This window comes from Caballeronia sp. M1242 (genome assembly GCF_017220215.1).
In the GTDB taxonomy this organism is placed as follows: Bacteria; Pseudomonadota; Gammaproteobacteria; order Burkholderiales; family Burkholderiaceae; genus Caballeronia.
This window is the reverse complement of the sequence record NZ_CP071129.1, coordinates 1-449,871: the sequence shown is the minus strand read 5'-3', so window position 1 is coordinate 449,871 and position 449,871 is coordinate 1. Positions and strand designations below refer to the sequence as shown.

Annotated in this window: 420 protein-coding genes, 4 tRNA genes, 1 other RNA gene, 2 pseudogenes and 1 riboswitch (1 of these 428 only partly in view); of the genes and pseudogenes, 195 read left to right on the top strand and 232 right to left on the bottom strand. The window is 64.3% G+C overall.

Annotated features, from left to right (window positions below; all coding sequences use genetic code 11):
* Nucleotides 1-997 carry the 5' portion of a recombinase RecA gene (gene recA / locus JYK05_RS02125; RefSeq protein WP_175939548.1) on the bottom strand. It extends 74 nt beyond the left edge of the window, so only the first 997 of its 1,071 coding nucleotides appear in the window; the start codon lies at nucleotides 995-997; the stop codon falls past the left edge of the window.
* Between the two features lie 262 nt (nucleotides 998-1,259).
* Here recA and JYK05_RS02120 point away from each other — a divergent pair, with 262 nt between their 5' ends.
* The 5 genes from JYK05_RS02120 to JYK05_RS02100 all read left to right on the top strand — a co-directional run bounded on the left by JYK05_RS02120 (nucleotide 1,260) and on the right by JYK05_RS02100 (nucleotide 6,315).
* On the top strand, nucleotides 1,260-1,970 hold the full coding sequence (locus tag JYK05_RS02120) for a response regulator transcription factor (RefSeq protein ID WP_206467612.1): 711 nt from the start codon (nucleotides 1,260-1,262) through the stop codon (nucleotides 1,968-1,970).
* 12 nt (nucleotides 1,971-1,982) lie between these two features.
* Entirely contained in the window at nucleotides 1,983-3,566 is a 1,584-nt protein-coding gene (locus JYK05_RS02115) for a sensor histidine kinase (protein WP_206467611.1), read from the top strand.
* 229 nt (nucleotides 3,567-3,795) lie between these two features.
* Complete coding sequence (locus JYK05_RS02110; protein ID WP_175939545.1) at nucleotides 3,796-5,454, top strand: MFS transporter; 1,659 nt, start codon at nucleotides 3,796-3,798, stop codon at nucleotides 5,452-5,454.
* 96 nt (nucleotides 5,455-5,550) lie between these two features.
* A tRNA-Met gene (locus JYK05_RS02105) sits at nucleotides 5,551-5,627 on the top strand.
* A 208-nt stretch (nucleotides 5,628-5,835) separates the two neighbouring features.
* Nucleotides 5,836-6,315: a hypothetical protein gene (locus tag JYK05_RS02100; RefSeq protein WP_206467610.1), complete on the top strand. Its 480-nt coding sequence runs from the start codon at nucleotides 5,836-5,838 to the stop codon at nucleotides 6,313-6,315.
* Nucleotides 6,316-6,583: 268 nt separating this feature from the next.
* Here the strand turns inward: JYK05_RS02100 and JYK05_RS02095 are convergent, their stop codons facing one another.
* The 3 genes from JYK05_RS02095 to JYK05_RS02085 are packed head-to-tail and all read right to left on the bottom strand — an operon-like array spanning nucleotide 6,584 to nucleotide 8,463.
* Nucleotides 6,584-6,970, bottom strand: a complete 387-nt coding sequence (locus JYK05_RS02095) for a hypothetical protein (RefSeq protein ID WP_206467609.1) — start codon at nucleotides 6,968-6,970, stop codon at nucleotides 6,584-6,586.
* Between the two features lie 36 nt (nucleotides 6,971-7,006).
* Entirely contained in the window at nucleotides 7,007-7,558 is a 552-nt protein-coding gene (bamE, locus tag JYK05_RS02090; RefSeq protein ID WP_206467608.1) for an outer membrane protein assembly factor BamE, read from the bottom strand.
* A 14-nt stretch (nucleotides 7,559-7,572) separates the two neighbouring features.
* Nucleotides 7,573-8,463 (bottom strand): peptidoglycan DD-metalloendopeptidase family protein, encoded by an 891-nt coding sequence (locus tag JYK05_RS02085; RefSeq protein ID WP_241269824.1) that lies wholly within the window; start codon nucleotides 8,461-8,463, stop codon nucleotides 7,573-7,575.
* A gap of 533 nt (nucleotides 8,464-8,996) precedes the next feature.
* Between JYK05_RS02085 and JYK05_RS02080 the strand changes: the two genes are divergently transcribed.
* On the top strand, nucleotides 8,997-9,257 hold the full coding sequence (locus JYK05_RS02080; protein ID WP_175939540.1) for a GlsB/YeaQ/YmgE family stress response membrane protein: 261 nt from the start codon (nucleotides 8,997-8,999) through the stop codon (nucleotides 9,255-9,257).
* Between the two features lie 76 nt (nucleotides 9,258-9,333).
* Here the strand turns inward: JYK05_RS02080 and JYK05_RS02075 are convergent, their stop codons facing one another.
* Nucleotides 9,334-9,993, bottom strand: a complete 660-nt coding sequence (locus JYK05_RS02075) for a VTT domain-containing protein (protein WP_206467606.1) — start codon at nucleotides 9,991-9,993, stop codon at nucleotides 9,334-9,336.
* A 169-nt stretch (nucleotides 9,994-10,162) separates the two neighbouring features.
* Here JYK05_RS02075 and mutL point away from each other — a divergent pair, with 169 nt between their 5' ends.
* Entirely contained in the window at nucleotides 10,163-12,100 is a 1,938-nt protein-coding gene (mutL, locus tag JYK05_RS02070; protein ID WP_206467605.1) for a DNA mismatch repair endonuclease MutL, read from the top strand.
* Nucleotides 12,097-13,068: a tRNA (adenosine(37)-N6)-dimethylallyltransferase MiaA gene (gene miaA, locus JYK05_RS02065; protein WP_175939537.1), complete on the top strand. Its 972-nt coding sequence runs from the start codon at nucleotides 12,097-12,099 to the stop codon at nucleotides 13,066-13,068. Before mutL ends, miaA begins: the two co-directional genes overlap by 4 nt.
* 169 nt (nucleotides 13,069-13,237) lie before the next feature.
* Here miaA and purM read toward each other — a convergent pair whose 3' ends face one another.
* Nucleotides 13,238-14,293 carry a phosphoribosylformylglycinamidine cyclo-ligase gene (gene purM / locus JYK05_RS02060; protein ID WP_206467604.1) on the bottom strand — a complete coding sequence of 352 codons (1,056 nt, stop codon included), beginning with the start codon at nucleotides 14,291-14,293 and terminating at the stop codon, nucleotides 13,238-13,240.
* Nucleotides 14,294-14,527: 234 nt separating this feature from the next.
* Between purM and hda the strand changes: the two genes are divergently transcribed.
* The 7 genes from hda to JYK05_RS02025 all read left to right on the top strand — a co-directional run bounded on the left by hda (nucleotide 14,528) and on the right by JYK05_RS02025 (nucleotide 20,298).
* Nucleotides 14,528-15,343 carry a DnaA regulatory inactivator Hda gene (gene hda, locus JYK05_RS02055; RefSeq protein ID WP_206467603.1) on the top strand — a complete coding sequence of 272 codons (816 nt, stop codon included), beginning with the start codon at nucleotides 14,528-14,530 and terminating at the stop codon, nucleotides 15,341-15,343.
* Nucleotides 15,344-15,354: 11 nt separating this feature from the next.
* Nucleotides 15,355-16,041: an HAD family phosphatase gene (locus JYK05_RS02050; protein ID WP_206467602.1), complete on the top strand. Its 687-nt coding sequence runs from the start codon at nucleotides 15,355-15,357 to the stop codon at nucleotides 16,039-16,041.
* Nucleotides 16,034-17,671: a polynucleotide adenylyltransferase PcnB gene (pcnB, locus tag JYK05_RS02045; protein WP_206467601.1), complete on the top strand. Its 1,638-nt coding sequence runs from the start codon at nucleotides 16,034-16,036 to the stop codon at nucleotides 17,669-17,671. The genes JYK05_RS02050 and pcnB overlap by 8 nt, the downstream gene beginning before the upstream one ends.
* 116 nt (nucleotides 17,672-17,787) lie before the next feature.
* Nucleotides 17,788-18,351 carry a 2-amino-4-hydroxy-6-hydroxymethyldihydropteridine diphosphokinase gene (folK, locus tag JYK05_RS02040; RefSeq protein ID WP_175939532.1) on the top strand — a complete coding sequence of 188 codons (564 nt, stop codon included), beginning with the start codon at nucleotides 17,788-17,790 and terminating at the stop codon, nucleotides 18,349-18,351.
* Entirely contained in the window at nucleotides 18,348-19,028 is a 681-nt protein-coding gene (locus JYK05_RS02035) for a deoxynucleoside kinase (RefSeq protein ID WP_206467600.1), read from the top strand. Before folK ends, JYK05_RS02035 begins: the two co-directional genes overlap by 4 nt.
* Before the next feature lie 42 nt (nucleotides 19,029-19,070).
* Nucleotides 19,071-19,886 carry a 3-methyl-2-oxobutanoate hydroxymethyltransferase gene (gene panB / locus JYK05_RS02030; RefSeq protein ID WP_175939530.1) on the top strand — a complete coding sequence of 272 codons (816 nt, stop codon included), beginning with the start codon at nucleotides 19,071-19,073 and terminating at the stop codon, nucleotides 19,884-19,886.
* Between the two features lie 112 nt (nucleotides 19,887-19,998).
* Entirely contained in the window at nucleotides 19,999-20,298 is a 300-nt protein-coding gene (locus JYK05_RS02025; protein ID WP_206467599.1) for a hypothetical protein, read from the top strand.
* Nucleotides 20,299-20,332: 34 nt separating this feature from the next.
* Here JYK05_RS02025 and JYK05_RS02020 read toward each other — a convergent pair whose 3' ends face one another.
* Nucleotides 20,333-21,265, bottom strand: a complete 933-nt coding sequence (locus tag JYK05_RS02020) for a CopD family protein (protein WP_206467598.1) — start codon at nucleotides 21,263-21,265, stop codon at nucleotides 20,333-20,335.
* Between the two features lie 434 nt (nucleotides 21,266-21,699).
* Here JYK05_RS02020 and JYK05_RS02015 point away from each other — a divergent pair, with 434 nt between their 5' ends.
* The 4 genes from JYK05_RS02015 to JYK05_RS02000 all read left to right on the top strand — a co-directional run bounded on the left by JYK05_RS02015 (nucleotide 21,700) and on the right by JYK05_RS02000 (nucleotide 26,183).
* A complete protein-coding gene (locus tag JYK05_RS02015) occupies nucleotides 21,700-22,443 on the top strand; it encodes a cytochrome c (protein ID WP_175940592.1) in 744 nt (247 codons plus the stop codon).
* A gap of 21 nt (nucleotides 22,444-22,464) precedes the next feature.
* Nucleotides 22,465-23,763 (top strand): cytochrome c, encoded by a 1,299-nt coding sequence (locus tag JYK05_RS02010; RefSeq protein ID WP_206467597.1) that lies wholly within the window; start codon nucleotides 22,465-22,467, stop codon nucleotides 23,761-23,763.
* Nucleotides 23,764-23,845: 82 nt separating this feature from the next.
* On the top strand, nucleotides 23,846-24,466 hold the full coding sequence (locus tag JYK05_RS02005; protein ID WP_206467596.1) for a hemolysin III family protein: 621 nt from the start codon (nucleotides 23,846-23,848) through the stop codon (nucleotides 24,464-24,466).
* Between the two features lie 217 nt (nucleotides 24,467-24,683).
* On the top strand, nucleotides 24,684-26,183 hold the full coding sequence (locus JYK05_RS02000; protein ID WP_206467595.1) for a DEAD/DEAH box helicase: 1,500 nt from the start codon (nucleotides 24,684-24,686) through the stop codon (nucleotides 26,181-26,183).
* A gap of 67 nt (nucleotides 26,184-26,250) precedes the next feature.
* On the opposite strand, the gene JYK05_RS01995 is transcribed toward JYK05_RS02000, so the two are convergent.
* The 4 genes from JYK05_RS01995 to ggt all read right to left on the bottom strand — a co-directional run bounded on the left by JYK05_RS01995 (nucleotide 26,251) and on the right by ggt (nucleotide 31,136).
* Nucleotides 26,251-26,760 carry a hypothetical protein gene (locus JYK05_RS01995; protein WP_206467594.1) on the bottom strand — a complete coding sequence of 170 codons (510 nt, stop codon included), beginning with the start codon at nucleotides 26,758-26,760 and terminating at the stop codon, nucleotides 26,251-26,253.
* Between the two features lie 51 nt (nucleotides 26,761-26,811).
* On the bottom strand, nucleotides 26,812-27,636 hold the full coding sequence (locus JYK05_RS01990; protein ID WP_206467593.1) for a ferritin-like domain-containing protein: 825 nt from the start codon (nucleotides 27,634-27,636) through the stop codon (nucleotides 26,812-26,814).
* A 349-nt stretch (nucleotides 27,637-27,985) separates the two neighbouring features.
* A complete protein-coding gene (locus tag JYK05_RS01985; RefSeq protein ID WP_241269868.1) occupies nucleotides 27,986-29,248 on the bottom strand; it encodes an MFS transporter in 1,263 nt (420 codons plus the stop codon).
* 250 nt (nucleotides 29,249-29,498) lie between these two features.
* Nucleotides 29,499-31,136 carry a gamma-glutamyltransferase gene (gene ggt / locus JYK05_RS01980; protein ID WP_206467592.1) on the bottom strand — a complete coding sequence of 546 codons (1,638 nt, stop codon included), beginning with the start codon at nucleotides 31,134-31,136 and terminating at the stop codon, nucleotides 29,499-29,501.
* Nucleotides 31,137-31,564: 428 nt separating this feature from the next.
* Here ggt and JYK05_RS01975 point away from each other — a divergent pair, with 428 nt between their 5' ends.
* Nucleotides 31,565-31,762 (top strand): hypothetical protein, encoded by a 198-nt coding sequence (locus JYK05_RS01975; protein ID WP_175940590.1) that lies wholly within the window; start codon nucleotides 31,565-31,567, stop codon nucleotides 31,760-31,762.
* 46 nt (nucleotides 31,763-31,808) lie between these two features.
* Here JYK05_RS01975 and JYK05_RS01970 read toward each other — a convergent pair whose 3' ends face one another.
* Nucleotides 31,809-32,189 (bottom strand): hypothetical protein, encoded by a 381-nt coding sequence (locus JYK05_RS01970; protein WP_206468179.1) that lies wholly within the window; start codon nucleotides 32,187-32,189, stop codon nucleotides 31,809-31,811.
* A 209-nt stretch (nucleotides 32,190-32,398) separates the two neighbouring features.
* Between JYK05_RS01970 and glpK the strand changes: the two genes are divergently transcribed.
* From glpK to JYK05_RS26230, 9 genes are all read left to right on the top strand, one after another.
* Nucleotides 32,399-33,895, top strand: coding sequence for a glycerol kinase GlpK (glpK, locus tag JYK05_RS01965; protein WP_206467591.1), 1,497 nt, complete (start codon nucleotides 32,399-32,401; stop codon nucleotides 33,893-33,895).
* 169 nt (nucleotides 33,896-34,064) lie between these two features.
* A complete protein-coding gene (gene miaB, locus JYK05_RS01960; protein ID WP_206467590.1) occupies nucleotides 34,065-35,441 on the top strand; it encodes a tRNA (N6-isopentenyl adenosine(37)-C2)-methylthiotransferase MiaB in 1,377 nt (458 codons plus the stop codon).
* A 33-nt stretch (nucleotides 35,442-35,474) separates the two neighbouring features.
* Nucleotides 35,475-36,590, top strand: coding sequence for a PhoH family protein (locus JYK05_RS01955; protein WP_175939519.1), 1,116 nt, complete (start codon nucleotides 35,475-35,477; stop codon nucleotides 36,588-36,590).
* Nucleotides 36,587-37,051 (top strand): rRNA maturation RNase YbeY, encoded by a 465-nt coding sequence (ybeY, locus tag JYK05_RS01950; RefSeq protein ID WP_206467588.1) that lies wholly within the window; start codon nucleotides 36,587-36,589, stop codon nucleotides 37,049-37,051. The genes JYK05_RS01955 and ybeY overlap by 4 nt, the downstream gene beginning before the upstream one ends.
* Nucleotides 37,052-37,081: 30 nt before the next feature.
* On the top strand, nucleotides 37,082-37,768 hold the full coding sequence (locus JYK05_RS01945) for a gamma-glutamylcyclotransferase (protein WP_206467586.1): 687 nt from the start codon (nucleotides 37,082-37,084) through the stop codon (nucleotides 37,766-37,768).
* Between the two features lie 190 nt (nucleotides 37,769-37,958).
* Complete coding sequence (locus tag JYK05_RS01940; RefSeq protein ID WP_206467584.1) at nucleotides 37,959-38,864, top strand: HlyC/CorC family transporter; 906 nt, start codon at nucleotides 37,959-37,961, stop codon at nucleotides 38,862-38,864.
* A gap of 65 nt (nucleotides 38,865-38,929) precedes the next feature.
* Nucleotides 38,930-40,582: an apolipoprotein N-acyltransferase gene (lnt, locus tag JYK05_RS01935; protein WP_206467576.1), complete on the top strand. Its 1,653-nt coding sequence runs from the start codon at nucleotides 38,930-38,932 to the stop codon at nucleotides 40,580-40,582.
* 130 nt (nucleotides 40,583-40,712) lie between these two features.
* Nucleotides 40,713-41,153 carry a glycosyltransferase family 2 protein gene (locus tag JYK05_RS26235; protein ID WP_241269823.1) on the top strand — a complete coding sequence of 147 codons (441 nt, stop codon included), beginning with the start codon at nucleotides 40,713-40,715 and terminating at the stop codon, nucleotides 41,151-41,153.
* Entirely contained in the window at nucleotides 41,051-41,512 is a 462-nt protein-coding gene (locus tag JYK05_RS26230; protein WP_241269917.1) for a hypothetical protein, read from the top strand. The genes JYK05_RS26235 and JYK05_RS26230 overlap by 103 nt, the downstream gene beginning before the upstream one ends.
* Here the strand turns inward: JYK05_RS26230 and JYK05_RS01925 are convergent.
* Nucleotides 41,506-43,407, bottom strand: a complete 1,902-nt coding sequence (locus JYK05_RS01925; RefSeq protein WP_206467574.1) for a tetratricopeptide repeat protein — start codon at nucleotides 43,405-43,407, stop codon at nucleotides 41,506-41,508. The two genes, JYK05_RS26230 and JYK05_RS01925, sit on opposite strands and share 7 nt — an antisense overlap.
* Nucleotides 43,408-43,736: 329 nt before the next feature.
* Between JYK05_RS01925 and glyQ the strand changes: the two genes are divergently transcribed.
* From glyQ to gloA, 6 genes are all read left to right on the top strand, one after another.
* Nucleotides 43,737-44,765 carry a glycine--tRNA ligase subunit alpha gene (gene glyQ, locus JYK05_RS01920; protein ID WP_175939512.1) on the top strand — a complete coding sequence of 343 codons (1,029 nt, stop codon included), beginning with the start codon at nucleotides 43,737-43,739 and terminating at the stop codon, nucleotides 44,763-44,765.
* Nucleotides 44,766-44,782: 17 nt separating this feature from the next.
* Nucleotides 44,783-46,882, top strand: coding sequence for a glycine--tRNA ligase subunit beta (gene glyS / locus JYK05_RS01915; RefSeq protein WP_206467572.1), 2,100 nt, complete (start codon nucleotides 44,783-44,785; stop codon nucleotides 46,880-46,882).
* Nucleotides 46,883-46,885: 3 nt separating this feature from the next.
* Nucleotides 46,886-47,437 (top strand): D-glycero-beta-D-manno-heptose 1,7-bisphosphate 7-phosphatase, encoded by a 552-nt coding sequence (gene gmhB, locus JYK05_RS01910; RefSeq protein WP_206467570.1) that lies wholly within the window; start codon nucleotides 46,886-46,888, stop codon nucleotides 47,435-47,437.
* A 30-nt stretch (nucleotides 47,438-47,467) separates the two neighbouring features.
* Nucleotides 47,468-48,241 (top strand): 1-acyl-sn-glycerol-3-phosphate acyltransferase, encoded by a 774-nt coding sequence (locus JYK05_RS01905; RefSeq protein ID WP_206467568.1) that lies wholly within the window; start codon nucleotides 47,468-47,470, stop codon nucleotides 48,239-48,241.
* 87 nt (nucleotides 48,242-48,328) lie between these two features.
* Nucleotides 48,329-49,210, top strand: coding sequence for a M48 family metallopeptidase (locus tag JYK05_RS01900; protein WP_175939509.1), 882 nt, complete (start codon nucleotides 48,329-48,331; stop codon nucleotides 49,208-49,210).
* A gap of 84 nt (nucleotides 49,211-49,294) precedes the next feature.
* A complete protein-coding gene (gloA, locus tag JYK05_RS01895) occupies nucleotides 49,295-49,681 on the top strand; it encodes a lactoylglutathione lyase (RefSeq protein ID WP_175939508.1) in 387 nt (128 codons plus the stop codon).
* Between the two features lie 67 nt (nucleotides 49,682-49,748).
* Here gloA and JYK05_RS01890 read toward each other — a convergent pair whose 3' ends face one another.
* Nucleotides 49,749-50,429: a FadR/GntR family transcriptional regulator gene (locus JYK05_RS01890; protein WP_371826410.1), complete on the bottom strand. Its 681-nt coding sequence runs from the start codon at nucleotides 50,427-50,429 to the stop codon at nucleotides 49,749-49,751.
* Nucleotides 50,430-50,575: 146 nt separating this feature from the next.
* Between JYK05_RS01890 and dgoD the strand changes: the two genes are divergently transcribed.
* Complete coding sequence (gene dgoD / locus JYK05_RS01885) at nucleotides 50,576-51,724, top strand: galactonate dehydratase (protein ID WP_206467566.1); 1,149 nt, start codon at nucleotides 50,576-50,578, stop codon at nucleotides 51,722-51,724.
* A gap of 6 nt (nucleotides 51,725-51,730) precedes the next feature.
* On the opposite strand, the gene pabB is transcribed toward dgoD, so the two are convergent.
* From pabB to grpE, 5 genes are all read right to left on the bottom strand, one after another.
* Nucleotides 51,731-53,530 (bottom strand): aminodeoxychorismate synthase component I, encoded by a 1,800-nt coding sequence (pabB, locus tag JYK05_RS01880; RefSeq protein WP_206467564.1) that lies wholly within the window; start codon nucleotides 53,528-53,530, stop codon nucleotides 51,731-51,733.
* Between the two features lie 22 nt (nucleotides 53,531-53,552).
* A complete protein-coding gene (gene dnaJ, locus JYK05_RS01875) occupies nucleotides 53,553-54,689 on the bottom strand; it encodes a molecular chaperone DnaJ (protein ID WP_175939505.1) in 1,137 nt (378 codons plus the stop codon).
* A gap of 268 nt (nucleotides 54,690-54,957) precedes the next feature.
* Nucleotides 54,958-56,910 carry a molecular chaperone DnaK gene (dnaK, locus tag JYK05_RS01870; protein ID WP_206467563.1) on the bottom strand — a complete coding sequence of 651 codons (1,953 nt, stop codon included), beginning with the start codon at nucleotides 56,908-56,910 and terminating at the stop codon, nucleotides 54,958-54,960.
* Between the two features lie 179 nt (nucleotides 56,911-57,089).
* Complete coding sequence (locus JYK05_RS01865) at nucleotides 57,090-57,485, bottom strand: thioredoxin family protein (RefSeq protein ID WP_206467560.1); 396 nt, start codon at nucleotides 57,483-57,485, stop codon at nucleotides 57,090-57,092.
* Between the two features lie 19 nt (nucleotides 57,486-57,504).
* On the bottom strand, nucleotides 57,505-58,107 hold the full coding sequence (gene grpE / locus JYK05_RS01860; RefSeq protein WP_206467559.1) for a nucleotide exchange factor GrpE: 603 nt from the start codon (nucleotides 58,105-58,107) through the stop codon (nucleotides 57,505-57,507).
* A gap of 363 nt (nucleotides 58,108-58,470) precedes the next feature.
* Here grpE and JYK05_RS01855 point away from each other — a divergent pair, with 363 nt between their 5' ends.
* Complete coding sequence (locus JYK05_RS01855) at nucleotides 58,471-58,632, top strand: hypothetical protein (RefSeq protein ID WP_175939501.1); 162 nt, start codon at nucleotides 58,471-58,473, stop codon at nucleotides 58,630-58,632.
* Here JYK05_RS01855 and JYK05_RS01850 read toward each other — a convergent pair.
* The 3 genes from JYK05_RS01850 to hrcA all read right to left on the bottom strand — a co-directional run bounded on the left by JYK05_RS01850 (nucleotide 58,604) and on the right by hrcA (nucleotide 61,249).
* A complete protein-coding gene (locus JYK05_RS01850) occupies nucleotides 58,604-59,011 on the bottom strand; it encodes an RNA-binding S4 domain-containing protein (RefSeq protein ID WP_175939500.1) in 408 nt (135 codons plus the stop codon). The two genes, JYK05_RS01855 and JYK05_RS01850, sit on opposite strands and share 29 nt — an antisense overlap.
* A gap of 25 nt (nucleotides 59,012-59,036) precedes the next feature.
* Complete coding sequence (gene hemH, locus JYK05_RS01845) at nucleotides 59,037-60,104, bottom strand: ferrochelatase (RefSeq protein WP_175939499.1); 1,068 nt, start codon at nucleotides 60,102-60,104, stop codon at nucleotides 59,037-59,039.
* Between the two features lie 128 nt (nucleotides 60,105-60,232).
* Complete coding sequence (gene hrcA / locus JYK05_RS01840) at nucleotides 60,233-61,249, bottom strand: heat-inducible transcriptional repressor HrcA (protein ID WP_175939498.1); 1,017 nt, start codon at nucleotides 61,247-61,249, stop codon at nucleotides 60,233-60,235.
* Nucleotides 61,250-61,435: 186 nt separating this feature from the next.
* On the opposite strand from hrcA, the gene JYK05_RS01835 reads away from it, so the two are divergent.
* Together JYK05_RS01835 and recN are read left to right on the top strand one after the other, a co-directional pair.
* Nucleotides 61,436-62,329, top strand: coding sequence for an NAD kinase (locus JYK05_RS01835; RefSeq protein WP_175939497.1), 894 nt, complete (start codon nucleotides 61,436-61,438; stop codon nucleotides 62,327-62,329).
* A gap of 35 nt (nucleotides 62,330-62,364) precedes the next feature.
* Nucleotides 62,365-64,017, top strand: coding sequence for a DNA repair protein RecN (gene recN / locus JYK05_RS01830; RefSeq protein WP_206467558.1), 1,653 nt, complete (start codon nucleotides 62,365-62,367; stop codon nucleotides 64,015-64,017).
* 234 nt (nucleotides 64,018-64,251) lie between these two features.
* Here recN and glnE read toward each other — a convergent pair whose 3' ends face one another.
* Complete coding sequence (gene glnE, locus JYK05_RS01825) at nucleotides 64,252-67,044, bottom strand: bifunctional [glutamate--ammonia ligase]-adenylyl-L-tyrosine phosphorylase/[glutamate--ammonia-ligase] adenylyltransferase (RefSeq protein ID WP_206467557.1); 2,793 nt, start codon at nucleotides 67,042-67,044, stop codon at nucleotides 64,252-64,254.
* A 198-nt stretch (nucleotides 67,045-67,242) separates the two neighbouring features.
* On the opposite strand from glnE, the gene JYK05_RS01820 reads away from it, so the two are divergent.
* The 4 genes from JYK05_RS01820 to aroG all read left to right on the top strand — a co-directional run bounded on the left by JYK05_RS01820 (nucleotide 67,243) and on the right by aroG (nucleotide 75,442).
* On the top strand, nucleotides 67,243-71,511 hold the full coding sequence (locus JYK05_RS01820; protein WP_206467555.1) for a YhdP family protein: 4,269 nt from the start codon (nucleotides 67,243-67,245) through the stop codon (nucleotides 71,509-71,511).
* A gap of 60 nt (nucleotides 71,512-71,571) precedes the next feature.
* Nucleotides 71,572-72,405 carry a carbon-nitrogen hydrolase family protein gene (locus JYK05_RS01815; RefSeq protein ID WP_206467553.1) on the top strand — a complete coding sequence of 278 codons (834 nt, stop codon included), beginning with the start codon at nucleotides 71,572-71,574 and terminating at the stop codon, nucleotides 72,403-72,405.
* A gap of 167 nt (nucleotides 72,406-72,572) precedes the next feature.
* Nucleotides 72,573-74,039 (top strand): metalloprotease TldD, encoded by a 1,467-nt coding sequence (gene tldD / locus JYK05_RS01810; protein WP_206467552.1) that lies wholly within the window; start codon nucleotides 72,573-72,575, stop codon nucleotides 74,037-74,039.
* A 329-nt stretch (nucleotides 74,040-74,368) separates the two neighbouring features.
* Complete coding sequence (gene aroG / locus JYK05_RS01805; RefSeq protein WP_206467550.1) at nucleotides 74,369-75,442, top strand: 3-deoxy-7-phosphoheptulonate synthase AroG; 1,074 nt, start codon at nucleotides 74,369-74,371, stop codon at nucleotides 75,440-75,442.
* A gap of 85 nt (nucleotides 75,443-75,527) precedes the next feature.
* Here aroG and JYK05_RS01800 read toward each other — a convergent pair whose 3' ends face one another.
* Entirely contained in the window at nucleotides 75,528-76,082 is a 555-nt protein-coding gene (locus tag JYK05_RS01800) for a cob(I)yrinic acid a,c-diamide adenosyltransferase (RefSeq protein WP_206467548.1), read from the bottom strand.
* Between the two features lie 200 nt (nucleotides 76,083-76,282).
* Here JYK05_RS01800 and JYK05_RS01795 point away from each other — a divergent pair, with 200 nt between their 5' ends.
* The 6 genes from JYK05_RS01795 to proC all read left to right on the top strand — a co-directional run bounded on the left by JYK05_RS01795 (nucleotide 76,283) and on the right by proC (nucleotide 83,422).
* Nucleotides 76,283-77,698, top strand: coding sequence for an FAD-binding oxidoreductase (locus JYK05_RS01795; RefSeq protein WP_206467546.1), 1,416 nt, complete (start codon nucleotides 76,283-76,285; stop codon nucleotides 77,696-77,698).
* 122 nt (nucleotides 77,699-77,820) lie between these two features.
* On the top strand, nucleotides 77,821-79,386 hold the full coding sequence (locus JYK05_RS01790; RefSeq protein ID WP_241269821.1) for an FAD-linked oxidase C-terminal domain-containing protein: 1,566 nt from the start codon (nucleotides 77,821-77,823) through the stop codon (nucleotides 79,384-79,386).
* Between the two features lie 132 nt (nucleotides 79,387-79,518).
* Nucleotides 79,519-80,607: a glycolate oxidase subunit GlcE gene (gene glcE / locus JYK05_RS01785; RefSeq protein WP_206467544.1), complete on the top strand. Its 1,089-nt coding sequence runs from the start codon at nucleotides 79,519-79,521 to the stop codon at nucleotides 80,605-80,607.
* A gap of 19 nt (nucleotides 80,608-80,626) precedes the next feature.
* A complete protein-coding gene (glcF, locus tag JYK05_RS01780) occupies nucleotides 80,627-81,853 on the top strand; it encodes a glycolate oxidase subunit GlcF (RefSeq protein ID WP_206467543.1) in 1,227 nt (408 codons plus the stop codon).
* Nucleotides 81,854-81,898: 45 nt separating this feature from the next.
* Nucleotides 81,899-82,594: a YggS family pyridoxal phosphate-dependent enzyme gene (locus JYK05_RS01775; RefSeq protein ID WP_206467541.1), complete on the top strand. Its 696-nt coding sequence runs from the start codon at nucleotides 81,899-81,901 to the stop codon at nucleotides 82,592-82,594.
* Nucleotides 82,595-82,609: 15 nt separating this feature from the next.
* The gene (gene proC, locus JYK05_RS01770) at nucleotides 82,610-83,422 is read left to right on the top strand and encodes a pyrroline-5-carboxylate reductase (RefSeq protein WP_175939485.1); all 813 of its coding nucleotides are present in this window, start codon (nucleotides 82,610-82,612) and stop codon (nucleotides 83,420-83,422) included.
* A 38-nt stretch (nucleotides 83,423-83,460) separates the two neighbouring features.
* Here proC and JYK05_RS01765 read toward each other — a convergent pair whose 3' ends face one another.
* The 8 genes from JYK05_RS01765 to recG form a co-directional block, all read right to left on the bottom strand.
* Nucleotides 83,461-83,682, bottom strand: a complete 222-nt coding sequence (locus tag JYK05_RS01765; protein WP_175939484.1) for a hypothetical protein — start codon at nucleotides 83,680-83,682, stop codon at nucleotides 83,461-83,463.
* Nucleotides 83,683-83,709: 27 nt separating this feature from the next.
* Nucleotides 83,710-84,570: a 4-hydroxybenzoate octaprenyltransferase gene (ubiA, locus tag JYK05_RS01760; protein WP_175939483.1), complete on the bottom strand. Its 861-nt coding sequence runs from the start codon at nucleotides 84,568-84,570 to the stop codon at nucleotides 83,710-83,712.
* 116 nt (nucleotides 84,571-84,686) lie between these two features.
* Nucleotides 84,687-85,175, bottom strand: a complete 489-nt coding sequence (locus JYK05_RS01755; RefSeq protein ID WP_175939482.1) for a Dps family protein — start codon at nucleotides 85,173-85,175, stop codon at nucleotides 84,687-84,689.
* Nucleotides 85,176-85,338: 163 nt separating this feature from the next.
* Nucleotides 85,339-85,503, bottom strand: coding sequence for a hypothetical protein (locus JYK05_RS01750; RefSeq protein WP_175939481.1), 165 nt, complete (start codon nucleotides 85,501-85,503; stop codon nucleotides 85,339-85,341).
* A 53-nt stretch (nucleotides 85,504-85,556) separates the two neighbouring features.
* A complete protein-coding gene (locus JYK05_RS01745; RefSeq protein ID WP_206467540.1) occupies nucleotides 85,557-87,047 on the bottom strand; it encodes a catalase in 1,491 nt (496 codons plus the stop codon).
* Nucleotides 87,048-87,348: 301 nt separating this feature from the next.
* Entirely contained in the window at nucleotides 87,349-87,720 is a 372-nt protein-coding gene (locus JYK05_RS01740) for a DUF805 domain-containing protein (protein ID WP_175939479.1), read from the bottom strand.
* Between the two features lie 178 nt (nucleotides 87,721-87,898).
* Nucleotides 87,899-88,858 (bottom strand): hydrogen peroxide-inducible genes activator, encoded by a 960-nt coding sequence (locus tag JYK05_RS01735; RefSeq protein ID WP_175939478.1) that lies wholly within the window; start codon nucleotides 88,856-88,858, stop codon nucleotides 87,899-87,901.
* Nucleotides 88,859-89,020: 162 nt separating this feature from the next.
* Entirely contained in the window at nucleotides 89,021-91,219 is a 2,199-nt protein-coding gene (recG, locus tag JYK05_RS01730; protein ID WP_206467538.1) for an ATP-dependent DNA helicase RecG, read from the bottom strand.
* Nucleotides 91,220-91,298: 79 nt separating this feature from the next.
* On the opposite strand from recG, the gene queA reads away from it, so the two are divergent.
* From queA to secF, 5 genes are all read left to right on the top strand, one after another.
* A complete protein-coding gene (gene queA, locus JYK05_RS01725) occupies nucleotides 91,299-92,342 on the top strand; it encodes a tRNA preQ1(34) S-adenosylmethionine ribosyltransferase-isomerase QueA (protein ID WP_206467536.1) in 1,044 nt (347 codons plus the stop codon).
* A gap of 50 nt (nucleotides 92,343-92,392) precedes the next feature.
* On the top strand, nucleotides 92,393-93,553 hold the full coding sequence (gene tgt, locus JYK05_RS01720) for a tRNA guanosine(34) transglycosylase Tgt (protein ID WP_206467534.1): 1,161 nt from the start codon (nucleotides 92,393-92,395) through the stop codon (nucleotides 93,551-93,553).
* A 206-nt stretch (nucleotides 93,554-93,759) separates the two neighbouring features.
* Nucleotides 93,760-94,089 (top strand): preprotein translocase subunit YajC, encoded by a 330-nt coding sequence (gene yajC / locus JYK05_RS01715; RefSeq protein ID WP_159835259.1) that lies wholly within the window; start codon nucleotides 93,760-93,762, stop codon nucleotides 94,087-94,089.
* Between the two features lie 131 nt (nucleotides 94,090-94,220).
* Nucleotides 94,221-96,299, top strand: a complete 2,079-nt coding sequence (gene secD / locus JYK05_RS01710; protein ID WP_175939474.1) for a protein translocase subunit SecD — start codon at nucleotides 94,221-94,223, stop codon at nucleotides 96,297-96,299.
* A gap of 18 nt (nucleotides 96,300-96,317) precedes the next feature.
* Entirely contained in the window at nucleotides 96,318-97,268 is a 951-nt protein-coding gene (secF, locus tag JYK05_RS01705) for a protein translocase subunit SecF (RefSeq protein ID WP_175939473.1), read from the top strand.
* Between the two features lie 79 nt (nucleotides 97,269-97,347).
* On the opposite strand, the gene JYK05_RS01700 is transcribed toward secF, so the two are convergent.
* From JYK05_RS01700 to JYK05_RS01690, 3 genes are all read right to left on the bottom strand, one after another.
* Nucleotides 97,348-97,911 carry a YceI family protein gene (locus JYK05_RS01700; RefSeq protein ID WP_371826409.1) on the bottom strand — a complete coding sequence of 188 codons (564 nt, stop codon included), beginning with the start codon at nucleotides 97,909-97,911 and terminating at the stop codon, nucleotides 97,348-97,350.
* Nucleotides 97,912-97,984: 73 nt separating this feature from the next.
* On the bottom strand, nucleotides 97,985-98,548 hold the full coding sequence (locus JYK05_RS01695; protein WP_175939471.1) for a YceI family protein: 564 nt from the start codon (nucleotides 98,546-98,548) through the stop codon (nucleotides 97,985-97,987).
* Between the two features lie 121 nt (nucleotides 98,549-98,669).
* Nucleotides 98,670-99,239, bottom strand: coding sequence for a cytochrome b (locus JYK05_RS01690; RefSeq protein ID WP_206467532.1), 570 nt, complete (start codon nucleotides 99,237-99,239; stop codon nucleotides 98,670-98,672).
* A gap of 420 nt (nucleotides 99,240-99,659) precedes the next feature.
* Here JYK05_RS01690 and JYK05_RS01685 point away from each other — a divergent pair, with 420 nt between their 5' ends.
* The 5 genes from JYK05_RS01685 to JYK05_RS01665 all read left to right on the top strand — a co-directional run bounded on the left by JYK05_RS01685 (nucleotide 99,660) and on the right by JYK05_RS01665 (nucleotide 104,192).
* Nucleotides 99,660-100,322: a paraquat-inducible protein A gene (locus JYK05_RS01685; RefSeq protein WP_206467531.1), complete on the top strand. Its 663-nt coding sequence runs from the start codon at nucleotides 99,660-99,662 to the stop codon at nucleotides 100,320-100,322.
* Nucleotides 100,319-101,008 (top strand): paraquat-inducible protein A, encoded by a 690-nt coding sequence (locus JYK05_RS01680; RefSeq protein WP_175939468.1) that lies wholly within the window; start codon nucleotides 100,319-100,321, stop codon nucleotides 101,006-101,008. The genes JYK05_RS01685 and JYK05_RS01680 overlap by 4 nt, the downstream gene beginning before the upstream one ends.
* Nucleotides 101,001-102,662, top strand: a complete 1,662-nt coding sequence (locus JYK05_RS01675; RefSeq protein ID WP_206467529.1) for an intermembrane transport protein PqiB — start codon at nucleotides 101,001-101,003, stop codon at nucleotides 102,660-102,662. The genes JYK05_RS01680 and JYK05_RS01675 overlap by 8 nt, the downstream gene beginning before the upstream one ends.
* Entirely contained in the window at nucleotides 102,659-103,363 is a 705-nt protein-coding gene (locus JYK05_RS01670) for a membrane integrity-associated transporter subunit PqiC (RefSeq protein ID WP_206467528.1), read from the top strand. Before JYK05_RS01675 ends, JYK05_RS01670 begins: the two co-directional genes overlap by 4 nt.
* A gap of 217 nt (nucleotides 103,364-103,580) precedes the next feature.
* Nucleotides 103,581-104,192: a glutathione S-transferase gene (locus JYK05_RS01665; protein WP_206467526.1), complete on the top strand. Its 612-nt coding sequence runs from the start codon at nucleotides 103,581-103,583 to the stop codon at nucleotides 104,190-104,192.
* Nucleotides 104,193-104,237: 45 nt separating this feature from the next.
* On the opposite strand, the gene JYK05_RS01660 is transcribed toward JYK05_RS01665, so the two are convergent.
* The 4 genes from JYK05_RS01660 to JYK05_RS01645 all read right to left on the bottom strand — a co-directional run bounded on the left by JYK05_RS01660 (nucleotide 104,238) and on the right by JYK05_RS01645 (nucleotide 107,882).
* A complete protein-coding gene (locus JYK05_RS01660; RefSeq protein WP_175939464.1) occupies nucleotides 104,238-105,263 on the bottom strand; it encodes an alpha/beta hydrolase in 1,026 nt (341 codons plus the stop codon).
* A gap of 260 nt (nucleotides 105,264-105,523) precedes the next feature.
* On the bottom strand, nucleotides 105,524-106,081 hold the full coding sequence (locus tag JYK05_RS01655; RefSeq protein WP_175939463.1) for a TetR/AcrR family transcriptional regulator: 558 nt from the start codon (nucleotides 106,079-106,081) through the stop codon (nucleotides 105,524-105,526).
* Nucleotides 106,082-106,234: 153 nt separating this feature from the next.
* A complete protein-coding gene (gene mnmA / locus JYK05_RS01650; protein ID WP_175939462.1) occupies nucleotides 106,235-107,368 on the bottom strand; it encodes a tRNA 2-thiouridine(34) synthase MnmA in 1,134 nt (377 codons plus the stop codon).
* 31 nt (nucleotides 107,369-107,399) lie between these two features.
* A complete protein-coding gene (locus tag JYK05_RS01645) occupies nucleotides 107,400-107,882 on the bottom strand; it encodes an NUDIX hydrolase (RefSeq protein ID WP_206467524.1) in 483 nt (160 codons plus the stop codon).
* 216 nt (nucleotides 107,883-108,098) lie between these two features.
* Here JYK05_RS01645 and JYK05_RS01640 point away from each other — a divergent pair, with 216 nt between their 5' ends.
* Genes JYK05_RS01640 through JYK05_RS01630 form a run of 3 tightly spaced genes read left to right on the top strand, consistent with a single transcriptional unit; the run spans nucleotide 108,099 to nucleotide 111,021 of the window.
* Nucleotides 108,099-109,244 carry a Re/Si-specific NAD(P)(+) transhydrogenase subunit alpha gene (locus tag JYK05_RS01640; protein WP_206467523.1) on the top strand — a complete coding sequence of 382 codons (1,146 nt, stop codon included), beginning with the start codon at nucleotides 108,099-108,101 and terminating at the stop codon, nucleotides 109,242-109,244.
* Nucleotides 109,245-109,257: 13 nt separating this feature from the next.
* Nucleotides 109,258-109,578 carry an NAD(P) transhydrogenase subunit alpha gene (locus JYK05_RS01635; RefSeq protein WP_206467518.1) on the top strand — a complete coding sequence of 107 codons (321 nt, stop codon included), beginning with the start codon at nucleotides 109,258-109,260 and terminating at the stop codon, nucleotides 109,576-109,578.
* Nucleotides 109,579-111,021, top strand: a complete 1,443-nt coding sequence (locus JYK05_RS01630) for an NAD(P)(+) transhydrogenase (Re/Si-specific) subunit beta (protein ID WP_206467516.1) — start codon at nucleotides 109,579-109,581, stop codon at nucleotides 111,019-111,021. It begins immediately after the preceding gene.
* A 55-nt stretch (nucleotides 111,022-111,076) separates the two neighbouring features.
* Here the strand turns inward: JYK05_RS01630 and JYK05_RS01625 are convergent, their stop codons facing one another.
* Nucleotides 111,077-111,772 (bottom strand): hypothetical protein, encoded by a 696-nt coding sequence (locus tag JYK05_RS01625; protein ID WP_206467514.1) that lies wholly within the window; start codon nucleotides 111,770-111,772, stop codon nucleotides 111,077-111,079.
* 180 nt (nucleotides 111,773-111,952) lie between these two features.
* On the opposite strand from JYK05_RS01625, the gene JYK05_RS01620 reads away from it, so the two are divergent.
* From JYK05_RS01620 to JYK05_RS01575, 10 genes are all read left to right on the top strand, one after another.
* Nucleotides 111,953-113,254, top strand: coding sequence for a class I SAM-dependent RNA methyltransferase (locus JYK05_RS01620; protein WP_206467513.1), 1,302 nt, complete (start codon nucleotides 111,953-111,955; stop codon nucleotides 113,252-113,254).
* 115 nt (nucleotides 113,255-113,369) lie between these two features.
* Nucleotides 113,370-114,767, top strand: a complete 1,398-nt coding sequence (locus JYK05_RS01615; protein ID WP_206467512.1) for an aminopeptidase P N-terminal domain-containing protein — start codon at nucleotides 113,370-113,372, stop codon at nucleotides 114,765-114,767.
* 10 nt (nucleotides 114,768-114,777) lie between these two features.
* Nucleotides 114,778-115,977: a UbiH/UbiF/VisC/COQ6 family ubiquinone biosynthesis hydroxylase gene (locus JYK05_RS01610; protein ID WP_175939455.1), complete on the top strand. Its 1,200-nt coding sequence runs from the start codon at nucleotides 114,778-114,780 to the stop codon at nucleotides 115,975-115,977.
* Nucleotides 115,978-116,184: 207 nt separating this feature from the next.
* Nucleotides 116,185-117,276 carry a tRNA dihydrouridine synthase DusB gene (dusB, locus tag JYK05_RS01605; protein ID WP_206467510.1) on the top strand — a complete coding sequence of 364 codons (1,092 nt, stop codon included), beginning with the start codon at nucleotides 116,185-116,187 and terminating at the stop codon, nucleotides 117,274-117,276.
* Entirely contained in the window at nucleotides 117,273-117,506 is a 234-nt protein-coding gene (locus JYK05_RS01600; protein WP_175939453.1) for a Fis family transcriptional regulator, read from the top strand. Before dusB ends, JYK05_RS01600 begins: the two co-directional genes overlap by 4 nt.
* Nucleotides 117,507-117,570: 64 nt before the next feature.
* A complete protein-coding gene (gene purH, locus JYK05_RS01595; RefSeq protein WP_206467508.1) occupies nucleotides 117,571-119,136 on the top strand; it encodes a bifunctional phosphoribosylaminoimidazolecarboxamide formyltransferase/IMP cyclohydrolase in 1,566 nt (521 codons plus the stop codon).
* Between the two features lie 89 nt (nucleotides 119,137-119,225).
* Nucleotides 119,226-119,768: a crossover junction endodeoxyribonuclease RuvC gene (gene ruvC / locus JYK05_RS01590; protein ID WP_175939451.1), complete on the top strand. Its 543-nt coding sequence runs from the start codon at nucleotides 119,226-119,228 to the stop codon at nucleotides 119,766-119,768.
* Between the two features lie 24 nt (nucleotides 119,769-119,792).
* A complete protein-coding gene (gene ruvA / locus JYK05_RS01585; RefSeq protein ID WP_175939450.1) occupies nucleotides 119,793-120,374 on the top strand; it encodes a Holliday junction branch migration protein RuvA in 582 nt (193 codons plus the stop codon).
* Nucleotides 120,375-120,454: 80 nt separating this feature from the next.
* Nucleotides 120,455-121,516, top strand: a complete 1,062-nt coding sequence (gene ruvB, locus JYK05_RS01580; protein ID WP_175939449.1) for a Holliday junction branch migration DNA helicase RuvB — start codon at nucleotides 120,455-120,457, stop codon at nucleotides 121,514-121,516.
* Between the two features lie 3 nt (nucleotides 121,517-121,519).
* Nucleotides 121,520-122,422, top strand: a complete 903-nt coding sequence (locus tag JYK05_RS01575; RefSeq protein WP_206467506.1) for an oxygenase MpaB family protein — start codon at nucleotides 121,520-121,522, stop codon at nucleotides 122,420-122,422.
* Here JYK05_RS01575 and JYK05_RS01570 read toward each other — a convergent pair.
* Genes JYK05_RS01570 through tyrS form a run of 3 tightly spaced genes read right to left on the bottom strand, consistent with a single transcriptional unit; the run spans nucleotide 122,419 to nucleotide 124,782 of the window.
* Entirely contained in the window at nucleotides 122,419-123,066 is a 648-nt protein-coding gene (locus tag JYK05_RS01570) for a histidine phosphatase family protein (RefSeq protein ID WP_206467504.1), read from the bottom strand. The two genes, JYK05_RS01575 and JYK05_RS01570, sit on opposite strands and share 4 nt — an antisense overlap.
* Entirely contained in the window at nucleotides 123,063-123,521 is a 459-nt protein-coding gene (gene dtd / locus JYK05_RS01565; RefSeq protein ID WP_175939446.1) for a D-aminoacyl-tRNA deacylase, read from the bottom strand. Before dtd ends, JYK05_RS01570 begins: the two co-directional genes overlap by 4 nt.
* A gap of 4 nt (nucleotides 123,522-123,525) precedes the next feature.
* On the bottom strand, nucleotides 123,526-124,782 hold the full coding sequence (gene tyrS / locus JYK05_RS01560; RefSeq protein WP_206467502.1) for a tyrosine--tRNA ligase: 1,257 nt from the start codon (nucleotides 124,780-124,782) through the stop codon (nucleotides 123,526-123,528).
* Nucleotides 124,783-125,041: 259 nt separating this feature from the next.
* Here tyrS and JYK05_RS01555 point away from each other — a divergent pair, with 259 nt between their 5' ends.
* Nucleotides 125,042-126,172, top strand: coding sequence for an anhydro-N-acetylmuramic acid kinase (locus JYK05_RS01555; protein ID WP_175940586.1), 1,131 nt, complete (start codon nucleotides 125,042-125,044; stop codon nucleotides 126,170-126,172).
* 71 nt (nucleotides 126,173-126,243) lie between these two features.
* Here the strand turns inward: JYK05_RS01555 and erpA are convergent, their stop codons facing one another.
* From erpA to rplM, 3 genes are all read right to left on the bottom strand, one after another.
* Nucleotides 126,244-126,609: an iron-sulfur cluster insertion protein ErpA gene (erpA, locus tag JYK05_RS01550; RefSeq protein WP_175939444.1), complete on the bottom strand. Its 366-nt coding sequence runs from the start codon at nucleotides 126,607-126,609 to the stop codon at nucleotides 126,244-126,246.
* 197 nt (nucleotides 126,610-126,806) lie between these two features.
* Nucleotides 126,807-127,199 (bottom strand): 30S ribosomal protein S9, encoded by a 393-nt coding sequence (gene rpsI / locus JYK05_RS01545; RefSeq protein ID WP_008351569.1) that lies wholly within the window; start codon nucleotides 127,197-127,199, stop codon nucleotides 126,807-126,809.
* A gap of 10 nt (nucleotides 127,200-127,209) precedes the next feature.
* Nucleotides 127,210-127,638 carry a 50S ribosomal protein L13 gene (rplM, locus tag JYK05_RS01540; RefSeq protein WP_159835229.1) on the bottom strand — a complete coding sequence of 143 codons (429 nt, stop codon included), beginning with the start codon at nucleotides 127,636-127,638 and terminating at the stop codon, nucleotides 127,210-127,212.
* 582 nt (nucleotides 127,639-128,220) lie between these two features.
* Between rplM and JYK05_RS01535 the strand changes: the two genes are divergently transcribed.
* The gene (locus JYK05_RS01535; RefSeq protein ID WP_159835228.1) at nucleotides 128,221-128,643 is read left to right on the top strand and encodes an OsmC family protein; all 423 of its coding nucleotides are present in this window, start codon (nucleotides 128,221-128,223) and stop codon (nucleotides 128,641-128,643) included.
* Nucleotides 128,644-128,700: 57 nt separating this feature from the next.
* On the opposite strand, the gene rnpB is transcribed toward JYK05_RS01535, so the two are convergent.
* The 3 genes from rnpB to pyrC all read right to left on the bottom strand — a co-directional run bounded on the left by rnpB (nucleotide 128,701) and on the right by pyrC (nucleotide 131,060).
* Nucleotides 128,701-129,114: RNase P RNA component class A (gene rnpB, locus JYK05_RS01530), an RNA gene on the bottom strand.
* A 12-nt stretch (nucleotides 129,115-129,126) separates the two neighbouring features.
* Nucleotides 129,127-129,966 carry a DUF3025 domain-containing protein gene (locus JYK05_RS01525; RefSeq protein ID WP_206467501.1) on the bottom strand — a complete coding sequence of 280 codons (840 nt, stop codon included), beginning with the start codon at nucleotides 129,964-129,966 and terminating at the stop codon, nucleotides 129,127-129,129.
* Nucleotides 129,967-129,977: 11 nt separating this feature from the next.
* Nucleotides 129,978-131,060 carry a dihydroorotase gene (gene pyrC / locus JYK05_RS01520; RefSeq protein ID WP_206467499.1) on the bottom strand — a complete coding sequence of 361 codons (1,083 nt, stop codon included), beginning with the start codon at nucleotides 131,058-131,060 and terminating at the stop codon, nucleotides 129,978-129,980.
* A 217-nt stretch (nucleotides 131,061-131,277) separates the two neighbouring features.
* On the opposite strand from pyrC, the gene JYK05_RS01515 reads away from it, so the two are divergent.
* Nucleotides 131,278-132,180, top strand: a complete 903-nt coding sequence (locus JYK05_RS01515) for a class II glutamine amidotransferase (protein ID WP_175939441.1) — start codon at nucleotides 131,278-131,280, stop codon at nucleotides 132,178-132,180.
* Nucleotides 132,181-132,236: 56 nt separating this feature from the next.
* Here the strand turns inward: JYK05_RS01515 and JYK05_RS01510 are convergent, their stop codons facing one another.
* From JYK05_RS01510 to JYK05_RS01485, 6 genes are all read right to left on the bottom strand, one after another.
* Complete coding sequence (locus JYK05_RS01510; RefSeq protein ID WP_040052979.1) at nucleotides 132,237-132,962, bottom strand: amino acid ABC transporter ATP-binding protein; 726 nt, start codon at nucleotides 132,960-132,962, stop codon at nucleotides 132,237-132,239.
* Nucleotides 132,959-133,636, bottom strand: a complete 678-nt coding sequence (gene gltK, locus JYK05_RS01505) for a glutamate/aspartate ABC transporter permease GltK (protein WP_175939440.1) — start codon at nucleotides 133,634-133,636, stop codon at nucleotides 132,959-132,961. Before gltK ends, JYK05_RS01510 begins: the two co-directional genes overlap by 4 nt.
* Complete coding sequence (locus JYK05_RS01500) at nucleotides 133,636-134,376, bottom strand: amino acid ABC transporter permease (protein WP_206467497.1); 741 nt, start codon at nucleotides 134,374-134,376, stop codon at nucleotides 133,636-133,638. Before JYK05_RS01500 ends, gltK begins: the two co-directional genes overlap by 1 nt.
* Before the next feature lie 69 nt (nucleotides 134,377-134,445).
* The gene (locus tag JYK05_RS01495; RefSeq protein WP_206467496.1) at nucleotides 134,446-135,339 is read right to left on the bottom strand and encodes a glutamate/aspartate ABC transporter substrate-binding protein; all 894 of its coding nucleotides are present in this window, start codon (nucleotides 135,337-135,339) and stop codon (nucleotides 134,446-134,448) included.
* 261 nt (nucleotides 135,340-135,600) lie between these two features.
* Entirely contained in the window at nucleotides 135,601-136,893 is a 1,293-nt protein-coding gene (locus JYK05_RS01490; protein WP_175939437.1) for a Glu/Leu/Phe/Val dehydrogenase, read from the bottom strand.
* Nucleotides 136,894-137,002: 109 nt separating this feature from the next.
* Entirely contained in the window at nucleotides 137,003-137,974 is a 972-nt protein-coding gene (locus tag JYK05_RS01485) for a LysR substrate-binding domain-containing protein (protein ID WP_206467495.1), read from the bottom strand.
* Nucleotides 137,975-138,252: 278 nt separating this feature from the next.
* Here JYK05_RS01485 and JYK05_RS01480 point away from each other — a divergent pair, with 278 nt between their 5' ends.
* Nucleotides 138,253-139,641, top strand: coding sequence for an MFS transporter (locus JYK05_RS01480; protein ID WP_206467494.1), 1,389 nt, complete (start codon nucleotides 138,253-138,255; stop codon nucleotides 139,639-139,641).
* Nucleotides 139,642-139,650: 9 nt separating this feature from the next.
* Here the strand turns inward: JYK05_RS01480 and JYK05_RS01475 are convergent, their stop codons facing one another.
* Both JYK05_RS01475 and JYK05_RS01470 read right to left on the bottom strand, forming a co-directional pair.
* Nucleotides 139,651-139,854 (bottom strand): hypothetical protein, encoded by a 204-nt coding sequence (locus JYK05_RS01475; protein ID WP_175939434.1) that lies wholly within the window; start codon nucleotides 139,852-139,854, stop codon nucleotides 139,651-139,653.
* Nucleotides 139,855-139,947: 93 nt separating this feature from the next.
* Nucleotides 139,948-141,825, bottom strand: a complete 1,878-nt coding sequence (locus JYK05_RS01470; RefSeq protein WP_206467493.1) for an ABC transporter ATP-binding protein/permease — start codon at nucleotides 141,823-141,825, stop codon at nucleotides 139,948-139,950.
* A 218-nt stretch (nucleotides 141,826-142,043) separates the two neighbouring features.
* Between JYK05_RS01470 and JYK05_RS01465 the strand changes: the two genes are divergently transcribed.
* Nucleotides 142,044-142,439: an acyl-CoA thioesterase gene (locus JYK05_RS01465; protein ID WP_175939432.1), complete on the top strand. Its 396-nt coding sequence runs from the start codon at nucleotides 142,044-142,046 to the stop codon at nucleotides 142,437-142,439.
* Nucleotides 142,440-142,445: 6 nt separating this feature from the next.
* On the opposite strand, the gene JYK05_RS01460 is transcribed toward JYK05_RS01465, so the two are convergent.
* Complete coding sequence (locus tag JYK05_RS01460; RefSeq protein ID WP_206467492.1) at nucleotides 142,446-145,568, bottom strand: EAL domain-containing protein; 3,123 nt, start codon at nucleotides 145,566-145,568, stop codon at nucleotides 142,446-142,448.
* 187 nt (nucleotides 145,569-145,755) lie between these two features.
* Entirely contained in the window at nucleotides 145,756-146,235 is a 480-nt protein-coding gene (locus JYK05_RS01455; protein WP_206467491.1) for a nitrate reductase associated protein, read from the bottom strand.
* Between the two features lie 148 nt (nucleotides 146,236-146,383).
* Between JYK05_RS01455 and fdhD the strand changes: the two genes are divergently transcribed.
* Entirely contained in the window at nucleotides 146,384-147,211 is an 828-nt protein-coding gene (fdhD, locus tag JYK05_RS01450) for a formate dehydrogenase accessory sulfurtransferase FdhD (protein WP_206467490.1), read from the top strand.
* 20 nt (nucleotides 147,212-147,231) lie between these two features.
* Here the strand turns inward: fdhD and JYK05_RS01445 are convergent, their stop codons facing one another.
* The 19 genes from JYK05_RS01445 to JYK05_RS01355 all read right to left on the bottom strand — a co-directional run bounded on the left by JYK05_RS01445 (nucleotide 147,232) and on the right by JYK05_RS01355 (nucleotide 170,115).
* Nucleotides 147,232-147,630, bottom strand: coding sequence for a lysozyme inhibitor LprI family protein (locus JYK05_RS01445; RefSeq protein WP_206467489.1), 399 nt, complete (start codon nucleotides 147,628-147,630; stop codon nucleotides 147,232-147,234).
* Nucleotides 147,631-147,687: 57 nt separating this feature from the next.
* On the bottom strand, nucleotides 147,688-148,452 hold the full coding sequence (locus JYK05_RS01440; RefSeq protein ID WP_206467488.1) for an enoyl-CoA hydratase: 765 nt from the start codon (nucleotides 148,450-148,452) through the stop codon (nucleotides 147,688-147,690).
* Nucleotides 148,453-148,535: 83 nt separating this feature from the next.
* Entirely contained in the window at nucleotides 148,536-149,735 is a 1,200-nt protein-coding gene (locus JYK05_RS01435; RefSeq protein WP_206467487.1) for an acetyl-CoA C-acyltransferase, read from the bottom strand.
* A 24-nt stretch (nucleotides 149,736-149,759) separates the two neighbouring features.
* Nucleotides 149,760-152,189: a 3-hydroxyacyl-CoA dehydrogenase/enoyl-CoA hydratase family protein gene (locus tag JYK05_RS01430; RefSeq protein WP_206467486.1), complete on the bottom strand. Its 2,430-nt coding sequence runs from the start codon at nucleotides 152,187-152,189 to the stop codon at nucleotides 149,760-149,762.
* Nucleotides 152,190-152,311: 122 nt separating this feature from the next.
* On the bottom strand, nucleotides 152,312-154,099 hold the full coding sequence (locus JYK05_RS01425) for an acyl-CoA dehydrogenase C-terminal domain-containing protein (protein ID WP_206467485.1): 1,788 nt from the start codon (nucleotides 154,097-154,099) through the stop codon (nucleotides 152,312-152,314).
* Nucleotides 154,100-154,168: 69 nt separating this feature from the next.
* Nucleotides 154,169-154,864 carry a TetR/AcrR family transcriptional regulator gene (locus JYK05_RS01420; RefSeq protein ID WP_206467484.1) on the bottom strand — a complete coding sequence of 232 codons (696 nt, stop codon included), beginning with the start codon at nucleotides 154,862-154,864 and terminating at the stop codon, nucleotides 154,169-154,171.
* A gap of 257 nt (nucleotides 154,865-155,121) precedes the next feature.
* Entirely contained in the window at nucleotides 155,122-156,399 is a 1,278-nt protein-coding gene (locus tag JYK05_RS01415; RefSeq protein ID WP_371826408.1) for a phosphatidylserine/phosphatidylglycerophosphate/cardiolipin synthase family protein, read from the bottom strand.
* Nucleotides 156,399-156,875 (bottom strand): dihydroneopterin triphosphate diphosphatase, encoded by a 477-nt coding sequence (gene nudB / locus JYK05_RS01410; RefSeq protein ID WP_175940585.1) that lies wholly within the window; start codon nucleotides 156,873-156,875, stop codon nucleotides 156,399-156,401. The genes JYK05_RS01415 and nudB overlap by 1 nt, the downstream gene beginning before the upstream one ends.
* A gap of 102 nt (nucleotides 156,876-156,977) precedes the next feature.
* Entirely contained in the window at nucleotides 156,978-158,780 is a 1,803-nt protein-coding gene (gene aspS / locus JYK05_RS01405; protein WP_206467482.1) for an aspartate--tRNA ligase, read from the bottom strand.
* A gap of 88 nt (nucleotides 158,781-158,868) precedes the next feature.
* Complete coding sequence (locus JYK05_RS01400) at nucleotides 158,869-159,531, bottom strand: DUF502 domain-containing protein (RefSeq protein ID WP_175939420.1); 663 nt, start codon at nucleotides 159,529-159,531, stop codon at nucleotides 158,869-158,871.
* Between the two features lie 133 nt (nucleotides 159,532-159,664).
* Nucleotides 159,665-160,039 (bottom strand): FmdB family zinc ribbon protein, encoded by a 375-nt coding sequence (locus tag JYK05_RS01395; RefSeq protein WP_206467481.1) that lies wholly within the window; start codon nucleotides 160,037-160,039, stop codon nucleotides 159,665-159,667.
* 134 nt (nucleotides 160,040-160,173) lie between these two features.
* On the bottom strand, nucleotides 160,174-160,800 hold the full coding sequence (locus JYK05_RS01390; protein ID WP_206467480.1) for a methyltransferase: 627 nt from the start codon (nucleotides 160,798-160,800) through the stop codon (nucleotides 160,174-160,176).
* Between the two features lie 44 nt (nucleotides 160,801-160,844).
* Entirely contained in the window at nucleotides 160,845-162,419 is a 1,575-nt protein-coding gene (gene ubiB, locus JYK05_RS01385) for a ubiquinone biosynthesis regulatory protein kinase UbiB (protein ID WP_206467479.1), read from the bottom strand.
* Between the two features lie 22 nt (nucleotides 162,420-162,441).
* Entirely contained in the window at nucleotides 162,442-163,134 is a 693-nt protein-coding gene (locus JYK05_RS01380) for an SCP2 domain-containing protein (RefSeq protein ID WP_206467478.1), read from the bottom strand.
* 155 nt (nucleotides 163,135-163,289) lie between these two features.
* Complete coding sequence (locus JYK05_RS01375; RefSeq protein WP_206467477.1) at nucleotides 163,290-164,279, bottom strand: Tim44 domain-containing protein; 990 nt, start codon at nucleotides 164,277-164,279, stop codon at nucleotides 163,290-163,292.
* Between the two features lie 25 nt (nucleotides 164,280-164,304).
* Nucleotides 164,305-165,036: a bifunctional demethylmenaquinone methyltransferase/2-methoxy-6-polyprenyl-1,4-benzoquinol methylase UbiE gene (gene ubiE, locus JYK05_RS01370; protein ID WP_175939405.1), complete on the bottom strand. Its 732-nt coding sequence runs from the start codon at nucleotides 165,034-165,036 to the stop codon at nucleotides 164,305-164,307.
* A gap of 82 nt (nucleotides 165,037-165,118) precedes the next feature.
* Nucleotides 165,119-165,529, bottom strand: coding sequence for a gamma-butyrobetaine hydroxylase-like domain-containing protein (locus JYK05_RS01365; protein WP_206467476.1), 411 nt, complete (start codon nucleotides 165,527-165,529; stop codon nucleotides 165,119-165,121).
* Nucleotides 165,530-165,549: 20 nt separating this feature from the next.
* Nucleotides 165,550-165,984 carry an HIT family protein gene (locus JYK05_RS01360; protein ID WP_206467475.1) on the bottom strand — a complete coding sequence of 145 codons (435 nt, stop codon included), beginning with the start codon at nucleotides 165,982-165,984 and terminating at the stop codon, nucleotides 165,550-165,552.
* 36 nt (nucleotides 165,985-166,020) lie between these two features.
* Nucleotides 166,021-170,115, bottom strand: coding sequence for an FAD/FMN-binding oxidoreductase (locus JYK05_RS01355; protein WP_206467474.1), 4,095 nt, complete (start codon nucleotides 170,113-170,115; stop codon nucleotides 166,021-166,023).
* Between the two features lie 195 nt (nucleotides 170,116-170,310).
* Between JYK05_RS01355 and JYK05_RS01350 the strand changes: the two genes are divergently transcribed.
* Genes JYK05_RS01350 through queF form a run of 4 tightly spaced genes read left to right on the top strand, consistent with a single transcriptional unit; the run spans nucleotide 170,311 to nucleotide 173,909 of the window.
* On the top strand, nucleotides 170,311-170,628 hold the full coding sequence (locus JYK05_RS01350) for a hypothetical protein (RefSeq protein ID WP_206467473.1): 318 nt from the start codon (nucleotides 170,311-170,313) through the stop codon (nucleotides 170,626-170,628).
* 12 nt (nucleotides 170,629-170,640) lie between these two features.
* Nucleotides 170,641-172,164, top strand: a complete 1,524-nt coding sequence (gene ilvA, locus JYK05_RS01345) for a threonine ammonia-lyase, biosynthetic (RefSeq protein WP_206467472.1) — start codon at nucleotides 170,641-170,643, stop codon at nucleotides 172,162-172,164.
* Between the two features lie 12 nt (nucleotides 172,165-172,176).
* Entirely contained in the window at nucleotides 172,177-173,088 is a 912-nt protein-coding gene (locus JYK05_RS01340; protein ID WP_206467471.1) for a 5'-nucleotidase, read from the top strand.
* Nucleotides 173,085-173,909 (top strand): NADPH-dependent 7-cyano-7-deazaguanine reductase QueF, encoded by an 825-nt coding sequence (gene queF, locus JYK05_RS01335; protein ID WP_206467470.1) that lies wholly within the window; start codon nucleotides 173,085-173,087, stop codon nucleotides 173,907-173,909. The genes JYK05_RS01340 and queF overlap by 4 nt, the downstream gene beginning before the upstream one ends.
* A 67-nt stretch (nucleotides 173,910-173,976) precedes the next feature.
* Here queF and JYK05_RS01330 read toward each other — a convergent pair whose 3' ends face one another.
* The 4 genes from JYK05_RS01330 to JYK05_RS01315 all read right to left on the bottom strand — a co-directional run bounded on the left by JYK05_RS01330 (nucleotide 173,977) and on the right by JYK05_RS01315 (nucleotide 178,545).
* Complete coding sequence (locus tag JYK05_RS01330; RefSeq protein WP_206467469.1) at nucleotides 173,977-175,533, bottom strand: DUF4139 domain-containing protein; 1,557 nt, start codon at nucleotides 175,531-175,533, stop codon at nucleotides 173,977-173,979.
* Between the two features lie 226 nt (nucleotides 175,534-175,759).
* On the bottom strand, nucleotides 175,760-176,146 hold the full coding sequence (locus JYK05_RS01325) for a RidA family protein (RefSeq protein ID WP_206467468.1): 387 nt from the start codon (nucleotides 176,144-176,146) through the stop codon (nucleotides 175,760-175,762).
* Between the two features lie 30 nt (nucleotides 176,147-176,176).
* Nucleotides 176,177-177,655, bottom strand: coding sequence for an amidohydrolase family protein (locus tag JYK05_RS01320; RefSeq protein ID WP_206467467.1), 1,479 nt, complete (start codon nucleotides 177,653-177,655; stop codon nucleotides 176,177-176,179).
* A gap of 2 nt (nucleotides 177,656-177,657) precedes the next feature.
* Nucleotides 177,658-178,545: a MurR/RpiR family transcriptional regulator gene (locus tag JYK05_RS01315; protein ID WP_206467466.1), complete on the bottom strand. Its 888-nt coding sequence runs from the start codon at nucleotides 178,543-178,545 to the stop codon at nucleotides 177,658-177,660.
* A 141-nt stretch (nucleotides 178,546-178,686) separates the two neighbouring features.
* On the opposite strand from JYK05_RS01315, the gene JYK05_RS01310 reads away from it, so the two are divergent.
* On the top strand, nucleotides 178,687-179,961 hold the full coding sequence (locus tag JYK05_RS01310) for an amino acid deaminase (protein ID WP_206467465.1): 1,275 nt from the start codon (nucleotides 178,687-178,689) through the stop codon (nucleotides 179,959-179,961).
* Here the strand turns inward: JYK05_RS01310 and JYK05_RS01305 are convergent.
* Together JYK05_RS01305 and JYK05_RS01300 are read right to left on the bottom strand one after the other, a co-directional pair.
* Nucleotides 179,958-180,422, bottom strand: a complete 465-nt coding sequence (locus tag JYK05_RS01305) for a MarR family winged helix-turn-helix transcriptional regulator (RefSeq protein WP_206467464.1) — start codon at nucleotides 180,420-180,422, stop codon at nucleotides 179,958-179,960. The genes JYK05_RS01310 and JYK05_RS01305 overlap by 4 nt on opposite strands.
* A 20-nt stretch (nucleotides 180,423-180,442) precedes the next feature.
* Nucleotides 180,443-182,038, bottom strand: a complete 1,596-nt coding sequence (locus JYK05_RS01300) for an MFS transporter (RefSeq protein ID WP_206467463.1) — start codon at nucleotides 182,036-182,038, stop codon at nucleotides 180,443-180,445.
* A 106-nt stretch (nucleotides 182,039-182,144) separates the two neighbouring features.
* On the opposite strand from JYK05_RS01300, the gene JYK05_RS01295 reads away from it, so the two are divergent.
* Complete coding sequence (locus tag JYK05_RS01295) at nucleotides 182,145-182,993, top strand: EcsC family protein (protein ID WP_206467462.1); 849 nt, start codon at nucleotides 182,145-182,147, stop codon at nucleotides 182,991-182,993.
* Here JYK05_RS01295 and JYK05_RS01290 read toward each other — a convergent pair.
* The 3 genes from JYK05_RS01290 to JYK05_RS01280 form a co-directional block, all read right to left on the bottom strand.
* A complete protein-coding gene (locus JYK05_RS01290) occupies nucleotides 182,963-183,883 on the bottom strand; it encodes an alpha/beta hydrolase (RefSeq protein WP_206467461.1) in 921 nt (306 codons plus the stop codon). The two genes, JYK05_RS01295 and JYK05_RS01290, sit on opposite strands and share 31 nt — an antisense overlap.
* A 36-nt stretch (nucleotides 183,884-183,919) precedes the next feature.
* A complete protein-coding gene (locus JYK05_RS01285; RefSeq protein WP_206467460.1) occupies nucleotides 183,920-184,366 on the bottom strand; it encodes a CHRD domain-containing protein in 447 nt (148 codons plus the stop codon).
* A 167-nt stretch (nucleotides 184,367-184,533) separates the two neighbouring features.
* Entirely contained in the window at nucleotides 184,534-185,682 is a 1,149-nt protein-coding gene (locus tag JYK05_RS01280; protein WP_175939368.1) for a porin, read from the bottom strand.
* Between the two features lie 434 nt (nucleotides 185,683-186,116).
* On the opposite strand from JYK05_RS01280, the gene JYK05_RS01275 reads away from it, so the two are divergent.
* Nucleotides 186,117-187,052: a LysR family transcriptional regulator gene (locus tag JYK05_RS01275; protein ID WP_206467459.1), complete on the top strand. Its 936-nt coding sequence runs from the start codon at nucleotides 186,117-186,119 to the stop codon at nucleotides 187,050-187,052.
* Nucleotides 187,053-187,058: 6 nt separating this feature from the next.
* Here the strand turns inward: JYK05_RS01275 and JYK05_RS01270 are convergent, their stop codons facing one another.
* The 6 genes from JYK05_RS01270 to JYK05_RS01245 form a co-directional block, all read right to left on the bottom strand.
* Nucleotides 187,059-189,902: an ATP-binding protein gene (locus tag JYK05_RS01270; RefSeq protein WP_371826393.1), complete on the bottom strand. Its 2,844-nt coding sequence runs from the start codon at nucleotides 189,900-189,902 to the stop codon at nucleotides 187,059-187,061.
* A gap of 269 nt (nucleotides 189,903-190,171) precedes the next feature.
* Nucleotides 190,172-190,822 carry a response regulator transcription factor gene (locus JYK05_RS01265; protein WP_206467457.1) on the bottom strand — a complete coding sequence of 217 codons (651 nt, stop codon included), beginning with the start codon at nucleotides 190,820-190,822 and terminating at the stop codon, nucleotides 190,172-190,174.
* A gap of 95 nt (nucleotides 190,823-190,917) precedes the next feature.
* The gene (locus tag JYK05_RS01260; protein WP_175939360.1) at nucleotides 190,918-191,598 is read right to left on the bottom strand and encodes a response regulator transcription factor; all 681 of its coding nucleotides are present in this window, start codon (nucleotides 191,596-191,598) and stop codon (nucleotides 190,918-190,920) included.
* Nucleotides 191,599-191,718: 120 nt separating this feature from the next.
* On the bottom strand, nucleotides 191,719-192,363 hold the full coding sequence (locus tag JYK05_RS01255; RefSeq protein ID WP_175939358.1) for a response regulator transcription factor: 645 nt from the start codon (nucleotides 192,361-192,363) through the stop codon (nucleotides 191,719-191,721).
* Nucleotides 192,364-192,806: 443 nt separating this feature from the next.
* Entirely contained in the window at nucleotides 192,807-193,331 is a 525-nt protein-coding gene (locus JYK05_RS01250) for a single-stranded DNA-binding protein (protein ID WP_206467456.1), read from the bottom strand.
* Nucleotides 193,332-193,448: 117 nt separating this feature from the next.
* On the bottom strand, nucleotides 193,449-194,651 hold the full coding sequence (locus JYK05_RS01245) for an MFS transporter (RefSeq protein WP_206467455.1): 1,203 nt from the start codon (nucleotides 194,649-194,651) through the stop codon (nucleotides 193,449-193,451).
* 273 nt (nucleotides 194,652-194,924) lie between these two features.
* Between JYK05_RS01245 and uvrA the strand changes: the two genes are divergently transcribed.
* Together uvrA and JYK05_RS01235 are read left to right on the top strand one after the other, a co-directional pair.
* Nucleotides 194,925-197,798: an excinuclease ABC subunit UvrA gene (gene uvrA, locus JYK05_RS01240; RefSeq protein WP_206467454.1), complete on the top strand. Its 2,874-nt coding sequence runs from the start codon at nucleotides 194,925-194,927 to the stop codon at nucleotides 197,796-197,798.
* Nucleotides 197,799-197,861: 63 nt separating this feature from the next.
* A complete protein-coding gene (locus tag JYK05_RS01235; RefSeq protein ID WP_175939350.1) occupies nucleotides 197,862-198,950 on the top strand; it encodes an AI-2E family transporter in 1,089 nt (362 codons plus the stop codon).
* Between the two features lie 87 nt (nucleotides 198,951-199,037).
* Here the strand turns inward: JYK05_RS01235 and purU are convergent, their stop codons facing one another.
* The 5 genes from purU to JYK05_RS01210 form a co-directional block, all read right to left on the bottom strand.
* Nucleotides 199,038-199,907, bottom strand: a complete 870-nt coding sequence (gene purU, locus JYK05_RS01230; RefSeq protein ID WP_175939348.1) for a formyltetrahydrofolate deformylase — start codon at nucleotides 199,905-199,907, stop codon at nucleotides 199,038-199,040.
* A 40-nt stretch (nucleotides 199,908-199,947) separates the two neighbouring features.
* Nucleotides 199,948-200,793 (bottom strand): NUDIX hydrolase family protein, encoded by an 846-nt coding sequence (locus tag JYK05_RS01225; RefSeq protein WP_206467453.1) that lies wholly within the window; start codon nucleotides 200,791-200,793, stop codon nucleotides 199,948-199,950.
* Nucleotides 200,794-200,856: 63 nt separating this feature from the next.
* Nucleotides 200,857-201,471: a LysE family translocator gene (locus JYK05_RS01220; RefSeq protein ID WP_206467452.1), complete on the bottom strand. Its 615-nt coding sequence runs from the start codon at nucleotides 201,469-201,471 to the stop codon at nucleotides 200,857-200,859.
* A complete protein-coding gene (locus tag JYK05_RS01215) occupies nucleotides 201,471-202,046 on the bottom strand; it encodes an adenine phosphoribosyltransferase (protein WP_371826392.1) in 576 nt (191 codons plus the stop codon). Before JYK05_RS01215 ends, JYK05_RS01220 begins: the two co-directional genes overlap by 1 nt.
* Nucleotides 202,047-202,099: 53 nt before the next feature.
* Complete coding sequence (locus JYK05_RS01210) at nucleotides 202,100-204,094, bottom strand: cation:proton antiporter (protein ID WP_206467451.1); 1,995 nt, start codon at nucleotides 204,092-204,094, stop codon at nucleotides 202,100-202,102.
* A 160-nt stretch (nucleotides 204,095-204,254) separates the two neighbouring features.
* Between JYK05_RS01210 and kdsD the strand changes: the two genes are divergently transcribed.
* The 11 genes from kdsD (at nucleotide 204,255) to JYK05_RS01155 (ending at nucleotide 213,787) form a co-directional block, all read left to right on the top strand.
* The gene (gene kdsD, locus JYK05_RS01205) at nucleotides 204,255-205,238 is read left to right on the top strand and encodes an arabinose 5-phosphate isomerase KdsD (protein ID WP_175939340.1); all 984 of its coding nucleotides are present in this window, start codon (nucleotides 204,255-204,257) and stop codon (nucleotides 205,236-205,238) included.
* Entirely contained in the window at nucleotides 205,238-205,774 is a 537-nt protein-coding gene (locus tag JYK05_RS01200) for an HAD family hydrolase (protein ID WP_206467450.1), read from the top strand. The genes kdsD and JYK05_RS01200 overlap by 1 nt, the downstream gene beginning before the upstream one ends.
* A 4-nt stretch (nucleotides 205,775-205,778) precedes the next feature.
* Nucleotides 205,779-206,381: an LPS export ABC transporter periplasmic protein LptC gene (gene lptC, locus JYK05_RS01195; RefSeq protein WP_206467449.1), complete on the top strand. Its 603-nt coding sequence runs from the start codon at nucleotides 205,779-205,781 to the stop codon at nucleotides 206,379-206,381.
* A 113-nt stretch (nucleotides 206,382-206,494) separates the two neighbouring features.
* A complete protein-coding gene (lptA, locus tag JYK05_RS01190) occupies nucleotides 206,495-207,121 on the top strand; it encodes a lipopolysaccharide transport periplasmic protein LptA (protein WP_206468176.1) in 627 nt (208 codons plus the stop codon).
* Between the two features lie 11 nt (nucleotides 207,122-207,132).
* The gene (gene lptB / locus JYK05_RS01185) at nucleotides 207,133-207,900 is read left to right on the top strand and encodes an LPS export ABC transporter ATP-binding protein (RefSeq protein ID WP_206467448.1); all 768 of its coding nucleotides are present in this window, start codon (nucleotides 207,133-207,135) and stop codon (nucleotides 207,898-207,900) included.
* Between the two features lie 172 nt (nucleotides 207,901-208,072).
* A complete protein-coding gene (locus JYK05_RS01180; RefSeq protein WP_206467447.1) occupies nucleotides 208,073-209,590 on the top strand; it encodes an RNA polymerase factor sigma-54 in 1,518 nt (505 codons plus the stop codon).
* Nucleotides 209,591-209,772: 182 nt separating this feature from the next.
* Nucleotides 209,773-210,132, top strand: coding sequence for a ribosome hibernation-promoting factor, HPF/YfiA family (gene hpf / locus JYK05_RS01175; protein ID WP_175939330.1), 360 nt, complete (start codon nucleotides 209,773-209,775; stop codon nucleotides 210,130-210,132).
* Nucleotides 210,133-210,481: 349 nt separating this feature from the next.
* A complete protein-coding gene (gene ptsN, locus JYK05_RS01170; RefSeq protein ID WP_371826391.1) occupies nucleotides 210,482-210,973 on the top strand; it encodes a PTS IIA-like nitrogen regulatory protein PtsN in 492 nt (163 codons plus the stop codon).
* 193 nt (nucleotides 210,974-211,166) lie between these two features.
* Nucleotides 211,167-212,135, top strand: coding sequence for an HPr(Ser) kinase/phosphatase (gene hprK, locus JYK05_RS01165; protein ID WP_008351692.1), 969 nt, complete (start codon nucleotides 211,167-211,169; stop codon nucleotides 212,133-212,135).
* Nucleotides 212,136-212,214: 79 nt separating this feature from the next.
* Entirely contained in the window at nucleotides 212,215-213,111 is an 897-nt protein-coding gene (gene rapZ, locus JYK05_RS01160) for an RNase adapter RapZ (protein WP_206467446.1), read from the top strand.
* A gap of 34 nt (nucleotides 213,112-213,145) precedes the next feature.
* A complete protein-coding gene (locus JYK05_RS01155) occupies nucleotides 213,146-213,787 on the top strand; it encodes an LON peptidase substrate-binding domain-containing protein (RefSeq protein ID WP_206467445.1) in 642 nt (213 codons plus the stop codon).
* On the opposite strand, the gene mutY is transcribed toward JYK05_RS01155, so the two are convergent.
* Both mutY and mutM read right to left on the bottom strand, forming a co-directional pair.
* Nucleotides 213,784-214,845: an A/G-specific adenine glycosylase gene (gene mutY / locus JYK05_RS01150; RefSeq protein ID WP_206467444.1), complete on the bottom strand. Its 1,062-nt coding sequence runs from the start codon at nucleotides 214,843-214,845 to the stop codon at nucleotides 213,784-213,786. The two genes, JYK05_RS01155 and mutY, sit on opposite strands and share 4 nt — an antisense overlap.
* Before the next feature lie 5 nt (nucleotides 214,846-214,850).
* The gene (gene mutM / locus JYK05_RS01145) at nucleotides 214,851-215,681 is read right to left on the bottom strand and encodes a bifunctional DNA-formamidopyrimidine glycosylase/DNA-(apurinic or apyrimidinic site) lyase (protein ID WP_206467443.1); all 831 of its coding nucleotides are present in this window, start codon (nucleotides 215,679-215,681) and stop codon (nucleotides 214,851-214,853) included.
* Between the two features lie 85 nt (nucleotides 215,682-215,766).
* Here mutM and JYK05_RS01140 point away from each other — a divergent pair, with 85 nt between their 5' ends.
* From JYK05_RS01140 to hisC, 8 genes are all read left to right on the top strand, one after another.
* Entirely contained in the window at nucleotides 215,767-217,623 is a 1,857-nt protein-coding gene (locus tag JYK05_RS01140; protein WP_206467442.1) for a tetratricopeptide repeat protein, read from the top strand.
* Nucleotides 217,623-218,258: a lipoprotein insertase outer membrane protein LolB gene (lolB, locus tag JYK05_RS01135; protein WP_206467441.1), complete on the top strand. Its 636-nt coding sequence runs from the start codon at nucleotides 217,623-217,625 to the stop codon at nucleotides 218,256-218,258. Before JYK05_RS01140 ends, lolB begins: the two co-directional genes overlap by 1 nt.
* Before the next feature lie 18 nt (nucleotides 218,259-218,276).
* Nucleotides 218,277-219,158 carry a 4-(cytidine 5'-diphospho)-2-C-methyl-D-erythritol kinase gene (ispE, locus tag JYK05_RS01130; protein WP_206467440.1) on the top strand — a complete coding sequence of 294 codons (882 nt, stop codon included), beginning with the start codon at nucleotides 218,277-218,279 and terminating at the stop codon, nucleotides 219,156-219,158.
* 55 nt (nucleotides 219,159-219,213) lie between these two features.
* Nucleotides 219,214-219,290, top strand: a tRNA-Gln gene (locus tag JYK05_RS01125).
* Between the two features lie 47 nt (nucleotides 219,291-219,337).
* Nucleotides 219,338-220,291 (top strand): ribose-phosphate pyrophosphokinase, encoded by a 954-nt coding sequence (locus JYK05_RS01120; RefSeq protein WP_175939311.1) that lies wholly within the window; start codon nucleotides 219,338-219,340, stop codon nucleotides 220,289-220,291.
* A 145-nt stretch (nucleotides 220,292-220,436) separates the two neighbouring features.
* Nucleotides 220,437-221,054 carry a 50S ribosomal protein L25/general stress protein Ctc gene (locus tag JYK05_RS01115; RefSeq protein ID WP_206467439.1) on the top strand — a complete coding sequence of 206 codons (618 nt, stop codon included), beginning with the start codon at nucleotides 220,437-220,439 and terminating at the stop codon, nucleotides 221,052-221,054.
* A gap of 139 nt (nucleotides 221,055-221,193) precedes the next feature.
* The gene (pth, locus tag JYK05_RS01110; RefSeq protein WP_206467438.1) at nucleotides 221,194-221,796 is read left to right on the top strand and encodes an aminoacyl-tRNA hydrolase; all 603 of its coding nucleotides are present in this window, start codon (nucleotides 221,194-221,196) and stop codon (nucleotides 221,794-221,796) included.
* Nucleotides 221,797-221,816: 20 nt separating this feature from the next.
* Entirely contained in the window at nucleotides 221,817-222,887 is a 1,071-nt protein-coding gene (gene hisC, locus JYK05_RS01105; RefSeq protein ID WP_175939306.1) for a histidinol-phosphate transaminase, read from the top strand.
* A gap of 3 nt (nucleotides 222,888-222,890) precedes the next feature.
* Here hisC and JYK05_RS01100 read toward each other — a convergent pair whose 3' ends face one another.
* Complete coding sequence (locus JYK05_RS01100; RefSeq protein ID WP_159835144.1) at nucleotides 222,891-223,148, bottom strand: YfhL family 4Fe-4S dicluster ferredoxin; 258 nt, start codon at nucleotides 223,146-223,148, stop codon at nucleotides 222,891-222,893.
* A gap of 299 nt (nucleotides 223,149-223,447) precedes the next feature.
* Here JYK05_RS01100 and JYK05_RS01095 point away from each other — a divergent pair, with 299 nt between their 5' ends.
* A complete protein-coding gene (locus tag JYK05_RS01095; RefSeq protein WP_175939304.1) occupies nucleotides 223,448-223,594 on the top strand; it encodes a hypothetical protein in 147 nt (48 codons plus the stop codon).
* A gap of 13 nt (nucleotides 223,595-223,607) precedes the next feature.
* On the opposite strand, the gene JYK05_RS01090 is transcribed toward JYK05_RS01095, so the two are convergent.
* The gene (locus JYK05_RS01090) at nucleotides 223,608-224,177 is read right to left on the bottom strand and encodes a hypothetical protein (protein ID WP_206467437.1); all 570 of its coding nucleotides are present in this window, start codon (nucleotides 224,175-224,177) and stop codon (nucleotides 223,608-223,610) included.
* Nucleotides 224,178-224,269: 92 nt separating this feature from the next.
* On the opposite strand from JYK05_RS01090, the gene JYK05_RS01085 reads away from it, so the two are divergent.
* Nucleotides 224,270-224,620: a winged helix-turn-helix domain-containing protein gene (locus JYK05_RS01085; RefSeq protein WP_175939301.1), complete on the top strand. Its 351-nt coding sequence runs from the start codon at nucleotides 224,270-224,272 to the stop codon at nucleotides 224,618-224,620.
* A gap of 15 nt (nucleotides 224,621-224,635) precedes the next feature.
* On the opposite strand, the gene coaD is transcribed toward JYK05_RS01085, so the two are convergent.
* Both coaD and rsmD read right to left on the bottom strand, forming a co-directional pair.
* Nucleotides 224,636-225,139, bottom strand: coding sequence for a pantetheine-phosphate adenylyltransferase (gene coaD, locus JYK05_RS01080; protein WP_175939299.1), 504 nt, complete (start codon nucleotides 225,137-225,139; stop codon nucleotides 224,636-224,638).
* Between the two features lie 99 nt (nucleotides 225,140-225,238).
* Nucleotides 225,239-225,874, bottom strand: coding sequence for a 16S rRNA (guanine(966)-N(2))-methyltransferase RsmD (rsmD, locus tag JYK05_RS01075; RefSeq protein WP_206467436.1), 636 nt, complete (start codon nucleotides 225,872-225,874; stop codon nucleotides 225,239-225,241).
* Between the two features lie 207 nt (nucleotides 225,875-226,081).
* On the opposite strand from rsmD, the gene ftsY reads away from it, so the two are divergent.
* Complete coding sequence (gene ftsY, locus JYK05_RS01070; protein ID WP_206467435.1) at nucleotides 226,082-227,311, top strand: signal recognition particle-docking protein FtsY; 1,230 nt, start codon at nucleotides 226,082-226,084, stop codon at nucleotides 227,309-227,311.
* A gap of 45 nt (nucleotides 227,312-227,356) precedes the next feature.
* On the opposite strand, the gene JYK05_RS01065 is transcribed toward ftsY, so the two are convergent.
* Genes JYK05_RS01065 through JYK05_RS01055 form a run of 3 tightly spaced genes read right to left on the bottom strand, consistent with a single transcriptional unit; the run spans nucleotide 227,357 to nucleotide 229,344 of the window.
* On the bottom strand, nucleotides 227,357-227,989 hold the full coding sequence (locus JYK05_RS01065; RefSeq protein WP_175939293.1) for a LysE/ArgO family amino acid transporter: 633 nt from the start codon (nucleotides 227,987-227,989) through the stop codon (nucleotides 227,357-227,359).
* On the bottom strand, nucleotides 227,986-228,630 hold the full coding sequence (maiA, locus tag JYK05_RS01060) for a maleylacetoacetate isomerase (RefSeq protein ID WP_175939292.1): 645 nt from the start codon (nucleotides 228,628-228,630) through the stop codon (nucleotides 227,986-227,988). The genes JYK05_RS01065 and maiA overlap by 4 nt, the downstream gene beginning before the upstream one ends.
* Before the next feature lie 15 nt (nucleotides 228,631-228,645).
* The gene (locus JYK05_RS01055; protein ID WP_206467434.1) at nucleotides 228,646-229,344 is read right to left on the bottom strand and encodes a fumarylacetoacetate hydrolase family protein; all 699 of its coding nucleotides are present in this window, start codon (nucleotides 229,342-229,344) and stop codon (nucleotides 228,646-228,648) included.
* Between the two features lie 298 nt (nucleotides 229,345-229,642).
* Between JYK05_RS01055 and ybiB the strand changes: the two genes are divergently transcribed.
* Both ybiB and leuA read left to right on the top strand, forming a co-directional pair.
* On the top strand, nucleotides 229,643-230,614 hold the full coding sequence (gene ybiB / locus JYK05_RS01050; protein WP_175939288.1) for a DNA-binding protein YbiB: 972 nt from the start codon (nucleotides 229,643-229,645) through the stop codon (nucleotides 230,612-230,614).
* Between the two features lie 445 nt (nucleotides 230,615-231,059).
* Nucleotides 231,060-232,712: a 2-isopropylmalate synthase gene (leuA, locus tag JYK05_RS01045; RefSeq protein ID WP_206467433.1), complete on the top strand. Its 1,653-nt coding sequence runs from the start codon at nucleotides 231,060-231,062 to the stop codon at nucleotides 232,710-232,712.
* 19 nt (nucleotides 232,713-232,731) lie between these two features.
* Here leuA and JYK05_RS01040 read toward each other — a convergent pair whose 3' ends face one another.
* Nucleotides 232,732-233,115, bottom strand: a complete 384-nt coding sequence (locus tag JYK05_RS01040; RefSeq protein WP_175939282.1) for a nuclear transport factor 2 family protein — start codon at nucleotides 233,113-233,115, stop codon at nucleotides 232,732-232,734.
* Between the two features lie 45 nt (nucleotides 233,116-233,160).
* On the bottom strand, nucleotides 233,161-233,727 hold the full coding sequence (locus JYK05_RS01035) for an acyloxyacyl hydrolase (protein WP_206467432.1): 567 nt from the start codon (nucleotides 233,725-233,727) through the stop codon (nucleotides 233,161-233,163).
* Between the two features lie 351 nt (nucleotides 233,728-234,078).
* Between JYK05_RS01035 and rpoH the strand changes: the two genes are divergently transcribed.
* Entirely contained in the window at nucleotides 234,079-235,014 is a 936-nt protein-coding gene (rpoH, locus tag JYK05_RS01030) for an RNA polymerase sigma factor RpoH (protein WP_206468175.1), read from the top strand.
* 137 nt (nucleotides 235,015-235,151) lie between these two features.
* On the opposite strand, the gene nagE is transcribed toward rpoH, so the two are convergent.
* The 5 genes from nagE to JYK05_RS01005 all read right to left on the bottom strand — a co-directional run bounded on the left by nagE (nucleotide 235,152) and on the right by JYK05_RS01005 (nucleotide 242,629).
* Complete coding sequence (gene nagE, locus JYK05_RS01025; RefSeq protein ID WP_206467431.1) at nucleotides 235,152-236,933, bottom strand: N-acetylglucosamine-specific PTS transporter subunit IIBC; 1,782 nt, start codon at nucleotides 236,931-236,933, stop codon at nucleotides 235,152-235,154.
* 73 nt (nucleotides 236,934-237,006) lie between these two features.
* Entirely contained in the window at nucleotides 237,007-239,595 is a 2,589-nt protein-coding gene (gene ptsP / locus JYK05_RS01020) for a phosphoenolpyruvate--protein phosphotransferase (RefSeq protein WP_206467430.1), read from the bottom strand.
* Nucleotides 239,596-239,607: 12 nt separating this feature from the next.
* A complete protein-coding gene (locus tag JYK05_RS01015) occupies nucleotides 239,608-240,615 on the bottom strand; it encodes an SIS domain-containing protein (protein ID WP_175940581.1) in 1,008 nt (335 codons plus the stop codon).
* Nucleotides 240,605-241,711 carry an N-acetylglucosamine-6-phosphate deacetylase gene (gene nagA / locus JYK05_RS01010; protein ID WP_206467429.1) on the bottom strand — a complete coding sequence of 369 codons (1,107 nt, stop codon included), beginning with the start codon at nucleotides 241,709-241,711 and terminating at the stop codon, nucleotides 240,605-240,607. Before nagA ends, JYK05_RS01015 begins: the two co-directional genes overlap by 11 nt.
* Before the next feature lie 183 nt (nucleotides 241,712-241,894).
* Nucleotides 241,895-242,629, bottom strand: a complete 735-nt coding sequence (locus JYK05_RS01005) for a GntR family transcriptional regulator (RefSeq protein WP_175939272.1) — start codon at nucleotides 242,627-242,629, stop codon at nucleotides 241,895-241,897.
* Nucleotides 242,630-243,073: 444 nt separating this feature from the next.
* Between JYK05_RS01005 and JYK05_RS01000 the strand changes: the two genes are divergently transcribed.
* Nucleotides 243,074-243,889 carry a bifunctional helix-turn-helix transcriptional regulator/GNAT family N-acetyltransferase gene (locus tag JYK05_RS01000; protein WP_241269819.1) on the top strand — a complete coding sequence of 272 codons (816 nt, stop codon included), beginning with the start codon at nucleotides 243,074-243,076 and terminating at the stop codon, nucleotides 243,887-243,889.
* A gap of 61 nt (nucleotides 243,890-243,950) precedes the next feature.
* Here the strand turns inward: JYK05_RS01000 and JYK05_RS00995 are convergent, their stop codons facing one another.
* Nucleotides 243,951-244,763, bottom strand: a complete 813-nt coding sequence (locus JYK05_RS00995; RefSeq protein ID WP_206467427.1) for a MetQ/NlpA family ABC transporter substrate-binding protein — start codon at nucleotides 244,761-244,763, stop codon at nucleotides 243,951-243,953.
* Between the two features lie 187 nt (nucleotides 244,764-244,950).
* Here JYK05_RS00995 and JYK05_RS00990 point away from each other — a divergent pair, with 187 nt between their 5' ends.
* Complete coding sequence (locus JYK05_RS00990; RefSeq protein ID WP_206467426.1) at nucleotides 244,951-245,247, top strand: YciI family protein; 297 nt, start codon at nucleotides 244,951-244,953, stop codon at nucleotides 245,245-245,247.
* 39 nt (nucleotides 245,248-245,286) lie between these two features.
* Here JYK05_RS00990 and JYK05_RS00985 read toward each other — a convergent pair whose 3' ends face one another.
* Genes JYK05_RS00985 through JYK05_RS00965 form a run of 5 tightly spaced genes read right to left on the bottom strand, consistent with a single transcriptional unit; the run spans nucleotide 245,287 to nucleotide 249,336 of the window.
* Entirely contained in the window at nucleotides 245,287-245,877 is a 591-nt protein-coding gene (locus tag JYK05_RS00985) for an SCO family protein (protein WP_175939264.1), read from the bottom strand.
* Nucleotides 245,874-246,779 carry a heme o synthase gene (gene cyoE / locus JYK05_RS00980; RefSeq protein ID WP_175939263.1) on the bottom strand — a complete coding sequence of 302 codons (906 nt, stop codon included), beginning with the start codon at nucleotides 246,777-246,779 and terminating at the stop codon, nucleotides 245,874-245,876. Before cyoE ends, JYK05_RS00985 begins: the two co-directional genes overlap by 4 nt.
* A 12-nt stretch (nucleotides 246,780-246,791) precedes the next feature.
* On the bottom strand, nucleotides 246,792-247,904 hold the full coding sequence (locus tag JYK05_RS00975) for a heme A synthase (protein WP_175939260.1): 1,113 nt from the start codon (nucleotides 247,902-247,904) through the stop codon (nucleotides 246,792-246,794).
* 21 nt (nucleotides 247,905-247,925) lie between these two features.
* The gene (locus tag JYK05_RS00970; RefSeq protein ID WP_206467425.1) at nucleotides 247,926-248,564 is read right to left on the bottom strand and encodes a cytochrome C oxidase subunit I; all 639 of its coding nucleotides are present in this window, start codon (nucleotides 248,562-248,564) and stop codon (nucleotides 247,926-247,928) included.
* 22 nt (nucleotides 248,565-248,586) lie between these two features.
* Nucleotides 248,587-249,336, bottom strand: coding sequence for an SURF1 family protein (locus tag JYK05_RS00965; RefSeq protein ID WP_206467424.1), 750 nt, complete (start codon nucleotides 249,334-249,336; stop codon nucleotides 248,587-248,589).
* 130 nt (nucleotides 249,337-249,466) lie between these two features.
* On the opposite strand from JYK05_RS00965, the gene JYK05_RS00960 reads away from it, so the two are divergent.
* Nucleotides 249,467-249,676: a twin transmembrane helix small protein gene (locus tag JYK05_RS00960; RefSeq protein WP_175939254.1), complete on the top strand. Its 210-nt coding sequence runs from the start codon at nucleotides 249,467-249,469 to the stop codon at nucleotides 249,674-249,676.
* Nucleotides 249,677-249,805: 129 nt separating this feature from the next.
* Here JYK05_RS00960 and JYK05_RS00955 read toward each other — a convergent pair whose 3' ends face one another.
* From JYK05_RS00955 to JYK05_RS00920, 8 genes are all read right to left on the bottom strand, one after another.
* Nucleotides 249,806-250,663 carry a cytochrome c oxidase subunit 3 gene (locus JYK05_RS00955; RefSeq protein ID WP_175939252.1) on the bottom strand — a complete coding sequence of 286 codons (858 nt, stop codon included), beginning with the start codon at nucleotides 250,661-250,663 and terminating at the stop codon, nucleotides 249,806-249,808.
* Between the two features lie 79 nt (nucleotides 250,664-250,742).
* Entirely contained in the window at nucleotides 250,743-250,946 is a 204-nt protein-coding gene (locus JYK05_RS00950) for a DUF2970 domain-containing protein (protein ID WP_175939251.1), read from the bottom strand.
* 5 nt (nucleotides 250,947-250,951) lie between these two features.
* On the bottom strand, nucleotides 250,952-251,524 hold the full coding sequence (locus JYK05_RS00945) for a cytochrome c oxidase assembly protein (protein WP_175939249.1): 573 nt from the start codon (nucleotides 251,522-251,524) through the stop codon (nucleotides 250,952-250,954).
* 1 nt (nucleotide 251,525) lies between these two features.
* Nucleotides 251,526-251,666 (bottom strand): cytochrome oxidase small assembly protein, encoded by a 141-nt coding sequence (locus JYK05_RS00940; RefSeq protein WP_175939247.1) that lies wholly within the window; start codon nucleotides 251,664-251,666, stop codon nucleotides 251,526-251,528.
* 62 nt (nucleotides 251,667-251,728) lie between these two features.
* Complete coding sequence (gene ctaD, locus JYK05_RS00935; protein ID WP_175939245.1) at nucleotides 251,729-253,342, bottom strand: cytochrome c oxidase subunit I; 1,614 nt, start codon at nucleotides 253,340-253,342, stop codon at nucleotides 251,729-251,731.
* 95 nt (nucleotides 253,343-253,437) lie between these two features.
* Entirely contained in the window at nucleotides 253,438-255,054 is a 1,617-nt protein-coding gene (gene coxB, locus JYK05_RS00930; protein WP_175939244.1) for a cytochrome c oxidase subunit II, read from the bottom strand.
* Nucleotides 255,055-255,104: 50 nt separating this feature from the next.
* Nucleotides 255,105-255,581, bottom strand: a complete 477-nt coding sequence (locus JYK05_RS00925; protein WP_175939242.1) for a DUF2244 domain-containing protein — start codon at nucleotides 255,579-255,581, stop codon at nucleotides 255,105-255,107.
* 269 nt (nucleotides 255,582-255,850) lie between these two features.
* A complete protein-coding gene (locus tag JYK05_RS00920; protein ID WP_175939241.1) occupies nucleotides 255,851-256,831 on the bottom strand; it encodes a methyltransferase domain-containing protein in 981 nt (326 codons plus the stop codon).
* Nucleotides 256,832-256,948: 117 nt separating this feature from the next.
* Here JYK05_RS00920 and JYK05_RS00915 point away from each other — a divergent pair, with 117 nt between their 5' ends.
* Complete coding sequence (locus tag JYK05_RS00915) at nucleotides 256,949-257,716, top strand: ComF family protein (protein ID WP_206467423.1); 768 nt, start codon at nucleotides 256,949-256,951, stop codon at nucleotides 257,714-257,716.
* 24 nt (nucleotides 257,717-257,740) lie between these two features.
* A complete protein-coding gene (gene trmL / locus JYK05_RS00910; RefSeq protein ID WP_206467422.1) occupies nucleotides 257,741-258,211 on the top strand; it encodes a tRNA (uridine(34)/cytosine(34)/5-carboxymethylaminomethyluridine(34)-2'-O)-methyltransferase TrmL in 471 nt (156 codons plus the stop codon).
* Here the strand turns inward: trmL and JYK05_RS00905 are convergent.
* From JYK05_RS00905 to JYK05_RS00885, 5 genes are read right to left on the bottom strand one after another with little or no spacing between them, the layout of a single operon-like run.
* Nucleotides 258,184-258,714: an O-acetyl-ADP-ribose deacetylase gene (locus JYK05_RS00905; protein ID WP_206467421.1), complete on the bottom strand. Its 531-nt coding sequence runs from the start codon at nucleotides 258,712-258,714 to the stop codon at nucleotides 258,184-258,186. The genes trmL and JYK05_RS00905 overlap by 28 nt on opposite strands.
* 25 nt (nucleotides 258,715-258,739) lie before the next feature.
* A complete protein-coding gene (locus JYK05_RS00900) occupies nucleotides 258,740-259,738 on the bottom strand; it encodes an NAD(P)H-dependent glycerol-3-phosphate dehydrogenase (protein ID WP_206467420.1) in 999 nt (332 codons plus the stop codon).
* Nucleotides 259,739-259,776: 38 nt separating this feature from the next.
* Complete coding sequence (secB, locus tag JYK05_RS00895) at nucleotides 259,777-260,247, bottom strand: protein-export chaperone SecB (protein WP_175939231.1); 471 nt, start codon at nucleotides 260,245-260,247, stop codon at nucleotides 259,777-259,779.
* 57 nt (nucleotides 260,248-260,304) lie between these two features.
* The gene (gene grxC, locus JYK05_RS00890) at nucleotides 260,305-260,565 is read right to left on the bottom strand and encodes a glutaredoxin 3 (RefSeq protein ID WP_175939229.1); all 261 of its coding nucleotides are present in this window, start codon (nucleotides 260,563-260,565) and stop codon (nucleotides 260,305-260,307) included.
* Nucleotides 260,562-260,987: a rhodanese-like domain-containing protein gene (locus JYK05_RS00885; protein WP_175939227.1), complete on the bottom strand. Its 426-nt coding sequence runs from the start codon at nucleotides 260,985-260,987 to the stop codon at nucleotides 260,562-260,564. The genes grxC and JYK05_RS00885 overlap by 4 nt, the downstream gene beginning before the upstream one ends.
* A 184-nt stretch (nucleotides 260,988-261,171) precedes the next feature.
* Here JYK05_RS00885 and gpmA point away from each other — a divergent pair, with 184 nt between their 5' ends.
* The 3 genes from gpmA to JYK05_RS00870 all read left to right on the top strand — a co-directional run bounded on the left by gpmA (nucleotide 261,172) and on the right by JYK05_RS00870 (nucleotide 264,574).
* Complete coding sequence (gene gpmA, locus JYK05_RS00880) at nucleotides 261,172-261,918, top strand: 2,3-diphosphoglycerate-dependent phosphoglycerate mutase (RefSeq protein WP_206467419.1); 747 nt, start codon at nucleotides 261,172-261,174, stop codon at nucleotides 261,916-261,918.
* A gap of 258 nt (nucleotides 261,919-262,176) precedes the next feature.
* A complete protein-coding gene (locus JYK05_RS00875; RefSeq protein WP_206467418.1) occupies nucleotides 262,177-263,760 on the top strand; it encodes a S41 family peptidase in 1,584 nt (527 codons plus the stop codon).
* Between the two features lie 58 nt (nucleotides 263,761-263,818).
* A complete protein-coding gene (locus JYK05_RS00870; protein ID WP_206467417.1) occupies nucleotides 263,819-264,574 on the top strand; it encodes a molybdopterin-synthase adenylyltransferase MoeB in 756 nt (251 codons plus the stop codon).
* Nucleotides 264,575-264,577: 3 nt separating this feature from the next.
* Here the strand turns inward: JYK05_RS00870 and ptsP (JYK05_RS00865) are convergent, their stop codons facing one another.
* The 7 genes from ptsP (JYK05_RS00865) to JYK05_RS00835 form a co-directional block, all read right to left on the bottom strand.
* Nucleotides 264,578-266,338, bottom strand: a complete 1,761-nt coding sequence (gene ptsP, locus JYK05_RS00865) for a phosphoenolpyruvate--protein phosphotransferase (RefSeq protein ID WP_175939220.1) — start codon at nucleotides 266,336-266,338, stop codon at nucleotides 264,578-264,580.
* A gap of 228 nt (nucleotides 266,339-266,566) precedes the next feature.
* Nucleotides 266,567-266,836: an HPr family phosphocarrier protein gene (locus JYK05_RS00860; RefSeq protein WP_159835102.1), complete on the bottom strand. Its 270-nt coding sequence runs from the start codon at nucleotides 266,834-266,836 to the stop codon at nucleotides 266,567-266,569.
* A 36-nt stretch (nucleotides 266,837-266,872) separates the two neighbouring features.
* Entirely contained in the window at nucleotides 266,873-267,361 is a 489-nt protein-coding gene (locus tag JYK05_RS00855) for a PTS sugar transporter subunit IIA (protein WP_175939218.1), read from the bottom strand.
* 236 nt (nucleotides 267,362-267,597) lie between these two features.
* Nucleotides 267,598-268,554, bottom strand: a complete 957-nt coding sequence (gshB, locus tag JYK05_RS00850) for a glutathione synthase (RefSeq protein ID WP_206467416.1) — start codon at nucleotides 268,552-268,554, stop codon at nucleotides 267,598-267,600.
* Nucleotides 268,555-268,604: 50 nt separating this feature from the next.
* The gene (gene gshA / locus JYK05_RS00845; RefSeq protein WP_206467415.1) at nucleotides 268,605-269,894 is read right to left on the bottom strand and encodes a glutamate--cysteine ligase; all 1,290 of its coding nucleotides are present in this window, start codon (nucleotides 269,892-269,894) and stop codon (nucleotides 268,605-268,607) included.
* 291 nt (nucleotides 269,895-270,185) lie between these two features.
* Complete coding sequence (locus tag JYK05_RS00840; protein ID WP_206467414.1) at nucleotides 270,186-271,679, bottom strand: ammonium transporter; 1,494 nt, start codon at nucleotides 271,677-271,679, stop codon at nucleotides 270,186-270,188.
* Between the two features lie 30 nt (nucleotides 271,680-271,709).
* Complete coding sequence (locus JYK05_RS00835) at nucleotides 271,710-272,048, bottom strand: P-II family nitrogen regulator (protein ID WP_014190273.1); 339 nt, start codon at nucleotides 272,046-272,048, stop codon at nucleotides 271,710-271,712.
* A gap of 397 nt (nucleotides 272,049-272,445) precedes the next feature.
* On the opposite strand from JYK05_RS00835, the gene JYK05_RS00830 reads away from it, so the two are divergent.
* Both JYK05_RS00830 and JYK05_RS00825 read left to right on the top strand, forming a co-directional pair.
* Nucleotides 272,446-272,706: an accessory factor UbiK family protein gene (locus tag JYK05_RS00830; RefSeq protein WP_159835097.1), complete on the top strand. Its 261-nt coding sequence runs from the start codon at nucleotides 272,446-272,448 to the stop codon at nucleotides 272,704-272,706.
* Nucleotides 272,707-272,803: 97 nt separating this feature from the next.
* Nucleotides 272,804-274,339, top strand: a complete 1,536-nt coding sequence (locus JYK05_RS00825; protein ID WP_206467413.1) for a YifB family Mg chelatase-like AAA ATPase — start codon at nucleotides 272,804-272,806, stop codon at nucleotides 274,337-274,339.
* Nucleotides 274,340-274,702: 363 nt separating this feature from the next.
* Here JYK05_RS00825 and JYK05_RS00820 read toward each other — a convergent pair whose 3' ends face one another.
* Entirely contained in the window at nucleotides 274,703-275,287 is a 585-nt protein-coding gene (locus JYK05_RS00820; RefSeq protein ID WP_206467412.1) for a hypothetical protein, read from the bottom strand.
* Between the two features lie 157 nt (nucleotides 275,288-275,444).
* Here JYK05_RS00820 and JYK05_RS00815 point away from each other — a divergent pair, with 157 nt between their 5' ends.
* On the top strand, nucleotides 275,445-275,984 hold the full coding sequence (locus tag JYK05_RS00815) for a TlpA disulfide reductase family protein (protein ID WP_206467411.1): 540 nt from the start codon (nucleotides 275,445-275,447) through the stop codon (nucleotides 275,982-275,984).
* Between the two features lie 48 nt (nucleotides 275,985-276,032).
* Here JYK05_RS00815 and JYK05_RS00810 read toward each other — a convergent pair whose 3' ends face one another.
* The 6 genes from JYK05_RS00810 to JYK05_RS00785 form a co-directional block, all read right to left on the bottom strand.
* Complete coding sequence (locus JYK05_RS00810) at nucleotides 276,033-277,373, bottom strand: sigma-54 dependent transcriptional regulator (RefSeq protein WP_206467410.1); 1,341 nt, start codon at nucleotides 277,371-277,373, stop codon at nucleotides 276,033-276,035.
* Between the two features lie 21 nt (nucleotides 277,374-277,394).
* Nucleotides 277,395-279,377 (bottom strand): sensor histidine kinase, encoded by a 1,983-nt coding sequence (locus JYK05_RS00805; RefSeq protein WP_206467409.1) that lies wholly within the window; start codon nucleotides 279,375-279,377, stop codon nucleotides 277,395-277,397.
* 23 nt (nucleotides 279,378-279,400) lie between these two features.
* Nucleotides 279,401-280,687: a dicarboxylate/amino acid:cation symporter gene (locus JYK05_RS00800; protein WP_175939127.1), complete on the bottom strand. Its 1,287-nt coding sequence runs from the start codon at nucleotides 280,685-280,687 to the stop codon at nucleotides 279,401-279,403.
* Nucleotides 280,688-281,120: 433 nt separating this feature from the next.
* Nucleotides 281,121-282,125 carry a lipoyl synthase gene (lipA, locus tag JYK05_RS00795; RefSeq protein WP_206467408.1) on the bottom strand — a complete coding sequence of 335 codons (1,005 nt, stop codon included), beginning with the start codon at nucleotides 282,123-282,125 and terminating at the stop codon, nucleotides 281,121-281,123.
* Entirely contained in the window at nucleotides 282,122-282,925 is an 804-nt protein-coding gene (lipB, locus tag JYK05_RS00790; RefSeq protein ID WP_206467407.1) for a lipoyl(octanoyl) transferase LipB, read from the bottom strand. Before lipB ends, lipA begins: the two co-directional genes overlap by 4 nt.
* Nucleotides 282,926-282,995: 70 nt before the next feature.
* Nucleotides 282,996-283,322: a DUF2917 domain-containing protein gene (locus JYK05_RS00785; protein ID WP_206467406.1), complete on the bottom strand. Its 327-nt coding sequence runs from the start codon at nucleotides 283,320-283,322 to the stop codon at nucleotides 282,996-282,998.
* Between the two features lie 123 nt (nucleotides 283,323-283,445).
* Here JYK05_RS00785 and JYK05_RS00780 point away from each other — a divergent pair, with 123 nt between their 5' ends.
* The gene (locus JYK05_RS00780) at nucleotides 283,446-284,405 is read left to right on the top strand and encodes a transcriptional regulator GcvA (RefSeq protein ID WP_206468174.1); all 960 of its coding nucleotides are present in this window, start codon (nucleotides 283,446-283,448) and stop codon (nucleotides 284,403-284,405) included.
* Here the strand turns inward: JYK05_RS00780 and JYK05_RS00775 are convergent.
* The 10 genes from JYK05_RS00775 to JYK05_RS00730 form a co-directional block, all read right to left on the bottom strand.
* Nucleotides 284,389-284,703, bottom strand: a complete 315-nt coding sequence (locus JYK05_RS00775) for a DUF493 family protein (RefSeq protein WP_206467405.1) — start codon at nucleotides 284,701-284,703, stop codon at nucleotides 284,389-284,391. The genes JYK05_RS00780 and JYK05_RS00775 overlap by 17 nt on opposite strands.
* A 10-nt stretch (nucleotides 284,704-284,713) precedes the next feature.
* Nucleotides 284,714-285,631 carry a D-amino acid aminotransferase gene (locus JYK05_RS00770; RefSeq protein ID WP_206467404.1) on the bottom strand — a complete coding sequence of 306 codons (918 nt, stop codon included), beginning with the start codon at nucleotides 285,629-285,631 and terminating at the stop codon, nucleotides 284,714-284,716.
* Nucleotides 285,632-285,662: 31 nt separating this feature from the next.
* The gene (locus tag JYK05_RS00765) at nucleotides 285,663-286,895 is read right to left on the bottom strand and encodes a D-alanyl-D-alanine carboxypeptidase family protein (protein ID WP_206468173.1); all 1,233 of its coding nucleotides are present in this window, start codon (nucleotides 286,893-286,895) and stop codon (nucleotides 285,663-285,665) included.
* 471 nt (nucleotides 286,896-287,366) lie between these two features.
* The gene (locus JYK05_RS00760) at nucleotides 287,367-287,993 is read right to left on the bottom strand and encodes an alpha/beta hydrolase (RefSeq protein ID WP_206467403.1); all 627 of its coding nucleotides are present in this window, start codon (nucleotides 287,991-287,993) and stop codon (nucleotides 287,367-287,369) included.
* An 11-nt stretch (nucleotides 287,994-288,004) separates the two neighbouring features.
* Nucleotides 288,005-288,334 (bottom strand): ferredoxin, encoded by a 330-nt coding sequence (locus JYK05_RS00755; protein ID WP_206467402.1) that lies wholly within the window; start codon nucleotides 288,332-288,334, stop codon nucleotides 288,005-288,007.
* Nucleotides 288,335-288,642: 308 nt separating this feature from the next.
* A complete protein-coding gene (locus JYK05_RS00750; RefSeq protein WP_206467401.1) occupies nucleotides 288,643-289,821 on the bottom strand; it encodes a VanZ family protein in 1,179 nt (392 codons plus the stop codon).
* 49 nt (nucleotides 289,822-289,870) lie between these two features.
* Nucleotides 289,871-290,497: an ABC-type transport auxiliary lipoprotein family protein gene (locus JYK05_RS00745; protein WP_206467400.1), complete on the bottom strand. Its 627-nt coding sequence runs from the start codon at nucleotides 290,495-290,497 to the stop codon at nucleotides 289,871-289,873.
* Nucleotides 290,498-290,531: 34 nt separating this feature from the next.
* On the bottom strand, nucleotides 290,532-291,491 hold the full coding sequence (locus JYK05_RS00740) for an MlaD family protein (RefSeq protein WP_175939106.1): 960 nt from the start codon (nucleotides 291,489-291,491) through the stop codon (nucleotides 290,532-290,534).
* A gap of 30 nt (nucleotides 291,492-291,521) precedes the next feature.
* On the bottom strand, nucleotides 291,522-292,397 hold the full coding sequence (locus JYK05_RS00735; RefSeq protein WP_175939104.1) for an ABC transporter ATP-binding protein: 876 nt from the start codon (nucleotides 292,395-292,397) through the stop codon (nucleotides 291,522-291,524).
* Between the two features lie 4 nt (nucleotides 292,398-292,401).
* Nucleotides 292,402-293,529 carry an ABC transporter permease gene (locus JYK05_RS00730; RefSeq protein ID WP_206467399.1) on the bottom strand — a complete coding sequence of 376 codons (1,128 nt, stop codon included), beginning with the start codon at nucleotides 293,527-293,529 and terminating at the stop codon, nucleotides 292,402-292,404.
* 116 nt (nucleotides 293,530-293,645) lie between these two features.
* Between JYK05_RS00730 and JYK05_RS00725 the strand changes: the two genes are divergently transcribed.
* From JYK05_RS00725 to JYK05_RS00715, 3 genes are read left to right on the top strand one after another with little or no spacing between them, the layout of a single operon-like run.
* Nucleotides 293,646-294,554 carry a biotin--[acetyl-CoA-carboxylase] ligase gene (locus JYK05_RS00725; protein ID WP_175939100.1) on the top strand — a complete coding sequence of 303 codons (909 nt, stop codon included), beginning with the start codon at nucleotides 293,646-293,648 and terminating at the stop codon, nucleotides 294,552-294,554.
* An 11-nt stretch (nucleotides 294,555-294,565) separates the two neighbouring features.
* On the top strand, nucleotides 294,566-295,378 hold the full coding sequence (locus JYK05_RS00720) for a type III pantothenate kinase (RefSeq protein ID WP_206468172.1): 813 nt from the start codon (nucleotides 294,566-294,568) through the stop codon (nucleotides 295,376-295,378).
* Nucleotides 295,379-295,406: 28 nt separating this feature from the next.
* Entirely contained in the window at nucleotides 295,407-295,649 is a 243-nt protein-coding gene (locus JYK05_RS00715; protein ID WP_206467398.1) for a hypothetical protein, read from the top strand.
* A gap of 9 nt (nucleotides 295,650-295,658) precedes the next feature.
* Here the strand turns inward: JYK05_RS00715 and rfaE2 are convergent, their stop codons facing one another.
* From rfaE2 to JYK05_RS00680, 7 genes are all read right to left on the bottom strand, one after another.
* On the bottom strand, nucleotides 295,659-296,141 hold the full coding sequence (gene rfaE2 / locus JYK05_RS00710) for a D-glycero-beta-D-manno-heptose 1-phosphate adenylyltransferase (RefSeq protein WP_175939096.1): 483 nt from the start codon (nucleotides 296,139-296,141) through the stop codon (nucleotides 295,659-295,661).
* Nucleotides 296,142-296,275: 134 nt separating this feature from the next.
* Nucleotides 296,276-297,151, bottom strand: coding sequence for a ferritin-like domain-containing protein (locus tag JYK05_RS00705; protein WP_175939095.1), 876 nt, complete (start codon nucleotides 297,149-297,151; stop codon nucleotides 296,276-296,278).
* Between the two features lie 429 nt (nucleotides 297,152-297,580).
* Nucleotides 297,581-298,594, bottom strand: a complete 1,014-nt coding sequence (locus JYK05_RS00700; protein WP_206467397.1) for a MerR family transcriptional regulator — start codon at nucleotides 298,592-298,594, stop codon at nucleotides 297,581-297,583.
* Between the two features lie 236 nt (nucleotides 298,595-298,830).
* On the bottom strand, nucleotides 298,831-299,598 hold the full coding sequence (locus JYK05_RS00695; RefSeq protein WP_206467396.1) for a PhaM family polyhydroxyalkanoate granule multifunctional regulatory protein: 768 nt from the start codon (nucleotides 299,596-299,598) through the stop codon (nucleotides 298,831-298,833).
* A 66-nt stretch (nucleotides 299,599-299,664) separates the two neighbouring features.
* A complete protein-coding gene (locus JYK05_RS00690) occupies nucleotides 299,665-300,492 on the bottom strand; it encodes an enoyl-CoA hydratase/isomerase family protein (protein ID WP_206467395.1) in 828 nt (275 codons plus the stop codon).
* A gap of 16 nt (nucleotides 300,493-300,508) precedes the next feature.
* Nucleotides 300,509-301,669: an ABC transporter substrate-binding protein gene (locus JYK05_RS00685; protein ID WP_206467394.1), complete on the bottom strand. Its 1,161-nt coding sequence runs from the start codon at nucleotides 301,667-301,669 to the stop codon at nucleotides 300,509-300,511.
* Between the two features lie 126 nt (nucleotides 301,670-301,795).
* The gene (locus JYK05_RS00680) at nucleotides 301,796-302,782 is read right to left on the bottom strand and encodes a fumarylacetoacetate hydrolase family protein (RefSeq protein WP_206467393.1); all 987 of its coding nucleotides are present in this window, start codon (nucleotides 302,780-302,782) and stop codon (nucleotides 301,796-301,798) included.
* Nucleotides 302,783-302,857: 75 nt separating this feature from the next.
* Here JYK05_RS00680 and JYK05_RS00675 point away from each other — a divergent pair, with 75 nt between their 5' ends.
* The 7 genes and pseudogenes from JYK05_RS00675 to JYK05_RS00645 all read left to right on the top strand — a co-directional run bounded on the left by JYK05_RS00675 (nucleotide 302,858) and on the right by JYK05_RS00645 (nucleotide 310,657).
* Nucleotides 302,858-303,673 (top strand): IclR family transcriptional regulator, encoded by an 816-nt coding sequence (locus JYK05_RS00675; protein ID WP_206467392.1) that lies wholly within the window; start codon nucleotides 302,858-302,860, stop codon nucleotides 303,671-303,673.
* Between the two features lie 88 nt (nucleotides 303,674-303,761).
* A complete protein-coding gene (locus JYK05_RS00670) occupies nucleotides 303,762-304,979 on the top strand; it encodes a DUF3108 domain-containing protein (RefSeq protein WP_206467391.1) in 1,218 nt (405 codons plus the stop codon).
* A 64-nt stretch (nucleotides 304,980-305,043) separates the two neighbouring features.
* Entirely contained in the window at nucleotides 305,044-305,832 is a 789-nt protein-coding gene (locus tag JYK05_RS00665) for an alpha/beta fold hydrolase (RefSeq protein ID WP_206467390.1), read from the top strand.
* Nucleotides 305,833-305,955: 123 nt separating this feature from the next.
* Nucleotides 305,956-306,213: a DUF3567 domain-containing protein gene (locus JYK05_RS00660; protein WP_175939078.1), complete on the top strand. Its 258-nt coding sequence runs from the start codon at nucleotides 305,956-305,958 to the stop codon at nucleotides 306,211-306,213.
* Nucleotides 306,214-306,463: 250 nt separating this feature from the next.
* On the top strand, nucleotides 306,464-307,531 hold the full coding sequence (locus tag JYK05_RS00655; protein WP_206467389.1) for a homocysteine S-methyltransferase family protein: 1,068 nt from the start codon (nucleotides 306,464-306,466) through the stop codon (nucleotides 307,529-307,531).
* Between the two features lie 41 nt (nucleotides 307,532-307,572).
* Nucleotides 307,573-310,302: pseudogene (metH, locus tag JYK05_RS00650) on the top strand (methionine synthase); the annotation flags it as partial.
* A gap of 166 nt (nucleotides 310,303-310,468) precedes the next feature.
* Entirely contained in the window at nucleotides 310,469-310,657 is a 189-nt protein-coding gene (locus JYK05_RS00645) for a hypothetical protein (RefSeq protein ID WP_175939072.1), read from the top strand.
* 94 nt (nucleotides 310,658-310,751) lie between these two features.
* Here the strand turns inward: JYK05_RS00645 and JYK05_RS00640 are convergent, their stop codons facing one another.
* Nucleotides 310,752-311,078 (bottom strand): DUF1840 domain-containing protein, encoded by a 327-nt coding sequence (locus JYK05_RS00640; protein ID WP_206467387.1) that lies wholly within the window; start codon nucleotides 311,076-311,078, stop codon nucleotides 310,752-310,754.
* Between the two features lie 245 nt (nucleotides 311,079-311,323).
* Between JYK05_RS00640 and argS the strand changes: the two genes are divergently transcribed.
* The 4 genes from argS to JYK05_RS00620 all read left to right on the top strand — a co-directional run bounded on the left by argS (nucleotide 311,324) and on the right by JYK05_RS00620 (nucleotide 315,621).
* Nucleotides 311,324-313,108 (top strand): arginine--tRNA ligase, encoded by a 1,785-nt coding sequence (gene argS / locus JYK05_RS00635; RefSeq protein ID WP_206467386.1) that lies wholly within the window; start codon nucleotides 311,324-311,326, stop codon nucleotides 313,106-313,108.
* A gap of 154 nt (nucleotides 313,109-313,262) precedes the next feature.
* Nucleotides 313,263-314,030: an SPOR domain-containing protein gene (locus tag JYK05_RS00630; protein WP_206467385.1), complete on the top strand. Its 768-nt coding sequence runs from the start codon at nucleotides 313,263-313,265 to the stop codon at nucleotides 314,028-314,030.
* Between the two features lie 145 nt (nucleotides 314,031-314,175).
* Entirely contained in the window at nucleotides 314,176-314,823 is a 648-nt protein-coding gene (locus JYK05_RS00625) for a thiol:disulfide interchange protein DsbA/DsbL (protein WP_175939065.1), read from the top strand.
* 15 nt (nucleotides 314,824-314,838) lie between these two features.
* Nucleotides 314,839-315,621: an SDR family oxidoreductase gene (locus tag JYK05_RS00620; RefSeq protein ID WP_175939063.1), complete on the top strand. Its 783-nt coding sequence runs from the start codon at nucleotides 314,839-314,841 to the stop codon at nucleotides 315,619-315,621.
* A 50-nt stretch (nucleotides 315,622-315,671) separates the two neighbouring features.
* On the opposite strand, the gene JYK05_RS00615 is transcribed toward JYK05_RS00620, so the two are convergent.
* From JYK05_RS00615 to flhD, 14 genes are all read right to left on the bottom strand, one after another.
* Nucleotides 315,672-316,958 carry a DUF3443 domain-containing protein gene (locus JYK05_RS00615; protein ID WP_175939061.1) on the bottom strand — a complete coding sequence of 429 codons (1,287 nt, stop codon included), beginning with the start codon at nucleotides 316,956-316,958 and terminating at the stop codon, nucleotides 315,672-315,674.
* 19 nt (nucleotides 316,959-316,977) lie between these two features.
* A complete protein-coding gene (locus JYK05_RS00610; RefSeq protein WP_206467384.1) occupies nucleotides 316,978-317,499 on the bottom strand; it encodes a DUF2844 domain-containing protein in 522 nt (173 codons plus the stop codon).
* Between the two features lie 325 nt (nucleotides 317,500-317,824).
* Nucleotides 317,825-318,529: a protein phosphatase CheZ gene (gene cheZ / locus JYK05_RS00605; RefSeq protein WP_206467383.1), complete on the bottom strand. Its 705-nt coding sequence runs from the start codon at nucleotides 318,527-318,529 to the stop codon at nucleotides 317,825-317,827.
* Nucleotides 318,530-318,531: 2 nt separating this feature from the next.
* Nucleotides 318,532-318,927, bottom strand: a complete 396-nt coding sequence (gene cheY, locus JYK05_RS00600; protein ID WP_159837744.1) for a chemotaxis response regulator CheY — start codon at nucleotides 318,925-318,927, stop codon at nucleotides 318,532-318,534.
* 57 nt (nucleotides 318,928-318,984) lie between these two features.
* Nucleotides 318,985-320,106, bottom strand: coding sequence for a chemotaxis response regulator protein-glutamate methylesterase (locus JYK05_RS00595; RefSeq protein ID WP_175939055.1), 1,122 nt, complete (start codon nucleotides 320,104-320,106; stop codon nucleotides 318,985-318,987).
* 2 nt (nucleotides 320,107-320,108) lie between these two features.
* On the bottom strand, nucleotides 320,109-320,867 hold the full coding sequence (gene cheD / locus JYK05_RS00590) for a chemoreceptor glutamine deamidase CheD (RefSeq protein ID WP_206467382.1): 759 nt from the start codon (nucleotides 320,865-320,867) through the stop codon (nucleotides 320,109-320,111).
* Complete coding sequence (locus JYK05_RS00585) at nucleotides 320,864-321,793, bottom strand: CheR family methyltransferase (RefSeq protein WP_206467381.1); 930 nt, start codon at nucleotides 321,791-321,793, stop codon at nucleotides 320,864-320,866. Before JYK05_RS00585 ends, cheD begins: the two co-directional genes overlap by 4 nt.
* 123 nt (nucleotides 321,794-321,916) lie before the next feature.
* Nucleotides 321,917-323,767, bottom strand: a complete 1,851-nt coding sequence (locus JYK05_RS00580; protein WP_206467380.1) for a methyl-accepting chemotaxis protein — start codon at nucleotides 323,765-323,767, stop codon at nucleotides 321,917-321,919.
* A 40-nt stretch (nucleotides 323,768-323,807) separates the two neighbouring features.
* Nucleotides 323,808-324,326, bottom strand: coding sequence for a chemotaxis protein CheW (gene cheW, locus JYK05_RS00575; protein WP_175939048.1), 519 nt, complete (start codon nucleotides 324,324-324,326; stop codon nucleotides 323,808-323,810).
* Between the two features lie 27 nt (nucleotides 324,327-324,353).
* Complete coding sequence (cheA, locus tag JYK05_RS00570) at nucleotides 324,354-326,627, bottom strand: chemotaxis protein CheA (protein ID WP_206467379.1); 2,274 nt, start codon at nucleotides 326,625-326,627, stop codon at nucleotides 324,354-324,356.
* Nucleotides 326,628-326,682: 55 nt separating this feature from the next.
* Nucleotides 326,683-327,060 (bottom strand): response regulator, encoded by a 378-nt coding sequence (locus JYK05_RS00565; RefSeq protein WP_206467378.1) that lies wholly within the window; start codon nucleotides 327,058-327,060, stop codon nucleotides 326,683-326,685.
* 100 nt (nucleotides 327,061-327,160) lie between these two features.
* The gene (gene motB, locus JYK05_RS00560; RefSeq protein WP_206467377.1) at nucleotides 327,161-328,150 is read right to left on the bottom strand and encodes a flagellar motor protein MotB; all 990 of its coding nucleotides are present in this window, start codon (nucleotides 328,148-328,150) and stop codon (nucleotides 327,161-327,163) included.
* Nucleotides 328,151-328,187: 37 nt separating this feature from the next.
* Nucleotides 328,188-329,048 carry a flagellar motor stator protein MotA gene (gene motA / locus JYK05_RS00555; protein ID WP_206467376.1) on the bottom strand — a complete coding sequence of 287 codons (861 nt, stop codon included), beginning with the start codon at nucleotides 329,046-329,048 and terminating at the stop codon, nucleotides 328,188-328,190.
* Nucleotides 329,049-329,465: 417 nt separating this feature from the next.
* Entirely contained in the window at nucleotides 329,466-329,786 is a 321-nt protein-coding gene (gene flhD / locus JYK05_RS00550) for a flagellar transcriptional regulator FlhD (protein ID WP_206467375.1), read from the bottom strand.
* A gap of 620 nt (nucleotides 329,787-330,406) precedes the next feature.
* On the opposite strand from flhD, the gene JYK05_RS00545 reads away from it, so the two are divergent.
* The 3 genes from JYK05_RS00545 to JYK05_RS00535 all read left to right on the top strand — a co-directional run bounded on the left by JYK05_RS00545 (nucleotide 330,407) and on the right by JYK05_RS00535 (nucleotide 333,032).
* Nucleotides 330,407-331,471, top strand: a complete 1,065-nt coding sequence (locus JYK05_RS00545) for a glycosyltransferase family 4 protein (RefSeq protein ID WP_175939037.1) — start codon at nucleotides 330,407-330,409, stop codon at nucleotides 331,469-331,471.
* A gap of 243 nt (nucleotides 331,472-331,714) precedes the next feature.
* Nucleotides 331,715-332,446, top strand: coding sequence for an aquaporin Z (gene aqpZ / locus JYK05_RS00540; RefSeq protein ID WP_206467374.1), 732 nt, complete (start codon nucleotides 331,715-331,717; stop codon nucleotides 332,444-332,446).
* Between the two features lie 301 nt (nucleotides 332,447-332,747).
* A complete protein-coding gene (locus JYK05_RS00535) occupies nucleotides 332,748-333,032 on the top strand; it encodes a hypothetical protein (RefSeq protein ID WP_206467373.1) in 285 nt (94 codons plus the stop codon).
* Nucleotides 333,033-333,070: 38 nt separating this feature from the next.
* Here the strand turns inward: JYK05_RS00535 and JYK05_RS00530 are convergent, their stop codons facing one another.
* Entirely contained in the window at nucleotides 333,071-333,898 is an 828-nt protein-coding gene (locus JYK05_RS00530; RefSeq protein ID WP_206467372.1) for a Cof-type HAD-IIB family hydrolase, read from the bottom strand.
* Nucleotides 333,899-333,944: 46 nt separating this feature from the next.
* Nucleotides 333,945-334,871: a BadF/BadG/BcrA/BcrD ATPase family protein gene (locus tag JYK05_RS00525; RefSeq protein ID WP_206467371.1), complete on the bottom strand. Its 927-nt coding sequence runs from the start codon at nucleotides 334,869-334,871 to the stop codon at nucleotides 333,945-333,947.
* A gap of 106 nt (nucleotides 334,872-334,977) precedes the next feature.
* On the opposite strand from JYK05_RS00525, the gene JYK05_RS00520 reads away from it, so the two are divergent.
* From JYK05_RS00520 to JYK05_RS00510, 3 genes are all read left to right on the top strand, one after another.
* A complete protein-coding gene (locus tag JYK05_RS00520) occupies nucleotides 334,978-335,589 on the top strand; it encodes a DNA-3-methyladenine glycosylase I (RefSeq protein WP_206467370.1) in 612 nt (203 codons plus the stop codon).
* Nucleotides 335,590-336,013: 424 nt separating this feature from the next.
* Complete coding sequence (locus JYK05_RS00515; protein WP_206467369.1) at nucleotides 336,014-336,439, top strand: hypothetical protein; 426 nt, start codon at nucleotides 336,014-336,016, stop codon at nucleotides 336,437-336,439.
* Between the two features lie 15 nt (nucleotides 336,440-336,454).
* The gene (locus JYK05_RS00510; protein ID WP_241269817.1) at nucleotides 336,455-336,832 is read left to right on the top strand and encodes a hypothetical protein; all 378 of its coding nucleotides are present in this window, start codon (nucleotides 336,455-336,457) and stop codon (nucleotides 336,830-336,832) included.
* A gap of 98 nt (nucleotides 336,833-336,930) precedes the next feature.
* Here JYK05_RS00510 and rpsU read toward each other — a convergent pair whose 3' ends face one another.
* Nucleotides 336,931-337,143: a 30S ribosomal protein S21 gene (gene rpsU, locus JYK05_RS00505; RefSeq protein WP_159837708.1), complete on the bottom strand. Its 213-nt coding sequence runs from the start codon at nucleotides 337,141-337,143 to the stop codon at nucleotides 336,931-336,933.
* Between the two features lie 370 nt (nucleotides 337,144-337,513).
* Nucleotides 337,514-338,464 carry an aldo/keto reductase gene (locus tag JYK05_RS00500; RefSeq protein ID WP_206467368.1) on the bottom strand — a complete coding sequence of 317 codons (951 nt, stop codon included), beginning with the start codon at nucleotides 338,462-338,464 and terminating at the stop codon, nucleotides 337,514-337,516.
* Nucleotides 338,465-338,720: 256 nt separating this feature from the next.
* Here JYK05_RS00500 and JYK05_RS00495 point away from each other — a divergent pair, with 256 nt between their 5' ends.
* From JYK05_RS00495 to JYK05_RS00480, 4 genes are all read left to right on the top strand, one after another.
* On the top strand, nucleotides 338,721-341,141 hold the full coding sequence (locus JYK05_RS00495) for an HAD family hydrolase (RefSeq protein ID WP_206467367.1): 2,421 nt from the start codon (nucleotides 338,721-338,723) through the stop codon (nucleotides 341,139-341,141).
* A gap of 241 nt (nucleotides 341,142-341,382) precedes the next feature.
* Nucleotides 341,383-342,207, top strand: coding sequence for a flagellin domain-containing protein (locus JYK05_RS00490; RefSeq protein WP_175939021.1), 825 nt, complete (start codon nucleotides 341,383-341,385; stop codon nucleotides 342,205-342,207).
* Nucleotides 342,208-342,361: 154 nt separating this feature from the next.
* Nucleotides 342,362-343,804: a flagellar filament capping protein FliD gene (gene fliD, locus JYK05_RS00485; RefSeq protein ID WP_206467366.1), complete on the top strand. Its 1,443-nt coding sequence runs from the start codon at nucleotides 342,362-342,364 to the stop codon at nucleotides 343,802-343,804.
* A 33-nt stretch (nucleotides 343,805-343,837) separates the two neighbouring features.
* A complete protein-coding gene (locus tag JYK05_RS00480; RefSeq protein WP_206467365.1) occupies nucleotides 343,838-344,137 on the top strand; it encodes a flagellar protein FliT in 300 nt (99 codons plus the stop codon).
* 119 nt (nucleotides 344,138-344,256) lie between these two features.
* On the opposite strand, the gene JYK05_RS00475 is transcribed toward JYK05_RS00480, so the two are convergent.
* Nucleotides 344,257-345,267, bottom strand: a complete 1,011-nt coding sequence (locus JYK05_RS00475; RefSeq protein WP_175939015.1) for a sodium:calcium antiporter — start codon at nucleotides 345,265-345,267, stop codon at nucleotides 344,257-344,259.
* Between the two features lie 95 nt (nucleotides 345,268-345,362).
* Nucleotides 345,363-345,531: riboswitch (yybP-ykoY riboswitch) on the bottom strand.
* Nucleotides 345,532-345,752: 221 nt separating this feature from the next.
* On the opposite strand from JYK05_RS00475, the gene JYK05_RS00470 reads away from it, so the two are divergent.
* Nucleotides 345,753-347,348: an ABC transporter substrate-binding protein gene (locus JYK05_RS00470; protein WP_371826390.1), complete on the top strand. Its 1,596-nt coding sequence runs from the start codon at nucleotides 345,753-345,755 to the stop codon at nucleotides 347,346-347,348.
* Nucleotides 347,349-347,357: 9 nt separating this feature from the next.
* Here JYK05_RS00470 and JYK05_RS00465 read toward each other — a convergent pair whose 3' ends face one another.
* Nucleotides 347,358-348,431 (bottom strand): MBL fold metallo-hydrolase, encoded by a 1,074-nt coding sequence (locus JYK05_RS00465; RefSeq protein WP_206467364.1) that lies wholly within the window; start codon nucleotides 348,429-348,431, stop codon nucleotides 347,358-347,360.
* A 106-nt stretch (nucleotides 348,432-348,537) separates the two neighbouring features.
* On the opposite strand from JYK05_RS00465, the gene JYK05_RS00460 reads away from it, so the two are divergent.
* The 7 genes and pseudogenes from JYK05_RS00460 (at nucleotide 348,538) to JYK05_RS00430 (ending at nucleotide 354,540) form a co-directional block, all read left to right on the top strand.
* The gene (locus tag JYK05_RS00460) at nucleotides 348,538-348,960 is read left to right on the top strand and encodes a MerR family DNA-binding transcriptional regulator (protein WP_206467363.1); all 423 of its coding nucleotides are present in this window, start codon (nucleotides 348,538-348,540) and stop codon (nucleotides 348,958-348,960) included.
* A 47-nt stretch (nucleotides 348,961-349,007) separates the two neighbouring features.
* Nucleotides 349,008-350,801, top strand: a complete 1,794-nt coding sequence (aceK, locus tag JYK05_RS00455; RefSeq protein ID WP_206467362.1) for a bifunctional isocitrate dehydrogenase kinase/phosphatase — start codon at nucleotides 349,008-349,010, stop codon at nucleotides 350,799-350,801.
* Nucleotides 350,802-350,829: 28 nt separating this feature from the next.
* Nucleotides 350,830-351,601, top strand: a pseudogene (gene can, locus JYK05_RS00450) (carbonate dehydratase).
* Entirely contained in the window at nucleotides 351,594-352,787 is a 1,194-nt protein-coding gene (locus JYK05_RS00445; protein ID WP_206467361.1) for an acetyl-CoA C-acetyltransferase, read from the top strand. The pseudogene can and the gene JYK05_RS00445 overlap by 8 nt, the downstream one beginning before the upstream one ends.
* Before the next feature lie 22 nt (nucleotides 352,788-352,809).
* Entirely contained in the window at nucleotides 352,810-353,487 is a 678-nt protein-coding gene (locus tag JYK05_RS00440; protein WP_206467360.1) for an SDR family oxidoreductase, read from the top strand.
* Between the two features lie 28 nt (nucleotides 353,488-353,515).
* Nucleotides 353,516-354,124: a glutathione S-transferase family protein gene (locus tag JYK05_RS00435; RefSeq protein ID WP_206467359.1), complete on the top strand. Its 609-nt coding sequence runs from the start codon at nucleotides 353,516-353,518 to the stop codon at nucleotides 354,122-354,124.
* Nucleotides 354,121-354,540 (top strand): YchJ family protein, encoded by a 420-nt coding sequence (locus tag JYK05_RS00430; protein WP_206467358.1) that lies wholly within the window; start codon nucleotides 354,121-354,123, stop codon nucleotides 354,538-354,540. The genes JYK05_RS00435 and JYK05_RS00430 overlap by 4 nt, the downstream gene beginning before the upstream one ends.
* 116 nt (nucleotides 354,541-354,656) lie before the next feature.
* On the opposite strand, the gene JYK05_RS00425 is transcribed toward JYK05_RS00430, so the two are convergent.
* On the bottom strand, nucleotides 354,657-354,902 hold the full coding sequence (locus tag JYK05_RS00425; RefSeq protein ID WP_206467357.1) for a hypothetical protein: 246 nt from the start codon (nucleotides 354,900-354,902) through the stop codon (nucleotides 354,657-354,659).
* Here JYK05_RS00425 and JYK05_RS00420 point away from each other — a divergent pair.
* From JYK05_RS00420 to bioB, 5 genes are all read left to right on the top strand, one after another.
* Nucleotides 354,868-356,112, top strand: coding sequence for a dienelactone hydrolase family protein (locus tag JYK05_RS00420; RefSeq protein ID WP_241269816.1), 1,245 nt, complete (start codon nucleotides 354,868-354,870; stop codon nucleotides 356,110-356,112). The genes JYK05_RS00425 and JYK05_RS00420 overlap by 35 nt on opposite strands.
* A 290-nt stretch (nucleotides 356,113-356,402) precedes the next feature.
* A complete protein-coding gene (locus JYK05_RS00415; protein WP_206467355.1) occupies nucleotides 356,403-357,710 on the top strand; it encodes an adenosylmethionine--8-amino-7-oxononanoate transaminase in 1,308 nt (435 codons plus the stop codon).
* Complete coding sequence (gene bioF, locus JYK05_RS00410) at nucleotides 357,707-358,897, top strand: 8-amino-7-oxononanoate synthase (protein WP_206467354.1); 1,191 nt, start codon at nucleotides 357,707-357,709, stop codon at nucleotides 358,895-358,897. The genes JYK05_RS00415 and bioF overlap by 4 nt, the downstream gene beginning before the upstream one ends.
* Nucleotides 358,894-359,595 (top strand): dethiobiotin synthase, encoded by a 702-nt coding sequence (gene bioD / locus JYK05_RS00405; RefSeq protein ID WP_206467353.1) that lies wholly within the window; start codon nucleotides 358,894-358,896, stop codon nucleotides 359,593-359,595. Before bioF ends, bioD begins: the two co-directional genes overlap by 4 nt.
* Nucleotides 359,596-359,601: 6 nt before the next feature.
* Nucleotides 359,602-360,642, top strand: coding sequence for a biotin synthase BioB (bioB, locus tag JYK05_RS00400; RefSeq protein WP_206467352.1), 1,041 nt, complete (start codon nucleotides 359,602-359,604; stop codon nucleotides 360,640-360,642).
* Between the two features lie 48 nt (nucleotides 360,643-360,690).
* Here the strand turns inward: bioB and JYK05_RS00395 are convergent, their stop codons facing one another.
* Complete coding sequence (locus JYK05_RS00395; RefSeq protein WP_206467351.1) at nucleotides 360,691-361,689, bottom strand: sulfate ABC transporter substrate-binding protein; 999 nt, start codon at nucleotides 361,687-361,689, stop codon at nucleotides 360,691-360,693.
* Between the two features lie 74 nt (nucleotides 361,690-361,763).
* Complete coding sequence (locus JYK05_RS00390) at nucleotides 361,764-362,372, bottom strand: alpha/beta hydrolase (protein WP_206468170.1); 609 nt, start codon at nucleotides 362,370-362,372, stop codon at nucleotides 361,764-361,766.
* A gap of 157 nt (nucleotides 362,373-362,529) precedes the next feature.
* On the opposite strand from JYK05_RS00390, the gene JYK05_RS00385 reads away from it, so the two are divergent.
* From JYK05_RS00385 to JYK05_RS00360, 6 genes are read left to right on the top strand one after another with little or no spacing between them, the layout of a single operon-like run.
* The gene (locus JYK05_RS00385; RefSeq protein ID WP_206467350.1) at nucleotides 362,530-363,012 is read left to right on the top strand and encodes a VOC family protein; all 483 of its coding nucleotides are present in this window, start codon (nucleotides 362,530-362,532) and stop codon (nucleotides 363,010-363,012) included.
* 5 nt (nucleotides 363,013-363,017) lie between these two features.
* On the top strand, nucleotides 363,018-363,959 hold the full coding sequence (locus tag JYK05_RS00380) for a glyoxylate/hydroxypyruvate reductase A (RefSeq protein WP_206467349.1): 942 nt from the start codon (nucleotides 363,018-363,020) through the stop codon (nucleotides 363,957-363,959).
* A gap of 29 nt (nucleotides 363,960-363,988) precedes the next feature.
* On the top strand, nucleotides 363,989-364,909 hold the full coding sequence (locus tag JYK05_RS00375) for a hydroxymethylglutaryl-CoA lyase (RefSeq protein WP_206467348.1): 921 nt from the start codon (nucleotides 363,989-363,991) through the stop codon (nucleotides 364,907-364,909).
* 22 nt (nucleotides 364,910-364,931) lie between these two features.
* Entirely contained in the window at nucleotides 364,932-365,444 is a 513-nt protein-coding gene (locus JYK05_RS00370; RefSeq protein WP_206467347.1) for a YbaK/EbsC family protein, read from the top strand.
* 35 nt (nucleotides 365,445-365,479) lie between these two features.
* Complete coding sequence (locus tag JYK05_RS00365; RefSeq protein ID WP_241269916.1) at nucleotides 365,480-366,037, top strand: MaoC family dehydratase N-terminal domain-containing protein; 558 nt, start codon at nucleotides 365,480-365,482, stop codon at nucleotides 366,035-366,037.
* Entirely contained in the window at nucleotides 366,034-366,948 is a 915-nt protein-coding gene (locus JYK05_RS00360) for an MBL fold metallo-hydrolase (RefSeq protein ID WP_206467345.1), read from the top strand. The genes JYK05_RS00365 and JYK05_RS00360 overlap by 4 nt, the downstream gene beginning before the upstream one ends.
* Before the next feature lie 140 nt (nucleotides 366,949-367,088).
* Here JYK05_RS00360 and JYK05_RS00355 read toward each other — a convergent pair whose 3' ends face one another.
* A complete protein-coding gene (locus JYK05_RS00355; RefSeq protein ID WP_206467344.1) occupies nucleotides 367,089-367,976 on the bottom strand; it encodes an alpha/beta fold hydrolase in 888 nt (295 codons plus the stop codon).
* Nucleotides 367,977-368,197: 221 nt separating this feature from the next.
* Between JYK05_RS00355 and JYK05_RS00350 the strand changes: the two genes are divergently transcribed.
* Nucleotides 368,198-369,160, top strand: coding sequence for a nitronate monooxygenase family protein (locus JYK05_RS00350; RefSeq protein WP_206467343.1), 963 nt, complete (start codon nucleotides 368,198-368,200; stop codon nucleotides 369,158-369,160).
* Between the two features lie 77 nt (nucleotides 369,161-369,237).
* On the opposite strand, the gene JYK05_RS00345 is transcribed toward JYK05_RS00350, so the two are convergent.
* Together JYK05_RS00345 and JYK05_RS00340 are read right to left on the bottom strand one after the other, a co-directional pair.
* Nucleotides 369,238-370,341 carry a porin gene (locus JYK05_RS00345; protein WP_206467342.1) on the bottom strand — a complete coding sequence of 368 codons (1,104 nt, stop codon included), beginning with the start codon at nucleotides 370,339-370,341 and terminating at the stop codon, nucleotides 369,238-369,240.
* Between the two features lie 517 nt (nucleotides 370,342-370,858).
* Nucleotides 370,859-371,227 carry a hypothetical protein gene (locus JYK05_RS00340; protein WP_175938971.1) on the bottom strand — a complete coding sequence of 123 codons (369 nt, stop codon included), beginning with the start codon at nucleotides 371,225-371,227 and terminating at the stop codon, nucleotides 370,859-370,861.
* A 473-nt stretch (nucleotides 371,228-371,700) separates the two neighbouring features.
* On the opposite strand from JYK05_RS00340, the gene JYK05_RS00335 reads away from it, so the two are divergent.
* The 7 genes from JYK05_RS00335 to JYK05_RS00305 all read left to right on the top strand — a co-directional run bounded on the left by JYK05_RS00335 (nucleotide 371,701) and on the right by JYK05_RS00305 (nucleotide 378,529).
* Nucleotides 371,701-372,720, top strand: a complete 1,020-nt coding sequence (locus tag JYK05_RS00335) for a bile acid:sodium symporter family protein (protein WP_206467341.1) — start codon at nucleotides 371,701-371,703, stop codon at nucleotides 372,718-372,720.
* A gap of 408 nt (nucleotides 372,721-373,128) precedes the next feature.
* Complete coding sequence (locus JYK05_RS00330) at nucleotides 373,129-373,911, top strand: PIG-L deacetylase family protein (RefSeq protein ID WP_206467340.1); 783 nt, start codon at nucleotides 373,129-373,131, stop codon at nucleotides 373,909-373,911.
* 790 nt (nucleotides 373,912-374,701) lie between these two features.
* Nucleotides 374,702-375,721, top strand: a complete 1,020-nt coding sequence (locus JYK05_RS00325; protein ID WP_206467339.1) for a LacI family DNA-binding transcriptional regulator — start codon at nucleotides 374,702-374,704, stop codon at nucleotides 375,719-375,721.
* Between the two features lie 2 nt (nucleotides 375,722-375,723).
* Nucleotides 375,724-376,980 carry an AGE family epimerase/isomerase gene (locus tag JYK05_RS00320; RefSeq protein WP_371826425.1) on the top strand — a complete coding sequence of 419 codons (1,257 nt, stop codon included), beginning with the start codon at nucleotides 375,724-375,726 and terminating at the stop codon, nucleotides 376,978-376,980.
* 5 nt (nucleotides 376,981-376,985) lie between these two features.
* The gene (locus JYK05_RS00315; protein ID WP_206467337.1) at nucleotides 376,986-377,897 is read left to right on the top strand and encodes a carbohydrate kinase; all 912 of its coding nucleotides are present in this window, start codon (nucleotides 376,986-376,988) and stop codon (nucleotides 377,895-377,897) included.
* A 115-nt stretch (nucleotides 377,898-378,012) separates the two neighbouring features.
* Complete coding sequence (locus JYK05_RS00310) at nucleotides 378,013-378,234, top strand: hypothetical protein (RefSeq protein WP_159837620.1); 222 nt, start codon at nucleotides 378,013-378,015, stop codon at nucleotides 378,232-378,234.
* Between the two features lie 49 nt (nucleotides 378,235-378,283).
* The gene (locus JYK05_RS00305) at nucleotides 378,284-378,529 is read left to right on the top strand and encodes a hypothetical protein (protein WP_175938958.1); all 246 of its coding nucleotides are present in this window, start codon (nucleotides 378,284-378,286) and stop codon (nucleotides 378,527-378,529) included.
* Nucleotides 378,530-378,537: 8 nt separating this feature from the next.
* On the opposite strand, the gene JYK05_RS00300 is transcribed toward JYK05_RS00305, so the two are convergent.
* Nucleotides 378,538-379,176: a glutathione S-transferase family protein gene (locus JYK05_RS00300; protein ID WP_206467336.1), complete on the bottom strand. Its 639-nt coding sequence runs from the start codon at nucleotides 379,174-379,176 to the stop codon at nucleotides 378,538-378,540.
* A gap of 256 nt (nucleotides 379,177-379,432) precedes the next feature.
* Between JYK05_RS00300 and JYK05_RS00295 the strand changes: the two genes are divergently transcribed.
* Nucleotides 379,433-383,011, top strand: coding sequence for an indolepyruvate ferredoxin oxidoreductase family protein (locus JYK05_RS00295; protein ID WP_206467335.1), 3,579 nt, complete (start codon nucleotides 379,433-379,435; stop codon nucleotides 383,009-383,011).
* A 6-nt stretch (nucleotides 383,012-383,017) separates the two neighbouring features.
* On the opposite strand, the gene JYK05_RS00290 is transcribed toward JYK05_RS00295, so the two are convergent.
* Nucleotides 383,018-384,337, bottom strand: coding sequence for an EAL domain-containing protein (locus JYK05_RS00290; RefSeq protein WP_206468169.1), 1,320 nt, complete (start codon nucleotides 384,335-384,337; stop codon nucleotides 383,018-383,020).
* 318 nt (nucleotides 384,338-384,655) lie between these two features.
* On the opposite strand from JYK05_RS00290, the gene JYK05_RS00285 reads away from it, so the two are divergent.
* Complete coding sequence (locus JYK05_RS00285; protein ID WP_206467334.1) at nucleotides 384,656-386,323, top strand: Na+/H+ antiporter; 1,668 nt, start codon at nucleotides 384,656-384,658, stop codon at nucleotides 386,321-386,323.
* A gap of 33 nt (nucleotides 386,324-386,356) precedes the next feature.
* On the opposite strand, the gene JYK05_RS00280 is transcribed toward JYK05_RS00285, so the two are convergent.
* The 5 genes from JYK05_RS00280 to JYK05_RS00260 form a co-directional block, all read right to left on the bottom strand.
* Nucleotides 386,357-387,658, bottom strand: a complete 1,302-nt coding sequence (locus JYK05_RS00280) for a solute carrier family 23 protein (RefSeq protein WP_175938951.1) — start codon at nucleotides 387,656-387,658, stop codon at nucleotides 386,357-386,359.
* 859 nt (nucleotides 387,659-388,517) lie between these two features.
* On the bottom strand, nucleotides 388,518-390,077 hold the full coding sequence (locus tag JYK05_RS00275; protein ID WP_175938949.1) for a methyl-accepting chemotaxis protein: 1,560 nt from the start codon (nucleotides 390,075-390,077) through the stop codon (nucleotides 388,518-388,520).
* A 467-nt stretch (nucleotides 390,078-390,544) separates the two neighbouring features.
* Nucleotides 390,545-391,087, bottom strand: coding sequence for a response regulator transcription factor (locus tag JYK05_RS00270; protein ID WP_206467333.1), 543 nt, complete (start codon nucleotides 391,085-391,087; stop codon nucleotides 390,545-390,547).
* A 36-nt stretch (nucleotides 391,088-391,123) separates the two neighbouring features.
* Complete coding sequence (locus JYK05_RS00265) at nucleotides 391,124-392,422, bottom strand: ATP-binding protein (protein ID WP_206467332.1); 1,299 nt, start codon at nucleotides 392,420-392,422, stop codon at nucleotides 391,124-391,126.
* 130 nt (nucleotides 392,423-392,552) lie between these two features.
* The gene (locus tag JYK05_RS00260) at nucleotides 392,553-392,762 is read right to left on the bottom strand and encodes a cysteine-rich CWC family protein (protein WP_206467331.1); all 210 of its coding nucleotides are present in this window, start codon (nucleotides 392,760-392,762) and stop codon (nucleotides 392,553-392,555) included.
* A 153-nt stretch (nucleotides 392,763-392,915) separates the two neighbouring features.
* On the opposite strand from JYK05_RS00260, the gene argB reads away from it, so the two are divergent.
* The gene (gene argB / locus JYK05_RS00255) at nucleotides 392,916-393,815 is read left to right on the top strand and encodes an acetylglutamate kinase (protein WP_159837600.1); all 900 of its coding nucleotides are present in this window, start codon (nucleotides 392,916-392,918) and stop codon (nucleotides 393,813-393,815) included.
* A 65-nt stretch (nucleotides 393,816-393,880) separates the two neighbouring features.
* Nucleotides 393,881-394,648: a pyrimidine 5'-nucleotidase gene (locus JYK05_RS00250; RefSeq protein WP_206467330.1), complete on the top strand. Its 768-nt coding sequence runs from the start codon at nucleotides 393,881-393,883 to the stop codon at nucleotides 394,646-394,648.
* Here the strand turns inward: JYK05_RS00250 and JYK05_RS00245 are convergent.
* Nucleotides 394,638-394,958 (bottom strand): type II toxin-antitoxin system RelE/ParE family toxin, encoded by a 321-nt coding sequence (locus JYK05_RS00245; RefSeq protein WP_175938941.1) that lies wholly within the window; start codon nucleotides 394,956-394,958, stop codon nucleotides 394,638-394,640. The genes JYK05_RS00250 and JYK05_RS00245 overlap by 11 nt on opposite strands.
* Entirely contained in the window at nucleotides 394,955-395,236 is a 282-nt protein-coding gene (locus JYK05_RS00240) for a type II toxin-antitoxin system Phd/YefM family antitoxin (RefSeq protein WP_175938940.1), read from the bottom strand. Before JYK05_RS00240 ends, JYK05_RS00245 begins: the two co-directional genes overlap by 4 nt.
* Nucleotides 395,237-395,529: 293 nt before the next feature.
* On the opposite strand from JYK05_RS00240, the gene JYK05_RS00235 reads away from it, so the two are divergent.
* From JYK05_RS00235 to JYK05_RS00220, 4 genes are read left to right on the top strand one after another with little or no spacing between them, the layout of a single operon-like run.
* Nucleotides 395,530-396,675, top strand: a complete 1,146-nt coding sequence (locus JYK05_RS00235; RefSeq protein WP_175938938.1) for a homoserine O-acetyltransferase — start codon at nucleotides 395,530-395,532, stop codon at nucleotides 396,673-396,675.
* Complete coding sequence (gene metW / locus JYK05_RS00230; protein WP_175938937.1) at nucleotides 396,672-397,280, top strand: methionine biosynthesis protein MetW; 609 nt, start codon at nucleotides 396,672-396,674, stop codon at nucleotides 397,278-397,280. The genes JYK05_RS00235 and metW overlap by 4 nt, the downstream gene beginning before the upstream one ends.
* Before the next feature lie 46 nt (nucleotides 397,281-397,326).
* Complete coding sequence (locus JYK05_RS00225; protein ID WP_175938935.1) at nucleotides 397,327-398,613, top strand: AmpG family muropeptide MFS transporter; 1,287 nt, start codon at nucleotides 397,327-397,329, stop codon at nucleotides 398,611-398,613.
* On the top strand, nucleotides 398,610-399,548 hold the full coding sequence (locus JYK05_RS00220) for a M48 family metallopeptidase (protein WP_175938933.1): 939 nt from the start codon (nucleotides 398,610-398,612) through the stop codon (nucleotides 399,546-399,548). Before JYK05_RS00225 ends, JYK05_RS00220 begins: the two co-directional genes overlap by 4 nt.
* Here JYK05_RS00220 and JYK05_RS00215 read toward each other — a convergent pair whose 3' ends face one another.
* The 5 genes from JYK05_RS00215 to gatC form a co-directional block, all read right to left on the bottom strand.
* Nucleotides 399,549-400,331 carry an exodeoxyribonuclease III gene (locus JYK05_RS00215; RefSeq protein ID WP_175938931.1) on the bottom strand — a complete coding sequence of 261 codons (783 nt, stop codon included), beginning with the start codon at nucleotides 400,329-400,331 and terminating at the stop codon, nucleotides 399,549-399,551.
* Between the two features lie 25 nt (nucleotides 400,332-400,356).
* On the bottom strand, nucleotides 400,357-401,196 hold the full coding sequence (locus JYK05_RS00210) for a PPK2 family polyphosphate kinase (RefSeq protein ID WP_175938930.1): 840 nt from the start codon (nucleotides 401,194-401,196) through the stop codon (nucleotides 400,357-400,359).
* A gap of 112 nt (nucleotides 401,197-401,308) precedes the next feature.
* Complete coding sequence (gene gatB, locus JYK05_RS00205) at nucleotides 401,309-402,778, bottom strand: Asp-tRNA(Asn)/Glu-tRNA(Gln) amidotransferase subunit GatB (protein ID WP_175938928.1); 1,470 nt, start codon at nucleotides 402,776-402,778, stop codon at nucleotides 401,309-401,311.
* Nucleotides 402,779-402,780: 2 nt separating this feature from the next.
* Entirely contained in the window at nucleotides 402,781-404,271 is a 1,491-nt protein-coding gene (gene gatA, locus JYK05_RS00200) for an Asp-tRNA(Asn)/Glu-tRNA(Gln) amidotransferase subunit GatA (protein WP_206467329.1), read from the bottom strand.
* Nucleotides 404,272-404,353: 82 nt separating this feature from the next.
* Nucleotides 404,354-404,653, bottom strand: coding sequence for an Asp-tRNA(Asn)/Glu-tRNA(Gln) amidotransferase subunit GatC (gene gatC / locus JYK05_RS00195; RefSeq protein WP_159837576.1), 300 nt, complete (start codon nucleotides 404,651-404,653; stop codon nucleotides 404,354-404,356).
* 377 nt (nucleotides 404,654-405,030) lie between these two features.
* On the opposite strand from gatC, the gene JYK05_RS00190 reads away from it, so the two are divergent.
* The 5 genes from JYK05_RS00190 (at nucleotide 405,031) to rodA (ending at nucleotide 411,388) form a co-directional block, all read left to right on the top strand.
* Nucleotides 405,031-406,074 (top strand): rod shape-determining protein, encoded by a 1,044-nt coding sequence (locus JYK05_RS00190; RefSeq protein WP_004189550.1) that lies wholly within the window; start codon nucleotides 405,031-405,033, stop codon nucleotides 406,072-406,074.
* A 192-nt stretch (nucleotides 406,075-406,266) separates the two neighbouring features.
* Complete coding sequence (gene mreC / locus JYK05_RS00185) at nucleotides 406,267-407,367, top strand: rod shape-determining protein MreC (protein ID WP_206467328.1); 1,101 nt, start codon at nucleotides 406,267-406,269, stop codon at nucleotides 407,365-407,367.
* Complete coding sequence (gene mreD / locus JYK05_RS00180) at nucleotides 407,364-407,876, top strand: rod shape-determining protein MreD (protein ID WP_175938922.1); 513 nt, start codon at nucleotides 407,364-407,366, stop codon at nucleotides 407,874-407,876. The genes mreC and mreD overlap by 4 nt, the downstream gene beginning before the upstream one ends.
* Nucleotides 407,877-407,964: 88 nt before the next feature.
* On the top strand, nucleotides 407,965-410,217 hold the full coding sequence (gene mrdA / locus JYK05_RS00175; protein WP_206467327.1) for a penicillin-binding protein 2: 2,253 nt from the start codon (nucleotides 407,965-407,967) through the stop codon (nucleotides 410,215-410,217).
* A 10-nt stretch (nucleotides 410,218-410,227) separates the two neighbouring features.
* Nucleotides 410,228-411,388 carry a rod shape-determining protein RodA gene (gene rodA, locus JYK05_RS00170; protein ID WP_371747360.1) on the top strand — a complete coding sequence of 387 codons (1,161 nt, stop codon included), beginning with the start codon at nucleotides 410,228-410,230 and terminating at the stop codon, nucleotides 411,386-411,388.
* Between the two features lie 12 nt (nucleotides 411,389-411,400).
* Here rodA and JYK05_RS00165 read toward each other — a convergent pair whose 3' ends face one another.
* The 14 genes from JYK05_RS00165 to def form a co-directional block, all read right to left on the bottom strand.
* Nucleotides 411,401-412,108, bottom strand: a complete 708-nt coding sequence (locus tag JYK05_RS00165) for a tetratricopeptide repeat protein (RefSeq protein ID WP_206467326.1) — start codon at nucleotides 412,106-412,108, stop codon at nucleotides 411,401-411,403.
* A complete protein-coding gene (locus JYK05_RS00160) occupies nucleotides 412,105-412,887 on the bottom strand; it encodes an HpcH/HpaI aldolase/citrate lyase family protein (protein ID WP_206467325.1) in 783 nt (260 codons plus the stop codon). The genes JYK05_RS00165 and JYK05_RS00160 overlap by 4 nt, the downstream gene beginning before the upstream one ends.
* A 195-nt stretch (nucleotides 412,888-413,082) precedes the next feature.
* Nucleotides 413,083-413,529 carry a 6-carboxytetrahydropterin synthase QueD gene (gene queD, locus JYK05_RS00155; protein WP_206467324.1) on the bottom strand — a complete coding sequence of 149 codons (447 nt, stop codon included), beginning with the start codon at nucleotides 413,527-413,529 and terminating at the stop codon, nucleotides 413,083-413,085.
* A gap of 17 nt (nucleotides 413,530-413,546) precedes the next feature.
* A complete protein-coding gene (gene queE, locus JYK05_RS00150; RefSeq protein WP_175938912.1) occupies nucleotides 413,547-414,179 on the bottom strand; it encodes a 7-carboxy-7-deazaguanine synthase in 633 nt (210 codons plus the stop codon).
* Between the two features lie 46 nt (nucleotides 414,180-414,225).
* Complete coding sequence (gene queC / locus JYK05_RS00145; RefSeq protein WP_206467323.1) at nucleotides 414,226-414,960, bottom strand: 7-cyano-7-deazaguanine synthase QueC; 735 nt, start codon at nucleotides 414,958-414,960, stop codon at nucleotides 414,226-414,228.
* Between the two features lie 369 nt (nucleotides 414,961-415,329).
* Nucleotides 415,330-415,405 (bottom strand) — tRNA-Phe (locus tag JYK05_RS00140).
* A 95-nt stretch (nucleotides 415,406-415,500) separates the two neighbouring features.
* The gene (gene esaR / locus JYK05_RS00135) at nucleotides 415,501-416,217 is read right to left on the bottom strand and encodes a response regulator transcription factor EsaR (protein WP_206467322.1); all 717 of its coding nucleotides are present in this window, start codon (nucleotides 416,215-416,217) and stop codon (nucleotides 415,501-415,503) included.
* Entirely contained in the window at nucleotides 416,218-418,644 is a 2,427-nt protein-coding gene (locus JYK05_RS00130) for a PAS domain-containing sensor histidine kinase (protein WP_175938907.1), read from the bottom strand.
* A gap of 22 nt (nucleotides 418,645-418,666) precedes the next feature.
* Nucleotides 418,667-419,263 carry a DUF4390 domain-containing protein gene (locus tag JYK05_RS00125; RefSeq protein WP_175938905.1) on the bottom strand — a complete coding sequence of 199 codons (597 nt, stop codon included), beginning with the start codon at nucleotides 419,261-419,263 and terminating at the stop codon, nucleotides 418,667-418,669.
* Nucleotides 419,260-420,729 carry a 16S rRNA (cytosine(967)-C(5))-methyltransferase RsmB gene (rsmB, locus tag JYK05_RS00120; RefSeq protein ID WP_206467321.1) on the bottom strand — a complete coding sequence of 490 codons (1,470 nt, stop codon included), beginning with the start codon at nucleotides 420,727-420,729 and terminating at the stop codon, nucleotides 419,260-419,262. Before rsmB ends, JYK05_RS00125 begins: the two co-directional genes overlap by 4 nt.
* A 147-nt stretch (nucleotides 420,730-420,876) precedes the next feature.
* On the bottom strand, nucleotides 420,877-421,731 hold the full coding sequence (gene htpX / locus JYK05_RS00115; protein ID WP_206467320.1) for a zinc metalloprotease HtpX: 855 nt from the start codon (nucleotides 421,729-421,731) through the stop codon (nucleotides 420,877-420,879).
* Nucleotides 421,732-421,848: 117 nt separating this feature from the next.
* On the bottom strand, nucleotides 421,849-422,496 hold the full coding sequence (locus JYK05_RS00110) for a LysE family translocator (protein ID WP_206467319.1): 648 nt from the start codon (nucleotides 422,494-422,496) through the stop codon (nucleotides 421,849-421,851).
* A gap of 28 nt (nucleotides 422,497-422,524) precedes the next feature.
* Nucleotides 422,525-423,520, bottom strand: coding sequence for a methionyl-tRNA formyltransferase (fmt, locus tag JYK05_RS00105; protein WP_206467318.1), 996 nt, complete (start codon nucleotides 423,518-423,520; stop codon nucleotides 422,525-422,527).
* A 51-nt stretch (nucleotides 423,521-423,571) separates the two neighbouring features.
* Nucleotides 423,572-424,075 (bottom strand): peptide deformylase, encoded by a 504-nt coding sequence (gene def, locus JYK05_RS00100; protein WP_206467317.1) that lies wholly within the window; start codon nucleotides 424,073-424,075, stop codon nucleotides 423,572-423,574.
* 198 nt (nucleotides 424,076-424,273) lie between these two features.
* On the opposite strand from def, the gene dprA reads away from it, so the two are divergent.
* The 3 genes from dprA to JYK05_RS00085 all read left to right on the top strand — a co-directional run bounded on the left by dprA (nucleotide 424,274) and on the right by JYK05_RS00085 (nucleotide 428,771).
* A complete protein-coding gene (gene dprA, locus JYK05_RS00095) occupies nucleotides 424,274-425,494 on the top strand; it encodes a DNA-processing protein DprA (protein ID WP_206467316.1) in 1,221 nt (406 codons plus the stop codon).
* Nucleotides 425,495-425,566: 72 nt separating this feature from the next.
* The gene (locus JYK05_RS00090; RefSeq protein WP_175938893.1) at nucleotides 425,567-425,944 is read left to right on the top strand and encodes a thioredoxin family protein; all 378 of its coding nucleotides are present in this window, start codon (nucleotides 425,567-425,569) and stop codon (nucleotides 425,942-425,944) included.
* Between the two features lie 169 nt (nucleotides 425,945-426,113).
* Complete coding sequence (locus JYK05_RS00085) at nucleotides 426,114-428,771, top strand: DNA topoisomerase III (protein WP_206467315.1); 2,658 nt, start codon at nucleotides 426,114-426,116, stop codon at nucleotides 428,769-428,771.
* Between the two features lie 88 nt (nucleotides 428,772-428,859).
* Here the strand turns inward: JYK05_RS00085 and JYK05_RS00080 are convergent, their stop codons facing one another.
* Together JYK05_RS00080 and JYK05_RS00075 are read right to left on the bottom strand one after the other, a co-directional pair.
* Complete coding sequence (locus JYK05_RS00080; protein WP_175938889.1) at nucleotides 428,860-429,957, bottom strand: LysR family transcriptional regulator; 1,098 nt, start codon at nucleotides 429,955-429,957, stop codon at nucleotides 428,860-428,862.
* A 224-nt stretch (nucleotides 429,958-430,181) separates the two neighbouring features.
* Nucleotides 430,182-432,053 (bottom strand): phosphoenolpyruvate carboxykinase (GTP), encoded by a 1,872-nt coding sequence (locus JYK05_RS00075; protein ID WP_206467314.1) that lies wholly within the window; start codon nucleotides 432,051-432,053, stop codon nucleotides 430,182-430,184.
* Between the two features lie 496 nt (nucleotides 432,054-432,549).
* Here JYK05_RS00075 and JYK05_RS00070 point away from each other — a divergent pair, with 496 nt between their 5' ends.
* Nucleotides 432,550-433,566 (top strand): D-2-hydroxyacid dehydrogenase family protein, encoded by a 1,017-nt coding sequence (locus JYK05_RS00070; RefSeq protein WP_175938885.1) that lies wholly within the window; start codon nucleotides 432,550-432,552, stop codon nucleotides 433,564-433,566.
* A gap of 3 nt (nucleotides 433,567-433,569) precedes the next feature.
* Here JYK05_RS00070 and JYK05_RS00065 read toward each other — a convergent pair whose 3' ends face one another.
* The 3 genes from JYK05_RS00065 to JYK05_RS00055 are packed head-to-tail and all read right to left on the bottom strand — an operon-like array spanning nucleotide 433,570 to nucleotide 435,352.
* Nucleotides 433,570-434,046 (bottom strand): OsmC family protein, encoded by a 477-nt coding sequence (locus JYK05_RS00065; protein WP_206467313.1) that lies wholly within the window; start codon nucleotides 434,044-434,046, stop codon nucleotides 433,570-433,572.
* A gap of 19 nt (nucleotides 434,047-434,065) precedes the next feature.
* A complete protein-coding gene (locus JYK05_RS00060) occupies nucleotides 434,066-434,935 on the bottom strand; it encodes a patatin-like phospholipase family protein (RefSeq protein WP_206467312.1) in 870 nt (289 codons plus the stop codon).
* A gap of 3 nt (nucleotides 434,936-434,938) precedes the next feature.
* A complete protein-coding gene (locus tag JYK05_RS00055) occupies nucleotides 434,939-435,352 on the bottom strand; it encodes a PaaI family thioesterase (RefSeq protein WP_175938879.1) in 414 nt (137 codons plus the stop codon).
* A gap of 168 nt (nucleotides 435,353-435,520) precedes the next feature.
* Here JYK05_RS00055 and JYK05_RS00050 point away from each other — a divergent pair.
* Nucleotides 435,521-435,596: transfer RNA gene (locus JYK05_RS00050), tRNA-Lys, on the top strand.
* Nucleotides 435,597-436,331: 735 nt separating this feature from the next.
* Here JYK05_RS00050 and JYK05_RS00045 read toward each other — a convergent pair.
* Nucleotides 436,332-439,046 (bottom strand): glycoside hydrolase family 108 protein, encoded by a 2,715-nt coding sequence (locus tag JYK05_RS00045; protein ID WP_206467311.1) that lies wholly within the window; start codon nucleotides 439,044-439,046, stop codon nucleotides 436,332-436,334.
* A gap of 333 nt (nucleotides 439,047-439,379) precedes the next feature.
* Here JYK05_RS00045 and JYK05_RS00040 point away from each other — a divergent pair, with 333 nt between their 5' ends.
* A complete protein-coding gene (locus JYK05_RS00040; RefSeq protein WP_175940565.1) occupies nucleotides 439,380-439,724 on the top strand; it encodes a GNA1162 family protein in 345 nt (114 codons plus the stop codon).
* A gap of 39 nt (nucleotides 439,725-439,763) precedes the next feature.
* Here JYK05_RS00040 and JYK05_RS00035 read toward each other — a convergent pair whose 3' ends face one another.
* Nucleotides 439,764-440,150, bottom strand: coding sequence for a DUF488 domain-containing protein (locus JYK05_RS00035; protein WP_175938875.1), 387 nt, complete (start codon nucleotides 440,148-440,150; stop codon nucleotides 439,764-439,766).
* Nucleotides 440,151-440,317: 167 nt separating this feature from the next.
* Here JYK05_RS00035 and JYK05_RS00030 point away from each other — a divergent pair, with 167 nt between their 5' ends.
* Nucleotides 440,318-441,679: an MFS transporter gene (locus JYK05_RS00030; protein ID WP_175940564.1), complete on the top strand. Its 1,362-nt coding sequence runs from the start codon at nucleotides 440,318-440,320 to the stop codon at nucleotides 441,677-441,679.
* A gap of 15 nt (nucleotides 441,680-441,694) precedes the next feature.
* On the opposite strand, the gene dbpA is transcribed toward JYK05_RS00030, so the two are convergent.
* From dbpA to dnaA, 6 genes are all read right to left on the bottom strand, one after another.
* Complete coding sequence (gene dbpA / locus JYK05_RS00025) at nucleotides 441,695-443,077, bottom strand: ATP-dependent RNA helicase DbpA (protein ID WP_175938874.1); 1,383 nt, start codon at nucleotides 443,075-443,077, stop codon at nucleotides 441,695-441,697.
* Nucleotides 443,078-443,081: 4 nt separating this feature from the next.
* Complete coding sequence (locus JYK05_RS26225) at nucleotides 443,082-443,276, bottom strand: hypothetical protein (RefSeq protein ID WP_241269813.1); 195 nt, start codon at nucleotides 443,274-443,276, stop codon at nucleotides 443,082-443,084.
* Nucleotides 443,277-443,376: 100 nt separating this feature from the next.
* Nucleotides 443,377-444,273 carry a phosphorothioated DNA-binding restriction endonuclease gene (locus JYK05_RS00020; protein ID WP_206467310.1) on the bottom strand — a complete coding sequence of 299 codons (897 nt, stop codon included), beginning with the start codon at nucleotides 444,271-444,273 and terminating at the stop codon, nucleotides 443,377-443,379.
* A gap of 44 nt (nucleotides 444,274-444,317) precedes the next feature.
* Nucleotides 444,318-446,789, bottom strand: a complete 2,472-nt coding sequence (gene gyrB, locus JYK05_RS00015) for a DNA topoisomerase (ATP-hydrolyzing) subunit B (RefSeq protein WP_206467309.1) — start codon at nucleotides 446,787-446,789, stop codon at nucleotides 444,318-444,320.
* 134 nt (nucleotides 446,790-446,923) lie between these two features.
* Entirely contained in the window at nucleotides 446,924-448,027 is a 1,104-nt protein-coding gene (dnaN, locus tag JYK05_RS00010; protein WP_206467308.1) for a DNA polymerase III subunit beta, read from the bottom strand.
* 275 nt (nucleotides 448,028-448,302) lie between these two features.
* Nucleotides 448,303-449,871, bottom strand: coding sequence for a chromosomal replication initiator protein DnaA (gene dnaA / locus JYK05_RS00005; RefSeq protein WP_175938866.1), 1,569 nt, complete (start codon nucleotides 449,869-449,871; stop codon nucleotides 448,303-448,305).

Sequence of the window (449,871 nt, the reverse complement as noted above, 5' to 3'; positions counted from 1 at the left end):
TCTTGTTCTCGATCTCGCGTGCAATGTCCGGGTTCTCGCGCAGGAATTCCCGCGCGTTGTCCTTGCCCTGACCGATGCGATCGCCGTTATAGCTGTACCACGCGCCCGCCTTGTCGACGAGCTTGGCCTGCACGCCCAGGTCGATGATCTCGCCCTGACGCGAAATGCCCTCACCGTACAGAATGTCGAAGATGGCTTCGCGGAACGGCGGCGACACCTTGTTCTTCACCACCTTCACGCGCGTTTCGTTGCCGATCACTTCGTCGTTCTTCTTGATGGACCCGATACGGCGAATGTCCAGACGCACCGACGAATAGAACTTCAGCGCGTTACCGCCCGTGGTGGTTTCCGGGTTGCCGAACATCACGCCGATCTTCATGCGGATCTGGTTGATGAAGATCACGAGGCAGTTCGTGCGCTTGATGGTGCCGGTGAGCTTGCGCAGCGCCTGCGACATCAGGCGAGCTTGCAGACCCGGCAGTGAGTCGCCCATTTCGCCTTCGATTTCCGCCTTCGGCACGAGCGCCGCGACGGAGTCGATCACGATCATGTCGATGGAACCCGAGCGCACCAGCGCGTCCGCGATTTCCAGCGCCTGTTCGCCCGTGTCCGGCTGCGAGATCAGCAGTTCCTGCACGTTCACGCCGAGCTTCTGCGCGTATTGCACGTCGAGCGCGTGTTCCGCGTCGATGAATGCCGCCGTGCCGCCGATCTTCTGCATTTCGGCGATCACCTGCAGCGTGAGCGTGGTCTTGCCCGACGATTCCGGACCGTAGATCTCGACGACGCGGCCGCGCGGCAGGCCGCCCACGCCGAGCGCGATATCCAGTCCGAGCGAGCCGGTGGACACAACCTGAATGTCTTCGACCGCCTCACCCGCGCCGAGCCGCATGATCGACCCTTTGCCGAATTGCTTTTCGATCTGCGAGAGCGCGGCAGCGAGGGCCTTGCTCTTCTCCGCAGTCATGCCAGCCGGGCCTTTCTTGCTTTCTTCCATGAATCGTCCTTTGCTATGATGAACGGCGTCTGAGACTTGTGCGCGCGGGCTTCGATGCGGATTCCGCATACTTTCACCCGCTTTTCGCACAGATGCAGACACTGTATAAAAAAACAGTAGTTTTTGCAAGCCCGATTGCGGCGCGCGTGGCTTTTTTCCACGTCGCCCGAACCGCGCAAAAACCGCACAACACCCTGGAGACCGCCGCGCCGGGCGAAATGCGGTGCCGGCAATGCGCTACCGCGCATCAGGCGCACACACGATGCGAATCCTCATTGCCGAAGACGACAGCATACTCGCGGACGGCCTTGTCCGATCACTCCGCCAATCGGGATACGCCGTCGACCATGTGAAGCATGGCGTCGAGGCCGACACCGCGCTGACGCTCCAGCCTTTCGACCTCTTGATTCTCGATCTCGGGCTGCCGCTCATGCCCGGTCTCGAAGTGCTGCGCCGGCTGCGCGCGCGTAATTCGCAGATGCCCGTGCTGATCCTGACCGCCGCCGACAGCGTCGACGAGCGCGTGAAGGGCCTCGATCTCGGCGCGGACGACTATATGGCCAAGCCCTTCGCGCTCAACGAACTGGAAGCGCGGGTGCGCGCGCTCACGCGGCGTGGCGCGGGCGGCGGCCCGACGGTCGTCAAGCACGGTTCGCTGTCGTTCGATCAGGTGGGACGCATCGCGCATATCGGCGATCAGGTGATCGACTTGTCGGCGCGCGAGCTGGGCGTGCTCGAAGTGCTGCTGCAGCGGACCGGGCGCCTCGTGTCGAAGGAACAGCTCGTCAATCACCTGTGCGAATGGGGCGAGGAAGTCAGCAACAACGCGATCGAGGTCTACGTCCACCGGCTGCGCAAGAAGATCGAGCCGAGCGGCGCGCGCATCATCACCGTGCGCGGGCTCGGCTACACGCTCGAAAAAGCGTCGAACGGCGCGTCGGCGAGCGCGCCGATGCCGCCGAGCCATCACTAGGCCGGGCCAAGCATGGCCTCGTCCGTTTCCAGCAAACGCGCACACGAGCCGCCGCGCACGCCGCCTGAACCCAACGCAGCCACCGCCGATTCCGACGCGCTGCGCGACGCGCGCTACGCCAATCCCTTCGCCCCGCCGGACGAGCTGGAACCGGACAGCGAGACGCATCCGCGCTCGCTCTTCGGCGAGATTCTCGACTGGATGCTCGCGCCGCTTCTGCTGCTCTGGCCGATGAGCATTGCCGTGACCTATCTGGTCGCGAAGTCCATCGCGAACGGACCGTTCGACCGCGCGCTAGAAGCGGATGCCTACGTCATCGCGCGTCAGATTCAGCCGGTCAACGGCGTCGCGGAACTCAGGCTGCCCGACGCAACGCGCGATTTTCTGCGCGCGGACAACGTCGACAGCGTTTTCTTTCAGGTGCTCGGCACGCGCGGCGAACTGGTCGGCGGCGACCGCGACATGCCCTTGCCGCACGAAGACGACCGGCCGCAGCCGGGCATCGTCGAGTTTCGGGACGACGTGCTGCGCGGCAACGATATTCGCGTCGCCTATACGACCGTGGACCTTCCCGCACTCGACGCGCAGAACGCGCAGCCGGTGCTCGTGCAAGTGGCCGAGACGCTCGACAAGCGAAGCCAGCTCGCCAACGACATCATCAAGGGCGTGATCCTGCCGCAGTTCGTGATCCTGCCGCTCGCCATCGTGCTCGTCTGGTTCGGGCTGTCGCGCGGGCTCGCGCCGCTGCACGCGCTGCAATCGAATATCCGCGCTCGCCGCCCCGACGATCTCTCGCCGCTCGAAGCCGGCCGCGCGCCGCCCGAAATCGCGCCGCTCGTCGCCTCGTTCAACGATCTGCTCACGCGGCTCGAACAGAACATGGAGTTCCAGAAGCGCTTTATCGCCGATGCCGCGCATCAGATGAAAACGCCGCTGGCCGGCCTGCGCATGCAGGCGGAACTCGCGCTGCGGCAGGACGTGTCGAACGAAGTGCAGCGCTCGCTCGAACAGATCGCGACCAGTTCGGAACACGCCGCGCGGCTCGTTACGCAACTGCTGGCGCTTGCCCGCGCGGAAAATCGCGCGAACGGGCAGATCTTCTCGCACGTCGAGTTGACGGATCTCGCGCGCCTCGCCGTGCGCGACTGGGTGCAGGCGGCGCTCGCCAAGCGCATGGACATCGGCTATGAGGAGCCGCCGTATCCGGTCGAAGTGGAAGGCAACGCGGTGATGTTGCGCGAGATGCTGTCCAATCTGATCGACAACGCGATCCGCTACACGCCGACCGGCGGGCGCATCACCGTGCGCGTGCGGGCCGACGACACGAATCTCGATCTCGTGCATCTGGAAGTGGAAGACACCGGCCTCGGCATTCCGCCGGCCGAACGCGAGCGCGTGGTGGAGCGTTTCTATCGCATTCTCGGCCGCGAAGGCGATGGAAGCGGCCTCGGCCTTGCCATCGTCAAGGAGATCGCGACGATTCACGGCGGCACGCTCGCCATCGAGGATCACGTCTATCAGGAAGCGCCGAGGCTCGCCGGGACGCTGGTTCGCGTCAGCTTGCAGCGGGTTTATCCTGCCCGGGACAAACCCTGAGCGCGCACGCGGAAGCGCGCCGATGATTTAGCGCGATAGGCGCAGTTTGTTTGCCGATCTCAGCGCCTTATAGACGAGTTAGCAGAATTTCAACCGTCCGCCCACGTCGAGAGCCCAAATAGCCCGAGTCAGAACGCCGTAAGTTTTCGTTCCAATAATCCTTGCACCGGCGCCGCGCGTGCGGCCCGATGGAATCGGGAATCAGACGGAAAACCTAAGGAGACGATTCATGGCAACGGTCGAAGGGCGCATTTCGCACGCGCCGATGACGAACGAGGAGCGGAAGGTCATCTTCGCCTCGTCGCTCGGCACCGTGTTCGAGTGGTACGACTTTTATCTCGCGGGCTCGCTTGCGATCTACATCAGCAAGACGTTCTTCTCGGGCGTCAACCCGACGGCCGGCTTCATCTTTACGTTGCTCGGCTTCGCGGCGGGCTTCGCGGTGCGTCCGTTCGGCGCGATCGTGTTCGGGCGGCTCGGCGACATGGTCGGCCGCAAGTACACGTTCCTGGTGACGATCGTCATCATGGGTCTTTCCACGTTCCTGATCGGCTTTTTGCCCGGCTATGCGACCATCGGCATCGCCGCGCCGATCATCTTCATCGCGATGCGGCTGTTGCAAGGGCTCGCGCTCGGCGGCGAGTATGGCGGCGCCGCGACGTACGTGGCCGAACACGCGCCCGCCAACAAGCGCGGCGCGTGGACTGCGTGGATTCAGACGACCGCGACGCTCGGCCTCTTCATCTCGCTGATCGTGATTCTGGCCGTGCGCACGGCGACCGGGGAGGAGCAGTTCGGCGCATGGGCGTGGCGCGTGCCCTTCCTCGTGTCGATCCTGCTGCTCGCCGTGTCGGTCTGGATTCGCATGAAACTGCACGAATCGCCGGTGTTCGAGCGCATCAAATCCGAGGGCAAGACCTCGAAGGCGCCGCTCACCGAAGCGTTCGGCGAATGGAAGAACCTGAAGATCGTGCTGCTCGCGCTGTTCGGTCTGACGGCGGGCCAGGCAGTGGTATGGTACACGGGCCAGTTCTACTCGCTTTTCTTCCTGACGCAGACGCTGAAGGTGGACGGCACGAGCGCAAACATCATGGTGGCGGTCGCGCTGCTCATCGGCACGCCGTTCTTCGTGTTCTTCGGTTCGCTGTCGGATCGCATCGGGCGCAAGCCGATCATCATGGCGGGCTGCCTGATCGCGGCGCTGACCTTCTTCCCGCTCTTCAAGGCGCTCGCACACTACACGAACCCGACGCTCGAAGCCGCGACGCAGAAGTCGCCGATCACCGTGATCGCCAACCCGGACGAGTGCTCGTTCCAGTTCAATCCGGTGGGCACGTCGAAGTTCACGTCGTCGTGCGATATCGCGAAGAGCGCTCTGTCGAAGGCCGGCCTCAACTATCAGAACGTGGCCGCGCCCGCCGGCACGCTGGCGCAGATCAAGGTCGGCGAAACGGTCGTGAACACGTACGACGGCAAGGCCGCCGACGCCAAGGCGCAAGGCGCGGCGTTCGACAAGACGCTCGCCGGCACGCTGAAGAGCGCCGGCTACCCGGCGAAGGCCGATCCGGCGCTCATCAACTGGCCGATGGCGATCGTGATTCTGACCATCCTCGTGATCTTCGTGACGATGGTGTATGGCCCGATCGCCGCGATGCTGGTCGAGATGTTCCCGGCGCGGATTCGCTATACGTCGATGTCGCTGCCGTATCACATCGGCAATGGCTGGTTCGGCGGCTTCCTGCCCGCGACGGCTTTCGCGATCGTGGCGGCGCGCGGCGACATCTACTCGGGCTTGTGGTATCCGGTGGTGATCGCGCTCGCGACGTTTGTGATCGGCATGTTGTTCGTGAAGGACACGCGCAAGTCGAACGTGTATCACGAGGATTGAAGGCGCTGGTTTAATCTGCCCTGCCGCCGTGTCAGGAAAAACGCGCGGCAGGGGTTGACAGACGTTTCAACCGCCGCCATAATCTCGGCTTCTTTCGGCGAATTAGCTCAGTCGGTTAGAGCGACGGAATCATAATCCGCAGGTCCGGGGTTCGAGTCCCTGATTCGCCACCAGCTTCAAGAAAAAGCCGCTGCTCCGCAAGGACAGCGGCTTTTTTGTCGTCTGCATCCGGTTCAACGCCGCCCTTTCCTCGCAGAATCGGCCGAAGCGTCTTAATACGCCGCTAAGTCTTCGATGCCATCATGGTTCGAAAGTCAAGCAGCCAGCGGCCCGCGCAGCCATTCGCATCGGTCCGCATGCAACTTCTTCGGGAGCTTATCCGTGAGAAAGACATCGTCGATCAGCCACGCCGCGCGCCCTACCTTGTCACCGCTTATGCGAGCGCTCAGCCAGAGCCGAACTGCCCGCGAGCCGGTCATCGATCTGATGCTGTTGAAGTGCTACGCCGCTCTCGACGCATTTTGCCGCGGGCACGGATCACATGCGCTTTCGACGACCCTGCGCAGTCATGTGCTGATTGCGCGCGAACTTGCTCGCATCGGTTATGCGAGCGAACGCGTGGACGAGCTCGAACGCGCGGAAGAAACGCTGACGGCGCTCGACGCCTTTCGCGCCGCGACTTCGCAGTGGAGCCTCGACGCCGCCGCGCATCGTCGCCTGTGCGATGCGCTCGCGCTCTTCGCAGCACAGCTCGACGCGGCGTCGCTCGAACACATCGCCCGGGCGCAAGCGAGCGCCGTCACTCAATCGCTAATGACCGCCCGCGCAACTCCCCACGAACTCGCCCCATCCCCAACGTGATCTGGCACGAAATGTTGCTCACCGTACATTCATACAATTCGCCAGGCGCGATACTGTTTTTGCGCACGGGGGTGTTTCAGCGCAACGAGAGACCAAGAAGACGGGCGGCACTCGACCGAGCCGTGGGTAAAGAATGGGCGCGATGTCTCGCGCAGGTCTTTGCCAACGTCCCGGCGAGTAGCAGGCGAAGAAGTGAACAGCCATCGCCCCGACAATGAAGTTAAAAGCCGGCAAATCGCCGGCTTTTTCTTTTTCGCGAGCCGTGCGCTCAGCGGTAACGGGCGAAGATGGTGCGCGCGCACTCGTCGCACCAGCGACGCTGAGCCGCATCGGCATCCGCTTGCCAGACGTGCCCGAACGCGCATTGCCACGTCAGCGACGACGCCGCGCCCGAATGACGCGACGGCACGAGCGCGCCGCCACGGACTTCTGCAATTGCGCGCGCCCGGGCCATTTCGGCCTCGCGCCGCTGCGTCGCGCAGTTCATGCAGCGCACGTTCTGCGACGCGTCCAGCGCGTCATCCCAGTCATGCCCGCGCGTGCACGCCCAGCGGACGAATGCGTCGTCGTTCGCTTCCGCGGATGCGCGCTCGCGGTATCGCAACGCTTCGTCCATCAATGCGCGTTGTCTCTTGCCGATATAGTTTTCGCTCATTGCCTCAACGCCTTTGCCGCTGCTGCCGCCCTGTCGTCAATGCCGTCCGCCGCCCTCCGCCTCCGAACGGGAGGTCGTGACCACCGTGCCGTCCGGGCCGAAATGCGCGTTGAACATGGCGTCGCGATTCACGCCGTCTTCAAGCCAATGCCAGCTCCACACGCGCTCCTGCTTCAGCCGGTATTCGGCGACCGTCGTCGGCTTGCCGAGCAGTCGCCGCACTTCGTCCTGCGTCATGCCCGGCCGCACTTTCGCGATGTTCTCGGCAGTCAGCACCTGGGTGACCGAGACGAGCAGGCCATCCGGATCGAGATCCACCATGTAGGTGTTCGTGCCGGCCGGGCCGCGCGGATACTCGAGGCGCTTCGAGCCGTCCGTATAGGTGCGCTCGGTTTCCGGCTCGCCCATCTGTTTGCGAATTTGCGCTTCGTTCGTGACGCCGGGCTTGAGGTCTTTCAGCAGCAGCACGTCCGGCTTCACCGAGTTGAAGAACGAGCTGAGTTTGTTCATCGCTTCCCCGCTCTGTTGCTGATCGCAGCCTGCGAGCAACGACGCCGCGACGAGCGCCGCGCATATGATTCTCTTCATACGGCTCCTTCGACTCAACTGCCCGCGCCGAGCAGCGGCACGGGATCGACGGCGGCGCCCGCCTTTCTGATCTCGAAATGCAGCACCGGCGACCCGCTCGGGCCGGTTCCCATATCGGCGATCGTCGCGCCCTGTTTGACCGTATCGCCTTCGCGCACGAGGAGCTTGTCGTTGTACGCGTAGGCGGTCAGATAGTCGTTGCTATGCCGGACGATGATCATGCGCCCGTACGACCGCAAGCCGCTCCCCGCATACACGACCTTGCCGGGCGCCGCAGCCTTCACGGGCTCGCCGACCTTGCCCGCGATGTCGATGCCCTTGCTGCCGCTCGCCCCGAAGCCGCGCACGATCTCGCCCTTCACCGGCCAGACGAACGTGCCCTTGCCCGCGGAAGCCGTCGCGGCGGGCTTCTCGGCAGCTTTCTCCGTTGATTTCTCGATCGTCTTCTCGCTCGATTTCTCTGCCGTCTGCTTGCCCGGCGTCGGCAGGAGCGGCGGCAGGTTTTTCGAAGACGAAGACGAACCCGCAGCCGCCGTCGACATGGACGCACCCGGCGGCACCACGCGCAACACCTGCCCGACGTTGACCTGCTTGCTCTCCGGCAGGTTGTTCCACGCAGCGAGATCGGCGGGCTTTTGTTTGTATTGACGCGAGATGCCGTAGAGCGTGTCGCCCGGCTTCACGCGATAAAAACCCGCCTCAACCGGCGCGGAAGCCGACGCACCCGGCGCCACCGGAACGGGCGCCGTGCTGACTGGCGAACTCACGACCACAGGCGGCGGCGAAATCGAATTGTCGACGATGGGCGCTGGCGTGCGCGGCGTCGACGTGCATCCGGCAAGACCTGCCGCGACGGATGCGGCGAGCCCGAAACTCGCGATGACCGCCCGAGTGCGTGGTCCCATGACAACTGTGTGCATCGACTGCAACTTTCTCATGCTCTTGTCTTGATCTAGTGCAACGCTCTTTGATTTTTCCGCCGCCGGCCGCCGCGCTAACACACGGTCAAGCCGACGCCATACAACGAGGTACCGACACATCCGACGATGCCGCAGCCCGGCAGCAGCGAAAGCGCCAGCGCGCAAAACGCTATGACCGCAAGCCGCGATCCGCGTCCGCTCACGCGTTTCACCTTCGGTTCGGACGAAACTCCGACAGCATAAAACATTCAGAATCCACTTCTTCAGGTCAGTCGACGAGACACTTTAGGCGAAACTTCGCCTGATCCTTTGGGATTCTAAATTTTTCACGATTCTGCCCGCCAGTGCGTTGGCGTCGCGGCACGCCCGAGCATTCACGCGTTGAGCCAAACAGACGATCCACAATCCTTGACACTTTGCGCGCTTTTGGCACCGCGCTTTCCGCTACATTCACGGCGCTCGAAAGCGGGAGCCTCCTGCAGTCCTGCAATTTCCTCATTTTCGCGGAGTACTAGCGCATGCACATCACGCATCTTGGAATCTTCACCAGTTTGATTATTGGCGGCATCGCGGGCTGGCTCGCCGGCCTCATCATGAACGGCACGGGCTTCGGCGTGTTCGTGGACATTCTCGTAGGCATCGTGGGCGGCGTCGTCGGCAATTGGCTCTTCGGCGTGCTCGGCATTTCGCTCGGCGGCGGCCTGCTCGGTTCGCTGCTGACGGCGGTGATCGGCGCAGTGGTGCTGCTTTTCGTCATCCGCCTGTTCCGGCGCGCGTAACGGCGCATCGGCATGTCGGGCCGCGCTTCTGGCGACACGCGAAGCGCCGGCCCGGCGAACTCCACTCACGTCGCCTTCACACCTTCGAGCCGCGACGGCTCATCTTCCACAGCGCGCCTAACGCAATCGGCACGATGGCGGCGCCAATGCCGACCAGCACGATCACGTTCAAATACTGCCGGATGAACGGGATATTCCCGAAGAAGTAGCCGAGCAGCACGAGAAGCAGCACCCAGATGGCCGCGCCGAGAATGTTGAAGAGCTGAAACCGCGTCGCGTTCATCGCGGACGCCCCCGCCACGAACGGCGCGAACGTACGCACAACAGGCACGAAACGCGCGATCACGATCGTCTTGCCGCCGTGGCGATCGTAGAAGTTATGCGTCTTTTGCAGCGCCTTGCGATCCAGAAAGCGCTCGAGCACCGGTATGTTCGTATCGAACACCTTCGGGCCGATGGCGCGTCCGATCCAGTAATTGACTGTGTTGCCGGCCACAGCCGCAATCAGCAGCAGCGCGATGAGCGCGCCGAGATCCATCTCGTGCGTGGCCGCGAACGCGCCGCCGATGAAAAGCAGCGAATCGCCCGGCAGAAACGGGAAGACCACAAGCCCCGTTTCGCAGAACACGATGAGGAACAGCACGGCGTACACCCACGCGCCATACGTGTGAATGAAGTCACCGAGCGATTTGTCGATGTGCAGGATGAGGCCCAGGAAATGCAGCAGCGTGTCCAAAAAACTGTCCTCGAAGAAGTGAGCCGGCAAAGAAGCGAAGGGTCGCGCCATGATACCGAAGTGACTCGGCGCGTCGGTTAAAAAGCACGTATCGAGCCGCCATCTGGCGACGCATTGTCGGAACGATGCGCCCCCGCGAGCGGCCGATGCGAATGGCTATAATTTCGGCATGGCCGACCTCAACGAACTCCCCGCCGGCGCTTCGACCGCCGCCGTCGCGCGCCGTTCGCGCGCCATCGCCCCGCTTCCCGACCAGCTCATCAGCCAGATTGCCGCGGGCGAAGTGGTCGAGCGACCGGCGTCCGTGGTCAAGGAACTGCTGGAAAACGCGCTCGATGCCGGCGCGCGCAGCTTGCGCGTGACGCTCGACGAAGGCGGCGTGAAGCGCATCGTGATCGCCGACGACGGCTGCGGCATGCCTCCCGAGGAACTCCCGCTCGCGCTCATGCGGCACGCGACCAGCAAGATCCGCTCGCTCGCCGATCTCGAAGCCGTCGCCACGCTCGGTTTTCGCGGCGAAGCGATCGCGTCGATCGCATCGGTGGCGGAGCTGTTCATCACGAGCCGCACCGAAGACTGCGCGCACGCCACGCGCATCGACGCGCAAACGGGCGTCATTTCCCCCGCGGCGGGCACGGTCGGCACGACCATCGACGTGCGCGAGCTTTACTTCAACACGCCGGCGCGCCGAAAGTTCCTGAAAAGCGAACAAACCGAGCTCGGGCATTGCCTGGAAGTCATTCGCCGCGTGGCGCTCGCGCGGCCCGACGTCGCCATTTCCGTGATGCATAACGGCAAGGCCGTCGAGCACTGGAACGCGAGCGATCCGGCCACGCGCGTCGCCAAAATTCTGGGCGAAGTGTTCGAGACCTCGCATCTGCCGCTGGACGAACGCGCCGGCCCGCTTGCGGTGTACGGTTGCGCGGGCCTGCCGACCGCGAGCCGCGGACGCGCGGACCAGCAGTATTTCTTCGTGAACGGCCGCTTCGTGCGCGACAAGCTGCTCACGCACGCGGTTCGCGCCGCCTACGAGGACGTGCTGCACGGGAACCGCTATCCGGCGTACGTGCTGTTTCTCGACCTGCCCCCTGAATCGGTGGACGTGAACGTGCATCCGTCGAAGATCGAGGTGCGGTTTCGCGACTCGCGCTCGATTCATCAGTACGTGTTCCACGCGGTGCAACGGGCGCTCGCGCGGCACGCGGGCGCGTCGCCGGAAACGACAGCGGGCGGGCACGCGGCGCAACTCGAACCGACCGGGCCGGCGTCGTTCAGCGCGCGGCCTGTCGCGAGCGCGGGATCGGTAGCCAGGAACGAAAACGGCACCACGTGGATGCGTCAGTCGCGCATGACGCAAGGGTCGCTGCCCGTCGCCCAGCCGCTCGCGCTCTACGACGCGTTGTTCGGGCGCAAAGACGCCGATGCGCCGGTAGCGTCTGCGGCAGAGGCATCGCCCGCCGTCGCGTGGGCCAACGACGACAGCGCGCCCGCCTACGCCGCCGCGAGCCACGCACACGCCGACGAGCAGCCGCTCGGCTTCGCCGTCGGCCAGATTCACGGCATCTACGTGCTCGCTCAGAACGCGCGCGGACTCGTCATCGTGGACATGCACGCCGCGCACGAACGCATCCTCTACGAGCAGTTCAAGCACGCGCTCGCGGACCGCTCCATCGCCGTGCAGCCGCTTCTGATTCCGGTCTCGATGACGGCGGATCCGGTGGAAATCGGCATCGTCGATGAAGAACGCGAGACGCTCGACGCGCTCGGCTTCGATCTCGCGGTGCTCTCGCCGACGTCCATCGCGATTCGCGCGGTGCCCGCGCTGCTGAAGGACGCGGACCTCGTCGCGCTCGCCCGCGCCGTGCTCGGCGACCTTCACGCGTACGGCGGATCGCGCGTGCTCACCGAGCGGCAGCACGAACTGCTCGGCACGCTCGCCTGCCACCATGCGGTGCGCGCCAATCGCCGCCTCACGCTCGACGAAATGAACGCCCTCTTGCGTCAGATGGAAGCCACCGAACGCGCCGATCAATGCAATCACGGCCGCCCGACGTGGTATCAGCTGACGCTCGCGGACCTCGACCGCCTCTTCATGCGCGGACAATGAGTAATTCTTTGCGCGTGGTCTGTCTGCTCGGGCCGACGGCGTCGGGCAAGACGGCGGCGGCGCTCGCGTTCGCGGCGGCCTCGGCGCGGCCGGTGGAAATCGTGAGCGTGGACTCGGCGCTCGTCTATCGCGAGATGGATATCGGCACGGCCAAGCCCAGCGCGGCGGAGCGGGCGGCCGCGCCGCATCATCTGATCGATATCATCGATCCGGCCGACGCTTACTCCGCTGCCCAGTTTCGCGCGGATGCGCTTCGGCTGGTCGGCGAAATCGTCGCGCGGGGAAACGTGCCGCTGCTGGTCGGCGGCACGATGCTGTACTACAAGGCGCTGACGCAGGGCCTCAACGACCTGCCGCCCGCCGATCCGTCCGTGCGCGCCACGCTCGACGCCGACGCCGCGCGCGACGGCTGGCCCGCGCTGCACGCGCGGCTCGCGGCGGTCGATCCGCAGACCGCGGCGCGCCTCGCGCCGAACGATTCGCAGCGCATCCAGCGCGCGCTCGAAATATATCTGCTGACCGGTCAGCCGATGTCCGCGCTGCTCGCCGCGCCGCGCGTGCTGGAGCAGGAAGCGCCGTATGACTTCGTGCCGATCGCGCTGGAACCGTCGGACCGCGCGGTGCTGCATGCGCGCATCGCGGCGCGCTTCGACGCGATGCTCGCGCACGGTTTCATCGACGAAGTGAAGCGCCTGCGCGCGCGGGGCGACCTCGATGTGTCGATGCCGTCGATGCGCTGCGTCGGCTATCGGCAGGCGTGGGAATACCTCGACGGCCTGACCGGCTACGACGAGATGCGCGACAAGGGCATCTTCGCGACGCGGCAGTTGTGCAAGCGCCAGTTGACATGGCTGCGCGCGATGCCGGAGCGCGTCGTGGTGGATTGCTGCGCGCCCGATGCGACGGAACAGGCGGTCGAAGCGATAAAGTCCCGAATAGAGAGGCCGAAGTCTCGCGGGCCGGCGTGACGAACGCCTATCACCGCACGCGGTCGCTCGATCTTGAGCACGCAACGCATCCAGCTATTGAGTCGACTGCCTTCGTGAGTCGAAACCCATACGCGACCGACGCGGCTTGAGAAGAAAAAAACCCTCGCGCAACGCGAGGGTTTCTGTCCTGGAAAGCGACTCCCGACGATTAGACCACCACCGTCTGCGCCTCGCCTTCACGGCTCTCGCGCACCACGCCGATCTTCCACACCTGCTCGCCCGCAGCGGACAGCAGGCCCGTTGCCGCATCGGCGTCCTCGGCCGCGACGATCACCGCCATGCCGATCCCGCAATTGAACACGCGATGCATTTCCGCATCGGCGACGCCGCCGTGCTTTTGCAGCCACGCGAAAAGCGGCGGCAGCGGCCACGCGCGATGGTCCAGCTCCGCCGTCAAACCCTCGCGCAGCACACGCGGAATGTTCTCGACGAGCCCGCCGCCCGTGATGTGCGCCATGCCCTTCACCGTGATGCTCTGCATCGCGCAAAGCAGCGGCTTCACGTAGATGCGCGTCGGCGCCATCAGCGCGTCGGCGAGCGAGCGGCCGTCGAAATCGGCGTTCAGGTCCGGATTCGCGCGCTCGATGATCTTGCGCACGAGCGAATAGCCGTTCGAGTGAATGCCGCTCGACGCCAGCCCGAGCACGACATCGCCCGGAGCGATGGTGCTGCCGTCGATAATCTTGCTCTTTTCCACCGCGCCGACCGCGAAGCCCGCGAGGTCGTATTCGCCGTCCGGGTACATGCCCGGCATTTCCGCCGTCTCGCCGCCGATCAGCGCGCAGCCCGCGAACTCGCAGCCCTGGGCGATGCCCTTGACCACGTCCGCGGCGGTGTCAACGTCGAGCTTGCCGCACGCGAAATAATCGAGGAAGAAGAGCGGCTCTGCGCCCTGCACCAGAATGTCGTTCACGCTCATGGCGACGAGATCCTGCCCGACCGTGTCGTGCCGGTTCAGCTGGAACGCGAGGCGCAGCTTGGTGCCGACGCCGTCCGTTCCCGACACGAGCACCGGCTCCTTGTACTTCTTCGGCACTTCGAAGAGCGCGCCGAATCCGCCGATCCCGCCCAGCACGCCATCGCGCAAGGTCTTCTTGGCGAACGGCTTGATCCGGTCGACGAGCGCATCGCCCGCGTCGATGTCGACACCTGCATCGCGATACGACAAACCTTGGGTGTCCGGGGCGGATTTCGGTTGATTCATGGGGGGAGAGCGAGAAGGTCGGTAAAATGCGATTTTACCCGATGATGATACGAGGACGGTCGCCCGGCAGCTTGGTCCGCCGCGCGGCAGCGCCTTTTCGAGACAGAACGGCCCGGCCGACGAAACGCGCCCGAGCGCCCGGCCGCTTGCCACAGGCGGCTTCGCGCGCATCGGCGAGCCCACGCCGCCTGTTTTCGAGAGAACGCAGCATCCAGCCGACGACATCCATTCCCCGTGCAACGCCAACTGACGCTCGACCTCGGCACGCCGCCGCCCGCCACCTTCGACAATTTCTTCGCCGCCGGCAACCACGAACTGGTCACGCGGTTGCGCGAGCTCGAAGGCGCGCTCGCGTCCGGCCCCGTCGCGGATCGCACGTTCTATGTCTGGGGCGAGCCCGGCAGCGGGCGCAGTCATCTGCTGCACGCGCTCGTTCATGAGGCGGGCAGCCGGGCGCGTTACTTGAGCCCGCAGAGCGCGTTGCACGCGTTCGGCTTCGATCCGCAGGTCGCGCTGTATGCCGTCGACGACTGCGACCGCCTCTCGCCCGCGCAGCAGATCGCGCTCTTCAATCTGTTTAACGAAGTGCGCGCGTATCCGGCGAGCGCGCTCGTCGCCACCGGCAACGCCGCGCCGATGACGCTCGCCGTGCGCGAAGACTTGCGCACGCGTCTCGGCTGGGGCCTCGTCTTCCATCTGCTGCCGCTTTCTGACGAAGCGAAGGCGTCGGTTCTCAAGCACGCGGCGCACGAGCGCGGCATCGTGCTCGCGGAAGACGTGCCCGCCTATCTGCTCACGCATTTCCGCCGCGACATGCCGAGCCTGATGGCGCTTTTCGACGATCTCGACCGCTTCTCGCTCGAACAGAAGCGCAGAGTCACGCGCGCGCTCTTGCGCTCGATGCTCTCGCAAACCGGGCGCGTGACGCCGCTCGTGGCGGTGTCGCCGGATACGCCGCAGGACGCGGACGATGAGCACCGCGCCGCCCCGCCTGCCGGCGCGCCCGACGCCGACGCCGCACCGGACAACGTTCCCACCCGCTTCAAGTAGAATGCGCTCCCATGAACCTTGCCCTCTTCGATCTCGACCACACGCTCATTCCCACCGACAGCGACCACGAATGGGGCCGCTTCATGGTGAAGCTCGGCATCGTCGACGCGACAGAATTCACGCGTCAGAACGACGCCTTCTACGCCGACTACAAGGCGGGCGTGCTCGACATCAACGCTTACCTGCACGCGATGCTCGCGCCGCTCGCGAAGTACTCGCGCGAGCAACTCGCCGACTGGCACGCGCAGTTCATGCACGAGGTCATCAATCCGCGCATCGTGCCGGCCGCGGTCACGCTCGTGCGCGAGCATCAGGACAACGGCGATCTGTGCTGCCTCGTGACCGCGACGAACGCGTTCATCACCGCGCCCATCGCGGAAGCGTTCGGCATCGACACGCTGATTGCATGCGAAGTCGAAACCGTCGGCGATCATCCGCAAGGCGCGTTCACCGGCAGGCCGCGCGGCACGCCGAGTTATCGCGAGGGCAAGATCGTGCGCGTGGAGGAATGGCTCGCGTCGCTCGGCGAGACGCTCGGCGACTTCAAGCGCAGCTATTTCTACAGCGACTCGCATAACGACATCCCGCTGCTCGAGCGCGTCACGGACCCCATCGCCACGAATCCGGACGACACCCTGCGCGCGCATGCGCAAGCCAAAGGCTGGCGCATCCTGAACCTCTTCGATACACGTGATTAAAAAACTCATCCGCAAGCTGTTCGGACAAGAGAGCGCCGCATCCAGCGAAGGCGCCTCGAACGACACGCCGGGCGCATCCGCTGACGACATTCAAGCCGCCGAAGCCGCTGAAGCAAAAGCCGCCCGCAAAAGCACGCGTGCCCCGCGCAAGAAAGCCGCCGCGCCGGTCAAGCGCGACCCGAATGTGCCGGTGATACTGTCGTCGGACATTCACGGCATCGATCCGTCGCTCATCTCGAAGAACGCCATCCGCGTGACCGAAGGCTTGCAGCAGGCCGGGCACCGCGCGTTCATCGTCGGCGGCGCGGTGCGCGATCTGCTGCTCGGCGTCGCGCCGAAAGATTTCGACGTCGCCACCGACGCCACGCCCGATCAGGTGCAGCGGCTCTTTCGCCGCGCGCGCATCATCGGGCGGCGGTTTCAGATCGTCCACGTCCAGTTCGGACAGGAGATCATCGAAACGTCCACGTTCCGCGCGCTCGTCGACGCGCCGCCCGAACCCGTCGCCGAAGCGCCGCGACGCTACCGACGCGGCGAGCTCGACATGCGCACGCACGCGGTGGACGCGAGCGGCCGCGTGCTGCGCGACAACGTGTGGGGCGAGCAGCACGAAGACGCCACGCGCCGCGACTTCACCATCAACGCGATGTACTACGATCCGGCCACGCAAACCGTGCTGGATTATCACGACGGCATGGCCGACATCCGCGCGCGCCTCTTGCGCATGATCGGCGATCCGGCCACGCGTTATCGCGAAGACCCGGTGCGCATGCTGCGCGTCGTGCGCTTCGCGGCGAAGCTCGGCTTCGAGATCGACGAAGCGACGCGCGCGCCGATCAAGGAACTCGCCGATCTGATGGACAACGTGCCGGCCGCGCGTCTCTTCGACGAGATGCTGAAGCTGCTGCTGTCCGGCCACGCGCTCGCGTGTCTCACGCGTTTGCGTCAGGAAGGGCTGCATCACGGTGTGCTGCCGCTGCTCGATGTCGTGCTGGAACAGCCGCACGGCGAGAAGTTCGTGACGCTCGCGCTCACGAGCACCGACGAGCGCGTGCGCGCGGGCAAGCCCGTTTCGCCGAGCTTCCTGTTCGCCACGCTCTTGTGGCACGACGTGCAGACGCGCTGGCAGAAGTACACCGCCGCGGGCGATTATCCGGTGCCGGCGCTGAACCGCGCGATGGACGATGTCCTCGACATGCAGACGGAAAAACTCGCCATTCACAAGCGTTATTCCGCCGACATGCGCGAGATCTGGGGCTTGCAGCATCGGCTGGAAAAGCGCGGCCGCAGCGCGATGAAGCTGCTCGAACACCAGCGGTTCCGAGCGGGTTATGATTTCCTGCTGCTGCGTTGCGAATCGGGCGAGCTGGATGCGGCCATCGGCCAATGGTGGACCGAATTCATCGAGGGCGATAACGCCACGCGCGAAGCCCTGCTCTCGCAAGGCGGCAAGGAGCGTGCAGCGCCGAAGAAGCGTCGCCGGCGCAGCAATGCGAAGCGCAAGGCTGCCGAGGGCGGCGAGAGCGGCGCAAGCACTGCGGCCGATGGCGAGCCCGAGTCCGACCGCTCCGACCGCATTGCGAACGAAGCCGGCGCGCCCCGGAAAATCGAAGGCGCGGACAACGAATAAAGCCGGTTTTCGCTAAAGTAGCGGATAACGGTTAGCACCCGGGCAATGTGCCGGCGTTTCGATGTGTTGATTGCCTCGACGCGCTTCGCCCAGGACCTACGCGTAGGACTTCTGCCATGACGATTGCTTATCTCGGCCTCGGAGCGAATCTCGGCGATGCGCGCCAAACGCTGAAAGACGCAGTCGTGTGTCTCGCGCAGCAGCACACGATCACCGTGCTCGCGAAGTCGAGCCTGTATCGCACCGCGCCCATCGACGCCTCCGGCGACGATTACTTCAATTGCGTCGTGAAGCTGGAAACGACGCTGCCCGCGCGTGCGCTGCTGCGCCTGTGCCATGTCATCGAAGAACAGTTCGGGCGCGAGCGGCCGTATCGCAATGCGCCGCGCACGCTCGACCTCGATATCCTCCTGTACGGCGCGTTCAGCATCGACGACATGGATCTCGTCGTGCCGCATCCGCGCATGACCGAGCGCGCGTTCGTGCTCGTGCCGCTCATCGAACTCGAACCCGATCTCATCATCCCGCAACGCGGCCGCGCCGACGCGTTCGTCGCGAACGTCGCCGATCAGCGCATCGAGAAAGTCGCCCTGTGCCAGTGCGCGGCGCCCGCCGCGCAGCCGGCAGCGGCAAAAGCTTCCAGCGCCTCCACCGTCTCCACTAAAGCCAATTGCCGATGAGCAATCCGCCTCTCACCGTCACGGCGCCGCAGTTGCGGCCGCCGCATCGTTATATCGCGATCGAAGGGCCGATCGGCGTCGGCAAGACGACGCTCGCCACGCGGCTCGCCGAACGCTGGTCCATGCGCACGCTGTTCGAGCGCCCGCAGGACAACCCGTTCCTCGAGCGTTTCTATCGCGACACGACGCGGCACGCGCTCTCGACGCAACTGAGTTTCGCGTTGCAGCGCGTCGCGCAAACGCGGGAAGTGGCGGACATGCTCACTCAGAACACGCCGCTCATCGCCGACTTTCTCACGCAGAAGAGCGATCTGTTCGCGCGGCTTACGCTGCCTGACGACGAGTACAACCTGTACCGCGATATCGCTTCGCGCATTGGCGCGAGCGCGCCTGCGCCGGATCTCGTCGTGTATTTGCAGGCGAGCCCGGAAGTGCTGTTCTCGCGCATTCAGAAACGCGCGCTGCCGATGGAGCTGCAAATCTCCGACTCGTACTTGCGCGCGCTCGCCGACGCTTACAACGACTTCTTCTATCACTACGACGCGACGCCGCTTCTCACGGTGAACGCGGAGCATCTGAATCCCGTCGCATCGGACGACGATCTCGAACTGCTCGTCGAGCGGATCGAGACCATGCGCGGGCGCAAGGAATTCTTTGTCAAAGGCGTCTCGGTGTGAGCTTGCGTCTCATGCTCGCGCGCCATTTCAACTGAAATCATCATGACGTATCTGCAGGAAACCAGCCGCTCGACGATCACCGTTCCGAAGCTGCAAGCCATGCGCGAGGCGGGCCAGCGCATCGCGATGCTCACGTGCTACGACGCGAGCTTCGCGGCGCTGCTCGACCGCGCGGGCGTCGATGTCATGCTGATCGGCGATTCGCTCGGCAATGTCCTGCAAGGCCACAGCACGACGCTGCCCGTGACGCTGGACGACATCGCGTATCACACGGCATCCGTTGCGCGCGGCAACAAGAGCGCGCTGATCGTCGCGGACATGCCGTTCGGCACCATCGGATCGCGCGAAGAAGCGTATGCGAATGCTGTGAAGCTGATGCGCGCGGGCGCGCACATGGTGAAGCTCGAAGGCGGCGAGTGGCTCGCGGATACCGTGCGCTTTCTCGTCGAGCGCTCGATTCCGGTGTGCGGCCACGTCGGGCTCACGCCGCAGTCGGTGCATGCGTTCGGCGGCTTCAAGGTGCAGGGCAAGTCCGAGGCGGCCGCGGAACAGATGCGCCGCGATGCGCTCGCGCTTCAGCAGGCGGGTGCGCAGCTGCTCGTGATCGAAGCGGTGCCGACGCTCGTCGCGCGCGAGGTCACGCAACAACTCGCGATTCCAACTATCGGCATCGGCGCGGGCATCGACTGTTCAGGACAAGTGCTCGTGCTGCACGACATGCTCGGCATTTTCCCCGGCAAGCGGCCGCGCTTCGTCAAGGATTTCATGCAAGGTCAGCCGAGCATTTTCGCGGCGGTCGAAGCCTACGTGAACGCGGTAAAAGACGGCAGCTTCCCCGGTCCCGAGCACACGTTCTGATCGTTTTAGTTTTGCGCCGTACCGCCTGCCCGTTTGCGCTGTCACGAACAGACTGGACGGGCGAGGTTCTTGCACACTAAGCTGAACACCTCAGCCCGAAGCGAGAACGACCATGTGGCACGTCCTTCCCGATGAAACCGTCCGCGCGCAGCTTGCCGTCGGCGCGTTCGTGGCGCTCGGCGTGGCGCGCGTGATCGCGGCGGTGCTGGGCGCGCAGCATGGCTGGCGCATCTCGATGGTGACGCGCGGGTTCGTCGTGCTCGCGGTGGCGTTGTGCTTGCCGCAGATCGTCGACGTGCTCTTCATCGCGGATTCGCATGCCGCTTTTGTCGAGCTTCAGGGCAAAGCGGCCGGATGCGCGCTCGCGCTCTTCTGCGCGCCTATCGTGAGCCATAAGCTCGGTTACGAGTGAGGCGGCGCTCAGCCCGCTGGACCCGCTCAACCGCTCAACCGCCCATTGCGAAACCCGGCAAGCTGTGCGACAGCACCGACGCCGCCACGAATACGCCCACCATCAGCACCGCTTCGACGCGCATCAGGTTGATGACCGTGTGCGCGTCCGTCGTCGATGCCGTGCGTTGCAGGCGCGGTAGCGCCGACCAGCGGTTGAGCGCGCCGAGCAAGAGCGCCGCCGCGACGAACGCGAGTTTCACGATCAACGCGTGACCCCAGCCGCTTTGCGTCAGCGCCTCTGCCGATCCGCCGGTGCCGCGCCATGCGTTGAAGAGACCCGTCGCGATGACGACCGCCACCGCGACCGTCGCCACGCTCGACATGCGCGCGACGACGCGCAGTAGCGCCGCGCGCGCAGTCGATGCGTCGAGCGCGGGCAAAACGACCGCGCCCGCGATGACGATGCCGCCCCACACGCCTGTCGCGAGCAAATGCAGCAATTGCACGGCTTCCGCGATGGAGAACGCGCCCGCATCGGCGGCATGGCCGATCGCCGCTTTGCCCGATGCCGCGATTAACGCGCCGAGCACGGCGACGGCCACGCGGGCAATGCTCAACGGACGGCTCGTCGCCATGGCGAGCGCGAGCAACACGCCGCCCGCGACCGACACCGCCCAGCCGATGCCCGCGTGCGTCGCGCTCGCGACGAGCCAGAGCGACAAACCCGCATCGGCGATCGACGTGCCGCTCATCGCGGCCGACTCCAGCCACAGCGAAACGAAGCCGCACAGCACGAACGCGAGCGCCCCCGCGATGCCGATACGCGATGCGCGCCGCCCGCCGCGCTGCGCCGGCGACACCGCCGCAGTCACGCGTTCGCGATGCAGCCACGCGCCCAGCAGCATCCCGCCGAGCGCGCACGCGAACGCCACATCCGACAGCGCGGCGAACACCATCTGCAAAAAGGACAACGAATCGCCGGTCATGATGCGGCGGCCATCGAGGCGTGAACGGGAATTGCTGTGAGGAGATCCGGGCGGGTCATCGGTGCGTCGGCAAGAAAGCGGCTCGCGAAGTCTAAACGAACGCACGCAAACCGGAGCGCGCATTGCATCGGACGCTACAGACTTCGGCGCGACGCGATGATGCTTCTGTCGATACTTTGTTGATAAGCAATGAATTCAATGCAATGTCAAAGTTCTTGTCTGTCGCGCGGCATATTGTCGCGATTCCGCCTCAGAGCGCCCGAAAAGTTGTGTCAAATAGTCACCATCAGGCATCGATGATAGAATTCCGCGTCGCATCAGAGGCTCATCGAGCCGCTGTGGCTGTGGTCCGCCACCCTCCGCCACCCTACGCGTGGCCGTGGTTCGCCACCTTCGCACCGAGCCGCACGAAGCTCGGCAGGTCCCCGAATTTCATGGAGTGTCGCGTGTTTTCAAGACGCATTTTCCGTCCGCTGCTCGCCTTGGCACTGATCGGCAGCGCCGGCGTTCTCAGCGCGGGCCAGGCGCTTGCCCAGGCGCAAAATCAGCCTATCGCGCCGGATACCATGGCAGCCCGCGTGCAAGGCTGCACCGCATGTCACGGCGTGCACGGCGAAGGCACGGACAATGACTACTTCCCGCGTCTTGCCGGCAAGCCCGCCGACTATCTGTACAACCAGCTCCAGAACTTCCGCGAAGGGCGGCGCAAGTACCCGCCGATGAACTACCTCGTCACGTATCTCTCGGACGACTACCTTCATCAGATCGCGAATTACTTCTCGCAGCAGCGTCCGCCGTATCCGCCGCCCGCGAAGACGAACGTGTCGGGCACGACGCTCGCGCGCGGCTCGCAGATCGTGCTGAACGGCGATCCGTCGAAGAACATTCCCGCCTGCGCGGCATGTCACGGCAAGGCGCTGACCGGCATGCAGCCGGCCATCCCCGGTCTCGTCGGCCTGCATTCGGACTACATCAGCGCGCAGGTCGGCGCATGGAAGTCGGGCACGCGCCACGCGAAGGCGCCCGACTGCATGCAGCAGATCGCTTCGCGCCTGTCGGATGACGACGTGACCGCCGTCGCCGCATGGCTCTCCACGCAAACCGCACCCGCCAACCCGGTGCCCGCGCCCGCTGGCTCGTTGAAGATGCCGCTCGTCTGCGGCAGCGAACCGCAATAAGGCGTCTGGAGCGACAACACAATGAAACGCAAGTCCCTGTTCGCACTTTCCTCGGCTGTCGTGGTGGCAGCCGTCGCAGCCGGCGCCGTCCTCTGGTCGGGCGGCGACAACCTCCATTCGGGCGGCGCGGTCGCGGCGACTCCGGCGGATCAGGCCGCGCTCGTCAAGCACGGCGAATATCTCGCCCGCGCCGGCGACTGTATCGCGTGCCACACGGTGCGCGGCGGCAAGCAGTTCGCGGGCGGCCTGCCCATGGCGACGCCCTTCGGCACCATGTTCACGCCGAACATCACGCCGGACGACAAGTACGGCATCGGCAAGTGGACCTCCGACGACTTCTATCGCGCGATGCACACCGGCCGCTCGAAGGACGGCAGCCTGCTCTACCCCGGCTTCCCGTTCACGAGCTACACCAAGGTGACGCGCGCCGACTCGGACGCGATCTACGCGTATCTGCGTTCGGTCGCACCGGTGTCCGAGCCGAGCCGTCCGCATGAACTGCGCTTTCCGTTCAACAACCGCAATCTGCTGATCGGCTGGCGCACGCTGTTCTTCAGCGAAGGCGAGTACAAGCCGGACCCGACCAAATCGGTCGAATGGAACCGCGGCGCGTATCTCGTCGAAGGTCTGGGTCACTGCGGCATGTGCCATACGTCGATCAACGCGATGGGCGGCCCGGTCAACTCCGCAGCGTTCGCGGGCGGCCTGATTCCGCTGCAAAACTGGTACGCGCCGTCGCTCACGTCGAACAAGGAGGCCGGTCTCGGCGACTGGGACATCAAGGACATCAACGACCTGCTGAAGAGCGGCGTGTCGCAGCGCGGCGCGGTGTTCGGCCCGATGGCCGAAGTGGTCCACAACAGCCTGCAGTACATGACCGACGCGGACATCAACGCGATCTCGACGTATCTCAAGTCGATCCCGCAGAAGAAGGAAGCGCCGGAACCGCTGCAACTGGAAACGTCCGAGAAGTTCGGCGGCGAGCTGCTGACCATGGGCAAGAAGGTCTACACCGAGAACTGCGCGAAGTGTCACGCGGAGAACGGTCTCGGCAAGCCGCCCGCTTACCCGCCGCTCGCGAACAATCAGTCGATCCAGATGCCGTCGGCCGTCAACCCGATCCGCATGACGCTCAACGGCGGCTATCCGCCGAGCACGGACGGCAATCCGATGCCGCACGGCATGCCGCCGTTCGCGCAGTCGCTGTCGGATACGGAAGTGGCCGCGGTCGTGACGTACATCCGTATGTCGTGGGGCAACCACGGCACGCCGGTGTCGCCGCAACAGGTGAGCAACCTGCGTTCGGCGCCGCTCGACTGACATTCGCGCGAGACAGCGTACAATACGTACGGGGCGCAGCCTTCATGTTGGGGCTGCGCCTTTTGTCTTTGGTGGACCAGTCATGCACGCAGGCGAGCGTTTCAACAGCATCAGCCATCTGATCGGCGTCATCTTGTCCGTCGCGGGACTCGCGACGCTCGTGACGATGGGCGCGCTCGATGGCGACGCCTACAAGGTCGTGAGCTTCGCGATTTACGGCGCCATGCTGTGCACGCTGTACCTGATCTCGACGCTGTACCACTGTGCGCGCACGCCGCGCATGAAAGCGGTCTTGCAAAAGTGCGACCACTCGGCCATCTACTTGTTGATAGCCGGCAGCTACACACCCTATACACTGGTGACCTTGCGCGGCCCGTGGGGCTGGTCGCTGTTTGGCGTGAACTGGGGGCTTGCTGTGCTCGGCATCACGCAGGAACTCACGCTCGGGCGAAGAACCCGCAGCGTTTCGATGGTGCTGTACGTGTTGATGGGCTGGCTCGCGCTCGTAGCCGTTCATCCGCTCTTGACGGCGCTGCCGCCCGCAGGCACTGCGTGGCTGGTGGCAGGCGGTCTGATCTACACCGCCGGCATCTGGTTTTTCATCAACGACGAGCGCATCCGGCACGGCCACGGTATCTGGCATCTGTTCGTGCTGGCGGGCAGTCTGTGTCAGTTCGTGAGCGTCGCGCGCTATGTCGCGTGAGCCTTGAACGGGGCAAAGCGCCCGCATCGCGAAGCAACGCGATGCAACTTACAGCCAGCCGGCGTGTCTTGATAGCGCGTCGAACCTTGCGGCACAGCCAGGCGGTCCAGGACCGCGCACCAAGGCCGCCGCCCGATTCATCGCGAGCGTCGTACATCATCGCCGCTGTTGCCAGCCGCCTGCACGCCGTTCGCCACAACGATTCGAACATCTATTTATGTCTTTTGATTCACTCGGTCTGTCAGAACCTCTCCTTCGCGCAGTCAACGAACTCGGCTACACGAATCCCACTCCGATCCAGCTTCAGGCCATTCCGGCCGTCCTGAAAGGCGGCGACCTGCTCGCCGGCGCGCAAACCGGCACCGGCAAGACGGCGGGCTTCACGCTGCCCATCCTGCAACGTCTCTCGCAAATGGCACCGGCCGCGGCCGGCAGCAAGCGCCCGGTGCGCGCGCTGATTCTCACGCCGACGCGCGAACTCGCGGCGCAGGTCGAAGAAAGCGTGCGCGCTTACGGCAAGTACCTGAAGCTGCGCTCGACCGTGATGTTCGGCGGCGTGGGCATCAATCCGCAAATCGACGCGCTGCGCCGTGGCGTGGATATCGTCGTCGCGACGCCGGGACGTCTGCTCGATCACATGCAGCAGAAGACGATCGACGTTTCGCAGCTCGAAATTCTCGTGCTCGACGAAGCCGACCGCATGCTCGACATGGGCTTCATCCACGACATCAAGCGCGTGCTCGCGCGTCTGCCGCAGAAGCGCCAAAACCTGCTGTTCTCGGCCACGTTCTCCGACGAGATCAAGGCGCTCGCCGACAGCCTGCTCGATTCGCCCGCGCTGATCGAAGTCGCGCGCCGCAACACGACGGCCGAGCGCATCGAACAGAAGATCCATCCGGTCGACCGTGATCGCAAGCGCGAGCTGCTCACGCATCTGATTCGCCAGCACGACTGGTTTCAGGTGCTCGTCTTCACGCGCACGAAGCACGGCGCGAACCGTCTTGCCGAGCAACTGACGAAGGACGGCATCAGCGCGCTCGCCATTCACGGCAACAAGAGCCAGTCCGCGCGCACGCGGGCGCTCGCCGAGTTCAAGGATCAGACGCTGCAGGTGCTCGTCGCGACCGATATCGCGGCGCGCGGCATCGACATCGACCAGTTGCCGCACGTGGTCAACTTCGATCTGCCGAACGTGCCGGAAGACTACGTGCACCGCATCGGCCGCACGGGTCGCGCGGGCGCGGAAGGCGAAGCGGTGTCGCTCGTGTGCGTCGACGAACTGCAATTGCTGAAGGACATCGAGCGCCTCATCAAGCGGCCGATTCCGCAGGAAGTGATTGCCGGGTTCGAGCCGGACCCGAACGCGAAACCTGAGCCGATTCAACGCCGCAGCCAGGGGCGCGGCGGTCCGCGCGAAGGCGGCCGCGCGCATGGCGGATCGCAGGATCAGGCGCGCGCCCCGAAAGCGGGCAACGGCGCCGGTCAGGGTCAGCGCGACGGCCGCGGCTCGAAGCCGGCCAGCGCTAAACCGGCCGGCCACGGCAACGCGGGCGTCAAGCCGGCGCCCCGCCGTCCCGAAGCCGCGCACGCAGCCGGCCACGCTCCGGCACCGCGCGCTAAAGCCGGCAATCCCGGCGCGCTGCTCGGCGGCAAGTCGCGCAACGACAACGGCGGCGCGCGCCGCGACGGCATGCGCACCGGCGGACGCGGGCGCTGAGCGTCAGCGACGTCATGTTGAAAGCGAGCCGCCAACGCGAGCGGCTCGCGAAAGAAGCAACAATTAATCAGGCAGCGGCGCTCGCCGCTTGCTTCAGCCAGTCCAGTTGCTCGTGCCAGCGCGCGATGACCTGCTCGGTGTCCGTCAGTTCGAACGTGATGCCGCCTGTCAGCCGCGCGTACGGCACGCGCTGAATCTCCCCACTTTCAATCGTCCCGACGAAGCACGCGAGCGGCACGTCGTCGAGCGCGACGCGGCGCGCGTCGATCTGCACCTGATGGAACGCCTTGTCGAAGACGAAAGCGAGCGTTGCGCTCGCGCTCGAGGCGATCGCCCGCGCGGTACGCGACGACGGCCACAGCGCGAAGCACAGCGTACGCGCGTCCGGGGCGAGCAGTTCGCCCGCGCTCAACAGCGCGGTGCGAATGCGCCCTCCGTCGTCCACGGCGGACAGCGACGCCGTGAAGCCGCTCGGCGCGCCCGTCAGCGTACCGTCGAACAACGCGCGCAGATCGGAGGGCCATTCGTCGAAGACGGTCTGCAAAGACAGCGCCTTCGCTGCGGTCGAGTCGGTCATTGACGTAGGCTCGTTGCGTGAAACGGCATGCGCCGCCGCACGCATCTGGCGTTAGCGGAAGAAGAGTTGCGTGATTTTCGCGAGCGGATAGTGCACGCCCGGCTGGATGCGCGCGGGCAAATCGAGCGGCTTCAAGAGCATCTTGATGCACTGATCAGCCGACAAATTTCTCCGAACCAACGCATTGACCTGCGCAAAGAGTTCGCGATTGTAGGTCGAATCCTTGACGCGCTCCGGGTATCGAATGGCGAAGACGTGCCGCAGCGCGATCTCCGAGTCCTCGCTCTTCAGCTCGGCCACGCGACGCACCAGTGCGCCCAGCACCGCCAGCCGGCCATTGCCTTCGATCTTGTTCCACTTCTTGAAGAAGCGGAAGAAATGCTTGTAGTGGCGCACTTCGTCGACCCGGATGTTGTCCGTGATCTCCTTGAGCACCGGCTCGTCTGAACATTCGTTGATGGCACGATACAGCGTGGCCGTTCCCGTCTCGATGACGCAGCGCGCCACCATCTCCAGCGCGCGCTTCTTTTCGAACTGCTCGTAGGAACAGGTCAGCGAATATTCGGCGAAGAAGTTTTTGAACGCCGTATTCCAGTCGAACTCCGGCCAGACGTGGTTGATGTACGTCTTGAGCGCGCGGCCGTGCTGCATCTCCTCGGGCTCCCACTCGTTGTTGAGCCACGCCGCGATTTCCGGATCGTCGCGAAAGTAGGTGCTGAGGTTGCTCGTATAGAGATCCGTGCCGCTCTCGATGAACGAGCAGGCACACAGCAACAAAAGAAGATGTTCGTTGGACGCCGCCTTCTGTCGGTCAATCCGATTCAGATCGATATCTTCGATGCGCCACGGCATCACGTGGGTGCTATCTGTATGCATGTATCGCGCTCCCTGGCTGAACTGAACGCGCCACCGGCCAAAAAAGACGGTCGAGGTTCATACGACGCTGCGACGTCGTCCCAGCGTCTTCGAATCAAAGTGTTAGCGGCTTGTGCTTTTTCATCTTAGCCGTCCTGCAACGAGTTTGCAGACATGGGGACAGACTTGCGCCGCGCTGCGCGGTTCCATGCGCGCCTTGCCGTGCGTCAATTTTCTACGTCTCGCTGCGCGGCTTCGGTGGCGCAGCATAGAGCAGGAAGCGTGCCGCCGCGACGGATGCGCGAGGCGCGTCAAAAAGCACAACGGCGGCCGAAGCCGCCGTCGTAAGCTAGTTCACAGGAAGCAGATGCTATGCAGCGTGTCGCGCGCCGCCGCGCATGCGCCAGGCGACGATCGCAAGCGAGACGCCCGACAACACCGCCGCGAGCAGCACGTAGTAGCTCGGCGCGAGCTTGTCGCCGGTGACGTGGATGAACGCCTCGACGATGGTCGGCGCGAATCCGCCGAAGAGCGTCACGCCGAGCGCATAGCCGATGGACAAGCCCGTCGAGCGCACGCGCGTGGGAAAGATCTCCGACATCAGCGCGGGCATGGGACCGGAATACGCGGCTTTCAGGATGCCTGCCGCCGACTGAAGCACGACGAGCGAGAGGACCGTCGGGGAAGCCTGCAGCCACGCGAACATCGGATAGATGGCGACGCCCATGACGATGGACGTGCCGAGCATGATGCGGATGCGCCCGAGCCGGTCGGACAGCGCGCCCATGATCGGCGAGAAGATGAACTGCAGCCCGCCGTTGAGCACGACTACGGCGAACGACGCCGTGGCGGGCAGATGGAGTTGCTTGACGGCATACATCGGCATGTAGAGTTGCAGCACATACACGCCGACCGTCGATTGCGCGACGATACCGACCGCGAGCAGCAAATTGATCCACTGATTCGAGAACGAGACGCCCGGCGCGCGAGCGTCGGTGCGGGCCGGCCGGGACGCGAGGAACTCCGGCGTTTCGTCGAGGTGCGAGCGGATGTAATAGCCGACCGGCCCGATGAGCAGGCCGAACACGAACGGAATGCGCCAGCCCCACGACTCGAGTTGCGGTTGCGGCAGCCACGCGGTCAAGAGCGAGCCGAACGCGGCGGCCATGATCGCGGCGAGCCCCTGACTCGCGAACTGCCAGCTCGCGTAGTAGCCGCGACGCGCTTCACTATGCTCCACCATGAACGCCGTCGCGCTACCGAACTCACCGCCCACGGCGAAGCCCTGAATCAGCCGCGCAAGCAGGATCAGAAGCGGCGCCGCAATGCCAATGTGCTGATACGACGGCATCGCCGCCATGGTCAGCGTGCCGATCATCATCAGCAGAATGGCGAGCGTCAGCGCGGCCTTGCGGCCGTTGCGATCGGCGTAGATGCCGAGCACGATCGCGCCCAGCGGACGCATCAGGAACGAGATGCCGAAGGTGCCGATGGCGAGCATCGTCGAAAGCCATTCGTCGTGCGATGGGAAGAACGCCTTCGCGATGAGCGCCGCGAAATAGCCGTAGACGAGGAAATCGAACCATTCGAGCGCATTGCCGACCGACGACGAAAACACGATGCGGCGAACCATCGCCTTCGACAGCGTGGCGGCCGGCGGATGCGAGTTGTCGGCGCCATGGGCAACGGCCGAGCGGCCTGCAAGCGGTGTTTCGTGCACCGCTTCGTTCAAAGTTTTTTCGTGTTGCGTCATCTCGTGCTCTCGGCTCATTACAGCAATGCGCGGACGTGCGCCACCGTTCGCACGGCGCTTGGCGCACTGCGAGGGTGAAAACTCATGGAAGGCCGGCTGTCTGCGCGAACGCAGGCAGCCGTAAGCATTGCTAGAAGCCGGCGGCGAGGCCGTCGCGGCGGCTGTCGCTCGCTGCGACGTAACCGCGGTCGGGATCGTCGCGATCCAGCTTCCAGATGTATTGACCCGAGCCGAAGTCCATGTACGGATCGTCGATGGACTTGATCGTATGGCCCATGCCCTCGAGCGCGCGAGCCGTCTCGAGATCGAGCGTAGCTTCGATGTCGATGGTGAAATCGCGGTTCACCTTCCAGCGCGGCGCGTCGCAAGCCGCCTGCGGCTGCTGACCGTAGTCGAGCATGCGCACGATCGACTGCAGATGCCCTTGCGGCTGCATGTCGCCGCCCATGACGCCGAAGCTCATCACTGCGTCGCGTCGGCCGCCGACGTCCTGCGTGAGGAATGCCGGGATGATCGTATGGAACGGGCGCTTGCCGCCCTCGACGACGTTCGCCGATTTCGGGTCCATCGAGAAGCCGCAGCCACGGTTCTGCAGCGAGATGCCGGTATTCGGCACGACCACGCCCGAGCCGAAGCCCATGTAGTTCGACTGGATGAAGCTCACCATCATGCCGCGCTCGTCGGCCACCGACATATAGATCGTGCCGCCCGCCTTCGGCATGCCGAAGTCGAACTGCGTGGCTCGCGCCGGGTCGATAAGCTTCGCGCGCTCGGTGAGATAGGCGTCGTCGAGCATCTGCTCGGGCGTGACTTCCATCGAGCGCGGATCGGCGACGTAGCGGTAGACGTCGGCGAACGCGAGCTTCATGGCTTCGATTTGCAGATGCTGCGACTCGATACGATCGACCGTCAGCGCGCTGACATCGAACTTGTCGAGAATGCCGAGCGCGATGAGCGCCGCGATACCCTGCCCGTTCGGCGGAATCTCGTGGACGGTGTAGCCGCGATAATCCTTGCTGATCGGCTCGACCCACTCCGCGCGATAGTTCCGCAGGTCGTCCAGCGTCATCGCGCCGCCGCCCTCGCGTGCGAACGCCGCAATGCGTTCGGCGACTTCGCCCTCGTAGAACGCGCGTGGGCCGTGTTCCGCGAGCGCGCGTAACGTATTGGCGTGACCCGGCATGCGCACGAGCTCGCTGACTTCGGGGGCGCGGCCGTGCGGCATGAACACATCCGCAAAGCCGGGTTGATCTTTCATTTCAGGGACAGCCGCCGCCCACTTGTACGCGACGATGCTCGCCACCGCATGACCGCGCTCCGCGATTCCGATGGCCGGCTCCATCAGATCGGCGAACGGCAGCAACCCGAACTTGGCATGCAACGCTTCCCACCCGGCGATGACGCCCGGGACCGTCACGGTGTCCCATCCGCGCTTGGGCTGGCGTGCCAGGCCGTTTTCTTCGCCATACTTGCGGCGGAAGTAGTCGACGTTCCATGCCGCCGGCGCCACGCCCGACGCGTTGAGCCCGTGCAGCTTGCTGCCGTCCCACACCAGCGCGAAAGCATCGCCGCCCAGACCGTTCGATACCGGTTCCACGATAGTGATGGCCGCCGCTGCCGCGATGGCCGCGTCGACGGCATTGCCGCCTTTCCACAGCATGCGCAGACCGGCTTGCGCGGCGAGCGGATGCGAGGTCGAAACGATGTTCCGCGCGAACACGGGAAGGCGCGGAGTGGGATACGGGTTCTGCCAATTGAAGCGGTTCATGAATGAAATCCGAGTTACGGGCGGCGATACGCGTGCAAAGCACACTGACAGTTAATCGTTGATGCGGCAAAAGAAGCATATTGCATTGCCACCGTAAGCCGGAACAAATTCATTTATCGTATAGATTAATGAAACGTCAGCATGAGTTCGCGGCGAGCTCTTTCAGTGTGCAGTGCAGCGCAGTCTTCACGTGGATTCTGCAAATCGGCCTCTTTGACCAACCGCTTTCGAAGCCGCCAAAAGTCAAAGCCGAAATTTTCACCGGTATGATTGGCACTCCTCAGACGCTTGCCTACAATCCCAATTCCCGGCAGCGCATTGAAGAAATACACGTGCTGCCCGGCAGTTGCAGTTTTCCCGCGCAACGTTTCGAAGCGAGGAGCCGGTCGCCGCTGGCCGTCTGCGCTTCGGTCGTCATGGAGAACACGATGCTGAGTCCGCACGAATTTGCCACGCTGCTTTTGGTTCAGGAAGCGCCCAACCAGGTCGACATGGAACGCGAGGAACTCGACGCCCTGCTCGAACGCCAGCTCGTCCAGCTCGAACAACTCGCCTCCGGCCGACAGCAATGGCGGCTCACCGCAACCGGCGATTCCACGATCAAGGCCTTCAAGCGGTTCTCGTAGCAGCGTGGGGGACGCGTGCCGCCGGCCGCGTCCCTTCCCCCGAGCTTTACCCCCCTCGCAACGTCGGATCGACGGCCGCTCGCCAACTCAGCGCCTGCGCGCGCTGATCAAGCAGGAAGTTGGCCCATGCGCTCTGCGCTGTCGGACCCGGATTCGCGACATACGCGCGGTGCCGTTCCGCGATTCCCGCCTGAAACGCGCAGAAGCGATGTTTCGACAGCGCGCCGCGCCGCTCGGCGACGTACGCGTCGAAGAAGGCCGAGTACACGGACTGCGCGTCGGCGCCCCAATCCGTCGACGCCATCCCGCACATGTCCTGAAGCGCGCCGAAAGACGGCGCGCCGAATGATCCCTCCAGACTAGGCGTCGTTACGCAGCCGGCCAGTACGGCTGCCGCAACCGTGCCCGTCGCGATCCACTTTCGCATTGCAGTCACCCATCGCTCGATTGAGCCGCCAGTATCGGACGATCGCCGCGTCCTTGCCACTCGGCCGAATGGCATAGGCCGAATCACGGCGAGCATGGACCGTCCATTTTGCTTATGCCATTCGGCCAGGTTGTCCGCGCGCCGCGGCTCCGATAGATTGCGCATGCGGACTTCGCATGGCGGATGCCCGCTCAACCTCGGAGATGACCATGCAGGATCAAATCGTCCTCGCGCTCGACCAGGGCACGACGAGTTCGCGCGCCATGCTGTTCGACAGGAGCGGGAACATCGTGTCCGTCGCTCAGAAAGAGTTTCGGCAGATCTATCCTCGTGCCGGCTGGGTCGAGCACGATCCGCAGGAAATCTGGTCGACTCAGGCGGGCGTCGCGGCCGAAGCCGTGACGCGCGCGGGGCTGAGCGCATCGTCGATCGCGGCTTTGGGTATCACCAATCAGCGCGAGACCACCATCGTCTGGGATCGCGAGACCGGCAAGCCGGTGTACAACGCGATCGTCTGGCAGGACCGCCGCACCGCCGCGCTCTGCGATGAATTCAAGGCGCGCGGCCTCGAGCCGATGGTCCGCGCCAAAACCGGCCTGCCTATCGACGCCTATTTCTCCGCGACGAAAATCCGCTGGATTCTCGATAACGTCGAAGGCGCGCGGGACAAAGCCAGGCAAGGACGGCTCGCGTTCGGAACCGTGGATAGCTGGCTCGTCTGGAACTTCACGCGCCGGGGCATGCACATCACCGATATCACGAACGCGTCGCGCACCATGCTCTTCGACATACACGCGCGCCGCTGGGACGACGAACTGCTCGACGCCTTCGACATTCCGCGCAGCATGCTTCCCGAAGTGCACGCGTCATCCGAAGTGTACGGAACGACGCACGGCAGTTTTCTCGCCGCCGAAATCCCGATCGCGTGCATCGCGGGGGATCAGCACGCCGCGCTCTTCGGCCAGATGTGCACGGAAAGCGGCATGGTGAAGAACACGTACGGCACGGGCTGCTTTCTCGTCATGAATACGGGCGACAAACCGATCGAGTCGCGCAACAACCTGGTGACGACGGTTGCGTGGCAGATCGGGGATCGCGTCGATTACGCGCTCGAAGGCAGCATCTTTATCGCCGGCGCAGTCGTGCAATGGCTGCGGGACGGACTCGGGCTTATCCGAAGCGCGAGCGAGGTCGAAGGGCTTGCGCGCGCCGTGCCCGACAGCGACGGCGTGTATCTGGTCCCCGCCTTCGCCGGGCTCGGCGCGCCGCACTGGAATGCGCGTGCGCGCGGAACGCTGTTCGGCGTCACGCGCGGCACAACGTCGAGCCACATCGCGCGGGCGGCGCTCGAATCCATCGCGTATCAATCGCTCGACGTGTTGCGAGCCATGGAAGCGGACTCGGGCATGCCCATCGCGCAGTTGCGTGTGGATGGCGGCGCGTGCGCCAACGACTTGCTGATGCAGTTCCAGGCCGACATGCTGGGCGTCGACACGGTGCGCCCGCGCGTAGCGGAAACCACCGCGCTCGGCGCAGCCTATCTCGCCGGGCTCGCGGTGGGCTACTGGAAAGACCTTGGCGAACTGAAAGCGCAATGGCAGCTGGACCGGCGGTTCACACCGTCGATGCCAGCGTCCGACGTCGAACCGCGTCTTGCCGGATGGCGGCGAGCGGTCGCCGCAGCGAAGGCATGGGCGGATGCGTGATGGAAGCAGACCGTCTGACCGCTCTACCGGCCGGCGAGCGTCACAAGGCGCTGCGGGCTATAATATGCGGCTAACGCCAAGCGAAAGTTGCGCAGTTTCGCGCAAAACCGCTCAATTCCATCCGTTCTCAATACGCCCCCAGGTTAACCACTGCGACCGGCGACCATTCATGACCAAGAAAGTTTACGTAAAGACCTTCGGCTGCCAGATGAACGAGTACGACTCCGACAAAATGGTCGACGTGCTCGGTGCCGCTGAAGGACTCGTCAAGACCGACACGCCCGAAGACGCGGACGTCATTCTCTTCAATACGTGCTCCGTGCGCGAGAAGGCGCAGGAGAAGGTGTTCTCCGACCTCGGCCGCGTGCGCGAACTGAAGGAAGCGAATCCGAACCTGCTGATCGGCGTGGGCGGTTGCGTCGCGAGTCAGGAAGGCGCGTCGATCGTGGCGCGCGCGCCTTACGTCGATATCGTCTTCGGACCGCAGACGCTGCATCGCTTGCCGGCCATGATCGACAAGCGGCGCGCCACGGGCCGCGCGCAGGTGGACATCACCTTTCCGGAAATCGAAAAGTTCGATCATCTGCCGCCGGCGCGCGTCGAGGGTCCGAGCGCGTTCGTCTCGATCATGGAAGGGTGCAGCAAATACTGCAGCTATTGCGTCGTTCCTTACACGCGCGGCGAGGAAGTGTCGCGCCCGCTCGATGATGTGCTGACCGAAATCGCCGGTCTCGCCGATCAGGGCGTGCGCGAAGTGACGCTCCTCGGCCAGAACGTGAACGCCTACCGGGGCGCGTTGACGGCCGGCGCGCATGAAATCGCGGACTTCGCGACGCTCATCGAGTACGTCGCGGAGGTGCCGGGCATCGAACGCATTCGGTACACGACTTCGCACCCGAAGGAATTCACGCAGCGCCTCATCGACACGTACGCGAAGGTGCCGAAGCTCGTTTCGCACCTGCATTTGCCGGTGCAGCACGGCTCCGACCGCATTCTGATGGCGATGAAACGCGGCTACACCGTGCTCGAATACAAGTCGGTCATCCGGCGGCTGCGGGCGATTCGCCCGGATTTGTCGCTGTCGACGGACTTTATCGTTGGCTTCCCCGGCGAAACCGAGGACGATTTTGCCAAGATGATGGCCCTCGTCGAGGAAATGAGCTACGACACGAGCTTCTCTTTCATCTACAGCCCGCGACCAGGCACGCCGGCTGCAAACCTGCATGACGAAACGCCCCGCGAGGTCAAGCTCAGGCGCTTGCAGCATTTGCAGGCGACGATCGAGGAAAACGTCGTGAGAATCAGCAATTCGATGGTCGGCACGGTGCAGCGCATTCTGGTGGAAGGCCCGTCGCGCAAGGATCCGAGCGAGCTCGCCGGACGCACGGCGAACAATCGCGTCGTCAACTTCCCGGCGCCGCTCGCTTCGCATGCGCGACTCATCGGCCAGATGATCGATGTCGAGATCAACCACGCGTATCCGCATTCGCTTCGCGGCGCGCTCGTGCTCGCACCCGAGACGGCCGCCCCCGAGCTTGCCAATTAATCCTACGAGACCGGACAGGACACCCACCCCGCCTTGAAGAACGCTCCCCAGCAGCATCTCGAATTCACCGCTCCGCGCGAAGACAACGCGCGGCTCGCGAACCTCTGCGGCCCGCTCGACGAAAATCTGAGACAGATCGAACAGGCGCTCGACGTGACGCTGTCGCGACGCGGGCACAAGATTTCGATTCGTGGCCGGGGCGCCAAAGTCGCGCTCGCGGCGCTCGAAAACTTCTACAACCGCGCCCGCGATCCGATTTCCGTCGACGATATTCAGCTCGCGCTCGTCGAAGCAAGCCATGCGGCGCGGCTAGCGAAAGAAGCCGGCCAGAACGGCGAGGACGACGGGCAGAACGACCCGCGTTTCCGCGGCGACCCGGATCACCCGTTCGACGAGCCGAGCGCCACGATGGACCTCGGCGAGGACGAAGACCACGGCCCGACGCTGTACACGCGCCGCGCCGACCTGCGTGGCCGAACGCCCATGCAGCGCCAGTATCTGAAGCAGATCGTCGCGCACGACGTGACGTTCGGCATCGGGCCGGCCGGCACGGGCAAGACGTATCTGGCCGTCGCCTGCGCCGTGGATGCGCTGGAGCGCGATCAGGTCAAGCGCATCGTGCTGACGCGCCCGGCCGTCGAAGCGGGCGAGCGGCTCGGCTTCCTGCCCGGCGATCTCGCGCAGAAGGTCGATCCGTACCTGCGCCCGCTCTACGACGCGCTTTACGATCTGCTCGGCTTCGACAAGACCGCGAAGATGTTCGAGCGCCAGATGATCGAAATCGCGCCGCTCGCCTACATGCGCGGCCGCACGCTGAACCACGCGTTCATCATTCTCGACGAGGCGCAGAACACCACGCCCGAGCAGATGAAGATGTTCCTCACGCGTATCGGCTTCGGCTCGAAGGCGGTCGTGACCGGCGACACGACGCAGGTGGACCTGCCGCGCGGCCACAAGAGCGGGCTGATCGAAGCGCAGCACGTGCTGTCGGAAGTGCGCGGCATCGCCATCACGCATTTCACGTCGGCGGACGTGGTGCGGCACCCGCTCGTCGCGCGCATCGTCGAGGCTTACGACGCGCAGTCGCAAAAAGACGCCGCGCTCGCCGAGGCAGCGCGCGCGGCCCAGCAGTCGCAAAAACCTGCATGAAGCCGAGCCTCACGCTGAACCTGCAGTTCCCGGCTGCAAAGGCGTTTCCGTCGCACAAGGCGCTGTTGTCCCGCGCGACGGTCGCCCGCTGGATCAAGGCGTCGCTCTTTGCCGACGCCGAGTTGACGGTCCGCTTCGTCGACGAAGAAGAAGGCCGCATGCTGAATCGCACGTATCGGCAGAAGGATTACGCGACGAACGTGCTGACCTTCGCATATGCGGAATCCGAAGACGATCCCGTTTCGGGCGATCTGATTCTGTGCTGTCCGGTGGTCGAACGGGAAGCCAGCGAGCAAGGCAAGCCGCTCGACGCGCATTACGCGCATCTGATCGTCCACGGCACGCTGCATGCGCAGGGCTACGATCACGAGGTCGAAAGCGAAGCGCAAGAGATGGAATCCATCGAGACGGATATCATGCAGTCTCTCGGCTTCCCCGATCCGTACGTGCCATTGGTCTGACTTTCGCCGATCCGCTGCCCCGTCCGCACCGTGAACGACAAGACACCCGAGTCCACGCCCGCTATCGAGAGCCCGCCGCTCGATCCGCAGCAGCCTCGCCCGGACTATCCGCCCGCGCTACTCGACACGCCGCTTCTCACCGATGAGGAACTCGCCGCATCGCGCGAAGCGGCGCTTTCGCATTGGGACCGCGCGTCGGACCTGTGGCTCTTCGGCTATGGCTCGCTCATCTGGAATCCCGGCCTGCCGACGCTCGAAGCCGTGCGCGGCAAAGTGCATGGCTATCATCGCGGGCTGTATCTGTGGTCGCGCGTGAATCGCGGCACGCCGGAGCAGCCGGGGCTCGTGCTCGCGCTGGATCGCGGCGGCTCCTGCACCGGCATGGCGTTTCGCCTCGGCGGCCCGGACACGGAAGCGCATCTCGACGTGCTGTGGAGACGCGAGATGTCGATGGCCTCGTATCGTCCGGCATGGCTGCCGTGCACGCTCATCGACGGACGACGCGTCGAGGCGCTCGCGTTCGTCATGCGCCGCGACGCCACGTCGTACACAGGCAAGCTCGCCGATCCGGTGATCCGCACGGTGTTCGGCTGCGCGAGCGGCCGATACGGCACCACGCTCGATTACGTGAGCCGCACGGTAGAAGCCTTGCGCGAATGCGGCATGCCGGACCGCGCGCTCGAGGCGCTGCTCCGACGTTGCCAGGGCGGCGAGTGATCTTCTCGCGGGCCGAAGAGAGCGTGGGCCGATCGGCTAACGATGCCCGCCTGACACCTATTTTGCATATCGATCGGCTAGCATCGTGGAGCGTTTCGCTAAGCGCGCCGCACCACGCAGGCCGCGTTTTACCTTGGTGTATGCTTAAGTTTCTGTTAATTCGCGCCCGGGTCTTCCCGGGCGCTCCGCTATGAACGAACCCTATCCCAGTCGACGCCACGCCGACAAACCGCAGGAAAAACGCTCGCTGCTCGAGCGTCTGACCGATTTCATCTCGCACGAACCCGAGTCGCGCGACGAGCTTCTCGAAGTGCTGCAGGACGCCCACGAGCGCAACCTGCTCGACGCCGATTCGCTTTCGATGATCGAAGGCGTCTTTCAGGTGTCCGATCTCTGCGCGCGCGACATCATGATTCCGCGCGCCCAGATGGACGCCATCAACATCGCGGATACGCCCGCCGAATTCATTCCCTTCGTACTGGAGAAAGCGCACTCGCGCTATCCGGTGTACGAGGGCAACCGCGACAACGTCATCGGCGTGCTGCTCGCGAAAGACCTGCTGCGCTATTACGCCGAAGAAGAGTTCGACGTGCGCGGCATGCTGCGCCCCGCCGTGTTCATTCCCGAGTCGAAGCGGCTCAACGTGCTGCTGCACGACTTCCGCGTGAACCGCAATCACATCGCGATCGTCGTCGATGAATACGGCGGCGTCGCGGGTCTCATCACCATCGAGGACGTGCTGGAGCAGATCGTCGGCGACATCGAGGACGAATACGACTTCGACGAGGAAACCGGCAATATCATCGCGTCGCCGGACGGCAAGTTCCGCGTGCGCGCGCTGACGGGCATTCAACAGTTCAACGAAGAATTCGGCACCGACTTTTCCGACGAGGAAGTCGACACCATCGGCGGGCTCGTCACGCACCGCTTCGGGCGCGTGCCGCATCGCGGCGAGAAGGTGCGCATCGACGACTTCGTGTTCGAGATTCTTCGCGGCGACGCCCGCCAGGTTCACGTGCTGCTCGTGCGGCGCGTGCCCAATCTCACGCAGCAGCCGCGTCAGCCCGGCGACGACGAGAGCGAGCTGCGCGACTGACCGGCGGCGCGCGCGCCGCCCACCGCTTCGAGAATCACCCTTTCGCTTCCGCCGACTAGCAATCCATGGCCGATTCACCGTTTCGCTCCCTCTCGCGTCAACGCGACGTCACCGCTTCCGCTGCGCCTCGTGCCCTCCCGTTCTGGCATTACCTCGTCGCGGCTGTGCTCGGCGCGGCGAACACGCTGTCGTTCGCGCCGACGCCGCACGGCGGCTGGATCGAACTCGTCATCTTCGCGTGCTTCTTTGCGTGGCTGTCGCGCACGAGCGGCTGGAAAAGCGCGGCGGCAACCGGCTGGGCCTTCGGCTTCGGCAACTTCGTCACGGGCGTCTGGTGGCTGTATGTGAGCATGCACGACTATGGCGGCATGGCCGCGCCGCTCGCCGCCGCCGCGGTCGCGCTGTTTTCGCTTTATCTCGCGGTGTATCCGGCGTTGTCGAGCCTCGTCTGGTCGCTCGTCGCGGGACGCGCCCGCTTCGGCGACGAAGACGCGGTTACCGCCCGCGAGATCGACGCATCGCCGCGCTACGCGCCCACCTGGCACGGCGCGTTTGCGTTCGCCAGCGCCTGGGCGCTCGGCGAATGGCTGCGCGGACTCGTGTTCACCGGCTTTCCGTGGCTCGCGAGCGGCTATGCGCAAGTGGACGGCCCGCTCTCCGGGTTCGGCGCGATTGCCGGCGTGTACGGCGTCGCGTGGGTGCTCGCGCTCGTGGCTGCGTGCATCGTGCAGGCGGTGGTCGCGTTTCGCGGGATGCGGCGGCGCGCGCTGGCGCCCGCATTGACGGCGCTTGCGCTGATCGTCGCCGGCATGCTGCTCTCGCTCGTGCAATGGACGACGCCCGCGAACGCGCCGCTCGACGTGCGTCTGCTTCAAGGCAATGTAAAGCAGGAGATGAAGTTCGAGCAGGCGGGCGTCGACGAATCGCTCGCGCTGTACAAGCGGCTCATCACCGAGAAGCCGGCCGATCTGATCGTCACGCCGGAGACCGCGCTGCCCGTGCTGGCCGTTCAGGTGCCGCCGGCGTTCGCGAGCGCAATCCGCAGTTTCGCGGACAGCACGAATTCGTCGATTCTTTTCGGCGCGATCGGCGTCACGATTCAGCCGAACGGACGCCCGACCGACTTCACGAACAGCCTCTTCGGCATCACGCCGGGCGTGAACGATGTGTATCGCTACGACAAGCATCATCTCGTGCCGTTCGGCGAATTCGTGCCGCTCGGCTTTCACTGGTTCGTGAACCTGATGGGCATTCCGCTCGGCGATCTCGCGCGCGGTCCCGTCACGCAGAGGCCGTTCTTCGTGCATAACCAGCCGGTCGCCGTCGATGTTTGCTACGAGGACATCTTCGGCGAAGAGATCGCGCGCACGCTGCGCGAGCAGGAAACGCCCGCGGGCATTCTCGTGAACTCGACGAATCTCGCGTGGTTCGGCAATACCATCGCGCTCGATCAGCATCTGCAAATCGCGCGCATGCGTTCGATCGAAACCGGCCGGCCGACGCTGCGGGCGACGAACACGGGCATGACGGCGGTGATCGCGGCAAACGGCGATGTCGTGTCGCGGCTGCCGACGTTTGCGACCGGGGTGCTAGAAGCACGCGTACAGGGCACGTCGGGGCGCACGCCGTATGTGACGAGCGGTAATGCGACGGTGATCGTGGTGTCGCTGCTGTTGCTGGTGGTGGGGTTTGCGTTTGCGCCGGGGAGAAGAAAATAGCGGGTGAAGGCGTCGGCCTTGGCGTCGACGCCTTCACCCGCTCTAATCCGACCTTCTCGCGCACTGTTCGGAGTCCAGACAAAATTCATAGACTGTGCGCCGATCCGACCCATCAACCAACCGTCCCACCATGCACGCTGCCCTTACGCCCGCTGAAGTTTCCATCGTCATCCCATGTTTCAACGCTGCCGCAACGCTCGTTCGCGCGCTCAACAGTTGCCTCGCGCAGCCGGAAGCTGCGCAGATCATAGTCGTCGATGATGGCTCGGAAGACACATCACTAGATATCGCAAGAAGCATCGCACTCACTGACGCACGTGTTCAACTGCTGCAAACACCGGCGAACGGAGGGGCTGCACGCGCGCGGAATCTCGGCGCCCAATACGCTGCGCATCCGCTCCTCGCGTTCCTCGACGCCGATGACGAATATTGCCCGGCGCCCTTGCTCGAGCGGTCGGCACGCTTCGGATGGCGCCGGAACAACACGTCGTGCGGCTCAACGTGGCATTCGTGGGATATCCGCCCAACGTCGTCGGGTTCTCCGGGTTCGCGCACCATGCCGAGATCATGAACAACATGATCATCAGCAGTCTCCTCATTCGCCGGACCGCCATCCTGGCGTTGGGCGGCTTTCCCGAAGACGACGTGTATCGTCAGTACGGCGGCGAGGACGGCACGCTACAGTCGGCCATCATGGTGCTGTTTAAATGCATCAGACTGACTGGTCCAAAAAACGTGTTCAATCACTACCATTCCGATAGTCACGTGGCACTCTATTTCCGCCGCATGATGGGCGAACTCGACAGCCCGGTCGAGGCGGTGCACAAGTTGCGTCACGCGGTGGAGTCCTACGTGGCGCAGGCCCGCGCAGCTTGGAACAAGCACCTCGACGACACGAAGCAGGCCTCACTCGGACCGCGAGTTCAATGACTGCAGGCAGCCCACTCGCGCAATTCATGCGCGACGCGCTGAATGACCTCGTCCCATTCACCCGGTTGCTTCTGCCGAAATAGCCGCGCTGAGGGGTACCAAGGCGAGTCATCGCGATCGCGCAACCAGCGCCAGCACGCGTCGAAGCGCGACAGAATCCACACAGGCTTGTTCAGCGCGCCTGCAAGGTGCGCGACGGACGTATCCACAGCAATGACCAGGTCGAGCAGAGAGACGATCGCGGCCGTATCGGCGAAATCGTCGACGCTGTCCATTGGGTCAAATGGACGCCTGTCGTCGGGCAATTCTGCCAACTGCGCACGACTCGCCTCACCTTTCTGCAGACTCACGAACTCAATGCCTGCTACGTTCAATAGCGGCAGAAAGCTTCGTGCACGGATCGAACGCCGCCGGTCGACTTCTGTCATAGGCGGGCTGTGGAGTCGAGGATCTCCGGCCCAAACAAGGCCGACTCTTGGTCTACCGGCCGGCATGCGACGTTTCCAGCGCGGCACATCCTTCGCCAACGGCCGCAGATACGGCATCGTCCGCGGAATGGTGTCCAGGGTAGTTTCGAAGCGAAGCGGCAGGCTCATCGAGAAGCACCAGAAATCGTGAGGCGGCAGGCGATGAAACGCCTCGACACCGATGCATTCGCTAACGCTTTCCATTTGCTGGAACAGGCGCATGAGCGGTCGTGCGCAGACCACCGTGAGCTTGGACGCGCCGCGCATCGCGATGAGCGGGAAGTATCGGCTGAATTGAACGCCATCGCCCAAGCCCTGTTCGACGAGGACCACGATTGATTTGCCTAGCAGCGATTCCCCTTGCCACTGGGGATACTCGACAGTCGGCAGACAGGCCGTCTCACCTGGCAAACGCGGATCGAACCGGACCTCGTGCATCGGCCACCCTTCGGTGTAGCGTCCCTGACTAAGCAACAGCAATGACAGGTGAAACCTGGCGGTTGCGTGCTCTGGGTCGAGCGTCAACGCTTTTCGATACAGTGCCTCTGCCTCTTGAAGCCGCTCCAAATCGACCATTACCCCGGCAAGATTGCTCTGCACCGTAGCATCGTTCGGGCGCAAGCGGGCCGCCGCTTCCAACGACCTTAATGCGTCCGTGAAACGACGCAGCCTCAGTTGCACGTTTCCGAGGTTGTTATGCGCCTCGGCCAATTCCGGGCTTAACGCAATGGCCTCGCGATATGCTGCCTCGGCGTCATCGAGTTTGTGTTGTTGTTCCAGGGCCAGACCGAGCCTGAACCGCAGCCAGCCAACGTCGGGCAGGCGCGCCACCGCTTCCCCATAGGCTTGCTCTGCGCGATCCCACTTTACTAGCGCCAGTTCTATCTTCGCACGTTCCAAAAGGGCCGATACGTTCTGCGGACAAAGCGCGTACGCGCGCTCATAGGAACCGGCCGCTTCCTGTGGCCGACCCAACGCTTCTAGGGCCGCGCCACGGTGGAAGTGGATGTCCGCGATATCGTCGCGCAAAGCGAGCGCTCTGGACAACTCGATCTCGGCCTCGTGCCACCGCTTCTGCCGAACGAAGAGGAGCGCGAGGTTGAACTGCGCTTCCACGAACGTGGGATTGATCGACAGCGCTCGCTCGTAGGCTAATTGCGCTGCTTCATATTTTCCTTGCCGGGAAAGCAGAATAGCGTAGTTCGAATAGACACCTACGGAGTTCGGTTCAGCCCGAAGCGCCTTCTGCCACAGTGCTTCTGCTTCCTCTTCCCGATTGAGTTTGAGCGCGCAGATCGCGGCTGTGTTCAGAACTTCGGCATCGACCGCATCCTGTTCCAGAAGCGGCGCCAACGCCTTCAGCGCCTGGTCGAACTGGCCGCCTTCGTAATGCGCCAGCGCTTGCTGATAACTACTTTGGTCTTGCATCTTCGGCGGTTGTCGATTCGTGTTCTTGGTCGGCGGATCGTCATCTCAGCGATAGTCGAATGTGACGACGCGCGGATTGGATTTTTTAACACGACGATTCTTCAAACCGGGCGTCTGTACTGAAACATTACACAATGACACCAATGCCCAAGTTTCCTCAGAGCCAATCCCGAGTTTGCCCAATCGAGACGCCCCGGTCATCCCCGCGCCGCCGACGCTGCACGCCCGGCCAATACGCTAGAATCATGCGTTTAAGCGATGTGGCCGAGCCTGTTAGTCGCATCTGTCTCGACGATGGCCGCGCCGCGTCCGCCCCGAAAAAAGCAACCATGCTCACCTTTCAGCAAATCATCCTGACGCTGCAGTCCTATTGGAACGACAAGGGCTGCGCGCTTCTCCAGCCCATCGACATGGAAGTCGGCGCGGGCACCTCGCACGTGCACACCTTCCTGCGCGCGATCGGTCCCGAGCCGTGGCGCGCCGCCTACGTGCAGCCGTCGCGCCGCCCGAAGGACGGCCGTTACGGCGAGAACCCCAACCGCCTGCAGCACTACTATCAGTATCAGGTCGTGCTCAAGCCCGCGCCTGAGAACATCCTCGATCTGTATCTCGGCTCGCTCGAAGCACTCGGTTTCGATCTGAAGCAGAACGACGTGCGCTTCGTCGAGGACGACTGGGAGAACCCGACGCTCGGCGCATGGGGACTCGGCTGGGAAGTGTGGCTCAACGGCATGGAAGTGACGCAGTTCACGTACTTCCAGCAGGTAGGCGGCCTCGACTGCAAGCCGGTGCTCGGCGAGATCACGTATGGTCTCGAACGCCTCGCCATGTATTTGCAGAAAGTCGAGAACGTGTACGACCTCGTCTGGACCGAATGGGAAGAAGACGGCCCGAACGGCAAGGTGCTGCGCCGCCTGACCTACGGCGACGTGTATCACCAGAACGAAGTCGAGCAGTCCACCTACAACTTCGAACACGCGAACGTCGATCTGCTCTTCAACTTCTTCAACAGCTACGAAGCCGAAGCGAAGAAGATGATTGAGGCGAAGCTTGCGCTGCCTGCGTATGAACTCGTGCTGAAGGCCGGCCATACGTTCAATCTGCTCGATGCGCGCGGCGCCATTTCCGTGACCGAGCGCGCGGCGTATATCGGCCGCATTCGGGCGCTCTCGCGTCTCGTCGCGCAGGCTTATTACGATTCCCGCGAAAGTCTCGGCTTCCCGATGCTCGGCAATCCGGTGCACGCCGCCGCAGAGCTCGTCACCGATCAGCAGGAAGCCGCGCGTCCGGCCTGGGCGCCGCCGCTGAAGGTGGAAAGCGCGCCGCCGGGCGAAACGCGCAACAACGATCAGGTTTGACGAGGCAAGACAGAACAATGACGCAATCCAATCACGCTTCCCTGCTCGTCGAGCTGCTCACCGAAGAACTCCCGCCGAAAGCCCTCGCGCGTCTCGGCACCGCGTTCGCCGAAGGCATCGTCGAGCGGCTCGCCGCCCGCGATCTGATCGAAGGCGCCGTATCGTTCGAACAGTATGCGACGCCCCGCCGCCTTGCCGTGTTGATCCGCAACGTGCGCGATGTCGCGCCCGAGAAGCAGGTCCGCGAAAAAGTGCTGCCGGTCTCGGTCGCGCTCGACAAGGAAGGCAATCCCACGCCGCCGCTCGCGAAGAAACTCGCCGCGCTGGGCTTCCCCGACTTCCCGCTCGCCGAACTCGAACGCGCGCAGGACGGCAAGGCCGAGGCGTTCTTCCTGCGCTATGCCGCGCCCGGCGCGACGCTCGCCGACGGCCTGCAAGCCGCGCTCGACGAAACGCTCACCAAGCTGCCGATCCCGAAGGTCATGACGTATCAGCGTCCGGACGGCACCAACGTGCAATTCGTGCGTCCGGTGCAGCGCCTTGTCGCCATGCACGGCCGCGACGTCGTGCCGGTGAGCGCGCTCGGCGTCGATGCGGGCGATACGACCATCGGCCATCGCTTTCTGTCGCAGGGTTTCATCGCCATTCCGAGCGCCGACGACTACTCGGAAACGCTGCGCACGAAGGCGCATGTCGTCGCGAATTTCGATGACCGCCGCGAATCCATCCGCACGCAATTGCAGGCGTTCGCCGGTGAAGACCGCGTCGTGATGCCGGAGTCGCTGCTCGACGAAGTGAACGCGCTCGTCGAATGGCCGGTCGTGTATCAGTGCCGCTTCGACGAGGAGTTCCTGCAAGTGCCGCAGGAATGTCTGATCCTCACGATGCAGACGAACCAGAAGTATTTCGCGCTCACGGACCAGAACGGCAAGCTGCGCTCGCGTTTCCTGATCGTGTCCAATATCGATACGCAAACGCCCGCCGAGATTATCGAAGGCAACGAGCGCGTGGTGCGTCCGCGTCTCGCAGATGCGAAGTTCTTCTTCACGCAGGACAAGAAGAAGCGCCTCGAAGAGCGCGTGCCGCTGCTTGCAAACGTGGTCTATCACAACAAGCTCGGCTCCACGCTCGAACGCGTGCAGCGTCTCGAAGCGCTCGCGGGCGAAATCGCCCCGATGATCGGCGTCGATGCCGCGCTCACGCGCCGCGCCGCGCGTCTTGCGAAGGCCGACTTGCTCACCGACATGGTCGGCGAATTCCCCGAGTTGCAAGGCACGATGGGCACCTACTACGCGCGCCACGACGGCGAGCCGGAAGAAGTCGCGCTCGCGTGCTCGGAGCACTATCAGCCGCGCTTCTCCGGCGACGACACGCCGTCCACCGGCGTCGGCTCGGCGGTCGCGCTCGCGGACAAGCTCGAAACCATCGTCGGCATCTGGGGCATCGGCCTCGCGCCGACGGGTGAGAAGGACCCGTTCGCGCTGCGCCGTCATGCGCTCGGCGTGCTGCGCATCCTGCTCGAAAAGAAGCTGCCGGTCGACCTGCGCGATCTCGTCGCCGCCGCGCAGCGCCAGTTCGCCGGCATGCCGCAAGTCGCGGATTCGACGGAAGCCGTGTATGCGTTCTTCCTGGATCGTCTGCGCGGCCTGTTGCGCGAACGCGGCTTCGAAGCCAACGACATCGAGGCCGTTCTCAGCCTGAATCCGACGCGTCTCGACGATATCGTCGCGCGTCTGGATGCCGTGCGCGAATTCGCGGCGCTGCCGGAAGCGGCATCGCTCGCGGCGGCCAACAAGCGCATCACGAACATTCTCAAGAAGTCGGAGCAAGGCGCGCCTTCGTCGGTGAATCCGGAACTGCTCGTGGAGCCGGCCGAGAAGAATCTGTACGCGCAGATTCAAAGCGTGACGCCGCGCGTGCAAAGCCAGCTCGCCGCGCGCAACTACACCGAAGCGTTGAGCGCGCTTGCCGCGCTGCGCGAGAGCGTCGATACGTTCTTCAACGACGTGATGGTCAACGCGGAAGACGCGGCGCTCAGAAACAATCGCCTCGCCCTGCTCGGCGCGCTGCATCAGCAGATGAACTGCGTCGCCGACATCTCCAAGCTCGCGGCGTAAGTCATGAACAGACGACTTGTGATTCTGGACCGCGACGGCGTCATCAACGTCGATTCGGACGCGTTCATCAAGTCGCCGGACGAATGGGTCGCCATTCCCGGCAGTCTCGAAGCCATCGCGCGGCTGAATCAGGCGGGCTACCGCGTGGCGATTGCGTCGAACCAGTCGGGCATCGGGCGCGGTCTCTTCGACATGGCCGCGCTCAACGCCATGCACCAGAAGATGAACCGCGCGGCGGCGGCGGTCGGCGGACGCATCGACGCCATCTTCTTCTGTCCGCATACGGCCGAAGACCAGTGCGATTGCAGAAAGCCGAAGCCCGGCATGCTGCAGCAGATCATCGACCGTTTCGAGATCGATCCGGAAGACACGCCCGTCGTCGGCGATGCCCTGCGCGATCTTCAGGCGGGCGCGGCGCTCGGCTTTCCGGTGCATCTCGTGCTGACCGGCAAGGGCGAAAAAACGCTCGCGCAAGGCAGCCTGCCCGAGGGCACGCAGGTTCACAAGGACCTGCGGGCGTTCGCGCTCGACTTTCTCGCGCGGCACCACGACTGACCGCTTTTCGTCACGCACTCTCGGGGCTTCATGCGCTTCATCCGTTCTTTGCTGCTGATGCTGTACTTCGTCGTGTACACGGTGCCGTACGCGACCGCCTGCTTCATCGCGTTTCCGTTCATGCGCGCGCACAACCGCTACTGGATGGCGGCGGGCTGGTGCAAGTCGACGATCGTCGTGCTGCGGTATCTCGTCGGCATTCGCTACACGATAGAAGGCATGGAGAACCTGCCGAATGGCCCGGCCGTGCTGCTGTCGAAGCATCAATCCGCATGGGAAACGCTCGCCTTTCCGGCGCTGATGCCGCGCCCGCTCTGCTATGTGTTCAAGCGCGAGTTGCTGTACGTGCCGTTTTTCGGCTGGGCGCTCGGCCTCCTGAAGATGGTGCACATCGACCGTTCGCAGGGCCGCGACGCATTCGCATCGGTGACGCGCCAAGGCCGCGCGCGCATGGACGAAGGTGCGTGGGTCATCATGTTTCCGGAAGGCACGCGCACGCGCGTCGGCGCGCAAGGCAAGTACAAGACGGGCGGCGCGCGCTTCGCCGTGGCCACGGGCGCGCCTGTCGTGCCGATCGCGCATAACGCCGGGCACGTCTGGCCGCGCAATTCGTTCATGAAATATCCGGGTATAGTCACGGTGTCGATCGGCAAGCCCATCGATACCGCCGGACTCTCGCCCGAAGAAGTGAATGCGCGCGTCGAGAGCTGGATCGAAACGGAGATGCGCCGTATCGATCCGCTCGCTTATGCCGCGCCGGGCGACGAGCCGCATCGAGCCGGCGCTGCGGGCGCGGGCCGCTGACGCGGCCTCGCACTCGAAAGTCAGAGCCGCGGCGTGCCTTATTCGTTCCTGTCGTCATTTCTGCGCCGCGAGCGCAAAGCCGACCCGATGCAGAAGACTCCCTCGCGACAGCGCCCCGCCGTCGCGCTCGATACACTGCAACTCGATCTTCCGTTCGAGCATGCGCCCGCCGCCGCGCCCGCGCCGCTGCGCGGCGAGCTTCCCTCTTCCGAGCCGACTGCCAAGCCGGCGCCGCTGCCGGAAGGCGTGCGACTGCGGCGCATCGTGCTCGGCGCGCGGGCGCTGGACTACCGCTTCAAGCGATCGGCGCGCCGCACCATCGGCTTTTGCATCGACGCCACCGGACTCACGATCACCGCGCCGCGCTGGGTGACGATCGCGGATATCGAAAGCGCCATCGTCGACAAGCAAAGCTGGATTCTGCGCAAGCTCGCCGAGTGGCAAACGCGCGTCGAGGAACGCGCGCTGCCGCGCATCGAATGGAAGGACGGCGCAGAGTTTCCGTTTCTCGGCAAGACGATTCGCGTGTCGCTGAACGCGGCCGCGAGCGCGCTGTCCTTCGATGCCGAGACCAACGTGCTGGCGCTCGCCCTGCCCGCACTCGCCGACGCGCAGCAGATCAAGGACCGCGTGCAGAGCTGGCTGCAAAGCGAAGCGAAGCGCATCTTCGGCGAGCGGCTCGCGGTGTATGCGCAGAAGCTGGGCGTCGAATTCCGCGCGTACGCGTTGTCGTCGGCGGCGACGCGCTGGGGCAGTTGTTCGAGCGACGGCAAGATTCGCCTCAACTGGCGGCTCATTCACTTTCCGATGTCGATCATCGATTACGTGGTCGCGCATGAGCTTGCGCACTTGCGCGAGATGAACCACAGCCCGCGTTTCTGGCGCACCGTCGAATCCATCTTCCCGGAGTTTCGCGAGGCGCGGCATACGTTGAAGCACCATCCGCCGGACCTGCTGCCGACGCTGTAAGCGCGCGTTCTGAGCGAACGGTACAATTTCGCGTACCCGCAATCGCGGCTTTGCGCCGCCGTTCATCACAACAGGACCCCCACCATGCGACTCCTCCACACGATGCTGCGCGTCGGCGACCTGCAGCGTTCCATCGATTTCTATACGCGTATTCTCGGCATGAAAGTGCTGCGCCAGAGCGAGAACCCGGAATACAAGTACACGCTCGCGTTCGTCGGCTATGGCGACGAGAGCGAGAACAGCGTGCTCGAACTGACGTATAACTGGGGCGTCGAAAAGTACGAAATGGGCACGGCTTACGGCCATATCGCTCTTGAAGTGGATAACGCGGCCGAGGCGTGCGACCGCATCCGCGAAGCGGGCGGCAAGGTCACGCGCGAAGCGGGTCCCGTGAAGGGCGGCAAGACGGTGATCGCGTTCGTGGAAGACCCGGACGGCTACAAGGTCGAACTGATCGAAAAGCATTCCTGATCGCTGTTTTAGCGACAAGGCAAGCGCGCCGCGACTTGTGTCGCCGCGCGTTTTTTTTCGCCTGCCGTCAGCCTTCGATACGGTCGCGTGTCACGCCGAGCAGATTGGCCATCGCGCGCCGCGCCGCCGGGGCGTCGCGAGCGGCGATAGCATCGAACACGGCCGTATGTTCGGCCAGCGATGCGTTGAACACGTCGGCGCGCTTCGCATTCAGGCGCAACTGGCCTTCGAGCGTTCGCGCGATCAACGCGCCCAGCGGCACCAGCAACTCGTTGCTGCACGCGGCCAGCACGCATAAGTGAAAGTCGAGGTCGGCGCGCACCCATTCGTCGACGTTGCGCGCTTCCGTCATCGCGCGATGCGCGCGTTCCAGCCGTTCCAGCGTGCCCGGCTCGTGATTGGCGGCGGCGAGCGCGGCCGCATACGGCTCGATCATCTCGCGCATCTCCTGGAGCTTCAGCGCAAAGAGCATGGGCGGCGCGACGCGCGAGTACCAGTCGAGCATGTCGGCGTCGAGCAGATTCCACGCGTCCTTCGGGCGCACCCGCGTGCCCACCTTCGGCCGCGATTCGACGAGCCCTTTCGATGTCAGCGTGCGCAGCGCCTCGCGCAGCACGGTGCGGCTCACGCCGAAGCGTTCGATCAACTCCGCCTCGCGCGGCAACGGCGAGCCGGGCGGGAAGTCGCCTCGCAGAATGGCCATGCCCAGTTCGTGCGCCACGCGGCCATGCAAATCGCGGTGAATGATTCACTCCTCGTCGGTCTCGTTGATTCGGGCGTGATTATGCTCGAACACCTGCGACGCCAAAAGCGCGCCCGCCGTCAATAGTACTATTAATACGACCAGACGCGCCGCTTTTTGCTACTATGGAGACCCTTGTAGGAGACGCTCACATGAAAATCACGAAACTCGAAACCTTCATCGTTCCGCCGCGCTGGTGCTTCCTCAAGATCGAAACCGACGAAGGCATCACCGGTTGGGGCGAGCCCGTCGTCGAAGGCCGCGCGCACACGGTGGCCGCCGCCGTCGACGAACTCGCGGACTATCTGATCGGCAAGGACCCGCGCCATATCGAAGACTTGTGGCAAGTGATGTATCGCGCGGGCTTCTATCGCGGCGGCCCGATCGGCATGAGCGCGATCGCGGGCGTCGATCAGGCGCTGTGGGACATTCTCGGCAAGCATCATGGCGTGCCGATTCACGCGCTGCTCGGCGGCCAGGTGCGCGACAAGATCAAGGTGTATTCGTGGATCGGCGGCGACCGTCCGAGCGATGTCGCGAACAACGCGCGCGCGGTCGTCGAGCGGGGCTTCAAGGCCGTGAAGATGAACGGCTCGGAAGAATTGCAGATGATCGACACCTTCGACAAGGTGCAAGGCGTGATCGACAATGTGCGCGCCGTGCGCGAGGCGGTCGGCCCGAACGTGGGCATCGGCGTGGACTTTCATGGCCGCGTGCACAAGCCGATGGCGAAGGTGCTGGCGAGAGAACTCGATCCGTTCAAGCTGATGTTCATCGAGGAGCCGGTGCTTTCGGAGAACGTCGAGGCGCTGCGCGATATCGTCAATCAGACGAGCACGCCCATTGCGCTCGGCGAGCGGCTGTATTCGCGCTGGGACTTCAAGCACATTCTCGCGGGCGGCTATGTCGATATCATCCAGCCGGACGCGTCGCACGCCGGCGGGCTGACGGAGTGCCGCAAGATCGCATCGATGGCGGAAGCCTACGATGTCGCGCTCGCACTGCATTGCCCGCTCGGTCCGATTGCGCTCGCGACTTGCCTGCAAATCGATGCCGTGAGCTACAACGCGTTCATCCAGGAACAGAGTCTCGGCATCCACTACAACACGGGCAACGATCTGCTCGACTACATCAAGAATCCCGAGGTCTTCAAGTACGACGACGGCATGGTGTCGATTCCGCAAGGGCCGGGGCTCGGCATCGAAGTCAACGAGGAGAAGGTGCGCGAGATGGCGAAGGGCGGGCACCGCTGGCGCAATCCGGTGTGGCGTCACGCGGATGGCAGCGTCGCGGAGTGGTGATCGGCTCTAGCGTTTGAACGTTGCGTTGACCGCGCCGCGCAGCGCATTGCTGAGAAGCAAGCCTTCGGCGCGGTCGATGTCTCGCACGGTCAGCGTGCGTTCCGACGCGCCGAGTTCCTCCATCAGCACCGCCCGCATGACGCCGGGCAGCACGCCGGCGCTCAAGGGCGGCGTCCACCACTTTCCGTCCAGCTTCACGAACACGCTCGAACGGCCGCCCTCGGTCAGTCCGCCGCGCTCGTTCGTGAACAGCATGTCGAACGCGCCTTCGGCTTCGGCGGCTTTCCACGCGCGGTCGTAGTCGGCGCGGCGCGTCGTTTTGTGGCGAAGCAATACGTCGGCGGATGACTGCGGCGCGAAGCCTCGGTCCGCAGCGAGCAGCACATCCACCGTATCCGACGACAACGGCGCAAGCGGCGCGCTCGTCAGCGTGAGGCGTCCGCTCTTGTCGAGCGCGATGCGCAGTCTATACGGCTTGCCCGCTTCAAAGCTCGCGCATTGCTGCGCGACATGGGCATCCAGAGCGCGCTTGTCGAAGGGGAAGCCCAAATACGCTGCGCTCGCTTCGAGTCGCGCAACATGACGCGAGTAGTGGCGCACGCCTTCATCGCGCGTGGCGTACGTCGTCTCGAAGAGTTCGAAACCGGGGTCCGCGCCGGTCAGAAAGCGCGCCTTGAGAAGACACTCCTCGTACTCGCTCTCGGCGATGCTATCCAGCACGATGCCAGCGCCAATCCCGAGCACGCCGCGCTTCTGATCAGCGTCGATCACGAGAGTGCGGATGGCGACGGAGAGGCAGAAATCGCCGCGTTGATCGAGCCAGCCGATTGCGCCGGTATAAAGCCCGCGCGGCGTGCTTTCGATCTGATCGATGAGTTGCATCGTGCGGTACTTCGGCGCGCCGGTGATCGATCCGCACGGAAAGAGCGCCCGCACGATCGCGGCGAACGACGTGTCCGGCGATACGCGCGCCTCGACCGTCGAGGTCATCTGCCAGACCGACGCATACGGCTCCACGGAGAAAAGCGCCGGCACATGGACGGAGCCCGTCGCCGCGACACGCGAGAGGTCGTTGCGCAGCAAGTCGACGATCATCACGTTCTCCGCGCGATTCTTCGGATCGCAGCGCAGCGCGGCGGGGTCCGAGTCGCGCGGCGCGGTGCCTTTCATCGGCTTCGCGCGCAGCAGGTCGCCATGCTTCTCGACAAAAAGCTCCGGCGAACACGACACGACCGCGCGTCCGTCCGGCAACGCGATCAACGCGCCGTACCTGACCGGCTGCCGCTCCCGCAGCCGTCGATACAGCGCGAGCGGCGAGCCGAACACATCGAAATTCAGCCGGAACGTGTAGTTGACCTGATACGACTCGCCTTCTTCCAGCGCTTGCTTGATGGCAGCAATCGCATGATCGAATTCGTCGCGAGTGATGCTCGGCTCGATGCCGCCGACGCCCGCGACCGAGGGCTCGGCGCTTCCGGCATCCTGCGACGCGAGCCATTCGCTCGCCTCATCGCGTGAAAGCAGCGCGCACGAGCGGAACATGAGCACGCGCAGCGCGTGATCGCCGCCGCGTCCGATGCTGCCGAACTGAAGGTTGCGCCCGAACTCGTAATCCGCGACAACGACTGCATGCAGTCCGCTTGTCAGATCGCGTTCGATGGCGGCGCAGACCGCATCGAGTTCGCGCCCGTCCTCGCACACATGCTCGTGCGAAAAGTCCGCGTACAAACGACTCGACCGCCTTTCGGCGGTCGCGTCGCAATCGTCGAGCAGCGCGAACACCGCGCTGCGTGCTTCGATCTTCATGGCAATGCTCGTATCGACTGCATCAGTCGAAGAAGCTCTTCACGCGGTCGAACCAGCTTTTGCTCTGCGGGCTATGCCGCGCGCCGCCTTCCGTCAGCGACTTCTCGAACTGCTTCAGCAGATCGCGCTGCTGATCGGTGAGCTTGACCGGCGTTTCCACCTGCACGTGCACGTAGAGATCGCCCGCGATGCTCGAACGCAAGCCCTTGATGCCCTTGCCGCGCAGACGGAACGTCTTGCCCGACTGCGTGCCTTCGGGCACGGTGAAGCTCGCGCGTCCCGCCAGCGTCGGCACTTCGATCTCGCCGCCGAGCGCCGCCGTGGTGAACGGAATCGGCATCTGGCAATGCAAGTCGTCGCCGTCGCGCTCGAACACCGAGTGCTGCTTGATGTGGATTTCCACGTACAAGTCGCCGCTCGGCCCGCCGTTGATGCCCGGCTCGCCGTTGCCCGCCGAACGGATGCGCATGCCGTCGTCGATGCCGGCCGGAATCTTCACTTCCAGCGTCTTCGTTTCCTTCACCTTGCCCGCGCCGTGGCAGTTGCCGCACGGGTCGGGAACGTAGGTGCCGCTGCCGTGACACTTCGGACAGGTCTGCTGGATGCTGAAGAAGCCCTGCGACATCCGAACCTGGCCCTGGCCGTGACACGTCGGACAGGTTTCCGGCTTCGTGCCGGGCTTCGCGCCCGAGCCGTGGCAGACGTTGCAGTTGACCCAGCTCGGCACGCGGATTTGCGTGTCGTAACCGTGCGCGGCCTGCTCCAGCGTGATCTCCATGCTGTAGCGCAAGTCCGCGCCGCGATACACCTGCGGACCGCCGCGACCGCCGCGCGCCGCGCCGCCCGCGGCCTGCCCGAAGATGTCGCCGAAGATATCGCCGAACGCATCGGCAAAGCCGCCGAAGCCTTGCGCGCCCGCGCCCGCCATGTTCGGATCGACGCCCGCGTGACCGTATTGATCGTACGCGGCGCGCTTCTGCTGGTCGGAGAGCATCTCGTAGGCTTCCTTCGCCTCCTTGAAGTTCTCTTCCGCCTTCTTGTTGTCCGGGTTGCGGTCAGGGTGATACTTCATCGCGAGCTTGCGATACGCCTTCTTGATCTCGTCGTCGCTCGCGTTCTTCGCAACGCCCAGAACGTCGTAGTAATCCCGTTTCGCCATGTCGGTTCCATGCCGCCGCGGAGTGACCGCGACGGTTCCTCTCGAATGCTTCGGACCAAACGGCCCGCGCGTAACCTCTGACGCCTCGCTGCAAAAACCCGCCTTCAGCAAGACGCCCCAAAAAAACAATGTGCCCGGTCGAGCCGTTCGGCTCGCCAGGCGCGTTTCACGTCAGACGCTCAACGCGTCCTGCCGCGGTGTTTTCGCGCGATACCGCCCGCGAAAAGACCGCGAGCGCGTGAACGTTGCCATCCACGCGCTCTGCGGCTTAGTCCTTCTTCACTTCCTTGAAGTCGGCGTCGACGACATCGTCATGCTGCTGGCTCGCGCCAGCCGATGCCGCTTCCGCGCCGGCCGCACCGGCAGCCGCACCCGCCGCGCCTTGCTGCGCCTGCATGTCGGCGTACATCTTCTCGCCGAGCTTCTGCGATGCGGTAGCCAGCGCCTCGATCTTCGCTTCGATCGTCGCCTTGTCGCTCGACGTGTTCTTCAGCGCCTCTTCGAGGTCCTTCAGCGCGGCTTCGATCTTTTCCTTCTCCGAAGCGTCGACCTTGTCGCCGTACTCGGCAACCGCCTTCTTGGTGCTGTGGACCAGCGCGTCGCCCTGGTTGCGAGCATCGGCCAGTTCGCGCAGCTTGTGATCTTCCTCGGCGTTGGCTTCGGCGTCCTTCACCATCTTGTCGATTTCGGCGTCCGTCAGACCCGAGTTCGCCTTGATGGTGATCTTGTTTTCCTTGCCGGTCGCCTTGTCCTTCGCGCCGACGTGCAGAATGCCGTTCGCGTCGATGTCGAAAGTCACTTCGATCTGCGGCACGCCACGCGGTGCGGGCGGAATGCCTTCGAGGTTGAACTCGCCGAGCAGCTTGTTGCCTGCGGCCATTTCACGCTCGCCCTGGAACACCTTGATCGTCACGGCGCTCTGGTTGTCGTCCGCCGTCGAATACACTTGCGAGTGCTTCGTCGGGATCGTGGTGTTCTTGTTGATCATCTTCGTCATCACGCCGCCGAGCGTCTCGATGCCGAGCGAGAGCGGAGTCACGTCGAGCAGCAGCACGTCCTTGCGGTCGCCCGACAGAACCTGGCCTTGAATCGCGGCGCCCACGGCCACGGCTTCGTCCGGGTTCACGTCACGGCGCGGTTCCTTGCCGAAGAACTCCTTCACCTTCTCCTGCACCTTCGGCATGCGCGTCATGCCGCCGACGAGAATCACGTCGTCGATTTCGCCGACCTTGACGCCCGCATCCTTGATAGCGATGCGGCACGGTTCGATCGTGCGCTCGATCAGGTCTTCCACGAGCGCTTCGAGCTTCGCGCGGGTGATCTTCAGGTTCAGGTGCTTGGGACCGGAAGCGTCCGCCGTGATGTACGGCAGGTTGATTTCGGTCTGCGCCGTGGACGACAGTTCGATCTTCGCCTTCTCAGCCGCTTCCTTCAGGCGTTGCAACGCGAGCACGTCCTTCGACAGATCGACGCCCTGCTCCTTCTTGAACTCGCTGATGATGTAATCGATGATGCGCTGGTCGAAGTCTTCGCCGCCCAGGAACGTGTCGCCGTTCGTCGACAGCACTTCGAACTGCATTTCGCCGTCCACATCCGCGATTTCGATGATCGAGATATCGAACGTGCCGCCGCCCAGGTCGAACACGGCGATCTTGCGGTCGCCCTTTTCAGCCTTGTCGAGGCCGAACGCGAGCGCGGCTGCCGTCGGTTCGTTGATGATGCGCTTGACTTCCAGACCGGCGATGCGGCCGGCGTCCTTCGTTGCCTGACGCTGGCTGTCGTTGAAGTACGCCGGAACCGTGATGACGGCTTCCGTCACCGGCTCGCCGAGGTAGTCTTCAGCGGTCTTCTTCATCTTGCGCAGCACTTCCGCCGAGATTTGCGGCGGCGCGAGCTTCTGGCCGTGCGCTTCGACCCATGCGTCGCCATTGTCGGCCTTGACGATCTTGTAGGGCATCAGGCCGATGTCCTTCTGCACTTCCTTCTCTTCGAAGCGGCGGCCGATCAGGCGCTTGACAGCGTACAGCGTGTTGCGCGGATTCGTGACCGACTGACGCTTGGCAGGCGCGCCAACGAGGATCTCGTTGTCATCCATGTACGCGATGATCGACGGCGTGGTGCGCGCGCCTTCCGAGTTCTCGATGACCTTGACCTGATTGCCTTCCATCAGCGCCACGCACGAGTTCGTGGTGCCGAGGTCGATGCCGATGATTTTGCCCATTTTTATACTCTCCTAGCTTTGATCGCTTTGGCGCTGCGGCCGGAAAACGCCGGCTTTTGCGGCCGATTCAACGGGCCGAACGCCCAAAATTCATACCTGTACGCAAGATAAGAGCGCCGGTTTCGTTTTCAAGACCCTGAATGCAATGCGGTCTATAACTTTTTGCGCTCCGGTTCGCGTCATTGCTTTGCTGCCGCCGCGCGGATTTTCTCGCGCGCCGCCGCGACTGCCGCCTCGAATTGCGCAAGACCGTGCCAGCCGGTCGCGCGGCCGAGCCGCTTGCCGCGGTGAAAGAAGAACCACGTCGGCACGCCATGCAACATGAAGCGGCGACCTAGCTCCCGATGCTCGTACACATTGCTGTGAAACCACCTCAGTCCGAGCGCGCGAATGGCGTCGGGCTGCGCGAGCATCGCTTTTTTCGCGATCTCGCAGTTGAAGCAGTCGAGGCCCCAGAAGAACACGACGGCCAGTTCGTCGCCCGCCGACGCCAGCCCGGCGTCGAAGCCGGCGGCGTCCAGTTCCTGCATGTCGAAGACGGAGAAAGCGATCGAATCGACGGGCACGTTGGCCATGATCGCGAACCTCGCGGGCTTACTTCGGCGCAGCGACGGTGACGAGCGCCGGACGCAGCACGCGATCGGCGATGATGTAGCCCTTCTGCAGCACTGCAACGATGGTGTTCGGCTCTTGATCCGCCGGCACCATCGAGATGGCCTGATGACGATGCGGGTCGAACTTCTCGCCGACCGGATTCAGCGCGACGACGCGGCCCTTTTCCAGCGCGCCCGTCAACTGGCGCAGCGTCAGTTCGACGCCTTCGCGCACCTTGGCGAGATCCGTGGACTGATCCGCGAGCGCGGCTTCGAGGCTGTCGAGCACCGGCAGCAGATTTTCGGCGAAGCTCTCGATGGCGAACTTGTGCGCCTTCGCCACGTCTTCCTGGCCGCGGCGGCGTACGTTTTCCGTTTCCGCCTTCGCCCGAAGGAATTCTTCCTGCAGCGCGGCCACGCGAGCCTGCGCTTCCGCCAGTGCGGTTTCGGTGGCGTTCGTGCTGTTGGTGGCGGCTTCCGGCGCAGCAGTGCCGTCTGCCGAGGCGGCCTGCCCGCCTGCCTGATTCAAGTCGGCGGCCTGGCGCGCGTTTTCGTCGGCGGGCGTGGGGTTCTGGCTCGCTGAATTCTCTTGCGTGTTTTCCATGTCGCTGAGTGTCATTACCGTGATTGGATGGATCGGGAATGCCGCCGGCCATTAAGCGGCCGACGCGCTTCCTCGCGCTAGCTGCCGAAATTGGGGCAGCGGAAAAGTTTTCAAGGGTTTGTCAGATCAAAATTGAACGTCAGTGTGCCAGCCCGGGCGCGCGCGAAATAAGCGGTAACGGACGTTTCGCCGCATCGCGTAAATTGAGATTGAGGGAATGCAGCGGCTCACCTACACTTCGATCAAGCACCGCAGGACGCACGTTTACCCTAATCCTACGATTGCTACAAACCGCTTACGCGTCGCCAATTTCCTGATCCTCGCGCGGTCGTCCAGCCGCCGTTCCCGTTTCCCGGGGGTACCATGAAACTGACCTTTGCCATCGCGGTGGTCGCCCTGGTACTCGTCGCGGGAACCACGACCATCTGCATGTCCGGCGCCCTGACCGCCCGCACCACCGAGTACGGCGGCGTTCACGCGACGGTCGAAGAATTCTTCAATCCGAACCTGAAAATCTGTCGATGATGCGGCGGTCGCGCTTCGTCGGCCTGCCCTGCATGCCGGCGGCCGGCTCGCGAAACGTCTTGCGCCGTTCCGCTTCCGCGAGCCGCTTGGTCCGGCCTTCGTCCGTCTCCGCATAGAGCGTCTGCGCGACTGGCGCGGGACCGCGCACGTCGCACAGGCCGAGCACCTGCACCTGCCAGACGATCCGCTCGATATCGATCTCGACGATATCGCCCACCCGCACGTCCTTCGACGGCTTCACGTTCGCGCCGCCGATCCTCACGCGGCCTTTCTCCACTGCGTCGCTCGCGAGCGAGCGCGTCTTGAAGAAACGCGCGGCCCACAGCCATTTGTCGATGCGCAGGCGCGCGCCCGGTTCCGTCGTGATCTTGTAATTCATGGTGATTCTCGTGCGATGAGCGGTTTCAGGCCGCCACCGTCACCGGTTGCGTGGCCTGTACAGGCCATCCTTGCAGATGTTGTGCCGCGATCTCGCCTAACGCCTTGATCCACGCCGGCGAAGCGTTCAGGCAGGCGATGCGGTGGAATTCCTTGCCGCCCGCCTTCAGAAATTCGTCGCGCACTTCGATGCCGATTTCCTCGATCGTTTCCAGGCAGTCCGCCGTGAAGCCGGGGCAGAACACGTCCACGCGCTTCACGCCGGCCGCGCCCAGTTCCGCGAGGGTCGGCGCGGTGTATGGCTGCAGCCACTCCGCGCGGCCGAAGCGCGACTGGAACGTCACGCGGCATTCCACCGGCGTGAGCCCCAGCGCGGAGGCGAGCAGCGAGCCGGTCAACTGGCATTGGTCATGGTACGGGTCGCCGAGATCCATGGTCCGCTTCGGCACGCCGTGAAAACTCAACACGAGCTTGTCGCCCGAGGCGAAGTCCGGCTGGCCGTGCAGCCGCCAGTAGTCACGCACCTGCTCGGCGAGCGCCGCGATGTACGCGGGATGGTCCGCGTAATGGCGAATGGTGCGGATCTCCGGCTGATTGCGCACGCGCTTGAGCGCAGTGAAGGCGTCGTCGAAAGCCGTGGCCGTGGTCGACGACGAATACTGCGGATACATCGGCACGAGCAGGATGCGATCGGCGCCTTCCAGCTTCAGCTGATTCAGCATGGCGCCGATGCCCGGCGTGCCGTAGCGCATCGCGTAATCGACGATGACGTGATAATCGTTCGCCGCAAAAAGCCGCCGCAAGCCTTCGACCTGCCGCTCCGTATAGACACGCAACGGCGAGCCTTCGGGCATCCACACCTGCGCGTATTTTTTTGCCGATGCCCGCCCGCGAAACGGCAGGATGATGCCGCGCAGAATGATTTGCCAGATAAACGACGGAATTTCGACGACGCGCGGATCGCTCAGAAACTGCGCGAGATATTTGCGCACCGCTCGCGGCGTGGGCGCGTCCGGCGTGCCGAGATTGATCAGCAGCACCGCGACGCGATGCGAGGCGCTGGGCTGCGAGGGCAACTCGAGGTCGAAACGCATAGGGCAAGGCGGCCGAAAGTCATCGAAAGGTGACGGCCATTATAGCGGCGCGTTCCAGCACGCTGCATCGGCCGAACGGCCTAGTGGCGGCGCGTTCGGCGGCGCGGCAAGATGCCCGCAAAGACGCGTTATTGCTGGCTGAGCGACATCGACAGCAGGCGCGCCGTGATATCGACGATGGGAATCACGCGGTTGTAGGCCATGCGCGTCGGGCCGATCACGCCGAGCGTGCCGACGATCTTGCCGTTCACTTCGTACGGCGCGGTCACGACGCTCATCTCCTCGATCGGCACGAGATTCGATTCCCCGCCGATGAAAATCTGCACGCCCTGCGCGTGACTCGAAACATCCAGCAATTGCAGGAGGCTCGTCTTTTGGTCGAAGAGGTCGAAGAGTTTGCGCAGCCGCGCCATGTCCGACGAAAGGTCCGCGACTTCGAGCAGGTTGCGCTCGCCGGAAATCAGCACGGTCTCGCCGGGATCGGTTTCGGCCGTGCTCGCGACGACCGCCGCTTGCATCAGCGTGGTCATGTCGCCGCGCAACTGGTCGATTTCCTCGCGCAGCCGGCGGCGCACTTCGTCGAAGGACAGGCCCGCGAAATGCGCGTTGATGTAATTCGAGGCTTCGGTGAGTTGCGAGGGCGAGTAGTCGCGCTGCGTGGCCATCATGCGGTTTTGCACGTCGCCTTCCGGCGTCACGATGATGAGCAGAATGCGCTTGTCCGACAGCCGCATGAACTCGATCTGCTTGAACATGTGGCTGCGCCGCGGCGTGAGGATCACGCCTGCGAACGAGGACAGGCTGGACAGCACGCTCGCCGCCGCAGCGACGATCTTCTGCGGCTCCTCGCCTTGCAGACGCGTCTTGACGGCCGTGGTCATCGCCTCGTCCTGCGGGGCTTCGACCGTGAGCATGGTGTCGACGAACAGGCGATAGCCGCGCGGCGTGGGAATGCGCCCAGCGGAAGTATGCGGACTGGCGACGAGGCCGAGGTCCTCGAGGTCCGACATCACGTTGCGGATGGTGGCGGGACTCAGTTCGAGGCCGGAGTGACGTGATAACGTGCGCGAACCGACCGGCTGACCTTCGGCGATGTAACGCTCGATCAACGTTTTCAGGAGGGTTTGTGCACGTGGGTCTAGCATGGGCAAATTTTAACGCAACGTGTCAAAGCGCGGCGACGGCTGCCGCCGCGGGCTCGCGCCGTTTCGGGCTGCGTCCGGCGGCGCGCCGATCGTTCAATGTCCGCTCCATTCTAGCGACAAACCGGAGCTACCTGAGACCGCGCGGCGCCGGTTCTTTTCGCCTTCGACCTATGGTGTAATGCCGGCATGGAAATTGGCCAATTCAAGACCGTCGCCCTGGTCGGGCGCACCAACACGCCCGGCATCGAGGCGCCGCTGCGATCGCTCGCGGAGCACATTGCGAACCAGGGCTTCGACGTGGTGTTCGAAGCCGGCACCGCCAAGGACGTCGGCGTGACCGACTATCCCGCGCTGTCCATCGCGGAGATCGGCGCGCGGGCGGATGTCGCTGTCGTTCTCGGCGGCGACGGCACCATGCTCGGCGTGGGCCGTCAGCTCGCGCCGTACAGAACGCCGCTCATCGGCGTGAATCACGGGCGGCTCGGGTTCATCACGGACATTCCGCTCAAGGAGATGCGCGAACGCGTGCCGCAAATGCTCGCGGGGCAATTCGAGCGCGAGGAGCGCAGCCTGCTCGAAGCGCGCATCGTGCGCAACGACAAGCCGATCTATCACGCGCTCGCGTTCAACGACGTGGTGGTGAATCGCAGCGGCTTCTCGGGCATGGCGGAGTTGCGCGTGTCGGTGGACGGCCACTTCATGTACAACCAGCGCTCCGACGGGCTGATCGTCGCGACGCCGACCGGCTCCACGGCGTACGCACTGTCTTCCGCCGGGCCGATTCTGCATCCGCAACTGCAAGGCTTCGTGCTCGTGCCGATCGCGCCGCACTCGCTTTCGAACCGTCCGATCGTGCTGCCCGACGACTCGAAGGTCACCATTCAGATCATCGGCGGGCGCGACGTGAACGTGAACTTCGACATGCAGTCGTTCACCGCCGTCGAACTGAACGACGCCATCGAGGTGCGGCGCTCCCGGCACACCGTGCCGGTGCTGCATCCGGTCGGCTACAGCACGTACGCCACGCTGCGCAAGAAACTGCACTGGAACGAGCATCCCTCGCAGGACTCGTCTGTCTGACCGCACAACTTTGCCGAACCCTTCCCGAAGCGTCCATGCTCCGTCATCTCTCCATTCGAGACTTCGTCATCGTCGCCGCGCTCGACATCGAATTCGATTCGGGCTTCACGGTTTTTTCGGGTGAAACCGGCGCGGGAAAGTCGATCCTGATCGACGCCCTCGCGCTCACGCTCGGCGCGCGCGCCGATGCGAGCGTCGTGCGCACCGGCGAGCCGCGCGCGGACATCACCGCCGAGTTCGGCACGCACGCCCAAGTAGTTCGCTGGCTCGACGAGCACGCGCTTTCGCAAGACGGCGACACGGTGATGCTGCGCCGCGTGATTGATTCGAGCGGCCGCTCGCGCGCTTTTATCAACGGCACGCCGGCGACGCTCACGCAATTGCGCCAAGTCGGCGAAATGCTCGTGGATATCCACGGCCAGCACGCGCATCAGTTATTGATGCGTCCCGACGCGCAGCGCGAACTGTTCGACACGCACGCCGGTCTGGTCGATACGGCTGCCGCCGTGAATCGCGCATGGCGGGCTTGGCGCGAAGCGCAGCAGGCCGTGGACGCCGCGCAAAGCCGCGACCGCGAACTGCAGCTGGAGCGCGAACGCCTTGCCTGGCAACTCAGCGAGTTCGACAAGCTCGCGCCGCAGCCCGGCGAATGGGAGGAAGTGAGCGCGGAGCATCATCGGCTGTCGCATTCGGCGAGTCTGATCGACGGCGTGCAGAACGCGCTCGGCGCGCTGTCCGAATCCGATGACGCGATGATCTCCCAGCTCGGCGCCATCATTTCGAAGCTGCGCGCTCTCGCCGACATCGACCCGGCGCTCAACGATGCGCTCGCCTCGCTCGAACCGGCCGAAATACAGTTGCAGGAGGCGTCGTACTCGCTGTCGCACTATGCGCAGCGGCTGGAGCTCGATCCGGACCGGCTCGCGCAAGTCGAAAAGCGCATGGATCAGCTTCATTCGACGGCGCGCAAATTCCGTCTTCAGCCCGAAGCCTTGCCGGAAGAACACGAAACGCGCCGCCGTCAGCTCGCCGAACTCGACGCCGCCGCGGACCTCGACGCGCTGAACGCCGCCGCCGCGAAAGCGAAAGACGCGTATCTCGCCGAAGCGAACGTGCTGTCGAAGGCGCGCGCGAAGGCAGCGAAGTCGCTCTCGAAAGCGGTCACCGAAGGCATGCAGGAACTGTCGATGGCGGGCGGCAGCTTCGAAGTCGCGCTCGTGCCGCTTGCGGAAGGCGGCGCGAACGGGCTGGAGCAGATCGAGTTTCGCGTTGCCGGTCACGCGGGCGTCGCGCTGCGGCCGCTCGCGAAGGTCGCCTCGGGCGGCGAACTGGCGCGTATCAGCCTCGCGCTCGCGGTCATCGCGAGTACCGCGAGTCCCACGCCCACGCTCATCTTCGACGAAGTGGACACGGGCATCGGCGGCGGCGTCGCGGAAGTCGTCGGGCGGCTCTTGCATCAACTCGGGCGCGACCGTCAGGTGCTGTGCGTCACGCACTTGCCGCAAGTGGCCGCGCGCGGCGATCAGCATTTCCAAGTCGCGAAGTCGTCCGACGATGCCGGCGGCACCGTCAGCACGGTGACGCCGCTCGACAAGGCGAAGCGCATCGAGGAAGTGGCGCGGATGCTCGGCGGTATCGAAATCACCGCGACGACGCGCAAGCACGCGAAGGAAATGCTGGCGGCGTGAGCGCGGCGGGCGGGGGGCGGGCTTCTGGCCTGCCCCTGACGCGTCGCCCACGCGCGGCGCACACCGCGCCGCTACAGCGCCGTCACCGCTTCACGTAGGATGCGCACGCCAGCCGGGTCGACGCGGGGTTTCTGCATGCGGTAGAGCCTCAGCGTGCTTCTGGACACGCCGGACCCGGGCCGCGCACGCGCCGCTCACATCGCGTCACCTCTCACGCGCCAAGCACCCGCCGCTTTACATCCCAGCCCCAAACACGCGCCGCCAGAGCCCTGTCACCGCTTCGCGCTCCGCGCGCACGACAGCCGGATCGACGCGCGCCTTCTCCATCCCGTCGAGCCGCAGCGTGTGCTGGAGCTTGCGGTAATACCGGTACGCCGCGCCGATGGTCTCCGCATCGGGCTCCGAAATGAGGCCGCTCCGCGCCGCGATCTTCAAGAGCGTGATGTTCCCCGCGTTGCGCAGAAACTCGCGGTGCGTCCGCGTATGCAGCAGCACCCAGTACTGCACGATGAACTCGATATCCACCATGCCGCCGCGATCGTGCTTCAGGTCGAACAGATCGCTGCGATTCGGATGCCCCGCCGCCACGCGTTCCCGCATCGCGACGATTTCGAGCGCGAGCGCCGCCGCATCGCGCTCCATCACCAGCACGTCGGCGCGAATGGCTTCGAATTGCGCGCCGATGTCGACATCGCCCGCGCTGAACCGCGCCCGCGACAATGCCTGATGCTCCCACACCCACGCGGTATTGGCCGCGTCGCCCTCGCGTAGCTGATAGCGGCGAAACGAATCGAGGCTCGTGACCAACAGGCCAGACTCGCCGTTCGGCCGCAGCCGCAAGTCGACGTCGAACAGCGTGCCCGCGCCCGTCGCCGCCGTCAGCCACGTAATCAAACGGCGCGCGAACATCGCGTAGATGTCGGAGGCGGCGTCGTCCGGATCGTCGTAGAGAAAGATCAGATCGAGATCCGACGCGTAGCCCAGTTCCTTGCCGCCCAGCTTCCCGTACGCGATGACCGAGAACTTCGGCGTCTCGCGATGCCGCTTCGGGAACTGTTTCCAGACGGTTTCGACCGTCACGTCGAGCACTGCGTCCGCCAGTTCGGACAAGCGGTCGCTCACGTGCTCGACCGTCAGCCGCCCCGCCAGATCCAGCAGCAGAATGCGGAACACTTCGGCCTGATGCGCGTGGCGCAGCAAGTCCATCTGGTGCTCGGCGTCCTCGGCGGCGGCGAGGCGCGCATTCAGCGCGCGCCGGAATTCGGGCCAGTCGAACGGGCTGGAAATCGCTTCGTCGTCGAGCAATTCGTCGAGCAATTGCGGATGACGGATCAGATAGCCCGCCGCCCAGCGCGACCCCGACAGCACCGAGAGCACGCGGTCGAGCGCCGCCGGATATTCGGTGAGCAACGCGAGATACGCGCCGCGCTTCGCCGTCGCTTCGAGCAGATCGAAGAGACGCGCGATGGTGTCCACGCGGCGCGCCGCGTCGATGTTCTGCACGGCTTCCAGCGCGCGCTGCACGACGATGTCGAACCGGCCACGGCTTTGTTCCGGCAGCCCGGCATAGCGCGACGAGTTCCACACGCCCGTCAGCCGCGCGAGCACCGGCGCCGGGTCCGCGAAGCCCAGTTCCATGAGACGCGCGGTGAGTTCGTCCTGCGCGGATTCGTCGGCGAGCGCGCTGCTCCAGATCCACGACGCCGCCGAATCTTCGGCCACGCCGCAGCCATGCTCGCCGCTCACCTTGTCGGCGAAGATCGCGTCGAATTGCTGCTCGACGAATTCGCGGTGCGCGTCCAGCTTCTTCATCAACGCCGCGTAATCCGCGAAACCGAGCGACGACGCCAGCAGCGCGCGCTCCTCGTCGGCGACCGGCATGGCGTGCGTCTGCGCGTCGTTGCGATATTGCAGACGATGCTCGACCGTGCGCAGGAAGAGATACGCCTCGGTGAGCGCATCGCGCACATTAGGCGCGATGAGCCCGTTGGCCGCCGCGCGTTCGAGCACGGCGAGCGTCGGCCGGATACGAAAATCCGCTGCCTGTCCGCCGCGAATCAACTGAAACACTTGCGCGCTGAACTCGATCTCACGGATGCCGCCGCGCCCGAGCTTGATGTCGTCGGCCTTGTCCGGTCGCATGGACGCGCGGCGTCGCGCTTCCTGCCGAATCTGCTGATGCAGCGAGCGGATCGCCGCGATCACGCCGTAATCGAGATAGCGCCGGTAGACGAACGGCGTGGCGATCGCGTCGAGTTGCTTCGCAAGCCGTTGTGCGGACTCGCTTTCGCGCTCGGACACGAGCCGCGCCTTGATCCACGCGTAGCGTTCCCACTCGCGGCCTTGCACGTAGAAGTACTCTTCGAGCATGCCGAGACTGCACACGAGCGGCCCGGAATCGCCGTTCGGACGCAGCCGCATGTCGACGCGAAACACGTAGCCGTCCTGGGTGATTTCCGCGAGCGCGCCGATCAGCCGACGCCCGAGCCGCGTGAAGAATTCCTGCGTCGCGAGCGGCGCGCGCGTGCCGCCGGCGGTTTCGCCGTCGTCTTCGTAGACAAAGATCAGATCGATATCCGACGACGCGTTCAACTCGCGCCCGCCGAGCTTGCCCATGCCGACGACGCCGAGCGTGAGCCGCTCGCCGTTCGGGCCACGCGGCTCGCCGAACAGCGTTTCGAGGTCCGCCGTCAGCACGGCGAGCGCGCGCTGAATGGTGACTTCGGCGAGATCGGTCATCGCGCCGGTGACTTCGGCGACATCGGCCGCGCCGCGCAAATCGCGCTCCATCACCGTGCAGAACACGTCCACGCGAAGGCGCCGCAGCGCGGTTTTGAGCGCGGCTTCGTCGAGCGCGCCGTTCGACGAAGCGCGCGCGCAGTGCGCGTCGAGACGCGCTTCGATCCACTCGCGCGTGACGGGCGACTGCGCCCACTCCGCCACGTTCGATGCCAGTTCGGCGCGCGCGGCATACGCGCGGGCTGCATAAGTGGAATAGCCGGAACTGCGCAGAGTGACATCGGTCATGAATGATTAGGCTCGCAGGTTGCTTTGCGTCGAGTGTTTCGGTGCGCGGGCGGGCGCAGGCGGCGCCGCTGGAAAGGCTTGCGCAGCGGGCCTTTGAGGGCGGTCCGGCGCGCGCACGCCGCAGATGTCCGCGCCTTGCCCTGTGTTACATTTCAGCGTCGAACACGCAAAACTACCATATCGCCGAACAGCCGCAGCATGTCCGACAGCAGACGATCCGTCGACCCGACCGAAGTTGGACAAGCCCAGCCCAGCGGCAACGCCGAGCGCGTTCTGTCGCGCGTTCTCAAAGTCGTTCTCGTCATCGCGGCCGTGCTGTATTTCGCGGTCGCCTGCATCTATCTCGGCCTGCGCTATGTCGTGCTGCCGCAGATCGATTCGTTCAGGCCGCGCATCGAAGAAGCCGTCTCCACGCGCATGCACGCGCAGTTGCGCATCGGCCGGCTGTCCGCGCGATGGACGGGCATGCAGCCGACCATCGACATCGACAATCTTCGCATCGACGCCGCCGACGGCTCGCCGGGGCTCGCGGTGCCGCACGCGAGCGCGAGTATCGCGTGGCGCTCGCTCGTGCAGCTCAAGCCGAAACTGGCGGATCTGACCGTCGATGGCCCCGACGTGATCGCCGCGCGCAACGTCCGAGGCGAAGTCACGGTCGCGGGCGTGCCGATTCCGACGCATCGCACGGGCTCTAACGCGTTCACCACATGGCTGCTCGGACAAGAGCACATTCTGCTGCGCGACGGCACGCTGCGTTGGCGCGACGCCCAGCGCGGCGCGCCCGAGATCGCGTTCAAGCGGCTGCGGCTCACCGTGCTGAACGACGGCCTGCGTCATCGCGTGGCGCTTGCCGCGCCGCCCGACGGCGAGGTGCTGCACGGTCCGCTCGACCTGCGCGCGGACTTTCGCCACGAGCCGTTCAGCGCGATGGGCGCGCCCGCGAACTGGACGGGCCGCGTGTACGTGTCGACCGGTCCGCTGGATCTGCCGACACTCGGGCGCTACGTGAAGCTGCCGTTCGCCATCTACGACGGCCGCGTCGAGAACCGCATCTGGGTCAACTTCGCGCGCGGAGAGTTGCAGAGCGCGAACGGCGACCTCGCGGGCGGCAACATCGCGCTGCGCGTGCGGGCGACGCAGCCGCGACTCGATCTTCCGGTGGCGCGCTTCGGCTGGACCGTCGACAAGAAGGACGGCGCGTACACGCTCAATCTCTCCGACCTGCGCGCCGAACTCGGCCAGCCCGCGCTCGACGACGGCACGCCGGTCGCGCGCCTCCTGACCTCGCGGACGCTCAGCGCAACGTATCGCCCGGCGGCGGTCAACGTCGGCCTGCTCTTTCGCGTGACGGGCGATGAAGCCGATCTCGGCATCCTTGCTGAATTCACGCGCGCGCTGCCGGTTCCGGCGCGCGTGCTGAACGAACTCGTGCGCTTCAATCCGCGCGGGCAGATCGCCAATTTCACGATCTACACGGAACGCGTGCCGCCGCGCAGCGAAGAAGAAGTGCAGCGCCAGCGCGAAAAAGGCGACGCGAAGCTGCTGCACTATGCGTTCAAGGGCAACTTGCAGGGCATCAGCGTGCAGGCGCAGGAGCCGCCGCCTGGACTCACCGCGAACAATCATCCGCGCGCGGGCATTCCGGGCATCGAAAACCTGTGGGGCGCGGTCGACGCGAACGAGTCGCAAGGCACCATTAGCATCGATACGAAGAACGCGGCCGTGACGATTCCCGGCGCGTTCGACGACCCTCGCCTCATTTTCGATTCGCTGCAGGGCCACGCAAGCTGGACCGTCGCGGATGCCATCGCGCCGGGCGAACTGCGCCGCGCGTTCACCATTCATCTGGACACGCTGCGCGTGAGGAACGCCGACGCCGAAGGCGAAGTCACCGCCGCGTACTGGAATCAGGGCCACGGCCGCGGCAATCTCGACCTGAAGGCGAAGGTCGCGCATCTGAACGCGACGCACCTCGTGCGCTATCTGCCGACGAGCCTCAACGAGCGCGTGCGCGTCTACCTCGGCCACGCGTTGCAGGCGGGCGTCGCGCGCAACGCCACGCTCGAAGTGCACGGCGATCTCACGCGCTTTCCGTACGCGAAGTTTCCGGATGCCGGCGTGTTTCGCATCGAAGCGCCGTTCACCGGCGGCAAGTTCGATCCGACGCCGTTCCCGCCGCGCAAGATGGCCAACGGCTTGCCGAATTTCTGGCCGGCGTTCGAAGGCATCGACGGCACCTTCACGCTCGCGCAGAACAAGCTCGGCTTCGACATTCACCGCGGGCATTACAAGGGCGTCGCGGTGTCGCGCGTGATCGGACGTATCGACGATACGGGCAACCGCGAGACGAAGCTGTGGATCGACGGCCAGGCGCGCGGCCCGCTCGCCGACATGCTGCAATACGTCGATAACAGCTCGCTCGGGCTGATGGCGAAGCACGCGACGCGCAAGCTCGACGCGAAGGGCAACGCGTCGCTCGCGCTCACGCTCGGCATTCCGCGCTACCGCCCGCCGCCGCCGCTGCCGCCGCTACGCACGGAGTACAAAGGCTCGCTGACCTTTGCCGACAACGAAGTCGCGTATGCCAATCTGCCGCCGCTCACGCATTTGCGCGGCCGCGCCGACTTCGCGGCGAAGACTGTCACGCTCGATTCGCTCACGGCGCAACTGCTCGGCGGCGACGTGCGCGCGACAGGCGGCGTGCGGCCGGACGGCAGCTACGCGTTCGATGTGAACGGGCGCATCGGCACCGACGCCGCCGCGCGTTCCAACGGACGCATGTCGCCGCAGGTGACGCAGCTTCTGACGCGCATCGACGGCGCCGCGCCGTACGAATTGCACGTGCGCGGCGCGAAGAACGCGCTGCCCGACGTGCAGGCGAAAGCGGATCTCACGGGCGTCGGCATCGACTTGCCGGCGCCGTTCGGCAAGGCGAAGGGCGCGCCGATGCCCTTCGCGTTCAGCTTCGCGCCCGCGCCCGGCGCCGCGTCGGATCTGCACGACGCGCGGCTCGCGCTCGGGCCGCTCGCGGCGCATTACCAGTTGCGGCGGATCGGCCGCGCTGACGTGAAGATCGATCCGGAAAACCCGGCCGCGCCGATGAACATGCGCGCGACCTTGCAGGCCGTGCGCGGCGCGATCACCGTGAACAAGTCCGCCGACTTGCCGGCAGAAGGCGTGACCGCCGACGTGGACCTGAACACGCTCGACGCCGATGCGTGGCGCAAGGTGTTCGCGGACGCCAACGCGAACGCCTCGCCCTCCGCGCCCTCCCCGCCCGCAAGCGACACCGCTCGCCAATTCGTCCCGACGCGCGCCGCGCTGCGCATCGGCACGCTGAAGCTCCTAGACCGGCGCTGGGAAAACATCGCCATCGACGCGCGTGAGGAGTCGAGCGATCGCAAGTGGCTCGCGAACATCGCATCGGATCAGGTGACGGGCAGCGTCGCGTTCACGCCCGGCGCGGTCAAAGGCGGCCCCGGCGCGGTGCAGGCGCGGCTCGACAGAGTTGCGATTCCCGACAAGGCGGACAACGCGCCCGCCGAAAAAGCGATAAGCAAGCCGCCGCGCAACATGCCGTCCATCGATGTGATCGTGAATCAACTCCTTTTTCGCGGCCGCGATCTCGGCCGGCTCGAAGTGGATGCGCATAACGAAGTCGTCGCCGATGAGCCGATCTGGACGCTCGACAAATTGCAGCTCGCCAATCCGGACGCAACGCTCACCGCGAACGCCATCTGGCGCGCGCTGCCGGGCGCGCAGCCGCCACGGGACGGCGATGCCACGCCCCGCCGCACATCGGTCGATTTCAGGCTGGACGTCAACAACGGCGGGCAGTTTCTGGACCGCTTCGGCGTGCCGCACTCGGTCAACGGCGCGACCGGTTCGGTATCCGGCCACGCGGGCTGGAACGGCGGTCCGACCGCGGTCGGTCTGCCCACGCTCGACGGCACGGTGGCGGTCGATCTGCGGCACGGCCAGATTCTGCGCGCGCCGGCCGCCGCGAAGTGGCTCGGCATTCTGAGCCTGCGCAGCCTCGCCAATTTGCTCACGCTGCATTTCGAGGACGTGGTCGGCAAGGGGCTGCCGTTCGAGAAGCTCACGGGCAATGCGCGCATCGCGGACGGCATCGCCCGCACCGACGATCTTTCGATGATCACGCCGCCCGCCCGCGTGCAGGTGCACGGCTCGGTCGATCTGCCGAAGAAGACGCAGGACCTTCGCGTCAAGGTGATTCCGACCGTCGGCGCGGGCGCGGTGGCGCTCGGCGCGGCGGTGATTAATCCGCTGCTCGGTCTCGGCGCGCTCGCCGCCGACCTCGCGCTGTCGCAGTCGATCAAGAAAGCGTTCGCGGTCGACTATTCGATCACCGGATCGTGGACCAAGCCGGTCATTCAGCGCCTGCATGGCGATCAGGGTAAGATCGAATCACCCGCTGCCGTCGCGCGTCCGTCAGCCGCTCAATAAAAGCGGGACGCTCGCCGAAACGCGCGGACGTCCTCTTTTGACCAACCCAGCGCCACGAACATGACCGAACAATCGAGCGAAAGCACCGTGCGGCCGTTCCAGGTCGCCGCGCTGCAAATGGTGAGCACGCCGGATCGCGACCGCAATCTGGCCGAGGCCGGGCGGCTCGTTGCCGAGGCGGCGCAAGGCGGCGCGCAACTGGTGCTGCTGCCCGAGTACTTCTGCTTCATGGGTTTCAAGGACACGGACAAGCTCGCGATCCGCGAGACGCCCGGCGACGGCCCCATTCAGCAGTTTCTCTCGGACGCCGCGCGCAAGCATGGCGTGTGGGTCATCGGCGGGACGCTGCCGCTGAAGTCGCCGGAAGCGTCGCGCGTGCTGAATACGTCGCTCGTCTTCGGTCCGAACGGCGAGCAGGTCGCGCGCTACGACAAGATTCATCTGTTCAATTTCGAAAAGGGCGAGGAATCGTTTGACGAAGCGCGCAGCATCGTGCCCGGCGCGGACGTGCGGACCTTCGATGCGCCATTCGGGCGCGTCGGGCTGTCCGTCTGCTACGACCTGCGCTTTCCCGAGTTGTATCGGAAGATGGGCGACTGCGCGCTGATCGTCGTGCCGTCCGCCTTCACGTACACGACCGGCAAGGCACACTGGGAAACGCTCCTCAAGGCGCGGGCGATCGAGAACCAGTGCTACGTGCTCGCCGCCGCGCAAGGCGGCAAGCACGAAAACGGCCGCCGCACATGGGGGCATAGCATGCTGATCGACCCGTGGGGCGAGGTCGTCGCCGTGCGCGAGGAAGGCGCGGGCGTCGTCGCGGGCGCGATCGATCCCGAGCGCATCGCGAGCGTACGGCAGAGCCTGCCGGCGTATCGGCATCGGGTGATCGCGTAGGCGTTTCACGCGATGCCCGGAAGTCGCGATGACGCGACGCATCTCGAAAATAGGCTTTTTGACGGCCTTGAACGCGCGGAAGTGGTCCCGCACATGGCCTGAACGACGCGGACAGTAGAATTGTCCGACATTCACCGAACACGCTGCATCAACGCAATAGGCACCGCATGAACATCATCGAACCCGGCATCCGCAACCTGGTCACGGCGAAGGACGTTCTCCTGACGCCGTACGGCCTCGACGAGGGTCTCATCACGCGCACGCTCGCGGAGATTTTCACGCATCGCGTCGATTACGCGGATCTGTACTTCCAGTCCACGCGCAGCGAAGCGTGGAGTCTGGAGGAAGGCATCGTCAAATCGGGCAGCTTCAGCATCGATCAGGGCGTCGGCGTGCGCGCCGTCTCGGGCGAGCGCACGGCCTTCGCCTATTCCGACGATCTTTCGCCCGAGTCCATCCGCCAGGCCGCGCTCGCCACGCGCGCGATCGCGAAGGCGGGCGGCGGCAAGCACAAGATCAAGCCGGCGAGCACGCTCACGGGCGTCTCGGGCCGCGACCTATACGTGCCCGCCGATCCGCTCCATTCGCTCGATGCCAACGCGAAGGTCAGGCTGCTGGAGCGCGTCGAACAGATGGCGCGCGGCCGCGATCCGCGCATCACGCAGGTGATGGCGGGGCTCGCGGGCGAATACGACGTCGTGCTCGTCGCGCGCAGCGACGGCGCGCTGGCGGCGGACGTGCGGCCGCTCGTGCGCGTCTCGGTGACGGTGATCGCCGAGCAGAACGGCCGGCGAGAGATCGGCACGGGCGGCGGCGGCGGACGCTTCGACTACGGCTATTTCACGGACGATATCCTGTCGAAGTACGTCGATGACGCCGTGCATGCGGCGCTCGTCAACCTGGAAGCGCGCCCTGCCCCGGCCGGCGCGATGACGGTCGTGCTCGGGCCGGGCTGGCCGGGCGTGCTGCTGCACGAAGCCGTCGGACACGGGCTGGAGGGCGATTTCAACCGCAAGGGATCGTCGGCGTTCGCGGGCCGCATCGGCGAGCAGGTGGCGGCGAAGGGCGTGACGGTGGTGGATGACGGCACGCTGCCGAATCGCCGCGGCTCGCTCAATATCGACGACGAAGGCAACCCGACGCAGTGCACGACGCTGATCGAAGACGGCATTCTGAAGGGCTACATTCAGGACTCGCTCAACGCGCGCCTGATGAAGATGCCGGTGACGGGCAACGCGCGCCGCGAGTCGTACGCCGCGCTACCGATGCCGCGCATGACGAACACGTACATGCTCAACGGCGACAAGGACCCGCAGGAGATTCTCGCGTCGGTGAAAAACGGCCTGTACGCGGTCAATTTCGGCGGCGGTCAGGTGGATATCACCAATGGCAAGTTCGTGTTCTCGGCGTCCGAGGCGTACATGATCGAGGACGGCAAGATCACATACCCGGTGAAGGGCGCGACGCTGATCGGCAGCGGTCCGGAATCGCTCAAGTACGTGACGATGATCGGCAACGACATGTCGCTCGACAGCGGCGTGGGCGTGTGCGGCAAGGAAGGCCAGAGCGTGCCGGTCGGCGTCGGTCAGCCGACTTTGCGCATCGAGAAGATGACGGTGGGCGGCACGATGTGATGCAGTTTTGCCGCATCGGCGGCGGCGCGTTCAGAATCGTTCGCACCCGCCGATGCGGATTTCCCGCGTTCGACGCGCGGCCGCTTGTCAGCGCCGCCCGTTTGAGGTTATAAAGACGGTCACCCTTTTTGCAATGCGCCCTGTGCTCACCATGTCCGCCAAGTTTTATTTTTATTTCTTTTGGCATCTCAAGCCGCTGGCGGATCGAGAGGGGTGAGTCGTAGGTTGCAGATACGCAAAACCGAATTCCCGAAAAACCGCCAGCCAAGTCTGGCGGTTTTTTTTCGCCTTCCATTTTTTGCTCAGAACATTGCCGTTGGAGAATCGCCATGCCCCCGCACAATACCGATGACGTTCGTATCCGTGAGTTGAAGGAGCTCGTCCCGCCCGCGCATTTGATCCGCGAATTTCCGTGCACGGAGCCGGTGTCCGATCTTATCTTCAACGCGCGGCAATCGATGCATCGCATTCTGCATGGCATGGATGACCGATTGATCGTCATCATCGGGCCGTGTTCGATTCACGATCCGAAGGCGGCGCTGGAATATGCGGGGCGCTTGATCGAGCAGCGCAAGCGGTTCGCGGGCGAACTCGAAATCGTGATGCGCGTGTATTTCGAAAAACCGCGCACGACGGTCGGCTGGAAAGGGCTGATCAACGATCCGTATATGGATAACAGCTTCAAGATCAACGACGGATTGCGCGCCGCGCGGGAATTGCTCATGCATGTCAACGAGCTCGGGCTGCCGGCGGGGACGGAATATCTCGACATGATCAGCCCGCAGTACATCGCGGATTTGATCTCGTGGGGCGCGATCGGCGCGCGGACGACCGAATCGCAAGTGCATCGCGAATTGGCTTCGGGGCTTTCGTGTCCGGTCGGATTCAAGAATGGCACGGACGGCAACGTGAAAATCGCGGTGGACGCGATCAAGGCCGCTTCGCAGCCGCACCATTTTCTTTCTGTGACGAAGGGCGGGCATTCGGCGATTGTTTCGACCGCTGGGAATGAGGACTGCCATATCATTTTGCGCGGTGGCAAGACGCCAAACTTCGATGCGGCTTCCGTGGATGCCGCTTGCAGCGATATCGGCAAGGCGGGATTAGCGGCACGGCTGATGATCGATGCGAGCCATGCGAATAGCTCGAAGAAGCATGAGAATCAGATTCCGGTTTGCGCGGATATCGGGCGTCAGTTGGCGGCTGGCGATGAGCGGATCGTCGGCGTGATGGTGGAATCGCATCTTGTCGCCGGGCGGCAGGATTTGAAGGAAGGGTGTGAGCTTACTTACGGGCAAAGCGTTACGGATGCTTGTATCGGGTGGGAGGAGAGCGTCGGGGTTCTCGAAGGATTGGCGGAAGCGGTGAAGCAGCGGCGACTGAAGAGAGTTGGCGGCAATTGATTGCAGCATAACTAGCAGAGTCGACACCGCTTCTCAATCGGTGCCGACTCTGCCGAAGTTTTAAGCCGCCTTTGCTCGTGCGAGCTCATTCTCGTGCGTGATTCCAGAGAATATCCTCCCCCCCATCCGCCCGATTCAAAACCCGCGCCAAAACAAACAACAAATCCGACAACCGATTAACATACCTCCTAGGCGCGTCATTAACCGCATCGGCTTCGACCCGCCCTAAAGCAATAATCGCCCGCTCCGCCCTCCGACACACCGTCCGGCAAACATGCGCCAGCGCCGCCGCCCTCGACCCGCCCGGTAAAATGAACTCCTTAAGCGGCGGCAAAGTCGAGTTGTAATCCGCGAGCCACGCATCCAGCCGCGCTAAATGCGAATCGGAAATCATCGAATGTCCGGGAATCGACAATTCGCCGCCCAGATCGAACAAATCGTTCTGAATCTGCGTGAGCGCATGACGCACATCCGGCGGTAAAGCCTCGCACAGCAATACGCCCAACGAAGAATTCAGTTCATCGACATCGCCGATCGCCGCAATGCGCGCATCGTCTTTCGACACGCGGCGGCCATCGCCGAGTCCGGTGGTGCCATCGTCGCCGGTGCGCGTCGCGATCTTGCTGAGGCGGTTACCCATCACTGCTCCTGTGTCATCCAGAATCCAAAATGCGCCGAAAAGCCGCCGAAGCATTATAGGCAGCGCCCCTCGCTTACCCGCGACGCCGCGCGCCGCGAGCGTCCCGCGCGTAAAATAAGACGGCGCCCTGCCGTGCAACCGACAAACAGCACGCATGCCGCCCGAAGCACGAAATCGACAAAAATCCGCTGGAGACGCCCGTGAACCATCCCGCCTTGCCGCATGCCATCCGCCGGCCGTTTCCCGCCGCCCTGCTCGACGCGCTCAAGCAACACTTCGCCGAGCGCGTCAGCACGAGCCAGGCCGTGCGCGAACATCACGGCCGCGACGAATCCCCGTTCGATCCGCAATTGCCTGACGCCGTCGTCTTTGCGCGCAGCACGGAAGAGGTCCAGGCCATCGTCCGGCTGTGCGCCGAGCACGACGTGCCGATCATCCCGTACGGCAACGGATCGTCGCTCGAAGGGCATCTGCTCGCAGTTCAAGGCGGCGTGTCCATCGACTTGTCGGAGATGAACAGCGTCGTCTCGATCAACGCCGAAGACCTCACCGCCACCGTGCAGCCCGGCATTTCCCGCAAGCAGTTGAACGGAGCGCTGAAGGACACCGGCCTCTTCTTTCCGATCGATCCCGGCGCGGACGCGAGCATCGGCGGCATGTCGGCGACGCGCGCCTCGGGCACGAACGCCGTGCGCTACGGCTCGATGCGCGAAAACGTCCTCGCGCTGACCGTCGTGCTGGCCGACGGCCGCGTCATCCATACCGGCACGCGCGCCCGCAAATCGTCGGCGGGTTACGACCTGACGCGGCTTTTCGTCGGCTCCGAAGGCACGCTCGGCGTCATCACCGAAATCACGGTGCGGCTCTATCCGCAGCCCGAAGCGATCTCGGCCGCCGTCTGCGCGTTCCCGTCGATGGGCGACGCCGTGCGCGCCGTCATCGAAACGATCCAGATGGGCGTGCCGATCGCCCGCGTCGAGTTCGTCGACAAGCTGGCGGTGCGCGCCATCAATCGACATTCGAATCTGACGCTGCGCGAGTCGCCGATGCTGTTCTTCGAATTCCACGGCACCGAAGCGGGCGTGAAGGAACAGGCGCAGACCGTGCAGGAGATCACGGCGCAGAACCACGGCACGGACTTCGAATGGGCGACGCGTCCCGAAGACCGCAGCCGCCTGTGGACCGCGCGCCACAACGCCTATTTCGCGATGCTGCAACTGAAGCCCGGCTGCCGCGCCGTGACGACTGACGTCTGCGTGCCGATCTCGCGTCTGGCCGAATGCGTCGAAGAGACGGAGAAGGACCTGCTCGGCTCGTCGCTGCCCTGCCCGATCGTCGGACACGTCGGCGACGGCAATTTCCACGTCGCGATGCTGCTCGATCCCGCGAAGCCCGAGGAACGCGACGAAGCGGAGCGCCTGAACCGGCGCATCGTCGAGCGCGCGCTGAAAGTCGGCGGAACGTGCACGGGCGAGCACGGCGTCGGGCTGCACAAGATGGACTTCATGCTCGACGAGCACGGCGAAGACGGCATCGACGTGATGCGGTCCATCAAGCACGCGCTCGATTCCAAGAACCTGATGAATCCGGGCAAGATCTTCGCGTTCACGCGCTAACCGCGCCGCCGCATCCCGCGCGCCCGGTGGACGAAGAAGCCACGAGCGCGCAACATGGGGTGTCGCCGCGTCAGAGACTTTTATCGAACACGCGCCGTCATGTTCAGGCGCCGGGAGGAGACATGAACGCACCCGACGAACTCAAGCCCGAGTTCTCCGACGCCGCCGCGCCGGAATTCTCGCCGAATCTGCCGCACGAGGACGCGCCCGCGCTCACGGAAGAACAACTCGCCGAGCGTCAGCGCGAAGTTGTGCAGGCGCTGATGGCCGTGCTGCCCACGCATTGCCTGCTGTTTCGCGACGAGGACACGTCCGTCTACGAATGCGACGGTCTCGCCGCCTACCGGCGTCTGCCGCTCGCGGTCGTGCTGCCCGAAACCGAAGCGCAGGTTCAGCGCGTCGTGCAGATCTGCGCGCGGCTCGGCGTGCCGATCGTGCCGCGCGGCGCGGGCACCGGGCTCTCCGGCGGCGCCATGCCGATTCGCCACGGCATCGTGCTGTCGCTCGCGCGCTTTCGGCGCATCATCGAAGTGGATTCGTACGCGCGCACGGCCACCGTGCAGCCCGGCGTGCGCAATCTCGCCATTTCGGAAGCCGCCGCGCCTTACGGGCTGTACTACGCGCCGGACCCGTCGTCGCAGATCGCGTGCACCATCGGCGGCAACGTCTCCGAAAATTCAGGCGGCGTGCACTGCCTGAAATACGGCCTCACCGTGCATAACGTGCTGCGCGTGCGCGCCGTGACGATGGAAGGCGATATCGTCGAATTCGGCTCGCTCGCGCCCGATGCGCCGGGGCTCGACCTGCTCGCGGTGCTGATCGGCAGCGAAGGCATGTTCGCCGTCGTCACCGAAGTCACCGTCAAGCTGATTCCGAAGCCGCAGACCGCCCAGGTCATCATGGCGAGCTTCGACGACGTGGTGAAAGGCGGCAACGCGGTCGCGGCGATCATCGCGGCGGGCATCATCCCGGCCGGCCTCGAAATGATGGACAAGCCCGCGACGCGCGCCGTCGAGGAATTCGTCAAGGCCGGCTACGATCTCGACGCAGCCGCCATTTTGCTGTGCGAATCCGACGGCACCTACGACGAAGTCGCCGAGGAAATCGTCCGCATGACCGCCGTGCTGCGCGAGCATGGCGCGACGCGCATCCAGATTTCGCGCTCCGAAGCCGAGCGGCTCAAGTTCTGGTCCGGCCGCAAGAACGCGTTTCCCGCCGCAGGCCGCATTTCGCCCGACTATTACTGCATGGACGGCACGGTGCCGCGCCGCGCCATCGGGCCGCTGCTCGCGCGCATCGAAGAGATGGAGAAGAAGTACGCGCTTCGCTGCATCAACGTGTTCCATGCGGGCGACGGCAACATGCATCCGCTGATTCTCTTCAACGGCAACGATCTCGACGAATGGCATCGCGCGGAAGCGTTCGGTTCGGACATTCTCGAAACGTGCGTGGAACTGGGCGGCACGGTGACGGGCGAACATGGCGTGGGCATCGAGAAGATCAATTCGATGTGCGTGCAGTTTTCGCCGGAAGAGCGCGACGCGTTTCACGCGGTCAAGCGCGCGTTCGATCCGCTGCGCCTGCTCAATCCCGACAAGGCGATTCCCACGCGCGCGCGCTGCGCCGAATACGGCAAGATGCACATTCGCGGCGGCCTCCTGCCGCATCCCGAACTGCCGCGCTTCTGACCGGCCGCCGCGCTCGCCGCGCGTTTCGCTATCCACGTTTGTCCGGGTACGGCTGCGTTAAGCGGCCGGTACAATCGACCGGACAGGCGTAGCGCAAGCCATACGAAAAGCGGATCACAAGAGCGGGACACCATGGAACAGGACGACATCGTCGCCGCCTGGTCGGAGCGGATCGCCCGGGCCAGCGAGACCGGCGCGCCGCTGCGCATTCGCGGCGGCGGCACGAAAGACTGGTACGGCCAGACGCTCCAGGGAGAGATTCTCGACACGCGCGCCTATCGCGGGATCATTTCGTACGATCCGGCGGAACTGGTCATCACTGCGAAAAGCGGAACGCCCCTTGCTGAAATCGAGGCTGCGTTAAGAGAACATGGCCAGATGCTGCCTTTCGAGCCTCCTCACTTCGGCCGCAATGCGACGCTCGGCGGCTGCATCGCGGCAGGTCTTGCCGGACCGCGCCGCGCGTGGACCGGCGCGGCGCGCGATTTCGTGCTCGGCGCAGCCGTGATGAACGGACGCGGGCAAGTGCTGCGCTTCGGCGGGCAAGTGGTGAAGAACGTCGCGGGCTACGACGTCGCGCGGCTGCTCGCGGGATCGCTCGGCACGCTCGGGCTGATTCTCGAACTCTCGGTGAAGGTGCTGCCGCGACCCGTCGCCGAAGCCACGCTCAAATTCGACATGCACGCCACCGACGGCGTGCGCAAGCTCAACGAATGGGGCGGCCATCCGTTGCCGATCAGCGGCAGCGCGTGGCGCGACGGCACGCTCGCGCTGCGTCTCGCGGGCGCGGAAGCGGCCGTGAAGACCGCGCGCAATTCGCTCGGCGGCGAAGTGGTGGATGCGGTCGAGGCCGACCGCTTCTGGATCGGCCTGCGCGAACAGACGGACCCGTTCTTCGCCGTGATCGAACCGCGCTCGGCGCTCTGGCGGCTCGCGCTGCCGTCGATTGCGGAGCCGCTGCATCTGCCGGGCGCGCAACTCATGGAATGGGGCGGCGCGCAACGCTGGTGGATCACCGACACCGATCCGCAGACCGTACGCATCAGCGCGAAGCAGGCCGGCGGCCACGCGACGATCTTTCGCGCGGGCTCCGCCTACGACCGCAACGCGGGCGTGTTCACGCCGCTGCCCGCGCCGCTCATGAAGATTCACCGCGGGTTGAAGGCCGCGTTCGATCCGGCGCGCATCTTCAACCGCGCCCGGCTTTATCCCGATTTCTAGGCGAACCGAGCAACACGCAATGCAAACCAATCTCGCCGATTTCATCCGCGGCACCGCCGATGGCGACGAAGCCGACGCGATTCTCCGCAAGTGCGTCCACTGCGGCTTCTGCACGGCGACTTGCCCGACGTATCAACTGCTCGGCGACGAACTCGACGGACCGCGCGGGCGCATCTATCTGATGAAGCAGATGTTCGAGGGCGCGCCCGCCACGCGCAGCACGCAGACGCATCTGGACCGCTGCCTCACGTGCCGCAACTGCGAGACCACGTGTCCGTCGGGCGTGCAGTACGGCAAGCTCGTCGAGATCGGCCGCAAGGTCGTCGAACAGAAAGTCGAGCGGCCGATGCGCCAGCGCATCCAGCGCCGCTTTCTCGCGAGCTTCCTGCCGAACAGCACGCTTTTCACGCCCGCGATGAAGCTCGGGCAGCAAGTGCGCGGCGTACTGCCGCGCAAGCTGCGCTCGAAGATTCCGGTGCCCGAGAAGCCGCTCGCGCCGCCCACGCGGAAGCACGCGCGCAAGATGCTGATGCTCGCCGGCTGCGTGCAGCCCGCGATGATGCCGAACGTCAACACGGCGACGGCGCGCGTGTTCGATGCGCTCGGCATCGAGATCGTGACCGCGCCGGGCGCCGGCTGCTGCGGCGCGATTCGTCTGCATCTCGGCTATAACGACGACGCGCTCGACGACGTGCGCAACAACATCGACGCGTGGTGGCCGTATGTCGAAAGCGGCGTCGAGGCGATCGTGATGAACGCGTCGGGCTGCGGCGCGACGGTCAAGGAATACGCCCACCTGCTGCGCAACGATCCGATGTACGCGGACAAGGCGCGGCGCATCGTCGAATTGACGCGCGATCTGGCCGAGATTCTGCCGGCGTTCGAGGAAGAACTCGTGGCGCTGGCGCGGCGGCGCGCGGTGCATACGGTAGCGTTTCATCCGCCGTGCACGTTGCAGCACGGGCAGCAGATTCGCGGGCGCGTCGAGCACCTTTTGACGGCGCTCGGTCTCGAAGTGCGCCTGCCTGCGGACGCGCACATCTGCTGCGGATCGGCCGGAACGTATTCGGTGTTGCAACCGAAGATGGCTTACGCGCTACGCAATCAGAAGCTCGACCGGCTGGAAAAGACCGAGCCGCAGATGATCGTGTCCGCGAACGTCGGCTGCATCGCGCATCTGCAAAGCGGCACATCCACGCCCGTGACGCACTGGATTCAGCTTCTGGAGCATCTGCTGTACGGCTAGGCGGATTCGTATAATGGCCCGATCCGCCATGAATGTCGCTCGCGCATGTCCATCGCTCAACATCTGGAAGAAGTCCGTCAACGGATCGCGCAGGCCGCCGAACGCGCGTCGCGCGATCCGGCGTCCGTCAAGCTGCTCGCCGTATCCAAGACTTTCCCCGCCGACGACGTGCGCGCCGCCTTCGATGCCGGCCAGCGCGCGTTCGGCGAGAACTACGTGCAGGAAGGCATCGCGAAGATCGCCGCGCTCGCAGACTTGCGCAGCAAGATCGAATGGCATTTCATCGGGCCGCTGCAATCGAACAAGACGAAGCTCGTCGCGGAGCAGTTTGACTGGGTGCATTCCATCGACCGCCTGAAGATCGCGGAACGCCTTTCCGCGCAGCGTCCCGAAGGCGCGACGCCGCTCAACGTGTGCGTGCAGGTGAACGTGAGCGGAGAGGCATCCAAGAGCGGCGTCGAGCCGCATGACGCCGCGGCGCTCGCGCATGCGGTGGCGGCGCTGCCCGGCCTGCGTCTGCGCGGGCTGATGTCGATTCCCGAGCCCGCCGACACGCTCGACGCCCAGCGCGCCCCGCACGCGCGCCTGCGCGAATTGATGGATGCGTTGCGCGCCGACGGCCTCGAACTCGACACGCTGTCGATGGGCATGTCCGCCGATCTCGAAGCCGCCGTGCTCGAAGGCTCGACGATGGTACGCATCGGCACCGCGATTTTCGGCACGCGCACTTACACCCACTGACTCATCACTCTCACCATGAAAATCGCATTCATCGGCGGCGGCAACATGGCCGCGGCGCTCATCGGCGGTCTCCTCAAGCGCGGCGTCGCGCCCGCGGATATCTACGCCATCGACATCAACGAGGAAGCGCGCGCGCGCACCGCGAAGCAATTCGGCATCGAGACGGGCGCGGCCATCGACGCGAAGCTCGCCGGCTACGACGCCATCCTGCTCGCGGTGAAGCCGCAGGTGCTCAAAGGCGTCGCCGAGGCGCTCGCGCCGCATCTCGCGCGGCAGACGGTCATCAGCATCGCGGCGGGCATCCGCGCGGCGGACCTCTCGCGGTGGCTCGGCGGCTACGCGCACGTGGTGCGCACCATGCCGAACACGCCCGCGCTCATCGGCATGGGCGTAACGGGGCTCGCTGCATTGCCGGGCGTGAGCGACGAGGCGAAGGCGCTTGCATCGCAAGTGCTGGAAGCGGTCGGCACGACCGTCTGGTTCGACGACGAAGCGAAGATCGACGCAGTCACCGCCATCTCCGGCAGCGGTCCGGCGTACGTGTTCTATTTCATCGAAGCGATGCAGGAAGCGGCGCGCGCGCTCGGCATGGACGAAGAGCAAGGCCGCGCGCTCGCGGTCGCGACGTTCACGGGCGCGGCGCAACTCGCGGCGCAGTCAAGCGAACCGGCGAGCGTGCTGCGCGAGCGCGTGACATCGAAGGGCGGCACGACGGCGGCCGCGCTCGCCTCGTTCGATGCGCAAGGCGTGAAGGACGCGATCGTGCGCGGCGCGCTGGCGGCGGAAGCGCGGGCCAAAGAAATGGGCGATGAATTCGGCGCGGCTTGAACGGCTCGAACGCGCAGATGCGACGTGGCGCGCGCGGGTTATTCGATGAAAAGCCTGTCGCCGCGCTGCGCGATATGCCGCAACAGCGGGTCATGTGCGTTCAACGCGAGCAAAACGTCCGGATGATTTTCTCGTCGTTCATGAGCACTTCGGCGAGCATGACGGGCGCGCACCGCTCGATGGTTTCCTTCGCGCCCCGACGCACGTCCAGTCCGATTGCCTTCCATGTCGAGCTCGATGAAATCGACACGATCGAGCATCAATGAATCGCCACGCGCCGCGCAAGCTCAGCCTGCCAGCGCGTACTGAAGCGCAATCCCTGCGAACAACGCGCCGCCCAGCCAATTGTTGTGCTTGAACGCGGCGAAGCACGCCATGCGCTCGCGGTTTCGGATAAGCATGTAGTGATACGCCGCGCAGCCGGCCGCGCCCAGCCAGCCGAGCCAGTACGGCCAGCCGAAGTGCAGCGTGACGCCGATGCCCGCATACACCGCGAGCGTCGCGGCGTAGCACAGCATCACGGCGAGCACGTCGTACCGGCCGAACGTGAGCGCGGACGTGCGAATGCCGATCTTGATGTCGTCGTCGCGATCGACCATCGCGTATTCGGTGTCGTAAGCAACCGACCAGAACACGTTGGCCGCGAGCATGATCCACGCGAGCATCGGCACATGATCCTGCACGGCGGCGAACGCCATCGGAATGCCGAAGCCGAACGCGATGCCCAGATACGCCTGCGGGATCGCGAAGAATCGCTTGGTGAACGGATACGTGCCCGCGACGAACAGCGCGAAGACCGACAGTTCCTTCGTGAGCACGTTGAGCGGCAGAATCAGCAGGAACGCGACGAGCGACAGCGCTGCCGCCAGCACCACCGCTTCCCACGCGCGAATCTTGCCCGACGTGATTGGCCGCTCGGCGGTGCGCTTCACGTAGCGGTCGAAGTCGCGGTCCGCGTAATCGTTGATCGCGCAGCCCGCCGAGCGCATCAGAAGCGTGCCGATTGCGAAGATCACGATCAGCATCAGCGATGGCCGGCCATCCGACGCGATCCATAACGCGTTGAGCGTCGGCCACAAGAGCAGCAGGCTGCCGATGGGCTTGTCCAGGCGCACGAGGCGCATATAGAGCGGGAGACGGGCGAGCATGGAAGGCGGCCGGAACGGAAGAGCAGATATTTTAGTCCAGCGCTGCGCGCCGTTCTGAAAAGCAAAAACCCGTGCAGTACATCGCACGGGTTTTCTAAACGGACAAGAGAACCGCTTTACGCGAGCATCGAGCGCAGCATCCACGCGGTCTTTTCATGCGTCTGCATGCGCTGCGTCAGCAGGTCGGCGGTCGGCTCGTCGTTGGCGGCTTCGGTCGCCGGGAAAATCTCGCGCGCCGTGCGCACCACCGCTTCCTGACCTTCCACCAGTTGGCGGATCATGTCTTCGGCGTCGGGCACGCCTTCGGCTTCCGGAATCGACGAGAGCTTCGCGAAGTCGCGATAGCTGCCCGGCGCGTGCACGCCGAGGGCGCGAATGCGTTCCGCGATCGAATCGACGGCCGTGGCCAGTTCCGTGTATTGCGTCTCGAACATCAGGTGCAGCGTGTTGAACATCGGCCCCGTGACGTTCCAGTGGAAATTGTGCGTCTTCAGGTAGAGCGTGTAGGTGTCCGCGAGCAGCCGGGACAGCCCGTCGGCGATCCGCTTGCGATCTTTGTCGTTGATGCCGATGTTGACGGCAGGTGCGATGCCTTTTTTCGCCATGATGACTCCGTGAAAGAGTGATTCGAACGTGGTGCGCCGCGCGTGACGCATTGTTTCGGCGCGCGGCGTTTCGAGCGATCGACAGTGTATCTTAGAAACGCGGCGGTTTCCTTGTGCGGCAAGGCTTGGAAGCCTATGCCGCATGCCTGCGCTCCAGATGGTCTCAGGCGAACCCGCCCGCGCCGTGAAGCGCGCTCGCGACGACGAGTCCGTACGCCGCCGCCACGATTCCGAAAGCAACTGCGACGCGCGCACCGCGCGTTGCCCGGCGGCTCGTCGCTTCCAGGCGATCCACCGCCTGGCCGATGATGTTCAGTGTCTGGGTCATGATCTTGCTCCTGCTTTCCCGTTCGACCGTTGCCGCCGCGCCTTTCACGCGAGTCACACAGCGGCCGTATCTTCCTCGTCGATGTCCTTCTGCACATCGACCCGCTGCCCGATGCGGGCGAGCGCATCGACGACGCCTTGCGCATAGGCCGGATCAGCGCGGCGGAAATGCTCGATCTGCCGCGCGACGATCTCGTTCGGCACGCCGTGAATGTGCCGCGCGATGTTGCCGAAGAGACGCTCGCGCTGCCCGTCATCGAACAGGCGGAAGAGCGCGCCCGGCTGGCTGTAGTAGTCCTCGTCCTCGCGATGGTCGTAGCGATCGACCGCGCCCGCCGCGAGCGGCGGCTCGTTGACGCTCGCGTCCTGCGCGAAGTCGCCGAAGCGGTTCGGCTCGTAGTGCACGCGGCCGCCGAGATTGCCGTCGACGCGCATGCCGCCATCGCGATGGAACGGATTCGCTACCGGCGTGCGCGGCGCGTTCACCGGAATCTGATGGTGATTGATGCCGAGGCGGTAGCGTTGGGTGTCGCCGTACGAGAAAAGCCGCCCCTGCAACAGCCGGTCCGGCGAAAAGCCGATGCCCGGCACGACGTTCGCCGGCGTGAAGGCCGACTGCTCGACCTCCGCGAAGTAGTTCTGCGCGTTGCGGTTCAGCTCGATCACGCCGACATCGATGAGCGGATAGTCCTTGTGCGGCCACACCTTCGTGATGTCGAACGGATTGAAGCGGTACGTCGCCGCGTCCGCTTCCGGCATGATCTGCACGCGGAAATTCCAGCGCGGGAAGTTGCCCCGGTCGATATTCTCGACCAGATCGCGCTGCGCGCTTTCGCGGTCGGCGGCGATCACGGCGGCCGCTTCCGCATCCGTGAAGTTTTCGAGCGGCTGCTGCGACTTGAAGTGGAACTTCACGTAGAAGCGCTCGTTATTCGCGTTGATGAACGAGAAGGTGTGCGAACCGAAGCCGTGCATCTGCCGATAATTCTTCGGAATGCCGCGATCGCTCATCAAAATGGTCACCTGATGCAGCGATTCCGGATGACGCGACCAGAAGTCCCACGCCGCCACGTTGCTGCGCAGGTTGGTGTACGGATCGCGCTTTTGCGTATGGATGAAGTCGGGAAACTTGAGCGGATCACGAATGAAAAACACCGGCGTGTTATTGCCGACCACGTCCCAGTTGCCCTCTTCCGTGTAGAACTTGATGGAGAAGCCGCGCACGTCGCGCTCGGCATCGGCCGCGCCGCGCTCGCCGGCCACCGTGGAAAAGCGCATGAAAATAGGCGTTTCCTTGCCGATTTCGTTGAAGAGCTTCGCCTTCGTGTAGCGGGAAATGTCGTGCGTCACGCGCAACGTGCCGAACGCCCCCGAGCCCTTCGCATGCACGCGGCGCTCGGGAATCACTTCGCGATCGAAGTGCGCGAGCTTCTCGATGAGCCAGAAGTCCTGCAACGTCACGGGGCCGCGCGGGCCGGCGGTCTGCGAGTTCTGGTTGTCTCCTACGGGCGCGCCGCTGGCGGTGGTGAGTCGTTGGGTCGTCATCGTGATACTCCGTGGTTTGTGTTGGCTTGGGATGAAGAAGGCGTCACGCAGTGCGGGCGAAGGCGGCGAGGACGTCGAGCGCGACGGCGCGCAGTTCGGACCACGGCGTTGCTGCCGAAGCGGCGCGGGATGCGGCGGGCTGGCGGGGTGTCATCGCTCTGTTCCTCGTGTCTTGTCTGAGCCGAGTGGCTCTCTGGGAACAGAGCTTATCAAAACTATCGAATAGCTCTATTCGATTAATTTTATTTATGTGATAGGCGGGTGATGCGGAGGGAGGACGACGCAACGCGCCGTCGACGCGTCAACTGTTGCCGAGAGGGTCGGAGCCGTAGCGGTTCACGCCTGGCGTGCCGCGCTCGCAACTCCAGAACAGCAGCAGAATGCTGCCGACAAGGGGAACGCACGCGATCAGATAGAACCATCCGGAGCGGTCCGTATCATGCAGCCGGCGAACCGTGACAGCGAGACCCGGCAGGAGTAGTGCAAAACCAATAATGCACATCGTCCAAACGGCAATCGGCGAATCGTTTTTCGTTTCGGAAAGGACGGTGGCGACGATCGCAATCACCAGCGAAAGGAGTTGAAAAAACCAGTATTCCGAGCGCGATGCGCGACCGTTAAACGTGGCGTATTTCTCGAATAGCGCTACGCGAATTGCATCAAAGAAGTCCATATGTTTCTCGATTCCTACGTTGCGCGGCGGACGTGCCGCGCCGGGAGCGGGATTTTAGAGCGCGGCGTAGTGCATATTTATCGAGAAAGTGGAAAGCAACCAAAAACTACAAAGCCGCAATAAAAAACCGCGCCTCTTTCGAGAGCGCGGTTCGAATCAATCACAAAGCCGGAGCGGTTTAATTCACCGCCACCGGCATATCCAGCTTTTTAACGCCCGGCAAATCGCAAGCGGCGATGGCATCGGAGATGGCGTCGATTGCCGGCATCCGCGTGAAACTCTTTCGCCAAGCGAGGACCACGCGCCGGTCCGGCACCGGTTCGTCGAACGGAACGTAACTGAGCAGGCCGGAGTCGATGCCCGGCGCGTGCGGCTTCACTTCCATGACCGACATGCGCGGCAGCACCGTGATGCCGACGCCGCTCGCGACCATATGCCGGATCGTTTCCAGCGAGGAACCTTCGAACGTCTTCTGAATGCCGTCGGCGTTTTGCGAGAAGCGCATCAGTTCCGGACAGACGCCGAGCACATGATCGCGGAAGCAATGACCGCTGCCGAGCAGCAGCATGGTTTCCTGCTTCAGATCGTCCGGGTCGATCTTGCTGCGGTTCTCCCACGCGTGGCCGGAAGGCATCGCGACGACGAACGGCTCGTCGTAGAGCGCGCGCACCATCAGCCCCGTTTCGGGAAACGGCAGCGCCATGATCGCGACGTCGATCTCGCCTTGCTTCAGAAGCTCGATCAGCTTGAGCGTGTAGTTCTCCTGCAGCATCAGCGGCATCTGCGGGACGGATTTGATCATCTGCTTGACGAGCGTCGGCAGCAGATACGGCCCGATGGTGTAGATGACGCCCAGACGCAGCGGCCCGACGAGCGGATCCTTGCCCTGCTTGGCGATTTCCTTGATGGCGAGCGTCTGTTCGAGCACGCGCTGCGCCTGCGTGACGATCTGCTCGCCGATCGGCGTGACGCTGACCTCGCTCGTGCCGCGCTCGAAGATCTGCACGTTCAGCTCGTCTTCGAGCTTCTTGATTGCCACCGACAGCGTCGGCTGGCTGACGAAGCATGCCTCGGCGGCGCGGCCGAAGTGCCGCTCGCGCGCCACCGCGACGATGTACTTCAATTCAGTGAGCGTCATTGGGGACCAATGGAAGACATGGGTTCAATAGGTTTGAGTTATACACCCGCGAATGCCGGTTCGACAACTCGTCGATATCCGGCGCGCGCGGATGACCGCGAATCACTCGGGAATCACTCGCGAATCAAATAGGGACCGACGAAACGCCGGCAAGTTCGCGGCCTATGCCTTCAGATACTGCTCGCGTGCGCCGAGCCATCGCGCGAGATGCCGCTCGACGGCCTCAGGGAACGCGTCGAGCATCTGTTGGGCCGCCTCGCGCGCAGGCTCGATCAGCCAGCCGTCCTGTTCCAGGCTCGCGAAGCGCAGCATGGCCTCGCCCGACTGACGCGCGCCCAAAAACTCGCCGGGACCGCGTATTTCCAGATCGCGGCGCGCGATCTCGAAGCCGTCGGTGGTTTCGCGCATCGTCTGCAAACGAGCGCGCGCCGTCTGCGAGAGCGGATTCGAATACATCAGCACGCACACGGACGCCGCGCTGCCCCGCCCCACGCGCCCGCGCAACTGATGCAACTGCGCAAGGCCGAAGCGCTCGGCGTGCTCGATCACCATCAGCGACGCGTTCGGGACGTCGACGCCGACTTCGATCACGGTGGTCGCGACGAGCAACTGCACTTCGTTGCGCGAAAAGGCGTCCATGACCGCGGCTTTCTCGGCAGGCGCGAGCCGCCCGTGAACCAGCCCGACGCGCAGTTCGGGCAGCGCGGCAACGAGCGTCTCGTACGTCTCGACGGCCGTCTGCAACTGCAAGGTCTCGCTTTCCTCGATCAGCGGGCACACCCAGTAGACCTGCCGCCCGGTCAGCGCCGCCTCGCGCACGCGGCCGATGATTTCGTCGCGCCGGCCGTCCGACACGACTTTGGTGAGAATCGGCGTGCGGCCCGGCGGCAATTCGTCGATGGTGGATACGTCGAGGTCGGCGTAGTACGTCATCGCGAGCGTGCGGGGAATGGGCGTCGCGGACATCATCAGTTGATGCGGCTGGAAGTCGCGCGCGCCATCCGACGCGTTCTGCGCCTTCGCGCGCAACGCGAGCCGTTGCGCAACGCCGAAGCGATGCTGCTCGTCCACGATCACGAGGCCGAGACGCGCGAATTCCACCGTGTCCTGAATGATCGCGTGCGTGCCGATAACGAGTTGCGCCGTGCCGAGCGCCGCCGCCTCGCTCGCGGCGCGCTTTTCCTTCGCCTTCAGACTGCCGGCGAGCCACGCCACCGACACGCCGAGCGGCTCCAGCCAGCCGCGCAGCTTGCGCGCGTGCTGTTCGGCGAGGATTTCGGTCGGCGCCATCAGCGCGGCCTGATAACCGGCGTCGATGGCCTGCGCCGCCGCGAGCGCCGCGACGATGGTCTTGCCGCTGCCGACATCGCCCTGAAGCAGACGCTGCATCGGATGCGCGAGCGTCAGTTCGCCCGCGATTTCCGCGACGACGCGCTCCTGCGCGCCGGTCAGCCTGAACGGCAGCGCATGCAACAGACGCGCGACGAGGGAACCGGCATCGCTGACGGTCCGGCGCGGCATTGCGGGCGCGGCGCGCGTGCGGCGCTCGGCGTGCGCGCGCTTGAGCGATAGCTGTTGCGCGAGCAGTTCCTCGAACTTGATGCGCGTCCACGCCGGATGCGTGCCGTCGATGAGCGCGGTTTCGTCCGAATCCGCGCGCGGATGATGCAGCGTCTTCACCGCGTCGAGCAGGCCCGGCAGATTCAGCGGCGCGAGATGGGCGCGCGCCACCGGGTCCGGCAATAGCTCCGGCAACGAGACGCGGGTGAGCGCGTTGTCGATGGCCTTGCGCAGATACGCCTGCGAGATGCCCGCCGTCGACGGATAAACGGGCGTGAGCGCCTGCGGCAGCGGCGTATCGCCATCGACCGGGCGCACCGCCGGATGCACCATCTCCAGCCCGAAGAAGCCGCCTCGCACGTCGCCGCGCACGCGCAGCCGCGTGCCGATGGCCATTTGCTTGACTTGCGAGCCGTAGAAGTTGAGAAAACGCAGCGTGAGTTCGTCGCCGGCGTCGTCGTGAATCTTGACGAGCAACTGCCTTCGCGGCCGATAGGCAATCTCGTTGTCGAACACGATGCCTTCCGTCTGCGCGATGTCGCCGGGAATCAGTTCTGCGATCGGCGTGAGCGAGGTTTCGTCCTCGTAGCGCATCGGCAGATGCAGCACGAGGTCGATGTCCGACTTGAGGCCGAGCTTCGCGAGCTTGTCCGCGGTCTTGACGACGGGCTTTGCCTTCTTGGCCGCGTCGTCGCCGGTTTTCGCGCGCTTGGCCGCCGGCGCGGCTGCGAGCGCGGCGCCGGGTTCGGCGCTGGAAAGCGCATCGGCCGGGGATGACAGGCGACGGTCGGACAAGGGCATCTAATCTCTTCGCAAGTACAATGTGAGGTTTGTTCGGCGCTGGTGCCTTGTTTCAGCTTCGTTCGCACGACTTCAAGCCATGTTCACGCTTTCCGATTTCGATTTTAATCTGCCGCCCGAGCTGATCGCGCAGAGCGCGCTCGCCGAGCGCAGCGCGAGCCGCCTGCTCGAAGTGGACAACCGCGCCTCGCCGGCCACGCTCATCGACCGGCGCTTTTCCGAACTGCCCGACTTGATTCAGCCGGGCGACCTGCTCGTATTCAACGATACCAAAGTCCTGAAGGCGCGGTTCTTCGGCCAGAAGGCCAGTGGCGGCCGCGTCGAAGTGCTGGTCGAGCGCCTCACCGGTCCGACGACGGCACTCGCCCAGATTCGCGCGAGCAAGAGTCCGACGGCCGGCAGCACGATCAAGCTCGCGGACGCGTTCGACGTGACCGTCGGCGAGCGCGTCGAGCCGTTCTACACGCTGCATTTTCCGGCCGATTGCCTGACGCTCATCGAGCAATACGGGCGCTTGCCGCTGCCGCCGTATATCGAGCACGACGCCGACGCCTACGACGAATCGCGCTACCAGACCGTCTACGCCGCGAATCCCGGCGCGGTGGCCGCGCCGACGGCCGGCCTGCATTTCGACGACGCGCTCTTTGCCCGGCTCGATGCGCGCGGCGTCGAACGCGCGACGCTCACGCTGCACGTCGGCGCGGGCACGTTCCAGCCGGTGCGCGTCGACAACATCGCCGAGCACAAAATGCATAGCGAGTGGTACGCGCTGCCGCAGTCGCTCGTGGATCGCATGGCGGCCGTGAAGGCGCGCGGCAATCGCGTGATTGCCGTCGGCACGACGTCGATGCGCGCGCTCGAAGCCGCCGCCCGCGACGCCGCCGAGGCCGGCCGCCCGCTCGCCGCGACCAGCGCGGAAACCGATATCTTCATCACGCCGGGTTATGAATTCCGCATCGTCGACCGGCTGATCACCAACTTCCATCTGCCGAAATCGACGCTGATGATGCTCGTCTCCGCGTTCGCCGGCATGGAGACAATCCGCGAGGCGTACCGTCACGCGATCGAGGCGCGCTACCGCTTTTTCAGCTACGGCGACGCGATGCTGCTCACGCGCGCCTGATTTTTCCAACCCGACGCGCCGGACTGTTCTCCGGTGGCACAGGAACCTACATGACAGTGAATCACACCCCGCCGGACAACGGCCTGAAGTTCGAACTGCTGACGACCGACGGCCAGGCCCGCCGCGGCCGCCTCACGCTCAATCACGGCGTCATCGAAACGCCGATTTTCATGCCGGTCGGCACGTACGGCACCGTGAAGGCGATTCAGCCGCGCGAGCTCGAAGAAATCCGCGCGCAGATCATCCTCGGCAACACGTTTCACCTCTGGTTGCGCCCGGGACTGGAGACGATCGGCGCGCACGGCGGGCTGCATCGCTTCATGGGCTGGGACCGGCCCATTCTCACCGATTCCGGCGGCTTCCAGGTTTTTTCGCTCGGCGATCTGCGCAAGATCACCGAAGATGGCGTCACGTTCGCGTCGCCGATCAACGGCGACCGGCTGTTCCTGTCGCCCGAAGTGTCGATGCAAATTCAGAAGGTGCTGAACTCGGACATCGTCATGCAGTTCGACGAATGCACGCCGTACGCGACCAACGGCGTGCCGACCTCGCATAAGGACGCCGCCGATTCGATGCGCATGTCGATGCGCTGGGCGAAGCGTTCCATCGACGAATTCAGGGGGCTCGACAATCCGAATGCGCTGTTCGGCATCGTGCAGGGCGGCATGTTCGAAGACCTGCGCGACGAATCGCTGGCCGGACTCGCGGACATCGGCTTCCACGGTTTCGCGATCGGCGGGCTGTCGGTCGGCGAGCCGAAGGAAGACATGATGCGCGTGTTGAACCACATCGGGCCGAAACTGCCTGCCGACAAGCCGCATTACCTGATGGGCGTCGGCACGCCGGAGGATCTCGTGGCGGGCGTGGCGGCGGGCGTCGACATGTTCGATTGCGTGATGCCCACGCGCAATGCACGCAACGGCTGGCTTTTCACGCGTTTCGGTGATCTGAAGATCAAGAACGCGACGCACAAGAATTCGATGAAACCGCTCGACGAAAGCTGCGGCTGCTACACGTGCCGCAACTTCACGCGGGCGTATCTGCATCACCTGCTTCGCGTGGGCGAAATTCTCGGCGCGCAGTTGAACACCATCCACAACCTGCACTACTACCTGCAATTGATCGGCGAAGTGCGCGAGTCGATCGAAAATCACAGCTTCGAGGCGTTCCGCAAGACTTTCGCGGAAAACCGGGCGCGCGGGGTCGACTAACTTCCGCCAGCCGTCGCGCCGCTCGCATTACAATTACCTTTCTAACGCTCGCCCGAACGGCCCGCGCGCGGGCCTAACGGCTTGATGCCAAAGCGCATTCCGGCGTCTTGCCGGCATGGGCGAGTGGTAGAATGTCGGGCTAATTTCTGAGCCGGTTTTTGAATCGCAATTTCGACGTATTTTCGACGTATAACGGAGAGACCAACGTGTCGTTCATTTCGAATGCCTTTGCACAAGGCGCCACCGCGGGCAGCGCGGAATCGAGCCTGATGAGCTTCCTGCCCCTGATCCTGATGTTCGCGGTGCTGTACTTCATCATGATCCGTCCGCAGATGAAGCGTCAGAAGGAGCATCGCAACATGTTGGCCGCCATGGCCAAGGGCGACGAAGTGGTGACCAACGGCGGGATCGTCGGCAAGGTGACGAAGGTGTCGGAAGCGTATGTCGGCGTCGAAATCGCCGAAGGCACGGAAATCACCGTGCAGAAGGCCTCCGTCACGACTATTCTCCCCAAGGGCACCATCAAGTCGCTGTAAGGCCAGATTCTTTCGCGTCCGGCGCGGCCTCGCTCCGAGCCCTCCGAGTCACACGAGTCACTCAACCGGCTCGTCGCGCATAACGCCGGACGCCCTCTCCCCCGAAGCCAACTTTCTGTTCGGCCATCCCCATGAATCGTTATCCCCTTTGGAAGTATGTCGTGATGCTGGTGGCGCTCGTCATCGGTCTCGTGTACACGCTCCCCAATTTCTTCGGCGAAGCGCCCGCCGTGCAGGTGTCGAGCGGCAAGGCGACCGTCAAGCTGGATTCGTCCACGCTCGCAAATGTGGAAGGCGCGCTCGCCGCGAGCCACATCACGGCGGACGAAGTCACGTTCGACAATTCGCAGACCAACGCGAACATTCGCGTGCGCCTGAAGGACACCGACACGCAGTTGCGCGTGAAGGACCTGCTGACCAAAACGCTTAACAGCGACCCGACCGATCCGCAATACATCGTCGCGCTGAATCTGCAGAGTGCCTCGCCGCGCTGGCTGACGGCCCTGCACGCGCTGCCGATGTACCTCGGTCTCGACTTGCGCGGCGGCGTGCACTTCCTGCTTCAGGTGGACATGGCCGGCGCGCTGAACAAGAAGCTCGATTCCGACGCAGCCGACGCCCGCACTTATCTGCGCGATCGCAACATTCGCGATGGCGGCGTGAATCGCGTGGGGCAATCGGTCGTCGTGAATTTCTCGGATCAGGCGGTCGCGGACAACGCGCGCAACCTGCTTTCCACGGGCGTTTCCGAGTTGCAATGGACGACGCGCCAGAGCGGCGACGGCGTTCAGGTGGTCGGCACGTTCTCGGCGGGCACGCAGAAGACCGTGGAAGACGGCGCGCTCAAGCAGAACATCACGACGCTGCATAACCGCGTGAACGAGCTCGGCGTCGCGGAGCCGGTGATTCAGCAACAGGGCGCGGACCGCATCGTGGTCGAGCTGCCGGGCGTGCAGGACACGGCGAAAGCGAAGGACATCATCGGCCGCACCGCGACGCTCGAAGCGCGCCTCGCCGACCCGGTGAACACATACGCCTCGGGCCCGAACGATCCCGTTCCTCCCGGCGACGAGGCGTTCAAGCAAGGCGACCGCACCGTGTTTCTGCGCAAGCAGGTGATTTTCACGGGCGACCGCATCATCGACGCGTCCGCCGGCTTCGACGATCATCAGCGCCCGTCCGTGAACATCCGTCTGGATTCGGCCGGCGGGCGCGCGGTGGGCGCGGTTTCGCGCGACAACATCGGCAAGCCGATGGCCATGGTGCTGTTCGAAAAGGGCAAGGGCGAAGTGCTGACGGTCGCGACCATCCAGTCCGAACTCGGCGACCGCTTCCAGATTACCGGCCAGCCGACGCCGCAAGCCGCCACCGACCTCGCGCTGCTCCTGCGCGCCGGCTCGCTCGCGGCGCCGATGGACATCATCGAGGAACGCACGGTCGGCCCGAGCCTCGGCGCGGACAACATCAAGAAGGGCTTCGATTCGGTCACGTACGGTTTCGCCGCGATCGCCGTCTTCATGATCGTGTATTACCTGCTGTTCGGCCTGATCTCGATGCTCTCGCTGTCCGTGAACCTGCTGCTGCTCGTCGCGATTCTCTCGATGCTGCAGGCCACGCTGACGCTGCCGGGCATTGCCGCTATCGCGCTCGCGCTCGGTATGGCGATCGACGCGAACGTGCTGATCAACGAACGTATCCGCGAAGAACTGCGCAACGGCGCGCCGCCGCAGACCGCGATTCAGGAAGGCTTCAAGCACGCCTGGGCGACGATTCTCGATTCGAACGTCACCACGCTGATTGCCGGTCTCGCGCTGCTCGCGTTCGGCTCGGGTCCGGTGCGCGGCTTCGCGGTCGTGCACTGTATCGGCATTCTGACGTCGATGTTCTCGGCCGTGTTCTTCTCGCGCGGTCTCGTGAACCTGTGGTACGGCGGCAAGAAGAAGCTGAAGTCGCTGGCGATCGGCCAAGTGTGGCGTCCGGAAGGCGCGAGCGCCGAATCGGCCGCTGCGGCATATCTCGCGGCGCAGCAGGGCGACGAAGCGGTCGCCGAGGAAGGCGTGCCTGCCGCCCGCAGCAAGGCCAAGGCGCGCGCCGCCGCCGCGCCGCGCGCGAGCGCTCAGACGGCCCCGCGCACCGGCAAGCCGACCGTGCGCCGCCGCTCGGGCCCCGGCATCGATCAACAGAAACCGGGCCAGTCCGTTAAGCCCTGAGCCCCGGAGAAACGAAACATGGAATTCTTCCGCATTCGCCGCGACTTGCCGCTGATGCAGCGCGCGTTGATCTTCAACGCGATCTCGCTCATCACGTTCCTCGCGGCTGTCTTTTTCCTCGTGCATCGCGGGCTGCATCTGTCGGTCGAGTTCACCGGCGGAACGGTCATCGAAGTGCAGTATCCGCAGGCCGTGCCGCTCGAACCGGTGCGCGCCACCATGGCGAAGCTCGGTTACGGCGACGCGCAAGTGCAGAACTTCGGCACCTCGCGCGACGTGCTGATCCGCTTGCCGCTCAAGCAGGGCCTCACCTCCGCGCAGCAGAGCGATCAGGTAATGAGCGCGCTCAAGTCGAACGACGCGCAAGTCAGCTTGCAGCGCGTGGAGTTCGTCGGGCCGCAGGTCGGCAAGGAGCTCGTCACCAACGGGCTCGCCGCGCTCGCGTGCGTGGTGATCGGCATTGTGATCTACCTGTCGTTCCGCTTCGAGTGGAAGTACGCGGTGGCGGGCATCATCGCGAACCTGCACGACGTGGTGATCATTCTCGGCTTCTTCGCCTACTTCCAGTGGGAGTTCTCGCTCTCGGTGCTGGCGGCGATTCTCGCGGTGCTCGGCTATTCGGTGAACGAGTCGGTCGTTATCTTCGACCGGATTCGCGAGACGTTCCGCAAGCAGCGCAAGATGACGGTGATCGAAGTCATCAACCACGCGATCACGAGCACCATGTCGCGGACCATCATCACGCACGGCTGTACCGAAATGATGGTGCTCTCGATGTTCTTCTTCGGCGGTCCGACGCTGCACTACTTCGCGCTCGCGCTGACCGTGGGTATTCTGTTCGGTATCTATTCGTCGGTGTTCGTTGCCGCCGCGCTCGCCATGTGGTTCGGCGTCAAGCGTGAAGATCTGATCAAGGACAAGAAGGACAAGTACGATCCGAACGACCCGAACGCGGGCGCTCAGGTTTAACGCTTCTTTTCAGCGCAAAAGCAAAGGGCCGGTCTCGATGACCGGCCCTTTTCGTTTCTCTCGCGCGATGCGCCGAAACTTACTGCTTCACGCCTTCAGCCTGGATATGCAGCACCGTCTTCAAGCTGAAGCCGTACGACTTGCCGTAGTCCATGCCGAAGTCGCCGCGATCGAAGGTCGCCGTCGCTTCCGTGCCGCAGACTTCCTTCTTCATCATCGGGTTCACGAAGCACTTGAAGCTCTCAATCTTCAGGTTCAGCGGCTTGGTCACGCCGTGCATCGTCAGCGTGCCGACCACTTCAGACGGCTTGTCGCCGTCGAACTTGATCGACGTGCCCTTGTACACGGCCGTCGGGTACTTGGCGGCATCGAAGAACTCGGGCTTTTGCAGATGCTCGTCGAGCTTGGCGTTGCCCGTGTTGATCGACGTTACGTCGATGGTCACGTCCACCGTGCCGGTCTTTGCCGCGCGGTCGAGCACCACGGTGCCGCTGCTCTTGTTGAACTTGCCGCGCCACGTCGACACGCCGCCGAAGTGGTCCGCCTCGAAGCTCGGATACGTGTGGTTCGGGTCGAGCTGGTACGTGTCAGCGGCCATCGCGCTGAAGGACAGGCCGGCTGCGAGCATGCCGGCGGCGATCATCGAAAGCTTGTTCAAGTGCTTCTCCTGACTGAATGAGCGTTGAATCTAGGTTGTTGAACGAAACGGCCGCCGCTTACTTCTTCGCGGCGACGATATGAAACTTGATGACGACATCGTCCGCGACCACCGACGTGTCCTTCCACTCGCCCGTGCCCACGTCGAATTGCGTGCGCTTGATCGGCAGCGCGCCATCGAAGGTTTCGGTCGCGCCCTGCTGCGTGATGGTGACGGGCACCGTGACCGTCTGCGACTTGCCCTTGATCGTGATCTTGCCGGTGACCTTGTACTGATTGCCGCCCGCCGGCGCAATGGCGCTCGAAACGAACGTGGCGGTCGGATACGTCGCGCTGTCGAACCATTCCTTGCCGCGCACCTGCTTGTTGTAGTCGTCGTCGCCGAGATCGTAGCTGCCGGTGTCGATGGTGATGTTCGCGCTGCCCGCCGCAGGCTTCGCAGGATCGAACGAAATCTGCGCGTTGAACTTGTTGAACTTGCCGTCGGTGGGCACGTTCATTTGCTTGGACGTGGCGATGACCGAGCTCTTCGCCATGTCCACTTGCGCTTGCGCGCCCGCCGCCGTGGCGAGCGATGCCGCGGCCACCGCCGCCAGCATCCAACCATTGAGTTTCAGTTTCATGTGTGCCTTTTTTGACGTATCGACGAGCAACCGGTATTGAAAATCAAAAGCATGCGGGAACCAACAACGAGCCGGACATGCGTTGCCAACGGCGAGGAAACAATCGGACGTTGCGCCTCGCTTACTTGATAAACGGCAGCATGCGGCCGAGCAAGCCGTCGCGATCGACGAAATGATGCTTGAGCGCCGCGAGCACGTGCATGGCGACGAGCACCAGCAGGCCGTAGTTCAGCGCCACATGGACGATGCGCAGCGTCGCCTTGAGCGCCTTGTCGGGCCCGATGATCGTCGGTAGCGGCAACACGCCGAGATAGACCACCTGCAAGCCCGCCGCCGAGCTGTACAGATAGCCCGAGGCGGGAATCACGATCATCAGCACGTAGAGCAGAATATGCGTGACGTGCGCCGCGCCCTGCTGCCAGCGCGGCATGCCGACCGGCATGGCCGGTGCGCGATGCGTCATGCGCCACACGAGCCGCAGCGCCGCGAGCACGAACACGGTCACGCCAATCCACTTGTGCCACGAGAAGTATTTGAGCTTGGTCGGGGTGAAGCCGGGAATGTCGGTCATGATCCAGCCGAGATAGAACCCGCCCACGATCAAGACCGCGATGAGCCAGTGAAACGCGATCGCCGTCGCGCCGTATCGCTCGGCCGAACTGGCTTGCGAGATGCCAACACTGCTTTCCATGATGCTGATGTCCTGAATATGCGTAATGTGCGTCCGGTGCGTCTGGCTGATGCACGCGCCGCCATGCTACCCGAACAACGGCGAAATGCCATCACACGCGCCGAGGCTTCCCGGCCAGGCTCCGGGCCAGCACTGGCGCGGCTTTGCGGCCGTTTTCGAGCGATGTACCGCATCCATGCAACGAACTATTCTGCGCATGCAACGGTCGATGCCTGCGGGCGCGGCCAGAAGTGAACGGAACCGTCGGCCGGTTTATTCCGCGCCGGGGTCTCGCTTGCTTGGCGCCTGCCGTATCGTCGCGCGTCATCGGTCTTTGATACCATGCTGCTACCGTGCGCGCTGGCCCGGGACTTGCTCTTACTGCCCCGGGCCGATCTTGCGGCGCCCCACGAACACGCATGAGAAGGCCCGGCATCGACTATGAATGTGAACGATTCAGAAGAACTGATCGCATGTCACGAATGCGACGCGCTCTTCAGAAAGCGCGCGCTGCCCGAACATAGCACCGCGAACTGTCCGCGCTGCGGCACGCGACTCTACCGCGGCATGACATCCAACCTCGACCGCATCTGCGCGACGACGCTCGCCGCGCTCATCACCTTCGTCATCGCGCAGGCGTTTCCCATCGTCGAGCTCGACGCGAACGGCATTACCTCACAGACGACGCTCATCGGCGCGATCATCGCGCTGTGGGGCGAGCACATGGAGTTCGTCGCGGTGCTCGTGTTTTGCGCGACCATCCTGTTCCCGCTTTGCGAATTGACCGCCCTGCTCTATGTGCTGATGCCGGTGCGCGCTGGTTACGTGCCGCCGGGCTTTCACCTCACCTTGCGCGCGATTCAGTTTGTGCGGCCATGGGGCATGATCGAAGTGTTCATGCTCGGCGTGCTCGTCACGCTCGTGAAGATGCTGAGCGTCGCGCGCGTGATTCCCGAAGCCGCGCTCTTCGCGTTCGGCGCGCTCACGCTGATGGTGGCCGTTGTCGTCAGTTTCGATCCGCGCTCGCTCTGGGATATCGCGGGTCAGCTTCCCCGGCGCGGGCGGCGCGTGGCCGTCGCGCCGCCCGCGAGGCAGAAATCGTGACCGACATTCCGCGCGACACCGACTCGCCCGCGCCCGGCGCCGAACCGCCCACGTTGTTCACCACGGCCTCGCGCGAGCGCGTCGTCGGGTGCCACGCCTGCGGCCTCGTGCAGCCGCTCGCGCGCACGGTCGAAAAGCAGCGCTGCACGCGCTGTGGCGCGGCCGTGCACCGGCGCAACCCGGACAGCATCGCGCGAACGTGGGCGCTCCTCATCAGCGCGGCGATCCTCTACATTCCCGCGAACGTCTATCCGATGCTGCACACGTCGTCGATTCTCGGCGCGGAAGACGACACCATCATGAGCGGCGTCGCGTTGTTCTGGAACGATGGCGACTATCCGCTCGCCGTGGTCATTTTCGTGGCGAGCATTCTCGTGCCGATGCTGAAGCTGCTGTCGCTCGCGTTTCTGCTCGTAAGCGTGCAGCGGCGCTCGACGTGGCGTCCGCGTCAGCGCACGACGCTCTATCGCATCGTCGAAGGCATCGGCCGATGGTCGATGCTCGATATTTTCGTTGTGACGCTCACTGTCGCGCTGGTGCGCTTCAAGTCGGTCGCGGTCATCACAGCGGGGCCGGCCGCGCTCGCGTTCGCGTCCGTCGTCGTCTTGACGATGCTCGCCTCCATGCAGTTCGACCCGCGTCTGATATGGGACAACATAGAACCGTCAGGAAAGAAATATGACTAGTGCCCAAGGTCCGAATGGGCCGGATGCTCCGAAGCCTTCCGAGGAAACGAGCGGCGGCGGCCTGCCGCCGAGACTGCCCGAGCCGGTGATCGAGCCGCGCAGCCGCTGGCTGCCGTCGCTCGTGTGGGTCATTCCGATCGTCGCGGCGCTGATCGGCGTGTTTCTGGTCGTGAAGACGGTGTCGAGCCGCGGTCCGACCGTGACCATCAGTTTCGTGAGCGCCGAGGGCCTGGAGCCCGGCAAGACCAAGGTCAAGTTCAAGGACGTGGACATCGGCACGGTCAAGACCATCACGTTGTCGAAGGATCATTCGCGCGTGCTCGTCGATGTTCAGCTCACCAAGGAAGCCACCGATTTCGCCGTGAAGGACACGCGCTTCTGGGTCGTGCGGCCGCGCGTGGCGGCAAGCGGCGTCACCGGTCTTTCCACGCTGCTTTCCGGCGCGTACATCGGCGCGGACGCGGGGAAATCGACCGAGGATCAGAGCTACTTCGTCGGTCTGGAGACGCCGCCTGCCGTCACCGGCGACCAGAAAGGACACACGTTCACGCTGCACGGCGAATCGCTCGGCTCGCTGGATATCGGCTCGCCGGTGTATTACCGGCGCGTGCAGGTCGGGCAGGTCACGGCGTTTTCGCTCGATAAAGACGGCACCGGCGTCACCATGCAGGTCTTCGTGAACGCGCCGTACGACCAGTACGTCGGCACGAACTCGCGCTGGTGGCACGCGAGCGGCGTCGATCTGCGGCTGGATTCGAGCGGCTTCACGCTGAACACGCAGTCGCTCGCGACTGTCGTGCTCGGCGGCATCGCGTTCCAGACGCCGCCGAACCAGCAGGCCGGCGCGCAAGCGAAGGAAAACGCGACCTTCCGCCTCGCCTCGGATCAGGCCGATGCGATGCGCGACCCCGACGGCGATCCCGTGCATGTGGTGATGAACTTCAATCAGTCGTTGCGCGGTTTGTCGGTGGGCGCGCCGGTCGATTTCCGCGGCATCGTGCTCGGGCAGGTGACGGGCATCGGCGTGCGATACGACCAGCAGACGCATTCGTTCATGATGCCCGTGACCATCGACCTGTATCCGGACCGGCTCGGCCGCCGCGCGAAAGCCGCGCTGCCCGAACAGGGAACGGAGCAGAGCCACGACATGCTGCAGTTGCTCGTCAAGCGCGGCCTGCGCGGACAGTTGCGCACCGGCAATCTGCTGACGAGCCAGCTTTACGTCGCGCTCGACTTCTTCCCGAAAGCCGCGCCCGCGAAGGTGAACGTCGCGGGCGATCCGATCGAACTGCCGACGGTGCCGAACACGCTCGACGAGCTGCAACTGCAGATTGCCGACATCGCGCGCAAGCTGGACAAGATTCCGTTCGACCAGATCGGCACGAATCTGAACGGCTCGCTGAAGAACGCGAACACGCTCTTCGACCAACTCAACAAGGAAGTCATGCCCGAAATGCGCGACACGCTCACGCAGGCGAAGAAAACCTTCGGCGCGGCGCAATCGACGCTTCAGCAGGACTCGCCGCTTCAGTCCGACGTGCATCAGGCGATGCAGGAACTCACGCGGACGCTTCAATCGCTCAATGCGCTGGCTGATTATCTGGAACGTCATCCGGAATCGCTGTTGCGCGGCAAACCGGAGGACAAACCATGAGGTTCGGCGCGTTGTTGTTGACGGTGGGCGCGGCGGGCGCGCTGTGCGCGTGCGCGTTCTCGCCGTCGAGCCGGTTCTATACCCTGGGCGGCGCGGCGCAGACGCCGGCTGCGGTGTCGTCGTCGGCGGCGGCGTTCTATTTCCAACTCGCGCCGGTGGACATGCCCGAGCAGGTTTCGCGCAATCAGCTGGTCGTCCAGACGAGTCCCGCGCAAGTGAGCGTGCTGGAACAGGAGCGCTGGGCTTCGCTTCCCGGCGACGAAGTGCGGCGCGCGCTGTCGAGCGATCTGTCGCAGCAGCTGAATGCGATCGATGTCTACGGCACGCCGTATCCGGAGTCCGCGCCGGTGTATCGCGTGACGGTGAAGGTGCAGCGGTTCGAGTCGTGGCCGGGCTCGCAGGCCGTGATCGATGCGGTCTGGAGCGTGCGCGCCGCCGGTTCGCAGACGGTCATGACCTGTCGCACGGTCGCAGACGAGCGTGTCGGCGACGGCTACGGCGCGCTGGTCGACGGGCATCGCAAAGCGGTGAATGCGCTCGCCACGGCGATTTCGGCAGGCGTGCGAAGTCTCGCTGCGCTGCCGCCCGCCGTTGCGACCGCGCCGTCCACGAAGGGCAAAACGACGGCGGCCAACGCGCGGCCAGCGCCGGTTTTGCCGTGCCCGGCGTCGGATGGCGCGACGACTGCCAGTGCCCAGTAACTTTGACGCGTTGCATGCGCCGAACGCGTAGGAACCCGATATTTCCGTCTGTTCGCATCGCGTTTCTTCTGCTGATGAGCAGCACTGAGCGTCTGGCCGCAACGGCATGTTGTCGCCAGACGACACCGCCCTGCGCCGCATCTCGAAAATGCGGTTGGCGCAGGCGCGCCCGGTTAAGATCGACCTCCGCTTTATCCGAAACGAACGCGAAGAATAGATGATGAAACTGATCGGTTCGCACACGAGTCCATTCGTCCGCAAGGTGCGGATCGTGATGGCGGAAAAGAAGATCGACTGCGAACTGGTGCTCGAAGATGTCTGGGCATCCGATTCCAAGATCCACGATTTCAACCCGCTCGGCAAAGTGCCGTGTCTGATTCTGGACGGCGGCGAAGCGGTGTTCGATTCCCGCGTGATCTGCGAATACGTGGACACGCTGACGCCGGTCGGCAAGCTGCTGCCGCAGGAACGGCGCGAGCGCACCGAAGTGCGCTGCTGGGAAGCGCTCGCGGACGGCATGCTCGACGCCGCCGTGCTGATTCGCCTCGAAGGCGTGCTGCGCGACGAAGCGCAGCGCAGCGAGAAGTGGATCGCGCGGCAGCGGCACAAGATCGAGGACGGTCTGCGCGCGATGGCGCGTGGTCTCGACACGAAACAGTGGTGCTCCGCGAACCGCTTCACGCTCGCGGACATCGCATGCGGCTGCGCGCTCGGCTATCTCGACTTCCGCATGCCGGACCTCGACTGGCGCGAGGCGCACCCGGCGCTCGACAAGTTCTACGCGCGGCTCGCGCAACGGCAATCGTTCATCGATACGGAGCCGCGCTGAGCGCCGCGCTCCCGCGCACGGCGGGAGCGGTCCGGCATTCCCGCGTTACTTCTTCAGCGCGGCCTTGAGCGTCGCGTTGGCCTGCGCGATCGCGGCGCGCGTGGCGGGCGTCCCGGCGAGGGCGTTCAGCATCACAAAATCGTGGATCGTGCCGTTGTAGCGGACGGACGTCACCGGCACGCCGGCTTCAGTCAGCTTCCGCGCGTAGGCTTCGCCTTCGTCGCGCAGCACGTCGTTTTCGTCGGTGATGACGAGCGCCGGCGGCAGTCCTTTCAATTCGTCGATGCTTGCGCGCAGCGGCGACGCCGTGATCTTCGCGCGATCGGCCGCGTTCGGCGCGTAGGCGTCCCAGAACCATTTCATCGCATCGCGCGTGAGCCACGGGCCGTTCGCGAACTCGTTGTACGAGCCGTCGTCGAAATTCGCGTCCGTCACCGGATAGAACAGCACTTGCGCGCGCAGCGCCGGGCCGCCGCGCTCCTTGGCGAGCAGCGTCACGGCCGCAGCCATGTTGCCGCCGACGCTGTCGCCGGCCACCGCCATGCGCGACGCATCGACGTCGAACTCGCGGGCGTGGTCCGCGACGTAGCGCGTCGCCGCATACGCTTCCTCGATAGGCACCGGATACTTCGTCTCGGGCGACCGGTCGTAATCGACGAACACGACTTCGGCCTCTGCGCCGTTCGCGATCTCGCGCACCAGCCGGTCGTGCGTGTTCTTGTCGCCGAGCACCCAGCCGCCGCCGTGGAAATACACGATGACCGGCAACGCGCCCTTCGCGTGCGCCGGCCGCACGATGCGCAACGCGATCCGGCCTGTCGGACCGGCTTCGATCACGCGGTCTTCGATCTTCGCGGCTTCCTTCTTCACCGGCTGCGCTTGCGCGCCTGCGAGCACGTTGCGCGCGTCGGCCGGGGAAAGCGTGTAGATCGGCGGGCCGTTTTTCGCGGCGAGCGTGTCGATAAATTGCTGCGTCGTCGGTTCGAGCACCGGCGCGGCGTCGGCTGCGGCATGTGAGAGGACGGCGGTGGCGACGGCGGTTGCGATCAACGTGGCTTTCAGCTTTTTCATGGTGTTCTCCGGTCGGTAAAAAGGAAACGTACGTTTGATGTTTATCTACCACTAGATAGATAAATCGACGGAATTGCGTGATTTATCTGGTGCAGGTGCGTAGCGCGGCTATCCGCGCAATACAGCCGGGCGCGCCAATCAAGGCTCGCGAAGTTGCCCTGTCTTCATGCAGCAACGAGTAACGCCAAAATCTACCTATCGAACGATAGAGAAAGGCATGAGGGGAAACGGGTTTTTCACAGACTTATCCACAGGGTTATCTACCGCCGCACAGTTGCGGCGACTTCGTCCAGACGCGTCCGCGTCTGAAACAATCGGCACGCAAGCAGACTGCCCTGAAATGCGGCATAGAGGGCGCGCGCCGCCGCCTCGGGCTTGCCTCCGGCATCGAGCGTGTCCTGCGCTTCGCCTTCCGCGAGGACCTTTGCGAGCCAGTTTTCGTTGGCGCGAAAAAACGCCTGAATGGCATGACGCACTTTCTCCGGCAGCGACTCGATGTCCGCTGCCAGCATGCCGCAGAGGCAGACTTGCGTTCCGTCGCCGATGATGCGTCCAAAGAGCTTCGTGTAGCGGTCGAGCTTCTTGTCGGCCGAGGCCGAACTGTCGATGGCATAGACCGACGACATGACGTCCGCGCTATAGGCGTTCACGGCTTCGAGCGCGAGATCTTCCTTGGTCGGGAAGTAATAGTGGATGCTCGACGTCTTCACGCCGACGAGTTCCGACAAGTCCCGATAGCTGAAGCCGTTGTAGCCGCGCTTCATCATGACCGTCTGCGCGTGATCGAGCAGCGCCTCGCGTACCGTGTTCTTGTCCATTGCGTGATTCACCGTTCATCCGATGTCGATGCCCTCACTTTATCTATCGATAGGTAGAGAGTCAAGCGATTGTATCAAATGACTTTTTATCGACTCGATAGGAAACGGCCATCGAAGCGCGCCCCGGAGCGCGCGCCTCCGGGGCGCGTGTCGTCAGCTTGCAGTCGCCGCTACGACGCGCGGCGCGTGCGATACCACGTCCGCCGCCGCGCTCTCAATGATGCCGCCGCCCAGACACACGTCACCCTGATACAGCACCGCCGACTGTCCCGGCGTCACCGCCCACTGCGCTTCGTCGAAATTCAATTCGAAATGACCGTCGTCAGCAGCGGCGAAGCGGCACGCGGCGTCTTGCTGCCGATAGCGCGTCTTCGCCGCGCACGCGGTGCCGTCCTCGGGCGCGAAACCCGCCACCCAGCTGGTGTTCCCCGCGACGAGCGTCTGCGATAGAAGCCACGGATGGTCGTGGCCCTGCACGACATAGAGCGTGTTGCTCGCCATGTCCTTGCCCGCGACGAACCACGGCTCGCCGCTGCCGTCCTTCGCGCCGCCGATGCCGATGCCCTTGCGCTGCCCGAACGTATAGAACGCGAGCCCGATGTGCTCGCCGACGACTTTCCCTTCAGCCGTCTTCATCGGGCCGGGTTGCGTGGGCAGATAACGGTTCAGGAAGTCGCGGAACGGCCGTTCGCCGATGAAGCAGATGCCGGTCGAATCCTTCTTCTTCGCGTTCGGCAGGCCGATCTGCGCGGCGATTTCCCGCACCTTCGTCTTCGGAATTTCGCCCAGCGGGAAGAGCGTCTTCGAAAGCTGCTGCTGATTCAGCCGATGCAGGAAGTACGACTGGTCCTTCGTCGAATCGGTGGCCTTCAGCAACTGGAAGAGACCATTCTGCTCGCGCACGCGGGCGTAGTGGCCGGTCGCGATCGTTTCCGCGCCGAGCGACATCGCGTGGTCGAGGAACGCCTTGAACTTGATCTCCGCATTGCACAGCACGTCCGGATTCGGCGTGCGGCCAGCCGAGTACTCGCGCAAAAATTCGGCGAACACGCGGTCCTTGTATTCGGCGGCGAAGTTGACGGCCTCGACGTCGATGCCGATCAGGTCCGCCACCGACACCACATCGATCCAGTCCTGCCGTGTCGAGCAATATTCGCCGTCGTCGTCGTCTTCCCAGTTCTTCATGAACAGGCCGACGACGTCGTAGCCCTGCTCTTTCAGCAGCCACGCCGTCACCGACGAATCGACGCCGCCCGACATGCCCACCACTACTCTTCGCTTGCTCATAGGATTACCGCGTTGTTCGCGCGCGAGCGCGTCAGGGGCGCGCCACCGGCGCGACCGAATGCGTATGGATGAAATCGAGTGGCACGCGCCGCCCGGCCAGATAGTCGTCCACGCACTGCATGACGAGCGGCGTGCGATGCTGCGCGGCCGTCGCGCGCAGTTCGTCGGGCGTGAGCCACATCGCGCGAACGATGCCTTTGTCCAGCGCGCGCCCCGCCACTTCGCCCGCGGACTTGCCGCAGAACGTGAAGCGCAGATACGTCACATCGCGCCCGGGACGCTGAAAGTGCGTCATGTACGCGCCGACGAGCGCCTCCGGCTCGAAGCAATGCGCCGTTTCTTCCAGCGTCTCGCGAATGACCGCCTCGACGAGCGTTTCGCCCGCTTCGAGGTGACCGGCCGGTTGGTTGATTCGCAGCCCTGCGGACGTGTGTTCCTCGATGACGAGGAAGCGCCCGTCCTGCTCGACGACCGCCGCGACCGTAACGTGAGGAGCCCAAGTATCTGATTTCATGGCCGACATTTTACCGTCACCTGTCCGATCACGCGCGCGCGGCCTAAGGGTTAGCGCGGGGTGCGATCGCGCCCCGGATCGCATTTTGGGCGCTTATTCTTCAGTTAGAGTCGAGAACGTCGTCCGTCAGCATCTGAAACCCGAAAACAGCCTTGGTCTCTCCCTCGCGCGTGGCCGCGCGCGAGGGCAAGAAAAGAAAAGACAGGAGGATTCAACATGCATATCGGAGTGCCTGCCGAGACGCGGGCGAACGAGGCGCGCGTCGCCGCCACGCCGGAGACCGTCAAAAAGCTCGTCGCGCAAGGGCACCGCCTTTCGGTGCAAAGCGGCGCGGGCGTGCGGGCAAGCTATATCGACGACGCGTTTGCGCAAGCGGGCGCAGATATCGTCGATGCCGCCACCGCGTTTTCAGCCGACATCGTGCTCAAGGTTCAGTCGCCATCCGCCGATGAACTCGCGACGATCAAGCCGGGCGCCGTGCTCATCGGCATGCTGGATCCGTTCAACACCGAGAACACCGCGCGGCTCGCAGCGGCCAACATCACCGCGTTCGCGCTCGAAGCCGCGCCGCGCACGACGCGCGCGCAGAGCCTCGACGTGCTCTCGTCGCAGGCAAACATCGCCGGGTACAAGGCCGTGCTGATGGCCTGTCAGTACTACCAGCGATTCATGCCGATGCTCATGACCGCCGCCGGCACCGTAAAAGCGGCGCGCGTGCTCGTGCTGGGCGCGGGCGTCGCGGGCTTGCAGGCGATCGCGACGGCGAAGCGCCTCGGCGCCGTGGTCGAAGCGTCGGATGTGCGGCCGGCCGTGAAGGAGCAGATCGAATCGCTCGGCGCGAAGTTCGTCGACGTGCCGTTCGAAACCGACGAGGAACGCGAGGCGGCGCAAGGCGTCGGCGGCTACGCGCGTCCGATGCCGCAGAGCTGGCTCGCGCGACAGTCCGCACTCGTGCACGAACGCGCGAAGGCGGCCGACATCGTCATTTCGACCGCGCTGATTCCCGGCCGTCCCGCGCCGACGCTCATCTCCGTGGAAACGGTGAAGCACATGAAACCGGGCTCGGTGATCGTGGATCTCGCCGCCGGACGCGGCCCCGAGTTCGAAGGTAGAAAAGGCGGCAATTGCCCGCTCACCGAAGTCGATCAGGTGGTGACGAAGCATGGCGTGCATATCGTCGGCCACACGAATCTGGCCTCGATGGTCGCCGCCGACGCCTCCGCGCTCTACGCGCGCAATCTGCTCGACTTCCTGAAGCTGATCTTGACGAAGGAAGGCACGCTCAACATCGACCTCGCGGACGACATCGTCGCGGCCACGCTTCAGTGCCGCGACGGACAGCTTGCCCGCGCGACCGCCTGACACGGAGACGAACATGGACGTCATCAACCATACGGTGATCAACCTCATCATCTTCGTGCTGGCGATCTACGTCGGCTATCACGTCGTCTGGAACGTGACGCCCGCGCTGCACACGCCGCTCATGGCCGTCACGAACGCGATTTCGGCGATCGTGATCGTCGGCGCGATGCTCGCGGTCGGTCTCACGGTCGGCGGCACAGGCAAGTTCTTCGGCGCGCTCGCGGTGCTGCTCGCGGCGGTGAACGTGTTCGGCGGCTTTCTCGTCACGCGGCGCATGCTCGAAATGTTCAAGAAGAAGGAACCGAGGAAGCTCGTCAGCAAGGAGGGCGCGTAAATGAGCATGAACGTCGTCACTCTTCTGTATCTGATCGCGTCGGTGTGCTTCATTCAGGCGCTCAAGGGCCTGTCGAATCCGAAGACCGCGCGCATCGGCAATACGTTCGGCATGGCGGGCATGGCCATCGCCATTTTCACGACGCTCGCGCTCATCACGAAGCAGGCCGCTGATCTCGGGTCCAATCTTTCGCTCGGGCTGTCGCTTCTGTTCGCGGCGTTGATTATCGGCGGCGCGGCGGGCGCGTATATCGCGGCGAAAGTCGAGATGACGAAGATGCCCGAGCTCGTCGCCGCGATGCACTCGCTGATCGGTCTCGCGGCCGTGTGCATCGCGTATGCGGTGGTTGCGGAGCCGTCCGCGTTCGGACTCGCGCCGCCGGGCTATCTGATTCCGTACGGCAATCGCGTCGAGTTGTTCATCGGCACGTTCGTCGGCGCGATCACGTTCTCGGGATCGGTCATCGCGTTCGGCAAGCTCTCCGGCAAGTACAAGTTCCGGCTCTTTCAGGGCGCGCCGGTGGTGTACTCGGGGCAGCATCTGATCAACCTGCTGCTGGCCGTGGCGATGATCGGCTTCGGCATCATCTTCATGGTGACGCAGTCGTGGCTGCCGTTCGTCATCATGACGCTGATCGCATTCGCGCTTGGCGTGCTCATCATTATTCCGATTGGCGGCGCGGACATGCCGGTGGTCGTCTCGATGCTCAATTCGTACTCCGGCTGGGCGGCGGCGGGCATCGGCTTTTCGCTCAACAATCCGATGCTGATCATCGCGGGATCGCTCGTCGGTTCGTCCGGCGCGATTCTCTCGTACATCATGTGCCGCGCGATGAACCGCTCGTTTTTCAACGTGATTCTGGGCGGCTTCGGCGGCGAAGCGGGCGGCGCGGCGGCGGGCGGCGCGCAGGAGCAGCGGCCGGTGAAATCCGGTTCCGCCGATGACGCCGCGTTCATGCTCGGCAACGCGGAAAGCGTGGTGATCGTGCCGGGTTATGGGCTCGCCGTCGCGCGCGCGCAGCATGCGCTGAAGGAGCTGACGGACAAGCTCGTCGAGAAAGGCATCGACGTGCGGTATGCGATTCACCCGGTCGCGGGGCGGATGCCGGGGCACATGAACGTGCTGCTCGCGGAAGCCGAAGTGCCGTACGAGATGGTTCAGGAGATGGAGGACATCAACAGCGAATTCGGGCAGACGGACGTGGTGCTCGTGCTCGGGGCCAACGACGTGGTGAACCCGGCTGCGAAGACGGACCCGAAATCGCCGATTGCCGGCATGCCGATTCTCGAAGCGTACAAGGCGCGGACGATCATCGTGAACAAGCGGTCGATGGCGGCGGGTTATGCCGGGCTCGATAACGAACTGTTCTATATGGACAAGACGATGATGGTGTTCGGGGATGCGAAGAAGGTGGTCGAGGAGATGATGAAGGCGGTGGAGTGAGGGTTTTCATCCGGGCGGACCATGCCGCTCGAATGGCGGCATGGCGCTCCCGGATTCAGCAAACCTGCATCGCCTCGTCCCGCTGAGTCGATAGGGCAAGGGTGAGAAGATCGCGGTGGTAAGCGTACCGCCGCAAGACTTCGTTCAGAAGCATGGCTCCGAACGCGAGCCCCGCCAGGAACGCGACCCCGAACAGCAAGGCGACCGCAACGCGCGGATCTAACTGCGATGTCAGTTCTTTGTACGCGTTCCAAGCCATCGTTGCCGCAGAGAGGACTGCCACCGCCTCCGGATTTCCGACAAGTGCTCCCATGTAAAGCTTTCTGCGTTCGATGATCTTCGACAGATGCTGCTCGGCTTTCATAAGCGCCTCGCGTTTATATCGGGTAAGAATTCGCGCGTTGGCTGCATCGTGCTCGCACTCTGCTTTCAAGTGACGGAATGCCTGGTTCTTGAAAAGGAGCGGTAATATAAGTCCGGGAACACTCTGAGCCACCATCGCAAGAACGGCGAGAAGCTGCGTTACAACCGCCGTCCCCAATGCAACTAGGCGCCGAACCTCCGACAAAGGCTGCCCGTACCTTGTGAAAACGGCGAATGCAACAAGACAGACAAACGTCAGTCCGCTCGCGCCAAGGAGACCAACGGCCACCCATTCGCAGGTCGCCTGGAATTTAGTCTTTATGTTCTTGGTGTCGAATGGCGTCATTCGCTCCAATACATCGAATACTTCCTTGATGTGCTTAGTCATGCTTTCTGGTTTGACAAATTTATAGCGAGAGATGTGATCGGCCAGCGGCTGATCACGGCCGGAACGGAACGTTATTCAGATGACGAGCCGAGTGCAACGCGAAACGACTGAAATGTTGCCTCTCTCTTTGCGCAAACCGCCCGCGTACAATACCGCCTTTGAACCCCGCAACCGCCCCACATGTCCTCCCCTCTCTTCGACTGGTTTGTCCCCTGCCCGCGCGGTCTCGAAGCGCCGCTCGCCGCCGAGCTTGCCGAGATCGGGGAGCGACACGTCAGCACCGCGCCGCTCTCGGGAAGCGGTCCGCTCACGGTCGGCGCGCAAGTGCCGGGCGGCGTGCACTTCCGGGGCGGCTGGGTCGCGGGCATGGCGGCGAACCTGCACTCGCGCATCGCGAGCCGCGTGTTGCTGAAGATCGCGCACGGCCCGTATCGCAACGAGCACGATATTTACGAACTGACGCATCGGCAGCGATGGGAACAGTGGTTCACGCCGAGCCAGACCATGCGCGTGGATCTGACCGCGATCAAATCGCCGCTCAAGAGCCTCGAATTCACGACGCTGCGCGTGAAAGACGCCGTGTGCGACCGCCTGCGCGATCTGAGCGGCGCGCGCCCGAGCATCGATACGGCGCAGCCTGACGTGCGCGTGTTCGCGTTCCTTACCATGAACGAGTGCACGCTCTATCTCGACACCTCCGGCGAGCCGCTCTTCAAGCGCGGCTGGCGGCTCGACAAGGGCGCAGCGCCCCTTCGCGAGAATCTCGCCGCCGGCATCCTGCGCCTGACCGGATGGACGCCCGGCACGCCGCTTTTCGATCCGATGTGCGGCAGCGGCACCTTCCTCGCCGAGGCCGCGCAGACCGCGCTCAACATCGCGCCGGGCAGCGAGCGACGCTTCGGCTTCGAGAAGCTGAAGCCGTTCCATCCGGGCATGTGGCAAAAGCTCAAGAACGCCGCGATCGAAGCGAAGCGCGCGGCGCGCGGCAACGCGAAGGACATCAACATCTTCGGCAGCGACATCTCCGGCGACATGCTCGACAAGGCGCGCGCGAACCTGAGCCGCGCCGGCGTGCCGGAACTCTCGCTCAAGCAGGTGGACGCGCGCAACATGACGCCGCCCACCGACGCGCCGGGCATCCTCGTCGCGAATCCGCCGTATGGCGAACGCATCGAAGTGCGCGGACGCGGCCCGCGCGGCGAAATCCGCGACACGGCTCGTTCGCGCCGAGAGGACGACGACGCATTTGCCCGCGCCCAGCCCGATCCCGCCGACACCGAGTTCTTCGTCTCGTTCGGCAACGCGCTCAAGCAACGCTTCCCCGGCTGGCGCGCCTATGTGCTCACGTCCGACCGCAAGCTGCCCGGCATGCTGCGGCTGCGGGAATCGACGAAGACACCGCTGTTCAACGGCGCGCTCGAATGCCGGCTGTTCCGCTTCGACCTCGTGGCGGGCAGCGTGCGCAACCGGGCGGAAGAGTAGCCGCTGCGCAGGAAGCTCGACCGCTTTCGAGCGAGTATGCCGCGTCCCATGACGTGCGACTACTAGGCCGAATGGCCTATTCGCGCAGCTTGTAGGCCGGCGCTACAATCGGCGCATGAACTCACTTACCGAAGATGTCAGCCCGATCGCCGTCGATGTCTACCGCAGCCGCCGCGAGCGCCTGCTCGCGCAGTTGCGCGCGCAGGGCGGCGGGCTCGCCGTGCTCTCGACCGCGCCTGAAGTCATGCGCAATCGCGACACGGACTATCCGTTTCGCCACGACAGCTACTTCTATTACCTGACGGGCTTCAGCGAACCCGAGGCGACGCTCGTGCTGAACGAGAGCGCGCGGGATGGCGAGCCCGCGTCTATCCTGTTCTGCCGCGAGAAGAACGCCGAGCGCGAAACATGGGAAGGCTTTCGCTACGGCCCGGAAGCTGCCGCCGAGGCGTTCGGTTTCGATGCCGCCTTTGCCATCGGCGCGCTCGACGAACACATGCCGCGCCTCCTCGCCGACCAGCCCGCGCTGTTCTACGCGCTCGGCACATCGGCTGAACTCGACGCCAAGGTTCGCGGCTGGCTCGACGCCGTGCGCGCGCAAAGCCGCAGCGGCGTGCGCGCGCCGACGCGAGCGCAGCATCTGTTGCCGATCATCGACGAAATGCGGATGGTGAAGGACGCGCACGAGATCGCGGTCATGCGCCGCGCGGCATCCATCTCCGCCGAGGCGCACCGCCGCGCGATGCTCGCTTGCCGCCCCGGCATGCGCGAATACGAACTCGAAGCGGAACTGCTCTACACCTTCCGGCGGCACGGCGCGCAAGCGCCCGCGTACGGCTCCATCGTGGCCACAGGCGCGAATTCGTGCGTTCTGCATTACCCGGCGGGCAATGCGATCCTGCGCGACGGCGACCTCGTCCTGATCGACGCCGCATGCGAACTGGACGGCTACGCCTCCGACATCACGCGCACGTTCCCGGCAAGCGGCCGTTTCACGCCGGCGCAGCGCGAGCTCTATGACATCGTGCTCGCCGCGCAGTCCGCCGCCATCGACGCGACGCGTGCCGGCGTGAGCTTCGACGCGCCGCATCAGGCCGCGCTCGAAGTGCTGTCCCAAGGTCTGCTCGATACCGGCATCCTCGATAAAGCGAAGTTCGGCGGCGTGGAGAACGTCATCGCGGAACGCGCCTACGCGCGCTTCTATATGCATCGCACCGGCCACTGGCTCGGCATGGATGTGCACGACGCGGGCGAATATCGGGAAACCGACGGCCCGCGCGACGAACAAGGCGCGCGTCCCTGGCGTACGCTCGTTGCCGGCAACGTGCTGACCATCGAGCCGGGCCTATACGTGCGCGCCGCCGAGGACGTGCCCGAGCGCTACTGGAACACAGGCATCCGAATCGAAGACGACGCGCTCGTCACGCCCGGCGGCTGCGAGCTGCTCACGCGCGAAGTCCCCGTCGCCGCCGACGAAATCGAGGCGCTCATGCGCGAATCCATCAGCCATTGAATCTGACGACATGAGCGACGCCATTACGCAACCGCATTTCGATTACGACATCGCCATCGTCGGCGCGGGTCCGGTCGGGCTCGCGCTCGCCGGCTGGCTCGCGCGGCGCAGCGCGACCTCGCGGCTTTCCATCGCGCTGATCGACGCGCGCACGCCCGAAGCCGCCGCGAACGATCCGCGCTCGCTCGCGCTCTCGCACGGCAGCCGCGTGATGCTCCAGCCGCTCGGCTTTCCCGCCGACGTCACGCCGATCCGCCGCATTCACGTATCGCAGCGTGGACATTTCGGGCGCACGCTGATCGAGCACGACGAACACGACTTGCCGGAGCTGGGTTACGTGGTGCGCTACGGCTCGCTCGTCGGCGCGCTCGCGAAGGCCGTGCGCGCGACGAAAGTCGATTGGCTCACCGATACGTCCGCCCTGCCGCCCTTGCAGGACAACGAAAGCGTGACGCTGCCACTGCAATCGGGCGGCGTCGAGCGCACGATCCGGGTGCGCGTGCTGGTCAACGCCGAGGGCGGGCTCTATCAGCAAGGTCCGCGCGATGTCGCAGTCTCCACGCAGCGCCGGGCTCGCGATTACGGGCAGACGGCCATCGTCGGCACGGTGAGCGTGTCGGACCCGCAAGCCAACGTCGCGTGGGAACGCTTCACGAATCAAGGCCCGATTGCGCTTTTGCCCTGCGGCGGCCAGCGTCACGCGGACTATTCGCTCGTCTGGTGCTGCTCGCCCGACGAAGCCGCGCGACGCATGCAGCTCGACGACGACGCGTTCCTTGCCGAACTCGGCGTCGCGTTCGGCTCGCGCATGGGGCGCTTCACGCAAATCGTCGGGCGGGCGGCGTACCCGCTCGGGCTGACGGCGCTCAACGCGCTGGTCGACCGGCGCACGGTTGCTATCGGCAACGCGGCGCAGACGCTGCATCCAGTAGCGGGCCAAGGCTTGAACCTCGGGCTGCGCGACGCTCAGGCGCTCTGCGATGCCCTCTCGACCGACGGACCGCGCCCGCTCGCGCTCGCGCACTTTGCACAGCGGCGCGCGCTCGACCGCCGTTTCACCATCGGCGCGACGGATACGCTCGCCCGCATCTTCACGGTGGATTTCGCGCCGCTCGCCGCCGCGCGCGGGCTGGCGCTGACCGCGCTCGAATTCCTGCCGCCGCTGAAAACGGCGCTCGCGCGGCAGATGATGTTCGGCCAGCGGCGCTAAACATGTGCGACGTGTGTGGCAGACGCGCGACTTATCCTCTATGGCCGCGTCTGCTTTCATAGAAGATTTAAACACTTGCACGCGATTGCTCTTAATTTCAGCACTCGCTTAGCGTTAAAATACGCGTTTCCCTTCCGCATTCCTGCATCCGTCTGACGCGACACGGCGCGCATTGCCGAACGTTCGCCCGCCCGGTGCCCCGACTTCATGCCCATCATCGGTTCACACGTTCTGCGCAATAACCTGTTCGTCGCTCCGATGGCAGGCGTCACCGACCGGCCCTTCCGCCAGCTATGCAAGCGCATGGGCGCGGGCTACGCGGTCTCGGAGATGGTCGCGTCCAACGCGCAGTTGTGGAAGAGCGAAAAGACCATGCGCCGCGCAAACCATGCGGGCGAGGTCGAGCCGATTGCCGTGCAGATCGCGGGCGCAGACCCGCAAATGCTCGCCGAAGCCGCGCGTCACAACGTCGCGAACGGCGCGCAGATCATCGACATCAACATGGGCTGCCCGGCCAAGAAGGTGTGCAACGTCGCGGCGGGATCGGCGCTCTTGCAGAACGAACCGCTGGTCGCGCGCATCGTCGAGGCGGTCGTGCAGGCGGTCGGCGTCGGCCCGGAGGCGGTGCCCGTGACGCTCAAGATTCGCACGGGGTGGAATCGCGAGAACAAGAATGCGCTGACCATCGCGCGCATTGCCGAGAATGCCGGCATCTCCATGCTGACCGTGCACGGACGCACGCGCGCCGACTTGTATAAGGGCGACGCGGAGTACGAAACTATCGCCGCCGTGAAGGCGTCGGTGAAGATTCCGGTCGTCGCGAACGGCGACATCACGACGCCCGAGAAAGCGCGCGACGTGCTCGCGGCAACCGGCGCCGACGCCATCATGATCGGCCGCGCGGCGCAGGGCCGGCCGTGGCTTTTCCGCGAGATCGAGCACTTCCTTGCGACGGGCGAGCGCATGCCGCCGCCGCGCATCGACGAGATTCAGCAGGTGATGAACGAGCACCTCGAAGACCACTACGCGTTCTACGGCGAATTCACGGGCGTCCGGACTGCGCGCAAGCACATCGGCTGGTACACTCGCGGCCTTTCCGGGGCCAACACCTTCCGGCACCGGATGAATACGCTCGACACGACCAAAGAACAATTGTTCGCTGTGAACGAATTCTTCGACGCGCAAAAGGCGCTGTCAGACCGCCTCGTCTATGTAGATGAGGCCGCGGACGCCGACGAAGCGGCCGATGAAGAATCGCGCGGCGGACAGAACAACACAGACCGACGAATCGCCGCATGAGCAGACATAACATCGAACAATGCGTCCGCCAGAGCCTCGACAGCTACTTTCAGGACCTGGACGGCTCGAACCCGCACGACGTCTACGACATGGTGATTTCGTGCGTGGAAAAACCGATGCTCGAAGTGGTGCTCGCGCAGGCGGGCGGCAATCAGTCGCTCGCCGCGGAGTATCTCGGCATCAACCGCAACACGCTACGCAAGAAACTTCAGCAGCACGGATTGATTTGATTCTTCGGACAAGGCACGCGCCTCGAGTCCGGCCTGGTTATCCTTTCTGGTTTCAGTGTTCATCATGATCAAGCAAGCGCTCATCTCGGTTTCCGACAAGTCCGGCATCGTCGAATTCGCCCAATCGCTCTCGCAACTCGGCGTCAGGCTTCTTTCGACCGGCGGCACGGCGAAACTGCTCGCGGACGCGGGACTGCCCGTGACCGAAGTCGCCGACTACACCGGCTTCCCGGAAATGCTGGATGGACGCGTGAAGACGCTGCATCCCAAGGTGCACGGCGGCATTCTCGCCCGCCGCGATCTGCCCGAGCACATGGCCGCGCTGGAGAAGCACGACATTCCGACGATCGACCTGCTCGTCGTCAATCTGTATCCGTTCGTGCAGACGGTGGCCAAGGAACAATGCTCGCTTGAAGACGCCATCGAGAACATCGACATCGGCGGGCCGACCATGCTGCGCTCGGCGGCGAAGAATCATCGCGATGTGACGGTCATCGTCGATCCGGCCGACTACGCCGCCGTGCTCGACGAAATGCGCGCGAACAACAACAGCGTCGGCTATGCGACGAACTTCCGGCTCGCGACCAAGGTCTTCGCGCACACCGCGCAGTACGACGGCGCGATCACCAACTATCTGACGAGCCTCACCGAAACGCTCCAGCACAGCGAGCGCAACACCTACCCCGCCACGTTCAATCTCGCGTTCGAGAAAGTGCAGGACTTGCGCTACGGCGAAAATCCGCATCAAAGCGCGGCGTTCTACCGCGATCTTTCGGTGCCCGCCGGCGCGCTCGCCAACTACGAGCAGTTGCAGGGCAAGGAGCTCTCGTACAACAACATCGCGGATTCGGACGCCGCGTGGGAATGCGTGAAGACCTTCGACGCGCCCGCGTGCGTCATCATCAAGCACGCGAATCCGTGCGGCGTCGCCATCGGCGCGAACGCGCACGAGGCTTACTCGAAGGCGTTCCAGACGGATCCGACCTCGGCGTTCGGCGGCATCATCGCGTTCAATCGCGAAGTGGACGAAGCGGCGGCGCAGGCCGTGGCGAAGCAGTTCGTCGAAGTGCTGATCGCGCCTTCGTTCAGCGAAGCGGCGCGCGCCGTGTTCGCCGCGAAGCAGAACGTGCGCTTGCTGCAAATCGCGCTCGGCGACGGTCACAACGCGTTCGACCTGAAGCGCGTGGGCGGCGGCCTGCTGGTTCAGTCGCTCGATTCGAAGAACGTGCAGCCGCATGAACTGCGCGTCGTGACCAAGCGCCATCCGACGCCGAAGGAAATGGACGATCTGATGTTCGCCTGGCGCGTGGCGAAGTACGTGAAGTCGAATGCCATCGTGTTCTGCGGCGGCGGCATGACGCTCGGCGTCGGCGCGGGCCAGATGAGCCGCGTGGATTCGGCGCGCATCGCGGGCATCAAGGCGCAGAACGCAGGACTCTCGCTCAACGGCTCGGCGGTCGCATCGGATGCGTTCTTCCCGTTCCGCGACGGCCTCGACGTTGTGGTGAACGCGGGCGCGACCTGCGTGATCCAGCCGGGCGGCTCCATGCGCGACGACGAAGTGGTCGCCGCCGCCGACGAGCACAATGTCGCGATGATCCTCACCGGCACGCGCCATTTCCGCCATTAATTGCGCCGAGTTCATTTAGTATTGGCCTGTTTGCGCGTCGAGTCGCGCAAACAGGCCATTTCACTTTGGACGAGCCGCATCGCGAACGAATGAGAATCCTAGGCATCGACCCCGGCCTGCGCGTGACGGGCTTCGGCATCATCGACATGGCGGGGCACTCGCTCAACTATGTGACGAGCGGCGTCATCAAGACGGCCGACGCCGATTTGCCTTCGCGCCTGAACACCATCTTCGACGGCATTTCGACGCTGATCCGGCAGCACAATCCGGATCAGGCGGCGATCGAAAAAGTTTTCGTCAACGTCAATCCGCAATCGACGCTGCTGCTCGGGCAGGCGCGCGGCGCGGCCATTTGCGGGCTCGTCGCGAGCGGCGTGCCGGTCGCCGAATACACCGCGCTGCAACTGAAGCAGGCGGTCGTCGGCTACGGCCGCGCGACGAAAGAGCAGATGCAGCAGATGGTTGTGCGTCTGCTCAATCTGTCGGGCGTGCCAAGCACCGACGCGGCCGACGCACTCGGCATGGCCATCTGTCACGCGCACGGCGGCACGGGGCTCGCCACGCTCGGCGGCATTGCGCCGTCGCTCGCGAAGAAGGGCTTGCGCGTGCGGCGCGGCAGACTCATCGGCTAAATCTTTTCATTCGATAACGCAAACATGATTGGTCGCATTGCCGGCGTTCTGCTGGAAAAAAATCCGCCGCACCTGCTCGTCGACTGCAACGGCGTCGGCTATGAAATCGACGTGCCGATGAGCACGTTCTACAACCTGCCGAACGCGGGCGAGAAGGTCGTGCTGCTTACGCAGATGATCGTGCGCGAGGACGCGCATTTGCTGTACGGCTTTCTCACGTCGCAGGAACGCGCGACGTTTCGCGAATTGTTAAAGATCAGCGGCATCGGCGCGCGCATGGCGCTCGCGGTGCTTTCGGGCATGAGCGTGCAGGAGCTCGCGCAGACCGTGACGACGCAGGACACCGCGCGCCTCACGCGCGTGCCGGGCATCGGAAAGAAGACGGCCGAACGCCTGCTGCTCGAACTGAAGGGCAAGCTCGGCGCCGATCTCGGCGCCATGGCGAGCGCCGCTTCGCAGTCCGACCATGCGTCCGACATCCTCAATGCGCTGCTCGCGCTCGGCTATTCCGAGAAGGAAGCGCTCGCCGCCATCAAGAACGTGCCGGCGGGTACGGGCGTCTCGGAAGGCATCAAGCTCGCGTTGAAGGCGCTCTCGAAAGCCTGATTCTCGGGGCGCGCGGCGCTGCGCGCCACTAGGCCGTTCGGCCAGGTTCGCGGCGAGAAGGCTCGCTGTACAATCGACCCATGATCGAAACCGACAAACTCGCCGCAGAACGCATCATCTCGGCCACGCCCGTCTCGCCGAACGAAGAAGCCTTCGAGCGCGCGTTGCGACCGCGCCAGCTCGACGAATACGTGGGGCAGGAAAAGGTGCGCGGGCAGCTCGAAATCTTCATCGAAGCGGCCAAGCGGCGTTCCGAAGCGCTGGATCACGTGCTGCTCTTCGGTCCGCCGGGTCTCGGCAAGACCACGCTCGCGCATATCATCGCGCGGGAAATGGGCGTGAATTTGCGGCAGACGTCGGGACCGGTGCTGGAGCGCGCGGGCGACCTCGCCGCGCTGCTCACCAATCTCGAAGCGAACGACGTGCTTTTCATCGACGAGATTCATCGGCTCTCGCCGGTCGTCGAGGAAATTCTGTATCCGGCGCTCGAGGATTATCAGATCGACATCATGATCGGCGAAGGGCCGGCCGCGCGCAGCGTGAAGCTGGACCTTCAGCCGTTCACGCTCGTCGGCGCCACCACGCGCGCGGGCATGTTGACCAATCCGCTGCGCGACCGCTTCGGTATCGTGTCGCGGCTGGAGTTCTATAACGCGAACGAGCTCGCGCGTATCGTGTCGCGCTCGGCGTCGCTGCTGAAGGCGGACATCGTGCCCGAAGGCGCGCTGGAGATCGCGCGGCGCTCGCGTGGCACGCCGCGTATCGCGAACCGGCTGCTGCGCCGCGTGCGCGACTACGCGGAAGTGAAGGCGAACGGCAGCATCACGGCGGAAGTGGCGGATGCCGCGCTCAAGATGCTGGACGTCGATCCGGTCGGCTTCGACCTGATGGACCGCAAGCTGCTCGAAGCGATCCTGCACAAGTTCGACGGCGGGCCGGTCGGCGTCGATAACCTCGCGGCGGCCATCGGCGAAGAGCGCGACACCATCGAAGACGTGCTGGAGCCGTATCTGATCCAGCAAGGCTATTTGCAGCGCACGCCGCGCGGGCGCGTCGCGACCTTGCTGACGTATCGGCACTTCGGCATCGCCGCGCCGGACGGCGGCCCGATCCGCGACCTCTGGGACGCGAACAACGGCTAGCGCATGTCGGATCAGGCAACGTTGGTCACGCGCGTGCGGTCTTCGATCGCACGCGGCATCACGAATCTCACGACCGGTAGCGGGCCGACGCTCGATTATTCGTCGCCGCCGGGCGATCCGGGTCTCTTCGGGCCAGACACCATCTGCTGGAAAGTCCACGCCGATTTCACGTCGATGATGACGAGCGGCATCAGCGCCCTGTTGCTCCAGACGCTGCATCCGCTGGCGCTCGCGGGCGTGTGGGATCACTCGACGTTTCGCACGGATATTCTCGGGCGTCTACGGCGCACGGCGACTTTCATCGCGGGAACCACGTTCGGCAACCGGCAAGACGCGCTCGCGCTGATCGAGCGCGTGAAGCGCATCCATCTTGGCGTGACAGGCACCGCGCCCGACGGCCGGCCTTACGGTGCAAACGACGCCGATCTCTTGACATGGGTGCACGTCGCCGAAGTCACGAGCTTTCTAGAGGGCTATCTGCGCTACGTGGACCCCGCTCTGTCCGTGGCGGATCAGGACCGCTACTTCGAAGAAACGGCGCTCGTCGCCCGCCTGCTCGGCGCGCGCGACGTGCCGACCACGCGCGCACAGGTCGATGCGTATCTCGCCGCCATGCGCCCGCATCTGCATGCAAGTGAGCGCACGCAGGAAGTCATTCGCGTGCTCAGGAACGCGCCGACGCCGAGCGTGGTCATGAAGCCGGCGCGCGTGCTGGTGTTTAATGCGGGCGTCGATTTGCTGCCCGACTGGGCGCAGGGCATGCTCGGGCTGTCGTCGCTCGCGCCGATGCGGCGCGTCATCGCGCGGCCCGGCGTGCGGGCGATGGCGCCCGTCGTTCGCTGGGCGCTCATCAACGGCATCTCGAAGCGTGCGCGCTTGCGAGTTGCCGCAAAGAAGAACGACTAGGCCGTTTTGCGCAGGCTGTCGTCGGCGGTGTCGGTGACGAGATGCGACACGTCACCCCATGACACGACCGTCGCATGGCCGCCGTCGTAATCGACGACGTTGACGCTGCAATTGAGCAGCGGCCAGTTGCGCGGCGCGTCGAGCGGCAGTTTCATCGCGAACCGGTAGATGCAGTCGAGCACGCCGCCGTGCGCCACGCACGCAATGCGCCCGCCCGGATGCGCGGCGACGATCGGCTCCATCGCGTGAATCACGCGGTGAAAAAAGACGCGCAGCGATTCGCCGGCCGGCGGCGTGAAGCCGGGATCGCGCGTCTGCCATTCGACGTACTCGGCCGGAAACTTCTCGCTGATTTCGTCGCTGTCGTGGCCCTGGAACGCGCCATAGTTGCGTTCGCGCAAGCCTTCGGACAAGTGGAGGTCGAGACCGAGCGCATCGGCGAACGGGCGGGCGGTCTGTTGGGCGCGTAGGAGATCGCTGGTGTAGACGGCGTCGAGCCGCCCTTCCCGCGCGAGCCGCGCACCCAGTTGTTCAGCTTGCAGCACGCCGTGCGCGGACAGCGGAATGTCGATATGCCCCTGGATGCGCTTCACGCGGTTCCAGTCGGTCTCGCCGTGGCGGATGAACAAGACTTGCGTCGTCATGGCCGCACCTGCAGCCAGAACGTGACCGGCCCGTCGTTGACGAGCGACACCTGCATGTCGGCGCCGAATTCGCCGGTCTCGACGATCGGATGCTTCGCCCGCGCCTCGCGCACGAAGTAATCGAAGAGCCGCCTGCCTTCGTCGGGCGGCGCGGCCGGCGTGAAGCTCGGGCGCAGTCCGCTCGATGTATCGGCGGCGAGCGTGAACTGCGAGACCAACAGCACGCCGCCCGCGCGCCCCGCGCCGTCGATGTTCTGCACGGACAGATTCATCTTGCCCGCCGCGTCGCTGAACACACGGTACGCCAGCATCTTCGCGAGCAGCTTGTCGGCGGCGGCTTCGGTGTCGCCCCGTTCGGCGCAGACGAGCGCGAGCAGGCCCGCGTCGATCGCGCCGGTCACGCGTTCGCCGACGCGCACGTCCGCGCGCCGCACTCGCTGGATAAGCGCGATCATCCGCTTACGCCGTCAGCGTGATGCGCGCGAAGCGGCGCTTGCCCACCTGCACGACGAACTCGCCCGGCTCGACCTTCAAGCCCTTGTCGGACACCGTCGCGCCGTCGATCTTCACGCCGCCCTGCTCGATGTTGCGCAGCGCCTCGCTGGTAGACGGCACGAGCCCGGCCTGCTTCAGCAACTGGCCGATGGCAAGCGGCGCGCCCGCGAGCGTCACGGTCGGAATATCGTCCGGCACGCCGCCCTTCGCGCGATGGTTGAAGTCTTCGAGCGCGCGCTCGGCGTCCGCCGGCGAATGGAACCGCGCGACGATTTCCTGCGCGAGCATCACCTTGAAGTCGCGCGGATTGCGGCCGCCTTCCGCTTCCTGCTTGAAGCGCGCGATCTCTTCCATGCTGCGGAACGACAGCAGTTCGAAGTAACGCCACATGAGCACGTCCGAAATGCTCATCAGCTTGCCGAACATCTCGGTCGGCTTCTCGCTGATGCCGACGTAGTTGTGCTTCGACTTCGACATCTTTTCGACGCCGTCGAGCCCTTCGAGCAGCGGCATCGTCAGAATGCATTGCTGCTCCTGGCCGTATTGCTTCTGCAATTCGCGGCCGACGAGCAGGTTGAACTTCTGATCCGTGCCGCCGAGTTCGAGGTCGGCGTTGAGCGCGACCGAGTCGTAGCCCTGCATCAGCGGATAGAGGAATTCGTGAATCGAGATGGGCACGCCGCTCTGGAAACGCTTGGTGAAATCTTCACGTTCGAGTATGCGCGCCACGGTGTAACGCGAGGCCAGCTTGATCATGCCGTCCGCGCCGAGCGGCATCGACCATTCGCTGTTGTAGCGAATCTCGGTTTTCTCGCGGTCGAGCACCAGCGACGCCTGTTCGAAATACGTCTTCGCGTTCATTTCGATCTGCTCGCGCGTGAGCGGCGGGCGCGTGGCGTTGCGGCCGGACGGATCGCCGATCAACGACGTGAAATCGCCGATCAGGAAAATGACCTGATGCCCGAGGTCCTGCAACTGGCGCATCTTGTTGAGCACCACCGTATGGCCGATGTGGATGTCCGGCGCGGTCGGGTCCAGCCCGAGCTTGATGCGCAACGGCTTGCCCGTCGCGGCGCTCCGTGCGAGCTTCTGCGCGAACTCGTCTTCGATCAGCAGTTCGTCGCAGCCGCGTTTGGCGATCGCGAGGGCGGCGCGCACGTCGTCGGTGATCGGAAAGGCCTCGCGCGGCGGCGCGGAAGAAGCGTTGGAGTCAGTGGTCATGCTTGCGGCTTGTGATGTGAGAGAGATGCGATGGCGCCATATGAACGGCTTCGCGCGCTGCGCAATGGCTTGTTCAGGCTCACGATTTTACGCGATGAGGCACGCATTCGGTCCGTTCGGCGGCGCGCGGATAGTCGGCGACGGCGTAGGCGGTGGCTGCACCTTAACGATCGGCTCGGATGCGCGGATAATCCCGCGTTGATGGGGAGCACCGACGAGCATCGACGAGGAGGGAAACGTGGGAAAAAAAGCCGAAGCAATCGAACCCGGCAAAGCAGACGGCGTGTACTTCGGCCTGATGTCGGGCACGAGCATGGACGGCGTCGATGGCGTCGCGGTGCAGTTCGCCGCGGGCAAACCGCCGGTCGTGCTCGGCGAGGCGCACGTGTCCTTTTCCGAGGGCCTGCGCGACGCGCTTTTCGCGCTGCAGGCGCCCGGCGACAACGAACTGGAACGCGAGGCGCTCGCCGGCAATGCGCTCGCCACGCGCTACGCCGTCTGCTGCCACGAGTTGCAGAGCGTGAGCGGCTATTCGTCGACGAAGGTACGCGCGATCGGCGTACACGGCCAAACGGTGCGGCATCGACCGGAGAAGGGATACACGCGGCAGATCAACAATCCCGCGTTGCTCGCGGAAATGACGAATATCGACGTGATCGCGGATTTTCGCAGCCGCGACGTCGCCGCCGGCGGTCAGGGCGCGCCGCTCGTGCCGGCGTTTCACGCGACCGTATTCGGCGCGAAGAACGAGACGCGCGTCGTCTGCAATCTCGGCGGCATCAGCAATATCACGGTGCTGGCGGCGAGCGGCGCGGTGCGCGGCTTCGATTGCGGCCCGGCGAACGCGTTGCTGGATGAATGGGCGCACCGGCATCTGAACAAACCGTACGACGACGGCGGAAAGTTCGCGGCGCGCGGCGAGGTGAATCGACCGCTGCTCAATGCGCTGCTCGACGAGCCGTTTTTCGAGGAAGCGCCGCCCAAAAGCACGGGCCGCGATCTGTTCAATCCGGCGTGGCTCGATGCGAAGCTCGCGCCGTTCGCCGCACTCGCCCCCGCTGACGTGCAAGCGACGCTCACCGCGCTCACGGCCGTGACGGTCGCGCGCGAGATAGAGCGCCACGCGTCCGACGCCCGCGCGGTCTACGTGTGCGGCGGCGGTGCGCGCAATCCCGTGCTGATGCAGATGCTGCAACAGGCGCTCGATGAAACCGGCGTCTCGGGCGTGCCCGTCATGACCACCGAGGCGCTCGGCGTGCCGCCGCAGCAAGTCGAAGCGTTCGCATTCGCGTGGCTCGCGATGCGCTGCGTGGCGCGCGAGCCCGGCAATCTCGCGTCGGTGACGGGCGCGGCCGGCGAGCGCGTCCTGGGCGCGATTTACCCGCGCTAAGCGTTTTTGAGGCTCAACAACGAAAAACGGAGCCCGAAGGCTCCGTTTTTCCACAACCGCTCGATCCGCGCTCAGACCGAGAACGACGAACCGCAACCGCACGTCGTCGTCGCGTTCGGATTCTTGATCACGAACTGCGCGCCGTTGAGATCGTCCTTATAGTCGATTTCCGCGCCGACGAGGTACTGGTAGCTCATCGAATCGACGAGCAGCTGCACGCCGCTCTTGTCCATCACGGTATCGTCTTCGTTGATTTCTTCGTCGAACGTGAAACCGTACTGGAAGCCCGAGCATCCGCCGCCTTGCACGAACACGCGCAGCTTCAGATCCGGATTGCCTTCTTCGTCGATCAATTGCTTGACCTTGTCGGCCGCAGCGTCGGTGAAGACGAAGGGCATCGGCATTTCGGTCGTGGGGGTGTCGCTGACTGCGCTCATTGAACTCTCCAATTTAGCTTCTAGCCGCTATTGTAGGGCTGATCTCAAAATCGTGCCGAAAGCCCATGAAATCAAGAGGCTATATGCAAATTCGACTGATTCGGGCAAACGCGGAAAAAAGAAAAAGCCGCCGGCACCTTGCAGTGCGGCGGCTTTCGCAGCAGCTTCGCCGGCAGAACCGGCGAAACCCGAAGCGATTAACGCTTCGAGAATTGCTTCCTGCGGCGTGCCTTGTGGAAACCGACCTTCTTACGTTCCACTTCACGCGCGTCACGCGTGACGAAGCCAGCATTCGACAGTTGCGACTTGAGCGTTGCGTCGTAGTCCATCAGCGCACGGGTGATGCCGTGGCGGACCGCGCCTGCCTGACCCGTTTCGCCGCCGCCGTTCACGTTGACCTTGATGTCGAACGTGGTGGCGTGGTTCGTGAGTTCCAGCGGTTGACGCACGATCATCAGCGACGTTTCGCGCGAGAAATAGTCGGCGATGGGCTTGCCGTTGACGATGATCTCGCCCTTGCCCGACTTGATGAAGACACGAGCGACGGCGCTCTTGCGGCGGCCCGTACCGTAGTTCCAGTTACCGATCATGTGGGCTCCCTTAGATCTCGAGCGACTTGGGCTGTTGAGCCGTGTGCGGATGCGTGGCTTCAGCGTAGACCTTCAGCTTCTTGATCATCGCGTAGCCGAGCGGGCCCTTCGGCAGCATGCCCTTCACAGCCTTCTCGAGCGCGCGGCCCGGGAAACGCTCTTGCATCTTGCCGAACGTCGTTTCATAGATGCCGCCCGGGTAGCCCGAGTGACGGTAGTACTTCTTGTCCGTGGTCTTGTTGCCGGTGACCTTCAGCTTGCCGGCATTGACGACGATGATGTAATCACCGGTGTCGACGTGCGGAGTGAATTCAGGCTTATGCTTGCCGCGAAGACGGCGTGCCACTTCGCTGGCGACACGGCCGAGAACCTTATCCGTCGCGTCAATCACGTACCATTCGCGCGTCACCTCTTCGGCTTTTGCGGAAAACGTCTTCATGATCGATCCAAAAATTAATCTGCCCTTTGCTCTTTACCTTGTTCGGTCCTGCTTATATGAGTGCGCTAAATGACTTTCCTTGCGCGTGCAGGCTCTCCCTGACTTCTCTCCGCGGGCGTGTGACGAAGAGAACTTTGAAGTATAGCGGGAAAACGCTCGTTGCGTCAAAGGCTTGCGGCATTCCGCAGCCAATTTGGGGCGGCGCGCGGCTCTCCGAGCGAAAAAAAGCCCGAGCATTCGTAGCTCGGGCTCAATCCACCTAGGAGGAGGTGGAGGAGACGCTGTAGGTTCGCAACTGCGACAACCAATGGCCTGAGTATAGGCACGGTCATGCTGCAAAGCAAGAAGATTCGCATCATGAGAGCGAATTTCATAATGCGGTGTGCGCATTTTCTGACGCCAGGGCGCGATGTGGTGCTTCCGGCGAAATCTCCGACCATCAACACGGCGCGCGTGGTTAATCGGATTCCGGGTGCCCGCCCGCGTCAATCGGAGAATGCGCGAACTCGGTCTGCGATGACCGTCCGATGAACCGCTACAATGAAAGCTGTCTACAACGCGTCAAGCGGGCGGAGCCTGAGCATGGAATGCAAAGTGAGCTGGATGGGACAGGACGGCATGGCGTTCGCCGCCGAAACCGGCAGCGGTCATCTCGTCAACATGGACGGCGCGCCGGAAGGCGGCGGCCGCAATCTCGCGCCGCGTCCGATGGAGATGGTTCTGCTCGGCACCGGCGGCTGCACCGCGTACGACGTCGTGATGATTCTGAAGAAAAGCCGCCAGGAAATCGAAGGCTGCTCGGTGACGCTCAAGGCCGAGCGCGCAAGCGAAGACCCGAAGGTGTTCACCAAGATCCACTTCCACTTCACGGTCACGGGCAAGAACCTGAATCCCGCGACGGTGGAACGCGCCATCAATCTGTCGCACGACAAGTATTGCTCGGCGTCGATCATGCTCGCCAAGACGGCGGAACTCACGCATTCGTTCGACATCGTCGAACGTTAAGCGCGTCGCAAAAAAGAGCCGGCGTCAGGCAAGACGCCGGCTCTTTCTTTTGAATGACGACAAAGCGGGCCGATAAGCCGGATTCTGTGCGCGCGCCGCCCGAAGGCGAACGCGCGTGGCAGCCATTCCTCTAGGCGCGCCATTGCTGACGCGCTCGAGCTTCCTACCCGCAGACGAACGGGGGCACCGTCCTGCATCGCGAAGATGCGCGCCTGCCTATTTGGAATTGCTCCGGGTGGAGGTTACCGTGCCGGCACGTCTCGCGACGGCCGCGGTGCGCTCTTACCGCACCGTTTCACCCTTACCTGATCTCCGGACTCGCGTCCGAAGCCATCGGCGGTTTGCTTTCTGTTGCCCTGTTCCGCGTGTTGCCACGGATGGCCGTTAGCCATCACCCTGCCCTGTGGAGTCCGGACTTTCCTCGCCCTCGACGCTGTTAAGCGCCGAAGCCGCGACTGCCTGGCCTGCTTTGCGGCATGGATTTTAACATGCGGCTTTCGCGTGCTTCGCGGCGCCCGCCGCGATGCGCCGGCCGGGACGGAAGACAGACGGGTCGTCGTAGAACGCGGCGTCCGCGTTCGCTTCGCACCAGCCGGGCACGCCTAGCACGGGCAGCGGCGCGAATGCGCGGCTCGCGAGCGGTTCGGCCATCAGGCTGCGCGAAACGAGATCGTCGAGAATGGAGCGGCGGGCGGCATCGTCCATTGAAAAATAGGCGGCCGGCACGTCCACGATCCACGCGTGCCCCGTGCACGCCTTGTATGGCGCGACGAGCTTTTCGAGCAACGCGTGGCCGAAGATGCGCGCCTCGCACCGGCTGCTCCACGACGCGCGTTCCGCGATAAACAGCTCGCGCCAGTCGAAGCGGCGCAGCGCATCGGCGAGCGATGGGTCGGCGCACGCGAACAGCACCGCGTTTTCGTCGAAGAGCGTGAGCGCATCGCGCACGCCGCCGCGCGTCGGGCCGATGCCGAGCGCGTCGATCTGCTCCGCCTGACGCGCGTTGAGCGCCGCCTTGATGCGCGGATACGCGAACCACATCAGGCCGTTGAAGAAATCGTGGAGATTGTGGCGCGTCGGCACGCAGCCGGTCGTGGCGATATGCGCCTCGTACGACGCGCCCTTCGGCAGCGATTCCTGCGCGACGAATGCGAGCGGCCGGCCGCGCCCGGTGGCGAGCGCGGCTTGCGCGGCGTCGTCGTTCAGTGCTTCGAGATAGCGCGTCGGACCATCGAGCGCTGCCGCCTGCCAGCGTTCGCCGCGCGACGCGAGCGGCGCAAGCCACGGGCGCGTCCAGTCGATCTCGTCGAAACGCGCGGACACTGCGGCTACCGTCAGGCGGATTCCACGAACCGCCAGCCGATCGACTCGCCGCCGCGCAACGGGACGATCTGCGAATCGCCCGCGGCGAACTCGGCGGGCAGCGTCCAGGACGCGCGCTCGAGCGTCACCGTCTCCGCGCTGCGCGGCAGGCCGTAGAAATCCGCGCCGTGGAAACTGGCGAAGCCTTCGAGCTTGTCGAGCGCGCCGGCCTTGTCGAAGGCTTCGGCATAGAGTTCCAGCGCGTGCAGCGCCGTGTAGCAGCCCGCGCAGCCGCACGCATGCTCCTTCAGCCCCTTCGGATGCGGCGCGCTGTCCGTGCCGAGGAAAAAGCGCGGATTGCCGGACGTCGCCGCCTCGACCAACGCCACGCGATGCGTCTCGCGCTTGATCACAGGCAAGCAGTAATAGTGCGGGCGGATGCCGCCGACGAGCATCGCGTTGCGGTTGTACAGCAGGTGATGCGCGGTGATCGTCGCGCCGATCGTGCCTTGCGCGTCGCGCACGTAGTCGGCGGCGTCTTTTGTCGTGATGTGCTCGAAGACGACCTTGAGCGCGGGGAAATCGCGGCGCAGCGGCGTCATCACGCGGTCGATGAACACTTTCTCGCGATCGAACACGTCGATGTCGCTATCCGTCACCTCGCCGTGCGTCAAGAGCGGCATGCCGACTTCCTGCATCGCTTCGAGCGTTTTCGCGCACTTGCCGAGCAGATCCGTCACGCCCGCGTCGGAATTCGTCGTCGCGCCGGCCGGGTACAGCTTCACGCCGTGCACGAAGCCGCTGTCTTTCGCGCGGCGGATCTCGTCGGGCGGCGTGTTGTCGGTCAGATAGAGCGTCATCAGCGGCTCGAAGCGCGCGCCCGCGCCCTCCTTCGGCAATGCCGCCAGAATTCGCTCGCGGTAAGCAGCGGCCATTTCGGTCGTCGTCACCGGCGGCTTCAGATTCGGCATGATGATCGCCCGGCCGAACTGGCGCGCGGTATGCGGAAGCACCGCGGCGAGCGTCGCGCCATCGCGCACGTGCAAGTGCCAGTCGTCGGGGCGCGCCAGGGTCAGGGTCGTAGGCGAATCGGGCGATGCGGAAGTAGCGGACATGGCGTGATGACGGCAAGGACGTTAAGAGAAAGCGAACCGCAAGCAAGGAATTGCGCAGCCGAGAAGCGCACGGCCGGAAAAAATCGCCGTGGAAATTCCACAACGGGCCGCCAACCGGGGACGGCCTTCGATTTTTTCGGGAATGCCCCGGTGATATGCTTGTCGGACGTATTGTAACAACCCGACTTCAGGGCTTCGGCCCGCCGCATCGAGCAACATGTGCCAACTTCTCGGAATGAATTGCGCCGAACCGACCGACGTGACGTTCTCGTTCACCGGTTTCGCGGCGCGCGGCGGAATGACCGATCATCACGCGGATGGCTGGGGCATCGCTTTCTTCGAGGACAAAGCGTGCCGGCTCTTCATCGATCATCAGTCGTCGGCGAGTTCGCCGCTCGCCGAGATGGTCAAGCGGTATCCGATCAAGTCGAAGAACACCATCGCGCATATTCGCAAGGCGACGCAAGGGCATATCCTTCTGGAGAACTGCCACCCGTTCATGCGCGAGTTGTGGGGCCGGCACTGGATCTTCGCGCATAACGGCGATCTGAACGGCCACGCGCCGCAACTCACTGGCGTCTATCAGCCGGTCGGCACTACCGACAGCGAACTCGCGTTTTGCGCGCTGCTGCAAGGCTTGCGCACCGCGTTTCCGTGCTCGCAGCCGCCGCTCGACGAACTCTTCGAGGCGCTCGCCACGCTCACGCGCGAGATCACGCAGTACGGCGTGTTCAACTTTCTGATGTCGAACGGGCAGGCGCTGTTTTCGCACTGCTCCACGCATCTCTACTACCTCGTGCGCAGCTGGCCGTTTTCGACCGCGCATTTGATCGACGCGGACATGTCGATCGACTTCGCGAAGTACACAACGCCGGAAGATCGCGTCGCCGTGATCGCGACTTCGCCGCTCACCGATAACGAAGTCTGGACGCGCTTCGCTCCTGGTGATCTCGCGATGTTCCAGCAAGGCGCGCTCGCGCGGACGCTGAACATTCCGGTGCCCGAGGCAGTCGCGAAGAAGGCGGCCGAACCGCTCGCGAAGGCTTGCGTCGGGTCCGCGCTGAAAATCGACGAAATCCGCACGACGGCGGCAGTCGAGTCGGAACTGGGCATCGAATAAAAAAACGCGGCGCTTCCTCCCAGAAGCGCCGCGTTTCTTTGTAGCGTTGCGAAAGCTCAGTGCAGAATCTTCGCGAGGAAGTCCTTCGCGCGGTCCGACTTCGGATTTGCAAAGAACGCGTCCTTCTGGTCGTCCTCCACGATCAAGCCCTTGTCCATGAAGATTACGCGATGCGCGACCTTCTTCGCGAAGCCCATCTCGTGCGTCACGCACATCATGGTCATGCCTTCCTGCGCGAGCTCCACCATCACGTCGAGCACTTCGTTAATCATCTCCGGATCGAGCGCGGAAGTCGGCTCGTCGAAGAGCATCGCGATCGGGTCCATCGAAAGCGCGCGCGCAATCGCCACGCGCTGCTGCTGACCGCCCGACAACTGGCCGGGATACTTGTCCGCATGCGCGCGCAAGCCGACGCGATCGAGCAGCTTCAGCCCCTTCTGCGTCGCTTCGTCGTTCGAGCGGCCGAGCACCTTGATCTGCGCGAGCGTCAGGTTCTGCACGATCGACAGATGCGGAAAGAGCTCGAAGTGCTGGAACACCATGCCGACCTTCGAGCGCAGCTTCGACAGATTCGTCTTCTTGTCCGTGAGCGACTGCCCGTTGATGGTGATTTCGCCCTTCTGGAACGGCTCCAGGCCGTTGACGGTCTTGATGAGCGTCGACTTGCCCGACCCCGACGGCCCGCAGACGACGACCACTTCGCCCTTCTTCACTTCGGTCGTGCAGTCGGTGAGCACCTGAAACTGCCCGTACCACTTCGAAACATTCTTGATAGAGATCATCTTGCGACCTTTTTCTGAAGACTTTTGACGAGCGCCGACGCCACCACGCACACCACGAAATAACATGCCCCGGCGAACAGCACCATTTCGACGGTCGTGCCGTCGCGGTCGCCGATGTTCGTCGCCGTGCGGAAGAAGTCCGCGAGACTGATCACGTAGACGAGCGACGTGTCCTGAAAGAGCACGATCGCCTGCGTGAGCAGAAGCGGCACCATCGCGCGGAAGGCCTGCGGCAGCACGACGAGCTTCATCGCCTGGCCGTAGGTCATGCCGAGCGCGAACGCCGCGTTGACCTGCCCGCGCGGCACCGCCTGAATGCCGGCGCGGATGATTTCCGAATAGTACGCGGCTTCGAACAGCGAAAACGCGACCATCGCCGAGGCGAGGCGAATGTCGATATCCGCCGACAGCCCGAGCACGTTCTGCAGCACCTGCGGCACGATCAGGAAGAACCACAGCAGCACCATCACGAGCGGGATGGAGCGGAACAGCGTGACGTAGGCGCCCGCGAACCATTGCAGCGGCTTGATGCCCGAGAGGCGGAACAGCGCGATGACCGTCCCCCACACGATGCCGATCACGATGGCGAGCAGCGTGATCTGCAGCGTGATGATGGCGCCCGTCCACAGCGTAGGCAGCGAGCCGATGACGCCACTCCAGTTGAACTGATGCATTACTTGCCTCCGATGTAGCCAGGCAGCCGCGTTTTCGCTTCGATCCAGCGCATCAGCAGCATCACGATGAGGTTGATGAGCATGTACGCGAGCGTCACCGCGATAAACGATTCATAGGTCTGCGCCGTGTAGTCCACGAGCTGACGCGCCTGCGCCGACAGATCGAGCAGACCGATGGTCGAGGCCACCGCCGAATTCTTGAACACGTTCAGAAATTCCGACGTGAGCGGCGGCACGATGATGCGATACGCCACCGGCATCAGCACGTAGCGATACGTCTGCCATTGCGTGAAGCCCATCGCGAGGCCGGCGTTGCGCTGTCCGCGCGGCAACGCGTTGATGCCCGAGCGCACCTGTTCGCACACGCGCGCGCCGGTGAAAAGCCCGAGACAGATGATCGACGACGAAAAGAACTGCGCGGAAGGCGGCAGTTGCTTGAACCAGTTGCCGATGGAAGCAGGCAGCAGCTCCGGTATCACGAGATACCAGATGAAGAACTGCACGATCAGCGGAATATTGCGGAAGATCGCGACATACACCGTGCCGATGCCGGCCAGCGTGCGATTCGGGACCGTGCGCAAGATGCCGAACAACGAACCGACCACGAGCGCGATGACCCAGGCCGCGAGCGACACGGTAATCGTCACCCAGAAGCCTGAAATCAGCCAGCCGAGATACGTGGTGGGCTCGCCGGTGGAAACCGGACTCAGCAGAACGCCCCAGTTCCAGTGATAAGACATGGACTCACTCCAAAAAGAAACGGAAGAAGCAAGGCTCCTTCCGTCTCGTTCGTTCTTTACCCGAACCGGTTAGTCGATTGCCTTGTCATTCGGGCTCTTGAACAGAGCCTTCATGTCTTCGCTTTCCGGGAAGTTCAGGTTGAGCCCCTTCGGAGGAATCGGGCTTTCGAACCACTTCTTGTAGATCTTGTCAGCTTCGCCCGACGTCTCGACCTTCGCGATCGCGTCGTCGACCACTTTCTTGAACTCGGGGTCGTTCTTGCGCATCATGCAGCCGTACGCTTCATGCGATTGCGGCGCGCCGACGATCACGAAATCGCCCGGATTGTTCGACTTCGCGCGCTCGCCGGCGAGCAGCGCATCGTCCATCATGAACGCGACCGCGCGGCCCGTCGACAGCGTCAGGAACGACTCGCCGTGGTCCTTCGCGCTGATGATGTTCATGCCCATGTTCTTTTCCTGATTCATCTTGCGAAGCAGGCGCTCGGACGTGGTGCCGGCAGTCGTCACGACGGTCTTGCCCTTCAGGTCGGCCCAGTCCTTTACGCCGGAATCCTTCTTGGTCATGAGACGCGTGCCGATCACGAAAATCGTGTTCGAGAAAGCCGCTTGCTGCTGGCGCTCGGCGTTGTTCGTGGTCGAGCCGCATTCGATATCGACGGTGCCGTTCTGCACGAGCGGAATGCGGTTCTGCGACGTCACCGGCGTCAGCTTCACCTTCAGGTTCGGCATATTGAGCTTCTGCTTGACCGCCTCGACGACCTTCAGCGCGAACTCGTTCGAATAGCCGACGACATTCTGCTTGTCGTCATAGTACGAGAACGGAATGGACGATTCGCGATGCCCCAGCGAGATGACACCCGTATCCTTGATTTTCTTGAGCGTGCCCGCGTCCTGGGCGTAGGCGCCCGTGGCGAAAATTCCCAGCGCGGCGACGAGCAGCGCAGCCTTTTTAACCTTCATGTGTTCGATCTCCTGTGGCGAAAAACCGGGCCAAGTTTAGCAGGGTAATAATTCTGAAAGAATGATCGTTAACCGGAGTTCGTCGCATTTTAGAGACGGGCCGGTGCAACCGAGTGCAACTCCGCGTAGGCGCGCATATTACGCGAATTTGATAAAAAAAGTGGCGGCGTTCCAAGGGAACGCCGCCACTTTCATGGGGAGGTGGCGCGGCTGCAACGCCGCGCCTCGCCGCGCTTACGATGAACGCGCTTTTGCATGCGATCAGGGGTACAGGCCGCGCATTTCGCGCGCCATCAAAATGCGCGTACACGCGACGATGAACGCCGCCGTGCGCACCGAAACCTGCTGCTCGCTCGCCACTTGCCACACTGCGGCGAACGCTTCGCGCATCACGCGCTCGAGGCGCTGGTTGATCTCGTCTTCGGTCCAGAAGAAGCTCGAGAAGTCCTGCACCCACTCGAAGTAGGAAACGGTCACGCCGCCGGCGTTCGCCACCACGTCCGGAATGACGAGCACGCCCTTGTCGTGGAGGATGTCGTCGGCTGCGGTCGTGGTTGGTCCGTTCGCGCCTTCGACGATGATCTTCGTCTTGATCTTCGGCGCGTTCTGCTCGGTAATCTGCCCTTCGAGCGCGGCCGGGATCAGGATGTCGCTTTCGATGGTCCAGAACTCGTCCTTCGACACGGGGTCCGCGCCCGCGAAACCGCCGACACCGCCGTTTTGCGCGACGTGCTCGGCGAGCGCCACCGTATTGATGCCCTTCGAGTTATACAGCGTGCCGGTGTGATCCTGCACCGCGATCACGCGCGCGCCCGCTTCTTCGAAAAGACGCGCCGCGATGCCGCCGACGTTGCCGAAGCCCTGCACCGCGATGCGCGCGCCTTCGATCTCCAGCCCGACGCGCCGCGCCGCTTCCGTGCCGACGACGAACACGCCGCGCCCCGTCGCTTCCTTGCGGCCGAGCGAGCCGCCGAGCGAGATCGGCTTGCCGGTCACGACGCCCGTTGCCGTTTGGCCCTGGTTCATGGAGTAGGTGTCCATCATCCACGCCATGATCTGCTCGTTCGTGTTCACGTCCGGCGCGGGAATGTCCGTATTCGGCCCGATGATGATGCCGATTTCGCTCGTGTAGCGGCGCGTCACGCGCTCCAGCTCGCCGCGCGAGAGCGTGCGCGGATCGACGCGGATGCCGCCCTTCGCGCCGCCGTACGGCACGTTCACCGCCGCGTTCTTCACCGACATCCACGCGGACAGCGCCATGACTTCGGAAAGCGTCACGTCCTGGTGATACCGCACGCCGCCCTTGCCGGGACCGCGCGACGTGTTGTGCTGCACGCGATAGCCTTCGAAGTGCGCGACCGTGCCGTTATCCAGCTCGATCGGGCAATCGACGATCAGAATGCGCTTCGGACGCTTGAGGGTTTCGAGCCAGCGCGAGAGAGAGCCGAGGTACGGCGCCACGCGATCGACCTGCCGCAGATAGTTCCCCCACGGGCCGAGATCGTCGGCGTGCAGATACGAGGGAATGGCATGGTCAAGCTTCGGAGAGGACATTGATGCTCCAGCGGTTTGTGGAATACGTCAATTGTCGAAAAACGGCGTTTCCAAATCCAATGCCGTTTCCTTATCCGATCATGCGTTTCTTGCATAACCTCCGGAAGCATTACGCGGCGGGCGTTTCCGCCGATGCCTTCAGCAGTTCTTCACCGACTGCGTCCCATAGCGCACGGACGAGCGCCTGGCGCGGATCGTCGCCTTGCGAAGCCATCTTGTCGCGATAGAGGCGAATTTCCATCGTCAACGTGAACTGACCGGCGGGCGTGCCCCGCGTTCCCCGGTCGAGCCGGATGAGCCGGCCTTCCTCGACCGCATCTTCTACTGCGCTATGCGGCAGGAACGCGACGCCGTGTCCCGCGAGCGCCATCGCCTTGAGACCTTCCGCCATATCCGTTTCATACACTTTGTCCAGATGCAGACGCGCGGGCGCCGTCGCGATGATCACCTCGGTCATGCGACCGAGGTAAGCGTTGGGCGTGTACGAGAGATACGGCACGGGCGCATCGGCGCTGGCGGGCAACGTGTAGCGCGCGCGTCCCGCCTTGTTCGGCGCGGAGAACGGGCTGATCGGTTCGAGGCCGAGCGTCAGCATGTCGTACCGGGCGGGATCGAGCGCGACCGGATGGCTCGGATGGTGATAACCCATCACGAGATCGCAGCCGCCTTCGACGAGCGAGAGCACCGCGTCGTGCACGTTGAGCGCGCGCAGCCGCGTGCGGATGCGTCCGAGCCGCGCCTCGATATGTTGCAGCCAGCGCGGAAAGTAGGTGAGCGAGAGCGTGTGCGGCACCGCGAATTCGATGGTCGCCGCCGGCGCGCCGCCCTGCCCGCGCAACAGCGTGCGCGCTTCGTGGAATTGCGAGAGCATCGCGAGCGCCTGCTCGTAGAACACCTGCCCGGCTTGCGTGAGCCGCGTCGGATAGACGGAACGGTCGATCAGTTCAGTGCCGAGCCACGCTTCGAGCGCCTGGATGCGCCGCGAGAACGCAGGCTGCGTGATATGGCGAAGCTCGGCCGAGCGGCTGAAGCTGCGCGTCTCCGCGAGCGAAACGAAGTCTTCGAGCCATTTGAGTTCCATGCTGGAGTCGCGCCGTGCCGCGCCGGATGCGGGAAGCAGGCATTTTAGCGGGCGCGGGCGCGTCCGATGATTCAACCCGAGGCCTGCCGCACCATGCGCACGCATGCCGCACGGGCGAGGTGCGGCTTCAGTCTTGGCGCGTTAGCTTGTTTTGCGCGTGCCGAGCCGCGCCCGCATTGAGGCGCGCGGCATCGGCGCAAATTGGCATGATGCTTGCAAAAATCCGGGCCGCCGTGAACACCACGCCATAAGCGCGACAGCGCCTACCCGGAACACTCATGTCCAATCTCATTGCATCGCTCAAGAGCGGCAACTGGCGCTCGCTTCTCGCCTGCTTTCTCTACTTCGATACTGGCTTCACCGTCTGGGTGTTGTACGGGCCGCTTGCGCCGTTCATCGGGCGCGACATCACGATGTCGGCGGCGCAACAGGGCTTTCTCGTCGCGGTGCCGGTGCTGGCCGCCGCCATCATGCGCGTGACGCTCGGCAATCTGTATCAATCGACCGATGGCCGCCGCGTCGCGCTCATGGGCGTGCTGCTCTCGTCGATTCCCTCGGTCGTGCTGCCGCTCGTTCCCGGCGTGCCGTCGTATGCGCTCCTGCTCGTGCTCGGCGTGTTTCTCGGCATGGGCGGCGCGAGCTTCGCGGTCGCGTTGCCGATGGCGGGCAGCAACTATCCGCCGAAGGTGCAAGGGCTCGTGCTGGGTCTCGCCGCCGCTGGCAACATCGGCGCGGTGCTCGACGGTTTCCTGTTTCCGCATCTGGCCGATGCCTTCGGCTGGAAGCTATCGACCGCCGCCGCGCTGCCGCTGCTCGCGATCACGGCTGCCGCGCTGTTCGCATGGGCGTCGGATGCGGGCGAAAAAACCGGCAGCACGATGCGCGCGCTCGCCAGCTTCGCGGTGACGCTCGTGAGCCTGGTCGTGCTCGTGCTGGCCGTGCATGGCGGCGTGTTCGGCGCGGGACGCACGGGCGTCCTGCTGCTGCCGGTGATCGGCGCGCTCATCGCCATTGCGGTGCTGCCGCGCCGCTATCGTTCGGTGCTGGGCGAACGCGATACGTGGGTCATCATGCTCATCTACAGCATCACGTTCGGCGGCTTCGTCGGCATGTCCTCGTATGTGACGCTGCTGCTGACATCGCTCTATCAAATGCCGAAGCTCGAAGCCGGGCTGTTCATGTCGCTGCTCGCGTTTCTCGGCGCGATCGTGCGGCCGTTCGGCGGCTATGTCGCGGATCGCGTGACCGGCGTGCGCGCGTTGCTCGTGCTGCTCGCGGTCATCGCCGCCGCCGATTTCGCGTTCGCCATCTGGATGCCGCCGGTCGCGGGCGGCCTCGGCTTGCTCGTGTGCCTGTATCTCGCGTTCGGGCTCGGCAACGGCTCGACGTTCCAGCTCGTGCCGCATCGCTGGAAGGGAAAGACGGGGCTGCTGTCGGGCATCGTCGGCGCGGCGGGCGGCATCGGCGGCTTCTACCTGCCGGTCATCATGGGCATCGCGAAGGAAAGCACCGGCAGCTATCAGATGGGCTTCGCGACGTTCGGCGCGCTCGCGACGGGCGCGTTCGGCGCGCTATTCCTGCTGCGTTCGCAATGGCTGCGGTGGTCGGCAACGTCGTCGCAAGGACACGACGCCGTCGCGATCAACGGCGCGCACGCGATGGAGTGATGCGGCAACTCAGGGCCGGCGATCGCTCTCGATTGCCGGCCAGCGCGCAAACGCGAAGACCCATAGCATGACGAAATTCACGATAGGCAGCAGTCCGGTGAGCACCCACCAGCCGGAGTGTCCGGTGCGCTTCACAATGCGCACGTACGGGTAGATGGTCACCACGCAAAAGAAGATAACGATGAGCCAGTGCCAAATGCTTAAACTTTCCATGCCTGTTCCGCAGTACGACTAATTAACTCTGCGAGACTATATATCAGCTCCGGCTAGCCGCGGCCGTGCGACCGCGACTTTCAGACTTTTCGGTTAAACCTTCGCCGCATCATCCCGTTCGACCACAGGCTCGACCGTCCGCTGCTGCTGTAACGCCCACATCTGCGCAAACAGTCCGCCCGCCCGGAGCAACTCCGCGTGCGTGCCGCGCTCGACCACGCGTCCATGATCCATCACGATGATCTGCTCGGCATGCACGACGGTGGAGAGCCGGTGCGCGATGATGAGCGTCGTCCGCTCGCGGGCGATGGAATCGAGTTCGCGCTGAATGGCGCGTTCCGACTTCGAATCCAGCGCGGAGGTCGCTTCGTCGAAGATGAGGATCGGCGGGTTCTTCAACAGCGTGCGCGCAATCGCCACGCGCTGCTTCTCGCCGCCCGACAGCTTCAGTCCACGCTCGCCGACGGTCGTGTCGTAACCCGCCGGCAACGCCTCGATGAAGTCGTGAATATGCGCAGCGCGCGCCGCCGCCATCACTTCTTCGCGGCTCGCGGAAGGCCGTCCATACGCGATGTTGTAGTAGATCGAATCGTTGAAGAGCACGGTGTCCTGCGGCACGATGCCGATCGACGCGCGCAACGAATCCTGCGTCACGTCGCGAATATCCTGCCCGTCGATGACAATGCGCCCGCCGCTCGCGCGGTCCAGATCGTAGAAGCGAAAGAGCAGCCGCCCGAGCGTGGATTTGCCCGAGCCGCTGTGGCCGACGACAGCGGTCGTCGTGCCTGCCGCGATGGTGAAATCGACGTTATGCAGAATCTGCCGCGCGGGCTCATACGCGAAGCTCACGTTCTCGAAACGCACCTCGCCGCCTGTCACTTCGAGCGGCGGCGCATTCGGCGCATCCGGCACTTCGCGCCCTGCGCCGAGCAGCGTGAACATGCGGTCCATGTCAGTCAGCGCCTGCTTCAACTCGCGATACACCACGCCGAGAAAATTCAGCGGAATATAAAGCTGCAGCATGAACGTGTTGATGAGCACGAGGTCGCCGAGCGTTAGCCGCCCCGCCATCACGCCCTGCGTCGCGCGCCAGAGAATGAACACGAGCCCGAGGCCGATAATGGTCTGCTGCCCGAAGTTCAGCATCGAAAGCGACCGCTGCGATTTGATCGCCGCCGCGCGATAACGCTGCAAATTCTCGTCGTAGCGACGCGTTTCCCATTCTTCGTTGCCGAAGTATTTCACCGTCTCGTAGTTGAGCAGCGAATCGATGGCGCGCGAATTGGCCTTCGAATCCAGCTCGTTCATCGTGCGTCGATAGTGCGTGCGCCACTCCGTCACTTTCACCGTGAATGCGATATACGTGCACAGCGCGATGAACGTGACGATCGCGTAATACGCCTCGTACTTCGTCACGAAGAACGCGAGCACGAGCCCCACTTCGACGAGCGTCGGCAAGATGCTGTACAGCGAGTACGAGACGAGTTGCTGAATGCCGCGCGTGCCGCGCTCGATATCGCGCGACATGCCGCCCGTCTGCCGCTCCAGATGAAACCGCAGCGACAGCGAATGCAGATGGCGGAACACCTTCAGCGCAAGTTGCCGCACGGCGCTTTCGGTCACTTTCGCGAAGAGCAGTTCGCGCAGTTCGGTGAAGAGCGAAGTCGACAGCCGCACGCCCGCATACGCGATCACGAGCAGCCCGATGCCGCCGATGAGCACGATGCCCGGCGCGTCGTGCGCGCGGCCGAGCGCGGTGAGATGCTGCACCGAGGCGAGGCTATCGACGATGCGCTTCATCACGATCGGCACGCCGAGATTGGCGACCTTCGCGCCGATCAGGCACGTCAGCGCGAACGCGACGCGCCATTTGTAAGTGGTGAGATAAGGCAGCAGCGAGCGGATCGTCTGCCAGTCGTTGCGCGGACCTTGTGCGACCGGACCGGGCTCGGTGTTGGAGTAGCGGCGCATGTATTCGAGTGGAGACGGCGCGTCGCGCGCGGCGCGGGGACGCCTTTTGCTAGTCTTTAAGCGGGCGCACGCGGCCGCGTGCTTCCCGTACAATTTGCCGAAGGCCGGCCGCTCAAGGCGCGGTCTATTCTTATAACTCATGCATTGTCGCAGAAGGACCACGGCCACGCTCGCGGCCACCTTCTGCACGGAACGACGACGTCAACCGGGACCCTCTCATGCCGCAAGATTCCAAGCTACCTCAGAAACCCGTCGCGCTGCGCGTGGTGCCGCAACCTGCCGACGCGAACGTGCACGGCGACGTCTTCGGCGGCTGGATCATGGCGCAAGTCGACATCGCGGGCTCCATCCCGGCGAGCCGGCGCGCGAACGGCCGCGTCGCGACCATCGCGGTCAATTCGTTTCTCTTCAAGCAGCCGGTGTTCGTCGGCGATCTGTTGAGCTTCTACGCGGATATCGTGAAGACCGGCAATACGTCGATCACCATTTCCGTCGAAGTCTTCGCGCAGCGCATGAGTCTCGCGGAGGAAGTCGTCAAGGTGACGGAAGCGACGCTCACCTATGTCGCCACCGACCACGACCGCCGCCCGCGCGCCTTGCCCCCGCTCGACTGAGCGCGCTCAGTTCACCAGCACGCCGTGCCGCAGCAAGCCGGGAATGGCTTCCTGCGGCATCGGACGTGAGAACAGAAAGCCCTGCATCTCGTCGCAATCGCGCTCGCGCAGGAATTCGTGCTGCGCCGGCGTTTCGACGCCTTCTGCGATCACCTGCAATTCCAGCGAATGCGCGAGCGCGATGATCGCGGACGTGATCGTTTCGTCGTCGCCCGACGAGCCGATATCCGCGACGAAAGACCGGTCGATCTTCAGCCGATGCACCGGGAACCGCTTGAGATACGACAGGCTCGAATAGCCGGTGCCGAAGTCGTCGATGGCAATACCGATGCCGAGCGCCGATAGCTCGGAGAGCATCATCACGGCGTCTTCGGCGTTGCGCATGATCGCGCTTTCCGTCAGCTCGAGCTCCAGATAATGCGGCGCAAGCCCGGTTTCCGCGAGCACGGACGTGACGAGCGTCGCGATATCGCGCTGCTGGAAATGCCGCGCGGACAGATTCACCGACACGCGCGCGGGCGGCAGCCCGGCGTCCTGCCACGCCTTGTTCTGACGGCACGCCTCGCGCAAGACCCATTCCGACAGCGGCCCAATGAGCCCGCACTCTTCCGCGACCGGAATGAACGCGGCCGGCGACACGAGCCCTTGCTCCGGATCGCGCCAGCGCACCAGCGCCTCGATACCGACGATCGCGCCCGTCGCCATATCGACTTGCGGCTGATAGTGCAGCAGGAATTCGCCGTCGCGCAGCCCGCGCCGCAGTCGCCGCTCCATATCCAGCCGCGCGCCGACGCTCGCGTTCATCTCCGGCTGATAGAACTGATACGTGTTGCGGCCCATGTCCTTCGCGCGATACATCGCGAGATCGGCCTTCTTTAGCACCGTTTCGGCGTCGTCGCCGTCTTGCGGGAAGACGCTCGCGCCCATGCTGCAACCGACGTAGAGCTCCGTTTCGTCGAGCCAGATGGGCTCGGAGATCGTCGCGCGCGTGCGCTCCATCCACGCGGTGAGCGCGGCTTCGTCGGCCAGATCCGGCAGCACGATCACGAACTCGTCGCCGCCATGACGCGCCACCGTGTCGCCGGCACGCGCCGAGCGCGCGAGCCGCTCGCCGATCACCGCGAGCAGCCTGTCACCGACGCTGTGGCCCAGACTGTCGTTCACGTTCTTGAAGCCGTCGAGGTCCATGAAGACGACCGCGATTTGCGAGTTGCGCCGCCGCGCCTCATCGATTGCACGTTGAAGGCGGTCGCGCAGCAGGTTGCGGTTGGGCAGGCGCGTGAGCGTGTCGTAATTCGCCTGATACTCGAGCTGTTCCTGATAGTTCATCAGGTCGGTCACGTCGTTGATGATGCCGATGTGATGCGTCGTATGCCCTTGCGCGTTCGGCACGGGCGCGACGAACAACTGATTCCAGAAAAGCCCGCCGTCCTTGCGATAGTTGCGCAGCACGACGCTCGCTTCCGCGTTGACGGCGAGCGCGCGGCGAATCGACGTGAGCCCTTCCTGCTCGCCGTCCGGGCCATGCAGGAAGCGGCAATCGCGGCCGATCACTTCGCTCGGGTCGTAGCCCGTGATGCGCTTGAACGCCGGATTCGCATACTCGATCACGTGCGCGCCGTTCACGACGCCGGTGATCAGAATGGCGTTCACGCTCGCATCCAGCGCGCGGCTTTGCAGACGCAGCGCGAGTTCGGCGCGCTTGCGGTCGGTCACGTCGTGATAGGAGCCGAGCACGCCGATGGTCGCGCCTTCGCCGTCCATCAGCGGCAGCTTGCTGATGACGACCGTATGCAGCGTGTCGCCGACGAGCACGTCGTGCTCGTGGTGCATCTTCGGCACGGTGGTCAGCACCACTTCCTGATCGTCGGCGCGGATCATGTCGGCCGCGGCGCTCCAGGGCAGTTCGTAATCCGTCTTGCCGACGATCTGCTCGTTGTACGCGAGCCCCGCGTCGCGGGCGAACGCGTTGTTGCAGCCGAGATAGCGCAGATCGCGGTCCTTCCAGAACACGCGCTGCGGAATGTTGTCGATGATCGTCTCGAGCATCTCGTTCGAGCGGCGCGCCTCGGCTTCCGCGTTGATGCGGTCGGTCACGTCGTTCGCCAGCATGAAGAGGCCCGGCCGGTTCGAATACGTGAGCGCGTGATGCGAGACGTCTGCGCTGATGGTCGCGCCATCGCGACGCCGGTAACGCCACACGCCGCCCGAGCGCTGGCCGCGCGTCGCGCGCTCTCCCGCTTCGCCCGTCTCGCCTTCGCTGCGCGCGAGCCGCGCGGCGAAACGGTCGAAGTCGTCGGCGACGTGCAGATCGCGCAGCGTCATCTCCATGAACTCGGCTTCCGAGTAGCCGAAATGCTCGCGCGCCGCCGGGTTCACGGCGACGAAGCGCATCGTATCGCGATCGACGATCCACATCGGCACCGGATGCGCCTCGAACATGCTGCGAAAGCGCTCGTTGCTGCGATGCTTCGCCCGCGCGACGCCGATCTTCTCGCGCGCCGAACGCTCGTGGGTGACGAAAAGCGTGATGAGCGCGCCGCTGCCGAGCAGCATCGTGAACGCGAGCAGCAGCATCGCGCCGCCCGATGCCTGCGCGGAGCGGTCGAGCGCCGCCGTGGTCGCGGTGTCGATGCGGTCTCGCAGCGCCGCGAGCGCATCGTCGAGCGCCTGCTGGTCTTCGGAGAGCAGCACGAACGCGGTGTCGGCCCAGGCGCGCGATTCATCGGCGCTTGCGCGGCGCGTGCGCTCGTCGGCCAGATTCGCGTCGGAGCGCATGGCGGCCGCGCGCGCGGCGAGCGCATCGAACGCGTCGCCTGCGCCGGGTTGCATCGCAAACTGCGCGCGCAGCCCGCTTTCGAGCGCGTCGAGATGCTTCTCGCGCGCTTCGTGCTGCGCGGCCGGCTCGGCGATGCCCGTCGCCTCGAACCGGCTCAGCTGCGTGAGCGCCTCGCCGAGCGCCCCGCGATACGCGGCGAGATCGCGCAGAAGGTTCATCGAGCGAAGCGTGCTGGCGTTGGTCGCGCGCAGATCGACGATTCGCTCGCACGCGACGAATGCGTTCGCGCCCAGCGCGGCCAGCACGACGGCGACGTTCACGAGGAATCGCCCGGAGAGGAAACGAGTCATGAGCGGCAAGCGGTTCCTTTGCTGCGGTGGCCGCGCCGCGAGCGTCATGCCCGGCGCGCGCCCACGCAAAAGCGCGGCGCGAACCGGCAGGCTCGCACCGCGATTGATGGATAACGCGGATAACGGCAGGTTTCGGGCGGGCTTGAGGGCTGCTCGCGCAAATTAGCCGCTCATGATGCGCATGCGCTCATTCGGCGAGACCGAACTCGCGCATGGCGGGCAGGAAGTCGTGGTTGAGCTTGTCGGTGTTGCGCGAGAGCTTGGCGAGCGCGTAACGCTGAAAGCGGTCGAGCGCGGCCCAGCGCGAGAGGCTCGGCGCGCTCAGGCCCGCGAGGCTGCTCTGGCGGATGACGGCTTCGGGCACGGCGTCGGCGTGCGCCCAGACGGGATCAGCGTCGCGCTCGATTTTTTCCGGCGCGGCATTCGCGTGCGTCTTCAGCATTTCTTCGAGCGCGAGGTCGAAGTTCTTCTCCAGTTCAATATCGTCTTCGACCGGAAAGCGCGCGAGCAGCACGCGATCGTCATACGGAAGCATCTGCCACTGATCCAGCGTGATGCGCATGCCGAAGCGGTCGAGATTGAAGCGTACCGAGAGCGGAATGAAGCGCAGATTGTCCGAGGATTCGACCTCGAACCCGAAGAGACGAGCGGTATCGTAAAGTCCCATGGCGTAGCCTCATTGGAGTGAGGGGCGCGCGCCGGCGCGCATCGCCCGCTTAAGTTATTGTAGGGCTTGGTACTGGGCTGAAACCGTGCAAGCAGCAGGTTTGATCAGCAATGCTCATACCCGGATCACGCAGTGTAGGGAGAACAAGGTGGACCCACTGGAAACTGAGGAACAGCCGGGCTATGTCGAACGGCGCGTGCGGAGACATCGCGGCGGAGAAAGCGCCGTCGCAAACGATAACGTCGGTCAGGAATGGCCCGTCGCGCTCGTCTATAACGGCATCTCGCACGCGGTGATGATGTGCACGCCGCGCGATCTCGAAGCGTTCGCCGTGGGCTTCTCGCTGACCGAAGGCATTGTCGAGCGTGGCAGCGATATTCACGACATCGAAGTCTATTACCGCGACGACGGTCACGCGCTGCCGCATGCCGAAGTGCATCTGCAAGTCGTGCAGCAGGCATTCGCGTCGCTGAAGGACAAGCGTCGCGCGCTCGCGGGGCGCACCGGCTGCGGCGTGTGCGGCATCGAGAGCATCGACCTGCTCGATCTTCAGCCGGAGCGCGTGCCGGATACCGGCTTTCTGGCGCGCGTCGCGCCGGATGCCATCGAGCGAGCGGCTCGCGAACTGCCGGCGCATCAGCGCTTGACGAAGCTCACCGGCGGCCTGCATGCCGCCGCCTGGTGCGACGAGACCGGCGCGGTGCGGTACGCGTTCGAAGACGTCGGTCGTCATAACGCGCTCGACAAGCTCATCGGGGATCTCGTGCTCCGGCGCGAGAACACGACGCAAGGCTTCGTGTTCCTGTCGAGCCGCGCGAGCTATGAACTCGTGCGCAAGTCGGCGCGCGTCGGCGTGCCGATGGTCGCGACCATCTCCGCGCCGACGTCGCTCGCTATTGCCATCGCGAAGCAGGCGGGGTTACGGCTCGTGAGTTTCGCGCGGGAGGCGGGGTTTGTGGAGTATGAGGTGGAGTAGGAGGTGAGTGAAGGCGGCGCTCACTGCCCGCCGCACGACACGTCGCCTTCCTTGCAGTGCAACTGCGCGGCGAGATGCGCGGTTTGCGCTTGCGTCAGCTTTTCGACGCACATCGCGGTTTGCATCGAATTGATGCTGCCGCCGCGCGTGCCCATGGTGTCGAACGTACATTGCGCATCGCGCCAAGCGAGCCACGCGCGCTGCGCCTTGCGCAATTGCTCCGCGCCTTCTTTGCTCACCTTCGACAGCAGCGTGCGGTACGTGTCGTTGAGCTTTTGGTCCGCGGCTTTCAATTCGCGGCCCACGCACTCGTTCATCGCCATTTGCGTGCTCGCGTTGTCCATGCACGCCGACGAGTCCGCCCACGCGGGCACGGTCGCACAGACAAGCGTTGCGAGAAGAAGCGGTCTGAGTCGCATGGAACGTGTCTCCGCGTGAACGGCATCGGCTGCGAGCCGCTTGTCAGCGGCACGGGCTTACTGAAACCGTCTAAAATCCGCCTTCCGCTTCTCCAAAAACGCCGCAAACGCCTCGCGCGCCTCCGGCCCTGCAAGCATCCGCGAAAAATGCGCCGCCTCTTCTTCCATGCGCGCGGCCACTTCGTTGCGTTGGTCGCTCTTCATCAGCGCCTTCGTCGTTTTGAGCGATGACGCCGGCAGCGCCGCCAACCGTCTCGCTCGCTCGAACGCATACGCATCGAGTTCGGCCGCATCGATCGCGCCGTTCACGAAGCCCATGCTGATCGCTTCGTTCACATCGAACGCCTCGCCCAGCAGCAGTTTCTCCGCCGCGCGCTGATATCCCGCGATGCGCGGCAGAAGCAAACTCGACGCCGCCTCCGGACACAGCCCGAGCTGCACGAAGGGCAGCGAGAACTTGGCGTTCTTCGCGGCATATACGATATCGCAATGCAAGAGCATCGTCGTGCCGACGCCCACCGCCACGCCCGCCACCGCCGCGACCACCGGCTTCGGCATGCCGCTCAGGCGTCGCAGGAACTGGAACACGGGCGCGTCGAGACCCTTCGGCGGATCGTTCAGGAAGTCTTCGAGATCGTTGCCTGCGCTGAACGCGCCGCCGTTGCCACGCAGCAGAACCGCGCGCACCGTCGGGTCGTTTTCCGCTTCGTACAGACCGTCGGCCATTTCCTGATACATGGCCGCCGTGATGGCGTTCTTCTTCTCGGCGCGATTCAAGACGATGCTCAGCACGCCTTGCGCTCGTTCGATGACGATATCCATGCGGCGTCTCCTCCTGTTGTTGGCCCGCGAGCGCAGCCGCCCGCGGGCCGCCCGATTACATCCGCCCGATTACATCCGCCCGATTACATCCGCTCGAAAATGCCCGCTGCGCCCATGCCGGTGCCGACGCACATCGTCACCATGCCGTACTTCAGGTTGCGGCGGCGCAGGCCGTGAATCACTGTCGCGGAACGGATTGCGCCCGTCGCGCCGAGCGGATGCCCGAGCGCGATCGCGCCGCCGAGCGGATTCAGCTTCGACGTATCGAGGCCCAGGTCGTTGATCACCGCGAGCGATTGCGCCGCGAACGCTTCGTTCAGTTCGATCCAGTCGAGATCGTCCTGCGTCAGACCCGCGTTCCTGAGCGCCGCCGGAATCGCTTCCTTCGGCCCGATGCCCATGATCTCCGGCGGCACGCCGCGCACCGCGAAGCTCACGAAGCGCGCAAGCGGCGTCAGATTGAACTGCTTCAGGATTTTCTCGGAGACCACGATCAGCGCACCCGCGCCGTCCGACGTCTGCGAGCTGTTGCCCGCCGTCACCGATCCCTTGTTGGCGAACACCGGGCGCAGCTTGGCGAGCGTGTCGAGCGACGTGTCCGCGCGCGGGCCTTCGTCGAACGCGATCTCGCGCGCATTTACGCGAACTTCGCCCGAAGCGAGGTCCGGGAAGCGTTCGTTGAGCGTGTAAGCGGCGATCTCGTCGGCGAATTCGCCCGACTGCTGCGCCGCCAGCGCCTTGCGATGCGACTCCACCGCGAACGCGTCCTGCGCCTCGCGGCTCACCTTCCAGCGTTCCGCGACGCGTTCGGCGGTGAGGCCCATGCCGTACGCAATGCCGATGTCCTCGCTGCGCTCGAAGATATGCGGCGACAGCGACGGCTTGTTGCCCATCATCGGCACCATGCTCATCGACTCGCAGCCGCCCGCGAGAATCGCATCCGCCTCGCCGACGCGAATGCGGTCCGCCGCCATCGCGAGCGCGGTGAGACCCGACGCGCAGAAGCGGTTCACCGTGACGCCGCCGACCGTCTGCGGCAGCCCGGCGAGCAGCGCGCCCATGCGCGCGACGTTCAGGCCCTGCTCCGCTTCGGGAATCGCGCAGCCGACAATCGCGTCTTCGATTACGCCGGTATCCAGCCCCGGCACCTGCGCGACGGCAGATTTGATCGCGTGGACGAGCAGCTCGTCCGGGCGCGTGTTCTTGAACACGCCGCGCGGCGCCTTGCCGATCGGCGTGCGGCTCGCGGCAACGATATATGCTTCCTGCAATTGTTTGCTCATAACCAGCTCCGATAGTCCGCGCGCTCAGTTGCGAACCGGCTTGCCGGTCTGCAACATGCCCATGATCCGTTCCTGCGTCTTTTGCGTGCCGAGCAGTTCGATGAACGCGCGGCGCTCCAGCCCAAGCAGCCATTCCTCATCGACGAGACTGCCGCCTTCCACGTCGCCGCCGCACACCACTTCCGCGATACGGCTCGCAATCAGGAAGTCGTGATCGCTGATGAAGCGGCCGTCGCGCATGTTGACGAGCGACGCCTTGATGGTCGACAGCACCGAGCGGCCCGCAACCGGAATCTGCCTCGCGCGCAGCGGCGCGCGGTAGCCCGAATCCGCAAGCGCGCGCGCTTCCTTCTTCGCGATGTCGAGCAACTCGTGTACGTTGAAGACGATGGTGTCCGACGGCTTCAGATAGCCCATCGCGCGTGCTTCGAGCGCGGAGCCGGAGACCTTCGCCATCGCCGCGTTTTCGAACGGCTTTTGCAGGAACTTGAGCAGATCGCTCGTCGCGTTCACAGCGCTCGCGGCTTCGGCCGCGCGCAATGCGGCTTCCTTCAGGCCGCCGCCCGCCGGCACGAGACCCACGCCCACTTCCACGAGTCCGATATAGCTTTCGCTATGCGCGACGCGCTTGGCCGAATGCAGCATCAGTTCACAGCCGCCGCCGAGCGCAATGCCCGACACCGCGCAGACCACCGGCACGTTCGCGTACTTCACGCGCATCATGCTGTCCTGGAACTTCTTGACGAACGGCTCGATGCCTTTCGCGCCGCCCATCATGAACGCGGGCATCGCTTCTTCGAGGTTCGCGCCCGCCGAGAACGGACCGCCCGGCGCGCCGAGCGTGAGCGAAGTCGGCTGCCAGATCACCACGCCGCGGTATTCCTTCTCCGCGAGTCCGATGGCTTGCGTGAGGCCGTCGAGCACGCCGGGACCGATGGTGTTCATCTTCGTCTTGAACGAGACGATGACCACGTCGCCGTCGTCGCGATCGAGCCAGGCGCGCACGCTGTCGGTTTCGAAGAGCGTCTTGCCGAAGGTTTTCGGATCGGCGCCGCTTTCACCGACGAGCGGCGCGCGGAACACTTGCTTCTGGTAGACCGGCAGCGTCGAGCGAGCGACGAAGCGACGTGCCTGCGGCGACCACGAGCCTTCGTTCGTGTGCACACCGCCCTTCTCGGCGACGGGGCCGTCGAGCACCCAGGCGGGCAGCGGCGCTTTGGAGAGCGCCTTGCCCGCGTCGATGTCTTCCTGCACCCATTGCGCGACCTGCTGCCAGCCCGCCGCCTGCCAGCTTTCGAACGGGCCCTGGTTCCAGCCGAAGCCCCAGCGGATCGCGAGATCGACATCGCGCGCGTTGTCCGCGATCGATTCCAGATGCACCGCGATGTAATGGAACACGTCGCGGAAAATCGCCCAGAGGAACTGCGCCTGCTTGTTGTCGGTTTCGCGCAGAAGCTTGAGGCGCTCGGCGGGCGGGCGCTTCAGAATGCGGCCGACGAGTTCGTCCGCCTTCGCGCCCGCTTCGACGTATTGCGCCGTCTGCGGGTCGAGCACCTTGATCGCCTTGCCTTCCTTGCGATAAAAGCCCGCGCCCGTCTTCTGCCCGAGCGCGCCGTTCTTCACGAGTTCGGCGAGCACGGGCGGCGTGGCGTAGACCGGGAAGAACGGATCGTCCGGCAAGTTGTCCTGCATCGTCTTGATGACGTGCGCCATCGTGTCGAGACCGACGACATCCGCCGTGCGGAACGTCGCGGACTTCGCGCGGCCGAGGCGCGCGCCGGTCAGGTCGTCCACTTGGTCGAAACGCAGGCCGAACTTCTGGCTCTCGGCGATCACGGCGAGAATCGAAAACACGCCCACGCGATTCGCGATGAAGTTCGGCGTGTCCTTCGCGCGCACGACGCCCTTGCCGATGGCGCTCGTCAGAAACGTTTCGAGCTGGTCGAGAATCTCGGGCTTGGTCGATTCGGTCGGAATAAGTTCGACCAGATGCATGTAGCGCGGCGGATTGAAGAAGTGCACGCCGCAGAAACGCGCCTTCAGTTCATCCGAGAAACCGTTCGACAACTCGGTGATCGACAAGCCCGAGGTATTGCTCGCGAAGATGGCGTTGGGCGCGATGTGCGGCGAGACCTTTTTGTACAGGTCGTGCTTCCAGTCCATGCGCTCGGCGATCGCTTCGATCACGAGATCGCACTCCGCAAGGCGCGCGATGTCGTCCTCGTAGTTCGCTGGCTCGATGTACTGCGCGTCGTCCTTCATGCCGAGCGGCGCGGGCGAGAGCTTCTTGAGATTCTCGATGGCCTTGAGGGCGATGCCGTTCTTCGGGCCTTCCTTCGCGGGAAGATCGAAAAGCAGCACGGGCACGCGCGCGTTGATGAGATGCGCGGCGATCTGCGCGCCCATCACGCCTGCGCCGAGCACGGCGACTTTGCGGATGTTCAGGGTGCTCACGGGAAAGCCTCCGTATGAGTGGTGCTTGTCTGCCCGCGGCGCAGTCAAGTCGATTGCGCCGCCAGGCGTTTGATTGGGGATGTCGCGGTTCGGAGAGTCGAACCGTCGCGTTGCGCTCGTACTTAGAATAAGGCTTCGTCGTAGTCCATCATCGGCTTGGCGCCCGCGCGCGCGGCGCGGATGGTCGAAGCCGTTTCGGGCAGGAGCTTCGCGAAGTAGAAACGCGCGGTGGCGAGCTTGGCCTTGTAGAACGCATCGCCTGATGCGGCGTTGTCGAGCGCGACGCGCGCCATGCGCGCCCAGAAGTACGAGAACACCAGATGCCCGACCGTGCGCAGATACGGAACGGCTGCGGCGCCCACTTCGTCGGGGTTCTGCATCGCCTTCATGCCGATTTCCATCGTGAGCTTCTGCACCTTCTCGCCGATATCCGCGAGCGGGTTGATGAACTCCTGCATCTCCGGCTTCACGCCTTCCTCTTCGACGAAATCCGTCACGAGCTTGCCGAAACGCTTCAGCTTCGCGCCCATGTCGCCGAGAATCTTGCGGCCGAGCAGGTCGAGCGCCTGAATGGAGTTCGTGCCTTCGTAGATCATGTTGATGCGCGCGTCGCGCACGTACTGCTCCATGCCCCACTCGGAGATGAAGCCGTGGCCGCCGTAGATCTGCATGGCGAGGTTCGTGCCTTCGAACGCGTTGTCGGTCAGGAACGCCTTGATGACCGGCGTGAGCAGCGCGACGAAATCGGCGGCTTCGCGGCGCGCGGCTTCGTCTTCGTGCGAGAGTTCCTTGTCGATGTTGAGCGCGGCCCAGTACGTGAACGCGCGGCCCGCTTCGGCGTACGCCTTCTGCGTGAGCAGCATGCGGCGCACATCCGGATGCACGATGATCGGATCAGCGGGCTTCTCGGGCGCTTTCGGGCCGGTGAGCGAGCGCATTTGCAGGCGCTCTTTCGCATAGACGAGCGAGTTTTGATACGCGACTTCCGTCAGCCCCAAACCCTGCATGCCGACGCCCAGACGCGCCGCGTTCATCATCACGAACATGGCGTTCAAGCCCTTGTTTGCTTCGCCGACGAGCCAGCCCTTCGCGCCGTCCAGGTTCATCACGCAGGTCGCGTTGCCGTGAATGCCCATCTTGTGCTCGATCGAGCCGCACTTGATGCCGTTGCGTTCGCCCGGCGCACCGCTCGCGTCCGGAATGAACTTCGGCACGATGAAGAGCGAAATGCCCTTCGTGCCGGCCGGCGCGCCGGGCAGCCGCGCGAGCACCAGATGGACGATGTTCTCGGCCATGTCGTGTTCGCCGCTCGAAATGAAGATCTTCGTGCCGGTGAGCGCGTACGAACCGTCGGAATTCGGCTCGGCTTTCGTGCGCAGGATGCCGAGGTCGGTGCCGCAATGCGATTCGGTCAGGCACATGGTGCCGGTCCACTCGCCGGAGACGAGTTTCGCGAGATACGTCGATTTCTGCTCCGGCGTGCCGTGCGCGTGCAGGCATTCGTACGCGCCGTGCGAGAGGCCCGGATACATGGTCCAGGCCTGATTCGCCGAGTTGAGCATTTCGTAGAGCGCGTTGTTGACGAACGCGGGCAGCCCCTGGCCGCCATATTCGGGATCGCAGCCGAGCGCGGGCCAGCCCGCCTCGACGTACTGGCGATACGCCTCTTTGAACCCCGACGGCGTCGTAACGATGCCGTCGCCCTCGTAAGTGCAACCTTCGCGGTCGCCGCTCTGGTTCAGCGGAAACACGACTTCGGAGCAGAACTTGCCGGCTTCTTCGAGCACCTGGTTAATGGTGTCCGCGTCCAGGTCGGCATGCTTCGGCATGCGCTTCAGTTCGGCTTCCACGTTCAGCAGTTCGTGCAGCACGAACTGCATGTCGCGCAAGGGGGCGGCGTACTGTCCCATGAGTCTCTCCAGTTTCTAGAAGCTTGCGTCGTGCGCCGCCGAACCCTTGGGACGATTCGATCGGCGCCGCTAACGGCTGTCCGTTTGATGCGAAGTTAGATTCGTCGCCGCGCTCGTGGCTGCGTGGGCGGCCGGCTCGCTGGTTTCGCGGCCGCCGCCATCGGCAGACGAATGCGACGTCTGATATGAAACGATCGTCTTTTCCAGCGCGTCCCGCGTCAGTTGCACCGCTTCCGGCAAATGCAGAAAACGCGCGTCGTGATGCAGGCCGAGCGTGAAGCTGTACAACTCGAAGAGCATCAGCTTCGGGTCCGTCTCCGGCTTCAGATGCCCTTCTTCCTTCGACTGGCGAATGGCCCGCAACAGCGCCTCGCGCCACGTCGTGACACTGTGAACCAGTTGCTCGCGCACCGCGCTGGCCGCGCGATCGTCGTACTCCACCGCGCCGCTAATATAGATGCAGCCGGTGGTGACTTCCTCGATGCGCTTTTCCATCCAGCGGCTCATCATCGCGCGCAGTCGCGGCAGGCCGCGCGGTTCGCGCAAGCTCGGGAAGAACACTTCGTCTTCGAACCGGCGGTGGTACTCGCGCACCACTTCCACTTGCAGATCTTCGCGCGATCCGAAGTGCGCGAACACTCCGCTCTTGCTCATCTGCATCCGCTCGGCCAGAAGACCGATGGTGAGTCCTTCCAGTCCGTCCCTGCTCGCCAGATCCAACGCTGCGTCGAGAATCGCGGCCCGCGTCTGTTCGCCTTTTCGCATGATCCCACCGTCCTCTCGTGACCCCATTGAAAACGAACGGCCGTTCTATTATTGTGGCCGATCGCTGCTGAAACAAGCAAAATTTTAGAAAGCGGTGTCTAACTGCCGCAGCAATCAATAGGATAAGTCCTATTTTTGCCCGCCCTATTGTCCTTTTTTATGCGCGGACTGCATCTAAGTGACTGCCCGACTTCCCATTTGATGGGAGCACATTGACGTTCGGCAGCTATCTTAGCGAAGCAGCAGTAATTGGGCCGTCAATCGTACTGCCCGATGGTGATGAGTTTCATCGTCATGCGGTAGGTGTTGTACGCGAGCCAACTCAGGATTCGCTCGCTTAACGGTCGCGACGCGTAGTGTTTTTCGTCGATTCGACCGCCTTCGTCGAACGCCTCGAGAATGGCGTCGTGCAAGCCCGCGATTTCCGCGTGGTTCACGAGCACCATGTTGGCTTCGTTGTTCAGCACGAGAGAAAGCGCGTCGAGATTGGACGAGCCGATGGTCGCCCAGTCGGCGTCCACGACCGCGACTTTGCCGTGCAGGATCGTCTTCTCGTATTCGGCGATGCGCACGCCATTCTTCAGCAGATTGCCGTAGAGGAACGGCGTGGCGTAGTCGAGGGCGACGAACTCCTTGCGCCCGATCACGAGTGACACGCGCACCCCGCGCCGCGCCGCGAGCACGAGCGCGCGCCGCAGCTTGCGGCCCGGCATGAAGTACGGATTGGCGAGCAACACTTCGCGCTCCGCATGGGCGATCGCGCGCAGATACGCCTTTTCGATGGCCCGGCGATTCAGCAGATTGTCGCGCGCCACGAATGCGACGCACGGTTGGTCGACCGCGTGGATTTCGCCGAGCTGCGCGCGGCGCCGGGCGCGCATCGCGCGTCGGGAAGTCCGGCGGTTATGGTCCGGCTGCGGCTCGCAGGACGACGAACGCGGCTCACGCGGCTTAACGCCGAGCCGTATGCGCTCCCATTGAAGGTCGAACGCATCGCGCACGTCCTTGACCACCGGCCCCTGCGCCTCCATCGCGAAGTCCCAGCGCGGCTCTGGCAAGCGCGTGCCGTTCTGGTCGTAGTCATCGACGATATTGATGCCGCCGCAAAACGCGTACGTGTTGTCGATCAGCGCGAGCTTGCGATGCGTGCGCGAAAAGCCGAGCGGCCCGAACAGCAAATGCGGATTGTAGATTCGATGCTCGACGCCGCCCGCTTTCCACTGCTCGAACATCGGCAGATTGCCGTCGGTGCCGATGCCGTCCGTGATCACGCGCACCGTGACGCCGCGCGCCGCGGCCCGCAAGAGCGCGTCGGAGACGGCGCGGCCGGCGTCGTCGTTCGCGAAGATGTAGGTTTCGAGCGAAACCGTGTTCTGCGCGCCGTCGATCCGCTCAATCAGCGCGGGAAAGAACTGCGCGCCGCTCTTGAAAATGCGGACCTGGTTGCCCGCGGTGAAGCAGAAGCGCGGCGGACGTCGCCCGGAGAAGAGCGCCTGGCGCAGTCGCTTGAAGCTGCGCCGCGGCCGCACACCGATCATCGGCTATGCGCCGCGAGGCGCTCGGGCAATTGAAGAATGGCTTCGCGGTTGGACCACGAGAAGCAGCGGTCGGCGGCTTCGCGCAACGGCAGCCACAGATGCGAGGTGTGTTCGCGCGGCGCGAGCGTCACTTCCAGACAATGCGGCACGCAGAGACTGAACTGGTGTTCGGTGTTGCGCGTGATGCCTTCAGCGTAACGGTGCCGCCATTGCGGATAGATGTCGTACTGAATGCTGTGATGCCAGTTCAGCAGCGCATTCTGCGGCACCAGCGGACTGCCGACGATGATGCCCGTTTCTTCCTGCACTTCGCGCGCGGCGGTTTCTTCGAGCGGCTCGTCGATGCGGTCTTTCGAGCCCGTCACCGATTGCCAGAAGCCCGGATGATCCGCCCGCTCGATGATGAGCACGTCGAGGTCGGGCGTGTGAATCACGACCAGCACGGATTCGGGGATTTTCGGTGGCTTCTGCATGACCATGTGAACTTGCGCGTTGTCTCGTATCCGGCAACGACTGTAGCGCAAAAAACGAAAAAGGCGCACTCGGCGCCTTTTTCGTCACAACATTAACAATGCTTATTGCGTCTTTTGTTCGGGTTGCCGCAGACGGATGTGCAACTCGCGCAGCTGGCGCTCGTCGACTTCGCTCGGCGCTTGCGTGAGCAGGTCCTGCGCGCGCTGCGTCTTCGGGAACGCGATCACGTCGCGGATCGAATCGGCGCCGGACATCAGCGTCACGATGCGGTCCAGACCGAACGCGATACCGCCGTGCGGCGGCGCGCCGTATTGCAGCGCGTCGAGCAGGAAGCCGAACTTCAGACGCGCTTCTTCCGCGCCGATCTTCAGCGCGCGGAACACCTTGCTCTGCACGTCCTCCTGGAAGATACGCACCGAACCGCCGCCGATTTCCCAGCCGTTCAGCACCATGTCGTACGCCTTCGCGAGACAGCGGCCCGGATCGGTTTCGAGGTATTCGAGGTGCTCGTCCTTCGGGCTCGTGAACGGATGGTGCGCGGCCACGTAGCGGTTTTCTTCCTCGTCGTATTCGAACATCGGGAAGTCGATCACCCACAGCGGCTTCCAGCCGGACTCGAGCAGGCCGTTCGCCTTGCCGAATTCCGAATGGCCGATTTTCAGGCGCAGCGCGCCCAGGCTGTCGTTCACGACCTTCGTGCGATCCGCCGCGAAGAAGATGATGTCGCCGTCTTCCGCGCCCGTGCGCTCCATGATGGCGGCGAGCGCCGCGTCATGCAGATTCTTGACGATCGGGCTTTGCAGACCGTCGCGGCCCTTGGTCTTGTCGTTGACCTTGATCCACGCGAGGCCCTTCGCGCCGTAGATACGCACGAATTCCGTGTAACCGTCGATGTCACCACGCGACAGCTCGCCGCCCTTCGGCACGCGCAACGCGGCGACGCGGCCGTCCTTCGAATTGGCCGGCATGCTGAACACCTTGAAATCGACGTCCCTGACCGCGTCGGTCAGATCGGCGAATTCGAGCTTCACACGCAGGTCGGGCTTGTCAGAGCCGAAACGGCGCATTGCTTCCGAGTACAGCATGACCGGGAATTTCTCCGGCAGCGCGACGTCCATCGTCTCCTTGAAGACGTGGCGGATCATGTTTTCGAACAGATCGCGGATTTCCTGCTCGTTCAGGAACGACGTTTCGCAGTCGATCTGCGTGAATTCCGGCTGACGGTCCGCGCGCAGGTCCTCGTCGCGGAAGCACTTGGTGATCTGGTAGTAGCGGTCGAAGTTCGCGACCATCAGCAATTGCTTGAACAATTGCGGCGATTGCGGCAGTGCGAAGAACTGTCCCGCGTTCACGCGCGACGGCACGAGATAGTCGCGGGCGCCTTCCGGCGTGCTCTTGGTCAGCATCGGCGTTTCGATGTCGATGAAGCCTTGCGCGTCTAGATACTTGCGCACTTCGATCGCCACGCGATAGCGCAGGCGCAGGTTCTTCTGCATCTGCGGACGGCGCAGATCCAGCACGCGATGCGTGAGACGCGTGGTCTCGGACAGGTTGTCGTCGTCGAGCTGGAACGGCGGCGTCACCGACGCGTTCAGCACGTTTAGTTCATGGCACAGCACTTCGATCTTGCCGCTCGTCAGATTGGCGTTGACCGTGCCTTCCGGACGATTGCGCACGACGCCCTTCACCTGCACGCAGAACTCGTTGCGCACGCCTTCGGCCACCTTGAACATCTCGGCGCGATCCGGATCGCAGACGACCTGGACGAGCCCTTCGCGATCGCGCAAGTCGATGAAGATAACGCCCCCGTGGTCGCGGCGGCGATGCACCCAGCCGCACAGCGAGACGGTTTGGCCCAGCAGGGCTTCGGTCACCAGACCGCAGTATTCAGATCGCATCGACATGATGTTGTGTCTTTCGTTGTTCGTTGATGAACGGCTCGCGTGCGGATCGCGCTCTTCGTCGGCTCGATTCGCGGCACGCGCGCCGGCATTACATCGGCGGCTCGGTGGGGCGGCGGGCGGGCGCGACCGACAGCGGCGCGCTCGGCGCGGGGGCGACCACGCCCATCGAGACGATGTACTTCAGTGCGGCGTCGACGGTCATATCCAGTTCGACGACCTCGCTTTTCGGCATCATCAGGAAGAAGCCGGACGTGGGGTTCGGCGTGGTCGGCACGTAGACGCTCACGTGATCTTCCTTCAGATGATTCAACACGTCGCCGCCGGGAATGCCGGTCAGAAACCCGATGGTGTACGAGCCCTTGCGCGGATATTCGACCAGCAGCGCCTTGCGAAATGCATTGCCGCTCGACGAGAGCAGCGTGTCCGAAACCTGTTTCACGCTCGTGTAGAGCGGGCCGACGACCGGAATGTGGCGAAGAATGGCGTCCCACCAGCCGACGAGTTTCTGCCCGACGAAGTTCTGCGTAAAGAGGCCGACGACGAAGATGAAAGCGAGCGTGAGCAGCGCCCCCAGTCCCGGCAGATGGAACCCGAAGACACGCTCCGGCTGCCACGCGGCCGGCAAAAGGAGCAGCGTCTGATCCATGGTTCCGATCACGAGGCCGAGCACCCACAGCGTGATGGCGAGCGGCACCAGCACCAGCAGGCCGGTGAGGAACACGGTTTTCAGCGTAGTCTTTTTCGTGGTCACGTTGTTGTCGCTAGGGTGACGGGCGTCGGGTTGGCCGCGATCCGCGCGCGCTCAGGGCGCGCGCTCTGACAGGCGGTACGGGACGGATTGCGCAGCCGGCGCGAAGCTCGCGCCGTGCGTGACGTGTGCGCTTTCAGGCTGCGCCCGAAGGCGTCGCGGGTGTCGCAGGCGTCGCGGGCGTCGCAGTCGTGGATGCGCCGGCGGCAGGCGCTGCGCTCGCAGACGTCGATGCATCGGACGATGACGCACTGCCCGCTTTCGCGCCATCGCCGGAATTCGAATTGCCCGCGTTGTCGCCCGACTTCGGCGCAGCGGAACCGTTGCTGCCGCCGCGGAAATCGGTGACATACCAGCCGGAGCCCTTCAACTGGAAACCAGCCGCGGTCACTTGCTTGGAAAACGCGTCCTTTCCGCAGGCGGGACATTGCGTGAGCGGTGCGTCGCTCAACTTCTGAAGCACGTCTTTTTCGTGGCCGCAGGATGCGCAGCGGTATGCGTAAATCGGCATGGCACTCTTCCTACAATGATCTGTCGACGCTTGCAAAGCCTTGAATTATAGCCGCAAACCCGCTTCGGCCCGCCATTTTCGGCCGGCCCCTCGCCGTGCGGCTTCGTCGCCAGATGGGGGCGAAGACAAATAATTCAAGCCCGCCGCCACGTCAGCCAGCGTTCGCGGCCGGCAAAGACCGGTATGGAGCCGCTGACTTCGTGATCGTCGACCAATTCGAAGTGGGGAGCGAGAAGGGCGTCGAGTTCATTTCGCTCGATGCCGAACGGCGGTCCTTTCGGCGTCGCGCCGATGAAAAAGAAGCCCGAAAGCAGCGCGCCGGGGCGCGCGAGCGCCGCCATGCGCTCTGCGTAATCGGTCCAGCGGTCTTTCGGCAGCGCGCACAGAAAGGCGCGCTCGTAGATCCAGTCGGGCGCGAACGGCGGCTGATAGGTGAAAAAATCGGCTTCTTCGACGACGCCCCCGTGCGCGGCCAACTGAGCGCGCGCCGCCGCGACCGCGCTCGGCGAGAAGTCGATGGCGCGCACGCTCATGCCGCGCTCCGCCAGATACGCCGCCTCGTAAGCGTTGCCGCAGCCGGGAATCAGCACGCGCGTGGCTTCGGGCGCGGCCAACGCGGACACGAACGTGCGGAACGCATCGGGCACGCCAGCCTGATCCCACGGCATGAAGCGTCGGTCGAACCGTTCGTCCCAGAAACCGGGCGAGTTCGGGTCGCGGTTCTCGAAGGACGGAACGTCGGCATTGCCGGAATTGCTCATCGAATCTCCTCGCGCCGGCTGTTAGACGCGCCGGCTCGCCGTGATCACGGGTGGCCCATCCAGAATTGCGCGATGACCACGCCCGCGCCGGCAATGACGCCGAGCCCGACGACGAGCAGCGTCGTCAGCAGCCGGTTCGTGCGCTTTTGCTCCGCGAGCAGTTGGCGCATTGTTTCGTCATTGTTGCCGCGCGGCGCGTCGTGGCGCTCCGCGAGCAAGTGATGAATCAGCCGCGGCAGTTGCGGAATCGTCTTGCTCCACTGCGGCGCTTCCATTTGCAGACGCTCGTACCAGCCGCGCCAGCCGATCTGCTCGTTCATCCAGCGCTCGAGGTACGGCTTCGCGGTCTTCCACAAGTCGAGTTCCGGATCGAGCGATCGGCCCAGCCCTTCCACGTTCAGCATCGTCTTCTGCAGCAGCACGAGTTGCGGCTGAATCTCGACGTTGAAGCGGCGCGAGGTCGAAAAGAGCCGCATCAGCACCTGTCCGAGCGAAATGTCCTTGAGCGCGCGGTCGAAATACGGCTCGCAGACGGCGCGGATCGCGCTCTCCAGTTCCTCGACGCGCGTGCTCGGCGGCACCCAGCCGGATTCGAGGTGCAGCGTCGCCACGCGGTGGTAGTCGCGCTTGAAGAACGCGAGGAAGTTCTGCGCGAGATAGTTCTTATCGAAGTCGGAGAGCGCCCCGACGATCCCGAAGTCGAGCGCGATATAGCGGCCGAAGGTCGCCGGATCGAGGCTCACCTGGATGTTGCCGGGGTGCATGTCCGCGTGAAAGAAGCCGTCGCGGAACACCTGCGTGAAGAAAATTTCGACGCCTTCGCGCGCTAGCTTCGGAATATCGACGCCGGCCGCGCGCAGCGTTTCGACCTGCGAGATCGGCACGCCGACCATGCGCTCCATCACCAGCACCGTGGGCGCGGACAAATCCCAGTACATCTCCGGCACGAGCAGCAGATCGAGGCCCTGGAAATTGCGGCGCAACTGGCTGCCGTTGGCCGCCTCGCGCATGAGATCGAGTTCGTCGTGCAGATATTTGTCGAATTCAGCGACAACTTCGCGCGGCTTCAGCCGCCTGCCGTCCGGCCAGAGGCGCTCGGCCCAGATGGCGATATCGCGCAGAAGCGCGAGGTCCGAATCGATCACCGGCAACATGCCGGGCCGTAACACCTTCACGGCGACGGGTTTGCCCGCGTGCTCGCCATGCCGGATCTTCGCGAAGTGCACCTGCGCGATCGACGCGCTCGCCACCGGCACGCGCTCGAAGTCGTCGAAGAGTGCGTCGATCGGCGCGCCGAGCGCTTTCTCGATGATCGAAACCGCGACGTTCGAATCGAACGGCGGCACGCGATCCTGCAACTTCGCGAGTTCGTTGGCGATATCGACCGGCAACAGATCGCGCCGCGTCGACAACACTTGACCAAATTTGACGAAGATCGGTCCGAGGCTTTCCAGCGCCAGGCGCAGCCGGATGCCGCGCTCGACATCGAAGCGGCGGCCGAACGTCGTCACGCGCATGAGGTAGCGCACGCGGCGGTCGTTGATGCCGCTCATGACCAGTTCGTCCAGGCCGAAGCGGACAATCGTGAAGAAAATCTTGAGGAAACGCAGAAAACGCATGGTCGGAGTTCGCTTCAGCTCGTTATTTGCGCGAGTCCCGCTCGGACTCGCCGCCGGTCCGCGCTGAAGCGCCGCGAGCCGACTCTCGTTGTTCGATCCGCTCGATGCGCTTTTCGACGCGCGCGAGCGCATCTCGCGCCTGCGACAACTCGGCGTTGAACGCGTCGAGCGCGCTCTTGCGCACGAGTTGCGGACGCTCGTCCAGCAAGTACTCGGCCACGGAGTCGAGAAGATTGCGGCCGGTGCGCTGCGCCTGCGCCTGCATCGTCCGCGCGATCATGCCGATGCGATGCGCGGGCGCATCGCCGATCACGCGCGACAGGTCTTCCTCCGGATCCCAGCGCAGATGCTCGGCGAGCTTCGCGAGCGTCTGCGCGAACTCGGCATCGCCTTCAATGCGCACATGCTTCATCACCGCCGCCTGACCGCCTTGCACGAACGCGGGAAGCGCATCGAACGGCACGGCGATGCTGACATCGAAATGGCCGGCTTGCGTCTCGCTCGTCGCGACGAAAAGCCCGTCCGCCTGCGCGACGAGCGCCACGACGAACGGCGTGCACGAAAGCCGTACGGACTTGCCGGCGTACGGCTGGAGGCGCTCGCGCGCCCACGGCTCGCGCGCGAGCAGATGATTCACGACAGCCGCGAACGCACCGGACGCGGTCTTGACGGCAGGATCTACAACGGAGCGGGAAGGTTCGTGTGCGTTCGTCATCGGCTCTGAGATGAAAAAACCCGCGCAAGCGGTCGCTCGCGCGGGTTCTATTCTACGGTCTAGGCAAACTCCGCGAATGCGGAAGCCGCTTCGCGACGCGCGTCCCGCTGCCGACGTGCGGCGCCATGCCGCCGCGCCGGCGTGCGGGGACGCGCTCAACTGACCTGCTGAATGCCGGCCAGCAGCCAGCCTTCGTTGCCGGACTTCTGCTTCGACAGGTTCCAGATTTCGACGAACGGCTCGGCCGCCGCCCCTTCCGATTCGCGGATCAGGCCATGGAAGCGCACGCTCGCGAGATACTCGGACGCGCGATCTTCCACGCCGAGCACGTCGGCGTTCAGCTGGACCACGTCCGTGCGATTCGGCGCGCCGCCGCGTGCATCGATGTCGAGCTTCACTTCGGCGAACATCTCCGGCGTGGTGAATTCGCGGATGTCGTTGACGTTGCCGCGGTCCCACGCGTCCTGAAGGCGCACGAAGTAGACCTTCGCGTTACGCACGAACGCTTCCGTGTCGAAGCCGGCCGGAACATTGACCGGCGCGGACTGCGTTGCGGGGGAATCGATATAGTCCGCGCCGAAGCCCGCAGGCTGCGACATGCGCGGCGGCTCCTGATTCAGGCCGCTGCGCGCCGACGCGCCATACGGCGACGCGCCCGCGCCTGCATACGCCGGCGTCGATGCGCCATGCCGCTTGCGCATGAAGAAGCGGAACAGCATGACGGCCGCGAGCACGATCAGCGCGATCATAATCATGTTGGCCATCGCGCCAGCGAACGCGCCGCCGAGCCCGAAATGCGACAGCAGCGCCGCGATGCCCAAGCCAGCGGCAAGACCGGCGATCGGCCCGAGCCAGCGGTTGCGCGCCGGTTGAGCGGCGGGCGGCGCGGCGGGCGCGGGTTGCGCGCGCTGCGGCTGCATCGACTGGCTCGGCTGCATGGACTGCGACGGCGGCGTCGCCTGATGCTGCTGCGTGGCCGTGGCCGACTGGCGGCCCATGCTGCGGCCGCCGCCCATGCGGCGCGCCTCGGCGTCGTCCGCGAAGATTGCGCCAGCCGTAATAACGCCAGCGAGCGCCAAGATTCCGGCCTTCCTGAACATCGAGCTCAGAAAACCCCGGGATTGGGGTGTGCGCGAATCGGACATATCGAATCCTTAAGAGAGTGGAACATCAAAATTTTGTCCCGACGTGTAACGCTACCACGCCACCTGACAAATTGTAATATTCGACTCGATCCAGTCCTGCTTGTTCCATCATCGTCTTCAATGTTTCCTGGTCCGGGTGCATGCGGATGGACTCGGCCAGATAGCGATAGCTGTCCGCGTCCTTTGCCACCTTCTCGCCGAGCCAGGGCAGAATCTTGAAGCTGTAAATGTCGTACGGCTTCTTGAGCGGTTCCCACACTTTCGAAAATTCGAGCACGAGCAGACGGCCGCCCGGCTTGAGCACGCGGTACATTTCGGCCAGCGCGCGCTCCTTGTGCGTCATGTTGCGCAGCCCGAAGGCCACCGTCACCACGTCGAAGTAGTTGTCGGGAAACGGAATCTTCTCCGCGTCGCACAGGAGCGTCGGCGTGATGACGCCCTTGTCCAGCAGACGATCGCGCCCCACGCGCAGCATCGATTCGTTGATGTCCGTGTGCCAGACTTCGCCCGTTGCGCCGGCCTGCTTGGCGAACGCCATCGCGAGGTCGCCGGTGCCGCCCGCGATGTCCAGCACCTTGTAGCCCGCGCGCACCTTCGCCTGCCCGATCGTGAAATGCTTCCAGATGCGATGCAGCCCGCCGGACATCAGGTCGTTCATCAGGTCGTAATTGCTCGCGACGGAGTGGAACACGCCCGCCACCTTGCTCGCCTTCTCCTGCTCGTCGACCGTTTCGTATCCGAAGTGGGTCTTGCTCATTGCGCTCTTTCCTCGCATGTTGTTCGTATCTGCCTGCGCAATCGTCGCGCCGGCCCGCGGCGTTATGCCGCGCATAGTTCGTTCAGTGACAGTGGCCGCCGGCGGGCTTCGCGGCCATCGGCGCATCGCGGTCGATGCCGGCGGCTTGTAGCTTCGTCAGATAGTCGCGCCAGCGTTCGTCCTGTTTCGTCGCGAGATCGTAAAGGATGTCCCACGAATAGATGCCGGTATTGTGCCCGTCCGAAAAACTCAACTGGAGCGCGTAATGTCCGACCGGCTCGATGCCCGTGATGGCGACCTCACGCTTGCCGGTCTGCAGCGTTTCCTGCCCCGGCCCGTGGCCTTGCACTTCGGCGGACGGCGAATAGACGCGCAACAGCTCGAACGGCACGCGATACGACTCCTTCTCGCCGTATTGCAATTCCAGCACGCGGGATTTCGAATGCAGAACGACGCCGGTGGGAATCGGCGTCGTCGATGTCAGTCCGCTCATGGTGAGCCTTATCTCTTAAGTTAGGGTTGGCCGAACGCCTGATTCAACTCGCGGCGAACGGCTTCGCGCAGAAGCGTCGCCTGCGCGCGGCGCTTGGCGAGCTGCGCCTCGGACACCGTGCGCTGGCGCGGCGCCCAGACGGGCAACGGAAAACGGGAATCGTTGGAAAAACGTGGAATGACGTGCCAATGCAGATGCGGCACCTGATTGCCGAGGCTCGCCAGATTGATTTTCTCGGGCACGAGCACGCGACGCATCGCGCGTTCGACGCCGTTCACGGCGGTCATCACGCGCAAGCGGTCGGCATCGGCCAAGTCGGACATTTCGGCGACATGCGCGCCCCAGATCACGCGACAAAAGCCGGGCCAGTCCGGCTCGTCGGCGAGGACGACGCGCAACGCGTCGTCCGACCACAGCACTTCGCCGCCGTCTTCGCGGCAAAACACACAGTCCATCTCAAACCTCTAGCGAATCAAACCTCGATTTCGCTATTACACCAGCACGCGCTCGATACCGCCATTGTTCGCGCGTTCGACGTACTGCTCCATCCAGTTTTCGCCGAGCACCTTGCGCGCCATTTCGACGACGATATAGTCCGCCTCGACGTTGGCGTCCTCGTTGTAGCGCGAAAGTCCTTGCAGGCACGACGGGCAGCTCGTGAGAATCTTCACGTCCGTGCCTTCGGTCTGCGCGCCGTCGCCCGCCGAGAGCACGGAGCCGGGCGCCGCGCCCGCGGTGCCAGCCGACGCGTTCATCGGATTGATCGCGTTCGAGCCCGCAACCGACGTCAGCGGAATGCCGCGCAGATTGGCCGCGCCCTTGCGCACTTCCTCTTCCTTGCGGAAGCGCACCTGCGTCGCGATATCCGGGCGCGTGACCGCGAACGTGCCCGACTCGCCGCAGCAGCGATCGTTCTTCTGAATCTTGTAGCCGTCGTTCTGCGAGCCCATCAAGTCGTTCACGAGCTTCACCGGATCGACCGTCTTGATCGGCGAGTGGCAAGGATCGTGATACATGTAGCGCGTGCCCTTCACGCCGTCCAGCCGAATGTTCTTCTCCAGCAGGAACTCGTGAATGTCGATGATCCGGCAGCCGGGGAAGATCTTCTCGAATTCATAGCCCGCGAGCTGGTCGTAGCAGGTGCCGCACGACACCACGACGGTCTTGATATCGAGATAGTTCAGCGTATTCGCCACGCGATGGAACAACACGCGGTTGTCCGTGACGATCTTCTCCGCCTTGTCGAACTGGCCCGCGCCGCGCTGCGGATAGCCGCAGCACAGATAACCCGGCGGCAGCACGGTCTGCACGCCCGCTTCCCACAACATTGCCTGCGTGGCGAGACCGACCTGCGAGAACAGACGCTCCGAGCCGCAGCCGGGGAAATAGAACACGGCTTCCGAATCGACAGTCGTCGTCTTCGGATTGCGGATGATCGGGACGATCTTGTTGTCCTCGATATCGAGCAGCGCGCGCGCCGTCTTCTTCGGCAGATTGCCCGGCATCTTCTTGTTGACGAAGTGGATCACCTGCTGCACGACGGGCGGCTTGCCGGTCGTGGACGGCGGATGCGCGGTCTGCTTCTTGACGATCTTCTTCAGCACGTCGGTGCCGAGACGCTGCGCCTTGTAGCCGACGCCCATCATCGCGGTGCGCGCGATGTTGATGGTCTGCGGATTCGTCGCGTTGAGGAAGAACATGCCCGCCGCGTTGCCCGCGTTGAACTTCTTCTTGCCCATCTTGCGCAAGAGATTGCGCATGTTCATCGACACATCGCCGAAGTCGATCTTCACCGGGCACGGCGTCGCGCACTTGTGGCAGACGGTGCAGTGATCGGCGACGTCGTTGAATTCGTCCCAATGCTTGATGGACACGCCGCGACGCGTCTGCTCTTCGTACAGGAACGCTTCGACGAGCAGCGAAGTCGCGAGAATCTTGTTGCGCGGGCTATAGAGCAGGTTGGCGCGCGGCACGTGCGTCGCGCAGACCGGCTTGCACTTGCCGCAGCGCAGGCAGTCCTTGATGGAATCGGAAATCGCGCCGATATCCGACTGCTGCATGATGAGCGATTCATAGCCCATCAGCCCGAACGACGGCGTGTACGCGTTGCGCAAGTCCGCGCCTTCGAGCAGCTTGCCCGCGTTGAAACGGCCTTGCGGGTCCACGCGTTTCTTGTACGCGCGGAAATCGCCGATTTCCTCGTCCGTCAGGAATTCGAGCTTGGTAATGCCGATGCCGTGCTCGCCGGAGATCACGCCATCCAGCGAACGCGCGAGCTTCATGATGCGCGCCACCGCGTGATGCGCGTCCTGCAGCATCTCGTAGTTGTCGGAGTTGACCGGAATGTTCGTGTGAACGTTGCCGTCACCCGCGTGCATGTGCAGCGCGACGAACACGCGGCCGCGCAGCACGTGCTTGTGGATGGCCTGCGCTTCGTCGAGGATCGGCTTGAATTCGCCGCCGTTGAAGATCTGGCGCAGTTCCGCGCGAATCTCCTGCTTCCACGAAATGCGCAGCGTGCGATCCTGCGCGAGATGGAACACCGTGGCATCCGGCTGCACGTCCACGCGATCCGCGAACCTCTCGGCGAACGCCTCGTAGCCGAGCGTCACCAGATAGTGCTGCGCCTCGCGCAGCGGCAAGTCGAGCTTCTCGCCGACGAACGTCCACCGTTCGCGCACGCGCTTGAGCAGGTCGAGCGCCTGCTGCACGCGGTCTTCGAGCAGTTCGGCGCTCGGAATTTCGTTGGCGTCGTCGCTCTTGCCGAGCGGCAGCTTGCCATTACGGAAGAACGCTTCGAGCGCGTCGAGCAATTGCAGCTTGTTCTTGATCGACAGTTCGATGTTGATGCGCTCGATGCCGTCCGTGTACTCGCCCATGCGGTTGAGCGGAATCACGACGTCTTCGTTGATCTTGAACGCGTTCGTGTGTTTGGCGATCGCGGCCGTGCGCGAGCGGTCGAGCCAGAAACGCTTGCGCGCTTCCGCGTTCACCGCGACGAAGCCTTCGCCGCTCTTGCCGTTCGCCATGCGCACGACTTCGGACGTGGCCTGCGCGACGGCATCGGCGTCATTGCCGACGATATCGCCGATCAGCACCATCTTCGGAAACGCGTTGCGCTTGCTCTTGGTCGCATAGCCGACCGCGCGCAGATAACGCTCGTCGAGGTGTTCGAGGCCCGCGAGAATCGCGCCGCCCTGCTTCGACGTTTCGAAGAGATAGTCCTTGATCTCGACGATGCTCGGAATGGCGTCGCGCGCCTGCCCGAAGAATTCGAGGCAAACCGTGCGCGTGTGCGCGGGCATCTTGTGCAGAATCCAGCGCGCCGACGTGATGAGACCGTCGCAGCCTTCTTTCTGCACGCCCGGCAGCCCGGACAGGAACTTGTCGGTCACGTCCTTGCCGAGCCCTTCCTTGCGGAACGTGCGGCCGGCAATGTCGAGGTTTTCGCTGCGAATCAGCTTTTCGCCGGGCGCTCGATTGCCGTCGAACCAGTCCAGACGAAAGCGCGCCACTTCGACGTCGTGAATCTTGCCGCAGTTGTGATCCAGACGCGTGACTTCCAGCCAGTTGCCTTCCGGATCGACCATGCGCCACCAAGCGAGGTTATCCAGCGCCGTGCCCCACAGCACCGCTTTCTTGCCGCCCGCGTTCATCGCGACATTGCCGCCGGCGCACGATGCATCGAGCGAAGTCGGATCGACCGCGAACACGAAGCCGGCCTGTTCGGCCGCTTCCGTGACGCGGCGCGTGACGACGCCCGCGCCGGAGAAGATTGTCGCGACCTTGTGGTCGACGCCCGGCAAGTCGGTCATCTCGACCGGCCCGAGCTGTTCCAGCTTTTCCGTGTTGATGACCGCCGAAAACGGCGTGAGCGGAATCGCGCCGCCGGTGTAGCCGGTGCCGCCGCCGCGCGGAATCACGGTGAGGCCGAGTTCGAAGCACGCCTTGATGAGACCGGCGATCTCGCCTTCCGTATCCGGCGTCAGCACGACGAACGGATACTCGACGCGCCAGTCGGTCGCGTCCGTGACGTGCGAAACCCGCGCGAGGCCGTCGAAGCGAATGTTGTCCTTCTGCGTTTGCTTGCCGAGCACGCGCGACGCGCGGCGGCGCAGATCGGCCATGCGGCCGAATTCGGAGGCGAAGTCGTCCACGGCGCGGCGCGCGGCGGCGATGAGCAGTTGGACGCGTTCAGCGCGCTCGCGGCTGCCTGCTTCTTCGCTGTGCTCCGACAAGTCCGCGCTGCGGCGCTTCTCGATTTCGGTCAGGCGATGGTTCAGCGCCTCGACCAGCATCGCGCGACGCTTCGGGTTGTCGAGCAGGTCGTCTTGCAGATACGGATTGCGGCGCACGGCCCAGATGTCGCCCAGCACTTCGTACAGCATGCGCGCGGAGCGGCCGGTGCGGCGCTCGGCGCGCAGTTCGTCCAACGCGGCCCAGGCTTCGTCGCCCAGGAGCCGCATGACGATTTCGCGGTCCGAAAACGACGTGTAGTTATAGGGAATTTCGCGGAGACGCGGCTCGATATCGAGCGCCAAGGCGGCATGGGCGCCGTTCGGATCGAAGGCTTGAGGTGCGTTCATGTTCGACGGTTCGGTGGTTCGGCGCGCGGGCTTCTGAAAGCGTAGACGCCGACGGTGCGCGTGGGGGCGCAGATTTTCGAATGAGACTTTTGTTTGCGAAGGCGGGCGATTCGCCCGAAAGCGCCGGCTTGCGCGGATGCCGCGAGCCTCACGGCGCCGCCTTCGATGTGCCCGAGATCAACGCCACGATCGCGCATGGCGCGCATGCCGCTCGGCCGCCGCGTGATGCGCGCGGGGAACATGCGCCAGAAATTCGATCCGAAGCTGCAAGTGCATCTGCCGGTCCTGATTGCTGATTTGCAAAAAGAAATTCTAACCCATCGCGAAAATCGCCGTTGGCGGCCGCTAGCACGACGAAGGGGTTTTTGCGCGCCCATTTTCGCCGCCGTTTGGCTTTTTTGCGCGCTTTTAGGCGTCCGGCCGGTCGGTCAATGCTGCGCCGCGCCGGAAACGCAGTCCTTTGCGGCTATCATTGATGTTTTCGCCCTGAAAAAGCGCAGCCGGCCTGCCTGACGAGTCCTCCGCATGAACCATCCCGATTACCTGAAGAAAGTGCTGACGGCGCGCGTCTACGACGTCGCACGCGAAAGCGAGCTGGAACCCGCGCGCAATCTGTCGGCGCGCCTGCGCAACTCCGTGTACTTGAAGCGCGAAGACAATCAGCCGGTCTTCTCGTTCAAGATTCGCGGCGCGTACAACAAGATGGCGAACCTGCCGGCGGATGTGCTCTCGCGCGGCGTCATCACGGCCTCGGCGGGCAATCACGCGCAGGGCGTGGCGCTCTCGGCGGCGCGTCTCGGCTGCCGCGCGGTGATCGCGGTGCCGACCACCACGCCGCAAGTCAAGATCGACGCCATCCGCACGCACGGCGGACCGACGGTCGAGATCGTGCTGGCGGGCGAATCGTACAGCGACGCCTACGCGCGCGCCGTCGAGCTTCAGGAAGAGCGCGGCCTCACCTTCGTGCATCCGTTCGACGATCCGGACGTCATCGCCGGGCAAGGCACGGTCGCGATGGAAATTCTGCGCCAGCATCAGGGCCCGATTCACGCGATCTTCGTGCCGATCGGCGGCGGCGGACTGGCGGCGGGCGTCGCGGCGTACGTGAAAGCGGTGCGGCCGGAGATCAAGGTGATCGGCGTGCAGACCGAGGATTCGTGCGCGATGGCGCGCTCGATCACGGCGGGCGAGCGCGTGACGCTCGGCGAAGTCGGCCTGTTTTCGGACGGCACGGCGGTCAAGCTCGTCGGCGAGGAAACGTTCCGGCTGTGCCGCGAACTGCTCGACGAAGTGCTCACCGTCGACACCGACGCGCTCTGCGCCGCCATCAAGGACGTCTTCCAGGACACGCGCAGCGTGCTCGAACCGGCGGGCTCGCTCGCCGTCGCGGGCGCGAAGCTGTATGCGGAACGCGAGGGCATCGAAGGCAAGACGCTCGTCGCCGTAACTTCCGGCGCGAACATGAACTTCGACCGCATGCGCTTCGTCGCGGAACGCGCCGAAGTGGGCGAGGCGCGCGAAGCAGTGTTCGCCGTGACGATTCCCGAGGAGCGCGGCAGCTTCCGGCGCTTCTGCGAACTCGTCGGCACGCGCAGCGTCACTGAATTCAACTACCGCATCGCGGATGCGCGCGCCGCGCATATTTTCGTCGGCGTGCAGATCAAGTCGCGCAAGGAGACGGCGCAGATGATGTCGTCGTTCATCGAGCACGGCTTTGCGACCGTCGATCTGTCGCACGACGAGCTTTCCAAGCAGCACATTCGCTATATGGTGGGCGGCCATTCGCCGCTCGCGCAGGACGAGCGCCTCCTGCGCTTCGAATTTCCCGAGCGGCCGGGCGCGCTGATGAAGTTCCTCTCGTCGATGGCGCCGAACTGGAACATCAGCCTTTTCCACTATCGCAATCAGGGTGCGGATTACAGCTCGATTCTGGTCGGCATTCAGGTGCCGCAGTCCGATAACGCCGAGTTCGAGCGTTTCCTCGCGACGCTCGGCTATCCGTGGTGGGACGAGCAGGCGAACCCGGTCTACAAGCTGTTCCTCGCGTAAGGGCGAGAAGCGATGGCCTTCACGCTCGAAGACAAGCTCGTCGTCGCGATTTCGTCGCGCGCGCTTTTCGACTTCGAAGAGGAAAACCGCGTCTACGAAACGGGCGACCTTGCCCGCTACGAGGCGCTGCAACGGTCGCGGCTCGACACGCCCGCGAAACCGGGCGTCGCGTTCGGGCTGATTCGCAAGCTGCTGGCGCTGAACGCGCACGAGCAGCGCGTCGAAGTGGTGATTCTGTCGCGCAGCGATCCGATCAGCGGCCTGCGCGCGTTTCATTCGTGCCGCGAGCATGGACTCGCGATCGAGCGCGGCGTGTTCACGCGCGGCCGGTCGCCCTTCGCGTACTTGAAACCGCTGCGCGCGTCGCTATTTCTGTCGGCGAATCCGGACGACGTACGCGCCGCGCTCGCCGCGGGCTTTCCCGCCGCCCGCGTGCTGCCGGAAACGCCGCGCGCCGCAAGCCGTTATGCTGATGAAATCCGCATCGCGTTCGACGGCGACGCCGTTCTGTTTTCCGACGAAGCGGAACGCGTATATCAGAGCGAAGGCTTGGGCGCGTTCGTCGGCCACGAGACGCAAAAGAAGGATTCGCCGCTTCCCGGCGGCCCGCTCAAGCCGCTTCTGGCGGCGTTGAACAAGCTGCAACGCATCGCCGACGACAACGAAAGCCAGTCGCCGATGCACATTCGCACCGCGCTCGTCACGGCGCGCTCCGCTCCCGCGCACGAACGCGCGGTCCGGACGCTGATGGCGTGGAACATCGAAATCGACGAAGCGATGTTCCTGGGCGGCCTCGACAAGGGCGAATTCCTGCGCGAATTCGAACCCGACTTTTTCTTCGACGACCAAATCCGCCACTGCGAATCGGCCCGCGTCGTGACTGCGACGGGGCACGTTCTCAGCGGCATAGCGAACGCACCATGACACCCGACCAATCTCCGCTCGGCAAAGCCGTCAACTACACCGAACAGTACGATCCCTCGCTGCTCTTCCCGATCGACCGCAAGCGCGCGCGTGACGAGATCGGCGTGCCTGCGCGCCTGCCGTTCTTCGGCACCGACGTCTGGAATGCATACGAGCTTTCGTGGCTGAACAGGCGCGGCAAGCCGCAGATCGCGGTCGCGACGTTCTTCGTGCCGGCGGAGTCGCCGAACATCGTCGAATCGAAGTCGTTCAAGCTGTATCTCGGATCGTTCGCGCAGACGCAGTTCGATTCGATCGACGACGTGCGCGCCGCCATCAAGCGCGATGTCTCCGCGACGTGCGGCGCGACGGTATCGGTGCAGCTCGTGCCGCCTGCCGATTTCGGGAAGCTGACGATGGAAGAATTCGACGGCTTGTCGCTGGACCGGCTCGACCTCGATTGCGAGATTTATGCGCCGGACCCGTCGCTGCTGTTGGCGTCGCATGATGAAGCGCCTGTCGACGAGACGCTGTTTTCTAATCTGCTGAAGTCGAATTGTCCAGTTACCGGGCAGCCGGATTGGGGCAGCGTGCAGATCCGCTATTACGGCGGGCAGATCGATCACGCGGGATTGCTGCGGTATATCGTGTCCTATCGCGAACATACCGGCTTCCATGAACAATGCGTCGAGCGCATCTTCATGGACATCATGCGCGAGTGCAAACCGGAGCGGCTCGCGGTGTATGCGCGGTATACGCGGCGCGGCGGGCTGGATATCAATCCGTTTCGCACCAACTTCAATTTGCCGATGCCGGATAATGCGCGGTTGGCAAGGCAGTAAGTCCCGAAGCGCAGCCCGAAACTAAAGGTCCGGGGCTGCGTGCTCCTTCGCCACGCGATATTAGACGTCAGGGCAAGCCATACACCGTGCGATCGCTCGGATACGTCACGGTGTAACTCGCGTTCACGGTCGCCTGCTGCCCGGCCGCCAATGAACGCCTCCACGCAACGATGCCTTGATGCCCCTGCCATGAAGCATCCTCAGGTTCCGGCTTGAGAGTCGTGCTGACCGCAAGATCGCTCGCGTCGCTGATCGGCGTCGCTTCCACGATCTCCACCGCAATCGGCGTGCGATGCAGGTTCTTGACCGTGTAGCGCATGCTGAAGGTTTTCGATGTCCTTCCATCGCGAGCTTTCAACGCGCCGGTGGAGTCCGCGCCGTCCGCCTTGCTCACGAACACCTGCTCGTCGCGGCCGAAGGAAAGCGCGAGTTCGTCGTCGCCGAGTGCGTCTGACCAGCGCGTGGTTCCGACTTGCTCCCCGTCCCGGCGCAGTTGGACATCGCCTTCGGGCCAGAGCCCGTTCGGCCGGTCCGCCGTGGCGATGAGCCATGCTTGCGTGGATTGCCGTGGCACCACGCGCGCGCTCAGCTTGACGGGCATGCGCTGACTACCGAGCGTGAATCCGACCTTTTGCGCATCGGACGGCACGTCGGCTCTTCCCGGAATCTCGAACTGCGTCATGAACGCGCCGTCGATCTGCACGGGAGCGAACAGCGGCGTGTTCGCGTCCTGGGAAGCTCGCATTTCGGCGGGCATGGGCATGGGCGGCGCGGGCGGAGGCGCAGCAAGCGTTGGCATCGGCGCGGATGCAGAAGCCGTGCGTGGCTGGCTGATCGCCAAGCGCCAGACAGCCGGCTCGGGCGCGCGCGTGTTTCGCGTGGGCGTACCGGTCGAAAGCCGCAGCTTCACGCCGCGCCAATCCTCGCCCGTTGCTTGTGCGACGAGCGCCCGGCGCTCGAGCGTCAGTTCTCCGTTCGATGAATCCAGCGTCGCTTGATACGCCGGAATCCAGCCGGCGCGCTGCGTGTCGTACGCGATCGTCAAAACGCCGCCGCTCGGTGCGTCGAGGGCAACGTGGATCGTGCGTGTCGCGCTGCTCCCGCTGCCGTCTTTCTGCAACGCGTCGAGGCGTTTTTGTACTTCGTCTTGCTGCCGCTTGATCCCGTCGCGCTGAGTGAACACCTGGTAGCCGCTCGCCTGCAACGACCGCGAGACTTCCGGCAGTCCGATCTTGGCGCCCGTCTCCGTATTGTCCTCGCTGACCTTCTTCAGGTACGCGGCGGAAAGCTCGACCGCCTGAGCGCGTGCATTCAGCGACGCAAGTTGCGTCTGCAACGCCTTCACGCGCTGGTCACGAGCCGTCGAAGCGCATTGCGCGTCCGATTGCTCGGTGTCGTCGGCGCGGAAGTCGCCTAGCTGCATGCCCGGCGATGCCGTTAGCCGCAGGGTCTCCAGATCGAAAGATGCCGGGAGACAGGAAATGTCGATGCGCGTGCTTTTGGCCGGCACTTTGATTTGCCGCTCGACCGTGGCGCTGCCGGGGTACAGCGTGACGTTCGATATCGACGACAGTGCTGCATAAGCGTGCGACGAACCAGCGAGGCCGATCACGATATTTGCCACGGCGATTCTGCATACGCGTCTTAGCTTCGCAGTCTTAATTGAAATCCGTTTCATACCTTCCTTTCGCATTAACAGGCGCGCCGCGCTTCGCGCGGCGGCGTCATTCTAGCGACGGCCGATTGTCATTCGGTCGACACTGCGCAGGAAAATGATGAATCGGAATCTTGATACGCTATTCGGCGAAGAAAGCGGCTCTGCTCGCGCGCGGAGCTGAGCCGCCACGAGATCACGCCCCCGGCTTCTTATAAGCCACGCAATCCACCTCCACCTTGCAGTCGATCACCATCGACGACACCACGCACGCCCGCGCCGGCGGGTTCGCGCCGAAGTACTCCTTGAACACCTTGTTGAACGAAGCGAAGTCGCGCGGATCGTCCAGCCACACGCCGCAGCGCACCACATGCTCGGTGCCGTAGCCCGCTTCTTCGAGAATGGCGATGACGTTCTGAATCGCCTTGTGCGATTGCTCGACGATGCCGCCGTTGATCACCTCGCCGTCCTGCATCGGCGTCTGGCCCGACACGTAGAGCCAGCCATCGGCCTCGACCGCGCGTGCGAACGGCATATGCGCGCCGCCTTGTCCCTTGCCGCCTTCCACGCCATAACGCTTCATCTTTGCACTCCTTTTGGTCCGCAATAAGTCTTAAAACGCGCCCGCCGCATCCAGCTTCGATGCCGCGCCGCGCGCCACGAAACGTCCCGCGCGCTCGCCCGTCAGCGCCGCCTCGCGATACGTCAAAACGCCATTCACCCAGACCGCGTCGATGCCATCGGCCGCCTGCTCCGGCTTCGCGAAGGTCGCGGCATCGCGCACGCGCTCGGGATCGAACACCACAAGATCGGCGTGATAACCCACTTTCACCTCGCCGCGCTCCGTGAGCCCGAAACGCCGCGCCGAGAGACTCGTCATCTTGCGCACCGCCTCTTCGAGCGCGATCAGCGCCGTATCGCGCGCATAGTGGCCGAGCACGCGCGGAAACGCGCCCCACAACCGCGGATGCGGCAGCGGATCGTTCGGCAGGCCATCGGAGCCGACCATCGTCGCGGGATGCGACAGAATGCGCCGCACGTCGTCCTCCGACATGTTGTGATACACAGCGCCCGCCGGTTGCAGGCGCTTCGCGGCCTCCTGCTGGCTCACGTTCCATTCGGCCGCAACCTCACGGATCAGCTTGCCCGCCATCTCCGGATGCGGCGTCGACCATGTGATCGTGATGTCGATATCGCCCGTCACTTGCTTCAGGTCGAGCGTCGACGAACTGCGGTTGTACGGATAACAGTCGCAACCGACCGGCTGTCCTTCGCGCACGGTTTCGATCGACTTCAGCACTTCCACGCTGCGCCCCCAGTTCGACGGCCCCGCGCACTTCAGATGCGAAATCACCACCGGCACGCGCGCATGACGGCCGACGCGATACGCCTCTTCCATCGCGTCGAGAATGGCGTCGAACTCGGTGCGCATGTGCGTCGTGTAGAGCGCGCCCGCTTTCGCGAGCGGCTCGGCCAGCGCCTGCACTTCCTCGGGCGGCGCGTTGAACGCCGATCCGTACGCGAGCCCGCTCGACAAACCGAGCGCGCCGTTGTCCAGCGCCTCTTCGAGCTGCACGCGCATGCCGGCGATTTCACCGGCGGTCGCGGCGCGGTCGAGCCGGTCCATGTGGTTGTTGCGCAGCGCCGTATGGCCGATCAGCGCGCCGACATTTACGGCCGGACGCGCGTCGTTCACGGCATCGACATAGGCCGCGAAGGTCGGATAGCGGAACGCGGCGGCATCGCCGAGCAGGTTCATCGGATCGGGCGGATCGCCCTTCAACGTCACCGGTGACGCGCTGATCCCGCAATTGCCGACGATCACCGTCGTCACGCCCTGCGTGATCTTCGGCATCATCTGCGGCGAGCGGATCACGTGCGTGTCGTCGTGCGTGTGGACGTCGATGAAACCGGGCGCGAGCACTTTGCCGCGCGCGTCGAACACGTCGTCGGCGCTCCAGTCCGACAAACCGCCGTGCGGCTCCATTGCGACGATGCGGCCGTCGCGCACGGCGACATCGCGCTCGACGGCGGGCGCGCCGGTGCCGTCGATCACGCGCGCGCCGACGATCAGCGTGTCGCACTTTTCCATGATCAATCTCCCAAAGGTTGGCGCTCGCCGCCGCCGCGATGCGCGTCGAGCGCGTGTTTCATGCGGCGCAGCAGTTCGCGGCTGCGGTCGGCCTGCTTCACCGCAAGTTCGGTGACGAGCAGGTCGAGCGCCATCATCATCGCGTAGCGCGACGACGACGGCTTGTAGATGAAATCCGTTTCAATCGCGATGACGGGAATGAGCCAGTCCGCGAGCGCGCCGAGCGGCGACGCGGGCGCGGTCAGCGCGATCACGCGCGCGCCGTATTCGCGAGCGAGCCGGCAGCTCTCCACCATCTCGGGCGTCTGCCCCGTCACCGAAAGCGCGACGACGACATGCTCTTTCGACAACGTGGACGCCACCATGCGCTGCAACAGCCCATCTTGGTACGACGCGACGGGCCGCCCGAGCCGCACGAGGCGAAAGCGCATTTCGTCGGCGAGCGCGGTCGAACCGCCGCCCATGCCGAACACGTAAATCATCGACGCGGCGGCGAGCGCATCGGCTGCTTCGGCGACCGGCGCGGCGCGCAACGCGCCCTGATTCTGCGCGAGCGTCGTCTGCACTTCCTCGAAGATGCGCGTGGCGAGCGAATCCGGCAACGCGTCCGGCTCGCGCTTCAGGAATCGCTGGCCGACCGCCGCCGCTTGAGCGAGCCGCAGCTTCAGTTCGCGCACGTCTTCGCAGCCGACGGCTTTCGCGAAGCGCGTCACCGTGGCAATGCTCACATCCGCCTGCTCCGCGAGCGCGCCGATGCTCGCCCGCGACGCGCCCGTGAGATCGTCGAGAATGAGCGCGGCGACCTTGCGCTCGGCGCTGCGCAACGCGGGCGCACGCTCGGCGATGCGCGCGACGATATCGAAGCTCTGCGGATCGGCTGGGCCGTTCATGGTGTCGGGTTTACTCGGGGCGCGTGTTACTAAATAACAATTCAACGCCGATCCTACTTTGGGTACCATAGTGCCGTCAACCGTGAAGGCTTTTAAGCGCGTACACAAACGCATCTAATCGGACCGATGGAGCAGCAGCACATGAAAGTTACAAACTATCAGAGCGCGACGATCGACCCGTTCGGCAAGGGTCTCGGCATGGTGCCCGGCACGAGCATCCAGTTGGGCGAAGCCGGGCGTCTGCAATGGAATCTGCTCGAAGAAGACGTGAGCCTGCCCGCCGCCGTGCTGTACGCCGAGCGCATCGAGCACAACCTGAAGTGGATGCAGGCGTTCGTCGGGGAATACGGCGTGAAGCTCGCGCCGCACGGCAAGACGACGATGGCGCCGCAACTGTTTCGCCGCCAGCTCGATACCGGCGCGTGGGGCATCACGCTCGCCACCGCGCATCAGGTGCGCGCGGCGTATCGCGGCGGCGTGCATCGCGTGTTGATGGCGAATCAGCTCGTCGGCAAGCGCAACATGGGCATGATCGCGGAGTTGCTCACCGATCCGAGCTTCGAATTCTTCTGCCTTGTGGATTCAGCCGATGGCGTCGATCAACTCGGCGCGTTCTTCACGGACGTGCGCAAGAAGCTGAACGTGCTGATCGAAATGGGCGTGCCGGGCGGCCGCACCGGCGTGCGCGACGACGCGCAGCGCGAAGCCGTGCTCGCCGCGATTGCGCGCTGGCCGGGCGTGATCGAACTGGCGGGCGTCGAACTTTACGAAGGCGTGTTGCAGGACGAGTCGAAGGTGCGCGACTTCCTGAAGAGCGCCGTCGATGTCACGCGCACGCTGATCGACGAGGGAAAGATCGCGCGCAAGCCGGCGATTCTGTCCGGCGCGGGATCGGCGTGGTATGACGTCGTCGCGGACGAATTCGCGAAGGCGAACAGCGACGCTATCGAAGTGGTGCTGCGCCCCGGCTGCTATCTGACGCACGATGTGGGCATCTACAAGAAAGCGCAGAACGAGATTTTCGCGCGCAATCCCATCGCGAAGAGCATGGGTCAGGGGCTGAAACCCGCGCTCCAGTTATGGGCCTACGTGCAGTCGATTCCGGAGCCGGACCGCGCGATCATCGGGCTCGGCAAGCGCGACTCGGCCTTCGATGCGGGCATGCCCGAGCCGGCGAAGCACTATCGGCCGGGCGCGGAGGCGCCGCGCGATGTGTCGGCGGAGGAAGGCTGGGAGATTTTCGGCCTGATGGATCAGCACGCGTACATGCGGATCAAGCCCGGCGACGACGTGAAGGTCGGCGACATGATCGCGTTCGACATCTCGCATCCGTGCCTGACGTTCGACAAATGGCGGCAAGTGCTCGTCGTCGACCGGAAGTATCGCGTGACCGAAGTGATCGAAACGTTCTTCTAAGCCTTGTCGTCGGCGGTGGCTGCCGCGCTCGCCGCGGCCACTTCCTGTATGCGCGATTCGAGCAATTGGAGCGCGCCGGACAATGCTTCGATCGCGTCGTCGGGCATCGATGCCATGGTGTCGTGCAGAAACGCGTTGCGGCGCGGCAAGCCCTCTTCCGTGGCGGCGCGGCCCTGCGCCGTCAACGCGACATTCGATACCCGATTGTCGCGCGCATCGACGCTGCGCACGATCCAGCCGAGCGATTCCAGCGTCTTCAACTGCCGCGTGAGCGCGCCGGGATCGACGCGCAGCCGCTCCACCAGCGCCTTCTGCGACAGCACGCCCGCGTGCTCGTGCAGCGCGAGCAGAATGCGCCAGCGCGGCATCGGCTGGCCGACCGCCAGCTCGAACGCCGACATGAACGCGCGATACGTGCGCCCGAACTGTTGCACCACGGCGATCCGATCCTGTTCGTCCATGCTTGTGGTTCCCTTGATCGTCATTCGGCGAGGATGACCGGTTCAGGCTGGCGTTTCAAGCGCACGAGCGGCACGCGGCGCGATTGCCATACCGACACCACCGCCACCACCGCCGCGACCGCGAGCCCGATGTGGATCGCCGCGACCAGCGCCTCGCGCGCCGCTTCGAGCAGCATCGCGCCGTTGTGGCCCGCCGCCGAGAGTTGCGCGAGCAGCGTCTGCTGTCCTTCGTGATTGATGAGAATCTGCGGGTCGGAAAGGTCGGCGAACCAACGCATCGCGTGATCCCGCTCCAGCGCGAGGCTCACGCCGCTTGCGTACAAATGGCTCACGAGCGTGCCGGTCAGCGCCGTGCCGATCATTCCGCCGATCATGCGCAGCGATTGCAACAGCGCAGTCGCGATGCCGAGATGCTGGCGGCCCGCCGTCTGTTGCGCGAACACGGTGAGGTTCGGCATCACGAAGCCGAGGCCCAATCCGCCGAGCAGCATGAAAACGAGCAGCAGCGCGCGGGGCATCGTGTGCGTCGCGATGACCACGCCGAGGCACGACACCGCGAGGCATCCGAAGCCGATGTAAAGCATGCGGTTCGGGTTCGACAGCCGCGTGACGATGCGCCCGTTCAGAATGCTGCCGATGGTGATGAACACCACGAGCGGCGTGATCATCATGCCCGCGCCCTGCGGCGACATGCCGAAGCCGCCCTGGAACAGGAGCGGCGCGTAAAAGAGCAGCGAGAACATCGTGAAGCCGCCCAGAATGGCGAGCGTGAAGAGCGCCGCGAGACTCTGGTTGCGAAACATGTCGATGGGAAGGATCGCGTAATCGCAGCGCATTTCCCATTTCCAGAGCGCGAAGCCGGCGGCGGCGCTCGCCACAAGCAGCGTCGCCGTCTCCAGGCTCACGCCGTGCTTCGGCAACATTTCGACGAACAGTTGCAGCGCGCCGAGCGCGACGGCAATGAGCACCGCGCCGGGCCAGTCGAGCCGCATCTTGCCTTCATGCGCGACATGCCGAAGATGCGGCAGGAAGCGCCACACGAAGAACAGCGAGAGCGCGCCGACCGGCAGATTCACATAGAACACGGAGCGCCAGCCGTAGTACTGCGTGAGGAACCCGCCGAGCGACGGCCCGACCGCGTTCGCGATGCCGAACGCCGAGCTCATCAGCACTTGCCAGCGCAGGCGCACGACGTTGTCCGGGAAAAGATCCGCGATGCACGCGAACGCCGTGCCGACCAGCATGCCGCCGCCGATGCCCTGCAAGCCACGAGCGAGCACGAGGAACATCATGCTGTTGGCGAGCCCGCATAGCACGGACGCCACCGTGAACACGACGATCGACGCGATCACGAACGGCTTGCGCCCGTAGTAGTCGCCGAGCCGTCCGAAAATCGGCACTGTGATGACGGATGTCAGGAGGTAGGAAGTCGCGACCCACGCGTAGAGCTCGAAGCCCCTAAGCTCCGCGACGATGGTCGGCAGCGCAGTGCCGACGACGGTCTGGTCGAGCGCGACGAGCATCGTCACGAAGGAGATGCCCAGCATCGCCATGAGGGATTCGCGAAACGGGAGGACCTGCCCGCTCGAATGATGCGCGGCTGTATGAACGGCCATTTTTTGTAAGAGCAATGATTGACTAGTCAACTTAAATGGAATCATAGCACGGTGCCGCGCTCTAAGCTGCGTGGTCAATCACCCTTTTCGGATCAAGAAACGACGCATGGAACCGACGCCCATCATCACCTCGCCGCTCATGCCGGAGGACTTCGCCGCCCTCTCCCGCGCCAAGGAAGCGCTCGAAAGTCCGTCGCTCACGATGAAGCTGGCGAGCGTGATCGGCGCGCCCATCGAGAAGCTGATGGGCCGCCTGCCCGCCGCCGCGCAGGAAAAAGTCGACGAAGCGACGCAACTCGCGCTGAAGAAATGCCTGCAACTCGCGCTGCGAACGCTCGGCAAGAGCGCGCCCGCCGGCTCGCTGCTCGCGCCGCCGCCCGACAAGCCGAACAACCTGCTCCACAAGCTCGCCGTTGCGACGACCGGCGCGGCGGGCGGCGCATTCGGCCTCTTCGCGCTGCCGGTCGAGTTGCCGGTGACGACCACGCTCATGTTCCGCTCGATTTGCGATATCGCTCGCAGCGAGGGCGAGGACGTGCATCGCGTGGAAACGCAACTGCAATGCATGATGGTGCTCGGCATGGGCGGCACGCATAAGGACGACGACAACGCCGATCTCGGCTATTTCATCGTGCGCGGCGCGCTGGCGCAGTCCGTCTCGCGGGCGACGAGCGAGATCACGGCGAAGGGGCTGAGCGGACACGGATCGACGGCGCTGCTCAAGTTCTTGCAGACCATCGCCTCCCGGTTTTCCGTGCAGGTCAGCGAGCAGGTGGCGGCGAAGTCGATTCCGGCGATCGGCGCGGTGCTCGGCGCGATGGTCAACACCGTCTTCATCGATCACTTTCAGCAGATGGCGCACGGCCACTTCACCGTGCGGCGACTGGAGCGGCAATACGGCACCGCGGCGGTCGAACGGGCGTATCAGACGATCGAGGTCATGGGCAGCCGATGATGCGGCGCGGGCGCGCCGGTCACGTCTTCGATAAACCGGGCGGCGTGCGCGAGCGCCTGCCGCGCTTCGGGCATGAACGGCGCCCAGATCGGGAAGATGTGCGGCACGTTGCGCCAGATCTCCAGATCGACGCGAACGCCCGCCGCTCGCGCCTTCTTCGCGACGCGCGTGGAATCGTCGAGCAGGAGTTCGGTGTCGGCGGCCTGAATCAGCAACGGCGGCAAGCCGTCGTAATGGCCGAAAAGCGGAGACGCATGAGGATGCGCGGCGTCGGCATCGCCCAGATATTGCGCGGCGACCTTCGGGAAAACGGCGGCGTGGAACATCGGATCGCGGCCCTCGTTGCTCATCATCGACGCGCCGCTGCCCGTCAGGTCCGTCCACGGCGAAAACAGGACGGCGCCTGCCGGAAGCGCGTCGCCGGCATCGCGCAACGCGAGCAGCGTCGCGAGCGCGAGACCGCCGCCAGCCGAATCGCCGGCGATCACGATGGTTTGCGGCGCGGCATCGGCGAGCAACGCGCGATAGGCCGCGACGGCGTCGTCCACTGCGGCCGGAAAGCGGTGCTCGGGCGCGAGTCTGTAATCCAGCGAGAACACGTTGGCCTGCGCGCGCACGGCGAGCCCGAAACTGATCGCGCGATGACTGCGCGGCGAGCAAAAGTAATAGCCGCCGCCGTGCAGATAGAGAATCGTTCTGCGCGATGCCGATGATCGCAGCCACTCTCCGTTCGCGCCCACTTCCAATTGCCAGCCCTTCGGCACCGGCGGCGACCACAGCCGGCGCGACGTGTACGCGCGGGCGCGCTCGACATCGAGCACGGGCTTCGCGGTCTCCGGACGCATCCGGCGCCGCAAGACCCAGCACGCGAATGCGCTTTGCCAACTCATCGCGCGCGCTCCTGTCCTCCGATTTCGCGATTCACGTTAGTTCGACGGCATGACCTGACCGCGAATCTCGCCGGTCGGGTTCTCTTGCGTGTGAACGTTGAAGTACCACTGCCCGGCCATCAAGTCGGAAACCTGCTGTTCCGTGAGCGTGGCCTGCCCTGTCATCGGGCTGGCGAGGGCGCGTTTATCGACGGGCACCTGCACTTTCGCGTTCTGCCCGACTGGCGCGGGGCCGTGGAAGTGCGCCATCGTGACGGGGCCGGAAAGGTCGGCGTACGTCGCGGTCCAGGTGAGTTGCTTGGTATTCGTGTCGAAGGTGGCATCGAGCGTGCCGTGACCTTTGCTCACGCGCGGTGGCACTTCGCTCGACGGCTGAAGATTCGCCTTCAGCGCGACGGTATCGGCATGCGCGATCGTCGATGCGAGCATTGCGGCGGCGATGGCTGCGCAGTAGAGCAGATGCGGCTTGTGTGTCGAGATCATTTCCCGGTTCTCCGTTTTCATGGCGACGCGTCCGCCGCGCCTTCATGGTAGTGCATTGGGAGTCGGGACGCACTTGGCAGTGGACGAACCACGCGCAGATGCGAAAAAGGGCGCCTCGCGGCGCCCTTCTCTGCTAGCTAGCTATAGCTCGATACTGCCGAGACTGCTTAGAAGCGGTGACGGATACCCGTCGTCACGAGAACCTGACGGTTGCTCGACGAGGGGCCGCCCGGCGCGCCGTTGATGCCGGCGTACGGCGTGTAACCGTCCGAACCGCTAGCGATCTGCACAACGCCTTCAGCGTAGATGTCGGTGCGCTTGGACAGAGCATAGTCCGTCTGCAAGCCGAACTGGTGGTAGCGGGCGCGGTCGGTGTTGCCGAAGAAGTTGGTCTTCGCGTTAGTGAACGTGTACGCAGCACCCAGCGAGAGTGCCGGCGTCAGCGCATAGCGACCGTTGACTTCGTAGTTATTGACGATGCTGGAGTAGCTCTCGATCGAGTTGTTGTCTTCACGCGTTTGCGTCCACAGCAGGCCGAACGTCATCGCGCCGGCCGAGAAGCTGCCACCCGCGCCGAACGTGCGCAGGCGCTCGGTGTTCTGAATCGGCGAGATCGCATCGGCAGCGGGAACGTTCTCCGTGATCGCACCGTTGTTCGTCGCATTGAAGCCGTTCGCTTGCGTGTACGCTGCGCCGATCTTGAACGGGCCATTCGCGTAGCCAGCACCCAGGCTGTACGCACGGTTGTCCGCGAAGCTGCCCGCGCCGTTCGAGAACGCATAGGCGCCTGCGAACGACAAGCCAGCGTAGTTCGCGCTCACGAACTTGACGGAGTTGTTGACACGGAATGCGTTGCCGTCCAGGTTGTCCAGGTCACCCGGGTGCGCGAAGTACGTGCCGCCCCACGAGCCGGTTGCGCTCAGCGGGCCGAGGTAGTCGGCGACCGCGTCGGTCTGACGGCCGAGCGTCACGGTGCCAGCTTGCGTCGACAAACCGACATATGCTTGGCGGCCAAACATGCGGGTATCCACGCTCTTGCCGTTAGCGACATCGAAGCCATTCTCCAGCGTGAAGATCGCCTTCATTCCGCCGCCCAGATCTTCGGCGCCGCGCAGGCCCCAACGGCTCATCTGCACGTTGCCGCCGCTCATGCTCCACGAGTTCGTCTTGTAGTGGTCGGCGTTGTCCGGCGTTTGCACGTTGTTCACGAACGTGAGACCAGCATCGACCAAGCCATACAGCGTAACGCTGCTCTGCGCGCTCGCGGCAGTTGCGAACGAAGCGGCGACGGCCGCAACAATCAGAGTCTTCTTCATTGTGTGTTCCTTAGAAAGAGTCTTACGACTCGATAGGGTTGCTCGCGGCGTCTCGGCATCTCGGAAGGGTTTCCCGCCGCATGCCTTCTACCGTTATTCGGCAGCCCAAAGTGTATGGCTCGCCTTTCCGCCGACCAGCCCAAGGACACACAAAAATCTTTTCGAACAATTCAAAAAATGGAATTTCAATATGAGTAAACGCTTAGGCTTCTTGCACTTACCACCTCACCAAAATCTTGCCGCGCGCGCCGGCCTATGCGTTCAGTTGCGGACATGCGACAGTGGCCCGAACACCACACGCCCAAACAGTCGGACTACTCTGATTACCTTCCATCTCGCGCCCCACTAACATCGCGCACGCGAGAGCGGCGCTTTCTTCCGCTCATGACCATCAGGGAAAGAGCGTCCCGCATCGCTCGGCATTTCGTCTCACCATGAATCAACTGCAAGCGATGCGCGTCTTCCTCAAAGTCGCCGAAACCGAGTCGTTCGGGCGCGCGGCGGCGGCGCTCGATCTTTCGAACGCGGTCGTCACGCGCTATGTTTCGCTGCTCGAAGCGCATCTCAATACGCGTCTGCTGAACCGCACGACGCGCAGCGTGTCGCTGACCGAAGCCGGCAAGAGCTACGCCGACGGCTGTCGCGCGGTCATCGAACAGGTGGAAACGATCGAGGCATCGGTTGCGAACAGCTCGGTCGATCCGTCGGGGACATTGAAGCTCGTGGCGTCGGCATCGTTCTCGTTGCTGGAACTCACGCCCATGTTGCGCGCCTTTCGCGACCGCTATCCGAGCGTGAAGCTGCGTCTGACGCTGCTGCACCGTCCGGTCGATCTCGTCGATGAAGGCTTCGACGCCGGCATTGTCGTGCCGCATCTCGTCAACAGCGGAACGCTCATCAGCCGACCGCTCTTCAAGGTCGCGGCGGCGGTCGTCGCGTCGCCGGACTATCTGGAGCGCCACGGCACGCCCGCGCGGCCGTCATCGCTCGCCAAGCACGACTTTCTTGCGCCGTCAGCGGACATACACGGCTCGACGTGGACCTTCACTGGTCCTTCGGGCGTGCCGGAAGAGGTCTCGCTGGATCCGGCGTACACGGTGAACAGCTCGCCGATGTTGCGTCAGGCTGCGATGTCCGGCATGGGCATCGCCGTGCTGCCCGAAAGCTACGTGGAACGCGATATCCAGGCCGGTGCGCTCGTGCGGCTCTTCGCCGGCTATCGGCTCAAGGATGCCGACAAGGAAGTTTCCATCGTCTATCCGGGCCGCAGGCACGTCTCGGCGAAGACGCGTTCATTCGTGGACTTCGCCTTGTCGTACTTTCGGGACCGCGCGCCTATGGAAGCGGGTCCCGTCCCTGCATCGGAATGAGCATGTTCACTGGATAGCGGCGCACTGCGCCTCGATGCGCCCGAGGAGTTCGGTGCAGCGCGCGATCAACGCGAGCCCTTCCCGCCGTCTGACTTCACGGCTCTTGTTCGGCAGATCGCGCCGGAATTCTTCGATCGCGTCCAGCAACGGCCTGTATTGCAGCACGCTCGCCGCGCCCAGCACCCGGTGATGCCATTCGCGCAGATGCTCGACCGTGCCGCGCTCCAGCAACGGCTCGAGCGCCTTGAGGTCGTCGCGGAACGAGGTGACGAAGGCATCCAGCAATGCCTTTACGGTAGCCTCGCTGCCCCAGAGTTGCGCCATGCCGCTCAGGTCTATCTCGGCGTCGCGGTCGAGGGTTGCTTCCACCGCGCGTTGCTTCTGCGCTTCGTGTCTGCGCTCCGGACGCGTCGACGCCTTCCAGCGATTCAGATGCTCGCGCAATGTCGCGAGCCGCGTCGGTTTGATGAGGAAATCGTCCATCCCGGCTTCGCGGCATCGCGTCGCCTCGCTGGAACATGTACTCGCGGTGATGGCGAGAATCGGCAGGTGATGCGACGTGCCCTGTTCTTTTGCCCGCACGCGCCGCGCCAACTCGTAGCCGGTCATGTTCGGCATGTGGCAATCGGTAATCAGGAAGCCATAGCGCGTCGTCTCGAGGGCGGCCAGCGCTTCGGCACCGTCTTGCACGACATCGCACGCGAATCCAAGTAGCGAAAGCTGATGCCGTATCAGTTCCTGATTCACGGGATGGTCTTCCGCGACAAGCACGAGCTTGCCGTTGTGCAGCGCGTCTTCGCGGCCGGGCGCTTCCATGCGCGCCTCCTGGCCGAGTGTGCCGTGCGCCGCGACCTGCGGCATGCCGGTGAGTGCCGCCACGCACGCGGCGCCCAGGCCGCGCCACGATAGCGGATTCACGCTGACGCGAATGTCGTCTTCGAGAATGCGATAGCCCGTGGGCTTTGGCTTCTCGGTCACATGGATCACGCGCGAGCCGAGCGGCAGCGCGTCCTTGCGTGTATCGTTGAAAAAGACGAGATCGACGCCATCGAACGTTTGCAACCGGCGCAAGCGCGGATCGTCAGGTTCCATACGTTCTAGCTCGATTCCGAGCGCTTGGCCGTGCCCGAGCAAGGCCGCCGCGACGCGCGTGTCGTCGATCGCGACGATGCCACGCCTTCCGCGCAGGCCTTCCATCTGATACTGCTGAGTCTCGACCGGCATCTTGAGGCGAACAATCATCGACGTTCCGACGCCTACTTGGCTTTGCAGCGTGAGCGTGCCGCCCATCAGGTCGACGAGCCGGTGGCAAATCGTGAGACCGAGCCCCGTGCCGCCGAAGCGGCGCGTAATGGACGTCTCCGCCTGCACGAACGGTTCGAAGAGCCGCACCTGCGCTGCGGGATCAATGCCGATGCCAGTATCGCTCACGCACAGCTCGACGACCTGTTCTGTCGGACGCTGCTCGACCGCTCGCACATGCAGCGACACTTCGCCCTTGATCGTGAACTTGATCGCGTTACTCATCAGATTGAAGAGAATCTGACGCAGGCGCACGCTGTCGCTGCGAACGGACGCCGCGACTTCCGGCGCGATGTCCACGCGCACCCGCAAGCCTTTCTCGTGCGCCCGCCCGGCCAGCAAGCCGACGGCACTGTCGACGAGTTCGCGCAGGTCGATCGGCGTCGATTCGATGACCAGCCGCCCCGCCTCGATCTTGGTGTAGTCGAGCAGGTCGTCGAGGATTTGCAGCAACGCGCTCGCCGAATCCTGAATCATGCCGAGCATTTGCGACTGGTCAGGATTGAGCGGCGTGTTCTCGATGACCTCGACGAGCCCCAGCACGCCATTCATCGGCGTGCGGATCTCATGGCTCATCATCGCGAGGAAGTCGTCCTTCGCGCGGGAGGCGGCTTCGGCGGCGTCGCGCGCACGGGCAAGCTCCTCGGCACGCGCGTGCTCGACGCTGGCATCGGCCCAATAGCCGCTCCAGACGACGGAGTCGTCGTCTTCGCGATGCGCGACCAGATCCGCGCGTATCCAGCGCGTGACGCCCTTCACGGTGGAACGGAATTCGGTGTGCACGGGATCCAGCGTGCGCGACGACGCCTCGATCTCGCGAAAGAGCCGCCCGCTGTCTTCTGCGTCGACGTGCCGCAGGATCGTGGTCGGATCGGCGGCGAGCGCTGCCAGATCGAGGTCGAGCAGCTGCCTCGTGTCACCGTCGATATAAGGGAGGCTGTATTTGCCGCTGCTCGTGCGGCGCAACTGGAAAACGACCGCAGGCAGGGACCGCGTCACGTCATGCAGGCGCTGTTCGGTCTGGCGCGCGTGCATTTCGGCGTCGCGAATATCGGTGATGTCGATCATCGTCCCGACGAGCCCCATGCGCTCGCCGTTGGCCGCCGAGAAGGCGCCTGTCCAGAAGAGTCCGTAGCGCGAACGGCCGCGATTATCGACGAATTCTGCCTCGACCTCCTGGCCTTGCCCCGACTGCAACGTGGCCGCGGATATCTTGTCCACGAGCCGGCTGTGCTTCTCGCCCCACGCGCCCGCTTCGATGCTCGTGCGCCCGATGACGTCTTCGCGCCGCACGCCGAGCGCCGCCTCGAAGGCGCGGTTCACCGCGATGTATCGGTTGCTCATGTCTTTCGCGACGAGCGGGTACGGGACGACTTCCATCATCGTCTGCTGAAAGCTCAACTGGGTGGCGAGACGCTGCTCGGTCTCGATGCGGCGGTCCATCTCGCGCTGCAGGAGGATGAAGGCCCGCAGCGTGACGACGAGCACGGCCGCGATGCCGATCAACACAGGCAGCAAACGAAGCGCGCTGATGTCCCAGGCCGCCACGAGCGGCGCGCTTGCAGGCCGCGACTGCGTTGCTTCAGCCGCGTGGCATAGCGGCGAGACTAGAAGGCTGACGACGAACCAACAGCGTGCGAGCAACGATCTCAATTCGACTCTCTCAGAAGATGCGCGTTTCGATGCGCTGCCTCATGACGCGGACTGCATCGAGCAATCGCGATGACCAACTTCAGAGTCTGATCGTGCGTGTAACAGAGGAAAATCAGAGGCGTCCGAAATACTTCTTATGACGCTCCGAAAATGCGGCTTCTTGCTTAGACGAGCCCGACCTGGCGCAAGTATTCGACGAGTTCGCCTTCCGACTCGAGCCCAAGTTTGCGCATGCCGCTGCGCATTTGCGTGGCGATTGTCTTGCTGCTCCGGCCGAAGCGCCTGGCGATTTCATGCACCAGGAGGCCGCTCGCGTACAGCCGGAAGACTTCCCACTCGCGCTTGCTCAGTACGCCGGCCAGCGCGGGCGCCGTGCCGGGTAGCCGGGCGACCGCATCGCTCACCGAAGGCGAGAGGTAGCAGCCCCCTTTGCGCGTGGCGGCTATTGCTTCGAGAAGACAATCGAGGGAATCACGCTTGTCGACGATGCCGTCGATTCCCAATTGAATCAGACCGGCGAGCATGCGGTTATGCGACATCATGGTGACGACGATGACGCGGGGCCGGTTTTTCTGCCACAGGAAGCGCTTGAGAAATGCGATGGAATTGCTCTCGCCGTCGATGCCTTGCATGCCGATATCGGCGAAGATGTAGTCGCACGAAACCGAGTCGACCGCTTCGGCCAATTGCAACGAATTCTCGGCGGTCGCGACCACTCGAATTGCGCCGTCCCGCTCCAGATAAGTCGTGATGCCCTTGACGACCGCGGGATGATCGTCCGCAACGATGGCCGTCAGCGGCGAGTGTTCTCTCATTTCAATCTAATTGGTCTAATAGCGAGTAACCGGCCTTCCGGCGGCGCGTTGCCTCCCCGCAGTCGCTTTTATTTTCAGGCGATTACTGCTTGCTCTCAAAGCAGATCGCTGTCGGCGATGAATCGGTAAAGATCCGCGTCTGTCGACAAGTCCAGTTTGCGCATGGCCGCGCATTTTTGAGCGCTGATGGTTTTTACGCTGCGGTCCAGTTCTTTTGCGATTTCAGTCACATTCGCGCCTCGCGCGTAGCGCTCGATGACTTCGAGTTCCCGCGTCGTCAGGCGCTGCCGGATGAAGCGTGCGCGGCTTTCGACACTCGCTACCGCCATGGTTCGGCGGACGGCTGGGCCGAGATACGTTTCGTTCGCGATGGCCGACACGATGGCGACGTACACGAGATCGAGCCGGTCCTCCTTGCTCAGAAACGCATGCGCGCCGGCGTCCAATGCTTGCTTGACAAGCGCGGCATTATCATTGCGCGACAGCACGATGGTGCGAACGTCGGGATAACAATGCGCGATGTGCTGAATGAGTTGTATGCCGTCTCCGTATCGGCCACCCGGCATATGAAAGTCTACGAGAGCGACATCGCAATCGCCGCGTGCCAGCGACTCATCCAGTTGGGTGGAATTGGCGCTTCGGCTGACGACTTCCACATTTGGAAAATTCTCCGCAAGCCGCTCAATTGCCAGAATGACAAGCGGATGGTCGTCCGCTATTGCCAACCTTATCCGCCTTGCACGCGAGAAGACCTCGCTACCATTCCCGAATTCCATCGACACAAACCCTTAGTTATGAAGTCCGACACGCAGACCTGATCCCGAATATAAGCATCGGGCACTACCCCCCCAAAAGACATAAGATGCATCCGAATTGGAAATGCGGTCCTGCGCAAATCAGCATAGTCCGCGTGCTCGCATGAACGCGAAGAGTCCGGGATCGTTCTTCACGCCGAGCTTGTTCATCGCATCGCGTTTTTGTCGGCTGATGGTGCGCACGTCGCGCTGCAACTCTCTCGCAATCTCGGTAATGGAGCGGCCTTTCGCGAATAGCTTCACCACTTCGATTTCCCTCGGCGAGAGGCGCGGCGCATCGGGCGAAGAATGCGCTTCGGCGCCGGCGTCCGCGAGCGCCGCGCGAAACGATGCACTCACGTAGCGGCGGCCGACGCGCGCTTGCTTCACGGCGGTCGGGACAAGTTCAATGGGCTCGGCCTTGTCGACGAGGCCCATCGCGCCGGCATTGAGGATCGAGCGAAGAATGGCGACATTGCTGACGCTGGTCAGCACGACAATGCCGATAGCTGGCCAATCCTGACGGACCTTGCGAATCAAGCAGAGTCCGTCCTGCGCGTCGCGCCCCGGCTCGGGCATGGCGAAATCGGTGACGAGCACGTCGCACGGCGTGTTGCGAAGCTCAGTGAGCAAAGTACTGGCATTTTTCGCTTCGCCCGTGACGCATAATCCGTCGTCCGCATTGATAAGCGCCCTCATTCCAAGGACTACGAAAGGATGGTCGTCGGCCAACACTACACGAAGCATCAATAGGCCCCCGGTTATATCCATGTTTTAGCGGCGCCGTTCGACGCCTACCACATCTAAACGCCCGTGAATCGCGCGCGGATTAACACCGCGACGCGCTCGGAAAACGAACGCATTCATGCGGCGTGATTCGATTGCGGTGCGCTCAGACTTGCGTTTCCGCAATAAGATGACAAAACGCAAACATAGCTCTCTCAGCATTTCAGAATATTTTTCATCAAAATAAGACGTGCGCTATTTCGAAACCATCGGACTAGTCCGATTACGCCCCATTTCGATGCATGCCATTTGACAGCGATTTACCCAGTGGCCTTTCAATCGCAGCCGATAAATAGCGAATGCTCGTCGGAATTTGCCAAAAGACACTGAGAGAAATAAAAAACGGGCCTTCTGCCAGAAGCAGAAGGCCCGTTTTCCCGATGCGTCGCGCGCCGGAGCGCTTATCAGAACGGAATATCGTCGTCCATGTCGTCGAAGCCGCCGCCCGCGGGCGCGCTCGGACGGCTCGCGCCGCCACCGGAGCCGCCCGCGCGTCCGCCGCCCGAGCCGGAAGGCGCCCGGCCTCCACCGCCGCCGGAGCGCTCCATCGGCGCGCTGCGGCTGTAGCCGCCATCGTCGCCGCCGCCCGCACCGCCGCGTCCGCCCAGCATTTGCATCTGGTCAGCGACGATTTCGGTCGAATAGCGCTCTTGTCCCGATTGATCGGTCCATTTCCGCGTGCGGATGCGCCCCTCGATGTACACGGACGAGCCCTTCTTCAGGTACTCGTTGACGATTTCCGCGAGCCGGCCGAAGAACGCGACACGGTGCCACTCGGTGAGCTCTTTCATCTCGCCGGACGCCTTGTCCTTGTAGCGGTCGGTCGTCGCGAGACGGATGTTGGCCACGGCGTCGCCGCTCGGAAGGTAGCGCGTTTCCGGGTCCGCGCCCAGATTGCCTACGAGAATGACCTTGTTGACAGATGCCATGATTTCTCCGGTTGATTCTTTGCCTACTGTCAGCCGTGCGGCGCTGTTCGCGCAGGCGTCGCTCTCATGCGAAGCCCGACAGCACGTCTGATTCGATTCAAATGATTAAACGTCTCGTCAAGCCGCGCGCCCGGCCTTGCGCGGCGGCGGCTTCATCCACATTGCAACGACAAGCCACGCCAGCACCAGCGCCGAGCACGAGAAGAAGACCGCGCTCGGTCCGTCCAGCTTCAGCAGCCAGCCGCCGACCACGCCGCCCAGGGCGAGGCCGATGGACTGCGTCGTGTTGTAGACGCCCGCTGCCGCGCCCTTTCGCGTGCCCGGCGCGAGCTTGGACACGAGCGACGGCTGCGACGCCTCCAGCACGTTGAAGCCCAGGAAGTACACGAACAGGATCGCGGCCACGGACCATAGCGTATGGGGAGCCGCGCCCAATAACAACTGTCCGAACAGGATAAGCCCGATTGCACTGAGCATGACGGCCTTCATCTTGCCGCGCTTCTCGGCCGCGATGATCGCCGGCACCATCATGACGAAAGCGAGCCCCATGACCGGCAGGTAGATTTTCCAGTGCGACGCCACCGGCAGCCCGCCCGCCTCCAGAATGCGCGGGACGACGAGAAAGAGCGCCGTCTGCGTCGCGTGCAGGACGAGCACGCCGAAGTTCAGACGCAGCAGTTCGACGTTATGCAGCACTTCGCTGAAGGGCGCCTTGACGTGCACCGGGCGCGCCGGCGGATCGGGGACGATCCAGAGCACCACGCCTACCGCCACGATCGACAGCGCGCCGATCACCGTGAATAGCCCGCTCATGCCGATCCAATGAAAAAGGATCGGCGCGCCGACGATCGCCACGGCGAACGACACGCCGATGCTGCCGCCCACCATCGCCATGGCCTTCGTGCGGTTTTCCTCGTGCGTGAGATCGGCGATGAACGCGATCACCGCCGACGACACCGCGCCCATGCCCTGAATCACGCGTCCGGCGATGATCCACGCCATGGAATGCCCGACGGCCGCGACGAAGCTGCCGATTGCAAACACCAGCAGCCCGAACGCGATCACCGGCTTGCGCCCGAGCTTGTCGGAGATCCAGCCGTAGAAGATATAGAGCATCGACTGCGTGACGCCGTAAGCGCCCAGCGCAATGCCGACGAGCAGCACGTTGTCGCCGCCGGGAATCGTTTTCGCGTAGACCGAGAACACCGGCATGATCATGAAGAGACCGAGCATGCGCAGCGCGAAGATGGCAGCGAGCGACACGGTCGCGCGCAATTCCGGCGCGGAGAGACGTGCGGACGTGGCAGACGGATTGGACATCAGGGACGGGAAATGAATGAGGGTCGCGTCTGGCCCGGCCTGTTGCGACGTCAGGCGCGGCCGCCTTGTTCTTGCTCGAAACGGCACCATATGCAGCGGACGACTCGGCCCGCATGGCCGCTGCCCGCTGCGCCGGCAAGACCGCCGCAAGGCCCGCGGCAAGCGGCCTGGGCCCGTCCGCGGCACGGGGTGCGCGGGCGCCGCGCCCTGCAAAAGTCGTTATAGTAGCAGGTTTGGCCCCCCTCATTCCCCGCTCGTCGCCGGAACAAACTCGTGGAAGAAATTCGTATTCGTGGGGCTCGCACCCACAATCTGAAGAACGTCAATCTCGACTTGCCGCGTCACAAGCTGATCGTGATTACGGGGTTGTCCGGGTCGGGCAAGTCGTCGCTCGCGTTCGATACGCTTTACGCCGAAGGCCAGCGCCGTTACGTGGAAAGTCTCTCGGCCTACGCGCGGCAATTTCTACAGCTGATGGAAAAGCCGGACGTCGATTTGATCGAAGGTTTGTCGCCGGCCATTTCCATCGAGCAGAAAGCTACGTCGCATAATCCGCGTTCGACGGTCGGCACGGTCACGGAAATCCACGATTATCTGCGTCTTTTGTATGCGCGCGTCGGCACGCCGTATTGTCCGGACCATCTGATTCCGCTCGAAGCGCAAAGCGTCTCGCAAATGGTGGATGCGGCGCTCGCGCTGCCCGAAGAAACCAAGCTGATGATTCTCGCGCCCGTGGTCGCGGACCGCAAAGGCGAGCACGTCGAACTGTTCGAGGAAATGCAGGCGCAGGGATTTATCCGCTTTCGGATTCGCTCGGGCGGCGGCACGGCGAACGAAGGCGTCGCGAAAATCTATGAAGTCGATTCGCTGCCGAAGCTCAAGAAGAACGACAAGCACACGATCGACGTGGTGATCGACCGCCTGAAAGTGCGCCCCGACATGAAGCAGCGTCTCGCGGAATCGTTCGAGACCGCGCTGCGCCTCGCCGATGGCCGCGCGATCGCGCTCGAAATGGACACGGACCACGAGAAGCTCTTCAGCTCGAAGTTCGCGTGCCCAATTTGTTCTTATTCGCTGCAGGAACTCGAGCCGCGTCTTTTCTCGTTCAACAACCCGATGGGCGCGTGCCCCGAATGCGACGGACTCGGCCAGATCACGTTCTTCGATCCGAAGCGCGTGGTCGCGCATCCGTCGCTGTCGCTGGCGGCGGGCGCGGTGAAGGGCTGGGACCGGCGCAATCAGTTCTATTTTCAGATGCTGCAAAGCCTCGCCGCGTTCTACGAGTTCGACATCGACGCGCCGTTCGAGGAACTGCCCGAGAAAGTGCGCAAGACGCTGCTCTTCGGCTCGGGCAAGCAGGCCATTCCGTTTTCGTACATCAACGAGCGCGGTCGCGCTTCGGTGCGCGAGCATGCATTCGAAGGCATCATCCCTAATCTTGAGCGGCGCTACCGCGAGACGGATTCGACCGCCGTGCGCGAAGAACTGGCGAAATACCAGAACAATCAGCCGTGCCCGGCGTGCGAAGGCACGCGTCTGCGGCGCGAGGCGCGCTTCGTGAAAGTCGGCTCGGGCGATCAGGCGCGCGGCATCTACGAAGTGAGCGGCTGGCCGCTGCGCGACACACTCGGCTACTTTCAGACGCTGCGTCTGGACGGCGCGAAGGGCGAAATCGCCGACAAGGTCATCAAGGAAATCGTCGCGCGGCTGTCGTTCCTGAATAACGTCGGGCTGGATTACCTGTCGCTCGAGCGCAGCGCGGAGACGCTCTCCGGCGGCGAAGCGCAGCGCATCCGGCTCGCATCGCAGATCGGCTCGGGGCTGACAGGTGTGATGTACGTGCTGGACGAGCCGTCCATCGGTCTGCATCAGCGCGATAACGACCGCCTGATCGACACGCTCAAGCATCTGCGCGACATCGGCAATTCGGTAATCGTCGTCGAACACGACGAAGACATGATCCGCATGGCCGATTACGTGGTCGACATGGGACCGGGCGCGGGCGAGCACGGCGGCGTGATCGTCGCGGAGGGCACGCCGCTTCAGGTGCAGAAAGACCCGAATTCCATCACGGGACAGTATTTGTCCGGCAAACGCACGATCAGCTATCCGGAAAAGCGCAATGCGCCGGACGAGCGGCGGCTGCGCATCGTCGAGGCGCACGGCAATAATCTCAAGCACGTCACGCTCGATCTTCCGGTCGGTTTGCTGACATGCGTGACGGGCGTCTCGGGTTCCGGCAAGTCGACGCTCATCAACGACACGCTCCAGCACGCGGTCGCCCAGCATTTGTATGGCTCGTCGACGGAGCCGGCGCCGTACGAGTCCATCGAAGGTCTGGAGCACTTCGACAAGGTGATCGCCGTCGATCAATCGCCGATCGGCCGCACGCCGCGCTCGAATCCGGCCACCTACACCGGCTTGTTCACGCCGATTCGCGAGCTGTTCGCGGGCGTGCCGGCCGCGAAGGAGCGCGGCTACGAAGCGGGCCGCTTCTCGTTCAACGTCAAGGGCGGACGCTGCGAAGCCTGTCAGGGCGACGGCGTGCTGAAGGTGGAAATGCACTTTCTGCCGGACGTTTATGTGCCTTGCGACGTGTGCCACGGCAAGCGTTACAACCGCGAGACGCTCGACATCCAGTACAAAGGCAAGAACATCAGCGAAGTGCTCGACCTCACGGTGGAAGCCGCGCACGAGTTCTTCAAGGCGGTGCCGGTCGTCGCGCGCAAGCTGAAGACGCTGCTCGAGGTGGGCCTCGGCTACATTCGCCTGGGCCAGTCGGCGACCACGCTTTCGGGCGGCGAAGCGCAGCGCGTGAAGCTTTCGCTGGAACTGAGCAAGCGCGACACCGGTCGGACGCTATATATCCTCGACGAACCGACGACCGGCCTGCACTTCCACGACATCGCGCTCTTGCTCGAAGTGATCCACCGGTTGCGAGATCAGGGCAACACGGTCGTCATCATCGAGCATAATCTGGACGTGATCAAAACCGCCGACTGGGTAATCGACCTCGGTCCGGAAGGCGGCGCGGGCGGCGGGCAGATCATCGCGCAGGGGACGCCGGAGCAGGTCGCGAAGTCGAAGGCGAGCTTCACGGGCCGCTACCTCGCGCCGCTGCTCCAGCGTCCGAAGTCGGCCGCCTGACAACCGCCGCAGCCCGGCGGCAAGAACAACCGTGGTAGGCAGCAGCGAAAAGGGAACGCAGTCATGGGGAAGCGCAACGAAGCGGCCAACGAGGAGCGACGCGTACGGGACTTGCCGGCGCGCCCCGTCAGGCTGACGAGCGACATGAGCCTGCCCAAGCTCCCGGCCGTGGAGATCGGCAGTTACATCGCGGCGTTCCTCGCCATGTTCCTCGTGCTGCACCTCAAGCTCTTGGGCGCGCTGCTCGCCGGCATGCTCGTGTTCCAGCTCGTGCACATGATCGCGCCCGTCATCGAGCGGCACGTGATGAGCAAGGGCGCGCGGCTGATCGCGGTCGTGCTGATCTCGGCCATCATCATCGGCGGGCTGACCGGCCTCACCATTGCGACCATCGAGCATTTCGAGCACGACGTTCCGAGCCTCCAGCGGCTGCTCGACCAATTGGTGAGCGTCACGTCGCATGCGCGGCTGCGCGTGCCGGACTGGATCGCCAACTATCTGCCGGTCGACGCCGGCCAGATGAAGGAGCGCGCCGCCGAACTCATGCGCAAGCACTCGGAGCAATTGCAGGAAGGCGGCCGCGACATGGCGCGCGGCTTCGGGCACATTTTGATCGGCATGATCATCGGCGCGATCATCGCGGTGGGCGCGCCGAAACAGACGCATCGGCTGCCGCTTTCGACGGCGCTCGTCACGCGCGTTTCCCGTTTCGCCGACGCGTTCCGCCGCATCGTGTTTGCGCAGATCAAGATCTCGGCGATCAACGCCGCGTTCACCGCGCTCTATCTTCTCGTCGCGCTGCCGCTCTTTCATGAGCGCCTGCCGCTCTCCAAGACGCTGGTATTGATCACGTTCATCCTCGGGCTCTTGCCCGTCGTCGGCAATCTGATCTCGAACACCATCATTGTCGCGATCTCGTTCTCGGTGTCGTTCGGCACGGCGGTCGCGTCGCTCGCGTTTCTCATCGTCATTCACAAGCTCGAATACTTCCTGAACGCGCGGATTATCGGCGGGCAGATCGAGGCGCGCGCGTGGGAACTGCTGCTCGCCATGCTGGCAATGGAAGCCGCATTCGGTTTGCCGGGCGTCATCGCCGCGCCGATTTTCTATGCGTACATCAAGCGCGAGCTGATCTATCTACGGCTCGTCTGACCACAGCCGTTCAGAAGCAAAAAGCCCGCTCGATCCGAAGATCGGCGGGCTTTCGTGCGTTTGGCGTCTAGCAGCGTCCAGCAGCGTCTAGCGGAACACGACCGTCTTGCTTCCGTTCAGCACGATGCGATGCTCCACATGCCATTTCACCGCACGCGCGAGCGTCACGCACTCGACGTCGCGGCCGATCGCCGTCAATTGATCCGGCGTCATGCTGTGGTCCACGCGCTCCACTTCCTGCTCGATGATCGGGCCTTCGTCCAGATCCGTCGTCACATAGTGCGCGGTCGCGCCGATCAGTTTCACGCCGCGGTCGAACGCCTGATAGTACGGCTTCGCGCCCTTGAAGCTCGGCAGGAACGAGTGGTGAATGTTGATCGCGCGGCCGGCGAGCTTGTCGCACATGTCGGGCGACAGAATCTGCATGTAGCGCGCGAGCACGACGAGATCGGTATCGTGCTGCTCGATGATCTCCATCACGCGCGCTTCCTGCGCGGCCTTCGCCTGCGCGGTGCCGCCGTTGAGCGGCAAGTGGTGGAACGGAATGTCGTAGCTCGCGGCGAGCTGATAAAAATCCTTGTGGTTCGAGACGATCGCCGGAATCTCGATCTGCAATTGTCCCGTGCGATAGCGGAACAGCAGGTCGTTCAGGCAGTGGCCGATCTTTGACACCATGATGACGACGCGCGGTTTCGCCAGCGCATCGTGCAATTCCCAGCGCATGCCGAACTCATCGGCGAGCGTGGCGAACGACTTGCGCAGCGCGTCGAGGCCGGGATCGCCGCCCACTTCCTGAAAATGCACCCGCATGAAGAATTCGCCGGTGCGGCTGTCGCCGAATTGCGCCGAATCCAGAATGTTCGCGCCGAGATCGAACAGAAAGCCGGAGACGGCATGCACGATTCCCGGCCGGTCCGGGCACGACAACTTCAGGATAAAACTATGTTCGGTCGACATGAACCGGTTACTCCTTCCTCAATGCGTTGATGCTCGATGATTAAACGGGCGGCGGCGCGTAGAGCGCCTCGATGCCCTGGCAGGCGTCTTCGTCGATCCAGCGATGGCGCAGCAGACAATCGAGCGTGGCGAGGCTCGCATCGACGGTCATCTCGCCTTCTTCGATCCAGCGCGCGACTTCTTCGATGCTCGCCTCGCGATGTTGGGCGACTTCGCCATCCTGATTGCGCGGCGTGAAGTCCGGCGGCAGCGCGATGTCATACACGAAGATCTGTTCGGCCTGCGTGCCTTCCGGCGCCGATTGCAGGACGTGGAACGTGCCGCCCGGCGTCGCGGTCATGGCCAGCTCTTCGGGCATTCCCGCTTCTTCCCAGCATTCCTTGGCGAGCGTCGGCATAAGCCCGTAACCCCAGCCGATGCCGCCCGCCACCACGTTGTCCAGCATGCCGGGATCGGTCGACTTGGTGTGGCTGCGCCGCGCGATCCAGAGCCGCAGCGCGCTATCCCGATATTTTACGATGCCGTTCACATGCACCGCGTATGTGATCGTGCCGAAAAAGCGCGAGGCCGCGCGTTCGATGAACGCGAGCGGCGCGGCGTCGAAATGATTGCGGATCGCGTAGGTCTCGTCGCGCCAGCCGGGAATATTGCCGTCGGCGTGCAGCGCGGCGATGACAGAGGCGAGCGCCGCGCTGCGCTTATCGATATCGTCGAGCGACGGGTTCAGACGCACGTCGTCGTCGCCAATTACGAACGTTTCCGGCCAGCGCGCGAGCAAGGCGACATCCGTCTTGCGAATCCAGCCGACGCGTTCATCGCCGATAAAGAACGGCGCGTGTGCGGCGGCGTCGAAACGGCGGGCGGCGACGAGGCAAGGCAAAGTCATGAAGGCTCCGGCGGGACCGTGATGAACGAAGGACGCGCGCAGGCGCGGTGCGGCACAGCGAAATCAGTCGCGCAGCGCCACGCGAATGCCGAGCGCGATAAAGGTCACGCCCGCGAGCCGATCGAGCCAGACGCCCACGCGCGGACGCCGCTTGAGCCACGCGCCGATCATCCCCGCGCCGATGCCGAAGAGCGAGAACACCGCGACGGTCTGCAACATGAACACGCCGCCCAGCTCGAACATCTGGAGCATCACGCTTTGCGCGCCGTGCGGATCGACGAACTGCGGCAGGAACACGATGAAGAACAGCGTCACCTTCGGATTGAGCATGTTGCCGAGCACGCTCTGCCGGAACACGGTCGACAGCGGCTGGCTCGGGCGCGCGTGCGCCGTCGCGAGACCGTGGCTGCGCAGCGCCTTGATGCCGATCCACACGAGATAAGCCGCGCCCGCGAGCTTCACCGCCTGAAACGCCAGCGGCGACGAGCGCAAGAGCGCCGCGACGCCCAAAGCGGCGAGCGTCGTATGAAAGATCACGCCGCACGCGAAACCGAGCGCCGCGACCACGCCCGCGAGCCGGCCTTGCGAGATGCCGCGCGCGAGCACTTGCAGATTGTCGGGCCCCGGCGCGATGGTGATTGCCACCGACGTCGCGAGAAACAACAGGACGTTCGGCATTAATGGCCTCCGAACTCGCAGACTGTATAAAGCGGCAACCCACCGTCGCGCAGCAGCTTCGAGCCGCCGAGATCGGGCAAGTCGATGATCGCCGCCGCTTCGACGACCTGCGCGCCGAGCCGCTCCAGCAAGATCTTGCCGGCCATCATCGTGCCGCCGGTCGCCACCAGATCGTCGACGATCACGACGCGGTCGCCGGGCTGGCACGCGTCCTCGTGAATCTCGACCGTCGCGCTGCCGTATTCCAGTTCGTACGACTGCGAGAGCGTCTTGTACGGCAGCTTGCCCTTCTTGCGAATCGGCACGAAGCCCAGACTTAGCTCGTACGCGAGAATCGGCCCGATGATGAACCCGCGCGCATCCATGCCCGCGATGACGTTCAGGTTCGCGTCGATATAGCGCTGCACGAACAGGTCGATGAGCGTGCGCAACGCGCGGCGGTCCTGCAACACGGGCGTGATATCGCGAAACTGCACGCCGGCTTGCGGCCAGTCTTCGACCGTGCGCACGCGCTCCTTGATGAACCGCGCGGCATCTGACGATGCAGACGGTGCGCTCGATGAAATGGTGGACATGACTTCTCCGGAAATCCGCGCTGTGAGGCCGCGCTTGCCTGATGAAGAGAACGTTAGGCTGCCCGGCGATTGCGCGAAAGCCGTTCCTCGGCCTGAGCGAGCACTTCGGGCAGGCCGCGCAACACGACGATGTCGTTCGCGCGGAGCCTGGTTTCGGGGTCCGGCTGGACGCCCCGGATGCCGTGACGGCGAATGGCGGTCACTTCGACACCGTTGCCGACGAGACCGAGATCGTCGAGCGAATGCCCGACCGCCTCCGAATGTTCGTCGATCGGTACGGATTGTAGCCGCACCTGCTCGTGGCCATCGTCGTCGTCGAGATCGTCGGCGCCGTGGAAATAGCCGCGCAACAGGCTGTAGCGCGCATCGCGCATTTCTTCGACGCGCCGCACAACGCGGCGCATCGGCACGCCCATCAGCACGAGCGTATGCGAGGCGAGCATCAGACTGCCTTCGACGATCTCCGGAATCACTTCCGTCGCGCCCGCGGCGGTCAGCTTTTCGAGATCCGCGTCGTCGACCGTGCGCACGATCACCGGCAGCGTCGGCGCGAGTTCGTGGATGTTGTGCAGCACGCGCATGGCGGACGGCGTGTTCGCGTACGTGATCGCGACCGTCGCCGCGCGGTTCAGGCCGGCAGCCACAAGCGATTCGCGCCGCCCGGCATCGCCGAACACGACAGATTCGCCTGCCGCCGCGGCCGCCGCCACGCGATCCGGGTCGAGATCGAGCGCAACGTACGAAATACCTTCCTGTTCCAGCATGCGCGCGAGGTTCTGCCCGGCGCGGCCGTAGCCGCAAATAATGACGTGGCCGCTCTGCTTGAGACTTTGCGTCGCGATCTTCGTCATTTGCAGCGATTGCAGCATCCATTCGGTCGACGACAGCCGCAGCACGATTCGGTCCGCGTTCTGGATGACGAACGGCGCGGCGAGCATCGAGAGCAGCATCGCGGAAAGGAGCGCCTGAAGGATGGTGGCGTCGACCAGATGCGAGTCCCGAATGAGGTTCAGGAGCACGAAGCCGAATTCGCCCGCCTGCGCGAGCCCGAGCCCCGTGCGCATGGCGACGCCGGGCGGCGAGCCGAACAGGCGCGCGAGGCCGGTGATCATCACGGCTTTCAATAAAATGGGCACGACGAAAAACGCGAGCACGAGAAGCGGGTGCTCCCAGATCACGCGCGGATTGAGCAGCATGCCCGTCGTCACGAAGAACACGCCGAGCAGCACGTCGCGAAACGGCTTGATGTCCTCTTCCACCTGATGCCGGTACGGCGTTTCCGCGATCAGCATGCCCGCGATGAACGCGCCGAGCGCGAGCGACAGCCCGAACTTGTCCGTGATGAACGCCGCGCCGAGCGTCACCAGCAGCAGGTTCAGCATGAACAGCTCTTGCGAGCGCCGCCGCGCGACGAGATCGAACCAGCGCGTCATGAACTTCTGGCCGAGGAACAGCAAAACCGTCAGCGCGACGACGATCTTCACCGCCGCAATGCCGAGCCACATCACCAGTTGCGACGAATTACCGTTCGCAAACGCCGCGATGATGATGAGCAGCGGCACGACCGCTAGATCCTGAAACAGCAGCACGCCGAAGATATTGCGGCCGTGCTCCGATTCCAGTTCTAGCCGCTCCGCGAGCAGCTTGCTGACGATCGCGGTGGAAGACATGGAAAGCGCGCCGCCGAGCGCGAAGCTCGCCTGCCACGACATCGTGGTCCAGAAATGCGCGATCCACCCGACGACGAGCGCGAAGACGATCGTCGCGCCGACCTGGCTCGCGCCGAGGCCGAAGACGATGCGCCGCATCGAGCGCAGCTTCGCGAGCGAGAATTCGAGACCGATGGAGAACATCAGGAACACGACGCCGAATTCGGCGAGGTGCTGCGCGCGCTCGGTATCCGGCGCGATACCGGCCGCGTGCGGACCGACGATGATGCCGACGGCCAGATAACCGAGCATCGGCGGCAAGTTGAAAAAACGAAATACGACGACGCCCGCCACCGAACACAGCAGCAACAACAGCGTCATTTCGAGCGGAGAAGTCATCCGTCCAGCGTCCTCGTCGTCAGCGCGCCGATACGTGTCCGGCGCGGCGTTTTCGGTGTCGTGGGAAGCCCCTGATGCCAGGGCTCGCGGGGGCGGATAAGCGGCGGCGCGTCGCGCACCGTAAGGCGCGGCGAAGAATCGCCTTTGCTATACTCCGCGAATGATAGCGAAAATCAATGGCGACCGGGCACTGGCGCTGGCTCGCAGCGTAATCCAGATCGAAGCGGACGCAGTTCGCGGTCTCTCTGACCTTCTCGACGACAACTTCACCAACGCAGTCGAAGCCTTGCTCGGCTGTCGCGGCCGCGTGGTCGTCTCGGGCATCGGAAAGTCGGGACACGTCGCGCGCAAGTTCGCTGCCACGCTGGCGTCCACCGGCACGCCGGCGTTTTTCGTGCATCCGGCTGAAGCCAGCCACGGCGATCTCGGCATGGTCACCGCCGACGACATCTTCATCGCGCTGTCGAACTCCGGCGAGACCGAAGAACTCGTCGCCATCCTCCCGCTCATCAAGCGCCTCGGCGCGAAACTCATCGCCATTACCGGCCGTCCGGAATCGAGCCTCGCGCAACTCGCGGACATGCACCTGAACGCACGCGTCGAAAAAGAGGCCTGCCCGATGAACCTTGCGCCGACCGCCAGCACGACCGCCGCGTTGGCGCTCGGCGACGCGCTCGCGGTCGCGGTCCTCGACGCACGCGGCTTCGGCCCCGACGACTTCGCGCGTTCGCATCCCGGCGGCGCGCTCGGCCGGCGTTTGCTGACCTACGTGCGCGACGTGATGCGCGTGGGCGACGAGGTTCCCGTCGTGCCGCTCGACGCAACCGTTTCAGACGCCCTCTTTCAGATCACCGCGAAGCGCATGGGCATGACGGCGGTCATCAACGGCAATCGTCACGTGGAAGGCATCTTCACGGACGGCGACCTGCGCCGCATTCTCCAGCGCGACGGCGACTTTCGCTCGCTCAAGCTCGCGGACGTGATGACGCGCAATCCGCGCACCATCGGTCCGGACCATCTCGCGGTCGAAGCCGTGGAACTGATGGAGCGCCATCGCATCAATCAGATGCTGGTCGTCGATGCTGATGCGACGCTGATCGGCGCACTGAATATGCACGACCTCTTCTCCAAGAAGGTAATCTGATGGCGCAGAAGCCTTTCCCCGCCGAGCGCGCGAGCCGCATCAAGCTGATGGTGTTCGACGTCGACGGCGTTTTCACCGACGGCAGCCTGTACTTCAGCGCCGAAGGCGACACCATGAAGTCGTTCAATTCGCTCGACGGCCACGGCGTGAAGCTGCTCGAACGCATCGGCGTGCAGACGGCGATCATCACCGGGCGGCAGTCGGGAATCGTCGCGGCGCGGGCCAAGGAACTGGGCATCACGCATCTTTATCAGGGCGTCGCGGACAAGACGGTGGCGCTCGCGCAATTGCTCGATGCAACCGGCATCTCCGCCGCCGAATGCGGCTACATGGGCGACGACTGGCCCGATCTCGCCGTCATGCGCCGCTGCGGATTCGCAGCCGCGCCGGCCAACGCGCACGCGGAAGTGAAAGAGCGCGTGCATTGGGTCACCGAAGCACGCGGCGGCCACGGCGCCGTGCGCGAAGTATGCGATGCGATTCTGCGCGCGCAGGATCGCTATGACGCGCTGCTCGCGGCGGCGCTCGGAGACTGACGCCATGCCGCCCACCCGACGCCTCGCCTCGCTGTTGCCGCTTCTCGCGATGGCGGCGCTCGCGGGCATCACGTACTGGCTGTTGCAGGCTACGCTGCCGTCCGCGCCCCAAGCGCCGGAGCAGCCCAAGCGCCACACGCCCGACTACTTCGCGGATAACTTCTCCGTCTCCGAACTGGATTCCACCGGCACGACGCAGTACCGGCTGACTGCCAAATCCATGGTCCATTACGAGGACGACGAGAACAGCGACCTGACGCTGCCCGCCGTGCGCATGTTCCAGCCGCAAAAGCCGATCGTGACGGCCACCGCACAGCGCGGCACGGTGAACGGCGACGTGTCCATCGTCGATCTCTACGAGAACGCCCGCATCCTGCGCGCGGCCGGTTACGGCGATCCGCAGATGCAGGCGGATTCGCAGCATTTTCGCGTGCTGGTGAACGACGATGTCATCGAAACGGAAAAGCCGGTTAAACTTCAGCGCGGTCCGTCTGTGATGACCGCCAACGGCATGAATTACAACAACGTCACCCGGGAAATGAAGCTCTTCGGTAACGTGCGCGGCGCGATCGCGGCCACGGATATCAATGGCGGCTCCTCCAAGTGAACCCGGGATTCCATCCTGATCTTGACTGCATGAACCACAGCATCTCTCGTCCCGATGGCGGCCCCGCGGGCGCAACGTTCGCGCATCGCACCTCCGCGCGCGTGAGGCGTGTGATGCGGGCCGCGCTGGCCGCAGCCGCCGCCGCGTTCGTCGCGCTGCCGCTCGCGGGCTTCGCGCCCGCCGCGCACGCCGAAAAAGCCGACCGCGACAAGCCGCTCAACATCGAAGCGGACAACATGTCCTACGACGACCTGAACCAGAAGAACGTCTTCACCGGTCACGTCGTCGCGACCAAGGGCACCATCGTCATCAAGGCGGATCGCGTGGAAGTCACGCAGGATCCGCAGGGCTATCAATACGCGACCGGCACGTCCACCGGCAGCAATCTCTCGTACTTCCGCCAGAAGCGCGACGGCGTCGACGAATACATCGATGGCAATGCCGTGCGCATCGACTATGACGGCAAGAACGACTTCACCAAGCTCACGACGCGCGCCGTGGTGCGCCGCCTGCAAGGTCTGACCACGGTTCAGGACGAAGTGCGCGGCAGCGTCATCACGTACGACGGGCAGAAAGACTTCTACACGGCGAGCGCCGGCAAGGACGTGGCCGGTCCAGGCAACCCGAGCGGCCGCGTTCGCGCGATGCTCGCGCCCCGCTCCGGCGGCGCCGCGCCGCTCAACGGCTCGCCCGCGACCCTCGCGCCGTCGAACACTATTCAAGGAACGCCGCAGCAGTGAATTCGCCCGCCATGTCCCCAAGCAAGCCGGACGGCAAGTCGAGTTCGCTCGTCGTCCGCAATCTGAAGAAGCGGTACGGTTCGCGCACCGTCGTGAAGGACGTCTCGCTCGACGTGAAGAGCGGCGAAGTGGTCGGTCTGCTCGGCCCGAACGGCGCGGGCAAGACCACGTCGTTCTATATGATCGTCGGCCTCGTGCCGCTCGACGCGGGCGAGATCGATCTCGACGGCAAGTCCATCAGCCTGCTGCCGATCCATCAGCGCGCGCATCTCGGGCTGTCTTATCTGCCGCAGGAAGCGTCCGTGTTTCGCAAGCTCACCGTTGAGCAGAACATTCGCGCCGTGCTGGAACTGCAGACGGACGAATCGGGCAAGCGGCTGTCGAAGGACGGCATCACGCAGCGCGCGGAGGCCCTCCTCGACGAACTGCAGATTGCGCATCTGCGAGAAAATCCGGCGCTCTCGCTGTCGGGCGGCGAGCGGCGGCGCGTGGAAATCGCGCGGGCGCTCGCGACGAATCCCAGCTTCATTTTGCTCGATGAGCCCTTCGCGGGCGTCGATCCGATCGCCGTGCTCGAAATCCAGAAGATCGTGAAGTTCCTGAAGCAGCGCAACATCGGCGTGCTGATCACGGACCACAACGTGCGCGAGACGCTCGGCATTTGCGATCACGCTTACATCATCAGCGACGGCAGCGTGCTGGCGGCCGGCGCGCCGAGCGAGATCATCGAGAATGAGAACGTGCGACGCGTGTATCTCGGCGAGCATTTCCGCATGTAGCGCCGACGCCAGGCGCGCGGCGCATGCGGCGATTTACCGCACTGCATCGAGCGAGAACAGCAAAACTTACGTGCCGCCCTCGAGGCGGCACGCGCTTTTTTACGCTAATTTTGGATTGGCCGCGAGGTTTCGCGCGCGTGGCAAACTCTCTACAATGAAATAAAACCTTGCCATGAAAGCCAGCCTCCAACTTCGCCTATCGCAGCATCTTGCGCTCACCCCGCAACTACAGCAGTCCATCCGGCTGCTGCAGTTGTCGACGCTCGAACTGCAGCAGGAAGTGGCAATGGCCGTCGCGCAAAACCCGCTGCTGGAAAACGACGACGACTGGATCGCGAGTCCGCTTCGCGTGGCCGCGGACGGTTCGCTGATTGCCACGGCCGGCGCGAGCAGCGCCGCGCCCGAGCCGATGATGAGCAACGGCTCCACGTCGAGTTCGTCGAGTTCCGAACGATCGGAAAGCAGCGAGCCGCAGGGCGTCGACGAGTACAACGGCCTGTCATCCGACGGCGGCACAGATTCGAGCAACTGGAATCTGGAAGACTACGGCCGCTCGAACAACGCCTCCGACGACGACGACCTCCCGCCGCTGCAAATCCACGAATCGACGACGACGCTGCGCGACCATCTCACCGCGCAACTGCGCATGACGCAGGCGAATCAGCGCGACCGCGCGCTGATCACGTTCCTGATCGAATCGCTGGATGAGGACGGGTATCTCACGTCGTCGCTCGACGAAATTCAGGCGGATTTGCCGGACGAACTCGAAGTCGATGTCGACGAACTCAGCGCGGCATTGGCCTTGCTCCAGAGTTTCGATCCGCCGGGTGTCGGCGGCCGGTCGGCGTCGGAGTGTCTGAAGCTGCAATTGCTGCGGCTCGATCCGTCGCCCACGCGCACGCTTGCGCTCGAAATCGTCACGAACCATCTGGAACTGCTCGCCGCGCGCGACTTCACGCGCTTGCGCAAGCAACTGAAGGCAAGCGACGACGCGCTGCGGGACGCGCACGTGCTGATCCGGTCGCTGGAGCCGTTTCCCGGCGCCGCATACGGCAAGAGTGAAGCGGACTACGTGGTGCCGGACATTCTGGTGCGCAAGTCCGCCAGCGGATGGACCGCGGAACTGAATCCGGAGATCGTGCCGCGGCTGCGGATCAACCATCTGTACGCGAACATTTTGCGCAATAACCGTGGCGATCCGGGCAGCGGTTCACTGCGTCAACAGCTTCAGGAAGCACGCTGGCTGATCAAGAATATCCAGCAGCGTTTCGAGACGATTCTTCGCGTCGCGCAGGCGATCGTCGAGCGTCAGAAGAACTTTTTTGCGCATGGTGAAATCGCCATGCGGCCCTTGGTTTTGCGGGAGATTGCTGATACGCTGGGTTTACACGAATCGACGGTTTCCCGTGTGACTACCGGGAAGTACATGCTCACCCCATTCGGGACGCTTGAATTTAAGTACTTCTTTGGATCGCACGTTTCCACCGACACGGGCGGCGCCGCATCGTCCACGGCGATCCGGGCCCTCATCAAGCAACTGATAGGAGCGGAAGACCCCAAAACTCCTCTTTCAGACAGCCGCATCGCCGAACTGCTGGCGGAACAAGGCTTCGTGGTTGCGCGGCGCACCGTCGCCAAGTACCGCGAGGCGCTGAAAATCCCCGCAGTCAATCTGCGCAAGTCTCTTTGACCCGTCTCTGTGGTTCACCGCATACCGCGGTGGACTTTTACCGGCCGCATCGCGAAAGCGCGGACGAGCCGGCCAAGCGGCCCGTTCCTTGCGCGTACAAACATCGTGCACGGCGGGACGCGTAGCCGACCGGTATCGGACGAGCCGCCGTGATTCAACGGCCCTTAGCTTGGAGAGCAACTATGAATCTGAAGATCAGTGGACACCACCTCGAATTGACGCCTGCGTTGCGCGAGTTTGTGATCACGAAGCTGGACAGAGTGCTCCGTCATTTTGATCAGGTGATGGACGGCAACGTTGTCCTCTCGGTCGACACTCATAGGGACAAGGACAAGCGCAACAAGGCGGAAATCAATCTGCACTTGAAGGGCAAGGACATTTTCATCGAGAGTTGTGACGCTGATATGTACGCGGCCATCGACCTGATGGTCGACAAGCTGGATCGCCAGGTGATCCGCCACAAGGACAAGATCCAGGGGCACGCGCACGAAGCCGCGAAGTACCGCGAAGAAGCGCGCGGACTGGAAGCGCCCTTGCCTTAAGCGGCAGGCGCGCGAAGCGGCGCAGCCCGCCGGGCATCGGCGGGCGCGATTCGAGGCATTCCTCGAATCGAAAAGCGCCAGAGAAACGCCCGCTTCGGACAAACGCCGCCCATTGGCGGCGTTTTTGTTGCATAGTGCATGTCGGCGTGGCACAAAGCATTGATTTTCCGGGCTTTGTACTGCACATTCGATTGCGGCGACTGCAATGGCGCGCCGCACCATCGTGCTTTCCGCTGTTCTATAATGAGCCGGTTATGATCGGGGTCCGCAGTACAGTAACGCCGCGGGGAACGCCGCAAGCGCATCTTCCGTACACCATCGCCGTGAGCGCTTTCAGACAGCAGCCACGATGAGGAGCTATCAGGCCACGCATCAGCCTGCCAACATGAATCGTTTAGCCAAATTTCTTCCCATCGAGAACGTGGTTCTCGGACTGTCCGTCACCAGCAAGAAGCGTGTATTCGAGCAAGCGGGCCTAATTTTCGAGAACCAGAACGGCATCGCCCGCAGCATCGTCACCGACAACCTCTTCGCCCGCGAGCGCCTGGGTTCGACCGGGCTAGGCGAAGGCGTCGCCATTCCGCACGGCCGCATCAAGGGGCTGAAGCAGCCGCTCGCCGCCTTTGTGCGCCTGGCCGAGCCGGTTGCGTTCGAATCGCCCGACGGTCAGCCGGTGTCGCTACTCATTTTCCTGCTCGTGCCCGAACAGGCCACGCAGCAGCACCTCGAAATTCTGTCGGAGATCGCGCAACTGCTCTCCGACAGCGAAGCGCGCGAGCGTCTGCACAAGGAAGAAGACCGCGAGGCGCTGTATCAGGTGCTCACGCAATGGCAACCGTAATCGCCGCATAGACGCGGGCCGCCGCATCTCAGAAGCGTAACAAGCACGCCGCGCCGCTCGCGCGCTTTTGACGCGTCTCGCATGCGCGGTGCTTCTGCGGCACAATCGGTCAAACGCAGCGCCATGCGGCGAATCGAAGCACAGGCTTCGTCACGCGAAGGCTGCTCCCGGCTTCCAACGGAGTTCCGGCCTCATGGATACGTCCAGCATCAACGCCCAAAGTATTTTCGACGACAACGCCGCCGCTCTGAAGCTCAGTTGGCTCACCGGGCATGAAGGCTGGGAACGCGGGTTCTCGAGCGAAACGGTGGCGAACGCAACGTCGAGCGCCGACCTCGTCGGCCACCTGAATCTCATCCACCCGAACCGCATTCAGGTGCTGGGCGACGCCGAGATCAACTACTACCAGCGTCAATCCGACGAAGACCGCTCGCGCCACATGGCCGAGCTGATCGCGCTGGAGCCGCCGTTTCTCGTGGTCGCGGGCGAAGTGGGCGCGCCGCCCGAACTCGTGCTTCGCTGCACGCGCTCGTCGACGCCGCTTTTCACCACGCGCATGTCGGCGGCGGCCGTCATCGACAGTCTGCGCGCGTACATGTCGCGCATTCTCGCGCCGCGCGCCACGCTGCACGGCGTGTTCATCGACATTCTCGGCATGGGCGTGCTGCTGACGGGCGATTCCGGCCTCGGCAAGAGCGAACTCGGCCTCGAACTCATCAGCCGCGGCCACGGACTCGTTGCCGACGACGCCGTCGATTTCGTGCGTCTCGGTCCCGATTTCGTCGAAGGACGCTGCCCGCCGCTTCTGCAAAACCTGCTGGAAGTGCGCGGCCTCGGCCTGCTCGATATCAAGACCATCTTCGGCGAGACCGCGGTGCGCCGCAAGATGAAGCTCAAGCTGATCGTGCAGCTCGTACGCCGCCCGGACGGCGAATTCCAGCGCCTGCCGCTCGAAAGTCAGACCGTCGACGTGCTCGGCCTGCCCATCAGCAAAGTGACGATTCAAGTCGCCGCAGGCCGCAACCTTGCTGTGCTGGTGGAAGCGGCAGTGCGCAACACGATTCTGCAATTGCGCGGCATCGACACCTTGCGCGATTTCATGGACCGTCAGCGGCTTGCCATGCAGGACCCGGACAGCCAGTTTCCCGGCAAACTCATCTGAAGCCCGCGCGTCTTCACGGAATCCGCACGAAGTCCGTACGATACGCTGGTGCTAAGATGAAGCGAACGAGCACACTTCCATGCGTATCATCCTGATTACCGGCATTTCCGGCTCCGGCAAGTCCGTCGCGCTCAATGCGCTCGAAGACGGCGGCTACTACTGCGTCGACAATCTGCCTCCGCGCTTTCTGCCCGAACTCGCCGCCTATCTCGCAAGCGAGGGGCAGCAACGTCTCGCCGTCGCGATCGACGCGCGTTCCAGCCTGTCGCTCGACGAAGTTCCGTCCATCATCGACAACCTTACGAAAGCCTACGACCTGCGCGTGCTGTTCCTCAATGCCAGCACGCAGGCGCTCATTCAACGCTTCTCGGAGACGCGCCGCCGTCATCCGCTGTCCGGTCCGCCGGGGCACGACGCGAGCGTGGGCGTGCTGAATTCGCTTGGCGAAGCCATCGAGCGGGAGCGCGAACTCGTCGCGGGTCTCGCGGAATACGGGCATCAGATCGACACGAGCAATCTGCGCGCGAACGTGCTGCGCGCGTGGGTCCGGCGCTTCGTCGAAACGGACGCCGCCGATCTCACGTTGATGTTCGAATCGTTCGGATTCAAACGCGGCGTGCCGCTCGACGCCGATCTCGTTTTCGACGTGCGCACGCTGCCGAACCCGTATTACGACCGCGAGTTGCGCCCGTTCACCGGCTGCGATCAGCCGATCATCGACTATCTCTCGGCCCAGCCGATGGTCGGCGAGATGATCGACGATATCGGCGGCTTCGTCGGCAAATGGCTGCCGCGTTTTCGCGACGACAACCGCAGCTATCTCACCGTCGCGATCGGGTGCACGGGCGGGCAGCATCGCTCGGTGTATATCGCGGAGGCGCTCGCCGCGCGCTTTCGCGACGCTGCAACCGTGATCGTGCGGCATCGTGACGCGCCCATCCCCGTAGATGAGAGCGCGAGCACCACGCGAACCTGATCGCCGCGCCGGCGGTCCACCCTGGAGGGGTGCGATGTCCTCGAATCCCGCGAGTCCCGTTCTCTTCGACGTGCCGCTGTTTCCGCTGCACACCGTGCTTTTCCCCGGCGGGCTTCTGCCGCTCAAGATTTTCGAGGCACGTTATCTCGACATGGCGCGCGCCTGCCTGCGCGAGAAGACGCCGTTCGGCGTGTGTCTGCTGAAGAGCGGGCACGAGATCGCGTCGCCCGGGGATCCGTCGGTGCCCGAGAACGTGGGCTGCCTCGCGGAAATCATCGAGTGCGATGTCGATACCTTCGGCCTGCTACTCGTGCAGGCGCGCGGCACTGAGCGATTCCGGCTGCTTTCGCATCGCGTGGAGGCCAGCAATCTGCTCGTCGGCACCGCCGAGCTATATGGCGACGACCGGCCGCTGCAAGGCGCCGAGACGCTCGCCAAGTTCGGCGCGTGCGCAGAAGTGCTCGAACGGATCATCGAGGCCATCAAGACGCGGGAGCCGGAGAACCTGCCGTTCATCGAGCCGTTTCTGCTGGACGATCCCACGTGGGTCTCGAACCGGCTCTCCGAAATCCTGCCGATTCCGATGCGCTCCCGCCAGAAGCTGATGGAACTGCTCGACGCAGGCGCACGTATCGACGTCGTGCATCACTACATGCAGCATCATCAACTGCTTTAAAGCAGCGAGCCGGTCAGCGCGTCGAGCAGCTTGCGCACGGGCGCGGGCACGCCGAACGAATCGATGCGCGAGAGCGGCGCCCAAACCGTGCGCGCGTCCTTTGCCTCCGGCGTCGCGCCGCGCATTTCGCCGAGGCGCGGCTCGATGTCGAGCTTGAAGTGCGTGAACGTGTGCGAGAAAGGCGTTAGACGCTGCAAGTCCGCCTCGCAGCCGTTGTCTTGCGCGACTGCGGTGAGCGCGGCCTCGTCCGGCGCTTCGGGCAGGCTCCACAGGCCGCCCCAGATGCCCGTCGGCGGACGCTTCTCCAGCAGGATCGAGTCGCCGTCCTTCAGCACCAGCATCCACGTCTTGCGCGTCGGCACCGTCTTTTTCGGGCGCGCTGCCGGCAGTTCGCGCTGCCGCCCTTCGACATTCGCGACGCAATCCGAGGCGAACGGACACCGCGCGCAGTCCGGCTTGCCGCGCACGCAGAGCGTCGCGCCGAGGTCCATCAAGCCTTGCGTGTAGGCGGTGACTTCGTTCTTGTCGGCGGCGTCGGGCAGGAGCGATTCAGCCAGCGTCCACATCGCGTTTTCAACGCGCTTCTCGCCCGGAAATCCTTCCACGCCGAAGACGCGGGCCAGCACGCGCTTCACGTTGCCATCGAGAATCGTCGCGCGCGCGCCGAACGCGAACGACGCGATGGCCGCCGCCGTCGAGCGCCCGATGCCCGGCAACTCCGAGAGTTCATCGACCGTTCGGGGAAACTCCCCGCCATGCTCGTGCGCGACGACCTGCGCGCAGCGATGCAGATTGCGCGCGCGCGAGTAATAGCCGAGACCGGCCCACAGCGCCATCACGTCGTCGATTGGCGCATCCGCGAGCGCGGTCACGGTCGGAAAGCGTTCGAGAAAGCGCGCGTAGTACGGGATGACCGTCGTCACCTGCGTCTGCTGCAGCATGATCTCCGAGAGCCAGATGCGATAGGCGTCGCGCGTGTTCTGCCACGGCAGATCGTGCCGGCCATGAATGCGTTGCCACGCGATCAGGCGCGCGAAGAAATCGGTGAGTGCGAGCATCGGATTTAGCGTTGGCAGCGCGGACAAAAGTAAGTCGAACGCTGTCCCTGGACGATTTGGCGGATGGCCGTGCCGCAGACGTGGCACGGCAGACCCGCGCGATCATAGACGAAGTAGTCGAGCTGGAAGTATCCCGATTCGCCATTGCTGCCGACGAAATCGCGCAGCGTGCTGCCGCCCTTGTCGATGGCCGCGGCGAGCGTCACGCGCACCGCATCCGCGAGCAGATCGTAGCGCACCAGCGAAATGCGGCCAGCGGCGGTCGTCGGCCGGATGCCCGCACGAAACAGGCTCTCCGACGCATAAATATTCCCCACGCCAACGACAATGCCGCCCGCGAGCAGCGCCTGCTTCACCGAGACCTTGCGCCCGCGCGTCTCGCGAAACAGCAGCGCGCCCGAGAACTCCGGCGAGAAGGGCTCGACGCCCAGACTCGCGAGCAGCGGATGCGCGAGTACGTCGCCGTCTTCGCGCGGATGCCAGAGCATCGCGCCGAAGCGGCGCGGATCGCGAAAACGCAGAATGAATTCGTCGAAGACCAGATCGACGTGATCGTGCTTCGCGGCGTCGGGCGGCCGCGGCACGTTGCGCAGCACGCGCAGCGTGCCGGTCATCCCGAGATGAACGATGAGCCAGCCTTCGGCGGTCTCGAACAACAGATACTTGCCGCGCCGCTCGACCTTCTCGATTTTCAGATGCCCGAGCGTCTTCGCGAGATGCTTCGGGATGGGCCAGCGCAGCGCCGGCGTGCGAACGTCGACATGCTCGACGCGCCTTCCCGCCACGTAGGGTTCGATTCCCCGGCGGGTGACTTCGACTTCCGGAAGTTCGGGCATTTTCTGGAGAGAGACTTGCTTCAGCGGGTTGTGCCGGTATTTTAGCGACCGCGTTACAATCGACCGAAACATCGTCTGGATTTCCATGAACTCGTTCGTCATGAAGCTGTTTGCGAAGCGTCAGGCCGGCTTGACGCAATCGTTCGCGATGCCAATGTCGCGCGCCGCCGGCGCGGTGGCGCTGGCACTCGCCGCACTCGCGTTTGCGCCCGCGCATGCGCAGTCGCCCAACGCGACGCCCGTTCCTGGCGACGACGATTCCGCTGCCCAAACGGCCGCCGACGCGCTCACCGCGCCCGTCAGCGGCGCGGAGCAGCAAGACCTGCCGAATGTGGATGTATCGAGCCAGATCGTGTTTCAGGTGCTGGCCGCCGAAGTCGCGTTGCAGCGCGGACAGCCCGCGCCCGCTTTCCAGACTTATCTCTCGCTCGCCCGCGACACGCACGATCCGCGCTTCGCTCAGCGCGCGACCGAGATCGCCATTGCCGCGCAAAGTCCCAACGACGCGCTCACGTCCGCCCAACTCTGGCAGCAGTTCGCGCCGCATTCGGAGCGCGCGGCGCAGCTGAGCGCATCGCTTCTGATCGTCTCCGGCAAGCCCGACGACGCGAAGCCCACGCTCGAGCGCGAACTCGCGAAGGTGTCGCCCGAGCAGCGCGGCGAGGCGCTTCTCTCGCTGCAAGCGCTGCTGGCGCGCGGCCCGAATCGCGTGGGCGGCCTCAACGTGCTGAAGGATCTCACCGCGAACGACCGCGATCGCCCGGAAGCGCAACTCGCGATCGCGCGTCAGCAGTTGCTCGCGGACGATCAGCCGGGCGCGAAGGCATCGCTCGAAAAGGCGCTGCAATTGCGGCCCGACTATTTGCCCGCCGCGTTGACGCTCGCGCGCATGGGGCCGCAGGAGCGCGCGGAAGGCATCGCTTCGTTCGAGCAGTATTTGGCGAAGAATCCGAAGTCGCATGATGCGCGGCTCGCGCTCGCGCAACTGTATCTGTCGTCCGACCGGCTCGACGACGCGCAGAAGCAGTTCGAAATCATGCGCAAGAACGATTCGAAGGACCTGACGCCGTTGATGGCGCTCGCGCTCATCGACATTCAGAAAAAGCAGTTCGACAAGGCGAAGGACTATCTGAACCAGTACGCGAAGGCTGCCGAAAGCACGCCGGGCGCGGACCCCGGTCAGGCTTATATCTATCTCGCGCAGCTCGCGCTCGAGCAGAAGGACGAAACCGCCGCCGCGCAATGGCTCGACAAGATTCCGCGCACGAGCCAGCAGTATCTGCCGGCGCAGATCACGCGGGCGCAATTGCTCGCGAAGCAGGGCAAGGTCGACGATGCCCGCGCGCTCATCAACAGTCTGCAAAGCTCGGATCCGCGCGATCTCGCGCTTCTCGCGCGCACCGATTCGGCGATTCTCTTCGAAGCGCATCGCTACAAGGAAGCCGAGGAGAATCTGGCGAAGGCGGTCGCCGCGTTTCCGGACGATCCCGACCTCGTCTACGACTACGCGATGGCCGCCGAAAAGAACGGCCACTACGACGTGATGGAAACGCAATTGCGCACGCTCATGCGCACGCAGCCGAACAACCCGCAGGCGTATAACGCGCTCGGGTATTCGCTCGTCGATCGGAATCAGCGGCTCGACGAAGCGGTGCATCTGATCGAAAAGGCGGTGTCGCTCGCGCCGAACGACGCGTTCATCATGGACAGCCTCGGCTGGGCGCGCTTCCGCCAAGGAAACGCAGCGGAAGCCGAGAAGATCCTCAAGAATGCTTATGACCTTCAGCCGAACGCCGAAATCGGCGCTCATCTCGGCGAAGTGCAGTGGAAGTCCGGCCAGCAGGACCAGGCGCGCGCCACGTGGCGGCAGGCTCAGAAGCTCGAACCGGGCAACGATACGCTCGTCAAAACGCTGAAACGACTTCAGGTGAACGATCTCTAATGGCATTCGACTTCTTCGCCGGCGGGAAGCGTCCCGGGGCGCGGCGCTGCGCGCTCGGATTCGCGGCGGCTGCCGCGCTGGTTTTGTCCGGCTGTGCGCTGCAACCGCGCCTGCCGACCACGTCGGAAGGCTCGACATCGCTCGCGACGCAGACGAGCCGCATGTACCACGGGCGCTTCGCCGTGCAATACGACGATCAGAACGGCGTCGCGCGTAACGCCTACGGCAACTTCGACTGGCAGGAAACGGGCGATACGGTCACGCTTCAGTTGCGCAATCCGCTCGGGCAGACCATGGCGATCGTCACGTCGTCGCCTTCCCTCGCGACGCTCGAATTGCCGAACCGCCAGCCGCTCAACGCGGACAACGTCTCCGACTTGATGCGCAACGCGCTCGGCTTCGCGCTGCCCGTCGAAGGCTTGCGCTACTGGCTGCAACCGTCGGCGGCGCCGACATCGCGCGCCGAGACGACGCTCGACCCCGAATCGAACAACGGCCGTCCCAAGGAAATCAAGCAGGACGGCTGGACGATCGACTACCTCGCCTATGCCGAGCCGCCCGCCACCGGCGTCAAGCGCGTCAACCTCACGCGCAGCGAGCCGCCGCTCGACATCAAGCTCGTCATCGACCAGTAACGTTTTATCGCCTGCCGCATGTCCTCTTCCAACGATTCGATGCGCGATTGCCTCGCGCCCGCGAAGCTGAACCTGTTTCTGCACATCACGGGCCGTCGCCCGGATGGCTATCACGAGCTGCAAACCGTCTTTCAGCTGCTCGACTGGGGCGATGTCCTGCATTTCAAGCGCCGCGAAGACGGCGTCGTAACGCGCAAGACGGACGTGCCCGGCGTGGCCGAGGACGACGACCTCGTCGTGCGGGCCGCCCGATTGCTTCAAAAGCACACGGGCAGCCGTTATGGCGTCGAGATCGAGATCGACAAGCGTCTGCCGATGGGCGCGGGTCTCGGCGGAGGAAGTTCCGACGCAGCGACGACTCTTTTGGCGTTGAATCGTCTATGGGGAGTTGACCTTTCGCGTGAAACTCTGCAGAATCTCGCCCTGCAACTCGGCGCGGACGTGCCGTTTTTTGTCTTCGGGCAGAATGCATTTGCAGAGGGTGTGGGCGAGGCGCTGCAGGCGGTGAAACTGCCGAAACGCTTCTTCCTGGTAGTCGCGCCCGCTGTGCACGTTCCGACTGCGGCGATTTTCTCCGAAAAAAGCTTGACACGGGATACGAAAGTCGCCACAATCATGGACTTTCTTGCACAGCAAAGGTCAGACACTAACTGGCCAGACAGCTTCGGTCGGAACGACATGCAGGCTGTAGTTGCAGAAAAGTACGCGGAAGTTGCAAAGGTGCTCGAGTGGTTTTCCAATCTCGCACCGGCGCGAATGACCGGATCTGGAGCAAGCGTGTTCGCCGCTTTCCCCAGCCAGGCCGAAGCGGAGTTGGCGCAAGCCAAGCTGCCGGCAAGCTGGAGCAGTGTGGTGACAAGCAGTCTGGATTCTCATCCTCTCTTCGCTTTCGCGTCATAGATTTAGTTTTGTCGGGTATGTCCTACACTTCCCGGCAAGATTCAAGGTTAAGTGTAGGGGAGTCGCCAAGTTGGTCAAGGCACCGGATTTTGATTCCGGCATGCGAGGGTTCGAGTCCTTCCTCCCCTGCCATTCTTTCTCGCGTTTTCCTCACGCCTCCAGCCGCAGACAGGTGCACGATGAGCAGTGACGGCCTGATGGTTTTTACTGGCAACGCGAATCCCGCGCTTGCTCAGGAAGTCGTCAAGATCCTAGGAATCCCTCTCGGCAAAGCAATGGTCAGCCGTTTCTCCGACGGCGAAATCATGGTCGAGATCCAGGAAAACGTGCGAGGCAAAGACGTCTTCGTTCTTCAGTCCACGTGCGCACCGACGAACGATAACCTGATGGAACTCATGATCATGGTCGATGCGCTCAAGCGCGCATCCGCAGGCCGGATCACCGCAGCCATCCCCTACTTCGGCTATGCGCGCCAGGACCGCCGCCCGCGTTCCGCGCGCGTGGCTATCTCGGCGAAGGTCGTCGCGAACATGCTGGAAATTGCCGGCGTCGATCGCGTGATCACCATGGACCTTCACGCCGACCAGATTCAAGGTTTCTTCGACATTCCCGTCGACAACATCTACGCAACGCCCGTTCTGCTCGGCGATCTGCGCAAGCAGAACCATGATCATCTGCTGATCGTGTCGCCGGACGTCGGCGGCGTGGTGCGCGCCCGCGCGCTCGCCAAGCAGATGAACACGGATCTCGCGATCATCGACAAGCGCCGTCCGAAGGCGAACGTCGCCGAGGTGATGAACATCATCGGTGAAGTCGAAGGCCGCACCTGCGTCATCATGGACGACATGGTCGATACGGCCGGCACGCTCTGCAAGGCCGCGCAAGTGTTGAAGGATCGCGGCGCGAAGCAGGTTTTCGCCTACGCAACGCACCCGGTTCTGTCGGGTGGCGCCGCGGAGCGCATCACGGCGTCGCAACTGGACGAACTCGTCGTCACGGACACCATTCCGCTGTCGGCGGAATCGCTGGCGTGCCCGAAGATTCGTCCGCTGACGAGCGCAGGACTGCTCGCGGAGACGTTCTCGCGCATCCGGCGCGGCGACTCGGTAATGTCGCTCTTCGCCGAAGGCTAAAGCATTGGCAATACACGCGAGGCTCCGGCTTCGCGTTCTTGCATGATCGGCGCGAACGTACGAAGGTTCGCGCCGTTTGTTATGGGATCGTCCCTTTGATGATCCGTTTTCCCTGCCTGGTCGCGGGCAGTTATAGGAGTCTGAAATGAAAGTCGTCGCTTTCGAGCGTAGCAAGCAAGGTACGGGTGCGAGCCGCCGCCTGCGTAACTCGGGCAAGACCCCGGGTATCGTGTATGGCGGTAACGCGGACGTTCAACTGGTCGAGCTCGACCACAACGCCCTGTGGCACGCCCTGAAGAAGGAAGTGTTCCATTCGTCGATTCTCGACCTGGAAGTCGGTGGCAACTCGCAGCAAGTGCTGCTGCGCGACGTGCAATATCACCCGTTCAAGCAACTCGTGCTGCACGTGGATTTCCAGCGCGTCGATTCGACGAAGAAGCTGCACACCAAGGTGCCGCTGCACTTCATGAATCAGGAAACGAATCCGGCCGTGAAGCTGGCGGGCGCCGTGATCTCGCACGTCGTCACCGAACTGGAAGTGGAATGCCTGCCGGGCGACCTGCCGGAATTCCTCGAAATCGATCTGGCGAAGATCGAAGCCGGCCAGACGATGCACGCGAAGGACATCACGCTGCCGAAGGGCGTCGCGCTGACCGCGCACGTCGAGGCGGAAAATCCGGTGGTGGCATCGGCGACCGTGCCGGCTGCGAAGCAGTCGGATGCGGCAGGCGACGCAGCGGAAGGCGAAACGCCGGCTGCCTAAGCTTCGCAAGGTGCCTGACGGCGCTGTAGTATCCTCTCGATCCGTTCACGGAACGGTCGACGTGACCCGCCGGTGTGCAAGCCCCGGCGGGTTTTTTTTCGCATGACAACACGCGGGCAGCAGCTCGCGACGATTCGACATGATCAAGCTGATCGTTGGCCTCGGCAATCCGGGCGCCGAATACACGGCGACGCGCCATAACGCGGGCTTCTGGTTCGTCGATCAACTGGCGCGCGATGCCGGCGCGACGCTGCGCGACGAACGGCGGTTTCACGGGCATTACGGCAAAGGGCGTCTGCACGGCCATGAGATTCACCTGCTGGAACCGCAGACGTTCATGAACCGCTCCGGCCAGTCGGTCGTCGCGGTCGCGCAGTTCTTCAAAATTCTGCCCGACGAGATTCTCGTCGCGCACGACGAACTCGACCTCCCGCCCGGCACCGTCAAGTTGAAGCTCGGCGGCGGCAGCGGCGGCCACAACGGGCTGAAGGACATTTCGGCGCACTTGTCGTCGCAGCAGTATTGGCGCTTGCGCATCGGCATCGGGCATCCGCGCGATCTGATTCCCGAAGGCGCGCGAGCGGGCGCGAAGCCGGATGTCGCGAATTTCGTGCTGAAGCCGCCGCGCCGCGAGGAACAGGACGTCATCGATCAGTCGATCGAGCGCGCGCTCGCCGTCATGCCGTTCGTCGTCGCGGGCGAGACCGAACGCGCGATGATGAACCTGCACCGCAATTCCTGACCACGAATCTGGAGCCCAACGTGAGCCGTTTCTGGAGCGATATCGTTCATCGTCTGACGCCGTATGTGCCGGGCGAGCAGCCCGCGCTGACGCATCCGATCAAGCTGAACACGAACGAAAATCCGTATCCGCCGTCGCCGCGCGTGGTCGAGGCGATCCGCCGCGAACTCGGCGAAGACGGCGCGTCGCTGCGCAAGTATCCCGATCCGACGGCCCGCGCGCTGCGCGAGGCGGTGGCCGCGCACCACGGCGTGCGCGTCGAGCAGGTTTTCGCGGGCAACGGTTCCGATGAGGTGCTCGCGCATGCATTCCAGGCGCTGCTCAAGCGCGACCTGCCGATCCGCTTTCCCGATATCACGTACAGCTTCTACCCGGTCTACGCGCAGCTTTACGGCGTGGCGTACCAGACTGTTCCGCTCGATGCCGCTTTCGCCGTCGATATCGACGCTTACCGCGCGCCGAACGGCGGCGTGCTGCTGCCGAATCCGAACGCGCCGACCGGCCGCGCGCTGCCGCTCGCGGACATCGAAGCGTTGTTGAAGGCGAATCCGGACGTGCCGGTGATCATCGACGAGGCGTATGTCGATTTCGGCGCGCAATCCGCCGCGCGCCTGATCGACGCGTATCCGAATCTGCTCGTCGTGCAGACGACATCGAAGGCGCGCTCGCTCGCGGGCATGCGCGTGGGCTTCGCGTTCGGCGATGCAGCGCTGATCGAGGGGCTGACGCGCGTGAAGGACAGCTTCAATTCGTATCCGCTTGATCGGCTCGCGCAAGCGGCGGCGCTCGCGTCGTACGAAGACCGCGCGTGGTTCGAGGAAAGCTGCAGGAAGGTCGTGGCGAGTCGCGAAAGGCTGAACGCGCGCTTGCAGCGCCTGGGATTCGACGTGGTGCCTTCGGCGGCGAACTTCGTGTTCGCGAAGCATCCCGCTCACGATGCCGCCGCCCTCGCCGCCGCGCTCCGGCAACGCGAGATATTCGTGCGGCACTTCAAGCTGCCCCGCATCGACCAGCATTTGCGCATTTCCATCGGCACGGACGCCGAATGCGATGCGCTAACGGCTGCGCTCGAAGAGTTGATTGGCGGTTGAGTCTTATCGGCCCTTCGCCGCCATCAACGCGTGGTATTTCGTCAGCAGTTGCTCCGGCGTTTCGACGTGCGCCGGATCGCGCGGAATGCACTCGACGGGGCAAACTTGCTGGCACTGCGGTTCATCGAAGTGGCCGACGCATTCCGTGCACTTGTTCGGATCGATCACGTAGATGTCCGTACCCATCGAGATAGCGTCGTTGGGGCACTCGGGCTCGCAGACGTCACAGTTGATGCACTCGTCGGTGATGATCAGAGACATGTCGCAGCCAGCTTTGCGTTAAAAAACAAGCGATTATAACGTGCCGGCGCGTCGCGCGCCGGTGCGCGCGACCGTGAACAGCGCGCGGACCCTCAGGTTTGGCGGGCTTCCGCCGTAAACCAGCAGTGAACTATGAGTGCCCGTCGCGCGGCCGGATCGTTATAGATTTCATATCGATTCCGGCTTCGTTTTACCGATATTCATCACTGTAAGAGCGACCTATGCTTGCGCTTCTCGGTCTCGTTGGATGCTTGTCGCTGCTTTTGGTCTGCGCCACGTGCCGCCGACCCGGAGTGGCATTGTTCACCGTGATCACGTTGTCGAATCGCAAGCACACGCTTACCGCCCTGGGCAGCACGCTGTATGTCGTGTTCTGGACGTTTTGCGTCGTCATCATCACGCTTTCGCTGCTCTATCCGAACGCGTTCATGCATCACCGCGCATAGCGGCGCGCTGGCGCTAGTCCTCGAGCCGTTCTCCGCGAGGCAGCCCGTGTCTGAACACGACGGCCAGTAGCGCTTTCGCCGCGTACAGCACGATCAACGCGCCGGCCAGATCGCCTGCGACCATCACGAAGAACCGCTCGACGATATTCTGCGTATCCCCGCGCAGCGCAAACCAGATGTGATGCAACAGCGGATTCGCGATGGAATAGGCGAGCGCGAGAGTCAACAGGCGGTTCGCGGTGAGGTTCGCCAATGACGCCTTGAGCCCGTACCACTCACGCGCCAGCCGATACACCGCATACGGCGCGACCGTCGCGATAATGCCCCCGGCGAACGCGCGCACGGGGTCGTGCGGGAAGAAGTAGAAGAAGTCGACGAGCCAGCTCGCGATCAGCAAGCCGAGCGCGCCGTCGCCGCCCAAGAGCAGCGTACTAAGCAGCCTCACGCCCGACGGCAGATAGATCCAGTTGACGCCCCGGACGAACTCGGTGTGCGCGAAGACGCGTTCGTTGAGCCACAAAGACAGCACGAACACGGCCGCTGTGCCGATCACGGAGACGACGTGCAAGCGCAGATTGGACATGGGAGTAGAATGGCCGCCACCCGTTGTTATCGGCTCATCTTAGCTCACACGGTTGATGCGGATCGAGCCGTCACACTGGATGAAGCACAGGCATGACCCGCCCCGCCGATATCTATCTCCGCTTTCTTCAGCTCGCCGAAGCGCTGCGGGGACTGCCCGCGCTCGATCCGCTGGAGGAGCGCATTCTCGAATTTGTCGCGCGCATGAGCCAGCAGAAAGCGCGTCTTTCCGTGCGGGACATGATGGCGCAAAGCCAGTTCGGGTCGCCCGCGACGCTGCACGCGCGCATCACGTCGATGCGCGAGAAGGGCTGGATCGTCCTCACCGATACCGAAGACGCGCGCCGCAAGCAGATCGAGCTAACGCCCGGCGCGCTACGTCATTTCGACAAGCTCGCCGAGGCATTCTCCAAAGCGGCAGACAAGCACGGCGCGCCCGACTAAGCGTCGGGCCCATGCTTACGGCGCGGCGGGATCCTTTTGCGGAGCCGCGACCTTGTCGATCAGCCGCTTCTCGACGGAAGGAAACACGAACTTGCTGACGTCGCCGCCGAGTTGCGCGATCTCGCGCACGATGGTGCCCGAGATGAATTGATACTGGTCCGACGGCGTCATGAACATGGTTTCGACGTCGGGCAGCAGATAGCGGTTCATGCCGGCCATCTGAAACTCGTATTCGAAGTCCGAGACGGCGCGCAGGCCGCGCACGATCACGCGCGCATTGTTCTTTCGCACGAAGTCCTTCAGTAGCCCGGTGAAGCTGCTCACTTGCACGTTCGGATAATGCCCGAGCACGTCATGCGCGATATCGAGCCGCTCCTGCAGCGTGAAAAACGGCTTCTTCGCGCGGCTGTCCGCCACGCCCACGACCAGCGTATCGAAAATGCTCGATGCGCGCCGCACGATGTCTTCATGCCCGCGCGTCAGCGGGTCGAATGTTCCCGGGTACACGGCGACAACCATGAGCTTCTCCTCTTTTATTGACCTTGGGCCGCGCTCCGGCGACCGTCATTCCCGCGATGCCCGTTCCAGTACGCCTCGGCGCCCGGATTCGGCAGCGCATTATTCCTCATTTTGGCGGCGCAGCAAATGATACCGAACCGCGCCCGCCTTGCCCTCGCGGGCCACGGTCCAGCCGGACAGCGCGTCGATGGCGGCGGGGTCCAGCGGCTCGCCGCATTCGACGTAGATGGCGCCATCGGGCGCGGCGAGCGGCGCGGCGAGTTCGAGCGCGCGCGTGAGCAACGCCTGATCGCCGAAAGGGGGATCGAGGAAGATCACGTCGAACGAACCGGGCGCGAGGCCGGCGGCGAGCCGCAGCGCATCGGCTTCGGCCACTTCGATGTTGCGGGCGGCGAGCCGGTCCAGATTCGCGCGAAGCTGCGCGGCGGCTCGCGCGTTACGCTCGACCATCAGCACGCGCGACGCGCCGCGCGACGCCGCCTCGAACCCGAGCGCCCCGCTGCCGGCGAAGAGATCGAGACATCGCTGGCCGTCGAGATCCTGACCGAGCCAGTTGAAGAGCGTCTCGCGCACGCGGTCGGGCGTCGGACGCAGACCTTCGAGGTCGAGCACGGGCAGCGGCGTGCGCTTCCAGTTGCCGCCGATGATGCGGATGGTGTGCGGCTTGCCGCCGCGCGAAGGCGCGCGGTGCGAGGCGGCGGAAGCGGTCGAGCGTGATGCGGAGGAACGGGACATAGAGGGAAGCGTTGGAATCGGGCGCGGGCGCCGAATGCACGGCGCGCATAGTGAAAGCCAACGTTACCACAGGCGGCTGGCGCACAAGCGCGATAGACGGCGCCTGATAAAATACGCGGCTTACCTCTTCTTGCGCGGGCCATTGCGCGGCGTTCTTCCACGAGCGCGCCGGGCCGTCGATTGACGCGCGCATCATCGTCCGAGACCATGTTCAGCTTTTTCAAACGATTCAAAAAGCCGGCTGACGCGCCGCTCGACCCATCCGCCGAGAACACGCCCGACGCCGCAGAGGACGAAGAAGCGTCCGCTCCCGTGATCGAGGCGGAACTGGACCGCGAGCCCGCCGTCGACGCCGCCATCCCTTCGGAAGCGCCACCTGCCGTCGAGCCTGAACCGCCCGCGCAGCCCGCTCAAGCTGCCGCAAACGAAGAACCGAAGCCGTACTGGCAAGGCCGCACGCAGTCGCAATGGCTGCGCGCGCCGGAAACCGACGAGGCGAGCGAAGAAGTGCTGCCGCCGCCCGAGCCCGACGCCGCCGCGAAGAAGTCGTGGCTGTCGCGCCTGAGGAACGGCCTGTCGAAGACCAGTTCGAGCCTGACGGGCATCTTCGTCGGCGCGAAGATCGACGAGGACCTGTACGAGGAGCTCGAAACAGCGCTCTTGATGTCCGACGCGGGCGTCGATGCCACCGAATTCCTGCTCGAATCGCTGCGCGAAAAGGTGCGCGCCGAGCGGCTGACGGAGGCCACGCAGGTGAAGGCGGCGTTGCGCGAGCTGCTCGTCGATTTGCTGCGTCCGCTCGAAAAGTCGCTGATGCTCGGCCGCGCGCAGCCGCTCGTGATGATGATCGCGGGCGTGAACGGCGTCGGCAAGACGACGAGCATCGGCAAGCTGGCGAAGCATCTGCAGAGCTTCAACCAGTCGGTGCTGCTCGCCGCCGGCGACACGTTTCGCGCCGCCGCCCGCGAACAGCTCACCGTCTGGGGCGAGCGCAACAACGTGACGGTGATCGCGCAGGAAAGCGGCGACGCGGCCGCCGTCATTTTCGACGCCGTGGGCGCGGCGCGCGCCCGCAAGATCGATGTAATGATGGCCGACACCGCTGGCCGTCTGCCGACGCAGCTGCATCTGATGGAAGAGTTGCGCAAGGTGCGCCGCGTGATCGCGAAGGCGATGCCGGACGCGCCTCACGAAGTGCTGCTCGTCATCGACGCGAACACGGGGCAAAACGCGCTCGCGCAAGTGAAGGCGTTCGACGATGCGCTCGGTCTGACCGGCCTCATCGTGACGAAGCTCGACGGCACAGCGAAAGGCGGCATTCTCGCCGCCATCGCGCGACAGCGGCCGATTCCGGTGTACTTCATCGGCGTCGGCGAGAAGGTGGAGGACTTGCAGCCGTTCAAGGCGGAAGAGTTCGCCGACGCGTTGCTGGGGTGATCTGAAAAAGAAGGGCGTCCGCGAGACGCCCTTTTTTTCGTCGCTTCAGCGCGAAAACACCAGCGCCGCAGCAATCCACCACATGACACAGCCGACGATTACATCGAGCACGCGCCACGACACGTCCTTCTGGAACCACGGCTCCAAAAGACGCGCCCCATAGCCAAGCGCCGTGAACCAGATGATGGACGAACACATCGCGCCGGCCGCGAACCATGCATTGCCCGGCCAAGCATGCCGCGCGCCGATGCCGCCGAGCAGCACCACCGTATCGAGATAAACGTGCGGATTCAGGAGCGAGAGCGCGACCACGGTGGACGCCGCCGCGACCGCCGTCTGCGAATCGCCGTCTGACGCGTTCAGATGCCCCGGACCGCGCCACGCCGCGATGAACGCGCGCAAGCCGTAGAGGAACAGGAAAACCGCGCCCGCCCAGCGAATCACGTCGAGTAGAAACGGCGCCCGCGCGATCAGCGCGCCCATGCCGCCGACGCCGAGCGCGATCAACATGACGTCGATGAACGCGCAGATCGACACGACGATGCCCACGTGCCGCCGCTTGAGCCCCTGCCGCAGCACGAACGCATTCTGCGCGCCGATCGCCACGATCAGGCTCGCTCCCAGTCCCGCACCCGACAAGTAACTCGACAGGGCTCCAGCAGATACCGCCGCCGTCATTCGGCGTCCGGCTGCTGCGCGGGAGCGGCGCGCATGAAGCCGTCAATCTGGTTCGCGAAATCGGCTATGCGCTCGATGGTCGGGTAAGGCGCGAGGTCGATGCCGAAGCGCCGCGCGTTGAACACCTGCGGCACGATGCACAGATCGGCGATGGTCGGCGTGTCGCCGAACGTCAGCTTGCCGACGCGCGAATCGGCCGCGAGGCGCTTTTCGAGCGATTCGAAGCCCGTTTCCACCCAATGCCGGTACCACGCGTCCTTCGCCTCGTCCGGCACCTTGACCTGATGCTTGAGGTACTTCAGCACGCGCAGGTTATCCAGCGGATGAATCTCGCAGGCAACCTGCAACGCCACCGACCGGACGAACGCGCGGTCCGAGGCGCCGCGCGGCAAAAGCGGCGGCTCGGGATGCGTCTCGTCGAGATATTCGATGATGGCGAGCGACTGCGTGAGCACGTCGCCGTCGACGACGAGCGTCGGCACGATGCCGTCCGGATTCAGCGCGCGATACTCGGGCTTCAGTTGCACGCCGCCGTCGCGCAGCAGATGAACGCCCTCGTACTCGTAATCGAGACCCTTCAGATTCAGCGCGATGCGCACGCGATACGCCGCCGAGCTTCGGAAATAGCTGTAGAGCTTCATTGTCCGCACGCCGCCTCAGACCACGCGCACGGAGAAGTCGCCGATGCCGTCCACGCCGCCCTTCAGCAGATCGCCCTTCACGACCGCGCCCACGCCTTCGGGCGTGCCGGTGAAGATGAGATCGCCGGGGAAAAGCTCGAAGAGCGTCGAGAGATAGGCCACCGTCTCGCCGACCGACCAGATCAGCTGAGAGATGTCCGAACGCTGCTTTTCCTCGCCGTTGACCGTGAGCCAGATCGCGCTCTTTTCCAGATGCCCGACCTTCGCCGCCGGATGAATCGGGCCGAGCGGCGCGGAGTGATCGAAGCCTTTCGCCGTATCCCACGGACGGCCGAGCTTCTTTGCTTCGGCTTGCAGGTCGCGACGCGTCATGTCGAGTCCGAGCGCGTAGCCGTACACGTAGTCGAGGCCCTTGTCGGAGGGAATGTCCTTGCCCTGCTTGCCGATAGCCGCGACGAGTTCCATCTCGAAGTGCAGGTTCTTGGTCTGCGACGGGTACGGCAACTCGCCGGTCGAACCCGGCGCGACGTACAGCACGGCGTCGGCGGGCTTGCTGAAGAAGAACGGCGGCTCGCGGTCGGGGTCGTGGCCCATTTCCCGCGCGTGCGCTTCGTAGTTACGTCCGACGCAGTAGATGCGGCGCACGGGAAACTGCTCGTTCGAACCCGCGACCGGAACGGCGGTCGCCGGCGCCGGGGGAAACACGTAAGTCATCCCGCTCTCCTGTTTGATGTTATTCGATAGCCGGCGCATCTCACGCTCGCAGCCGGAGTCGCAAAAAGCGAGTGTAACGTGCCGGCGCGAATCGTGGCGAGCCTTGTCCGGCGCGGGCGCGCGAGCTTTCGGACGGCCTGCGGCCATCCTTCCATCCGCCGCGCAATCTCGCCGGATGCCCGCCCCCGAACTTGCAAGCGGCGCTTAAATGCGATACTGAGTGTCATACCGCATCTTCCACTCGCGACGGCGCCGCTCAGGACCATGTAAATGAGCGCCCGTTCTGCGCACGCTTCCGATGACCGACACTCCACCTCCTTCTTTCCCCTGCGCGCGCTATATCAAGGAAATCGGGCGCGGCCCGAACGGCGCGCGGGCGCTTTCGCGTGACGACACCTATTCGCTCTACGAAGCCATGCTCGATGGCCGCGTCTCCGACGTCGAACTGGGCGCCGTGCTGCTCGCGTATCGCGTGAAGGGCGAGACGGCCGCCGAACTCGCCGCGATGCTGGCGGCGGCGCATCGTTCGTTCGAGCCGCTGCATGTCCAGGAAGGCCGCGAGCACGCGCGCCCCGTGTCGATCCCGAGCTACAACGGCGCGCGCAAGCAGCCGAACCTGACGCCGCTGCTCGCGCTCCTGCTCGCGCGCGAAGGCGTGCCGGTGCTGGTGCATGGCGTGGTGGACGATCCGGGCCGCGTGACGAGCGCCGCGATCTTCGCCGAAGTGGGCATTCCGCACGCCGCGTCGCCCGACGAGATCGAGGACAGCCTCGCCTCGCGCCGCCTAGCGTTCGCGCCCGTGACGGCGCTCGCGCCGAAGCTCGCGCGGCTGCTGGACCTTCGGCGCGTGATGGGCGTGCGCAATTCGACGCACACGCTCGTCAAGATTTTGCAGCCGTTCGCGGAGCCGGGCCTGCGGCTCGTCAACTACACGCACCCGGAATATCGCGACAGCCTGACCGCGCTTTTCACCGAGCATCCGGATGCCGCGCAAGGCGGCGCGCTGCTCGCGCGCGGCACCGAAGGCGAGGCGGTCGCGGACACGCGCCGCCAGGTGCAGATCGACTGGTTCCACGACGGCCACGCCGAGACGCTCGTCGCGCCCGAGCGTTCGCAGGCGGACGCGCCCGCCGTCGAATTGCCCGAATCGCTCGATGCCGCCACGACCGCGCGCTGGATCGAAGACGTGATGCGGGGCGACGTGCCGGTGCCGCCCGCTATCGCGCGTCAGGTGGAACTGATCGCGGATGTGGTGCGCCGGCCGGTATAGGCACCGCAATCGGAAAATCCGCATTTGACACCTTCTTCAACGCTGGTTTAAAGTAGGCCAATGCGTTTCACCCAATTCTTCTCCCTCCGAATTATTTCGGGCCGCCTAGCGCGGCCCCTATCGCTACGTCTAGCGTAAGTCGCCAGACGTAGCGGCGCGCGTCGCCAGGCGCGCGTTCCCGCCAGCCGTTCCCGCAGTTCCTTCCTTACCACCTAGTAGTCGTCAGTTTTTCGTTCGCGCATCCCGCGAATCGAAAACGCGAGGGTCACATGCACGCTGCTTCGCGCACGTTCACGTTGGTCGCAGGCGTCACCGTCGCCGGTGCGCAATGGGATCGCGCGCGCGGTTCTGCATCGCGTGCTTCATGTGCATCGCGCCGCAGCCGGCCAGCCGCCGGCGTCGGCCGCTCTCGCAGGCGCTACGCTCCTGAAAGAGATCGACGATCATGATGCCGAACCCCGCCGAGAAATACCGCCCGTTCCCGCAAGTCCGTCTGCACGGCCGACGCTGGCCGAATCGCACGATCGAGAAAGCGCCCGTCTGGATGAGCACCGATCTGCGCGACGGCAACCAGTCGCTGATCGAGCCAATGAGCATCGCAGCGAAGCTCGAATTCTTCGAGATGTTGGTGGCAACGGGTTTCAAGGAAATCGAGGTGGGATTCCCGTCGGCGTCGCAGACCGATTTCGACTTCGTGCGCAAGCTGATCGACGAGAAGCGCATTCCCGACGACGTCACCATTGAAGTGCTCGTGCAATCGCGCCGCGAACTGATCGAGCGCACGTTCGAAGCGGTCGAAGGTGCGAGCAAGGTCATCGTCCATCTCTACAACGCGATCGCGCCGTCGTTTAGGCGGATCGTGTTCAATCAGTCGAAGGACGAAGTGAAGGCGCTGGCGGTCGAGGGCACGCGCATCATCAAGGAATGCGCGGCGGCGCGGCCGGGCACGCATTGGATCTACCAGTATTCGCCCGAGACGTTCAGCATGACGGAATTGTCGTTCGCGCGCGAAGTGTGCGATGCCGTCGCGCAAGTCTGGCGTCCGACGCCCGATCACAAGATGATCGTCAATCTGCCGGCGACGGTCGAATCCGCCACGCCCAACGTCTTCGCCGATCAGGTCGAATGGATGGACCGCAACATGGGCTTTCGCGACAGCATCGTGCTCTCGGTGCATCCGCACAATGATCGCGGCACGGCGGTCGCGGCGGCGGAACTTGCGCTCCTCGCGGGCGCGGATCGCGTCGAAGGCTGTCTCTTCGGGAACGGCGAGCGCACGGGCAACGTCGATCTGGTGACGCTCGCGCTCAATCTGTACACGCAGGGCATCGATCCCGGCCTCGACTTCTCGGACATCGACGCGGTGCGACGGGTCGTCGAACGCTGCAATCAGCTTCCGGTGCATCCGCGCCATCCTTACGCGGGCGACCTCGTGTTCACCGCGTTTTCCGGGTCGCATCAAGACGCGATCCGCAAAGGCTTCGCGCAGCGCGTGCCCGGCACGCCGTGGGAAGTGCCCTATTTGCCGATCGATCCCGCCGATCTCGGCCGCAGCTACGACGCCGTGATTCGCGTGAACAGCCAGTCGGGCAAAGGCGGCGCGACTTATCTGCTCGAACGCGGACTCGGCTTCACGCCGCCGCGCCGCGTGCAGATCGAGTTCAGTCATGCGGTGCAGGCGGTGGCGGACGAATCGGGCGAGGAGATCAGCGGCGACGCCATCTGCGCCCTCTTCAAGCGCGAGTATTTCGACGCGGGCGGGCCGGTATCGCGCGTGGATGCGGCGGCAGTTTCCGTCTTCGGCCGAAACATCGCAATGCCGCCTGCTTCAGGCGCCGCGAGCGAGGAACACTATGCGCAGGCGGTCGCCGCGACGCTGGACGTCGGCGCGAGCGTGAGCTGGTTCGAATCGACGATGACGGCGAACGGCGAGACAGCGGTGTTCGTGGGCTGCCGCGTCGCCGATGAACCGATGCGCTTCGGCGTCGCGGTGCACGCGAATCCGGCGCTCGCGGTCGTCGATGCGGTCGTGAGCGCGGTGAATCGGTCGAAGGGAATCGCGCGGAAGGTGCGCGAGGACGAGGCCGTGGAAGCCTGACGGCGCGGATGGCGACGCGCTATTCGAGCGCCACGCGCGTCGCCTGAAGCGCGAGCAGTTGCCACTGACCGCCGGTTTGCACGTGGACCGCCGTGTAGGCGATGGGAAAGAGCAGCGCGCCGTTCTTCGATTCCATTTCGATCAACGCGCGGCCGGACACGAGACAGGTCTCGGGTCCGGCAGAGAAAACGTCCTGCGTCTGAATCTCGATCTGGCGATACCGGCGGCGCCCGGCCGTGATCGCGTCGATGAACTGGCGCTTCGTTTCGCGCTTGCCGTTGGTGTGGACATAGCTGACGTTCTCGGCCAGCAGCGCTTCGAGCGCGGCGCCGTCGCCCTCGACCATCGCCCGAAAGCGGTCGCGCTCCAGGCCGCGGATGGCCTCAAAGGTTTTTGCCGGCATCTGTCGGTTCCCCTTGCGCCGGGGAACCGATGCGCCGGCGCCCCGTCAGAAGTTGTATTGCAGATATAGCTGGCTGAAATTTATACCAGGATTCGGCTCTTTGATACTCGCGTTCGAGAGATGCTGGAAGCGAAAACCGGCCTGATAGTTCTGCTTCTCGCCGAAGATCGCGCCCACGCCGACCATATCGGCGAATTGAAAGCCGCTGGAGAGCGTGTAGTCTTCCGTGATCCGCGCGTGCGAGATCAGCCGGACGCCGATGCCTGCTTCCACGAACGGCCGAATGTAGCCGGAGCTTTTCACGAAACGCAGCACCGGTGTCACGCCGAACTCCCAGACATTTGGATTCACCGAGTTGCTTTCCTTCGTGTGCCAGTACGCGACGTGCCCCTCGCCGAGCAGCGTGAAGTGAAACCCGCCGATTTCCCACCACGTCAGGTTCGGGTCCCAGACGATGCCGACGTCGGCTTTCTTGAAGTCATGGTTAGCGACGCCGCCCGCTATCTGAAGCCCGAACCGGTCGGCATGCGCTGCCGCCGAAGCGAGACCGAGCGAAACCGCGATGGCGCCGTGAGACAAAAAACTGCGCCAGAAGGGTTGGTTTTTCTGCATGAGCGCCCCATATGAGGGTGTGGTTGTCCCGCCGAGCGGTTGTCGGCGCATTGTATTTAGGCAGACGTATATTTGCACAAACCAGCGTTTGTTGCCGTTTTGGTTGAATAATTCGTTGCCTTACGGCGTTATTTCGGTAATTTGTTCGATTACCGACTCTTCTTCGGTAATTTCGGCTTGTTCACACGGCCGCGCCGCCTATCAAACCCACAAAATCGATAGTTTTGTGGGAACTCCCACACGTCGTTACCCTCTAACACTTAGCACTCAGTTGGACGGAGTGCTAATATCGTGACTGGCCTGCCGCCGCCGTTGCGGCCGCAGCCAATTGTTGACAAGGAGCTTATGAGCGTGACCAATGCGATGACCCTTCCGAATGTTGTAGGCTCGGCACCTGCCAAGGCATCTTCGGCAGGCGCGCTGACGTACGCACAGTCGTCGATGCTGACCGGTCAGATCGGTAACATCGATTCCTACATACAAGCAGTGAACCGTATTCCGATGCTGTCGCCGGCAGAGGAACGTCAGTACGCCACCGAATTTCGCGAGCACGGCAACCTGAACGCCGCGCGTCAGCTCGTGCTGTCGCACCTGCGTCTCGTCGTGTCGATTGCCCGCAACTATCTGGGCTACGGCCTGCCGCACGCAGACCTGATTCAGGAAGGCAACATCGGTCTGATGAAGGCGGTGAAGCGCTTCGATCCGGAGCAAAACGTGCGCCTCGTGTCGTACGCCATGCACTGGATCAAGGCAGAGATCCACGAGTACATCCTGCGCAACTGGCGCATGGTGAAGGTCGCGACGACCAAGGCGCAGCGCAAGCTGTTCTTCAACCTGCGCAGCCACAAGACCGGCCACGCGGCGTTCACGCCGGGCGAGATTGAAGGTCTGGCAAGCGAGCTGAATGTGAAGCGCGAAGAAGTCGCGGAGATGGAAACGCGCCTTTCGGGCGGCGACATCGCGCTGGAAGGCCAGGTGGAAGACGGCGAAGAAGCGTTCGCGCCGATCGCCTATCTCGCCGACTCGCACAACGAGCCGACGAACGTGATCGCCGCGCGCCAGTTCGACAAGCTGCAAAGCGACGGCCTTTCCACGGCGCTGGAATCGCTCGACGAGCGTAGCCGCCGCATCATCAAGGCGCGCTGGCTCGACGTGCAGGACGACGGATCGGGCGGCAAGACGCTGCACGAACTGGCCGACGAGTTCGGCGTGTCGGCGGAGCGCATTCGCCAGATCGAGGCGAGCGCCATGAAGAAGATGCGCACCGCGCTGCACGACTACGCGTAACGCCGCGGCAGAACGAAGCCAAGCGTGTTCCAACCCCGCTGTCGAAAGACAGCGGGGTTTTTGTTTGCCTGCTCGACGCGCATAGAAACAAAAACGGCGCCCGAAGGCGCCGTTTCTGCGAACTCTTGCTTACCGCATCAGGCTGGCATCGGCGCTGCGCCGCCGCCGTTGCCGGTCAGACGGGTGGCCATCTGCGCCGCGTACCGCTGCGCCGCCTGACCGACGACAATATGGAACGTATCGGCCGACACCCATGCCACATCCAACTGCGACAGACGCTGACGATCCACCGACGACGGATCGCGCACGACCACGCGCAGGCGGGTTTGCGCCACCGCATCGAGCGAAACGACGTTGGTCGCGCCGCCGAACACCGCGAGCCAGCGCAGCGGGTCCGGATCGAGCGGGCCCGCCGTCTGATCGGTCACGCCTGCCGTCGCAACCGAGGGCTGCGCGGGAGCCGACGAAGCCGGCGTCGCGCCGCGCGTCGACGAGTGTTCGAGTTCGCCGCGAATTTCATCGGCGATCAAGTCCGCTTCCGGTCCGATGATGACCTGCACGTTCGTCTTGCCGCGCTTCAACACGCCACGCGCGCCGATGGTCTTCAGTTGCGGTTCCGACACAGCCTCCGTATCCACGACAGAGAGACGCAGGCGCGTCGTGCAGGCATCGACGAGCGTCAGGTTCGACGCGCCGCCCAGCGCCGCGATGTACTTCGTGGCGCGCGTGCTCGCCGCTGCCGGCGCGACGTCGCCCGGAACATAGCCGCCGACAGGCGTGGCATCGGTTTGCGCGTCGGTCGTGGCGGGCTCGCGGCCCGGCGTCGCCATGTTGAACTTGCGGATAAAGAAGCGGAACAGGCCGTAATACACGATGCCGTACACGAGGCCGATCGGAATTGCCAGCCAGCCGCGCTGCGACAGGCCGTAGTTCAGCACGTAGTCGATCGCGCCCGCCGAGAACGTGAAGCCGAGGTGAATGCCGAGCGCCGAGCAAATGGCGAGCGACAGACCCGTCAGCACCGCGTGGATGCCGTAGAGCACCGGCGCGAGGAACATGAAGCTGTATTCGATCGGCTCGGTCACGCCCGTGAGGAACGCGGTCAGCGCCATCGAGAACAGCAGGCCGCCGACGACCGCGCGGCGCTCCTTCGGCGCTTCATGGAACATCGCGAGACACGCGGCCGGCAAGCCGAACATCATGATCGGGAAGAAGCCGGTCATGAAACCGCCCGCCGTTTGGTCGCCCGCGAAAAAGCGATGCAGGTCGCCGTGCACCACCGCGCCGCCGCCCGGCGGGGTGAACGAGCCGAACACGAACCACGCGAGCGAGTTGATGATGTGATGCAGACCCGTCGCGAGCAGAATCCGGTTCAGCACGCCGAACACGAACGTGCCAAGCGCGCCCGCCGTCGTCAGCCAGTTGCCGGCCGCGTCGATGCCGGATTGCACCGGCTGCCACACGTACCCCAGCACGATGCCGATGAAGAGACACGCGACGCCTGTCACGATAGGCACGAACCGCTTGCCGCCGAAGAACGCCAGATACTCGGGCAGCTTGATGTCCTTGAAGCGGTTGTACATGTACCCCGCGACCATACCCGCGATGATCCCCGACAGCACGCCCATGTTGAGCTTGTCGTTGATGTCCTTCATGACGGCGGTTTCGATCAGATAACCGATCGCGCCGGCGAGGCCCGCCGTGCCGTTGTTGTCCTTCGCGAAGCCCACCGCCACGCCGATTGCGAAGAGAAGCGGCAGGTTAGAGAAGATGGCGTCGCCCGCGTCGGCGATCATCTTGATGTTGAAGACATCGGGCTGGCCTAGACGCAACAGCAGGCCGGCCACCGGTAAAACGGCAATCGGCAGCATCAGGGCGCGGCCTAGGCGCTGCATCTTTGCAAACGGGTTAGCGTCCATCGGGGGTTCTCCAAAAGAATATAGGTCTTGTCGTTGCTGCTCGGGTTGTGGCTAGGAAAGAAGCATCAAGCGTTTAGTCCTGCGGCCAGATTTCGCGGCTGGCCGCTCTTACTGCCTGCGCCGATTCGAGCGCGAGCACGTCTTCCGCGCGCTGACGGCAAAGCTGGTAATCGAGATTGCGCACGCGCGCCTTGATGCCCGGCACCGCGGACGGATCCACCGACAGTTCCGTCACGCCGAGGCCCACGAGCAGCGGCACCGCGAGCGGATCGCCGCCGAGCGCGCCGCACACGCCAACCCACTTGCCGTGCTTTTCCGCGCCCTGCACCGTCGTTTTGATGAGCCGCAGCACGGCCGGATGCAGGCCGTCGGACTGCGCGGCGAGATCGGGCTGGCAGCGGTCCATCGCGAGCGTGTATTGCGTGAGATCGTTCGTGCCGATCGAGAAGAAATCCGCGTACTTCGCGAGTTGATCGGCCAGCATCGCCGCCGACGGCACCTCGATCATCACGCCGACTTCCACCGGCTCCGTGCGTCCGGCTTCGCGCGCCAGTTCGTCGATGCGCGCCCGCAGGCGCTGCAGTTCGCCGGCATCGGTGACCATCGGCAGGAGAATGCGGACCGCGCCCGCCGGCTTGACGGCGAGCAGGCCGCGCAATTGGTCGTCGAGCAGATCGGGGCGCACTTGCGCGAGCCGGATGCCGCGCAAGCCGAGCGCCGGATTCTCTTCGGGCGGCAGCGTCAGATAGTCCACTTCCTTGTCGGCGCCGACATCCAGCGTGCGAATGATCGCGCTGCGGCCGGCCAGCGCCTCGACGATTTCCTGATAGCTCGACGTGTGTTCCGCGACCGTCGGCGCAGCCTGGCGATGAATGAACAGCAGTTCGGTGCGCAAGAGGCCCACGGCGTCCGCGCCGTTCTCGACGGCGGCCTTGGCGTCGTCGAGCGTGGCGATGTTCGCTGCGATTTCGACATGACGGCCGTCGCGCGTCGATGCCGCTTGCTGCGACATCTTGCGGTTCGCCTCGCGCACGCCTGCGAGACGCTCGCGCTCGTGACGCGCCCGCTCGACATCCAGCGCGCTCGGCGCATATTCGAGGCGGCCCGCCGACGCATCCACGACCACCTGCGCGTCTTCAGCAATCCCGTGCAGCGCATCGCCGATGGCGACGAGCGCCGGAATGCCGATCTGCCGCGCGATGATCGCCGCGTGCGAGGTCGCGCCGCCGCGCGACATCACAAGCGCGGTGACGCGCGTGCGGTCGATCGACGCCAGATCCGACGGCGTGAACTCGACGGCCGCGAGCACGGCTTCCTCCGGCAACGCGCGCGCCGCCGTATTCGTGAGACCGAGCGCGCGCAGCACGCGCTTTTCGATGTCGCGCAGGTCGGCCGCGCGTTCGGCGAGCAGCGCGTCGTTCACGTTATTCAGCAGCGCGATCTGCGCGCGGATCGCCTCGCGCCACGCGAAGCCCGCGCTCTTGCCGAGGCTGATCAGATCGCGCGCGGCATCGACGAGCGTCGGGTCTTCCAGCAGCACGCGATGCACCGCGAAAATGCCCGCTTCGCCGACCGCGCCGCGCTGCGACGCGGTGCGCACGGTGACTTCGAGGTCGGCATCGACTTGCGCGATGGCTTTATCCAGCGCGCGGCTTTCCGCCGCCGACGGACCGCTCGCCTGTTCCGGCGGCACGATTTCCTGATCGTCCCAGCGCACCAGCTTGCCGACCGCGATGCCCGGCGCCGCGCACACACCTGCGAGCGTGTTCGGCGGCAGCGGCTCAGCGGACGCGCGGACCGCCGCGGCCGGCGCGGGAGACTTCTCGCGCGCGGGCGTCTCTTCGACTTCGCCTTGCGCCGCGCGCAGCAGTTCGGTGGCGACGGCATCCACCGCTTCTTGCGCCTGCGCGCCGATGCCGACGAGTTCGATGGTCGCGCCCTCGCCCGCGCCGAGCCCGAGCAGGCCGACCACGCTTTCGACCGGCGCCTTGCGGCCTTCGAAGCGCACTTCGACCTTTGCGTCGAGGCCGCGCGCCGCTTCCCGCGCCCGCGCCGCCGGCCGCGCGTGCAAGCCGCCCGCGTGGGCCAGCGTGACGGTGCGCCGCGCTTCGGTCATCACGTTCGACGACGAACGCGCCACGTGCGCCGCCGCGCCGTCCTTCGCGCGCAGCACGAGCATGCGCGCGCCCGCCTTCAGCACGCCACGGCCGGCGCGCTCTGCGACCTCGAACGCGTCGCTATTGGCGACCGCGATCACCGAGACGAGACTCGGCGCGTGCTGCGCGACGAAATCCGCGTTGAATTCGATGAGCGGCTGGCCCGCGCGCACGGTCGCGCCTTGTTCGACCATCGGCGCGAAGCCCTCGCCGCCCAGCTCGACGGTGTCGATGCCGATATGCACGAGAATTTCCGCGCCCGCTGCCGTGCGCAGCGTGACCGCGTGATGCGTGCGCGCCAGATGCGTCACCGTGCCGTCGCACGGCGCGAGAAGCACGTTATCGAGCGGATCGATGCCGATGCCGTCGCCGAACATCCCCTGCGCGAACACAGGGTCGGGCACGTCGGCGAGCGGCACGACGGGACCGGTAAACGGAGCGAGCAGAACGATATCGCTCGGGTTATCGGTGGAATGGTTCAACACGGACTCCTCGGCACGGCGCATCGTCTATCTCACTCAATGGGTTTCGGTGACCTTGTTCAGGTGGCGCGGCGCGTCGGGGTTGCGCCCGCGCGCGGCGGCAAGACCCGCGGCCATCACGTAGAACGAAAGGATCGCGGCGATCGGATCGAGCGCCGGGTGGTCGGTGGCGACGAGCGGCAACTCGGCGCCGGGCACGTCGTCGGGTGCTGCGAGCAACACGCGCGCGCCGCGCGCGCGCATGTCCGCGGCCAACTGGATGAGACCCGCCTGCTCCGGCCCGCGCGGCGCGAACACGAGCAGCGGATAGTCGCGGTCGATGATCTCCATCGGACCATGACGCACTTCCGCGCTCGAGAACGCTTCGGCCTGAATGCCGGACGTTTCCTTCAGCTTGAGCGCCGCTTCCTGTGCGATGGCGAGCCCGAGGCCGCGCCCGACGACGATCATGCGGTCGACGCCCTTCAGTTCATCCACGGCGCGCGTCCAGTCGAGCTTGCCCGCCGCGCGCAGCGCATCCGGCAGCGACTTCAGCGCGTTCAGCAGTTCGGCGTCGCGCTGAACGTGCGCGATCACGATGGCCGACAGCGACAGCATCGCGATATAGCTCTTGGTCGCGGCAACCGAAAGCTCCGGTCCGGCGAGCAGCGGCAGATAGTATTCGCAGGCGTTTTCCAGCGGCGAGCCGGCGACGTTGACGGCCGCGACGGTGAATGCGCCCGCTTCGCGCAACGCCTGCATGGTGCCGACGAGATCCGGGCTCTTGCCCGACTGCGAGAACGCCACGGCAAGCTGGCCGGACACGCGCAGCGGCGCTTGCTGCAACGTGGCGACGGACATCGGTAGCGACGCGACCGGCACGCCGATGCGGCTCATCGTCAGGCTGGCGAAATAACTGGCGGCGTGGTCCGAACTGCCGCGAGCGACGGTCAACGCGACGTGACGCGGCTGCTCCGCGAGTTTCACGGCGAGCGCCTCGATGCGCGAGGTATCGGCGAGTTGGGCCGCGACGACATCCGCGGACTCCAGCGCCTCAGTGAGCATATTCGACAATCGATTCTCCTTCGACATAAGTGGCGGTCAGCGCGAAGTCCCGGTCGAGCACGACCATGTCGGCCCACGCGCCGCGCGCGATGCGGCCGCGGTCTTCGAGCCCGAGATAGTCGGCGGGATAGCGCGACAAGCGATTCGAAACGTCCGCGAGCGGAATGCCCAGCGAGACGAGATTGCGCAGCGCCTGATCCATGGTCAGCGTGCTGCCTGCGAGCGTGCCGTCCGCGAGACGCACGCCGCCCATGCACTTGGTGACGTGCTGGCTGCCGAGGCGGTATTCGCCGTCCGGCATGCCGGCGGCCGACGTGCTGTCGGTCACGACATAGAGTCGCGGAATGGCGCGCATGGCGGCGCGGATCGCGCCGGGGTGAACGTGCAGCAGGTCGGGAATCAGTTCGGCGTACTCCGCATGCGCGAGCGCCGCGCCGACCATGCCGGGATCGCGATGATGCAGCGGCGACATCGCGTTGAAGAGATGCGTGAAGCCGCGCGCGCCGTGCTTGAGCGCGTTGACGGCGTCGTCGTACGTGCCGAGCGAATGGCCCAGTTGCACGCGCACGCCGCGCGCCGCCATCTCGGAGATGACGTCGAGATGACCCGAAATCTCCGGCGCGATGGTCACGACGCGAATCGGCGCGAGATCCAGGTACTTGAGCACTTCGTCGCGCACGGCGATGGCGGCGGCGTCCGGCTGCGCGCCGAGCTTGCCCGGATTGATGTACGGTCCTTCGAGATGCACGCCCAGCACGCGCGCGCCGCTCGGCGCGCGCCGCTTCGCTTGTTCGCCGAGACCGGCGACGACCTGCATCAGTTCATCGCGCGGCGCGGTCATCGTCGTGGCGAGCAGGCTAGTCGTGCCGTGTTGCGCGTGCTGGCGCGCGACGGTATCGGCCGCGTCGCCACCTTCCATGATGTCGCGGCCGCCGCCGCCGTGCACGTGCAAGTCGATGAAACCCGGCAGGATGTACGGCGCGTCATTCGACGTCGGATCGGCTATGTGACCTTCGAGCGCCGTCACGCGGCCGTTCTCGAAACGCACGGTGCCGTGAATCCAGCCGTCGTTCGTCAGTATGTTTCCTTTCAGCATGAAGTTCTCTGGAAGTACGCAATGCGTAGGAGGTTCAGGTGCGGTTCGCGCCGTGCTGCGAGCACGCTGGCCTGCGCGGATGTTTCGGTGCGCGGCCGGCGAACGGCTTCTTTTGGTCCTCTCGTTCTCTTTGTTGCTCTCTTCTTTCGATGCCTGATGACGCCGGCCGTGCTGCACCCGCGCTCATCGATGCAACTCCGCGACGAAGTCGTAGTAGTCGTCGCGGCAATACGTATTCGTTAGTTCGATCGCCCGCCGTTGCGCCGAATAACCGATGCGCGTGATCACGAGCAGCGCGGCGCCGGGCGCGACGTCCATCAGCCGGGCGACTTCGGCGCTCGCGTTCACCGCGCGAAAGTGCTGCAACGCGCGCACCACTGCCTGACCGCGCTCCTCCAGATACCGGTACAGCGACGCGCCGATGAGCAGCGGGTCCGGCACAAGCCAAGCAGGCAGCGTGGAATGCTCGACGGCCATCACGATGCCGTCCGCCCGCCGCAATCTCCTGAGACTCGCGACGACCGCGCCGGGCGACAAACCCAGATGCACGCTCTCCTCGCGATTCGCGGGCCTCAGTCCGCGGCCGAGCCACACAGAATCGGGCAGGAAACCGCGCTGCTCCATCTTGCGCGTGAAGCCGGTCAGTCGGGACAACGGATCTTCGACGCGCGGCGTGATGAAATTGCCCGCGCCGCGCACGCGCCTGATCAACCCTTGTTCGACGAGCAAAGCGATTGCCTTGCGCGCCGTGATACGCGATACGCCGACGCCCTCCGACAACGTGCGCTCCGAAGGCAGCGCCTCTCCCGCCGACCATGTGCCTGCGTGAATGGCCGAAGCCAGACGCGCGGCAAGCTGGAGATAAAGCGGCGTATCACTGCGTTCGTCCGGGGTGAGATTCTTCCAATTTCCTCTCATGAAAGAACCCCACGCCCCGTTGAGTCGAGCCCATTATATAACCAACATAATACCAGTCAACGCGCGTCGAATGCCTCGTGGTGGAAGTCAAATTCCGTCTGGATTCAATAAGTTACAACTTGTTCAGACGGTGATGTCGCAAGAACACCGCTATCGGGACTTACCCGCATAGCGGGCAGAATGGAACCAGTCGCCGTCCACTGTCAGAAGGCGCCGGAAATTCGGGCATTTTCGTATTCGCACGATCGTGCTTTCTTTGGCACAATGCGTTCATTAGTTCGGAATCGCAACTAATTCAAATAGAACCACATATTTTTGAGAGAGCAAAGGCCAATGGGATGTTTTGATCGGAGTCGGGCTGTCGAGGCCGTGCGGCGCTTCAACCGGTTTTACGCGCGTCACGCAGGCGCTTTTCACGAACGCCTACATAAGAGCCACTTTTCCTTGACGGAAGTACGCATTCTTCACGAGCTCGCGCACGAACGCGCGCACACCGCCGCGGATCTGTCGCGCAACCTTGGGCTGGATACGGGATATCTCAGCCGTCTCATCACCAATTTCCAGAAGCTCGGTCTCGTCGTGCGCCGAAAGAACGAATCGGACGGCCGCGCGCATCTGCTCACCATGACGCCCGAAGCGAAGGCCAAGGTCGACGAGCTCGATCTGCACGTCTCCTCCGAAACGGCGTCGCTATTGAATGCGCTCGCGCCGGGCGAGATCGAGCAATTGTCGCTGGCCATGGCGGACATCGAGCGGCTGTTGTCGCCGGCTTCACAGGTTGCGCCCACGCGCCTGCGCAGTCCCCGCTGCGGCGACTTCGGCTGGATGATCGAACGTCACGCGCACCTCGACGTCTCGGACCGCGCGAGTCTCTCCTACGAGGCCCACGCAGCAAGGGTCGTGTCGCGCTTTCTCGGCGCCATGCAGACGAACACCCCGCGTATTGCGTGCTGGGTCGCGGAGCAGGAAGGCGACGCGCGCGTTGGCGCCGCGTTGCTGACCGCCGCTTCAGACGGCCGGGCGAGCATCGAGTTGTTGTTCGTGGAGCCGGGCGCGCGCCGCCGGGGTCTCGGCGAACAGCTCGTCGCCGCGTGCACGAACTTCGCGCAGGGCGCGGGCTACGCGAGCGTCGTGTGCCGGCTCGATCAAGCGCGCGAAGATTTGTGCGGGCTTTTCATGCGCACCGGATTCAAGGCGCAACAGGGCGTGGACGCAAGCCTCGTCTGGGAGCGCGAGTTGCGGCGCATCTACGCCGACTAGACCTCGCAAATGAAAACGGCGTCTCCAGGAGACGCCGTTTCGCTCATGAGTTTGCCGTCGCTTAGAACGAAGGCACAACCGAGCCCTTGAACTCGCTCTTCAGGAACTGGCGCACGTCGTCGGACTGGTACGCGGCGACCAGCTTCTTCACCCACGGCTGATCCTTGTCCTTCGTGCGCACCGCGATCAGGTTCGCGTACGGGCTATGCACGTCTTCGAGCGCGATCGCATCTTTCGTCGGCTGCAGGCCCGCAGCCAGCGCGAAGTTCGTATTGATGGCGGCGGCGTCCACATCAGCAAGCGTGCGCGGCAATTGCGCGGCGTCGAGTTCCACCAGCTTGATCTTCTTCGGATTCTCCGCGACATCGAGCGCCGTCGCGTTGTTGCCGTTCGCACCCGCGCCCGCCTTCAGCTTGATGACGCCTTGCGACTGCAGAAGCAACAGCGCGCGATTCTCGTTCGACGGATCGTTCGGCACCGCGACCTTCGCGCCTTGCGCCAAGTCCTTCAGCGACTTCAGCTTCTTCGAGTACACGCCGAGCGGCGAGATGTAGGTGAGTCCCGCGCTCACGATCTTGTAGCCGCGCTGCTTGATCTGGCTGTCCAGATACGGCTGATGCTGAAAGCTGTTCGCATCGAGATCGCCGGCGTCCAGCGCGGCGTTCGGCTGAACGTAGTCGTTGAACTCGACCACCTTCACGTTGAGGCCCTCGCGTTTGGCGACCTTCTGCACGACTTGCCAAATCTGAGCGTCAGGGCCGCTGATGGTGCCGACCTTGATGACCTTGTCGTCGGCGTGTGCCGAGAGACTCGTGACGAACGCGGCCGACGCGACGACGGCTGCCAGGCCTTTAAGCATATTTCTGCGCTGCATGGTCTTCCTGTTTCAAATGCAAATGACTGCGGGATAACTTGTTGCCGGCTCCGGCGCGAGCGTCGGGCCGGCGTGCCGCATGTTCGCACAGCGTTGGTGCGAGCGGAAATACAGTTTCCTCATGTGAATATCCGGCGCGCTGTCCGCTTAGAATCGGGCCTGGGACCCACTTTCGAACGGCGATAACATGTATGTGATCAACCTGCGATACACCGGCGCGCTCGCGGAAATCGACGATGCGCTCGAAGAACATCGCCTCTTCCTCGAACGCTATTTCGCGGCGGGCGTTTTCGTGATGGCGGGGCCGAAGGTTCCGCGCGACGGCGGGGTGATCATTGCGTCGGGCATCGAACGCGCGCGGCTCGACGAGATCATCGCGGAAGATCCGTTCGCCCGGCAGCAACTCGCGCATTACGAGATCATCGAATTCAAAGCGACGCGTCTTGCGCCGGGATGGAGCCTGCCGCAGCCGTCGAAGCCATAACGCAGAACGCAAAAGCGGCCCGCAGGCCGCTTCTCACGATCAGTCGGTCAGCAACTTCAGATCGTGGACCCACGGTTCGACGCCTTGTCCGTCGCGGGCGAAAAGCCGCAGCTCTCCGTCCTTGTCGAACACGTAGCTCGCGGCGGTGTGATCCATCGTGTAGTCGCCGGGCGTCTTGCCTGCCGCCCTCGCGTAGTACACGCGGAAGTCCTTCGCGACCTTCTGCAGTTCAGCGTCATTGGCCGGGCGCAAACCGATGTAGCTCGGATTAAACGCGGTCACGTACTGGCCGAGCAGGTTGGGCGTATCGCGCGCAGGATCGACGGTGACCATCAGCACTTGCACGTCCTTTGCCTTGTCGCCGAGTTGCTGCATGGCTTGCGACAGTTCCGCGAGCGTCGTCGGGCAAACGTCCGGGCAATGCGTGTAGCCGAAGAACAGCACGACCGCCTTGCCTTTGAAGTCGGCAAGCGTGCGCGTCTTTCCGGTCGTATCCGGCAACGAAAAGTCGCTGCCGAACTGCTTGTTGCCGGTGATGTCCAGGTTCTTGAAATCGGGCGCCTTATCGCATGCGCACAAGGCCAACGCGCAGACCAACAGCGCGAACAGCCGACGGACGATCTGCCTCATGCGCCGATCACCGTGCGAACGTAGTGATCGACGAGCAACGCGCCGAAGAGCAACGACAAATACACGATGGAATAGCGGAAGGTCTTGCGCGCGAGGGCGTCCGAGTATTCGCGATACAGCTTCCACGTGTAGCCCAAGAACACCGCACCGAGTCCGACCGCGCTTGCCAGATACACGACGCCGCTCATGCCGGAAACGAACGGCATCAACGTGACCGCAAACAGCACGATGGTGTACAGAAAAATGTTCAGCAGCGTGTACTTTTCGCCATGCGTGACGGGCAGCATCGGCAGGCCGGCGTTCTCGTAGTCTTTGCGGCGATACAGCGCGAGCGCCCAGAAATGCGGCGGCGTCCAGACGAAGATGATGAGCACGAGTATCCACGCGTCGCCGGGCACCGCGCCCGTGACCGCCGCCCAGCCGAGCGCGGGCGGCATGGCGCCCGACGCGCCGCCGATCACGATGTTCTGCGGCGTGTACGGCTTGAGCAGCAGCGTGTAAATGACCGCGTAGCCGACGAAAGTCGCGAGCGTGAGCCACATCGTCAGCGGATTGGTGAAGCGGTACAGCGTCCACATGCCGATGCCGCCGAGCACCGCGGAGAAGGTCAGAATCTGCGTGCTCGTGATTTGCCCGCGCGCCGACGGACGCCATGCGGTGCGGCGCATCTTCGCATCCACTTTCTGCTCGACGAGGCAGTTGATGGCGAACGCCGCGCCCGCCAGCAGCCAGATGCCGATGCCGCCGCCGAGCAACTTCGTCCACGGAACCATGCCGGGCGTCGAGAGAAACATGCCGATGACGGCGCAGAACACGGCGAGCTGCGTGACGCGCGGCTTCGTCAGCGCAATGTATTGCGAGACGCGGCTGCCGAGAGGGGAATTGAGTGTCGTGCTATCCATGGGAAGGCGCCATCACGCTGAAACGACGTCGCGTGCGGGAAGCGCGGCGCGGCCGGGACGGCTGGAAGAGATTCGAAAGTTTAGCATGACGAGCAGGAGCAGCAGGATCGCGGCCCCGCCGTTATGGGCGACGGCAATAGGCAGCGGCCATTGCAGCACGATGTTCGACATGCCGGTCAAGAACTGGATGACGATGACCGCGAGCACGCCGTTCGCCGGCTTGCGCAGCGATTCGAAGCGGCGCAATCTCGCGGCCAGCCACAGCAGATACAGCACGACGACGACCGCGAACGTGCGATGCGTCCAGTGGATCGCGACGAGCGCGTCCTGCGAGATCACATCGCCTTCGCCCGTCATGCCGAGCGCGCGCCACAGGTGAAAGCCGTGTTCGAAGTTCATCGGCGGAATCCATTGGCCGTTGCAAAGTGGAAAGTCCGTGCAGGCCAGTACAGCATAGTTCGTGCTCACCCAGCCGCCGAGCGCGATTTGCACCACGAGCAACGCGAGGCCGAAGAGCGCGGCCGGCATCCAGCGCGCGGCTGCGGGATCGAGCGACGGAATCGGCGTCTGGCGTGCCGCGAGCCAGCCGAGCGCGCCGAGCAGCGCGAGTCCGAGCAGCAAATGCGTCGTGACGATGACCGGTTGCAGCTTCAACGTGACGGTCCACGCGCCGAACGCGCCTTGCAGGCAGATCAGCAGCAGGATGCCGGTGGGCCACCACGGCGACACGTGCAGCGGACGACGCTTGATGCGCGCCGTCCACGCAATGATGACCTGCGCGATGATCAGCACGCCGATCGCCATCGCGAAGTAGCGGTGCAGCATTTCGATCCACGCCTTGACCATGCTGACCGGGCCGGTGGGCATCGCCTGATATGCGGCAGCAATCTGCGCGTGCGCGATGAACGGCGACGACGTGCCGTAGCAGCCCGGCCAGTCCGGGCAGCCGAGGCCGGAATCGGTCAGGCGCGTAAAGCCGCCGAACATGATCAGATCGAGCGTCAGAAACGTGGTCAGCCAGACGAGCTTGCGGAACTTGTTGTCATCGGCTTTTACCCAGACGAAGGACAGCGGCAGCAGCGCAATGCATAAGCCGATCATCCCCAACTGCAATACATAACTCATGTTTCACCTTCAACCCGCGTGTTAGCCGATCCGCGACCACTTCAGCAGCTTCGCCAGATCCGCGTTGATCTTCTTGGGATCGGGATTCTTCGGGAAGCGCATCATCAGATTGCCGTTCGGGTCCACCAGATAGATGTGGTCCGTGATGCTGCCGCCGTCAGCGACCGGCAGCCAGTCCGCGACCGCGCGCGGATCGGCGATCAGCATGCGCGTGTCCGGCTGCGGATACGCCGTCTTGATGACATCGGCCACGGGCTTGTCATCCGTGCGCAGCCAGACGTTGACCACGCGGTCGCGTTCCGCCGATTGCAGCACGCGCACTTGCCGCATGTAATAGAGACGCGTGACGCATTGCTCGTCGCAAGCGCTGCCGTTGACGGTGATCATCAGCCACTTGCCTTCGAGTGACTTGAGCGGCATGGCCTGCCCTTTCTCGTCGGTGACGACGAGTTGCGAAGGAATCGGCCGCTGCGGGTCGATCAGCGCGCCATAGCTCGATGTGCCGCCCGCTGGCTTGAACACGTAGTACATCAGATAGGAAGCGATGACCGGCGCCGCGCAGACGAGCGCGAGCAGCACGAGCATCCAGCGCCCGCTGATCCATGATCCTTTCGGGGGCGTGCGGGGCTTGTCGGCAGTCGTGGGACGTTGAGATGGCATCAAGAATTCGGTGAGAGTTAGCTCAAGCGTGGCCGGCGGCTTCGTCGTCGGAGTCGTCTACGAGACGCGTGTCGTCTTTCTTCGCGGCGCGGCGGGCGGCATACAGCCCGAAGCCCACGGCGGCGGCGGCCATGCCCCACCACTGGAGCATGTAGCCGTAATTGCGCTCGACGCCCATCGTCGGCGCGCGCCAGTCGCGCACGAGCCGGTCGTGCGTGTCGTTCGTCTGCTGGATCACGAACGGCTGAAACGCGAGCCCGGTTTCGGCGGCATAGGCCGGAATGCTGAGATTCTGGCGAATCTGCTGGTGCCCGGCCGACCCGCCCGTTCCCAGTTCAAACGCCTGCGACGGATTGGCGCGGGCAATGCCTTCGACGTCGACGACGCCCTTCGGCGTCTCGTACGGCTCGATCCCTGTGCGATCAGCCAGATTGCGCGGCAGCCATCCACGATTGACGAGCACGTAGCCGCCGCCCTCGAGTTTAAGCGGCATCACGACATAAAAGCCCGGCTGGTCGTTATATGGACGATTATCGAGATAGACGACGCGCTCCGGCATGAACTCGCCGCGCGCCTGCACCCGGTGGAATTCGACGGATTGCAGCGGAATCGGATCGACGCCCACGCGCGTGGCCGGCGCATTCGCGAAGGCCGTGATGCGCGCGTTGAGCGCCTCTTTCTGATGCGCGCGGTCGCGCTGCCAGAATCCGAGGCGCACCGTCACGGCAACGACGATCAAGATGACGAGCGTGGGCCAGAAGCGAATCTTCATGACCGCAGCCGCCGCGCGACGGCGCGCGCCGCCGCGCGGCGCGATCCGTCGAGTGAGATAATGAGATGACTCGTTTCCATACTGCTCGATGCGTTATCCGGGCAAGTTGAGCAACTTTGCCGGCTGGTTTATGCACATTATCGTCGCCATCGCTTTCATCCTCATTCTCGGCAGCCTCGCCTCGGCGCTGTACTTCATGATGACCGACCGCGGCAAGACCAAGCGGATGGTGTGGTCGCTCGCCATGCGCGTCGGGCTGTCCATTTCGCTCTTCCTGTTCATCCTGTTCGCTCACTGGATGGGGTGGATTCAGTCGACGGGCATTCCCCTCGGACGATAACCCGCCGCGAAGGTTCGCAAGAACGAGGCGTATTGTCGCGGCAACGTCGCGCAACAAAACAAAACGCCGCCCTCGAACGTCAGGGCGGCGTGCTTGCGCGGCGGGCCTTGAGCCCGCGGAGACGCGCAGTTACAGCCAGTAGACGACGACGTACAACCCGAGCCACACGACGTCCACGAAGTGCCAGTACCACGCGGCGCCTTCGAACGCGAAGTGATGCTCCGGCGTGAAGTGTCCGCGAATCAGCCGGACCATCACCACAGCCAGCATCGTGCCGCCCAGGAACACGTGGAAGCCGTGGAAGCCCGTGAGCAGGAAGAACGTCGAGCCGTACACGCCGGATGCGAGCGTCAGGTTCAGTTCGTTGTACGCGTGGAAGTATTCGTAGCCCTGGCAGAACAGGAAGATGACGCCGAGCAGCACGGTCGCGGCGAGCCAGCCGATCGCCTTCTTGCGATGATCTTCCCGCAGCGCGTGGTGCGCCACCGTCAGCGTCGCGCCGGACGAAAGCAGCAGCGCCGTGTTGATGGTCGGCAGGGGCCACGGCACCATCGCGCGGAAATGCGGAACCAGCGCGGCGGGACCGTTGTTCGGCCACACGGCGGAGAAGTCCGGCCAGATCAGCTTGTAGTCGAGGCTGCCCAATTCGTGCAGCGCGATGGCGCGCGCGTAAAACAGCGCGCCGAAGAACGCGCCGAAGAACATGACTTCGGAGAAGATGAACCAGCTCATGCTCCAGCGGTACGACACATCCACGCGCTTGCCGTACATGCCGCCTTCGGATTCCGAGATCGCGTCGCCGAACCAGTGCCACAGCACGAACAGCAAAAACAGCAGGCCGAGCAGCGTGCCGAACGGCGCCAAGGAATGCCCGTTGACCCACGCCGCCAGCGACGACAGCATTACCAGCAAGCCGCACGCAGCCATGATCGGATGCCGTGACGGATGCGGCACGAAATAGTACGGGCTCTCGTTTTGACCGCTCATCGTTGATTCTCCACTTCGATCCAGTTGCTTGAATTATTTTGCCGCAGCGCCGTTCGGCGCGAGCGCGCTTTGGGTTGCCCTACCGAACCACCGCGCGCACGATCACCAGCAGCACGACGATGAAAAGCGCAGCACCAATCACGCCAGCCGCGATCAGATGCAGCGGATTCAGCTGCGCGGCGTCGTTTTCCAGGTCGGCCCGCCGCCGCACGCCGAAGAACGACCAGAACACGGCCTTCACCAGCTTCACGAACCCGCCGCCCTTCTGCGTCCGTCCGTTCATGATGTTCACGTTCCCTTCGCGACCGTCTTCGGCGCGTCGAGTTCGAAGAACGTGTACGACAGCGTGATGGTCTTCACGTCCTTCGGCAGCTTCGGATCGACGACGAACACCACCGGCATGCGCTTCGTCTCGTTCGGCGCGAGCGTCTGCTGGGTGAAACAGAAGCATTCGATCTTCTTGAAATACTCGGTGGCCTGCTTCGGCGCGTAGCTCGGAATGGCCTGCGCCTTCACCGTGCGCCCCTGCTCGTTCGTCACCTGATACATCACCGTCATCACTTCGCCGGGGTGAATGTCGAGATTCGACTGCTCCGGCTTGAATTGCAGCGGCCCGCGCGCGTTCGCATCGAATTCGATGGACACGGTACGGCTCGCGTCGACCTGCGTGTTCTTCGCCTCGCGCGCGCCGACATCGCGCTGCACGAGATTGTTGATGCCCGTGATCTGGCAGATCGCGCGGTACATCGGCACGAGCGCGAAGCCGAAGCCGAACATCATCGCCGCGACGACGAACAGCTTGAGCAGCATCGACCGGTTGAACGAGCGGTCGATATGAGAATCTTCCTGCTGAGTGGACACGTTAGCCTCGCGACAACAGGTATTGCCTGACGACGATACCCAGAAAAAAGACGGCGGCGATCAATACCATGATGAAACCGAGCCGCTTGTTGCCCGCGCGGATGTCCTCGCGGGAGCGTCTTTTTTGTGGATTCGGGGCCATGCGTTTCTTGCTCGGGAGTCTGTGAGGCTTCGCGCAGAAGCCTCACAGAACGGAGAGACGACTTATTCGACGGTCGGCGGGTTCTCGAACGTATGGAACGGCGCCGGGCTCGGCACGGTCCATTCGAGACCTTCCGCGCCATCCCACGGCTTGTCGCTGGCCTTTTCATGCTCGCCACCGCCGCGGTACGTCGGCAGCGCGACCGCAAACAGGAAGTACACCTGCGCGAGACCGAAACCGAACGCGCCGATGGTCGCGATCTGGTTGAAGTCGGTGAACTGCGCCGGGTAGTCCGCATAGCGGCGCGGCATGCCCGCGAGACCCAGGAAGTGCATCGGGAAGAACGTGATGTTGAAGAAGATCATCGACGCCCAGAAGTGGATCTTCCCGCGCATTTCGTTGTACATCCAGCCGGTCCACTTCGGCGACCAGTAGTACCAGCCCGCGAACAGCGCAAACAGCGAACCGGCCACCAGCACGTAGTGGAAGTGCGCGACCACGTAGTACGTGCCGTGCATCTGGATGTCGAGCGGGGCCATCGAAAGGATCAGGCCCGTGAAGCCGCCCATCGTGAACACGAACAGGAAGCCGATCGCGAAGAGCATCGGCGTTTCGAAGGTCAGCGCGCCGCGCCACATCGTCGCGACCCAGTTGAACACCTTCACGCCCGTCGGCACGGCGATCAGCATCGTCGCGTACATGAAGAACAGCTGGCCCGTCACCGGCATGCCGGTGGCGAACATGTGGTGCGCCCACACCATGAACGAGAGAATCGCGATCGACGCGGTCGCGTACACCATCGAGCTATAGCCGAAGAGCGGCTTGCGCGAGAACGCCGGGATCACCTGCGACACGATCCCGAACGCCGGCAAGATCATGATGTACACCTCGGGGTGGCCGAAGAACCAGAAGATGTGCTGGTACATGACCGGATCGCCGCCGCCCGCCGCGTTGAAGAACGACGTGCCGAAGTGACGGTCGAACAGCACCATCGTGATGGCGCCTGCCAGAACCGGCATCACGGCGATCAGCAGGTACGCGGTGATGAGCCACGTCCACGCGAACATCGGCATCTTCATGAGCGTCATGCCCGGCGCGCGCATGTTCAGGATGGTCACGACGATGTTGATGCCGCCCATGATCGACGACGCGCCCATGATGTGGACGGCGAAAATCGCGAAGTCCATGCCGGGGCCCATCTGCGTCGAGAGCGGCGCGTACAGCGTCCAGCCCGCGGCGGTCGCGCCGCCCGGCACGAAGAACGAGCCGACGAGCAGCACGGCCGCGACCGGCAGCAGCCAGAAGCTGAAGTTGTTCATGCGCGCGAACGCCATGTCCGATGCGCCGATCTGCAGCGGCACCATCCAGTTCGCGAAGCCGACGAACGCCGGCATGATCGCGCCGAACACCATGATGAGGCCGTGCATGGTGGTCAGCTGATTGAAGAACTCGGGGCGCATGATCTGCAGGCCCGGTTCGAACAGCTCGGCGCGAATGCCGAGCGCCATCACGCCCCCGGAGAGGAACATGATGAACGAGAACAGCAGATACAAGGTACCGATGTCCTTGTGGTTGGTGGCGAAAAGCCACCGGCGCCAACCATGCGGCGTTTCGTGCGCATGGTCGTCGTGCGCGTGGTCGTGACCCGCGACTACATCGTGTCCGATGCTAGACATGACAATCATCTCCTAAAGCGAATACTCGAGGCACTTGGCGTTGCCCGCGTGCTTCTCCGTTGCCTTGAGCGAAGGAGAAACGCACGCGCGACATGTCAAGCAGCCGGACTGATTTCTACGCGGCGTGCTTCTTTCGCATCCGTGCCGCCCGTGACCGACTCGGGCTTCTTCAACACGATGCGTTCTTCCGAGACACCGGCCGCCTTGAGCGCGTCGCGAACGGCTTGCGCGCGCTTCTTGGCGAGGTCCGCGTTGAGGTCGGCGCCGCCGGTTGCATCCGTGAAGCCGGAAAGCGCGATCTTCGCGTCCGGATGTGCCTTGACGTAAGCGGCGGCCGCCTGCACTGCGTTGTTTGCGTCAGCGGGCAGGTCGCTCTTGCCCGTTTCGAAGTAGATGCTGGCCGGCAGCGCGCCCTGCGCCGACTGCTCGCCAGACGCCGCAGCCGGCGCGCTGGCTTCCGCCGCGCCGCTTGCCGCCGCGCCGCTCGCTGCTTCGCCGCCCGCTGCCGCCGTGTGATCGCCGCCTTCGGGCATCTTGCCGTTGCGCGCGTCCGCGACCTGCTTCGGCTGCAGAACGTCGCCGGTGTGGTTGCCCCACGTGTTGCGTTCGTACGTAACGACCGACGCGATTTCAACGTCGTTCAGCGTCGTCTGCCACGGCGGCATCGCGCCCTTGCCATGCAGCACGATATTCACGTGACCGGCGATCGGACCGTTCGCCACCTTGCTGCCGTCGAGCGCCGGGAACTGGCCCGCGCCCTTGCCGGTCGGCTGGTGGCAGACCGCGCAGTTCGACGCGTAGATCTGCGCGCCGCGCGTCTTCAGCTCGTCCATCGTGTAGGTCTTGTTGGGATCGTCGGCGGAAGAAGCCATTTTCTTCTTCTGCGTGTCGACCCACTTCGCGTAGTCGTCGGTGGACAGCACTTCCACGACGACCGGCATGTACGCGTGCTCCTTGCCGCACAGTTCCGTGCAGAAGCCGCGATACGTGCCCACCTTCTCCGCCTTGAACCACGTGTCGCGCACGAAGCCGGGAATCGCGTCCTGCTTCACGCCGAACGCCGGCACGTACCACGAGTGAACGACGTCGTTCGCGGTGGTGATGATGCGGATCTTCTTGTCGACCGGCACGACGAGCGGGTTGTCGACTTCCTGTAGATACGTATCGGAAATCGGCGTCTGGCCGTTCACCTGGCTGCGCGGCGTGGAGAGCGTCGAGAGGAAGCTGATGCCTTCGCCCGGGCCCTTCACGTAGTCGTAGCCCCACTTCCACTGGTAGCCCGTGACCTTCACGGTCAGATCGGCGTTGGTGGTGTCCTTCATCGCGACGACGGCCTTGGTGGCCGGCAGCGCCATCAAAATGACGATGATGAACGGCACGATCGTCCAGATGATTTCGACCGTGGTGCTTTCGTGGAAGTGCGCGGGCTTGAAACCCTTGGACTTGCGATGCTTAACGACCGAATAGAACATCACCCCGAACACGCCGATGAAGATGACGGTACAGATGATGAGCATGAAGATATGGAGGCCGTAGAGCTCCTCGGCGATCTTCGTCACTGGCTGCTGGAAATTGATCTCATTCACAGCGGGACCGCCAGGACTGTCGTTGACCGCCAGGGCTACGCCGGCATTGAGCAGTGCGCCCGCCGCCAGCACGCCCGAGAGGGCTCGCTTGATTGTTTTCATAGCATCCTTACCCAAAATTTCCATTCAAACCCTCGACCCCGTTGCGCATCGCGCCTGCCACACCCGGTTCCTCCTCAAGCGAGGCGCCTCAGTGACGCCTGCAGTTCGGCAGCAAATTGTTTGCGACGATGCTGTGCAAGGTGTTGTCCGACTTTCACCGATTGCCCGCGCGATACGATCGTGAGCGGTTCCCTCGGCGTCGCGCCCGTTTCGACCCGCACCCAGCGCGGATTGAACTCGAAGCGCGTCAATTCTTCGGCGTTCATCTGTTCGATCAACAACCGGTTCTGAAACAGCCGGATTCGTTCGTAATCGACGGCGTGTCGCGCATGAATCAGGAACGCGACCGTCACGACCGTCAACTCGACTCCGGTGAACGGCAGCACCAGCCAGGCGCCGTTCAGAAAAAGCGGCGTCGCGACGGCAAGGGAAAAGAGCGCCAGCGACACATAGAAGCCCACGAACTGACGCGGCGACACCGAGCAGTTGCGTTTCATCAGCCAGTCCTTGATGACCGGCTCAGACTCCGTCAGCGTCTGGCTGACCTGCATCGCTGCCTCCATCCATCCGCACACGCAATCACATACTTTTGCTCGGATTTTGCCCAAATTTGTGTCAGTTCAGGCGACAAACTGACGCATTATAGGCGGGTTGGGTGGCATCCACAAGCAAGGGCGCAAACGTCGCAAAGCCAGATGGCACAAGCCTCTGCGCCGAATTGACGCACCTTTCGGCGTGTCCTTCGCGCGCAAATTTATGACATAACACGCACCCTCTTTACCGCCTCGCCGATCTGCCTCCCGAACTCCTTTCCGACGCGTTAGCGGTTCCTTCTCGGACCGCGTCCGATGTCTTCCAGCCGAACGATCCCATGTCCCTCCGCCGTCGTTCGCGGCACCGCTTTCCACGCGTGACCATAGATCACTTCGAACGTGAGCGGGATGGTGCCGTCGTCGCGGCGCAGCGCTTCGAGCGCCTCGTGCACCGCTTGGCGCAAGGCTTTCGCGTCCGCGCGGGCGCTCGCGGCCTCGCGTTCGAACGGATAGGCGCCCCAGCGCGTGACATCCGCGAGCAGCGATTCGGGCGAACGGTAGGTGATCGTCAGCACTTCCTGATCCATCACCGGAATTTCGAAGCCGCTCTCGACGAGCATGTCGCCCAGATCGTGCATGTCGACGAAGTCGATGGTGTGCGGCATCGGCGCGAGGCCGAGCGTGCGTTCGGCTTCGCGATAGGCCGCTGCCAGCTCGCGAAGCGTGTCCGGCCCGAAGGTGCTGAACATCAGCAAGCCGTTGACTTTGAGCACGCGCTGCCATTCCGGAAACACGAGATCCGGCCGCGAATGCCAGTGCAGCGCGAGGTTCGACCACAGCAATTCGAATGCAGCCGATGCGAACGGCAACGCCGAGAAGTCGGCCTGCGCGAGTTGCGGACCGCGCGCGCCGAACGCTTTGGCGAGCGTGGCCGGCAACAAGCGCCGCCAGCCCGCGCCGCTTTCTGCTTCCGCGGTCTCGGCCGTGCGCGCGCGCGCGAGCATTCCGGAGGAAATATCGACGCCCAGCACCGACGCCTCCGGGAACCGCTCACGCAAGCGCGGCAGGTCCGCGCCCGCGCCGCAGGCCGCATCGAGGACGCGCGCCGGCGCCACCTTGATGTATTCGAGACGCTCGCGCATGCGGTCCGCGATCTCGCGCGGCAGGAACGCGACGTCGTCGAAAGCGGCGGCGCGACGGTCGAAGATCTCGCGCAAACGGCGCGGATCATAGGCCGGTCGGCCAGTTCTGGGAGACGTTGGGGACATGACGATCTGTTCGCGAAGAGTGCGAAGTATACTCGGTCGTCTTGAAATAGGCCCGCCGCAGCCTTCCCGCGTGCCGTTGCAACCGATCACCCGAGCCCGCCTCACGCGCTTTCAGCCATGTACGTCCTCCGCGATTTGCTGCCGTCTTCGGCGCGCGCCTTCGCGGCTCTCGCGAAGCGCGCGTTCGAACTCGCGCTGCCCAACCAGTGCGCGTTATGCGGCAATGTGTCGCAGCAATTGCTGTGCGCCGGCTGCGATGAGCAATACTGGAACGAGCCGCGTTTCCGATGCGCGACCTGCGCGATACCGCTCGCGCCTTCCTATCTCCGACGCGATCGCGATGACACGCGCGCGCACTGCGCCGCGTGCCTCGAGAACCCGCCCGCGTTCAATGACACGCTCGCCATCGCCGACTATCGCGCGCCGCTCGATACACTGGCGGTCGAATTGAAGTTCCGCGTGCGTCTCGCGGCGGGCGCGGAGTTCGCGCGGCACTTGCACGCGACCTTCGAAGACAGCGGCCTGCCGACGCCCGACGTAATCGTGCCCGTGCCGCTTTCGCGCAAGCGGCTCGTCGAGCGCGGTTACAACCAGGCGTGGGAAATCGCGCGTCCGCTCGCCAAGCGCCTATGCGTGCCGGCCGATCCGATGCTCGTTGCGCGCACCGTCCACACCGCGCAGCAGTCGCGGCTGGATGCCGACACGCGCAGGCGCAATGTCGCGTCGGCGTTCGTCGTCGAGGGCGATGTTCGCGGCAAACATGTCGGCGTCGTGGACGACGTGATGACATCCGGCGCAACGCTCGATGCCCTCGCTCGCACGCTCAAGCTCGCGGGCGCGCGGCGCGTGACGAACTTCGTCGCGCTGCGCACCCCGAAAGACTAACCCCGTAGCCAAGCACTGCCATCCATGTTCAACGTCGTACTGGTCGAACCTGAAATCCCGCCGAATACCGGCAACGTCATCCGCCTGTGCGCGAACACGGGCGCGCGGCTGCATCTGATCGAGCCGCTCGGCTTTCCGCTCGACGACGCGAAGATGCGCCGCGCCGGTCTCGACTATCACGAGTACACCGAAATGAACGTCCACGCGAACTGGGATGCGTTCATTGCGAAGGAATCGCCCGACGCCACGCGCATGTTCGCCTTCACGACGCGCGGCTCGACGCCGTTCTTCGATCATGCGTTCAAGCCCGGCGACTGGTTCGTGTTCGGCGCGGAGACGCGCGGCCTGTCGGCGGAATTGCTCGAACGCTTTCCGACGGAACAGCGCGTGCGGCTGCCGATGCGTCCTGGCAATCGCAGTCTGAATCTGTCGAATACGGTGGCGATCGTGACGTTCGAAGCGTGGCGTCAGTCGGGCTTCGAGGGCGGCGCGTGAGCGTCGAGTTCGGCGCGATAGAGCGCGAGCATGTCGTCGCTGAAGCACGTAAAGACGACGTGTTCGATTGAAGGCGCAAGCGGCAACGTCTCGATGACCGTCGACACGGCGATGTTCACCGCGTCCTTGACAGGAAAGCGATAGATGCCGCAGCTAATGGCCGGAAACGCGATGGACGCGCACCGCGCATCGGCGGCGAGTTCGAGCGAACGCCGGTAGCAGTTCGCGAGCAACTGCGCCTCGTTGCGTTTGCCGCCGCTCCAGCGCGGACCGACGGCGTGAATCACGTACTTGGCGGGAAGATCGTAGGCGCCGGTGATCTTCGCATCGCCGGTTTCGCAGCCGCCGAGCGTTTCGCATTCACGCAAGAGACCTTTGCCGGCCTTGCGATGAATCGCGCCATCGACGCCGCCGCCACCCAGCAGCGATTTGTTCGCCGCGTTGACAATGGCATCGACGTGAAGTGTGGTGATGTCGGCGAGAACGGCTTCGAGCTTCGCCATGCGCGTCTCCGAGAGAAACGTCGCGCTATTCCGCCTTCGAATCGCGGCTGAGCAGCGCCTGCACCGCGTCGCGCGGCGCGACATTTTCGAAGAGCACGCGGCATACCGCGTGCGTGATCGGCATGTCGATTCCGCGGGACTGCGCGAGCGACAACACCGCGCGGGCGCAGCGCACGCCTTCGGCCACATGACCGAGCGCAGCAAGAATCTCGTCGAGCGTGCGGCCGGACGCCAGTTGCACGCCGACCGTGCGGTTGCGCGACAGGTCGCCGGTCGCGGTCAGAATCAGATCGCCCAAGCCGGTGAGGCCGGTGAACGTCTCGGCGCGCCCGCCCAGCGCCACGCCGAGCCGCGACATTTCCGCGAGCCCGCGCGTGATGAGCGCGGCGCGGGCGTTCAGACCAAGGCCGAGGCCATCGGAGATGCCGGTGGCGATCGCGAGCACGTTCTTTACCGCGCCGCCCACTTCGACGCCGATGACGTCGTCGCCCGTATAGATGCGCATGGCGCCGTGGTGAAACGCGGCGACGGTCTGCGCGCATAGCTGCGCCGATGCGCTCGCCACCGTCAACGCGACCGGCAGGCCGCGCCCCACTTCCCGCGCGAAGCTCGGGCCTGAAAGCGTGCCGTTGCTGCGATGCTCGGGCAGCTCCGCCGCGACGACTTCGTTCGGCAGACATTGCGTGTCCGCCTCGAAGCCTTTGCACAGCCAGACGATATGCGCGGGGACGACGCCCGCCTGCCGCATCGCGCGGCACAGCGCGCGCAGACCCGCGACGGGCGTGGCGACGACGCAGAGTGCATCAGGCGCAGCGGCATGCGCGAGCGCGACGTCAAGATTCGCCTCGAACGAAAGCGCGCGCGGCAACGCGACGCCCGCGAGATAGCGCGTGTTTTCGTGCGAGGAAGAGAGAGATTCGATGAGCGCGGCGTCGCGCGCCCAAAGCAGAGTGTCGTGCCGGGCCGCGAGGTGGCCCGCCAATGCGGTGCCCCACGCGCCGGCGCCGAGAACGGCTACTTTCATGCTCGGCTCCGGTTCGGCAGAGTCAGTGCGGGTGACGCTCAGTGCGTCGCGCCGTTCGCCGCGCCTTCCTGCGCGCTCGCGAGCTGGGCGATGCGCTGTTCGTACAGCGCCTGGAAGTTGATTTCCGCCAGGTGGATCGGCGGGAAACCTGCGCGCGTGATCGCGTCGGCGATGTTCGAGCGCAGATACGGGAACAGAATCGTCGGACACGCAATGCCGACGAGCGGATCGATCTGCTCAGCCGGGATGTTGCGAATGTCGAAGATGCCGGCTTGCTTGGCTTCGATCAGGAACGCGACCTTGTCGGCGACCTTCGCCGTGACCGTGCCCGTGACCAGCACTTCGAAGACGCTTTCCGCGAGACGGTCGGCCTTCACGTCGACTTCGACCTCAACCGATGGCATTTCCTGTTCGAGGAAAATGGCGGGCGAGTTCGGCTGCTCGAGCGACATATCCTTCAGGTAAATGCGCTGGATGTTGAAAAACGGCTGGTTGTTCTCGTCGGACATAGTGATTTCCTAGGTAAATCGGTTGCCCGGCGCATGGCCGGGCAGCGTGTGGTGATGTCAGGCCGACTCGAGCAGCGGCACGAGACCACCCTTGCGGTCGAGCGCCGAAAGATCGTCGTAACCGCCGACGTGCGTGTCGCCGATATAAACCTGCGGCACAGTGCGGCGCCCGGTGCGCTGCATCATCTCCTCGCGGCGCCCCGGCTCACGGTCGATCAGCACCTTCTCGATGGTTTCGACCCCGCGGGACTTTAAAAGACGTTCGGCCATCTGGCAATACGGGCACACTTGCGTGCTGTACATGACGACTTTTTTCACTTGACGGCTCCTTGTTTCACGACCGGCATTCCTGCCTTCTGCCAGGCATCAACCCCGCCTTGCAAGACGTGGACCTCAGCGTAGCCGGCTTCCGACACGGCGCGGCTGGCACGCTGAGACTGTTGGCCGGTCTGGCAGACAAGCACGACCGGATTGCTCTTATTCTTCGCGATCTGGCCGATTTTTGCTTGAAGCTCCGCCGCCTCGATGTTTCGGGCGGACGGCAAATGTCCCTTCGCGAACTCCGCGGCCGGCCGCAAGTCCACGACGACGGCGTTGCGACGGTTGATGAGCGTGGTGGCTTCCGCGGCGGAAACGCCGCCGCGACCGCGTCGCGTGATGGCCGGCCAGAGCAGCAGCGCGCCGGAAACGAGCGCAATGACGATGAGTGCAATATTCGAGTAATCGGTGAAGAACTTCACGTCTAGGGCCGCCGAAAGATAGTGGAGAAGGGAGAAAGAGAAATAAGGGCAATCCGAGCATTATAAAATATCCCTTTCCCGCGATGGCCTAGGCCGTCCGGCCGATGGCGGCACTCCACGCGTGAGGGCAGGATGGCGGAGTGCGATCGGGCACCCGATTTCTCAACTGACCGACCTATCAAACATGTACAAGCTAGTGCTCATCCGCCACGGCGAATCGACGTGGAACAAGGAAAACCGCTTCACCGGCTGGGTCGACGTGGATCTCACCGAACAGGGCAACCGCGAGGCGCGTCAAGCAGGCGTGCTGCTGCGCGAGGCCGGCTACACGTTCGACATCGCGTACACGTCGGTGCTCAAGCGCGCCATTCGCACGCTGTGGCACGTGCAGGACGAAATGGACCTCATGTATCTCCCGGTTGTCCATTCGTGGCGTCTGAACGAGCGCCACTACGGCGCGCTCGCCGGTCTCAACAAGGCAGAGACCGCCAAGAAGTACGGCGACGAACAGGTTCTCATCTGGCGCCGCAGCTACGACACGCCGCCGCCCGCGCTGGATCCGAACGACGAGCGCGCCTCGTTCAACGATCCGCGCTACGCCAAGGTTCCCCGCGAGCAACTGCCGCTGACCGAATGCCTGAAAGACACGGTCGCGCGCGTGTTGCCGGTGTGGAACGAGTCCATCGCGCCGGCCATCAAGGCAGGCAAACAGGTGCTGATCGCAGCTCACGGCAACTCCATGCGCGCGCTCGTGAAGTATCTCGACAATATTTCCGACGCGGACATCGTCGGGCTCAATATCCCGAACGGCGTGCCGCTCGTCTATGAACTCGACGAAAACCTGAAGCCGATCAAGCACTACTACCTCGGCGACGCGGACGCCATTGCTGCGGCGCAAGCTGCCGTCGCGAAGCAGGGCAAGGCGGGCTAAAGCGCGCATCAGCGCCCAAGTTGGCGTGGGCGGGCGTCGGCTGGCGGCGCCCGTTTCGCATCCGAACGCCTCGGATGGCGCCTGCCTGACCGCGCGCAGTCGCCGTCGACAGGCACGCGCGTCGCCCGCAGCGAGCGATAGTTGTCGCGGCGCGCGACGCCGGGCATTTAAGTTGCGTTTAAGTCGCCTTCGAAAGCGAGCGGGTATACTGGCCCGTCACCCACGATGCAGCCCATTCGATTCCGCACGCACTCCTCTATGCGAAAGAACCTGAAAAACTTCAGCCTGATCGCCGCAGGCGTTGCCGTCGGCGCTCTCGCAACTCTGCAGATTTCCGCGTCCGCGCAGCAAGCCGCATCGTCACCGCTTCCGCTCGATCAACTGCGGCTCTTCGCCGAAGTGTTCGGGCAAATCAAGCACGAATACGTCGAGCCCGTCGACGACAAGAAGCTGCTCACCGCCGCGATCAAGGGCATGGTGTCGAGCCTCGATCCGCACTCGTCGTATCTCGACAAGACGGACTACGAAGAGCTTCAGGAACAGACCAAGGGCCGCTTCGCGGGCCTGGGCATCGAGATTTCGTCGGAAGACGGGCTTATCAAGGTGATCTCGCCGATCGAAGATACGCCCGCGTTCCGCGCCGGCATTCGTCCGGGCGACCTCATCACGCGCATCAACGACAAGCCGGTGCGCGGCATGACGCTCGACAAAGCCGTGAAGCAGATGCGCGGCGAACCGGGCACGAAGGTCACGCTTACCATCTTCCGCAAGAGCGACGACCGCACGTTCCCGCTCACCGTCACGCGCGCGTTGATCCGCGTGCAGTCGGTCAAGATGAAGGTGCCGGAGCCGGGTTATGGCTATATCCGCATCACGAGCTTCCAGGAACGCACCGTGCCGGATCTCGCGGCGAAGCTGCAAGACCTCGCGCGCCAGCAGCCGAACCTGAAGGGTCTCGTGCTCGACCTGCGCAATAACGGCGGCGGCCTGTTGCAGAGCGCGGTCGGCGTGGCGGGCGCGTTCCTGCCGGATAACGCGGTCGTCGTGTCGACGAATGGACAAATCGCGGACGCCAAGCAGACGTTCCGCGATACCTACGACAACTATCGTCTGCCGTCCTTCGATTCCGATCCGCTGAAGAACGTGCCGGACGTCTTCAAGAAGGTGCCGATGGTCGTGCTGACCAACGCGTATTCGGCTTCCGCTTCGGAGATCGTCGCGGGCGCGCTGCAGGATCATCATCGCGCGCTGATCGTCGGCAAGACGACGTTCGGCAAGGGCTCGGTGCAGACGGTTCGTCCGATGACCGCCGACACCGCGCTGCGTCTGACGACGGCGTACTACTACACGCCGAGCGGCAAGTCGATCCAGAATCAGGGCGTGCGCCCGGACGTGCCGGTCGATCAATACGCGGACGGCGATCCGGACGACGCGCTCGTGACCCGCGAAGTGGATTATTCGAATCACCTCGCGAACACTCAGGATCCGAACGAGAAGAAGGAACAGGAGCAGCGCGAGCAGGATCGTCTGGATCAACTGCGTCTGCTGGAAGAGCAGAACGACAAGAAGACGCCCGAGCAGCGCCGCAAGGACCGCGACCGCAAGCCGGTGGAGTTCGGCAGCAACGACGACTTCATGCTCCAGCAAGCGCTGAACAAGCTGGAAGGCAAGCCGGTCGTCGAGTCGAAGTCGTTCAGCGAACGCAAGCTCGCGCAGAACAAGCCGGCGCGTTCGGCATCGGCGCCGGTGGTGGCTCAGCCGGCATTGCCCGCGACGCCGGGTTCGTCGCCGGCATCGGGCGCGGCGCCGGCTTCGTCGCCTACGGCCCAGCAGTCGAAGTAATCTTGGTCTGGGGCTTCGCGGCGTGAGTGCCGCGAAGCTCGCGCAGCACCCCAAGCCGATGAACGACGACCAACTCCTCCGTTATTCCCGCCATATCCTCGTCGATGAAATCGGCATCGAAGCGCAGCAGCGTTTTCTCGATGCGCACGCGATCATCGTCGGCGCGGGCGGACTGGGCGCGCCGGCGGCGATGTATCTGGCCGCGGCGGGTGTCGGCGAGCTGACGCTCGTCGATGCCGATACCGTCGACCTCACCAACCTCCAGCGGCAGATCGTCCATGCGACGCAATCGGTCGGTCAACCGAAAGTGGAATCCGCGCGGCAGACGCTGCACGCGCTGAACCCGGACATCGAAATCCAGGCGATCAACGCCCGCGCCGACGCGGCGTGGCTGAATGCGAACGTGCCGCACGCGAGCGTCGTGCTCGATTGCAGCGACAACTTCGCGACGCGCCACGCGATCAACGCAGCGTGCGTCGCGCACGGCGTGCCGCTGGTGTCCGGCGCGGCATTGCGCTTCGACGGACAAATCAGCACGTTCGACTTTCGCTCGCCCGCGTCGCCCTGCTATGCATGCGTGTTTCCGCCGGATCAGGCGTTCGAGGAAGTCGCGTGCTCGACGATGGGCGTGTTCGCGCCGACAGTCGGCATCATCGGCGCGATGCAGGCGGCCGAAGCGCTGCGCGTGATCGGCGGCTTCGGGGAAACGCTCGCGGGCCGGCTGATGATGCTCGACTCGCTGCGCATGGAATGGAACACGATGAAGATCGCGCGGCAGCCGGATTGCCCGGTCTGCGGCGCGCGTCATCTATGAAGCTCAGGCTTTCTGCAAACGCGCGAGCGCAGCCTGAAGCTCGGCCGGCTCGTAAGCCGCGAGCACATCCGCGACCGGCTTTTCCAGCGCCTTCAGATTCGAGCGCAAAATCTCCTGCTTCACGACGAGCAATTGGCTCGGATGCATCGAGAATTCGGTCAGGCCCAGTCCGAGCAAGAGGCGCGTGACGGCCGGATCGCCCGCCATTTCGCCGCACACCGAGACCGGCACGCCCGCGCGCTTCGCCTCGCGCAAGGTCAGCGCGATGAGATGCAGCACCGCCGGATGCAGCGGATCGTAAAGATGCGCGACGGAGTTGTCCGCGCGGTCGATGGCGAGCGTGTACTGGATCAAATCGTTCGTGCCGATCGACAGGAAGTCGAGCCGGCTCAGGAACAGCCGCACCGCGATAGCCGCCGCCGGAATCTCGATCATCGCGCCGATCTGCACCTTGCGGTCGTAGGCGATGCCCGCGTCGTCGAGCTGGCGCTTCGCTTCGCGAATCAGATCGAGCGTCTGGTCGATCTCCTGTGCGTGCGCCAGCATCGGAATCAGAATCTTAGTCGGGCCGAACGCCGACGCGCGCAGAATCGCGCGCAGTTGCGTCACGAACATTTGCGGCTCGGACAGGCTCCAGCGAATCGCGCGCAAGCCGAGCGCCGGGTTCGGCGCGGTTTCGTAGCCATCGCCGCCGGTCATCGAATCGAGCGGCTTGTCCGCGCCCACGTCGATCGTGCGGATCGTCACCGGCTTGCCGTTCATCAGCTCGATCGCGCGCTTGTACGCCTCGAACTGCTCTTCCTCTTCCGGCAGCCGGTCCTTGTGATTCATGAACAGGAACTCGGTGCGAAAGAGGCCGACGCCCATCGCGCCGGCGTCGACGGCCACTTGCGCGTCGTCCGGCAACTCGATGTTCGCGCATAGCTCGATCTTCGTCCCGCAAAGCGTCTGCGTCGGCGAGAACTTGAGGCGCTGGAGCTTGCGCTGCTCCAGCAGCTTTTCGCTTTGCCGATACGAATACTCTTCGAGAACGATGGGCGCCGGATCGACGATCACGATGCCATGATCGCCATCCACGATGATCAGATCGTTCTGGCGAATCAGCACGCTCGCCTGCTGCACGCCGACCGACGCCGGAATGCCGAGGCTGCGCGCGACGATCGCCGTATGCGACGTGCGCCCGCCGAGATCGGTCACGAAGCCTTTGAACGCCTGCGTCTTGAACTGGAGCATGTCGGCCGGCGCGATATCGTGCGCGACCACGATCATCTCGTTGTGTCCGTTGCTCGCGGCCGTGTGCACGACGAGCGACGCCGCCGTCGGCGCGCCCGCGAGCGCCTTCAGCAAGCGCTCGACGACTTGCTGAATGTCCGCCTTGCGCTCGCGCAGGTATTCGTCTTCGATGTCGTCGAAGAAGCTGCCCAGAATTTCGAGTTGCTCGGTGAGCGCCCACTCGACGTTGTAGCGGCGCGCGCGAATGAGGTCGATGGTTTCCTGCACGAGCATGGCGTCGTTCAGGATCATCATGTGGACGTCGATGAACGCGCCCATTTCGGTGGGCGCGTCGGCGGCGAGGTCTTCCCGCAGTGCTTCGAGTTCCTGGGCTACGGCGGCCTGCGCCGCATGAAAACGCGCGATCTCCGCGTCGATCTGATCCGGCTCGATCAGATAATGAGCGACGTCGAGCGCGGCCGGCGCAATGAGATACGCTCGCCCGATGGCGATGCCTCGTGATACGGGAATTCCATGCAGCGTGAAGGACACGCGCACCTCCTCTAGTTGTGATGTATCCGCGTTTCTCCCAGACCCGCGGCGGGCGCTTGGCCGCACAGGCAATTATAAGTTCGAACTATTCGAAAGTCCCTGCACGGCCTGTCGCGGCGGCAGCGAGCCGATTGCGCCGCGTTACCGCGCCACTGAATGGAGCAGACGCAAAAAAGCCGCGTCGATGCGCGGCTTTTCGTTGCGTGCATGCAGTTTCCGATGAGGCGCTTACTGCCCTTCTCCGAACTTGTCTGCGATCAGGCCGAGTATCGCCTGCATGGCTTCTGCTTCGTCTGGACCTTCGGTTTCGATCGTCACCGTGCTGCCAATGCCCGCTGCCAGCATCATCACGCCCATGATGCTCTTCGCGTTGATGCGGCGGCCGTTGCGACTCATCCAGATCTCGGACTGATAGTTGCCGGCGAGTTGCGTGAGCTTCGCGGATGCCCGCGCATGCAGCCCGAGCTTGTTCACGATGGTTGTTTCTTGTTGCTGCATGATGCTCCGAAACGCGAGTGGATGAGGGAAGCGGCGTCAGTGGCTCGCGGCTTTAGCGGCAGCGAGATCGGCGCTCGCGGAACAGGCGGGATCCGGCGAGCCGGCCACTGTCGTTGCGAGCGCGCAGGGATTGAGCGGCGTGGACGAATCGAGTTCCTGAATGCCCTTCGACCCGCCTTGCAGAATCTTTTCCGTGAGCGTATCGAGCGGCGTGGCGCGATAGCAGACGGCGCGCACGAGCATCGGCAGATTGACGCCCGCGAGCACGCGCACGTCGGCTTCCGCGAGGCTCGCCGCGATGTTGGCGGGCGTCGCGCCGAAGACGTCGGTAAGCACGATCGCGCCGTTGTCTTCCTTCAGGCGGTCGATTTCCGAGCGGGCGAATGCGCGGACCTCGACGGGATCGCAGTCGGCGGTCACGTCGATGACGCCGATGCGCGCGGGCAAGCCGCCGTAGATATGAGCGACGCACTCACGAAGCGCGGTGGCGAATGGTGCGTGCGCGATGATCAGAATGCCAGCCATGTCGGGATTGCTACCTCTGTAGCGACAAAAACGTCAGACATCGCTCGAAAACGCGCGAGCGTCGCGTGTCACAGGCCATATATGCATCCGGCCGGTCGGGAAATCAACCGGCGGCGCGGGCGGCCTTCCCGTCATGCAGGCTCGCAGAAGCTGTTCCAGCCCCAGTTCGCAAGCCGACGGGAAGTCAATTGTAACAGTGCTGGCAGCGCGCGTTTTGCAGTGCGCCAAATGCACGGTCAGCCGACTGCGCGCTCCAGCGCGTCGATGAACATGCCCGCCACGTCGAAGCCCGTCTGATCCATGATCTCGCGGAAGCACGTGGGGCTCGTCACGTTGACTTCCGTGAGATAGTCGCCGATGGCGTCCAGCCCGGCGAGCAGCAGTCCGCGCGCCTTCAGCACCGGACCGAGCGTTTCAGCGATCTCGCGGTCGCGCGCCGTCAACGGCTGCGCGCGGCCGAGCCCGCCCGCCGCGAGATTGCCGCGCACTTCGCTGCCTTGAGGAATGCGTGCGAGCGAATACGGCACGGGCTCGCCGCCGATCACCAGAATGCGCTTGTCGCCCGCCGAAATTTCGGGGATGAACTTCTGCGCCATCACCATGCGCGCGCCGTTCTCGCTCAGCATCTCAATGATCGAACCGAGATTCATCCCGTCCGCCTTCACGCGAAACACGCCCATGCCGCCCATGCCGTCGAGCGGCTTGAGAATGACATCGCCGTGCTCGGCGTGGAATGCGCGCAAACGCGCCGGGTCGCGCGTGACGAGCGTCGGCGCGACGAACTGCGGCCATTCGGCGATGGCGAGCTTCTCCGAGTGATCGCGGATGGCCTGCGGCTTGTTGAACACGCGCGCGCCCGAGCGCTCGGCGATTTCGAGGAGCCACGTCGCGTTCACGTATTCGAGGTCGAACGGCGGGTCCTTGCGCATGAGCACCGCGCCGAACTTCGCGAGCGGCAGGTTCTCCGCCTCCGCCGCCGAAAACCACGGCGAGCGGCCGCTGTCCGCTTCGTCGCCGACAATCTCGATGCGGCGCACGTTCGCCTCGACCGCGCTGCCCGTCCATGCGAGATGCTGCGGCTCGCACGCGTAGAGCACGTGGCCGCGGCGCGCGGCTTCGGCCATCATCGCGTAGGTCGTGTCCTTGTAGATCTTGAAGTGATCGAGCGGGTCGGCGATAAAAAGAATGTCCATAGTCTTCGCTTGGGTTCACGCGGCCTGCGAGCTTACCGCAAGCCGCGCGCTTACACCTGAATGGCTTCCGGATCCGTCTTTTCGAGTTCCACCGACGCCGCCAGCAGCCCGAGTCGCGCCACCACGCCGTACATGTAGAAGCGGTTCGGCGGCGCGGCGCCCGGCTTCGCGTGCGCGTCCGGCAGCGCCGTGTGCTCGAAGCCGAGCGGCACGAAGTGCATGCCCGGCGCGTTCAGGTTTTGATCGCGCCCGCGAGAATCGTGCACGCGATAAAAGCCGCCCACGACATACCGGTCGATCATATACACGACCGGCTCCGCCACCGCGTTCTCCACGCGCTCGAACGTATGCACGCCTTCCTGCACGATCACGTCATGCACTTGCAGGCCGTCTTTCGCGTCGTTCATCTTCGCGCGCTCGCGCTTCGTGAGCGCGGCCACTTCGCTTGCGTCGTGCACGGTCATCACGCCCTTGCCGTACGTGCCGGCGTCCGCCTTGATCACCACGTACGGCTTTTCGCTGATGCCGTATTCGCGATACTTCTTCGCAATCTTCTTGATGACGCCGTCGATGGCGTCGGCGAGCGCCTCTTCGCCCGTGCGCGCCTCGTAATCCACGCCTTCCACATGCGCGAAATACGGGTTCACCATCCACGGATCGATCTCGACCATCTTCGCGAACTTCTTCGCCACGTCGTCATAGCAGGAGAAGTGCGTCGATTTACGGCGCACGGCCCAGCCCGCATGCAGCGGCGGCAGCAGATACTGCTCGTGCAGATTCTCGAGGACAGGTGGAATGCCCGCCGACAAGTCGTTGTTGAGCAGAATCGAGCAGGGATCGAAGTTCTTCAGCCCGAGCCTGCGCGGCGTGCGTTCGAGCGGTTCCAGCACGATCTTCTGGCCGTCGGCGAGCGGAATCGTCACCGGGCCGTGGATGTTTTCATCGAGCGTGCCGAAGCGGACGTTCAGTCCCGCCTGCCGCATGATCGTGGCGAGCCGCGCGACGTTTTCCAGATAGAACGCGTTGCGCGTGTGGCGTTCCGGAATCACGAGCAGATTCTTCGCGTCGGGACAGATCTTCTCGATCGACGCCATGGCCGCTTGCACGGCGAGCGGCAGCACTTCCTGCGGCAGATTGTTGAATCCGCCGGGAAAGAGGTTGGTGTCGACGGGCGCGAGCTTGAACCCTGCGTTACGCAGATCGACGGAACAGTAAAACGGCGGCGTGTGCTCTTGCCATTCGAGACGGAACCACCGCTCGATGGCTGGCGTGGCCTCGAGGATTTTCCGCTCGAGATCGAGCAGAGGGCCACTCAACGCCGTAACTAAGTGCGGGACCATTGATTTCTCGCGGACAGCTTTGCACGGGACCGGAGCGTTACGCCCGGCCGATAGAAGACCAAAGATTGTAGAGCAATTGTTTTGCCTAATTGGGGATGAGCCGCCAATTACCAAGGTCTCATGCGCCCCGTCAGGCAATGCAAGACGATCCTCAATGGACGAAACCCGGACGCGCAGTGTTTATTCCGCTTCAAACAAAAAAAACCCGCCATGAAGGCGGGCCAAGTCGCTGCGCTCGTTCTTGTAGCCGCAGCGCGCGCGATCGATACGCGCACGCTTGCGGCACATTCGTCATTCGACGTGTTCGCCGTGCAGCGTCACGTCGAGACCTTCGCGTTCCTGTTCTTCCGTGACGCGCAGGCCCATGGTCATGTCGATGATCTTCAGCAGGACAAAGCTCACGACGCCCGAGTAGATCAGCGTGACGAGCACGCCCTTCGCCTGCACGAGCACCGAGCCGTCGAACCCGCCGATGTCCTTCACTGCGAACACGCCCGTCAGCAGCGCGCCGATGATCCCGCCCACGCCGTGCACGCCGAACGCGTCGAGCGAGTCGTCGTAGTTGAACTTGTGCTTGAGCCACGTCGCCGACCAGAAGCAGACCACGCCCGCGACGATGCCGATCACGATCGCGCCCGGCACGCCGACGAAGCCCGATGCAGGCGTCACGGCCACGAGACCCGCCACCGCGCCCGAAATGATGCCGAGCACCGACGGCTTGCCCTTCGTGAGCCACTCCGCGAACATCCAGCCGAACGCGGCGAAGGCGGTGGCGATTTGCGTGGTGAGCATCGCGAAGCCGGCACGGCCATCAGCCGCGACCGCCGAACCCGCGTTGAAGCCGAACCAGCCGACCCACAGCATCGACGCGCCGATCAGCGAGAGCACGAGGTTGTGCGGCGCCATCACTTCGCGGCCATAGCCGACGCGCTTGCCGAGCACGAGACAGCACATCAGACCCGCGATACCCGCGTTGATGTGCACCACCGTGCCGCCCGCGAAGTCGAGCACGCCTGCCGTCGCCAGCCAGCCGGTCGGCTCCCAGACCATGTGCGCGATCGGCGAATAGACGATGAGCGACCACAGCGCCATGAACACGAGCATCGCGGAGAACTTCATGCGGTCCGCGAACGCGCCGGTGATGAGCGCGGGCGTGATGATCGCGAACGTCAACTGGAACGCGAAGTAGACCGACTCCGGAATCGTCGAGGCGAGATGGCTGACGGTGAGCGTCGTCGCCTTGTCGCCCTTGATGTAGGCCATGCCGTGCAGGAACACGCGCGAGAAGCCGCCGATGAACAACCCGCCCGGCGTGAACGCGATGCTGTAGCCCACCACCGTCCAGAGGATCGTCACGAGACAGCAGATCGCGAAGCTCTGCATGACCGTCGCGAGCACGTTCTTCTTGCGCACCATGCCCGCGTAGAAGAGTGCGAGACCGGGGATCGTCATGAACAGCACCAGCGCGACGGAGGTCAGCATCCACGCGGTGTCGCCGGAGCTGATCTTGGATGAATCGACCGAGAACGGCTCGGTCGGCGCGGCAGGCGCAGCTTCAGACGCGCCCGATGCGGCAGCGGCCGCTTCCGCCGACGAAGCCATCGCCGTGTTCGCGCTGGCAGGCGCGCTTGCCGCCGAAGCGGCGTCGGATGCGCTCGCCGCAGCGGCGTCGGACGCGGGTGCCGAGGCGGCGACCGGAGCGGACGCGTCCTCTGCGAGTGCGGTGCCGACATTCGCGCCGATGAGCGCGCCCGCCACCATCAATGACATCAAAAAGTTGCGCATTCTTCTGGTTCCTCTTATCGCCGATTTTTCTTAGAGCGCGTCCGCGCCGGTCTCGCCGGTACGAATGCGAATCACCTGTTCGATTGCGGTGACGAAGATCTTGCCGTCGCCGATCTTGCCCGTGCGGGCCGCGCGTTCGACGGCTTCGATTGCCTGATCCACGATGTCGTCCGAAACGGCTGCCTCGATCTTCACCTTCGGCAGGAAGTCGACGACGTACTCCGCGCCGCGATACAGCTCGGTGTGCCCCTTCTGGCGGCCGAAGCCCTTCACTTCCGTGACGGTGATACCCGAAACGCCGATGGCCGAAAGCGCCTCGCGCGCTTCGTCGAGCTTGAACGGCTTGATGATTGCGGTGATGAGTTTCATGTGTCCCTCGCTGTGGTTGCCTGATCCTTCCGCCTGCCGTTCCGCTGAGAACGCGTTGAGAAAAGGTCGCGCCACTTATGCAACTCGTATGCCAACCGAGTATCGGCAAGGCTTTCAGCGATATTGCGTCCGATAGCACCGCGCCCCTCTGCCGAACGGCTAACGCGCGCGGCGTGCGCTGGCGCAGGGGCCGGTTCATTGCTAGAGTGGTCGCGAGGTCCGCAAAAAGGGCATGGACGGCCAACGCAGCCGCGAGCCGGCGCTAAAATCGCGTCGCCTGTGAGATGCCCCCGGCGTGCGTTCGTGGAACACGCGCGCGCACCAACATCGAACATTCGATGTTTCGGGGCACTGACCTAACAACGAATGCACTTTATTTGTGCAGAAGGGAGAAACGATGAAGCAGCCCAACGACGTGTTCAACGACCTGCAGCAGAAGATGAGCGAGCTTTTCAAGAACTCGCCCGCGAAGGACGTCGAAAGAAACATGAAGGCGATGCTTTCTCAAGGCTTCTCGAAGCTCGATCTCGTCACGCGCGAAGAATTCGATACGCAGACGCAAGTGCTCGTGCGCACGCGCGCGCGGCTCGAAGAACTGGAAAAGCGCGTCGCGCAACTGGAGCAGCGGTTGACGAGCACCGGCGCGGCGCAAGACTAAAGCGCGCCGTTCTTTGGTACCCGGCCGGCGAGCCGTGAAGTCCTAGTCTTATTGCCGGCGCGGCCGTTTTCCGGCGCGCGCCGTTTCAGGTGAAATCATGTCGCTTGCCGTGGTACGCAGCCGCGCGCCCGCCCCTGGGCGCGCGCCGGAAGTCGTCGTCGAAGTCCATCTTGCCAACGGGCTGCCGTCATTCTCCATCGTCGGCCTGCCCGATCTCGAAGTCCGCGAAAGCCGTGAGCGCGTGCGCGCCGCGTTGCAGAACTGCGGCTTCGATTTTCCCGTCAGCCGTATCACCGTCAATCTCGCGCCTGCCGATCTGCCGAAGGAATCCGGCCGCTTCGATCTACCTATCGCGCTCGGCATTCTCGCCGCGAGCGGGCAAATTCCCGCGGAATCGCTCGCGAATCGTGAATTCGCGGGCGAGTTATCGCTGACCGGCGCGCTGCGCCCGATGCGCGGCGCGTTCGCGATGGTCTGCGGCGCGGCGCGCCAGTACGCGGGCAGCGCCAGTGTTCCCGAGATATACGTGCCGCTCGCGAGCGCCGCCGAGGCCGCGCTGGTGCCAGGCATCGACGTTTTCGGGGCGGCGGATCTTCCCGAACTGTGCGCGCATCTTAATGGCGTGCCAGACGCGCGGCTGCGGCCCGCGCAAGCGACAACGCTTTCGGACGCGTTGTCGGCGCCGTCGCCCGATCTCGCCGATGTCATCGGTCATCCGGGCGCGCGACGGGCGCTCGAAGTGGCGGCGGCGGGCGGGCATCATCTGCTGATGGTCGGGCCGCCGGGCGCGGGCAAGTCGATGCTGGCGGCGCGTCTGCCCGGCCTTTTGCCGCCGATGTCCGACGACGAAGCGCTCACGTCCGCCGCCATTCTCTCGGCGAGCTCGCTCGGCTTTCACCCGGCGCAGTGGCGGCAGCGGCCGTTTCGCGCGCCGCATCATTCGTCGAGTTCGGTCGCGCTCGTCGGCGGGCGCAATCCGCCGCAACCAGGCGAGATCACGCTCGCGCATCTGGGCGTACTCTTTCTCGACGAGCTTCCCGAATTCGATCGCAAGGTGCTCGAAACGCTGCGCGAGCCGCTCGAAGCCGGCCGCATCACCATTTCGCGGGCCGCCCAGCAAGCCGACTTCCCTGCCGCCTGCCAACTCGTCGCCGCGATGAACCCGTGTCCGTGCGGGTGGCGCGGCGACCCTTCCGGCCGATGCCGATGCTCGCCGGAGATCGCCACGCGTTACTTGCGCAAGCTGTCCGGGCCGCTCATGGACCGCATCGACATTCAGATCGAACTGCCCGCGCTCTCGCCGGCGGAATTGTCGGCGCGCAGCGCGAAGCGTGGCGAATCGAGCGCGCAGGTCGCGGCACGCGTGGCGGTCGCGCGCGAGACGCAGTTGCGCCGGCAGGGCAAGACGAATCGCGAGCTGGATGGCCGCGAAGCCGACGACGTTTGCCGCCCCGATTCCGCCGGCGAGGCGCTGCTGCGCTCGGCGGGAGAGCGGTTCGGCTGGTCGGCGCGGGCGTACTACCGCGTGCTGAAAGTGGTGCGGACCATCGCGGACCTCGCCGGCGTCGACACGCCGGACGCCGCGCACGTCGCGGAGGCGGTCCAGTACCGGCGGGCGCTCGGCATCGCATGAGGCTGCGACGGTTCGCGTCAGCGCAAAAATGCTTGTCAAGTCTTGACTTATGCACACCGACGCGATCCGCGCCCATCTTTCGTCGGATATGACGCCGGCTACACGTCGATTCCGCAGGCCATTGATTTTATTGAACTAATTAAATTGCCGTGATCGGAGGCAAAGTAACGACAGCCGCTTGTTTCGGGCTTTCGGTGGCTACCGCACACTCTTCTCCACAAAGTTATCCACAGAACTTGTGGATAGCGGAAAAAGTCCTGACAAATCCGTGGATTACGGCTCAATTCTGCGAAGCGACTTGCATTCGATTTCAGTTCGGCACGGCGCTTTTAAGCCAGTACTTGCATGATTCGAGCGTCCCCTCTAAAAAAGTTTAAAGGACGTGAAGAATTGATCCGCTTGCTCGGCGGGCGGCGCTTTGTCAGAGACGATCGCCAGCTGATACACATGCATGCCGCGTGCGACGAAACGCGCGTGGATGGTCCGCGACTCGCGCTTTTGGCCGCTTTGCCCTTCGACCTGCATCTCGCTGCCGAGCACGCGCCCGCCCGCCGCCAGCTCGATTTGCGTCGCGCGCGCTGCCGGATGCGCATTCACGTTGCGCGCGAGGCCCTGCTCAAGGTAGTCGAGCGCCGCGCGTTGCAGCGCCGGGTCCGCGCTCGGAAGCACGACGGTGCCGACAGCGAACACGGCGTCGTTCGCTTCGGCGGTCTGCATGCGCATGGTCATCGGCTGGCCGGCGATCTCGATCTTGCGTTCGTCCGCGCGAGGCTTGGCGGGCAGCGTCACTTCGTAGCCGTCGTCGTTGTTCATGACGGTGCGCCAGTCGTACGCGGGCGTGCAGGCGAGCAGCGCGCCACAGGCAACCGCCGCCATCGACGCGCGCCACGCACCGAGCGCGGCAAAATGGCGCACTGCGGCCGCCACGGGGAGAAAAGCCTGCTTCATGTCCGATTCTTTGCGTGAAAAAGCATCATTATCGCGCCGCGATGCCGGGCCTTCGGCTCCGACATGATGCCGCCGGGCGTTTGGCGCTAAAATAACCGGCACTTTCCTATTGCGGTTGCGCCGCTCACGGCGCTGGACTCTGCAATCCGAGGTTCCCATGTCTCAAACCACGCAAGATACTTCCGGCCGCGTCAAAAGCCCGCTGCGCTACATCGTCATGGCGCTCGTCGCGGGCGTGATCGCCTGTAGCGGCTACTTCGCGTTCGGCGGCCAGCAGCGCGTGCCGGACGCCACGTTCACGCTGCTGTCGGGCCAGAAGATTTCGACATCGGCCGATCTGAAGGGCAAGGTCTATCTCGTCAACTTCTGGGCGACGAGCTGCGAGACCTGCATGAAGGAAATGCCCGAGATGATCAACACGTACAACAAGTTCAAAGGGCGTGGGCTTGAGTTCGTCGCCGTCGCCATGAACTACGACGCGCCGATGTACGTCAACAACTACGCGCAGACGCGCAACCTGCCGTTCAAGGTCGCGATGGACGACGGCAGCGCCGCCAAGCGGTTCGGCAACGTGCAACTGACGCCGACTACCTTCGTCGTCGACAAGAACGGCAAGATCCTGAAACGCTACGTCGGCGAGCCGACGTTCGCGGAACTGGATGCGCTGCTGGACAAGGCGCTCGGCTCCGCGGCGTGAGCGCAGCCCGTCTCAAGATGACGCCCGCTTATGCGGGCGTTGTCGTTTCTAGCGGTCCGAATCGCCTTTCGCGGCGAGCCCGTAACGCTTGATCTTCTCGTAGAGCGTCGCCTTGCCGACCTGAAGGCGGTCCGCCGCCACCGCGACCGCGCCGCCGCACTGCTCCAGCGTTTCCGCGATGACCGCGCGCTCGAACTGCTCGGCGCGCTCCTTGAGCGATTGCGTCGCCGTGTCCAGCGACGCGCTCACGTCGTCCATCACGCCGAGCACCATGCGATCCGCCGCGTTGCGCAACTCGCGCACGTTGCCGGGCCAGTCGCGCTGCATGAGTTCGGCGCGCTGCCGGTCCGTGATGAGCGGCGCGGGCCGGCCGTAGCGCACGGCGGCATCGAGCAGAAAGTGTTCGAAGAGCGGCACGATGTCCTCGCGGCGCTCGTTGAGCGGCGGCAACGTGATGGTCACGACGTTCAGCCGATACAGCAGGTCGCGCCGGAACGTGCCGTCCGCGACGTGCTCGTTCATGTCGCCCTTGGCCGCCGCCACCACGCGCAGATTCGCCTGCACCGGCTGGTTCGACCCGAGCCGTTCCAGCACGCCGTCCTGCAACACGCGCAGCAGCTTCACTTGCAGCGAGAGCGGCATGCTTTCGATCTCGTCGAGAAACAGCGTGCCGCCCGATGCGTGCTCCAGCTTGCCGATGCGCCGCTTCTGCGCGCCCGTGAACGCGCCCGCTTCGAAGCCGAACATTTCGGACTCGAACATCGGCTCGGGCAGCGCGCCGCAGTTCACCGCGATAAACGGCTTGTCGCGGCGCGGCGACATCTCATGCAAGCTCCGCGCGATCAGTTCCTTGCCCGCGCCCGTGTCGCCGTTGATGAGCACTGAGGCGTCCGTCGGCGCGACGTTCGCGATCAGCCGACGCACCTGTTCGATGGCCGGACTGCGCCCGATGATGCGCGGCGCCACGCCGCTCTGATCGGCCAACTCGCGCCGCAGCGCCTGATTCTCCAGCACCAGCGTGCGCCGTTCGAGCGCCCGCCGCACCGCTTCCACGAGACGCTCCGAGGCGAACGGCTTCTCGATGAAGTCGTACGCGCCGTCGCGCATGGCCTGCACGGCCATCGAAATATCGCCGTGTCCGGTGACGAGAATCACGGGCACGTCTGGCGCGCGTTCGCGGCATTGCGCGAGCAAATCGAGGCCGCTCGCGCCCGGCAGCCGGATGTCGCTCACGATCACGCCGGGAAAATTCGCGTCGATGACGCGCGCCGCCGATTCGACGCTGCCGTGGCCCGCCACCTCGAAGCCCGCGAGTTGCAGGCTCTGCACGCTCGCGCGGCGCACGAGCTCGTCGTCTTCGATAAAGATCACCTGCAAACCGGTGGTCATGTCTTGCCTCGATTCAAATGGCTATGCGCGTCGCAGCGTCAACACGAATTCTGCGCCGTGCGAGTGATCGGCGTCGGCTTGCGTGCCGCCTTCCGGGCCGTCCGCGACGATGGGCGCCACGCGATTGCGCGCGACGAGCGTGCCGCCGTAGTCCCGCGCGATCGCCGACGAAATCGCCAGTCCCAAGCCGAGCCCATGACCCGTCTCCTTCGTCGTGAAGAACGGCTCGAACAGATGCGGCAACGCGTCGGCGGGAATGCCCGGCCCGTTGTCGCGCACGACGATCTCCACCGCATCCGCCCGCGCGTCCAGTTCGATCACGATGCGCGGGGCATCGCAGGAGGCGACGGCATCCAGCGCATTGCCGATCAGGTTGATGAGCACCTGCTCCAGCCGCAAGTCCTCGCAGCGCACCATGATCGGCGGGCCGTCGCCTTCCAGTTCCGGCGCGATGTCCAGCACGACGTTCGAAAGACGCGGCCCGAGCATGCCGAGCACGTTACGCAGCGCCCGCGCCACATCCGTGCGCGCGTTTTTCGGCCGCGCCTTGGCGACGAAGAGCTTCAGCTGATTCGTGATCTTGCCCATGCGCTCGGTCAGCGCGGCAATGGCTTCGAGATTTTCGCGCGCCGCCGCCTGATCGCCGCGCTCGATCAGCACGCGCGTGTTGTCCGAGAAACTGCGTAACGCGGCAAGCGGCTGATTCAGCTCGTGCGTGATGCCCGCCGCCATCTGGCCGAGCGCGGCTAGTTTGCTCGCCTGAATGAGTTCGTCGTGCGCGGCGCGCAAGTCCTGCTCGGCGCGCGTGCGTTCGTTGACTTCCTTCGTGAGTTGCGCATTGGCCTGCGACAAGTCCGCCGTGCGCTCCGCTACGCGCTGATTCAGCTCCGCATACGCCGCCTGCAACAGCTCGCGGCTGCGGATCATCTCGCGCACGCGCGCGCGCCGCATGCGCCAGTAGAACGCGAGCAGACACAGCGAGACAAAGACGAGCGCCGTCACGACGACCGCTGTCTGCGCCGCGCTTTCGACGGGATCGAGCGGCGCCATCGTGATGAGTTGCCAGTCCGGCTCGCCGATGGAACGGCGCGTCTCCAGAAAACTCGGCGCGTTGTGTCCGCCGCCGACGCGCACGATCTGCGCGCCGCCTTCCAGCGTTTCGACGACGGACAGGGGCAGCGGCGTGATCGGCTGCTGCGCGTACTGTCGCGTCTGATACACCGACGCCTCGACGCTCTGCGGCAGCGGCCGCACCGTGTGATATTTCCACGACGGCACCGAGGACAGAAAGATCACGCCATGATCGTCGGTGACGAGCAGCGGCTCGGACGCATCCGCGCCTTGCAGCCATTCGAGATTCAGCTTGACGACCGCCACGCCGATCAGCTCGTGCCCGCCTTCCTGATACACCGGCTGCGAAATGTAGTAACCCGGTTCGAGCGAGATGGTGCCGAGTCCGAAGAATCGTCCGACGCCGCCTTTCACGGCATCGACGAAATACGGACGGAAGTGATATTCCACGCCGATGAAGCTGTCAGGCCCGCGCCAGTTGCTTGCCGCGACACAGTAGCCGTCGGCGCGAATCAGGTAAGTCGCCGTGGCATGCGCGCGGCGGTTAAGGTCTTCGAGATAGCGGTTCGCGCGATCGACATTGTGCGCATCGGGCGAGACGAGCACGTCCTGCACGAACGGATGGCGCGACAGTAAATACGGCAGATATTCGTAGCGGTCGAGCGTGCTTTTGAGCGTGCTCGTGGTGCGATCGACGCGCGCCGCCGCGTTGCGCCGCAATTCGTCGATGCCGCGCTGCCGCTCGACGTGCCACGTGAGCGCGCAACACGCCGTGAGCAGCGCGGCGAGCGCAAAGAACACGAGGATGCGGCGCGTCACGTGATGAGATTCCCGCGATTGAGAATCCCTTATTGTGGCATAGGCGTTTTCGGGATAAGCCTGCCGAAACGCGCGCGGCGAAGCGTCCGCAGTCGGAGGCTTCGCCGCTCGCATGTTCGCGTCCGTCCCGAGTCGCTTCAGACCGTTTCGGCCTCTTCGGTCACGTCCACATTGCGATGCAAGGCCGCGCGCAGCTTGGCGCGATCGAGCTCGCGCTCCCACGCCGAGACGACCACCGTCGCCACGCCATTACCGACGATGTTCGTCAGCGCGCGGCATTCGCTCATGAAGCGGTCCACGCCGAGAATCAGCACCATGCCCGAGAGCGGAATGGTCGGCACCACCGCCAGCGTCGCGGCCAGCGTGATGAAGCCCGCGCCGGTCACGCCGCTCGCGCCCTTCGATGTCAGCATCGTCACCGCGAGCAGCGTCAACTGCTGGCCCCACGACAGGTCGGTGTTGGTCGCCTGCGCGATGAAGAGCACCGCCATCGTCATATAAATGTTGGTGCCGTCCAGATTAAACGAATAGCCGGTCGGCACGACGAGACCCACGACCGAGCGCGAGCAGCCGAGCTTTTCGAGCTTGAGCATCAGTTGCGGCAGCGCGGCTTCGGACGAACTCGTGCCGAGGACGATCAGCAGTTCTTCCTTGATGTACGCGACGAAGCGCAGCACCGAGAAGCCGACCATGCGCGCGATGATGCCGAGCACCACGACGACGAACACGACGGAGGTCAGATAGAACGTGCCGATCAGCTTGAGCATGGGCAAGAGCGAGCCGATGCCGTATTTGCCGATAGTGAAGGCCATCGCGCCGAACGCGCCAATGGGCGCGAGCTTCGTGATGATGCCGACCATGCCGAAAAGCACGCTCGACAGGCTTTCGATGAAGCTCGTCACCGGCCTGCCGCGCTCGCCGAGATGCGCCAGCACCGCGCCGAACAACAGCGCGATCAAGAGAATCTGAAGGATTTCGCCCTGCGCGAACGCGGACGACAGCGTGTCCGGGATGATGTGCAGGAAGAAATCGACCGCGCTCTGACCGTGCGCGGCCTTCGCGGCGTACGTGTCGATGGCCTTGTGATCGAGCGTCGCCGGATCGACGTTGAAGCCGACGCCCGGCCGCAGCAGGTGCGTGGCGACGAGGCCGAGAATCAGCGCGAACGTCGATACGACTTCGAAGTACAAGAGCGCCTTGCCGCCGACGCGCCCGACCTTCTTCATGTCCTCCATGCCGGCGATGCCGGTCACGACGGTGCAGAAAATGATCGGCCCGATGACCATCTTGATGAGCTTGATGAAGCCGTCGCCGAGCGGCTTCATGTCGGTGGCGAGCGAGGGATAGAAATGCCCGAGCGCGATACCGATGGCAATGGCCACGAGCACCTGCACGTACAGGACTTTGTAGAAAGGTTTCTTCACGATGGTTCCAGGCAATATCAGCAGTTGGCAATGAAAGCGCCAGCGGCGAGCCGCGAAGTGCGGGCAAAGCGGCGACGCGTGGCGGGAAACCGCGCGTGCCGGATCGCGTCGCGTTAGCGAGAGCCGCTACGTCGACGGATCAGGGTCGGTTGGGTGCGAAAGGGGGCATCGGCTTGTCTCCTTGGGTTTTATGGGCGGCTTCGCGGGCCTTGGGTCTTTTTATGCAAGGGGGATGCCAGTGTGCGAATCGCGCTAAGCCGTTGACACCAAAGGCGCCGCGCCGGACGCAATCTATCGCGGCTCCGGGTTTCCGGAAAAGCGCTGCGCGGCTGTCCGATGATCTGGACGCCGCCCCGCTTCCTTGCCGATTCGTAAGCGCGAAAAAAAACCCACGTCACCGTGGGTTTTTTGCCAGCAGCAAACCGCAGCGCAGTTAAACCACCCCCGCCCCATGCGCCTGCAAATCCGCGTGATAACTCGACCGCACCATCGCGCCGACCGCCGCGTGCGTGAAGCCCATCTTGTACGCTTCTTCCTCGTACATCTTGAACGTATCGGGATGCACGTACGCGCGCACCGGCAGATGGTGCTCCGACGGCTGCAGATACTGGCCGATGGTCAGCATATCGACGTCGTGCGCGCGCAGATCGCGCATCACCTGAAGAATCTCGTCTTCCGTTTCGCCCAGGCCGACCATCAGGCCCGACTTCGTCGCCACTTCCGGATGCAGCGCCTTGAAGTCCTTCAGCAGCTTCAGCGAATGGTGATAATCCGAACCCGGACGCGCTTCCTTATAGAGACGCGGCACCGTTTCGAGATTGTGGTTCATCACGTCGGGCGGCGCGGCGGTCAGAATGTTGATCGCGCGATCCAGTCGCCCGCGAAAATCCGGCGTCAGAATTTCGATGCGCGTTTCCGGCGAATGCTCGCGCACCTGCCGGATGCACTCGACGAAATGCGCCGCGCCGCCGTCGCGCAGATCGTCGCGGTCCACGCTCGTGATGACCACATACTTCAGCTTCAACGCGCCGATGGTGCGCGCGAGGTTCAGCGGCTCCTCGGGATCGAGCGGATCGGGACGGCCGTGGCCGACATCGCAGAACGGGCAGCGGCGCGTGCACTTGTCGCCCATGATCATGAACGTGGCCGTGCCCTTGCCAAAGCATTCGCCGATATTCGGGCAGCTCGCTTCCTCGCAGACGGTGTGCAGGTTGTGCTCGCGCAGAATCTGCTTGATCTCGTTGAAACGCGAATTGCCGGTCGCCGTGCGCACGCGAATCCACTCCGGCTTCTTCAGCTTCTCGATCGGCACCACCTTGATCGGAATGCGCGATGTCTTCGCCTGCGCCTTTTGCTTCGCGGTGGCGTCGTAGGGCGCGGGGATCGTCGGGGAAGCGGGAGCGGTGTCGCCTGCCAGGTTTGCGGTTGCGTCAGTCATTCGGTTGATCCGGTAGATGCAGCGGGACGGCTCGCGCCGTCTTGCGGTTGAGCGGCGGCGCTCGGCGTGCCGTCGATCTGATGCGCCAGTCTTTCGGCGAGCGTGAGTGCGACATCGCGCCAGCCGGCCACGACGCCGAGCGTCGCCATGTCGACCGTTTCGAGTCCCGCGTAGCCGCACGGGTTGATCGCGAGGAACGGCCGAAGGTCCATCTTCACGTTCAGGCTGACGCCGTGATAGCTGCAGCCGTTGCGGATCTTGAGCCCGAGCGCGGCGATCTTCGCGCCCTCATGCAGTTCGTGCAAACGAACGTTCGCACCGCGTTGCGCCTGAAGCGGCGTCGGCGCGGCGACGTAGATACCCGGCGCGCCCGCCTTGCGGTCGGTCGCCAGATTATACGTTGCAAGCGTTTCGATCACGGCCTCTTCGATACGCCGCACCATCTCGCGCACCATGAGCTTGCGACGGCGCAAGTCGATAAGCAGATACGCGACGATCTGCCCCGGCCCGTGATAGGTAATTTGCCCGCCGCGGTCCACCTTGACGAGCGGAATGCCGCTGTCGGCTAAGAGCAGATGCGCGGGATCGCCCGCGAGACCGAGCGTGAAGACCTGCGGATGCTCGACGAGCCAGATTTCGTCCGGCGTGTCGGGCGTGCGGGCGTCGGTGAACGCGCGCATGGCGTCGAAACTCTCGCCGTACGGTTCGAGGCCGCGCCAGCGCAGAATGACGTCGCCGGGCAAGTCGGTGGCAGGCTCGGAGATAAGCTCGGTAGAAAATGCAAGCGGCGTGGTGGACATGATCCCGGTAGTTTACCGAAATCGCTTCATGCCCGCCGGCCGTGAAGACGAAGATAGCCGATGCCCACGCTCAGACGGTGCGCCAGCCAGCGCGAAAACGCAGCGCGAGCCGCTCGATGCGCGTGGACAGCCAACGAATCGCGCGTTCGTCGCGACGCGGCAGGATGGTGAACACGACGCGCGCGGGCTTGTCACCTTCCGCCGAAAGCCATAGGCGCTCGCGCTCGCGCAGGTTCAGCCGGTCGCCGGGCGCGAGCCAGTAGTCTTCGATGTCATTGCTGCGTGTCGCCCAGACCGGGCTGCCGTGCACGGTGAGCCGCGTGCCGCGCGCAATGCGCATGGGCACGGTTTCGCCGGGATTGATTTCGAACGTGACGCTTGTTGATATTTCTCGCATGATCGACTCCGCCAACGGAACGTTTCGATGACTACAATCGTAGGCGTAGCAAGGCATCAGACAAAACGATCAATTTTCACCGCTATGTGAGCCGTATTGACAAACGCATCCGCCAACATCCACATGGACCTGCGCCAGCTTCCCGCGCTGAACGCGCTGCGGGCCTTCGAAGCCGCCGCGCGTCACGAGAGCTTTTCGCGCGCCGCCGACGAGCTCTTCGTCACGCACGGCGCGGTCAGTCATCAGATACGCGCGCTGGAGGCCGAACTCGGCGTGGCGCTTTTCGCCCGCGACGGCAAGCGCGTGCGCCTCACCGATCGCGGCCGCCAGTACGCAGCCGACGTGCGCGCGGCGCTCGTCGCGCTCGCGGAATCGACGCGGCGCATGCGTTCGGGCGACCGGGACCGGCGGCTCGTCGTGTCCATGCTGTCGTCGTTTTCGGCGCGCTGGCTCACGTCGCGCGTGGGCGGTTTTATCGAAAAGCATCCAGAATTCGATCTCGAACTGCTGTCGACGAACGCGCTCACCGACTTCAGCCGCGACGACGTGGACGTGGCGATCCGCTTCGGCTATGGCAAATATTCGGGCGTGCACGCGGAGCCGTTGCTGGACGAAGTGTTCTTCCCGGCGTGCTCGCCGCGCTTCAACGGCGGCGCGTTGCCGCGCGTGCCCGCCGACCTCGCGAACATGCCGCTTCTGCGCTCCGGCGACGAGCTATGGCGTCCGTGGTTCGACGCAGCGGGCCTACCGGACATGCCGGAGCCGAAACGCGGCGTCTTGTTCGAGGATTCATCGAATTTGCTGCAAGCGGCCATCGACGGCCAGGGGATCGCGCTCGTGCGGCGCTCGCTCGCGATGCAGGAAATCATCGACGGGCGGCTCGTGAGGCTTTTCAACGTGGATGGTCCGAGTCCGTGGACCTATTACTTCGTGTGTCCGCCGGAGTTGCTGGCGACCAAGCGCGTGCAGGCGTTTCGGGAGTGGATCTTCTCCGAAGCGGAGAAGTTCAGGCAGCTTTACGAGCGCACGCCTGCCGTGTGCGATGCGCCCGCAGCCGCAGGCAATCTCAGAGCACTACCTTGACCATCGGGTGGCCGGTGAGTGCGCGATAGATGTCGTCCAGATGCGCGCGGTTCTGCGCGCGCACCGTGCACGTCAGGCCGGTGTAGTTGCCGCCGGACGACGGCCGCGTTTCGACGCGCGTCACGTCGAACTCATTGTCGAACTCGCGGATCACGGTGACGATGGTGTCCTGAAATTCGGGATGCGACTTGCCCATCACCTTGATCGGGAAATCGCAGGGGAAATTGAACAGCTCGTCGGTGCTGCTGGCCTGCGTCGGATCGGCCGACTGCGGCTTGGAATCGAATGAATCGGACATGGGTTTCTCCTTAACCGGCGCGGCTCGCCTGCTGCGCGAACTCGCGCGACTTGGCCCGCTGGTAGGCGTCATACAGCGCAGCATAGACCGGGCCGGGACGCCCGTTGCCGACGGCCTGGCCGTCGAGCGTGGTGATCGGCATGACTTCTTTCGTCGCCGAACTGATCATGATTTCGTCGGCGGCGCGCAGTTCGGCCTCGGTGATGTCGCGTTCCTCGAACCGAACGCCTGCCTCGGCCGCGAGTTCTTCGACGAGTCCGTAACGGATGCCTTCGAGAATGCGCGGGCCGCGCGGCACGCCCAGCAGCGCGCCGTCCTTCACTACCCACACATTTGAGGACGATCCTTCGGTGAGCAAGCCGTCGCGCAATTGGATGGTTTCGAGCGCGTCGTTTTCCGCCGCGTGCTGCGCCATCAGCACGTTGCCGAGCAGCGAGACCGATTTGATGTCGCAATGCAGCCAGCGCTTGTCCTCGGCCGTCACGGCGACCGCGCCTTGCGCGCGGCTCGCGGCGCTCGGCAGCACGAGCGGGCTCAACATCACGAAAACAGTCGGCGTGATGCCGGCCGGGAACGCGTGCCCGCGCTTTTTCGCGACGCCGCGCGTCACCTGAATGTAGACGAGGGCGTCGCCCGGACCGGCGTTCGCGTCGATCGCGCGGGCGATGAGCGCGCGCCAGCCGACGTCGTCGAACGGATTCTCGATGCGGATCTTGCCGAGGCTGCGGTTCAGCCGCGCGAGATGCTCCGTGAGCCGAAACGGCAGGCGCGCGCCGCCGTCTTGCGCGTAGAGCGGCACGACTTCATAGATGCCGTCGCCGAAGATGAAGCCGCGATCCAGCACCGGAATGCGCGCCTCGGAAAGCGGTCCCCACTCGCCGTTCAGATAGACCGTCGGGTTGAAGTCGTCGGCTTGGTTTTGGCTCATTCGAACCGCTCCGTTGGAACAGAAGACGCGATTACTTCTTCTTTTGCCACATCAGCAGCGCGGAATCCCACAGGCGGCCGAAGAGACCAGCTTGCGGCACGTCCTGCAACGCGACGAGCGGGAATTGCGCGACGTCCTTGCCGTCCGCCATCATGCGCACAGTGCCGATCTGCTGGCCCTTCTTGATCGGCGCGATCAGCAAGTCGTTGCGCGTGATCGTCGGCTTGACCTTGTCGCCCAGGCCCTTCGGCACGGTGATGTATTGATCCGTCTCGACGCCCGCCTGCACGTTGTCGGAGGCGCCCTTGTACACGCGCGGCGATTCGATGACCTGATTCGCCTTGTAGAGGCGCAGCGCGTCATACGCGGTGTAGCCGTAGTTCAGCATCTTGAGGCTGTCCTGCACGCGCGCCGATTCCTTCGGCTCGCCCATCATGACGGCGACGAGACGCCGGCTCGCGTCCGGCATGCCCGGCAGCGAACGCTTGGCCGTGGCGATCAGGCAATAGCCCGCCGCTTTCGTGTGACCGGTCTTGAGACCGTCGACGCTCGGATCGAGCCACAGCAGGCGGTTGCGGTTCGGCTGCTTGATCTTGTTGTACGTGAATTCCTTCTCCGAAAAGATGCTGTAGTACTCGGGGAAGTCGCGGATGAGACGCGTCGACAGTACAGCGAGGTCGCCTGCCGTCGTGTAGTGCTGCGGATCGGGCATGCCGTTCACGTCGGCATAGTGCGTGTGCTTCATGCCGATGCGTTGCGCCGCGCCGTTCATCAGATTGACGAAGTTGGCCTCGCTGCCGCCGACGAGTTCCGCGAGCGCAATGGCCGCGTCGTTGCCCGACTGAATGATCATGCCGTACACGAGGTCATGCACCGTGACTGGCTTGTTCGCCTCGATGAACATGCGCGACTCGTCCGTCCTCACGCGGCGCACCGCTTCGGTCGGCATGACCGTCTGGTCCATGTTGATCTTCTTCGACTTCAGCGCGTCGAAGACGAGGTACGCGGTCATCAGCTTTGTGAGCGACGCCGGCTCGACGCGTTCATCCGGATTGCCGGATGCGAGCACCTGATTGCTGGTGGCATCGACGAGCACCCACGAATGCGCCGTCACCGCGGGCGGCGGCACCTGCGCGAACGCGCTCGCGGCAGCGAGGACGGCCGGCAGCACGACGGCGGCCTTGAATGCGCGGCGGTGAATGGCGGTAGTGGAAACGAAAGCGGAGACGGGCGAAACAGAAAAGCCGGAAGGGAAAAAGCGCATAGGATCGGTCGGCAGAAAGAGCATCGGCGCTCCGCCCGGGATGATCCGAAAGGCGGCGAAGCGCGGGTTGAACAGGCAGACCGTTCATGCCGGTCGCGCTCTTCGCCTGCTGGCGAAACGGGCACGCGGGGTGCCGCAGCGAAGGAGCGCACATTCGACAGACGGCCGCGCCATCGGTTCTCAAACGTTTGTTTTCGAACGTCGCGTAGGCCGGCAATGAGCCGGCGCTCTGGCGTCGGGCTTTTCGCCGCAGCGTCGGGTCACAGCGTGCGGGCACAACGTTGGAAAGCGCGTTGTGACGCGGAGTCGCGGCGAAAAAATTCTGCGCCATTATACGCGCGGCCAGGAGCGCGATTACGGCGAATCTGCGTGAATCCAGCGCCAATCCGCGCTTTTTCAGGCGATGCCTTAAGCGAAATGTCGATTCGCGATGACCGCGTGAACCAGCGCGCGGCAAAAGCCTTCGGAAACCTAACGCCAGGCGTCGACGATCACGCGCTTGAGAATATGTAGCTTGCGATGGAAGAAATGCTCGCCGCCCGGAATGACGACGACCGGCAGTTCCTGCGGCCGCGCCCAGTCGTAGACGGAGGCGATGGACACGGTATCGTCCACTTCGCCGTGAATCACGAGCGTGTTCTCGGGAACCGGCGCCACGTCCCAGCGGCTCGCCGCCGTGCCGACGAACACCATGCGCTCGATTGCCTGCCCGCTTTCCTGCATGCGCTTGGCGACATGCGACAGCACGAAGGTGCCGAAGGAAAAGCCCGCGAGCACGATCGGCACGTCGCGCTGGCCGGGTTGCGCGCGCATGTGATCGATGACCGCCAGCAGGTCTTCGCGCTCGCCGATGCCGTTGTCGTGCTCGCCTCCGGTCTGCCCGACGCCGCGAAAATTGGAGCGATACGTCGTATAGCCGAGCTGCACAAAGGTGCGCGCAAGCGTCTGCGCGACCTTGTTGTCCATCGTCCCGCCGAAGAGCGGATGCGGATGCGCGACGAGCGCAATGCCGCGCGGCGCGGACTCCGTGCGATCGAGCGCGACTTCGATCTTGCCCGCCGGGCCGTCGATCAGAAATTTTTCTGTTTGCGCGTTCATGAAGGCGGGCGTCAGACGGGTTGATCGATCAGAAGACGCTCGACGATCTTGCCGTTAGCGAGATGCGAATCGACGATTTCGTCGATGTCGGTCTCATCGACATACGTATACCACGTGCCTTCCGGATACACGACGACGACCGGCCCTTGTTCGCAGCGGTCCAGACAGCCGGCCTTGTTGATGCGCACTTTGCCTTCGCCGGCGAGGCCGAGCTTCTTCACGCGCTTTTTCGCGTGCTCCTGCATGGCTTGCGCGTTGCAGTTCGCGCAACTGGGACGCGAGGCGTCGGCATCGCGCTGGTTCAGGCAGAAGAACACGTGGTACTTGTAGAAGGAGTCCATGAGCGTCCGGCGATGGGGGTGTCGGTCGATTATAGCGAGCGATGTCGGGGGATGTGTCGGCGGGAGTTGGCGCTTTAGCGCCTTACTCCCGCCCCATGCAAGGCGGTCGGCGGGAGTTGGCGCTTTAGCGCCTACTCCCGCCCCATGCAAGGCGGTCGGCGGGAGTTGGCGCTTTAGCGCTTACTCCCGCCCCATGCAAGGCGGTCGGCGGGAGTTGGCGCTTTAGCGCTTACTCCCGCCCCATGCAGAGCGGTCGGCGGGAGTTGGCGCTTTAGCGCCTTACTCGCGGCCCATGCAAGGCGGTCGCTCTAGCGATCCCCGCCCGCACCATCTCCCCCACCCCGCCGCCGCCCCATCCACGCCCTTTCCGCCGCCGACGCCAGCCACCCCAACGCCGCATACGGCCACACCCACGCGAGCCAGTGCAGCAGCCCGTTGAAGTGCAGATACCGCCCCTGCCGCCAATCCGCGAGCACGATATCGAAGTACGGATTCACCGGCAGCAGATTCACGAGCGCGAGCCCCACGACGAGCGCCGCGCCCGCCAGCGCCGCCCGCAGCGCACGCGGCAGCGACACCGCCAGCACGCCCGCCACCGCGCCGATCCCGATGCCTTCGAGCGCGCCGTCCGTCGCCCAGTCGAAGGTCAGCCCGGCGCGCGATTGCAGGAACGAAGCGCCCGCCTTCGCCACCAGCGTCGCGACGATCAGCCCGAGCATCAGCCGAATGCGCGGCGCGCGCTCGCGCGTGAGCAGCGTGACGAGCACGAGCGCCGCGAACAGATTCGACGACGTGATCATCGCCTCCCACGATTCGTCGGGCAACAGCGCGCCAAGGCGGTCCGGCCACGTCTCGACGTCCCACGCGGCGGGCGTCCACGCGAGAATCGCGTCCTGCATCGCCGGATCGAGCTGATCCCACAGCACGCGCGGCAAGTCGCCGCCGCCGAAGAGATACGGCGCAGGAAACATCGACGCGAACGGCCAAAGCGCCGACAGCCCAATCACATAGGCCGCGTGCCGCTCGAACCACGTGAAGCGAATCCGCCGCAGCAAGCCGCGGTCGAGCAGCGAGCTAGTCGCGGGCGCGGCGAGCACGCCGCCGATCAGCGCGCCGAGCGCATTAGCGGCGAGATCGAGGTTGGACGCGACGCGCGTCGGCAGATACGTCTGGATCGATTCCATCGCGCCCGACAAAAGCGCGCCGCCCGCGAACGCCGCGCACACCGCGAGCGAGCCGCGCCAGCGCGGATAAAGCGCGAGCACGATCAGTGCGCCCAGCGGCATGTAACCGAGGACGTTGGTGACGACATCGAAGGCCGTCAGGTAACGCGGCAGCGGATCGGTCAGGAACGAGAACGGCCCGAGACCGAGCGAGCGCCAACCGGAAAACGGATACAGCGAGCCGTACACGACGAGCATCGCGTACGCGACGAGCGCCTGCCGCGAGAACGCCGACGGGCGGCGCTGCCATTGCTTGATCGTCATGAGCCGCCCAGGCGCGTCCGTTCGAGCGGATTGACGATGAAACGCGCCGTCATCGCGATGCGGTGAGCGGCTGCGCGCCGAGCCACGCGCCGAGTTGCGCGATCAGATCGTCCGATGCCGCCGCCAGCGCCCGCGCGCCGCCCGATGCATCGGCGCTCGGCGCGGGCGCGCTCGCCGTGAACATCCGCTGCGCGATGACGCGGCCATGCTGAGTGAGCGTCGCGCGCACCGATACGACGCCGTGGCTTCTTTCCGGCGCATCGAAGACCTGTTCGAAGCCGGTCAGCTCGATCTCCAGCAACGGCGCGCGCACCGTGTCCGCGCCCGTGAGCACCGGGCCGCGTTGCGAGAGCGTATCGCGCAATCGCTGCGTGAGAAGCTGCGCGGGCGGCATCGTCCAGTGGCTCGTCGCATAGCTGCCGGTGCGCTGCGCATCGACGTAACTCAGGCGATAGACGAACGCGTCGGTTTCCAGATCACGCGACGCGCGCACCGCCAGCACTTTGACCGGCGGCATCGGCGCTTCGGTCGTGGCACTCGCAGGACTCGCGGCGGGCCGCGCGCCGAGGTCGTAGCGCGCGTCCTGCGTCGCGGGCGGGCTCGCCGCGCAGCCGGCGAGCATCGCGATGCAGGCGAGCGCAAGCGCCAACGGTCGTTTCAACTCAGCAAGTGACATAGGAATCCTTCGTTGTCCTGTTCTGTGGCCTCGTTCAGCGCGATGGATTCGCGGGCCAGACGAAGCCCGGCTCGCCCGGCCCCGGCGGCATCGACGGCGCGCCGAACAGCACGCTGCGCGGACTCGCGCTGAACGTATCGGCGGCGCGGTCGACCGAACGCGCGGCGGCGCCGAGATCTTCGGTGAACGAATAGAGGCGCGGCAATGCCTCGAAGCTCACGCGCGCCGTCACGTCGCGCAGCGATTCGTTCATGTCCGCGAGGGCGGCTGCGGCCTGCTGAGCGGCGTCGCCCGCTTTGTTCAGGTTGGTCACGAACGGTCCGTTCTCGCGATTCAGGTTCTGTATGAGCGCGTTCGTCGAAGCGAGCGTGCGATCGAGCTGATTCAGCGTCTGCGGCAGATGCGCGGTTGCGGGCGCGACCTGGCTCGCGAGCGACGCGATGCCGTCCGCCGCGCCCTTCAGGCTTTTGGTGGTGTCGAGAAGCTGATCGCGCACGTCGTCGGAGAGAAACTTGTCCGCGTCTTCCGAAAGACGCTCGAACTTGCGCAGGATCACATCGCCGCGTTCCTGCAACTGCTCGAAAAGACCGGGACGCATCGGCACTTCCGCGACGTGCTGCGGCGAGGACGCGAGCGCGGTCGGATCCTTGCCGCTGTCGTCGAGCTGCACGAACGCGATGCCCGTCACGCCCTGAAAGCCGAGCGTCGCGAAAGTGGAGTGCGTCATCGGCGCGTTGCGGTCGACGAGAATGCGGATGCGGATCTGCCCCGGATGCGCCCGGTCGAAGCGGATCGACTCGACCTTGCCGACGCCGAGCCCGCGGTAACGCACGGCGGCATCGGTGAAGAGGCCCGTCACGTTTGTCCGCGCGATCAGGTCATACGGCACACGCACGGTGCGGTCCACGTTGAAGAAAAACGCCGCGAACGCAATGGCCAGCACGAGCACGATGGTGAATAGCCCGGTCCAGAACGCATGTGATTTGTTTTCCATCGGCAGGTTCCTTGTCGCTTTTGCGCCGGACTACTTCACGGTGATGGTGGCGTCGTCGAGCGCGGCGGCGGGCAGCTTCGCGCGGCGTTCGGGCGGCAGCGCCTGAAGCGCGCGCCGTCCGCGTCGCCCGAGAAAATACTCGCGGATGAACGGATGATCCACCGCGACCGCTTCTTCCACCGGCGCCGCGACGAGCACGCGCCGGTCCGCGAGCACGGCGACGCGCGTAGAAAGCGCGACCATCGTATCGAGATCGTGCGTGACCATGACGACGGTGAGACCGAGCGCGCGATGCAGCGTCGCGATCAGATCGACGAATTCGTCCGATGCCTTCGGATCGAGGCCGGCCGTCGGCTCGTCGAGAAACAGCAGTTCGGGTTCGAGCGCGATGGCCCGCGCGATGCCCACGCGCTTCACCATGCCGCCCGAGAGCGCGGCCGGCATCTTGGTCGCGTGCTTGCACGAAAGCCCGACCATTTCGAGCTTCAGCATCACGAATTCGCGGATCAGGTCTTCGGGAATCTTGCCGAGTTCGCGAAACGGCTGCGCGATGTTGTCGTACACCGACAGCGACGAGAAGAGCGCGCCTTGCTGAAACATCATGCCGGAACGCGTGCGCAGCATCTTCGCGGTCTCGGCGTCCATGCGCGCCCATTCCTCGCCGAGCACGCGAATCACGCCCGAGGTCGGCGATTCGAGCCCGAGAATCTGCCGCACGAGCGTGGTCTTGCCGGAACCGGAGCCGCCCAGCAGCGCAACGATTTCGCCTCGACGCACCTCGAAGTTGAGATGCTCGTGAATCACCGTGCTGCCGTAGCGTTTGGTGACATCGCGCACTTCGATGACCGGCTCCGCGATCGCGGGCGGCGGCTGATGGCGCACGGCGGTGGCGAGCGTCGTCGACATGGCGTCAGAGCCCCACGTTCTGAAAGAGGATGGCGAACACCGCGTCCGCGAGAATCACGACGGTGATCGACGTGACCACGGACGTCGTCGTGCCTTCGCCGAGACTCTGCGAATTCGGCTTGATGCGAAAGCCGAAGTGGCACGCGGCGAGCGCGATTAGCATGCCGAACACGACGCCCTTGCCGAGCCCGATCCACAGATTCGCGATCGGCACGACGGACGGCAGCGAGCGGATGAAGAAAGAAATGTCGATGGACAGCACGAGCTTCGCCGCGAGCGCGCCGCCCGTCAGCGCGATGATGTTGGTCCACATGACGAGCAGCGGCATGGCGACGCCGAGCGCGAGCACGCGCGGTAGCACGAGGCGCAGGCCGTGCGGAATGCCCATGACCTGCATCGCGTCGAGTTCCTCGGTGACGCGCATGACGCCGATCTGTGCGGTGATCGCGGAGCCCGAGCGCCCGGCGACGAGAATCGCGGACAGCACCGGCCCGAGCTCGCGAATCACCGACAGCCCGAGAATATTCACGATGTACTGGTTCGCGCCGAACATGCGCAGTTGCTGCGCGGACAGATAACTGAGCACGATGCCGATCAGAAACGCGACGAGCGCCGTGATCGCGAGCGCCTGCGCGCCGGCGCTATAGATGTTCGCGGAAATCTCCGTCCACGGAGTCCGTTGTGGGCGACGGACCAATCCGAGCAGATCGAGCACGAAGCCGCCGAACATCGCGAGGCCGCCGTGCAGGTGATCGAAGAACGCGAAAATCAGGTGTCCGAGCCGCGTGACAGGATCGGTGCGATCGATGGCCTCCGGCTCCTCGCGCTCCGCGTCGAGCAGCGCCACGCGCTCGAAGATTTCGCGCTGCGTGTCCGACAGCGCGACGGTCGCGGGCATTTTGCGGCCCCAGATGCGCCAGAGCGCCTGCCCGCCGACATGATCGAGCCGTTCGATCGATAGCAAATCCCACTGCCCGATGGCCTCGCGTCCGATCGCGCGCAGCCGCCGCGTGACGCCGGTTTTCGAGCGGTCACGCGCGAGCGCGAGCGCCGTCCACTGGCCCGAAAGACGGACCACCTTGCCTTGCTGACCGGCTTCCACTCGCAGGCGGGGCGGCGTGTCGAAGTTCAAGGATCGAAGGGGCGTTGGAACGCGGTTTGAGGGAGAGGGACATTGTAACGAAGGATCGTTGCGCGGCGGCGCGATCCGCCACGCGAAGCGCCGAGCCCGCCCGCTACAATATCCCGATGACCCCGACTCCCGCCTTCGCCCCCGACGCGCCCTGGCGCATCGACCGTAACCGGCTCGCCACGCTCGCCGAGCGTGCCGCGCGCGACTGGACCATCGAGATCGTCGACGAAACCGGCTCCACCAACGCCGATCTCGTCGAGCGCATGCGCGCGCTCGCCCGCGACGTCGCGCAACGCACGCCGCCCGCGCCGGTGGCGCGCATCGCGTATGCGCAGACCGCCGGGCGCGGGCGGCGCGGCCGCGCGTGGCTCGCCGAGCCGGGCAATGCGCTGCTGATGTCGGTGGGCTACGTGCTGCGGCGGCCCATCGAAGGGCTGTCGGGCTTGAGTCTTGCCATCGGCACGGCCGTGCTCGACGCGCTCGCGCGGCTGCCGCTCACGCCGTCCGCGCGCCCTGCGCTGAAGTGGCCGAACGACGTGCTGCTCGACGACGGCAAGCTCGCCGGCATCCTGATCGAGACGGCGTGGAATGCGCCGGGCGCGACGGCGGTGGTGATCGGCATCGGCGTGAATCTGCACGGCGCGGAGCAGCTCGCCGCGCAAGTGGACGACGCGAACCGCCACTCGCCGTCCGCCGCCGCCATTCCCGGCGCAGCGCCCGCCGCGCTCGCCCGCGCGTGGCCGGACGCGAATCTTACGGACACGCTCGCCGCGCTGCTGAATGCGCTCGACACGGCGCTGCCCCGCTTCGAAGCGGACGGCTTCCGGCCGTTCCGCCAGCGCTGGACCGACGCGCACGCCTATGCGGGCCGCGAAGTCGTGCTGATCGATCAGGGACAGGAAGTCACGCGCGGCGTCGCCACCGGCGTCGACGACAGCGGGCACTTGCTGATCGACGCGCCCGAAGGACCGCGCGCCGTCGCGACGGGCGAACTGTCGCTGCGGCTCGCGAAGGAGCGTCCGTGAGCGACGCGCCGATGCTGCTGATCGACGCAGGCAACAGCCGCATCAAGTGGTCGCTCGTGGATGCGGACGGCGCGGCCATCGCGGGCGGCGCACTGGAGCACGAACGTGAATCCGCTAAGAGCGATGCCGCCGATCCGGCGCTCGCCGCATGGTCGGCGCTGCCTCGGCCCGACAGCGCGTGGATCTCGAACGTGGCCGGCGCGGCGGCGCAGGCGCGCATCGACCGCATGATCGACGCGCGCTGGCCGGCGCTGCCGCGCACCGTCGTGCGCGCGAAGGCCGCGCAATGCGGCGTGACGAACCCCTACGCCGAACCGGACAAGCTCGGCAGCGACCGCTGGGCGGGCCTGATCGGGGCGCGCGCCGCGTTTCCCGGCGAGAACGTGCTGATCGCCACCTTCGGCACCGCGACGACGCTCGAAGCGTTGCGCGCCGATGGCGTCTTCACCGGCGGATTGATCGCGCCGGGCTGGTCGCTGATGATGCAATCGCTCGGCAGTCACACCGCGCAGCTGCCGACACTCGATGCCGCCGCCGCGCGCCGCGCGCTCGGCCACGCGGAAGCCGCGCCGCGCAGCCTCTTCGCCACCGATACGGCCGCCGCGCTCTCGGCGGGCTGCCTGCTCGCGCAAGCGAGCCTGATCGAACGCGCATGGCGCGATCTGCGCGCGGACTGGCAAGCCGACGTGCGGCTCGTGCTCGGCGGCGGCGCGGCCAACGAGATTGCGGGCGCGCTCACGGTGCGGCACACTCGCCACGATTCCCTCGTGCTCGCCGGCCTCGCGCTCATCGCGCGGGAATCGGCCACGCACCGAACTGACTGATTACGAACCGACTGACGGAGCCCCTGGCATGCTGCGCTGGCTCATTGCTTTACTCATTCTGGCCAACGTGCTGGTGTTCGCGCTCGTGCACGGCATGTTCGGATCGTCGCTGCCCGCCGCCGGTGCGCGCGAGCCGCATCATCTGTTGCAACAGGTGCGGCCCGAAACGCTGACGACGCGGCCGCTGCGTCCCGAGGAAGCAGCCGATCAGCCGCAGGTCGGCGGTCCCGCGCCCGCCGCGAACGTGGAGACGAAGCCGCTCGGCCAGTAACGCGGCCGTTCAGGACTGCGCGCGGACCTTCTTCAAGAGCGCGGTGGTCGAGCGGTCATGCTCGAACGCAATCGCGAGCGCCTTGCCGCCCCAGCCGCGCACGAGCGCCGATTCGGCGAGCTTGTCCATGTCGTAGTCGCCGCCTTTGACGAGCACGTCCGGGCGCAGGGCGTCGATCAGTTGCAGCGGCGTCGATTCCTCGAACTTCACGACCCAATCCACGCTTTCGAGCGCCGCGAGCAGCGCCATGCGGTCGTCCTCGCGATTGATCGGGCGATCGTCGCCCTTGCCGAGCGTGCGCACGGAGGCGTCGCTGTTCACGCCGACGATCAGCGTCGCGCCGAGCGCCTTCGCGTCGGCAAGATAGGTCACGTGTCCGCGATGCAGGATGTCGAACACGCCGTTGGTGAACACGACCGGCCCCGCGAGCGTCGGGCGGAGCGCGGCGAGCGCGTCGCGCGTGGTGATCTTGCGTTCGAAAGTGGCGGGCATGGCGATGATCAACGGGTAGTTCGGAAAGCGCGCATTGTGCCACGGCGTCTCGCCGGCGAAGCACGCGGCCTGGAAAGCAAAACGGCCCGCCGATGTGAGCCGGCAGGCCGTTTGTTCATGCGCGCGATACGTTGTTACGCGGGCTGTCCGCTGGAGCCGCCGGACGCGGCTTGCAGACGCTGCACCACTTCCTTGCGATAGCGGTTCAGCTCCTGCGCGGTGACGAACGACCGCTCGAAGAGAATCGAGAGGTTGTGCAAGATGCGCTCGACGACCTTCTTCTCCCAGCTATCGTCGAAGCGGATCTGGTCGTCCAGCCAGCGTTCGAGCCACTCGGGATCGGGCAGACGCGACTGCACGGTATCGCGCGGGAAGAGCGCCTGATTGACGTGCAGGTTCGTCGGATGCAGCGGCTTTTCCGTGCGGCGCGCGGAGGCCATCAGCACGCCGATCTTCGCGAACGCGGCGCGCGCCGAATCGCCTGCGTTGGCGAGCGCCTTCTTCATGTAGCGCAGATATGCGCCGCCGTGCCGCGCCTCGTCGCGCGAAATGGTTTCGTAGATGTGCTTGATGACCGGCTCGGTGTGCCATTCGGCCGCGCGGCGATACCAGTGATTCAGGCGGATTTCGCCGCAGAAGTGCAGCATCAGCGTTTCGAGCGGCGGCGCCGGATCGAATTCGAAGCGCACGGCGTGCAGTTCTTCTTCCGTCGGCACGAGCTCGGGCCTGAAGCGGCGCAGATATTCCATCAACACCAGCGAATGCTTTTGCTCCTCGAAAAACCACACGCTCATGAACGCGGAGAAGTCGCTGTCATGGTGGTTGTCACGCAAAAACATTTCGGTTGCGGGAAGAGCGGACCATTCGGTGATCGCGTTCATCTTGATGGTCCGGGCCTGCTCGTCGGTGAGCAGGGACGCATCGAACTTGTCCCAGGGGATGTCCTTCTCCATATCCCAACGGACGGATTCCAGCGATTTATAAAGTTCCGGATAAAGCATGGTGTTCATAGTCCACCCCTGAAGCCACTTATGCGACGTTATATCTGTATGACGGTCGGTCGAACGTGCGCGACGACCGCTGCACGCAAGCAACCAAGCTTTCAATTTTACGCGGGATTCCGGCGGCCACAGGCGAAAAACGACAAGGAAGCACTCGATTCAGCGCCGAGGCAACGCGCCAGCCGCCCTCGACATGCGCGTTCTTGCGCGCGTGCCGCCTTGTGTGCGTCGTATTTAACCTTGGGTGAGAAGCGAAACCTGTGCCCAGGTTCCGTCGAGGCTTCGTCGTGCCGCCTGCTCAGCGGTTTGCAGCAAAGACGCATACGTGCGCCTGACCAGCGCGGCGAAGCGACTAGCGCCGGCGCGCGCGGACGCACGTTTGGTCGATGCCGCGACGTCCGCAGGCCCGCTCGGGCTCGCGCGAGCAAGCGTTCCCGATCATAGCACGGCGCTTTCGCGCCAAGCCGCCACGAACTCTTCGATCGGCGTCAAACCTGCGAGATGCTCCACGCCCTCGTTCAGCTTGCGGCGCAGCGCCGGACTGCTGCCGCCGACCCAGATGCGGATGTGCGGCGGCAACATGCTGCGCAGCTCGGTCAGTCCGTTTGCGATGACCTGAGCCGGAAGCACCGCCGTGAACGACAATCCGACGACATCGACCTCATGCGCCACCGCCGCGCTGACGATGTCGTGCAGCGGCGTCTGCAACCCCAACTGCACGCATTCGCACTCGCAGAGGCTGAACATGGCTTCGGCCATCAGAATGCCGAGACCGTGGCCTTCGCCGGAGAGCGTCGTCAACAGCACGCGCGGCCGGCCGCCGCGACCGCGCAGCGCCTCGGAGAGCGGGCGCATCAGCGTGCGCAGCGTGAACTGGATCGACTCGCTGAACAAATGCTCGTGGTAGACCTGAAGCGTGCCCGCCGCCCACGCGTTTCCCACCCGGGCGGCAAGCGGCGCGGCGACGTCGACCACGAAGCGCTCCAGACCGTCGCGCGTCGCGCGTCGCAGCAGTCCGAAGCGGAAGTCCTCGTACGCGCCGTTGCGCAGCAGGGCGATGAAGTGGTCCAGTTCGGCGTCCGGCGCGTCCTGTCCGACGCCCGACGACTCGGCGAGTTGCTGCAACGCCTCGATCGGCTGCGCGAGGACCTTGCTCGGCCGATGCCCCGCGTCGAGCAGGCGCTTCACGAGCCGCAGCTTCGTCACCTGTTCCTGCGGATACAGCCGCTCTCCGCCGGGTGAGCGCATGGGCTGCGGAAAGCCGTAGCGCCGCTCCCAGACGCGCAGCGTGTCCTTCGTCAGACCAATCTCCTGAGCGATGGCGCCGATGCCCACGCCGGTCACGCCCGATCCCACCGAACGTAACAGCGGGGCCTCTGGAGGGAATTCGCTCTGTCCTGCGGGCTGCGCGTCAGAGTCCGATTGCAGGTTGTCTTCCGATGTGTTTGTCATGGACAAAAACGGTTGTTGAGCACGTGGACGGTCCTATGCAGAATGCGTGCCTAGCCGCGCAGGTGGACAAAACCGTTCTTGTTGCATAGTGAACCTTAGACAAAATATGTCAATGGGCAGCGACGCGGCGAAGCCACGCGGGAGCCGTCGCGGCACCCTAAAAGAAACGCCCGGCGACCGCGTGGCCGCCAGGCGTTTTTCCCAGCCGATGCCGCTCGCGCAAGACGGCGCGATGCCTATTCCGGTTTCTTTCGCGGCGGCGCTTTGCGCGCGGCCGCCTTTTTTGCCGCTGCTGCGGCGGCTGACGTGTCGTCGCCCGGTTGACTGCTGGGAGCCGGCGCGGTCGAACTTTCTTCGGCCGACGCCGAGGGCTGACCCGCCGGCGCGCCCGCCATGCCCGGCTGAATCATCGCCAGTTGCGCGAGCTGGTTGAACTGCGATTGCAGCGCGTTCCACCAGCCGCTCGGATCGAAGCCCGGCGGCAGCGGCGCGTCGGAGTTCGCGCCCGCTTCCGGGTTGTCGCTTTCCGTGGGCGCCGCGCGCTCGCCGGGCGCGGCCTTCGGCGCGTCGCTCGATGCGGCGCCGCCCATCGGCCAGCGGCCCGCCGCCTTCGATGTCTCCGCCGCCGCGTTCTGCGCATTCTCGACGGACGTCTGCGCGAACGCGCCGAACGCGCGCAGCGTGGCGAGCGTCGCGCGCTGCACTTCGAGCGCCTGAATCGCCGATTGCAGCATGTTCAGGTTGAGCTTGAGCCACTGCTCGACGGCGCGCATGTCCGTCACCCGCTTGTCCAGTTCCTCGATGTTCGTGAGCGGCGCGAGCATGTCCGACATCATGGATAGCGAGGGATTCGCGCCCTGCGCGCCGCCCGACATCGCGGCCGCGAACGGATTCAGGCGCATCATTTCCCACATCTTGCCCATCATGTCCGCCTGGCCCAGGCCGGAGAAACCGGGGAAGCCGGGAATCGAAAACGGCGGGGTGCCGCCTGAGGTGTCCGTCATTCGTCGCTCCTCTTGATTGGTTGATCGCCTTGGCTAGCCACTAGCCACTAGCCATGCCGGGCCGCGTCAGAACGGCGCGTCGCCCGGAAAGTCCGGCGCGCGGCGCTCCCGCAGCGAACGCATGCCCTCGTGCACGTCCGGTCCGGCAAAGCCCATGAATTCCAGCGCGAGCGATGTATCGAACGTCGGCCCCGCCATGCGCAGCCAGTTGTTCAGCGCGTACTTGGTCCAGCGGATGGCCGTCTGCGATCCGTGCGCGAGCCGGTTCGCCACTTCGATCGCCTTCGGCATGAGTTCGTTCTCTTCCACCGCGAGCGATACCAGTCCGATGCGCTCCGCCTCTTCGCCGCTCACGGGCTCGCACAGGAGCAGATAGTACTTGGCCTTCGCCATCCCGCACAGCAGCGGCCAGATGATCGCCGCGTGATCGCCCGCCGCGACGCCGAGCCGCGTATGTCCGTCGATGATGCGCGCCGACTTCGACGCAATGGAGATATCCGCGAGCAAGCCCGCGACCAGCCCCGCGCCGACCGCCGGGCCGTGCATGGCCGAGACGATCGGCTTGCTGCAATTGATCACGTTGTACACGAGATCGCGCGCCTCGCGCCAGACTCGCGCGCGCACGTCGAAGTCGTTCGCCATCTGCTCGACGAGCGCGAGGTCGCCACCCGCCGAGAAGCCCTTGCCCTCGCCGCGAATCAGCGCGACGCGCGTCTCGGGATCGCGGTCGATGTCGCGCCAGATCTCCGCGAGTTCGCGGTGCATGTTGGCGTCGGCGGTTGAGAGGCCGCTCTTGTTCGCGCCCGCGCCCGGCATGACGACTTCCAGCACGCCATGCGCGTGACGGCGCAAGTGCAGCGACGTGTAGCGCGAATACAAGGAGAGATCGCTCATGTCCGTTCGATGTGGTCTAGCGCGGCTGATACACCCACTTGCCGTCGCGAATCTCGACCATCACGCGGGCGCGCTGGTCGAGGCCGATGTGATCGTTGGGCGTCATGTTGACGACGCCGTTCGTGTCCGCGAAGTTCTTCGTGCCTTCGAGCGCATCGCGCAGCGCGCCGCGAAACGCGGGCGTGCCCGGCGCGCCGGCTTTCATCGCGATCGGAACGGCGCGTTGGAGCAGCATGCCCGCGTCCCACGCATACGAACCGAACGCCGAGACCGTGCCCGCGCCCTGCTTCGCTTCGTACAGTTTGATGTAGTCGAGCGCGAGGCGCTTGGCCGGATGATCGTCCGGCAACTGCGCCGCGACGAGCACCGGGCTCGTGGGGAGGAACGTGCCGTTGCAATCCGCGCCGCACACGCGCAGGAAGTCGCGATTGCCCACGCCGTGATTGTGATACACCTTGCCCTTGTAGCCGCGCTGCGCGAGCGTCTTCGGCGGCAACGCGGCAGGCGTGCCAGCCGCGCCGACCACCACCGCGTCCGGCTTGGCCGCGAGAATCTTGAGAATCTGCCCGGTCACGCTCGGGTCCGTGCGATTGAACCGCTCGTTGGCGACCACGGTGATCTTGTGCAATTGCGCGAACTTCGCGACTTCCGCGTAGAAGGTCTCGCCGAGCGCGTCCGCCTGGCCGATGTACGCGAGCGTCTTCACGCCGTGATTGCTCGCGTGCTCGGCAATCGCGGAGGCCATCATCGCGTCGGTTTGCGGCGTCTTGAACACCCACCGGCGCTTGTCGTCGACAGGCTCGATGATCTTCGCCGATGACGCCAGCGAGATCATCGGCGTTTGACCTTGCGCGACGACATCGATCATCGCGAGCGAATTCGGCGTGATCGACGAGCCGATGATCGCATCGACCTGATTCTCGCTGATGAGCTTCTTCGTGGTCTGCACGGCTTGCGTGGTGTCGGAGGCGTCGTCGAGCACGATGTAGTCGACGCTCGCGCCGCCCATTTCCTTAGGCAGAAGCGCGACGGTATCGCGGGCGGGAATGCCGAGCGACGCGGCCGGTCCCGTCAGCGACAGCACGAGCCCGATCTTGACGTGCGGCGTTTGCGCGAACGCCGCTGTCGTCGCGGCGAATGCGAGCACGGCTGCGGCCACCCACTTGCTTCTGCGCATGGAAGTCTCCTTTTGTTTTTTGTCGTCGCGCGGCGCGTGAGCCGCAACGCCCGGAGAGTGTACGGTGGCCGGTGCTCTCGACGCATCGGGCGAAACCCGTTGCGCCGTTTGTTTCATCGCGCGATATCAGTGTTCGAGCTGCACGACGGCCTGATCGATTGCGCCGAAAATGGACTTGCCCGCGTCGTCGAAGATTTCGATCTTCACGCTGTCGCCGAACTTCATGAACTCCGTCTGCGGCGCGCCGTGCTCGATGGTCTCCAGGCAGCGCTTTTCCGCGATACAGCAGTAGCCGCGCTTCGTGTCCTTGTTCGAGATCGTGCCCGAACCGACGATCGACCCTGCGCGCAAATTGCGCGTCTTCGCCGCGTGCGCGATCAGCTGGCCGAAGTGGAACACCATGTCCACGCCGCAATCCGGCTGGCCCACCTTTTTGCCGTTCCAGTGCACGGTCATCGGGCGATGCACGCGGCCTTCGCGCCACGCGTCGCCGAGTTCGTCGGGCGTGACGGCCACGGGCGAGAACGCGGTGGCAGGCTTGCTCTGGAAGAAGCCGAAGCCCTTCGCGAGTTCGGCGGGAATGAGATTGCGCAGCGAGACATCGTTGACCAGCATCAGCAAGCGCACGCTTTTCAATGCTTCGTCGGGCGTGGGCGCCATCTGCACATCGGAGGTGATGACGGCGACTTCCGCCTCGAAGTCGATGCCATACGATTCCGACGCGCACACGATGTCGTCCGTCGGCCCGAGAAAGTCGTCGCTGCCGCCCTGATACATGAGCGGGTCGGTCCAGAATTCAGCCGGCATTTCGGCGCCGCGCGCGCGCCGCACGAGCTCGACGTGATTCACGTAGGACGAGCCATCGGCCCATTGAAACGCGCGGGGCAGCGGCGCCATGCATGACTTCGCATCGAACGAAAACGTGTGGCGGGCGCGGCCCTGATTCAACGCTTCGTAGACGTCGTAAAGCTGCGGCGCGTAGAACGGCCAGTCGTCGAGCGCGCGTTGCAGCGTGGAGACGATTCCATCGGGAATGACAGCCGTGCGCAGATCGCGCGATACGACGATGAGCTGGCCGTCGCGCGTGCCGTCCTTCAGCGTGGCAAGTTTCATAAGGCGGAGTCGGGCTGAGATGACGTTGAGGGAAATCTATTTTACGATGGTGAATCCATCGCCTTCCCGCTTTCCATGCCATCCAACGCGCCCGCCACCGGCGACGAACTCGACCTCGACGCATCCGAAGAAAAGCTGCGCTCGGGCATTCAGTCGATCGAAGTCGGCTTCCGATTGCTCGATGTGCTGACTCACGAGCCGCGCGCCATGATGCTGCGCGATCTCGCGCAGCGCGCGGGCATGAGCCCGGCGAAAGCGCATCGGTATCTGGTGAGCTTCGTGCGGCTCGGGCTCGCTTCGCAGGACCCGCTCACGGGCCGCTACGAACTCGGCGGCTTTGCCCTGCAGATGGGGCTCGCCAGGCTCGCGCGCGTCGATGGCGTGAAGCTCGCGCGCATTGCGCTGGCCGAATTGCGTGATCGCATCGACCAGACCGTGGGCATCGCGGTGTGGGGCAATCAGGGGCCGACGGTCGTGCACTGGATGGAGTCGAGCTACCCGGCGAAGGCATCGCTGAAGCTCGGCGACGTAATGCCGCTGCTGTCGTCGGCAACGGGACTGCTCTTTGCCGCGTATCTGCCGCGCAGCAAGACGCAGCCGATGCTTGAACGCGAACTCGCTGCGAGTAAGCAAACACTCGCTGATGTCGAACCGCTTTTCGCCGATGTCCGCGAACATGGCGCGGCGCGCGTCGAAGGCATGTTGCTGCCGTCGATCCACGCTTTCTGCATGCCCGTTTTCGATTCGACCGGCGAACTCGCGCTCGGGCTCATCGCGCTCGGACACGAAGGCGCGTTCGATACGCGCTGGGGCGGCGAGATCGATTCGGCGCTGCGGGAATGCGCGCGCAGCCTGTCGTATGAACTGGGATACAAGGCGGGCGAACGGTGATCGCGCCTGCGCGCGGAACATCGCCGCGAGCGCGCGTGTCATAACCGCTTCTGTCGTCGCGCCATTGCTTCTCTTTCCGCTTCGTTCGATGCCCCTGTTTTCGTTTCATCGTCCGCCTGCTGCGCCGGGCGAGCCTTCCGCTGCCGCGTCCGCGCCGGATGCGCCTCGTCGCTGGGGGCGCTGGGGGCGCTGGGTTGGGGCGGCGCTGATCGTCGCCGCGCTGCATTGGAGCGCGATGCGCTGGATCGAACACGCGAAGCAGCCGGCGAACCGTACGCCCGAGCAGAAGCCGCCCGTTCAGGTGGAATTGCTGACGCCGAAGCCCGTCACGCCGCCTGCGCCTGTCAAACCAGCCGCGCCTGCGCATGTCGCGCGGCCTGCGCCGCCCAAGGCCGCGCCTGCGCCGAAACCCGCTGCGCCCGCGCCCGTGTTGAGCGCGGCCACGCCGCAGCCCGGTGAACCTGCGGCGGCATCGGGCGTGGCGGCTTCGGGCGCGAGTGCCGCGAGCGCGTCCGCACCAACCGGAACCGCAGCTGCAACCGCAACCGCAGCCTCGACCCCAACCGCTTCCGGCGACAAATTCAGCGTCCCCCAGACCGGCGACCTACGCTACGACACGCTCGTCAACGGCGTGATGAATCAGACCGGCACGATCCGCTGGACGAACGACGGCCAGCACTACGAGATGGTCGTCTCCATTCCGCTGCCGTTCGTCGGTCCGTACGTGTATTCGAGCAAGGGCCATATCGATGCCTTCGGCATCGCGCCGGAACAGTATTCGGAGAAACGCGGCCGCCGCGCCGCCGATGTCGCCGTCTTCAATCGCGAAACGAAGCAGATTGTCTACACGCGCACGCCGAATAGCCAGCCGCTCGCGGACGGCGCGCAGGATCGCTTCAGCGTCGTCATGCAACTGACGAGCCTCGTGCGCGGCGCGCCCGATGTCTACAAACCCGGCGTCACGCGGCAGTTCAGCGTCGCGGATAACGACAGCAGCGAAATCTGGCCGATGGAAACCGTCGGCGATGAAACGGTGCAGACGCGCGACGGTTTCGTCACCGCGCGGCATTTCACGCGCCTGCCGCGCCGCGAAGGTGACCGGCGCAAGCTCGACATCTGGCTGGCTCCGGCGCTCGGCTGGCTGCCCGCGCGCATCCTCCAGACGGAGCCCAATGGCATGCAGATCGAAATGCTGTGGGCCGGCAAGCTGCAAGCGGCTTCCGCTGCCGAGAACAACGCGCCGGGCACGACGGATGCGTCAGAGGAAACCGCACCCGCCGCCGACGATGCAACCGTCAGGCCGTAGCGGCGGCGCGTCCCACGGTCTCACGGGACGCACGGATTCTCAAAGCGACCTCCACGGAGCGGATATGCAGGTGAACAACAAAGGCATCGAAACCCGATACGTTCTCGACAACGAAGGCGGCGGTCCCTGGCTGACCTTCATCCATCCACTCGCCGGCGATCTGTCCGCGTGGGACCAGATGGCCGGCTACTTCCGCAACGATTTCACCGTGCTGCGTTACGACCTGCGCGGCCACGGCTACACGGCGGTCTCGCCGGACGGGTTCAGCGTCGACGATCTCGCCGATGATCTGTCCGAGTTGCTCGACAAGCTCGGTGCGCCGAGCACGCATGTCGTCGGCTTGTCGCTGGGCGGCATGGTCGCGCAGAAGTTCGCGATCAACCATGCGGACAAAGTGGATTCGCTGACGGTCGTGGGCGCGCCCGCGTTCATCCGCGAGGAAGCGCGCTCGACGTTTTTGCAACGCGCGGCTTCCGTGCGTCAGAACGGCATAGGGAGTATGGTGGAATCGACGCTGGAACGCTGGTTCACGGAGGGTTTTCGTAAAGCGCACCCCGAAGTGATCGAGCAGGTCGGCGAAACGATTGCGCGCACGCCCGACGAAGGTTTCGCGAAGGCCGCGGAAGCCTTGAGCCGTTTCGATGCAAAGGACCAACTGGCGTCGATTCAAAAGCGCACGCTCGTCGTGGCCGGTGAACACGACAATGGCACGCCGCATGCTGAATCCAAGGTAATCGCCGACACGGTGCCGGGCGCGCAATTCGAACTTCTGGATGCGGCACACATGTCTCCGATCGAGGCGTCGCAACGCTTTTGCGCATTGCTCGATGCGTTCCTGCGTGAGGCCGCCTGACCACGTTTCACAGAAAAAAGCCTCGATAACACGGCATCACGTCGAGGCCACCCCTTGAATTCCCACCCAGTCGCTCCAACTACGATGCAGGTTGCGGGAGCAACAGGAATAAGGAGTGTCGCCATGCAAATGATCTACAACAGCCCTAACTATTGCGTCGTTGAATTTCCACCCCAGGCCAATCATCTCGCGATGATGTCGGGCGGGTACGAAATCGTCGACAAGAACACGCAACGGGAGATCTTCATCGACGGCGAGCTTGCGGCAAAATTCCGCGAGCATGTGCAAAAGCTGATCGAAGAAGAACCATCGCTCGAGGATGTCGATGAATTCCTCGGCCAGTTCGATGTCTTGATGACCCAGCCCGTGGTGCTGCACTAACGCCACGTTTCGCGCGGGCGCTCCGAGTCTTGCGCCCGCGCCGCCATGCTCGCCGGCGGATCGGCGAATGAGGCGAGCCACGCAATACGGCAAACGAGCGACACGCCAGAGAAGACCCCGCCGAAGCCTCGGCGGGGTTCTTTTTTTCGCCTGTCCGCTTCGCCTTGAAGCAAACCGCGCCGGGAGCGACCGCATCGCGCTGCGGCTACAATGACGGACTATTTCCTATCCGGTGCAGGGCCTGTCCGTCATGAACCAGAACGCCACTCCGAGTCTCTCGATTCCCGCGCGCGATTACACGCGCGGCGCCGCGCTTCCCACGCTGTTGCAGCAGCGCATTCTGATCCTCGATGGCGCGATGGGCACCATGATTCAGCGCTACAAGCTGGACGAAGCCGCTTATCGCGGTGATCGCTTCAAGGATTATGGCCGCGATATCAAGGGCAACAACGAGTTGCTCTCCATCACGCAGCCGCAGATCATCCGCGAGATTCACGACCAATACCTCGCGGCGGGCGCCGATATCATCGAGACGAACACGTTCGGCGCCACGCGCGTCGCGCAGGCTGATTACGGCATGGAAGACCTGGCCGCCGAGATGAACTTCGCGTCGGCGAAACTCGCCCGCGAAGCCTGCGATGCGTTCTCGACGCCCGACAAGCCGCGCTTCGTCGCGGGCGCGATCGGCCCGACGCCGAAGACCGCGAGCATCTCGCCGGACGTGAACGATCCCGGCGCGCGCAACGTGAGCTTCGATGAACTGCGCGACGCGTACTACGAGCAAGCGAAGGCGCTACTCGATGCGGGCTGCGATCTCTTTCTCGTCGAAACCATCTTCGACACCCTCAACGCGAAGGCGGCGCTCTTCGCGCTGGACGAGCTCTTCGAGAACACGGGCGAACGCCTGCCGATCATGATCTCCGGCACGGTCACGGACGCCTCGGGCCGCATTCTGTCGGGCCAGACCGTCGAGGCGTTCTGGAACTCGCTGCGTCACGCGAAGCCGCTGACGTTCGGGCTCAACTGCGCGCTCGGCGCGGCGCTCATGCGTCCGTATATCGCCGAGTTGGCGAAGCTCTGCGATACGTACGTCTCGTGCTATCCGAACGCCGGCCTGCCGAATCCGATGAGCGACACCGGCTTCGACGAAACGCCCGACGTGACATCGGGGCTGCTTAAAGAGTTCGCGCAAGCGGGACTGGTCAATCTCGCGGGCGGGTGCTGCGGAACGACGCCTGAGCATATCGCCGAGATCGCGAAGGCGCTCGCGCAAGTCAAGCCGCGCGCCTTCCCTTCGCAATACCGCGACGCCGCTTAAGTACTTAGTACTGCCCGAATCGACCAAGAGAAACAGAAGAGAAGCGAACGACCATGACCGATCACACGATGCGTCTTTCCGGCCTCGAGCCGTTCAACGTCACCGAAGGCTCGCTCTTCATCAACGTCGGCGAACGCACGAACGTGACGGGCTCGAAGGCGTTCGCGCGCATGATCCTGAACGGCCAGTTCGACGAGGCGCTCGCCGTCGCGCGGCAACAGGTCGAAAACGGCGCGCAGGTGATCGACGTGAACATGGACGAAGCCATGCTCGATTCGAAAGCGGCGATGGTGCGCTTTCTGAATCTGATTGCGTCCGAGCCGGACATCGCGCGCGTGCCGATCATGATCGACTCCTCCAAGTTCGAAGTGATCGAAGCCGGGCTCAAGTGCGTGCAGGGCAAGGCGATCGTCAATTCGATTTCGCTGAAGGAAGGCGAAGACGCGTTCCGTCATCACGCGAAGCTGATTCGCCGCTACGGCGCGGCTGCCGTCGTCATGGCCTTTGACGAGCAAGGTCAGGCCGACACGTTCGAACGCAAGACGCAAATCTGCAAGCGTTCCTACGACATTCTCGTGAACGAAGTGGGCTTCGCGCCGGAAGACATCGTTTTCGATCCGAACATCTTCGCGATCGCGACGGGCATCGAAGAGCACAACAACTACGCGGTCGATTTCATCAACGCAACGCGCTGGATCAAGGAAAACCTGCCGCACGCGAAGGTGAGCGGCGGCGTGTCGAACGTGTCGTTCTCGTTTCGCGGCAATGATCCGGTGCGCGAAGCCATTCACACGGTGTTCCTCTATCACGCCATTCAGGCGGGCATGGACATGGGCATCGTGAACGCGGGGCAGCTCGGCGTCTATGCCGACCTCGATCCCGAACTGCGTGAGCGCGTCGAAGATGTCGTGCTCAATCGCCGTGAAGACGCCACCGACCGTCTGCTCGAAATCGCCGACAAGTTCAAGACCGGCGCGGCGAAGAAGGAAGAGAACCTCGAATGGCGCAATCAGCCGGTCGAGGCGCGACTTTCGCATGCGCTCGTGCACGGCATCACGACCTTCATCGTGGAAGATACCGAGGAAGTGCGCGCGAAGATCGAACAGGCGGGCGGCCGGCCGATCAACGTGATCGAAGGGCCGCTGATGGACGGCATGAACATCGTCGGCGACCTCTTCGGCGCGGGCAAGATGTTTCTGCCGCAAGTGGTGAAGTCGGCGCGCGTGATGAAGCAGGCGGTCGCGCATCTGATCCCTTTCATCGAAGAAGAGAAGAAGCGTCTCGCCGATGCGGGCGCGGACGTGCGGTCCAAAGGCAAGATCGTCATCGCGACCGTGAAGGGCGATGTGCACGACATCGGCAAGAACATCGTGTCGGTGGTGCTCCAGTGCAACAACTTCGAAGTGGTCAACATGGGCGTGATGGTGCCCTGCGCGACCATCCTGCAGAAGGCGAAGGAAGAAGGCGCGGATATTATCGGCCTGTCGGGGCTGATTACGCCGAGTCTCGAAGAAATGGCTTACGTCGCCTCGGAAATGCAGCGCGACGAATACTTCCGCGGCAAGCAGACGCCGCTTCTGATCGGCGGCGCGACGACTTCGCGCGTGCATACCGCCGTGAAGATCGCGCCGAATTACGATGGCCCGGTCGTGTACGTGGCGGACGCGTCGCGTTCGGTGTCGGTGGCATCGAGCCTCTTGTCGGACGAAGGCGCGGCCAAGTTCCTCGACGAACTGAAGACCGACTATGAACGCATTCGCACGCAGCACGCGAACAAGAAGGCGCAGCCGATGGTGACCTACGCCGAGGCTCGCGCCAACAAGACGAAGATCGACTGGAGCGCGTATCAGCCGAAAAAGCCGAGCTTCATCGGGCGGCGCGTGTTCAAGAACTACGACCTCGCGGATCTGGCGAATTACATCGACTGGGGCCCGTTCTTCCAGACGTGGGATCTGGCGGGACCGTACCCGGCCATTCTGAACGACGAGATCGTCGGCGAATCGGCGCGGCGCGTGTTCTCGGACGGCAAGTCGATGCTCTCGCGCATCATCCAGGGCCGCTGGCTCACGGCGAACGGCGTCATCACGCTCTTGCCCGCGAACACGGTGAATGACGACGACATCGAGATCTACACCGACGAGTCGCGCTCGAAAGTGGCGATGACCTGGCGCAATCTGCGACAGCAAAGCGTGCGGCCGGTGGTCGACGGCGTCATGCGGCCGAATCGCTCGCTGGCGGACTTCATCGCGCCGAAGGAATCGGGCGTGGCCGATTACATCGGTCTGTTCGCCGTGACGGCAGGCCTCGGCGTCGACAAGAAAGAACAGCAGTTCGCCGCCGATCACGACGACTACAGCGCGATCATGCTGAAGGCGCTCGCCGACCGTTTCGCGGAAGCCTTCGCCGAGGCGCTGCATGCGCGCGTGCGCCGCGAACTGTGGGGCTATGCCGCCAACGAAACGCTCGACAACGAAGCGCTCATCGCGGAGAAGTACAGCGGCATCCGTCCCGCGCCCGGCTATCCGGCGTGCCCCGATCATCTCGTGAAGCGCGATATGTTCGAAGTGCTTCAGGCAGAGGAAATCGGCATGAGCCTGACCGAATCGCTCGCGATGACGCCGGCCGCGAGCGTTTCGGGTTTCTATCTCGCGCATCCGGAAAGCACGTACTTTTCGGTTGGCAAGATCGGCGACGATCAGCTGCAGAGCTTCGCGCAACGCATGGCGATCTCATCGGCCGATGCGGAACGCGCGCTCGCGCCGCTGCGCTGATCGCGCGTGGCGAGCGTGGCGAACGTTGTGCAAAGACATATGCTGCGCGTGATACGCAAGAAAAGCGCCGCGTGATGGGCGGGAACTTTTTTTATTCCGTAGACTTGTCGCTGCGATGAACCGCCACGACGGCGGCCACGCACTTTTTAGCCACGGAGAAAGTCGCATGAAGAAGATGACGTCCGCCGTAAGCATCGCGATCGCCGCGGCAGTGCTTGCAGCGTCGAGTTCGGCTGCGTTCGCGCAGGCCAGCACCACGCAGGCATCGTCGTACTCGCCGCCGCAGGCCGAACACAAGAAGAAGCCGAAGACGCCCAAAAAGCCGAAGACTCCGGGCAACGGTCAGTCGCAGTAAGCGGCGCCGCCCGAGTAAGCCAGCAGGAAAACAACCCCGCATCGTCGCCGATGCGGGGTTTTTCATTTGAGCCGCGCGGTGCTCATGCGCCCGCTCAGACGCCCCAGAGAATGTCCTTGTTCTCTTTCTGCGCGAGACGCAGCATGTCCAGGAACGGATACGCCCGTTGCGCGAGCCCGATGGGAATCTCGTGCGGATCGTGGCCTTGTTCACCTTCGTGAAAATGGCCGTCGTGCTCGGCGCGCTCTTTCTTGTCGCTGACGACCGCCGCTTCGAGTTTCTGAATGGCGCCAGGCAGTTCGTCATGCGTGATGACGCCGCGTTCGGTCAGCTGCTTGCCGATGATCTGAAGCAGATACTCGGCGAGGTTGTCGAGCATCATGACATCCGGTGCAGCCATGGTTTTGAATGTGATCAGCATGGGACAGTCCTTTTCCTTTTGTTGGATGACAGCCGGGGCGAATGCGAGCCGCGCCGGCAAGCCGATCTTTGCAGAACAACCACCCTGAATAGACAGTTTAGCACCTGCTAAACTCCCGGTTTCAGCCGTGGCCCGTCTTGAAGCAGGCCGTGGCGAACGGCTCATCAGCCGCGTCAATCGGCGCTTTACGTCGCCCGCACCTGTCGCGTGACACTGCGCATTCGCTCCACTGGATCACAATCAGCATGCTGCCCGCACACAAAGAAACCCTGGAAACGCTCCTCTCCGACGCGGTCAAAGAGGTCGCGCAAGCCACGCAAGGCGCAACGGAAGCCGCTTTCGTCGCGCCCGCGATCGTGCTCGAACGGCCGAAGGTCGCGGCGCATGGCGACGTGGCGTCGAACGTCGCGATGCAGCTCGCCAAGCCGTTGCGCGCGAACCCGCGTCAACTCGCTCAGCAGATCGTCGATGCGGTGCTCGGCCATCCGGCCGCGAAGGGGCTCGTGGAGAGCGCGGAAGTCGCCGGTCCCGGCTTTATCAACCTGCGTCTCGCGGCGAAGGCAAAGCAAGACGTGATCCCGGCGGTGCTCGGCGAAGGCGCGGCGTACGGCCGTTCGTCGCGCGATGCGGGCAAGCGCGTGCTCGTCGAATTCGTGTCGGCGAATCCGACCGGTCCGCTGCACGTCGGCCACGGCCGTCAGGCGGCGCTCGGCGACGCGCTTTCGAACCTGCTCGCGACGCAAGGCTACGCGGTGCATCGCGAGTTCTACTACAACGACGCTGGCGTGCAGATCGGCAATCTCGCCATCTCGACGCAGGCGCGCGCCCGCGGCTTCAAGCCGGGCGACGCCGAGTGGCCGGAAGCCGCGTACAACGGCGAGTACATCGCCGACATCGCCCGTGACTACATGGCGGGCGCAACGGTGGCGGCCAAGGACGGCGAGCCGGTCAAAGGCAAGGGCGACGTGGACGACCTCGAAGCCATCCGACATTTCGCGGTGGCGTATCTGCGCCACGAACAGGACATGGACCTGACCGCGTTCGGCGTGAAGTTCGACCAGTTCTATCTGGAGTCGTCGCTGTACAAGGAAGGGCGCGTCGAAGAAACGGTGAAGGCGCTGATCGACGCCGGCAAGACCTACGAGCAGGACGGCGCGCTGTGGCTGCGCACCACCGACGACGGCGACGACAAAGACCGCGTGATGAAGAAGTCCGACGGCACGTACACGTACTTCGTGCCCGATGTCGCCTATCACGTCACCAAGTGGCAGCGCGGCTTCACCAAGGTCATCAACGTGCAGGGCTCGGATCACCACGGCACCATCGCGCGCGTGCGGGCCGGGCTGCAAGGGCTCGGCATCGGCATTCCGAAGGGCTATCCCGACTACGTGCTGCACAAGATGGTCACGGTCATGCGCGACGGCCAGGAAGTGAAAATCTCTAAGCGCGCGGGCAGCTACGTGACGGTGCGCGATCTGATCGAATGGTCGGGCGGCATGACGCCGGGCAGCGAAGCCGCGCCCGATCAGCTCGACGAAGCGATGATCCGCCGCGGCCGCGACGCCGTGCGCTTCTTCCTGATCTCCCGCAAGGCCGACACCGAATTCGTGTTCGACATTGACCTCGCGCTGAAGCAGAACGACGAGAACCCGGTCTATTACGTGCAGTACGCGCACGCGCGCATCTGCACCATTCTCAACGACTGGAAGGAACGCTACGGCGGCGACCTCGCGCAAGCGGCGAAGGCGGATCTCGAACCGCTGTCGAGCCCGCGCGCGATGGCGTTGCTCAACAAGCTCGCCGAGTTCCCCGACATGCTCGCGCACGCCGCCGACGAACTCGCGCCGCACGCGGTCGCGTTCTATCTGCGCGACCTCGCTGGTGAATTTCACTCGTTCTACAATGCGGAGCGCGTGCTCGTGGACGACGAGAAGGAGCGTACGGCGCGCATCGCGCTGCTGGCGGCCACGCGTCAGGTGCTTGAAAACGGTCTCGCGACCATCGGCGTGTCGGCTCCGCAGAAGATGTGATCGGCGGCGCGGCGTCGTGAGCTCTTCGTCGCGCGCGCGCCTGTAACTTTGTGAATCTTTCGGCGTGCGCGGACGGCAGCCTGGCGCGGGCGCGCGTTACGCGGCGGCTATAATCGTCGGCCAACTCGAAGACTTTTTGCAGGTGATTCATACGATGGCAAAACCAAGCCGCACGTCGAAGCAATCGCAGTCGAAGCAAACGGGGGGAACCTTTCTCGGCATCGTGCTCGGTCTGATCGTCGGACTCGCGATCGCCGTGATCGTCGCGCTGTACATCACACGTGCGCCCACGCCATTCGTCGCGAAGGTCGCGCCGCCAGCGGAGTCGTCTTCCGCGCCCGCCGCGCAGCCGTACGACCCGAATCGCCCGCTGCAAGGCAAGTCGCCGGGACAAGCGGTGCCGCAAGCCGCGCAGCCCACGCCGCCGAACACGGCGCCCGGCCAGAGCACGAACCAGACGCAGTCGTCGGGCGTGCTGGACGAGCCGCAGATCGTCGAAGTCCCGCCGAGCGGCGGCACGGCGTCCGCGCCGCGCACTGCGAGCCCGACCATCGCGAAGAAGCCCGAAGCCGCGCCGGGTTCGACCAGTTCGACGAGTTCGACCACCGCCGCGACGCCGCCGAAGAACGGTTCCGCGCCGCCCGCCACGGCCAAGACCACGCCGCCCGCGCCCGGCGACGTGAACACCGGCTATTTCCTGCAAGTCGGCGCGTACAAGACGCAGGCCGATGCCGAGCAGCAGCGCGCGCGTCTGGGCTTTCAGGGCTTCGAATCGAAGGTCACGCAGCGCGATGCAGGCGGTGTGACGTACTATCGCGTGCGTATCGGTCCGTTCGCCAAGTTCGAGGACATGAACACGGCGCGTCAGCGTCTGTCCGACGCAGGCGTCGATACGGCGGTCATTCGTTTTTCGAAGCAATAACGCGTGCGGGACGGCGCCCGCGTGCTCGGCCGGTTATGAGCGCGGCGCGCCTTAAGTCAGGCTTAAGCGTCGTATGTCCCACTTGAGAACCGCGACGCATCCGCCATGTCAGCCTTCACGTCGCACCTTTGCACTTTCTTCGATCATGAAAAAACTCTTTAGCGCCTTCGCCCTTTCCCTCGGCATTGCCGCCGCGTCCATCAGCGTCGCTGGCACGGCATCGGCCGCTCCCGCTGCTGGCAAGGATTACACGGTGATGCAGGCGCCGCAGCCAATCGGCGCGCCGGCGGGCAAGGTCGAGGTCATCGAGTTCTTCTGGTACGGCTGCCCGCACTGCAACGAATTCGAGCCGTACATCGAGGCGTGGGAGAAGAAGCAAGGCCCGGACGTCGTGTTCAAGCGCGTGCCGGTGGCGTTCCGCGACGACTTCATCCCGCATTCGAAGATGTATCACGCGCTGGTCGCGCTCGGCGTCGCGGAGAAGCTCACGCCGGTCGTGTTCAACGAAATCCACGTGAAGAAGAACTATCTGCTGACGCCGCAGGCGCAGGCCGACTTCCTCGCTACGCAAGGCGTCGACAAGAAGAAGTACATGGACGCGTACAACTCGTTCTCGACGCAGAGCGACGTTCAGCGCGACGCCAAGCTGCTCCAGGACTACAAGATCGACGGCGTGCCGACGGTCGTGGTGCAGGGCAAGTACGTGACCGGTCCGGCGCAGACCAACAGTCTGCCCGGCACGACGCAGGTGATGGACTTCCTCGTCCAGCAAGTGCGCGACAAAAAGATGTAATTGCCTGACGCCGGTATGAACGCAGTTCCGTTGAAGGTTTTCATCACCGGCGCGTCGAGTGGAATCGGCCTGGCACTGGCCGAAGAATACGTGAAGCGCGGGGCCGTGCTCGGCCTCGTCGCCCGACGCGCCGAGTCTCTTGCGGCATTCGCCGCGCGCCATCCCAAGGCGTCGATTTCCATTTACCCCGCCGATGTCCGCGATCCCGACGCGCTCGCCGATGCCGCGCGCCGGTTCATCGCGGAGCACGGCGCGGCCGACATCGTGATCGCGAACGCGGGCATCAGTCAGGGCGCGCTCACGGGCCACGGCGAACTCGACACGTTCCGCGCCGTGATGGACGTGAACTACTTCGGCATGGTCGCGACGTTCGAACCGTTCATCGCGTCGATGACGGCCGCTCGGCGCGGCACGCTCGTCGGCATTGCGAGCGTCGCGGGCGTGCGCGGGCTGCCGGGCTCCGGCGCGTACAGCGCGTCGAAATCGGCGGCGGCGAAGTATCTGGAAGCGCTGCGCGTGGAAATGCGGCCGCAGGGCGTCTCGGTCGTGACCATCGCGCCGGGCTACGTGCGTTCGGAGATGACCGCGCACAATCCGTATCGCATGCCGTTTCTGATGGATGCGGACCGCTTCGCCGCGAAAACCGCCGATGCCATCGCCCGCAAAGCGCGCTACGCGACGTTTCCGTGGCAGATGCGCGTCGTCGGCATGCTGCTGCATGCGATGCCGCGCTGGCTCTACGATCCGCTCTTCGAGCGCGCGCCGCGCAAGCCTCGTCCGGCTTCCTCCGGGCAATAGGCGAAAAAAAATCCGGCCGCATGGGCCGGATTTTTGTCATTCGAGCTTCGTCAGAAGGCCACGAACGGCGCGCTACCGTAGCCGACGTACACGTGGCGCCCGTAGAAGAACGGCATGCCGAAGTCGAACAAGCCGGTCATGCCCAACTGGCCGCCCAGGCTATTGAACGCGAACTTTCCGGTGCCCGATGTGAGCGTGCGCGCGCTCACGAGGCTGAACGGCACCGTCGCCGTATTGCCGTCGGTGCCCGAGACGGTCGCGGTGAGCGACTGCTGCGACGTCGGGCAATAGAACACGCTCGTGCTCGAACACAGCGGGAAGTTGTCCTGGAAGAAGTTGCCGTTCGATCCCGTGTCGAAGAACGTCTGGTAACTCGTGCCCTTGTACGTGCCGCTGAGATCGCCGTACGCGTCGGTGCCGAGATGCGTGACGCCCGTGAGCGTGTTGTTGCTCTGCGTGCCGATGCCGAATATCAGCGTGCCGCTCGCGCTTGCCGCGCCCGTGACGGGAACCGGCGGCAGCTGAACAATGACGCCGTTGTTGTCGACCGGGAACCGCTGCACGGGATTCGCCACTTGCTGCGCGACCGGAACTGCCGTGCCCGTGCAGTTCGTGCCGTTGGTGCACGAGAAGTACATGCCGTTCAGCGGGGTCGTCGCGCAATTGCTGCCGCAATCCTGCGCCAGCGTGCCGATGCCGAGAATGCCGTTTGCGCCGATCTCGCCGACGGTGTTCTCGTCGTTGCCCGACGGGCATCCGTTCATGCCGGTGGGCGCCGCCGACGCGTCCAGGTCGCCGATGATCTGCACCGGCAGCCCGCTCGCCACTTCCGAGCCGATTCGCACGTCCGCCTGCCGCACGGTGCCCCACGTGTAGCCGTCCGCGAAACCGGCGCACTCGGCGAGTTGTCCGCCGTTGAGCGCCTTCGCCACCGGGAGCGCGCCGATGACCGACTGCGCCGCCGAACTCAGAATGCGCAGGCCGAAGGAAGCCGTGTCGATCTGAATGTTGTCGATGGTCTGGCAGGTATTCGTGCCGGGCGCGCAGACCGTCACCGAGACATTCGGAATGTTGACGAAGTTCGCGACGCCGCCGTTCACCGTGATGGGAACCGCGTTGGTGCCGTTCGGGGTGATCGGCTGGGCGTTGGCCGTGCTGGACGAGCCGCCGCCGGAACTGCCGCCGCCGGACGAGCCGCCGCTGGAACTCGAATTGTTGTCACTGCCGCCGCCGCATGCAGCGAGCGTGAGCGCGAGAAACAGCGCGCCGAGCCAGCGCGCCGCGTTGCCGGCGCGCCGGGAAGATGCCGCGCCGAGGCCGGGTGTCGTTGTGAACATTATCGGATTCTCCCGTCGCTTACTGGATGTCGCTGGCGGAAACGCCGGCGGGCAAAGACTGCGGCAGGTACGCGCTACCCGAGAAGGCGCCCATGTGGCCGCCCGAATGCACGACGAGACCCGAATCCTGCACGCTCACCTGACCGCGTCCGCCGCGCGCGGCGCGCTGCGCGAGCATGGCTTGCTGGTACTGCGGGAAATAGCTGCCGAGCAAGGTCGCGAGGTCCGGCACGCGCGGCCCGCGCCACGCGACGCCGAACACGGTGCCGTCGGACGACACGTATTCGTTGATGACGGTGCCGCTGGCGAGCGTCGTCGAGCGGACGGTGTAGTTCGATGCCGCCGATGCGCCGGACGCGCCCGATGCCGCCGTCGCGGCATGCACGACCGCGTTGGCGGCGGTGGCGCCTTGCGGCGCGTTCAACGGCGCGCCGCCGAGCGCCGCGCGCGCCGGTGCGGCAGCGCAGACGCTCAACGCGCCTGCAAGAAAGGCCAACGATAGCCTGAGATGCCCATGACGGGGTTGCTTCGGTACCTTCACTGGGCCTCCTGTCGATTCCTGTGGATGGTTGCCTGGCGGGCCCGAGCGCCGTTTTACGGAGCCGCGAACCCCTGCGGATTCAAGCATCGTACGGATGCTATAGCCATCAGTATGCCAAATCCCGAAAAACGGCCGCGTCACGCGCATGCGCCGCGCCGTTGGGGACGGATGAATCGAACAGTAAGTCGGCCAGAAGTTCCCGGTCGATAGATGCTTTGCTAAAAGCAGCCGTCGCTGGCGGAAACCGGCGCGGACGCAACAACGCGGAACGCATCCGAAGAGGCGTTCCGCGTTTTTTGCGCCTGGCGTCAGGAAGCCGGAAGGCTTAGAAGCCGAGGCTCGCGAGCAGATCGTCCACTTGCGACTGATCCTGCACGACGTCGCTGCGCCCTTCCGGGTTGATCTGCGGTCCGTTGAGAAGATTTTCCGGACTACCCGTCGATGACGACATCAACGCCGCCGCCGACGCCGCGAACTGCTCGCGCCGCTCGGGCGCGATGTTCTCGAGCAACACGCCCAGCAATTGCTGTTCGATCAGATATACGACGTCCGTGATCTTCTTGATCACCTGGCCGGTCAGATCCTGGAAATCCTGCGCGAGCATGATTTCCAGCAGTTGCGCGTTGGTCGCCTGCGTCTTTTCCGGCACGCTTTGCAGGAAACCGCGCGTCTGCGCGAGCAACTCGCCGGCCTCGCCCTGCGCGAGCGGCGCGCCGTACCATTGCGCCCAACGCTCGTCGAGCGCCTGTGCTTCGCGCTGCATCGCTTCCTGCATCGGCTTGGCGAGCTCGATCGCGTTGAGCGCGCGGTCGGCCGCCTGCTCGGTCATCGTCGCGACGTACTTCAGGCGGTCGCGCGCGTCGGGCACGGCTTGCGCCGCGGCTTCCACTTGTTTGTCGAGACCTAGTTCGCGCATCGAGTCGCGCAGCGTGCGCGTCAATTGGCCGATGCGCGCGAGAATGCGGTCGCTCGAAAAATCGTTATCGGCCTCCGCTGCCACGGCGGCAAGTTCAGTGGTCAGATCGTTCACGATCAGCTCCCGGCTTTAGCCATCTTCTCGAGAATCTTGGTGAGCTTCTCGTCGAGCGTGGCGGCCGTGAAAGGCTTCACCACGTAACCATTCGCGCCCGCTTGCGCCGCCGCGATAATGTTCTCCTTCTTCGATTCCGCCGTCACCATCAGCACCGGCAGATGCGAGAGCGTCGCGTCGGCGCGGATCTGCTGCAGCATCGACAGGCCGTCGAGGTTCGGCATGTTCCAGTCGGAAATCACGAAGTCGAAGCCGCCGCCGCGCAGACGCGCGAGGCCCGCCGCGCCGTCTTCTGCTTCGTCGACGTTCGAATAGCCGAGCTCCTTCAGCAGATTGCGCACGATACGGCGCATCGTCGGAAAATCGTCGACGACGAGGATCTTCATGTTCTTGTCCATCATTGCTCCCGTGTGTTCTCAGTGCGGCGTGACACCGCGTAATTCAATTCAGTTAAATCAGACGCGCTGCACGCGTTCGCCCATCGATGCCAGCCGCGTCATCACGCGCCGGCTCATTTCAGAAAGCGGCGCGATCTCGCTTGCGCCGCCCATTGCAATTGCTTCGCGCGGCATGCCGAACACCACGCAACTCGCTTCGTCCTGCGCGAGCGTATAGGCGCCCGCCTGCTGCATGTCGAGCAGTCCCGCCGCGCCGTCGCGGCCCATGCCGGTCAGAATCACGCCGATCGCGTTCTTGCCCGCGTGCTGCGCGGCCGAGCGGAACAGCACGTCCACCGACGGACGATGCCGGTTCACCGGCGGCGCATCCGACAGATGCGCGACGTAGTTCGCCCCGCTGCGCGCGAGCACGAGGTGCGCGTGGCCCGGCGCGATATACGCATGACCCGGCAATACGCGCTCGCCATGCTCCGCTTCCTTCACCGTGATGCGGCACAGCCCGTTCAGGCGCTGCGCGAACGACTTCGTGAAGCCCGGCGGCATGTGCTGCGCGATCAGCACGGCAGGCGCGTCGGGCGGCAGCGGCACGAGCACTTCGCGGATCGCTTCGGTGCCGCCCGTCGACGCGCCGACGATCACCAGCTTTTCCGTCGACACGAGCGGGTTGTTGATGAGCGGCGCGGGCTTCGCGCCAGCGTGGCCCGGCGCGCTCGGCGCGCTCGCCGCATGCACGATCTGCCGCACGCGCGCGCGGGAAGCGGCGCGAACCTTGTCGGCGAGCTTCTCGGCGTAATCCAGCATGCCGTCGCGGATGCCGACTTTCGGCTTCGTGACGAAGTCCACCGCGCCCAGTTCCAGCGCGCGCAGCGTGATTTCGTTGCCGCGCTCGGTCAGCGACGACACCATCACGACCGGCATCGGCCGAAGGCGCATCAGCTTTTCGAGGAAGTCGAGCCCGTCCATGCGCGGCATTTCGACATCCAGCGTCAGCACGTCCGGGTTATGCAGCTTGATCAGCTCGCGCGCGACGAGCGGATCGGGCGCGGTTGCGCACACGTGCATGTCGGGCTGCGAGTTGATGATCTCCGTCATCAGGCTGCGCACGAGCGCCGAGTCGTCGACGCACAAAACTTTGATCTTCGGCGCGGCTTCCTTGCCGCCATTCGATGCATTCAACATGCTCACGCCTCCTCCGCGGCCTTCGCGATGCGCGACGTCCGCGCGATTCCGTTGATCGCCCGCGCGGCGGCCGCCGTTCCCGACGCGCCGAACAGCTCGACGCGCGGCTTGGTCGCGGGCGCGGCGGGTTTCGCGCGCTCCACGCCGAACAGTTCCACACGCGCGCGCGCCCTTGCGAGCCGTTCCGCGCGCTCTTCGGGCGTGCGCTGCACGAGCGCCTGCTCGCGCTCGACGACGACCGGGTCGTGCTGCGTCTTCAGCTTCTTGACCATCACCTGTCCCGTGCGCGGCATGAACGCGACCTTGCGCGGATGCATGCCCTGCAAGTCCTCGGCGACGATGCGAATCTTCTCCAGCGCGAGATAGCGCCGCACGAACTCCGAATTGCGATCGCCGATGTTGATCGTCGTCATGCCGGCGAGCACCGCGCCGCCGCCGAACACCTTGGCCTCGAACCGCTCGCGGCGTCCGCCACGCTTGATGAGCTCGTTGATGAGCACTTCCATCGCATACGCGCCGTAGCGCATCGAGTCCGACGACGCGTGCGACGGATCTGAGCCGTCATCGGGCAGCATGAAGTGATTCATGCCGCCGATGCCCGCCGTGCGATCGTTGATGCACGCCGCCACGCACGATCCGAGCACCGTCACGAGCACCATGTCTTCGCTCGTCATGTAGAACTCGTTCGGCAGCAGCTTCACGCCGGGCTTCTTGAAATGGTTGTCGAAATACAGATTCGACGCGATCGGCAGCCCGCTCATGCCGGCTCTCCCGCGAGCACGCGCTTCGGCGCGGCCGCCGCTTTCGTGTCGCGCGTCAGTTCGTAGACCGTCTGGCCGCGCAGCCGGAACGCCTGCGACACATACGTAAAGTTCTCCGAATGACCGGCGAACAACAGGCCGCCCGGCTTCATCAGCGGCTCGAAGCGCGAGAGCACCTGGCTTTGCGTCGGCTTGTCGAAGTAGATCATCACGTTGCGACAGAAGATCGCGTCGAACGGGCCTTTCACGTCGTAGCGCGCGTCCGTCAGATTCACGCGGCCGAAGTTCACCAGCGAGCGCAACTCCGGGCGCACCTTGACGAAGCCCGCGTGCGAGCCGGTGCCTTTCAGGAAGAACCGCTTCAGGCGTTCCACCGGCATCGCCTTCACCTGATCGAGCGAATACACGCCCGCGTCCGCCTTGGCGAGCACCTGGCTGTCGATATCGCTCGCGAACACCGTGCAGTGCCGCGCGGCCTGCTCGCCGAGCGCCTCGACGAGCGTCATCGCGATCGAATACGGCTCCTCGCCCGTCGATGCCGCCGAGCACCACACCGACACCGGCTGCTGGCGGCGCTTCACGAAGTCCGCGAGCAGCGGGAAGTGATGCGACTCGCGGAAGAACGCCGTCAGGTTGGTCGTCAGCGCGTTGACGAAGGCTTCCCACTCGGCGTTGTCGTCGTTGGCTTCGAGACGGTCGAGGTACTGCTTGAACGTGTCCATGCCGCAGGCGCGCAGGCGTCGGGCGAGCCGGCTGTAGGCCATGTCGCGCTTGTGGTCGGACAGCGAAATTCCTGCGCGGCGATGAATCAGCTCACGGATCCGGGCGAAGTCCGCCACGGTGAATTCGAAATCGCGCTCGACTTCCGGACCGCGTATGCCGCCGGCCAGTTCGACGCGTGCGTTGGTTGCATTACGCGTTGCCATTCTGGTGCCTCTTGCTCTATGTGCGCCTGCTTGCGTGCTTGCCTGCTTGCTTTCCGCTTCTGCCCCGGTCGTGCGCCGGGTTGTTTCCGAATCCGCGCGCTCGACCGCTGCCGGCCGATGCGCTTAGAACGTTTCCCAGTCGCCGTCGTCGGCGGTCGTGGCCTTCGCGCGCGGGGCGGGTGCGGCCGCCGGTGCGCTCACGCGGGGCGCGGCTTTCGCTGCGCTTGCCGGCTTCGCTGCATCGCGGGCCTTATCCTTGATAACGGCCGTTTCCGGCGCGACGTTAGGCTGCTCTGCAACTTTCGCTGCGCTCGCGGACGATGCACGCGACACCGGCTCGACGCGCGTAGGCTTCGCCACGGCGGGCGCCAGGCGCGCAGCCGCGACCGCCGCGCTCGGCTTCACCGACGCCGGCACGGTGCCCGCGATGCGCCATTGCCCGACGATCTCCTTCAACTGCCGCGTCTGGTCTTCGAGAGATGCCGCCGCCGACGCCGCCTGCTCCACGAGCGCCGCGTTTTGCTGCGTCACGCTGTCCATCTGCGTGACGGCGCGATTGACCTGCTCGATGCCGTCGGACTGCTCCTCCGACGCCGCGCTGATCTCGCCCATGATGTCGGTCACGCGGCGCACCGCCTGCACGATCTCGCCCATGGTTTCGCCTGCGCGCGTGACGAGTTGCGAGCCGCTCTGCACTTTCTCGGCAGAATCGCCGATCAGCGCCTTGATTTCCTTTGCTGCCGCCGCGCTGCGCTGCGCGAGCGAGCGCACTTCGCCCGCCACGACCGCGAAGCCGCGTCCTTCCTCGCCCGCCCGCGCCGCTTCCACGGCCGCGTTCAACGCGAGAATGTTGGTCTGAAACGCGATGCCTTCGATCACGCCGATGATGTCCACCACCTTGCCCGAACTGGACGCAATGGCGTTCATCGTATCGACGACCTGCTCGACCACCTCGCCGCCGCGCGACGCGATATCCGACGCGTTCACCGCGAGCTGGCTCGCCTGACGCGCGTTGTCCGCGTTCTGCTTCACCGTGCTCGTGAGCTGTTCCATGCTGGAGGCCGTCTCTTGCAACGACGCCGCCTGTTCTTCCGTGCGCTGCGACAGATCCGTGTTGCCGCTCGCGATTTCATGCGCGCCGACATCGATGGATTCCGCGCCGCGATGCACCGCGCCGACCATCGCGGTCAGGTTCGTGCGCATGCGCTCGATGCCCGCGAAAAGACGGCCGATTTCGTTCGTGCTGTCCGTGTGCGCCGACTTCGTGAGATCGCCGCGCGAGATGCGCTCGAAGTGGTCCACCGCGTCGTTGATCGGCTGCACGATCAGGCTGCGCAGCGCGAAACGCGTGGCGAAAAGCAGCAGACCGGAAAGCGCGAGCAATCCGCCGATGACCATGCTGAGCGTCGCGTTCTGCGACGCCGCGTTCGCCCGCGACTCTTCCGCGTGCTTCTGCTGGAAGGCGACCGCCGCCGTGACCGCCTGATCGAACGCGACGAACATCGGGCTGATCTTGGTATCGGCAATGGCGTGGTACGCGGCCATGTCGTTCGCGCGCATCGCGGCGAACTCCGGCTCGACGCCGGTCTTCATCAGCGTGTCGTGCTGCGCGACGAGCGTGTCGAGCGTCGCTTGCGGCAGCATCGGCTTCTTCGTGTCGAGATAGAGCTTCCAGTTCTCGTAGCTCTTGTCGAGCAGGAACTGGCCGCGCTCCATCGCCTTCTTTGCCTCGTCGGCGCTGCCTGCTTCGGTGAGCGAGCGCACGCGGTCGAGCGTGATGCGCGAGCGCAGCAGATACGAGGACGTGTCCGCGAGCGCGCGCATCGCCACCATGTCTTCTTTGGCGATGGAGTCGAGCGAGGCGCTCGCGGAATTGAGGCCGACGAGCGACAGCGCGCCGATGACGGCCGCGCAACCGACGAACAACAGACCGACGAGCGTGAGCGTCGTGCGGATGGACAACTTCTTGAACATGGCTTCCTTTCCTTCACCCGCGACGCGTGCGGGCTCCTCGTTAAGCGGCGACCGAGTCGATCAGCTCCATCTCGCGGCTGGTCATGAGCTTTTCGATGTCCATCAGGATCAGCATGCGGCCCTCGACCGTGCCAAGGCCGGTGAGATATTCGGAAGTGAGCGTCGCGCCGAATTCGGGCGCGGGCATGACCTGGTCCTGCGTGAGCGTGAGCACGTCCGACACGCCGTCCACCACCATGCCGACCACGCGATGCGCGACGTTCAGGATGATGACGACCGTCTGGTTGTCGTACTCGACGCGGCCGAGATTGAACTTGATGCGCATGTCCACGATCGGCACGATGATGCCGCGCAGATTGATCACGCCCTTGATGAACGCGGGCGCGTTCGCGATGCGCGTGACGCTGTCGTAGCCGCGAATTTCCTGCACTTTCAGGATGTCGATGCCGTACTCTTCGGCGCCGAGCGTGAAGACGAGGAACTCTTGTCCGGCGGCTTCGGCGTGCTGCGCATCGCGGCGCGACAGTGTTGCGTTTTGAATCGATTGGATGTCTGCCATGAGAAACCCCAGGTTCGGTCGATGTGTTTAATGGGTGTGCGAGTGTTGCGCGCGTGATTCGCGGTTGAGCGCGGCCACGTCGACGATCAGCGCGACGCTGCCGTCGCCGAGAATGGTCGCCGCCGAGATGCCGTGCACCTTGCGGTAATTCGTTTCGAGGTTCTTCACGACCACTTGCTGCTGGCCGACGAGTTCGTCGATCAGCATGGCCATGCGCCGTCCTTCGGTTTGCAGGATCGTGACGATGCCCTGCGTCGGCTCCGTGCGCGCGCCTTCGACCGAGAACACCTGATGCAGCGCGATCAGCGGCAGATATTCGCCGCGCACGCGCACCACGCGCTCGCCGTTGGCGACCGTGTAGATGTCCTCGGCGACCGGTTGCAGCGACTCCATCACGAAGTTGAGCGGCAGAATGAAGATTTCGTTGCCGACCTTCACCGACATGCCGTCGAGAATTGCGAGCGTGAGCGGCAGCACGATCTTCGTGGTCGTGCCCGCGCCCTGGCGCGACATGATTTCGACGTGACCGCCCATCGACTGGATGTTGCGCTTCACCACGTCCATGCCGACGCCGCGCCCGGAAATGTCCGTCACCTGTTCGGCGGTCGAGAAGCCCGGCATGAAGATGAGTTGCCAGACTTCCTCGTCGGTCATGGAGTCGGAAACCTGCATGCCCTGCTTCTGCGCCTTCGCGAGGATCTTGTCGCGGCGCAGGCCCGCGCCGTCGTCGCTCACTTCGATCACGATGTTGCCGCCATGATGCGCCGCCGACAGCACGAGCTGCCCGGTCGCGGGCTTGCCCGCCGCGCGGCGCGCTTCCACGGTCTCGATGCCGTGATCGAGCGAATTGCGCACGAGGTGCGTGAGCGGATCGATGATGCGCTCGATCAGGCTCTTGTCCAGTTCGGTCGCCTGACCGAACGTGACGAGTTCCACGTCCTTGCCGAGCTTGCCCGCGATATCGCGGACGAGTCGCGGGAAGCGGCTGAATACGTAATCCATCGGCATCATGCGGATGGACATGACGGCCTCTTGCAGGTCGCGCGCGTTGCGCTCGAGCTGCGCCATGCCGTTGAAAAGACGGTCGTGCAATGCAGGGTCGAACGTGCTCGTCGTTTCGGCGAGCATCGCCTGCGTGATCACCAGTTCGCCGACCAGGTTGATGAGCTGATCGACCTTCTCTACGCCGACGCGAATGGAGCTGCCTTCCGCCGATGCCGCTGCGGCCGGGCGCGCTTTCTTCTCGGCGTCGCCGGTGGCGGCCTTCGGTTGTGCTTCGCGTGACGGGATGGCGGCAGCAGCTTGCGTTTCCGCATTCGCCGCCGCCTTCGCCGCTTCTTCCTTGTGCTGCGCCGCGGATGCGGGCGCTTGCTGCGCCTGCGATACGGGCGGCTCTGCCTGTAGCGTGTGTTGCTTGGCTTGCGCCGGCTCGGACGCTGCCGACGGCGCAATGTGATGCGCGTCGCCGCGACCGATCGTGATTTGCGATTCGTCGATCACGAAGCAGCACACGGCCACGATGTCGTCGGAGGAGACGTCCGAATCGAGCCAGAGCACGAGTTCGGCGTCGGTCTTTTTCTCTCCGACGATACTGCCCAGGTTCCCCAGCTCCTCGGTCAAGGTCGCCAGGTCCTTCTCGCCCACCCCCCGTAGCGTAATTTTCAGGTGGGGTCCTGCTTCCGCCGCCGGCGTGCCGGCCGCGGTTCCTGCATTCGTTGCATGGCTGGCCGCGCCGTCGGTGACTTCGAACGCGCCGTCCCAGTTGCCGTCGTCCTCGATGGCTTCGGCGGCTTGCGAGATCACGTGCGAAGGCGGCGCGTTCGGGCCTTCGTAGGCCGGCGCGACCTCCACTTCGCCGATGACAGCCGGCGTGACCGGCTCTTCGGCGACAGGCGCGCTCTGCGGCGCGGCGTCTTCGTTCTTCAGGCGTTCGAGCTTCGCGCAGATCGCGGCGGCGGCGGCCGCATCCGGCTCGGCGCTCGCGCGATACGCGGCGAGCTGGTCCGAGAGCACGTCCTTGGTCGCGAGGAACGTGTCGATCATGTCGCGGCGAAGCACGAGCTCGTTGTTGCGCGCGCGATCCAGCAGCGATTCGAGGATGTGCGTCGTTTCGGTGAGCGCGGTGAAGCCGAACGTGGCTGCGCCGCCCTTGATCGAATGCGCCGCGCGGAAGATCGCCGCGAGATCCTCGGGATCCGGATTCGCGATATCGAGGACGAGCAGCAGTTGCTCCATCTGCGCGAGCAGTTCATCGGCTTCGTCGAAGAAGGTTTGATAGAACTGGGTAATGTCGAGTGTCATGCTTGATTCACCGTCAGCGCGTGCGCGCGAGTTGTCTTGGCTTTATCTGTTCGCTTCAGTGCTGCGTGTCTTCGGAGAGCGCGGCGACCACTTCGGTCAAAAGGTCCGGGTCGAGCGGTTTCTCGATCCAGCCCGTCGCTCCTGCCGCGCGCGCCGCTTCCTTGAACGGCTCGCCGCCTTCCGTCGTCAACACGAGAATCGGCGTCGCGCGGTAGGCGTGGTTGGCGCGCAGCTCCGCGATCAGGTCGAGGCCGCTCTTTTGCGGCATGTGCTGATCCGTGAGCACTAGATCGAATCGCTCGGCGAGCGCCCATTCGAGCCCTTCGTTGCCGTCGGACGCCACCGTTACCTCGTAGCCCGCCGTCGTCAGCGTGGCAGAGAGGATTTGCCGCATGGCTGCGGAATCGTCGATTGCCAGAATGTTCTTGATCATGTGTCGCCTTTGGGTCTGCGCCTCGCTGCCTCTTGTCCGGATGACGGCGCAAACGTGTGGAGTCTTGAGCGTTTTTTATGCAGATTTGCTCGTTGCACGCTTATTTCCGCGCCGCGCCCGGCACGATCCGGCCGAGAAGCGGCGTCGCGCCGGGCGCGAAGGCGTCCGAAGCGTTATCCAGCGTCGCGGCCGAGCCGCCGTCGTCGCGCAGCATCGAGGCTTCCGCGCGGTGATTCAGCACGATGATGCTGATGCGCCGGTTCTCCGGATCGAGCGGGTCTTGCTTGTTCAGGTTTTGCGTGGACGCGAGGCCGAGCACGCGCAGCACCTTGGCTTCGTCCATGCCGCCCGCGACCAGTTCGCGCCGCGACGCGTTCGCGCGGTCCGCCGACAGTTCCCAGTTGCTGTAGCCCTTTTCGCCGCCCGCGTACTTCACGGCGTCGGTGTGGCCCTGCACGACGATGCGGTTCGGCACGTCGTTCAGCGTCCGGCCGATTTCGCGCAGGATGTCGCGCATGTACGGCTGCACGCTGTTGCTGGAGAGCGCGAACATCGGGCGCTTCTGGGTATCGACGATCTCGATGCGCAGGCCCTGCTGCGTCGACTGGATGCGGATCTGCTGCTTGAACTGGTGCAGCGTCGGATTGGCTTCGAGCGCGGCCATTAGCTTGACCTGAAGGTCATGAAGGCGCGCCTGCTCGCGCCGCTCGAGTTCGCCTTGCGCGGCTTTCAGCAGTTCCTCGTCGGCTTTCGCGGTCGGGCTCTGCGCGAATTGCGTCTTGCCGTCCGAACTGCGGGCATCGCCCGGATCGTTGCTCGAAATGTCGCGCCCGCCGCCGGTGATGATGCTGTTGTCCATGCCGACGCTCTTGCCGCCGACCATCGCCGCCTTGAGCGGCATGTTGAAGTACTCCGCGATGCCGCGCCGCTGCACGGGCGAGGTCGACGAGAGCAGCCACATCAGCAGGAAGAACGCCATCATCGCGGTCATGAAGTCCGCGTACGCCAGCTTCCACGCGCCGCCGTGGTGGCCCTTGCGGCCCGCGACGATGCGCTTGATGAAGATGGGACGGTCTTTTTCGCTGCTCATCGCAGGGCTCCGGTCGGGGTCGCGAGGACGAGGCGCGTCACTTCGCCTTCACCCGGCGCACGTGCTCTTCCAGTTCGGAGAACGACGGGCGCTCCGTGGAGAACAGCACCTTGCGGCCGAACTCGACGGCAATCGCCGGCGCGTAGCCGTTCAGGCTCGCGAGAATCGTCACCTTGATGCACTGGAACATCTTCGTCTGCTCGGCGACGCGCTGCTCCGCGACGCTCGCGAGCGGCCCGATGAAGCCGTACGAAATGAGAATGCCGAGGAACGTGCCGACGAGCGCCTGCGCGATCATTTCGCCGAGAATGGCGGGCGGCTGATCGGCGGAGGCCATCGTATGCACGACGCCCATCACCGCCGCGACGATGCCGAACGCGGGCATCGCGTCGCCGACTTTCTGCAGCGCCAGCGCGGGCGCTTCGCCCTCGACGTGATGCGTCTCGATCTCTTCGTCCATGAGGCTTTCGATTTCGAACGCATTCATGTTGCCGCCGACCATGAGCCGCAAGTAATCGGTCATGAACTCGACAATGTGATGATCCGCGAGCAGCTTCGGGTACTGGCTGAAGATCGGGCTCTTGTGCGGGTCTTCGATGTCGGCTTCGAGCGTGAGCGTGCCTTCCTTGCGCGCCTTCGCGAGCAGCACGTAGAGCAGGCCCATCAGCTCCATGTACACGTCCTTGTTGTACTTGGAGCCTTTGAACAGAGTAGGAATGACGAGCAGCGTCGACTTGATGGTCTTGACGCCGTTGCCGAGAATGAAGGCCCCGATGCCCGCGCCGGCGATCATCAATATTTCGACCGGCTGTACGAGCGCGCCAAGATGGCCGCCTTCGAGCGCGTAACCGCCGAAAACGGACAGCAATGTCACGAGCGTTCCAACGAAAATCAGCACAGTCGGGTCCTCAGGGTTGGGAATGCGGTACGGCCGGCGCACATGCGCGGTTAAGACTGTTTACGGCACGCGGGTGGAAAACTTTGGGCGGGCTGGCGGGGGCGTTGGGTGCGGGGCGCTTGCCGGTCCGGCCGTTCGTCCGTGTGCGCGAAGGCGTGGATTCAGCACGGGCACGGATCGAAGGCGCGGGGCGGAGCACGGTCGAGTCGCCGCCGCGCGGAGTGCGCCGGATACAGAACGAGCCGGTCGTGGTCATGAGGCGTCGGTAAGGGGCCATCACTGGAGCCGGTCGGCCGAAAACGCCACATCGAGCCGGTGGCGCGATGGACTCCCCTCGAAGCGCGCCGTCTGATCGATCGGCCGCATTCACGCGACGGCGCGACCTCAAAGTTGCCGTCGGCTTGCTGCGTAGCCCGTTTAACCGATCTCGATCGCCGCATCCGAAAGCGCGACTTGCAGCTCCGCCTGCGTGAGCGCCGCGCGCTTGTCTTTGTCGGCAAGCGAAGTGAGGATCGCGTGGTCGTCGAAACGGAAGCGGCACAGCACATGGCTCGAAGCCGCGATCTTCACCGCCTGCGCCGGCGTCAGCGACGACACGATCTCGGCCACCTCCTCGGACAGCCCGAGGCGATGCATCGCCAGAACGCGGTCTTCCCGAAGCAGCCGCTGCGCGAGCAGCACATACGACAAGTTCACCTCGCGGATTTCCGCGAGCGTGCTCATGGTGGTGGCCGTCATCTTTCCCCCGAGTCATTGCATGGCTGGTCAGGCCCAGCGGGAAACGTTTGCTCGGACGCGCTCAGTCGCGACGCGTCCGGCCCCGCTCGTCTTGTCGGCCCGATTTTCCGGCAACGCGCCCATCGCGGGAATCGGAAGAACCTGCCGACGCGCCGACAGACTTTCGCCCGAAATCGTGTAGGAAAAGTTCGTACATGCGCAGTCAAATTTGCTGCGCGTCGGCAAATGCCTTTATCGGCAGCGGCCGGATGGACTTGAGACCAGTGCGGGCACGGCGCCTGCTACCGGGTGCCTCGCCGCTCGCATTGCCAGTCGAAATCGTCTCCTTCGACCGCTTGAGTGCAATTTTTGACTTCGTAACAGCCGGTGTTTCGCGCTGTAACAAGGTTAAGCGATTGAAAAATGACGTGAAATGCCGCTCTCGATCCCGATAATGAACGTAAGGGATAACCCGGTCGAGAGCCGGGCCGATCTTTGGGCGGCGTGAGCGACACACCGCGGCCCGCCCGAATGGCATCGCGCAACGCTCGACCGGAGCGCCACAGCGGTGTCCACACAACAGCTTTCATGGCCCATCGGCGCCGACCGCGCCTTAAGCGGCCACTCAGGAGAGTCACGTTATGCGAATCGCACAAATTGCACCGTTGCACGAAGCAGTTCCTCCGAAGTTCTACGGCGGCACTGAGCGCGTGGTGTCTTATCTGACGGATGCGCTCGTCGACCTCGGCCACGATGTAACCTTGTTCGCAAGCGGCGATTCGCAAACCCGGGCGACGCTCGACGCGGCCTGGCCGCGCGCCCTGCGACTCGATCCCACGATCCGCGATCCGCTCGCGCCGCACATGCTGCTGCTCGAAACGGTCCGCCGCCGCGCGCACGAGTTCGACGTGCTGCACTTTCACCTCGACTACATGCCGTTTCCGCTGTTCACGCAGCTCGACACGCCGTTCGTGACGACGCTGCACGGCCGTCTCGACCTGCCCGAACTGCAGCCGATCTTCAACACGTTCACGAAGGCGAACGTCGTGTCGATCTCCGACAACCAGCGCGGACCGCTGCCGCAGGCGAACTGGCTGAACACGGTGTATCACGGCCTGCCGGACGATCTGCTGACGCCGCAGCCGCACAAGAAGCCGGAATATCTGGCGTTTCTCGGCCGGATCTGCCCGGAAAAGCGCGCGGACCTCGCCATCAAGATCGCGGCGCAGAGCGGTCTGCCGCTGAAGATCGCGGCGAAGGTGGACAAGGTCGATCAGGACTATTTCAAGTCGACGATCGAGCCGCTGCTGTCGCAGGCGCACGTCGAGTTCATCGGCGAGATCAACGAGGCGCAGAAGCCCGAATTCCTCTCGGGTGCTAAGGCGCTGCTCTTCCCGATCGACTGGAACGAGCCGTTCGGCCTCGTGATGATCGAAGCGATGGCGTGCGGAACGCCGGTGATTGCCTTCAACCGCGGTTCGGTGCCGGAAGTCATCGATCATGGCGTGACCGGCTTCATCTGCGAGGACGTGCCGGGCGCGGTCGGCGCGCTGCATCGCATCGACGAACTGTCGCGCACCGAGATTCGCGCGCAGTTCGAGCGCCGCTTCAGCGCAAAGACGATGGCGCAGAACTACGTCGACACGTACACGGCCATGCTTCAGGCCGCCAAGCGTCCGGTGCTGCGTCAGGTCGCCGTCGGCTGATCGCGCACAGCTTTCCGCTCTCGAATGCCGCCCAATGGGCGGCATTTTTTTCGCCTGGCCGCTAGCGCCGTCTGCTTCGTGACAAGGAGGAATCCGAAGATCGCTGCGTTGAGCGTGAAATGCCCGTGGATCGACCAATTTTGACAGTCCGTAAAAACTGCCGCCCTTAAACTGCGCTCGGCAAGGGCAATAGGCTTTCTTGCGTCAAATCAAAGGTCTCTCACATTTCACGAAGGCAAGATCATGCATTTGTCGAAGCGTCTCGGCGCTGAAGTTTTCGGTACTTTCTGGCTCGTGCTGGGCGGCTGCGGAAGCGCCGTGCTGGCCGCCGGCTTTCCGCACACGGGCATCGGGTTCGTGGGCGTCTCGCTCGCATTCGGGCTCACCGTGCTCACCATGGCTTATGCCATCGGTCACGTGTCCGGCTGCCACCTGAACCCGGCTGTTAGCGTCGGGCTGGCCGTCGCAGGGCGCTTTCCCGTGCGCGACCTCGGGCCGTACATCGTGGCGCAGGTGGTGGGCGCAACGCTCGGCGCATTCGCGCTCAAGCTGATCGCCACCGGCATGCCCGGCTTCGATCTGGTCGGCAGCGGTTTCGCGGCGAACGGCTTTGGACCCGAGCACTCGCCGGGGCACTACACCGTGTTCGCGGCGCTAGTCTGCGAATTCCTGATGACGTTCTTCTTCCTCTTCGTGATTCTCGGCGCAACCGATGATCGCGCGCCGAAAGGCTTCGCGCCGATCGCCATCGGCCTGTGCCTGACGCTCATCCACCTGATCTCGATTCCGGTCACGAACACGTCCGTGAACCCGGCGCGTTCCACCGGCCCGGCGTTCTTCGTCGGCGGCTGGGCGCTGGATCAGTTGTGGCTGTTCTGGATCGCGCCGATCGCGGGCGCTATCGTCGCTGGCGTGCTCTATCCGCTGCTGGCTTCGGATCCGGAAGCGCGGAAACTTGGTGCCGTCGCGCAATAAGTCGCGGGATCGGTCATGCGAAACGGGCGCTTCGGCGCCCGTTTCCTTTTGCGCTCAGCCCGCGCGCATTAAAAGCGCGCGACAGTTGTAATGGCGAATTACGCAGCATGCTTATGATTTTCTCCGCGACCGCGCGCTCCCAAGCGCAAAGCCCCGCCGGACAAGGCTCGTGCGTATCTCACCGACATGGAAAAGGCCTTACGCCCCGCTTGCACCCCGTAACAAGTCGTCGAAGCGTGTAAGACGGCCGGCGCTTACATTGGACTCATGCGACACACGTCGCCTTCCAGGGAGAAACACAATGAAGCGCATCGTCACTCGATTGCTCGTCGCGACCGGCCTTGTCATTGGTGCAGTCGGAGCGGCTCAGGCCCATACCGATCTTCACGTCGGCGTTTCGCTCGGCGCGCCTGCTTATGCCGCTCCCGCGCCCGTGTATGTGAGGCCCGCCGCGCCGCACTATCGCGCGCCGTACTGGCGTCATGAGGAACCGCGCTGGCATCGTGACTATGGTCACGACAACGGGCGCTGGAATCGCGCCGGTTGGGACCACGGCCGTTCGAACGACTGGGGCCGCCGCGGCTAACCACAACGCCGAGCGTGAATCGGTGGCGCTTGAAAAAGTCAGCGCGGCGACGCGATGTCGTCGCGCAGATCGAACAGCTTGCGCAGATGATGCGCGACGCCCGCCTCGAAGTTGTTGCCGATGCGCGGCACATTCGGCAGACGCGTGATCAGGTCCGGATTCGCGTTGTTCATCATGAACGGATGGCCGGCCGTTTCCAGCAAGTCGATGTCGTTCATGTTGTCGCCGAACGCGACGCACTGCGCGGGATCGATATCCAGCCGCTCCAGCACGTAACGCAGCGCGCGCCCCTTTGACACATCGGACGTCATCACCTCGAGGCAGTCCGGCAGCGAATACGTGACATACAAGGCTTCGCCGAATTCGCTTTCCAGATTCGCGGCGACGTGCTTCAGGTCCGCCGGCTCGCCGATATACAGCACCTTCGCGATGTTTTCGCCGTCGTGCTCGCGCAGATCCATGACTTCGTACTTGAAGCCGGAGTCCTGATGAAAGACGAGCAGTTCGGGCGCGTGACGGTCGATGAGCCACGCATCGTCGGCGAACAGATTGACGATCACGCGGCCATGCGCGCCCGCGACATCCGGCTGAACGAGGCGTCGCACGGCGGCAGGCGCGAGATCGCGCGAGTAGATGCGCTCGTCGCCGGGCGCATGCACGCGCGCGCCGTTGGACGTGATCAGGTACGCGTCGATGCCCAGCAGGTCGCGGATGCCGGCCACATCGCGATAATGCCGCCCCGTGGCGATGATGACCGGCACGCCGCGTGATGCCAGCGTGCGCAGCGTCTCTGCGGTGAACGGGTCGAGCTGGTGATCGCTGTTGAGAAGCGTCCCGTCGAGATCAGTTGCGATGACCGAATACATGGCTGCCCTGTTTGAGCGGAGAAAAACGCCCGCGAAGCTGACTATTCTATCGCGGCTCTTTTCCTGGCAGCCCCGCCGCGCCGCCAGACGCCACCGCGCGCCGCGCCAGTTCGAGCGCGCCTGCGGCCGAATCCGCGCGGGGTCGTCGCAGGCGCTCGCGCAACGATATGGGCACGAAAGGCTCGTACGGCGCGGCCAGTCCACCGCAAAGCGCGACCGGCAATTTGCCGTCGCGATCCAGCGCCGCGACCAGCAACTCTATCTCGCGCCCCGCCTGCTCAAGCAACTGCGCCGCCGACGGATGATCGCGGTATTCGAACACGCTCGGCGCGAGCGTGGCGTACGCGGTCTGGTTCGACGCGCACAGCCACACGACGAGGCTGTGGCGATCCGTCGCGCCAGTGAGTTGCAAGAGCGCGCGGGACCAGTCATCGGCCGGGAGTCGCCCGTCCAGCACGCGCTGAAGGTGAACCACCGCGCGCAGACCGAGCCACGCCCCGCTCGCTTCGTCGCCGCTCGGAAAGCCGTATCCGCCCGCAATGCGGCAGACGCCCTGCTCGTCCAGCGACGCCGCGATGCTGCCCGTGCCGAGCGCGACGATCACGCCCGGTCCGCCGCCGTGCGCGCCGAGGACTGTAGTGTACGCGTCGCTTTCCACGCTTAGCGCGTGGACCGGCGGCGCCATGCTCAGGAAAGCCGCGAGCCAGTCCGCGTTGTTGACGCCCGCGAGGCCGCAGCCGAGCGAACAGGCGCGCCAGTCGAAGGCGAGGCCGGCTGCATCGAAAGCACGCTTGCATGCATTGCCGATGGAACACCACGCCTCTTCGACGCCCAGCGCCAGACCCGAAGGACCGCCGCTCGCGCGGGCCAGCTCGACGCCGTGCGCGTCCGCGAGAATCACGCGCGTGCCGCTTCCGCCGCCGTCGATGCCTAGCAGGAAGCCGTTGAATTCCGAATTCGTGAAAGTGTTCATGGCCGCAAGCATAGCGGCGACGGCGGCGCGCGCCAATTAGCCGAATGGCAGAGTGGCGCGGCAATCGCGTTCGGCTATGCTGGCGCGACCGAAACGAGGATTTGCAATGGCAGCCACCGAACCGACACGCTGCGCCTGGGCCACCACCGACGCCATGGCGCATTACCACGACACCGAATGGGGCGTGCCGTCCCGCGACGACCGTCATCTCTTCGAAATGCTGGTGCTCGAAGGCGCGCAGGCCGGTCTTTCATGGTCGACGATTCTCAACAAGCGCGAGGGTTATCGCGCGCTGTTCGCGGGCTTCGACATCGACAAGGTCGCGCGCTTCACGGACGCGGACATCGAGCGGATCGTCGGCGATGCGCGCGTGGTTCGCAACCGGGCGAAGATCGCGTCCGCCGTCATCAACGCGCAAGCGGTCCAGCGCATTCAGGCCGAGCATGGTTCCTTCGCGGCCTTCGCATGGTCGTTCGTGAACGGCGCGCCTATCGACACGCCGCGCGATGCGAACAATCCGACGCCCGCCTCCACGCCCGAGTCGGATGCGCTGAGCCGAGCGCTCAAGCAGTACGGCTGCAAGTTCGTCGGCACGACCATCTGCTACGCCTTCATGCAGGCGACGGGCATGGTGAACGATCACGCCGTGGGCTGTATCTCGCGCGTCAAGCCTAAGACTAAGCGCAAATCGCCGGAAAAAACGACCCCTTCAGCTTAATCCGATGCAGGGGAATTTGCTTTTTGGCAACGTTCTCGCCGCAAAAGAGCGTTGATTAGGGAAAGTCCTCATCGCAGGCGTTTTTTTGCAGTGAAGCATGCCGCCAGCCGCACCGTTTCAAGCGCGGACCATGCTTCTGCCGCACTGCACGAACGTCCGTGTCGTGTAAAAATGGCGTTCTCGCGTGCGCTGCCGCACCTTTTTACCGAGCCGTGCCGTTATAACTCACGGTGTGCGGATCGTTCACTGAGTGGAGAGATCCGCCGCGAGTACACGGGCACGCGAATGCGCGTGTCCCTAGGCCGGGAAAAACAACGTGCTCGAAGCAGTAGCCGGTCGGCGTGCGCGCCGTCCGACGCCGCAGGTGCAGGTTGCTCGAAACTCAACGCATGGCCGCTGCGCAGGGGCGCAGGGGAGAAAGATCATGAAAAGCTTGAACTTCCTGACGCATCAGGAGATTTTTGACAACGCGGTGCAGCATCTCTTCACGCAGGGACAAGCCGCTTTGCTGCCTCACGGCGGCGGCGCTTATCGCGGATACTGCGGCGGCTGCCCGATCGGGAGTCTCATCAAGCCGCGCGACTACGTGACGGCCATGGAAGGCGTGCCGATCCGCTATATCGGGAAATCGCCCGACTCGGTGCCGGCGTACATGGATGTCGGCGTCGCGGCGCTCAAGCGCGCTCTGCTGCGCGCGCGCATCAACGTCTTCGATCCGACCACCGTCGAACTGCTCTCGTGCCTGCAGAACGTGCACGACGTCTTCGGCAAATGGGAGTGGCGCGAGCGTCTCACGTCCATCGCGCGGCAATTCGGTCTGTCGGCCGAGCTTCTGAAAACGGCTGCGTAACGGTGCGGGTGCCGTATGTTGAGCCCTGTCACGATGTTGAGCGCGAACGAGATCTTCCATCGCGTGAGCGCGCATTTGCTGGCGCAGCGCGCCGTCTCGGAAGATGACAACGGGTCGTGCCGTCTGAGAGGCGCGCACGGCCGCAAGTGCGCGATCGGATCGCTGGTGCGTGACGACGTCTACGAAGCGGAGCTCGAAGGCGTCGGCATTTCGTACTATCGGCATGCGCATGACGGCAAGCTGCTGCGCGCGCTGTATGCGTCGAACGTGAATGCTTACGATCCGGCCATCATCGATCTCTTGATGGAACTGGAGCAGATTCACGACGACGCCAGCGTGGACGAGTGGCCGCATCTGCTGCAAGCACTCGCAAGACGGCACGCGTTCGCCTAAGAACCAACTTGCAAGAAAAAACGGCGGTGCGCCCTCACGGGTCGCACCGCCGTTTTGCCTTCGCGGACCGAAAGAAACCGGCCCGGCGTAAAGACGCTTTAGTGCATCTTCTTCGGCAGCATCTGGCTACGCAGGCGCTTGCGCAGGCGGGCAACGGCCGCGGCCTTCTTGCGCTTGCGCTCGGTGGTCGGCTTTTCGTAGGACTGGCGCTCGCGCAGTTCTGCGATCAGGCCATTCTTTTCGATGGTGCGGCGGAAGCGCCGAATCGCGACATCGAACGGCTCGTTTTCTTTGAGGACAATAGTGGTCATGACAATCCTGATTTGCTAAACGTATTTCTAAGTGCGCAACGGAAAAACCCGCCGCGCGCCGGCACTCCGATCGTCCGCCGGGCGCCAAAAAGGACGCAGCGGACACGAGCAAAGCGGCCACGGAGGCCGGAAAAGAGAGAGTTGGGATTCAACCGCAAAGCGGCATGTGCGCACGAAAGGACCGCCTGCACGCACACTTTCGGCGCCGTTCTCCGCTGGCGATTAACATTTTGACGTTGTCATTTTCAGCGGAGCGGACGCAAAAATCGGCCGAAAAATCGGGCACATTTCTCGATTCGGGCGCGATGTTACCAGAACACCGCGCCTATGCCAACTCTTCGAAGCACGGCAACTCGTTGATGCAACAGATTTATTTCTGCCAGGCGCTGGCTTCGTCCAGTTCCGCCACTTCTTCCGGATCGAGCTCGAGGCGCGTGGCCGCCGCGAGACTTTCCAGTTGCTGCACGGACGTGGCGCTCGCAATCGGCGCGGTCACGCTCGGCCGCGCGATGACCCACGCGAGTGCGATGGTCGCCGGCGTGGTGTCGTGGCGCTTCGCGACTTCATCGAGCGCATCGAGAATCCTGAGGCCGCGCTCGTTCAGATACTTCTCGACGCGCGAGCCGCGCGCCTTCCCCTGCATGTCTGCTTTGGAGCGGTACTTGCCCGACAGAAAGCCGCTCGCCAGGCTGAAATACGTGACGACTGCGACCTTGTGCGCCTCGGCGACGGGCTCGAGGTCCGTCTCGTAGCCTTCGCGGTCGTAGAGGTTGTACTCCGGCTGCAGGATCTGATACGCCGGCAGCGACGATTCCTTCGCCACTTTCAGCGCTTCTTCCAGCCGCGCGCCGGTGTAGTTCGACGCGCCGATCACCCGCACCTTGCCCGCCTGAATGAGCTTCTGGTAGGCGCCGAGCGTTTCGTCGAGCGGCGTCTTGTCGTCGTCCAGATGCGAGAAGTAGACGTCGATGTAATCGGTCTTCAGACGCCGCAGCGAGTCGTCCACGGCCGCCGCGATGTTCGCCGCCGAAAGCCCGGCGCGCGTGCCGAGCATGCCGACCTTCGTCGCGAGCACGACCTTGTGGCGCTTGCCGCTCTCCTTGAACCACTTGCCGATGATCGTTTCCGATTCGCCGCCGTGGTGCCCTTCGACCCACGCGGAATAGACGTCCGCCGTGTCGATGAAATTGAGGCCGTGATCGACGAACGCGTCGAGGATGGAGAACGACGTGCGTTCGTCCGCGGTCCAGCCGAACACGTTGCCGCCGAAGACGAGCGGCGCGACTTCAAGATCCGATGTGCCGATGCTGCGAGTTTGCATGGAGTACTCCGCGTGAGTAGAGGACGTTCGGGAAGGATACGCAACATTGCGCGACGCTGCCGCGCGCGTCGCTCATGCGCCGAAATGAAGCCCAAAGCTGCGCTTGTTCCGTGCTTTCGTTCTGGCGCAAGCCCCTAAGATCGTCGACACATCACAGAGGCTGATGCCGGGGCGGCCGAGAGCGACCCGCTGCAGACGCCCGACGCACGAAAACCATCAATGCAGACCCGCCGGCGCGGGCTGCGGAGTCCATCACATGCAAGCAGACAAGAACGTCCTTCCGGATCAGTTGGCCGAAACGTGGTCGGCGCGCGCGCCGTCGCATACGGTCGCGACTTTCGACTGTTTCGACACGCTGTTCTGGCGCGCCGTACAGGAACCGGTCGACGTTTACTACGCGCTGGCCGAAGATCCGCTATTCGTCGAGCACGGCGTAAGCGCCCGCGTGCGCACGATGGCCGAATCCGAGGCGCGTAAACAGAATTACTTCGCAACCCGCAAGAGCGAGGCGACGCTCGAACAGATTTATGCCGAAGCCGCGCCTCACGCCGACGAAGCAACGGTGAGCGCGCTCGCCGAGCGCGAGGTCGATAAAGAGATCGAGATCGGCTTCATCTTCGAGCCGGTGCTCGCGCTGCTGCGCGAGGCGAAAATTCGCGGCCTACGCACGGCAATCGTCAGCGATACCTATTACTCCGAGGCGCAATTGCGCCGCATTCTCTTCACGACCGCGCCGGAGCTCGAATCGCTCATCGACGTCGTGTTTTGTTCGTCCGAATTCGGCGTCTCGAAGTCCACGGGACTCTGGAATGTCGTGACGGAACGGCTGGGCGTCGCGCCGTCGGAGATTCTCCATACCGGCGACAACCCGTACGCGGACTGGGCCGTTCCACAGCAGATGGGCATCGGCGTACTGCATTTCCAGCAGCGCGACGAAGAAATGCATAAAGCGGACCGGCAGCGGCTGATGGCGGCGCGCGTGCTGTTTCCGTCGATCCGCGCGACGAAGCCCGCGCCGAGCTTGCATCACGCGATGCGCTCCCTGCAACAGGGCCGCAACATGAGCACGAACGAGCGCATCGGCTACTGGTCGGTCGGCCCGATCATGCACGCGTTCGCGCGCTTCGTGCTGGACACGCATGAGGATCTCAAAGCGCGTGGCCGACCGCACAAGCTCGCGTTTCTGCTGCGCGACGGGCATCTGATTCATCGGGCATGCGAAGCGCTGCACGGCGGCCCGATCGGCAATGAAGCGTACGTCGGGCGGTTCGTCGCCGCCGGTTCGACCTTCGACAGCCGCGAGGCCATCGAGCGTTATCTGAGTACAGAGGTCATCAACCCGCAGATGATGAAGTTCGGCGCAGACCAGCTGCAACTGCCGCCCAAAGAAACCGGCAAACTGCTCGCCGAGGCAAACGCATCCGCCAATCCGCTGCAGACGTTCCGGCGTCTCGTGCTGGAACCGCGCACGGTGAAGCTCATCATCGAACGCAGCGCGGCGCTTCGTCAGCGGCTCTTTCGCCATCTGCAGCGCACCGTCGGACTCGAGCGCGGCGACACGCTCGTGATCGTGGACCTGGGTTACTACGGCTCCATTCAGCGCTCGCTCGGCAAACTGTTCAAGAAGTATTACGACGTGGAGATCGTCGGGCGCTATCTCGTTTCGCTGGATACACCCGGCTGGCGCGCGGATCGCGCGGGCGTCGTCGACAGCCGCTGGGCCGATGAAAACGTGATGGAGATGTTGATCGCGCATATTGGCCATTTCGAGCAGATGTGCTCGCTCAAAACCGGCAGCGTGTATGACTTCAAGGACGACGGCACGCCGCTTCTCAACCAATCTGCGAAAAGCGAGAAGCAAATCGCGCAAAGCGGAGAAATCCAGGATGCTTGCGTCCGCTTTGTCCGCGATATGGCCGTGATGCCGGCCACCAGCTTTCCCCGCCTGACGGCTGAACGACTACGCGTCGATGCGGCCATCTGCCTCGCACGCCTACTGTATCTCCCGGACCGCGACGAAGTGGCCGGCGGCAATGAGACGGTGTTCGAGATTAACGGGGCGTCCATTCACGCATTCAACGTCGCGGATAACGACGCGGGCATCGAAGGGCTTCGTCAGCGCGGACCCTTCTATATGCGCAGCATCGGCAAGGGTTTTCGTCCGGGTTATCCGTACGAGATGCGCCACGCAGGCATCGATCAGGCGATCTTTCTAATGGCCGTGCGCCGTCACCGTCTGGATTTCACCGTCGACGATACGACGTACCGCGAGACGCGAATTCCCGCGCTTTTCGTGCGCGGCAATGAAACCGCGACCGAGACGCTGACCGCGCGCGCGACTTACGACGGCTTCTATTCGCTCGTCGTGCCCATTTCCGACTTCGACGTCGCGCTCATGTTCGGCAAGGAGATGAACTGGGTGCAGATTGCGTCGGCGACAACCTTTCCCGCGGAAACGCTGGATACGCGTATTGAGTTCGATCGCCAGCGCGCGCTCTCGCCTGGGAGCGAGATCATTTACGACGGCATGACTGAGCGCGAATCCGGCATGTTCGAGATGTCGCTGAACGGACTGATCTATGTGCCTGCCATGGCCGGAAACGCGCGGCAATTGATGCGCCTGACGTTCCGCCCGCTTTCCTGGGTTCAGAAGGCTGACACCGCCCTCGCCTCATGAAGAGATATCGGGCCGGCTGCCTGTAAAGGTGTAGCCGGCCCGGCCGTAATTGCTTTTAAGCCCTGCCGGCCAAGGCGCCGGCAGACTCCGTGAAAATTCGAATCGCATTCGATCTTCGGCCTAAAGTTTCTTTCCCGTGGGCCGAAATCCTTAGGTAAGGCAGTCAGCGAAACACATTAAACATCGCGACGCCGCATTCAGACTCAGACTAGTAGCGCCTTTACCAACGAGGTAATTTGAAATGTTGAACATCAACACCAACACCCTGTCGCAAACGACGCAAAAGAACCTGCAAGGTTCGCAAAGCGCGCTGTCGTCGGCTATTAACCGCCTCTCGTCGGGCAAGCGCATCAACAGCGCAGCTGACGATGCAGCAGGCCTGGCGATTTCGACGAACATGACGTCGTACGTCAACGCGCTGAACCAGGGCGTGTCGAACGCGAACAACGCGATCTCGATGATTCAAACGGCGTCGGGCGGCCTCAGCTCCACGACGGACAACCTTCAGCGTATTCGCCAGCTGGCCGTTCAGGCAGCCGACGGTTCGCTCTCCGACACGCAGCGCGGCTACCTCCAGACGGAAGTGACCCAGCGTCTCGGCGAACTCGACCGCGTTTCGAGCCAGACGACGTTCAACGGCCAAGCCATGCTGTCCGGCTCGGTCTCGACGGTGGCCTTCCAGATCGGCGCAGTGGCGAACCAGACGCTGAGCGTCGACTTCGGCAGCACCGCGATGAGCCAGACCGGCCTGTTCGGCTCGGCATCGGTCGACATCTCCACGGCAAGCGGCGCGCAGTCCGTGATCAGCCTGGTCGACACGGCGCTCGACACCGTCAACACGCTGCAATCGACGCTCGGCGCTGAACAAAACCGCTTCACGTCGGCCGTGACCAGCCTCCAGTCGCAGTCGACCAACCTGAACGCAGCACAGTCGGCCATCACCGACGCGGACTTCGCGCAAGAAACGGCGAACCTGTCGAAGGCTCAAGTGCTGCAACAAGCGGGTATCTCGGTTCTCGCGCAAGCGAACTCGATGCCGCAGCAAGTGCTGAAGCTCCTCGGCTAAGCGCATGTGACCTGCCCCGCCGCAACATTGGGCGGGGTTCGGCAGTTCACTGGGAGGCCCGCCTCCCAGCTTTCGTTAGCGCAGCGACATTCATCATCGGCGCTGCGCTCACGAAAGCTCGCAAACAGAAAAGGCAGTCCGTCCGGAGCATCCGATGACCACCACCACCTCGAGTACCGACGTCAGCGCCACACTGGCCGCTGCCGCGCAGTCCATCATCAGCGGCGCGACGAACTCCACGCTCGATGTATCCACGCTGGTTTCCTCGCTCGTCACCGCGAAGACCACCGCTCAGGCCACGCAGATCGCGAACAAGACGGCGAGCGACAACACGCTTCTGTCCGCCGTCTCGCAGATCAAGTCCGCGCTGTCATCGGTGCAAACGGCGCTGAAGAGTCTTTCCGACGGCACCGGACTCGCCGCGTACACGGCGACGGCGAGCGGCAGCGGGCTCACGGCGACGGCCGGCACGAGCGCGGTGGCCGGTTCGTATGCGATCACGGTCAACAACATCGCCAGCGCGCAGAAGATTTCGTCGACGGCGCACGCCGCCACCGACACCTTCGGCACCGGCACGCTCTCGCTTTCGCTCGGATCGAGCTCGATGAATGTGACGCTCGACGGCACGAACACGCTGGCGAGCATCGCGTCGTCGATCAATTCGGCGAGCGACAACCCCGGCATCAGCGCGACCATCGTCACCGGCACCGACGGTCAGCATCTCGTGCTCGCGTCGAAGACGACGGGCGCAGCGAACACCATTTCGGTCACCGCCGGCTCGGGCGTCGATTCGTCGCTTTCGTACAGCACGGGCAGCAGCAACTACACGCAGACGTCGGCGGCGCAAGACGCGTCGCTCACGGTCGACGGCACGGCCGTCACGAGCTCGACCAACACGCTCACGACCGCGATCGGCGGCGTGACGCTGAACCTGGCATCGGCTGCGGCAGGCTCGACGCAGACGTTGACCGTCTCCTCCGACACGACCACGGAAAAGAGCACGATCAAGGCGTTCGTCGACGCGTACAACTCGTTCGTGAGCCAGGCCGCCGCGCTGTCGTCGTTCGACTCCACGAAAAGCGCCGGCTCGCAAGGCGGCGTGCTGCTCGGCGACTCCATGCTTCAGAGCATTCAGAGTTCGCTGTCCAGCATCATCACGAGCGGCGTGAGTTCGGGTTCCGGTTCCACTTCGACGACGACGAACCTCGCGTCGATCGGCATCGACCTTCAGGACGACGGCACGCTGTCCATCGACGATTCGACGCTTTCCACCGCGCTCTCGAACAGCCCGACGCGCGTGAGCCAGCTCTTCAACCAGACGAACGGCATCGGCACGCAGCTGAATTCGAAGATCACGTCGTTCCTGCAAACGGGCGGCATTATCGATACGCGCACGACCGCCATCAATGCAGACCTGAAGAGCCTGACCGATCAGACGACGAAGCTGCAGACCTACGCCGACAGCCTGACGTCGCAATACAACGCTCAGTTCACGGCGCTCAATACGCTCATGGCGACGATGCAGAGCAACACGACGTACCTGACGCAGCTTTTCGGCGGCACGAACAGCGCCGGCGCGCTCGCGACCAACAAGTAACGCAGGCGCCAACCCATTCGCATGGAGAAAGATGTGAGCCAACGAGACATGCTGACCCACGCGGCGTCGCTCACGCGCGCCATGGCCGCGGCCGCAGCCGCCGGCGACTGGATCGAAGCGGCGCGCCTCTCCGAGCTGCGTTCGCCGATCATCATGCAATTGGAGAACGACCTCGATCCGGTGACGTTGCAGACCGCGAGCGAGATTCAGACGCTGGATGCCGCGCTGATGCAGACGGCGCAAGCCGCGCGCATGTCGCTCGGCAAGACGTATCGCGAGGCGACCGCGCGCGTCGACGCGGCCAGCCGTTATCAACAGGCCGCGCGGCTCTAAAGTTTCCCTGCCCCGCGCCGTTATACAGACTAACAACAACAAGAAAGCGTCGATGTGATGACGCAGCTTTGCTCTCGATGCCCGCCTCGCGCGGGCATTTTTATTTGCGCGGAACGAGCCTAGCGCCCGAGCGTCAACGTCAGATACGCCGCGTACAGCACGCCGTTGCCGAGCAACGCCCACAACGCGACGCCCTTCCCTCTCGCATGGAAACGCAGCCACGCCGCCGCCGCGAGCGTGATGAGCACGCCGGTCAGCACTTCGACGCGCGGCTCCCACGGCGTCAGCATGATGCCGATGGACGGCAGCAACGTGCCCTGAAACACCATCGCGCCGGTGATGTTGCCAAACGCGAGCGTGTCCTTGCCGCGCCGCGCCCACAGAATGCTGTTGACCTTTTCGGGCAGCTCCGTCGCGATCGGAATGATGATGAGCGAGAGCAGCAGCGCCGAGACGCCGAGCGCCTGCGATACGCCCTCGACGCCGTGAATGAAGCCCTTCGCGCCGCCCACCAGCAACACGATGCCGATCAGAAATTGCAGCATGATCGAGCCGAGATTCGTCTTGAGTCCGACGCGCGAGATGAAGAGCGTTTCGGGCGCTTCGGTGCCGTGTCCGCTTTCGACGAGATTGGCCGATGCCCTGAAGGTCGAGATTACATAGATCACGTACAGGCCGACGAGCCCCGCCGCGAACAGCGCGCGCACCTGCCATGCGTGATGCGGCACGAACATCGCGCCAGCCGCGATGAGGAATGCGATCAGGAAGAAGTTGAGATCGCGCGTAAAGCCGCTGCGCTCCGGCTCGATCACGCCGCGCAAACCGCGCGATTTCACGATGGCGAGCGTCATCAGGAACGTCGAAAGCGTCGCGAGCATGAGCGGCGCGCCGAGGATCGCGCCGACGCCGATCTCCTCGTTGACCGCGCGGCTTGCCGTGCCGCCTAAGAGCGCGATGATCGGCACCGTCGTTTCCGGCAAGGCCGTGCCCACTGCGGCGAAAAGCGATCCGGTCACGCCTTCCGAAATGCCGAGCCGTTCGCCGAGGTGTTCGAGCGCGTTGGTGAAGAGCTCGGAGGCAATCAGAATGATCGCGAGCATCAACGCGAGTTCGAGGAAAAGCATCGTCATGCGGCACCTCGCATGGCACGACGTGGCACGCAGACGATGTCGGCGCGTGAGCGAATGAGGTCTTGTAGTTGTGGGGACACGATGATTCCACGGTCGGACGTCAGCGAACCATGATGCGCCACGCGACGTCCGACCAAGAACGACGTGGCACATCAGTGGTCTCGCCAAACCGGACCGGTCGAACGCGCCACGGCAGCAGAGCCGAGGATGTTGACGCGTTCTCCTTCGCAAGCGGAAGGAAGGCTACTCCCCAAAGACCGGGGCAGTGTAGCGTGACGCGTCGCGTTCGGCAAGCCGACGCAGACAGCGGGACATATCGGTATGCGCAACGGTTCGTTGTCGCGCGCCCGCGCGTTCGCTAATCTACGCGCGCGGGCGCGGTGCTTGCTCGGCATCGCGCGACCGGATTCATCGAGCAACAAGAACAAACGCTGTGTGATTCACGGAGCACGCGCAACAGCGCGCTCCCGCCGACCGGAGAACCCATGCGCATCAAACGCTTGCCTGCCCTTCTCGCCGCCCTCGCCGTGGCCGCGCCCATGCTCGCGCAGTCCAAGCCGCTTACCGTCTGCACTGAATCGAGCCCGGACGGCTTCGATGTCGTGCAGTTCAACTCGCTCGTCACGACCAACGCATCGGCAGACGTGATCTTCAACACGCTCGTCTCTTACGACGAAGCGGCGAAGAAAGTCGCGCCGTCGCTCGCGGAGAAATGGGACGTATCGAGCGATGGTTTGAGCTACACGTTTCATCTTCGGCCGAACGTGCAGTTCCAGAGCACCGATTACTTCAAGCCGACGCGCCCGCTCAATGCCGACGATGTGGTCTTCACGTTCGATCGCATGCTGTCGGAGAGCAATCCGTGGCACAAGGTGGCGGGCGCGAGCGGCTTTCCGCACGCGCAGTCGATGGGCCTCGTGAAGCTCATCAAGAGCGTGACGAAGGTGGATGACCACACCGTGAAGTTCGACCTCAACGAGCCGAACGCGACCTTCGTGCCGATTCTCACGATGGGCTTCGCCTCGATCTATTCGGCGGAATACGCGGACCAGTTGCTAAAGGCGAACAAGCAGGTGGACTTGAACAGCAAGCCTATCGGCACGGGTCCGTTCGTGCTGAAGAGCTATACGAAGGATGCCGTCATCCGCTACGACGTGAACCCGTCGTACTGGGGCCCGAAGCCGAAGATCGACCGCCTCATCTACGCGATCACGCCGGACGCCACCGTGCGCGCGCAGAAGATCAAGGCGGGCGAATGCCAGATCGCGCTTTCGCCGAAGCCGCAGGACGTGCTCGACGCAAAGAAGGACCGCTCGCTCAAGGTCAGCGAAACGCCTGCGTTCATGACCGCGTTCGTCGCGCTCAACACGCAGAAGAAGCCGCTCGACAACCCGAAGGTGCGTCAGGCGCTGAACATGGCGTTCGATCGCACGACGTACATGAAGACCGTCTTCGACAACACGGCGACGCCCGCCGTGAATCCGTATCCGCCGAACACCTGGAGCTACGACAAGAACGTGCAGGCGTATCCGTATTCCGCGGATCGCGCGAAGAAGCTCCTGGCCGATGCGGGCTTTCCGAGCGGTTTCGACACGACCATCTGGGTGCGTCCGAATGGCAGCGTGCTGAATCCGAACCCGAAGGCTGGCGCCGAACTGCTGCAAGCCGACCTCGCGAAAATCGGCGTAAAAGCGCAGGTGAAGGTGATCGAATGGGGCGAGCTGATCAAGGAAGCGAAGCAGGGCAAGCACGACATGCTGTTCATGGGCTGGGCCGGCGACAACGGCGACCCGGACAACTACCTGTCGCCGCTATTCAGCTGCAATGCGGTGAAGTCGGGTATCAACTTCGCGCGCTATTGCGACCCGCAACTGGACAAGCTGATCGCGGACGGCAAGGCGACGCCGGATATCACCAAACGCACGAAGGCGTATGTGGATGCGCAGAAGATCATCCACGATCAGGCGCTGTGGATTCCGCTCGTGTATCCGACCGCCGCCGCGCTCACGCGCACGAACGTCAGCGGCTATAACGTGAGCCCGTTCGGGCGGCAGAACTTCGGCGTGGTGTCAGTGCAGTAACGCGGCACTTCAGGCCGGCGAGAAGCGGATCACGCCGTCATCGCCGGTCCGACGCGCAAGCGTGCCATCGAGCCATAGCATGTTCAGATGCGCGAGCGCCTCGCCGAGCGCGAACGTCATCTGATGGATGTCGAGCGCGCGCTTGAACATGATCGGTACGATGTCGGCGACGCTGCACGGTTTCGCCGAGCACGCCTCGCGCACTTCCGCAAGCCGCGCGCGATGATGCTCGCGAAGCTGCGCGATGCGCGTCTTCACGCCGCGAAACGGCTTGCCGTGCGAGGGCAACGCGAGCACATCGGCGGGCATCGCCTCATAGCGCGTGAGAGATTCCAGATACAGCGCGAGCGGATTGCCCTCCGGTTCGATGGCGAACACCGACACGTTGGTCGAGATGCGCGGCAGCACCATGTCGCCGGAAATGAGCAGTTCATCGGCCGCGCAATAAAGCGCAACATGCTCCGGCGAATGACCGTAGCCCGTCACCACTTCCCACTCGCGCGCACCGATGCGCAGCCGGTCGCCGTCGCGGATGCGGCGGAATTCGCGCGGCATCGAAGGCACGAGCGTCGGGTAATAGCTGTCGCGCTTCCTGAGCGCATCGAGCGATGCCGCGTCCGTCAGGCCGTGCGCCGCGAAGTGCTGCGCCGCGCGCTCGCCGCCCGCGTTGGAGCCGTCGCCCGCCGCCATCACGCGGCCCATCGCATATTCGCCAAGCGAGATCCACAGCCGCACGTTCCAGCGTTTCTTGTCTCCGCCCTGACAGATCCAGTCCGCGAGTCCCAGATGGTCCGGGTGGCAATGCGTGACGATCACGCGCAACACCGGCTGGCCGTCGAGCACCGTATCGAACACGCGCTCCCAGTTCGCGCGAATGCTTTCGTTCGAGATGCCGCAATCGATCACGGTCCAGCCTTTCACGCCGTCGAGTTCATCGCGCAACAGCCACAGGTTGATGTGATCCAGCGCGAACGGCAGCGGCATGCGCAGCCAATAGACGCCGGGCGCCACTTCTTTCGCGCCGCCGGGCGCGGGCGTTTCGTCGGCAAAGACATAGTCGAGCTGATGTTCGAGTGCGTTCATCGGTCGGTGCTCTGAGGGTTTGCGCCGCGTTGCAATCCGGCGAAGTTGACGATAACGTAAACGTCATTCTAACGTTGCATGCGCGCTCGCGCGCGGCGCTTTCCCGATGACTCAGCCCACGCATTTCTCGATCACCGAACTGGCGCGCGAATTCGACATCACGCCTCGCGCCATTCGCTTCTATGAAGATCAGGGTCTCCTCGCGCCGCGACGCGAAGGCGCGAACGGCTTGCGGCGCGTGTATTCGTCGCGGGATCGCACGCGGCTGAAGCTGACGTTGCGCGGCAAGCGGCTCGGCTTCACGCTGTCGGAGATTCGCACGCTGCTCGACCTTTACGATTCCCCGACCGGCACGACCGCGCAATTGCGCGGCTTCGTGGACACCATCGCGGCGCATCGGCAAGTGCTCGAACGGCAACTGGAGGACATCAACACGACGCTCGCGGAACTCGCCGCGTATGAAAAGGAAGGCCGCGCGCTGCTCGCAGCGGGCATGGACAAGCGCGCCCGCCGAGCGAAAGCCGCATGATGTGAGCTCAACCCGCGACCCACGACCCACGACCCGCGCACGCCGATATGAACCACTTCCCCAAGCTGCTTTCGTCGCAAATCGGCTTCGATGTGGCGCAGACGCTGCTCGAAGGGTTCGATCGCCACTACCGCGTGTTTCGCGATGCCGCCATCGAAGCGAAGCCGCTCTTCGAGCGCGGCGACTGGCATGCGCTGGCGCGGCTGGCTCGCGAGCGCATTGCGTCGTATGACGATCGCGTGGCGGAATGCGTGGCACTCCTCGAAGACGAATACGACGCCGAGCATATCGACGACGACGTCTGGCAGCAAATCAAGCTGCATTACATCGGCCTGTTGACGACGCATCGTCAGCCGGAATGCGCCGAGACGTTTTTTAATTCGGTGTGCTGCAAGATTCTGCATCGCTCGTACTTCAACAACGATTTCATCTTTGTGCGCCCGGCCATCTCGACCGAATACATCGAGAACGACGAGCCCGCCGCGAAGCCGACGTATCGCGCGTATTACCCGGACACCGACGGCCTCGCCGCGACGCTCGAACGTATCGTCACGAACTTTCAGCTCGAGCCGCCGTTCGAAGATTTGACGCGCGACGTGCAATGCGTGATGCAATCGCTTCGCGATGCGTTCGGCGATTTCGCGCCCGCGCCGAACTTCCAGATTCACGTGCTTTCGTCGCTGTTCTTTCGGAACAAGGCGGCGTATATCATCGGGCGCATCATCCATGGGGATTCGCTGCTGCCGTTCGCCATCGCCATTCGCCATACGCAGCGTGGGCTGCTCGCGCTCGATACGGTGCTGACCGAGCGCCAGCAACTGCTCATCATCTTCAGCTTTGCGCACTCGTATTTTTTGGTCGATATGGAAGTGCCGTCCGCGTACGTTCACTTCCTGCGCACCATCATGCCGGCCAAGCCGAACGCGGAAATCTATACGTCGCTGGGCCTGCAAAAGCAGGGCAAGAATCTGTTCTACCGCGACTTGCTGCATCATCTGAAGCATTCGAGCGATCAGTTCATTATCGCCCCCGGCATCAAGGGACTCGTGATGATCGTGTTCACGCTGCCATCGTTTCCGTACGTGTTCAAGTTGATCAAGGACGCCTTCCCGCCGCCGAAGGAAACCACGCGCGAGAAGATTCAGGATAAGTACCAGCTCGTGAAACGGCACGACCGGCTGGGACGCATGGCCGATACGCTGGAATACTCGAGCGTCGCGCTGCCGCTTGCGCGCCTCGATCACGCGCTCATCCGCGAACTGGAGAAAGAAGCGCCCTCGATGATCGAATACGAAGGCGACAAGCTCGTGATCCGTCATGTGTATATCGAACGGCGCATGGTGCCGCTCAATCTGTTCCTGAAGAACGGCCACGCCGACGACATCGACCACGGCATCCGAGAATATGGCGACGCGATCAAACAGTTGATGCAGGCCAACATCTTTCCCGGCGACATGCTGTACAAGAACTTCGGCGTCACGCGGCACGGACGCGTGGTGTTCTACGATTACGACGAGATCGAGTACCTCACGGACTGCAACGTGCGCCGCGTGCCGCCGCCGCGCACCGAGGAAGACGAGTTGTCCGGCGAGCCATGGTATAGCGTCGGGCCGCACGATATCTTTCCCGAGACGTACGACACCTTCCTGCTCGGCGATCCGCGCGTGCGCGAAGCGTTCATGCGGCATCACGCGGATCTCCTCGACCCTGCGCTGTGGCAGCGTCACAAGGAGCAACTGCTGCAAGGCGAAATCGCCGATTTCTTTCCCTATGACCCTGCCATCCGGTTCTGCGTCCGCTATCCGGAGCGATTCGACAAGGCACCGGCGCGCGCTGCATAACGCGCGCCCTTGAAACACGAACACGAACATGACTGACCGTACCAACGAAGCCCATCCTCTCGTTCATCTGTTCGAGAACAACCAGAACTGGTCACGCGCAAGCTCGCGGAAGACGCCGAATTCTTCGAACGGCTCGCGCATCAGCAAGCGCCGGAATATCTGTGGATCGGCTGCTCGGACTCGCGCGTGCCCGCGAACCAGATCATCGGCTTGCCGCCGGGCGAAGTGTTCGTGCATCGGAACATTGCAAACGTGGTCGTGCATTCGGACCTCAACTGTCTCTCGGTGATCCAGTTCGCCGTCGACATGCTGAAGGTCAAGCACATCATGGTCGTCGGTCATTACGGCTGCTCGGGCGTGGGCGCGGCGCTGGTCGGTCGCCGCGTGGGTCTCGCGACAACTGGCTGCGTCATGTCGAAGACGTGCGCGAGAAACACGCCGCGTTGCTCGACGAATGGCCGATGGGCGAAGCGCGGCATCGCAGGCTCGTGGAACTGAACACCATCGAGCAGACGCTCAACGTCTGCCGCACCACGGTCGTCAACGACGCCTGGTCGCGCGGGCAGGCGCTCACCGTGCATGGCTGGACCTACGGCGTTCACGATGGCCGTCTGCGCAACCTCGGCATGATGATCAGCGCGCAGGAGAAAGTGGACTCGACGTATCAATCGTGCCTCGCCGCGCTGAAGCGCGACGGCGCGCACGCAGCGGAAAACGACGTGATCGCGTCCGACGCGGCGCGTCTCGGCGATGTTCCCTCTGTCATTCAGGGCGTCATTCAGGAGCTAAAACATGAGTGAGACACAAGAGAATCCCGTAGTCATCGTTTCGGCGGCGCGCACGCCGATGGCCGCGTTCCAGGGCGACTTCGCCGCGCTGACGGCGCCGCAACTGGGCGCGGCCGCCATTCGCGCGGCAGTGGAACGCGCGGGCCTCAAAGCCGAGCAGATCGACGAAGCCATCATGGGCTGCGTGCTTCCGGCAGGACAAGGTCAGGCGCCCGCGCGACAGGCGGCGCTCGGCGCGGGCCTGCCGCTCTCGACCGGTTGCACGACCATCAACAAGATGTGCGGCTCGGGCATGCGCGCCGCCATGTTCGCGCACGACATGCTGCTCGCCGGCTCGGCGGATGTGATGGTCGCGGGCGGCATGGAGAGCATGACGAACGCGCCGTACCTGCTGCCGAAGGCGCGCGGCGGCATGCGCATGGGACACGGCCAGGTGCTCGACCACATGTTCCTCGACGGCCTCGAAGACGCGTACGAAAAAGGCCGCCTGATGGGCACGTTCGCGGAGCAATGCGCGTCGTCGTATGCGTTCTCGCGCGAATCGCAGGATGCGTTCGCGGTGGAATCGCTACGCCGCGCGCAACGCGCGAACGAGGACGGTTCGTTCGCGTGGGAGATCGCGCCGGTCACGGTGGCGGGCAGGAAGGGCGATACGGTCATTGAACGCGACGAGCAGCCGTTTAAGGCGAACATCGAGAAGATCCCGTCGCTGAAACCGGCGTTCGCGAAAGACGGCACGGTGACGGCGGCGAATTCGTCGTCGATATCGGATGGCGCGGCCGCGCTCGTGATGATGCGCGAATCGACCGCGAAGCGCCTCGGCGCGACGCCGATTGCGCGTGTCGTCGGACACAGCACGTTCGCGCAGCAGCCGGCGCTCTTCACGACCGCGCCCGTCGGCGCAATCCGCAAGCTCTTCGAGAAGAACGGCTGGCGCGCGAACGATGTGGATCTGTACGAGATCAACGAAGCCTTCGCGGTCGTCACGATGGCCGCGATGCGCGAGCACGACCTGCCGCACGACAAGGTCAACGTGAACGGCGGCGCGTGCGCGCTCGGGCATCCGATCGGCGCGTCGGGCGCGCGTATTCTCGTGACGTTGATCGGCGCATTGCGCGCGCGCGGCGGCAAGCGCGGCGTGGCGACGCTGTGCATCGGCGGCGGCGAGGCGACGGCAATGGGCATCGAACTGGTTTGAGGCAGACAACAAAGGACGACTGATGAAAACCGCTCTGATTCTCGGCGCGTCTCGCGGCATCGGCCACGAATTCGTGCGTCAATATGCGCGCGACGGCTGGCGCGTGCTCGCCACCGCGCGCGACAAAGCCGCCCTCTCCGCGCTGGATGCGCTCGGCGCGCAGACCTTTTCGCTCGACGTCACGCAGCCGGAGCAGATCGCCGCGCTTGCGTGGCAACTCGACGAGGAGCGGCTCGATGCGGCGATCATCGTATCCGGTGTCTACGGCCCGCGCACCGAAGGCGTCGAGACCCTCAGCGCCGAAGACTTCGATCACGTCATGCATACTAATGTGCGCGGCCCGATGCAACTGATGCCCGTGCTGCTGCCGCTCGTCGATGCCGCGCACGGCGTGCTCGCCGTCGTGTCGAGCAAGATGGGCAGCATTAGCGAGGCGAGCGGCACGACCGGCTGGCTGTATCGCGCGAGCAAGGCGGCGCTCAACTCGGCGCTGAAGGTGGCGTCGGTGCAGTCGCGTCATTCGGCGTGCCTCGCGCTGCATCCCGGCTGGGTGCGCACGGAAATGGGCGGACCGTCCGCGGCCATCGACGTGGCGCGCAGCGTCACCGGCATGCGCGCCGTGATCGCAGAGGCGCATGCGCTGCGCGACGAGTACAACGGCCGCTTCATTCAGTACGACGGCACGCGGCTCGACTGGTGAGCCGCGCCATGACAAGGAGAATCGGGGAATGACTTATCACGTGCACGGCGTGTCGGCGTCCGGCAACTGCTACAAGGTGCGGCTCGCGCTCGAACAACTGAAGTTGCCCTATGTCTGGCACGAAGTGGACATGATGCACGGCGCGACGCGCACCGACGCCTTCCGCAAGCTGAACCCGAACGGCAAGGTGCCCGTGCTCGTCATCGACGAAACGACGACGCTCTCTGAATCCGACGCCATTCTCTGCTATCTCGCCGAAGGCTCCGCGCTGCTTCCCAACGACCGCCTCGAACGCGCGCAAGTGCTGCAATGGATGTTCTTCGAGCAGTACAGCCACGAGCCGTATGTCGCGGTGGCGCGCTTCATCCGCGAGTTTCTGAAACAGCTGGACGATCCGCGTCTGCCCGAGAAGACTGCCGGTTCGTATCGCGCGCTCGACGTGATGGAGCAGCATCTCGCGTCGCGCACGTTCCTTGTCGGCGAGCGCTACACGGTGGCCGACATCGCGCTCTACGCCTACACGCATGTGGCCGACGAAGCGGGTCTCGATCTGTCGCGCTATCCGGCCATTCGCGCGTGGCTGGATCGCGTGCGCAATCAGCCGGGCCATGTCGAGATGCCGGGAGTCGATGCATGACGCCGGTCGAGTGTCCGTGCGGCGGCGCAGCGCCGTCGCGGCGCCCGGACGCGCGCGCGCCGCGCTATGCGGACTGCTGCGGCCGCTTCATCGAAGGCGGCGCTTTTCCGGCGAACGCGATGGAACTCATGCGCTCGCGCTACACCGCCTATGTGCTCGGCGACACCGCCTATCTGCGCGCGACATGGGACGCGAAAACCTGTCCGCCCGATCTCGACGCTTCCGGCGACGGCACGCGCTGGCTCGGCTTGCAGATCAAACGGCACGCGGTCATCGACGGCAATCACGAAGAAGTCGAATTCGTCGCGCGATATAAAGTCGGCGGGCGCGCGCATCGGCTGCACGAAGCGAGCCGTTTCACGCGTAACGCCGAAAGCCACTGGATTTATATCGACGGCGACATCGTCGAAAAGTAAATCTTCGCTTAAAAACAAGACGGTATTAATTTCCTGAACTTCTCCTTTCAGATTAAGCTGTTACGGGGTTTCCTTTATTGTGCAGTGCAATTTTGAACGGGTAATCTGTGTTTGCGTCAGGGCGCTGTCATTCTCGCGCCCGGCCAAATGCGGTCACCCGTTTTTTCCAGTTTGAAGCCATTTGTCATGCCTTTTCGCGGCATGACTCCAACGCCCGGCATTCCACACTGCTCATTGTCAGCAGCGCGGCCAGCTTGTGACTTCAACCGGCGATTCGTGGTCCGCGTCATATCAACACATTGATTCGAGTGCGGTCGGAGTTCACGGATGGCGATCAGAACCTGGTTGGTCGGATGCAGCATGGCATGCTCGCTCGCGGCGTCGTTGGTCGCGTCCGTCGTGCACGCCGAACCGATCGGCGGCATCCGCCAATCCGAAGGGCTTTCGGCGCCCGTCTTCAGCCAGATTCCGGATGCGCTCGACGCGCGACTGCCGGTCGTCGCGAATGGCCTGAACGAAACGGTCATCGAGGTGCCGGAAGACGACATCGCGCTCGAAACCACCGTCTTCAAACCGGACGGCGCGGGCCCGTTCCCGATGATCGTGTTCAATCACGGCAAGCTCCCCGGCGATTCGCACGCCCAGCCGCGCAACCGGCCGGTCGCGCTCGCGCGTGAGTTCGTGCGTCACGGTTATGTCGTCGTCGTGCCGAACCGCCGCGGCTTCGCGGGCTCCGGCGGCGACTACGCGGGCCACGGCTGCAACGTCGAAGCCAACGGTTTTGCGCAGGCGCGCGATGTCGCCGCGACCGTCGAGTACATGAGCGCGCAGCCTTACGTCGACAAGACGCATATTGTCGTCGCGGGCACGTCGCACGGCGGGCTGACGACCATCGCCTACGGCGCGCGCGATGCGCTCGCCGCGCCGGGCGTGCGCGGTCTCATCAATTTCTCGGGCGGCTTGCGGCAGGACGAATGCGCGGGCTGGCAGAAGAATCTCGTCGATGCCTTCGGCGCGTATGGCGAGAACGTCCGCCTGCCGTCGCTGTGGCTGTACGGCGATAACGATTCGGTCTGGCCGGGCGATCTCGCGTCGCAGATGTACACGGCGTTCGTCTCGCACGGCGCGCGATCGAACATGGTCGACTTCGGCACCTACAAGAACGACGCGCACCGGCTCGTCGGCGATCGCGACGGCGTGCAGATCTGGTGGCCGCGCGTGAAGGCGTTCCTCGCGCAAGTCGGCATGCCGACCTCCGTGCAGTATCAGGTCGCCGAGCCGCACGCGCCGAACGCCACGGATTTCGCGAGCCTCGACGCCGTGCAGTCGGTTCCGTTCGTCGATGAAGCCGGCCGCGCCGGGTATCGCAATTTCCTGAGCCAGTATTCGAGCCGCGCGTTCGCCGTGTCCGACTCGGGCGCGTGGTCGTGGGCCGAAGGCGGCGACGATCCGATGGCCGTGGCCATTGCCGGCTGCCAGAAGCAGAGCAGCGATCCGTGCCGCCTCTACGCGGTCGATAACGCGGTGGTCTGGAAGAACAACAGCGCGGACACGCAGACGGCCTCGCGCTGAACGCTGTTCACGCTCTCGAACCACGCCGGCCGCTGCGCCGGCGTTTTTGCATCTTGAGGCGGCTATCCTACGATTAGCCGTCGCGTTCAGCGAAGTTGCGGGCGAAAGCGCGTTTTCGCACGTCGCATGCGCGCGGCTGCATCGTCCAAATGGTGGGCGAAAAGCGAAGGCCGCGCCCATTTTCGGGATAATTGGAGCGCGCGAAAGTCTCGCGCAGTTTCCTCGAAAAGCGCAGGCCGCCGCGCCTGCCCGATGTGCCGGCTCGCGTTCGCGCGGGCCTGGGAGCCGTTTTGAACACAGAAGCCAATCAAGACTGGGTCGCGCGTTCGCTCGCCGCCGTGTGGCACCCGTGTACCCAGATGAAGCATCACGAGCGCATGCCGCTCGTGCCGATCGCGCGCGGCAAGGGCGCGTGGCTCTACGATCCGGCGGGCAACCGCTATCTCGACGCCATCAGTTCGTGGTGGGTCAATCTCTTCGGCCACGCGAATCCCGACATCAACCGCGCGCTCAAGGATCAGCTCGACACGCTCGAACACGCGATGCTCGCGGGCTGCACGCACGCGAGCGCCGTCGAACTGGCGGAGCGTCTTTCCGCGCTCACGCAAAAGACGCTCGGCCATGCGTTCTTCGCCTCCGATGGCGCGTCGGCGGTCGAGATTGCGCTGAAGATGAGCTTTCACTTCTGGCGCAATCGCGGCCAGTGCGAGAAGCGCGAATTCGCGTGTCTCGCGAACAGTTACCACGGCGAGACCATCGGCGCGCTCGGCGTGACCGATGTCGCCCTTTTCAAGGACGCGTACGATCCGCTGATTCGCCACGCGCATGTAGTTGCCTCGCCGGCTGCGGCGGGCGTGGATGCAGCGATCGACGCGATGCGCGCGCTCTTCGCCGAACGCGCGGCGCATCTTGCCGCCGTGATCGTCGAGCCGCTCGTGCAGTGCGCGGCCGGCATGGCAATGTACGACGCGTCATATCTCACGCGCCTGCGCGCGCTCTGCGACGAGTATGGCGTGCATCTGATCGCCGATGAAATCGCGGTCGGCTGCGGGCGCACCGGCACCTTCTTCGCGTGCGAGCAGGCGGGCGTGTGGCCGGACTTCGTGTGCCTGTCGAAGGGCATCAGCGGCGGCTACCTGCCGCTTTCGCTCGTGCTCACGCGCGATGAAATCTACGCCGCTTTCTACGACGACGACATCACGCGCGGCTTTCTGCATTCGCACTCGTACACGGGCAATCCGCTCGCGTGCCGCGCGGCGCTCGCGACGCTCGACTTGTTCGAAAGCGCGAACGTGCTCGCAGAAAACCGCCGCAAGTCGGCGTTGCTGCGTGAAGCGATGCAGCCGCTCGCGAAGCACGCGCGCGCGCGCAACTTCCGCGAGCGCGGCACGATCTTCGCGTTCGATGTCGATACGGACGATGCCGCGTTCTCGCGCCGCTTCTTTGCCAACGCGTTGCAGCGCGAACTGCTGATGCGTCCCATCGGCAAGACGGTGTACATGATGCCGCCGTACATCCTCTCGGACGACGAACTCGCGCTGCTCGCGCAACGCACGCTCGATACGCTCGACGCCACGCTCGCGGAGTGCGCCGCATGAACGACACCACGCAGGCGCTCTACGAGACGCTGAATCAGGGTCTCGCCGATATCGACGCACGCGGCTTGCGCCGCCGTCGCAGGATCATCGACGGCGCGAATTCCGCGCATATGACCGTCGATGGCCGCGCGATGATCGGCTTCGCGAGCAACGACTATCTCGGCCTCGCCGCGCACGAAGCGATCCGCGCGGCGCTCGCCGAAGGCGCTGCGCTTTACGGCGCCGGCAGCGGCGGTTCGCATCTGCTCGGCGGTCATTCGCGCGCTCATGCCCGGCTCGAAGACGATCTGGCCGCGTTCTCGGGCGGCTTCGTCGACGATCCGCGCGCGCTCTACTTCAGCACCGGTTACATGGCGAATCTCGCCGTGCTCACCACGCTGGCCGGCCGCAGCACGCTCGTGTTCTCCGACGCGCTGAACCACGCTTCGCTGATCGACGGCGTGCGGCTTTCCCGCGCGCAAACGCAGATTTATCCGCATGCCGACCTCGCCGCGCTCGACGCCATGCTCGACGCCTCGCGCGACGAGACCGCGACGAAACTCATCGTCACCGACACGGTCTTCAGCATGGACGGCGACATTGCGCCGCTCGCGGGTCTCGTCCAACTGGCGGAGAAGTACGGCGCGTGGCTCGTCGTCGACGACGCGCACGGCTTCGGCGTGCTCGGCCCGCAAGGTCGCGGCGCGCTCGCGCACTTCGCGCTGCGCTCGCCGCATCTCGTCTATGTCGGCACGCTCGGCAAGGCGGCGGGCGTCGCGGGCGCGTTCGTCGCGGCGCATGCCACGGTCATCGAATGGCTCGTGCAGCGCGCGCGTCCGTATATCTTCACGACGGCCGCGCCGCCTGCGGTCGCGCATGCCGTGTCGGCGAGCATCGCGCTCATTGCGGGCGATGAAGGCGACGCGCGCCGCGCGCATCTCGCTACGCTCGTCGACACCACGCGCGCCATGCTCAAGCGCACGCGCTGGCTTCCGGTGGATTCGCAAACGGCCGTGCAGCCGCTCGTGATCGGCGGCAACGACGAGACGCTCGCCATCGCCGCCGCGCTCGACGCACACGGCCTTTGGGTGCCCGCCATTCGACCGCCGACGGTGCCGTCCGGCACGTCGCGCCTGCGCATTTCGCTTTCGGCCGCGCATAGTCGCGAAGACCTCGACCGTCTCGACCACGCTTTGAATACGCTATGACCGCTTTATCCCTTTTCGTCGCCGGCACCGATACGGAGATCGGCAAGACCTTCGTCTCCTGCGCGCTGCTTCACGGCTTCGCTCGCACGGGCCTTCGCGCCGCCGCGATGAAGCCGATCGCCTCGGGCGCCGTCATGCGCGACGGCATGCTGCACAACGAAGACGCCGACCAACTGGACGCCGCCGCGACCGTCGCGCTGCCGCCCGACATGCGCACGCCGTTCATGATGCGCGAGCCGATCGCGCCGCATATCGCCGCGGCGCGCGAAGGCATCGCGCTGGATATCGGGCGCATCGTGGATGCGCATCGCGAGGCTTCGACGCGCGCGGATATCGTCGTGGTAGAAGGCGTCGGCGGCTTTCGCGTGCCGCTCGACGAGACGCACGACACCGCCGATCTCGCCGTCGCGCTGAAGGTGCCGGTGGTGCTCGTCGTCGGCATGCGGCTCGGCTGCATCAGCCATGCGCTGCTGACCGCCGAAGCGATTGCAGCGCGCGGGCTGACACTCGCGGGCTGGGTGGCCAATCGCGTCGATCCGACTATGCTGTATCCCGACGAAAACATCGCCACGCTCAAGCAACGCATCGCCGCGCCGCTTCTGGGCGTGATTCCGCATCTCACGTCGCGCGATGCGGCGCGCGCCGCCGATCACCTCGACGTGCGCACGCTGCTCGACACGCTTCATCTCAAGGACTGAACTCACATGACGCAGACTCTTACTGCCGGCACCGCTCAACACGCTAATCACGCTCAAGCACACACGCCGACGCAAGCGCCCGCGCGCTGGCGCGTCGCGGATGTCGTCGCGCTCTACGAACTGCCGTTCAACGATTTGCTGTATCGCGCGCAGACCGTGCATCGCGAGCACTTCGATCCGAACGCCGTGCAGCTTTCCACGCTGTTGTCGATCAAGACGGGCGGCTGCGAGGAAGATTGCGCGTACTGCCCGCAGTCCGTGCATCACGACACGGGCGTGAAGGCCGACAAGCTGATGGAAGTGGATGCCGTGCTGAAGGCTGCCGAAACCGCGAAGGCCAACGGCGCGACGCGCTTTTGCATGGGCGCGGCGTGGCGCAATCCGAAGGACCGCCATCTGGAGCCGATCAAGGAAATGATTCGCGGCGTGAAGGCGATGGGCTTGGAGACGTGCGTGACGCTCGGCATGCTGGAGTCGCATCAGGCGCAGGCGCTGCGTGATGCGGGCCTCGATTACTACAACCACAACCTCGACACGTCGCCGCAGTTCTACGGCCAGATCATCTCGACGCGCACGTATCAGGACCGCCTCGATACGCTGGAGCACGTGCGCGATGCGGGCATCAACGTGTGTTGCGGCGGGATCGTTGGCATGGGCGAATCGCGTCGCGAGCGTGCGGGGCTGATCTCGCAGCTCGCGAACATGGAGCCGTATCCGGAGTCGGTGCCGATCAACAATCTCGTCCAGGTGGCGGGCACGCCGCTGACCGGCACCGAGGCGCTCGATCCGTTCGAGTTCGTGCGCACGATCGCGGTGGCGCGCATCACGATGCCGAAGGCGATGGTGCGTCTGTCGGCTGGCCGCGAGCAGATGAACGAGGCGTTGCAGGCGCTGTGCTTCGCGGCGGGCGCGAATTCGATTTTCTACGGCGATCAACTGCTGACGACGAGTAATCCGCAGGCGGAAGCGGACCGGAAGCTCATCGAGCGGCTGGGGATGCGGGCGGAAGCGGCGCACGAAACGGCGGCGCGGCACTGCGGAGATTGAGCGTTAAGCGCGGGGCTCGCGTCGGTGGTCGCGAGCCCCGCGAGGGTTTTATTTTTTGTCGGCGACGATCTGATCGAACGTCCCGCCATCCGCAAAATGCGTCTGCTGCGCCTTCTGCCAGCTTCCAAAAACCTGCTCCACCGTAAACGTCTTCAGCGGCTTGAACTCGCTCGCATGCTTCGCGAGCACGTCCGCGTTGCGCGGCCGCAAATGATGCTGCGCGATGATCTCCTGCGCCTGCGGCGTGTACAAGAAGTCGAGATACGCTTGCGCTTGCTTGCGCGTGCCGCGCTTGTCCACCACCTTATCGACGATCGAAACCGGCGGCTCCGCCAGCAAGCTCGACGACGGATACACCGCGTCGAAGTCCTTCGCGCCCGCGCCCGCTTCGATCAGCCCCACTTCGTTTTCGAAGGTCACGAGCACATCGCCGATGCCGCGCTGCGTGAACGTCGTCGTCGCGCCGCGGCCGCCCGTGTCGAGCACCGGCACGTTCGCGAAGATCGCCTTCTCGAAGTCCTGCGCCTGCGCGTCGGTCGCGCCCTGCTGCTTCTTGTAGCCCCACGCCGCGAGATAGGTGTAGCGTCCGTTGCCCGATGTCTTCGGATTCGCGATCACCGCCTGCACGCCGGGGCGCGCCAGATCGCTCCAGTCCTTGATGTGCTTCGGGTTGCCGTGGCGCACGAGGAACACCATCGTCGTGGTGTACGGCGCGCTGCCGTTCGGCAGGCGCGTGCGCCAGTTGGCCGGCACGAGTTGCCCGCGCTCGGCGAGCAGGTCGATGTCGTTCGGCTGGTTCATCGTCACCACGTCCGCCTGCAAGCCCTGCATCACCGACAACGCCTGCGCGCTCGACGCGCCATGCGACTGCCTCACCGATACGGTCTCGCCGGTGCGCTTCTTGTAGTCCGCGACGAAGGCGGCGTCGATGTCCTTGTATAGCTCGCGCGTCACGTCGTAGGAGACGTTGAGCAGCGTAGTGTCCGCGTGCGCGACGCCCGTCGCCATCATCAATGTCGCGAGCGCGATTTGCCTGAATGCCGCCATGAGTTCCCCGTAATCAGAAAGCGAAAGGCCGCTCGAAGGCGGCCATGTATGTTATCGGATGCGCTTAAGCAGCATCAGCCATACGCATGTTCACGCTGCAACCGCTCGCGCTCGCCGTTCGCCTCGGGCGGAGCGTAGTGCGCGAGCGTATCGACGAGATACTTCGCGTGCGGCCACGGCCCGAAGCCCGCCGCCGTGTTGATGTGCCCGGCATCGCCGAAATTCACGAACGCGCTGCCCAGATGCTGCGCGAGATCGCGCGCCCGGTCGATCGGCATCCACGGGTCCGTCTCGCTGCCGACCACGATCGACGGCACGACAAGTCGCTGTGGCTCGAACCGGCCCGCGAGCCGGAACTTGTCGGGGCTCGCCGGCGCGACCAGCAACACGCCGGTCACGCGCGAGAGCGCGCGGCTGCGCGCACGCCTGAACGCATGCGCGACCGCAAGACAGCCGAAGCTGTGCGCGGCGAGCACGGCGGGCCGCTGCAACGCGTCGAGGCGCGCTTCGACGGCGCTCGCCCACTCGTCGAGATGCGGCGCGTCCCAGTCGGCCTGCTCGACGCGCGATGCCTCCTCGTATTGCCGCTCCAGCCAGCTCTGCCAGTGCGCGCCTTCGCTGCCGTGCAGTCCGGGCACGGTCACGAGCACCGGCCGCCGCAAGGGTTCGTCGTTCATGTTCATGCGTGCCTCGGCTGCATTCGGTTCAGGCTTCATTCTCGCGTGATGCAGCGCGGCCGCGAACGATTCAATCGTCATTTGGTTATTCGCAGCCGCACGCCGAGCGCGCCGTCACCGTAAAATGTCCCGAATCGCCGCATCGTCGCCACAGGGAGGCCGTATGTCCGATCTACCCGATGAATCCGCCGGCCGCTTCGAGCACGCGGACCATTCGAGGACGCAACGCACGCTGCAGCCGTTCCATCTCGCCTTTCCCGTCACCAGTCTCGAGAACGCCCGCGCGTTCTACGGCGAGTTGCTCGGCTGTCCCGAAGGACGCAGTTCGCCGGAGTGGGTGGATTTCGATTTCTTCGGGCATCAACTGGTCGCGCATCTGTCGCCCGACGAGGCACGCCCCGCCGCGAAGAACGCGGTCGATGGCGACGCCGTGCCGGTGCGCCACTTCGGCGTCGTGCTCTCGATGAGCGACTGGCACGCGCTCGCCGAGCGTCTGAAGGGCGTGGGGACGAAGTTCATCATCGAGCCGCATATCCGCTTCAAGGGCGAAGTCGGCGAGCAGGCGACGATGTTCTTCCTCGATCCGTGCGGCAACGCGCTGGAATTCAAGGCGTTCAACGACATCGGCCAGTTGTTCGCCAAGTGAGCCGCATGAAGATCATCTTCTACGAGCAGCACACCGACACCGACGCCTGGCTGCGCGACTTCGCGCGCGAACTGCCGGAAGCGGACGTGCGCGTATGGCAACCGGGCGACACCGCGCACGCCGACTATGCGGTCGTGTGGCGCGCGCCGCGCGAGCTGTTCGCCGATCGTCCGGATCTTAAGGCCGTGTTCAATCTCGGCGCGGGCGTCGATGCCATTCTGGATGTGGAGCGCAAGGAGCCGGGCACGCTGCCGCCCAACGCGATGCTCGTGCGTCTGGAAGACACCGGCATGGCGCAGCAGATGGTCGAATACGCGACTTATGCCGTGCTGCGCTTCATGCGCCGCTTCGACGAATACGACGCGCAGCAACGCGAAGGCCGCTGGCAGAAACTCCCGCAGCATGCGCGCGGGACCTTCACGGTCGGCGTGCTGGGACTCGGCGTGCTCGGCGCTGAAGTGGCGCGTGCGCTGGTCGGTCTCGGCGTGCCGGTGCGCGGCTACAGCCGCACGCCGAAGGACATCGCAGGCGTTGAGGTTTTCGCCGGTGCCGAACAATTCGACGCCTTCCTCGACGGCGCGAAGATGCTCATCAACCTGCTGCCGCATACGCCGGATACGGAAGGCATCCTGAATGCTCGCGCGTTCGGCAAGCTCGCGCGCGGCGCGTATCTGGTGAATGTGGCGCGCGGCCCGCATGTCGTCGACGCCGACCTGCTCGCCGCGCTCGACAGCGGGCAGTTATCCCGCGCGATGCTCGACGTCTTCCATGCGGAGCCGCTGCCCGCCGATCATCCGTTCTGGCGGCATCCGCGCGTCAGCGTCACGCCGCACATATCGGCGGAGACGTTGCGCCAGGAAAGCGTCGTGCAGATCGCCGCGAAGATCCGGGCGCTCGCGCGTGGCGAAGCGATCAGCGGCATCGTGGATTTCGAGCGCGGTTACTGAATCGCGTGGTGCTTATAACGGAGACAGCCATGCTTCCCACCAAAGTAAAAATCGTCGAAGTCGGACCGCGCGACGGTCTGCAGAACGAGAAGGAATTCGTCTCGACCGAAACGAAGGTCGAGCTCGTGAACCGGCTCGCGCGCGCGGGCGTCGTGAATGTCGAGGCCACGTCGTTCGTATCGGCCAAGTGGGTGCCGCAAATGGCCGACGCCGCCGCCGTCATGGCCCGCATCGAGCGCCGGCCGGGCACGATCTACTCCGTGCTCACGCCGAACATGCGCGGCTTCGAAGGCGCGCTCGAAGCGAAGGCCGACGAGGTCGTCATCTTCGGCGCGGCAAGCGAGGCGTTCTCGCAGAAGAACATCAATTGCAGCATCGCGGAAAGCATCGCGCGTTTCGAGCCAGTTGCGAAAGCCGCGAAGGACGCCGGCATGCGGCTGCGCGCGAGCATTTCGTGCGCGCTCGGCTGCCCGTATCAGGGCGAAGTGAGCGTGGCGTCCGTCGTGGATGTCGTCGAGCGCATGAAGGCGCTCGGCTGCGACGAGATCGACATCGCCGATACCATCGGCGTCGCCACGCCGAAGCGCACGCGCGAAGTGGTCGCGGCGGCGTCGAAGGTGTTTCCGCGCGAGCGCCTGTCCGGCCACTTTCACGATACGTACGGCCAGGCCATCGGCAACATCTATGCGGCGCTGCTCGAAGGCATCGAGATTTTTCATGCGTCGGTCGCGGGGCTCGGCGGCTGTCCGTACGCGAAGGGCGCGACGGGTAATGTGGCGACCGAAGACGTCGTGTATCTGATGAACGGGCTCGGCATCGAGACCGGCGTGAAACTCGATGAGCTCGTCGAGATCGGTGACTTCATTTCGCGCGCAATCGGCAAGCCGAGCGCATCCCGCGCCGGCCGCGCGTTGCTGGCGAAGAAAAAGAGCGGCGAAGTCTGCGTCTAAGCGTGTCACGAAGAGAAACTCCATGATCGAACCGACTCCTATCGAAGCCCTGCCTGATTCCGCGCGCCGCGTCGCGTTGCTGTTGCAGGAGCGCGGTCATCCGCATCCGGTCGTGATGCTGCCCGAGACGGGAAAGACATCGGCGGAAGCGGCGGCCGGGCTCGACTGCTCGATCGCGCAGATCGCCAAGTCGATTCTTTTTCGCCGCCGCGAAGACGATGCGCCCGTGCTCGTGATCGCGAGCGGCGCGAATCGCGTGGACGAAGCGAAAGTCGCGGCGCGCGTCGGCGCACTCGCCCGCGCGGATGCGAAGTTCGTGCGCGAAAAGACCGGCTACGCGATCGGCGGCGTGTGCCCGATCGGGCATGCGGTCGAGCCGGTCACGCTGATCGACGAAGACCTGCTCGCGCTCGACAGCCTGTGGGCTGCGGCCGGGCATCCGCACGCGGTCTTCAACCTGTCGCCGCGCGAGTTGATCGATCTGACGGGCGCGCCGGTCGCCGATGTCGCGCTGCGCGAGACGGCGGCCCAATGAACGGCGTGCCGTCGCCGTGCGTCGACGTCTGCCGCATGAATGCGCAAACGGGCTTCTGCGATGGCTGCCTTCGCACCATCGACGAGATCGCGGAATGGAGCGCGTATGACGACGCCGGGAAACGCGGCGTGCTCGCGCGCATTTCGAGCCGCAAGCAAGGCGCGCGCGTCGTGATGATCGGCGAATCGTTCCAGGCGACGCTCGCGCTGCCGGCCGATTCCATCCGCGAATTCGCGACGCTCGTCAACGACACGAACCCGCTGCATCACGACGAAGCCTACGCACGCGCGAGCCGCTTCGGCGCGCTGATCGCGTCCGGCACGCAGCCGACCGCGCATCTCATGGCGATGATCGCCGACCACTTCGCGCGATACGCGCAGCCGCTCGGCCTCGAATTCGGCATCAAATTGACGCGCGCCGTGAAAGCCGGCGACGTGCTCACCATGCGCTGGGAAGTGATCGAAGCGAAGTGGAAAGCGAGCCTCGGCGGCGATCTGACGAAGCTGGAAGGCGGCGCTCAGAATCAACTCGGCGAAACCGTGATGAAGGCGACCGCGACCATCGTCGTGATGCCGAAGGAGACCGCGCCTTGAACGCGCTACCCGACTCCATGACCGTCTTCGAGCGCGGCTGGCTCTCGTCGAACAATGTGCTGTTCGTCAGCGACGAAGGCGCGGCGCTCGTCGATACAGGCTACGTTTCCCATGCGCCGCAAACGTTAGCGCTCGTCAGGCAGAAGCTCGGTCCGCGCCGCCAGCTCGATCTGATCGTCAATACGCATCTGCATTCGGACCATTGCGGCGGCAACGCGCTGCTTCAGCAAACGTATGCGTGCGACACGCTGATTCCCGCGAGCGAAGCCGACGCCGTGCGCGAATGGGACGAGCACGCGCTCAGTTTCAACGCCACCGGCCAGCGGTGCGACCGCTTCGGCTTCACGGGCACCATTGCGACGGGCGGCACGCTCATGCTCGGCGGACTTGAATGGTCCGTGCTCGGCGCGCCGGGACACGACCCGCACTCGCTGATGCTCTACTGCGCCGAGACGCGCGTGCTCATCAGCGCCGACGCGCTGTGGGAGAACGGCTTCGGCGTGATCTTTCCGGAGCTCGAAGGCGCAAGCGGTTTCGCCGAAGAACGCGCGGTGCTCGAACTCATCGCGCGGCTCGACGTCGGTCTCGTGATTCCCGGCCACGGCGCGCCGTTCACGGACGTGGCGCGCGCACTCGATGTCGCCTCGTCGCGGCTCGACTACTTGCAGGCCGATCCCGCCCGCAACGCGAAGAACGCGCTGAAGGTGCTGATCGTCTTCAAGCTGATGGAAGTGCGCGCGATGAGCTTCGACGCGCTCTTCGCGACGACCGCAACGGCGCGCGCCATGCGCGCCGCCGCGAATATGCTTGCCGCGCCGGGCGAGCGCCGCGCGTTGCTGGAGAGAATCGTCGCGGAACTCGCGCAGGCGGGCGCGGTGAAGGTGAACGCGGGCGTGGTGGCCGTCGCATAAAAAGCGTGCGGCCAAAAAGAAAGCCGCTTGTCAGCTACGGCAAGCGGCGAACATAGACGTGATCAACGTCGAATTGATCGTAACCCGACGATATACCCCGTGCATCGGTGCTTTCCCTACAGATGCTTGACGCTTCGTCGTCAAGCCGTGGTGTCGAAGAACGCGAGCATCTCCTCGATCAACGCATCCGGCTGCTCCTCAGGAATGTAATGCCCGCACGGCAGCGCGCGGCCGCTCACGTCGCGGGCCACGCGCCGCCATTCGGCGAGCGCGTCGAAGCATCGCTCGATCACGCCCTCCGCGCCCCACAGCACGCGCAACGGACACGCGATCTTGAGCCCGCGCTCGCGGTCGGCGCGATCGTGTTCCAGGTCGATGCTCGCGGACGCGCGATAGTCCTCGCACATCGCGTAGACCGCGCCCGGCTGCGCGAGCGCATCGCGGTAGGCCTGCAACGCATGCGGCGCAAATGGCGCGAGGCCCGCGTGACGATTGCCCATCACGCGGTCGATATATGCGTTCGGATTGCCGCCGATCAGCACTTCCGGCAGCGGCGACGGCTGAATCAGCAGGAACCAGTGGAAATACGCGGTCGCGAACTCGCGGTCGGTCGCTTCGTACATCGCGAGCGTCGGCGCGATGTCGAGCAGCATCAGTCGATCGACAGCATCCGGAAAATCCATCGCCATGCGATGCGCGACGCGCGCGCCGCGATCGTGCGCGCACACGAGAAAATGCTCGTAGCCGAAGTGCCGCATGACGGCGACCTGATCGGCGGCCATCGCGCGCTTTGAATACGGCGTGTGCTGATCGTCGCTCTCGGGTTTCGCCGACGCGCCGTAGCCGCGCAGATCCGTCGCGATCACCGTGAAGTGGCGCGCGAGAACGTCGGCGCATTTGTGCCAGATCTCGTGCGTCTGCGGATGGCCGTGCAGGAGCAAAAGCGGCGGACCGCTGCCGCCCTTCACGCCCGCAATCGCGACGCCCGCGGCGTCGACGCTAAACGGCTCGTAGCCTGCGAAAGACATGGTGCGTTCTTGTTGTCGGTGTGCAGGTCATTGTAGGCGTGGCGCTTCGAATGCTCACTCGACGAACGCCTGAATTGCCTGAAAACCGAGGATTCACTCGGATTTGCCCGGACCCGTAGCAAGCTCGCGCTGCCTATAATCGAACGATCGTTCCTATCCATCGCTTCGAGGCATGCTTACGCTAGCGTCGAAACGAGATGACACATCAGGAGACTCGTCTCATGGCCCTTCCCGCCGTCCTGCAGAATCTCGCGCTTCCCGTCATCGGCTCGCCGATGTTCATCGTCAGTTACCCTGAACTCGTGCTCGCGCAATGCAAGGCGGGTATCGTCGGATCGTTCCCCGCGCTGAACGCGCGGCCCGCCGAATTGCTCGACGAATGGCTCACGCAGATTCAGGCATCGCTCGCCGAGCACAAGGCGGCGAATCCCGATGCGGTTGTGGGACCGATCGCGGTGAATCAGATCGTGCATCAGTCCAACGCGCGGCTCGAACATGACGTGCGCGTGTGCGTCGAGCACAAGGTGCCGATCTTCATCACGAGCCTGCGGGCGCCGGTGAAAGAGATGATTGACGCCGTGCATTCGTATGGCGGCATCGTGCTACATGACGTCATCAATCTGCGCCACGCGCAAAAGGCGCTCGAAGCAGGCGTCGACGGGCTGATTCTCGTGGCGGCCGGCGCGGGCGGGCACGCGGGCACCACGTCGCCGTTCGCGCTCGTCGGCGAAGTGCGGCGCATTTTCGATGGACCGATCGTGCTGTCGGGATCGATCGCCAACGGCGGCTCGATTCTCGCTGCGCAGGCGATGGGCGCGGACCTCGCCTACATGGGGACGCGCTTCATCGCGACGCGCGAGGCGCATGCGCTCGACAGCTACAAGCAGGCGATCGTCGATTCGACCGCGGCGGACATCATCTACACGAATCTCTTCACGGGCGTGCACGGCAACTACATTCGCCGGAGCATCGTAAACGCGGGGCTCGATCCGGACGCGCTGCCCGAATCCGACAAGACCGCGATGAATTTCGGGGATGGATCGAGCAAGGCGAAGGCGTGGAAGGACATCTGGGGCGCGGGCCAGGGCGTCGGCCTGATGCACGATACGCCGAGCGTCGCCGAACTGGTCGCGCGGCTGAAAGAGGAGTACGAGGAGGCGAAAAGGCGGCTGGCGATTCGTTGATTCTCCGCTTTTGGCGTCTGCAGAAAAAAACACCGCGCACTCGGCGCGGTGTTTTCTTTTGCGGCTCGGCGCTTCGCTCAGAACTTCGCGCGGATGCCGACGCCGAACGTGTCGCCCGAGGACATGCCTGTGTACTTGTCGTTCAAGTACGCGGCATAGACGTCGGTGCGCTTCGAGAGCGGATAGTCGTAGCCGACTGCCCAGCTCTTGTGCGTCTGATCGAGACCGCCGTTGCTGCGCGAGTACGCGTACGACGCCATCACCGTGCCGGGGCCGACCGGCACCGTCACGCCGCCCTGCCCCGTGTTGACATGGAACGAGGTCGGTTCGATATCGTTCTTCGTATACATGTACTGCGCGAAGAACTTCACGTACTTCATGTCAAACGACGCGCCCAGTTGCCCGACGCTCTGGCTCTTGAAGCCGGGAATCGTGAAGGCATTGGACGTCGGCAGATCGCCCGGCGTGTTGTTGAAGTTCACGTACTGATACACGCCGGTCGCCGCGAACGGGCCGTGGAAGTACAAGAACTGCGCGCTGTACTTCTTCGAGCGGTTGTCGCCGGCGCTGTTGCCGAACGCGTACATCGCGCTGCCGGAGAGGCCGTTGAAGTCAGGCGTCGTGTACTGCACGGCGTTGTTCCAGCCGGAGTCGCCCGTCACGCCCTGATCCGTCGTGTAGGTCGGGAACGTGCCCTGGCCGAGGAACACGTGAGCGACCATTGGCGAGAACACGTACGAGTCGACGAACGGGTTGAACAGAATCGTCGAGACGAAGAGCTGCGTGGTCAGGCGGCCAGCGGTGAACGTACCGATCGGGCCTTGAATGCCGACATACGAGTTGCGGGCGAAGAACGTGTCGCCGTCAAAGCGGCCGTAGCGACCGTTCTGCGCGCGGAAGAAGCTCTCGAGCGTGAAGATCGCCTTGTAGCCGTTGCCCAGGTCTTCGGCGCCTTTCATGCCCCAGTACGACGTCGACATGCCGCCGCCGCTGACGTTCCACGCGCGCTGGCCGCCGGGGAACTTCGTGGCGCCGACCCATTCGTCGACCTGGCCATACAGCGACACGCTCGATTGCGCGTGAGCGGCGCCCGCGGCGAAAAAACCGATCATCGCGGCGACTGCGGTGGCCCTGACCGCCGCTTTCAGCGTGTTGCGCGGCGCACGGTTGACGGTTGGCATCTTGAACTCTCCTGTCTTTGTCGAAAATTAAAAGCGTGGCGGGCGAGAAACGTGGCGCTCGCCTCGTCTGACCGGCCTAATGGGCTTCTGACGAGAGGCATCGCGTGTGGAGCGGCACCATCTTTACGGACCATTTCTCCGGTCAAAAATCTTTATCGTTATTGCGGGTATAGCGTTTCGAGTACTCCGTCATGCGAGCGTCGATCGCGACGCTCATGCTTTTCGCGCGCCGCCCGCATCTCACCGCTGCGAACCACGCGATGCGACTCACCGGAAAGCAGGCGCGGCGCGCCTTCCGACGCGATGAAAGGAGTTTCGAAACAAAGGGAAGCCGCGCAATGAGCCGAAGGCCGCATTGTCCTTGCGCGGAAAAAAGAGGGGAACGTCTGACAGGAAAAGTGACGCCTTATTGTGGCGAGATTACGTCACCGTGACATGCGGGCTGGACGCGCTAATTGTTTTTCGTTAACTGGGCGAAGGATGGTGTCGCGCGATTAGGAGACGCGAGTTGGACCGCTCAGTTGCGGAAGTTCGATGCGGCAGGCGCGCGGCCGTCGTCCGATGGGCGGCCCTGCGGACGGGGCACGTTGCGTTCTTCGTTATAGCGTGTGATGTCCGCGCGGATGGAGCCTGTGCCGTGAAACGCCGTGGCTTGCTCGCCACGAGGCGTCGGGCGCATCTCGGCGCTCACGGGTGTGAGCCCTTCCTTGGCGGCGATCGGCGTGGCATGCAGCGACTGGCGGCTCGCGGCCGAATCCTCGAACACGGCCGACGACAACCACTCGACGCGCGGCCCGGCGAGCGCGAGCGATCCCGCCGCCGCGAGCGCGATGAGCGCGGTGGAAGCGAGAAACCGAGTCGTCTTGCGAAAGCCTGTGGGCGCCATGTCAGAACTGCCTGCATCCAGCACGAGAATTCATCCGTTCAACCGGAACCTAGCCGTCGAAGGAAGCGCGAGCCGTCATCGATGCCGGCGAACAGCCATCGATGTGAACAATGAGCGCATCGCCCGACCAGCGCATCCAATAATTTATTAACCTTCGCGCGAGCCGTCGAGCCAAAAAGTGTTAGGCCCGCGCGATGGTTGTAACACCATGTTACGTCAGAGTTTTTTCGCTTCGAGGTCCTTATTTGCGCGCTGATTCTTAGGACGATTGCATCGTCTTCTGCGGGCACGCGGGGTCTGAAATTTGCTGTGCGACGGGACGACTCCCGCTCGCTCTCATGCGAAAGGGGAATCAATCGATCCAAGAAATGAATTTGCCAATTCAATCGACCGCAGGCGAAAATCATGGTTTTCCCTGACGCGACGCTAGCCAGACGAAACGGCCCGGCGCGCCCGAGTGCGAGACCTCTTAGATGGCACGGCCCAAACTCCTTCCTGACAACTTCACGCTTGCGTTAATCGGCACCGTCATCATCGCCAGTTTGCTGCCGTGCCGCGGCACTGCGGCGGTCGCCTTCAACTGGATCACCGACATCGCCATCGGGCTGCTGTTCTTCCTGCACGGCGCGAAACTCTCCCGCGAGGCGATCGTCGCCGGCGCGACGCACTGGCGTCTGCACTTGCTCGTGCTGCTCAGTACCTTCGTGATGTTTCCGCTGCTCGCCGTCGCGCTGAAGCCTGTGCTGAGTCCGCTCGTCACACCCGCGCTCTACACCGGCATCCTGTTTCTCTGCACGTTGCCGTCCACGGTGCAGTCCTCCATCGCGTTCACTTCGATGGCGAAAGGCAACGTGCCGGCCGCCGTGTGCAGCGCGTCGGCCTCCAGCCTGCTCGGGATTTTCATCACGCCCGCGCTCGTCGGCCTGCTTGTGAGCAATCACGGCGCGACTACCGGCTCGCCGTGGCACACCGTCGGCAATATCGTGCTGCAACTGCTCGTGCCGTTCATTGCCGGCCAATTGCTGCGTCCGGCCATCGGCAAATGGGTGGACCGTCACAAGCCGGTGCTGAAGTTCGTCGATCAGGGCTCCATTCTGCTGGTCGTCTACGTCGCTTTCAGCGAAGCGGTGAACGAAGGCATCTGGCATTCGATTCCTGTCTCGGCGCTGGCGGGCCTGCTCGTCGTGAACATTCTTCTGCTCGCCGCTGCGCTCTTCATTACGGCGTTCAGCGCGAAACGGCTGGGCTTCAGCCGCGCGGACCAGATCACCATCATCTTCTGCGGCTCGAAGAAGAGTCTCGCGTCCGGCATTCCGATGGCGAAGGTCATCTTCGCTTCCCACGCCGTGGGCGCGGTGGTACTGCCGTTGATGCTCTTCCATCAGATCCAGTTGATGGTCTGCGCCGTACTGGCGCAGCGCTGGGGCTCGCGCAGGACGGCCGCCGAGCCTGCGCGCGAAGGCAAAACCGTCGGGGCGCCCGCCCGCCGCTGATCGCTGCATCGTCTTTCTCCGCTTTCCGTCTAGGCCGCCCCGTGCGGCCTTTTTGTCATTTGAGCCGATGCGTCTTTCGACGTCGACTCAGCCGAACGGCATAGGAAAAACAACCTGCTCGCCGGCAGCATCACGCAACAGTCCGATGCCCGAAGTCCGGCGCTTTTGCCTATGCCATTCGGCCGAGTGTGAATCGGGTACATGACTTGCCACACTGCGGTCATAACTCGCACAGGCGAGAACGGGGAAAGCCATGAACTGCACATCACTCATCCATGAATCTCTGCTAGAAGAAGCCGCTCATTGCGGCGATCCGGCACGGCGCGTTGGCGCGCGGCCGGGGTCTGTCCGCGCGTCACATGCTGCCGGCTCGGTCAAGCTGCGCGCGAAGGGATAGGAGCGCATTGCATGGCTACGCTGAAATCTGGCGTTTCGCCGTCGCAACAGGACGAGCCTTCCGCGCATGGCACGCCGGAAGCGATGTGGCAAAGGTGGGGCCGTCTCGGCGCCTTGCCGGAAGTGCATTCGAGCGATCTCGTGCCGCCCGGCGCGCGGGCGGTCGTTCTGGCGCCGCATCCTGACGCGGAAGTTCTGGGCACCGGTGGATTGCTCGCGCAGCTATCGGAGACGAGCAGGAACCTGTTGATCGTCGCAGTTACGGACGGCACTGCCAGCCACCCGAATTCGACCGAATGGACGCCGGAGCGCCTCGCCGCCGTCCGTCCGATGGAAACGCGCGAGGCCTTGCAGCGGCTGCATCTGCGAAACGTGCAGGTGGCAAGGCTCGGCCTGCAACACGGCAGCGCGCAGGACATGGAGCCGGGCTTGTCCGGTTATCTCGCCAGCCACTTGCGCCCGGACGACATCGTCTTCGCAACCTGGCGTTACGACGGCCATCCGGATCACGAAGCGGTGGGCCGCGCCGCGTTTTCAGCCGCGACCGCGCTCGGCCTGCCATTCGTGGAAGTGCCGCTTTGCACCTGGGACTGGGCGTCGCCGGACGATACCCGCGTACCCTGGAGCCGCGCCCGCAAGATCGTGCTGGACGATGCAACGCTTGCGCGCAAGCTGCGAGCCGTGCAGGCTTTCCGCAGCCAGATCGAACCGGACACGGCGACAGGACAGGCGGCGGTGCTACCGGAACATGTGCTGGCGCGGCTGACGCGGCCTTATGAGGTCGTGCTCATCTGAACGGCGCGTGACGGTGCGGGGTTGCGCGAGTCGGGCATTTCGAGCTAACGCGACGGATCAGGGCACAGGCAGCGCCGCTTTCGACGGCAAGCTCGAGATCGCGGCATTCGCTCAATCCGGGCGTGGCTAGCGGCCAATGCTGACCAGCGAGCGAGCCTTACGCAGCCCGCTCGAAGCGAACGCGGCGCCGACGCAGGCGACGGTTTCGCCGGCATTTGCCTGCGGCTTGCGCAAGCTATGAACTCGTATTGGTCTGAACGCGCACGACGATGCCGCGTTGCTCGCGAACGAACCGCCGCGAGGAACGTGCAGGCGCCCGGCGTGCAGGCACTGTCGGATGCCGCTACAAGTCCGCGGTCGCGTCCGTTCGTTCGTACAGCCAAGTCATGATGGCGACTAATGCGGCTTGCAAGTTAAGTCCGAGACGACCGCGCGTCACGATGCTGTCTCGCCGGCGAATCAGACATGACGAGCGAACGCGCAGCGCAGAGCACGTCATCGCTGCGGCGTACCGCCGAAAGCTCGATTAAGGAGCACGGCAGGCCGACGCGGGCCGCGCGCGACGGTGCCGACCGGCAAGCGCACCGCACGCCGCGCCACTCGGCTCTACGGCCAAACACGTTGGTCCTTTTACTAAACAACCGCTTCAACCCCAAGCGCCTATCCTGCAAGCCTTAGTGGTTTCCTCTAAGCGCTCCCGCACGCGTCCCGCTGCACTTTTACTATACAATCCGCCCCCACAAGCGCCGCATATGCCGCGCGCTCTCGCCTCATCATAGAGAACAACACGATGGCCACTACCATCCGCGATGTCGCACGCGCGGCGAGCGTCTCCATCGGGACGGTTTCGCGTGCGCTCAAGAACCAGCCGGGTTTGTCGGAGGCCACGCGCGTGCGCGTCGTCGAAGTCGCGCAACGTCTCGGCTACGATTCGGCGCAGCTGCGCACGCGCATTCGTCGCGTGACCTTTCTGCTGCATCGGCAGCACAACAATTTCGCCGTCAGCCCGTTCTTCTCGCAAGTGCTGCACGGCTTCGAAGAAGCATGCCGCGAGCGTCGTCTCGTGCCGTCCGTGCTCACCGCCGGACCGACGCAAGACCTCGCGCAGCAAATGCGGCTGCATGCGCCGGACGCCATCGCGGTCGCGGGCTTCGTCGAACCCGAGCTGCTCGCGCATCTCCAGTCGCTCGCGCGGCCCATCGTGCTTATCGACTTGCGCGCGCCCGGCTTTCGTTCAGTCGACATTGACAACGCGAAGGGCGCGGCGCTCGCCATGCAGCATCTGTTCTCGCTCGGACGGCGGCGTGTCGCGTTCATCGGCGGGTCGCTTGCGCATCACAGTATCGCGCAGCGGGCGCTCGGCTATCGCAAAGCGTATTTCGACGCGGGCCTGCTCTTCGATCCGACACTGGAAATCACCGCGCAGGCCGGCGTGCCCGCCGATGTCGCCGCGGCCGACGCGATGGAGCGCCTGATCGCCGAGACGCGCGCAAGATCGAGTCCGCTGCCCGACGCGGTTTTCGCCTATAACGATGCAGCGGCCCTCGCGGCCATGCGCGTCTGTCTCGCGCACGGTTTGCGCGTGCCGGAGGACATCGCGTTCGTCGGTTTCGACGACATTCCCGCCGCCGCTCACAGCGCGCCGCCGCTCTCGACGGTCGCCGTGGACAAGGAAGCACTCGGGCGGCGAGGCGTCGAGTTGCTGCTCGACGATCATTCGACCTCGCCGGATCAGGCCGACTCGCTGATGAGCGTGGAATTCATCGCCCGCGCGAGTTCGGGCGCGAAAGAGGAGATCCGCACGCCATGAACATGACCGCTTCAGCCGCCGTCGCCGCCGCCGTTTCGGGCGAAGCGCCGGAAGGTGGAATCGACTTCCGCAGCCGCGACTTCCTGCTTTCGCACGTCCGCGACACGCTGGCCTTCTACGCGCCGACCGGCCGCGATCCGTCCGGCGGCTTCTTCCACTTCTTCAAGGACGACGGTAGCGTCTACGACCGCACGACGCGCCATCTCGTCAGCAGCACGCGTTTCGTCTTCAACTACGCGATGGCGTATCGCCACTTCGGCGATGCGCAATTCCTCGACGACGCCCGCCACGCGTTCCGATTCCTGCGCGACGCGCACTGGGACGCCGCAAACGAAGGCTACGACTGGGAAATCGAGTGGCGCGACGGCCAGAAACGCACGCTCGACGGCACGCGGCATTGCTACGGGATGGCGTTCGTGCTGCTCGCGTGCGCGCATGCGGCGATGGCGGGCATCGACGAAGCGCGGCCCATGATCGACGAAACGTTCGCGCTCATGGAACGCCGCTTCTGGGACGCCGAAGCCGGTCTGTACGCAGACGAAGCCACGCCCGACTGGCAGCTTTCGGACTACCGCGGGCAGAACGCGAACATGCACGCGACCGAAGCCTTGCTCGCCGCGTACGAGGCGACCGGACACGTGCTCTACCTCGACCGCGCCGAGAAGATTGCGGGCAACATCACGCTGCGGCAGGCGCGGCTGTCGAATGGCCTCGTGTGGGAGCATTTTCACCGCGACTGGTCGGTGGACTGGCATTACAACGAATCGGACAGCTCGAACATCTTCCGGCCGTGGGGCTTTCAGGCGGGGCATCAGACCGAATGGGCGAAGCTGCTGCTCATTCTGGAACGGCATCGCGCGCTGCCGTGGCTCGCGCCGCGCGCCATCGAACTGTTCGACGCGGGCTTTTCCCGCGCCTGGGACGACCGGCACGGCGGCCTGTACTACGGCTTCGGCCCCGACGACAGCATCTGCGACCACGACAAGTACTTTTGGGTGCAGGCCGAGAGCTTCGCGGCGGCGGCGCTCCTCGGCGCGCGAACCGGCAGCGAACGCTTCTGGGACTGCTACGACGAACTCTGGCGCTATAGCTGGGCGCATTTCGTCGATCATCGCTACGGCGCGTGGTATCGCATACTGACCTGCGACAACCGCAAATACGGCGACGAAAAGAGTCCCGCCGGCAAGACCGACTACCACACGATGGGCGCGTGCTACGAAGTGCTGAACGCGCTCGCCTCGCCGCACAACTCACGGTAAGCACGATGGCAACCGATCACACCACTTTTCCGCAGTTCGTCTCGGCCGGCGACATCCTCACTGACCTGATCCGCACCGGCGAGTCCAGCTGGCTGTCGCGTCCGGGCGGCGCGGGCTGGAACGTCGCGCGCGCCGTCGCCCGGCTCGGCCTGCCGACCGCGTGCGCAGGCTCGCTCGGCACCGACAATTTCTCCGACGAGCTCTGGCAGGCGAGCGTCGCCGCGGGCCTCGACATGCGCTTCATGCAGCGCGTCGAGCGTCCGCCGTTGCTCGCCATCGTCCACAAGACGCAGCCGCCGACCTACTACTTCATGGGCGAAAACGGCGCGGATCTCGCCTTCGATCCCGAGAAGCTGCCGCAAGGGTGGATGGAGCGCGTGAAGTGGGCGCACTTCGGCTGCATTAGCCTCGTGCGCCAGCCGCTCGGCGCGACGCTCGCCGCGCTCGCCGCGAAACTGCGCGAGCACGGCGTGAAGATCAGCTTCGATCCGAACTACCGCAACCTGATGGAGCACGGCTACGAGCCGATCCTGCGCAACATGGCGGGCCTCGCCGATCTCATCAAGGTGTCGGACGAAGACCTGCAGATGCTGTTTCGCGGCATTCCCGAGGAAGACGCGCTCGCGCAACTGCGCGCGATGAACCCGCAAGCCACCGTGCTCGTCACGCGGGGCTCGTCGGAGGCGACGCTCTATGCCGGCGATGAAGCGTTCAACGCGCGTCCGCCGGTCATCGAGGTGGCGGATACGGTCGGCGCAGGCGATGCGTCCATCGGCGGGCTGCTCTATAGCCTGATGGCGCGTCACGGCGGCTGGCCCGAGCATCTGAAGTTCGCGCTCGCGGCGGGCGCGGCGGCGTGCCGTCATTCGGGCGCGCATTCGCCGTCGCTCGACGAGGTCGAGGAATTGCTCGACTAAAGACTCAAACGCGGACTCGAGCGCAGATTCCGGCGCGCCGCGGTCACACGCGGCGCATGACCGCGTGCTAGCATGAATTTCATGCTTAAGTCCTTGGGCCAGAGGCGAATCCATCATGGAAGACACGACCTACACGAAAGGCATTTACACCGCGACGATCGGCGTGCGCGCCATCGACGGCGGCAAGTTCCAGGGGCTCGTCTCCCTCTCGCGCGACGACGGCGAGCAGCCCGACGCGACGCTCTACGAAGTGGAAGCGGCATCGGAGAACGAGCACGAAGCACTCGACGAAGCGCGGGCGCTTGCGCACCGCATCCTCGGGGAAATCGAACTGTAGCTGGCAGAAAGACGGCGCTATCGCGCCGTCCACTGCATCGGAGGGCGACATGCCGGACCAGGTCTTCCTATATGGCGTCTATTCCATTCACGTGCGGCCGATCGAGCTTCAGGGCCCGCGCTGGGACGCCGAGTACGAGATTCGCCATCTGGACAAAGCCGTGCAGGACTGGAAGACGGTCGGCGGCGACGACGGGCTCCCGACATCGCACGAAGCCATTCAGCTTGCGCACCTGCGCGCGGTCGCGGACATCGACGCCGGCGCGGGCATTCCGAAACCCCGCGCGTTCCCCTGACTCTCCGCTCAATCCACCGGCATTTTCGGGTGCGGCCTGAGTCCGAGGCGCTCGGCCTCGCGATGATCGATCGCGGCCGCGCGCTCGTAGCCTTCGCGCGCCACCGCCCGTTCGACGTAATCGAAGAGCACGCCTTGCGGCTCGATCAGCCTCGCGACGAACGCAATCTGCAACGTGCTCGCGAGCAGGATGTCGGCGGCGGTGAACGGCTCGCCGAGCAGCCACGGCCCTTCTTCGAGCGCGCTTTCGATCGCATGCTCCACCCGCGCGAGATCGCCCCAGCCGAAGCTGAAGGTGTTGCCCTGCGCGCCGGTCATGCGCTCGGCCATCGCCGGTTCCAGGCATGAGCCGGTGAAGAACATCCATTGCAGGAACCGGCCGCGCGCCGGGTCCGAAAGCGGCGCGCCCAGACGCGCCTCCGGAAAGCGGTCGGCCAGATAGAGCAGAACCGCGCCGGATTCGGCCACGCGCACGCCGCCGTCGTCGAGCGCGGGGAGCTTCGACATCGGATTGACGCGGCTGAACGCGGCTTCGTTCTGCGCGCCCGCCCGGATATTCACGAACGCCAATTCATACGGCTCGCGCAGTTCTTCGAGCATCCACAGCGCGCGAAACGCGCGCGTCTTCGGCCAGTAGAAGAGTTTCATCGGCGTCGGCCTTCTCTCGTTTTTCGGAGCGTTCAGGTTAGTCCCAATCAGCGCCGCCACGCGAGCCTCACGGCTGCGGGTTTACGCCGACGCGCGCCCGGATCGAGCAGATTTCTCCCGTTTATCCCGAAAAAGCCTGCATGGCTTCTCAACGTCTGCCGAATTGCAGCGAGTGCGAAAAAACATTCCGCTTTCGGTGACAAAAAATGACGTATCGCCTCACAGACCCGCCTCACATACAAAGAACGAGACAACCATGAACGCACGCGTCCCCGCCGATGCCCTGTCGCCTCGCCTCAACGAACCCGCGCTGTCCGACTACCAACTCGCCGACAACCTGAGCGCCACGGGCGGCCGAATCTTCCTGACGGGCACGCAGGCGCTGGTGCGTCTCGTGTTGATGCAGCGCGCGCTCGACCGCGCCGCGCATCTCAACACCGCCGGCTTTATCAGCGGCTATCGCGGCTCGCCGCTCGGCATGGTGGATCAACAACTGTGGAAGGCGAAAAAGCTGCTCGCGTCGCATGACGTGCGCTTTCTCCCCGCGATCAACGAAGAACTCGGCGGCACCGCCGTGCTCGGCACGCAGCGCGTGGAGAGCGACCCGGAGCGCACCGTCGATGGCGTCTTTGCGATGTGGTACGGCAAAGGTCCGGGCGTGGACCGCGCGGGCGATGCGCTCAAGCACGGCAACGCGTACGGCTCGTCGCCGCACGGCGGCGTGCTCGTGGTGGCGGGCGACGACCACGGCTGCGTCTCGTCGTCGATGCCGCATCAGAGCGATCAGGCGATGATCGCGTGGCATATGCCGGTGGTGAATCCGTCGAACGTGGCGGACATGCTCGAATTCGGGCTGTACGGCTGGGCGCTCTCGCGCTTCTCGGGCGCGTGGGTCGGCTTCAAGGCCATTTCCGAGACGGTCGAATCCGGCTCGACCGTCGATCTCGACGCGTTGAAGACCGACTGGACCGCGCCCGATGGCTTCACGCCGCCGCCGGGCGGGCTGCATAACCGCTGGCCGGATTTGCCGAGTCTCACCATCGAAGCGCGCCTGCACGCGAAGCTCGACGCCGTGCGCCACTTCGCGCGGACGAACAGCATCGACAAGTGGATCGCGCCGAGTCCGCGGGCGAACGTCGGCATCGTGACGTGCGGCAAGGCGCATCTCGATCTGATGGAGGCGCTGCGCCGCCTCGAACTCACGGTTGACGATCTCGACGCCGCCGGCGTGCGCATCTACAAGGTCGGGCTGTCGTTTCCGCTCGAAACCACGCGGCTGGATACCTTCGTCGAAGGGCTCGCGGAAGTGCTCGTGATCGAGGAGAAAGGGCCGGTCGTCGAGCAGCAGATCAAGGATCATCTGTACAACCGCGCTCAAGGCGCGCGGCCGGTCGTGATCGGCAAGACGACGCAGGACGGCGCGCCGCTGCTCTCCGCGCTCGGCGAGTTGCGGCCTTCGCGCGTGCTGCCGGTGTTCGCGCAATGGCTCGCCCGCCACAAGCCGGCGCTCGACCGCCGCGACAAAGTGGTCGATCTCGTCGCGCCGCAAATTCTGTCGAATATCGCCGATGCCGTGAAGCGCACGCCCTACTTCTGCTCGGGCTGCCCGCACAACACGTCGACGAAAGTGCCGGAAGGCTCGGTCGCGCAGGCGGGCATCGGCTGTCACTTCATGGCGTCGTGGATGGAGCGCGACACCACCGGCCTCATCCAGATGGGCGGCGAAGGCGTGGACTGGGCCTCGCACGCGATGTTCACGAAGACGCCGCACGTCTTCCAGAATCTCGGCGACGGCACGTACTTTCACTCGGGCATTCTCGCGATCCGTCAGGCGGTGGCCGCGAAAGCCAACATCACGTACAAGATTCTCTATAACGATGCCGTCGCGATGACGGGCGGCCAGCCGGTGGATGGCAGCATTTCCGTGCCGCAGATCGCGCGGCAAGTGGAGGCGGAAGGCATCGCGCTGCTGGTGGTCGTGAGCGACGAACCCGAGAAGTACGAAGGCCACGAGGACCAGTTCCCGCGCGGCACGACCTTCCATCACCGCAGCGAACTGGATGCCGTGCAGCGCCGCCTGCGCGAAACGGCCGGCGTGACCGTGCTCATCTACGACCAGACGTGCGCCGCCGAGAAGCGCCGCCGCCGCAAGAAGGGCGAGTTTCCCGATCCGGACAAGCGCCTTTTCATCAACGAAGCCGTGTGCGAAGGCTGCGGCGATTGCGGCGTGCAGTCGAATTGTCTTTCCGTCGAGCCGGTGGAAACGGAACTGGGACGCAAGCGCCGCATCGATCAGTCGTCGTGCAACAAGGACTATTCGTGCGTCAACGGCTTCTGCCCGAGCTTCGTCACGCTGGAAGGCGCGAAGCTGAAGAAAGCCGACGGCCACGCATTCGATCCCGCCGAACTCGCGCGCCGCGTCGATGCGCTGCCGCCGCCGCGCGCGCATCTCGATCACGCGCCGTACGACATGCTGGTGACGGGCGTCGGCGGCACAGGCGTCGTCACGGTCGGCGCGCTTATCAGCATGGCGGCGCATCTGGAGGGCAAGAGCGCGTCGGTGCTCGATTTCATGGGCTTCGCGCAGAAAGGCGGCTCGGTGCTGTCGTTCGTGCGCGTGGCGAGCGAGGACGCGCTGCTCAACCAGGTGCGCATCGACACCCAGCAGGCCGACTTGCTGCTCGCGTGCGATATGGTCGTGGGCGCCAGTCCCGAAGCGTTGCAAACGGTGCGGCATGACCGGACGAAGATCGTCGTCAACACGCACGCCATTCCGAACGCGAGCTTCGTGCAGAATCCGGACGCGAATCTGCACGCCGACGCGCTCCTCGACAAGATGCGCCACGCGGCCGGCGCCGGTGCCGCCGATGCCTTGTACACCTGCGACGCGCAAGCGCTCGCGACGCGCTTTCTCGGCGATACCATCGGCGCGAATATCGTGATGCTCGGCTTTGCGTGGCAACTCGGCCTCGTGCCGGTGTCGCACGGCGCGTTGATGCGCGCGCTGGAACTGAACAATGTCGCGGTTGCCGCGAACAAGCTGGCGTTTGCTATCGGACGGCTCGCGGCGGCGGATATGAATGCGCTTGAATCGCTGGCATCCTCAGCGCAACAGAAGCGCGTCGCGATGGCGGACATGCCGCTTGCCGACCTCATCCGCGATCGCGAGGAGCGCTTGCTCGCGTATGGCGGCGCGAAGTACGTCGAGCGATATCGTTCGCTGATCGCGCAGGCATCGGCTAATGAAGACGTGAAGCGCGCCGTCGCGATCACGTTCTACAAGCTGCTCGCGGTGAAGGACGAATACGAGGTCGCGCGCCTGCACGCGGACCCGGCGTTCCGCGCCGCGCTCGCCGCGCAGTTCGAAGGCGCGCCCGGCGACGCTTACACCGTGAAGTTCAACCTCGCGCCGCCGGCTTTGTCGCACGGCGCGCCGAAGAAGAAAACCTTCGGCCAGTGGATGTGGCCGGTGCTCGGCGGCTTGTCGAAGCTGCGCGCGCTGCGCGGCACGGCGCTCGATCCGTTCGGCAGAACGCTCGAACGCCGCATGGAGCGCCAGCTCGCGAAGGACTACGAAACCACGATGCAGCGCGCGCTCGCGAAACTCGACGCCGGCAACGCAAAGGACGTGGCGGCGCTCGCCGAGCTCTTCGAGCGCGTGCGCGGCTACGGTCACGTCAAGCTCGCGAATCTCGCGATGGTCAAGCGCAGCGAGCGCGAACTCGTCGCGCGGCTCGGCATCGAAGCGGCGACGGGCGATGCCGTGCGCGCGTCCATCGAAGCGATGAAAGGCGCGTCGTCGCTGAAGGGCATTCCGGTCGTCGTCGCGAAGTGAGCGACGTCAGTCGGCGTCGTCGTCCGGCAGCCAGTCGATGTCGCCGCACAGCACGCAGCGCTTACCGCCGGAGCGCGTCTCGACCGAGAGCGTCACGCACGGCATCGCCTCGTTGATCGACAGATACGGCTTCGTCACATGCACGCGCTCGGGGTCGCCGAGCGCCGCGCGAAAGTACGGACGACGCAGCCAGTTCGCGCCCTGCGCATCAACGAGCGGCAGGAAGCGCGCTTCGTGCGCGGCGCGGTCGGCGCGCAGCACGACATTGCGTCCCGACTGCCGGCCGTTCTGATCGAGCAGAAAGCAGCGCGCGGCGTGATCGAGCGCGAGGAAGTTCCAGCACACCTCGTCGAGCGGTTCGCCCGCCGCGAGCCGCTCCGCCGCGCGCTCGAACGCGCGCACGTATGGCTGAAGCCGCGTCGCGACGCGCCGCTCGCGCGCTTCGGTCTGCAAGCGATACCGCTCCGTCAATTCGCCGATGATGTTCTGCGCATGCACGCCGTCCGCGAGCCCCGGATGCGGCCGCGCGAAGAAAAAGCCCTGCACGAAGTCCGCGCCGCTCGCGAGCGCAAGCTGCGCCTCGTGCTCGGTTTCGACGCCTTCGATCAGCACGAGCTTGCCCGCCTCGTGCAGCAGCGAGACGATGCCCGACAGCACCGCTTCCATATTGCGACGCTGCTTGCGCGTGCGCTCCGACAGCGGCGCATGCACGTTGTGGCCGGCGTGCGACAGCATCACGCGGTCGAGTTTGACGATATCCGGATCGAGTTGCCAGATCCGTTCGATGTTCGTATGTCCCGCGCCGAAGTCGTCAAGCGCGATCAAAAAGCCGTGCTCGCGGAACTGCTGCACCGCCTGCGCGAGACGCTCGATGTCCCCGGCGCTCTGCTCCAGCACTTCGAGCACGACGCGGCGCGGCTCGATGTGCAGCCGCTTCAGATTGGCGAGCAGCGCAGCCGCGTGATACGGCTCGGTCAGCGCGCCGGGATGCACGTTGAGGAACAACCATTCGTCCTGCGCGCCGAGCATCTTGAAGTTCTCGAGATGCAGCGCTTGCGCGAGACGGTCGATCTGCAACGCTTCGCCGACGCGCGACGCCTGCGCGAACACATCGACCGGCGGCACCGGGCGGTCGAGCGCGTCGTGCGCGCGCAGAAGTCCTTCGTAGCCGACCGCGCGCATGTGCGACAGGCTGAACACCGGCTGGAACACGCTGGAGAGCGTCCACTCGCCGTGCTCGACCGAATAGCGGTCCAAGCCCGACATCACGCCGAGCTCGAAGCTGCGCGCGGAGAGCGTCGTCTTTTCGGGATTGGCGATCACCATGTGGATGCCCCCGCGCGCGCGCCGCGCGCTTCCTGCTCCGGCCCCGCGCCGGTCCCGCCCGATACCGTTTTCATAAGAACCGCCCTCGATGATCTCGTCGGGAGTCTCGCGTCCCGTGGGTGTCGATAAAGCAAGGTCCATGCGCGCGATGCCGCCGCCTTTGTCGGGCGTTTGCAGGTTTCATGCACCGCCAACGGGCGGACAACGCATGCATGTGCACCGCGCGGGTGCGTCGCGCAAAATGCCGTGGATGAAGCGTCGGGCTACACTCTCGCGTCGTCTCGAAAATAAACGGACGCCTGCGCGTTCGCATCCGGCATGGAAATCGTCTTCACCGTTCTCATCCTGCTGATGATCGTGGCGCTGTCCGGCGTCGGTCTCAGCCTGCTGCCGGTCAAGCTGCCGCTGCCGCTCATTCAGATCGCCATCGGCGCGATGCTCGCGTGGCCCGGCTTCCGGCTGCATGTCACGTTCGATCCCGAACTGTTCATGCTGCTGTTCATCCCGCCGCTGCTGTTCGCCGACGGCTGGCGCATACCGAAACGCGAGCTGTATCTCGCGCGCCGCGCCGTTCTCATGCTGGCGCTCGGGCTCGTGTTCATCACCGTGGGCGCGCTCGGCTACTTCCTGCACTGGATGATTCCGGCGATGCCGCTTCCCGTCGCCTTCGCGCTCGCGGCCGTGCTCTCGCCGACCGATGCCGTCGCGCTCACGGGCATCGCCGGGCGCAACCGCATTCCGGCGAACCTCATGCATATTCTGGAAGGCGAAGCGTTGATGAACGACGCGTCGGGTCTCGTCGCGCTGAAGTTCGCGATCGCGGCCGCGCTGACCGGCGTGTTTTCGCTGCACGAGGCAGCCATCAGCTTCGTCGTGATCTCGGTGGGCGGCCTCGCGATCGGCGCGGCGATCAGCTGGATCGTCACCGAGATTCCGGCGCGCGTGCTCAAGTTTTCCGAAGACGACGATCCCGCCGCGGGCGTCATCCTGACCGTGCTGATTCCGTTCGCCGCCTATGTGATCTCGGAGCGCGCGGGCTGCTCGGGCATTCTCGCGGCCGTTTCCGCCGGGATGATGATGAACATTCAAAGCCTGCGCGCGACCATTCCGAGCGCCGTGCGCGTGCGCATGACGAGCACGTGGACGATGATCGAGTTCGTGTTCAACGGCATGGTGTTCATTCTGCTCGGCTTGCAGTTGCCGCACATCATCGGGCGCGCGCTGATCGAGGCGCATCAGGACGGCAACGCGCAAGTCGGCCTCCTGATCGGCTATGTGATCGCGACGGTGCTCGCGCTCTACGCGCTGCGCTTCGTGTGGGTGTATTGCCTGCGCTGGGTCGCGAGCCGCAGCGCGGCGAAGGTCGGTATCGAAAGCGCCGCGCCCGGCTTGCGGACGCTCACGCTGACGACGATCGGCGGCGTGCGCGGCGCGGTGACGCTCGCGGGCGTGCTCTCGCTGCCGGTCACGCTCGACAACGGCGCGGCGCTCGCGGGGCGCGATCTGGCGATTTTCATCGCGTCGGCGGTGATTCTGGCTTCGCTTTTGATTGCGGTCGTCGGCTTGCCGGTGGTGCTGCGCGGCGCGAAGCGCGAGCGCAATCCGCACGCGGCGGAGGAGCGGCTGGCGCGTCGGCGCGCGGCGCAGGCGGCGATCCGCGCCATCGACGAAACGCACGCGCTGCTCACCGACGACATGGACGAAGCTGCGTCGGCCCGCTGCGCGGATTCGACGGCGCGCGTGATGGACACGTACCGGCTGCGGCTGGAATCGCTCGGCGACGAGGAAGCGCCGCGCGTGGCGGCGAGACGAAGCGAGATCGTGGAAACGCGGCTCAGAATGGCGGCCCTGCGGGCCGAGCGCGCGGAAGTGCTGCGGCTGAGAACGGATCAGGCGATCAACGATGAGACGCTGAACAAGCTGATGCGGGAGATTGATCTTTCGGAGACGGCGATCGTGAATCGTAAGCGGGGGATGACGGCCTAAAGGGGGGGCGGCGTGGCCGCACCCCAGCAAACATCAAACGACACCCGCCCCGCGCCGCCGCAAAATCGCGTAGAAAATGATCGCGCCGAACGTCGCCGTGCCGATGCCACCGAGCGCGAAACCGCCGAGCTTCAGCGTGAAATCGCCTGCGCCGAGCACGAGCGTCACTGCCGCGACGATCAGATTGCGGTTATCCGAGAAGTCCACCTTGTTGACGACCCAGATGCGCGCGCCCGTCACCGCGATCAGCCCGAACACGACGATCGACACGCCGCCGAGCACCGGGCCGGGAATCGTCTGGATCAGCGCGCCGAACTTCGGCGAAAAGCCGAGCACGATGGCGAAGAGCGCCGCGATCACGAACACGAGCGTCGAGTAGATCTTGGTGACTGCCATCACGCCGATGTTTTCCGCGTAGGTCGTCACGCCCGTGCCGCCGGCAAAGCCCGAGACGATAGTGGCAAGCCCGTCGCCGATGAACGCGCGGCCGATGTACTTGTCGAGACTGCGTCCGGTCATCGCGCCGACCGCCTTGATGTGGCCGAGATTTTCCGCGACGAGAATGATCGCGATGGGCGCGAGCAGCGTCATGGCCTGCGGCTGGAAGACCGGCGCGGTGAAGTGCGGCAGGCCGAACCACGCGGCGTTCGAGACGATGCCGAAGTCGATCGGCTTGCCCATGCCCATGCCGTTGGTCAGCACCGCGTAGATGATGTACGCAATGGCGAGGCCGATCAGAATGAGCAGCCGCTGCGCCATGCCGCGCGCGAACACCGCGACGCCGCCGACGCACAGCACGGTGACGAGCGCCATCCACGAATCGAAGTTGCTGCCGCTCACGCCTTTCACGGCGATCGGCGCGAGATTCAGCCCGATCACGCAGACGATCGAGCCGGTGACGACGGGCGGCATCAGCGCTTCGATCCAGCGTGTGCCGACTGCCGCGACGATCGCGCCGATGACCGCATACGCCACGCCGCACGCGATGATGCCGCCGAGCGCGACCGGAATGTTGGGGTTCGCGCCGTGCCCGGAGTAGCCCGTGACCGCGATCACGAGCCCGATGAACGCGAAGCTGGAGCCGAGATAGCTCGGCACGCGTCCGCCTACGAGCACGAAAAACAGCAGCGTGCCGATGCCGGACATGAAGATGCAGAGATTCGGATCGAAGCCCATCAGGAGCGGCGCGAGCACGGTGGAGCCGAACATCGCGACGACGTGCTGAATGCCCATCGCGATCATTTGCGGCCAGGGCAGGCGCTCGTCAGGCCCGACGACGCGCCCGCCTTCGGCATTCGGCTGCTCGGGCCAGCGCGGGAAATAGGAATCGGACATGGGCAGCTCTCCTTCTCGGCGATGATGCGCCGGCCACGCGGCGCGCTTGATTCTTCGGACAGGCGCGAGTGTACGGAGTGGGCCGAACCGAGGCAAGCGAGCCGAAAATCGGTGTTGCTTATGCGATGTTGGGCGCGGTTTCGCGGGGGTTGGGGTTGCGTGGGCGCTGTCGCGTGGTGTTGCGGGCTTAGTCGCCGGCGAATCGGCGACGGAGGTGGGCCTTGCCGCACGCCTACACGCAACGTTGCCTGCGCGATCGGCGAACGCTGTTTTGCAGCGGCATTCGCTTGATGCGACGACGCGTGAACCCGCCACCGGCTTGCAGGCGAATCCGAACCCTTATGCGGGCGCCTGCACGCGACGTTGCCCGCGTAATCGGCGCGCGCTGTTCAAGCGGCGTTCGCTCGATGCGACGACGCACGAACCGACACCGGCCTGAGGGCGAATCCGAACGTTTCCGCGCGCCTACGGGCGATGCTGCCTGCGCGATCGGCGGGCGCTTCTTCAGGCGGCGTTCGGTTGATGCGACGACGCGCGAACCGGCGACGTCCTGCGGGCGGAGACAGACCTTCTCGCGCGCCTACACGCGACGTTGCCTGCGCGATCGGCGGGCGATTCTTCAAGCGGCGTTCGCTCGATGCGACGACGCGCGAACCGGCACCGGTTTGCGGGCGAACGCGAACCTTTCTGCGCGAACCGACACCGGCTTGCGGGCGAACGCGAACCATCGGCGCGCACCTACACGCGACGTTGCCTGCGCGATCGGCGGGCGCTTTTTCAATCGGCATTCGCTCGACGCGAAGACGCCCGAACCGCCACCAGCCCGCGCAAGCCCTGCCTCCGCCGCCCTGCCGTCCGCTTAAGCGCGCCCTTCGAGCTCGAACACCGCCACCGCGCCTTTCAACTGCTCGGCCTGATCCGCCATCGCCCCGGCCGCTGCTGCGGCCTGCTCGACGAGCGCCGCGTTCTGCTGCGTCACCTGATCCATCTGCGCGACCGCGCGATTCACCTGCTCGATGCCCGCGCTCTGCTCGTGCGACGCCGCCGAAATCTGCGCCATGATGCCCGTCACGCGCTGCACGGCTTCCGTGACTTCCGCCATCGTCGCGCCGGCGCGCTCGGCAATCGCCGCGCCGCTGTCCACGCGCGCCGTCGAGGCTTCGATCAGTTCCTTGATCTCCTTCGCCGACATCGCGCTGCGCTGCGCGAGCGAGCGCACTTCGCCCGCCACGACCGCGAAGCCGCGCCCTTCTTCGCCCGCCCGCGCCGCTTCGACGGCTGCGTTCAACGCGAGAATGTTCGTCTGGAACGCGATGCCTTCGATCACCGCGATGATGTCCGTCATGCGCTTGCTGCCTGACGCCAGTTCGCGCATGTTGTCGACCACTTCGCCGACCAGTTCGCTGCCGCGCGCCGACACGTCCGACGCGCCGCGCGCGAGCGTGGTGGCTTCGTCGGCATTGCTCGCGTTCTGGCGCACGGTCGCGGTCAGCTGCTCCATGCTCGACGCGGTTTCTTCCAGCGACGCCGCCTGTTCCTCCGTGCGTTGCGAGAGGTCGGTGTTGCCCTGCGCGATCTCGCGCGATGCGAACAAAATCGACTCGCTCGCGTGGCGAATGCCGCCGACGATCTCCGCGAGCTTGCTGCTCATGTTGCCGAGGCTGTGCAGCATGCTGCTGTCGTCGCCGGGACGCGTCTCGACGCGCGCCGTCAGATCGCCTTGCGCAATGCGGTTGGCGATCTGCGCCGCATACGCCGGCTCGCCGCCGAGCTGCGCGGCAAGACGCCGGCCGATGACCACCGCGAGCACCGCGCCCGCCGCCATCGCGCCCAGAACGAGCGCGAGCAACACGACGCGCATGGTGTCGTACTCCGCCGCCGCGCTCGCGCGCGCCGCCGTCGCGCGCGCACGCTTGTAGTCGGCGAGCCGCTCCAGCGCGTCGCGCGCCTTCTCGCTCGCGGCAATCGCGCGTGCAATCAACCCCATCTGATCGACGTCGATAGGCATCGGCTTCACGCCCATCTGCATCTGCACGATCTCTTCCCACGCGGCGACCGACTGGCTCGCGGCGTCGTAGAGCGCCGAGCCTTGCGGCGTCGAGAGCGTCGGGCGCATGCGCTCGAACGCGCGATGCATCGCGGCGAGCGATTCGCCCATGTCCTGCTTGAGCTTCTGCTTGCCGGCGTCGTCGGCGAAGGTCAGGTTGGCGGCGTCGAGGTCCGTGTTGACCTTGTGCTTGTTGATTTCCTCGGCCCAGTAGAGGCCGTCCATGTGACGGTCGCCGATTTCCTCGACGAGGCTATGCATCTTGGCAAGCGACACCACGCCCGTTCCGCCCACGCATGCCGTGAACAGAATCACGACCGCGAACGACAACAGCAGCTTGCTCAAGACCGACAGGCGGTCAAACCCTTTCATCGATGTCTCCGAATGTCGCGAGCGGGCACGTCGGACGCAGCCGGCGCGCACGCGCTCGCTCGCTTCCGGTCCCCGGCTCCTTTTCCGCGCCCCGCAGACGACGCCCGCGGACAGCGCTTCTCGCCGGTGCAATGCCGGCGTTGCGCGATACATGTCACGCACAAGGAGGCTTTACGGCGCTCGCGACGTGTTTCTTGAGCGCGGTATACAGGGTATATGGCGGAAACATCGCCGCGCGCATGGCGGCATGGGAGACACCTTTCTTGTTGCTAACAAGCAGGCGATTAGGAGACTTCCTACTTTTCGGATTTATCGTATATAAGGGTGCGATGCCGGCACGTATGCTGCGTTCGTGCATATCCCCATGTATATGCACGAAGTCGTTGCAACTCTCCGATTACCGCCCTCGTTCCCCGGCTTGGGCGGTTCTTTTTTTGTTCGTCGTTTTCCTGCGTGGCAGCGGTCGCTTACTGGCGCACCGGCTTCTTCGCCAGCTTGCGCTGCAACGTGCGCCGATGCATGTTGAGCGCGCGCGCCGTCGCCGAAATATTGCCGTTGTTCTCCGCCAGCGCCCGCTGGATATGCTCCCACTCCAGCCGCGCCACCGAAAGCAGCGTCGGATGCTCGATCGCTTCCTCGGCCGTCTGCTCGCTCGCCTCTTCCTGAAGCGCCAGCAGAATCGATTCGACGTTCGCGGGCTTCGCCAGATAATTGTCCGCGCCGTCCTTCACCGCTTGCACGGCCGTTGCGATACTCGCATAGCCGGTCAGCACGAGAATGCGCGCATCCGGTTGCAGGTCGCGCAACGGGGCGACGAGGCGCAGCCCGGAATCGTTGCCGAGATGCAAGTCCACCGTGATTTGACCGAACTTGTGCTGGTTCGCGAGCTTCACGGCGTCGTCCGCGTTGTGCGCCTGATGCGCCGTGTAGCCGCGACGCGCCAGCCCGCGCGCCAGAATGCCCGAAAAGACTTCGTCGTCGTCGATGATCAGGAAGTTGTTATCGCTCATGGTTCATTTCTCCTTGTTTCTCTTGGCCAAGCAGGTTCACGCCGCGCCGCTCGATTCCGTTCGCGCCGTCGCAACCGGCGCCGCCGCCGCGCCCCGGTTCGGCACCTTGAGCACAGCGCGCGTGCCGTGCGGCTCGGCCTCCAACAGTTCGATGGAACCGTTGAGCCGCGCCGCCGCCGCGAACGCGAGATAGAGCCCGACGCCGTGACCGCCCTGCGTGCTGTCGACAGGACCCGCGCCGAGCGACGCGCGCAGCGCGGGCGGAATGCCGGGGCCGCGATCGCACACTTCGAAGCGCACGTAACGCGCGCCCTCTTCCGCTTCCGACACGGCTTGCAGCGTCACGAACTCGCTGCTCGCGCGCGCGGCGTTGTCGAGCAGGATCGTGAGAATCTGGCCGACGGCCACCGCGTCGTCGATGGACGCCGTGGCCGGCGCTTCGCCGACTTGCTCGAACTCCACTTGCGGGTGCCGCAGCCGCCATTGCTCGATGAAACTCGCGAGCCATTCGTCGAGCGGCTGCCGGTTCGACGGCCCGCTCGCCCGGCTGCGCAGCCGCGCCAGCGCCGACGTGCACAGCGCCATCTGCTGTTCGAGCAGTTCGAAGTCGTCGGCGTACGGCGCGAGGTTGGAGTCGTGCGCGGCGGCATCGCGCAATTCTTCGGAGAGCATGGCAATGGTGGACAGCGGCGTGCCCATTTCATGCGCGACGGTCGCTGCCTGCACGCCGAGCGCGACCGCGCGTTCATCGCGCAGATGACGCTGCTGCGCGTCGGCGAGCGCGGCGTCGCGCAGGCGCAGCGCCCGCGACATGCGCGCGACGAACCAGCCGATCAAGCCCACGCTCACCATGAAGTTGACCCACAGGCCGAGGCGGAAATAATCGAAGAGATTCGCCGGATTCTCGATATTGAGCGGCACGTAGTTGTAGCTGAGAAGCGCGTAACACGCGACGGCGAAGAGCGCGAGACACGCCATCATGTGCCACGGCAGGATGGCGGCGGCAATGGCGAGCGACGGCAGATACAGCGTGACGAACGGATTGGTCGCGCCGCCCGACAGAAACAGCAGCGCGGACAGCGCGCCGAGATCGACGCACATCTGCCCGAACAGTTCGAGGTTCGTCTCGGGCCGCGCCCGCGCGACGCGCAGCCACGTCAGCCCGTTGAAGACCATCTCCAGCGCGATCACGAGCAGCATGGCCGGCAGCGGCAGATTCGCGCCGAGCCAAATCTGCACGACGGCGATGGTCGTCAACTGGCCGATGATCGCGAGCGAGCGAAGCCAGAACAGATGGCCGAGGTTGACGCGACCGGTATTCGTTATGCGATGCATGTGCCTTCGAGTGCGCGCCGGCAGCAACAGCGCGCCGGCAAGTCGTGGTTCATGCGGCATTATCCCGCTTGCGCGCGCCGCCGAACCGCCGATGGCGCGATTTGTCGCACCCCGCGCGGCATGCGCTCTGCTAACTCGAAAGGCCGGCCTTTTCTATTTCGGCGAGCAGGCACGCCCGGCACAGACACACTTCGCCCGCGCGCAAGCGCTCGGCCGGCAACGCGGGCAGCGACGCGCACCAGCAGGCGGCATCGCCCGAAAGCGAGCCGCATCGGAACGCCGCGCCGCAGCGGGCGCACACGGCGCGCGGCGCGGGCGGTGGAGACGGTGGCTTCGTCATGGTGACGCGTGCGTGACAGCGAAAGATGAACGATGATCGCACGTCGCCGGCCGTGCCGGAAACCGCGGCGGCGTCGCGGCAAAACGTCATATCGCCTCGCATCGGTCCTGTACAATTCCGCCTGTTTAAACGCTCTTCGCCTCGACTGCCGCCATGTCCGACCTTCCCGACCTCACGCAGATCGCGCCTACCCTGAAAGCTGAAATCCTGGCCGAGGCGCTGCCCTATATTCGTCAATATCACGGCAAGACGGTCGTGATCAAATACGGCGGCAATGCCATGACCGAAGAGCGCCTGAAGCAAGGCTTCGCGCGCGACGTCATTCTGCTGAAGCTCGTCGGCATCAACCCGGTGATCGTCCACGGCGGCGGCCCGCAGATCGACCAGGCGCTGAAGAAGATCGGCAAGCAGGGCACGTTCATTCAAGGCATGCGCGTCACCGACGAAGAGACGATGGAAGTCGTCGAGTGGGTGCTCGGCGGCGAAGTGCAGCAGGACATCGTCACGCTCATCAATCACTTCGGCGGCCACGCGGTCGGTCTCACCGGCAAGGACGGCGGACTCATCCACGCGCGCAAGCTGATGATGCCGGACCGCGACAATCCGGGGCAGTTCATCGACATCGGTCAAGTGGGCGAAGTGGAAGCCATTAATCCGGCTGTCGTGAAGGCGCTGCAGGACGACGCGTTCATCCCCGTCATTTCGCCCATCGGCTTCGGTGAAGACGGCCTCTCGTACAACATCAACGCGGATCTGGTCGCTGGCAAGCTGGCGGTCGTGCTGAACGCCGAAAAGCTCGTCATGATGACCAACATTCCCGGCGTGATGGACAAGGAAGGCAATCTGCTCACGGACCTCTCAGCGCGCGAGATCGACGCGCTTTTCGCCGACGGCACCATCTCCGGCGGCATGCTGCCGAAAATCTCGTCGGCGCTGGATGCCGCGAAGAGCGGCGTGCGCTCGGTGCATATCATCGACGGGCGCATCGAGCATTCGGTGCTGCTCGAAATCCTGACCGAACAGCCGTTCGGCACGATGATCCGCTCGCATTGAGCTTCATTGAGCCTTGCTCATTTCATGACGACGCCCGCCTCCGCGCGGGCGTTTCTTTTCGCGCAATGAATTCGCAACCTACTTCCCGCCGCCGCCGCGTCGAGCCGCGCGTGCCGGTCTGGCTCTTCGATCTCGACAACACGCTGCATCACGCGTCGCATCAGATCTTCCCGGCCATCAATCGCGCGATGACGCAGTACATCATGGACCGGCTCGGCGTCGATGTGGACGAGGCGAACCGGTTGCGCGTCGGCTATACGGTTCGATACGGCGCCACGCTCGTCGGCCTCGTGAAGCATCACGGCGTCGATCCGGCCGACTTTCTGCACGTCGTGCACACGTTCGCCGATCTTCCGTCGATGCTGCGCGCCGAACGCGGCATCGGCCGAACGCTGCGCGCGCTGCCGGGCCGCAAGATCGTGCTGACCAACGCGCCGTCCGTCTACGCGCGGGCCGTGCTCGCGGAACTCGGCATCGAGCGGCTATTCGAGCGCGTGATCGCCATCGAGGACATGCGCGAAGGCGACCGCTGGCGTTCGAAGCCGGACGCGCCGATGCTTCGCCGTGCGATGCGACGCGCGCGCGTGCGTCTCGCCGATGCGATTCTCGTCGAAGACACGCGCGGGCATCTGAAAAGCTATCGGCGGCTGGGCATCCGGACCGTGTGGATCGTCGGGCATCTGCCGGCGGCGCGCACGACCGCAGGCGCGGTTTCGGCGCGCTTGCCGGGCGTGGGCAGGCCGCACTATGTGGATCGCACGGTGCGGTCGTTGCGCGCGCTGACGCTCGGCATGGGCGGCGGCGCGCTCGGGCGGCCAGCGGCTAGATCCTGAAAAGCCGCCGCGCGAGAATATCTTCGAGGTCCGAACGCATATCGACGACGAGATGCACGTAGATGGTGTCGTCGTCGACCTTATAGATGATTCGGTTCGTCCCGCTAACGACTTCGTAATAGCCCGTCATGCGAAAGTCGACGAGTTCCGGCGGCGTCGCGCCCTTGCGCGGCGAAGCCTCGATGTCCGCGACGGCATCCGCAATCTTGTCGCGCGTCGCTTTCCACGCGGTGCCGCCGAACTTGTTGATCACGTAACGCCGGAAGTCCTGGAGGTCTTGTCGAACGGGATCGAGAAAGACGGTCTTCATTTGAGGCCCTCTTCCTTGTCGAGCCGCTCGATCTCGGCGAAAAAATCGCCCGCGCTGATGCAATGTCCCGCCTCGATATACTTTTGCCCCATTGCCAGAATCTTGAGCAGCGCGACGGTCTGATGCAGGTCCTCGTAGGACTGAACGTCCTGTACGACAACCTTCGCTTCGCCGTTCTGCGTGATGAGCATCGGCTCGCGGCTCTCCACGACGTTGCGGATCATCTCGGCTGCGCGGCTCTTCAAATGACTCAGCGGTCTGACGCGACTCGGTTTCATGTCGATTCCCGGCAAGGCGCGATGCCTAGACAATATAGACAGAAAACGACGCGCCACCCAAGCCGGCGACCGCCGTCACGATTAGCGGCTTTGTTACGTTTTCCGCTATACTTCACCGCTTGACAGAATTGAACACGCGCCGATTTGCTGACTCGATTGCGGGCGCGCGAACCAGGGCATCGGCATTGCTCCGGTTCACTATAAATGCGGCTAAAGAGGTCGTCAGCCGCGCCTATCTTCCGCTTCTTCGCGCCCAGCCGACACCGTTTAGCCGCCCAGTAAAGGCGGAATGAATGGAATCCATCGGCATCGTCACTCCCCAAACCTTGCGCTTTTCCGAGCCGCTCGTGCTTCAGAGCGGCAGTTCGCTCGGCGACTATGAACTCGTCGTCGAAACGTACGGTGAACTCAACGCCGCGCGCTCGAACGCGGTGCTCGTCTGCCATGCGCTCAACGCGTCGCATCACGTCGCGGGCGTGTACGCCGACAATCCGAAGGACGTCGGCTGGTGGGACAACATGGTCGGGCCCGGCAAGCCGCTCGACACCAATCGCTTCTTCGTGATCGGCGTGAACAACTTCGGCTCGTGCTTCGGCTCGACCGGGCCGATGAGCATCGACCGCGCGACCGGCAAGCCGTACGGCGCGCGCTTTCCTGTCGTGACGGTGGAAGACTGGGTGCACGCGCAGGCGCGCGTGGCTGACCGCTTCGGCATCGAGCGATTCGCGGCCGTGATGGGCGGCAGTCTCGGCGGCATGCAGGCGCTCGCGTGGAGCCTCATGTACCCGGAGCGGCTCGGGCATTGCATCGTGATCGCGTCGACGCCGAAGCTCTCGGCGCAGAACATCGCGTTCAACGAAACCGCGCGCTCCGCGATTCTCTCGGACCCCGACTTCCACGGCGGCGACTATTACGCGCACGGCGTGAAGCCGCGCCGGGGCCTGCGCGTCGCGCGCATGATCGGCCACATCACGTATCTTTCGGACGACGACATGGCCGTGAAATTCGGCCGCGCGCTGCGCCGTGCCGAAGGCGCGCTCGACGCGTACAACTTCAACTTCGACGTCGAGTTCGAAGTGGAGTCGTATCTGCGCTATCAGGCGGACAAGTTCGCCGAATACTTCGACGCCAACACGTACCTGCTCATCACGCGCGCGCTGGATTATTTCGATCCCGCCAAAGCCTACGACGGCGATCTCACGCAGGCGCTCGCCCGCACGAAGGCGAAGTATCTGATCGCGAGCTTCACGACCGACTGGCGTTTCGCGCCGGCGCGTTCCCGCGAGATCGTGAAGGCGCTGCTCGACAACAAGCGGACGGTGAGTTACGCCGAAATCGACGCGCCGCACGGCCACGACGCCTTCCTGCTCGACGACGCGCGCTATCACAACCTGATGCGCGCCTACTACGAACGCATTGCCACGGAGATCGGCGCATGAACCAGAACACGCTTGATTCGCTCGCGCTGCGCTCGGACTTCCGGGCGATCGCGCGCTGGGTCGAACCGCGCTCCACCGTGCTCGATCTCGGCTGCGGCGACGGGTCGCTGCTCTCGCTGCTCGCCGAAGAGCTGGAAGTGAACGGCTACGGCATCGAGATCAACGACGCCGGCGTGCTCGCCTGCGCGCAGAAGGGCGTAAACGTGATCCAGCAGAATCTCGAAGACGGCCTGCGCCTTTTCGAAGACGACAGCTTCGATTTCGCGATCCTCTCGCAGACGCTGCAGACCATTCACCAGACCGCCGCGATCCTGCGCGAAACGGTGCGCGTGGGGCGCGAATGCATCGTGTCGTTTCCGAACTTCGGCTATTGGCCGCACCGGCTTGCGGTCATTCAAGGCCGCATGCCGGTGTCGAAGTCGCTGCCGTATCAATGGCATAACACGCCGAACGTGCGCGTCCTGACCATCAAGGACTTCGAGGCGCTCGCGCCGGAAGTGGGCATCGAGATTCTGGACCGCGTGGTGCTGCACGGTGGGCAGTCCATCCGTTGGGGCGCGAACTGGCGTGGTAGTCTTGCGGTCTATCGCGTGAAGCGCCGGTGATGCGACCCGGCGCATCAAGCATCGACAACGCTTTTCCAACATCGACATGCCCGACACGCCACACGAGGCGCCCGCTCTAACTGCTCACGAAGAACATCCCCGCTGGCGCGCGTTTCTCAACGCGCGCATTCTGATTTGCGTGTTTCTCGGCTTCACGTCGGGATTGCCGCTTTTCACGCTGCTGAGTCTGTTGCAGGCGTGGCTCACGAAAGAGCACATCGACGTCAAGCAGATCGGTCTGTTCGCGCTGCTCGGGCTGCCTTATACGTGGAAATTCGTCTGGGCGCCGCTGATGGACCGCTACGTGCCGCGTCTGCCGTTCTGGCGGCCCGGCCGGCGGCGCGGCTGGATGCTCGTCACGCAAGTGCTCGTGACGCTGGCCATCGGCGCGTTCGGCTTTGTTTCGCCGAGCGAGGACATCTGGACGGTGGCCGCCATCGCCGGTCTGCTCGCGTTGTTCAGCGCAAGCCAGGATATCGCCATCGACGCGTACCGGCGCGAACTGCTCGCGGACACCGAACAGGGCCTCGGCAACGCAGTCCACGTCAATGCGTACAAAGTGGCGGGTCTCGTGCCGGGCTCGCTCGCGCTGATTCTCGCCGGCTTCCTGCCGTGGAAGACGGTTTTTATCGTGACGGCGCTGTTCATGGTGCCGGGCATCGTGACCACGCTCGTCGTGAAGGAACCGGCCGTGCACGGCACGCCGCCGAAAAGTCTGCGCGATGCGGTCGTCGAGCCCTTCCACGAATTTGTCACGCGCGACGGCTGGCGCGCCGCGCTCCTCGTGCTCAGCTTCATTTTTCTGTACAAGCTCGGCGACACCATGGCGACCGCGCTCGCCACCAAGTTCTTTCTCGACCTGGGCTTCACGACCTTGCAGCTCGGCGTGATCGCGAAGACGGTCGCGTTCTGGACGAGCCTCGCGGGCGGCATTATCGGCGGCGTGTTTCTGGTGAAGATCGGCATTGCGCGCGGGCTGTGGATTTTCGGCGTGTTGCAAATCGTCGCCACATTCGGCTTCGCGTGGCTCGCGAAGATCGGGCCGTCGCCGGTCGCGCTCGCGGTGCTGTACGGCTTCGAGACGTTCGCCACGGGACTCACGCTCGCCACGTTCACCGCGTACATCGCGAGCACCACCGACCCGCGCTACACCGCGACGCAATTCGCGCTTTTCACGAGCCTGGCGGCGGTGCCGCGCACGGTCGTGTCCGCGCTGAGCGGCTTTATCGTCGCGCGGACGGGCTGGTTCGAATACTTCCTCGTCTGCATCGCGCTGTCGATTCCGGGCATGTTACTGTTGCCGATCATCGCGCCCTGGAGACCAAAACGATGACGGTGCGCATATCGACTCACCGTGCGGGCCGCGCGCTCGCGCGGACGCTTGTCTGCGCGCTCGCGTGCGCCTCGCTCGCATCGCCGCGCGCGCATGCGCAGGACGAAGACCGCGCTCCCGCGCCTTACACTGCGCCGAACAACCAGATCCGCTTCGGCAATACCGCGCTCTTTCGCAACCTCATTCCGCCTGCGGCGCTCGAACAGCAATCGGCCGACGCGTACGCCACGATCATCCACGAGGCCGAGCGCAACAAGCGGCTGCTGCCGAATGACAACGCGCTGGTGAAGCGCGTGCGCGATATCGCGAATCACGAGATTCCGTTCGCGCTCAAGTGGAACGACCGCTCGAAGAACTGGAAGTGGGAAATCAACGTCGTGCGGTCGAACGAGATCCGCATGTACTGTCTGCCGGGCGGCAAGATCGTCGTGTATAGCGGCTTGATCGAGAAGCTGCATCTGAACGACAACGAGATCGGCATGATGATGGGCCACGAGATCGCGCACGCGCTGCGCGAACACGCCCGCGAGCGGCTCGGCCGCCAGCAGGCCGAGCAACTGACGGCGGGAACGATGCCGCAGCTTTTCGGCTTTGCGGATGTCGGCTCGACGCCGCTCGGCATCGGCGATCAGTTGCTCGCCATGCGCTATTCGCCCGCCGACGAAACCGAAGCTGACGTGATCGGCAGCGAGATCGCCTCGCGCGCGGGCTACGATCCGCGCGCCGCCGTCACGCTGTGGAACAAGATCGATACCGCCACGCGCCGCGAGGACAATGGTTTCGTCTGGATGCATCCGTACGGGCCGGACCGCAAGCAGGATCTGGAGAAACGCATGTCGGACATGATGCCGCTTTATGCGAAAGCCGTCGGCAAGAGTATCGATGCGTTGCCAAACTACGCGGGCATGGGGCGGTTCAAGAAGAGCGGGCGGTGATCACTTCCGACCGACCTTCCAGTCATAGTCGATCGTCAGCGGCGCGTGGTCGCTGAACTTGATGTCGCGGAAGATGGACGTGCTCTTCGCGGTCGCGGCAACCTCTTTGGTCGCGATCTGATAGTCGATGCGCCAGCCGACGTTCTTCGCGTACGCCTGACCGCGATTGCTCCACCACGTGTATTGCTCGGGCCGCTGGTCGAGCGTGCGGAACACGTCGACATAGCCCACCTCGTCGAACAGCTTGGTCAGCCACGCGCGTTCCTCCGGCAGACAGCCGGAATTCTTCTGATTGCTCTTCCAGTTCTTGATGTCGATTTCCTTGTGCACGATGTTCACGTCGCCGCACAGAATGACTTCGCGCTCTTTCGAGAGCGCGGCGAGATGCGGCATGAATTCGTCCATGAAGCGGTACTTCGCCTGCTGACGCTCATCGCCGCTCGATCCCGATGGCACATACACCGACACCACCGAAAGCCTGCCGAAGCGCGCTTCCACGTAGCGCCCTTCGGGATCGAACTCCTCGCTGCCGAAACCGATGATCACGTCGTCCGGCTCGTGCCGCGTATAGACGCCCGCGCCGCTGTAGCCCTTCTTGACCGCGTGCTGGAAGTAGCCCTGAAAGCCGTGCGGCGCGAGGAACTCGGGCGTCAGGTCGTCTTGCGAGCACTTGATTTCCTGCACGCAGACGACGTCGGCTGCCTGCTCGCCGAACCAGTCGAAAAAGCCTTTCTTGGCAGCCGAACGAATGCCGTTCAGATTGGCGGTGATCACGCGAAACATACGCTTCCTTTCTTCTTGATTTGATTTACTCGACCTTCACGCCCTTGAGCGATTCCTTCGCCGGCGGGAATTCGAGCTTCATGCCCTGCAACGTGCGCAAGACGAGTTCGGCGACCATCACGTTCCGATGCGTCTTCGAATCGCCCGGAATGATGTACCACGGCGCGTAGTCCGTCGAGGTCGCGCCGAGCGCCACGGAATACGCGCGCTGATAGTCGTCCCAGAGCTTGCGGGCCTCGAGGTCGGAGACGTCGAACTTCCAGTGCTTCGTCGGATCGTCGATGCGCGCCTGCAACCGCTCGCGCTGCTCGTCCTTGGAAATGTGCAGAAAGCATTTGACGATGGTCGTGCCGGCGTCCGCGAGCAGCGCCTCGAACTCGCGGATATGACGATAGCGCCGCTCGCATTCGTCATCGTCGATTTGCTTCAGCACGCGCGGCACGAGCACGTCTTCGTAGTGGCTGCGGTTGAAGATCGCGAGTTCGCCCGCCATCGGCGCTTGCGCGTGAACGCGCCAGAGAAAGTCGTGCGCCATCTCGCGCTCGGTCGGCGCGCGAAACGGCACGATGCGCAGGCCGAGCGGATCGACGTCCTGAAACACGCCGCGCACCGTGCCGTCCTTGCCGCTCGTGTCCATGCCTTGCAGCACCAGCAGCACGCGCTCGCGGCGCTGGGCGTGCAGCTTCTCCTGCAACTCGTTCAGCTGCGCGCCGATCTCAGCGAGGCGCGCGCGGTCGTCGTCTTTCGCGCCTGTCGAGAACGGCTTCGCAGACGGATCGACTGAAGTGATGTCGAACGCCTTGAGCTTTTTCCCGCCGTCGAAGTACGGAACGCGATAGTCGTCCAGGTCGGATTTCTTGGCCATGTTTTTTCCGCTTCAGCAATGAAAAACGGGCCGCTGCACAGATCAACCGGCAACAGCCCGTAAGTCTTACGCTCCTGAATCAGCAGACCATGCGCGACAATGCGCCGCCGACTCAGCCCAGCTTTTTCTTCAGCAATTCATTGACCTGCTGCGGATTGGCCTTGCCCTTCGTCGCCTTCATGGCCTGGCCGATCAGTGCGTTGAACGCCTTCTCCTTGCCCGCGCGGAATTCGTCCACGGACTTCTGGTTAGCGGCGAGCACTTCGTCGATGATCGCTTCCAGCGCGCCGGTGTCCGAGATCTGCTTCAGCCCTTTCGCCTCGATGATGCGGTCGGCCGCGGCTTCGTCCGTTGCCTTCTCTTCCCAGATGGACTGGAAGATGTCCTTCGCGATCTTGTTGGAGATGGTGCCGTCCGCGATGCGTTGCAGCACCAGCGCGAGCTGCGCCGCCGACACCGGCGACTGAGCGATATCGAGCGATTCGCGGTTGAGCTGCGCGGAGACGTCGCCCATGAGCCAGTTCGCGGCGATCTTCGCCTGCGCCGCGCCCGCCTTCTCGACGACCGCTTCGAAGTACGCGGCCATCGCCTTCGACGAAGTGAGCACGCCGGCGTCGTAGGACGTCAGGCCGTAGGTATCGACGAAACGCTTCTGCATGTCCGCCGGCAGTTCCGGCATCTCGTCACGCACGCGCGCCACCCAGCTTTCCTCGATCACGAGCGGCATCAGATCGGGATCAGGGAAATAGCGGTAGTCGTGCGCGTCTTCCTTGCTGCGCATGGAGCGCGTTTCGCGCTTGTCCGGATCGTACAGCCGCGTTTCTTGCACGACGGTGCCGCCATCTTCGATCAGTTCGATCTGACGGCGCACTTCGTACTGAATAGCTTCTTCGAGGAAGCGGAACGAGTTCAGGTTCTTGATCTCGGCGCGCGTGCCGAATTCCTTCTGGCCGACCGGACGCACCGAGACGTTCGCATCGCAGCGGAACGAGCCTTCCTGCATGTTGCCGTCGCAGATGCCGAGCCACACGACGAGCCCGTGCAGCGCCTTCGCATACGCGACTGCTTCGGCGGCGCTGCGCATTTCCGGCTCCGTGACGATTTCGAGCAGCGGCGTGCCCGCGCGGTTGAGGTCGATGCCCGTCATGCCTGCGAAATCTTCGTGCAGCGACTTGCCGGCGTCTTCTTCCAGATGCGCGCGCGTCAGGTTGACGGTCTTTTCGTACGCTTCCTTGCCGGCCTTTTCATTGGCGGGCACGTGGATGGTGATCTGTCCGCCCTGCACGACCGGAATCTCGTACTGGCTGATCTGGTAGCCCTTCGGCAGATCCGGGTAGAAGTAGTTCTTGCGCGCGAAGATGCTGCGCGGCGCGATATGCGCGCCGATGGCGAGCCCGAAGCGAATTGCGCGCTCGACAGCGCCGCGGTTCATGACCGGCAGCACGCCCGGCAGCGCGAGATCGACGGGACTTGCCTGCGTGTTCGGCGCTGCGCCGAACTGCGTGGGCGCGCCCGAGAAAATCTTGGAGACGGTGGAAAGCTGCGCGTGCGTTTCCAGACCGATGACGACTTCCCACTGCATGTTCACACTCCCGATGCCGATGGTGCCTTGCGGTGCCAGTCGGTCGCGCGCTGGAACGCGTCGGCGACCTGGAGCATCCGGGCTTCGTTGAAATAGTTGCCGACGATCTGCAGACCGACCGGCCGATTCGCATTCGCGCCCGCGCCGAAGCCGCACGGCACGCTCATGCCCGGCAGCCCCGCGAGGCTTACGGAGAGCGTGTAGATGTCGGCGAGGTACATCTGCACGGGATCGTCGGTCTTCTCGCCGAGATTCCACGCCACCGACGGCGCGACCGGTCCCATGATGACGTCGCACTGCTTGAACGCCTCCTGGAAATCCCGCGCGATGATGCGGCGAATCTTTTGCGCTTGCAGGTAGTACGCGTCGTAATAGCCGTGCGACAACACGTACGCGCCGACCAGAATCCGGCGCTTCACTTCCGGCCCAAAGCCTTCCGCGCGCGACTTCTTGTACATGTCGAGCAGGTCGCGGTACTCGGCCGCGCGATGCCCGTAGCGCACGCCGTCGAAGCGCGACAGATTGGACGACGCTTCCGCTGGCGCGATGATGTAGTACACCGGAATCGAAAGCTCGGTCTTCGGCAGCGAGACCTCGACGAGCGTCGCGCCGAGGGCTTCGTATTGCTTCAACGCGGCGTCGATGGCGGCGCGCACGTCGTCGGCGAGTCCCGCGCCGAAGTACTCCTTCGGCATGCCGATGCGCAGGCCCTTCAAAGGCTTGTCGGCATCTTCGCTCCAGTTCTTGCCGAGATAGCGCGTGTAGTCTTCGTTGTCGCGTTGCAGGCTCGTGGAGTCGCGCTCGTCGAAGCCGCCCATCGCGTTCAGGAGCAGCGCGCAGTCGGCGGCGGTCTGCGCCATCGGCCCGCCCTGATCGAGCGAGGACGCGAACGCGATCATCCCGTAACGCGACACGCGTCCGTATGTCGGCTTGATGCCGGTGATGCCGGTGAACGACGCGGGCTGACGGATGGACCCGCCCGTGTCGGTGCCGGTCGCGGCGGGCGCGAGGCGCGCGGCGACGGCCGCTGCCGACCCGCCCGACGATCCGCCCGGCACGGCCTTCAGGTCCCACGGGTTCTTCACCGCGCCGAAGTACGAGTTCTCGTTGGACGAGCCCATGGCGAACTCGTCCATGTTCGTCTTGCCGAGACACACCATGCCGGCGCGGCTCAGGCGCTCGACGACGGTGGCATCGAACGGGCTCGCGTAGTTCTCCAGCATGTGGGAACCCGCCGTCGACGCCCACCCGCGCGTGACGAACACGTCCTTGTGCGCGATCGGCAGGCCGGCGAGCGGACCGCCGTTGCCCTGCGCGATGAGGGCGTCGGCGGCTCTCGCCTGTTCCAGCGTGAGCTCCGGATTCACGCCGATGAACGCGTTCAGTTCTTTCGCGGCTTCGATGCGTTGCAGATACGACTGCGCCAGCTCGACGGCGGAGATCGCCTTCGAGTCGAGCGCGGCGCGCAGTTCGGTCAAGCTTTTCTGATGCATTGCAGTTCCCTGATGAGCGCGGCGCGTCACGCCACGCGCGAGATCGTTGTTCCGATGGACCGATACGGTCGATGCGCCACGCTCACTCGATCACCTTCGGCACGAGATAGAGCCCGTCCTGCACGGCCGGCGCGCAACGCTGGAACTCTTCGCGCTCGATCCGCTCTGAGACTGCGTCGTCGCGCAGTCGCAGCGCGACTTCCTCGATGGCGTCGATAGGATGCGCGAGCGGCTCGATGCCGGCGGTATCGACCGCCTGCATCTGCTCGACGAGACCGAAGAAGTCGTTGAGCCGCGCAAGCGTCGGTTCGGCCTCGTGGTCGGGCAGTTCCAGCCGCGCCAGATGCGCGATGCGTTTAACGTCGGTCAGGGTCAATGACATGGGATCACCGGAGAAAACATGAACAACTCCCGCGCCAAAAAGGTTCGCTGCAACAGTCAGTTACGATCCTGGCGGAAAGCCGTCGAAGCGGGGCCGAGGATGGCAAAAAGTGCCGTCCTTTTCCTATAGAAACCCCCAAATTATAAGGTATCATTACACGTTCGACCCACATCCGGATCGACCTGTCAGCGGCTTTCTCCCTGGATCAACCCTCGTCGAGAAACGTTTGCGTGGCATGTTCAATTCCGCGGTAGATTTCTGCTCGGATTTGCATTCACGGCGGCCCGTTTCGCCGTCCCGGCAAACCGTTATTTTTTCCGCTGCCGTCCCCGGCGCTCTTAGCGAGGCACGGCTACCCAGCGAGACAGGATTTTTGAATGTTCGGCTTTTTGCGCAGCTATTTTTCCAACGACCTGGCGATTGATCTCGGCACCGCCAACACGCTGATCTACATGCGCGGCAAGGGCATCGTCCTCGACGAGCCGTCAGTCGTCTCCATCCGTCAAGAAGGCGGCCCGAACGGCAAGAAGACCATTCAGGCTGTCGGCAAGGAAGCGAAGCAAATGCTCGGCAAGGTGCCGGGCAACATCGAAGCCATTCGGCCGATGAAAGACGGCGTGATCGCCGACTTCACCGTCACCGAACAGATGATCAAGCAGTTCATCAAGACTGCACACGAATCCCGCATGTTCTCGCCGTCGCCGCGCATCATCATTTGCGTGCCGTGCGGCTCCACGCAAGTCGAGCGCCGCGCCATCAAGGAAGCGGCTCACGGCGCGGGCGCATCGCAGGTGTATCTCATCGAAGAACCCATGGCCGCTGCAATCGGCGCGGGCCTGCCGGTCTCGGAAGCCACGGGCTCCATGGTCGTGGACATCGGCGGCGGCACGACTGAAGTCGGCGTCATCTCGCTCGGCGGCATCGTGTACAAGGGCTCGGTGCGCGTGGGCGGCGACAAGTTCGACGAAGCCATCGTCAATTACATCCGTCGCAACTACGGCATGTTGATCGGCGAACAAACCGCTGAAGCCATCAAGAAGGAAATCGGCTCGGCGTTCCCCGGCTCGGAAGTGAAGGAAATGGAAGTCAAGGGCCGCAACCTGTCCGAAGGCATTCCGCGCAGCTTCACCATTTCGAGCAACGAAATCCTCGAAGCCCTCACCGATCCGCTGAACCAGATCGTCTCGTCGGTGAAGATCGCGCTGGAACAGACGCCGCCGGAACTCGGTGCGGACATCGCCGAGCGCGGCATGATGCTGACGGGCGGCGGCGCGCTCCTGCGCGACCTCGACCGCCTGCTCGCGGAAGAAACCGGCTTGCCGGTGCTCGTCGCCGAAGATCCTCTGACCTGCGTGGTACGCGGCTCCGGCATGGCGCTCGAGCGCATGGACAAGCTCGGCAGCATCTTCTCTTACGAGTGATCGCAGGCTTCGGGGTGCGCGCGGTTCGTATCGAACGCATTGCCGAAGCAGACACTCGAGCATCCCGCGTAACGCGACGCGCGCACGGCCCGGCATCAGTCCGGGCCTTCGTCGAAACAGCGTAGGGCAGGTCCCGCCACAAGCGAAACAGCCTGCAGCATCATCCACCCGCTCACGCCCTCGGCGCTGACCATGGAATACAGTCCGCCGCCACTTTTCAAGCAAGGCCCTTCGGCGCTCGCACGTCTCATCTTCTTCGTGGTGCTGGCCATCGCGCTGCTGGTGTCGGACGTCCGCTTCAACACCCTCGAAATCGTGCGCGGCATTCTCGGCGCCGGGCTCTATCCGTTGCAGCGCGCGGCGCTGGTTCCGCGCGACATCTTTATGGGCGCGGCCGATCTCGCCGTCACGAGCGCCACGCTACGCAGCGAAAACCGCAAGCTCGCCGACAAGAACCTCGAACTGTCCATCAAGGCCGGCGACGCCGCGCAACTGAACATCGAGAACGCGCATCTCCGAGCGCTGCTGAACCTTCAGTCGCGTGCCACCACGCAGACCACGCCCGCCGAAATCCAGTACGACACGCGCGATCCTTTCACGCAGAAGGTCGTGATCGGCAAGGGCTCGCAGCAAGGCATTCAGGACGGGGCGCCTGTCGTGGACGAAGAAGGCGTGATCGGACAAGTCACGCGCGTCTTTCCGATGCAGTCGGAAGTCACGCTGCTCACCGACAAGGATCAAGCCGTGCCGGTGCAGATCGCGCGCACGGGGCTGCGCAGCGTCATCTACGGCACGCCGAAGGGCGACACGCTCGATTTGCGCTTCGTGCCGATCAGCGCGGACGTGCAAGTCGGCGACCAGCTTGTGACGAGCGGTCTCGACGGCGTGTATCCGCCGGGGCTCGCGGTCGCCAAGGTGCTACGCGTCGACAAGCAGGCGGATACGGCGTTCGCGCGCGTCGTCTGCGTGCCGGTCGCCGCGGTGCGTGGCGCGCGACAGCTGCTCGTGCTGCATTACAACGTCAACGTGCCGCCCAATCCGGTCGAAGTCGAAGCCGCCGCTGCTGCGAAGGAAGCGAAGGAAAACAAGGGCAAGAAGAAGCCCGCAGCCAAAGCAGCGGCGGGCGCGAGCGCACCGGCTGCCGCGTCGGCGCCGGCGAGCGCGTCGGCGGCTGTTGCTGCGTCGACGCCTGCCGCGAAAGCTGCTGCGCCGAAAGCGGCATCGAGCGCAGCGGCCAAATCGGGCAAGAAGGCGCATGCGCCGAAACCCGCTTCGTCGGGAGCCGCGCGATGAACCGTCCGCAATACATTCTTCAGCCGGTCAATCCGTACTTCATCACGTTCAGCCTGGCCGCTGCGTTCCTGCTGAATCTGGTGCCTTGGGGCCGGCTCGTCGGCGTGCCGGATTTCGTCGCGCTCGTGCTGCTCTTCTGGAACGTGCAGCAGCCGCGCAAGGTCGGCATGGGCATCGCGTTTCTGCTCGGGCTGTTGATGGACGTCCATAGCGCGAACCTGCTCGGCGAGCACGCGCTCGCGTACACGCTGTTGTCCTACGGCGCGATCACCATCCACCGGCGCGTGCTGTGGATGTCGCTGCCGGTTCAGACGTTCGTCGTCGCTCCGCTGCTGGTCGGCGCGCATCTCGTGCCGTTCATCATCCGTCTGATGACGGGCGCCGCGTTTCCCGGCTGGAGCTATCTCGTCAACGGATTCGTCGAGGCGCTGCTTTGGCCGATCGCGAGCTTCCTGCTTCTGATGCCGCAACGGCGCGCAGCCGATCCCGACGACACGCGCCCGATCTGAGCGCCGCGCGCGACACGGCGCCGATAAACGCCCGCGCGCCGACTACACTTGAATCGCGAAAGAATCGCGAACCACTCGCGAAACCTGCATGACCGAAATCAAGAACACCGAGCAACAGTTGTCGAAGTTCCGCCTGCGCGTCGCGGCGGCGGGACTGTTCGTGTTCGTCTGCTTCGGGTTGATCGGCCTGCGTTTTCTGTATTTGCAGGTCTGGCACTTCAGCAAGTACTCGTTGCAGGCCAACGAGAACCGCATCTCGGTCGCGCCGATCGTGCCGAACCGCGGCATCATCACGGACCGCAACGGCATCGTGCTGGCGAAGAACTACTCCGCCTACACGCTGGAAATCACGCCGTCGAAGATCAACGGCACGCTCGATGAAGTCATCGACGCGCTTTCGCAAGTCATCCCAATCGATTCGCGCGACCGGCGGCGTTTCAAGAAGTTGCTCGAGGACTCGAAGAATTTCGAGAGCCTGCCTATCCGCACGCGTCTCACCGACGAAGAAGTCGCCAAGTTCACGGCGCAACGCTTCCGCTTTCCCGGCGTCGAAGTGCGCGCGCGGCTGTTCCGGCAATACCCGCTCGGCACGACGGCGGCGCACGTGATCGGCTATATCGGCCGCATTTCGCAGCGCGATCAGGAACGCATCGACGATGCAAGCGACGAGAACGACGCGAATTCCGATCACTACGATCCGCGCCTCGACGCGAATAACTACAAGGGCACGGATTACGTCGGCAAGATCGGCGTCGAGCAGAGTTACGAAACCGAGCTGCACGGCCTGACCGGTTTCGAGGAAGTGGAAGTCACGGCGGGCGGCCGCCCGGTCCGCACCATGTCGCGCACGCAGGCGACGCCCGGCAACAACCTCGTGCTGTCGCTGGATATCGGCTTGCAGCAGGTCGCCGAGCAGGCGTTCGCGGGCAAGCGCGGCGCACTCGTCGCCATCGAGCCATCCACGGGCGACGTGCTCGCGTTCGTCTCCGCGCCGAGCTTCGATCCGAATTCTTTCGTCGATGGCATCGATCAGCAAACGTGGGACGCGCTCAACAATTCGCCGGACCATCCGCTCTTGAACCGTCCGCTGCACGGCACATATCCGCCGGGGTCGACGTACAAGCCGTTCATGGCGCTCGCCGCGCTCACGCTGCACAAGCGCACGCCCGGCTGGGGCTTTCAGGACCCCGGCTACTTCACTTTCGGCGGCCACACGTTCCGCAACGACGTGCGTTCGGGTCAGGGCTGGGTGGACATGAATCGCGCGATCGTCGTTTCCAACGACACGTATTTCTACATGCTGGCGCGCGACCTCGGCGTGAACGCGATGGCTGGCTTCATGAAACCGTGGGGCTTCGGCCAGATTACGGGCATCGACATCGCGGGCGAGGCGCGCGGCATTCTTCCGTCGACGGAGTGGAAGCGCAAGGCGTATCGCAAGCCCGAGCAGCAGCGCTGGTACGAAGGCGAGACCATCAGCCTCGGCATCGGCCAGGGCTACAACTCGTTCACTATCCTGCAACTCGCGCACGCCACGGCCACGCTCGCGAATAACGGCGTCGTGATGAAGCCGCACCTCGTGCGCGATATCGAGAACCCGATCAGCAAGGCGGTACGCCCGGTCGTGCGCGACCCGAGCGACAAGATCGCCGTGCGTCAGCAAGACATCGACGTCATCAAGCGCGCGATGGAAGGCGTGGTGACGAACGGCACGGCGGCGAAGGTGTTCGCGGGCGCGTCGTATCTCGCGGCCGGCAAGACGGGCACGGCGCAGGTCTATTCGCTGCAAGGCGCGAACTATCATGGCCACGCGACAGCCGAGCATCTGCGTGACCACGCGCTCTTCATCGCGTTTGCGCCGGCTGAGAATCCGAAGATCGCGCTGGCGCTGATCGTCGAAAACGGCGGCTGGGGCGCGGAAGCGGCCGGCCCGATCGCGCGAAAGGTGCTCGACTATTACCTGGTGGACCGGATGAAGCCGGGCGCCGAAGCGGCCGCCGTGGCCGCCGCTGCATCCGCGACGGAAGATGCCGGCCTGCCCGTGATCGGCGGCACGCAGCCGCCGGCTGCGGCTGCGCTCCCTGCGTCGGTGGCGAACCAGTCGCCGGCTCTCTCGCCGTCGGCGGCGTCTGATCCCGATGTCGCGAAGGCGGCTTCCGCGCCCGCCGTGCCGGCTGGCGGCCCCGCGTCCGCGCCCGCAGCCGCGCTGCCTGCGTCGGCCGCGCCGGGCCGCAAGCGCGGCCAAAAAGGCGCGCCGACCGAGCCGACGCCCACGATGGTGCGCGGCAACGCGGAGAACGGCGTGCGCACGTTCGCGCCGACCGGCGGCATCGACGAATAAGGAAATCGGCATGCAAGTGCATCTGCAATTCGACAAGCACGTGTGGATCGAGCGCGCGAAGCGCATGTTCGCGGGCTTCGACCGGCCGCTCGCGCTGATCGTTTTTCTTCTGCTGTGCGTCGGGATCGTGACGCTCTACAGCGCCAGCCTGGACGTGCCGGGCCGCGTGGAGGACCAGCTGCGCAATATCATGCTGACGTTCGGCCTGATGTGGGTTCTCGCGAACATTCCGCCACAGACGCTCATGCGCTTCGCCGTGCCGCTCTATACGGTGGGCGTGGCGCTGCTCGTCGCCGTGGCCGCGTTCGGGCTCACGCGCAAGGGCGCGAAACGCTGGCTGAACGTCGGCGTCGTCATTCAGCCGTCCGAGATCATGAAGATCGCGATGCCGCTCATGCTCGCGTGGTACTACCAGCGGCGCGAGAGCAACATTCGCTGGTGGGACTACATCGTCGGCTTCGTGATTCTGATGCTGCCCGTCGGCCTGATCGCGAAGCAGCCGGACCTCGGCACGGCGGTGCTCGTGTTCGCGGCGGGCGTGTTCGTCATCTATTTCGCCGGGCTCAGTTTCAAGCTGATCGTGCCGGTGCTCGCGGCGGCGGTGGTCGTGGTGGCGAGCGTCGCGGTGTTTCAGGACCGCATCTGCCAGCCCGAAGTCAACTGGCCGCTGATGCACGATTATCAGAAGCACCGCATCTGCACGCTGCTCGATCCGACATCCGATCCGCTGGGCAAGGGCTTTCACACCATTCAGGCGGTGATTGCAATCGGCTCGGGCGGCACGCTCGGCAAGGGCTGGCTCAAGGGCACGCAGGCGCACCTCGAATTCATCCCTGAAAAGCACACGGACTTCATCTTCGCGGTGTTTTCGGAAGAGTTCGGGCTGGCGGGCGGGCTCGTGCTGCTCTTTCTCTACATGGCGCTGATCGCGCGCGGGCTGTACATCGCGGCGAACGGCGCGACCTTCTTCGGGCGATTATTGGCCGGATCGCTCACGCTCGCGTTCTTCACCTACGCGTTCGTCAATATCGGCATGGTGAGCGGCATTCTGCCGGTCGTGGGCGTACCGCTGCCGTTCATGAGTTACGGCGGCACGGCGTTGACCACGCTGGGCGTCGCGGTCGGGCTCATCATGAGCGTCGCGCGACAGAAGCGGCTGATGCAAAGCTGACGCCGCGAGCGATTACTGCGGCTGCGCCTGTGGCCGCGGCTTCTGCTGCTCTATCTCGGCGCTCAACTGCAGGTATTTAAGCTTCGCAGCCGGATCACCCTGCGCCGCGGCCGCGGCGTAATACGCGCGCGCGACGTTGAGATTGCGCTCGACGCCATCGCCGCCGCGCTCATAGAACGATCCCGCGACGTACTGCGCCGTCATGTCGCCGCCCTGCGCGGCCTTCTTGTACCAGGTGAACGCCTGCGTGTTGTCGCGAGCGGTGCCGCGGCCGTCCAAAAACTGATTCGCGAGCGCCAACTCCGCCTGCACGTGCCCCTGATTGGCGGCGCGCAGGAACCATCGGTGCGCTTCCGCCGGGTCTTTCTCCACGAACTCGCCATCGTCGTACATCTTGCCGTAGACGTACTGCGCGTGCGTCATGTTCGCGTCTGCGGCGCGGCGCAGCCACTTCTTGCCTTCGGGCACGTCGGCGGCGCCGCCTTCGCCGTTGAGCAGCATCATCGCGTAATTGAACTGCGCGAGACGGCTGCCCTTCTCCGCCGCGCGACGAAACTCCGAGCGCGCGGCGACGAGGTTGCCCGCGTTGTAATCGGCGACGGCGTTTTGCGTCGCCAGATCGGTCGGCTTCGGCATGCCTTGCGCGTGCGCGCCGCCCGCCGTCATCAAGACGAACGCAGCCGATGCCGCCGCCACGCCGCCACGCCAAGCGCCCTTCATGCTCTGGCCTCCTGCAACGCCTGCCGCGTCGCCTTCAAGAGCCACATCACGTCGGCGGCAATCGAAACGAGCTTGATGCCCGCTTCCGCGTACTGCCGCGCGCTCGCGACATCGAGCGCGAAAATGCCGCTGCATTTGCCCGCGCGCTTCGCGGCGTCCGCGATTTTGGTGATGGCCGCGTGCACGTCCGGATGCTTGCTATCGCCGAGATGGCCGAGGCTCGCGGCGAGATCCGCCGGGCCGATGAACAAGCAATCGACGCCCGGCGTCGCGGCGATCTCATGGACGGCGGCAAGCGCCGCCACGGATTCGATCTGCACGATGGTCGCAATCTGCTCGTTCGCGCCGGACACATAGTCGCGCCGCATGCCGTACGCCGCCGCGCGAACAGCACCCGCAACGCCGCGCAGCCCTTCGAGCTGCGCCTCGGTCGGATAGCGCGTGAGCCGCACGATGCGCTCCGCGTCTTCCGCCGACTGCACGTTGGGGAACATCAACGTGCGCGCGCCGGCATCGAGCACGCGCTTGACGAGCCAGCCTTCCGCGAACGGCACGCGCACGACGGGCTCGGTCGGCAAGTGCGCGGCCGCTATCGCGCGAAGCTGCTCGACCACGTCGCGGCTATCGTTCGGCGAGTGTTCCATGTCGATGCACAGCCAGTCGAAGCCGGCGTGCGCGAGCGCTTCGGCGGCGTCGGCGCTGCACAGCGACAGCCACAGTCCGAAGAGCGGACCGGAATCGGCGAGACGTTGCTTGAGGGGATTGGTGAAGGTGCTCATCGCGCGGCTCCGTGGGAGCGCAATCTGCGCAATAGGCGCAACGCGAGGAAGGGACACGACTGAATGATTGACGGCATGTTGCGCTCCGGATGATCGACATGCACTGCGTGGCGTCGGCCAGAGTTGGCCGACTCACCGAGCGATCATACCGTGACAACGGCGCGGACGTTCGCCGCGCCTTCGACGCGCAAGCGCTTACGCGCGCTCCACGTCTGCCCAGCAGTTCGGCGTTTCGTACAGCCGCACGCGCTTGAGCTTGAGATCGACGCCATAGTGGGCGTCATAAACATCCGCGAGAATGCGGAATGCGACCGCCGCCATGTTCTCGACGGTCGGAATGCGGTCGAACACGACCGTCTTGTGATCCGCCATCGATTGCAGGAATTCGCGCACTTTCACGTCGCCTTCATAGACGATGAACGCGTGATCCCACTTGCTGACGAGGTGCTCCATCGCGAGCGATTTCACGTCGGCGAAGTCCATCACCATGCCGCGATCCGGCGCGCCTTCGGTATCGACGAGTTCGCCTTGCAGCGTGATTTCGAGCACGTAACGATGCCCGTGCAGATTGCGGCACTGGCTGCGGTGATCGGGAATGCGGTGGCCCGCATCGAATTCGAGTTTTCGGGTAATCGTCTGCACGTCGGCTCGATCGTCTTTCAGGGGATGTTCAGGTATTTGTGCGTCTGCATCGACAGCCGCCATTTCGGATGCCGCTTGCACCAGTCGATCGCGAGCTTCGTATTGATGTCGCGCGACGGGCCGTCCATCGGCTGCACGAGGAAGTACTCGAAGTCGAGCTTTTCGTATTCCGCGAGCCGTTGATTGTCCTGCGGCACGACGACCTTCAGCTCGTTGCCCTTCGTGACGACGAGCGGCGCGTCGGCCTTCGGGCTCACGCAAATCCAGTCGATGCTCTCCAGCACGGCCATCGACCCGTTCGTTTCGATCGCCATTTCGAAGCCCGCCGCGTGAAGCGCGTCGACGAACGGCTGGTCGATCTGCAACATCGGCTCGCCACCCGTGCACACGACGAACTTGTGCGCCGCGCCCTCGGGCCACAGCGACGCGATCTTCGCGACGAGGTCCGCCGGCGTCTTGTACTTGCCGCCGTTCTCGCCGTCCGTGCCGACGAAATCCGTGTCGCAGAAGCGGCACACCGCATCCGCGCGGTCTTCCTCGCGGCCCGACCACAGATTGCAGCCGGCGAAGCGGCAGAACACGGCCGGACGCCCGGCGTTCGCGCCCTCGCCCTGCAACGTGTAGAAGATTTCCTTTACCGCGTACGTCATGACTGCTCTGTCGTCCGTGTGATCTGGCTGTGGTCTGTCTTCGAATTCAGACCGGTTCGATGGTGACCTGCTCGCCCGCGCGATACGCCTCGTAGCCGCGCTTGCGCAGCTTGCACGCCGGGCACTGGCCGCAGCCGAAGCCCCATTCGTGCAGCTCGGAACGCTCGCCGACATAGCATGTATGCGTTTCCACGCGAACGAGTTCGACGAGCGCTTCGCCGCCGAGCGCTTCCGCGAGACGCCAGGTGTCGGCCTTGTCGAGCCACATGAGCGGCGTTTCCAGCGCGTAGCGCGTTTCCATGCCGAGATTCAGCGCCACCTGCAACGCTTTCATGGTGTCGTCGCGGCAATCGGGATACCCGGAGAAATCCGTCTCGCACATGCCGCCGACGAGCACCTTCAATCCGCGCCGATACGCGAGCGCCGCCGCAATCGTCATGAACAGCAGATTGCGGCCCGGCACGAAGGTGTTCGGCAGGCCGTTCGCGGTCGACTGAATCTCGATCTCGCGGGTCATGGCCGTATCGCTGATCGCGCCGAGCACCGACAAGTCGATCATGTGGTCTTCGCCGAGCCGCTCGGCCCAATGCGGGAACTCACGCACGACCGCTGCGCGAAACCCGTCGCGGCATTCCAGTTCAACGCGATGCCGCTGGCCATAATCGAAGCCGAGCGTCTCGACGGTCTTATACCGTTCGAGCGCCCATGCAAGGCACGTGGCCGAGTCCTGTCCGCCGGAAAACAGCACGAGAGCGCTGTCCTTCGCGTCTATCCGAGTCACCGTGAAAACTCCGTGTATGAGATTGGCGTCGTGCGCCGCATGGCCGGTGGAATAACCGGCGTCGCGCTGAACACGCGCGCTGCGGCGATCTGCGAATCCAGTATAGGCCGGTGGCGTTTTGTCGGACGCAGGCGGCCCTTATGCCTCCGATAGCAGCCAGCGAGGCCATTGCCCGATGCTTTGGGGCATCGAAAAGAAAAGGACTTGCGGTCCGAGGACGAGGCAAGTCCTTAATTCGACGCGGATTTTATCACGCTGAACGATTGTTCGCCGCGCTCGCCGTCCGGCGTTTTGGGCGCATGAGCGCACCACCCGACGCCGCAAATGAAAAAGCCCGAGAGCGAAAACACTCTCGGGCTTCTTGCATTCTGGTGGCCTGGGGCGGAATCGAACCACCGACACGCGGATTTTCAATCCGCTGCTCTACCAACTGAGCTACCGGGCCAACGAAGAAGTGAGACTATATCAGAGACAGGCACGGTGCTCAAGCCTTTCACCGAAATTTTCACGCTTTCGTCCTGATCGGCTCGCCCGTGCCGCTCAAACTTCGCTCTTGTTCTTTCCGAGATCGACGCCGAGCTGCTTCAGCTTCCGGTACAGGTGCGTGCGCTCCAGCCCCGTCTTTTCCGCGACGCGCGTCATGCTGCCGTTCTCGCGCGCGAGGTGATATTCGAAGTACGCGCGTTCGAACGCGTCGCGGGCATCGCGCAGTGGAATGTCGAACGAGATCGACGCCGTCTGCCCCGCCTGACTCTGCCCCGCGCCGCCCGCGCCCGAATCGCCCGTCGATGCGTTCAGCGCCGAAGCCGTCGGCAGCGCCGCCGCGATCGGCACGCCCGAGCTACCCGCGTTCAGCGCAGGCTTGGTCGCCGCCACCGCAGCGGGCGCCGCCGTGCCGTGCGCGAGTCCCTGCTCGACCGCCTTCAATAGCTTCTGCAGCGCGATGGGTTTCTCGAGAAAGTTGAGCGCGCCGATCTTCGTCGCTTCGACGGCCGTGTCGATGGTCGCGTGGCCCGACATCATGATGACCGGCATCGTGAGCTTGCCTTGCGCGGCCCATTCCTTCAGAAGCGTGACGCCATCGGTATCGGGCATCCAGATGTCGAGCAGAACGAGATCGGGTGTCTGCTGCAAGCGGTATTCGCGCGCGTGCTGCGCGTTCTCCGCCACGTCCACCACGTGCCCCTCGTCGCTCAGGATCTCGGAGAGCAGTTCCCGGATCCCCATTTCATCGTCTACCACCAGGATGGTTGCCATTTAAGCTGCCCTTGTCTGCACTGTTGCTTTTGTCGTTCCCTGTTTCGCGGCTGCCGGAGTCGAAGGCGCTGCGCCATCGGCGGCGGTGTCGTCCGCGAGTTGAAGAAACAGAATCGAGATTTGCGCGCCTTCCACCACGTCGCCTGTTTTCGACCGATTGCGAATGTCGATGCGCGCGCCATGCTCGTCGACGATCTTCTTTACCGTTGCAAGTCCCAGACCCGTGCCCTTCGCCTTCGTGGTCACGTAAGGCTCGAACGCCCGCGACAGGATGCGCGCGGGAAAGCCCGCGCCGTTATCCGAAACGCTCAGACGAACCGCGACGCGCGCATGACCCGAGGCATCGGGCTCGCCATATTCTACTGTCCTCGTTTCGAGCAGCACGCGCGGCTCCGGCACATCGGCGACGGCGTCCTGCGCGTTCTGCAGCAGGTTGTGGATGACCTGACGAATCTGCGTCGCGTCGCCCCGGATCACGGGCAGCTTCGCGAGATCCACCTTGATCGGGCTCTTGCCTTCTTCGATGCCGTAAAGCGCCAGCACTTCGCCGACGAGATCGTTCAGTTGCAGGTTGCCGAGCACGGCGGGCGGCGTGCGCGCGTATTCGCGGAAGTCGTCGACCATGTGCTTCATGGCCTGCACCTGATTCACGATGGTCGTCGATGCGCGCTTGAGCACTTCGGCATCTTGCGGCGCGAGCTTGTCGGCGAGCTTCATTTGCAGACGCTCGGCGGAAAGCTGAATAGGCGTGAGCGGATTCTTGATCTCATGCGCGAGACGCCGCGCCACTTCGCCCCACGCCACGGAACGCTGCGCGGAGATGACGTCGGAGATGTCGTCGAAGACGACGACATAGCCGGTGGTCTCCGCGTCTTCGGTATCGCTCTCGGTGGCGCTCAGCAATTGCGTGCCGCGCACGAGCAGCGTCAGCGGATCGTTCTCACCCGGCACGGTCACGGCCACCTGCTGCTGCCAGTGCCCGCGATCTCCTGTCGGATGCCCGCTGCCGATAGCCGCCGCATCGCGCTCGGCGAACGCTTTCTTCACCATCGCGCCGAATTCAGCGAGCACGTCGATCTGATCGAGCGAATGGCCCTGCAACGCGCGGAACGGCTGCCGAAAGATACGCTCCGCGCCGCGATTCGCGGTGGTGAGCCGGAACTGCCGGTCGAACACGAACACGCCCGCCGTGAGGTTCGCGAGAATGCTTTCGAGATACGCCTTCGAATGTTCGAGCGCGATGCGGTTGTTCTCCACCGCCGCGCGCGCTTCCGAAAGCTGGCGCGTCATCGCATTGAAGGACTGCGTGAGGAAGCCGAGTTCATCGCGCGAATTGATCTCGCGTTTGGGCGTGTAGTCGCCTTCGGCCACTTCCTTCGTGCCTTGCGCGAGCAGGAAGAGCGGCCGCGCAAGCTGATTGCCGAGCGCGAGCGCGAGCATCATCGCGATGAAGGTGGCGAGGAAGAGCGCGAGCGTCAGCGTGCCGATATACATCTTGCGCAAGCCGGTACGCCCGAGCCGCTTTTCCTGATACTCGCGATACGCGCGCTGCACGGCGTCGGCGTTGCGCGCGAGTTCCTGACTCACCGGCTGCTCGATCTGCAAGAAGCGGTCGACGTGCTGGAATTCGGTGGTCGTCGTCGGGTCCGGAATCTTCGTAATGACGCGCAGCCGCAGCGCGCCCTTCGGCCCGTTCGATTTCGGATCGCCGTCGATTTCGCCTTCTATCGCGCCGAACGGACGATCCTGCGCTTCCTTCAGCATGGCGCTGGTCGGCTCGTTCGTGGGCAAGAGCGAATAGTAGTTGCCCGACGCCTGCGCGATGGTCCGCAAGCCCGCCACGCGCTGCAACGGTCCTCCCGCGTTCAGGTCTTCGCGGTTGTACTGATCGCGCGGACGCTCGAACACGACGGCGTCCTGCACACCGAACTGATCGCGCAGGCGCAAGAGCGTCAGCGTGAGGCTCGACGGATCGGCGCTCGCGAGTTGATCGCTCATTTGCCGGCCGCGGTTTTTGAAATCCGCGAGCGACGTTTCGAGCATGCCGCGCCCGAGCGTCAAGCCCGACGTGAGCGCGGTTTCCACGTTCACATCGAACCACGACTCGATGCTTCGGGACACGAACTGATACGACACGACGTAGATGATAGCGCCCGGCAGCACGCCCACGAGCGCGAAGATCAGCGCGAGCTTGGCAAGGAGCCGCGTGCCGAAGCGCCCCTGCCGCACGCGCGACACGATAATCAGCGTCAGGCTGATGACGATCAGCATGAAGATGAGCGCCACCGCCACGTTCGCCGCGTAGAGCCAGCCGTAATAGCGGTCGAAGAATTCGGTATTCGCGCTCGCGAGCGCGAGCATCACGAGCAGCAGAACCGCCGTGAGCGCGACTGTGGTGACCAGCAACCGGACCACGAAACTCTTCATGTCCGTGCGGCCGCGTCGAAATCTATTTCGCACGTTCCGCCGCCGTAAAAGTGAACCGCTTCCAGTCAGAGGACAGGTTCCAGTCGCGGTTGTTGACCGCGTCGATCTGGAACGGCTTGGGCATCAGCGCGATATCCAACTGCATGCGCACCGATGCGGTGTACGTTTCTCCGCCATGTACCTGATTACGGTCGATCACATGCCACGACGCCACATGCTTGATGACCGCGAGCGCCTCATTGAGCGAAGCGAAGCGCAATTGCAAGCCGCCCGTCGAGACGCGGTACTCGTTCGTGAGCGGCTGATAGGAGAGCCGAATGCTTTGCGATACGGTGACCGGCTCTTCGTCGAACCAGTACCAGCGCGGCCGTGAAAGCGTGAAGTCGATGGTGAAGTAGAGCGGCACACTGCGATTCACGGCTTCTTCGAGGCTGCTGTTGAGATCGAAGTCGAAGTGCGCATCGAGGCTCCAGCCGTTGTTATCCGCCTGCAAGGACGCGCGCTGCACCGAGATGGTCTCGGCGAAGGCGGGCGCAGCCGGCATGAAACTCAGCCAGAGCGTCAGCGCAGTCCAGATGACGGCCGCGAGCCGAAGCGGAAGAAAGCGTTTGATCGTCACCGTTTCTGAAAGCGCGCGTAGAAGAATCCGTCGTGATCCGCGAAGGTTTCCGCGTTGAAACTCGACGGCGGACCTGCGTTCTCTGCCTCGCCGGAACCGGCGCGTTCGGCATGTGTACCATCCGGTGACGCTTGAACCGCACCCGCGCTTGCGCGCGCCGCTGTCGGCAACAGTTGCCCCGGCGCGTCCAATCGTACCGCATCTTCATGCGACGCTCCAAACCAGCGGGCTTGTTCTTCGCCCTCTTCCGGGAAGATGGAGCACGTCACGTAGAGCAGTTCGCCGCCTTTCGCGACGAGCGGCCACAGCGCCGCGAGAATGCGCCGTTGTTCAGCGACGAGCGCGGCGATGTCGGACGAACGACGCAGCCAGCGAATGTCCGGATGACGCCGCACGATGCCCGACGCAGAACACGGCACGTCCGCGAGGATGCGATCGAACGGCGCGCCGTCGAACCACTGCGACGGATCGCCTGCATCGCCCACGCGAATGTCCGCTTGCAGCTTGAGCCGCTCCAGGTTCTGCGCGATGCGGCCCGCGCGCGTCGCATCGCTTTCCAGCGCGACGAGTTCGACGTTCGCCAGCTCCAGAATGTGGCCGGTCTTGCCGCCGGGCGCGGCGCACGCGTCGAGCACGCGCATGCCGTCGCGGACATTGAGCAACTGCGCGGCGAGCTGCGCGCCCGCGTCCTGCACGGACACGACGCCGTCTGCGAAGCCGGGAATGCGATCGACCGGCATCGGCGTGTTCAGCCGAACCGCGTGCTGCCCCGCTGCGCGCGCTTCGATGTGTTCGGACGTCAGGACGTCCAAATAGGCGCTCACGCTCATGTGCCGCGCATTCACGCGCAACGTGAGCGGCCCCTGCACGTTGCCCGCCGCGAGAATGCGCTCCCACGCGTCGGGCTGGGCGCGCTTCACAGCGTCGATCCACCATTGCGGATAGTTCCAGCGCGCGACGGGGCTTTGCATCGCTTCGGCGATAAGCGCGTCGCGTTCGCGCAGGAAGTTGCGCAGCACCGCGTTCACAAGCCCCTTCGCGAAGGAGAACTCGCGCCGCGCGGCGATCGAACTCACCGCCTGATCGACCACGGTGAACGGCGCATACGCCGCGTGCGCTTCGTCGTCCGCCAGCAAAGCGAACGCGCACGCGAGCACGTTGCTCACATGCGGCGGCGGCGCCTTGCGCACGAGCTTGTGCAAGAGCGCATCGGCGAGCGCGAGCCTTCGCATCGTGCGATACGCGATGTCCTGAATCGCGCCACGCGCCGCCGCATGCTTGCCCGACGCCGCGACCGTCTGGATGGCCGCGGGCAACGCCGAACCTGCCCGGACCGCGCCGACGGCTTGCGCCGCGCCGTCGAGCGCGAACGCGAGCGAATCGGGCGCGAGATGCAGCGCGCTCATGCGAGCGTGCCCGTGCGGCGGGTGCGCGGCGGCGGATCGCCGGGAAGGCTTGTCTGTCATGTCGAGATGGGGTTTTGCGGCTGACGCGCGCATATCAAACGACGATTGTAACGTGCGCCACAAAGGCGACCGATGCGCCGGGAACAAAGAAAAAGGCCGCCCGGACGTGCCGGAGCGGCCTTGCTTTCGACTACCGACGCGACGCGCTTACATGCGCCCGGTCCGCGCCATTTCCATGAGACGCGCGACGCGCTCTTCGGTGGCCGGGTGCGTCGAGAACAGATTCGCGATGCTGCCGCCGGACAGCGGATTCATGATCATCATCTGCGCGGTGGCAGGGTGCGCTTCCGCCGTCGGGAACGGCACGCCGGACGCGTACGCATGAATCTTCTCCAGCGCGCTCGCGAGCGCCTGCGGATCGCCCGAGATCTGCGCGCCGCCGCGGTCCGCCTCGAACTCGCGCGCGCGGGAAATCGCCATCTGGATCATCGCGCCCGCGATCGGCGCGAGAATCGCCACGGCAATGCTCGCGATCGGATTGGCCGGACGGCCTTCCTCGTCGCGGCCGCCGAAGAACATCGCGAAGTTCGCGAGCGCCGAGATCGCGCCGGCCATCGTCGCGGAGATGGTCGAGATGAGAATGTCGCGATGCTTCACGTGCGCCAGTTCGTGCGCCATCACGCCACGCATTTCGCGCTCGGACAGCACGCGCAGGATGCCGGTCGTCGCCGCGACCGCCGCGTGCTCCGGATTGCGGCCGGTGGCAAACGCGTTCGGCGCGTCTTCGTTGATGAGATAGACGCGCGGCATCGGCAATTGCGCGCGCGTGGCCAGCTCGCGCACCATGCGATAGAACTGCGGCGCGGTGGTTTCGTCGACTTCCTGCGCGTTGTACATGCGCAGGACCATCTTGTCCGAGAACCAGTACGAGAAGAAATTCATGCCGAGCGCGACGACGAGCGCGAGCATCATGCCCTTCGACCCGCCGATCATGCCGCCGATCACGACGAAAAGGGCCGTGATCGCTGCCATCAGCATCGCGGTTTTGACCCAGTTGAACATATGCAGAGCTCCTTCTCCCTAAACACGGTGCGCCATTTGCGCGGTGGTCCCGCCCACGTCGGCCGGGACGCTCATTGTAAGCAAAACGTTAGATAGGGGCATCCGCAAAAAATTCAACTATCGGTGGGAGGTGGCCAGTTTGATGCCGAGACCGACGAACGCGCCGCCCACGCCGCGATCCAGCCACTTCTTCACGCCCGGTTTCCCGGAGAAGCGCTGCGTGACGCTGCCCGCGATCCACGCGACGAAGCTGTTCCAGACGGTGCTCATCGCGATGAACACGAGGCCGAGCGTGAGAAACGCGAGCGTTTTGTGCTGGCTGTCGGCCGCGACGAACTGCGGGAAAAACGAGACGAAGAAGAGCACGACCTTCGGGTTGAGCACGTTGGTGACAAAGCCCTGCGTGAAAAGCTGGCGCAGCGACTTCGGCGCGGTCCTGGCGCTGGCTTTGGCGGATGCCACGTCGCTCGCGGCCTCGTGCTTCGTGAAAATCAGCCGCACGCCGAGGTAAATCAGATAGATCGCGCCCGCGATCTTGACGACGGTGAATGCCGTCGCCGATGCCGCGAGGATCGCCGTGAGGCCGAACGCGCAGGCGAGCGTATGCACGACGCATCCCGCCGAAATGCCGAGCGCCGACACAATGCCCGCGCCGCGCCCTTGCGCGACGCTGCGCCCGACGATGTACGCGGTGTCCGGCCCCGGCGTGACGTTCAGCAGGAACACGGCGACGAGAAAGAAGGCGAAACCTGTAATGCCGAGCATGGCGACCCCGAGAAACGTGAGCGACTTTTTATTCTATGCTGCGCGCGTCTTCGTGAACGGCGAAACGTTGCCCCTTCGACAGAGGCGTTCCCGCCAGAAATTCGCGCGCCGCGAGCCGCTTGCCGCCCGGCTTCTGTAGCTGCGTCAGCTTGAGCGCGCCGTAGCCGCAAGCCACGACGATGCCTTCCGCGGAGACGTCCAGAATGACGCCCGGCTGCTGCCCGTGCGCATCGTTAAGCGGCTGCGCCGACCAGATCTTGATCGCCGTGTCGTCCAGCGTGCCGGCAGCGCCCGGGAACGGATCGAACGCGCGGACTTGTCGCGCGAGTTCGTCCGCCGGGCGACGCCAGTCGAGCGCCGCCTCGTGCTTCGCGATCTTTTCAGCGTAGGTGGTGCCGTCTTCGGGCTGAGGCGTGGCGGGAAGCGTGCCGTCGCGTTCGAGATCGCGCAGGGCCGCGACGATCAGTTCCGCGCCCATCTGCGCGAGCCGGTCGTGCAGCGTGGCGGTGGTGTCGTCCGGAAGGATGGGCGTGCGGACTTCGCGGATCATGGCGCCGGTGTCGAGACCGGCGTCCATCTGCATGAGCGTGATGCCCGTTTGCGCGTCGCCCGCTTCGATTGCGCGATGGATCGGGGCGGCCCCGCGCCAGCGCGGCAACAGCGATGCGTGAATATTGATCGCGCCGCGCGGCGGGATATCGAGCACTTCCTGCGGCAGGATCAGGCCGTAGGCCGCCACGACCATCACATCGTGCGGCGTGGCGCGCAACAAATCGATGGCTTGCGCCGCCTCTTCCGGGTATTTGCCCGCACGCCTGAGCGATGTCGGCTGCGCGACCGGCAGACCGTGCTCCACCGCGAAACGCTTGACCGGACTGGCGGTCAGTTTCATGCCGCGACCGGCGGGGCGATCGGGCTGCGTGAGAACGAGAGGAACCGGAAAGCCTGCCGCGTGGATGGCCGCGAGGGCCGCGGCGGCGAATTCAGGCGTACCGGCGAAAACGACACGCAGCGATTGAGTCATCGGAGAAAGCGCCGTTCGGCGCGCCTGCAAAAACGTGAATCGTACCGCCGGTTACAGCGCCTTTTCGAGCTTTTTCATCTTCCCGCGAATGCGCGTCTGCTTGAGTTGCGACAGATATTCCACGAAGACGTGCCCGTCCAGGTGATCGATTTCGTGCTGCACGCACACGGCGAGCAACCCTTCGCAATCGAGCTCGAACGTCTCGCCCTTCTCATTGAGCGCCCTCACGCGAACCCGGTCCGGCCGCTCGACGACGTCGTAAATGCCCGGCACCGACAGACAGCCCTCTTCCCAGTCCTTCTTGACCTCGCTCGCCCAGACGATTTCCGGATTGATGAAGACCATCAGTTCGTCGTGCGCGTCCGAAACGTCGATGACGATCACGCGCTCGTGCACGTCCACCTGCGTCGCCGCGAGGCCGACGCCGGGCGCGGCGTACATCGTCTCGGCCATGTCGGCGACGAGCTTGCGGATGCGGTCGTCCACCACGGCGACGGGCTTCGCCACCTTGTTCAGCCGCTTGTCCGGGTAGTTAAGTATCTTGAGCAGAGCCATGATTCGGATTATCTACACGCGCCACGACGCGGTGAAGTCGGCCATTCGGCCAGGTTGCGGGGGCCTTGCGGCTTGCCGAAGATATGCGGGCGAATCCACGGGATTCAACGCCGCCGGCAAGCGGCAGACAGCGTCGCTACGGACCGGCAGCGCGGCCGGGCGACGATTCATTATTTGTACGGGATCAAAAATCTTAACATGACGACCGACACCCTGCCGACCGACCCGGCGCCCCTTGCTGAAAGCGCCTCGCCGACAACCGAATCCGACGAATTTCGCGCGTGGCTGCGGCTCGCGCACGCGAAAGGCTTGCGCCCGCTCGCGCTGCGCACATTGCTCGGCGCGTTCGGCGGGCCGCTCGAAGTGCTGTCGGAGAGCTTCGCCGCGCTCGCCCGCGCCACGGACGAAAGCGCGGCGAAAGCCGTGACCGCGCCGCCAGCGGACGTCGAAGGCGTTCCCTTCGATGACTATATTGAATGCGTGCGCGATTGGGCGTCCGAGCCCGGCAATCATCTGCTCACGCTGGCGGACGCCCAGTATCCGCAGGCGCTCTTGACCATGCCCGACCCGCCGCCCGTGCTCTACGCGAAAGGGCGGCTCGACGTGCTTCAGTCGCGGGCGGTGGCGATCGTCGGCAGCCGGAACGCGACGCCGCAAGGCGCGGAAGACGCGCGGCGCTTCGCACGGGCGCTTTCGGATGCCGGACTCGCCGTCGTATCGGGGCTCGCGCTCGGCATCGACGCCGCCGCGCATCGCGGCGCGCTCGACGGCCGCGCGGGGACGATCGCCGTCATCGGCACGGGCGCGGATCTCGTGTATCCGGCGCACAACCACACGCTCGCGCACGAAATCGCCCGCGACGGCGCGATTCTGTCGGAATGGCCGCTCGGCACGCCCGCGCGATCCGCGAACTTCCCGCAGCGCAACCGGCTGATCGCGGGATTGTCGAGCGGCGTGCTGATCGTCGAAGCCGCGATGCGCTCGGGTTCGCTCATCACCGCGCGCCTGGCCGCCGAGATCGGGCGCGACGTTTTCGCGATTCCCGGATCGATTCACGCGCCGCTGTCGCAGGGCTGCCACCGGCTCATCAAACAGGGCGCGAAGCTCGTCGAAACGCCGGAAGACGTGCTCGAAGAGTTCGGCTTCCCGGCCGCTCAGGCGCCCGCGTCGGGCCGGCGCGGCAAGCCGCGAGCGCCGAGCGCGTCGTGGGCGTCCGCACGCGTGCCTGCCGACGCCCCGACGGACGACGCCGAACGCGTGCTCGCCGCGCTCGGTCACGCGCCCGCGACGCTTGAAATTCTGGCCGAGCGTACCGATCTCGACGGCGCGGCGCTTCAAGGCGCGCTGCTCCAGCTCGAACTCGCCGGGCTGGCGACGGCGCTGCCGGGCGGCCGGTACGGGGCGCTCGAACGCTCCTGAGCCCGCCTCGTGCTACATTCGCGAGAAATTGCGCCGCACGGCTTTGCCATAAGAAAGGATTGTCTCCAACCCATGTCCGCGTTCAATCTCGATACCGACGCCGAACAAATCGCCGAACGCCTCGCCGTGCCGGGCACGCTGTTCGTCGCCTGCCTGTGCGCGGAGTGGTGCGGAACGTGCCGGGATTATCGCGACGGCTTCAATAAGCTGGCCGACGCGCATCCGGACATCTGCTTCGCGTGGATCGACATCGAGAACCAGGCGGACCGCTTCGATGACCTGGACGTCGAAAATTTCCCGACCATTCTCATCGAGGATTCCGTCACGACCCGATTTTTCGGCACGGTGCTGCCGCAGGTCTCAATCGTCGAGCGCATGCTCACGGACCTCACCGCCCTGCCCGACATGACCGGCGCGCCCAAGCTGCGCCCGGCGCTTGCTATAGCGTAGACAAAACGGATCGGCGCCACCCGGTTGCGCCTTCCGAAACGCGCCCGGGCGCCGCTTCGCCGGGCGTCGTTATCGAAACCGCGACGCTCACGGCGCAAACCGTGTGCTATAAAGCGGTCGTTAAAGCGGTCCAAACGGGGCCGCTGCCAGTTCCCAACCATATTGAGTCATGTCCAAAGCCCTGATCATCGCTGAGAAGCCCTCCGTCGCGAACGACATCGCGCGCGCGCTGGGCGGCTTCACCAAGCATGACGAGTACTACGAGAGCGACGACTACGTGCTCTCGTCCGCGGTCGGCCACCTGCTGGAAATCGCCGCGCCGGAGGAATACGACGTCAAGCGCGGCAAATGGAGCTTCGCGAACCTGCCGGTGATTCCGCCGCATTTCGATCTGAATCCCATCGCGAAAAGCGAATCGCGGCTGAAGGTCCTGACCAAGCTCTTGAAGCGCAAGGATATCGACCGGCTCATCAACGCATGCGACGCGGGGCGCGAGGGCGAGCTGATCTTCCGCCTCATCGCGCAGCACGCCAAAGCGAAGCAGCCCATCCAGCGCCTCTGGCTTCAGTCGATGACGCCCGCCGCCATCCGCGAAGGCTTCGCGAATCTGCGCAGCGACGCGGACATGCAGCCGCTTGCGGACGCCGCGCGTTGCCGCTCGGAGGCGGACTGGCTCGTCGGCATCAACGGCACGCGGGCGATGACCGCGTTCAACAGCAAGGGCGGCGGTTTCTTTCTGACGACCGTCGGCCGCGTTCAGACGCCAACTTTGTCGATCGTCGTCGAACGTGAAGAGAAAATTCGCCGGTTCGTGCCGCGCGACTATTGGGAAGTGCGCGCGGAATTCATCGCGGCGAAGGGACTTTACGAAGGCCGCTGGTTCGACCCGAAGTTCAAGCGCGTCGAGAACGATCCCGAGCAGCGCGACTCGCGTCTGTGGAGTCTCGCGGCGGCTGAATCGGTCGTCGCGGCGTGCCGCGGCAAAACCGGCACGGTGACGGAAGAATCGAAGCCGTCCACGCAGATGTCGCCGCTCCTCTTCGACCTGACGAGCCTTCAGCGCGAAGCCAACAGCCGCTTCGGCTTCTCGGCGAAGAACACGCTCGGGCTCGCGCAGGCGCTCTATGAGAAGCACAAGGTCCTGACCTACCCGCGTACGGATTCGCGCGCGCTGCCGGAAGACTACTTGGGCACGGTCAAGGAAACGCTGACCATGCTCAAGGAGAGCAACAACTACTTGCCGTTTGCCAAGCAGGTGCTCGACAAGGGCTGGGTGAAGCCGAACAAGCGCATCTTCGACAACTCGAAGATCAGCGACCACTTCGCCATCATTCCGACGCTGCAAGCGCCCAAAGCGCTGTCCGAGCCCGAGCAGAAGCTGTATGACCTCGTCGTGAAGCGGTTCCTGTCGGTGTTCTTCCCGGCGGCGGAGTACCTCGTCACCACGCGCATCACCGAAGTCTCGGGGCATCACTTCAAGACCGAAGGCAAGGTGCTCGTGGAGCCGGGCTGGTTGCAGGTCTACGGCCGCGAAGCCGCGGGCGAGGAAGGCAATCTGGTGCCGGTGCAGAAGGGCGAAACGGTCGACGTCGAGAAGGTCGAGGCGCATGGGCTCGTGACCAAGCCGCCCGCGCGTTACAACGAGGCGTCGCTGCTGTCGGCGATGGAAGGCGCGGGCAAGCTCGTCGAGGACGAGGAATTGCGCGAAGCGATGGCCGCGAAGGGCCTCGGCACGCCGGCCACGCGCGCCGCCATCATCGAAGGGCTGCTCGGCGAGAAGTACATGGTGCGCGAGGGCCGGGAGCTGATCCCGACCGCCAAGGCGTTCCAGTTGATGACGCTCTTGCGCGGGCTCGGCGTCGAGGAACTGACCGCGCCGGAGTTGACCGGCGAATGGGAGCACAAGCTCTCGCAGATGGAGCGCGGAAATCTGCATCGGGACGCGTTCATGCAGGAAATCGCGCGCATGACGCAGACCATCGTGAAGCGCGCGAAGGAATACGACTCCGACACGATTCCCGGCGATTACGCGACGCTGGAGACGCCGTGCCCGAATTGCGGCGCGCAGGTGAAGGAGAACTACCGGCGCTTTGCGTGCACGAAGTGCGAGTTCTCGATCTCGAAGATTCCGGGCGGCCGTCAGTTCGAGATCCCGGAAGTCGAGGAACTGCTGCGCGAGAAGACCATCGGTCCGCTGTCGGGTTTTCGCAGCAAGATGGGACGTCCGTTTTCGGCCATTCTCAAGCTCGCGTTCGACGACGAGATCAAGAACTTCAAGCTGGAGTTCGATTTCGGTCAGGACACCGGCGGCGAGGACGGCGAACCGCCCGATTTCTCCGAGCAAACGCCCGTCGGCGCGTGTCCGAAGTGTCAGTCGCGCGTGTTCGAGCACGGCATGAGCTTCGTGTGCGAGAACTCGGTCGCGAATCCGAAGACCTGCGATTTCCGCTCGGGCAAAGTGATCTTGCAGCAAGAAATTGCGCGCGAGCAGATGGAGAAGCTGCTGAACGAAGGCCGCACCGATCTGCTGACGAACTTCAAGTCGTCGCGGACGGGGCGCAACTTCAAGGCGTATCTCGTCAAGCAACCGGACGGCAAGATCGGCTTCGAATTCGAGAAGAAAGAGGCCAAGCCGGGCGCGAAGACAGCGGCGGCGAAGCGGGGCGCGACCGCCGATGCCCAGACCGACAGCGCGGACGAAGGCGATAGCGACGTCGCCGTAGCCGCGAAGACGACACGGAAGGCGGCCACCAAGACGGTCGCGGCAAAGAAGGCCCCGGCGAAGAAAGCGGCGGCAAAGAAGACGGCGGCGCGTAAAGCGAGTTGATCCGCCGCGCCGGCCTAAAAGCAAAAAGCCCGCGAAGCGATTCGCGGGCTTTTTTTGTCCGATGCGCGCTACGAACGCGCGCTGTCAATCAGAACGGCGACGCTGCCGGCACGCGCCCTCGCGTTCGCGAAGGCTTCGCCAGCTTCGGGCCGAGTTCGCCGTCCATCGAGCGGGAACGCGGCGCGGGCGGCGGCGCTTTGGCTTCATCGGCGTGAGCGTAGTGGGCTTCCGCGCTGCTCGCGGCCGCCGGCTTGCCGATGCCATCGCGAATCCATTGCTCGCCGAGCTGATGATTCGGCGTCTGGCTGAAGTGCTCGACGAGATGATCGATGAACGTTCGAACCTTCGCGGGCAAGTGCCGCCGGCTCGGATACGCGACGTTGATTTCGACCTGCGGCAGCTGATAGTCGCCGAGCAGCCGCACCAGTTGATTTCGGTTCATGTCGTTGCCGATCAGATAGCTCGGCAAAATCGCGATGCCCATGCCGAGCAACGCGAACTGCCGCAGCATCTCGGTATTGTTCGCGATGATCACGTTCTGCGGCCGCACGCGCACTTCGCCGTCCGGACCCGTGAACACGCGCTCGTCGCCCCAATACTCGGACGGCAGACTCAGGCACGGATGCTCCAGCAAATGTTCCGGCCGCGTCGGCGTGCCGTGCTTTTCGAGGTATTCGGGCGTCGCGCACACGGTCATGCAGCCCGTGGTCAGGCGTCGCGTCACGACGCTCGCGCTCTTCACCTGCCGCGCAATGACGATGCCGACATCGAACCCTTCCTCGACGAGATCGACCTGGCGGTCCACCAGCGTCACGTCGGGCACGACTTTCGGATAGCGCTGCGCGTACGTCTGCAAGACGGGCGCGAGATTGTGCAGCCCGAACACGACCGGCGCGACAATGCGCAGGGAACCTAGCGGCTCGTGATTGCGCGCGACCACCATCTGTTCGACATCTTCGAGTTCATCGAGAATCTGGCGCGCCCGCTCAAGATACACCTGACCGGATTCCGTGAGCGAAAGGCTGCGCGTCGTGCGGTTGAGCAGACGCGTGCCGAGACGACTTTCCAGATCGGCGACGTGGCGCGTCGCCACCGCGTTCGAGATGTCCATCGCGCTTGCGGCCCGGGCAAAACTGCCAAGATCGGCCACGCGAACGAACACCTTCATCGACTGCAAATGATCCATGGGACAACTCCTGCCGCCACGCGGCTATAAATCCTGCTGCAAGGCAATTCAGAATTATCCTAGGACTCGAAGATTCGTGCAGAAGTTGCGGACCCGCCGTCGTTTTTAGGAAAAAATCGTGAGGGAAGCGGCTTCGGCGGAGAAAGATGACCGTTCGGTCATCTTCTTGGAGGGAAGGCGCGCCCGGCAGCGTCAGCCACCGGGCGACTGCAACGCAAAGACGATCAGGCGGCCAGACGCTTTTCCATGTCCGCCTTGGCTTCCGGAAGCGCGTCCGGCAGCCCTTGCTGAAGCTTTGCGAACAACTCGTCGTGCAGAGTGAGTTCGTCGCGCCACGCGGCGTCGTTCACCGAGATGACCTGCTGGAATTGCTCGCGCGTGAAATCGAGCGCGCCCCAGTCGATGTCTTCATAGCGCGGCGAGATGCCGAACGCGTGTTCCTCGCCGCTCGCCGTGCCTTCGATGCGACCGACCATCCAGTTCAGCACGCGCATGTTCTCGCCGAAGCCCGGCCACACGAACTTGCCGTCCTCGCCCTTGCGGAACCAGTTGACGCAGAAGAACTTCGGCGGCTTCGCGTTCTGCGCTTGCAGGCGCTCGCCCATCTTGAGCCAATGTCCGAAGTAGTCGCTCATGTTGTAGCCGCAGAACGGCAACATCGCGAACGGATCGCGGCGCACGACGCCCTGCTGGCCCGCCGCGGCGGCCGTGGTTTCGGACCCCATCGTCGCGGCCATGTAGACGCCTTCCTTCCAGTCGCGCGCTTCGGTCACGAGCGGCACCGTGTTCGAGCGCCGTCCGCCGAAGACGAACGCGTCGATCGGCACGCCGGCCGGGTTCTCCCAGTCCGGATCGATCGACGGACACTGCGACGCGGGCGCAGTAAACCGCGCGTTCGGGTGCGCGGCCTTCGCGCCGGTCTCCTTCGCGATTTCCGGCGTCCAGTCGCGGCCCTGCCAGTCGATCAGATGGGCGGGCGGCGCGTCGGTCATGCCTTCCCACCAGACGTCGCCGTCGTCGGTCAGCGCGACGTTCGTGAAGATCACGTTCTCCTTGAGCGTCGCCATCGCGTTGAAGTTGGTCTTTTCGCTCGTGCCCGGCGCGACGCCGAAATAGCCCGCTTCCGGGTTGATCGCGTAGAGACGGCCGTCGCGGCCCGGCTTGATCCACGCGATGTCGTCGCCGATGGTCGTCACTTTCCAACCATTGAGGTCGGAAGGCGGAATCAGCATCGCGAAGTTGGTCTTGCCGCACGCGGACGGGAACGCCGCCGCGACGTGGTACTTGCGCCCTTGCGGCGACGTGACGCCCAAAATCAGCATGTGCTCGGCGAGCCAGCCCTCGTCGCGGCCCATGGTCGATGCAATGCGCAGCGCGAAACACTTCTTGCCGAGCAGCGCGTTGCCGCCGTAGCCCGAGCCGAAGCTCCAGATCTCGCGCGATTCGGGGAAATGCACGATGTACTTCGTGTCGTTGCACGGCCACGGCACGTCCTTGCGGCCGTCCGCGAGCGGCGCGCCGACCGAGTGCACGCACGGCACGAACTCGCCGTCCGCGCCGAGCACGTCGTACACCTCGCGGCCCATGCGCGTCATGATGCGCATGTTCGTGACGACGTACGGGCTATCCGACAGTTCCACGCCGATATGCGCGATAGGCGAGCCGAGCGGGCCCATCGAGAACGGCACGACGTACATCGTGCGGCCGCGCATGGCGCCGTCGAAGAGGCCGTCGAGCGTCGTGCGCATTTCCTGCGGGTCGATCCAGTTGTTCGTCGGGCCGGCGTCTTCGCGACGCTGCGAGCAGATGAACGTTCTATCCTCGACGCGCGCCACGTCCGATGGATCGGAGCACGCGAGGTACGAGTTCGGGCGTTTTTCGGGATTGAGCTTCTTCATGGTGCCGGCGGCGACCATCTGTGCGCAGAGCCGGTCGTATTCCTCTTGCGAGCCGTCGCACCAGACGATGCGTTCCGGCTTGGTGAGCGCCGCGACGCGTTGAACCCATTCGATCAGTCTTGCGTGCCGGACGTAGGCCGGCGCTTCGACGTCGATGGCATTGTTATTGTTTTGTTCGACTACTGCGGGCTGGTTCATCGAGCTGTCTCCGTTCTTCTGCAATGAAAAACCGCGCGCCCGGACGCTGCGTGCGAGAGGCGTTTCGACGGGACCGCAGGCGCTTCACGTGACAGTGCTCACGCGAATGCGGTCGACCGACCGAGTGCGGCGTCCTCGGGGCTTGACTCTTGCTGACCTCCCGGCGCTTCCCAGTGGCTTGCGCCGCAAAGGAACAAACTGTTAAAAAGAGATACTAAGCGGCCTGTCCCCTTGCTGATTACCGTGTTTTCCGCAATGGGCGCCGCGATTTTCACTTTTCGACGCGGACCTTTATCCGCCGCCGATTAAGGGGAAGCAAGCGGGAATCAAGCATAACACCGCATCGCAGCGAGACATTGACGCTGCGCATAAAGCACAGGTTTCGGCGGAATAGCACGGATTTATCGGTAATTACCCGAAGTTAATCCTCGCTTCTTTCAATCGCCGGTTAGACGACGCAGCAGGTTTAATGCCCAACAATACGCAATCACATTCCATGAAAATCGCCATTCTCGACGACTACCAGGACGCCGTTCGGAAGCTCGACTGCTTCCATCTGCTCGATGACCATGAGGTGAAGGTCTTCAATAACACGGTGCGTGGGCTCGGACAGTTGGCTAGCAGACTGTCGGAAGTGGACGCGCTGGTGCTCATTCGTGAACGCACGCGCATTAGCTCGCAGTTGCTCGATAAATGCCCGAAGTTGCGCATGATTAGTCAGACCGGTCGCGCGGGCGGCGGCCATATCGACATCGACGCGTGTACGGAGCGCGGAATCGCGGTACTGGAAGGAACCGGTTCACCCGTCGCGCCGGCCGAATTGACGTGGGCGCTCATCATGGCGGCGCAGCGGCGCATTCCGCAGTACGTCGCGAATCTGAAGCAAGGCGCGTGGCAACAGTCGGGATTGAAGACGTCCGCGCTGCCGCCGAACTTCGGGCTCGGGCAAGTGCTTCGCGGTCAGACGCTCGGCATCTGGGGCTACGGAAAGATCGGCAGGCTGGTGGCGGGCTACGGCAAGGCGTTCGGCATGAACGTGCTGGTGTACGGCCGCGAGCACTCGCAAGAGGCGGCGCGCGAGGACGGCGTGGCGATCGCGGAAAGCCGTGAAATGCTGTTCGAGCAGAGCGACGTGCTGACCGTGCATTTGCGTCTGAACGATGAAACACGCGCCATCGTCAAAACGGACGATCTCATGCGCATGAAGCCGACCGCGCTTTTCGTCAACACGAGCCGCGCGGAACTGCTCGAAGAGAACGCGCTTCTGAATTCGCTGCATCACAACCGGCCGGGCATGGTCGCGGTGGACGTCTACGAAAGCGAGCCGATTCTGCAAGGCTACGGGCTCTTGCGCATGGAGAACGTGATCTGTACGCCGCACATCGGCTACGTGGAGCGCGAAAGCTACGAGCTGTACTTCAGCGCGGCGTTCAAGAACATTCTCGCGTTCGATGCCGGCGATATGTCGAGCGTGGCGAATCCGGAGGCGCTCCAGCACGCGCGCCGCCGTTGACGTTCAGAGCGTCGACACGTCGATAGCCGGCTCGCAGCGCACCGGGAAATTCACCGAATTCGCGATGAAGCAGTACCGGTGCGCTTCCTCATGCAGCCGCGCGGCGAGCGCCGCGTCGCCGCCCGCGCCGATGGTCACTTTCGGGCGCAGCAGCACATCGACGAAGCGCCCGCTGCCGCCCGGCTCTTCCTGCATCGTGCCGATGGCTTCATCGACATAGCCGGTGACGACGACCTTGTTCGTCGCGCACAGGTGCAGATACCAGAGCATGTGGCACGACGAGAGCGATGCCACGAACAACTCCTCCGGATTGTGACGTGCGGCGTCGCCGCGGAACGCCGGATCACTCGACGCCTCGATCGCGGGCTTCGTGCCGACCCGCACGAGATGATCGCGCGAGTACGCGTCGTAGGCGGACGTGCCGGAGCCGAGATCGCCGGTCCACGCGACGGTCAGTTCATAGCGATGCAGCTTCGACACGGCATGCCTCCGTAGAGACTCAGGCGAGATGCGACGCGGTTTCCAGAAGACGCGGCAGGCGTTCCAGAAAGTCTTCGCCGTCCGCGCGACCCAGGTCGTAAGCATGCTCCATCTGCGACGGGCTCGTATAGTCCCAGCTCGAAATCGGCACCTTGCGCGACGGCTGCACGTAAAGACGCCGCTGCTCGCCGTGCGGCACGACGAACATGCGCTCGCGCGGATACAGCCGCGTGACCATCACGAGCACCATGCCCGGCGACGCGTCGAGCGCGGAAACCGGCACGTTGTCGACCATGCCGCCGTCGAGCACCGGACGCCCGTTGCGACGCAGGATCGGCGTGAACGGCGGCGTGCTCGACGATTGCAGGATGAGGTCGGCCAGGTCTTCGATGGTCGCGCATTCCTGCGCCGTCACGAACTCGGGATGAAAGCCGAGCGCCTGGCCGAGCGTCGGATGCAGCGTCTTGCGCACGTATTTTTCGATGTTGTAGGCGATGAGGCCCGCCGCAACGGCGCTGCGCGCGCCGAGCCAGCGCGGCAGATGTGACACGCCGATGCGAATTTCCGGCGCCGATGCCAGTTCGTCGAAGCGATCCGCGAAGATGTCGAGTAGCGCCTGCCGGTAGATGCGGTAATGCGGAAAGACGGACTGGCGCCGCAACAGATTGCCCCAGTAGGCGTTCTTCGTGTTGCCGCGCAGGACGTCCGCGTAATAGCGCATGACCCACCGCGCGTCGTTGGTGTAGAGCATGCAGGCGGTGGCCGCGCCTGCCGAGATGCCCGCGATGATCCGCGGCCGCAGGTCCAGCTCCGGCTGCACGACGTTCCAGAACCCGGCTTGCCACCAGCAGCGGTTGCCGCCGCCGGCGAATACGACTTGATCGAACATTGCTTACTGGTCTTTGTTGATGAGCGCGTAGGTGGTCGTGGCGTGAGCGGCGAGCTCGCCTTTGTCGTCGTGCATGTCGATTTCGCCGAAGACGAGATTGCGCCCGCGCCGCATGACGCGCGCCGTGACGAGCACGTCGCCGGACTTCACCGGGCGCATGAACGTGGTGTTGAGCGAGACGGTGGTCATCGGCGAGAAACCGCCCATGACGTGCGATATGGCGACGACCATCGCGGTATCCGCGGCGGCCATGAACACCTGACCGCAGATGACGCCGCCCGCGTGACGCAGGTGGTCCGAGTACGGCAGACGCAGGGTGACGGAGTCGGTCCCGATGGCTTCGGGCGCGAGCGACAGTTCGCGGACCCACGGCGCGAGAATGCTGTCCAGCAACGCGCGGATGGCGGCTTCGTCCATGTCTTCCTGTTCCGTGATGAGTTGACGAATCGAACGATGGTTCGGCGATGCGTCATGATAACGGCTGTCGTGGCGCGCGCTGTTCGGCGCGAGGGTCGTTGCGGCGTCGAATTTTGCGCGGAGGGCTTGCGCTTTTCGAAATTTTGCCGCTATAATTTCGCTTCTGTTGGGGCGTTAGCTCAGTTGGTAGAGCAGCGGACTCTTAATCCGTAGGTCGAGTGTTCGAGTCACTCACGCCCCACCAAAGAATTCATGCAAAAAGCCCAGCCTTTACCGGTTGGGCTTTTCGCTTTCTGGATAGATATCAGGCAGAGTCCGGCACTTCCCGACTCGGAAGATTCGGTCGCGGAACGTTTGGCCACCTTCACGACCTTGCCCAAATCTCCACTCATCCATCGTTACCTCAACGCCAGCGGAGCGGCGCGCAGAAGCAGGACATCGGCTTCAGCGCTTCCTGTGTACTGAACGAACACCTCACGCGGCAGGTCGAGTCGACCAGAGCACGAGCGCCGGACTGAAAACGGCGCTTCGGTGCGCGACGGACGAAGTGCGAGAGCAATCTGTCAACGTCGCCGAAGGACGGCATCTTTGGGAGCGTAGGATTCCGCTCCGTCTGGGCTCTTCGTGATATGCCAAATCAAATTGCCGTTCCGCATCGTCAACTGTGCCTTTCCGTTCGTTGCTCCAAAGAATGACGAAAAATTGATCGATGCGGATGTCCCGTTAGCATTGATTTTTCCCGCAATGTTTGGGTTTTTTTCGTCGTCACAATCTGTTCTGTTTCCATTCTGGGCTACCGCACAATATTGCCCGCGAATTGAATTACCTCGCTGCTCCAAATGAACTGAGAACGTTCGCGTACTTGGCGCACTATTCCAATCCCATTCGCCGGAGAACGAGTGAGCGAACGCGGATACACTATTGCAAAGCAAAACGAAAACATAGCCCGCTAATAGGCTTCCTGAAACCTTCATGCTGATCACCCCTTGAAATCCAAGCACCGATCCACTCTCTTGGTCCATCCATCCAAAAATTTGTGGTTCTTGGTTGGCTTCCCTGAATTATCGTAAGCCAGCGACGTGTAGTATTTCTTCCGCGTCGCCCCGATTTTCTGCACCAGTTCTTCCTGGTCGTCGATCGAATTGATCTGTTCAACAAGAGCTCTCGACATCTTATTGTTCACTTCGATCGATTTCGCATAGTCCGAGATCATTAATTCTTGAATTTTGCGGATAGCTTGACCCGATGTTATTGTCCAATCGTAAATGTTCAGGGCGGTCTTCTCATTAGCAAACCCACAGAAACCGCGCGGCTCCCAGTAGCGTTTCAGATAGATAACCTTCGCTTGATCGTCGGTAAGCGCTTTGAGATTAGCCAGTGTTGGCCCGACGCCAATATCTTCCTTGGCATATGCTTGCCACGTAGCCCAAGCAATGCCCTTATTGGTGGCTCCGCCAGAATCATTGGGGTCATCAACGAATCCGCCCTCGTTCGACAAAACAATTTTTGATACCTTTTCGAAGCGCGCTTTGCAATCGCATGCGCCGCTCTGAAAATTTGCCACTAGGCCGATTGGGTGAATATGCCAAACGTTCGGGCCGGCGGGAAAACCATTGATCGCGCTCACCTTATCCCACCATTTCAGCTTTTCGATGCGCTCAAGTTCGGCCTGCCAGACAGGCTTGCCGTCGTCACCCATCAGCGGAGTCAACGCTTCCCACTTGCTCGTGTCGCCGCCCCACTCGCTCTCGTAGCTGACGATCAGGTGCGAGACAACGTCGGCCAGCCACGGCACGGTCAATGCCTCCTTCAGGTCGGCCGGAACCACCCTGTTTCCCTTGCCGCTGCCTCCACCCTTCGCTGCCATTTCCAGCTTCGCGATCAAAGGAGTGCCGTTGATGCTCGCAGCAATGGGAGCAAACGCTTGTTCCTCGCCGTCGAGCAACTGCTTCGTCTCATACAAGTTCCGCCGGTACAGGTCGATCACCGACATTCCCGTCGTATCTACCGTATCGAAGTCCGGCCACGCCCACGGGCTTTGCCATCGAGTTTCCGTGTGCCCCTTTTCGCACACCCAGCCGCAGATCGGCTGGCCGTCGCTATCGCCGGCATTGATCTGCCACCACTCTGCGGCGGTCGACTCGCTCTTGCTTTCTTCCTTGGCCGTGCTGTTATCGGAAAGCTGGTCAAGCTGGGCGCGCGAGAACACCTGCTGATAGCCGACCGCCGGGCCCTGCGCATTGGCAAGCTGTAACGGAAAATCGGTCCAGGTCTGGACCGTCGCACTGGCGACTTTGCCCGCAAACCTGCGCTCGACCCAAACCGGGGTGCCTATGGGTCTTCCGGCTAGCTGGTGAGCATGTCCGTGACCGCTCGCACTGGGCTTTGCAGCAAGTCGCGTCGGCTGTACCCTCGCCCACTTGCCCTTGCCCGGATCGCCCTTCGCGAGAGCGAGCGTGAGCCCCACAAGTTCAGTATTGCGCTGCGCATCGGAGGGTTTGACGAGTTTTGCTCCTGGCGAGATCACCAGCAAAGGCTTTCCGCCCGGCACCTTGTCTCCCAGCTTGTTCGCGCGCTCCCGGCTTTTGGTAATGAAATCGTTGATCTGTGCGCCCGTAAAGACCTCGACGTGAAGCAGCGGACGCACCGGCTGGGGCGGCAGCACGCTCGACTGTGAGAAATTCTGGTATTCACCCAGGTAACCGATCACATCGCCCGCCCGAACCTTGAACGGTGTTTCGAGCACGACCACTGTGTCTAGCGGTTTCGGCTCGATCACCGCGTCGAGTTCGTCCAGATTTACCCAGCCTGTCGAGACAGCAGAGTCACCGGTCGCGACAGGAACCGGCGTGCCCTTTGTGATTATCGCGATCTGTGCCCAACCTTTTACCCCATTGCCGACGATGGTTAGTTCTGCACCGCGCGGCAGAAGCCCGATTACCGCGCCCGATGCGCGAGCGCAGATGCGAACACCGGTCTGCGTCGTGCCGGCAGAGCGCGTTCCGTCCAGCGCATTCGCTGGCGCCCCAGCCAATTTGTACTTTGCTTTCGCACCCACTCGGAAAAGCCGGTCGCCTTGCCAGAAAGGCAACCGGTGAACCAACGGCACAGGCTGCGCACTGCCGCTGTCCGAGTGCTCCGCTGACAAATAACCCGCCCAGTCAAGCTGGTGCATGTAGAGACTGTAGAACTCCAGTACCTCATCGGCAGGTGGCGAGATGCTCTGCGGCGTCTGCGCGCCGCTAGCGGCTCCTTGCAGGCTTGCTGGCTTCGGCTCGGGGGGGAGAACAAGCTTGTGACGCACCAGTACAAAGCCGGTCGAATAAAGCGCGTATCGCGGGGGCGTGGTCGGATAGGTCAGTCCGGCGTACTTTGAATCGAGTCGGTAGGCCACCACCTCGCCATCGGCAATCACCTTGACGCCCTCGCCCTGCTTAAGGTCGGCGCCAGTCGCCGCGTCGAAGTGGATGCCGCCGTGAAACATGCCGTTCCGACCAAAGGGATAGGAACCACCGTCCGCACCCGCCAGAGCGCGGAGCCAGGTCTGAGGGTCCGTTGGATTTCCGCTCTTCGGTGCAAACGGGAAGGTCCAGTTGAGCGGCTGCCACTGAGGCAGCCGCGAGGCTGTCGGTGTTGCGGGCGCTGTCGGTGTTGCGGGCGCTGTCGGGTGGTGCGGATGACGCGGGTTAGCCATGAATCTCGGTGTTGCTGTCAGGATAGAGTGGACTCGATCGCGAATGCTGCGTCGCTGCTCGGACTATCAGCGCATGCGCGAACGGAAGGGCAGCCGCAGCGTGGAAGACTTCCGACACACGCTAGACCGTGATGCGGAACCGTTTTTCCGCTCGTCTAGCCTTCTACCCTCGGCATACCTGCGCTGCAATTGCTTCCGATCCGAAATTTGGCCACTTCTTGTCCTCGCGCAAGGTCGCTGGCGGCCCGAGCGCGAGCCGTATAATCACTAAGCGGCAACTTGTCTACGCCCGTCCTACTCGACGTCAGTCGCCGATGACAGCCCGTCGTCGGGATTCCGCCATCGTCGTCTGCGCGCGAGAAGCTAGGCACGAAGTTCATCGTCGTCGACAGCAAGACGGTCGTGTCGGCGAACGCGAAGCTCGTCGATCTGCGCTCGGGCGACGAACTGTGGAAAGGTTCCGCCACGGCCAACGGCAACGAAGTCGGCTACAACGTCGGCGTGGGCAACGGCAGCCTGATCGGCATGGTGGTCGGCGGCATCGCCAAACAGGTCACCCACTCGCTGACGGATAAATCGTTCGACGTCGCGGGCCTGACGAGCCAGCGCCTGCTCGCGACGGGCGACAAGACCGGCCTGCTCTACGGCCCGCGCTCGCCGAAATTCGGCACCGACTGAAGCATTTGCCATAGACGCCCTCACGGGCGTCTGTCGCGCCTAGACCACCTCCGCGCCGCGCTTCAGCAAAAGCTCTCGCAGCACCGACCGGTGACACCGCGCCTCATTCTCGCAGTAGCACCCGACCGACAGATTGGTTGTATGCGAGAGCGCCGCGAGCAGATCGAGCGACCTGCTCGCCTCCGGCGTCGCCATCTCGGCCTTGTACTTCCGCACGAAGGCGCTCCACTCCTTCTCCGTCTGCGCGCTCAGTGCCTCGGCCACCCGTTCCGCCGATGGCGCCAGATTCGGGTACCACACGTCATAGAAGTTGCGGCTCGCGAACTCGGCTTTCGGCACGCCGCGCGGCGGCCGGCGAACGGTGCCGATGCGCAAGCCTTCGTTTTCGCTGCGCGGTGTGCCGAGCCGCACGATTCGAATGGCCATGCTCCGTCTCCCTGTTTTGGTCGTCACAGCATAACCGCCGCCGACGCGTTCGAGCGCGATCCGTCGCGTTCCCGTATCGTTTCGGATTATTCTTTGTCCGCTTACTTCCGGAACACGACGTGCCCGCCGATCCCACCCAATCCGCCCCCCGCGACCCCGATGCGCCGATGACCTCCCGCGAGCGGCGCGGCATGGCCGCCATTCTGCTGGCCGTCGCGCTGGCGACACTCGATACCGCCATCGCGAATACGGCGCTGCCCGCCATCGCCGCCGATCTCGGCTCGACGCCCGCGGCCTCCGTCTGGATCATCAACGCGTATCAGCTCGCGATGGTCGCCACGCTGCTGCCGTTCGCGGCGCTCGGTGGCATCGTCGGGCATCGGCGCGTTTATCTGGGCGGCCTTGTCGTGTTCACGATCGCATCCGCGATATGCGCGTTCTCGTGGTCGCTGCCGACGCTCGTCGCCGCGCGCCTGCTTCAAGGGCTCGGCGCGAGCGCGATCATGAGCGTCAATACGGCACTCATCAGCGCGCTGTTTCCGCTGCACCGGCTCGGGCGCGGCGTGGGACTGAACGCGCTGATTGTCGGCATTGCGTTCGCGGTCGGGCCGACGGTGGCGTCCATCGTGCTGTCGCTCGGGACGTGGCCGTGGCTCTTCGCGGTGAATCTGCCGGTCGGCGTGCTCGCGCTTTTTATCGCGTGGCCCGCGCTGCCGCAGACGAAGCGCAGCGCGCACGGCTTCGATCGCGTGGCGGCGGCGCTCAACGTCGTCACGTTCGCGTCGCTGATTTTTGCGCTCGGGGAAGCGGCGCAGCGGGCGCCATCGCACACGGTGCTCGCGGCGCTGGCCGTTGCGCTCGTCGCGGGCGCGCTGATGCTTCGACGCGAGCGCGGCCATCCCGCGCCGATGCTGCCCGTCGATCTGTTTCGACGCCCGATGTTCGCGCTCTCGACGATGACCGCCGTCTGCTCGTTCGCCGCGCAAGGGCTCGCGTTCGTGTCGCTGCCGTTCTACTTCGAGACCGTCCTCGGCCGCACGCAGGTGGAAACCGGCTTCCTGATGACGCCGTGGTCGGTGCTCGTCGCGTTGATGGCGCCCATCGCGGGGCGCTTGTCTGACCGCTACGCGCCGGGTCTGCTCGGCGGCATCGGGCTCGCCATTCTGTGCGCGGGCATGGTGTCGCTTGCGGCGCTGCCCGCGAATCCGCATGCGCTGGATATCTGCATTCGCATGTCGATTTGTGGCGCGGGCTTCGGCTTCTTTCAGTCGCCGAACTTGAAGGCGTTCATGGCCAGCGCGCCGCGCGAGCGAAGCGGCGGTGCGAGCGGCGTGGTCGCCACCGCGCGGCTCGTCGGTCAGGCGACGGGCGCGGCGCTCGTTGCGCTGTGCTTCGGCATCGCGGGAAAGCACGGTCCGGCGCTCGCGCTTTCGCTTGGCGCGGGGTTCGCGGGGGCGGCAAGCGTCGCGAGCGGGTTAAGGCTGGTGACGCGTGATGCCGGCTCGGCGGCGGGGATGGCGCGGGAGTGAGTTGGAGCCCGCCGCTCAAATCCGCCGCACCTTCACCTTGCGCCCCTTCAGCTTCCCGGCGCCGAGCCTGCGGATGGCGTCATCGGCAATGCCGCGCTCTACCGCCACATAAGTCACCATATCCATCACGTTGATCTTGCCGATCTGCGCGCCGTCGAAACCCGCTTCGCCGGTCAGCGCCCCGAGCACGTCGCCCGGGCGGATCTTGTCCTTGCGTCCGCCGAGAATCTGCAACGTGGCCATCGGCGGCTTCAGATGCCCCGGTTCCGCCGACGTCAATTCCGACAGCGGATGCCACTCTACTTCCGCGCGCTGCGCTTCTTCGATCGCGCCCACGCGCCCCATTTCATCCATGCTCGCGAGCGACAGCGCCCAGCCCTCCTCGCCCGCGCGCCCCGTGCGGCCGATGCGATGCACATGCACTTCCGGGTCCGGCGTCACGTCGACGTTGATGACCGCTTCCAGTTGCGCGATGTCGAGCCCGCGCGCCGCCACGTCGGTCGCGACGAGCACTGAACAGCTGCGATTGGCGAACTGCACGAGCACCTGATCGCGTTCGCGCTGCTCCAGCTCGCCATGCAACGTGAGCGCCTCGAATCCTTGCGCGCGCAACACGTCGAGCAAGTCGCGGCACTGCTGCTTGGTATTGCAAAACGCGAGCGTGCTCACCGGACGATAGTGATCCAGCAGCAGCCCGACCGCATGCAGCCGTTCGTGATCTTCCACCTGATAGAACCGCTGCTTGATCTTGGCATTGCTGTGCTGCTCGGTGAGCTTGATCTCGCGCGGATTGCGCAGAAACTGCTGGCTCAGCTTCGCGATGCCTTCGGGATACGTCGCGGAAAAGAGCAGCGTCTGCCGGTCCTTCGGGCACTGTCGCGCGACGGACGCGATATCGTCGAAGAAGCCCATGTCGAGCATGCGGTCGGCTTCATCGAGGACGAGCGTGCGGACTGCGGCGAGCGAAAGCGTTTCGCGCTGCAGATGATCCATGATGCGCCCCGGCGTTCCCACGACGATATGCGCGCCGTGCTCGAGACTCGCGATCTGCGGACGCATGGGCGTTCCGCCGCACAGCGTCAGCACCTTCACGTTTTCTTCCGCGCGCGCGAGGCGGCGGATTTCCTGCGTGACCTGATCGGCGAGTTCGCGCGTCGGACAGAGCACGAGCGCCTGCACGGCGAACTGCTTCGCATCGAGCCGCGCGAGCAGCGGCAAAGTGAAGGCGGCGGTCTTGCCGCTGCCGGTTTTCGCCTGCGCGATGAGGTCGTGCCCGGCAAGCGCATGCGGCAGACTGGCGGCCTGAATCGGCGTCATCGACGTGTAGCCGAGTTGTTGCAGGTTCGCCTGCATCGCGGGGGCGAGCGGCAGGTTCGCGAAGGAAGTGTCGGTGGTCATGGCGTTAATGCGAGCCTCGCGGCGGGATGTCGCTGACTTGTTCGTAGGAGACGGCGCCCTCCGGCGACTCGTGGCGCATCACGTAATTACGCGCGCCGCACATCGGGCAGCGGAACAGCAGACCTTGGCCTTCGTTTTTGATGACGACGTCCGAGGGCTGCCATTCTGCTTGGCAGGACTGGTTTCGGCAGGTGAACATGGGGGAAGTTCTCTTGATTGCGATGCGCGCGGGTGGGCCCGCGCGTGATGGATTGGCTCGAAGCCGAAGTGTACGCGGGTTGCGGCGGCGGCTTCGGGGATTAGAGGGGGCGCGGTTGTCCGCGGAAGACTTGGGAGCGATGCCAGGCGACGAACTGGCTCGACGGGTGATGTTCCGCTCTGACCGGCGCGTTGAGTCGACTGCCGTGATGCCGCAGCAAGACGTGATCGAACTGCTCGGTGCCGTGCGCTTCCTCGGAGACCAGCACGCGACGCTCATCGCCGAGCGTGAAAGCGCCGATATCGAAGAGCCTGTGATGCAGGCAGCACAGCGCGATGCCGTTTTCGACGACGTCGGGTCCTTCGAACTGGAACCATTTAATGTGCGCGGCTTCTAGGCCGATTGTGCGGTTGCTGATGCGCATGTCGAGATTGCACAGCGCGCAGCGGTACTGGTACGCCCTGAGTACGTCGTCGCGAAAGTCTGGACTGCGACGCGTTCTAGCTGTCAGCGGCGCGTGAAGCGTCAGGCCGACCGCGGCGAGAATGTCCTCGTGCATGCTGTCGGGAAAATGCGCGTCGAGTAATATGCGCGCAACGTCGCGGATGGCTTGCGGATCGCTGTCGAAGGTGCGTTGGACGTCATCGGAGAATTGGCCGGTTGCGTCGATGCTGCGCAACTGCGTCTTCGTCAGCGCCGCGTTGGACGCGAGGCCACCCACCGAGCCGTGCGCCGCGACGCGCCACACGTCGTCGCTTTGCAGGCGAAGAAACGGCATCTCCGGATACAGCGTGCGCCGCCACGGGCCGAACTCCCGCAGGAGTTCGTTCAGCTTGCTTTCGTACTGGTTGAACGGCACCTCGCGGACTCCGCGGCTGTACAAGCCGAGCGCGAGCAATGCCAGTAATGGCTTGTGAGGCGCGCGCTCGTCACCGCGTTGCCAAACCTTCAACGCCTCGAAGCGCTGAAGGATGTCGGGCGGGTGACGGCGCTGCATGGTTGCCTTAATGCAAGCGGGCGGCTTGAGCGCCCCCATTCCCCTCAAACATCAATATTTCCCGCCCGCAAAGCATTACTCTCGATAAACGCCCGACGCGGCTCGACATCATCGCCCATCAGCGTGGTAAAGATGCCATCCGCCGCGATCGCGTCTTCGATCTGCACGCGCAGCAGCCGCCGCACGTTCGGATCCATCGTCGTTTCCCAAAGCTGCTCGGGATTCATTTCCCCGAGCCCCTTATAGCGTTGCTTCGACACGTTGCGCTCCGCGTCCGCGATCAGCCACTTCATCGCGCTCTTGAAGTCCGACACGGCCATCGACCGCTCGCCGCGCTTGATCAGCGCGCCTTCGCCGATCAAGCCCTTGAACGTATCCGCCGTCGAAACAAGCTGCTTGTAGTCAGCGGTCAATTGCAGGTCTTCGTCGAACACGGAAACCTTCACGTTGCCGTGATGGCGCCGCTTGATATGCAGCGAGCGCACTTCGCGCACCTGGTCGTAGGCCGGCTCGACCGTGACCTCCGGCTTCAGCGGATCCGCGCGCAGCCGCGCCTCGAGCGCCTTCGCCGATGCCGCCGCCGCTTCTTCCGTCGACAGATCGATCACGACGCCATCCATCACGGCTTCGAGCGCGGCCGCGTCGTAGATGCGGCTGATGCGATCCACCACCGCCTGCGCCAGCAGATAAGCACGCGCCAGTTCGCCGAGCGCATCGCCCGAGATCGGGTCCGCGCCTTCGCTCGGAATCAGTTCAGAACCCTGTAGCGCGAGCTTCAGCATGTGCTGGTTGAGCTCGTGCGCGTCCTTCATATACCGCTCGTCCTTGCCCGCCTTGATCTTGTAGAGCGGCGGCTGCGCGATGTAGATGTACCCGCGCTCGACGATCTCCGGCATCTGCCGGTAGAAGAACGTCAGCAAGAGCGTGCGGATGTGCGCGCCGTCCACGTCCGCATCCGTCATGATGATGATGCGGTGATAGCGCAGCTTGTCGAGGTTGTAATCGTCCTTGCCGATGCCGCAGCCGAGCGCCGTCACGAGCGTCACGATCTGCTCCGACGAGATCAGCTTGTCGAATCGCGCTTTCTCGACGTTCAGCACCTTGCCGCGCAGCGGAAGAATCGCCTGGAACTTGCGGTCGCGTCCCTGTTTGGCCGACCCGCCCGCCGAGTCGCCCTCGACGATATAGATCTCCGACTTCGCCGGGTCTTTCTCCTGGCAGTCCGCGAGCTTGCCCGGCAGCCCGATGCCATCGAGCACGCCCTTGCGCCGCGTCATCTCGCGCGCCTTGCGGGCCGCGTCGCGCGCGCGCGCGGCATCGACGATCTTGCTCGTGATGATCTTCGCGTCGTTCGGCGTTTCCTGCAGGTAGTCTTCCAGCGCCTTCGCGACGATTTCCTCAACCGGCGCGCGCACTTCCGACGACACCAGCTTGTCCTTCGTCTGCGAGCTGAACTTCGGCTCGGGCACCTTCACCGAGAGCACGCAGGACAAGCCTTCGCGCATGTCGTCGCCGGTGGTTTCCACCTTCGCCTTCTTCGCGATGTCGTTGTCCGTGATGTACTTGTTGATGACGCGCGTCATCGCCGCGCGCAGGCCGGTCAGGTGCGTGCCGCCGTCGCGCTGCGGAATGTTGTTCGTGAAGCAGAGCACGCTTTCATTGAAGCTGTCGTTCCACTGCATGGCCACTTCGACGGTCACGTTCTCACGCTCGCCGGTCGCGTGGAACACGGTCGGATGCAGCACCTGCTTCTGCTTGTTGATGTATTCGACGAAGCCCTTCACGCCGCCCGCAAACGCGAAGTCGTCTTCCTTGCCGGTGCGCAGGTCCGTCAGCCGGATACGCACGCCGTTGTTCAGGAAGGACAGCTCGCGCATGCGCTTGGCGAGAATGTCGTAGTGGAATTCGACATTGCCGAAGATCGTCGCGTCCGCGAGGAAGTGAACTTCCGTGCCGCGCTTTTCCGTGTCGCCGACGACGGGCATCGGCGAGTACTGCACGCCGTCTTCCTCGACGATCTCGCGGTTCTGCACCACGCCGCGCGCGAATTCCATGAAGTGCTTCTTGCCGTCGCGGCGCACCGTGAGGCGCAGCCATTCCGACAGCGCGTTCACGCACGAGACGCCCACGCCATGCAGGCCGCCCGACACCTTGTAGCTGTTCTGGTCGAATTTGCCGCCCGCGTGGAGTTCCGTCATCACGATTTCGGCGGCGCTGCGCTTCGGGTCGTGCTTGTCGTCGCGCTTCAGGCCCGTGGGCACGCCGCGGCCGTTGTCCGTCACGGAGATCGAGTTGTCCGCGTGAATCGTCACGTGGATGTCGTCGCAGTAGCCGGCCAGCGCCTCGTCGATGGAGTTGTCCAGCACTTCGAACACGAGGTGATGCAGACCGGTGCCATCCGACGTATCGCCGATATACATGCCCGGACGCTTGCGCACCGCCTCCAGCCCTTCGAGGATCTGAATGGAGGATGCGCCGTAGCTGTTGTCGGGTTGCGAATGTGTGTTTTCAGTCATGGATTTCTTCCGGTTCTGCGTCACTGCTTCGACACTACTTCGATAACTGCTCGTAAATGCTCGAACTTTTCAAAACACCTTAAAAACGCCAAAGGGGCGCGCCGCCCCTTGGAGTGTGATCGGTGTCGTACGCGTCAGATGCGCATCGGCATCACCACGTATTTGAATTCCTCGTTCTCCGGAATGGTGATCAGCGCGCTGGAATTCGCGTCGCCGAGCGCCACCTGGAGCGTGTCGACCTTCAGATTCGCGAGCACGTCGAGCAGATACGTGACGTTGAATCCGATATCGACGGTATCGCCCTGATACGCGATTTCGAGTTCTTCCTGTGCTTCTTCCTGGTCGGCGTTCGTGGACATGATCTTGAGCTGGCCCGGTTCGACGAGGCAGCGCACGCCCTTGAACTTGTCGGACGTGAGAATGGCCGCGCGTTGAAGGGAACGCTGCAACTCTTCGCGGCCGATCTCGAACGTGTTCTTGTGCGACTTCGGAATCACGCGCTGGAAGTCGGGGAACTTGCCTTCGACGAGCTTGGACACCAGTTCCACCTGACCGAACGTGAACTTGACCTGCGTCGCGGCGATGTCGATTTTCAGCGTGTCGTCGATGTCTTCCAGCAGGCGCTGCAATTCGAGAATGGTCTTGCGCGGAATGATGACTTCCTGACGCGGGAACGCGCCTTCGATCTTCATGGACGAGAACGCGAGGCGGTGGCCGTCCGTGGCGACCGCCATCAGCTGGTCGCCGTCCACTACCAGCAGCATGCCATTCAGGTAATAGCGGATGTCCTGCTGCGCCATCGCGAAATACACCATGCCGAGCAGCTGGCGGAACGTCTTTTGGGGAACCGACAGGCTCGCGCCGAAGTCAGTAGCCTGGTTGACCGTGGGGAACTCGTCTGCGGCGAGCGTCTGCAAGTTGAAGCGGCTCTTGCCCGAGCGCACGGTGAGGCGCTTGTCGGAGAGGTCGAGCGCGACTTCGCCGACGGGCATGGCGCGCAGGATGTCGAGCAGCTTGCGCGCGGCGACGGTGGTGGCGACCTGATCGCCGCCGACGCCGAAGTCGGCGCGCGTGGTGATCTGAAGTTCGAGGTCCGTCGAAAGGAACGACACGTCCGCGCCGTTCTTGGTGATGAGCAGATTGGCGAGGATAGGCAACGTATGGCGGCGTTCTACGATACCGCTCACGGTTTGCAGCGGCCTTAGAAGATTATCTCGTTCGGTCTTGACCAGTTGCATAGAGTTCCTTCATTGATGTGACGGCCTGTCCGGGCGGTTCGCCACCGTAGCGCCACCGTTCGCCCGCCGGACAACCTCGTAACACGCGTTGCCGGCCCCCCGCCGGTCACTCGCGAAAGCTTGCGCTTCAGAACCGTCCAGGCCAGCGGACGGCAAACCTGTATTGTGCCTGAAAACAGCACGGCTCCCTAGAAATTGGGGGCGTTTTCGCCAATAAACAGGCCCGCACGCGCAACAATCGACGCCTGCCGCCGCGCGCCGCCCGGCGGCTCTCGTCAGCCCTTCAGCGTCTGTTCCAGCACGTGCAGTTCGTGGTTCAGCTGCGCGTCGTTGCCGCGCTCGGCGGCAATCTTGCGCACTGCGTGCAGCACCGTCGTGTGGTCGCGGCCGCCGAACAGTTCGCCGATTTCGGGCAGGCTTTTCTGCGTCAGTTCCTTCGCCAGATACATGGCGATTTGACGCGGACGCGCGATATTGGCCGGCCGCTTTTTCGAGTACATGTCGGCGACCTTGATGTTGTAGAAATCCGCGACCGTCTTCTGGATGTTCTCGACCGAGATCTGCCGGTTCTGCACCGTCAGCAGGTCTTTGAGCGCCTCTTTGGTCAGCTCGATGGTGATGTCGCGGCCGTGAAACTTCGAGTACGCGAGAATCTTGCGCAGCGCGCCTTCCAGTTCGCGCACGTTCGAGCGCAAATGCTTGGCGACGAAGAACGCCACATCTTCCGACAGGCTCACGCCTTCGGAAATCGCCTTGCGCATCAGGATGGCGACGCGCATCTCGAGTTCCGGCGGCTCGATGGCGACCGTCAAACCGGAGTCGAAGCGCGAGATCAGGCGATCGTCGATACCGGAGATTTCCTTCGGATACGTGTCGCTCGTGATGATGACCTGCGCCTTGTTGGCGACGAGCGCCTCGAACGCATAGAAGAATTCTTCCTGCGTGCGCGACTTGCCCGAGAAGAACTGGATATCGTCGATCAGCAGCAGGTCGAGCGAGTGGTAGTAGCGCTTGAAGTCGTCGAACGCCTTGCGCTGGTACGCCTTCACCACGTCGGACACGTACTGCTCCGCATGAATGTAGCGGATGCGCGCGCCGGCCTTGTCCATCAGCAGCTGATTGCCGATGGCGTGGATCAGGTGTGTCTTGCCGAGGCCCACGCCGCCATACAGAAAGAGCGGGTTGTACGAGATGCCCGGGTTGTCCGCGACCTGAATGGCCGCCGCGCGGGCAAGCTGGTTCGCCTTGCCGGTCACGAAGTTGTCGAACGTGAGCACCGGATTGAGCTTCGAACGTTCGTAGGCGGAATCGGTTTCACCGCCCGCCGACGGCGCGCCGCCCGGCCGCCACGTGCGCCGGCCAGCGGCGGCTTCGTTGGCGTCGAGGCTCGGGAGATCGAGGTCGACCTGTTCTTCGTGCGTGGCCTGCGCCTGCTGCGCGGCTTCGGCGGCAAGCGCGTTGACGTGCGCCGTCGCGTTCGCGTGCGCCACCACCGAAGGCGCGGCGGGCGCCGCCGCCGGCGCAGGCGGCCGCGGCGGCGTGACACTCACGCGCGGCGCGGCGTTCGGCGCGCCGCCGACGGCGCTGCGAGCGGTCGCTTTCGGATCGAGAACGAATTGCACGTCGATGGGCGCGCTGAAGAACTCGCGCGCCACGTCCGCGATGCGTCCGGAAAACTGGCTCTTCACCCAGTCGAGCTTGAAGCGGTTCGGCGCGGCGATGCGCAGCGTGCTCGCGTCGGCATCGAAGTCGACCGGGGTCAGCGGCTTGATCCACGTGACGTACTGCTGAGGCGTGAGCTCGCGCTCCAGCAGTGCGGAACAGTGTTCCCAGAAATCGTTCAT

What these genes read in the sequence shown, in the direction of transcription:
- rpsU (WP_159837708.1), bottom strand. Translation starts at nt 337,143, where the DNA reads ATGACCACTATTGTCCTCAAAGAAAACGAGCCGTTCGATGTCGCGATT.
- JYK05_RS01745 (WP_206467540.1), bottom strand. Translation starts at nt 87,047, where the DNA reads ATGACGACCCAACGACTCACCACCGCCAGCGGCGCGCCCGTAGGAGAC.
- JYK05_RS01040 (WP_175939282.1), bottom strand. Translation starts at nt 233,115, where the DNA reads ATGCCGGCAAAAACCTTTGAGGCCATCCGCGGCCTGGAGCGCGACCGC.
- JYK05_RS00995 (WP_206467427.1), bottom strand. Translation starts at nt 244,763, where the DNA reads ATGCAGCGCAGAAATATGCTTAAAGGCCTGGCAGCCGTCGTCGCGTCG.
- leuA (WP_206467433.1), top strand. Translation starts at nt 231,060, where the DNA reads ATGATGCCGAACCCCGCCGAGAAATACCGCCCGTTCCCGCAAGTCCGT.
- JYK05_RS01085 (WP_175939301.1), top strand. Translation starts at nt 224,270, where the DNA reads ATGACCCGCCCCGCCGATATCTATCTCCGCTTTCTTCAGCTCGCCGAA.
- glyS (WP_206467572.1), top strand. Translation starts at nt 44,783, where the DNA reads ATGACGCAATCCAATCACGCTTCCCTGCTCGTCGAGCTGCTCACCGAA.
- JYK05_RS01090 (WP_206467437.1), bottom strand. Translation starts at nt 224,177, where the DNA reads ATGTCCAATCTGCGCTTGCACGTCGTCTCCGTGATCGGCACAGCGGCC.
- rsmD (WP_206467436.1), bottom strand. Translation starts at nt 225,874, where the DNA reads ATGTCCCGTTCCTCCGCATCACGCTCGACCGCTTCCGCCGCCTCGCAC.
- JYK05_RS00515 (WP_206467369.1), top strand. Translation starts at nt 336,014, where the DNA reads ATGAAAAGCTTGAACTTCCTGACGCATCAGGAGATTTTTGACAACGCG.
- JYK05_RS01055 (WP_206467434.1), bottom strand. Translation starts at nt 229,344, where the DNA reads ATGACTTACGTGTTTCCCCCGGCGCCGGCGACCGCCGTTCCGGTCGCG.
- gloA (WP_175939508.1), top strand. Translation starts at nt 49,295, where the DNA reads ATGCGACTCCTCCACACGATGCTGCGCGTCGGCGACCTGCAGCGTTCC.
- bioB (WP_206467352.1), top strand. Translation starts at nt 359,602, where the DNA reads ATGACGCAGACTCTTACTGCCGGCACCGCTCAACACGCTAATCACGCT.
- queF (WP_206467470.1), top strand. Translation starts at nt 173,085, where the DNA reads ATGACACCCGACCAATCTCCGCTCGGCAAAGCCGTCAACTACACCGAA.
- cheD (WP_206467382.1), bottom strand. Translation starts at nt 320,867, where the DNA reads ATGAGCGGGCTGCCGATCGCGTCGAATCTGTATTTCGACAACCATTTC.
- JYK05_RS01225 (WP_206467453.1), bottom strand. Translation starts at nt 200,793, where the DNA reads ATGACTTTGCCTTGCCTCGTCGCCGCCCGCCGTTTCGACGCCGCCGCA.
- JYK05_RS01485 (WP_206467495.1), bottom strand. Translation starts at nt 137,974, where the DNA reads ATGGAACTCAAATGGCTCGAAGACTTCGTTTCGCTCGCGGAGACGCGC.
- JYK05_RS01280 (WP_175939368.1), bottom strand. Translation starts at nt 185,682, where the DNA reads ATGAAGAAGACTCTGATTGTTGCGGCCGTCGCCGCTTCGTTCGCAACT.
- queE (WP_175938912.1), bottom strand. Translation starts at nt 414,179, where the DNA reads ATGACGTACGCGGTAAAGGAAATCTTCTACACGTTGCAGGGCGAGGGC.
- JYK05_RS02015 (WP_175940592.1), top strand. Translation starts at nt 21,700, where the DNA reads ATGGAGTGTCGCGTGTTTTCAAGACGCATTTTCCGTCCGCTGCTCGCC.
- JYK05_RS00820 (WP_206467412.1), bottom strand. Translation starts at nt 275,287, where the DNA reads ATGAAGCAGGCTTTTCTCCCCGTGGCGGCCGCAGTGCGCCATTTTGCC.
- ybeY (WP_206467588.1), top strand. Translation starts at nt 36,587, where the DNA reads ATGAAGCCGAGCCTCACGCTGAACCTGCAGTTCCCGGCTGCAAAGGCG.
- JYK05_RS00520 (WP_206467370.1), top strand. Translation starts at nt 334,978, where the DNA reads ATGGCAGCCACCGAACCGACACGCTGCGCCTGGGCCACCACCGACGCC.
- JYK05_RS00750 (WP_206467401.1), bottom strand. Translation starts at nt 289,821, where the DNA reads ATGACGATCAAGCAATGGCAGCGCCGCCCGTCGGCGTTCTCGCGGCAG.
- JYK05_RS00955 (WP_175939252.1), bottom strand. Translation starts at nt 250,663, where the DNA reads ATGAGCGGTCAAAACGAGAGCCCGTACTATTTCGTGCCGCATCCGTCA.
- gpmA (WP_206467419.1), top strand. Translation starts at nt 261,172, where the DNA reads ATGTACAAGCTAGTGCTCATCCGCCACGGCGAATCGACGTGGAACAAG.
- hrcA (WP_175939498.1), bottom strand. Translation starts at nt 61,249, where the DNA reads ATGCTAGACCCACGTGCACAAACCCTCCTGAAAACGTTGATCGAGCGT.
- def (WP_206467317.1), bottom strand. Translation starts at nt 424,075, where the DNA reads ATGGCTCTGCTCAAGATACTTAACTACCCGGACAAGCGGCTGAACAAG.
- JYK05_RS02020 (WP_206467598.1), bottom strand. Translation starts at nt 21,265, where the DNA reads ATGACCGGCGATTCGTTGTCCTTTTTGCAGATGGTGTTCGCCGCGCTG.
- JYK05_RS01470 (WP_206467493.1), bottom strand. Translation starts at nt 141,825, where the DNA reads ATGCGCCGCTACTCCAACACCGAGCCCGGTCCGGTCGCACAAGGTCCG.
- JYK05_RS01320 (WP_206467467.1), bottom strand. Translation starts at nt 177,655, where the DNA reads ATGGAAAAGTGCGACACGCTGATCGTCGGCGCGCGCGTGATCGACGGC.
- JYK05_RS00260 (WP_206467331.1), bottom strand. Translation starts at nt 392,762, where the DNA reads ATGACGAAGCCACCGTCTCCACCGCCCGCGCCGCGCGCCGTGTGCGCC.
- JYK05_RS01140 (WP_206467442.1), top strand. Translation starts at nt 215,767, where the DNA reads ATGAACTCGTTCGTCATGAAGCTGTTTGCGAAGCGTCAGGCCGGCTTG.
- pyrC (WP_206467499.1), bottom strand. Translation starts at nt 131,060, where the DNA reads ATGTCCGCTACTTCCGCATCGCCCGATTCGCCTACGACCCTGACCCTG.
- JYK05_RS02110 (WP_175939545.1), top strand. Translation starts at nt 3,796, where the DNA reads ATGGCAACGGTCGAAGGGCGCATTTCGCACGCGCCGATGACGAACGAG.
- tyrS (WP_206467502.1), bottom strand. Translation starts at nt 124,782, where the DNA reads ATGACCACTGACTCCAACGCTTCTTCCGCGCCGCCGCGCGAGGCCTTT.
- JYK05_RS01970 (WP_206468179.1), bottom strand. Translation starts at nt 32,189, where the DNA reads ATGCGAAAGTGGATCGCGACGGGCACGGTTGCGGCAGCCGTACTGGCC.
- secF (WP_175939473.1), top strand. Translation starts at nt 96,318, where the DNA reads ATGGAATTCTTCCGCATTCGCCGCGACTTGCCGCTGATGCAGCGCGCG.
- JYK05_RS00080 (WP_175938889.1), bottom strand. Translation starts at nt 429,957, where the DNA reads ATGGATCATTTGCAGTCGATGAAGGTGTTCGTTCGCGTGGCCGATCTT.
- ptsP (WP_206467430.1), bottom strand. Translation starts at nt 239,595, where the DNA reads ATGCGCCGTGCCGAGGAGTCCGTGTTGAACCATTCCACCGATAACCCG.
- JYK05_RS01675 (WP_206467529.1), top strand. Translation starts at nt 101,001, where the DNA reads ATGACTAGTGCCCAAGGTCCGAATGGGCCGGATGCTCCGAAGCCTTCC.
- JYK05_RS00330 (WP_206467340.1), top strand. Translation starts at nt 373,129, where the DNA reads ATGGCTACGCTGAAATCTGGCGTTTCGCCGTCGCAACAGGACGAGCCT.
- JYK05_RS00035 (WP_175938875.1), bottom strand. Translation starts at nt 440,150, where the DNA reads ATGGCCATTCGAATCGTGCGGCTCGGCACACCGCGCAGCGAAAACGAA.
- JYK05_RS01460 (WP_206467492.1), bottom strand. Translation starts at nt 145,568, where the DNA reads ATGACTCGTTTCCTCTCCGGGCGATTCCTCGTGAACGTCGCCGTCGTG.
- bioF (WP_206467354.1), top strand. Translation starts at nt 357,707, where the DNA reads ATGAACGACACCACGCAGGCGCTCTACGAGACGCTGAATCAGGGTCTC.
- folK (WP_175939532.1), top strand. Translation starts at nt 17,788, where the DNA reads ATGACGATTGCTTATCTCGGCCTCGGAGCGAATCTCGGCGATGCGCGC.
- flhD (WP_206467375.1), bottom strand. Translation starts at nt 329,786, where the DNA reads ATGACGGCCACCACCATGAGCACGCTCGCGGAAATCCGCGAGGTGAAC.
- JYK05_RS00020 (WP_206467310.1), bottom strand. Translation starts at nt 444,273, where the DNA reads ATGCAGCGCCGTCACCCGCCCGACATCCTTCAGCGCTTCGAGGCGTTG.
- JYK05_RS00090 (WP_175938893.1), top strand. Translation starts at nt 425,567, where the DNA reads ATGTCCGCGTTCAATCTCGATACCGACGCCGAACAAATCGCCGAACGC.
- JYK05_RS01625 (WP_206467514.1), bottom strand. Translation starts at nt 111,772, where the DNA reads ATGACTAAGCACATCAAGGAAGTATTCGATGTATTGGAGCGAATGACG.
- JYK05_RS00660 (WP_175939078.1), top strand. Translation starts at nt 305,956, where the DNA reads ATGCAAATGATCTACAACAGCCCTAACTATTGCGTCGTTGAATTTCCA.
- JYK05_RS00285 (WP_206467334.1), top strand. Translation starts at nt 384,656, where the DNA reads ATGGAAATCGTCTTCACCGTTCTCATCCTGCTGATGATCGTGGCGCTG.
- JYK05_RS00745 (WP_206467400.1), bottom strand. Translation starts at nt 290,497, where the DNA reads ATGTCACTTGCTGAGTTGAAACGACCGTTGGCGCTTGCGCTCGCCTGC.
- JYK05_RS01645 (WP_206467524.1), bottom strand. Translation starts at nt 107,882, where the DNA reads ATGAAATCAGATACTTGGGCTCCTCACGTTACGGTCGCGGCGGTCGTC.
- JYK05_RS01340 (WP_206467471.1), top strand. Translation starts at nt 172,177, where the DNA reads ATGGCCTTCACGCTCGAAGACAAGCTCGTCGTCGCGATTTCGTCGCGC.
- recN (WP_206467558.1), top strand. Translation starts at nt 62,365, where the DNA reads ATGCTCCGTCATCTCTCCATTCGAGACTTCGTCATCGTCGCCGCGCTC.
- JYK05_RS01440 (WP_206467488.1), bottom strand. Translation starts at nt 148,452, where the DNA reads ATGGATATCGTCATCGAACGAGCGCAAGGCGTGCTGAGCATCGTCTTG.
- JYK05_RS01600 (WP_175939453.1), top strand. Translation starts at nt 117,273, where the DNA reads ATGAGCAGACATAACATCGAACAATGCGTCCGCCAGAGCCTCGACAGC.
- JYK05_RS00215 (WP_175938931.1), bottom strand. Translation starts at nt 400,331, where the DNA reads ATGTTTCGCGTGATCACCGCCAATCTGAACGGCATTCGTTCGGCTGCC.
- coaD (WP_175939299.1), bottom strand. Translation starts at nt 225,139, where the DNA reads ATGGTTGTCGCCGTGTACCCGGGAACATTCGACCCGCTGACGCGCGGG.
- JYK05_RS01515 (WP_175939441.1), top strand. Translation starts at nt 131,278, where the DNA reads ATGTGCCAACTTCTCGGAATGAATTGCGCCGAACCGACCGACGTGACG.
- JYK05_RS00810 (WP_206467410.1), bottom strand. Translation starts at nt 277,373, where the DNA reads ATGACCACCGGTTTGCAGGTGATCTTTATCGAAGACGACGAGCTCGTG.
- JYK05_RS01035 (WP_206467432.1), bottom strand. Translation starts at nt 233,727, where the DNA reads ATGCAGAAAAACCAACCCTTCTGGCGCAGTTTTTTGTCTCACGGCGCC.
- JYK05_RS01245 (WP_206467455.1), bottom strand. Translation starts at nt 194,651, where the DNA reads ATGTCCAATCCGTCTGCCACGTCCGCACGTCTCTCCGCGCCGGAATTG.
- dgoD (WP_206467566.1), top strand. Translation starts at nt 50,576, where the DNA reads ATGAAAATCACGAAACTCGAAACCTTCATCGTTCCGCCGCGCTGGTGC.
- JYK05_RS01465 (WP_175939432.1), top strand. Translation starts at nt 142,044, where the DNA reads ATGCCGCAAGATTCCAAGCTACCTCAGAAACCCGTCGCGCTGCGCGTG.
- JYK05_RS00645 (WP_175939072.1), top strand. Translation starts at nt 310,469, where the DNA reads ATGAAGAAGATGACGTCCGCCGTAAGCATCGCGATCGCCGCGGCAGTG.
- JYK05_RS01850 (WP_175939500.1), bottom strand. Translation starts at nt 59,011, where the DNA reads ATGAATTACAAGATCACGACGGAACCGGGCGCGCGCCTGCGCATCGAC.
- JYK05_RS01995 (WP_206467594.1), bottom strand. Translation starts at nt 26,760, where the DNA reads ATGACCGACTCGACCGCAGCGAAGGCGCTGTCTTTGCAGACCGTCTTC.
- gatB (WP_175938928.1), bottom strand. Translation starts at nt 402,778, where the DNA reads ATGCAGTGGGAAGTCGTCATCGGTCTGGAAACGCACGCGCAGCTTTCC.
- JYK05_RS01495 (WP_206467496.1), bottom strand. Translation starts at nt 135,339, where the DNA reads ATGAAGGTTAAAAAGGCTGCGCTGCTCGTCGCCGCGCTGGGAATTTTC.
- ubiB (WP_206467479.1), bottom strand. Translation starts at nt 162,419, where the DNA reads ATGCGTTTTCTGCGTTTCCTCAAGATTTTCTTCACGATTGTCCGCTTC.
- JYK05_RS00395 (WP_206467351.1), bottom strand. Translation starts at nt 361,689, where the DNA reads ATGGCGGCATTCAGGCAAATCGCGCTCGCGACATTGATGATGGCGACG.
- JYK05_RS00580 (WP_206467380.1), bottom strand. Translation starts at nt 323,767, where the DNA reads ATGTTCAAGAAGTTGTCCATCCGCACGACGCTCACGCTCGTCGGTCTG.
- dnaJ (WP_175939505.1), bottom strand. Translation starts at nt 54,689, where the DNA reads ATGGCGAAACGGGATTACTACGACGTTCTGGGCGTTGCGAAGAACGCG.
- miaA (WP_175939537.1), top strand. Translation starts at nt 12,097, where the DNA reads ATGAGTAATTCTTTGCGCGTGGTCTGTCTGCTCGGGCCGACGGCGTCG.
- dnaK (WP_206467563.1), bottom strand. Translation starts at nt 56,910, where the DNA reads ATGGGCAAAATCATCGGCATCGACCTCGGCACCACGAACTCGTGCGTG.
- proC (WP_175939485.1), top strand. Translation starts at nt 82,610, where the DNA reads ATGAAAATCGCATTCATCGGCGGCGGCAACATGGCCGCGGCGCTCATC.
- JYK05_RS01800 (WP_206467548.1), bottom strand. Translation starts at nt 76,082, where the DNA reads ATGGGTAACCGCCTCAGCAAGATCGCGACGCGCACCGGCGACGATGGC.
- JYK05_RS00985 (WP_175939264.1), bottom strand. Translation starts at nt 245,877, where the DNA reads ATGAGGCAGATCGTCCGTCGGCTGTTCGCGCTGTTGGTCTGCGCGTTG.
- JYK05_RS02050 (WP_206467602.1), top strand. Translation starts at nt 15,355, where the DNA reads ATGAACCTTGCCCTCTTCGATCTCGACCACACGCTCATTCCCACCGAC.
- JYK05_RS00860 (WP_159835102.1), bottom strand. Translation starts at nt 266,836, where the DNA reads ATGCAGCAACAAGAAACAACCATCGTGAACAAGCTCGGGCTGCATGCG.
- JYK05_RS00475 (WP_175939015.1), bottom strand. Translation starts at nt 345,267, where the DNA reads ATGACGATGCTTTTCCTCGAACTCGCGTTGATGCTCGCGATCATTCTG.
- ftsY (WP_206467435.1), top strand. Translation starts at nt 226,082, where the DNA reads ATGTTCAGCTTTTTCAAACGATTCAAAAAGCCGGCTGACGCGCCGCTC.
- JYK05_RS02025 (WP_206467599.1), top strand. Translation starts at nt 19,999, where the DNA reads ATGTGGCACGTCCTTCCCGATGAAACCGTCCGCGCGCAGCTTGCCGTC.
- JYK05_RS01285 (WP_206467460.1), bottom strand. Translation starts at nt 184,366, where the DNA reads ATGATCTCGACACACAAGCCGCATCTGCTCTACTGCGCAGCCATCGCC.
- htpX (WP_206467320.1), bottom strand. Translation starts at nt 421,731, where the DNA reads ATGTTCAACTGGGTCAAAACCGCGATGCTGATGGCAGCGATCACGGCC.
- JYK05_RS01180 (WP_206467447.1), top strand. Translation starts at nt 208,073, where the DNA reads ATGAAAGCCAGCCTCCAACTTCGCCTATCGCAGCATCTTGCGCTCACC.
- ptsN (WP_371826391.1), top strand. Translation starts at nt 210,482, where the DNA reads ATGAGGAGCTATCAGGCCACGCATCAGCCTGCCAACATGAATCGTTTA.
- JYK05_RS01790 (WP_241269821.1), top strand. Translation starts at nt 77,821, where the DNA reads ATGAACGCACCCGACGAACTCAAGCCCGAGTTCTCCGACGCCGCCGCG.
- JYK05_RS01660 (WP_175939464.1), bottom strand. Translation starts at nt 105,263, where the DNA reads ATGAAAAAGCTGAAAGCCACGTTGATCGCAACCGCCGTCGCCACCGCC.
- JYK05_RS01275 (WP_206467459.1), top strand. Translation starts at nt 186,117, where the DNA reads ATGAATCAACTGCAAGCGATGCGCGTCTTCCTCAAAGTCGCCGAAACC.
- dusB (WP_206467510.1), top strand. Translation starts at nt 116,185, where the DNA reads ATGCCCATCATCGGTTCACACGTTCTGCGCAATAACCTGTTCGTCGCT.
- JYK05_RS02010 (WP_206467597.1), top strand. Translation starts at nt 22,465, where the DNA reads ATGAAACGCAAGTCCCTGTTCGCACTTTCCTCGGCTGTCGTGGTGGCA.
- JYK05_RS01480 (WP_206467494.1), top strand. Translation starts at nt 138,253, where the DNA reads ATGTCCAATCTCATTGCATCGCTCAAGAGCGGCAACTGGCGCTCGCTT.
- dtd (WP_175939446.1), bottom strand. Translation starts at nt 123,521, where the DNA reads ATGATCGCGCTTATCCAGCGAGTGCGGCGCGCGGACGTGCGCGTCGGC.
- JYK05_RS00565 (WP_206467378.1), bottom strand. Translation starts at nt 327,060, where the DNA reads ATGATCAAGAACATTCTGGCAATCGACGATTCCGCAGCCATGCGGCAA.
- JYK05_RS01755 (WP_175939482.1), bottom strand. Translation starts at nt 85,175, where the DNA reads ATGGCGAAAAAAGGCATCGCACCTGCCGTCAACATCGGCATCAACGAC.
- argS (WP_206467386.1), top strand. Translation starts at nt 311,324, where the DNA reads ATGCTGCCCGCACACAAAGAAACCCTGGAAACGCTCCTCTCCGACGCG.
- gmhB (WP_206467570.1), top strand. Translation starts at nt 46,886, where the DNA reads ATGAACAGACGACTTGTGATTCTGGACCGCGACGGCGTCATCAACGTC.
- ggt (WP_206467592.1), bottom strand. Translation starts at nt 31,136, where the DNA reads ATGAACCGCTTCAATTGGCAGAACCCGTATCCCACTCCGCGCCTTCCC.
- JYK05_RS00510 (WP_241269817.1), top strand. Translation starts at nt 336,455, where the DNA reads ATGTTGAGCCCTGTCACGATGTTGAGCGCGAACGAGATCTTCCATCGC.
- JYK05_RS00385 (WP_206467350.1), top strand. Translation starts at nt 362,530, where the DNA reads ATGTCCGATCTACCCGATGAATCCGCCGGCCGCTTCGAGCACGCGGAC.
- JYK05_RS02005 (WP_206467596.1), top strand. Translation starts at nt 23,846, where the DNA reads ATGCACGCAGGCGAGCGTTTCAACAGCATCAGCCATCTGATCGGCGTC.
- JYK05_RS01315 (WP_206467466.1), bottom strand. Translation starts at nt 178,545, where the DNA reads ATGAACGGCCCAGCCGATCCGCAGAGCTTCGATATCGTCGCGCGCATC.
- JYK05_RS01985 (WP_241269868.1), bottom strand. Translation starts at nt 29,248, where the DNA reads ATGGTTCGCCGCATCGTGTTTTCGTCGTCGGTCGGCAATGCGCTCGAA.
- JYK05_RS01640 (WP_206467523.1), top strand. Translation starts at nt 108,099, where the DNA reads ATGCATATCGGAGTGCCTGCCGAGACGCGGGCGAACGAGGCGCGCGTC.
- metW (WP_175938937.1), top strand. Translation starts at nt 396,672, where the DNA reads ATGAACCAGAACACGCTTGATTCGCTCGCGCTGCGCTCGGACTTCCGG.
- JYK05_RS00960 (WP_175939254.1), top strand. Translation starts at nt 249,467, where the DNA reads ATGCACATTATCGTCGCCATCGCTTTCATCCTCATTCTCGGCAGCCTC.
- JYK05_RS00940 (WP_175939247.1), bottom strand. Translation starts at nt 251,666, where the DNA reads ATGGCCCCGAATCCACAAAAAAGACGCTCCCGCGAGGACATCCGCGCG.
- JYK05_RS00300 (WP_206467336.1), bottom strand. Translation starts at nt 379,176, where the DNA reads ATGAAACTCTTCTACTGGCCGAAGACGCGCGCGTTTCGCGCGCTGTGG.
- JYK05_RS01325 (WP_206467468.1), bottom strand. Translation starts at nt 176,146, where the DNA reads ATGAAGCGTTATGGCGTGGAAGGCGGCAAGGGACAAGGCGGCGCGCAT.
- esaR (WP_206467322.1), bottom strand. Translation starts at nt 416,217, where the DNA reads ATGGCAACCATCCTGGTGGTAGACGATGAAATGGGGATCCGGGAACTG.
- JYK05_RS00350 (WP_206467343.1), top strand. Translation starts at nt 368,198, where the DNA reads ATGGCCCTTCCCGCCGTCCTGCAGAATCTCGCGCTTCCCGTCATCGGC.
- JYK05_RS01215 (WP_371826392.1), bottom strand. Translation starts at nt 202,046, where the DNA reads ATGTCCACCATTTCATCGAGCGCACCGTCTGCATCGTCAGATGCCGCG.
- ubiE (WP_175939405.1), bottom strand. Translation starts at nt 165,036, where the DNA reads ATGAGCAAGACCCACTTCGGATACGAAACGGTCGACGAGCAGGAGAAG.
- JYK05_RS26235 (WP_241269823.1), top strand. Translation starts at nt 40,713, where the DNA reads ATGCACGCTGCCCTTACGCCCGCTGAAGTTTCCATCGTCATCCCATGT.
- JYK05_RS00130 (WP_175938907.1), bottom strand. Translation starts at nt 418,644, where the DNA reads ATGAAGAGTTTCGTGGTCCGGTTGCTGGTCACCACAGTCGCGCTCACG.
- JYK05_RS00785 (WP_206467406.1), bottom strand. Translation starts at nt 283,322, where the DNA reads ATGCGAGAAATATCAACAAGCGTCACGTTCGAAATCAATCCCGGCGAA.
- JYK05_RS00085 (WP_206467315.1), top strand. Translation starts at nt 426,114, where the DNA reads ATGTCCAAAGCCCTGATCATCGCTGAGAAGCCCTCCGTCGCGAACGAC.
- JYK05_RS00305 (WP_175938958.1), top strand. Translation starts at nt 378,284, where the DNA reads ATGCCGGACCAGGTCTTCCTATATGGCGTCTATTCCATTCACGTGCGG.
- JYK05_RS00815 (WP_206467411.1), top strand. Translation starts at nt 275,445, where the DNA reads ATGTCTCAAACCACGCAAGATACTTCCGGCCGCGTCAAAAGCCCGCTG.
- JYK05_RS01820 (WP_206467555.1), top strand. Translation starts at nt 67,243, where the DNA reads ATGTCCGACAGCAGACGATCCGTCGACCCGACCGAAGTTGGACAAGCC.
- JYK05_RS00325 (WP_206467339.1), top strand. Translation starts at nt 374,702, where the DNA reads ATGGCCACTACCATCCGCGATGTCGCACGCGCGGCGAGCGTCTCCATC.
- grpE (WP_206467559.1), bottom strand. Translation starts at nt 58,107, where the DNA reads ATGGAAAACACGCAAGAGAATTCAGCGAGCCAGAACCCCACGCCCGCC.
- JYK05_RS00440 (WP_206467360.1), top strand. Translation starts at nt 352,810, where the DNA reads ATGAAAACCGCTCTGATTCTCGGCGCGTCTCGCGGCATCGGCCACGAA.
- JYK05_RS00470 (WP_371826390.1), top strand. Translation starts at nt 345,753, where the DNA reads ATGCGCATCAAACGCTTGCCTGCCCTTCTCGCCGCCCTCGCCGTGGCC.
- JYK05_RS00805 (WP_206467409.1), bottom strand. Translation starts at nt 279,377, where the DNA reads ATGCGAGCGGCGAAGCCTCCGACTGCGGACGCTTCGCCGCGCGCGTTT.
- dbpA (WP_175938874.1), bottom strand. Translation starts at nt 443,077, where the DNA reads ATGACCACCGACACTTCCTTCGCGAACCTGCCGCTCGCCCCCGCGATG.
- JYK05_RS01510 (WP_040052979.1), bottom strand. Translation starts at nt 132,962, where the DNA reads ATGATCTCTATCAAGAATGTTTCGAAGTGGTACGGGCAGTTTCAGGTG.
- JYK05_RS00665 (WP_206467390.1), top strand. Translation starts at nt 305,044, where the DNA reads ATGCAGGTGAACAACAAAGGCATCGAAACCCGATACGTTCTCGACAAC.
- JYK05_RS02080 (WP_175939540.1), top strand. Translation starts at nt 8,997, where the DNA reads ATGCACATCACGCATCTTGGAATCTTCACCAGTTTGATTATTGGCGGC.
- JYK05_RS01395 (WP_206467481.1), bottom strand. Translation starts at nt 160,039, where the DNA reads ATGCCGATTTACGCATACCGCTGCGCATCCTGCGGCCACGAAAAAGAC.
- gyrB (WP_206467309.1), bottom strand. Translation starts at nt 446,789, where the DNA reads ATGACTGAAAACACACATTCGCAACCCGACAACAGCTACGGCGCATCC.
- JYK05_RS00760 (WP_206467403.1), bottom strand. Translation starts at nt 287,993, where the DNA reads ATGAACGCGCAAACAGAAAAATTTCTGATCGACGGCCCGGCGGGCAAG.
- JYK05_RS00335 (WP_206467341.1), top strand. Translation starts at nt 371,701, where the DNA reads ATGGCACGGCCCAAACTCCTTCCTGACAACTTCACGCTTGCGTTAATC.
- JYK05_RS00210 (WP_175938930.1), bottom strand. Translation starts at nt 401,196, where the DNA reads ATGGCCAAGAAATCCGACCTGGACGACTATCGCGTTCCGTACTTCGAC.
- JYK05_RS00680 (WP_206467393.1), bottom strand. Translation starts at nt 302,782, where the DNA reads ATGAAACTTGCCACGCTGAAGGACGGCACGCGCGACGGCCAGCTCATC.
- JYK05_RS01635 (WP_206467518.1), top strand. Translation starts at nt 109,258, where the DNA reads ATGGACGTCATCAACCATACGGTGATCAACCTCATCATCTTCGTGCTG.
- JYK05_RS01015 (WP_175940581.1), bottom strand. Translation starts at nt 240,615, where the DNA reads ATGCTCACTGAGGCGCTGGAGTCCGCGGATGTCGTCGCGGCCCAACTC.
- JYK05_RS00535 (WP_206467373.1), top strand. Translation starts at nt 332,748, where the DNA reads ATGAAGCGCATCGTCACTCGATTGCTCGTCGCGACCGGCCTTGTCATT.
- JYK05_RS00735 (WP_175939104.1), bottom strand. Translation starts at nt 292,397, where the DNA reads ATGTCGACGACGCTCGCCACCGCCGTGCGCCATCAGCCGCCGCCCGCG.
- JYK05_RS01155 (WP_206467445.1), top strand. Translation starts at nt 213,146, where the DNA reads ATGTCCTCGAATCCCGCGAGTCCCGTTCTCTTCGACGTGCCGCTGTTT.
- JYK05_RS00460 (WP_206467363.1), top strand. Translation starts at nt 348,538, where the DNA reads ATGACTCAGCCCACGCATTTCTCGATCACCGAACTGGCGCGCGAATTC.
- erpA (WP_175939444.1), bottom strand. Translation starts at nt 126,609, where the DNA reads ATGAGCGCAGTCAGCGACACCCCCACGACCGAAATGCCGATGCCCTTC.
- JYK05_RS01115 (WP_206467439.1), top strand. Translation starts at nt 220,437, where the DNA reads ATGAAAGTCGTCGCTTTCGAGCGTAGCAAGCAAGGTACGGGTGCGAGC.
- kdsD (WP_175939340.1), top strand. Translation starts at nt 204,255, where the DNA reads ATGATAGCGAAAATCAATGGCGACCGGGCACTGGCGCTGGCTCGCAGC.
- JYK05_RS00830 (WP_159835097.1), top strand. Translation starts at nt 272,446, where the DNA reads ATGAAGCAGCCCAACGACGTGTTCAACGACCTGCAGCAGAAGATGAGC.
- JYK05_RS00245 (WP_175938941.1), bottom strand. Translation starts at nt 394,958, where the DNA reads ATGAAGACCGTCTTTCTCGATCCCGTTCGACAAGACCTCCAGGACTTC.
- JYK05_RS00275 (WP_175938949.1), bottom strand. Translation starts at nt 390,077, where the DNA reads ATGAAAGGGTTTGACCGCCTGTCGGTCTTGAGCAAGCTGCTGTTGTCG.
- JYK05_RS02000 (WP_206467595.1), top strand. Translation starts at nt 24,684, where the DNA reads ATGTCTTTTGATTCACTCGGTCTGTCAGAACCTCTCCTTCGCGCAGTC.
- coxB (WP_175939244.1), bottom strand. Translation starts at nt 255,054, where the DNA reads ATGGAAATTTTGGGTAAGGATGCTATGAAAACAATCAAGCGAGCCCTC.
- JYK05_RS02120 (WP_206467612.1), top strand. Translation starts at nt 1,260, where the DNA reads ATGCGAATCCTCATTGCCGAAGACGACAGCATACTCGCGGACGGCCTT.
- gshA (WP_206467415.1), bottom strand. Translation starts at nt 269,894, where the DNA reads ATGGTCCCGCACTTAGTTACGGCGTTGAGTGGCCCTCTGCTCGATCTC.
- JYK05_RS00420 (WP_241269816.1), top strand. Translation starts at nt 354,868, where the DNA reads ATGGCGATCAGAACCTGGTTGGTCGGATGCAGCATGGCATGCTCGCTC.
- JYK05_RS00905 (WP_206467421.1), bottom strand. Translation starts at nt 258,714, where the DNA reads ATGGCGAAGCTCGAAGCCGTTCTCGCCGACATCACCACACTTCACGTC.
- ctaD (WP_175939245.1), bottom strand. Translation starts at nt 253,342, where the DNA reads ATGTCTAGCATCGGACACGATGTAGTCGCGGGTCACGACCACGCGCAC.
- JYK05_RS01365 (WP_206467476.1), bottom strand. Translation starts at nt 165,529, where the DNA reads ATGAGCGGACTGACATCGACGACGCCGATTCCCACCGGCGTCGTTCTG.
- JYK05_RS00585 (WP_206467381.1), bottom strand. Translation starts at nt 321,793, where the DNA reads ATGGCAACGCGTAATGCAACCAACGCACGCGTCGAACTGGCCGGCGGC.
- lolB (WP_206467441.1), top strand. Translation starts at nt 217,623, where the DNA reads ATGGCATTCGACTTCTTCGCCGGCGGGAAGCGTCCCGGGGCGCGGCGC.
- JYK05_RS00965 (WP_206467424.1), bottom strand. Translation starts at nt 249,336, where the DNA reads ATGAAGATTCGCTTCTGGCCCACGCTCGTCATCTTGATCGTCGTTGCC.
- JYK05_RS01735 (WP_175939478.1), bottom strand. Translation starts at nt 88,858, where the DNA reads ATGACGCTCACTGAATTGAAGTACATCGTCGCGGTGGCGCGCGAGCGG.
- JYK05_RS00320 (WP_371826425.1), top strand. Translation starts at nt 375,724, where the DNA reads ATGACCGCTTCAGCCGCCGTCGCCGCCGCCGTTTCGGGCGAAGCGCCG.
- trmL (WP_206467422.1), top strand. Translation starts at nt 257,741, where the DNA reads ATGTTCAACGTCGTACTGGTCGAACCTGAAATCCCGCCGAATACCGGC.
- JYK05_RS00310 (WP_159837620.1), top strand. Translation starts at nt 378,013, where the DNA reads ATGGAAGACACGACCTACACGAAAGGCATTTACACCGCGACGATCGGC.
- JYK05_RS00045 (WP_206467311.1), bottom strand. Translation starts at nt 439,046, where the DNA reads ATGGCTAACCCGCGTCATCCGCACCACCCGACAGCGCCCGCAACACCG.
- JYK05_RS00615 (WP_175939061.1), bottom strand. Translation starts at nt 316,958, where the DNA reads ATGTTCACAACGACACCCGGCCTCGGCGCGGCATCTTCCCGGCGCGCC.
- JYK05_RS00925 (WP_175939242.1), bottom strand. Translation starts at nt 255,581, where the DNA reads ATGCAGGTCAGCCAGACGCTGACGGAGTCTGAGCCGGTCATCAAGGAC.
- JYK05_RS01260 (WP_175939360.1), bottom strand. Translation starts at nt 191,598, where the DNA reads ATGGAATTCGGGAATGGTAGCGAGGTCTTCTCGCGTGCAAGGCGGATA.
- JYK05_RS00670 (WP_206467391.1), top strand. Translation starts at nt 303,762, where the DNA reads ATGCCCCTGTTTTCGTTTCATCGTCCGCCTGCTGCGCCGGGCGAGCCT.
- rapZ (WP_206467446.1), top strand. Translation starts at nt 212,215, where the DNA reads ATGCGTATCATCCTGATTACCGGCATTTCCGGCTCCGGCAAGTCCGTC.
- mnmA (WP_175939462.1), bottom strand. Translation starts at nt 107,368, where the DNA reads ATGAGCAAGCGAAGAGTAGTGGTGGGCATGTCGGGCGGCGTCGATTCG.
- JYK05_RS00705 (WP_175939095.1), bottom strand. Translation starts at nt 297,151, where the DNA reads ATGAACACCATGCTTTATCCGGAACTTTATAAATCGCTGGAATCCGTC.
- JYK05_RS01900 (WP_175939509.1), top strand. Translation starts at nt 48,329, where the DNA reads ATGCAGAAGACTCCCTCGCGACAGCGCCCCGCCGTCGCGCTCGATACA.
- nudB (WP_175940585.1), bottom strand. Translation starts at nt 156,875, where the DNA reads ATGCAGAAGCCACCGAAAATCCCCGAATCCGTGCTGGTCGTGATTCAC.
- hpf (WP_175939330.1), top strand. Translation starts at nt 209,773, where the DNA reads ATGAATCTGAAGATCAGTGGACACCACCTCGAATTGACGCCTGCGTTG.
- JYK05_RS00055 (WP_175938879.1), bottom strand. Translation starts at nt 435,352, where the DNA reads ATGGACGAAGCCGCCATCCGCGCGTTGCTGGACAGCATTCTCGCGCCG.
- hprK (WP_008351692.1), top strand. Translation starts at nt 211,167, where the DNA reads ATGGATACGTCCAGCATCAACGCCCAAAGTATTTTCGACGACAACGCC.
- JYK05_RS00950 (WP_175939251.1), bottom strand. Translation starts at nt 250,946, where the DNA reads ATGAACGGACGGACGCAGAAGGGCGGCGGGTTCGTGAAGCTGGTGAAG.
- JYK05_RS01445 (WP_206467489.1), bottom strand. Translation starts at nt 147,630, where the DNA reads ATGCGACTCAGACCGCTTCTTCTCGCAACGCTTGTCTGTGCGACCGTG.
- JYK05_RS00835 (WP_014190273.1), bottom strand. Translation starts at nt 272,048, where the DNA reads ATGAAACTCATCACCGCAATCATCAAGCCGTTCAAGCTCGACGAAGCG.
- JYK05_RS00780 (WP_206468174.1), top strand. Translation starts at nt 283,446, where the DNA reads ATGGACCTGCGCCAGCTTCCCGCGCTGAACGCGCTGCGGGCCTTCGAA.
- secD (WP_175939474.1), top strand. Translation starts at nt 94,221, where the DNA reads ATGAATCGTTATCCCCTTTGGAAGTATGTCGTGATGCTGGTGGCGCTC.
- JYK05_RS00295 (WP_206467335.1), top strand. Translation starts at nt 379,433, where the DNA reads ATGAACGCACGCGTCCCCGCCGATGCCCTGTCGCCTCGCCTCAACGAA.
- bamE (WP_206467608.1), bottom strand. Translation starts at nt 7,558, where the DNA reads ATGAAGAGAATCATATGCGCGGCGCTCGTCGCGGCGTCGTTGCTCGCA.
- lptA (WP_206468176.1), top strand. Translation starts at nt 206,495, where the DNA reads ATGCGGGCCGCGCTGGCCGCAGCCGCCGCCGCGTTCGTCGCGCTGCCG.
- miaB (WP_206467590.1), top strand. Translation starts at nt 34,065, where the DNA reads ATGACCAAGAAAGTTTACGTAAAGACCTTCGGCTGCCAGATGAACGAG.
- JYK05_RS00700 (WP_206467397.1), bottom strand. Translation starts at nt 298,594, where the DNA reads ATGACAAACACATCGGAAGACAACCTGCAATCGGACTCTGACGCGCAG.
- glnE (WP_206467557.1), bottom strand. Translation starts at nt 67,044, where the DNA reads ATGACCGATGTCACTCTGCGCAGTTCCGGCTATTCCACTTATGCAGCC.
- fmt (WP_206467318.1), bottom strand. Translation starts at nt 423,520, where the DNA reads ATGACTCAATCGCTGCGTGTCGTTTTCGCCGGTACGCCTGAATTCGCC.
- JYK05_RS00070 (WP_175938885.1), top strand. Translation starts at nt 432,550, where the DNA reads ATGAAAATCGCCATTCTCGACGACTACCAGGACGCCGTTCGGAAGCTC.
- JYK05_RS00690 (WP_206467395.1), bottom strand. Translation starts at nt 300,492, where the DNA reads ATGAGCGATCTCTCCTTGTATTCGCGCTACACGTCGCTGCACTTGCGC.
- JYK05_RS01250 (WP_206467456.1), bottom strand. Translation starts at nt 193,331, where the DNA reads ATGGCATCTGTCAACAAGGTCATTCTCGTAGGCAATCTGGGCGCGGAC.
- JYK05_RS01120 (WP_175939311.1), top strand. Translation starts at nt 219,338, where the DNA reads ATGAGCAGTGACGGCCTGATGGTTTTTACTGGCAACGCGAATCCCGCG.
- mreC (WP_206467328.1), top strand. Translation starts at nt 406,267, where the DNA reads ATGGAATACAGTCCGCCGCCACTTTTCAAGCAAGGCCCTTCGGCGCTC.
- JYK05_RS01200 (WP_206467450.1), top strand. Translation starts at nt 205,238, where the DNA reads ATGGCGCAGAAGCCTTTCCCCGCCGAGCGCGCGAGCCGCATCAAGCTG.
- aroG (WP_206467550.1), top strand. Translation starts at nt 74,369, where the DNA reads ATGCCCCCGCACAATACCGATGACGTTCGTATCCGTGAGTTGAAGGAG.
- JYK05_RS00075 (WP_206467314.1), bottom strand. Translation starts at nt 432,053, where the DNA reads ATGAACCAGCCCGCAGTAGTCGAACAAAACAATAACAATGCCATCGAC.
- JYK05_RS00655 (WP_206467389.1), top strand. Translation starts at nt 306,464, where the DNA reads ATGAACCAGAACGCCACTCCGAGTCTCTCGATTCCCGCGCGCGATTAC.
- JYK05_RS00770 (WP_206467404.1), bottom strand. Translation starts at nt 285,631, where the DNA reads ATGAGCCAAAACCAAGCCGACGACTTCAACCCGACGGTCTATCTGAAC.
- JYK05_RS01100 (WP_159835144.1), bottom strand. Translation starts at nt 223,148, where the DNA reads ATGTCTCTGATCATCACCGACGAGTGCATCAACTGTGACGTCTGCGAG.
- JYK05_RS00630 (WP_206467385.1), top strand. Translation starts at nt 313,263, where the DNA reads ATGGCAAAACCAAGCCGCACGTCGAAGCAATCGCAGTCGAAGCAAACG.
- tldD (WP_206467552.1), top strand. Translation starts at nt 72,573, where the DNA reads ATGAACATCATCGAACCCGGCATCCGCAACCTGGTCACGGCGAAGGAC.
- JYK05_RS00165 (WP_206467326.1), bottom strand. Translation starts at nt 412,108, where the DNA reads ATGAAGGGCGCTTGGCGTGGCGGCGTGGCGGCGGCATCGGCTGCGTTC.
- fliD (WP_206467366.1), top strand. Translation starts at nt 342,362, where the DNA reads ATGACCACCACCACCTCGAGTACCGACGTCAGCGCCACACTGGCCGCT.
- JYK05_RS01685 (WP_206467531.1), top strand. Translation starts at nt 99,660, where the DNA reads ATGAATGTGAACGATTCAGAAGAACTGATCGCATGTCACGAATGCGAC.
- JYK05_RS00280 (WP_175938951.1), bottom strand. Translation starts at nt 387,658, where the DNA reads ATGTCCGATTCCTATTTCCCGCGCTGGCCCGAGCAGCCGAATGCCGAA.
- JYK05_RS01655 (WP_175939463.1), bottom strand. Translation starts at nt 106,081, where the DNA reads ATGGACAAGAACACGGTACGCGAGGCGCTGCTCGATCACGCGCAGACG.
- JYK05_RS01925 (WP_206467574.1), bottom strand. Translation starts at nt 43,407, where the DNA reads ATGCAAGACCAAAGTAGTTATCAGCAAGCGCTGGCGCATTACGAAGGC.
- JYK05_RS02085 (WP_241269824.1), bottom strand. Translation starts at nt 8,463, where the DNA reads ATGGGACCACGCACTCGGGCGGTCATCGCGAGTTTCGGGCTCGCCGCA.
- JYK05_RS00530 (WP_206467372.1), bottom strand. Translation starts at nt 333,898, where the DNA reads ATGTATTCGGTCATCGCAACTGATCTCGACGGGACGCTTCTCAACAGC.
- mutL (WP_206467605.1), top strand. Translation starts at nt 10,163, where the DNA reads ATGGCCGACCTCAACGAACTCCCCGCCGGCGCTTCGACCGCCGCCGTC.
- JYK05_RS00620 (WP_175939063.1), top strand. Translation starts at nt 314,839, where the DNA reads ATGAACGCAGTTCCGTTGAAGGTTTTCATCACCGGCGCGTCGAGTGGA.
- JYK05_RS01630 (WP_206467516.1), top strand. Translation starts at nt 109,579, where the DNA reads ATGAGCATGAACGTCGTCACTCTTCTGTATCTGATCGCGTCGGTGTGC.
- JYK05_RS00190 (WP_004189550.1), top strand. Translation starts at nt 405,031, where the DNA reads ATGTTCGGCTTTTTGCGCAGCTATTTTTCCAACGACCTGGCGATTGAT.
- maiA (WP_175939292.1), bottom strand. Translation starts at nt 228,630, where the DNA reads ATGAAGCTCTACAGCTATTTCCGAAGCTCGGCGGCGTATCGCGTGCGC.
- JYK05_RS00500 (WP_206467368.1), bottom strand. Translation starts at nt 338,464, where the DNA reads ATGCAAACTCGCAGCATCGGCACATCGGATCTTGAAGTCGCGCCGCTC.
- ispE (WP_206467440.1), top strand. Translation starts at nt 218,277, where the DNA reads ATGTCCTCTTCCAACGATTCGATGCGCGATTGCCTCGCGCCCGCGAAG.
- JYK05_RS00625 (WP_175939065.1), top strand. Translation starts at nt 314,176, where the DNA reads ATGAAAAAACTCTTTAGCGCCTTCGCCCTTTCCCTCGGCATTGCCGCC.
- pth (WP_206467438.1), top strand. Translation starts at nt 221,194, where the DNA reads ATGATCAAGCTGATCGTTGGCCTCGGCAATCCGGGCGCCGAATACACG.
- dprA (WP_206467316.1), top strand. Translation starts at nt 424,274, where the DNA reads ATGACGACCGACACCCTGCCGACCGACCCGGCGCCCCTTGCTGAAAGC.
- JYK05_RS01475 (WP_175939434.1), bottom strand. Translation starts at nt 139,854, where the DNA reads ATGGAAAGTTTAAGCATTTGGCACTGGCTCATCGTTATCTTCTTTTGC.
- lipB (WP_206467407.1), bottom strand. Translation starts at nt 282,925, where the DNA reads ATGTCCACCACGCCGCTTGCATTTTCTACCGAGCTTATCTCCGAGCCT.
- JYK05_RS00900 (WP_206467420.1), bottom strand. Translation starts at nt 259,738, where the DNA reads ATGAAAGTAGCCGTTCTCGGCGCCGGCGCGTGGGGCACCGCATTGGCG.
- JYK05_RS00390 (WP_206468170.1), bottom strand. Translation starts at nt 362,372, where the DNA reads ATGAACATGAACGACGAACCCTTGCGGCGGCCGGTGCTCGTGACCGTG.
- rodA (WP_371747360.1), top strand. Translation starts at nt 410,228, where the DNA reads ATGCAAGTGCATCTGCAATTCGACAAGCACGTGTGGATCGAGCGCGCG.
- JYK05_RS00430 (WP_206467358.1), top strand. Translation starts at nt 354,121, where the DNA reads ATGACGCCGGTCGAGTGTCCGTGCGGCGGCGCAGCGCCGTCGCGGCGC.
- JYK05_RS01290 (WP_206467461.1), bottom strand. Translation starts at nt 183,883, where the DNA reads ATGAGTTGGCAAAGCGCATTCGCGTGCTGGGTCTTGCGGCGCCGGATG.
- JYK05_RS01360 (WP_206467475.1), bottom strand. Translation starts at nt 165,984, where the DNA reads ATGGACTGTGTGTTTTGCCGCGAAGACGGCGGCGAAGTGCTGTGGTCG.
- JYK05_RS01575 (WP_206467506.1), top strand. Translation starts at nt 121,520, where the DNA reads ATGTCGGATCAGGCAACGTTGGTCACGCGCGTGCGGTCTTCGATCGCA.
- JYK05_RS01355 (WP_206467474.1), bottom strand. Translation starts at nt 170,115, where the DNA reads ATGAACGCACCTCAAGCCTTCGATCCGAACGGCGCCCATGCCGCCTTG.
- JYK05_RS00220 (WP_175938933.1), top strand. Translation starts at nt 398,610, where the DNA reads ATGACGGTGCGCATATCGACTCACCGTGCGGGCCGCGCGCTCGCGCGG.
- purM (WP_206467604.1), bottom strand. Translation starts at nt 14,293, where the DNA reads ATGAATCAACCGAAATCCGCCCCGGACACCCAAGGTTTGTCGTATCGC.
- JYK05_RS01425 (WP_206467485.1), bottom strand. Translation starts at nt 154,099, where the DNA reads ATGGGACAGTACGCCGCCCCCTTGCGCGACATGCAGTTCGTGCTGCAC.
- JYK05_RS00765 (WP_206468173.1), bottom strand. Translation starts at nt 286,895, where the DNA reads ATGCGCTTTTTCCCTTCCGGCTTTTCTGTTTCGCCCGTCTCCGCTTTC.
- JYK05_RS00265 (WP_206467332.1), bottom strand. Translation starts at nt 392,422, where the DNA reads ATGCATCGCATAACGAATACCGGTCGCGTCAACCTCGGCCATCTGTTC.
- lipA (WP_206467408.1), bottom strand. Translation starts at nt 282,125, where the DNA reads ATGACTGACGCAACCGCAAACCTGGCAGGCGACACCGCTCCCGCTTCC.
- JYK05_RS01310 (WP_206467465.1), top strand. Translation starts at nt 178,687, where the DNA reads ATGAAAGTTACAAACTATCAGAGCGCGACGATCGACCCGTTCGGCAAG.
- aceK (WP_206467362.1), top strand. Translation starts at nt 349,008, where the DNA reads ATGAACCACTTCCCCAAGCTGCTTTCGTCGCAAATCGGCTTCGATGTG.
- JYK05_RS00225 (WP_175938935.1), top strand. Translation starts at nt 397,327, where the DNA reads ATGCCCGACACGCCACACGAGGCGCCCGCTCTAACTGCTCACGAAGAA.
- JYK05_RS01375 (WP_206467477.1), bottom strand. Translation starts at nt 164,279, where the DNA reads ATGTCCGATTCGCGCACACCCCAATCCCGGGGTTTTCTGAGCTCGATG.
- lptB (WP_206467448.1), top strand. Translation starts at nt 207,133, where the DNA reads ATGTCCCCAAGCAAGCCGGACGGCAAGTCGAGTTCGCTCGTCGTCCGC.
- JYK05_RS01390 (WP_206467480.1), bottom strand. Translation starts at nt 160,800, where the DNA reads ATGAGCAATTCCGGCAATGCCGACGTTCCGTCCTTCGAGAACCGCGAC.
- JYK05_RS00915 (WP_206467423.1), top strand. Translation starts at nt 256,949, where the DNA reads ATGTACGTCCTCCGCGATTTGCTGCCGTCTTCGGCGCGCGCCTTCGCG.
- dnaN (WP_206467308.1), bottom strand. Translation starts at nt 448,027, where the DNA reads ATGCAACTGGTCAAGACCGAACGAGATAATCTTCTAAGGCCGCTGCAA.
- ruvC (WP_175939451.1), top strand. Translation starts at nt 119,226, where the DNA reads ATGAGAATCCTAGGCATCGACCCCGGCCTGCGCGTGACGGGCTTCGGC.
- JYK05_RS01740 (WP_175939479.1), bottom strand. Translation starts at nt 87,720, where the DNA reads ATGGACTTCTTTGATGCAATTCGCGTAGCGCTATTCGAGAAATACGCC.
- JYK05_RS01670 (WP_206467528.1), top strand. Translation starts at nt 102,659, where the DNA reads ATGAGGTTCGGCGCGTTGTTGTTGACGGTGGGCGCGGCGGGCGCGCTG.
- JYK05_RS01750 (WP_175939481.1), bottom strand. Translation starts at nt 85,503, where the DNA reads ATGACCCAGACACTGAACATCATCGGCCAGGCGGTGGATCGCCTGGAA.
- JYK05_RS00840 (WP_206467414.1), bottom strand. Translation starts at nt 271,679, where the DNA reads ATGCGCAACTTTTTGATGTCATTGATGGTGGCGGGCGCGCTCATCGGC.
- JYK05_RS00425 (WP_206467357.1), bottom strand. Translation starts at nt 354,902, where the DNA reads ATGCTGCATCCGACCAACCAGGTTCTGATCGCCATCCGTGAACTCCGA.
- glcF (WP_206467543.1), top strand. Translation starts at nt 80,627, where the DNA reads ATGCAAACCAATCTCGCCGATTTCATCCGCGGCACCGCCGATGGCGAC.
- JYK05_RS02035 (WP_206467600.1), top strand. Translation starts at nt 18,348, where the DNA reads ATGAGCAATCCGCCTCTCACCGTCACGGCGCCGCAGTTGCGGCCGCCG.
- JYK05_RS01690 (WP_206467532.1), bottom strand. Translation starts at nt 99,239, where the DNA reads ATGGAAAGCAGTGTTGGCATCTCGCAAGCCAGTTCGGCCGAGCGATAC.
- JYK05_RS01210 (WP_206467451.1), bottom strand. Translation starts at nt 204,094, where the DNA reads ATGACTTCTCCGCTCGAAATGACGCTGTTGTTGCTGCTGTGTTCGGTG.
- JYK05_RS00855 (WP_175939218.1), bottom strand. Translation starts at nt 267,361, where the DNA reads ATGGCTGGCATTCTGATCATCGCGCACGCACCATTCGCCACCGCGCTT.
- JYK05_RS01350 (WP_206467473.1), top strand. Translation starts at nt 170,311, where the DNA reads ATGGCGCGCATGCCGCTCGGCCGCCGCGTGATGCGCGCGGGGAACATG.
- mrdA (WP_206467327.1), top strand. Translation starts at nt 407,965, where the DNA reads ATGACCGAAATCAAGAACACCGAGCAACAGTTGTCGAAGTTCCGCCTG.
- JYK05_RS01220 (WP_206467452.1), bottom strand. Translation starts at nt 201,471, where the DNA reads ATGCCGAACGTCCTGTTGTTTCTCGCGACGTCGGTGGCAATCACCATC.
- JYK05_RS00740 (WP_175939106.1), bottom strand. Translation starts at nt 291,491, where the DNA reads ATGGAAAACAAATCACATGCGTTCTGGACCGGGCTATTCACCATCGTG.
- JYK05_RS00990 (WP_206467426.1), top strand. Translation starts at nt 244,951, where the DNA reads ATGTATGTGATCAACCTGCGATACACCGGCGCGCTCGCGGAAATCGAC.
- gshB (WP_206467416.1), bottom strand. Translation starts at nt 268,554, where the DNA reads ATGGACATTCTTTTTATCGCCGACCCGCTCGATCACTTCAAGATCTAC.
- JYK05_RS01305 (WP_206467464.1), bottom strand. Translation starts at nt 180,422, where the DNA reads ATGGACGAACAGGATCGGATCGCCGTGGTGCAACAGTTCGGGCGCACG.
- purH (WP_206467508.1), top strand. Translation starts at nt 117,571, where the DNA reads ATGATCAAGCAAGCGCTCATCTCGGTTTCCGACAAGTCCGGCATCGTC.
- cyoE (WP_175939263.1), bottom strand. Translation starts at nt 246,779, where the DNA reads ATGGATAGCACGACACTCAATTCCCCTCTCGGCAGCCGCGTCTCGCAA.
- queA (WP_206467536.1), top strand. Translation starts at nt 91,299, where the DNA reads ATGTTCACGCTTTCCGATTTCGATTTTAATCTGCCGCCCGAGCTGATC.
- ubiA (WP_175939483.1), bottom strand. Translation starts at nt 84,570, where the DNA reads ATGCTCGCCCGTCTCCCGCTCTATATGCGCCTCGTGCGCCTGGACAAG.
- JYK05_RS01695 (WP_175939471.1), bottom strand. Translation starts at nt 98,548, where the DNA reads ATGAAACTGAAACTCAATGGTTGGATGCTGGCGGCGGTGGCCGCGGCA.
- rpsI (WP_008351569.1), bottom strand. Translation starts at nt 127,199, where the DNA reads ATGATCGGTAACTGGAACTACGGTACGGGCCGCCGCAAGAGCGCCGTC.
- JYK05_RS00695 (WP_206467396.1), bottom strand. Translation starts at nt 299,598, where the DNA reads ATGACGGACACCTCAGGCGGCACCCCGCCGTTTTCGATTCCCGGCTTC.
- JYK05_RS00495 (WP_206467367.1), top strand. Translation starts at nt 338,721, where the DNA reads ATGCAAGCAGACAAGAACGTCCTTCCGGATCAGTTGGCCGAAACGTGG.
- JYK05_RS00380 (WP_206467349.1), top strand. Translation starts at nt 363,018, where the DNA reads ATGAAGATCATCTTCTACGAGCAGCACACCGACACCGACGCCTGGCTG.
- JYK05_RS01500 (WP_206467497.1), bottom strand. Translation starts at nt 134,376, where the DNA reads ATGTCTTATCACTGGAACTGGGGCGTTCTGCTGAGTCCGGTTTCCACC.
- JYK05_RS01815 (WP_206467553.1), top strand. Translation starts at nt 71,572, where the DNA reads ATGACCGAACAATCGAGCGAAAGCACCGTGCGGCCGTTCCAGGTCGCC.
- JYK05_RS00675 (WP_206467392.1), top strand. Translation starts at nt 302,858, where the DNA reads ATGCCATCCAACGCGCCCGCCACCGGCGACGAACTCGACCTCGACGCA.
- JYK05_RS00375 (WP_206467348.1), top strand. Translation starts at nt 363,989, where the DNA reads ATGCTTCCCACCAAAGTAAAAATCGTCGAAGTCGGACCGCGCGACGGT.
- JYK05_RS01990 (WP_206467593.1), bottom strand. Translation starts at nt 27,636, where the DNA reads ATGCATACAGATAGCACCCACGTGATGCCGTGGCGCATCGAAGATATC.
- JYK05_RS00355 (WP_206467344.1), bottom strand. Translation starts at nt 367,976, where the DNA reads ATGTCTTTCGCAGGCTACGAGCCGTTTAGCGTCGACGCCGCGGGCGTC.
- aqpZ (WP_206467374.1), top strand. Translation starts at nt 331,715, where the DNA reads ATGCATTTGTCGAAGCGTCTCGGCGCTGAAGTTTTCGGTACTTTCTGG.
- hemH (WP_175939499.1), bottom strand. Translation starts at nt 60,104, where the DNA reads ATGCGTTTCGACCTCGAGTTGCCCTCGCAGCCCAGCGCCTCGCATCGC.
- JYK05_RS00640 (WP_206467387.1), bottom strand. Translation starts at nt 311,078, where the DNA reads ATGCTGATCACATTCAAAACCATGGCTGCACCGGATGTCATGATGCTC.
- JYK05_RS00235 (WP_175938938.1), top strand. Translation starts at nt 395,530, where the DNA reads ATGGAATCCATCGGCATCGTCACTCCCCAAACCTTGCGCTTTTCCGAG.
- JYK05_RS01775 (WP_206467541.1), top strand. Translation starts at nt 81,899, where the DNA reads ATGTCCATCGCTCAACATCTGGAAGAAGTCCGTCAACGGATCGCGCAG.
- JYK05_RS00465 (WP_206467364.1), bottom strand. Translation starts at nt 348,431, where the DNA reads ATGAACGCACTCGAACATCAGCTCGACTATGTCTTTGCCGACGAAACG.
- JYK05_RS00370 (WP_206467347.1), top strand. Translation starts at nt 364,932, where the DNA reads ATGATCGAACCGACTCCTATCGAAGCCCTGCCTGATTCCGCGCGCCGC.
- JYK05_RS00870 (WP_206467417.1), top strand. Translation starts at nt 263,819, where the DNA reads ATGAACGACGACCAACTCCTCCGTTATTCCCGCCATATCCTCGTCGAT.
- glyQ (WP_175939512.1), top strand. Translation starts at nt 43,737, where the DNA reads ATGCTCACCTTTCAGCAAATCATCCTGACGCTGCAGTCCTATTGGAAC.
- JYK05_RS01665 (WP_206467526.1), top strand. Translation starts at nt 103,581, where the DNA reads ATGATGAAACTGATCGGTTCGCACACGAGTCCATTCGTCCGCAAGGTG.
- mutY (WP_206467444.1), bottom strand. Translation starts at nt 214,845, where the DNA reads ATGCTCGCACTCACCGATTTCTTCGCGCGCCTGATCGCGTGGCAACGC.
- JYK05_RS01255 (WP_175939358.1), bottom strand. Translation starts at nt 192,363, where the DNA reads ATGCTTCGTGTAGTGTTGGCCGACGACCATCCTTTCGTAGTCCTTGGA.
- JYK05_RS00595 (WP_175939055.1), bottom strand. Translation starts at nt 320,106, where the DNA reads ATGTTGAATGCATCGAATGGCGGCAAGGAAGCCGCGCCGAAGATCAAA.
- JYK05_RS00720 (WP_206468172.1), top strand. Translation starts at nt 294,566, where the DNA reads ATGCTGCTGATCGACGCAGGCAACAGCCGCATCAAGTGGTCGCTCGTG.
- bioD (WP_206467353.1), top strand. Translation starts at nt 358,894, where the DNA reads ATGACCGCTTTATCCCTTTTCGTCGCCGGCACCGATACGGAGATCGGC.
- mutM (WP_206467443.1), bottom strand. Translation starts at nt 215,681, where the DNA reads ATGCCCGAACTTCCGGAAGTCGAAGTCACCCGCCGGGGAATCGAACCC.
- JYK05_RS01455 (WP_206467491.1), bottom strand. Translation starts at nt 146,235, where the DNA reads ATGGGACTTTACGATACCGCTCGTCTCTTCGGGTTCGAGGTCGAATCC.
- cheW (WP_175939048.1), bottom strand. Translation starts at nt 324,326, where the DNA reads ATGGCAGACATCCAATCGATTCAAAACGCAACACTGTCGCGCCGCGAT.
- nagE (WP_206467431.1), bottom strand. Translation starts at nt 236,933, where the DNA reads ATGGACGCTAACCCGTTTGCAAAGATGCAGCGCCTAGGCCGCGCCCTG.
- JYK05_RS01380 (WP_206467478.1), bottom strand. Translation starts at nt 163,134, where the DNA reads ATGACGAACGCACACGAACCTTCCCGCTCCGTTGTAGATCCTGCCGTC.
- aspS (WP_206467482.1), bottom strand. Translation starts at nt 158,780, where the DNA reads ATGTCGATGCGATCTGAATACTGCGGTCTGGTGACCGAAGCCCTGCTG.
- rfaE2 (WP_175939096.1), bottom strand. Translation starts at nt 296,141, where the DNA reads ATGCCCGCCACTTTCGAACGCAAGATCACCACGCGCGACGCGCTCGCC.
- mreD (WP_175938922.1), top strand. Translation starts at nt 407,364, where the DNA reads ATGAACCGTCCGCAATACATTCTTCAGCCGGTCAATCCGTACTTCATC.
- JYK05_RS01420 (WP_206467484.1), bottom strand. Translation starts at nt 154,864, where the DNA reads ATGCGAAAAGGCGAACAGACGCGGGCCGCGATTCTCGACGCAGCGTTG.
- JYK05_RS00315 (WP_206467337.1), top strand. Translation starts at nt 376,986, where the DNA reads ATGGCAACCGATCACACCACTTTTCCGCAGTTCGTCTCGGCCGGCGAC.
- gatC (WP_159837576.1), bottom strand. Translation starts at nt 404,653, where the DNA reads ATGTCATTGACCCTGACCGACGTTAAACGCATCGCGCATCTGGCGCGG.
- JYK05_RS00290 (WP_206468169.1), bottom strand. Translation starts at nt 384,337, where the DNA reads ATGGTGATCGCCAATCCCGAAAAGACGACGCTCTCCGCGCGCAGCTTC.
- JYK05_RS01295 (WP_206467462.1), top strand. Translation starts at nt 182,145, where the DNA reads ATGGAACCGACGCCCATCATCACCTCGCCGCTCATGCCGGAGGACTTC.
- JYK05_RS01535 (WP_159835228.1), top strand. Translation starts at nt 128,221, where the DNA reads ATGGAATGCAAAGTGAGCTGGATGGGACAGGACGGCATGGCGTTCGCC.
- JYK05_RS00685 (WP_206467394.1), bottom strand. Translation starts at nt 301,669, where the DNA reads ATGCGCAGAAGCAAGTGGGTGGCCGCAGCCGTGCTCGCATTCGCCGCG.
- JYK05_RS26230 (WP_241269917.1), top strand. Translation starts at nt 41,051, where the DNA reads ATGGCGCCGGAACAACACGTCGTGCGGCTCAACGTGGCATTCGTGGGA.
- JYK05_RS01975 (WP_175940590.1), top strand. Translation starts at nt 31,565, where the DNA reads ATGCTGAGTCCGCACGAATTTGCCACGCTGCTTTTGGTTCAGGAAGCG.
- JYK05_RS00725 (WP_175939100.1), top strand. Translation starts at nt 293,646, where the DNA reads ATGACCCCGACTCCCGCCTTCGCCCCCGACGCGCCCTGGCGCATCGAC.
- JYK05_RS00240 (WP_175938940.1), bottom strand. Translation starts at nt 395,236, where the DNA reads ATGAAACCGAGTCGCGTCAGACCGCTGAGTCATTTGAAGAGCCGCGCA.
- JYK05_RS00250 (WP_206467330.1), top strand. Translation starts at nt 393,881, where the DNA reads ATGAATTCGCAACCTACTTCCCGCCGCCGCCGCGTCGAGCCGCGCGTG.
- JYK05_RS01610 (WP_175939455.1), top strand. Translation starts at nt 114,778, where the DNA reads ATGAGCGACGCCATTACGCAACCGCATTTCGATTACGACATCGCCATC.
- JYK05_RS00970 (WP_206467425.1), bottom strand. Translation starts at nt 248,564, where the DNA reads ATGCCATCTCAACGTCCCACGACTGCCGACAAGCCCCGCACGCCCCCG.
- JYK05_RS01005 (WP_175939272.1), bottom strand. Translation starts at nt 242,629, where the DNA reads ATGAGAGGAAATTGGAAGAATCTCACCCCGGACGAACGCAGTGATACG.
- JYK05_RS00060 (WP_206467312.1), bottom strand. Translation starts at nt 434,935, where the DNA reads ATGTTCGATCAAGTCGTATTCGCCGGCGGCGGCAACCGCTGCTGGTGG.
- ybiB (WP_175939288.1), top strand. Translation starts at nt 229,643, where the DNA reads ATGACCGACACTCCACCTCCTTCTTTCCCCTGCGCGCGCTATATCAAG.
- JYK05_RS00525 (WP_206467371.1), bottom strand. Translation starts at nt 334,871, where the DNA reads ATGAACACTTTCACGAATTCGGAATTCAACGGCTTCCTGCTAGGCATC.
- JYK05_RS00345 (WP_206467342.1), bottom strand. Translation starts at nt 370,341, where the DNA reads ATGCCAACCGTCAACCGTGCGCCGCGCAACACGCTGAAAGCGGCGGTC.
- JYK05_RS01765 (WP_175939484.1), bottom strand. Translation starts at nt 83,682, where the DNA reads ATGCTCGATCGTGTCGATTTCATCGAGCTCGACATGGAAGGCAATCGG.
- tgt (WP_206467534.1), top strand. Translation starts at nt 92,393, where the DNA reads ATGACAGTGAATCACACCCCGCCGGACAACGGCCTGAAGTTCGAACTG.
- JYK05_RS00435 (WP_206467359.1), top strand. Translation starts at nt 353,516, where the DNA reads ATGACTTATCACGTGCACGGCGTGTCGGCGTCCGGCAACTGCTACAAG.
- JYK05_RS00365 (WP_241269916.1), top strand. Translation starts at nt 365,480, where the DNA reads ATGAATGCGCAAACGGGCTTCTGCGATGGCTGCCTTCGCACCATCGAC.
- glpK (WP_206467591.1), top strand. Translation starts at nt 32,399, where the DNA reads ATGCAGGATCAAATCGTCCTCGCGCTCGACCAGGGCACGACGAGTTCG.
- nagA (WP_206467429.1), bottom strand. Translation starts at nt 241,711, where the DNA reads ATGCTGAAAGGAAACATACTGACGAACGACGGCTGGATTCACGGCACC.
- JYK05_RS01940 (WP_206467584.1), top strand. Translation starts at nt 37,959, where the DNA reads ATGAACGAACCCTATCCCAGTCGACGCCACGCCGACAAACCGCAGGAA.
- glcE (WP_206467544.1), top strand. Translation starts at nt 79,519, where the DNA reads ATGGAACAGGACGACATCGTCGCCGCCTGGTCGGAGCGGATCGCCCGG.
- JYK05_RS00270 (WP_206467333.1), bottom strand. Translation starts at nt 391,087, where the DNA reads ATGAGCGATAACAACTTCCTGATCATCGACGACGACGAAGTCTTTTCG.
- JYK05_RS01265 (WP_206467457.1), bottom strand. Translation starts at nt 190,822, where the DNA reads ATGAGAGAACACTCGCCGCTGACGGCCATCGTTGCGGACGATCATCCC.
- gltK (WP_175939440.1), bottom strand. Translation starts at nt 133,636, where the DNA reads ATGCATCAGTTCAACTGGAGTGGCGTCATCGGCTCGCTGCCTACGCTG.
- argB (WP_159837600.1), top strand. Translation starts at nt 392,916, where the DNA reads ATGTCCGACCTTCCCGACCTCACGCAGATCGCGCCTACCCTGAAAGCT.
- JYK05_RS01615 (WP_206467512.1), top strand. Translation starts at nt 113,370, where the DNA reads ATGAACTCACTTACCGAAGATGTCAGCCCGATCGCCGTCGATGTCTAC.
- JYK05_RS01620 (WP_206467513.1), top strand. Translation starts at nt 111,953, where the DNA reads ATGTCCTCCCCTCTCTTCGACTGGTTTGTCCCCTGCCCGCGCGGTCTC.
- JYK05_RS00920 (WP_175939241.1), bottom strand. Translation starts at nt 256,831, where the DNA reads ATGTCCCCAACGTCTCCCAGAACTGGCCGACCGGCCTATGATCCGCGC.
- JYK05_RS01300 (WP_206467463.1), bottom strand. Translation starts at nt 182,038, where the DNA reads ATGGCCGTTCATACAGCCGCGCATCATTCGAGCGGGCAGGTCCTCCCG.
- cheY (WP_159837744.1), bottom strand. Translation starts at nt 318,927, where the DNA reads ATGGACAAGAACATGAAGATCCTCGTCGTCGACGATTTTCCGACGATG.
- JYK05_RS01435 (WP_206467487.1), bottom strand. Translation starts at nt 149,735, where the DNA reads ATGAGCAAACAATTGCAGGAAGCATATATCGTTGCCGCGAGCCGCACG.
- JYK05_RS00490 (WP_175939021.1), top strand. Translation starts at nt 341,383, where the DNA reads ATGTTGAACATCAACACCAACACCCTGTCGCAAACGACGCAAAAGAAC.
- panB (WP_175939530.1), top strand. Translation starts at nt 19,071, where the DNA reads ATGACGTATCTGCAGGAAACCAGCCGCTCGACGATCACCGTTCCGAAG.
- JYK05_RS02095 (WP_206467609.1), bottom strand. Translation starts at nt 6,970, where the DNA reads ATGAGCGAAAACTATATCGGCAAGAGACAACGCGCATTGATGGACGAA.
- JYK05_RS00545 (WP_175939037.1), top strand. Translation starts at nt 330,407, where the DNA reads ATGCGAATCGCACAAATTGCACCGTTGCACGAAGCAGTTCCTCCGAAG.
- JYK05_RS00340 (WP_175938971.1), bottom strand. Translation starts at nt 371,227, where the DNA reads ATGGCGCCCACAGGCTTTCGCAAGACGACTCGGTTTCTCGCTTCCACC.
- cheA (WP_206467379.1), bottom strand. Translation starts at nt 326,627, where the DNA reads ATGACACTCGACATTACCCAGTTCTATCAAACCTTCTTCGACGAAGCC.
- JYK05_RS01905 (WP_206467568.1), top strand. Translation starts at nt 47,468, where the DNA reads ATGCGCTTCATCCGTTCTTTGCTGCTGATGCTGTACTTCGTCGTGTAC.
- secB (WP_175939231.1), bottom strand. Translation starts at nt 260,247, where the DNA reads ATGTCCGACGAGAACAACCAGCCGTTTTTCAACATCCAGCGCATTTAC.
- JYK05_RS26225 (WP_241269813.1), bottom strand. Translation starts at nt 443,276, where the DNA reads ATGTTCACCTGCCGAAACCAGTCCTGCCAAGCAGAATGGCAGCCCTCG.
- JYK05_RS02115 (WP_206467611.1), top strand. Translation starts at nt 1,983, where the DNA reads ATGGCCTCGTCCGTTTCCAGCAAACGCGCACACGAGCCGCCGCGCACG.
- JYK05_RS01490 (WP_175939437.1), bottom strand. Translation starts at nt 136,893, where the DNA reads ATGTCCTCTCCGAAGCTTGACCATGCCATTCCCTCGTATCTGCACGCC.
- ruvB (WP_175939449.1), top strand. Translation starts at nt 120,455, where the DNA reads ATGATCGAAACCGACAAACTCGCCGCAGAACGCATCATCTCGGCCACG.
- JYK05_RS00715 (WP_206467398.1), top strand. Translation starts at nt 295,407, where the DNA reads ATGCTGCGCTGGCTCATTGCTTTACTCATTCTGGCCAACGTGCTGGTG.
- JYK05_RS01865 (WP_206467560.1), bottom strand. Translation starts at nt 57,485, where the DNA reads ATGGCCAACGTGCCCGTCGATTCGATCGCTTTCTCCGTCTTCGACATG.
- JYK05_RS00875 (WP_206467418.1), top strand. Translation starts at nt 262,177, where the DNA reads ATGCGAAAGAACCTGAAAAACTTCAGCCTGATCGCCGCAGGCGTTGCC.
- JYK05_RS00030 (WP_175940564.1), top strand. Translation starts at nt 440,318, where the DNA reads ATGACCTCCCGCGAGCGGCGCGGCATGGCCGCCATTCTGCTGGCCGTC.
- JYK05_RS01855 (WP_175939501.1), top strand. Translation starts at nt 58,471, where the DNA reads ATGAAACTGACCTTTGCCATCGCGGTGGTCGCCCTGGTACTCGTCGCG.
- pabB (WP_206467564.1), bottom strand. Translation starts at nt 53,530, where the DNA reads ATGAAGATCGAAGCACGCAGCGCGGTGTTCGCGCTGCTCGACGATTGC.
- recG (WP_206467538.1), bottom strand. Translation starts at nt 91,219, where the DNA reads ATGCCCTTGTCCGACCGTCGCCTGTCATCCCCGGCCGATGCGCTTTCC.
- JYK05_RS01235 (WP_175939350.1), top strand. Translation starts at nt 197,862, where the DNA reads ATGGGGAAGCGCAACGAAGCGGCCAACGAGGAGCGACGCGTACGGGAC.
- rsmB (WP_206467321.1), bottom strand. Translation starts at nt 420,729, where the DNA reads ATGACAGACAAGCCTTCCCGGCGATCCGCCGCCGCGCACCCGCCGCAC.
- JYK05_RS00160 (WP_206467325.1), bottom strand. Translation starts at nt 412,887, where the DNA reads ATGAGCACCTTCACCAATCCCCTCAAGCAACGTCTCGCCGATTCCGGT.
- lnt (WP_206467576.1), top strand. Translation starts at nt 38,930, where the DNA reads ATGGCCGATTCACCGTTTCGCTCCCTCTCGCGTCAACGCGACGTCACC.
- JYK05_RS00975 (WP_175939260.1), bottom strand. Translation starts at nt 247,904, where the DNA reads ATGAGTTATGTATTGCAGTTGGGGATGATCGGCTTATGCATTGCGCTG.
- JYK05_RS00445 (WP_206467361.1), top strand. Translation starts at nt 351,594, where the DNA reads ATGAGTGAGACACAAGAGAATCCCGTAGTCATCGTTTCGGCGGCGCGC.
- dnaA (WP_175938866.1), bottom strand. Translation starts at nt 449,871, where the DNA reads ATGAACGATTTCTGGGAACACTGTTCCGCACTGCTGGAGCGCGAGCTC.
- JYK05_RS01835 (WP_175939497.1), top strand. Translation starts at nt 61,436, where the DNA reads ATGGAAATTGGCCAATTCAAGACCGTCGCCCTGGTCGGGCGCACCAAC.
- JYK05_RS01065 (WP_175939293.1), bottom strand. Translation starts at nt 227,989, where the DNA reads ATGACGGCGGCGGTATCTGCTGGAGCCCTGTCGAGTTACTTGTCGGGT.
- rplM (WP_159835229.1), bottom strand. Translation starts at nt 127,638, where the DNA reads ATGAAGACGTTTTCCGCAAAAGCCGAAGAGGTGACGCGCGAATGGTAC.
- JYK05_RS00110 (WP_206467319.1), bottom strand. Translation starts at nt 422,496, where the DNA reads ATGCTCGGCATTACAGGTTTCGCCTTCTTTCTCGTCGCCGTGTTCCTG.
- purU (WP_175939348.1), bottom strand. Translation starts at nt 199,907, where the DNA reads ATGTCGACCGAACATAGTTTTATCCTGAAGTTGTCGTGCCCGGACCGG.
- JYK05_RS00775 (WP_206467405.1), bottom strand. Translation starts at nt 284,703, where the DNA reads ATGTCCGATTCATTCGATTCCAAGCCGCAGTCGGCCGATCCGACGCAG.
- gatA (WP_206467329.1), bottom strand. Translation starts at nt 404,271, where the DNA reads ATGCATCAGAAAAGCTTGACCGAACTGCGCGCCGCGCTCGACTCGAAG.
- JYK05_RS00755 (WP_206467402.1), bottom strand. Translation starts at nt 288,334, where the DNA reads ATGGACTCCTTCTACAAGTACCACGTGTTCTTCTGCCTGAACCAGCGC.
- ruvA (WP_175939450.1), top strand. Translation starts at nt 119,793, where the DNA reads ATGATTGGTCGCATTGCCGGCGTTCTGCTGGAAAAAAATCCGCCGCAC.
- JYK05_RS00825 (WP_206467413.1), top strand. Translation starts at nt 272,804, where the DNA reads ATGTCGCTTGCCGTGGTACGCAGCCGCGCGCCCGCCCCTGGGCGCGCG.
- ilvA (WP_206467472.1), top strand. Translation starts at nt 170,641, where the DNA reads ATGAACCATCCCGATTACCTGAAGAAAGTGCTGACGGCGCGCGTCTAC.
- lptC (WP_206467449.1), top strand. Translation starts at nt 205,779, where the DNA reads ATGCCGCCCACCCGACGCCTCGCCTCGCTGTTGCCGCTTCTCGCGATG.
- JYK05_RS01570 (WP_206467504.1), bottom strand. Translation starts at nt 123,066, where the DNA reads ATGACGACGCAAGTCTTGTTCATCCGCCACGGCGAGACCGACTGGAAC.
- JYK05_RS01700 (WP_371826409.1), bottom strand. Translation starts at nt 97,911, where the DNA reads ATGATCGCCGCCGGCATGCTCGCAGCCGGCCTGTCCTTCAGCGCGATG.
- motB (WP_206467377.1), bottom strand. Translation starts at nt 328,150, where the DNA reads ATGAGCAGCGAAAAAGACCGTCCCATCTTCATCAAGCGCATCGTCGCG.